Here is a 461,373-nt window from a genome sequence, read left to right as displayed (position 1 = left end):
TGAAGATACCATATGGAACCATTCATCTTCACGCTTGCTCCAATCAAATTTAAACTCACCATAGTTTGGTTTATGATCTGCGCGGTCTGGTAAAATCCAAATTTGTAATAAACGCAGCGTTTCATCGCCTAAATTATGCTCGCTATGAAATACACCCGTGCCAGCACTCATATATTGAACATGTCCACGCTCAATCGTTCCACGATTTCCCATGCTGTCTTCATGTGTTAAAGCACCATCCACAACGTAAGAAATAATCTCCATATCACGGTGCGGATGCATATCAAAACCAGTTTGCGCCGCTACTAGATCATCATTAATAACACGTAACGCTCCGAAGTTCATGTTATTTGGATTGTAGTAATTGGCAAAAGAAAAATGAAAATGTGTATTTAACCAACCATGATTTGCTCTGCCCATATTTTTATGATCAACTTTTCTAAACATATCCTTCACCTCATACTATCTCGAATCCGAGATTTATTTTAAAATTTTTTCTTACTGTAACTTTTTTAATAGTGTTAATAACTGCTTTTGTTCCTCTATATTTAAATTATGAAACTTCTCTGCTTGGAACGTTTCTTGAGGTGGGACGATTTCCTCATATAAAGCTCTTCCCTTTTCTGTTAAAGAAATATATTTCGTAGTACCCTCTTGTTCACGCAAAATCCACTCAAGCTGCTCCATTTTATTTAAAAGCTGCGTTACATTTCCTTTCGTAACAAATAGCTTATTCCCAAGTTCTTGCTGCGTTAAACGATTATGTCCTCCAACTTGAGCTAACACATCAAACTGGGCGGCAGATATATTCCATTTTTTCAAATGCTGATTCGTCTCACGAATACTCTTATTATAAAAGCGTGACAAACGAAACCATAATAGTAGCCCTAGTCTCTCTTCTGTTTTCATTTCATCACCTCGCTCGTTTCATATCATTAGTTTAGAACTAAACTTAATAAAAGTCAAATACTTATTTTTAATAAGCATAAAAAGCACAGCGCTATTTCTCCACTATGCTTTACATTAACTTTCTACTCTTATATTCATCTAATTTCCTCTCCGCGAACTTCCTCGCATCTTTTTCAATCCACCGCTCTTCGTACCGTTCACTTCCCACATACAATATATCTCTCTTATGCTGCATCGCATGGCGGAATTCATGCAGTAGCGTTTTGAGAACTTGCTCATACTCTTCCCACATACAAACGAAAATTAATTGCTTTTCTTTATGATAAAAACCACCTACTGGGAATAGGAACTCTTCTTCCTCTTCCCCTAATGATAGAAGTACATCATTTGCATCGCACGTATCACAAAAAATAACGGGCGTTTTACATACTTCAATAAGAGAACACAAATCCTCTCTCAGCTTTTTGACATCCCAAGGAAGCTCCGAATCCAACACATACCAATTCTCTACCTGTTGATATACATTTTGAAACTGGAGTTCCATTTTTCTTTATTCCCCTTTCCAAACTCCCTTTTTCTATATGTATGCCACAATATGGTAAATATTAAACGTATTCTTTCATCCTTGAAAAAATGCCAATAAAGAAGGGATCTATGTCGACATAAATCCCTTTTTTCATAAATATCTTGTACTTTGATTTTAAAAAATTCAGCTCTTCTTCATATCCCACTTAAAGATTTTATTTAAGAATTTATATACATTCTTCGACTCTTTTGTCAAAAGTGGGCCTAAAATGGATAGTATAAGCACGTATAGTGCTGAGAATGGTTTCAGTACTGACATTAAACCACCGGCGATACCGATATTAGCCATAATGATGGAGAACTCTCCTCTTGAAACGATTGTTAATCCGATATTTGTTGATGCTTTATGAGATAATCCAGCTTGTCTTCCTGCAATCATTCCTGCTACAAAGTTACCGATTATCGTAAGAAGGACAGCACCTAACGTTAACCATATCGCTCCGCCTAATGAGAACGGATCAATACTTAACCCGAAGCTGAAGAAGAAAATAGCTCCGAAAAAGTCTCTAAATGGAACAACAAGATGTTCAATTCGGTCACTATGCTCTGTCTCAGAGAAAACTAATCCTAGAAGAAGTGCTCCAATTGCTTCTGCAACGTGAATTGTTTCTGAAAAACCAGCAATGAAGAATAATGAAGCAAATACTACAATAATAAAGATTTCATCTGAGCTAATATTGAGCAATTTATTTAATAACGGCGTAGCCTTTCTAGCTACTATAAAGAATAGAAGCATATATCCTAAAGCACTTCCAATTGAAGTAAGGGCACCTAAGAAGGAAGCGTGATCTCCAAGTACTAAACCAGAAACAACTGATAAATATACAGCAAGGAATATATCTTCAAACATAATAATTCCTAAAATTAATTCGGTTTCATTATTACCAGTTCTTCTTAAGTCCACTAACACTTTAGCAACGATAGCGCTAGAAGAAATCGTAATAATACCCGCAATAATTAAGATTTCTAGTAATGGGAATCCCATTATAAATCCGTATAACAAACCAAGTGAAAAGTTAATTAAAATATAAATCGTTCCGCCAATCGCAATAGAGCGTCCAGATTTAATTAGTTTTTTCATTGAAAATTCTAATCCTAGATAGAATAGAAGGAATAGAACCCCCATCCGTCCAAGGAAGGAAATTACACTTGCACTTTCAATAAATTTGAAATCGATAACACCTATTGTCGGTGCATGCGGTCCTACTAACATTCCAAGAACGATTAGAAAAGGAATTACTGAGAATTTAAATTTTCCAGCAATTACTGCTGCAATTGCCACTAAAACTAAAGCTGTACCAACTTCAAAAATTAACGTATCCATCTAATCAGTCCCCCCTATTTGAAAGTAATTCATTAATGATTTTTTTAATTTCTTCTCTCTCACCTGAAACTACAAGCATATCTCCTTCTTCAATTACTGTTTCTGGTCCTGGATTAAATAGCTTCTTCATGTTCTTCTTCATAACCGCGATTATTGTTACGCTATATGTTTTTCTTATTTCAAGATCGCCAATTGTTTTTCCGATTGCTGGAGCTGTATTCTCCACTTTGAACCACTCAATCGCTAAACCTTCAAAAACCATCTCAACATTTTCTAACGCCCTAGGCTTATATACCATTCCACCTAATATTGCAGCGATTTGTCTCGCCTCTGAGTCACGTAGTGAAATACTTGAGATGCTTTCTTCATGATCTGAATCAAAATGATACATTTCTCTACGACCATCATCATGAATGACAATTACCATCTTTTCGTTACCTTTCGTAACGATTTGAAACTTATAACCAATACCTGGAAGTTCACTTTCTCTAATATTCATTTTTAGCTCCTCCATAACTTATTTATTTTAATTTTCTGTTTTTCTGCCTTTTATTCATCCAATCAACTTTAGAAATTCTAACCACTCAGGATATTTGTGATTTGGAAATCTTTTATTGTAATAATAAGTGGACCCTAAAAAGATACTTAAAGATGTAATGATAAAAAATATATTACTTCTCATTTTCAAACTCTCAAGGCTTACTTTCCATAAAGAATCTTCTTTCAAATTATCCCCACCTTCTCGCTTTAAATTTAGTTTTTTAAAATGTAAATAATTCTAAAAATATTACGATGTAACATAATCATAACACAAAAATGACTTAAGTAACATAATTTTTTAGAAAAATTGATTCTCGTATATTTTTTGCATATAATTTTCTTATTACGAAAAAAAGGAAGTGTATTATATGGTTGATATCTTTAGCAGATTCCTTGAGGTAACGAATAATATTTTATGGTCATATATTCTTATTGCAATGCTAATCGGCTTCGGTCTTTACTTCTCTTTTAAATTAAAATTTGTCCAAATTACTCGTTTCAGTGAGATGGTCAGCTTAATTAGTAAAGGGTTTAATCGAAAAGAAAAAAAGAAAGATAGCATCTCACCATTCCAAGCATTTTGCTTAAGTGCAGCAGCACGTATCGGTATCGGAAACTTAGCTGGTGTAGCATTAGCAATTTCAATGGGTGGACCTGGCGCAATATTTTGGATGTGGTTTATCGCAATTATCGGAGCAGCTACTAGTTTTGTAGAATGTACACTTGCGCAAATTTATAAAGTAAAAGATGGAAGTAGGTTCCGTGGTGGACCAGCATATTACATGGAAAAAGGGTTAAACAAACGCTGGATGGGCGTCTGGTTTTCACTTCTTATTACAGTTGCGTACGGATTAATTTTCAATTCAGTGCAAGCAAATACAGTAACAATAGCGTTTGAAAATGCTTTTGGACTAGAGCGAACAATCGTAGGAGCTCTATTAGCCTTATTAGTTGCAGTTATTATTTTTGGTGGCATTAAGAGCATTTCACGTATTACAGAAATGATTGTTCCGCCAATGGCAATCGTTTATATCGGCGTGGCTATTTTTGTCGTTATTAACAACTTCAGTATGTTACCAAGCATTTTCATGGAAATCTTTAACGGTGCATTCGGTTTAGACCAAGCCATCGCTGGTGGTATTGGAGCAGCAATCAAGTTCGGAATTCAGCGCGGTTTATTCGCTACAGAAGCGGGAATGGGTAGTTCTCCTAATGCAGCCGCAACATCTGATGTATCTCACCCTGTAAAACAAGGGCTTGTTCAAGCGTTAGGTGTTTTCGTAGATACATTCTTAGTATGTACATCAACAGCATTTATCGTATTATGTTCTGGACTTTACAAAGGATCAAATTTAGAAGGTATCGAATTAACACAAAACGCATTAAGTTCACAAATTGGACCGTGGGCAAGCACTTTCTTAGCGATTATTATTTTCCTATTCGCTTTCAGTTCGCTTCTAGGAAACTACTATTATGGTGAAACAAATATCGCATTCATTAAAGAAAGTAAAACATGGTTAATGATTTATCGTGTTGCAGTTGTCGGAATGGTATTCTTCGGATCAATCGCTGCTCTTAAAACAGTTTGGAGTTTAGCTGATTTATTCATGGGACTAATGGTATTCACAAACTTAATTGCCATCTCATTCCTTAGCAAATTTGCTTATGCTGCATTAGTAGACTATTTGAAGCAAAAGAAACAAGGAAAAGATCCTGTCTTCGTTGCAAACTCTATCCCTGGCTTAAAGAATACAGAGTGCTGGGATGGGCAAGATGTAGAAGAAAAACAAAAGGCTGTTTAACAAACAAAGGCCCTATTACTTCACCGTAATAGGGCCTTTTATTTACAACAGTTCATAATTTGTTCAAATTAATTCCAGCAAAAGGGTTGATTTATAGATATTACTAGATTATAATTATTATAAATTAGTAATTGATATCACATAACAACTCAAAAGGAGATTGATCATAATGAACAAACAAGTAATCGAAGTATTAAACAAACAAGTAGCAGACTGGAGCGTTTTATTCACAAAACTTCACAACTTCCATTGGTACGTAAAAGGACCTCAATTCTTCACATTACACGAGAAATTCGAAGAACTTTACACAGAATCAGCTACTCACATCGATGAAATTGCAGAACGCATTTTAGCAATTGGCGGCAAACCAGTAGCAACAATGAAAGAATACTTAGAACTATCTTCTATTCAAGAAGCAGCATACGGAGAAACTGCAGAAGGGATGGTCGAAGCAATCATGAAAGACTACGAAATGATGCTAGTCGAACTGAAAAAAGGCATGGAAATCGCTCAAGACTCTGACGATGAAATGACATCTGACCTACTACTAGGCATCTACACAGAACTAGAAAAACACGCTTGGATGCTACGTGCGTTCTTGAATCAATAATAATTAAAAGCGGAAGCGGCTCGTTCAGAATCGCAGGGCATTGGAGCTCTCGACCTTGAAGCGCTTTTTGCTTCGAGCGAGAGAGCGAAATGACCGGAGATTCTAGCCGCTGGAGCTGGATATTACTTTAAAGCGGAGGTAGCTTGCTCAGAATGTGAGGGGGATGGAGCTTTTTCCTGCGAGGCGCTCTTTGCCTCGCAGGAAAAAGCGAAGCCACCGAACATTCTAGCTACCGGAGCTGGATATCACTTTAAAGCGGAAGCGGCTCGTTCAGAACTGGAGGGTGTTGGAACTCCTGATTACGAGGCGCTTTTTGCCTCGAATGAAGGAGTGAAACAACCGACTGTTCTAGCCGCTGGAGCTGGATATCATTAAAAGCAGAAGCGGCTCGTTCAGAGTCGCTTTTTTATGTAATGGTCGCACTTAGCGGTACACGAAATTATATCAACGATTTTTCAAATATATCGATCATTACCCGCAATATATCAACGATTTTTCAAATATATCGATCATTACCCGCAATATATCAACGATTTGACAAAGGATATCGATTTGCCGACAAATCACGACAATATCAGCGCCCCTCTCCCCTACTTTTATCAATATATTACAATCTCATCTATGTTAAAATATAGGAAACACCCTTTAGCTTTTCCAAATTCATCATTTACTACTTAAATGACGGGAGTGGTTCAGTTGAAAGACTACTTAATTAGAGCATTTTTTGCGTTAATAACAGTTGGGATTCTCTTACTTATAGCTAATATTTTCAATATACGTGTCGAGGTTAAGGACTATGCTTTCCTCGTTGTCGTAGCAATTGGTGGCGGCTGGGGTGGCTGGTACCTGTATAAAAAACAAAGCAATCAAAATGATAAAGGCATTCCAAAGTAATATGGAATGCCTCTTTTATTGCCTTCTGTAATAAATAATGAAATTCAGACCACTAATACAACCAATCACAATAAACATACAAAACGATTGTGGATCTCCACCTAGATTATACTCATCAACGATAAATCCGGACATAAACAACGTTATCGCTGAAACACCGATACACAATACCGAGATAAACCAAAGCGAAAATTCATTAATCAACTCTTTCTTCTGTCTCAAAACAATTAGCATAACAAGAATAGACGCTGCTAAAATACTTTTAAAAACCGGACGTAAATATACGAACTCCTCCATCTATCTCTCCTTTCCCCAAAACATTACATCTAAACATTAACATATTTAACCAAATTAAAAACACATGCCATCTTAAATTAAAACGACATGTGTTTCCGTATTTGCTATGATAGTTGCTTCCACTTCGTTCCCAAAACAGGACGCTCATAATTTTGGATTGCATGAATTAGTTTATCTGCTGTCTCAGCTGAAACGATCAATTCTTTATTTGATGGATTCATAAATCCCTCTTCTGCTGCACGTTCAACCATTTGCAAAATTGGTCCGTAAAAATCTTTTATGTTTAATAAACCAACTGGCTTATTATGTATACCAATTTGCGACCAACATACAACTTCAAATAGTTCTTCAAACGTTCCGTATCCGCCTGGAAGCGCAATAAAAGCATCTGCAAGCTCTGCCATTTTCGCTTTACGTTCATGCATCGTCTCTACTTCAATTAATTCTGTTAATCCTGTATGCACAATTTCTCCTCGGAATAGACCGCGCGGCATAACACCTGTTACACGTCCACCTAAACGAAGAACTTCGTTTGCTACTTCTCCCATTAATCCAACGCATGAACCACCGTATACAAGCTCATACTCGTTCTCAACAAACATTTTACCTAACTGAATTGCCTGCTCTTTGAATTCTGGTCTCTCCCCTAAATTAGAACCTGCAAACACACAAATCTTTCTCATTCCTACACCCCGAAACTATATATTGTTATGATACAATTGACATTGTACAACATATTGAGGAGATGAGGAAGAAATGGATATCGTTGCATTTCAAAGATGGGTTGAGGAATTTTACGAAAAACGAAGCTGGTCACAGTATAATGCCTTTATTCGCTTAAATTTCTTAACCGAGGAAGTTGGGGAAGTTTCACGAGTCGTTCGTGCTATTGAAATTGGCCGCGATCGCCCTGATGAAGAGGCGAAAACAGAAGAAGAGCTAAAACAAGAACTAAAAGAAGAACTTGGCGATGTACTATCTAACCTTATTATTCTTTCGCAAAAATATGATTTAGACTTACAAGACATTATGGACGCACACGTCACAAAGCTTTCGAAAAGGTTCGAAGTATCTAAATGAGAATATTATCAATTATGGTATAATATTCTTGTCACAATACTAAGGGGGATTTTATGTTATCAAAAAAATTGCACGACGCATTAAATGAACAAATGAACTTTGAATTTTATTCTGCCCATGCTTATATGGCAATGGCTGCTTACTGTACAGCTGAGAGCTATGATGGATTCGCTAACTTTTTCCTTGTACAAGCTGAAGAAGAACGTTTCCACGCAATGAAGCTTTACAACTATATTAATGACCGCGGAGAGCGCGCTATTATTACTGGATTTGATAATCCGAATAACGAATACGAATCTGTATTAAACGCTTTTGAAGTCGCACTTGAGCACGAGCGTGAAGTAACGAAACGTATTTATAACTTATCTGATATCGCTTGGGACGAGCGTGAACATGCAACAATTACATTCTTAAAATGGTTCGTTGACGAACAAGTTGAAGAAGAAGCTTCATTCGATAGCATCATTCAAAAATTAAAACGTATTACAAGCGATTCAAACGCACTGTTTATGCTAGATGCTGAATTAGAGAAACGTACATTTACGCCTCCAGCTGAATAATATTTCAATCACCTTAGTACATGTATTAAGGTGATTTTTTGTTTGCTCTCTATCTTAAAATCACCTTAAATTTCCTCATATTTGACATAGTGCCAGCTATAAAATGGTATTATTTTCAATATAAAAACGAATATACGAGGAGAGAAAAAATGAATCAACGTGTAGAAGCTGTTGATGCAATTCGTGGTTTCGCTTTGTTTGGCATTTTACTAGTCAATATGACATTAATTCAATTTGGGTTCTTCACCAGCGAAAAACCAACTTATCTATTTGGCGATCTTGATAAAGGTGCTAATTGGTTTATTCAATTTTTCGGCACACATAACTTTATATCCCTATTTTCTTTTCTATTTGGGCTTAGCATTATTTTGTTACAAAAAAGTATTATCGCAAAAGGAAAAAAATTCTTCCCCACATACATAAGACGTATTATCATTCTTTTACTACTCGGCTACATTCACGGCACTTTTGTTTGGGAGGGAGATATTTTATTTGCATACGGAATAATCGGGATTTTCTTAATGATGTTCATCAATCGAAAACCGAAAACTTTGCTCATTTGGGCGATTATTCTACTCGCACTTATTACACTTATGTCTTATCAAACTGATTCATCTACAAATATAAATGATTTTGCACCTTATACTGAAAAAGAACATAAAGTCCATCAAACTGGAAGCTATATGGATCACGTCAACTTTAGATTGACTGAAAATCCTTTTGATTACATGGGAATTGACGGTGCATTCGGATTATTTTTCATATCAGTTTTCGCAATAATTTTTATGTCTCCACTGTTCCTACTCGGAATGTATGTAGGGAAAAAAGGCTGGCTATTTGAGGTCAGTAAATATATACCTGCTGTCAAAAAAATATGGTTTGCCACCGGTCTCTTCTCTTTTACAATTAAAATCTTAGCTATGTTTGTAAAGCACCCGCTTTTAATTATGTTACAAGATGGCCTTACACCAGTAACTATGACCTTCTTTTACGGAAGCACAATCATTTTATTATTCCATTACAAAAAAGCAACCCGTCTACTAACATACATGGCGAACATGGGGAAAATGTCCGTTAGTAATTACTTAGCGCAATCTATTATCGCAACAACCATTTTTTACGCATATGGATTTGGCTTATACGGGAAAATCGGCTATTTCTTCGGTATTCTTTTAACCATCGGAATTTATACGATTCAATTATTCGTTAGCACCTATTGGCTCCAGAAATACCGAATGGGGCCAGTGGAATATGTGTGGAGACTGGGAACTTATTTAGAGAAACCACATTTTAAAAGAGACTTGGATAAAGCAAGTTAAACAAAAAAAGCAATGAGCCTACGCTCATTGCTTTTCTTAATTTATTAAAGCATAACCCCAACGATAATCGCTGATAATATACTTACTAACGTTGCACCGTATACAAGTTTTAAACCGAATGATGATACAACGTTTGCTTGTTTGCCATCGATACTCTTCGTTGCACCTGCGATAATTCCGATAGATGAGAAGTTCGCAAATGATACAAGGAAGATAGATAAAATACCTACTGTACGAGCTGATAAATCACCAGCTACTTTACCAAGATCAAGCATTGCAACGAATTCGTTCGTTACTAATTTTGTTGCCATAATTTGTCCTGCTTGTAGCATCTCTGATGTTGGAATACCCATTACGAATGCTAATGGTGAGAAGATGTATCCTAAAATGCTTTGGAATGTGATTCCGAAAATTGAATCAAATACACCGTTAATTGCTGTAATTAATGCTACGAAACCGATTAACATCGCCGCTACTGTTACAGCGATTGAGAAACCAAGCATAATATATTCGCCTAACATTTCAAAGAATGTTTGTTTCTTGTCTTCTTGTAATTCTAAAATATCGTCTTCTTCTTTTACTTCATATGGATTAATGATATGAACGATGATGAATCCACTGAATAAGTTTAATACAAGTGCTGTTACTACATATTTTGGATCAATCATTTTCATATAAGAACCGACGATTGACATCGATACTGTAGACATTGAAGATGCACAAAGTGTGTATAAACGATTTTTCGGTAATTTGCTTAATTGATCTTTTACTGTAATGAATACTTCCCCTTGACCAACGATTGCAGCTGCTACCGCATTATATGATTCTAGTTTTCCTAAACCGTTAACTTTACTTAATAGGAAACCGACTGCACGAATGATAATCGGTAAAACTTTAATATGTTGCAGGATCCCGATTAATACCGCTAAGAAAATAATCGGTAATAATACTGTTAAGAAGAATGGTGCTTGTCCATCGTTTGCTAGACCACCAAATACGAAATTAACCCCAGCTTCCGCAAATTTTAAAATAGCGCCAAATCCATCTGCGATCCCTTTTACTAATACGAATCCGACCTTTGTATTTAGTAAGAAATACGCAAGTACCAATTGAATGACAAGCATAAGTGCAATTGGTTTATATTTAATTTTCTTACGATCTGAACTAATAAGGAAACCTAGTACAAACACTACAAGTAAACCGACTAGAAACATTACGAACTTCATATGTGAATCCTCCACTTCTCCCACGAGTTATTGGTCGTATAACGTATAACGTATAACGAATGACGTCTGACCATTGTTGTTAAAAAAATTTAAAACCCCTAAAACTATTCAACTGTCATCTAAAATCAGTAAGCGTTTACATAAATTGCAATTTATAAAAGGTAGCTTCTTCTCTCCTACCATACTTGAAAGTCTGAAATTGATACCACCTACAAATCAAATTGTAAGCGTTATCTAGATGAAATGCAATATAAATTTTAAAAGATTTTTATATGTTAATATATTCCTAATTAATTGGTTTTTTCATGTAAATTTACCATAAAAATAGCCCTAGCTATGAGCTAGGACCATCCTTTTTACCCCGATTGGTGAGGCTAATAATGAGCGGGAATAAAGCCCCCACTGATTAAAGTTTCACTTTATAACATAACACCAACGATAATCGCTGATAGAATACTTACTAATGTCGCACCGTACACAAGGCGTAGACCGAATGATGATACAACATTTGATTGATTTTCATCGATACCTTTCGTTGCACCTGCGATAATTCCGATAGATGAGAAGTTCGCAAATGATACAAGGAATACAGAAAGAATACCAACTGTACGAGCCGATAAATCACCAGCTACTTTTCCAAGATCAAGCATCGCAACAAACTCGTTTGATACTAATTTTGTTGCCATAATTTGTCCCGCTGTTACCATCTCAGCTTGTGGGATACCCATTACGAATGCTAATGGTGAGAAAATATATCCTAAAATAGCTTGGAATGTAATACCGAACATTGAATCAAACAAGCTATTAATTGCTGTAATTAATGCTACGAAACCAAGTAACATCGCTGCTACTGTTATCGCGATTGTGAAACCAAGCATAATGTACTCGCTCAGCATTTCAAAGAATGATTGTTTTTTCTTATTTTCTAATTTCAGTGTATCTTCTTCTTCTGTAATATCGTACGGGTTAATAATATGAATGATAATGAAACCACTAAATAAATTTAATACAAGTGCTGTTACTACATATTTCGGTTCGATCATTTTCATATAAGAACCAACGATTGACATCGACACTGTCGACATAGAAGATGCACATAATGTATATAAACGATGTTTTGGGATTTTACTTAATTGATCTTTTACTGTAATAAATACTTCTGCTTGTCCAACAATGGCAGCTGCTACTGCGTTATATGATTCTAGTTTTCCTAGACCATTTACTTTACTTAACAACGTACCAATAGCACGAATAAATATTGGTAAAATTTTAAAGTGTTGCAGAATTCCAATTAAAACGGCAAAGAATACGATTGGTAATAACGCTGTTAAGAAGAATGAAACCTCTCCTTTATTAACAAGACCACCAAATACGAAAACGATTCCAGCTTCCGCATATCCAAGAAGTGCGCCAAATCCATCTGAAATTCCTTTTACTAAAATATAACCAACTTGCGTATTTAATAAGAAATAAGATAATGCTAGCTGAATAATAAGCATAATTGCAATTGGTTTATACTTAATCTTCTTTCGATCGGCACTTATAAGAAAACCGAGTACAAATACAACGAGTAATCCTACAAGGAACATAACAAACTTCATTAATAAAATCCTCCATTTAACTCTTCATTAACGTTGAACGTCTGACCATTCAAAACAAGAAATAATCCGAACTTTCCATTTCTCCTCCAAAATCTTCAATCGGATAGGAAAGATCATAAAACCTCTTATTTCAAAGGCATTTTCCATTCTAACACAAATCACAAATCATATCCGCACTTTTCTTTAAAAAATTACATTTTATTATAAAACGTCTATGAATGTTCGTCTTTTACTATCTGCAAATAGTTGAATAAAACAAAAAAAGAGCATCAAGTTTCACTTGATGCCCTTTTCATTATACCGCTTTTTCTTTATCAGCTACCGCTGACTCATCCCAACACTCTGTATTGCTCAAACCTGGAATAGACTCCGCATAAAAGACTGGATCTTTCCCTTGTTTCTTTTGCTTAATATAATCTGATAACGCTGCGAAAGCATACTTAGAAAGGAATACAATTGCTACTAAGTTAATAACAGCCATAATTCCCATAAATAAATCTGCTAAGTCCCAAACGATTTGAATTGTTGCTACAGATCCTAGCATAACCATACCAAGTACAGCAATGCGGTATGCATTTAATAACACTTTACTTCCATTTAAGAACTCAATATTTGTTTCACCATAGTAGTAGTTACCTACTAATGAACTAAATGCAAACAAGAAGATTGCAACTGCTACAAATATAGAAGCCCATGGACCGATATGTTGACTTAACGCCTGTTGCGTTAATTGAATTCCATTTAAATCAGCTGCATTATGCACGTCTGATAAAAGAATGATAAATGCTGTACAACTACAAATTAATAATGTATCTGTAAATACCCCTAAAGTTTGAATGAAACCTTGTTTAACTGGGTGCGTTACGTTTGCAGTCGCTGCTGCGTTCGGCGCACTACCCATACCTGCTTCATTTGAGAATAATCCACGTTTTACCCCTAATAAAATCGCAGCTCCTAATCCTCCGCCTACTACTTCTTTAATTCCGAAAGCATGTAAGAAAATTTCTTTAAATACATATGGAATTGCCGTAATGTTTGTTACAACAACGAATAATGCCACTGCTACATAAATAATTGCCATTACTGGAACTATCATTTCAACCGCGCGAGCAATTCGTTTTACTCCGCCGAAAATAATAACTGCAAGTAAACCAGCCATAACAAGGCCTACTAATCTACTGTCTGTTTTGAATGCCCCATCAAAAGCAGCAGCTACAGTATTAGACTGTACAGCGTTAAAAATCAATCCGAAACTTACTGTTATTAGAACAGAGAACACAACACCTAACCAGCGTTTCTTTAAACCCTTTTCCATATAATACGCTGGGCCCCCACGGAATGCATTCCCATCTTTTACTTTATAAATTTGCGCTAATGTGCTCTCTACAAATGCAGAAGCACCCCCAATTACCGCAATTAACCACATCCAAAATACTGCTCCTGGACCACCTGCTGAGATCGCAATAGCTACACCAGCTAAGTTACCAGTACCTACACGAGAAGCTGTACTCATACAAAATGCTTGAAATGATGATACACCGCTCTTCTCTTTTTGCGCTTTCCTCGTTTTCGAGCTTGCCCCATCCCCAAGCAAACGAATCATTTCACCGAAGTAACGAACTTGGACAAATTTCACACGAAATGAAAAATAGAGCCCTAACCCAATTAACATCGCAATAATGACATATGACCAAAGGATATTATTTACATCCCCAATTACCCTAGCTAAAAAATCCATATTTGCATTGCCCCCTCTTCCTAACAATAAGAAAATTATATTCTAAAAACTTTAAGTAATCAAGAACTTTATGTGAGGTTTTATTACATGAGTACGTTAATTATTTTAACATACGTGTTTTTTACATAAAAATATAGCTATTATATGCATTTATCCAATACTCAATCACTTATCCTCTTCGACCAGCCATACTTTTAAAACAGTACGTTCCCTACAAATAACGAGAGAAACAAACAAAAAAAGTTATATTAATAATTACCTCTCACCCTTTTCATCATTTACTACAACAAAAAAGACGAGCATCGAATTTACCTCGATGCTCGCCTTTTCAATTACACTGCTTTTTCTTTATCTGTTACCACTGGCTTATCCCAGCACTCTGTATTCGTTAAACCAGGAATAGAATCTGCACTGAAGACTGGATCTTTCCCTTGTTTCTTTTGCCTTACATAGTCTGTTAATGCCGCGTACGCAAATCGGCCAAGAAGTGTAATCGCAATTAAGTTCGTGATTACCATTAGACCCATAAATAAGTCTGCCATATTCCATACAACTTGAAGCGTCGCAACAGAACCGAATAATACCATTCCAACTACTGCAATACGGTAAATTGTTAACCACGTTTTGCTTTGCTTAATAAATTCAATATTTGTTTCACCATAATAGTAGTTTCCTAAAAGAGAACTAAATGCAAATAAGAAAATAATAATCGCTAAGAAGCTACTTGCCCATGGGCCGATTTGTGAGCTTAATGCATTTTGCGTTAATTCAATACCTTCTAAATTTGTTGCTTTATATGCACCAGAACATAGTACGATAAATGCTGTTGATGTACATACTAAGAATGTATCTACTAAAACGCCGATCGTTTGAATAAAACCTTGTTTGGCTGGATGCGTTACATCAGCTGTTGCTGCCGCGTTCGGCGCACTACCCATACCTGCTTCGTTCGCAAATAATCCGCGCTGAATACCATATTTCATCGCAGCACCGATACCACCGCCTACAGCTGAATCTAAACCGAATGCACCTTTAAAGATTTCCGTAAACACATCTGGTATTAAATAGAAGTTTTTAATGACAACAAAAATAGCTACCGCAATATAAACAAGCGCCATTGGCGGAACAATCATTTCCGACATACGTGCAATACTTTTTACACCACCAAAAATAATAACCGCAACTAATGCAGCTAATACAATACCAACAATATAACGCTCTAAACCAAATGCATTTTCAAACGCTAATGTTACTGTATTCGCTTGTACTGAGTTAAAAATTAAACCGTAACTAACTGTAATAAGGATAGAAAACCAAATTCCCATCCAACGTTTATTTAAACCTTTTTCCATATAATAAGCAGGACCACCACGGAAGCCACTGCCATCTTTTACTTTATAAATTTGGGCAAGCGTACTTTCTACGAAACTTGAAGAAGCCCCGATAATCGCAATAACCCACATCCAAAATACAGCTCCAGGTCCTCCCATAGATATAGCTAATGCTACACCAGCTAAGTTACCGATACCAATACGAGCTGCTGAACTCATACAAAACGCTTGGAAAGAAGATACACTACCTTTTTTACGCGTCTTTCCAGTTAATCCATCACTCATTAGTCGAACCATTTCCCCTAAATGAGTAATTTGTACGAATTTCAATTTAATAGAAAAATAAAGACCTAAACCAATTAACATTGCAATAAGAATATATGACCAAAGAATTGTATTTGTTGATGAAATAAATTGCTCTAAAATATTCATACAATTAACCCCTCCTTTTCTCCATAAAACGAATTATATTTAAAAAACATTCAAAAATCAACATTTTTCGACAATTTGCAATTTCCAAATATTAGCCAGGTTCACAGTAACAATATCTTTATGACTGACTACCCTCCCTCTAACTGTGCATACTAAAACAAAAAATAAATTCACAAACAACCCTATTGACAAAAATACCAACCTGTAACTATAATGATTACAACAGGTTGTAACAAACCTAATTACAACAAATTCATTTACTTTCAGATATACACTTTAACAAAACACTTTGGAGGGATTTATTATGAAAATCGGAATTATCGGAGCAACCGGCAAAGCAGGAAGTCGTATTTTAAAAGAAGCATTGAATCGCGGACATGAAGTAACTGCAATCGTAAGAAACGCTGCAAAAATTACAGAAGAAAACGTAAAAGTTTTAGAAAAAGACGTATTTTCTCTTACATCTAACGACTTGCAAGCATTCGATGTAGTTGTAAATGCATTCGGTGCTCCAGCAGGCGAAGAACACCTTCACGTAGATGCAGGAAACGTACTTATTGAAGCTATGAAAGGTGCACCAAATACAAAATTACTTGTAGTTGGAGGCGCTGGAAGCTTATTTGTAGACGAAAAGAAAACAACACGTGTATTTGAGACACCAGGTTTCCCGGGCGAATACCTTGCAACAGCTCAAAACCAAGGCAAAAACTTAGAAATCTTACAACAAACAAATGATATCACTTGGACATTCATCAGCCCTTCTGCACTATTCGCATTAGGAAAACGCACTGGTTCTTACAAAGCTGGTAAAGACAACCTTCTTGTTAACGCAAAAGGTGATAGCTACGTAAGTTACGAAGATTTCGCAGTAGCAGCACTTGATGAAATCGAAAATCCAAAACATGTAAACGAACGCTTCACAGTAGTTTCTGAAGCTGAATAATAAGAAAAAGCTCGTAAAACATTATGTTTTACGAGCTTTTTCTTATTATTGTACTTGCTCTAAGCCATTTTGAGTAATCTTGAAGGAAATCTCTTTAAATTTTTTCGCATCCCCTTTTCCAATTAACTCACCAGTTTTATACCAACTTAAACGATCAGATTCTGCATGATACACTTTTACTACATCACCATACTCGAACATCATACCATTTACTTGCTCAGCAAAATTCTTTGAAGTTTCTTGTCCTTCTGCTGTTACATGCTTTTTCTCGGTTCCATTTTGATCATATACCGTAAGTCCTATATACTGTTCATTTACAAAACGATAATGTATTTCACCATCAGTAAATGTTGCATGTAATTTCTTCGCATCATGATTTAAGGTAACGATTGAACGCGTTACATCAGCCACACCTTGGTATACTATACTATCTCCATACATCACTTCTAATGAAACTTCCGTCACTTTCTTATTACCAAAGCGATCTTTCGTTTCTACTTTTACTTTTTGTTCACCAATTTTTGATGTATTTGGTTTTTCTACAAATCCGAGTACTTCTCCGCCTTTTACTTCAACAAAGTTTTTTACATCTAGCTTTTCTACTTCTGTTCCGACTACTACTTGTTGTGGTTTCGCCGTTACTTCTTGCAGAGCTTCTAATCTTTCAAATCCATTTTCAGTAATTTCAAAGAATAATTCTTTTATTTCTTTATTTTTTCCTTCTCCCACATATAAACCTTTTTGATACCAATGTAAACGTGAAGACTCTGCATGGTATACTTTCACCACATCTCCATATTCAAATACTAACCCATTTACTTCCTTGGCAAAAGCTTCTGTATTCTCCAAGCCTTTTACCTCTATATTTTTCTTCTCTTTTCCCTCTTTATTGTACAAGGTAAATTCAAAATACTTCTCATCTCCAAAGTAATCATGAATCAAATTATCCGTATCTGTCGCACTCATTTTTTTCGTATCATGATGCAACGTTATAATTGATTTCATATCGTCACCATCATAGCTTAACCCATATACAAGTAAACTATCTCCATATGTCACTTCTAATGGAACTTCCGTCACTTTCTTATTTCCAAAACGATCTTTCGTTTCCACTTTTACTTTTTGTTCACCGATTTTCATTGTATTCGGTTTTTCTACAAAACCAATTACTTCTCCACCTTTTACTTGAACAAAGTTGTTCGCCTCTAATTTTTCAGCGTCTGCCCCGATTACTACTTTTTGCGGTACTGCTTCTACTTCCTGTATACCGTCTATTAGTTCATATCCTTGTGGAGTAATCTTAAAGAACTTTTCTTTTTTATTCTTAGCTCCACCTTGCTCTACAAGTTTATTACTTTGATACCAATCTAAACGACTTGGTTCTGCATGATATACTTTCATAATATCGCCATATTGAAGTTCAACACCTTCAAGTTGCAAAGCAACTTTTTTAGAATTTTCTTGACCTTCTATAGAAATATTTTTCTTTTCATTTCCGTCCTTATCATATAAGGTAATCCCTACATACTTTTCATTTTTAAAGCGCTCATGGAACTCATTACCAACGAAAGAAACGTTGATTTTCTTTTCATCATGAAGGAGCGTTATAACAGAATTTACCTCATCACCGTAACCTTTAAATACCATAGTATCTCCATAAAGACTGTTAACTGGAACAGAAATGAAATTCCTCTGTCCTTTCTCATCCTCAATTTCTACTAATACCGCTCTTTTTCCAACCTCTAAATCCAGCCACATAATTCTACCTGTTACTTTTACATTTTCACCTAAATTTTGAACAAGACTATTTGCTAGATTTTCATTAAAATTCGCACCAACGATAAGATCTTGTACCACATTAGACGCTTCACCATAAGGAAGCCCACCGTATGGTTTCACTTGTTTTTCACGAATAATATTACTATCTGTTGCTTTCCATATTTCTTTTTCTAATTTAGGTAAATTTAAATTTTCGATTTTCCCTCTAACCTCATCATTTGGACCTAATCCCCATTTCTCAAAAAACGGTACTAAGTTTTGCTTAGCCGCTTTCGATGCCATATAAATAAACATTTGCTTTTTATCTTCATCTGAAGCAGGCATTTCAGATTCTGGTAATAAGCGATACATTTGATGTAAATTAGGGTAAAAATGCTCTCCATAAGCTAAATCGAGTTGCCAAAACATTACTAGTTTCTCGAATTCTTCCATATTTTTTTGAGCATCAGGATTATCTAAGTAAGCAAAAGCTTTTTTATAATGACCATCTTCTTCTAGACTTGATTTATTACCTAACATTCTTTGAACCGATAATGAATATATATTTACTGTTACTTCTCCTACACCTGACCAAAACCAAGGAGCTTGCTGATGTAAATGCCCTACTTCATGCCACGGTCCCCAGCCATCTCCTTGTAATCTCTTTATATTTAAAACCCTATCCATAGTCTCTGGAACATACCCTGTATGATAATGAGTAGCAAACATCCAATCATCTTTATCTGGTTTTCTCTTTTCAACAAATTGGATATAGTGGTTTGGAGCTTTTGACACCCCTATACCATCTTCAGATAATCCTGCTACAGAATTTTCAAAGCGAATAATCTTATCATGTAGCCTCATTAATTCTACTGGATCCGTCTCTCCCATATAGTTTTCCACTGCTTCAGGACTTGCAGTAATTAAACTTCTCTCACCCTTCAATTCAACTGCATAAGGATTTTTATACTTCTTTAACATTGCATCCCAATCTTTTTTTGTGTGCTTCCCTAAGATAAATAATGGAAAATGACTTCCTCCATGAATAACTGAAGCTGTTACTTCGCCATCATTATTCATGTTATAAAAATATAGTATTCCACCTACTGAAGATGAAATATTATTTTCACCAGGTTTTAACTCAAATTCTTCAAACCCTTTTTCATCATATGACTTCGTTCCTATGAACGCTTTAATAGATTGCGTTCCTTTTATTTCAATTTTAATTTCTTCATTTGGACCAGCATAAATTCCAGTTGGTTCATTCGCTGAAAGTACATAACGTACTTTTAAGCGTTTTTGTTCTTCTTCAATACTACCTTTCCCAGGCAAATGAAACGTTCTCTGCTCCAAAAGATTCTCTTTACTCTCTTCCAACTGCCCGCCCTTATTCTCTTCCAAAGGCGCCGCATATCCTTTCGATGCTTCGAAAGCTACTGGTGATAATAATGTAGATATACAAATACCAGCTACTAATACCCTACTCTTTTTCTGCTTTGACATAATCTGTGTCCCCTGTCCTTTTTTTAGACAAACCATCCTATATATTCATTTAATAAGAAATCCTATTATTTTTATAAAAATATTTAACGAATAGACTAACGCCTCTCGCACCTATATCAATTACTTCCGCATTTCTCTAAATGTATTCGCTTTCTTATATTGTAAAATTTTTCATGTATTATGCCCTCCTCACTTCACTCTACTTGTGATGAGTTCTCTTCTTACATAAAAGGAACATAGTAAAAGATATATTTTAGTCTCGTCATCTATACATCTAAAAATAAAACCTTACATTTTCTTCATATATGACCATCTATAGGTAGTTTTTCCAACTGAATTGTACACGCTTTACACTTTGTTTGATAGCCTCTCTAATTAGAATAATGTTACAATTCCGTGAATAAAACCCATTTATTGTAACGTTTAGATTTCTACATATTTTATTATTTTTAAATACTTCTTCAAACGTTAAAATAGTGTTTCACTTGATTAATTATTATCTTGATATACCTTTAAAGAATTCATATAAAAAAGCATTGGCATACGCCAATGCTTTTTCATTCTCTCTTTTGATTCGGTTTATGCGGTTCATTTGGAGTATATGGCTTATTTGGTTTATTTGGAGCCTCGGCCTTTTTCCAACTTACCGCTAACTCTGGACTTGTTTTTTCTTCACTACGCTCAAGTAATACTACTGCATTTTGAATAGTCGGTGTACCTTTATGCGCAATCCCTTGTAATTTCGTTAAATTTCCTGATACTTTAAAGCTAAATCCACCAGCTGGTGTTTGTTTCGGAATTAAAATGCGGAACTTTTCTCCTACATTAAATTCTGTTTTTGTTTCGCCTTTTTCATTTGCAAATTTCACGCCCGCTGGTGCACCTGTTGCTTGCACTTTATACGTTCCGCTTTTTGCATTTGTTTCTACTGTATATAAACCTGTTTCAAAGAAATCATTTTTTAATACTGCTTCTTGTTCTTCTGTAGGAGTTACACTCATTGTAATTTCTTGTAACTCTTCACTAGCGCTTGCTTTTGCAACGATGTCTTTCGTTACTTTCTCTACATTTTTATTGCGGAAATCTAAATCATTAATATCAATTTGTTTTAACGCATTCCACACTGCAAGCTGCGTTGCGTAATGTGCTTCTCTCCAATCAGAAACACCTAATTCTTGCGGACTCTTTTGTGGATATCCATTCAATAGTACACGGTATACGTTAATATCCACTTTCCCCATTTCCGGTAAATCTTGACCGCTTGGAGATTTCAAATCTACATTTAAGCAAAAAGCAATTTTGCCATCTGCGGTTTTAATAAGCTCTGTTCGAATTGGTTTCTTCTTTGACTTACTATAACTCCAATTCATTTCATACTTTGTATGATCCATAACTTCTGCAAATGCTTTTTGAAGCGGGAATAACACAAATAAAACACTTAAAAACATAGCTAAAATCTTGAACGATTGCTTTATATTCATGTTTACAGCCCCTTATCACAAACTTAATACTAAGTAGTATTTATTTAGAAACTATTTTTATGCACAAAAAAAGAGTGCTTTTACGCACTCTTTTTTCTTACTTTAATCTTAGAAATCGAAGTTATCAGGATCTGGACCAACGCGATGATTTTGATTTAACGCATCGATTTTTTCCATATCTTCTTTCGTTAATTCAAAGTTAAATACATCAGCGTTTGCAATAATACGGTGTTCTTTCGTTGATTTTGGAATTGTGATTACTCCATTTTGAAGATCCCAACGTAAAATAACTTGAGCTGTTGTTTTACCGTGTTTCTCAGCAATCTCTTGTAATGTTTCGTTATCTAATAATTGACCTTGCATTAGTGGTGACCATGCTTCCATTTGAATACCTTGTTCTTTACAGAAAGCTTGTAATTCTTTTTGTGTTAAACGAGGGTGGTATTCTACTTGGTTAATCATTGGTTTAATTTCTGCATCTTTCATTACATCTTGTAAGTGATGAATTTGGAAATTACTTACCCCAATTGCACGTACGCGTTTTTCTTTATAAAGTGTTTCTAACGCTCTCCACGTATCTTTGTATTTCCCTTCTACAGGCCAATGAACAAGGTATAAATCTAAATAATCCAGCTCTAATTTTTTTAAGCTTTCTTCATATGCAGCAAGTGTCGTTTCATATCCTTGATCCGAATTCCACACTTTTGAAGTAATGAATAAATCTTCACGAGAAATGCCTGCTTCTTTTATACCCGCGCGAATTCCTTCACCTACAGCTTTTTCATTTCCGTAAATTGCAGCTGTATCAATGCTGCGGTATCCTGCTTTAATCGCCGATTTCACTGCTTCTACAAGTTCTGGTCCATCCTCTACTTTAAATACACCTAAACCGAACCAAGGCATTTCTACACCATTATTTAATACTGTTTTACTTTGTAAGTTTTTCATTTTATTTTCTCTCCTTTTATTTTACTTGATCTCTTTTTTCTAATGTCATACTCCACGCAGTTAAAACAACAGCACCTACTACCATAATTCCACCTACCCAAGCCGTATGAATTAATCCTAACGAGTTCGTTACAATACCGCCCAAGTAAGCACCAAGAGCAATTCCTGCGTTAAATGCTGCAATGTTAATCGCCGATGCTACATCAACAGCGCTAGGTACAAACCTCTCAGCTAATATAACAACATACACTTGTAGCCCTGGAACATTCATAAATGCGAATAGTCCCATGAAAATAATTGTGATGAATCCAGCGACTTTAAATGGCGCTGTAAATGTTAAAACAAATAATACAATCGCTTGAATAAAGAACATGTAAAATAACGCTCGAATCGGATTATGATTTGATAATTTTCCCCCGACCATATTCCCAATCGCAATTGCAATTCCGTATACTAACAAAATAATTGTAACGGTACTTGCTTTAAATCCTGTTACTTCTTGTAATAACGGAGATAAATACGTAAATGTTACGAACGTTCCCCCGTATCCTAATGCAGTAATAATAAATACAAGTAACAGTCTTCCATTCGTAATCAGCTTAAATTGATCGCGAAATGATACAGACGTACCTTTTTTTAAATTAGAAGGAATTAGCATACTATTGGCGATTAAAGCAACGATTCCAATGGCCACAATAACAATAAACGAGGCCCTCCAGCCAAATTGTTGACCGATAAATGTTCCAATTGGTACACCTGTAATAGTCGCAACCGTTAAACCAGTAAACATAAATGCTATTGCACTTGCACGTTTATTCTCAGGTACAAGCGCAGCCGCAATTGTAGCTCCAATTGACATAAAAACACCATGCGCAAATGCAGATACAACCCTCGCAATAAGTAACACAGTAAAACTTGTTGCTACCGCCGCAATTCCATTACCAATAATGAAAATAATCATAATCCACATTAATAACGTCTTTCGCGACATACTAGCTGTTAATGACGTTAATACTGGAGCACCAAACGCTACTCCTAATGCATATAAAGAAACAGTTAACCCCGCTGTTGTAACAGAAACATGTAAATCCTCTGAGATAGATGGTAATAAGCCGACACTAATAAATTCAGTTGTACCAATTCCAAACGCACTAATTGCTAGTGCTAATAAAGCAAACATACTTCTCCGATTCGTCTGCATAACCGAAGAAGATACTGTATATGAATTCAATTGAACTCCTCCTTAATGCGAGAAATCCAATCATAATAGTATGATAAAAAGGCCTTTTTATCTTCTACAAAAATAACTTTACTGTTGATATATGCTATTATGAATGGCTTTACTCTTTTTTTGAAGAACGCACTTAAAAGTACGATAGGTACCTAAAAGTAACATAGGCACTTTTTAGTACCGTACTACTCATTTCCCTCTTACGTATGCTATTATGGAACATATTCAACATGATAAAAAGTACGTACTTTAAAGTGCTATAGGCACTTTTTAGTAACATTTAATTATTTAGCTTCTTTTGTTGGAGAACTTAAATCTACATTCATCAAAGGAGATTTTTATATGAAGAAATATAATATTCCCGTTGAAGCGACTTTAGAGGTTATCGGTGGAAAATGGAAGGTTGTTATCCTTTGTCATCTAACGAAAGGCACAAAAAGAACGAGTGAACTAAAACGTTTAATGCCTGGGATTACACAAAAAATGTTAACTCAGCAATTACGTGAATTAGAAGACGATGGAGTTATTCAAAGAAAGGTATACAATCAAGTACCACCAAAAGTAGAATATTCACTTACAGAATACGGTTGGTCTTTAGAGTCCATTCTTGATTCTCTTTGTACTTGGGGCGAATGCCATCTTGAAAAAAGCGGTAACACATCGATGCTAATTGTAGAAGGTGAATAATAGGAAAAAGGAAAAAACGAACATGAATTTGTTCATTTTTTCCTTTTTTTCTTTATATGTATATACATTTCTAACTGGAACAAAATATTTTATACGCTTTCATACCTTGTCAGCACTACGTTATACACTCAATATCAAATAATTAGGAATCATTTTTATGTTAACATAGGTGTATATAGTATATAATATAGGATATATATTATATACACTTTCCGGTAACGGAGCTTTTCCATTATGCGGACAAGCCATGTATCGGACAGTTCATAAATAATAAGTAAGACGTTATGGTTTTAGATTTATGTTTGCAGCTTACTTGCTGTCATAAATTTAAAGGCATTTTATTGTGTTTTGTGAAACTTTGTATAAAGTTTCGTAAACGTTTACTATCTTACTTATAAAAAATAAGAGTATTGCTATCGTAAAGGAGAATTGGAGATGCCAGAAACTATGACTCAAACAAAGCCAGAACAAGAAACTGTACAAATTTCTGCTAGCCAAGGACAACTTGATGTACTTGATCAGTTGTTAAAACCTGAGGTACAAGAATCATTAACAACACTAGTAGAACAGCTTCCAAAATTAACTGAGCTTGTTAACATTTTAACTAAGTCTTATGACTTCGCTCAAACTGTTGCTACTGATGAAGTATTAAAAAGCGACACTGTTGGTGCAATTACAGAGCTTGTAGAACCTGTAAAAGATACAGTGAAAAGCATGGCTGCAACTGCAATCGAAGCGAAAGATCGTGCTGAAGAAAGCAACGAAGTTATCGGCCTATTCGGTCTGTTAAAATTACTAAAAGATCCACAAGCACAAAAAATGTTCCGCTTTGTGAACGCATATCTTCAAATTAGTGCAGAACGTAACAATAAATAATTTAACTTATAACAACAATTAGTAAAGACGGGGGATATCATACTATGTCAAAACAAATTGTCATCTTAGGCGCTGGTTATGGCGGTCTTCTTGCCGCTTTAAACGTACGTAAATATTACAGCAAATCAGAAGCACAAGTTACAGTGATTAACCAATACCCAACACACCAAATCATCACTGAACTACACCGCCTTGCAGCTGGTAACGTGTCTGAGCAAGCAGTTGCAATGCCACTTACAAAGCTTTTCAAAGGGCAAGACATCGACCTTAAAATTGCAACAGTTGAGTCATTCTCAGTTGATAGCAAAGAAATCAAATTAGCTGGCGGCACTACTTTATCTTACGATGCACTTGTAGTTGCTTTAGGAAGTAAAACTGCTTACTTCGGTATTCCAGGACTAGAAGAAAACAGCATGGTATTAAAATCTGCTGCTGATGCAAACAAAATCTACAAACACGTTGAAGACCGTATTCGTGAATACGCGAAAACGAAAAACGAAGCTGATGCTACAATCGTAATCGGTGGTGGCGGATTAACTGGCGTTGAGCTAGTTGGTGAGCTTGCTGACATTATGCCTAAACTTGCAAAAAGCCACGGCGTAAATCCAAAAGAAGTGAAACTTCTTCTTGTTGAAGCAGGTCCAAAAATCCTTCCAGTATTACCAGACCACTTAATCGAACGTGCAACTACTAGCCTAGAAGCACGCGGCGTTACATTCTTAACTGGTCTTCCTGTAACAAACGTTGCTGGCAATGAAATCGACTTAAAAGACGGTCAAAAACTTGTTGCTAACACATTCGTTTGGACGGGCGGCGTACAAGGTAACCCATTAATCGGTGAATCAGGTCTTGAAGTTAACCGTGGACGTGCAACAGTTGATGCATACCTACAATCTACTTCTCACAAAGACGTATTCGTTGCTGGAGACAGCGCTGTTGTCTTCGCTCCAGACGGACGTCCATACCCACCAACTGCACAAATCGCTTGGCAAATGGGTGAGTTAATTGGATACAACTTATACGCAGCACTAGAAGGCAAAGCATTAGAAGAGTTCGCACCTGTAAACTCTGGAACACTTGCTAGTCTAGGACGTAAAGATGCTGTTGCTACAATCGGAGCAAGCAATACTCCACTTAAAGGCTTACCAGCATCATTAATGAAAGAAGCAAGTAACGTTCGTTACTTATCACACATTAAAGGTCTATTCAGCTTAGCTTACTAATCTGAATATAAGCCCGAATCATGCCCTGCATGGTTCGGGCTATTTTTATCCGTAATTTTCTCTAACTTATTTATTCGGCAGAATAATCGTATAACCCTTTCAATTATCTAAATTTACTGATTATTTTATGTCCAAATTGTGTATACGAAAAGATGGAAGTATTCTTCCTACTCCCATCCTTTCACACAAACTATTCGCCTAACTTCACAAGGCTGTAGTTCTTCTTCCCTTTACGAATAATAATAAATCTTCCATCAAATGAATTTTCTACAGTAACATCTGTACCCACATCTGTTACTTTCTCACCATTCATAGAAATCGCACCATTCTTAATGTCCTCGCGTGCTTGTCGTCTAGATGGTTCAATCCCTAAATCGACTAGCCACTCTACGATGTTTTTCGTCTCTTTTGAAGACTGGAATGTTGGCATTTCTTTAAAGCCTTGTTCAATTTCATCAGCTGTTAACGATTTAATATCTCCGCTAAATAATGCTGCTGTAATTTTCTCAGCTTGCAGGAACGCCTCTTCTCCATGAACAAATTTCGTCATTTCTTCCGCTAACACTTTTTGCGCTTCACGTTTATGAGGCTCTGTTTCTACCTTCGCTGCTAATTCATCAATACGCTCTTTCGTTAAGAACGTAAAGTATTTCAAGTATTTAATTACATCACGGTCATCTGTATTTACCCAGAACTGGTAAAATTCAAACGGTGTCGTTTTTTCAGGATCAAGCCAAACCGCACCACCTGCTGATTTACCAAACTTCGTACCGTCCGATTTTAATAATAACGGAATCGTTAATCCGAATACTTTCGCCTCATGACCTTCTAACTTACGAATTAAATCTAAACCACTCGTAATATTTCCCCATTGGTCACTGCCACCAATTTGAAGTTGAACATCCTCTTTCGTGTATAAATGATGGAAGTCCATCGCTTGCAAAATTTGGTACGTGAATTCTGTGAAAGAAATACCTGTATCTAAACGGCTTGCTACAATATCCTTCGCTAACATGCTATTGATGCTAAAGTTTTTCCCGTAATCACGTAAAAACTCAATAATATTTATTTCATGTGTCCAATCATAGTTATTTACCATCTTCACTTCGCTATTTCCACCAAAATCAAATAGCTTTTTCATTTGTGCTGTTAACGCATCTACATTATGCTGAACCACTTCTAACGTTTGAAGCTGACGCTCTGATTGTCGTCCACTCGGATCACCAATTGTTCCTGTTGCCCCGCCAATTAAAATAACAGGATGATGGCCAGCTAATTGGAATCTCTTCATCATCATAAACGGAATCAAATGTCCGATATGCATACTATCACCAGTTGGATCAACTCCGCAATATAGTGAAATCTTTTTCTCTTCTACTAGCTTACGTAAGCCTTCTTCGTCAGTCTGCTGATTAACGGCGCCGCGCCATTCTAATTCATCAATAATATTCATCTTTTGTCATCCCCTTTATTTTTTAAAAACAAAAAAGCCCCTATGTCTACGATAGACATAGGGACGATTATTCACCGTGTTACCACCCAGTTTGCATAAATAGCATAGCTACTCATACCACTCTTAGCAATAATATCGATTGCTAGTCCGCTTAGCATTACCTAAGATACTCCAGAGTGTAATTCGCAAGTTTGTTTGTGCTAGGTTCCAGCAACCCCTAGCTCTCTCGTTAACAGTGACAAACTGCTACTGGGCTCTTTCAACGTATGTTATTTGTTAAATTATTAGCCATTATATTGAATTGAAAACAAATTGTCAACAATACCCAAATGTTATTTTAAAATAATTCATATCTTCATACGTATTTCGTTATTCTTTATCTTCTCCAATAATCCTTACTTCTCGCTCCAACTTCACGCCAAATTTCTCTTCAACTGTCTTTTGTACGAAGTGAATTAAATCGATGTAATCTTGTGCTGTTCCGTTATCAACATTCACCATAAATCCAGCGTGTTTTAAAGAAACTTCTACTCCACCAATTCGCTTACCTTGTAGTCCTGAGTCTTGAATTAACTTACCAGCAAAGTTATTTGGTGGGCGCTTAAATACGCTACCACATGAAGGATATTCTAGAGGCTGTTTTGACTCACGTTTAAACGTTAAATCATCCATTTTTGCTTTAATTTCTTCATGTACACCTTCTTCAAGTTCAAATCTCGCTTCAAGAATAATGTAATGGTTGTTAGCAAATACACTCTTACGATATCCAAATTCAAATGCTTCTTTCGTCAAAGTACGTAGCTCTCCATCACCTGTCATTACAACAGCTTCTGTTAACACAAACGAAATTTCACCGCCGTATGCACCTGCATTCATATATAATGCTCCGCCAACTGAACCTGGAATACCACAAGCAAACTCAAGACCCGTTAAGTTATGGTCTAAGGCAATACGTGATACGTCAATAATTGCTGCACCACACTGTGCTACAATCGTCGTTCCTGTTACAGTAACACCTGTAATATGAATTAAACTTACTGTAATCCCGCGAATTCCACCATCTTTAATAATGACATTCGATCCATTTCCTAAAAACGTAACTGGAATATTATATTCGTTCGCATATTTGATAACTTCTTGAATTTCATCATAATTTGTAGGCGCAACAAAAACATCTGCTTTTCCGCCAACTTTAATATGCGTATGATTCTTTAACATTTCATCTTGTTTAACATGTCCTTCAGGCAATACCGTACTTAAATATTTATAAACCTCTTGCATATTCATTTTACGATTCCTCTATTTCTATATTCATTTTATCCCGTTATACGGGCCCATAATATCCCCACGTACATGAAAGAACCTAAAGTGGTGGATACAGTGTACCCAAAATCAATTCGAGACACCTATAAACCTCTTAATTTATAAGAGGTGCCACTCATATTAAAATATATATTGCATAATAAAGCAACCCAAATGGACTACTAAACTTGACATGTCATCAGAAAGACAACAATTTGTAAAATATGTGACTTTTTCAAAACACTATCCCTCAGTATCTTACTATACCATACAAAAAGAAAGTGGTATTTTTTTGTACTTTTTACTTTATTTACATCAATGAAAAAAGAGCCCATCCGACAGAATGTGCTCTTTCTATACTCTTTATATTACTTTTCGTTCTCTTCTTTTTCTTTATCAAACCATAACAGCTCATCGTTATCAACTTCACCATTATAATTGATTAAAATTTCTTCTCCTGCTTTTATATCCTTATAAGCATAGAAGTTAAACGTATGGTTCTCGAAGACAATATCATACGTTGCATTCGGTGTATATGAATGATTGAATAACATACCGTATCCTAAAAGGATTGCCGTATGATTGATTCCATACTCAAATGCGTAGTCAGCAAGTAATGTTTTCTCAATGTGTTCATGCTGTTCATTCGGATAAGAGATAACTGGTGCTGCGTGTATCAACTCACCCTTTTTAATATCACGAGTTGCAAATACACCTCTATTAAATTCTCCATCACTAAGTTCAGAAGTCTTAACTTCGATCATATGCGTCACCTATTTAATTCTTTCTTTGAAGTATTTTAATTCCGCTATTAGCTGAATTTTATCTCCTTAAGCTTGGCAGAAAACGCGCAGAAAAGCAATTAAATTCCTATCAAGTATTCGTTTCAATGAAAAAAGAGCACATCATTCGTGCTCTTTCCAAGCAATATTACTTTTCTAAAATATCTTCTAACAACTTCACTTGCTCGCTAACAGTTTGTAACGTCTTCACTGACGTATCATTTCGATGTTTTTCTTCTTCCACACTCGCTAGCACTTCTTCTGTAGCTGTAGAAGTTTGCTGAATTACGTTAGAAGCATGCGTAACATCCTTTACGATATTCGTCGTTTTAACTTGGAAACTTTCTTGATGAACAACAACCTCTCGCATTACTTCATTAATCGCATCAATAAACTTCCCTAAATCAGTTACATTTGTTAAAACGCTTGCTAACATCTCGTTACATTCTTCTTGTACTCTTTCTGACTTCTCTACTTGCACTTCTACCTTACTTGCTTGATTACTAAACTCCTTCAAAATCCCTTGAATTCTTCCCGCAGAACGATTTGATTCTTCAGCAAGCTTTAACACTTCACTCGCTACAATAGCAAAACCTTTTCCATGCTCACCTGCCCTCGCAGCTTCAATATTTGCATTTAAAGCTAGCAGACTCGTCTGACTTGAAATATTCGTTATTACATCTACAATTTCATTAATTTGTTTCGATTGCATCATTAAATCTCTAAATATAATTCCAGACTGTGAAACAACATCATTTAAACTTCTCATGTTAGTTTCAAAATTTCTTAGAGTATGTACACTACCTTTTGAAATTTCTAAGCTTTCATCCACACGAGCCGATGCAGTTCTTACTTGAGAGATGATTTGTTCAATATTTCCCTCCATATCATTCAATACTTCTACCGAACGATACATCATCTCTGATTGTGATTGCGTACCAACTGCCACCTCTTCAAAGGCAAAATTAATTTCACTCATCGATTCCATCGACGTGTTCATATTTTGTCTTAAATGATTGAAATTACTATCTAGTTTCACAACTGTTTCTTCAATAAGTCTTTGCGTCTCTTCTAACTCCTGAGCTTTTCTCATTACTTCTTGCTTCTCATCACTTAAACGAAGGAGCAGATTAGAACCAATTTTCGTGACGCCCCACATAGCGATTGTTACAATCGCTAACAAACTTGCGAAATTAGCAGCTTCAGACGAGGCTGTATAAGCAAAAAATTTCTCCGGCCAATAGCTACAAAGGATAAATGTGATCACAACAGCTATCCCGCCAAGAATTAAAATGAGACGCTCACTTAAGTAAATAAGTGAAACAGCTAATGTAAAATAGACCATTTGAAATACAGCCGGGCTTTCATTAAAAGCTTGTACCATAATGTAAGACATTGTAAGCAACATGAATGTCATGATATATTTATACACTGATTCCATACTTTTTATAAAAGTAAAAAGCGTTCCAAATGTAACGACAGAAATACCACAAATCCAAAATGCTATTGCTCTCTCTGTAAAAATATATCCATAATACCCAATCGCGATTATCCCAAGGAAGAAACTACAAATCGTTATAAACAGTAATAAATGATTTTTCTGTGATTCTTTCTCAAGGTTAGAAAAACAAGTCCTCTTTAACCACTCCATATGAAGCCCCACCTTCTACTTATACATATCAATTACTTCAGTTTAAATACCGCACTTACTGGATTATGATCGCTATTTTCAAACTTTAAATCTTTTCCTTGTACATTTACAATCTCTACATTCGGTGAAACGATAAAGCCATCAATAATAGTGACGAAATTTTCACCTTCTACATATTTCTTTACATCATCTCTTACAGTCATAACAGACGGATCTACAGCCCACTTAAAGCCACCGTCTGTAAAGTCCTTCGGTAACTCTACTAACCACTCAGGACGCTCTTTCACGAACTTCGGATCACTTAATTGAGCGTTTGAAACTAATTGATTCCAATCTCCACCCATTATTACGTAATCACCATTTTCATAATGCTTGTTCATATATTCTTTTAAATACTCTACTTGCTGTTTTCTAATTTTCCCGCCTTCATCATAAGCAGACAAATGTAAATTTACGAGTCTAACATGTTTTCCATTATTAACAGGAATTTTATATTCCACAATTGCTCGATCTAAATCAAACAAACGCTTTGGCCAAGGCTCCATTCCAGGCAGCTGGAACCTCTTCGCTTCTTGAACAGTGTATTTAGAAAACGTACTTAATCCAGCCTCCGCATATCCCATTGGATTTGTTATTGGCACTGGAACCCATTTCGTATCGTAGTTCTTGCCAAATGACGAAACATAATCAGGTAATCCTTTTTTCAAAAATTCATGTTCATTTACATCAAATGAACGAAGTGACTTTATATCAACTTCTTGTAATAGTGCAAAATCACTATTCTCATTTTGTAAAAACGAAAGCATATTCTTTAAATTAGTTTCCGTTTGCTCTTTACTACTGGAACCAGATCCCTTTCCACCATCCATAAAGAAATCTTGATCCTTATCTAACCCAGCATATCCAATATTAAATGTTGTAACTTTAAATTCATTCCCAGTCGCTAATACGCGCTCCTTATTATTCTCCACCTTCAAGCTTATAACATCAGCAGGCTGTTCTTTAGTAAGTGTCATATAAGCTAGAAATCCTCCTACAATGCCCGCTACTACTAAAACACATGTAAATACGATTTTTAAAAATTTCTTCAAATAAATGACTCCTTTTCACGCAAATTTATTTTTCTTTATTTTCAGTCAAATAAAACAAAACGACACACATAAGAAACATTTTATCATAATTAAAACCGTATATCACTATATTTAGTTGATAAGTAATCGATCCCATTTTAATTACTTAAAAAGCCTTCAGGCATCAAAAAAAGAAAAGTTACACCCTCCTCCTCACTGGAAATTAAACGGTATATTTAGTACACTATATGTAATAATCATAGGCGATGGAGTTCGCCATAAACGCTGCTTAGCTAATGACTCCTACCAGTATGGATACTGGTAGGAGTCTATTTTTTTGAGCAAACTATTTAAAGAGGTGAGAAAATTGATTTATATTGTCGTCGGCATTGCTGGTATATTAGGAGCTCTTTCTCGTTATTATTTAGGTCTTAATATCACCACATTTTGGCATCATTCATTTCCATTAGCAACATTACTCATTAACTTAATTGGTTGCTTCTTCTTAGCGTGGCTAACTACTTATATCGCTCGGCTAAACATCTTACCTTCAGAGGTTATCACAGGCATCGGGACTGGATTCATCGGTTCCTTTACGACTTTTTCAACATTTAGTGTAGAAACTGTGCAATTGATCAATCATTCTGAGTGGAGCATAGCCTTCTTATATGTATCATGTAGCATACTTGGTGGCCTCATTATGTCTGGCCTTGGCTATACACTTGGAGATTTCTTAATTAAGAAATCTCTTACGGAAGGTGATTACTCATGATAGAAGCTTTATTAGTCGCAACAGGAGGATTTTTCGGTGCGATTACACGATTTGCAATTAGCAATTGGTTTAAAAAAAGAAATAAAACACAATTTCCAATTGCTACATTCCTTATTAATATAACAGGGGCATTTTTACTTGGATATATAATTGGCAACGGGGTCACTACAGGCTGGCAACTACTATTAGGTACTGGATTTATGGGTGCGTTCACTACATTTTCTACGTTTAAACTAGACGCTGTTCAACTTCTCAATCGAAAAAATATTAGTACTTTCCTTTTATACTTAAGCGCTACTTACATAATTGGTATCCTCTTCGCATTCCTTGGAATGAAGCTAGGCGGAATATAAAATGAAACTTTAATTAGGCCGCCCATAGCTGGATAAAAAAAGAAAGCGACTCTAACCAGTCGCTTTCTTTCATAAGAAATATGTCCCGCCATATGGAATAGAAAATAAACCAGCTGGATGTATATCGTAATGTACAATCTGCATCGGAAGCTGTGAATACGGCATATACTGACTTTGCATCATTTGTGCAAAATATGCTTTTTGTTGCATTTGAATAGCTTGATTCATAGCATGAATTGTTCCCTGTGCCCCAGCCAGCGTAATAGCTGCTCCTACTTGTCTTCCATTATAAAAATGATGGTTCATCATGATTCATCTCACTTATTCTTTTTCTTCCATATGGTATGTTTCTATTTCATAGTGAGTATTTTGTCCCTATTGGTAACCCCTATTTATTGCCCTTTTTCAGCTTTGAAGTAATAAATCCAAATAATAATACGCCAATACCACTAAGGAACAATACATAACTTATCGGTACTAGGAAAAAGAAAGGTTCTTCAAGGAATCCATCCGCTCCTACTTTACTGTTTGAAGCATGTATAGTTAAAGAAATAATCGCTAAAATCATGAAAGAAATAGCTACTACGTATTTATTTTTCATTTCACATTCTCCTCTACTCATGTAATTCTCCTTAGATTCTTAACATCATATTATCCAAAAAATCATTAACAGTCAATAATTATTTATTGTTTAACAATAAATAATTATTGACTAGAATAATAACAAAAAGGTTTACGAAGCATATTAAATCACTTCGCAAACCCTCTGTATTATAAATATTTACACTTCAAACCTCTTGCTTAATACAATATACATTGCGCAAAATAGCACGAATATCCCAGCATAAATTAACAAAATCTCTACACTAAACATATCCGACAACGGACCAAATATTATCATTCCTAAAGGAAGCGCGCATGAATTCGCAATTTGTACAAGGCTAAACATCCGTCCGTGCATTGATGGTTCTACTTTCTCCTGCAATAACACAGTAACTGGTGTATTGAAGCACGGCATTGTTATACCAATTAAAAAATTAAAGACTAAATACATAATAAATATCGGCGCTATTCCGAGTCCAATCATAAGCAGTCCATATAATGCACAAGCTAGCGCTGTTGTATGCATACGATTACGAAAACCACCCCACGCTGCAATCAATACGCCACCAGCTGCCGCACCCGCACTAAAGGTCATCTCACTAGCAGTAAGTCTCCACATTTCGGCCCCGAAAGAACGAGTTACCATTAAAGGTGTTAAAAAAGCAGCTGGACTTATTAAAATCATGACGATAATTAATAAAACGATTAGCCTTTTAATAAATACATTTTCTTTTAAATAAGAGAACCCTTCTTTAATTCCTTGTAGATTAGATTTTTGCTTACTTTCTACATTCACATGTCCTTCCACCTGAATGACAAACATAATACTAATTCCAATCATAGCCGTAATAACATCAATAAAAAATGTTGTTTCAATGCTGGCAATAGAAAGAATCGTCGCACTTGCTGCTGGAGAAAGAAACATAATTAAAGATGTAATACTGCTATTTATTCCATTTACTTTCATAAGATACTCTTTCGGAACGATTTGCGGAATTAATGCATTCACAGCTGGCGTTTGTACTCCTGTTCCAGCTGAACGAATGAGTAACACAATAAAAAGTAACCAAATACTTTTATATCCTGTTAAAAATAAAATTGCTAAGACTAACGTCGCAATCGCTATAATTCCATCCGATAACATAATCATCTTTTTACGGTCATAACGATCAATCCAAACACCTGCAAACAAAGATATCGCAATTTGTGGTAGAAAACCGCAAACAGTTGAAATAGTCAACATCACTCCTGATGATGTTGTAAGGGTGATATACCATATAATCGCGTATTGCACGAGAGAGGAACCGAACAACGAAATAGTTTGAGCGGTCAAAAATAATATAATTTTCGTTTTCCAATTGTTTTCACTCATATGTTTCACACCCCCTTAACTAATCCCGTCTCTATATGAAAGATGCTATCTGCCCAATCAAGATAAAAACTTGCTTCGTGAGATACGAGTATAATACTGCCCTTAAACTTAATTAACGCCTTTTGCAAAGCTTCCTTCGCTTCTGCATCCAAATGATTTGTCGGCTCATCTAAAATTAAGAAGTTACAAGGTGATAGTAATAATCCACACAGTTTCACCTTCGATTGTTCACCACCACTTAACGTACGAATTTCTTGCGAAACGTGCGTATCCTTCACTCCACACGCAGCTAAATGATGACGTATTTCCTTCATATTCAGTTTAGGAAACTGTTCTGAAATAATTTGAAGCGGCGTTAAAGAATCATTGCTCCAATTTAAATCTTGCTCATAATATCCAATCTTTATTTGCTCTGAAAAGTGAAACTCTCCAGAAATACTAGCAATATTTCCAACGATTGTTTTTAATAAAGTAGATTTCCCTACTCCATTGAAACCTGTAAGAACAAGTTTTTGCCCACCCATTACTGAAAAATTCAACTTTGGTAAGAGAGCGAAGTCGTAACCAACTTCAAGGTTATTTACTTCAAGAACTGTCTGAACTGAAATGGGAAGTTCCTGAAAATGAATAGACGGTTTATGAGTAAAACTTGGTGGCGCAATTCTTTCCATACGCTGTAATTGTTTTCTACGACCTTGCGCTATTTTTGAATTCACCCCAGCAATATTTCTACGAATATACTCTTCCGTTTTTTCAATTTTCTTTTGCTGTGCATAATATTGGCGAATATAATCTTTTCGCAAATGCTCCTTTTGTCTTACAAAATCTGAGTATTTGCCGTAATACTTCTTTACTGTTCCAAATTCTACATCACATATGCAAGAAGTTACCTTTTCCAGAAAATCAAAATCATGTGATACGACAATAAACGCTCCTTCAAAATTCATTAAATAATTAGCAAGCCACTCCACATGCTCCTTATCGAGAAAATTCGTCGGTTCATCTAGCAATAAAATATTAGGCTCTTCTAATAAGAGATTCGCTAAAATTACCTTTGCACGCTGCCCTCCGCTTAATTCACCAATCACACGATTCATCCCAATCACATCAATACCTAAACCGGCTGCCACCTTATTCGTAATACTATCTACTGAATAAAAATCACGAGCCTCGAGCAGTCCTTGAATTTCTGCCGCTTTCAATAGTTGATTTTCATCTCCAGTCATCGCACTTTCTTCATATAACTTGTTCATTCTCTTTTCCATTTCATACAAATCATAAAAGGCTCTCTTTAAATATTGTGAAATGGTGTAACCCTCATCAATTTCTGCGTATTGATCAAGATGTCCAATTTGAATATTAGGTTGCCACTTTATGTCTCCCTTATCAGGAATAATTTCCCCCACCAATATTTTCATTAATGTGCTTTTTCCTGCACCATTCTGTCCAACAATTCCCATATGCTCCCCTTTATGCAAATCAAAAGAAGCATTTTCGTATAATACTTTATCTATAAAACTATGTGATAAACTTTCCACTTTAAGTAAACTCATTTTTATTCCTCTTTTCCTGAAATTAAAAAAAGCAGAGAGATAGCGTCATTCGACACTAGCCCTCTGCTTCGTGGTTTTTCCTATACTACTCCAATTTATAGTAAAGACTCATCGGAATAATATACACAAAGGGCCATAGACAAAGCATTGTCTATGGCCCCTTAATCTATTTTATACACCAGCTGAAAAACCATAACGAAATAAGCATAGATACACTATACTTTTTTAGAAAAGTTATTCAGCCGATGAATATAGGGGATTTATGCCCCTTGATTAAGCTCCGTACAACGCTTCACCGTATACATTTGTGCGGAGCAAAGTTTTCTAATGAGTTTTACAAATTTTATATAAAGCATATTATGCACCTTCCTTAATACTTAAAAAGGATTTTAGCATACGGTTTTACGAAGCGTCAACATTACTTCCGAATCTTTCAACTACTTGTTTTCAAAATATTGCTTCTGAAACATACACATTCTTATTGCATTATGATAGTTACCATCAACGAAAAACTCATCGATAAGCTCACCTTCTACCATAAACCCAACTTTTTTATAAACATGTACTGCCTTTTCATTTTCCTTATCCACAACTAAATAAATCTTATGCATATTTAGTACGGAAAAAGCGTAATCCATTGCTAAACGCGTCGCATCCACTGCATAACCATATCCTTGATAATTCGGATCAATAATAATTTGAAATTCTGTTCTACGGTGAATATAATCGATTTCTACTAACTCAACTAATCCAACCATTTCATTGTCTTTCTCAACAATAAATCGGCGTTCGCTTTGATCATGTATATGTTTATCATATAAGTCTTGCAGCTCCACAAATGCCTCATACGGCTCTTCAAACCAATACGACATAATATGCGCATTATTATTCAGTTCGTGTACAAACTTTAAATCTTCTCGTTCTAATGGACGTAACTTCAATTCCTGATTCATTCCTATAACCTCCAAGTAAAAGAAACCTCTTCACTTAATTTCTCAATTTTTTTCGATTTCAAACGCCCTAATTTCATTGTAAACTTTCAAGCAACTTGAAGGTCAAGATGTAAAAAAGTAGTGCAAACTTATGTCTGCACTACTACTCTTTTCTCAAATCTCTCATATTCGATATGTATAAAGCAATAACTAAAACAAGAATTGCTCCTGCGTATAATAACGTCTCCATCGGTTCCTCATGAGACACAATAATCAATCGAATTAAGGCCGTAATTCCGATATAAATAAAATAACGTAACGGGAAATGATAGTTCGATTTAAAATACTTAATAATTAATGCAATGAACTCGAAGTATAAGAAATAGACGATGATACTTTCAACCAATTTATAAGACGTATACTCTTTTGCCGAAAAAATATACTGCACAAACGTAATTGTCTCATTCACTAAGAAAATCGATAACACAATGGATAATATAATTAAAGCTATATTTAATATCCATTGCAAAACACTAGCTATAACATGATCGATATTAAATGACTTCATTTTCTCTTTAGACTCCCCTTCGTATAAGTACTTATTTATTATAGCAAAATTACGATTGGAAAGAAGTTAAATCATATATTCGTCCTTTGTTGTTGCCAGTGTAGGGGAGATTTAGTGTGTGGAGAATTCTGTTTACAACCATACCCGACGAAACATGGAGAAACTCTTTCAAATTACCGTTCGTACATGTCGTACTAATGAGCAATGCATAATCTCGTATAGCATCCTCATGTGCCACTTTTGAAAAATCTTTACAACTTGTACAACGCCAGCCCTTCTTCACTTTAACCATTGGAATAACTAAGCATTTCTCACATTGTACTCCATTTAACAACTCCTCTTTTTCTATTTTATATTGCTCAAGTATATTTTGTTGAAGTGGAGAATGCTCCGTTATTATTTGATGAATGAGCCTATCTACATTATCTATAACTTTTCTCTTATATTTACTTTCAAACCACTTTATTTTATGAGGTAAATTTGCACTATGAATAATTGTATGAAGAAGATTGTCATCTGAAGATTTTATAATGGTACGAGGCGAGCTAATAACAACGAGGGACTCGATTGGAAGACTAGAGGAAAATCCATGTAAGCTTAACCATTTCTTTAATTGTATTTCTTGCCTTTTTATTTGTAAAACCGGATCTGGAAATCCCTCTGAATTTCCTTCTGTTATTCGGATAAGTTGATTAAACTTTGCATCAAACATTAATGTACCTGCTATATTTTTTATCTCAAGAAAAAGAAGAAACTTTGTGGAAATGATAATAGTATCAATTTGAAAGTATTGATCATGATTAGATAAGCGAACATCATGTAAAACACTATACTCTTTCTCAGAAATAAAACTAAGTGGATAATCAATTGCTAGCTCCCCTTTATACCCCGCCATGTGTTTTGCCAAGTTTTCTCCAATTAAATTTCGTTTTGGATGATGTACAGGTAACCTTCTAAGCAGTGCTTCTAACTGTCTTATATAAATCGGCATTTTTCTTTCTTTCACAATCACCTCAAACACCCCTTTACAAATATATCAACGATTTTTTCAATATATCTATCATAACTCACAATATATCAACGATTTTTCCAATATATCTATCACAACTCACAATATATCAACGATTTTTCCAATATATCGATTGGTCGACAATATCTGACACTACCTCACTCCAATCACTCACAGCATATCCTAGAAAAACACCTTCAGCAAAAACTTAAAATCGTATTTCCTCATAAAAAAAACCATAACCCGCTCCTCTAGCAAAGTTATGTTTTTATCCTACAACGCCACTCTACCTATAACTTTGCCGTGAATTCCACAAAATCCATTTGTACCTATACCAACTTTCACCTTTTTCACAATGAAACTATATACGTTAAAATCGTTTCACGACGTTATTACTTCCGCATAGCTACAATTTATATAATAACGGTACAGTACAAATAACGTACTAAATCACTAAGTATGGGGGAATAACCATGAAAGAGGCGTTACTATTAGTAGACATACAAAATGATTACTTTGCAGGCGGCAATATGGAATTACATCAACCTGAAAAAGCCGCACACAAAGCGAAAGAAGTTTTGAAAGTATTTCGTGAAAAGCATAAAACAGTTATTCACGTACAACATATTGCGAACAATGAAGGGGCTACTTTCTTCTTACCCGATACAGTAGGTGTTCAAATTTATGATGATGTACAACCGATTGCTAACGAAAGAGTCATTCAAAAACACCACCCTAACAGTTTTTTAAGAACAAATTTATTAGAAACATTAAAGACAGAAGAAATAGATCAATTAGTCATTTGCGGTATGATGACTCATGTATGTATTGATGCAACAGTACGCGCTGCCAGTGACTTTGGATTTCAATGTATTGTAATTGAAGATGCTTGTACAACAAAAGATTTAGAATTCCAAGGAAATTTAATCCCCGCAGTACACGCTCATCAATCGTTCATGAGTGCATTAGAGTTTGGTGATATTTATGCAACAATCATGTCAGCGAGCTGTTTTATAAACAAAAGCAAATAAAGAATTACAGTTCCATATGAGAAAAGAAAGGATAAGTATCTTATCCTTTCTTTTTTTCAATTGTCTTAATAACAGTATTTATACGATAATCACCATAATGTAAAACATCTGCAAGAGCCTCTTCTAATTGCTGATGCGAAGATGTGTGAAGAGTCATGACATAGCACCCATCGCCGCTTATACGATACATTTCAGTAATTACGTCCATTTTTTCAAAAAAGTTTTGAATTTGATTATGATAGTGCGGTGCATGCAAAAATAGTGTAACAAAGGTCATAATAGAACCTTCTAGCTTAGCCCTGTCAATATTTATCGTATATTTTTGAATGACACCTGCCTCTTCTAATTTATTAATTCGTTTCCCAACAGCCTGGCCAGTCAAATGTACTATCTCCCCAATTTCCTTCCAGTTCATTCTAGCGTTTTCTTGTAGTAATTGTATAATCTTAAAATCTGTTGAATCAAACATGGGCATCCCCTTCCTATACGAAACGAATTCTATAAAATCTTCATTTTCCTTACAGTTTTCCTCAAAAGTTTTGCACTACAATCGATTAGCTCTATTAGCAATTACATTATTGTTAGTGGCTTTCCTTCTTCTTTACAATGTATTTTTGGGATTACTCGTAGGCACTACAGCAAGCTAGCGATTTTTTATAAATATGAACATTTTTTAGGAATTAGTTTATCTTTTTTTAATGTTTTATTTAGAGGCAGTTTATAGTCGAGTATTAACATAAGAAACGTAGCAACTAAGTTCGTATATGACGCACTGCTACTATAATCGCTAACCGTACTACCTAAAATCATAAAATAAGGAGACGATAAAACATGAACAAAAAAACAAAAACACTATCATCCATACTGCTCGGATTCACATTAGCATTAACAGGGTGTGCTGGTACTAAAGCTGAAGAAAATCATGGGAAACAAAAGCAAGAACAAGTTGCTAAAGAAACAAAAAAGGAAAATAAATTAACTAAAGGGCAAAAAATGGCTAATATTCTTAGCGAGACAAATTGGCAAGGTACACGAGTGTATGACAAAGATAAGAATGACTTAACAAAAGAGAATGCAAACTTCATCGGTCTTGCAAAATATGATGCGAAGTCAGGCAGATATGAATTTTTTGATGCTAAAACAGGTGCAAGTCGTGGCGATAAAGGAACTTTCTTTATCACAAATGATGGGAAAAAGAGAATATTAATTTCAGAATCAATGAAGTATCAAGCTGTCGTTGACATGACAAAACTAAATAAAAATGTATTTACTTATAAACGAATAGGGAAAGACGCTAACGGTAAAGATGTAGAAGTTTTCGTTGAACATGTTCCATATAAAGAAAAAGAACTTTCTTTCACTGATCCGGACAAGCAGCTGAACACGACTACAGGAGATATTGTTAAAAACGTTGATGGAGATAAAATTTTAGGCGGTACCCTTTGGCACGGAACAAAGGTATTAGACGAAACTGGTAACGATGTAACACAGTTTAATTCGAATTTTATAAGTCTAGCAAAATTTGATGACAAATCTAATAAATATGAGTTCTTCAATAGCGAAACAGGTCAAAGCCGCGGTGATTATGGCTACTTCGATGTTGTACACGAAAATAAAATAAGAGCCCATGTTTCAATTGGAAATAACAAATACGGTGCTGCTCTTGAACTTACTGAACTAAATAAAAATAAATTTACGTATAAAAGAACTGGTAAAGACCAAGCTGGTAACGATATAACTATATTCGTTGAACATGAACCTTATAAAGGTGATATGAAACCACAATTTAGCTTTTAAAAACGTTTGATTCTCTTTAAAAAATCATCTCATATCCACCCTCAACACTTCAGCTTGATTGTTGAATATGAAAACTTTAAAAAGCCTTACTACACATAAATTGTAGTAAGGCTCTGACTATTTAAGATAAAAATTAAAAGACTTCATTCCATCTATACAAATAAAGTTTAACAACTGATATTATCATCCCCTCCAAGGAAAAGAAACCTTATTTCAACTTTCCTATTGATAAGTTAACACGATAATTCCCGTATTTTAATAGTCGTCCTAGAAAGTTATCTAAGTCTTCATTGGAAGCAAAATGTGTTTTTAATAAATAACACCCCTCACCACTTATACGGTGTACTTCAGAAACTCCTTCTTCTCCTTGAAAGAAATTCATAAACTCTTGGTGATTGGCTGTTGTTACGAACAAAGTAACAAATGCAGTCACTACTTGCCCTAATTTAATTCGGTTTATTGCAATTGTATACTGTTCAATAATCCCTAAATCCTCTAATCTTCGAATTCGATTTCCTACAGCTTGCCCCGTCATATGTATTTTTTGTCCAAGTTCTTTCCATTGTATTCTTGAGTTTTCTCCTAATAATTTCAGTATCTCAAAATCTGTTTGATCAATGATATAAACCAATCCTTTCACCGTGAAAGTAGAAAGCCCGAAAGTATTTCGCCAACTTATTCTGCTTATCGATACAATTCACTATACTTAGTTTATCCTCTTACATCACATTATTTATCAGCTATATTTACTTATAACACAGAGGACACAACAAAAAAATACATCTAGATTTAAAGGAGGTTACAAATATGTTATTACAAGAAATTCTAGCGTTCAATGAACACTTTGTAGAAAATAAGGAATACGCTCATCGTGAAGCGACAAAGATGCCTAAAAAACGTATGGTTGTTGTTTCTTGCATGGATGCTCGTTTAATTGAGCTACTTCCAAAAGCTTTAGATATACACGATGGTGATGCAAAAGTTATCAGAAATGCAGGTGGTAAAATTGCTTCTGCTTTTGATAGTGTTATGCAAGGTGTTGTAGCGTCAGTATACGATTTAAATGCAGATGAGATTTTCCTTATTGGACACCATAGATGTGGCGCGAGCCAAACGAATCCAAAAGGAACACTTCAAAAAATATTAGATCGCGGAGTAGTTTCACCAGAAATTTTATCAGCGATTGAATATGCTGGTATTGATCTTGAAAAATGGTTATTCGGATTTGATGATGTTTGCGACTCAACGCAAGCTAATGTTGATTTAGTAAGAAATCATCCACTTATCCCAAAAGATGTTCCTGTACATGGTTTAGTTATTGACCCTCACACAGGTAAATTAGATGTAGTGGTTGATGGCTATAAAGCGTTAAATAGTGAAACAAAATAATAATTATCACGTATATGAAAGGAAGTTATGAGATATGAAAAAACAAGTATTAGATATGAATAGACAAGAAGCTACGCAAAAAATTCTAGCGGCAAAAATTAAAAAAGGGTTAACTTGGGAAGAAATTGCAAAAGTAAGTGAAAACTCTGAGACTTGGGTTGTAACAGCATTATTAGGACAAGCTACAATGACACGTCCAGAAGCAGAAAAAATCGGTAAACTATTAGAATTAGATGAAGAAGTAGTTCAAGCATTAACAGTAGTTCCACTTCGTGGCCAAATAATGGAGATGCCTCCTACGGACCCGATTGCATATCGTTTATATGAAATGATGTTACAATATGCACCAACTATTAGAGAATTAATCTTAGAAAAAGCTGGCGAAGGTGTAATGAGTGCAATTAACTTCAACTTGGGTGTAGATACACAAGAAGATCCAAAAGGTGGCGATCCTCGTATCGTGATTACACTTAACGGTAAATTCTTACCATTCCGTGCATGGTAATTAATTTAAAATCTATCTATATAATTAAATTAATTTTATAGATTTACAAAATCCATCCTTTTTAGTCTAACTGTGTAGAAAGGATGGATTTTTACTATGAAATTCTTTTTCGGCAAAGGAGAATAATATGAATAAAAAATACTTTAATACGAGCTTTAATATTCTACAATGGTTTGTGTTTCTATTAGCAAATGCAATTGCATTACCTATAATTATTGGTGGCATATTTCATTTACCAATAGAAGATGTCCCAACATTAATGCAGCGAACTTTTTTAGTTGTAGGAGTAAGTTCATTTATACAATCCTGGCTTGGGCATCGCTATCCCATTGCGGATGGGCCAGCCGGTTCATGGGTAAGTATATTTGTCATATTGGGACAAGTCGCTATGCATCAGGGACAAAGTGCAAAAGACGTTTTGCAACTTTTAGAAGGTGGATTAATTATTTCAGGCATATTACTCTTCGTTCTTGGTATAACAGGGCTTGTTCATCGAATCTTACGTTTATTTACCCCTTTAGTTACAGGAACTTTTCTTTTAATCTTAGCACTTCAGCTTAGTGGTGTGTTACTAAAAGGAATGCTGGGATTACAAGGATCTGCAACTCATCCTGACTATACAACAGCTACTATTGCTCTCTTTGTTTTTGCCCTTATTACTTTCTTATCAATTAAAGGGAGAGGATGGATGAAAAGTTACGCTGTATTACTTGGAATTTCATGCGGTTGGCTTTTGTATGCAGTATTAGGAAAATCATCTCATATGCCTTCGCACACAACGCTAGTTAAGTTACCAGAAATATTTGCTTGGGGCACACCTAGATTCGATATTGGAATGACTCTAACTGCAACTTTATTTACATTTCTTTTAGTTGCAAATACAATTGCTGCTATTTCGGCTGTAAAACAAGTGGCCCCATTATCTAAAGAAAATGAAAGGCAAACACTGAACCGTGGTGTCTGGGTCGGAGGTATATCACATATTATCTCGTCGTTGTTCTCTACAATTGGAATTGTACCATTACCTGCATCAGCAGGATTTATCCAACTAACAGGACAAAGAAAAGTGAAGTCGTTCCTTATAGCAAGTCTTATATTAGCAGGAATTTCTTTTATTCCCTCAATTGTAAACTTTATATCCTTGCTACCAGGACCTATTGCTAATGCTGCACTTTTAGCAACACTTGTCCAAGTAATAGGAATTTCATTTCAATCCATTTTACGCGAAGAAGTAAATCAACGCCGATTAACTATATTAGGAATTTCATTACTAATCAGTTTAGGAATAATGTTTCTTCCAGAAAGTGCATTTAGCCGTATTACTTCTTCCTTACAATATGTTTTAAGTAATGGCTTACTTGTGGGTACCATGCTTGTCATTCTATTAGAACAATTTTGGAAAGAGTAAAAAGCGCCCTATTTACAGGGCGCTTTTTTTATACTTAATGACTAATACTAGCTGTTGGGTATAATGTTGTTCCTCCAATTGAAACTTTTATTTCATTTGTTAATGGAACATTTTGTTCATTAATAATTGTTCTCCACCATTCCCATGCAAGACCTGTACATTCTCTTGCTACAATTTTTATATTTTTTGAATTTGGTGGGAGTGGGATAACTGTAGAGTAATGAGCCGTTTTGTCTTTTCCGCTACCATCCCATGTTTTATGTGTTAGTACTTCATTACCCTTTTGGTCAAATGTGAATTCATCCCAAGATACATCAAATTGAGCAACGTAAGCACCGTAATGATCAAGTGTCATTTTAGCACTTGAATATTCTGTAGTTGTCGTCTCAATATAATCTGTATTGTTATGAACAGCAGCAGTTGCATTATCTTTTAAGAAAGTACTTGTATATGAAATCGGGTATGCTGGATTTTTAAGACTTAATTCAGCATTATCTTTAATGATATTTCGGATTTCATTGAAATCTTTAGTAACAACTTTGTTATGCTCTTTCGCATCTCCGCCTAATACTACAGCAGTAAAGGTACTTTCTTCAAAAATATCTTTATACTGTCCACTTGTTTCGACGCTGTTATTCTTAAGTAAGGCTTTAAAAGCAGCTTGTACATCTTTGCTCTTAGATGTTGTTTCTAATTTTACATAAATCGTTCTACCATAAGCTACATTTGAAACCATAACAGGTGGAGCCGAATTACTTACGCCTTTTCGAGTTAACTCGTCAAAAGTAACACTATTATCAAAAAGGTCAGATGGATTGTTAGGTAGTTCAGCACTTACCGTATAAAATATTTGCTTATACGCCGCTACCATCACTTTTTTCTCTCCATTTGCAACTGCATTAAAATCAATATTTAGACTGTTATCAAGATATTTAGCGTTAACATTAAGAGCACTTGCAATTTGTGATTTACTATAAACCATAGATTCCGTATACTGCATTCTTGCAGGTAACGTATGTGTTGTAGAATACTTTTCATTCCAAGTAGATACTAAATCATCTACTGCTCCAGCTACATTACCATATGTCGGATTTTGGACAGTGATTGTATTTTCTTTTCTCATGCCCGGTAAGTCTATACTAATATTCAAAGGCTTTCTTTTAGCCACCAATAAACTTGGCTGATTGTCTGCAAAAGCTTTATTTGCAAGTTGTACAGCTCCTGGATACGTGCGATTCACTACAGAATCAATAATTGAAATATCGACTGGTGACGTTGTAAGTGATTTTTTTTCGCGTTCTACTACTACAAATTTACCATTTGAATTGATACTTTCTTTCGGAACAAAACTCTCTACTTTATCACCATTTACAGCTAAAACCTCTTGATTATTATATTTAAGATTTGCTATACCAGTATCAATGCCACTAACATTTTTGGTTACATCAGTTGCATTACTTGCTTGTGTTTCTGCGAAGGAAATAGATGAATAATTAATAGTGCATAGACTAACTAATAAACATGCAAGGAACTTTCTTCTTTTAGTGTTTTTCTTAATATTCAGAAAAATCACCCCGTTCTTTTTTTAGTAAAATATGATAATGATTGATAAATGATAGCTAACTAATAAACTTACATAAATGCTTTTAAAAGTTCTTGAATTAACGGGATTACGCCACCTACAAATTTTAAAACTGCCATTGCGATTTCCATATTATTTCCTCCTTTTTATTGCTACGAAAATATGATTTATCTTTATGCCCTCATTATAGTGACCCCTTACACTTTTATCAATACACTCTGATATGCAATATTACATATAAAAAAATAAGCTGAATTCTTTTGAAAAATTATACAGAGATATTTTTTCCACTTGGTACATACTTGAAAAGGTGAAGCATTGTTTTGCATTTTATGAGTAATCACATAAAAAAAGCTGCTGCCTATAAAATACAGACAGCAACTTCAACTAGAGTGTCTTGCATAATCTACGCAAGACATTTTATAACTAATAAACAGCGATTGGCCCATAAGGACCATTAATAATCTCTATTTTTGTTTCAAAAATATCTGTCAAAAGTGTTGGGTCCATAACTTCTTCTACTGTTCCAAAAGCAGCAATTTGTCCATCTTTCATAGCACAAATTTTATCCGAATATTTAGCTGCAAAATTTATGTCATGCATGACAGTCAAAATTGTTCGTCCAAATTCATTAGCTGCACGTCTTAAATGCTCCATCATTTGAACAGAACGAGCCACATCAAGGTTGTTCAGAGGTTCGTCCAAAAGTACATATTCCGTCTCTTGGCACAATACCATCGCTACATATGCCCTTTGTCTTTGACCACCAGAAAGCTCATCTAAATATCTATTCTCTAAACTAGTTAAATCTAAGAAATCGATATATTTAGAAATGATAACCTCATCTTCTTTAGTCAATCTTCCCTTTGAATAAGGAAAGCGCCCAAATCCAACTAATTGTCTAACTGTAAGCCTAGTTACAAAATGATTTTCTTGTCGCAATATAGTCAAAACTTTTGCTAAGTCTTTCGATTTAGATTCAGAAACATCCATATTTGCTACCTGAATTTGGCCTTCATCCATATCTAAAAGTCTGCCAATCATCAAAAGTGTTGTTGACTTTCCAGCACCATTTGGTCCAATTAAAGAAGTAAAGCCTGCTTTTGGTATTTCAATATCCAAAGGTCCTATTTTTACCTTATCAGTATAGAACTTTTTAACATTATCAATTTTTATCATAAAGCCCTCTTCCTTAAAACTATAGTTAAGAATATGATTCCACCAAATAATTCAATAATAACTGAAACTACACCTTGAGCATGGAATACATGATACATTAAAAAGTATGCGCTCGTCATTATTAAAAATCCTATAGCAAAAGCCATTGGGAAAATATATCTATGATCATAAGTTGACGCCGCCTGATAACTCAAAGTTGCTACTAAAAAGCCGTAGAAAGTAAGTGGCCCAATTAGAGCTGTTGAAATAGACATCAAAATAGCTACTAATACAAGCGTATAAATTACACTAGGTTGATATTTAACTCCAAAAGAAGTAGCAACATCCTTTCCTAGTGACAAAACATTCAAATTCTTAGAATGAGCAAAAATTAATACTGCTACAATTATGATCATAGGAATTACAATAGGAAAATATGCAGGATCTGCATGATTAACAGAACCAAATAATCTTGCTTGTAAAATATCAAATTCTGAAGGCGCAAGTAGTTTTCTCATAAAAGTTGACACAGAATTTAGCCCGGTACCAATAATAATTCCAACTAAAAGCATAAGTTGTAAATTCCCGTATTTGCCGGAAAGTAACCATCCATAAAGTATCAAACTCATGAAGACCATAACAACAACTTGGAATAAAAATGATCCAATTCCATTAAAATTTATTAACGCACTAGCACCAAAGAAGAATACTGTACTCGTTTGAATTGCTGAATAAAGTGATTCGAAACCTAAAAGTGAAGGAGTAATAATTTTATTATTCGTAATAGATTGGAAAGCAACTGTCGACAAGCTATGGCAAACCGCAGCAATAATCATTGCAACAATAGCTACTATCCTTCTCTTAACGACTGGGATAAAAGAAGGTGAATCTATCGGAACTGGATTGTTATAAACTAAAAGTCCATATGAAGAAAGAAGACCTAAAGCAATCAATGTTATCAGTAAAATCCAATAACGTCTTGCTTCCTTCTTAGACCGAAAAGCGCTAGCTGATCTACTTTCATTATGAAGGCTAGAATCGATTTCGACATTTTCTTTTTTTCTATATTCTAATGTGATCATCGTAGCCTCCTTGGTTTTCTTTGTCTCAATAAAATAGTAATAAACACGACTGCTCCCACTGTTGCAAGTATTAAAGAAACAGGTAATTCAAAAGGCTGTATAATTGTTCGAGAAATGATGTCACAGGCAGTTATTGATCCCATTCCGATCACACAAACCCAAGGTAAATTACTCCTAAGATCATCACCTCTAAACATTGAAACGATATTTGGCACAATTAATCCTAAGAAAGGTAAGTGTCCAATAACAGCTGCAACAATTCCAACTGCAACAGAGATAAGAGCAGTCCCAAAAAGAACAATTCTATTGTAATTAACTCCAAGACTTGTTGCGACATCTTCTCCTAGTCCAGCTAAAGTCAATCTATTAGCATACATAAAAATAAGAAAAGTAATGATAACAATCAGCCATAAATATTCATATCTTCCCACCTGAATGTTAGCAAATGAACCTACAAACCAAGTTTCAATACTTTGCGTCTTTTGAAAAAGGAGTCCTAAAAAAGTAGACACTGCAGAAATAACTGCTCCAAGCATCAATCCAATAATCGGAACAATTAAAGACGAACGAAGCTTAACTCTTCTTAAAAATAAAAAGAAAATCATAGTTCCTATAAAAGAAAAAATGATTGCACCAGTCATTCTTTGAACTAAAGTCGGGGCAGGAAATAGTAAATACACAAAAAGCAGGCCTAAGCCTGACCATTCAATCGTCCCCGTTGTAGTAGGTTCAACAAAACGATTCTGTGTAATAAGTTGCATGACGAGCCCTGCCATCGCCATCGCAGCTCCAGTAAGCATTAATGCAGCTGTTCTCGGAACACGAGTTATGAAAAACATCTCTGTCCCGTCCTCTTGTCCACGTATATCATAAACTCCAGTAAACAGTGATATAATCCCTAAAATTATAACAACTATAACTGCTATTATAAAAGGTTTTGTCCATATTTTATTTTGATTATAAAACTGGGGTTGAGAAATATTCTCAACCCTAGAAATCATATTTTTTGACACTGTTTCGTACCCCTTTACACTACTTAGCTAAAGTTTTTGCCATATTTCCGAATAACTCTATATAAGTTTGAATTGATTCATTTGTGTAAGTATCTTCTGGTGCATAAATAACTTGTTTTTTAGAAACAGCAGTTGTGTTTTGAAGAGCAGGTGATTTAGAAATAACATCCTTAGCAGGTGTTGACTTAGCTGCATCAGATGTTGCAGCATCACGATCTAATACGAAAATCCAATCAGGATTTGTTTGTGCAATAGCTTCAACAGAAACGTCATCACCTTTATGACCTGCAGTAGAATTTGAAACTTCTAACGCTGGAGTCCAACCGAAAATTTCATACATTGGTCCCCAAACGCGACCAGAATGTGGAGCAGCAAAACCAATATTACCACCAGTAACGATAACACTCATAACTTTATCTTTTCCGTTATAAGCAGATTTTGCTTTTTCAATAGATTTATCAAAATCAGCTACTAATTGTTTAGCTTCTTTATCTTTATTAAAGATTTTTCCTAAAGTAATTGTAGAATCTTTAAGTCCTTTTACTAAGTTTTCGCCAGGCTTAGTAGCTTTCTCAGAAACATCAAAATTAAGATCAATAACTGCTGCATTTGGTACTAATTTTTTGATTTCTTCGTAATGGTCAGCAAATCTTTGACCAACAATTACAAGTTCAGGATTTGCCGCTGCAATAATTTCAAGATTTGGCTCACGGTGATTCCCAATATTTTGAACCTTTTCATCCTTTTTATATGCTGAATCAGCAGGCATGATATCCTTTGGAGCAGCCGCTAATTTAATTCCCCAATCAGATAAAGTTTCAAAAGTTCTGTTATCCAAAGCAACTACATTCTTTGGGTTTACAGGGACTTTAACAGTTCCATGAGCATCAGTGATTTCAACCGTTTTTGGCTTATCACTACCATTATCTTTAGTAGCCTTCGAAGTTTCTTTACTTGAATCTGAGCAAGCTACTAACATTAAAGTGAAAATTGCTAGAATACTCACTAATTTTAAAAGCATAGATTTTTTCATATGTATACTCCTTATAGTGTGATTTATTTCGAAAATGATGACATCCATAGATTGAATTAGAAAGTAATTTTCATTCAATTGAATCGCTATTGATAATCATTTTCATTTGAACATCCTGTTAATTAGTATAGTCATTAATTCTGTGAAAATCTTGTGAATGGTATGAATTCATAAAATCAAGCATAAAAAGTAATATGTGCGGTCAGGACTGTTGATTAACCTTCATTAAATACTTTCTCAACAAATACGGGACAGAGACCTTCCCTTACAAAATACGCGCAGTAATAGCTAATATTTCACAGAAACTACTTTATTATCTTATTTTTATCATTCAACCATTGAATAGCCTCTGCCATGTATCGTTTGAATATATCTATCTTTCTTCTCGCACTTTAGCTTTTTTCTTACATACCCAATATATAAGTCTACTACATTCGGATTTACTACTACGTCATATCCCCAAACTTGATTCAAAAGCATTTCACGGCTTAATATCGTATTTTTATTCTTAATTAAAAATACAAGTAAATCGTACTCGCGCTTCGTAAGCGAGAGATTTTTGCCACCTTTTTTCACAATATTGCTAGATGCATCAACAAAGAGATCTTTAAACTGAAAAAAGTTTGTCTCATTTTGCTGGTTATAGTCACTTCTTCTTAAAATAGCTTGAACTCTCGCTACTAATTCTTCCTTCACAAATGGTTTTCTAATATAATCATCTGCTCCTGCTTGTAACCCTGCTATGCAATCCTCGCTAGAAATATTGTTGGTCACAATAATGATTGGTGTCGTTTTAACAAGTCGTATTTGTCTACAAATTTCTGGTCCCGATATACTTAATGAATCCCAATCCAATATGATAATATCCCAATCTTGCTCATATGCTATATTTAAACCTTGGTTTTCATTGTGAAGTTTTAAAATGAAATGGCCCTCTTGCGTTAAACCGCTTACGATTTTCTTTGCTGAAGACCGTTCATTTTTAATCACCAACACCTGCTTCACCGATGGTTCACCTCTACTTCAATATAAATTATCCCGAAAAAATAATTTAAGATTTATAAATTTAAAACCCCTAAATAATCCATTAAAACAGTTTATTAGGAGAACTCTATATAATCTTACAATAGGTATGGATAAAAACACAAAACATATGAAGATTCGAATAAAGTGAAAAAATAATAATTACTTAACAATTGAGCGTTTACAATCTGCTATAGTATCTACCCGCTTATCATCAATAACCATTTTTTATTCTCTCTTTCAGGGATACCGTCCCATCGACTTCAGCATTCTATAAAACCACAAACAAAAAGAACCATAACCTCACCAACCTGGCAAAATTATGGTTCATATTATACAAAATAAAAAACCACCAAATATGTATTGGTGGAGACGGTGGGAGTCGAACCCACGTCCAAAAATATCGGCACTTAAGCTTCTACGAGTGTAGTCGATATATTAGCATTTCGCGAACTCTTCGGCCTATCGACAGGCTTCCAAGTTGCTAGTCTGGTTATTCTCTTCCTTTGTCCTCAGACGGCGAACTCCGGCGTAGTCCACTTAGTTTGAGTCCCTTACCCTACCACATGGACGATGGAGGGAGGAACCTTTAGTGCAATTAAGCAGCTAAAGAAAGATTGTTTTGTTTGCCAATTATAGGCTTTGACGTTTTAACGAGGCCGATCCCCTCGACTCGCAACCTAAGCTCGAACTATCCCTGTCGAATCCGTAACGTCCCCATGATAAAAATGGAGCATACGAAGAAAATATCGTGATAGCTACTAAGAGCTGTTTTTCAATGTGCAACAACCTTACATAAGTTATTATAACATACGCGCTCCATTTTACAAATGTAAATATCTGTATTACATCTTTTGGCGATCACGGAACGCGCGTGCAATTTCACGTTTAGCTTCTTTCTCTTTTAAATCGTGACGCTTATCATATTGCTTCTTACCTTTTGCTAAACCAAGTGCCATCTTTGCAAATCCATTTTTCAAATAAATTCTAAGTGGAACTAATGCGTAACCTGTTTCTTTTGCAGCGCCCGCTAGTTTATCAATTTCTTTTTTATGCAGAAGTAATTTTCTCGTACGAAGTGGATCATGGTTGAAACGATTCCCTTGTTCGTACGTATTAATGTGCATATTATGAACCCATACTTCACCATTATGTACACGTGCAAACGCATCTTTCAAGTTTACGCGTCCAGCGCGAATCGACTTAATTTCCGTTCCTTGAAGGACAAGCCCTGCTTCGTATGTTTCTTCGATGAAATAATCATGAAATGCTTTTTTGTTCTGTGCAATAACCTTACCTGTACCCTTTGGCATATAACGTCCCTCCTCTATTTTTACTATTGTAACAAATGTTAATAAAAAGCGAAAGTGGCTCGCTCTTAAGCCACGAAGAAAAAAGAAAAGGCCCCGCTTTTCATCAAAGCGAAGCCACTCTTTTCTTACTTACGCTTTTTCTTTTTCTTCTTGAATCCTGGTACGTTTTCGAAGAATGCTTTTTTCTTCTTACCGTTACCATCTTTTTTTCCTGGCTGGCTAGCAGAAGCGGATGCGGATGCAGATCCTCTTCCTTTTCCTTTACCACCACGGTCAAATTTTCTACCTGTGCCACGTTCACCGCCGCGCTCATTACTGCGCTCGCTACGTCCACCGCGTTTCTTTCTGCCTGTTCTTGGCTGCTCGATAACGACTGGACGATCTTTGAACTTACGGCGAGGTGTGCCTTTCATGCCAACGATTTCAAAGTCGATTGCACGCTCGTCTTTGTTTACGTTAATAACGCGAATTGTAATTTCATCACCGATGCGGAATACGTTTCCTGTACGTTCTCCGATCATAGCGAAATGTTGCTCGTCATAACGGTAGTAATCATCCGTTAAGTAGCTAACGTGTACAAGACCTTCAATTGTATTTGGAAGCTCTACGAATAAACCGAAGTTTGTTACAGAGCTAATCATACCGTCATACTCTTCACCGATCTTATCAACCATATACTCTGCTTTTTTCATCTCATCTGTTTCACGCTCTGCTTCAACAGCACGGCGTTCCATATTAGAAGAGTGCTCTGCAATCTCAGGTAATTTTTCACGCCATTTTGCTTGCGTTTCGTTGTCGACTTTACCATTAATAATGTATTCACGAATTAATCTATGAACGATTGTATCTGGGTAACGACGAATTGGTGATGTGAAATGTGTGTAGAACTCAGTTGATAAACCGAAATGTCCTAAACTATCCGCATCGTAACGAGCTTGCTTCATAGAACGAAGCATAACTGTTGAAATAACTACTTCTTCTGGCTGTCCTTGAACCATTTCAAGTATTTGTTGCAGCGCACGAGGGTGCACTTCATTCGCACGTCCTTTTACTGCATATCCGAAGTTCGTTACAAACTCGAAGAAACGCTCAAGCTTATCTTCTTTCGGATCTTCATGGACACGGTACATAAACGGTACGTTCATCCAGTGGAAGTGCTCTGCTACTGTTTCATTCGCAACAAGCATAAATTCTTCAATTAACTTCTCTGATACAGAACGATCGCGCATGACAACGTCTGTCGGTTTTCCTTCTTCATCTACTAATACTTTCGCTTCTTTAAAGTCAAAGTCAATTGCACCACGGCGCATACGTTTTTCACGTAAAATTTGTGCCAATTGACCCATCTCTTTAAACATCGGTACGAGCGGCTCATAACGCTTAATTAACTCTTCGTCCTCATCTTCTAAAATGCTTCTTACGTCAGCATACGTCATACGCTCTGTCGTTTTAATCACACTTTGGAAAATCTCGTGTTTAACAACATCACCTAAGTTGTTGATTTCCATTTCACAAGATAATGTCAGACGGTCTACTTTCGGATTTAATGAACAAATACCGTTAGATAGACGATGCGGAATCATCGGGATTACACGGTCAACAAGATACACACTTGTCGCTCTTTCCGCTGCTTCTACATCAATTGGAGAGCCTTCTTGAACGTAATGACTTACATCCGCAATGTGAACGCCTAGCTTGTAGTTACCATTTTCAAGCTTCGTTACTGTAACAGCATCATCTAAGTCTTTCGCATCTGCACCGTCAATCGTTACGATCATTTGGTCACGTAGATCACGGCGATCTTTTAAATCTTCTTCTGAAATCGTTTCTGGTACACTGTTTGCATGCTCCATCACTTCCTCAGGGAATGCTAAAGGTAAATGATGTTTATGAATGACAGATAAAATATCTACTCCTGGATCATTTTTATGACCTAGAATTTGAATAACTTCACCTTCTGCACTTAAACGATTCTCTGGATAGCTCGTAATTTTCACAACTACTTTATGACCTTCTACAGCGCCCATAGATGCACTTTTCAATACGAAAATGTCACTCGTCCAGCGCTTATTGTCAGGTATAACGAATCCAAAGTTTTTCGATTCTGTATATGTACCAACTAGTTCTTTCGTTCCGCGTTCTAAAATGCGTACAATTGAACCTTCTTGACGTGAACCGCTTGATTGAGAACTAAGGCGTGCTAATACGGTATCGCCATGAAGTGCACCGTTTAATTCTGTAGGCGGGATGAAAAGATCATCGTCTCCTGTTTTCTTCTCATCTGGTACAACGAATGCAAAACCACGTGCATGTCCAATTAACTTACCGCGTATTAAATTCATCTTTTCAGGAAGACCGTAACGGTTGCTACGAGTACGAATAACAAGTCCCTTTTCTTCCATCGTTACAAGTGCCTTTACGAAATCTTTAAAGCCCTCAGAACCTTCAATCCCAAATGCCTCTTCTAACTCTTGTATCGTTAGCGGTTTATACGCTTCTTCTCTCATAAATAATAACAACTTATCAATATGTTCTTGTATGATTTCTTCCAAGCAAAAATACCTCCTTTAAAACCTTATATTATTTAGTGTATCCGAAAGATAGGGGATGTATAAAGTGAAACTTCAATACTCCCCTTATGATTTTTACAGTTTTCACAAAAAATTCCTTATGAAAAAAAGAGGCAACTAGATCTTACCAATCTAGTTGCTCCAAGAAGTTATATACATCCTCATGTAGCTCGTCACGTTGTTTATCAAGTGTAATGACATGCGTAGAGTCTTCATACCATTTAATGTCTTTTAACGTAGATTCTACACCGTTATAAATAATGTTAGCACTATCTGTATTAATCATTTCGTCATGACGTGCTTGTACAACAAATGTTGGTGCATAAATCATATCCACATTGTTACGTACGTCAGCAATTAATTGTTGTAATGCTTTTAATGTATTCATCGGTGTCTTTTGGAATTCCAACATTTCTTGTTCAATTTGTTCAGGTGATTTTTGCTCACGTTTTTTATATTCGCGGGCATATGCCAATATACCTTGGTACATCGTTTCTTCGCTCTTAATATACATCGGTGCACACATTGGTACTACACCTAAAACCGGTACTGTATAACCTAATTTTAAAGAAAATACGCCGCCGAGTGACAATCCAACAACAGCAATTTTCTCAAAACCTTTATCTTTTAAAAGCTGATATGCCTCCGTTACATCTTGCCACCAATCTGTAGGCCCTGTATGAACAAGCTCTTCTGGTGGTACACCGTGCCCTTTATAAATTGGCGCATGACAAGTATAGCCTTTCTTTTCTAAGAAACGCCCTAACATACGTACATCAGCTGAGTTCCCTGTGAATCCATGTAGTAATAAAACAGCGCGGTCTCCACCCTCAAATGTAAATGGTTTCGGAGATGCTAATTTCATCATGTATTTCTCCTCTTTCTCTTCTGTAATCTAGTCGTATTCTTTCTATATCTAGTGTACCATATTTGTATTTCTATAATCTAATTAGAAACATCTTTCAAATAGCAAAACAAAAAAGAAGAACCATTAGTACCATTCACTAACGCTTCTTCTTTCAATTCTATAAATTGAAGTACGTAACACCAATTGTTAATACAAAGAACAATACAGCTAAAACAATTGTAATACGGTTTAATACCGCTTCAATTCCACGTGCCTTTTGCTTACCAAATAATTGCTCCGCACCGCCTGAAATTGCACCTGAAAGGCCTGAGCTATTACTAGATTGCATAAGTACCATAACAATCATTAAAATCGATACAATAATAAGTAAAACTGATAATAACGTATGCACTTGGCGTACCTCCTACAAAGATTCAGTTATTGTAACTGTAGCATAAATTCTATAGAAAAGCGAGAGCTATAGAGGCGCTCTCGCTTTTCTTCTATTACATAAACATCATCGCAAATAACGGTCCAAGTAAACATGTCAAAATTGCTGTTAATGTCATTGTTACCGATCCAATAACACCTTCATGTTCGTTATTTTTCATCGCTCTCATCACGCCCATAATATGAGAAGCACATCCAAATCCGATACCTTTACCAACTGAGTTTGTAACACGGCTCCATTTTAATAAAAGGGGTCCTGTAATCGTTCCAGTAATACCTGCGATAACAACGAAAGCTGCTGTTAAGGAAGGTACACCACCGACTTGCTCTGAAACACTCATCGCAACTGGCATTGTCACCGATTTTGGTAATGACGATAAGATTAAGCTTTTATCCGTTCCCATAAGTGAAGCAATCGCAAAATCACTAGCGATTGCAACTGTTGTACCTACTAATACCCCGCCAGCAATCGGTACAACATATTTTTGCAGAACATGACGTTGTTTATAAAGAGGAATTGCAAATGCTACAACACCGGGTCCAAGTAGCTTTGCAATCCAGCCACCACCACTTTCCATATAATGTTGATATGGTATATCAAGCACGATAAATAGAAAAGCCATTAATCCAGTTGCTACAAGCATTGGAATGGTGAATGGTGTTGGAAATAATTTATAGATTTTTTTAGATAATTGATATAATAGCACCGTAAAAAGAACCCAACCGATTCCGATTAATATTTGGCTCATCGCGACTCTCTTTCCTTCCTATTCGCAAGATATTGTCCTGTATGTCCTGCGACAATAATAATTAAAAATGTACTCGCTACAACTGTAATGAAAAGAGAAATTCCTTTACTCATAAAAAAAGCACCGTAATTCATTAGGCCAAGCGTTGGCGGAATTAATAAAAACGGCATAATAGCAACGAGTGTTTCTGCTCCTAAATCGAACCATTTCACTGGAAGAACTTTTAGGCTAAGTAAAACAAGTAAGAGGAACATTCCAATCAAACTTCCTGGAATCGGAATATTTAACATTTCTTGCACCCAAGTTCCAACCATATAAAACACGTAAAGAGCAGCAATTTGGACAAGAATCTTTGTAAATTTCATGTTCATCATCCCTCATGTTTATACGATCTTCTGTTAATATCTTTATCATAGTATAAATTGTAAAAAGCTGCAATTTATCAACTTGACAGCAAAAACAGCCTATGTTATACGCTTACAACCTTGATATGACTGCATTTCCAAACGAAAATTATGTCAAAAACCTTGACCTAATATAAAAAGTTTTTATTTTCTGAATTTAAAAGACTATTATTTCAATAAAATAATCTTTTTATTCTTAAACTTACATATATATAAAGTGAAACTTTAATCAATGAGGTTTTCCTCATCTTCATTAATTATTAGCCCTCACCAAGCGGATTTGTACGGGATAAACAAGATAGGTGGTGAACATATGCCCAAAAAAGTTCTCATTTTTTGTGATCCTGGGATTGATGATACGATGGCTCTCCTCTTAGCATTCTTTATCGATGAAATAGAAATCGTTGGTATCGTTGCTGATTACGGCAATGTTCCAAAAAAAATGGCCGTAGAAAATGCTCATTTTTTTAATAACGAAACAAAGAATAGAAATATCAAGATATTCGGTGGTTCAGAACGGCCCCTTACTGGTGCCCCACCTGCGTTTTTTACGGATGTACATGGAAAACAGGGGCTCGGTCCAATTATTCCAAAGGTGAATGTGACTAACGGAGAAATGGAGAATTTTTTTGAAGTTATTCCTCTTATTGAACAGTATAAGGATGAATTAATTATTGTGAGTTTAGGAAGACTTACCTCCCTAGCAATTTTGTTTATCATGTGCAAACAGTTAATGAAACAAATTAAATCTTACTACGTAATGGGCGGTGCCTTTTTACATCCTGGTAATGTTACCCCTATTTCCGAAGCAAACTTTTATGGCGATCCTACTGCCGCTAATATAGTCCTTCAATCCACAGCTAACATGTACATATACCCATTAAACGTCACTCAATACTCCATCATTACACCAGAAATGGCAGAATATATTGAAGCAAAAGGAAAAGCCCCACTTCTCAAACCTTTATTCGATCATTATTACTACGGATATTATAAAGACGCCCTACCACATTTAAAGGGGAGCCCCTTCCATGACACAATACCAATACTCGCTTTACTTGATAACTCTATGTTTACCTATCACAAATCACCTATCGTTGTCATGACAGAATCTTATGCACAGGGGGCAAGCATTGGAGAATTTCGCTCTTTAGGAGAATCTAAACCATTTATTGATTGGCCGAGTCATCAAATAGCAATTGATTTTGATTATAACCGCTTCTTCAAACATTTCATGTCACTTATGACGGGTGAACAATTTTAGCATAAAAAAACAGACCGTGATTTCTCACGGTCTGTCGTTTATTTTCTACAATTATCGTTTGATGTTATAGAAAGATTTTACACCATCGTAAACAGCTACTTCGCCTAGCTCGTCTTCGATACGTAATAATTGGTTGTACTTAGCAATACGGTCAGTACGGCTCATAGAACCAGTTTTGATTTGGCCAGCGTTAGTTGCAACTGCGATGTCAGCGATTGTAGCATCTTCAGTTTCACCAGAACGGTGAGATACAACTGCTGTGTAACCAGCACGTTTAGCCATTTCGATAGCTTCGAAAGTCTCAGTTAAAGTACCGATTTGGTTAACTTTAATTAAGATTGAGTTAGAGATACCTTTTTCGATACCTTCAGCAAGTTTTTGAGTGTTAGTTACGAATAAATCATCACCAACTAATTGTACTTTATCACCGATACGCTCAGTTAATAATTTGTGACCATCCCAGTCGTTTTCGTCTAAACCATCTTCGATAGAGATGATTGGGAAGTCTTTGCAAAGCTCTTCATAGAAATCAACCATTTCTGCAGAAGTTAAGCCAGTACGGCCTTCGCCTGCAAGGTCATATTTACCAGTTTCTTTGTTGTAGAATTCAGAAGAAGCAACGTCCATTCCTAAGAATACGTTCTCGCCAGCTTTGTAACCAGCTTTTTCGATAGCTTCGATGATTACTTCTAAAGCTTCACGGTTAGAACCAAGGTTTGGAGCGAATCCACCTTCGTCACCTACTGCAGTGTTAAGACCTTTGTCATGTAATACAGCTTTAAGTGCATGGAATACTTCAGCACCCATACGGATTGATTCTTTGAATGTTGGAGCACCAACTGGTAAGATCATGAACTCTTGGAAGTCAACGTTGTTATCAGCGTGAGAACCACCGTTGATGATGTTCATCATTGGAGTTGGTAATTGTTTTGCATTGAATCCACCAAGGTAACGGTATAATGGAAGACCTACGAAGTCAGCTGCTGCGTGAGCTACTGCCATAGATACACCAAGGATAGCGTTAGCGCCTAGTTTACCTTTGTTTGGAGTGCCATCTAATTCGATCATAGCACGGTCGATACCAGCTTGGTCAGTTACATCGAAACCAGCGATTTCTGGAGCGATAATTTCGTTAACGTTGTTTACTGCGTTAACAACACCTTTACCAAGGTAACGAGATTTGTCACCGTCACGTAATTCTACTGCTTCGTGCTCACCAGTAGATGCACCACTTGGTACGATAGCGCGTCCGAAAGCGCCGCTTTCTGTGTAAACTTCTACTTCTACAGTTGGGTTACCACGAGAGTCAAGGACTTCGCGAGCATAAACATCAATAATTGTTGACATAATAAATTCTCTCCTTTTTATATAAGCAAATTATTTAATAATTGTTTTACCTGTCATTTCTTTCGGTTGCTCAACACCAAGAAGTGTAAGCATTGTTGGAGCGATATCTCCTAAGATACCATCTTCACGTAATTCTACGTCGTTCTTAGTAACGATGAAAGGAACCGGGTTAGTTGTATGAGCTGTCATTGGCTCTCCTTCAGAAGTTAATTCTTCATCCGCATTACCATGGTCAGCAGTAATAAGTGCTACACCATCTTTTGCAAGAATCGCTTCTACAACTTTTCCTAAACATTCGTCAGTTGCTTCTACTGCTTTAATTGTTGGTTCCATCATCCCAGAATGGCCAACCATATCACAGTTCGCAAAGTTAAGAATGATAACATCATGTTTATCATTTTCGATTTCATTTACTAAAGCGTCCGTTACTTCGTAAATGCTCATTTCAGGTTTCAAGTCATACGTTGCAACCTTTGGTGAGTTAATTAAGATACGCTCTTCTCCTGGGAATTCAGCCTCACGACCACCGCTAAAGAAGAATGTAACGTGCGGATACTTTTCAGTTTCCGCGATGCGAAGTTGCTTTAATCCCGCTTGCGCAACAACTTCACCTAAAGTGTTATCAAGGTTCATTGGCTTGAATGCCACGTAACCATCTACAGTTTCACTGAAGTGTGTCATACATACGAATTCTGGAATGTGAGGTACTTTTTCACCACGATCGAACTCACGGAAGTCTTCGTTTGTAAATACACGAGCAATTTGAATTGCACGGTCTGGACGGAAGTTATAGAAGATAACTGCATCATCATCATTGATTGTTGCAACTGGCGTGTTATCTTCGTTAACAATTACAGACGGCAATACGAATTCATCATAGATACCGTTCGCATAAGAGTCTTCTACACACTCTTCTGCTGATTTATAAGTAGGGCCTTCACCATTCACCATAGCACGGTAACATTTTTCTACGCGATCCCAACGCTTGTCACGGTCCATGGAGTAATAACGACCAGAGATAGTCGCGAATTGTCCTACTCCTGTTTCTTTAATTACTTCATTTGTTGCATCGATATAGCTTTGTGCTGTTTTTGGTCCAACATCGCGGCCATCTAAGAATGCATGAATGTATACTTTCTCAACGCCTTCTTTAGCTGCTAAGCGAAGAAGAGCAAACATGTGATTCATGTGACTGTGCACACCACCGTCAGAAAGTAAACCGAATAAATGAAGTGCAGTACCTTTTTCTTTTACGCTTTTAATTGCACTTTGGAACGTTTCGTTCTTATCGAACTCACCTTCACGAATTGCAACGTTAACGCGTGTTAAGCTTTGATATACAATGCGGCCAGCACCGATATTTAAGTGACCAACCTCAGAGTTACCCATTTGACCTTCTGGAAGACCTACTGCCTCGCCACAAGCTGTAAGCGTTGTGTGAGGGAATTTGTTCCAGTAACCATCAAAATTAGGTTTCTTAGCTTGTGCTACAGCATTCCCGTAAGTTTCTTCACGAAGTCCGAAACCGTCAAGAATGATTAAAGCTGTTGGCTTTCTCATTTTACCGCCCCCAGAAGACCTAAGAACGAAGCTGGCTCTAAGCTAGCACCGCCAACTAAAGCGCCGTCGATGTCAGATTGTGCCATATACTCTTTAATGTTTTCTGGTTTTACGCTACCGCCGTATTGGATACGAACAGCTTCTGCAGCTTCTGGAGAAACAGTTTCTGCAACAACTTTACGGATGTGCGCACATACTTCGTTTGCATCTGCAGAAGAAGAAGATTTACCTGTACCGATAGCCCAGATTGGCTCATAAGCGATAACAGTTGCTTTAACTTGCTCTTCTGTTAAACCTGCAAGTGCTTTTGTCACTTGACCTGCTACTAAATCAAATGTTTTTCCGCTTTCGCGCTCTTCTAAAGTCTCACCACAACATACGATTGGTGTTAAACCATGTTCAAATGCTGCGATAGTCTTTTTGTTTACTGACTCATCTGTTTCAGCAAACATTTCACGACGCTCAGAGTGGCCAAGTACTACATAGCCAACTTTTAAGTCGCTAAGTGCTACTGGGCTAATTTCGCCAGTGAATGCACCATTTTTTTCGAAGTGCATGTTTTGTGCACCTACTTGTAAGTCAGTTCCTTCAGTTGCTGCTACAAGGCGCTCTAAGAATAGAGCTGGAGAGCAAACTACTGCATCAACAGCTGAAGCTGCTGGGATTTGACCTTTAACTTCCTCTACGAAGCTAACTGCTTCTGATAGAGTTTTATTCATTTTCCAGTTACCTGCGATAATTGGTTTACGCATGCTTTGCACCGTCCTTTTTCTTTGGCTGCTACTTATTTGTCGTTAAGACAAACTACACCTGGAAGCTCTTTACCTTCCATGAATTCTAATGACGCACCGCCGCCAGTAGAAATGTGGCTCATTTTATCAGCCATACCGAATTTTTCAACAGCTGCTGCAGAGTCACCACCGCCGATAACAGAGTATGTATCTTCTGCATCTGCTAATGCTTGTCCTACTGCTTTTGTACCTTCTGCGAATGGAGTCATTTCGAATACACCCATTGGTCCATTCCATACAACAAGCTTAGAATTTTTAATTACATCTGCATAAATTTCACGTGTTTTAGGACCGATGTCCACGCCTTCCCAGTTAGAAGGGATAGAGTCGATACCAACGATTTTAGTTGTTGCAGTTTCAGAGAATTCCTCAGTGATTACAACATCAACTGGCATGTAGAAGTTTACGCCTTTTTCTTTTGCAAGTTGCATAAATTCTTTAGCTAGTTCGATCTTGTCGTCTTCACATAGAGATAGACCAATTTCATGACCTAAAGCTTTAACGAATGTGTAAGCAAGTCCACCACCGATGATTAAGTTATCTACTTTGTCTAATAGATGACGAATTACACCGATTTTATCTTTTACTTTCGCACCACCGATAATAGCTGTAAATGGACGTTCTGGGTTAGAAAGTGCTTTACCAAGTACATCTAACTCTTTTTCCATTAATAGACCAGATACTGCTGGTAGGTAGTCTGCGATACCTGCTGTAGAAGCGTGAGCACGGTGAGCTGCACCGAATGCATCGTTTACGAAGATGTCAGCAAGTGCTGCAAATTCTTTCGCAAGTTCTGCATCGTTCTTTTCTTCGCCCGCATAGAAACGTACGTTTTCAAGAACTAATACGTCGCCTTCGTTCATTGCTGCAACCATTTCTTGTGCAACTGGTCCGAATGCTTCGTCCGCTTTTTTAACGTCTTTACCAAGAAGCTCACCTAAACGTGCTGCTACTGGAGTTAAACGCATTTCTTCTACTACTTGACCTTTTGGACGGCCTAAGTGACTTGCTAAAATAACTTTCGCACCTTGCTCTACTAAATATTGAATTGTAGGAAGAGCTGCACGGATACGAGTTTCATCTGTAATTTTGCCTTCTTTCATAGGTACGTTGAAATCAACGCGGCAAAATACACGCTTACCTTTTAAATCTACGTCACGAATTGATTTTTTGTTCATTGGATTTCCCTCCGACTACTAGTTAGGATTGACAAAACCCACTCAAAAGCTTAACACATTTGCTTTTAAAACGAAAGAAGAGAGAGAGGGAACAAACCCTCTCCCTCGTTTTGTCATTGATAACTTATATAATTAAGAATTAAAGACCTTTTGAAGTCATGTAAGCTGCTAGGTCTACTACGCGGTTAGAGTAACCAGTTTCGTTATCGTACCAAGAAAGTACTTTAACCATGTTACCTTCCATTACCATTGTAGATAATGCATCGATTGTAGAAGAAGCTGTACATCCGTTATAGTCGATAGATACTAATGGCTCTTCGCTGTATCCAAGGATACCTTTTAATTCGCCTTCAGCTGCTGCTTTGAATGCTGCATTTACTTCTTCAACTGTTACTTCTTTGTCAAGTTCAACAACTAGGTCAACTAGAGAAACGTTAGCAGTTGGAACACGTACAGCGCCACCGTTTAATTTACCTTTAAGTTCTGGTAATACTAATGCTACAGCTTTAGCTGCACCAGTAGATGTTGGGATCATGTTTTCAGCTGCTGCACGAGCACGACGTAAATCTTTGTGTGGTAAGTCTAAGATTTGTTGGTCGTTAGTGTAAGAGTGAATTGTTGTCATCATTCCGCGTTTTACGCCGAATTTTTCGTTTAATACTTTAGCGAATGGAGCTAGACAGTTTGTAGTACAAGAAGCGTTAGATACTACGTTGTGGTTAGCTGCATCGTATTGTTCGTGGTTAACACCCATAACTACAGTGATATCTTCGTCAGAAGCTGGAGCTGAGATGATAACTTTCTTAACTGATCCACCTAAGTGTTTCTCAGCGTCTGATTTTTTAGTGAAACGGCCAGTAGATTCTACTACTACTTCTACTCCGTAGTCGCTCCATGGTAATTGAGCTGGGTCACGCTCAGCGATAACTTTAATTTCTTTACCGTTAACAACGATGCTGTTTTCGTTAGCAGATACTTCTGCATTTAAAGTTCCGTGAACTGTGTCATATTTTAAAAGGTGAGCTAATGTTTTAGCATCTGTTAAGTCATTGATTGCTACTACTTCTACCTCAGAGTTGTTAAGAGCTGCGCGGAATACGTTACGTCCGATACGTCCAAATCCATTAATACCAATTTTAGTCATTTGAATTTCCTCCTTGGGGGATTATATTAAAGGGTAAAACCCTTTGTTAACTGTTTTGCTGCACCTTCATCTGTAATTAGAATTGAAGTGTGCCCTTGTTTAATTACAGCCTGTATTGCTTTTGCCTTTGAAGAACCTCCAGCGACTGCAACAACGTGAGATACATTTTGTAAATCCTCTAGTTGCATACCAACTGTTCGTACTTTATGAACAACATTTCCTTCTTCATTAAAGTAGTAACCGAAAGCTTCGCCAACTGCTTCGCTTGCCTGAATCTTTAACCAATCTGCTTCTGAAGTACTTCTGCGACGTGCCATTGTTAACGCATCACCTATTCCATGAATGACGATATTGGAAGATCGAATCAACTCAAGAACTTCTTTCACGGAAGGCTCTGTCACAATAGACGCATATGCTTCGCTGCTAACATGATCTGGAACATACAATAAGCGATAATTACTCATCGTATTTTGCGCCATCTTGGCACAAATGGTATTGGCTTCTAACTCGACGCCTTCTCCAATTCCACCACGTGCTGGGACAAATAGCATATGTAAATCTTTGCAATCAAGTTGCATCATGTCCGCAGCAGCAGCTAGCGTAGTTCCTCCAGCCACAGCAACGATATTATTCGCTGTCAGACGGTCTTTTATACAAGTCACACAAGCACGGCCCATCTCCAGTTTGACCCAAGGTGATTCATCACTATCACCAGGGACAACGAAAACTTCATCCAAGTCTAATGTTTCCTTAAGTTGCTTTTCTAAAACCTTTAACCCGGAAATTTCTTTCATAAAGTCTTCCAAAGCAAGAACTAAAGCTGTTCCTTCTTCTGTCAAAGTCATTCCAGAAGAAGCGACGTGAACTAAGTTTTGTTCTTTCAAAACTTGAACTTCACTTCGCAATACTCGTTCTGTCATACCGAGACTTGCTGATAAGTTTCTTCTTCCAATCGGCTGCATGAGCCTAATATATTGAAGAATTTGCATTCTCGTTTGCATAACAGGTAGCAGATCAGGTAATAATTTTTTTGTATTCTGAATCCATGAGCGCATATCTTTTCTCCTCACTACATCGGTTCATTTTCCCTTGTGGTCACTTTACGTCCCGTAGTGACATTTTGTGTCCCACATAGGTTAAAAAAATAATCCCTGCTACGTGTATTATTGTAACAGGAGATAGAAACTTATTCAACTCTTAACTGCATTCTTTATATAGTTTATTATGACACCTTTGTGAATGTTACCATATTCTACTTGTTTTCCGTCCATTTCTACAACCGGAATCATTAAGTGATATTTTTCTAAAAGGTCATTATCTTCATATATATCTATTTCCTCGATTTGAAAAGAATATTCACATTGTACTTCCTTTAAAACTTGTTTCGCCTTCACGCAAAGGCCACAATCTTTTTTAGTATACAGTACAACTTTCATCTTCTTCACCTATCCGATCGTTTTTCGTAATGACGAAGCTGGGATATGCATTTGTTCTCTATACTTCGCCACTGTTCTTCGAGAAATAACAATTTCATGCTCTTCTTCTAATAATTTTGAAATCTTTTGATCTGAAAGTGGCTTTTTCTTATCCTCTGCCCCAATTAGCGTTTGAATAAATTGTTTTACACGTTTTGTAGAAACTGCTTCATCTTCAGTCGTCGAAACGGCATTGCTAAAGAACGATTTCATCTCAAATAAACCGTGTGGTGTTTGCACATATTTATTTCGCGTCGCACGACTAATTGTCGATTCATGCACACTTAACTCTTCCGCTACCTCTTTTAAAGCGAGAGGTCTTAAATACTCTGGACCTTTCCAGAAGAAATCACGTTGTTTTTCCATAATAATAGTCATTACTTGCAGCAGCGTCTGTTTTCTCTGCTTCAAACTGCGCATAATCCACTGCACATGCTGATACTTTTCTGATACGTAAGATGCTACTTCACTTTCACTATTATTAAGAAGCGCACTATATTCAGAATGAATTTCAATTCTCGGCATATTTCTCTCGTTCATTTGTAAGACGAGGCGATCGCCATCTTTTTTCACCGCCATATCAGGTACAATGTAAAGTGGTTTATCTGAAGAAAACGCAAGACCTGGTTTTGGTTGTAATGACGTTATACAATTTACCGCACTCTGCAATTCCTCATTACTACACTTCAACACTTGAACGAGCTTTCGCCAATCTTTCTTCACGAAATAAGCGAAATGATCTTCTACAACCTCTTCTGCTAATCCATTACGTCTTTGTAAGCGCTTCAATTGCAAAGTTAAACATTCCTGAATATTACGCGCCCCTACCCCTGCTGGCTCCAGTGATTGGACAAGCTCTACAGAACGGTCGACTACATGAATATGTGCAGAAAGGAGCTCTGCTAACTCTTCATTCGTTTCTTGTAAATATCCATTTCCATCCATGTTCATAATAATGAAAGAAGCTACTTTTCGCTCTTCTTCCTCTATTTTATAATACTGTATTTGATTTAATAAATGTTGCTGAATCGTTGTAGAATCCACACTGTAGATCTCCATCTGATTCTCGACTTGTTTGCTGGTACTTTTACTGTTGTTAGAGCTCTTTTTCTTCTCCCTCTCAAAACCACCTAACTCAATAAGGGGATTCTCTAACGATTGCTCATACAAAAACTCCGATAATTCTTGTACATTATACTGGAGCATTGTAATCGCTTGCCTTAACTCTTGTGTCATTGCCAAACGTAAGCTTTGTTCTTGTAAAAGACTTGCCTTCAAACTAATCTCCCCCTTGTTTCTATTGTACAATAAGTTTGGTAAAAGGAGAATGCTATCACAGACACCCATTCCAAAATATTATTAATTTATATGTATTAATGAGATTTACAACTTACAACCGAAATTTGAATAATATTGAAAGAAAATAATAACGTTTATTTTTAACACTAAGTACTAATAGTAAATATTAATACAAGATATTAAAATGGGCAATAAAAAAAGAGAAGATCCCATCTTCTCTTCCACTAATCAACTATTTTTCAAAAGCTGAAATAACTTCAAGCTCTTACCGCTTCGCAAAATACCCTTTGGATATACTTTCGCAGCAAATAAAGAAATCAGGCTAATACTACTTAACAGAACCAATATAGACGCTGCAATTTCCATACCACTCACAGACCCATTAATAATCCTAACTATCATACTAATTGGAGCTGTAAACGGTACATATGATGTCACCCTTGATACTAGCCCTTCAGAGTTATCAAGCACTACTAATAACTCCACCACTAAGCTCCCCATCAATATAAGAGTAATTGGCATCGTTGTTCCAGATAATTCTTCTGGCCTGCTTACCATAGAACCAAACACTGCGAAAAGTGCCGCATAAACGAAGTAACCGAGAACAAAATATAACAAGAAATATGCAGCGTGCTCACCTGTAATCATATTTACATCAATATTCACTCCAAAAAACGAATCCGATACTTTAAAAATTCCAGATTTAATATATAGCGCCATACTAAAGAAGAAGATAAATAACTGTGTCAAACTAGCAAGACCGACTCCTAAAATTTTCCCGAAAACCATATGGACAGGAGATACTTTTGTGACCATCACTTCCATAACACGTGAGGCTTTCTCTGATGCAACTGCTGTCGCGATAGCATTTCCATATGAAGTGATTGCTAAGTACATAATCGCTACTAATAAATATACTAGTAAAAATGAACTTGTTTCTTCATTATTTAAGTTTTGTTTTGTCGCTTGCACGTTCATCGTCAGTGATTTCACAGCCTCTTCTGATAACTGCTGCTTAACTACCGCACTTTGAAAATACTGATTTTGTACAAATACCTGTGCACTTTGAATCAACTTAGGATTATCTAGCTTCATAAAGTAATCTAATACTGGTTCAGCACCCGCACCCTCTTTTAATATAAAGAGCGCTTCGACTTTCTTATCTAACAATTCTTGCTTATATTGATTTAATTTTGTTTTATCTCCTAAAGACCAATCCCATTCTGGCAGAGCTTTACTAAGATTAGATTGATCCACCGTAACATTGGGTGCTTCAGAAATAAATACAACCTTTGCTTTTTCTTTCTCCCCAGAAAACTTTTGTACTAAAGTTGGAAAAGAGAATAAGAATATCCCTCCTCCTATTAATAACAATGTCATCCCAATAAATATTTTCGTTCTCACACGGTCCCAGTACGTTTGCCCTAAAACAATCCAGAAATTCCTCATTACTTATGCACCCGCCTTTTCAACAAAGATTTGATGTAAAGAAGGTTCTTTAATAGAAACATCTCGGATATATTGTTTAGTTTTAATATCTTCAAGCAGCGAAAATGCATCCTCTCCATCATTAACTTTAATCATGAACGTACGATTAACTTTTTCAAAATTGAAATTCTTCTCCTTAAGAATAGGTTCAATATCCCCTTCCGTTTGCAACGTCATATATTTATATTGATAACTTTTCTTAATATCTGACAAAGCACCCGATAATACAAGTTGACCGTTTTTCATAATACAAATTTCCTCACAGAACGTTTCTACACTGTCCATTTGATGACTACAAAAAATAATCGTTTTTCTTTGCGCAATTAACTCAAGCACAACATTTTTTAACATCTCTGCATTTACAGGATCCAATCCACTAAATGGTTCATCTAGTATGATGAATTCCGGATTATGCAATATTGCTGAAATCAATTGGATTTTTTGTTGATTTCCCTTTGACAATTCCTCTGTTTTCTTCTTTAAATGTGGTGTCATTTCTAATTTTTCTAGCCATTGTAACGCATGCCTTTTTGCAAGATTAGCTGGCATTCCTTCTAACTTGCCGAAATACACCAATTGCTCCACTACATTCATTTTCGGGTATAATCCACGCTCTTCTGGTAAATAGCCAATAGATAGGTCTTTCTTTGAAAAAGGGCGATTATTCCATAGAATTTGGCCGCTATCCGGTTTGATTAAATCTAAGATCATACGAATCGTTGTCGTCTTACCAGCACCATTTCGGCCCAGCATCCCTAAAATCCCACCTTCTTCTACACGTATATTTAAATCATTAACGGCTTTATATTCACCAAATGTTTTATTTAATCCTTGAATTTCAAATGCCATCCATAACAGCTCCTTTTAGCTTTTTACGAAATAAATAACCGCCATTCCTAATACAATCCCGCCTACCATCAACAAAAACTTTTTCATAACTATTTCCTCCTTCATTGACTTGTTAAGTTGTATCTTTATCATAGACTTCTTTCTGATGCTATTGCCCGCAATCCGTACTGTATTTACCGTAAAAAAAGCGAAACACTCTTATGTGGTTCACCGCAATTTCAACAGATGAAGTTGATTGTATGAAAACTTCTTAAATGTTATTATAAAAATATTCAGAAATTAAATGATGTACCTACAAAGAGAGGTGTCCAAACCGTTGCAGATACAACGTAACTTCGTTTTCATTTCATGTGTAACTATCCTGTATTTTTGTTTACAAGGCTATATCTTATATAAAATAAACCAACCATATAGCGGCGTTCTTATTTCTAAAACAGACTCAGCTACATACACAATAGCAAAAATTAAATCCTCCGGTTGGGCTTTTCATACAGACTTAAAAGAAGGAGATATAATCTATTCAATTAATAAAGAGAAACCTCATTTAGGAATACTTCCTGGATATCAAAACCAATCACTAAATGCATCTGAAATACAAGTTAAAAAAGACGATATCACTCAAACTTATAAAGGAACAGAACATTTCATTGATTGTCGTGACAAAATCATTTCTGTATACTTCCCCTTCCTACTCGCTTTTATTTGTTTAGGGTTATCTATTTTTCTTTATACCAAGAAGCCTTTGAACCGAGAAACATTCTTTTTGATCACGTTTCTATTCATGACTTCCTCAAGTCTTCTAATTGCAGTTGAATCTGGTAAAGGTGATTTTATCGCCCTCATTATTTTAAGTATTGTATTTCAAGGTACACCTATGTCTCTCATTTTATTATTGAATGAATTATTCAAGAAAAAACAACTATACGTCATTTCTATGAGATTTCTAAAAATCGACATTGCAATTGGCATCATTTTACTATCACTCTCTATTTTAATGATGTTCATTCCATTTCCCGTAGTTAATACCGATGGATTAGAACTAATTTATCTTTCAATAAATATTATCTTTTGCATATACTTTTTAATCCGTGCCTATATCAAATATCACAATACAGTACATAAACCATTTTTAAAATTAATGCTCACGATCCATTCCATTGCCTTCTTTCCGTTCGTTACACTCTATGCTCTTCCAGATGCAATATTCAGTACACCGATTCTCTCAGCAGATATTGGAGCTATGTTCCTAATCGCTCTTCCAATCGGTTATTTTTATTTAGTAGCGACTAAGCAGATTTTTGATATAGATTTTGTATTTGATCGTTTACGATATTACGCATTTCTGTCACTAATCCCAACTCTATTAATTGCAATCATTACGAGCTGGAGCATTTATTACAAAGACAATTTTCTCTCTCGACTGCTGCAAAGTTTTATTATTATTTTCCCGTTAAACATTCTATTTCTCATATTAAAAGAAAGATTAGATTTTACATTCCGTAATCACCTCTTTCGGACTAAAACAAACTTATACGTAAACATTGAACAGTTTACCGCACAGCTATCATCTATTATGAAAACAGAAGAGTTAGAGAAAAAATTCACTAATGAAATCGTTTCGATGTTGAAACCTTCTTTTGTTCAATTTGTTCAATATGATATGAAAGACAACACATATACACAATGCAACGGATATGGACAAACGAAAGATTTCACACTTTCTAAAAAGAAAAAATGGAGTATGGCAGCATTACTAATTAATGATTTATTAGAGGATGATGGATGCATCGGTATTTACTTATACTCTACTAAACATATAAAACACTACATCTGGATTGGAAGAAAAGTGAATAATATTAAATATAATACGCATGAAAAATCATGGTTCATCACTGTCACGACATACGTCCGTCTTATTTACGAAAACTTGTATACCATTAATGAAATTATTCATTCTCTAGAGCAGGAGAGTTTAGAATCCAAAACAAATTCTGCAAGCTTATCACGCCTACTCTTTCAAATTTCTGAACAAGAAAGGCGCCGACTTGCTTCAGATTTACACGACTCTGCATTACAAGATCAAATTGTATGGTACCGCAAACTAGACTCTTTACTAAAAAACAAATCCGTTCCACTAGAATTAAAAAATGAAATAAAAAAAATCCACTTCGGTATGCACGATGTAATACAACAAATTCGCGACACATGTAATGAATTGCGTCCATCACTTTTATCAGATGCTGGTTTAATTGGTGCATTAAGAGAATTGCTAGCCCAAACACAATTACGTGTGCAGTTTCAAATTCAATTTGATCATGAATCAATTCAAGAGCATCATTACGATTTTGACAAAATTTTATCTTTATATCGTATCATTCAAGAACTACTAACAAACGCAGATAAACATTCCGAGGCAACCATCGTATCGATTTTTTTATGGGAAGAGAATAACTGTATTTTCCTAGACTACCGAGACAACGGCAAAGGTTTTAATATAGACACTCCCTACTCTCCTAAGCAGCATATGGGGCTTTCCGGTATAAAAGGAAGGCTTCAATCAATTGGTGGAGAAATACATATAGTATCCGAAGCTAAAAAAGGACTTCAAATAAACATTACAGTTCCGAGGTGGTAAATAATGATTCGAGTATTAATTGTAGATGATCATCAAATTGTAGGCGAAGGAACAAAGAGCATGATTGAATTAGAAGAAGATATGCAAGCAGAATATATTTTAAATGAACAGGAAGCACTTATAAAAAGTGATGCTACACCTTTTGACGTATACCTCTTGGATATGAATATGCCCAATTGTAGTGGTATTGAACTCGCCCAGAAAATATTACATATTCAAACAGATGCGAAAATCATTTTATATACAGGTTTTGAATACGTATCCCAATTCAATTTATTAATAAACTCTGGTATCAGCGGAATTATTAGTAAATCAGCTTCTCAGCAAGAGCTATTAATGGCAATTCGTGCAGCTGTAAACGGATATACTTTACTTCCTATTTCGTTATTACGTCAACTACGTACAGACGATATAACGACTCAACAACTTGAAAATAAAACCGCTCTTCTTACACAAAAAGAATTAGAAATCTTAGAATCCGTCTCTAAAGGAAGTAGCAATAAACAAATTGCTGATGAACTGTACATGAGTTCAAGAGCTGTAGAATACAACCTAACAAAAATCTTCAAAAAATTAAAAGTAGGATCACGCTCCGAAGCTTTAACAGAAGCAATGAGACAAGGCATTTTGAAAGTACACATATAAAATGAGACTTCCATCAGTTTGTTTTGTTTAACCCTCAAATAATGAGATAAATAAAAAAGTCCTAACCTACAAAACGTAAGTTAGGACTTTTTGACGCGCCCAGAGGGATTCGAACCCCCGGCAGACGTGGTACCGGAAACCACCGCTCTATCCGACTGAGCTATGGGCGCATGATTATAGAAAACACTTCATTTTCTTCTCATAATAATAGCAATAAAATCCATCTAAATCAATAAAAATATCCCCATAATACCTTATGCACCTTAGCTAAAAGCATATAAAATCTATTCCACCCCTAAATTTTCCAATCATAAATTCTCCCCAACTCACAAATTATAATCTTTGAATTGATATTCCAAAGGGGGCTTCATTCAATGACTGTAATTACAAAATTAAAGCAGACTGTTTCTGGATTAAAAAGTGCCCAAGCTAGCTTAGAGGGATTCGCTCTTGATACGGATAACCAACAAGCTAAGCAACTTTTCCAAACAGCTGCGCAGCAAACACAAACGATTATCGATTCTTTAAACCCACGTGTTGAAGAAGTCCAACAAGAAGAACCACAATACTCACAGCAATAACGAATCAATCTTGCTGTGAAATAGAAAAAGGATGATATGCAGTCATCCTTTTTCTATCACATTACATATTGCAATAGAAATGGAATGATAATTATGCGAAAACTCGGCCTCATAACCGCATTATTTGCACTTCTATTTAGCTCTTTTACCGGATGTGATAATAGTCCTTTAGATAAAAAAGTGAAAGAAGAAGCAAAACGAACGGAGAAAGAAAAAGGTCCAAAGTTAACAAAGACGAGTACGGAATCCTTTAATCAATCTATATCACAAGGAGCGAAGAAAAGAGCTCTCGCTATGGATGAAATTATAAAAAGCACAGCAGTGAATTCAAATTTAGATCTCTACATAGCAGTTACACCGGAGCATCACGAAAGGTTTGGATTAAAACCTCTTCGTAAAAAGCTTCAAAAGCAGCTAAGTGATGAGCATCCTACTTTCGATGTTCGTGTCAGTACAGATAAAAAAATCTTTATGTTACTCGAAAAACTCGAAAAAAAAATTAAGGAAAAAGAAGTATCTAAAGATGAAATTAATAAACAATTAAAATTCATTGGTAAAAAAATGGAGTCTAACACTTAACGCTTTTTAAAAGAAAAGGAAGGATTGCAATGTCTAGTAAAGATAAAAACTTAACCCCTGTACAACAGGAGTATAAAAAATTCGAACAAGAACGCGAACCGAAACGACCTGTCTTAAAAAATTGTATAAAAGCCTTTTTCGTCGGTGGTTTTATTTGCTTCATCGGACAACTCATTTCTACTTTTTACATCACATATTTTGATTTCACTGAACGCTCAGCAGGCAATCCAACAGTCGCAACTCTCATTTTCATCTCCATGTTACTAACTGGATTTGGTATATACGATCGTTTTGGACAGTTTGCCGGTGCTGGTACAGCTGTACCTGTTACTGGATTTGGTAACTCTGTTATTGCCGCATGTATTGAGCATCGAACGGAAGGATTTGTCCTTGGCGTTGGCGGCAATATGTTTAAACTAGCTGGTTCTGTTATTTTATTTGGTGTATTTTCCGCTTTCGTCATCGCACTTATTAAAACTATTCTCGTTCAATGGGGAGGGCTATAAATGTTACAAGGACATCGAACGTGGGTATTTGAAAACAAACCAGTCATTATCTCAACAGGGGTTGTCGGTGGACCATTTGAAGCAAAGGGGAACATCCCAGAAGACTTCGATATCCTTCATGAAGATTTATGGCTCGGACAAGATTCCTATGAAAAAGCACATAAGATTTTATTCGAAGAAGCTTGTAGTCGCGCTACTGAAAAAGCAGAACTTCGTAAAGATGATATTCAATTCGTACTCGCAGGAGATTTAATTAATCAAATTACTCCAACAAGCTTTGCTTGCCGCACACTTGGGACTCCTTATCTCGGATTATTCGGGGCTTGCTCTACTTCTATGGAAGGTTTAGCACTTGGGGCAAGTATCGTAAATGCAAAAGGTGCAAAATATTTATTAACTGGAGCTTCAAGCCATAATACAGCTGTAGAAAAACAGTTCCGCTACCCTACCGAATACGGTGGACAAAAGCCGCCTACTGCACAGTGGACAGTAACCGGAGCAGGAGCCGCTATTTTAAGCGATACTGGACACGGTCCAAGAGTAACCTCTGCAACAATCGGCCGAGTGGTTGATATGGGATTAACAGATCCGTTTAATATGGGAGGTGCAATGGCTCCAGCTGCCGTTGATACAATTGAAGCCCACTTACGCGAACGTCAAATTGATGCCTCTTACTACGATTTAATCGTAACGGGTGACCTCGGACATGTCGGTCGCGAAATTGCTTATGACTTACTACATAAACACGGAACGAAAGTAACGAGCGAACAGTTTCAAGATTGCGGGTTACTCATTTATAGAGAAGGGCAACCTGTTATCGCTGGTGCTAGCGGACCAGGATGTTCTGCAACGGTCGTGTACGGTCATTTATTAAACCGAATGAAAAGAGGAGAGTTCAAAAAAATACTTGTCGTTGCGACAGGCGCTTTACTATCTCCACTTACATTCCAACAAGAAGAAACAATTCCGTGTATCGCTCACGCCGTTTCGATTGAATTTGGAGGTGCAACGCAATGATTTTTTTCTGGGCTTTCGTCATTGGCGGACTTATATGTGTAATCGGCCAACTTATGTTTGATGTCGGCAAACTAACACCCGCTCATACAATGGCAACACTCGTCGTTGCCGGAGCTATATTAGATGGATTCAATTTGTATGAACCATTAATTGATTTCGCTGGAGCTGGGGCAACCGTACCTATTACAAGCTTCGGTAATGCCCTCGTTCATGGCGCAATGGAAGAAGCTGCAAAACATGGCATCGTTGGCGTTATTACCGGCATGTTTAAAGTAACGAGCGCCGGTGTATCAGCAGCTATTATTTTCGGCTTCATTGGAGCATTGTTATTCAAACCGAAAGGATAAGAGGTGTTTATATGACTGTTATTGCTAGCGTAAAAACTTGCCTCGCTAGTGTAAGGGGAGCTCAAGCAAGCTTAAGTTCCCTTTCGCTAAACTCTACAGACGATGAAGCAAAACGCGTATTTCATGAATGTATGTTAGAAATGGACAGCATCATCGCTGATTTACAGGATAGGGTTTCATTATTAGAACGTGAAGAACCTCAATATAAAGGGTTTTAAGTAGACTGGAGGAAATGACTATGTCTCACCTGCCGGAATGGACACTTGTTATCCTTCGCTCTGTATTCATATTAATCATTTTATTCACTATTACAAAGTGCTTAGGAAAAAGGCAAATCTCTCAGCTTTCCTTTTTTGAATACATAGCAGGAATGACAATTGGCGATATTGCCGCTCAAATAGCTACAGGGCTTGATCAAAAGTTTTTCCACGGTGTCTTTGCCATACTTATTTTCGCCTCAGTACCCTTCTTTGTCGGAATTCTCTCCCTAAAAAACAAAACGGCTAGAGATTTTTTTGAAGGGAAGTCTACAGTGTTAATAAAAGATGGCAAAGTACTTGAGGATAATTTAAAGAAAGAGAAATATACAAGTGATGAGTTACTTGAACTTCTTAGAGGAAATGGTGCATTCAGTATAGCTGAAGTCGAATTTGCTGTCTTAGAACCGAGTGGAGAATTAAATGTATTATTAAAGAAAGATTCTCAGCCACTTACAGCAAAAGATCTCGGTTTAAAAGTGCCAAATGAAAAAGAACCACAAACTGTTATTATGGATGGAAATGTACTAGATGAACCTCTTTCAGCAAGCGGACATAACCGTGCTTGGCTACATTCAGAATTAGAAAAAATCGGTGTTGTTATTGAAAATGTCTTCCTCGGTCAAGTGGATTCATACGGACAACTTACTATCGACATTTACAATGACAAACTCCAAATGCCTTCTCCTCAAAACAAACCTTTATTATTAGCATCTTTAAAAAAATGTCATGCTGATCTTGAACTATTTTCCCTAGAAACAAAGTCGAAGTCAGCAAGCGAAATGTATAGTAAAAACGCGAAACAAATCGAAAAGATTTTAAATAAAGTAACCTATCTTTTAAAAGACTAATTATCGAAAGAACGCTTCAGTTAAAAGGCGTTCTTTTCTTTTTTCTCCAGTTTTCGTAACGTTTAAATTTATGTAATTCGGTTATGATGTTGAAGATACATAAGCAGGGAATTTCGAAAACATAGCGAATATTTCATGGTACAACTACATATTTTTTTGATTTAAAGTGGTTTCGTTTGACCTTTATTGACCATAATTGTATTATAAGACTAAGAAAGCTTTATAAGGAGGAAATAACAGATGAATTTAATTCCTACAGTAATTGAACAAACAAATCGTGGAGAACGCGCTTACGATATTTACTCTCGACTATTAAAAGACCGCATCATTATGCTTGGTAGTGCAATTGATGACAACGTAGCTAACTCAATCGTTTCCCAGCTTTTATTCTTGGAATCTCAAGATCCAGAAAAAGATATTCACATCTACATCAACAGCCCTGGTGGTTCTATCACAGCGGGTATGGCAATCTATGATACAATGCAGTTTATTAAACCACAAGTATCAACAATCTGTATCGGTATGGCTGCATCTATGGGTGCATTCTTACTTGCAGCAGGTGAAAAAGGAAAACGTTATGCACTTCCAAACAGTGAAGTAATGATTCACCAACCACTTGGTGGAGCACAAGGTCAAGCGACTGAAATCGAAATCGCTGCAAAACGTATCCTATTCTTACGTGAAAAACTAAACCAAATTCTTGCTGACCGCACTGGTCAACCACTTGAAGTACTACAACGCGACACAGACCGCGACAACTTCATGACAGCAGAAAAAGCTTTAGAATACGGTTTAATCGATAAGATCTTTACAAATCGTTAATAACTAAAAGCGGAAGCGGCTCGTTCAGCTCTGACTGGCTAAGGTTCTTTCGCATAAAAGGCGCTTTTTGCCTTCTTATGCGGAAGGTTCTTAGACACGAAGAGCTAGCCGATGGAGCTAGATACATAAAAAAGCACCCTATTACAGGGCGCTTTTTTATTATCATGCATCTCCGTCCGGATACCCACCCTGGTATTCACCTAAATATATCAACGATTTTTCAATTATATCGAACAAAACTTAAATTATATCAACGATTTTTTTAATATATCAACGGTTCGACACAACATATCGATTTACCGACAATCTACGACAAGGACAAACCACCTACATACCCCCTATCCCGAAAACTCCCTTTAAGTAAACCGCAAAAACAAAAAGCTATCGCATATACGCGATAGCTTCTTATTGTACATATGCAGCTAATGCTTCTAAAGCCTCTTCTGCATCTGAACCTTCTGTTGTAATTGTTATCATGCTTCCAGTTCCAATTGCTAAGCTCATAATCCCCATTATGCTCTTTGCATTTACTGTCTTTCCATCTTTCTCGATGAAGATATCTGCATGAAAGCGATTTGCCTCTTGTACAAACAACGCAGCCGGACGTGCTTGTAAACCGTTTTTTAATGAAACCTGAACTCGTTTTTGAACCACAGCTCCATTTCCCCTTTAACCTCTTATTTTTTTACTAACGTTTCCCCCGCGCGTAATTTCTCTGCGATTTCATCGATTTTACGCAAACGATGATTAATACCCGACTTACTAATCTTCCCCCCGGATACCATCTCACCTAACTCTTTCAATGTTACATCTTGATAATCTCTTCGTAATTGTGCAATCTCTTGTAATTTATCCGGCAAAATATCAAGACCAACTGTCTCATCAATATAACGAATATTTTCAATCTGTCTTAGTGCTGCACCAATTGTTTTATTTAAATTAGCTGTTTCGCAGTTCACTAAACGATTTACAGAATTACGCATATCACGTACGATTCGAATATCTTCAAATCTTAAAAGTGCATTATGAGCACCTATAATATTTAAAAACTCTGTAATTTTTTCTGCTTCTTTCAAATACGTAATGTACCCTTTTCTTCTTTCCAACGTCTTACTATTTAAATCAAATCCGTTCATCAGTTCACATATAGCATCATTATGTTCCTTATATAACGAAAAGATTTCTAAATGATAAGATGATGTTTCTGGGTTATTTACTGAACCACCTGCTAAAAATGCGCCACGTAAGTACGATCGTTTACAACATTTCTTCTCAATCAATTCTTGTGATATATTTCGAATAAATGAAAAGTCATCTCGAACGATATGAAGATCAGCTAATATTTCGCGAGACTTCTCAACAAGCCGCACAATATATACATTATTTTTCTTCAAGCGCATTTTTTTACGGACAAGCAATTCTACCGTCACGTCATATCCTTTTTTCAAAAGCGTATAAATCCTTCTTGCAATTGCCGCATTTTCCGTTTGAATATCGATAGATAGACGACGGTTTGAAAAAGAAAGCGACCCGTTCATTCGAAGTAACGCTGATAATTCTGCTTTCTCACAGCATTCCTTCATCTCAAGATTCGTCAACTCTTTCTTTGTTTCTGATGCAAATGACACAGTCAACACCTCCTTATACGATTATTATGGAACAAAATTCTTGTCCTATATGAATGAGGAGCGCTACCTCAAACGAGGCAACGCATATTTATAACAATGAATATAAAATGGACGCTAACTTTAACGTATCATGCCTTACAACATGATCATCATACTTCGCTAATCCCTCTTGGATAACATCAATATTATTTTCAACAAAACGTTCTTCATCCACTACAACTGGTGTAGACATTTCTTCCTCATATGACTTGCGTAATTCACAAGGAATCTCACGGTTATTTACAATTGCAGTATTGATAAATGGTTGCCCTAAATGATCGTGTAACGCCTGCACATGATCAAAAGCAGTATATCCCATCGTTTCACCCGCTTGTGTCATAACGTTACATACATATACCTTCTTCGCCTTTGCAGCAAGAACAGCGTCTCCAATTTTGTTAACAACTAAATTGGGCAATATACTCGTATACAAACTTCCAGGACCGAAAACAAGTAAATCAGCTCGTTTAATTTCAGCCAATGTTTCATGCAATGGCTCTACATCTTCTGGAGTTAAAAAGACACGATTAATCTTCTTTCCGTAATAAGGAATCTTTGATTCACCTGTTACAATTTCCCCATCTTCAAGTTCCGCATGAAGTACCGCACTTTGATTCGCTGCTGGTAATACACGTCCTCTGACATTTAATACCTTACTTGTTTCTGTAATTGCATGGAAAAAGTCTCCTGTAATCGAGGTCATACCTGCCAACAATAGATTTCCTAACGCATGACCTTTCAGTCCGTCTCCTGTTGTGAAACGGTGCTGAAATAAAGCTTCCACCAGTGGCTCTACATCCGATAACGCAACAAGTACGTTACGGATGTCACCTGGAGGTGGAATTTCTAGCTCATCACGTAATCTACCCGAACTGCCACCATCATCAGCAATTGTAACAACTGCTGTAATATCAACAGGATATTGCTTTAATCCTCTTAATAAAACAGAGAGTCCAGTTCCGCCTCCCATGATGACAATTTTAGGCTTTCTCTCTTTTTTCATCCCTTAATGGCCCTTTCTCTTCTCCACATCACGATGAGATACATGAACACTATACTCTGGTTTCAAATGTTTCCCAAGGTATTCTGTAAGCGTAACAGAACGATGCTGTCCACCTGTACATCCAATTGCAATTACAAGTTGACTTTTGCCTTCTCTTTTATAATGAGGCAGCATGAAAGTAATCAGATCCGTCAACTTCTCTAAAAACTTATGTGTCTCATTAAATTTCAGTACATACGAAGAAACTTCTTCATCTAGTCCTGTTAATGGCTTCATATGTGGAATGTAATATGGATTTGGTAAAAAACGAACATCAAATACTAAATCTGCATCAATTGGAATACCGTACTTAAATCCAAATGACATAACATTTACACGAAATGCTTGCTCAGTTTCTGTTGAGAACAAGTGAACAATTTTTTCACGTAATTCTTTCGGTTTTAAATCCGATGTATCAAGCACAATATTCGCTCGTGCCTTCATATCTGTTAATAAATTACGCTCTGCTTCGATTCCCTTTAACGGCAAACCAGTTGGTGCAAGTGGATGCGAACGTCTCGTTTCTTTATAACGAGTTACAAGCGTACTATCTTTCGCATCTAAAAATAAAATATGAGGAATAATCCATGTACGTTCTGATAAATCATCAAGTGCTCCCCATAAATGTTCAAAAAACTCGCGGCCACGTAAATCAATACCAAGTGCCACTTTATTCATTTTCCCTTTTGAATCCGCCATAAGCTCAATAAACTTTGGCAATAACATCGGTGGTAAATTATCCACACAAAAATATCCTAAATCTTCAAAACTTTGTAAAGCTACTGTTTTTCCAGCTCCAGACATCCCTGTAATAATTACCATTTTTATATCATTATTCTCTGTCATTGTATCCTCTCCTTGACGGTTTAACTCGGATCTAATCGATATGAAAGCAACTCAAAATCTGGGGTATATACAAATGTACCGTAGATTATGCCATTTCCTTTAATTAAATAATCAATAATGTGATAATCTCCTGGCGCCATTGCTAAATCATCAATTTTATCAAATGTATGCCAACCAATGATGCCTTCTTCGCTCTCTAGTTTGTTTTCTCCTGCAAAATCTGTCGCTAAAAAGGAGAACATCATCCATTCAGAAACAACTTTATCACCTTCTTGGATGACAAAGGTGAAGACCCCCTTTAACGCTGGGTTTTTCAAATAAATACCTGTTTCTTCACGATACTCGCGAACAACGGAATCTCTTACAGTCTCACCACGCTCCATTTTCCCGCCTGGTGCAACCCACCAATTTCGGCGAGGTTTTTGGAGTAAGAGTACTTCATTATCTCTAATTAACACACAGTTTGTCACTCTTTGCATGTTTCTTCACCTCAGCTACTTGCAGTAAAATTCCTCACTGCATACTTCTTTCATTATACTATCAAAAACAGTTTGCTACAACGAAGGAGCCAGTCCTCTTTCGCTAAGCATATGCTACTCAGCAATTTTAAAAAAGCTTTCTATAACAAGCAATGTAAATGCTTATACTTTGAATGAATAGCATGAAAAATCCCCTTAACGATTTTTATCGCCAAGGGGATTAAAGCCCTTATTTCTTACCGAAATAAGTAACAATCACAAATCCTAAAATAAAGGTAATGATTGAACTTATAATTGAAAATCCGCCAGTCGGAATCCCAGGGAATACAATTACAATCGAACCGATTACAAGTCCAATAATTGCCGCAAATGTCATACTTTTATAACGATCTAATAAAAAACTAATGCCTTTACTACTTACAACAAATCCGACCATAACACCAGCACCGATAACCACGATTAAAGGTAAATTAAGTGTAGTTAAAGCGTTAATTGCTGTTGGATACACACCAATAATTAATAAAATAAACGATCCACTAATCCCAGGAAGCAGCATGGCCATACTAGCCATCCATCCTGCGAAAAATAAACCAATTGCATTTAAAATTGTTAACGTCGTAATCGGATCTGCTGCCTTATCTGGTTTAAAGAAAGCTGTAATCGCAACAAGAATTGCTGCAACTATTAATAAAACGATGTGCTTACCTTTAAACGACGACTTTGCATCAGCTTCCCTCATTAACATCGGTAATATACTAATAATTAAACCGAGGAAGAAAAATTGAGTCGGTTCATAATGATTTGCAAGTAAATATTTAATAACGTGACTTAACGTTAAAAATGCCGCTGCCACACCAGCTGCAAGGGGAATTAAAAATCCTAAATGTTTTTTCCATTCACGACTAAAGAATCCACTAATTGCCGCAAGCAATTGTTCATAAATCCCTAACACAACAGCGATTGTACCGCCGCTCACACCAGGAATTAAATCACTAACGCCCATACAAAATCCACGATATATATTACGCCATTCCATACTGAATAAATTCCTCATTTCTTATAGTGATTTTTTCCGTAAAGTCCAGTATATCAATAAGAAAGCTTATAATCCTTATATTTTTTGACAAAACTTTGACATTTTCACATAAAAAAAGAAGAAAGCTCCTGTCGGTAGCTTTCTTCTCACAAGGTATATTATCCCTTATTTTTCTGATACAGTTTTTAATTCCTCTAATAATTCTTCTACGTAATGTTGTGCACTTTGCGCTGCAATACTACCGTCACCTGTTGCAGTTACAATTTGACGAAGCATTTTTTCACGAACATCACCAGCTGCGAAAATACCAGGGATTTTCGTTTCCATACGCTCGTTCGTTTCAAGGTAACCATTTTCATTTGTAATACCTAGTTCAACAAATGGTTTTGATAAAGGTAACATACCGATGTATACGAATACGCCGTCAGTTTTGACTTCTTTCTCTTCTCCATTATTTACGTCCACAAGTGTTACACTTCCTACTTTACCACTTGCTTCGTTGATTTCTTTTATAGTGTGATTCCAAATGAAATCTACTTTTTCGTTTTGGAAAGCACGGTCTTGTAAAATTTTCTGTGCACGAAGCGTGTCACGACGGTGAACGATCGTTACTTTTGATGCGAAGCGTGTTAAGAACACACCCTCTTCAACAGCAGAATCTCCGCCACCAATTACGATAAGCTCTTTTCCTTTAAAGAATGCTCCGTCACATACTGCACAATATGATACACCGCGGCCGCCAAGTTCTGTTTCACCCGGTACACCAATTTTTTTATACTCTGCACCGCTTGCAACGATAATTGCACGTGCTTTATATTCTTTTTTACCAGCAATAATTGTTTTGTATTCTTTACCATCGATGACTTCTTTCACATCACCGTATGCATATTCAGCACCAAATTTCTTCGCATGCTCAAACATTTTATTTGATAAATCTGGTCCTAAAATAGACTCATAACCTGGGTAGTTTTCTACATCTTCCGTGTTTGCCATTTGGCCACCTGGAATACCACGCTCAAGCATTAATGTGCTTAAATTTGCACGAGATGTATATACTGCAGCTGTCATACCAGCTGGTCCTGCACCAATAATAACGACATCATAAATTTTTTCTTCTGACACACTATTCACTCCTATCCATTCCTACACAATTAAGTTACCCTCATTATACTGTTAGCATCATTTTTTTCCCAATGATTTGCTTATCTTATGTGTGCGTACGCTTAACAGCTTGCACATATTTTCGGACAGTCGCTACAGATACATTATATACATCTCCAAGCTCCGACTGTGTCATTTTATTTCCTTGTTCGCCGCGTACAATGTATTCAATCGCAGCTGACCAGCCGTACACATTTATAAATATGTCTCCAGATGTATATAAACGTATGAACGTACAAAACCAAAAGTGTAAACACTCTTCAATTAATTCATCATCTTTTTTCGTATAATTGTATAATGCATCCGCAATTCTCGCGCACTGCTCAAATTGCTGTAAATCAGCTGGAATACTCTTATGACTATTAAGTAAAAAGAAGTACTTTGCAAGTTGCGATACGATGGGAACACCATTCTTCGCTTGCGTTATATCAAAGAAGAATCCAACCTTCTCCGGCGTTGACAATTCATTCATTAAATATAAAGCTAGCATTTGTTCTTCTAGCGTCGCACTTTGCTGAAATGATTTTCGTAATTCTTCAAATAACACGTTTTGCCCTTCATCTGCTAAATTCAGCGCATTCCACGGTTCTTTTCCCTTTTTATCAGGATGTAATTCCACGACATATTGCCACATTTTTTCAGCTAGTTGCTGATCTTTCACCATATACGCAGAATATGCAAACCAATAATAAAAACTAACGTCTCCCTCATATCCTTGACGCTTTAATAGTTTGAACCACTTATATGCATGCTCGAAATAACCAATTGTTGCGAGTGTAGTTCCCAGTTTCAAACGATGTTCAAATGAAATCGGATATACCGAAACTAGCTGTCCCGCTAATGCCTCTACTTGTTTATGCTCTCCAATTGAATATAGAAAAATAAGCGTATTACAAAGCGCATGTATATTACCAGGGTTTTTCTCTAAAATCATTTCTGTTAACTTCAGTGCTTTGTCTACATTACCAGATTGAAAATGTGCAATGGCTAAATTATTATGACCTGACCAAAATTCCGGATAATCTTTCGTAACAATTTCTAATGTAGCAATTGCTTCTTCCAATTGTCCATTACGAATATAGCGATTCGCTTCTTCCTGCATAACAATTAAATCATCTTCATCTTCAATCTCTTCCGCACCCATTGCTTCTTCTTCCATAATCTCAAGAAGTTCTAATGTATCTTCTACGAATTCCTTCTCTTTTGCAACTTCTAAATAACGATCTGCATATTTCTTCGCCTGTTGAAATAACCCCATATATGCATAATTATTTGCAATAAAATAATAGCACTGTTCAAGTTCTGGATTAGATCTAACTAACTTTAAGAAGATTTGATTCGATTCTTGATATTCACCAGCCTCAGATAATACTGATGCTAATTGACATAAAATAAACGGCTCCTTCTCACTTTGTGCCGCTCTTCGAAAATATTTAATTGCATCTTGCAATTTTTGTCCTTTGTAAGCTCTCATCCCTTTTTTATAAAAGAAGTCCGCTAATTGATTAAAAGAGATAACTTGTCCGTTCTCCTTATATATCCTTTGATTTTTCCCCATATATCCTCCAGTTTTTTGTTTTCTTCGTTCACACATTCTTCTATCTATAAGTATAAACGATTCCGTAAAAAACAAAACAGTATATTATACTCAATTATTTCCTTTTTATTCATAAAAAAAGAGGAGAAATGTTACATTTTCACCATGAACCTTCTCTTGCGGTCATTTGCTCTTTCGTATAAATAATACGCATTGGATTTCCACCTACGAAAGCACCGCTCGGTACATCTCTATGAACAAGTGTGCCAGCTGAGACAGTCGCACCGTCTCCAATTTTCACACCTGGTAATATTGTTACATTCGCTCCAATCATCACTTCATTTCCAATGACGATTTCCCCAAGTCGATATTCACGAATTAAATATTCATGTGCTAAAAGCGTTGTGTTATAGCCAATAATCGAATTCTCTCCCACAGTTATCTTTTCTGGGAACATAATATCCGGCATTACCATAAGCGCAAATGATGTTTTCTTTCCTACTTTCATCCGTAAAAAAGTGCGGTACAACCAATTCTTCACAGATAAAAATGGCGTGTAACGTGCAATTTGGATAATAATAAAGTTTTTCATTACCTTCCAAAAAGACACTGTTTTATACACATTCCATAATGAATTTTCTCCTGAAACAGGATAGCGCGTTGTCCGTCGCACTTAGCTCGCTCCTCTACTAACTTACTTGGACCTTTATGAACGGTTCATATTAGACAAAATCGGTAGCAAATCACTCATTTTATCTAGCATAAAGTCCGGCTTGTAAGCCTCTAAATACGCTCTACCTTTCAACGTCCATGAAACCGCAGCTGTTTTCGTCCCCGCATTTTGACCACCGACAATATCATGATGATTATCCCCAACCATCAATGCTTCTTCTGGTTTTGCATCTAATAATTCAAGCGCTTTTTGAAGTGGCTCTGGATGTGGTTTCACATGCTCTACATCATCAATTGTCACGACAACATCAAAAAATTCATCAAGCTTTGACAACTGTAATCCCATCTCAACGGTTTGTCTCGCTTTCGTTGTAACAATACCAACTTTATAACCTTGCTTCTTCAACTCTCGAACTGTTTCATATACAGTTTCATATTCTTCTACTAATTCATCATGATGATCATGGTTAAATTCGCGATAACTTGTAATCATCTCTTCAACCTTACTTTCATCAATCTTACTGAAAGTATCATGCAAAGATGGACCGATAAATGGCAACACATCTTCACGCTTATATTGATTTGGATAATATGTATTTAAAGTATGTAAAAAAGAAGAAATAATAAGTTCGTTTGTATTAATTAAAGTTCCATCTAAATCAAATAAAACTGTATTTATTCTCATCGCCTTAGTCCTTTCGCCTTCCTGAATATGAAAGAAGCAGCATCTTATAATAAGATGCTACTTGTCTCTAATTTTCTAAATATCTTTTATCAGCTTGCCCCATTTTTCGTCTCACAATAATGAAAATAATAGAAATAACAACAAGTCCAATTGACATTACTTGTGCAATACGAAGTGGTCCTAGCATTAAACTATCTGTACGTAAGCCTTCTACGAAGAAGCGTCCTACTGAATACCAAATTAAATATGTGAAGAATAATTCCCCGCGACGTAAATTCACTTTTCTTAATGCAAGTAGTAAAATTACGCCTGCAAAATTCCATAATGATTCATATAAAAACGTCGGATGATAGTACACACCCTCAATATACATTTGATTAATAATAAAATCCGGTAAATGAAGACCTTCTAAAAACTGTCTCGTTACTTCATCACCATGCGCCTCTTGGTTCATAAAGTTTCCCCATCGGCCAATTGCTTGTCCTAGTAAAATACTTGGTGCAGCAATATCAGCCAACTTCCAGAAAGAAAGTCCGCGTCGTTTCGCAAAAAGAACACCTGTAATAACAGCCCCGATTAAACCACCATGAATCGCCAAACCACCTTGACGAATATTAATAATTTGACTCGGATTTTGTGCGTAATATTCCCATTCAAAAATAACATAGTACATTCTCGCAAAAAGAATAGCGATCGGTACTGCAATTAATACAAGGTCAACAAATGTATCTTTTGGAATACCTAGCCTTTCTCCCTCGCGAGTTGCCAGCCAAAGACCTAATAGCACACCTGTACCGATAATAATCCCGTACCAATACACAGGAAACGGCCCAAGTTGGATAGCTACACGGTCAAGCTGCGGTACAGAACCTAACAGCATATGTATGACCTCCCTCTCCAAAGTTTACTCCTGATTTCCTAACTCAATTGCACTCATTAATCGTTCAGAGAACTGCTGTGCTGCATTGACTCCCATACGTTTTAAACGGAAGTTCATCGCTGCTACTTCAATAATAACAGCCAAGTTTCGACCAGGACGAACTGGAAGTGTAATCTTCGTAAGCTCTGTATCAATAATTTTCATCTTCTCTTCATCAAGACCTAAGCGATCGTAATTTTTCTTTTGATCCCAAATTTCAAGATTAATAACAAGTGTAATACGCTTATAATTTCGCACTGCCCCTGCACCGAATAACGTCATAACGTTAATAATACCTAGACCACGAATTTCTAATAAATGCTCGATTAAATCTGGTGAGCTTCCGACTAACATGTCTTCATCTTCTTGACGAATTTCTACACTATCATCCGCAACAAGACGGTGACCACGCTTTACAAGCTCAAGAGCTGTCTCACTTTTACCAACACCACTTTGACCTGTAATTAAAACACCAACGCCGTAAATATCTACTAACACACCATGAACAGCTGTTGTTGGTGCTAACTTACCTTCTAAATAGTTTGTTAAACGACTTGATAATCTCGTTGTCGTTTGAGAAGAACGTAATAAAGGCATACCTGATTCACGTGATGCTTGTAATAACTCATCTGGTACATCTTGATTACGAGTTACAATAATACATGGCGTCTCCTCAGTACAAAGCGCTTTCATTCTCTCTTGTTTTTGCTCTGACGTTAACGTGTCAAAGAACGTAAGCTCCGTCTTTCCAAGAAGCTGCACACGATCTGCTGGATAGTATGTAAAAAATCCTGCCATTTCAATTCCAGGTCGTGATAAATCACTTGTATCAATTGGACGATGAATACCTTCTTCACCACTGATTAACTCCAATTGAAATTGTTCAATTAAATCTTTTGTCCTTACTTTCGGCATATGTATAAACCTCCACTCCGCTGCGGGTTCAGTCTCGTTTGATGTGAAATTCCATTCTATCGGATATTGTACCATTTTTTTCTGGAAACAAGAAATACGGTTTCTAATAAATAAAAAAAAACATTTCATACGAATAATGAAATGTTTTTCTTTTTGTCACTTTCTCTTTTTTTCATATAGAGGCTCAACAATTGCCTTTTCAATTATCATATTAAAAATTGAAATACAAATTGCCGCAACAATCGCTACACCAAATCCTGATATATTAAAAGCATCTCCTAATAATGAATCTGCTATTTTTAACGTAATCGCATTAATAACAATTAAGAAGAAGCCGAAAGTTACAACAGTAATTGGTAGCGTAATTAAAATTAAAAACGGCTTTACGAACACATTTAAAACCGCCAATATAATACTCGCAATAATTGCAGTTTGTATATTTGCTACGTAAAATGCATCTGGTGCAATCCCTTTTAAAAGTCCCGATACAGCGATTAACACAACGCTATTTACAAGAAGTGATACAATCCATCTCATTTCGTCACACATCCTTTTAAACATATATATTTCATCATACGCTAATAGATAATAAACGCAAGTATGATACGAACACTTATACCAACTTATTCTATCTTTCATGCTTGTATACCTACTAACACTTCCTCGCAAAATAAGGACCACACCACCTATGTTCATGAGTTTTTACAAAGGTCCAAGTGAAATCTTTATCTACGATATAGATTTCACCTTTATACGCATCGTCCCTCTCACACAATATATCATCCATATGTAACAAACTCGCATCCTTTATTAACAGTACCTCATCACAGTGTTGATAGAAAATGTAGCAATCCTTTTTCACTTCATTATGAAACGCGTTCTTTGCTTCTTTCCCCTCTAAACACTTCTTTTTCTCATAACTAAATATGTGCCATAGATAACCACATGCATACCTATCTCCATACAGAAAGATGTCTTCCTTTTCCTCATCACTTAAATGATTTGCAAAGTTATCCTCCCAGCGCTTGCGAAAATAAACACCCCAACTTTGAAACTCTCTTACCTTCATGTTTTTCTTTCTTAAAACATCTGTAAACTCCATCTTCTCCCCCTATGAACGAAAAACCGAGTGCCATTTCCACTCGGTTTTTCGTAATACACTTATTGAGATAACTCTACTTCTTTTATTTTCTCTTTCATTCTTGCTTTATCACGATTTAAAATCTCTTTTAAATACTTACCTGTGTATGAGCGCTCTTCTTTCACTACTTGCTCTGGCGTTCCGGAAGCAACGATTTGTCCACCTTTATCTCCGCCCTCTGGTCCAAGGTCAACGATATAATCAGCTGTTTTAATTACATCTAAATTATGTTCAATTACAAGTACGGTCTCACCGCTCTCAACAAGACGTTGCAGCACTTCTAGAAGACGTGCAATATCATGCGCATGCAAACCAGTCGTTGGCTCATCTAAAATGTATAACGTACGACCTGTAGAACGACGGTGTAATTCAGAAGCTAATTTCACACGCTGTGCTTCCCCACCAGATAATGTTGTTGCTGGTTGACCTAATTTCATATAACCAAGCCCAACATCTACAAGCGTTTGAAGTTTACGCTTAATTTTAGGAATATTGGCGAAGAATTCTACTCCATCTTCAATTGTCATCCCTAACACTTCAGAAATATTCTTATCTTTATATTTCACTTCTAACGTTTCACGATTATATCGTTTACCGTGACAAACTTCACACGGAACATACACATCTGGTAGGAAATGCATTTCGATTTTAATAATTCCATCACCACGGCACGCTTCACAACGGCCACCTTTTACGTTAAAGCTGAAACGTCCTTTTTGATATCCGCGCACTTTCGCTTCATTCGTTTGTGCAAACACATCACGAATATCATCGAATACACCTGTGTACGTCGCTGGATTAGAACGTGGTGTACGACCAATTGGTGATTGATCAATATCAATTACCTTATCTAAATGTTCAAGACCTTTAATCTCTTTATGAGTACCTGGCTTCGCTTTCGCTTTATATAACTTTTGAGCTAGCGATTTATATAGTACTTCATTAATCATCGTACTTTTACCAGAACCAGATACCCCTGTTACCGCTACAAACGTACCGAGTGGGAATGACATTTTCGCATTCTTTAAGTTATTCTCTTTTGCGCCGACAATCTCTACTTTACGTCCATCACCTTTACGTCTTTCAAGTGGAACTGGAATAAACTCTTTACCACTTAAATACTTCCCTGTTAATGAATTCTCATCTTGCATAACTTCAGCCGGCGTCCCCGCTGAAACGACCTGTCCACCATGAATACCTGCACCAGGCCCTATATCAAGTAAATAGTCAGCAGCCATCATCGTATCTTCATCATGTTCAACAACGATTAACGTATTGCCTAAATCACGCATTTCTTGCAATGTACGAATAAGACGATCGTTATCACGCTGGTGTAAACCAATTGAAGGCTCATCAAGAATATAAAGTACGCCAGTTAGACGAGAACCAATTTGCGTCGCTAAACGAATACGCTGCGCCTCACCACCTGATAAAGTTCCTGCGGCACGGCTTAACGTTAAATAATCTAAACCAACGTTCACTAAGAACCCAACGCGCTCCTGAATTTCTCTTAAAATTAAATGAGCTATTTTTTGTTGCTTCTCCGTTAGCTCTACATTCGAGAAGAATTCTTGTACTTCTTGAACTGAATACTTCGTTACGTCAGCAATCGTTTTATTGCCAACAAATACAGCTAAACTCTCAGGCTTTAAGCGTCCACCTTTACACTTTGGACAAGCTTGTTCTGCCATATACTTTTCCATTTGCTCACGAATGTAATCGGAACTCGTTTCACGATAACGACGTTCAATGTTTGGAATAACACCTTCAAATAAAATCTCATTTTCCTTTACTTGACCAAATTCATTTACATAGCGGAAATAAACTTTCTCTTCTCCGCTTCCGTACAACACTTTATCAAATAAATCTTTCGGTATATCTTTCACAGGCATATCCATATCAACGCCGTAGTGATTACATACAGATTGTAAAAGTTGTGGATAGTATTGTGAACTTGTCGGTTCCCAAGGTGCAATCGCATGTTCATTTAATGATAAATCCCAGTTCGGGATAACAAGCTCTAAATCTACCTCTAGCTTTGAACCAAGTCCATCACAAGAAGGACATGCTCCGAACGGACTATTGAATGAGAACATACGCGGCTCTAATTCTCCAATTGAAAAACCACAATGCGGACAAGCGTGATGCTCACTAAACAGAAGTTCCTCTTCTCCCATAACATCGATTAACACTCGTCCCCCGCCAAGCTTTAATGCACTTTCAAGTGAATCAGCAAGACGGCTTGCGATCCCTTCTTTTACAACAATACGGTCAATTACAACTTCAATGGAATGCTTCTTATTTTTATCTAACGCAATATCTTCAGATACATCAAGCATTTCACCGTCAACGCGAACACGAACATAACCTTGCTTCTTAATATCTTCAAGTACTTTTACATGCGCACCTTTACGCCCAGAAACAATAGGTGCTAACACTTGTAATTTCGTACGTTCAGGATATTCAAGAACGCGGTCTACCATCTGTTCTACTGTTTGTGACGTAATTTCAATGCCATGATTCGGACAAATTGGCGTACCAATTCGTGCAAATAATAAACGTAAGTAATCATAAATCTCCGTTACCGTTCCAACAGTTGAACGTGGGTTACGACTCGTCGTTTTTTGATCGATTGAAATTGCTGGTGATAATCCTTCAATCGTGTCCACATCCGGCTTATCCATTTGTCCTAAAAACTGGCGCGCATACGCAGATAACGATTCTACGTATCTGCGCTGCCCTTCTGCATAAATCGTATCAAATGCTAATGATGATTTCCCCGAACCAGATAATCCCGTTACAACGACAAGCTGATTTCTCGGAATGGTTACATCAATATTTTTTAAGTTATGTGCTCTAGCACCTTTTACAACGATAAAATCCTTGCTCTTACTCACTTTTTTCACCCTTCCGCTTTTAATTCTAATAGTAAATCTCTTAGTTCAGCTGCACGCTCGAAGTCTAACGCTTTTGCTGCTTCTTTCATTTCTGCTTCCATCTTCGCAATTGTCTTTTCGCGCTCTTTTTTCGTCATTTTCTTAGCAGGAGTTGCTTCGTATGTTTCTGTCTCTTCAGCAGCTGTCGTTGCACGGATAACATCACGAACGCCTTTTTGAATCGTTTTCGGCGTAATACCATGCTCTTCATTGTAAGCTTCTTGTATACTACGACGACGCTTCGTTTCTTCAATCGCAATTCCCATAGATTTCGTTATACGATCTGCATACATAATAACGCGGCCGTTTTCATTACGCGCGGCACGACCGATTGTTTGAATTAATGAACGTTCTGAACGCAAGAACCCTTCCTTATCAGCATCTAAAATAGCTACAAGTGATACTTCCGGAATATCTAATCCTTCTCGCAATAAGTTAATGCCGACAAGTACATCAAATTTACCAAGGCGAAGATCGCGGATAATTTCAATACGTTCTAACGTTTTAATTTCAGAGTGAAGATAGTTAACTTTAATTCCTACATCTTTTAAGTAATCCGTTAAATCCTCTGACATTTTCTTCGTTAACGTCGTAATTAATACACGTTCATTTTTTGCAATACGATCTTGAATCTCTCCTAATAAATCGTCAATTTGCCCTTCAATTGGTCGTATATCAATTGGTGGATCTAAAAGCCCTGTTGGACGAATAATTTGTTCTATTACTTCTGGCGACTGCTCTAACTCATACGGTCCTGGCGTTGCTGAAACATAAATAACTTGATTCGTTTTCTCTTCAAACTCATCGAATGTGAGCGGTCTATTATCTAAAGCTGACGGCAGACGGAATCCATGATCCACAAGCACTTGCTTACGCGCTTGGTCCCCGTTATACATCGCTCTTACTTGCGGTACTGATACGTGCGATTCATCCATAACGATTAAGAAATCTTTCGGGAAATAGTCTAATAGCGTATACGGCGTTGCCCCCGCTGGACGAAGTGTTAAATGACGGGAGTAGTTTTCAATACCTGAACAAAATCCCATCTCGCGCATCATTTCTAAATCATAACGTGTACGCTGTTCTATACGCTGCGCTTCTAACAACTTGCCGTTATCATTTAATTCCTTTAAACGCTCTTCTAATTCTTTTTCGATATTTTCAATAGCGACCTTCATCTTTTCTTCACGTGTAACGAAGTGAGATGCTGGGAAGATTGCTACATGATCACGTTCTGCTAATACTTCACCTGTTAACGCATTTACTTCACGAATACGATCGATTTCATCACCGAAAAATTCGATTCGAATACAATGCTCATCAAGTGATGCCGGGAAGATTTCAACTACATCTCCTCGCACACGGAATGTACCACGCTTGAAATCAATATCATTACGTCCATACTGTACATCAACAAGTTCACGAAGCAATTGATTACGGTCTTTTTCCATACCAACTCGAAGCGAAACAACTAGCTCGCGGTATTCTTCTGGAGAACCTAAGCCATATATACACGAAACACTCGCAACGATAATTACATCGTCCCGTTCAAATAATGCAGACGTTGCCGAGTGACGCAATTTATCAATTTCATCATTAATCTGCGCATCTTTTTCAATAAACGTATCTGTTTGTGGTACATACGCTTCTGGCTGATAATAATCGTAGTAACTAACAAAATATTCAACTGCATTATTCGGGAAAAAGTCTTTCAACTCACTATATAACTGCCCTGCTAACGTTTTATTATGAGCCATAACAAGTGTTGGCTTTTGCACTTCTTTAATGACATTTGAAATCGTAAATGTCTTACCCGTTCCTGTTGCTCCAAGCAACACTTGCTTTTTCTTTCCACTATTAATTCCCTCTACAAGCTTCTCTATAGCTACCGGCTGATCACCTTGCGGGGAATACGCTGAGACAATTTCAAATTGACGTTCCAAGAAAATCCGACCTCCTCATAAAAATCTGTATTATTATTTTACCACGAATACCTATAAAAAACCTAAAAAAACGAACAGATATTCGGTAAAGTTTTCGACAATATACACATAGAAAAAGGAAGGAGTAAATACTTCCTTCCTCTACTAATTCTATTTTTTAGATACATATACTAAGTCATATCCATTGCGCCCAGCTTCATTCATACAATCTGTTAACCGATAAGTACTTTCTGATTCGCGCAGCTCTTTAACAATACTTTTACAACTATCTTTATGTAACCCTTTATCCTTCCCAGCAAATTTGTCTTTTCTATTATCTGACACATAAAATATATCGTTCCCACTATACTCTAACGTTTGAAAAATCGGATCCCCTTCAAGGGTATACTGTACAATTCTTATTTTATCAACTTCCCTTTGCTCGACATTCAAAACGAACTTTTCAAATTTATCTAGATTGGAAATCCTGGTTCCCTTTACAATGACATCGTTCTTCTTATCAATTGTAGTGTTAGATGGTGAGCATGCTACTAAACTAAAGAGAAATAGACATATAAAGCTGGTTCTTTTTTCTATTGTCATCCTCTCCTATAAAAATTATTTGTATACCCAAAAGCTACTTTCAACTATGAAAGTAGCTTTTCTTTTCCTTTCTCCTTCTTCGGAAAAATCACATATGAAAATGAAATTGCTGTATCAACTAAAATTACAATCGCCCACACTTGGCTCACGCGACTTGCAGCTTTATTTAAAACGATTCCCGATTCTAACCAATTACCCCATTGTTCAAATGGAATAAATCCATACGCGAAGAAAAAGAATATGTGCACACCAACGAATAAAACAAGATGTAATACCCAATTTTTTATTTCCTGCTTTGCATAGGCCATGCCTGTTAATTCTACCTGTTCTTCAATAATAGGCGCCGGTTCATTACGCCATTTCGCAACTGATTTTTGTGCAAATATATCAAGCTTCTTCAAATCCTTTTTCCCGTAGAAAACTGCATACAATAAAATAATTACAGTAATAATTTGAAAGTTAGAGAACTTTCCTGTTTGATAATAGTCCACTACTCCTAAAGTTAAAATAAACACTTCATTTACGAGGAGTACAATTCCCATAATAAAACTCGCCTTTTTCAAACGGAATCCGTAGCGAAGTAAAAAGAAACCGATAGCTGATAACCAAAATACAATTTCTGCTCCAATTAAAAAATACCAACGATATTCTGCGAGTATGCTCATTTATCCTTCTCCCTTTCATCATAAATACGAAAAGCCTCATCCATATACACTAAAAGTTCTTCTTCAATTGGATACATGCTCATTTTCTGTGAATCTTCCTTCGATTTTCTAACTTCCCATAACTTATCTAAAAACGCTTCATCACCATTGGCCATCTCTAAACACTTCTGCATTAATCTCTTCATTGCCCCTTGTACCTCATCACTAGTAGCTTCTTTACCGTCTTTCATAAAAGTGCGTAATTGCTTTAATAAATCTACCCATTCTAAAACATTCGGATCTTCCTTACTCATGTTTGGTAAATTATGAAGCAATTTTTGTTCTTCCTTTGAAAACACTTCATTTTGAAATATTTCACGTATACAAGAAGACTGCTTCGAAAGCTGAATCAGTTCAAACATAACTTTCCAATCGAGTTCTCCCTCCACATCTACCGAATAAACAACTGCTTGTAAAACACTCTCCATTCGATTAAATTTCTTTTGTTCTTCCTGTACAAACCGAAGTTGTTTTTCAAGCGAATTTTTTAAATCCAGCTCACCTTTTACTAACATATTCGCAGTTTCTTTTAATGAAAATCCCATTTCTTTCAAAAATAAAATTTGTTGCAAACGAATAACGTCATTTTCACTATATAACCGATGTCCACCCTCTGTTTTTCCGCTCGGCTTTAATAAATCTATTTGATCATAATAACGTAGTGTACGTACTGTAACCCCTGTTTCTCTCGTCAATTGTTGTATTGAAATCACTACCATCACCTCTTCCCTTTCATTATAAAAGATGACGTTACGTAACTTTCAAGCGTTTTGTAAAAAAAATACAAAAAGCTGTTTATACAAAGTGTATAAACAGCTTTTATGGAAATAACCCCTTTTGTATGGCGCGCCCACAAAATAAAATAAGTGCTCCAACAACAACACTCGTTGCCGTTTTATGATAATGGGCTAATAATAATAAATAATACGATAAACCTACAGTACCAATCATAATACAAATGCTCGGCACTGGATTACGAGAAAAGTTTTGCATTCCCCAAAGAAGCGAAAATATAGCTGTAGCGACACATAACACCGGTAATCCCATCCCAGTTCCCCTTTTTCTATCTATTATTCTTTGTTGCTAACACACTCGTTGATGCCGTACTTATTAATAAACCAAAACCAATCCTTATATATTTAAACGTTTACTCTAATTGAAATCTCTCAAGCTTATCATTTATTTTCTTTCCCCTTACTCCAGCGTAAAGATTTCCTCCACCTTCACTCCAAAATATTTGGCGATTTTTAAAGATAACTCTAGACTCGGGTTGTAATGGTGGTTTTCAATCGCTACGATTGTCTGCCGCGTCACTTGCATCGCCTTTGCCATTTCAACTTGCGTTATATGATGTTGCTTTCTTAATTCTTTAATTTTATTTTTTACACCCATAGGATCCACCTTCAAAAGTAAAGATATCTTTACTTGAATTATAAATATTTTCCAGTTACAAGTAAAGATATCTTTACAAATTTTAGAAAAATATTTCATTGAACATCTACTCTAACAAAGTACAAGAGTAATTCAATTTATATCAGCGATTTTTTTAATATATCAGTGCAACTTAAATTATATCGGCGATTTCCCAAATATATCAGCGCAACTCCATTTATATCAGCGATTTTTCAAATATATCGACATCCGTAGCGCTACTATAATCATAAGAAAAAGCTGTCCCCAAATACCTTCGGGAACAGCTTTCTCCTCTACTACATAAATCCTAACGCATATACAAGAACGTATCCAAGAACCGATAAGCAAACCGAGCCAATCAGCCCTGCCACGAATGCTTTACTTCCTAATTTACGGAACGTTTTAAACTCTACATTTAAACCGAGCCCTGCCATCGCCATTGCGATAAGCATGTAAGCAAGAACAACAATGTATCCCGCAACAACTTCTGGAATAATCCCGAGTGAATGCACTGCACTCATCGCTAAGAACCCGAAAATGAACCATGGTATTGGAAGTTCGCGCCACGATTTCTTTTCTTTGCTACCTTCACTCTTACCAAACCATAGACCAATTAAAATCGCTACTGGCACAAGCATTGCTACGCGCGTTAACTTCACAATAACTGCGATGTCTACAGCAGTACTTCCTCCTGGCGCCGCAGCTGCGATGACATGAGCGATTTCATGAAGCGTCGCACCTGAGAATACACCATAACCGTACGGAGATAAACCAAGCACTGGATATAATAACGTATAAATAAGCGTAAATATGGTACCTAAAATCGCGATGATTGCTGCCCCAACTGCTGTTTCATCGTCCTTCGCTTTCACTTGCGGTGCAATTGCCACGACCGCGGCTGCGCCGCAAATTGCCGTACCGCATGCTGTTAAAATCCCAAGTTTCTTTTCTACTTTAAATACTTTCGTTAGTCCGTATACAACAAAAATAGTAAATGTAATAACAACCGCCGCGATGACCAATACTTTCGGTCCCGCCTTCGCAATATCAACAAGATTTAATCGCATTCCAAGTAAGATGATCCCAAAGCGCAGCAACTTCTTACTCGCAAAGTTCGTTCCTGCTATCGCCTCGTGAGGAACTCCAATTGCAGCGCGCCAAACCATCCCAATTAGAATAGCAATTACTAATTGTCCCATAATATTTAAAAATGGAAGCTCTGCTAAATATTTCGCGGCAATTGCGATTAATAATGTAATCCCAATTCCTTGCGAAAATCCAAAACGCTTCTTCTTTTGTATAACAAGTGTTTGTTCCATTTTGAACCACTCCAATAATCGTATTGGAACATGCATGTTCTTTCTACTTACATTATAAGAGAGTTTCTATAATAAGTTTAATACCAATACCAAATCTCTATCATCAGAAATACTTATGATAAGATGATAGAAAAAGAAAGGAGCCCATTATATGAACGTAGACATTTTAAAAATTTTTGTTACTGTCGTTGAACAGAAACACTTCTCCCGTGCAGCAGAATTATTAAACCTTTCACAGCCTGGAGTAAGTATGCATATACGCAACTTAGAAAACGAATTTGGCACTACGCTTATTCAACGCTCCCCGAAGCACGTCCAAGTTACTGAAGCTGGAAACATATTATATATACATGCAAAGCAAATGCTCTCTCTTTACGAAGATGCTAAACAAGAAATTAATGAACTACATAACGTTGTAACAGGAACACTTCGCATTGGTGCTAGTTTTACAATTGGCGAATACTTACTTCCAAAAATACTGGCTAACTATGCGAATGAAAATCCACACGTCGAAGTTCATACTTTCATCTCAAATACAGAAGACGTTTTGCAAAGCCTTCGCTCTAATCAAATTGATATCGGCCTAGTGGAAGGACAAGTCGTATACGCCGACGTAGATGTTGAAACATTTATGCAAGATGAAATGAAGCTCGTCGTCCCGCCAAATCATCCATTACTCCACACAAATGAAATAAATGAAAGTACACTCCAAGATCAAGTATGGGTATTAAGAGAAAGTGGTTCTGGTACACGCGCTTATAGTGACCGCTTTATTCATCAACACCATTTAAAAATGAAACGATTCTTTACATTCAGTAGTATCCAAAGCGTAAAGGAAGCTGTTAGTGCCGGGCTTGGCATCGCTATCCTTTCTGATTGGACTGTACGGAAAGAGCTATTAGCAAAAGAACTATTCCACGTCGAAGTTCCAAATGAACAACTAATCCGTCCGTTTTCCATCGTGCGCGGTAAATATTTCATTCCATCTAAAGCCATTCAAGTGTTCTTAAATCATGTAGATTCTTTTGCGAAAAAACAGAGTTGACCTTCACATTAGTGTGAAGGTTTACAATACATGTAAAAGGAGTGAAATACATTGCGAATTGGAGAATTATCAAAAGAAACTGGCGTTAGTGAAAGATCACTAAGACATTACGAAGAAAAGGGCTTACTCCCTTCTAAGCGCCTTGCAAATGGCTACCGTGATTTTGATGAAAGTGCCATCGAAAAAGTGGAGCTTATTCAAATGTACTTACAAATTGGCTTAAATTTAGAAGAGACGGCAAGGATGCTGCGCTGCCTTGAAATTGAACCGCACCTGTACGACAATCCGTGCAGCAGTATCCTTACACTTTACGAAGATAAACTCAATGAAGTAACAAAGCAAATCACATTACTTTCCAACATCCAAACGAATTTGCAAAAACACGTTTCACTCCTAAAACATGCAAAAGAAAAGGAGTGATTACATGTTTGTTATACATGGCAGTTCAAGACAAAACGGAAATACAGAAGCTTTAACACATATGATGATAGAGGACATTGAAACAGAACAAATTTATTTGCGTGATCATACCGTCTATCCTATTACAGACCAACGTCATGATGCAGAAGGATTCCAATCCGTAAATGATGACTATGAGCAGTTAACCAAACGCATGCTAGAGCACGACACGATTATCTTTGCTACACCATTATATTGGTACGGAATGAGTGGACATATGAAAAACTTTGTTGATCGCTGGTCACAAAGCTTGCGCGATACATCTCTTCATTTCAAAGAAAAAATGAAAGGCAAAAAAATGTATGTTGTCATCGTTGGCGGGGATAATCCAAAGCTAAAAGCATTACCGCTTATTGCTCAATTCCAATATATCTTTGATTTTGTTGGTTCTTCATTTGAAGGTTATGTTATTGGAGATGCGAATGGACTGGATGAAATTAAAAACGATGCTGAGGCGCTGGCAAAAGCACAATTGTATAATAATAAATTCAAAAATAGCGAACAGAAATAAGTTTGACAAACCCTTTTGTATGCGCATACAATAAAAGTAATATTATGAAAGGAAGGTACTTTGACCAATGAAGTTCTAATTCTCTTATTTATTTCATCCATCACAAATAGTGAACAAAAATGATGAAAACTAGCAGGGGATTAGTCTGTCCATTTGTCGATACTTTCTTTCGAAACGATCATGTAAAAAATCGTTTATTTATGTACGATTTTTTACATACAAGGGCGACGTTTATCCTCTCTAGTGAAACTAGGGAGGTTTTTTTATGACTATTTTATTCGCACGTAATATTGAAAAGAGCTTTGGTGATCGCACACTATTTACATTACCATCACTGGAAATTCAAGCACAGGATCGCATAGGAATTGTCGGAGTCAACGGAGCTGGTAAATCTACGTTATTACAAATATTAAGTAAAGAAATAGAAGCTGACAGAGGCATAGTAACTCATCATAGTTCTATCGCCATCATTCCTCAGCTCAGCGAAGAACTACCAGAAACCGCTTCTTCTCTCGCAAAAGGAAAATGGAGTATTTCAAACGTTACCGACGCAATGAGCGGCGGTGAACGAATGCGACTAAAGATTGCGCATGCTCTCGAACAAAATGCAGGCATTTTATTCGCTGATGAACCAACAAGCCACTTAGATATGGTCGGTACAGAGCAATTAGAAAAGGCACTTTCATCTTATAAAGGGGCACTTGTTTTAATATCGCATGACCGTGAATTTCTAGATAATATATGTACCAAAATTATTGAAATTGAAGACGGTATTATTCAAGAGTACAAAGGTAATTATTCAAACTATCGAAAACAAAAAGAACGTGAACGAATACAAAAACAAGCAGAATATGAGCAATATATACAAGAAAAAAATCGTTTAGAACAGTCCATTCTACAAAGAAAGCAACGTGCTTCTAACATGACAAAAATCCCAACACGGTTCAGTTCATCTGAATCTAGACTTTATAGGTTAAGTGGGGCTCATGGCCAAGAACAGGTTAGTAAAGCAGCAAAAGCATTAGAGACACGTCTCGAAAAACTAGAAAAGAAGGAAAAGCCAAAGGATCTTTCTCAAGCTCAATTTGACGTGCAATACCATACACCCATTCATAGTAAGGTAGCAGTACAATTCAATAAAGCAACAAAGAAAATAGGCGACCGTATACTATTTAAAAATATGAATGGAACTATTGCCCCTGGTGCAAAGCTTGCCGTTTTAGGGGCAAATGGAAGCGGCAAAACCACTTTGTTCAACATGCTTCTCACAAACGAGCGTGGCATGCAGCTATCGAAAAGTTGTAAAATTGGATACTTCGAACAAACATTATCTATTTTAAAAACAGATAAAACCATTTTAGAAAATGTTCTAGAAGAAACAAACTATACAGAAGCATTCGTTCGCACAATACTTGCACGACTTCTATTCCGCCGTGAGGATGTTCATAAACCTGTGCACGTTTTAAGCGGGGGTGAACGAATGAAGGTTGCACTCGCAAAAGTATTTTTAGGAAACTATAATCTGCTTCTGCTAGATGAACCGACAAACTATTTAGACTTAGCGACGCAAGAAGAATTAGAAACCATGTTACAAGAATATCCTGGCACAATACTTTTCATTAGCCATGACCGTGCCTTTATTCGCTCTGTTGCAGACCATATTCTACAAGTAGATGAGAGTGAACCAAGAATCTTCCACGGTAATTACGAACAATACACAAAAAGAACCACCGGAGATTCTGTAAACGTTACTGAGCAAGAATTGTTACGATTACAAACAAAATTAACAGAAGTCATCGGCCGGATTTCCATTCCAAATCATCACGATGACATCACATCTCTCGAACAAGAATACGCAAAATTATTAACTCAAATTCAAAAATGTAAAGAAGCACTCTAATGTCTTCCCTATATATCGACGGGGCATTCCACATTTCCCAAGAAATATTGAATCTTCGACATAGAATACAAAAAGCCGTGCATCAGCACGGCTTTTCATTTTAGATACGGACAGCAGTCCCGCTCACAGCAACCATTAGCATTCCTTCGCGAACTACCTCGTAATCCACGTCGATACCAACAATTGCATTTGCATTTTTTTGTCTTGCAAAAGTTTTCATCTCTTCCATTGCGATGTCGCGTGCTTCTTTTAATTTACTTTCATAAGCACCCGCACGACCGCCGACAACGTCACGGACGGAGGCGAAAAGGTCACGAACGATATTCGCGCCCATAATCGCTTCTCCATTGACAATATCGATGTACTCAATAATTTCTTTTCCTTGAATTGTAGACGTTGTTGTTACAATCATACTTTATAGCCTCCCATATGAGATTTTCACCTACTTATGGTGCACTAATTCTGTACAAATTATATTTACGAACTAAACTGAGCTTCGTATAACCTACTGTATCCTCCACCTTGCTCAATTAATTCATTATGTGAACCTTGTTCTGCAATACCATCTTTATTTACAACAACGATGCGATCTGCATTTTTAATCGTTGCAAGTCTGTGAGCGATAACTAATGTTGTACGGCCAACAGATAGCTCCGCAAGCGATTTTTGAATCGCAAGTTCTGTCTCTGTATCTAATGCAGAAGTTGCTTCATCCAATATTAAAATTGGGGGGTTTTTCAAGAACATACGAGCAATAGCTAGACGCTGCTTTTGTCCACCTGAAAGTTTCACGCCGCGCTCACCGATAACAGTATCTAAACCGTCCGGCTGTGAGTAAATTAAATCTTCTAATTGCGCACGTTTTACTGCCTGCCAAATTTCAGCTTCTGATGCTTTTAAATTTCCGTAAGCGATATTTTCACGAATTGTTCCTGAGAATAAGAACACGTCTTGCTGCACAATTCCAATTTGCTTACGAAGTGAAGATAATGTCATATCTTTCGTATCAATTCCATCAATTTGAATCGATCCAGATGATTGCTCATAAAAACGTGGTAATAGGCTACATAACGTCGTTTTCCCAGCTCCTGATGGTCCAACGAACGCAACTGTTTCACCTGCATGTATTTTCAAACTAATGTCATTTAAAATCGGTTCTTTGTTTTCATATCCGAACGTAATGTTGTTATATTGAATATCACCGTGTACATGCTTCACTTCCATTGCATCTTTAGAGTCTACAATGTCAGGCTCTGTTTCAAGAAGCTCTACATATCTTTTAAAACCGGCGATTCCTTTCGGATAGCTTTCGATTACCGCGTTAATTTTTTCAATTGGGCGGAAGAAAATATTCGTTAATAGAACGAATCCGATAAATCCACCGTACGTTAATTCTCCTTGCAGCACAAACCATGTACCGCATATTAAGACGAAGAGCGTTACGAGACGCATGAGCATATAACTAATCGACGAATTTAACGCCATAATTTTATACGCCATTAATTTTGTTGTACGGAAACGAGCGTTGTTAACAGCAAATTGCTCTTTCTCAAACTTTTCATTTCCGAATGCTTGTACAACGCGAATACCACCAACATTGTTCTCAATGCATGCATTAAAATCAGCAACGTCTGAGAATAAACGTCTAAATGTACCTGTCATTTTTTTATTAAAGTAAAGTGCTAACCATAATAGGAATGGAATGACGAAGAACGTTAATAACGCTAACTTCCAGTTGATCATCATCATAAATGAGAATGCCCCAACTAAAGTCATTACGGCGATAAATAGATCTTCTGGTCCATGGTGAGCAATTTCCCCAATTTCCATTAAATCGTTTGTAAGGCGTGAAATTAAATGACCTGTTTTATTATTATCAAAAAATCTGAATGATAGCTTTTGAATATGATCAAATAATTTCTGCCTCATATCTGTTTCAATGTTAACACCAAGCATATGTCCCCAATATGTAACGACATATTGTAAGCCTGCATTTAACATATAAACTGCGAGTAAACCGAAACAAGCCCATAAAATAAGCGTCCAGTTTTGCCCTGGCAATAACTTATCAATAAATTGATTTACGATAAGCGGGAAGCCGAGTTCTAATAATCCTGCGACAACCGCACAAGAAAAGTCGAGTATAAATAAACCTTTATACGGTTTATAGTACGAGAAAAATTTACGCAGCATATCTTACCTCCATTTTCCAAAATTAAAAAGACTCCCTAAATGATAACCATTATCAAATAATTATTCAAGTTATCCGTCTATGAAACTGAAAATAAGCTTTGCGATAGTTGTCGTTTTTTGCTGGAAAGTCGATATATTCGAATAATCCCCGATATATTTCGAGTTGCGCTGATATATTTGCAAAATCGCCGATATATTTCAAGTTGCGCTGATATATTCGGAAAATCGCCGATATAAATTTCATTTACTAACTACTCTCCCATCTCCCAAAAACAAAAAAGGTACCACCACAAGGTGATACCATTCCTTCTATTACATCGCTTCCGAATCCCACTCATGCTCCTGTTCAACGAATACAATACCTAATTCGTGATGTCCACCAGCATATAATGCAGTTTGTGCAAGACGAAGCTCACCATTTGTATCTAATACTTCTAATTTACAAAATGCTCCTGTCGTCTTCGTTTGAAGCGCATCATAAAATTCCTCGGCGCTTTTTGGGATGACTCCATTTACTTTCGTAATAATTTCTCCAGGCAGTAATTTCAGCTCTGCTCCAATTGTATTTGGAATTGTATCTAGTACAACGAGCCCATCATTGCGTGCAGCAAAATACGCTGGTCTTGTTTCATCGGCAATTTTTTCTTGCATCGAAATTGTGAAACGCCCAAGCATAGCAACTCCCATCGCGATAATTGCAAGTACGTGCCACCAGTAACTTGCGATTCCTAAAACGAGCACAAGTCCTGCTAATCCGTACACACGTCTTCCTGTAAATAATAAAGCTTCCGTCGGCTCATAACTTCTAATCCTTCTCATAAATCCAATTAAAAATGGAACGAGGAATAGAGAATATGTATTTGAACCTATTGAAACGACAGGCCACCATGAAATAAACTGCGTTACCGCATCACCCGGTACAAGAATAAAAATAGGAACGATCCATAAACGCTTTGATTCGTGTAAACCAATCTTTAATCCACGCTTCCCCTGCCTAAGCCTCGGCGTCGAATATCCTACTGCGTTTTTCGAAATCAATAAGCCTTCTACAATAAGCATAACGCCTAGTAAAATAACAAGGGATACAATGGTACTCTCTTCACCTTCTCGAAGCTGTAAAAAGGAAACTGGTAGCTTAGAAGATAATAGAACACATACAATCGCAATGCTAAATGTATAAGCCGCCGATAAATATCGATACATAGCCGTTAATCCAAATAGTAACGTCCAAATTAAAATGGCCCATAAGCTTGCTTTAGAAACAACAAGTCCAAGCCCAATCGTAATAATAGATACTACTAATCCGTATCCAATCCCTGCAAATAGGGAGGTTCGCAGTTCAAACCAAATATCATAAACTTTAAAAGAAAAATCTTTTCGTTCTCTTAACATACGTAAGTATCCAACGAAGATACTACTTATTACAAATATATAGACAGCAGGGTGTAAGAAAAAACGTCCAACTGCCCGCATTATTTCAAAAATCCACGCCTCCACGAACTCATTCACCACCATTTATATCATTCTTTCTTTTTATATTATCATAACTAAACAAACGTTTGTTTAACACAAAAAAATACAGGCAGCAAACTGCCTGTATTTCTTCTTATTTTGCCATTAATTTTAATGCTGACTGTAATTGTAAATCATTTTCTCCAGAACGGATTTTTTCAATAATTTTAGTTTGAATCGCTTCAGCTGTCTTTTTATCAAGCTGTCCTGTCGCTTCCATTTCATTTGCATTTTGGAATGCTTTCAAAGCCGATTCTGTCTCTTTACTAAAGTATCCATCTTCACGACCTGGTACATAACCTAAGCTCTTAAGCATTTCCTGAGCATGTTTTACTTGTACATCATTTGAATTGTATGAAAGTGTTTTTTCAATTTGAATTGGTGTCGCATGATAATAATTTGGTTGCTTCACTTCTACTGTTGGCGCGATTCCTTTTTTATGAATCCAGTTCCCATCCGGCGTTAACCATTTAAACATCGTTAATTTAATGTTGCTGCCGTCTTTAAATGGAACAGCTTGCTGGACAGTACCTTTACCAAATGTCTTTTCACCAATTAAATCGTATCCTTCTCCTTCTTTTAGCGCACCCGCTAAAATCTCTGAAGCAGAAGCACTTCCATTATCAATTAATACTGAAATTGGATATGGTTTTCTCTCTTTCAGTTCCGTAGAGAATTTCTTCTTCTCACCATTTCGCTGCTCTACTTGTAGCATCGGCTTTTTATTCGTCATAATTTCCCCTAGTATATCTTCTACACTATTTAAGTAGCCACCAGGATTACCACGCACGTCAATAACTAAGCCTTTTATATTTTTCTTCTCTAACTCTTTTAACTGATCCTTAAATTCTTTCGCTGTATTTTCAGCAAAAGAAGTGATTTGCATATAACCGATATCTTTTCCGCTCTCTTGCTTCACAGAACTAAACACTGTAAAGATCGGAATCTTTTCACGCTTAATTTTAAATACAATCGGATCAGTTACTCCCGCACGTTTAATTTCAATTGCGACAGTCGTTCCCTTTTTACCACGAATTTTTAATACTGCTTCTTCACGTGATAAGTCTTTCACACTGTTTCCATCTACAGATAAAATTTGGTCATTCGGTTTAATTCCTATCTTTTCTGCTGGTGAACCTTTAATTGGCGATACGATAATAAGCTTACCGTCCGTCTTGTTCACCTCAGCCCCAATCCCCTCTAATTCGGGATCAAGCGATTCACTAAACTGTTTGGCTGTTTCTTTATCCATATACGTGGAATAAGGGTCCTTCAGCGTAGACAACATACCTTGTATTGCACCTTCAACTAACTTTTCATCTTTCACGTCTTCCACATAACGTGAATCAATTAGTGCATACGCCTCATTAATTTTTGCCAAATTCCCTTGCGCAGTGCTAGCATTCCCACTCGAAATTGTTTGCGTTACTTCTGATGGGTTAACCCCAAATACAGACATGCCTGCAAACATTCCGCCAGCACCAATTAAAAATGCAACAACCATTCCAATAATTGCAACTCTACGTTTCAATGCGGAATTCCCCTTTCCAAAACACACAGGTGGTGTAGCAAAAGGCATCACACAGTGTGTGATGCCTTTACCTATTTCTACTATATGATAAGCTTGTACGAATTATGTTTGCAACTTTTTATACTTTTAAGAAGCGACGAATTGACATTACACTTCCCCACATACCGATTAAAGCACCGATTAACACTAGTAAACCAGCTAATTGGAATACGAACGGACTGTATGGTAGAAGCTCGAAAATTGTTCCGCCAAGTTTTTCATTAAACACACCTTGCAACGAATTATACGTAATTAGAATTAGGCCAATTGGAATAATTGATCCTAATACTCCTAAGAATAATCCCTCTAGCAAGAATGGCCAACGAATAAACCAGTTTGTTGCACCAACAAGTTTCATAATTTCAATTTCTGTACTACGAGCATAAATTGTAATTTTAATTGTATTAGAGATTAAGAACATCGCTGTGAATAAAAGACCAGCAATTAACGCAATCCCAATGTTACGACCAGTTTTTACAGTATCAAATAATCGTTCAACTTGTCCTTTTCCGTACTGAACATTACTAACAAACTGCATTTTTTCAACCTTCTTCGCGATTGTCGCTGTATCGGTTGGTTCTTTCGCTTTTACAACGAATACGTTTTTAAGTGGGTTATCTTGTTCAAATAACTCAAACGTTTTTCCACTATCACCTAAGCTTTTAATTAAACGTTTTAACTCTTCTTCTTTAGAAGAATATTTAATAGAATCTACTTTTGCAATCTTACTCATATCTTCTTCTAATTTCTTTTGATCCGCTTCTTTTGCAGCTGGATCAATGTGTACACGAATCTCTACATCTTGCTCTACTTTCGTCGCAAAATGGTTCATATTCATAATCGCTGTTAAAAAGACACCTACAAGTAATAATGTAACTGTTACTGCACTAACAGAAGCAAATGTCATCCATCCGTTACGTGATAGATTCTTTACACCTTCTCGCAAATGTCGACTAAGGGTCTTAGCCTTCATATCCGTATCCTCCCTCAATCTCATCTCGAACAATTTTTCCGCCTTCAATCGCGATTACACGATGACGGATTGTATTTACGATATCTGCATTATGCGTCGCCATAACAATCGTTGTGCCGCGCTCATTAATGCGAGTAAAAATATTCATAATATCAAGAGCTGTTTCAATATCTAAGTTACCTGTTGGCTCATCGGCAATTACAACCTTTGGTCTATTTACAATTGCTCTTGCAATAGCCACACGTTGTTGCTCCCCGCCCGAAAGCTCACTTGGAAGTGCGTCTGCACGATCTTCAAGGCCTACAAGACCTAGAACTTCTGTTACACGCTCACGAATTGCATCCGGTTCTTCTTCAATTACTTCTAAAGCAAACGAAACATTCTCATATACCGTTAACTTAGGTAGCAATTTGAAATCTTGGAAAATCACGCCTAATTGACGACGAAAATACGGAACGTCTCTTTCTGCCAATGTTTCGATAGTAAGTCCATTTACATTAATAGATCCTGTAGATGGTTTCTCTTCACGATACATCATTTTAATAAATGTAGATTTTCCGGCTCCACTCGGTCCAACTACGTATACGAATTCACCTTGTTTAATGTTAACTGTAAGACCAGCAATGGCTTTCATACCATTCGGGTACTCCTTATAAACATTCGTCATTTTTATCATTATTTATCACCCAATACTTAATGATTTTTTTCGAAATACTTTTCTGTACATCTGAAAACAAAAGACATCCTTCATTTTCATTTAGTCATCCTTGTTGAAGATAGTTTACTTATGCTTTCTCATAAGCAATACCACTCTATGTAATATATTTCAGCAAAATTCTACAAACCCCATTGTAACATCAAACGGTTTCCAATTTGGATACATTTTTGTTACAGTTATGTTACATACCAGAAAAAAGGAAAACGAGTTGACTATATTATCAACTCGTCCATTTCACCTTTTTTATTTATGTTCAGCTAACCATTCAGACACTTTTTTCGCATCTTCACCTTGAATAAGTCCTGGTGACATTGAACCGCGGCCTTTTTTAATAATCTCTTCGATATCTGCAGCGTCGTACTTACCGCCTACTTTTCTTAAATCAGGTCCAGTTGCCCCTGATAAATCTGTTGCGTGACATCCCGCACAACTTCTTTGGAAAATTTGTTCTGCGCTGTCTGTACTTGCAGACTGTTTCGAAGACTTACTCTCTTCTTTATTTCCGCATGCTCCTAAAGCAAAAACAACCGATGTCCCTAGCGCAATAGCCAACAATTTCTTTTTCACTTCTATCGCTCCCCATTGTTGATATTCTTTTTATTCCTAACACACTCATTTTCATTATAAGCATTATCTTTATATAGAAAAACTAAGGTGTATTTCATATTCCTCAAAAATACAGTGAGAACCTTGATAAAATAAAGCTTTCATAAGTTGTTTCAATTCTGTGAACAACTTAAAAAACTTCTATAAAGCATCCTTTTTAAAAGGAAAATTAGAAAAGTTCTATATAAATCTTTACCATATTACCGCTCTATTTTACTATTCTCTACTTTTTACAAAACAATATACAGCATTGTAATCTACATATAATCCCATCAAAAAGAGAAGTTGTCGTTTCCAACTTCTCTTCCTCTTTACTTCATCTATAAAAATAAAATCAAATTCTTTATATCCTCTATTGTCCTCAGCATGCGCCAACAATTTCGTTGGCTTTTTTTCGCTTATTAGATGCGAGAACGTAAGTAAGCATCAATAAATGGATCAATCTCTCCATCCATAACAGCTTGTACGTTACCAACCTCCGTATTTGTACGATGGTCTTTTACAAGAGAATACGGGTGGAATACGTAAGAACGGATTTGGCTACCCCATCCGATTTCTTTTTGCTCTCCGCGAATTTCATCTAATTCTGCTTGTTGCTCTTCTAGTTTCTTTTGATATAATTTCGCTTTTAACATTTTCATCGCATGCTCACGGTTTTTAATTTGAGAACGCTCCGACTGACATGTTACAACCGTATTTGTCGGTGTATGTGTAATACGAACTGCTGAATCTGTCGTATTTACGTGCTGTCCACCAGCTCCACTTGCTCGGTACGTATCAATTTTTAAATCTTCTGTACGTACTTCGATTTCAACTTCATCATTGAACTCTGGTACAACTTCACAAGATACGAATGATGTATGACGACGCCCTGAAGAATCGAATGGTGAAATACGTACAAGACGATGTACACCTTTCTCTGCTTTTAAGTAACCGTAAGCGTTATGACCTTTAATTAATAAAGTTACACTCTTAATACCAGCTTCATCACCTGGTAAATAGTCAACCGTTTCTACTTTGAATCCGCGTTTTTCAGCCCAGCGTGTGTACATACGTAATAGCATAGAACCCCAGTCTTGTGACTCAGTTCCACCTGCACCTGGATGTAATTCTAAAATCGCATTATTTTTATCATAAGGATCACTTAATAGTAACTGAAGCTCATACTCATTCATTTCTTGAATTAAGCCTTTTACTTCTGATTCTAATTCCTCATGTAAATCTTCATCATACTCTTCTTTTAAAAGCTCATGCGTGATTTCTAAATTTTCGAACGTCTCATCTAATTGACGGAACTTTCCAACCATATCTTTTAACGCATTCGCTTCATTAATTACAGCTTGTGCGCCTTGTTGGTCATCCCAAAATCCTGCGCCCATCATTTTCTCTTCTAATTCTGCAATTTGTTTCTCCTTAGTAGGGAGGTCAAAGAGACCCCCTAAAAGCCGCTAATCGCTTAGCCATTTTCTCTAATTCCTGTCTAATTTCTACTAATTCCATTTCCTTCACCTCTATGTAATTGCTGTTACTTTCGTATGAAAACAAGGGAAACTCTCTCCACTTATTACGGAGAGAGTTTAATCCTTCTTAATTATACATTTTTGATATAAAAGTTTGCAAAACAGCCTAAGCTACCGTCCTATATTACTGAACGATACCACAGCAGTTTTTATATTTTTTACCGCTACCACATTTACATAAATCGTTGCGGCCCACTTGGTCACCTTTTACAACTGGCTTTTTCTTTGCTTCTTCGCCATCGCTAGAAGGATGAACAGCTTCACCTTGAACAACTTCTTGACGTTCTAAGTTTTGTTCAATTTCAGCTTTCATAATGTAACGAGAAATTTCCTCTTCAATAGAAGCAACCATTGACTCGAACATCGCGAATCCTTCCATTTGGTACTCACGAAGTGGATCGATTTGACCGTAAGCACGTAAATGAATACCTTCACGAAGGTGATCCATCGCATCAATATGCTCTGTCCATTTCGTATCTACAACGCGGAATACAACAACCTTCTCAAACTCACGCATTTGCTCTTCTGGCATAAGCTTTTCTTTTTCATTGTATCGCTCAATTAATTTCGCAATAATTGGCTCGCTCATTTCCTCAGGAGCAAGGCGACGTAATTCTTCTTCTTTTACATCTCCGTCTTGAAGAAGGTTTGTATTTAAGTAGTCAACAAGACCTTTAATGTTCCAATCTTCTTCAATTTCCTCTTGTGTATGAAGAGCAACAGCACGTTCTACTGTAGATTTCATCATACCTTCAATAATGCCGCGTAAGTTGTCAGACTCCATTACCTCTTGACGCTGTTTGTAAATAACTTCACGTTGCTGACGAAGTACATCATCATATTGCAGTAACTGCTTACGTGCATCATAGTTATTTCCTTCAACACGTTTTTGTGCAGATTCTACCGCACGAGAAACCATTTTACTTTCAATCGGCTGAGAATCATCCATACCAAGGCGGTCCATCATTGCTTTCATATTATCTGAACCAAATCGGCGCATTAATTCATCTTCCATCGATAAGTAGAATTGCGTAACACCAGGGTCCCCTTGACGACCAGCACGACCACGTAACTGATTATCAATACGACGACTTTCGTGACGCTCTGTACCGATAACTGCTAAACCAACGTTTTTCACATCGTCTCCAAGCTTAATATCTGTACCACGACCTGCCATGTTCGTCGCGATTGTTACAGCACCTTTCATACCAGCCTCTGCAATGATATCTGCTTCACGAGCATGGTTTTTCGCATTTAAGATGTTATGACGTACACCTTTACGCGTTAACATTTTTGAAATAAGCTCTGAAGTTTCAATTGCAACTGTACCTACAAGAACAGGTTGTCCTTTTTTATGACGATTTACAATATCCTCAACAACAGCATTGAACTTACCTTCCATTGATTTAAAGATTAAATCGGCACGATCATCACGAATAATCGGTTTGTTTGTCGGAATTACAATAACGTTCATATTGTAAATGTTACGGAATTCCTCTTCCTCTGTTTTCGCTGTACCAGTCATACCAGATAATTTTTCATACATACGGAAGTAGTTCTGGAATGTAATTGTTGCAAGCGTCATGCTTTCATTTTGAATTTCTACACCTTCTTTTGCTTCAATCGCTTGGTGTAATCCTTCGCTATAACGACGACCTTTCATAAGACGACCAGTGAATTGGTCTACAATTACGATTTCGCCTTCTTGTACAACATAATCTGTATCACGATGCATAACAACGTGTGCACGAAGCCCCTGATTAATATGGTGAAGAAGTGCTACATGTTTTAAATCGAATAAGTTTTCAATATGGAAAGCTTTCTCTGCTTTCGTAATACCATCTTCTGTTAGCATTACATTTTTCGTTTTCACATCAAATGAATAATCTTTTTCATTTTCTAACGTACGAACAAATGCATTTGCAAACATGTATAGCTCTGTTGATTTTTGAGCTTGTCCTGAAATAATAAGCGGCGTACGTGCTTCATCGACTAAAATAGAATCGACTTCATCGATAATAGCAAAGTGAAGTGGACGTTGAACGCACTGCTCTTTATATAAAACCATGTTATCACGTAAGTAATCGAATCCAAGCTCATTATTTGTGCTATACGTAATATCAGCAGCATAAGCCTCTTGTTTCTCTTCGCGTGACATACTATTTAAGTTAATTCCTACCGTTAAGCCAAGGAACTCATGAAGTTGTCCCATTTCGCTCGCATCACGTTGTGCTAAATATTCATTGACTGTAACAACGTGAACACCTTTTCCTGTTAAAGCATTTAAATATACAGGTAATGTAGATGTTAACGTTTTACCTTCACCCGTTTTCATCTCAGAAATATTCCCTTCATGTAAGGCAATACCACCCATTAACTGTACGCCATATGGACGCATTCCAAGAACACGAGTTGCCGCTTCGCGAACAACTGCAAAAGCTTCAGGTAGTAAATCATCTACTGTTTCACCTTTTGTTAGACGTTCTTTAAATTCAAGCGTCTTTCCTTTTAATTGTTCATCAGTTAGTGGCTTAATAGATGACTCTAATGCATCAATTTGCTCAACTGTCTTTTGCATACGTTTAATTTGGCGTTGATTTACATCAAACACCTTTTTTAAAATACCGATCATAGGAAATACGCTCCTCTTTTTATTAAAATAAAACTTCCGATTGTTTTTCTTTTTCTCTATTACAATCAGTCGTTATAAAAATCAAATGTATGTTATGCCAATTTTTCTCCTAATTAAAAAAACTAAAATGTATATACCTAATGATAATTGTAACACTTGTCTTATAACTATGACAACAATCGGCCGATTGTCTCGTTCTAAATTAAGAAAAGTTTTTTAAAAATCTATTTTCAGCAAAAAAAGCGCAGCCTCATTTGGCTGCGCTTTCGAATTATTATTTAGTTTCGATTAAACCGTATTTCCCATCTTTACGGCCATATACAACATTAGTTTCGTTTGTATCAGCATTTGTGAAGACGAAGAAATTATGTCCTAGCATATCCATTTGTAGGATTGCCTCTTCAACGTCCATCGGCTTTAAATCGAATCGTTTTGTACGTACAAGTTCTAATTCATCTTCTTCTACCTCATCCAAAACAGCTACTGCTTCTGGAAGGATAAAGTTCGTTTTTATAGAACCTTTCTCACGTAACTTACGATTTACTTTTGTTTTATGTTTACGAATTTGTCGCTCAATTTTATCAACTACTAAATCGATAGCAGCGTACATATCGCTATTAGTTTCTTCTGCACGAAGTAATAAATCAGTAAATGGAATTGTTACCTCGACACGTTGCTTGTCAGAGTATACTTTTAAATTAACTTTAATCTCTGGGAATGTATCAAAATAACGCTCTAACTTACTTAGTTTTTTCTCTACATATTCCTTTAATGCTGGAGTTACTTCAATATTTTCACCACGAATGTTGAATTTCATAGATGAATTCCTCCTTTCAAGCCTATGTACTATAATTTCGACATTGGCTTAAAAACTCCTTCTAACTTTTTTAAAAAAATTAGTGGAATTGCGATTTTTTTATCGTTTTTTGTTGAAATGAAAAGATGCATCGTTTCTATCTTTATTTTATCCTATTAACATCGTGAATAACGAATATTTCTGTGGACAATTCGTTACAGAAAAGAAACAACTTTTTGACAACTTACCCTATAACAAAAACCCCTTGCGAAAAACAAGAGGTTCTACTACATATATATAACGTTGCCACAAACGCAGCTTTCTCTTCCCAAAACAATATACCCTACAGTTTCACAACATTAGCTGCTTGTGGTCCACGTGCTCCATCTACAATGTCAAACTCTACTTGTTGCCCTTCTTCCAATGACTTATACCCATCTTGTTGAATAGCAGAAAAATGGACAAATACATCGTCACCATCTTCACGCTCAATAAACCCAAATCCCTTTTCTGCATTGAACCATTTCACTCTTCCTTGCATGTTCATTCCATTCCCTTCACTCTAAAAATCAGGGTATTCGCCCCATATTTTGACTATAACGAATGACAACATATGAAGTCAAAGAAGACTTATCGCCTTTTTCTTATCCCTTTCGACACTGCCATATTAACTTCTACAAAGTGTCAAACTAGATACTTCCCTTGCCCCTCTTTCATATAACAAACTTCCGATTTGCCTGACCGTAATCCCTGTCGTATACACGTCATCAACGAGTAAAATATGTTGCCCAGAAAACATCTCTTCTCCCTGAAAATAAAAAGGATTGCTTCCTGACACCCTTTCTTTACGTGTCTTCTTACTTTGCTTTTCTGTTTCCCTTCTTCTTAATGATGGATAAGAAATTTTGACAGGCAAACAAGTTGCTAATAACTCAGCTTGATTAAAACCACGTTCAACTTCCCTTTCCTTACTAAGCGGAACAGCGATAACAGTTGAAACATTGGCAAAACACTTTTGAAATAAACTTCGAAAAGGACGATAAAAAATGTGCACTAACTCTGCATCCCCCCGAAACTTAAACTGCGCTACTATTTCTTTCATCTCATCATCATACATATATAACGAACGGTTTTTAAAAGAACGATACTTCTCCTCTTTCATCCACCTTATACAATCTATACAAATACCGTCTTCTTGAAATGAGGCAGGAACAAATTCTAAAGGTCGCCCGCACTCCATGCAAATTTCTCCTATAATATAGGAAAGTTTCTGCTCACATCTATCACATATATATTTTCTATGACACTTTACAAAAAAAGTGTACCAACTAACCTTTTCTACAAAACACTCATCACAAAGTAAACAATGCATTAATCGATCAATCCTTGTTCTTTCGCATTTTTATTCATACCTTGAATATGTTTTTTCGCGCGCACCATCGCCTTTGTCTTGCCATAGTGAAAATAAATGACCTCTCCATACGGTGCTTCAAAGCTCCGCCCTGCTCGGCCCGCAATTTGTACGAGCGCACTTTCTGAAAATATTTCTTCTTCCGCCCCTAAAACTGCAACTTGCAAATTTTTCACCGTTACGCCTCGCTCTAAAATTGTCGTTGTAACTAATAATGGGATTTCTCCCTTTCTGAACGCTGCGACTTTCTCTTTTCTCATCGGATCTTCTGCATGTACCCCTTCAACTTTATTATGCAATGATTTCAATAACGAGCTTATTTCTTCTATATATCGTACATGGGGAACGAATAAAAAAACAGGATACTTTTTGTTTAAGTGCATCTTTAACCATTGTAGTAAAACTCGAGGAATTCTTTCACGGTTGAGGCTTTTCTTCCAATTTCCGCACCAGCAAAATAGAGGAACTGGCAACGGATGACGGTGATATCGTCCAGAAACAATAACACCTTTTTGTTCACCTTTTCTAAATTTTCGCTTCCACGTTTCATCTGGAGTCGCAGTTAAATAAATACGCGCCGCTTTTTCTTTCATCGCTTGTTTTACCGCGTACTGTAACATTTGATCTGCACAATATGGAAAAGCATCTATCTCATCTACAACTATGACATGAAACGCCCTATAATAACGTAATAATTGATGCGTGGTCGCAACGACTAATACTGCATCTTTTTCTTTATCTACACTCCCTCCATATAAAGCCACTACCTTTATATATGGAAATACTTCTTGTAATCTCGGTGCTAATTCCAAAACAACATCCGTTCTTGGCGTTGCGATACAAACTCTTTCTCCTTTTTGAAGCGCTTCGTTAATACCGTAAAACAACATCTCTGTTTTCCCAGCCCCGCATACAGCCCAAATAAAAAATGATTCTTTTTGCTTAATAGCCTCTATAACTCCTTGCGCCGCCAAATTCTGGCCAGTAGACAACGTCCCGTTCCACTGTAACAAATTTGAATTCTTTTCTCTCTTTCTTTCAGCAATCCCGCGAACAAGTACAGTACATTCACTTACTCTCCCCATCGTTATACACTTCCGGCAATATGTGCACACTTTACTGCACCTTTTACATAAAAACGACGCAAATAGCCGCCGATCTACATTTCCACAGCGTTGGCACATATATTTAGAATTCTTCTTTTTTACACCTTGTACACATACGATCTCTCCCTTCTTTTTCAAATCGTTTAATTTCCTCTGTAAATCTGAAGAAAGTTCTTCTAATAGCAACTGTTTCCCCGCTACCATCAACAATCACCTCCAGCACTACTATAAACCTTTCTCATCATCTCGTAAAAACTCAAAAAAGCCGATAACCTACTTATAAAATAGTAAGCTATCGACTTTATACACGTTTTTTATTCTTTTATAAATCCTAGAATCGACCGTATCCTAAGAAATGTTTTTGGTTATACGAACTGTTAATATCACCGTACGCAATTCCTTTATCACTAGCATGAATCATTTGGCCATTACCAACATAAATACCAATGTGAGATGGACCTGCTTTATAAGTACCTTGGAAGAATACTAAGTCTCCTGGTTGTGGGCTATCTACTTTAGAAACTGAGTTCCAGTAACCCCTAACGTCTTGACGACCTACACCAAAGATGTAAGAAATGAATCCACTACAATCAAAACCACCGTTTGATGGGGATGCACTTCCCCAAACATATGGTAAACCTAAGTAGCTTTGTGCTTTACCAATTACGCCACCCACATTTGGAGCTGCCTTTTTCTCTTCTTGTTTAGGTGCTTCTTTCTTAGGCTCTTCTTTTTTTGGTTCTTCTTTTTTAGGCTCTTCTTTTTGAGCTTGTCCACCATTGTTTGCTGGTGCAGCTTGCTCTGCAGGTGCTTGTGCTGGCTGAGCTTGCGCAGCTTTAGCAGCTTGCTCTGCTTGTTTTTGAGCAGCAGCTTCTTGTGCAGCTTTTGCTTGTGCTTCTTCTTCTGCAATGCGTTGTAATTGCAGTGCTTGTTTCTCAAGCTCTTTCAATTGACCTTCCGTACTTGTCATTGAAGTTACAACCGTATCCATTTTACCGCTTAAATCGTTTACTGCTGTTGCTTTTTTCTCTTTTTCAGCGTCAAGTTCTTTCTTAGCAGTTTCAATTTGAGCTTGTGCTTCTTTTAATTCTTTTTGTTTCTCTTTTACCGTTGCAACATCTTTTTTCACACTAGCTTGGTCTTCTTGTTGTGTTTTCATGATATCTTCATCAGACTCAAGAATTTTAGAAACAGAAGTTAAACGATCAACTAAATCTGCAACGTTTTTAGAGTTTACAAGAACTTCTGTTACAACGTTCGTATTTGGTTGTTCTTGAAGTGCAACTAAACGCTTTCTTAATAGCTCTTCACGTTTTGCAATCTTTGTTTGTAATTCTGCAATATCTTTATTTTTCTTTTCAATTAATTGCTCAGTATCAGAAACTTTTTTCATTGTTTCATCAAGCTTTGCAGCATTCTCTTGAACAGATTTATCTAAACCTTGAATTGTTTTGTTTAAGTCATTCATTTGCTTTTGTAATTCATCACGTTCTTGTTGTTGTTTATGTAAAGTGTCATTTTGTGTGTTAATTTGTGATTTCACGTCAGAAATTTTATCTTCTGCAAATACATTTGGTGTTAGCCCAGAAAACATTAATCCTGCAACTAATGCACAAGATGCCATTTTTAGCTTTTTCATTTTATTTTTTACACCGCTTTCTTTTTTCTTTTTCCGTATATAACCTATAAAATTTATACCATAATTCGGGATTTTTTTTGCTAATGTTACGTTTTTGTAAAACAAATGTAATATTATATGTAGCTCTAGCGCAAAATGCGTATATTTTTGTATGTATGTGTAGAAATTTATATACTTTTCTCACTTCTATAAACAAAGAAAAAACGTAAGGAATCCCTTACGTTTTATTAAATATACGAATACAAATGAAATACTACTTCATCCATTTCTCAGCCCAATTTTGGACCTCATCCATAACACTTTCTAACGCTTTTCCCTTGTCAGTTAAGCCATACTCGATTCGAACTGGTACTTCTGGATAGACATTACGAACTACAATGCCCTCGCTTTCCAATTCCTTTAAACGCTCTGACAACATACGATCGCTCATATTTGGGATAATATCTGCGATTTCTCTAAAACGTTTCGACTCTTCAAGCAAAGATTTAATAATTAAGCCAGTCCACTTCTTACTAAGCAGAGTAAAAGCTGACTCAAACTTTGGACATAAACAAGAATTATGCTCCATATGTTTCACCTCTCTTCTATTATAATATAGTTTCTTGTAAAAAGTAAGTTATAAAACTTTCCTCATTATTTTATTTTACGTACATTTTACCATTTCCAAATATTAACTTGTCAACTAAACGTAACATACCCGTAAAAAAACCCTCTTAAAAAGAGAGCTTTTTATATCTTTATTACTTCGTATACCATCCAAGACCTAATGCACCTTCACCTAAGTGTGTACCAATTACAGCTCCAAAATAACCTGTACGAATTGTGACGTGAGGATATTTTGCTTCTAATTCTTTCTTCCATTCATTCGCTTCCTCTTCACGTTGCGCATGAATGATAACTGCTTCCATAGGTACACCTTTACTTGCTTGTTCATCAAAAATTTCAATGATACGTTTTAATGCTTTTTTACGTGTACGAATCTTTTCAAACGGAATAATGATTTTATCTCTAAAATATAAAACTGGCTTCACTTGTAACAGACTGCCGATGAAAGCTTGCGCGCTATTCAATCGACCACCACGCTGTAAATGATGTAAATCATCAACTACAAAATAGGCGTCCATCGTTTTCTTCATTTCATCAAAACGAGCGATAATTTCTTTTGGGTTCTTTCCTTCACTTGCTAACTTTGCACCTTCACGCACATAAAATCCTTGTACTTCACAACTAATTTCAGAGTCATACGTGTATACATCAATACCCTCTACCATCTGTCCAGCTGTCGTTGATGTTTGATATGTACCACTAATTCCACTTGATAGGTGAATACTAATAACTGCATCATAATCTTTAGCTAGTTCTTCATATAGCTCAACAAACTTTCCGATTGCTGGTTGAGAAGTTTTTGGAAGTTCCTCTTGTTCACGTACTTTCACATAAAAATCATCTGCTGAAATTTCAGCTTCTTCTTGATAAGATTCTGTTCCAAACACAACGTTTAATGGAATCATATATATATTGAGTTCATCACGAATTTGCTTCGGTATATATGCCGTACTATCAGTAACAATAGCTATTTTCATTTTCGTACCTGCCTTATAAAAAGTTTTATTTCCTAATTTTACACGAAAACTACAAATGGTGCATCCATACATGAAAATGCCGGTTGAAATTATACCTACCATCTCGACAAATTACAACAAAAAGATAAAATACTCACCAAAAACTTCAGCATATTTAGAAAAAATGTTTGAATATAAAAAGGCTCGCTTTTAAAATGGAAAGTACTAGTCATTTTGATAGATAGGGGCGTACACAAGTGCTATTACAATATTTAACAATCAAAGACTACGGCGAACACGAAATCGTCATTCAAAAATCAAGATTTATTTGTTATATTAGCCGAGCAACAACTGAGGAAGAGGCTCAAGAATTTATACAAAAAATAAAAAAACAACATTGGAATGCAACACATAATTGTTCCGCTTATTTAATTGGCGAACAAGATCATATTCAAAAAGCAAATGATGACGGTGAGCCTAGCGGTACAGCTGGCGTACCAATGCTGGAAGTACTAAAAAAACGTGGACTAAAAGATACCGTTGTTGTCGTAACACGCTATTTTGGTGGCATTAAACTTGGCGCAGGTGGATTAATTCGTGCATATGGAAAGTGTACAAGCGAAGGCATTAATCATGTCGGTGTTGTCCAGCGAAAACTAATGCGTGTGATGCAAACCGAGATTGATTACACATTACTTGGCAAAGTGGAAAATGAATTACGCAATTCAAAATATGCCATTAAAGATATTCATTATCTAGAAAATGTCACATTTGATACGTATGTAGAAGAAGACGGCAAACAAGCATTTACAGATTGGATGATTGAATTAACAAACGGGAAATGTACAATTACAGAAGGAGATATGTTGTACTTAGAACAAGATGTTATCTAAGCATAACCCATTTATCACCTTCAAAGATTAATGTAGTGAATTACTTCCCTACAAATGAACTAACGAACTAAGGAGATTATATATGGAAGAACGTTATTATCATCTCCAAAATAGCAGAATAAAAAAGAAGCGAAGAAGGAAACTTTTCTTCTTCCTTATTTTCGCATTTTTATTTGGCAGCATAGGAGTTTATGTGTTAAATTCTTACTCTTCTCTTATGGGGATGTATAGTGGTTTTACTCGTGAAAAATCAGATTTAAGAAACAAAGATGTAGAAATTACAAAAGAACCTTTTACAATTCTCATTATGGGTATAGAAGATTATGCGACAGATGGTCAAAATGGTCGTACAGACTCATTAATGTTTGCAACAGTCAATCCAAAAACGCAAAAGATTTCACTTATGAGTATTCCTCGTGATTCTCGAGTTAAAATTGTTGGCAAAAATAAGGAAGACAAAATTAACGCTGCCCATGCTTACGGCGGAGAAGAAATGGCAATCAAAACTGTCGAAGGCTTTCTAAAAGTTCCTGTAGACCATTATCTGAAAATTGATTTCCAAGGCTTTAAAGGTATCGTTAATGCTGTTGGCGGCGTTACCGTTGACGTACCCTTCGATTTCTGGGAGCGCTCTGACGTGGATTACTACAAAAAAATTCAATTTAAGCAAGGACAGCAAAACTTAAACGGTGAAGAAGCACTTGCTTACGTCCGTATGCGAAAGCAAGATCCAAATGGCGATTATGGTCGAGCTGCTAGACAAAGACAATTACTGGCCGCTGTTGCTCATAAACTAAACTCCACCTCTACTGTATTTAAAATTAAAGATTTAACAGCTGTCGTTGGAAAATATATAAAAACCGACATTCCTATTTCAGACGGACTTGCTCTTTACAATAAACTTTCTGGATTTGATCCTTCTACAATGCAAACGTTAAAGCTTGAAGGCGAAGACAAAAAGATAGGCGGTATTTATTACTTCCTTCCAGATCCAATCAGTGTAGAAACGGTGCGTAACGAAATTGAAAAAGAATTAGGAGAAAAAGCAAAAAAAACAACTACAAAAAACAACTCAAATCCTGATTCAAATTCAAGTTCTACCTCTAACGAACAAACAAAAAAAGAGACAAACCAAAATAACACACCAACTGATCCGCCACCTTCTACAAATGCTCATGCAGAGTGGATTATGCGCAATCAGCCGTAAAAAAAGGCCCAATCTATCCGATTGGGCCTTTTTTTATTTACTTATTAAAGTGTTGTAAAATCGCTTCTACAATACGCTCTGATGCACGACCATCACCATAAGGGTTAGATGCTTTCGCCATCTTATCATGGGCTTCTTTATCTGATAACAACTCATCAGCAAGACCAAAGATCGTCTCTTCGTCTGTTCCTGCTAATTTCAGCGTACCTGCTTCAATACCTTCAGGGCGCTCTGTTGTATCACGAAGAACAAGAACTGGTACCCCAAGTGATGGAGCTTCTTCTTGTACACCACCAGAATCCGTTAACATTAAGTATGAACGAGCTGCAACATTGTGGAAATCAATTACATCTAGCGGCTCAATTAAATGAATACGGTTATGTTCACCTAAAATTTCATTTGCTATTTCACGAACAACAGGGTTCATATGAACAGGGTACACAACTTGTACATCTTCATGCTTATCAACAAGACGCTTAATTGCACGGAACATATTACGCATCGGTTCACCTAAGTTTTCACGACGGTGAGCTGTCATAAGTACAAGACGATCATTCCCAAGTTTCTCTAGTACAGGATGACTATATGTTTCTTTTACAGTCGTTTGTAGCGCGTCAATCGCTGTATTTCCTGTAATGAAAATACGTGACTCATCTTTATTTTCCTTCTGTAAGTTCGTTGCTGATTTTGCTGTTGGTGAGAAATGAAGATCCGCCATTACACCTGTTAATTGACGATTCATCTCTTCTGGGTATGGAGAATACTTATCCCACGTACGAAGGCCCGCCTCAACATGACCTACTGGAATTTGATTATAAAAAGCAGCTAAGCTTGCAATAAATGTTGTTGTTGTATCACCATGTACAAGTACAATATCCGGCTTCGCTTCTTTCATTACTTTATCCAAACCTTCTAAACCACGCGTTGTAACATCAATTAAAGTTTGGCGGTCTTTCATGATATTTAAATCGAAATCTGGCGTAATTCCAAAGATACTTAATACTTGATCTAACATTTGGCGATGCTGTGCTGTTACAGTCACAATCGATTCAATTTTTTCTGGGTGTTTTTGCAACTCTAATACAAGAGGTGCCATTTTAATTGCTTCTGGACGTGTCCCGAAAATTGTCATTACTTTTAAACGTTCAGTCATGTGATTGCCTCTTTTCTTTCACTAATTACAGCTTCTATTATGACATATAAAAATATACATGAGTACATCCCTTTTTAACGCATAACAGAAACTTTTCTATTACAAATACTTTTTCTTCCCACCGAGTAATAATCTATCTTTTGTTTCTTAACATCTTCATCAGTATAACAATTTCTCCCATCAAATAAAATAGGCTCCCTCATAAGTTGTACGTACTTTCCTAACGGATAAGCTTGAATATCTTCCCATTCTGTTACGATAAAAACCGCACTCGCATCTCTAATCGATTCATCTATACATCTACTATATTGTATAGCATCTCCAAATATATTTTTCACATATTGAATTGCTTTTGGGTCGTAAAGAACAATATCTGCACCTATATTAAGTAATGCTTCTATTATAATAAGAGATGATGCCTCTCTAATATCATCCGTATTCGGTTTAAAGGATGCGCCAAGAACTGCAATCCGCTTTTTATTCATATTCATAACTTTTTTCGCTTTTTCAATCAATAGCAGCTGTTGCTTATTATTTACTTCAATAACCGCTTTTAACAAACGAAAATCATGAGCAACATTTCCCGCAATTTGCACCAGCGCTTTCGTATCTTTCGGAAAACACGATCCTCCGTAGCCAATGCCCGCATTTAAAAAAGATGCACCAATTCTCTTATCCATTCCCATCCCTTTGGCAACATCCAATACATTCGCGCCTACCTTCTCACATATATTTGAAATTTCATTAATGAAACTAATCTTTGTAGCTAAAAAGGCATTCGACGCGTATTTAATCATCTCTGCACTTTTAATATCTGTAACATACGTCTCTAAACATAATTCACTATACAAACTCTCTACTCTTCTTGCTACTTCCTCACTATCCGCTCCAATTACAATACGATCTCCATGAAAGAAATCATAAATACCTGAACCTTCACGCAAAAACTCTGGATTCGATACGATATGTACTGTATGCCTCCCTTTTAACTTCTCCTCAATCCATCCCTTCATTACATCATTTGTACCTACTGGAACTGTACTTTTCGTAACAACAATAATATCGTTCGTCGCATATAATCCAATATCGTTACAAGCACTCTGAATATACGTTAAATCTGCCGTCCCATCTAATAAAGGTGGTGTTCCAACTGCAATAAATATAAACTCTACATCATCAAATGCCTCTTCTTTATTTGATGTAAAAGTTAAAGCATTATTCTCATATGCATAATTTATTAATTCATGTAATCTAACCTCATAAATAGGTAAATCCCCTTGTTTTATCCGTTCAATTTTTTCATCATCTATATCAAAACATGTAACTGAATGCCCTAATTTTGCCAATCCTACTCCTGTAATCAATCCAACATATCCAGTACCTACTATCGTAATTTTCATTTCCTTTTCGCACAGGAATTCACAATAGAAAAGATATGAAATATAGAACTCTCCCTGCGCTTCCCCCTCTCATATTAAAAATGAGAAAACCCTTTTCCTTCTTCATTATATGAATTACTTCCCTTACTTTTTTTAAAGTTTTTGTAAAATTAAATGCACTATAAAGTAAAACTTAATCAGTGAGAATCAGGCTGCCAGGTCACGCGTAATAAATTCCCACATTTTAACACGAAACTTACTCATTTCTACGTGCAACACTTATAATACTGAAATAAAAGTATTCACTATCGAAGAAAAAGAGGAAATGTCACATTCCGAAGTCCAGTACGATTAACCTTCTCATATGATTCAACATTCTATATACAATTGTCATATATTCTATTCGCTTCCATTAACCGTAAAAAGAAAAAAAGATTGAATTCTAATCTTTTTGTGATACCATATGTTATGAGCCTGTAAATAAACATCATAATTTTCAGATAAATATATTTTCAAAAAAAAAATTACGTTAGACTATAAAGGGTGGGGTATTAATGGACTCACAAGTGATTTATGCCATTTTGGCATCTTTCATCACTGTACTCGTCGTTACTCCTTTAGTTATTAAATTAGCTTTTAAAATAGGAGCGACAGATAAGCCAAACGCACGTAAAGTGCACCAAAAGATTATGCCACGTCTTGGCGGGTTAGCAATATTTATTGGTGTAGCTGTAGGATTTGTTGTCGGCGGCTTATATGAGCAAAGAATGTTATCGATAACGCTAGGTGCGATTATCATTGTAATCATCGGAATTTTAGATGATATGTACGAGTTATCTGCGAGAGTAAAATTCGGTGGACAACTGTTAGTTGCCATTATGATTGTAAAAAGTGGATTATTAGTGCAAGTATTATATATCCCATTCCTTGGGGATACTGAACTTGGATGGCTTGCTTATCCAATTACAGTATTTTGGCTTGTAGGTATTACAAATGCAATCAACTTAATTGACGGCTTAGATGGATTATCTGCTGGGATTTCATCTATCGTACTTGCAACGCTAGCATATATGGCCTTCACTAGCCCATGGGGTACTGGAACAGCTATTATCTTGCCACTCGCATTAATTATATTAGCAAGTACAATTGGATTTTTATTCTACAACTTCCATCCAGCAAAAATTTTCATGGGAGATACAGGAGCACTATTTTTAGGATACTGTATTTCTGTTATATCGTTACTTGGATTATACAAAAGTGTAACGCTATTCAGTTTTATCGTTCCAATTATTATTTTAGGTGTACCTATATTTGATACGATATTTGCAATCATCCGTCGTATCGTAAATAAAAAACCTATTTCAGCACCAGATAAATCGCATTTACATCACCGCTTACTTGCAATGGGATTCTCTCATCGCAAAACGGTACTAATTATATACGCATTCGGTATTTTCTTTAGTGTAAATGCCATTATTTTCACTAGTGCAACGTTATGGCTATCCATTATTCTTCTTTTCGCTTTGATTTTCTTCACAGAAATCATCGCTGAAATAATCGGGCTTGTACATGAACGCTACAAACCAATCATTTCCTTTTATAAAAAAGTGAAAAAACGCGAAGACTAATTGTAGTATAGCCTTTTCAATTATGAAATATTCAAATAGCATCCTCTTTCTTATAAGAGGATGCTATTTTTTATTCTCATTTTATATTTCCAAAATATAGATTGTTTGAGAGTTCCTCTATTGGAGAAAGATATACATAATAAGAAAAGTATCAAGTTTTCTTTTTTACATCTTGATTGTCAAACTGAGGGTGAATGTTATGATCAAGCGAGTATTTCAATGTATTATTTTATTTTTAACGATTACTATGTACGTATCACCTAATACTGAAGCAACAACTGTTATTCCTGCTGAATATCATCCAAATACTGAAACAACTTCTCCTACACAAAAAATTGCGTACTTAACATTTGATGACGGGCCAAACAAATATACTACACAAATTTTAAACATCTTAAAAGAAAAGAACGGAAAAGCAACTTTCTTTGTTATTGGTGGAAAAGTACCACATTATAAAAAGACAATGCAACGATTAATTAAAGACGGACATTATATCGGACTTCACAGTATGTCACACGATGTAAAACGCCTTTACACTGGTGACCCTTCCACTTTAATTGCAGAAATGGAGCAAACACAAAGCATTGTCCAGCAAGTTACGAAATTAAATACACATCTCGTTCGCGTTCCATATGGTAGTATGCCCTACTTAAAAAAGAATTACCGTGACGCACTTGTATCGGCCCAGTATAAAATGTGGGATTGGACGATCGATACATACGACTGGAAAAGCTATGACAATCCTTCTGCCATACTCGAAAGAGTACGTAATCAAAGTGATGAACAAGTCGAAGTCATTTTAATGCATGATTCGAGTGTAACTGTACAAATACTGCCAAAAGTAATTGATTACTTACAGTCACAAGGATACAAACTTCTTCCCTATAATCCTTCTTCTCATCTCAAGGTAAATTTTTGGAAAGACACAAGATTGTAACAGCTTTAGTGCCTATGTGCTAAAGCTGTTTTATTTTTCTCTTCCCACCCTTCCCATTTTTGTGTAAAATTTTAAATAGTGATGAAGTTTCGAGGTGAATAGAAATGAAACGAATAGATCTCATTTTTAACGCAATACAAAAAGGCAATTATACAGAAGGTGTAACCGCATCAGAACTCGCTACATTTCTGCAACTAGATCGCGCCAATGTAAGTAGCGATTTAAACAAACTTGTAAAAGATAAACGTTTATTAAAAACAAATACGCGACCTGTTCGTTTTTACATAGAAACGAACACTTCGTTGGAAACGCATTCAAAAGACATAACTTCATTGGATACATTTGCAATTGAAAATACGAGCCTTAAAATTGCAATTGAAAAAGCGAAAGCTTCTATTCTCTATCCTCCAAACGGTATGCATACTTTACTACTGGGAGAAACAGGGGTCGGAAAGTCTATGTTTGCTTCTTTAATGCACGAATATGCAATTGAAGTTGAACAGCTTCCCAAAGATGCACCATTTATCGTCTTTAACTGTGCTGATTATGCAAATAATCCACAGTTACTACTCGGGCAATTATTTGGGATTAAAAAAGGAGCTTATACAGGAGCAAGTGATCAAAAAGGGTTAATTGAAAAAGCACATGAAGGAATTCTTTTCTTAGATGAAGTACATCGCCTGCCTCCAGAGGGACAAGAAATGCTTTTCACCTTTATTGACCGCGGAGTATACCGCCGCCTTGGAGAAACAGAGAACGAACGTAAAGCACAAGTATTAATCATTACTGCAACAACAGAAGAACCAAATTCATTTTTATTAAAAACATTTACAAGACGTATACCGATGACTGTTACGCTGCCACCACTTCGTGAGCGTACACATAAAGAGCGCTTTGCTTTACTACAGCTATTTTTCACAAATGAAGCAATTCGTCTGCGAAAAGACATTCACGTTAGTCCAAATGCAATGCGTGCTTTCGTCTTTTACAATTGTCCCAATAACATCGGTCAATTAAAAACAGATGTTCAAATTGCCTGTGCGAAAGCCTATTCTGATTTGGTCACAAAGAAACGTGATTCTGTCTATGTTTCAAGTACAGATTTACCTTGGTATATGAAAGAAGGGTTGTTCATTGAAAGGAAGAGCCGTCACTTATACCAAATACCAAATGAAACATTTGTATTTACAAGTGAGGAAGGTTGGAGTAATCATAAAACAGAAGATGAAAAACGCTCTTCTATTTACGATTATATTGACTATAAATACGAAGAACTTCAAGCACGTGGTATTGAAGAGGAAGAATTAGAATTACTAATAGAAAATGATGTTCAAAGCTTTTTCGTACAATATTTTAACCAAATATCCAAAAAAACAAGCCATGAAAATGTTTTTAAAATTGTGGATCGTAATATCGTTTCCGTATGTGAAAAAATAGCGGAACTTGCTGAAAAGCATTTATCTAAGACGTTTGATGAAAAAGTATTTCTCGCTTTAAGTTTACATGTACAGACAACTCTACAACGTTTACAAAGCGGAAAACAAATACATCACCCACAATTAAATCAAATTCGTACGAAATATAAAGAAGCTTTTTCCGTAGCTATGCAATGCATTCAACTACTGGAGGAAGAATTACAAATAACAATGCCTATTGATGAAGCTGGCTTTTTAACAATGTTCTTCGTTGTTGATCCAATTCCTGCCTCACAAACAGAAGTAAAAGTATTAATATTAGCACACGGTAATGGCATCGCAACTGAAATGGCAAACGTTGCAAACGAACTTCTCGGTATTGAGGAAGTAACCGGTATTGATATGCCGTTACACGAATCACCGAAAGATTTCTTGGAACGTGTGAAAGTGTATATGAAAACACTACAAAATGTAAATGGGCTTCTCTTACTTGTCGATATGGGGTCACTTGCTTATATCGGTGACATATTAGAAACGGAGTTCAAAATCCCTGTACGTGTTCTCTCGATGACGAGCACACCACATGCACTAGAAGCAGCTCGAAAAGCTCAGCTCGGTTATTCATTAGATGCACTGTATGAAACAGTAAAAAATTTAACACCGTTTTACTTAAACGTACAAGAAGAAAAGAAAAAACCTCTCTCTCCAATGAAATCTGTTATTTTAACAGCTTGTTTAACTGGTGAAGGAAGTGCTTTAGCTATTCAAAAAATGTTAGAGAACTATTTACGATTTGATAAAGACTTAATTGAAATTATTCCGATTAGTATCGTCCATGAAAAAGATTTAACGAAAATGATCGAGAACATAAAAAAAGAGCGTAATATCATTTGTATCGTCACGAATTTCGATGTGCAAGTGCCGTGCTTAACATATCATTTCCAAGACATCGTAAACTACACAGCGATTCAGCCCATTCAAGAATTAATTACGTATGAAGAAACATATGCAAAAATGGCGGATATTCTTGAACAACAAATGCAGCGTAACGATGGGGCATTACTTATTAAAACAATTCGTTACGCATTAAATACAATTCAAGAATTAATTTCCTTACAGCTAACTCCTGATAGCTTAATGGGGGTTATTCTGCATATGAGCTGTATGGTTGACCGTCTTCAAAAAGGAGAAAGCCTTCTTCCTCACCCTGATAAAGAGAAAAGAAGACAAGATGAATACTGGATGTATATGAAAGTAAAAAAAGCATTGCAACCGATTGAAAATACATTTGAAATACAAATACCTGATGACGAAGTATTTTACGTTATGGACTTCTTTATTAAAAATCAGCCTGTTAAAAATTAATTGAGGCCGTTTTTAAAAATATCGACCGTAACGTGAGTTATATCGGCGATTTTCAAAACATATCGATTTACCGACAATAATCGCTAAAACTAGCACCTTATATAATGAGAAAAGGCTGTTCCAACATATGGACAGCCTTTTCCTCTACTTCTTTACTTTTCTAACTCGCCCTCTTATTTCTCCTCTTTTTTGTGATTTCGTATGAACATTAACATATACATTTGCTTGAATAATTTCTTGAAGTAAATGTACAAATGATTTCCCTTGTAAAGGTCCCTCAAAATCCTCTACATTCACTACACCAGTAATACTTCCCTCGTTCAAACTAATCCCTTGCTCCAGTGGACCATACAAATATAAAACAACAGGACCAATTTGAGTAGACTTCCCTAAATGAATTTGACACGATGTAACCTTTTCTATATTTTTTAGTATTACTCTGTAATGCAATTTCGTTAAATCATCACTAAAAATAAACTCTGCTACCCCAAAAGCTTCTGTATTTACAGGAGGCACTTCCCTCTTACCTGTTAACCTGGCAAAGAAATGTGTTGTCATAAGGCATTCTCCTTATATAAATTTCCCAGCACTACTTCTACTACTTTATGGTTTAGACATAATCATTTATGACTTTTTCAATTTTAATTACAAAGAAAAGATTCACAAAATCTTTACATTAAAATCGTTCCTGTAGATTGAAAGTCTCTTGTATAATGCACATAGAAAAACATTATAGGAGGTTATTTTGAAAAAAAACAAACACATCTTTCACACATTATTAGAGATTTTTCTCGTCTCATTTAAATTAGGACTTACTTCATTCGGCGGTCCTGTCGCTCATCTCGGCTATTTTCACCACGAATACGTGCAAAAAAGAAAATGGATGGATGAACGAAGCTATGGAGATTTAGTAGCGCTATGTCAATTCCTTCCTGGTCCTGCCAGCAGTCAAGTCGGTATGGGGGTTGGATTATTAAGAGGCGGACTATTAGGAGCTATTATTTCATGGATTGGATTCACTTTACCGTCTGTCCTTATTTTAGTTTTCTTCGCCTCATTCCTTAATCAGTTCGATCTTGGAAGTGCTGGCTGGATTCATGGACTAAAACTTGTAGCAGTAGCTATTGTCGCTCATGCCATATGGGGAATGGCGCGAAAGTTAACTCCAGATCGCAACCGTGCGACGATTGCGATTGTAACTGCCGCAATTGCCTTATTATGGCCAAGTAGTTGGACACAAGTCATCCTTATTATAATATGTGGCTTTATCGGTTGGTTTTTATATCGCAACCAACCAATTAGCCAATCTCAAAATATAAAAGTACCTATTTCAAAAAAGATAGCAGTTTCTTGTCTCGTCTTATTCTTTGGACTCTTACTACTGCTACCGATATTAAGACCGTTTTCTTATTACATCGCTTTATTTGATAGTTTCTATCGCTCTGGCGCACTTGTATTTGGAGGAGGACACGTCGTGCTGCCCCTTCTTGAAGGTGAGTTCGTACAAAACGGAATGATGACGAAAGAACAGTTCCTAGCTGGATACGGATTAACACAAGCAGTACCAGGACCACTATTTACATTCGCCTCGTATATAGGAGCAGTGTTAAACGGGACACTTGGGGCAATACTCGCAACAATTGCGATTTTCCTCCCTGCTTTCTTACTCGTTATTGGTGTTTTACCATTTTGGAACAGTGTGAGAAAAATATCATTCATACAAGGCGCACTACTTGGTGTTAACGCCGCAGTTGTTGGTATTTTAATTGCCGCTTTTTATGATCCTATTTGGACGAGTACAGTTATAAATGCTTCAGATTTCGTTTTCGCTTCGCTTCTTTTTTGCTTACTAGCTTTTTGGAAAACACCACCTTGGGTTATCGTTATACTGGGAGCCTTTGGCGGATATATTCTGTCCATTTTATAAATAGAAAAAACGACGGCATGATGTAGCCGTCGTTTTTTCTATTAAAACTTCACAAGCTCTATGCCTTCTGGCAACTCACTCTCTGTTAAAATACGCAATTCCTTCACACGATCCATTACGTAAGAAGAACGCTTCACAAGCTCTGGATCAATATAAGCTGGATGAACCATAATTTCTACCGTTTGTTCACCTTGTACTCTTTCTTTTAACTTCACAAAGTAATCTTCCGTCACACCATCCGCATAAAAGTCACTGTAAAACACATCAGAAAATGGATGCACCGCTCTATCTTCCTCACAACGACGAATCGGAACATTATATTTAGCCGCTAATCTCTCAAGAACATCATGTAAAATCGGTAAACCATGCACATGATGATGACTATCTAAATGAGTTGGTGTTAATCCGTAAGATAAAAACTTCTCAATTTGAGCAGTCCATTCTCTCTCAACTTCTTCTGGATTTATATTCCCTTCCCTTACAACACTTTGTTTATGAAACGATCCGTTTTCCCCTACGAGTGACGGTACATCCTTTAACAGTGGTTCTCCTGCCGTTAATACGAGATGTACGCCTACTCCGAGTAGGTTATACTCTTTCGCTAAGCGTACCGCATGCTCTGTTCCTGGCATATTCATCATCATCGTCGTTGAATTTACAAGTCCATTTATATGCCCATCAATAATGCCGTAATTTGTACCTTCTGTAAGACCGAAATCATCTGCATTTACAATTAACTTAATCATCATAATACCTCCTAATAGAATAAAAAAAGCGGGCTAAATAGCGCCGCTTTTACTTCTCTACCTTTTTAAAGAACTGTGGAAGATACTCTTTATGTGCTTCCAACATTTCATCTAAAATTTGTTTTGCAACTTTATCTGATGGTACAAGTGGATTGATTGTCATAGCAAGCAGCGCCTTATGATAATCCCCTGTAACAGCAGCTTCAATTGTTGTGCGCTCGAATGATTTAATTTGTTGTACTAAACCGCGAACTGGTACTGGAAGGTCTCCAACTGCAATTGGTTTTGGGCCTTCTTTCGTAATAATACAGTTCACTTCAACAGCTGAATCATGTGGTAAGCTTGCAATTGTTCCGTTGTTTCGTGTATTAACAGGCTGGATATCACCTTTATTATTGTAAATAGACGTAATTAAGCTACATGCTGCATCACTATAATAAGCTCCGCCACGTTTTTCTAATTGTGGTGGTTTAATATCTAAGTTCGGGTCTTTATATAACTCAAATAAATCATTTTCTAATTGTTTTACTACTTCTGCACGTGTACCTTTTTCAACAGAAGCTTCTTTCTCTTCTTCTAACATTTCACGTGTTTTGTAGTAATAACGATGGTATGGACATGGAATCGCACGAAGTCCGCGAATAAAGTCTGGCTCCCAGTTAAGCGCTGCGATATTTTCCATCGTAATTTGTTTTTCTGGATCTGTCACAAGCTCTAACACACGGTCCATTACACTTACGCCATCTAAGTATACATCTAGTCCGTATACCATATGATTTAAACCTGCGAAATCAACGTGAACACGACTTGCATCTACTTCAAGTAATCTTGCAAGACCCATACGAATTCCGATTGGAACGTTACATAGACCAACTACTCTTTGAATATTTGTATAACGAAGGACAGCCTCTGTTACCATACCAGCTGGATTTGCAAAGTTAATTAACCATGCATTTGGACAGAGCTCCTCCATATCCTTACAAATATCTAAAATAACAGGAATCGTTCTCAATGCTTTGAATAAACCACCAGGACCATTCGTTTCCTGACCGATTACATCATACTTTAACGGAATTGCTTCATCTTTTGCACGTGCTTCTAATAAACCAACGCGAAGTTGTGTTGTTACGAAGTCAGCATCTTTTAATGCCTCACGGCGATCAAGTGTTAAATGTACCTCGATTGGTAAGCCTGATTTTTTCACCATACGTTTCGCTAAGTTACCAACGATTTCTAACTTTTCTTTTCCTGCCTCAATATCTACTAACCAAATTTCACGAACAGGAAGCTCATCATAACGCTTAATAAATCCTTCAATTAACTCTGGTGTATAACTAGATCCACCGCCGATTGTAGCAATTTTAATTCCAGTCATGCTTTATTCCCCTTTCGCTTCAAGCTTTTTATAAAGATCGATAAACTCTGCTGCTAATTCTTTCACTGTAATCGCATTCATTAAATGATCTTGTGCGTGAATTAAAAGAACACTAACCTCTGTTTTTTCTCCTCTTGCTTCTGATTGTATGAGCTCTGTTTGGAAATGATGCGCTTCATTAATCGCTTCTTTTGCCTTTACCATCGCTTCATCTGCTTCTGCCATTTTCCCCTGTTTGGCAAATTGAAGTGCCTCCATCGCAAAGCTTCGTGCGTTACCACTATTTAAAATCAATTGGAATGGAATTTGTTCTGCTGTAGTCATCATAATTACCGCCCTCTCTATAAGGTTCAACCGATTTAAATACCCCTTCAGTTTGAACATGTCTATTAAAGTATGAATTTATTAATGATAGTTTAGTGTTCATATAGATGTTTTTCATCTTTTTGAACATGATATAAAGGTAATTGTTCTCACAGATTATGTTGTCTGTGAGAACAATTACTATGTTACATAGGTACAGAATTATTATTTCCTTGTGCTGCTGCTTTTTCAGTACGAACAACAGAACGGTCGCATAATACAACGAATGGATAGTAGATTACCATCGCAATTACAAAGTTGAATAACTGTAGAATTGCACCTGAAAGATGTCCACCTGTTACAAGATAACCACTAATAATTGGTGGTGTTGCCCATGGAATCATTGCAACTGTTTTTGGTACCCAACCAATAGATATAGCTGTATAAGAAGTAATTACTAATACAATTGGTGTTATGATAAACGGCAAGAATAAAACTGGATTTAAAATAATTGGTGTACCAAAGATTACTGGTTCGTTAATGTTAAATGCACCAGGACCAATTGATAAACGAGATACACCGCGTAATTGTGCACTTTTTGCTACAAGTAATACAACTACTAAGAACGCTAATGTTGCACCAGAACCACCAAGATATACGAAAGTATCAAAGAATGGTTTTGTAACAATATTTGGAACATCAAATGCAGATGTGCCACCTTGGAATAACTTCATATTTTTCTCTAATGCTGGTAAGTATAACGGCTCAATAATACCACCAACGATATTTGGACCATGTAAACCGAAGAACCAAAGAAGATGAACAAGGAGTACAATGACAATTGCACTTGGTAATGTCCCTGCTAAACTTTGCAGTGGTGATTGAATCGTATTAAAGATAAATTCATGAACACTTGTACCAGCTAACTTCACTGCTAATTGAATACCTGCAACTACTGTTAAGATAACAAATGCTGGAACTATAGCTGCGAAAGATCTTAAAACTGCTGGTGGTACTCCATCAGGCATTTTAAAAGTAATGTTTCTTTGTACGAAGAAACGGAATACTTCAGTAACAAGGAGTGCTACAATAATTGCTACGAATAACCCTTGTGCACCTGTCCAAGCTAAGTTCAATCCGCCTTCTTTCGGTGTTGTTGGCGTAAGAATAATTAACGCACCAAATGAAATAATACCTGCTGACAAACCATCAACGCCGTAAGATTTTGCTAAGTTATAACTTGTTGTAAATGCTATGATTAGTGCTAGAATCGCGAAAGAACCAGTCCACATTCCACCGCCAACTTGTTTCCACGTTTCACCAAACAAACCTTTCATGAAATCTTGGAAAGCCTCAGATGGAAAACCATTAATTAGTGATGCCAGTGCACCAACTAAAATAAGTGGCATAACTGCGATAAATCCGTCACGGATCGCAGCTAAATGACGTTGCGACCCGATTTTACCAGCGACAGGAACAATATATTTCTCCATGAATGCAATAAACTTTTGCATTTCGCTTCCCCCCTAATTATTTTTTAAGTGTTAATGCGTGATCTAAAACTGCTTCTCCATTCATCATGCCGTAGTGCATTGGATTGATAACGTCGATTCCAACGTTTCTCTCATCAGCAAGCGTTTTCATTGAAGAAAGCATGTAACGAACTTGTGGTCCTAGTAATAATACATCTGCTTGATCGATATTCGTTTTTACTGCATCCCCAGATACAGCCCAAATCTTGCCTTCTAAACCGCGAGCTTTTGCAGCCGCTTCCATTTTTGTAACTAGTAAACTTGTAGACATCCCTGCTGAGCAACATAATAAAATATTCATTTGAAAATCCCCCTTGTGTAGTATAAAAAATTTATGTTTTATTTATTTTTCTTTACGCTATTTATTAATGCAATTAGCGTGCCAACTTTTTAAAAGCACTAAAATCAGCACTTTTTCGACTATTTTCTTTGTGTGTTAACGCTTTCAATTAGTGTGTCGTCCAAAAAACACACAGTGTGTTATAAAACAACACGCTTTTAACACATAACTGTATGAAAATAGATTAGTGTTTAGTTGTCTAGTTGTGTTTAATATGAAAAAACACTAAAAAAACTTTTTTATCGTAGGAATCTAGTAAAAAACAACATTTTCTTGGGCTCAGTCTTCTATCTATTCTATTGTCCAAGCAAACTCTACTAGATTACATAAAATAAAATAGAATAAAATAACACAATTCGAAAGGGGATTCCTATGCCAAAACATAGAAAAAAAAGCAAAATAAAGATTTATAGAATAACAAGCTATAAAAAAGACAAGCGTTCTGAATTAGACTCTGACAAATTTGAACTAGAACAGCAGGACAAGCATGATATACAAGACAAACAAGACAAACAGGACAAACAGGATGAGCAGAATAAGCAAGATAAGCAAGTACAATCGGAAAATGTAACTATAGTACCTACAGATTCACACAGCTTAGATGTGTGGGATGAAATTTCTCTAAAGGAAATACAAGCTGGTGAACATACGAGCCTATTTGAAGAAAAGAGTAATTATCAAAATATTAATTTAGTCCAAGTAAACGATGTTCGCTTATACTTGGACAAGCAACTACAATTCAGTTCCGTTGATGAGCAAATTTATCATGAAGCACTTGTACATCCGATTATGGCAAAAGTAATTGATCCAAAACGTGTTCTCATATTAGGTGGTGGCGATGGCCTTGCCTTACGAGAAGTTTTGAAATATGAAACTGTGCTACATGTAGACCTTGTTGATTTAGACGAGGCAATGATTAATATGGCACGTAATGTTCCAGAAATAGTATCTTTAAACAAAAATGCTTTTTTTGATAATCGTGTGAACGTGCACGTATGCGATGCAAAAGAATTTCTAAATTCACCTTCATCTTTATACGATGTAATCATTATTGATTTTCCAGACCCAGCGACAGAATTATTAAGTACTTTATATACAAGCGAACTATTTGCTCGTATAGCTACATTCTTAACAGAAGATGGTGCTTTCGTCTGTCAATCTAATTCACCTGCTGATGCACCTCTAGTATATTGGAGTATCGGTAATACAATTGAACACGCTGGATTAACTGTGAAGAGTTATCATACAATCGTTCCTTCTTTCGGAACTGACTGGGGATTTCATCTTGCTACTAATTCTGCACATGTACTCGATCAAATTGAACAATTATATGTAGTACCAACTCCTCGAACATTGCCTGCTCTTCTTTTTCCTTTATTTCAATTTAAAGAAGAACATTTAGAACAACGTAACCTCGCTCTTTTAAATTCAGAATCAAATCTTATCTTACATCAATGCTACAAACAGGAAATGAAGTTTTGACAATATTATAATAAGGAGTGCTACCCTATGGAATATTCTACTTTTGGCAAGCATATAATAGTAGATTTGTGGGGAGTGGACTTTTCCCTATTAGATGATATGCAATTTTTAGAATATCATCTAGTTACAGCTGCAGATTACTCTGGTGCCCATGTTTTAAACGTAAGTAAAAAAGAGTTCCAGCCATATGGTGTTACTGTATTAGTGTTATTATCAGAAAGCCATCTTTCCATTCACACTTACCCGGAACAAAATTTTGCAGCTATTGACTGTTATACTTGCGGTACAACCGTTGAACCACAAATATCGATTGATTATATCGTAAATATATTAAAACCGGAGCGGATGCATATAAAAAGATTAATTCGTGGTATAGGAGAAATTGTTACTGCCGATTAATTATAACTCTTACTCATCCGAAAAAAGGAGGATTGTAAAATACCATCAGTGGGATGAACATTTCGCTGATGGTACAGGCACATACATAAAATGAAATTTTAATTAGTGGGTGTTTTACTGCCCGTTAATTCGAGATAAAAAAACCTTGCATAAGCAAGGTTCATTCATCCACCGACATCTTCCTATATAACTCTACAAACTCACTCGCTAATTCTTTCACCGTAATTGCATTCATTAAATGATCTTGCGCGTGTACCATTAAAAGAGTAACTTCGGTCTTTTCGCCACCAGCTTCTTTCTGGATAAGCTCCGTTTGTACACGGTGCGCCTCTTTTAATTCCTCTAGTGCTTCTTGTAATTTAGCTTCAGCTTCTGTAAACTCCCCACGCTTCGCACAATCAATGGCTTCCATTGAACAACTTCTCGCGTTTCCCCCATGCAAGATTAAATGAAAAGCTTTCGTCTCTATCGTATCCATTTTAGTTCTTTACTCCCCCTTTTCTTCCGCCAGTTTTTGTTTATCCCATATTTTTAAGAACGGTAAATAAATGAAGAATGCTAGCGCAAAGTTAACAAGTTGCAAAATAACACCTGAAATTTTCCCGCCCGATCCTAAATATCCACTAAAAAGAATAGGTGTCGTCCAAGGTACAGCGGCCCCACTCGGACGTGCGACCCATCCCCATTCCATTGCAAAGTAAGAAACAATTGTTAACACAACTGGAACTAATATGAATGGAATTAGTAAAAGTGGGTTCATTACAATCGGCATACCAAAAGTTACCATCTCATTAATATTAAATATACCAGGTGCAATTGACAATCTCCCTAAACTTTTTAATTGTTGACTTCGTGCAAATAGTAACATTCCGACAACTAGAGCAAGCGTTGCACCAGAACCGCCCATATAAATCCATAAGTCAAAAAACTGTGCCGTAATCGTATTTGGTACATCTTGCCCAGCTTGAAAAGCGACTCGGTTTTGATCCATTAACGACAACCAAACGGGGCTCATTACACCACCAACAATAGTAGCACCATGAATTCCACACGACCAAAGAACATGAACGAGAATAACTGCTATTATTGCGCCCCAAAGACTAGCACCAAGTACACTAAGTGGTTCCTGTAAAATTTGTCCTACAATATTATGGATACTGCCAAAAGAAGTATTTTCTATAATTAAGCGTAAAATCCAAATAACTGTTACAACAATAAATCCTGGAACAAGTGCCGCAAATGAACGCGTGACAGCTGGTGGAACTGTCTCTGGCATCTTTATAATTATCTTTTTTTGTACAATAAATCGATACAGTTCAGTAGATATAAGTGCAATAATCATTGCTACAAATAACCCTTGGCTTCCCATTAATGCAGCTGGGATAGCGCCTTCTACAAGTACACTTTCTTTTGTACTTGGTATAATATATGCAACTTGAAATGGCGTCGCAAGTAAAAACGTCACAAGCGACAATGCCCCGGATGCTAAAGCATCCACTTTATAATACTCTCCAAACCTGTAAGCGATTCCAAAAACAGCTATTAAAGCCATTATATTAAAAGTTGCACTAACTGGATACCCTAAAGCTCTCTGCCAATTCTCACCAAACAAACCTGCCATAAACTCGTTATATCCGGGTATCGGCAGTGCACTAATAATGAGGAAAAACGATCCAATAATTAAGAAAGGCATCGTTAAAATAATTCCATCTCGAATTGCTTGTAAATGCCTCTGCTCTGCAACCTTCCCTGCTACCGGCATCACATACTTCTCTAAAAACCGTATCATCTATCCCACTCTCCTCATGGTTTCATTGACAAAGCTGCTTGCAAGATAGCTTCTCCATTACAAAGTCCGTAATGAACAGATTGAATGACATCAACAGGTATCCCTTTATCCTTACATAATTCTTTCATTTTCGGTAATAAATAACGTACTTGCGGTCCAAGTAAAAGGACATCAGCTTTATCAATATGACTATTCACTTCAGAACCTGATACTGCCCAGATTGTTACTTCTATCCCTCTTGTCTCTGCTGCTTTCTCCATCTTTGTAACAATCAAACTGGAAGACATTCCCGCTGCACAGCAAAGTAAAATATTCATCCCGCTTCCCTCCCCTTTTTTCTCTACCTAAATTATGGTGCACTCCTTGCCACCACTAGGTTACAAATATATATGTCTAGATTTCCTGCTGTATGCCGAGCTTAAAAACAAAAATTTCTTGGTTTTCGCGCTATTCCATTTATCCGTATTCTCCTAGTAAAGAGAACTCTAACTCGCTATAATGATTCAGTATGACTTTTTTTAATTGATAGGAGGATATATTTATGAAGGCATATCGCTTTCCACTTATTTTATTATCTTCTATCCTAATTGGTGGTTTCATTGGTTATTTCATGGGTGCCGATGCAGTTGCTTTAAAGCCGCTTGGTGACATTTTCTTAAACTTAATGTTTACGATTGTTGTACCTCTAGTGTTCTTTAGCATCGCATCGTCTATTGCTAATATGGATGGATTAAAACGTTTCGGTAAAATTATGTCTAGTATGGCTGGGACTTTCTTATTTACAAGTATTTTAGCTGCTATTTTTATGATTATTGTTGTGAAAATATTCCCGCCAGCACAAGGTGTTGTACTAGAACTAACACAACCTGACAAAGCCGGCAAAGCTGTTAGTGTTGCAGATCAAATCGTCGGTATTTTAACAGTATCTGACTTCTCGAAGTTACTATCTCGTGAAAATATGTTAGCTCTTATTTTCTTCTCTATCTTAATGGGGATTGCAACTTCAGCAGTTGGCGAAAAAGGAAAGCCATTCGCTACATTCCTACAAGCTGGTGCAGAGATTTCAATGAAAGTTGTATCTTTCATTATGTACTACGCTCCAATCGGACTTGCTGCTTACTTCGCAGCATTAGTTGGTGAATTCGGACCACAACTTCTTGGAACTTACTTCCGAGCAGCAATGGTATACTATCCAGCTTCTCTTATCTACTTCTTTGTATTCTTCACGTTCTATGCATACCTTGCAGGTCGCAAACAAGGTGTACAAGTATTTTGGAAGAACATGGTCTCTCCTACAGTTACATCACTTGCAACTTGTAGTAGTGCCGCAAGTATTCCAGCGAACTTAGAAGCAACGAAGAAAATGGGTATTTCTTCAGACGTTCGTGAAACAGTTGTCCTTCTTGGATCTACACTTCATAAAGATGGATCTGTTTTAGGCGGCGTATTAAAAATTGCTTTCTTATTCGGTATTTTCAACATGGAATTCGAAGGACCGAAAACATTAGCAATCGCACTTGTTGTTTCTTTATTAGTAGGAACAGTAATGGGTGCTATTCCAGGCGGTGGTATGATTGGTGAAATGTTAATCGTATCTCTATACGGTTTCCCGCCAGAAGCATTGCCAATTATTGCAGCAATTAGTACAATCATTGATCCACCTGCAACGATGTTAAACGTAACAGCAGATAACGCTTGTGCGGTAATGACAGCTCGCCTTGTAGAAGGTAAGAATTGGATCAAAAACAAATTTGCTTAATAGATAGAAAGAGGATGCTCTAAACGAGCATCCTCTTTCTGTCGTTATTTGTTAATAAGTTGATATCTCCTCTCGCCACAAATTTGTTACAATCTTCACAAATATTCCACATCCATTATCCATTCTCCGTACTATAATCATGTATGGAAAAGGAGATGGAAATAATGACTCAAAGCGCACCAGAATTTAAAGTTTTGCAAAGCATTGCATTTCTCGCTGTTGTTTTGCAAAGTTCCTTATTATATACAATGAATCAAGGAAATGTCTTACTTGAGCAATCCCTCATTATGGGCATGCTATTCAACCTTGCAAAATTCTCAGCACCAGCATTCATATTTATCGTTGGATTTCACTTAATTCGGCACTATACGAAGCAATTAGTATATAAAGAATATATTTCTGAAAAAGCGACACACTTACTCATTCCTTATTTCTTTTGGTCTATTCTTTACCTATTAACAACAAACGATCTTATTACATTACAAAGTGGAATAAAAAGTTTATTACTCGGAACAGCCGCGCCCCATCTTTGGTACGTTATTATGATGTTCCAAATTCACTTATTGTTCCCTTTACTATGCACACTTTTTTATTGGTTTCAAAAACGAACAGAAAATAAAAAAGACATATATAAATATATGACCTTTTTCGCGTGCCTATATTTTCTATTAATGTGGTTCTCTTCTCACTATATTTTTAATGGAGAAAAATTAACAAGTTCAACAATTTTACATTATACAGATCGATCATTTCTATTCTACTCATTCTATTTCGTTATGGGTGGCATTGCCGCTGTAGCACTAAAAACTTGGCGTCTATTCGTCATGAAACATATCCCGCTTATAACAATATTATTTTTCATCTTATTTTTATTCATCAACTATGAGTTGTTTAGTTTTCACGGAGCAAACTCTATTCATTTAACTGTTTCTACCTATTTAAAACCATCTATGTTTTTATATATCGTATGCGAAATTATCATACTGTATGTGTTATCTATTATGATAGTACAGCGTCGTGGTTTCTTATATAAAACGTTACGTTTCATTGGAAATTACACGTATGATGCTTATTTAGCTCACTTATTCTTCTTGCAACTATGCACAAAGTTTCTTTCTTTATTCACACTGCAAGAAAATACTATATTATATAGCCTATTACTATTTGTGTTAACGGCTATTATCTCTATTTCAACAATGGTCATTTGTAGCACAATACCATTTCACACTTGGATTACAGGGCCTTCTCCTACAACAAAGATGAAATGGACGAAGGTTGTATTCCGAAAAAATCATAAAAAACTATTCAAGCCATATATTTGATATAATGATACGCATATAAAAAGAAAGCGAGAGACACCTATGATTAATCAAGTTGGACAAATTATGCTATATGTAAATAACCAAGACGAAACAGTACAATTTTGGACAGAAAAAGTAGGGTTCCAAATCATTGCGGAAAAAAATAACGGCAACGGATTCCGCTGGATTGAAATTGCACCGGCGAAAGAAGCAGGAACAAGCATCGTCCTTCACGATAAAGCGTTAATCGCGAAGATGCAACCTGAACTAAACCTTAATACGCCTTCACTTATGTTCTTCTCAAATGACTTAGACCGTCTATATAAAGATCTTTCTGAGAAAAATGTCACAGTTGGACAGGTTGTAGATTTACCTACTGGTAGAGCATTCAACTTTGCTGATAATGAAAATAATTACTTTGCAGTAATGGAACGTAAATAAAAAAGAAGCTATCCGAAAAAATTGGATAGCTTCTTTCATTTTAAGAAACTTGTTCTACATTCGTTTCTCTATGCTGTATATGGCTCGTGATCCAAGCAATTCCACCGGCAACAACGAGATAACATAACAATATTAAAATTTGCATTTGTAATTGCGACCAATCTCCTAAAGAGATAACATCTTGTAATCCTCTAAGAGAATGAGACATTGGGAGAAACTGTCCAATTTTACTAAGAACAGCTATATTTAATTCTCCTGGGAAAGTACCTCCGCTCGTCGCTAATTGCAGGACAAGAAGCGTTACCGCTAAGAACTTTCCAACAAGACCAAATACTGTTACTAGCATAAGAATAAATGTCATGAACGTAAAGGAAATAACAATACTTGATAAAACAAAGAGTGGCACACTTGCGACTTCTAATTTCATAACACCTAGCACAACTACATCTACGAGTAGCGCTTGAATAAGTCCAATTAAATATACCAATCCTAGTTTATTAATAAAATGTACCGTTCCACTTACCTTCATATTTTGTCTACGACCAAGCGGTAAAATATTCGATGCCATAATTCCGCCAACATAAAATGCAAGTGATAAGAAATATGGTGCAATGCCTGAACCGTAGTTAGGAACTTCAGAAACTGTTGACTTCACTAACTGAACTGGCTCTGAGAACATCGTATTACGTGCATCATCATTACGAACATTCGCTATCTTCTCTGCACCCTCTCCCAATTTCGCAGAAAGTTCTTTCGCACCATCATCCAGTTTAACAAGTCCATTTGTTAATTTACTAGCACCGTTATTCAGCTCCGTTCCACCACTCGCAAGCTGGTTTACACCTTCTTGCAATGATGTAAATCCATTTCCCCACTTCGTAAATCCATCAGCCAAATTCGATGCACCATCTGCTATCTTTTTCGTTCCAGCAGTAGCTTCATTTAACTTAACTCCGAATGTATTCATGCCTTCTTCAATCTTATGTTGACCATCAGTTAGCTTCTTCGCACCTTGTGTCAATTGTTGTTGGCTATTATTTAAAGTACTTGTTGCTTTAGCTAGTCCATTAGACGTAGCAACAATTTTTTGAAAAGCGGGATCTTGCTGCACTTCTGGATGATTTTTCACGTACTCTTCTAATTGTTCTTTCACACTATTAGCCGCCCCATCCGCTTTTACTTGCCCTTCAGCAAGCTTCTCACTTCCGCTCACCCATTCATTTGTACCAGCACTTAATTCACTAACTCCTGATTGTAACGTTTTTTCACCTTGTGCTAATAACTCCATACCACTATGAAGTGATGTCGCTCCTTGACTCAGCTCATTTGCTCCCCCGGTTAAAGCAGATTGACTGGATGCAAGCTTTTCACTTCCTTCTTTCAATTTCGATGTCCCATCACTTAAACGATCAATACCATCCGCAAGCTGATTCGCTCCATTTCTTGCATCGGTCGTTCCTTCATGTAACTTCCCAGCACCATTACTTGCATCACTCAACCCTTGTGCCAAATCTTGAAACTTTGAAAAGACACCTTCTGTATAAGATTTCGTAATACTGTTTGAGATTTTTGTTTTCATATTTTCAACAGCTGTCGTTCCAATTTGAGCCGCTACAAAGTTTTTACCTGGATTTACTTTGTACTGCAACGTTGCCGGCTCTGGTTTCTCATCCATAAGTGTACTTACCTTTTTAGAGAAATTTTCTGGAATCGTAACAACCATATAGTACTTATCTTCTTTTAACCCTTCATCAGCATTTTTTTCTGATACGAAATGAAAAGCCAGTTCCTTATTCTCTTTTAAATTTTTAACAAAATCGTCTCCTGCATGAATTGTTTTTTCATCCATCACAGCACCCTTATCTAAATTCACAACCGCAACAGGTAATTTATCTAATTTTCCGTACGGATCCCAATATCCAGCTAAAAAGAATCCTGAATAAATTAACGGAACGATTAATAAAAAAATTAAAGCGATACGTCCATGTTTATGGTGCCACATCGCTTTCCAATCTTTAAATACAAGTTGAATTCCCTTCATGAAACATACTCCTTCTCCGAATTTAACACCATTAGAATAGTTTAACAGATTTACTATACACGTCACTTTCCATACTGTATAATACATCTTTAATTATCAATTCATTCCTTTTGGTCTATAGAAAGGAGACTCGAAATGGAACTGCTCCAGTTAAAATACTTTCAGACAGTTGCACGACTAGAACATATGACAAAGGCAGCTGAAGAATTGCATATCGCACAACCTTCACTCAGCAAAACAATAGCTAGACTCGAAAAGGATTTAGGCGTCCCTTTATTTGATCGACAAGGCCGACAGATTACTTTAAATTCTTTCGGAAAAGTATTTTTAAAACGAGTAGAGCGTATTTTTCATGAATTAAGCGAAGGGGAACGAGAAATTAAAGATTTAGCCGAATTACAACAAAGCTCTATTACACTGGCCGTTTCTATTCCGAGAATATTACCAGAACTACTTGGCTCTTTTTTACTAGAACATCCTAACGTTAGGTTCCAACAATTTCTTGCATCCACTCCTTCTATGAAACGACAACTAGATAATATAGAAATTGACTTTTGTATCTCCTCTGTGCCAATTGAAGGGGAAGAAATTGTTTGGGAACCGCTTATTACAGAAGAAATTTTCTTAGTCTTCCCTTCAGGCCATCGTTTATCAGGCCGAGAAAATATCCATCTGCATGAAGTAAAAGACGAACCGTTTATTAGTATGAACACTGGCTATGGATTTCGGCACTTAACGGATGGATTTTGCAAAGAAGCTGGTTTCACTCCGCATATTGCTTTTGAAGTCGATGAACCGACCGTAATTAGTGACCTCATTAAGCAAGGTCTCGGCATCGCTTTTGTTCCAAGTTTAACTTTATTAAAAAACTCTACTTTAGCATCGAGCAAGTTGCGTATTATTGAACCCACTTGTCAGCGAACCATCGGATTAAGTTGGTCAAAAAAACGCTACTTATCAAAAACAGCTCAGCAATTCCGTGAATTCGTGATTGACTACTTCTCTAATATTAGGACGTAAAATTATATGAACAAATAAAAGGTGCCACCCTCATATGGTGGCACCTTTTATTGTTCGCTCTTTTTTAATTCCATTTCAGCTAAAAGTGGTAGTACGTTATCAAAAATATGCGTATTATTATTTTCACCTGTTACATATCCACCGTAATATCTACTAAATACGTTGTCATTTCGGAATGTGGCCATATGATCATACAATTCCTTCGCAAACTTTGTATCACCTGTTTGTAGTACGTACAAAATCGTTAGTCCATACGCGGCCGGCGATTCATAATTCACAGTTTGTTTTCCCGTTTCTAAATTGTAACGACCGTATAGCTTTCCATCCTCCTGGAACTTCTTCTTTATAAATTCCAAATAAGCAGCTGATGAAAGACCACCTAAACTTCGATGATATGCAATGTATGATTGGTCAATAAGATTCACTTCTTTATCGTACGTAAATGTACCATCTTCTTTATACTCTTTTGGGAATGCCCAGCCATGCCTTGGATAATCTGCTAAAAATTGAACGACTTCCTGATATTGCTGAGCAGAAACTTTGCCGTACTTCTTCATATAGGAGAATGCACGTGGATTTATGTATGATGTTGTTACAAAATTATTTTGTTTCCCTGCATCTGCATCATAATAATCAACATAATAATTATCTTTTTTATTATAACGAAGTACAGCATCACTTAATTGATCGGCAAGGTTTTTATAACGCTCTTCCTTATACATTTCATAAGCACGATATAATTGTTCTATAATACGAAGATCATCTATAAGTGCATTTGTAGCTGACTGCCTCTCTCCCTTTTCAGAGAGTTTCCATAAAACGATATGATTCTTATATACGAAATTATCTTGAATAACCTTTACTTGCTCATCAAATAACGCCTGATCATCTTTATCAAGTGTATACTGTAACCATAATCCCGCCGATTCTGATAAAGCTTCACGTCCCTTAGCTTCACCCGTACCTGCCTTAGTATCTACTAAACGATACGTGGCAAGTGTTCCATTGTCATTCACCATATGTCTTAAAATAAAATTTTCTGTACGGTTTCCTTGTAAAGCTGACCAAAATACAATTCCACCTAAAGCGATTAAGAAGATAACTCCAATCCCTATATATAAACGTTTCCGCAATCTTTTCACCTCCCTAGTAAGGCTAACCTTAATTTTATCAGAACATACATAAATTTAAAAAAGACAATCTATTAGATTGTCTCCCCCCATTTCTATCCCTCGCAAACCTCTTTAGAAGGTTTATATAGCGATTGTACAAGTCGATCATATTCACGACGTGTAATTTCTTTATTATATAGCTTCAATAATAAATCTCTATGCTCTTTTGAAAATGCCATCTTTTTAATGACTTCAGGATACATAAAACACCCTCTCCATTTCACATAAACTTCTTTTTTTCGAAAAACAGAACTTATGTTCGCATAAAAGATTATAAAAGATTCCTGTAAAAAAAACAAACAAAACATGAGAAACTATTTATTTCTTTCTATTCAAAATATTAAAACATTATATTATCATATTCACTTTTTAAATACATATATATTTTTGGTAGTTTTTTTGAATAAATCTTCCAATTCAATCAGAAAATAATGGCAAAAAAGAAGAGGAGTTTACATATGGATACGGTAACATTAGCAAGAGCATTTTTTGGTTCTTCATTAGCATTCCACATTATCTTTGCAACACTTGGGGTCGGACTTTCATTGATGATTTTTATAAGCGAAATACTCTATCACTGGAAGAAAGACTCCGACTATGCCATTATGGCGAAAAGATGGACAAAGGCGTTTGCTATTCTTCTCGGTGTAGCAATTCCAACTGGAACAATCGTTGGTGTGCAAATCTCACTTCTTTGGCCTGGTTTCGCCAAAATTGTTGGGCAAGTTATTTCTGTTCCCTTCCAAATTGAGATTTTCGCCTTCTTTTTGGAGGCTTTATTCATGTCGATTTACGTATATGCAGCCGATAAACTTCCTCCATTTATGAGATTAATCTCGCTATTTTTCGTCATGCTTGGTGCCACGGCATCCGCCGTGCTTATTACATCAGCAAATACATGGATGAATACACCAGCAGGCTTTTCAATGAATCCAGATGGATCTGTTTTTAACGTTGATCCTTGGAAAGCTTTCTTTAATCCAAGTTTTGGTACAAGTGCATTCCATGTCGTTATTACGGCTTATGCAACTGGTGCGGCCGTCATTGCTTCTATCGCTGGATTTAAATTATTGAAGAAAAATTTAAGTACACGTGAAATTGCTTATCATAAAAAAGGGCTGCTATTAGGGCTTGTCGTTACATTTATTACAGGCGCTACGATGTGGCTTTCAGGACATGAATCAGCGATCGCCTTACATAAACACTCACCTGAAAAACTTGCATCTGCTGAAGCTTTATTTGAAACGACATCACACGCACCGCTATCCATTGGCGGAGTTGTGGATCCTAATACACTTGAACTAAACTATGCACTTGAAATTCCAAACATGCTTAGCTTATTAGTGGGACTAGACCCTAGTACTGTCGTAAAAGGACTAAACGAATTCCCACAAGAAACATGGCCACCATTTTATACACATACACTATTCAACTTAATGGTCGGCACTGCTGCGTTTACCTTCGCTGTTGCAGCAATTGCGCTCTTATATTGGTACTTCGTTTACCGAAAAAAAGGAACAGAACTACCGAAGTGGCTACTTTGGGGGGCTGCCGCTTGCGGACCAATTATGATGCTCGGTATTGAATTCGGATGGATTTTCAGTTGTAGCGGTCGTCAACCATGGACAATTTATGGTATGCAACGTACCGTCGATGCATCTACACGCGCCGATTTCGTCGGTCCTTTATTTGTTTTGTTCATCATTTTATATATTGGACTCGCTATTTTAACAGTCATTGTTCTACGGACATTCTTTAGAAGACATCCATTAAAGAATGATTTACAACATCAAGGAGGCGATTCTCATGCATGAGGAAAGTATTGCAATCATCATCTTATGGGCCCTTATTTTCGTATACAGTATACTAGGGTCCATTGATTTTGGAGCTGGTTTTTGGGGCATGGTATACGCAAAACATCCGACGCTCGCTGCTAAACTTGCGAATCGGTACTTATCACCAACTTGGGAGGTAACAAATACGTTTCTCGTCTTCGTCGTTGTCGCATTTCTCGGCTTCTTTCCGAAAGCGGCCTTTACTCTTGCGACAGTAATGTTCGTACCAGTTATGTTAATTTTAGTGCTCGTTGCAGTACGTAGTACGTTTATGGTATTTGCTTACTCCTTGCCAAAATATCAATACCTTCTTCGGGTTATTTCAGGTATTACTGGTCTCTTAATTCCAGCACTATTAATTACCGTTTTACCCGTTACAGAGGGAGCCTATATTACAATGTCTGAAGGAAAAGAAGTACTCCTGTATGGAAAACTTCTTTCTAGCCCGGTTATCTACTGTTATATGCTTTTCGGACTAACGTCTGAACTATTTCTCTCCTCTCTCTTTCTTGCTGATTTTGCGAGAGAACAAAGTTCAGAAGATACGTATAGAATTTATAGAAGAAATGCTATTATTCTTGGTCCTGCAACGCTCGTTACAGCAATCATCGCCCTCGTTGTAATGGACCCAGAAACACATTGGCTTATGCAAGGATTAATAAAGCAATTCCCGTGGTTTACAGTTTCTATTGTTTTATTCGTTATCGGATACTCGTCCCTTTGGTGGACAAACAAAAAATACAATACACTAGGATACCCTCGCATTGCCGTTTTAGCTGTCGTCGCTCAATATGCATTTGCAAGCTACGCTTACGGCGTCGCGCATTTACCGTATATTATTTATCCTGACGTAACTGTATTTACAAGCTTCACAACGACAGAAACGTTCTATGCACTGCTCATTCTATACGCAATTGGGATTGCAATTTTATTACCAGGATTTATTTTCTTCTGGAATTTATTCTTGAAGGATCGTACTTTTTTGAAGGAAAAATAATATAATCTTGGAGTCTGTCCCAAAAGGCATTTTGGAATAGACTCCTTTTGTCATGTTTTGTCAATAAGTCGATATATTTTAAAAATCGCTGATATATTTTGAGTTGCGCCGATATATCTCCATAATCGCTGATATATTTTAAGTTGCGCCGATATATCTCAATAATCGCCCATATAAATTTCATTTACTATTTTACTACCCCAATAATTTATAGAAGCCTCTCATAATAGTTATTTCACTATTCGTGACACTTGTCCTTTAGCTTGAAAAACACATATTCGCTTCATCTCGTTATACGTCTAGTTCTTCTTATTTTTTGCTGAATATACTACCAATATAAACTTGAGACAAGCTACATCTGTTCAAGGGAAAATAGAAAGGTAGGCAAAATATGAGCATTGAAATATGGATTACTATTATTGTATTCTTCTTAACGATGATCGTTATCTTTTGGCGGCCTCGAGGTTTGAATGAGGCGTGGCCAGCAGCAATCGGAGCTGGTATCATCATAATTACTGGACTTGTATCAAAACCAGACGTCATGGATATTATAAGTAAAATTGGCGGTGCTTCCATAACAATATTAGCGACCATCGTCATGGCAGTTATATTAGAAAGCTTCGGCTTCTTCCATTGGTCCGCAGCGAAACTAGCAAATCTAGCAAAGGGTTCTGGACGCCGTCTATACTGGTATATTCAATTATTATGTTTTCTTATGACTCTTTTATTTAATAACGACGGTAGTATTCTAATTACAACTCCCATTTTAATTCTTCTTCTAAAAAACCTTCAATTAAAACCACATCAACAAATTCCTTATTTATTAAGTGGCGCTTTAATCGCTACTGCATCTAGTGCACCAATTGGTGTAAGTAATATCGTAAACTTAATTGCATTAAATATCGTTAATATGACTCTTTATATGCATACTGCTATGATGTTTGTACCTGCAACATTAGGCTTATTATTTATGTCATGGCTCATGTATACAGTTTTGAAGAAAAAACTTCCGAAAAAATTACCTGTTTCTTCATATGATATTGAAGAAATTTTCTTCACGAAAAACTTCCATCCACTAAAAGGAAATAATTCTGTTGATACGAAACAAAAACGGACAAGATTCATGTTAAAAGTATTAGGTTTCGTCTTCCTGATGCGCTGTCTTCTATTCGTTGCATCCTTCTTATCCATCCCAATTGAAATCGTTGCAGTACTTGGTTCACTCGTTCTTCTCATTTGGAGATGGTACTACTTACGAACAAATCCTGTCGACATTTTGAAAAAGACACCGTGGCACATTTTAATTTTCGCCTTCTCTATGTACGTCATTATTTACGGACTCCACAACGCAGGATTAACAGCTGCACTTGTACAATGGCTCGAGCCAATTGTGAATCAGCATCTACTCTATGCTAGCTTTGCAATGGGCGGACTTGTATCCATCCTCTCTAACGTCTTCAATAACCATCCTGCCCTTATGATTGGTACAATCACATTAACAGAAATGGGACTAGATCCAGTCACATTAAAAACAATCTATCTTGCAAACATCATTGGTAGTGACATCGGTTCACTATTACTACCAATTGGTACACTAGCTTCACTCATTTGGATGTATATTCTGAAACAAAACAAAATTAAAGTAAAATGGAAAGACTATTTAAGTGTATCCCTTATCGTTATCCCGCTCACAACAGTCGTCACACTATTCCTCTTATTCTACTGGGTACATCTCTTCTTTGCCTTATAAACAACAGAATCCCCATTTGCTACCGTCTTAGCAAATGGGGATTCTTCTATAATAAAGTTAGGTACTACAGTGTGATCAATCAAGTAAAGAGGTGTAACGTGTTATTGATATAAATGACTACCAGCTTCTTTAAATTCTTCTGCTTTCTCTTTCATTCCTTTTTCAATTGCTTCTGTCGTTTCTAAATCATTTTCTTTTGCATATTCACGAATATCATGTGAAATTCTCATACTACAAAACTTCGGTCCACACATTGAACAGAAGTGAGCTGTCTTTGCCCCTTCTGCAGGCAACGTTTCATCGTGATATTCCATCGCACGTTCAGGATCTAAAGATAAATTAAATTGATCGCGCCAACGGAATTCGAAACGTGCTTTTGAAAGTGCATCATCACGCTGATGAGCCGTTTTATGTCCTTTCGCAAGATCAGCCGCATGCGCTGCAATTTTGTACGTAATAACACCCGTGCGTACATCATCTTTGTTTGGCAAACCTAAATGTTCTTTCGGCGTTACATAACAAAGCATCGCCGTTCCAAACCAACCGATCATCGCAGCTCCAATTGCCGATGTAATATGGTCATAACCTGGTGCAATATCTGTCGTTAGTGGCCCAAGTGTATAAAACGGCGCGCCCTGACAAATATCAAGCTCTTTCTCCATATTCTCTTTAATTAAGTGCATCGGTACGTGTCCAGGTCCTTCAATCATAACTTGCACATCATGTTTCCAAGCAATTTTCGTTAATTCACCAAGTGTTTCAAGCTCAGAAAACTGTGCTTCGTCATTTGCATCTGCAATCGATCCTGGACGTAATCCATCTCCAAGAGAGAACGAAACATCGTACTGCTTCATAATTTCACAAATCTCTTCAAAATGAGTATATAGGAAGTTTTCTTTATGATGGAATAAACACCACTGCGCCATAATCGAACCACCACGCGAAACGATACCTGTCGTACGCTTTGCAGTAATTGGAATGTAACGAAGCAATACACCAGCGTGAATCGTAAAGTAATCAACGCCTTGCTCCGCTTGCTCAATTAACGTATCACGGTACACTTCCCATGTTAAATCTTCTGCAATTCCGTTTACTTTTTCCAGCGCTTGATAGATCGGTACAGTTCCAACTGGTACAGGCGCATTACGAATAATCCACTCACGCGTCGTATGAATGTTTTTACCTGTAGATAAATCCATAATCGTATCTGCACCCCAGCGCGTTGCCCACGTCATCTTCTCTACTTCTTCTGCAATAGAAGAAGATACAGCAGAGTTTCCGATATTTGCATTTACCTTCACGTGGAAATTACGCCCGATAATCATCGGTTCTGCTTCTGGATGATTAATATTCGCTGGTAAAATAGCGCGGCCTTCTGCGATTTCCTTACGAACAAACTCCGGCTCTACTCCTTCACGAATTGCAACGTATTCCATCTCAGACGTAATAATGCCATTACGCGCATAATGCATTTGCGTAACATTTGCACCTTGCTTCGCTCTAAGCGGCTGGCGATCCATTTGCGGGAAAACAGGTGTATGTTTCGAAGCCACTTTCACACCATCATCCTCTGGTTTCACCTCGCGCCCTTCATATGCCTCTACATCCCCGCGCTCCATGATCCAAGAATGACGCGGCGTTGGAATTCCCTTTTCCAGCTCCACTTTATACGCCGGATCCGTATAAGGACCGCTCGTATCATACACACGGACTGGAGGATTTGGGATGCCGTTCGTTTCGCTTTGTTCAATCTCACGCATCGGCACTTTCATGCCTGCGCGTGGTCCATCCACATATACTTTCTTACTCCCTGGTAAACTCGATTTCAATTCAATTTGCTCAGCTGAAACAGACTGTTTCATAACCTTTGTTGCCTCCCCTGTTCGTGACAAGGACGAGATATGGCCAGCGCATGCCAAAATAAAAAGAGCCAGGTCCATAAAAAAATAAGGACCTGGCTCATAAAAGACATCATTATGTAAAGCCGTTAACTTCCCTACGCTGGTACGAGCCAGATCAGGTCCAAAGGGTTAAGAAGATCACGCGCTTCTCTCTCAGCCTACGCATACGTTAGGCACCCCTAGTTTATCACTGATTTAATTTTCAATACTTTCCCATCATACACGATAATCTGAAAAATGCAAAGGTTATTTCTTTTTCTCTTTATGGAATCATCCACGTTAAATAATATGCTTGAACATACGTTATAATACCAACAATAATTACGAAGAACACCCTATTGTAAAAATAGTTTATGATTTAACATGGGAGTTTAAAAACATCTTCACCACAAAGAGTGTTGAGAATCTCAACCATTGTATTAAGAAAATTAAGAATACTAATATACAAGAGTTTAAGAGCTTTACGAATGGATTAGCCCGGGATATTGAAGCTGTCAGAAATGCGGTAACTTATGAGAATAATAATGGTCTTACCGAAGGGAGCATAAACAAGTTAAAGCTTATTAAAAGAATCATGTATGGTCGATGCAAATTCTCCACATTGCGGACAAAGATTCTACTTTTGGAGAGAATGAGACTTTTCAACTAACTCCGGAAAGAACCATTTTTTACTTGCCAAATACATTCATCAGTCCCGTTTGCCAAAGAGCCTTTGTCTCTGCTGTATTTCGCTACAACTGCTACTGTTACCTGCCATACAACCTGCAATAGAGATAGGTAACAATTTACTATACAAGGAACAAAATTGACCTGCTCCTCCATTTAGTGATTTAACTATCTTTATTATTCAGAGCTAAAACTCAAAGAAAAATCTCTTACATTTATTGTAACGTAATTTCCTTAATATGTTAATTATTTTTTTGTTGTCTTGTTAGTTAAAGGGGTACTTAGTACAAAAAATAACCGTAGATAGTAGCACGAACACTGTTCTTGTTATAATTATTTTTTTTCAGAACGTCTATAATCCTCTTTTTAAAAATATATGTAAATATAATAAAAAACGAATGATTAATAGAAATATTCTACACCACTCGTTTTTTATCGGACTTCTTTTTACTGTACTTTTATTTTCTTTATGAGTTATTAGAAAAATAATTGTCTATATAAGTCTTTATTTTTTCAAAATTCTTTTCCATAAATAAGATTGCTGGTACTTCAATTATTGGAAGATTATTTTCATTATCAAAAGCTGGACACGGTTTGGGAACTACCAAATAGTCAACTGAGTTTTTATCCCTAATATAATTAATTGAAACATCATAATACTTAGAAAAATATTCCTTCAAATCATCCTGATTCCTTAAAAATGGTAGAGAAAATATTGAACCATAATTTATACCAGCGTCGACAATTAATACAAAGCATATTTTTTTCATGATACACCCTCCTCGTATAATAAGTTTTAAGTTAATAACTGTTCCTTGAAAATTAAATAGTTTTTATCTTCAAGAGCTACATCAAAAAAATGATGTATGGGTAAAATTTAGTCTTGGATACTGGGGGATTTCCCCAGATAATGGAAGTATAGAAATGGATCCATCGGGAATATGCTTACTCCTCCTGTAGTTCGACCACGTTAAAAGACTGTGACCCAGACCAAAATGCACTGCATACGCACAAGCTGTATCGGTTTCCTTCACTTACCTCTCATAATGGTGGGAGGGGCAGCTTAGATGAAGGCAATCATTGAATACTCATACGCGAGGTTGTGGCTATGTTTTTGACTCTAGGGAGATCCCACAGTATCCAAGCTCATTCCAAATACTATTCAAAGAAAGGAGGTCCTTTCTTTGAAATTATTCGTAGCTATTGATGTAAGCTCTGAAAAACTTGATGTATGTTTTCTTGACAGTCATGACACTGTTTTGAAAGAAATTTGTCTTTCAAACGATGTGAATGGTGCCAACGCCATTAAGGAGGATGTTCTCCATTTTCATCAGTTGTACAACTATAAAAAAATTGTCATTGGTATGGAATCTACTTCCGTCTATAGTTTCCGTCCTTCCATGTTCCTAACGGAAGATAAGGATTTGAGGGCTTTAGACGTGGAAGTGGTCGTACAAAATCCAAAAGCCATCCATCGGTATAAAAAACTCTTTGAAGAAGATAAGACCGATAAAATAGATGCTTTCCGTATTGCCGATTTTTTACGAATCGGACGGTATAATAAGTTTCTTATCAAGGAGGAAAAATACGTTGCCCTTCAACGTTTAACACGATCTAGATATCAACTCGTTCACCAGCAAACAGAATGTAAGCAACACTTTCTGAAGAACCTTTACTACAAATGTAATACGTTATCGAAAGAGTTAAATACCTCTGTTTTTGGTGCGACGATGATGGAAATACTCTCAGATTCCCTTTCGTTGGATGAAATCGCAGAAATGAATCTAGAAACACTCGCTACTCTTCTTCAGAAAAAGGGGAAAGGACGCTTTAGCGACCCGGAAGATTTAGCGAAAACCATCAAGAAAGCCATACGTGACTCCTACCGACTAGGTAAGGTCGTTCAAGACTCTGTGGACGTTGTATTAGCCACTTATGCACAATTGATTCAAACATTAAAAAAACAAATCAAAGAGATAGAAAAAAGCATTACTGCTTTATTCTAAGCCATTCCAGAAGCGAGATATTTAACAAGTGTTCCAGGCATTGGAGTCGTATACGCCGCGGGAATCATTGCGGAAGTTGGAAAAATTGAACGCTTTGAGAACGAAGCACAATTGGCCAAATACACCGGTCTTTACTAGAAAAAATCGCAATCTGGAAACTTTGAATCGGAACGAACACCCATGACACGAACGGGAAACCAGTATCTTCGTTATTACATGGTTGAAGCTGCCAACTCTGTACAATTTCGTGAAGCTACTTACCGTGCTTATTATTTAAAGAAATATGATGAAGTTCCGAAATACAAACATAAAAGAGCCCTTGTCTAAAGCCGTAACTAGATTCGCTAAATTGTTTTTCAAATATTGAACCAAGCACTTGACTGATTGCTTGTTGAACAACCTTATCCACTACTGTCGGTATTCCCAATTTGCGCATCTTCCATAAAAAGAGCCAGGTCCATAAAAAAATAAGGACCTGGCTCATAAAGACATCATTATGTAAAGCCGTTAACTTCCCTACGCTGGTACGAGCCAGATTAGGTCCAAAGGGTTAAGAAGTTCACGCGCTTCTCTCTCAGCCTACGCATACGTTAGGCACCCCTAGTTTATCACTGATTTAATTTTCAATACTTTTCTATCATACACCATAATTTGGAAAATTAAAAGTTTATTTCTTTTGTTGTTTATGGAATCATCCACGTTAAATAATAAGCCTGAACATAAGTCATAATACCAACAATAATTACGAAGAACAAACTATGCTTCACTGTAAAACGGAACAAATCCGATTCTTTTCCAGCAAGACCAACCGCTGCACAAGCGATCGCAATCGACTGTGGGGAAATCATTTTACCTGTTACACCGCCTGTTGTATTTGCTGCAACGAGAAGCACTTCAGATACGCCGACTTGCTGCGCTGTAATGGCTTGTAAATTCGAGAACAGTGCATTCGCAGACGTATCAGACCCTGTTAAGAATACGCCAATCCAGCCTAAGAATGGTGAGAAGAACGGGAATAGTCCGCCAGTTCCAGCTAATGCTAACGCTAACGTGGAAGATAGACCAGAATAGTTTGCGATAAATGCAAACCCTAGTACGAATCCGATAGATAGAATTGGCATTTTTAATTCGCTTAACGTTTCTTTAAATGTCACTACTGCATCTTTTACATTCATTTTCAAAATAAACATGGAAATGATACAAGCAATTAAAATCGCTGTTCCGGTTGCCGATAATACATCAAACTTCAGAATTGCCTCGTAAGGCGTTGGTTTATTTACAATTGGCTCTGCTTTCATTACTAGATTATGCAGACCTGGAATTTCAAACTTAAATACAAGACTTTCTAAAGCTCCTCCTGGAGTGAATAATGCCTTAAAGAAACTTTGGCTCCAAATGACTACCATAACCGTTAATACGATAAATGGGGACCATGCCTTCACTACTTTTCCAAACGTTAGTTTCGGCATCGATGCTACTGTCGTTGTTGCTGCTACTTCACTATTTGCTTGCCCAGATTGATAAATTTCTTTCGGCTGCCAAACTTTTAAGAACAGCGCTAAACTAATTAAACTTACAAGTGCCGATGTAATATCCGGAAGTTCTGGTCCTAAAAATGTCGCTGTAATGAACTGCGTAATCGCAAATGAACTACCCGCTACAAATAACGCAGGCCACGTTTGTCGTATCCCCTTAAATCCATCCATTAAAAATACGATAAAGAATGGCACAAATAATGATAGGAACGGTAATTGATGCCCAGCCATTTGTCCAATTTTATGTGGATCAATACCTGTTACTTGTCCAGCAACTGTAATCGGAATTCCCATCGCTCCGAACGCCACTGGTGCAGTATTTGCAATCAAACAAAGACCTGCTGCGTATAAAGGATTTAACCCAAGCCCCGCAAGAAGTGCTGCTGTAATCGCTACTGGTGCCCCAAATCCTGCCGCTCCTTCTAAAAATGCTCCAAATGAAAATCCAATTAAAATAACGAGTAGACGATGATCGTTCGTAATCGATAATACCGATGCACGAATCACATCGAATTGACCTGTTTTCACAGAAATTTTATATAAAAATACCGACATAATGATAATCCAAGCAATTGGCCACAATCCGTATAAGAAACCATATCCGGTCGCTGCCATTGCCATCGTGAACGGCATTTTATAAGCGAATAACGCTACTAAAACTGTAAGTACAACTGTAATAAATCCTGCCACATACCCTTTCATGCGGAAAACTGCTAAAGCTAAGAAAAAAAAGATAATCGGAATAAGTGCGACCGCTGCCGAAATCCAAATGTTTCCGAACGGATCATAAACTTGTGTCCATGTGTTCATTGTTCTCTCCCCCTAAAGAATCCCCTTTTGAATAGAATAACCTCATCAATAGACTATCAGGTCATCATACCTTTAAGTCTAAAATAAAAAAAACGTTTAAGAAAACGTTTTCAACAACTTTCATTTATACTGTACCATAACAATTTCTATTAAAAAAGATTTTTTTGAAAATTTTATTATTTAAAAGAAAATCTTACAAAATCGTCACGTTCTTGTAATGTTCATCGATAGGAAGTTTGCCAAAATTATTGCATAATAATAGTATAACAACAGAAATTATTTATGAGGTGATATATATGAACGGAAATAAAATATTAGCTGCGTTATCATACTTTAGTGTACTATTTGCCCCTATCTTATTCCCTATTATCGTTTGGATTGTAGGAGACGCTGAAACAAAACCACATGCAAAACGTGCTCTATGGACACACATCATTCCAAGTATCGCTACATTCATTGGCGTAACTATTTTAGGAATTATGGGTCTTGGATCTGATCAACCAGATGTAACACTTGGAATTGGATCAATGATTGTCTTAGCTATTTGCGGAATCATCAGCTTATACTACTTCATCTGGAACATTGTAAAAGGAATTAAAGTGCTGAAAGCTTAATTTTAAACAAACGTTTGTTTAAAAAAGGACCCTTGCAAATTGCAAGGGTCCTTTTCCTAATTCGTTCACTTTATCTTCTGCGTTTCTTCTTTTTTCTCATCATTTTCTTTCGGCGCGTATTCACTTTATCCGCTATAATGTGAAGCGTACTTGCCACAACAATTCCCATTAAGAACGTTACAATTTCAACCTCATGTTTCTTCGCAATTTCTATTAAATTACCATCCAGTGCGATTACATTTAATAGAAATAAAAATGGAGAAAAGACGATTAACATGTACGCAATACGAATCACATCACCAAGTATAATCGTATGCGTAAAGAAAGATCGATGCGGCATTACTTTCTTATAAGGATACCAAAATATACGTAAGAAACCCCATTTGTTATAAGCATTACTGTACGTATCTAAATCTGGTGTTAAAAATGAAGTACCTACTAAAAAACCAATTGCAAAAGTTAATAAAAAATCAAAATTTGTTAATCCATACGAAAAGAGCAAAAACAAAACAACCGGAAGGGATATTAAGTTTATTTTCGTATGCGTTCTTCCTGATGGCATAATGCACTTCCTCGCTTACGTTCGTCCTGTCACCTTATGACAGGTTTCACCTATTGACCTAATTTCTGATCGATAAATGTTGTGTCTATATCCGAACCAAACCATTCTGCCAACTTCACTCGTGCCTTATCTTTCACATCTTCATTGACGTATAACGACACCTGTATTAGTGCAGCCGTTAACGCCCCTAAATCATCCGTATAGCCAATTCCAGCAATGAAATCTGGAATCGCATCAATCGGTGCAATAAAATAAGCAAGTGCTCCAATTACAATAATTTTCACTCGTTTTGGAACATCGGGTCTTTGCAAAACGTAAAACAGTAATAAACTTGCATAAATGACCGACTGCCCAGCTTGCTTTGCAACATGTTTTACTTTCTTCCAAAACGCTTCAACTGAAAATTTTTGTTTCATGTAAAAAGCCTCCCTATTTTTAAAAAGAAATAAGCTACAATATGTTATCAGTAAAAGTTCATGGAAATTACACAAAACCTATCAATGAACTTTCATTGTAACAAACAAACTAAAAAAGAACAAGTGTTCGTTAATTTTCACACGATTTCCTTCATATAATAGATTTCTAGATAACCCTTACCCATCTTCGTTTCTTATTTCTCAACAAAGAAAATTTTCACTTCCACTTAACATTCTGCTCTACCTTTGTTATATTTTCTAGTTGACGGACATATAAACGAATGTTAAAGTTTTCTCTGGTAGTGACAAATCTTATACAAAAAATGTAAAATGTTATAGTGTTTCTCAGAAATGAATTTTGTTGTATAATACAGAAATGACGTTATGCTTATGAGCAACAAAAGAAACCAAAAGGGTATGCATAGTTATAGTCGTATATGGGTGAATATAGAACCTTTAATTATGGCCAAGAAAACTATGTATTTTTTATTTTAGCATTTTTCGCTCCAAAATCGACCAAGCCTGATAGAGAAAGGGTGGAAATGAATGAAAGAAACCTTGAAATCACAATTTCAAAATGTGCGTTTCACTGTATTCGTAGCTTTAGCCTTATGGCTGAAAACTTACCTTATTACACGCACAAGCTTTGACTTAAAACTTGAATCTTTCATGCAAGAATTCATTTTATTCCTTAGCCCATTAGCAGCATCATTACTGCTTGTTGGTCTTGCATTATTTGCAAAAGGGAAAAAACGTAACTATATAGCACTTGGAATTAATTTTGTCTTAACAATCGTTCTTGTTGGTAACGTAATGTTCTACGGATTCTACAATGACTTCGTTACATTACCGGTGCTAGGACAAACATCTAACTTCGGAAGTTTAGGTTCTAGTGTGAAAGAATTATTTAACTACAAAATTATCCTTGCATTTGCAGACATTATCGTTTTCTTCGTTCTATTAAAGAAAATGAAGAACTTTGCACCTACAGAGCGTGTAGCACGCCCGATGCGTTCTCTATACTTCGTATCAACAGTTGCTATTTTCTTCGCAAACTTAGGACTTGCAGAAGCTGAACGCCCAGAACTATTAACACGTTCATTCGACCGCGTTATGCTTGTTAAAAACTTAGGATTATATGTACACCAAGTATACGATCTTGGCTTACAAGCAAAATCAAGTTCACAAAAAGCGTTCGCTGACGGTAGTAAATTACAAGAAACAGAGAACTACGTAAAAACAACACAAAGTAAACCAGACCCAAATATGTTCGGTACTGCAAAAGGGAAAAACGTAATTGTTGTCTCTCTTGAGTCATTACAAACATTCTTAATTGGTGCAACAGTTAACGGACAAGAAGTTACACCATTCTTAAACCAATTTACGAAAGAAAGTTATTACTTTGATAACTTCTTCCATCAAACTGGTCAAGGTAAAACATCTGATGCTGAATTCCTAGTAGATACTTCGTTATATCCACTAGACCGCGGTGCTGTATTCTTCACACACGGTAACAATGAATATACAGCAACTCCAGAAATTTTACGTCAGCAAGGGTATCACACGTCGGTATTCCACGCAAACAACGCAACATTCTGGAACCGTAACATTATGTATCCAGCACTTGGTTATGATCGTTACTACAACGAACTTGACTACAAGATTACACCAGAAACAAAATTAAATTGGGGATTAAAAGATATCGAGTACTTCGATCAATCTATTGATATGTTAAAACAAGTGAAGCAACCATTCTATACTCGCTTCCTTACTTTAACGAATCATTACCCATTCACTTACGATGACAGTACAAAATTAATCGACGAATATAATTCTGGTGATGGAGTATTTGACCGTTACATGGTAACTGCTCGTTACTTAGACGAAGCAATGAAACACTTTATTGAGCGTCTAAAAGCAGAAGGTATTTACGACAACTCAGTAATCGTATTCTACGGTGACCACTACGGTATTTCTGAAAACCATAACCGTGCAATGGCACAGTTCTTAGGAAAAGAAGAAATCACTGCATTTGACCATATGAACTTACAAAAAACACCGATGTTTATTCACGTTCCAGGTCAAAAAGAAGGTAAAACAATTTCGAAACCAACTGGAGAAATTGATATTAAACCAACTATTCTAAACTTACTTGGTGTAGATTCTACAAATGACGTTCGATTCGGTCATGATGTATTCTCACCTGATAATAAAGGATTTGTTGTTCTTCGTGACGGTAGCTTCGTTACAGATAAATACATGTACACAAACAGTACATTCTACGATCGTGCTACTGGCGAAGTTGTACAATTACCGAAAGAAGAATCTCAACCACTAATTGATCGTGCCCAAAATGAATTGAACATGTCTGATAAAATCATTGAAGGTGACTTACTTCGCTTCTCTGAAAGTAATAAGATCAAAACTGGTGAAGTAAAAACAGTTATTAAAGAAGAAAAGAAGAGCGCTGAGTAATCTCAGCCTCTTTTTTTATTTTCTTCCATACAACTACTTATATTCATTAACTTTAAAATTACATAACCTTTACCAAATATTCACATAGTGTTAATGAAGAATCTCTATAATAAAATATGTAAACGAGGTTCTACATATTTCTTATCTCTCATCTTTCGTAAGCTCCCTTAAAGAAGTGTGTAAATCTTTTGTTTCTACTTTCTTATAATTGTCTTTCAACATGTTTTGTTTCCATACACAAAACACTCAACGAGACAATGTCCCTATGAAAGATAGCTACCCTCCTTGTGCAGCATTCCATAAGAATGTTGCTTTTTTTTATTTAAAAGCAGGATTCTCATTCTTATTTTCGAATTTGTATATACAAAATGCTGTAAAGTGAAACTTTAATCAGCCCTCACCAATCGGGCAGCTACGGGCAGTTATTCGCCCACTTCACTTCTTTGCTCCACCCTAGTTTTTAAGTGGAAGTTTTACTTCCCGTTAATGCGGGGTAAATCATCCTTACTTCTCTATGATTTACAAATACATATACGGTCATATGTAGAGAATTGCTTACATAAAAATTACTATAGTGATTTTTATCTCGCATGAATGAAAGTTTCACGTTACTTACGTACTTACGAAAGGATGGGACGGAAATTGGCATACGAAAAATTTGTACTTTGGAATGATGAAGTTATTGATACAACAAAACAACAAACGTACATAGAACTTGAAGAGAGAGGTTTGCAGTTCGGAGATGGTGTCTACGAGGTTATTCGCCTATATAAAGGGAACTTTCACTTATTAGATCCGCACATAACGAGATTATATCGCTCCATGGAAGAAGTAGAATTATCGCTCCCTTTCTCAAAAGCTGAGCTCATCACTTTACTTTATAAATTAATTGAACGAAACCATTTCCACGAAGATGGCACAATTTATTTGCAAGTATCTCGCGGTGTACAAGCTCGCACACATGTATTTTCATATGACACCCCTCCGACAATTTATGCCTATATTACAAAAAAAGAAAGACCAGCCTTATGGATTGAATATGGTATACGCGCTATATCAGAACCCGATACTCGATGGCTACGCTGTGACATTAAATCATTAAATTTATTACCAAACGTACTAGCTGCTACGAAAGCTGAACGGAAAGGCTGTAAAGAGGCACTTCTCGTAAGGAATGGTATTGTAACGGAAGGAAGCCATTCTAACTTCTTTTTAATTAAAAATGGAACTCTTTACACACATCCAGCCAATCACCTTATTTTAAATGGCATTATTCGTCAATATGTCCTTTCTTTAGCGAATACTCTTCACATACCTGTACAGGAAGAACTTTTCAGCGTTCGTGACGTTTATCAAGCAGATGAATGCTTTTTTACAGGCACAACAATTGAAATTTTACCAATGACCCACCTTGATGGAACCGCGATTCAAGATGGGCAAGTTGGACCTATCACCAAAAAACTGCAAAAATCTTTTAATCAAATCTTATTACAATCCAATATGGCATCTTCTTAAACACGAATAATTTCTGTCCTTTCATATTCAATATATGCATTTAAATGGAAATCAAGGTGTAATTTTATGCCTTGATTTTTTTCTTGTAATCTTTTTGTCATATTCAGATTCCTATATAAGTCTTGACAGTAATCGACATGCTCTTTAGAATTTTTAACAGTTGGTAAATATTTCTTCACTACATTACAGACAGAAAGGAATCGACAAATTATGAAAAAGTATCTTGCCGGTCTTGCGGCAGTGTCTGTAGCAGGAGGAGCAGCACCTACACTTGATAGTGTTCAAGCTGCACCTGAACAAAATACACAAAAAGCTGCTACAACTGTCCAAGCTTCTGCATCAAACAGCTCATCTTATAAGGTAAACGCGAGCGTATTACATGTTCGTGCTGGATCAAGCACTTCTCACGACATCATCTCACGCGTTTATAACGGTCAATCACTAAACGTGATTGGCGAAGAAAACGGTTGGTTCAAAATTAACATTAATGGACAAACAGGTTTTGTTAGTGGTGAATTTGTATCAAAAAGTGGAGCAGCAAACAACAATGTAAGTACAGGTGGAAACAATAAAGTTACCGCTGATGTATTACGTGTACGTACAGCTCCTAACACATCTAGTTCTGTTTCTGGGCGTGTATATGAAGGACAAACATTAAACGTAATTGGACAAGAAAATGGTTGGGTGAAAATTAACCATAATGGACAAGTAGGTTATGTAAGTGGCGAATTCGTATCTGGCGTTTCTTCTAATGCAGGTTCTTCAAACAACAATACGAATAATAACAACCAAGAAGTAAAACCAGCAAGCGGAAACTATACAGTAAATGTATCTTCCCTTCGCGTCCGTACAGGTCCTAGCACTTCTCACACAACTGTAGGTTCTGTGACAAAAGGACAAGTAGTACAAGTTGTTGGAGAAGTTCAAGATTGGTTCAAAATCAATTACGCAGGACAAACTGCTTATGTAAGCAAAGACTATGTAACAAAAGGCGGTTCTAACGAAAACGTTACAGAAGGCAACAAACAAGAGCAAAACAATAATAATGGAACTATTCAAACTGGCGGTTCTTACGTAGTTAACGCTACATCTTTACGTGTTCGTACAGGCCCTGCCGCTTACCATAGTGTAATTGGTGGCGTTTTAAACGGTACAACATTAAACGTAGTTGGATCTGAAAACGGTTGGTTTAAAGTAAATTACCAAGGAAAAACAGGCTTTGTTAGTAGCGAATTTGTGAAATTCGTTAAAGGTGGCACTACTACTCCTGAGCAACCAAAACAACCTGAACAACCTAACCAAGGTGCAATTGGCGACTACTACATTAATGCTTCTGCACTAAATGTACGTAGCGGCGAAGGTACAAATTATAGAATCATAGGCGCACTTCCACAAGGTCAGAAGGTTCAAGTAATCTCTGAAAACTCTGGATGGAGCAAAATTAACTACAACGGTCAAACTGGTTATATCGGAACACGTTACCTATCTAAAACACCAGTTGGAGGCGCAGTAGATAATAAGCCTAACAATAACCAAAATAACAATCAAAACAATAATAATAATACGGGCAATAATAGCGGCGACAGTTCTTCCGTACTTGCATATGCAAAATCAATGCAAGGTGTACCGTACGTTTGGGGCGGAACTTCTGCTAACGGCGTAGACTGCAGTGGCTACATCTACCACGTATTTAAGAAATTTGGTCATAACATTAGCCGCCAAAGTGTTGCAGGATATTGGAGTAGCCTACCACAAACTTCAAGTCCACAACCTGGTGACTTAATTTATTTCCAAAACACTTATAAATCTGGTCCTTCTCACATGGGTATTTACCTTGGGGGCGGATCATTTATCCAAGCTGGAGATAAAGGTGTCGCAATCGCTTCATTAAGTAACTCTTATTGGAAGAGCCACTTCTTAGGATACACGAAAGCACCTTAATTAATAGTTTCAAAGCCTTCTAGTTTACTAGAAGGCTTTTTTGCTATGAGTTCAACATATTACTTCCTTTCTCCTACCTTCTCTCTACAAAAATAATGTATCCATTCTTCCATTTCATACACTTTATTCTGCAAAAACAATGCATAACGTTATCATAATGTATATATTTTCATAAAAAACATAACCTATTTCATGTCTATTTATTTTATATGTGTTTTTTTGAAGAATTTTCTTTTTATTTAAACTTTTCATTAGACGTTTGACCTCCGATGTCCATTATGATAAGTTACTAAAGATGTTATATTCGTAAACGTATAGACAACTGGTTTATACACTGTTTTTACTATGAGGAAGGAGCATACACTGCATGAATCTTTTATGGGGAATTGGCGGCGTGATTGGAGTATTAGCAATTGCTTTCTTACTATCTTCCAACCGCAAAGCTATTAATTGGCGCACAATTTTAATTGCGCTAGCATTACAAATGTCATTTTCATTTATCGTATTACGATGGGACGCTGGTAAAGCAGGTTTAAAACACGCTGCTGACGGTGTTCAAGGATTAATTAATTTTTCTTACGAGGGAATTAAGTTCGTTACTGGGGATTTAGTCAACGCAAAAGGACCTTGGGGATTTGTATTCTTTATTCAAGCACTACTTCCAATCGTATTTATTAGTTCATTAGTAGCAATCTTATATTATTTCGGTATTATGCAGAAATTTGTTAGCATCGTTGGTGGTGCATTAAGTAAACTTCTTGGAACTTCTAAAGCAGAAAGCCTAAACTCAGTAACGACTGTATTTTTAGGACAAACTGAAGCTCCAATTTTAATTAAACCTTACTTAGCACGCTTAACAAATAGTGAATTCTTCACTATTATGGTAAGCGGTATGACAGCTGTTGCTGGATCCGTTCTTGTCGGTTATGCAGCAATGGGTATTCCGTTAGAGCACTTATTAGCAGCTGCAATTATGGCGGCTCCATCGAGCTTATTAATTGCGAAACTAATCATGCCAGAGACAGAAAAAGTAGATAATAACGTTGAACTTTCTACAGAACGTGAAGACGCAAATGTTATTGATGCAGCTGCACGCGGCGCATCTGAAGGTATGCAACTTGTTATTAACGTAGCAGCAATGTTAATGGCTTTCATCGCATTAATCGCTTTATTAAATGGATTATTAGGATGGGTTGGTTCTCTGTTTGATATTAAACTTAGCCTTGATTTAATCTTTGGTTACTTATTATCACCATTCGCAATCTTAATCGGGGTTTCTCCTGGTGAAGCGATACAAGCAGCAAGCTTTATCGGTCAAAAACTTGCAATCAACGAATTCGTTGCATACGCAAACTTAGGACCACACATGGCAGAGTTCTCTGACAAAACAAATCTAATTTTAACATTTGCAATCTGTGGATTTGCAAACTTCTCTTCTATCGCAATTCAATTAGGTGTAACAGGAACGTTAGCTCCTACTCGCCGTAAACAAATTGCACAATTAGGGATTAAAGCAGTTATCGCTGGTACATTAGCGAACTTCTTAAACGCAGCAGTTGCAGGTATGATGTTCCTATAAACTTATATAGAGTCTTCTCTTTCTACAAGAGGAGACTTTTTTCATGCAATCCAAACGTCTTTTATGTATCTATTAATCAATTTATCCTAAATATAAGCACATTATGATACAATAATGTTTAAGTCTTTTTATTTTTCTTATGAAAATAGAGATACTACTTGTTGTTGCCCTTCAAAAGAGTTTAACGACATGGTCAATTTCTTAATAATTGCGCATACTACAAGTATCTATTGATGAAATAGCTTTAAGGAGGAAAGTTTTGTGAAAGATAAGTTCTATAAAATCCTCTCTATGTGGATTTTACAAATTGTATTTTATTTTACTACTGTATATGTGACGAAATATGAGCATGCTCTCATTTTTACAATAATATACGTAATCGTAAATGTACTATTCTTATTTTTAGCTGACAAAACAGCATTTGTTTTCTTCATACTAGGAACCATTATTTCCGTATTTTATTTGTTCTATCAAGCATGGCTTCACTTATGGAGTACATCAGATCAATGGCAATATATGATTACCCACTTCCTGATGGCAGCTAACTTCTTCATTGTATATATAACAACTCACCTATTGAAAAAAGTGATTCATGAAAATAAAGCTTTAACTGAGCGTGTGAGAACATTGGAACAATATATTGGAGAATCCAAATTACTAACAAGACAAGAATTCGAGAGACGCCAAGCGTTATTAACGACTGCAATGAATCGTCGTAATGAAACAGGCTTTATCATTTACTTTGATTTCACTTCCTTTAGTAAATATACGAAGGAAAGTGTTATGGACCGTGTAGCTTCCTTATTAGTTGAAACAGTAAGGAATGATTTTGACCTTGCTGCTGAATATGATAATAATACGCTAGTTATTTTATTACAAAACACAAATGAAGCTGGTGCTGACATTGTAATGAACCGCCTAAAACCAAAAATGGAGCAATGGCTTGCTGCTGAAGCAATCCGAGATATAAAAATTTCACGCGAGCAAATTGGAAACAAAGGACAGAACCTGTTATGATGACTCTCGTTATACTTCTTTTATTCCTTCTGTTTTGCGTACTCGTTTTTTGGATCAGTATCACATTTTCAATTAAATATGTACTTATTTTTACGGCTTTTCTATTCTCTGGCTTACTCGTTTACTACTCTTTCTTAACAATCGCGGGCCTAATTCACCGAAATAGTAAACGAAAAGATCGTACATTAGAACATTATCCGAGCGTCGATATTTTCATACCTGCCCATAATGAAGGCGTCGTTATTAAAGATACTTTAGAGGCGATGGCAAAGATTGAATATCCTGGAAAGCTAACTATTTATTTATTAAATGATAACTCTCAAGACGAAACACCTGAAATCGGCGATGATTTTGACAAGGCTTATGCTCATATTCGCCACATTCGTGTTCCCCCTGGTGAACCGAAGGGTAAATCACGTGTACTAAACTATGGGCTTAGTATTTCAGATGGTGAATACTTCTGTGTGTACGATGCAGATAACCAACCTGAACCACACGCACTGCGAATGCTTGTAGAGCACGCTGAAACAACTGAAGATGCTGTTGGAGCTGTTGGACATGTTCGTACAGTAAACGAAAAGCGAAACTGGCTGACGCGAATGATTTCACTGGAATTTCAAATCTTCCAACTCCTTATGCAATCTGGACGCTGGTTACTATTCCAAACAGGCTCACTGACAGGAACAAATATGCTTCTTCGTCGCTCCGCACTAGAAGAGCTTGGTGGCTATGATCCTTATGCAATTGCAGAAGATGCTGAATTAACATTAAGAATTACACAAAAAGGTTATCTCTTACCAATCGTCCCAGAATCAGTTACTTGGGAACAAGAACCAGAGCATTTAAAAATTCTTATCAAACAACGTACACGTTGGCTCCAAGGGAATTTATACATTTTAGAAAAAATGTTCTCGTCATTAAGTTTCTTTAAAGGAAAACTTCTCGTCCATTCCTTACAACAAGTTCTAGTGTATGTTGTATTTTGGCTATTCTTAATCATTTCAAACGTTTGGTTTGTAATTGGGCTACTCGGGATATTCCAAATTCAATATAGCATTCCGCTACTATTCATGTGGTATGTCGCATATATTACATATGTTTCTCAATTATTTAGTGCCCAGAGTGTCGAACGAACCTTTACACCGACTAATATTTTTATTAGCGTTATTATGTACTTTACGTACGCACAGCTCTTTACGTACTTATTTATTCGTAGCTTAATCTTATACTTACGTGCAAAGAGCAAGAAACAAGTCATTGGCTGGGATAAAACAGTTCGATTTAAAAAAGATAAATAATAACAATAAGCACAGAGCGCCGTATGCTCTGTGCTTATTTATTGCCGTATAAATTATATATCAGACAATACCCCTTAGCTGAAAGTAATTTCACGTCCATCCCCCAACGAACGATCGACCTTCATTTATATACGAAAAAGTGATTGCTATTTTTGTAGAACCAATTGCTTCTCTTGCTGTTCTTTGCGCGTTTCAGTCTTAGGTTCCGTGCTTTCTTGGACACTACGATGTGCCACACGTTTCAAACAAATATGCTTCCACTTTCTTTCGTAACGTTTCATTATTCTAGATGTCCCCCTTGAATGCGCTTTAAAACTATTTGAAATCGCTTACAGGAAATAATATAGCACATATATATAAACGTGACAACACATTTCCGACATATTTTTGACAAAAATACGAATAGAATTCGTAAGATATCGAATATTGTCGAAACCTATCGTTTTTTCTTCGTATAAAAGGCATACTACTTATATGGTAAAGTATTTTATTTCCCCTACCCGCATTTCAAATTCCTTCTATATAAAGTGAAACTTTCATTAGCCATCACCAATCGTACTTTTACAGGCAAATAGAGAAATAAAAAAGAGCTGATATGAAATCAGCTCTTTTCCTTCTATTATTAATGACGCTTCATACGCCCTTCTTTTTGTAACTCTTTAAATAATGCTGCCATCATAAAGAAAATAACGAAGACGAACGGGAATGCCGCAATGATAGCTGCCGTTTGTAAGGCTTCTAATCCACCAACATATAATAAGATAGAAGCTAGCGCGGCTAGAACGATACCCCAAATCATTTTAATGCGATTTGGTGGGTTTAAACTACCATGTGTCGTTAACATCCCTAAAACGAATGTCGCAGAATCTGCAGATGTAATAAAGAATGTAGAAATAAGAAGAATCGCTAGAACAGATAAAGCTGATCCAAAGCTTCCCATTTGATCAAACATAGCAAATAATCCTACTTCTGTTCCCATTTCTTTAATTTTTTCAAAGATATGCGCATCACCAAACAGCTCCATATGAATACCTGTTCCGCCGAAAACAGAGAACCAAAGGGCACCAATTATTGTCGGTACGAGTAACACACCGATTACAAACTCACGAATCGTACGTCCTCGTGAAACACGAGCAATAAACGTACCTACGAACGGTGACCATGCAATCCACCATGCCCAATAGAAAATTGTCCACGATTGAATCCATTGGTTTCCACCTTCATCTAATGGACTTAAACGGAAGCTCATGCTTGGTAATTCCTGAATGTAAGAACCGATTGTTGAAGTGAAGTAATTCATAATAAAGTTTGTTGGACCCGCAAATAATACAATAATCATAAGTGCAAACGCAAAAATAATGTTCGTATTACTTAAATATTTAATCCCTTTATCAAGACCTGTTTGCGCAGATAACATAAATAATACTGTTACGATTGCAATAATAACTAACTGAGTCGTTAACGAGTTCGGAATAGATGTTAAATAACTAACACCACCTGCAATTTGTTTCGCGCCAAGACCTAATGACGTTGCAACACCAAACACAGTCGCGAAAACAGCTAACACGTCAAATAAATGAGCAATACGTCCATGGTCCCCGCCTTTAAATAACGGTCCTACTGTCGCACTAATCGTACTTGCTTTTCCTTTTCTAAAGGTAAAGTAAGCAATACATAACGCTACAAACGCATATAGTCCCCAAGGATGTAATCCCCAATGGAAAAATGAAAAACGCAGTGCAAGGCGCGCACTTTCCTCAGTTGCACTATCTCCAAACGGAGGTGCGTATAAATGGTTTAATGGTTCGGCAACGCCCCAGAAAACTAAGCCAATACCCATACCAGCACTAAATAACATAGCAAACCATGTCATATAACTATAATCAGGTTCATCATCATCTTTACCTAAACGAATAGAACCGTATTTCGAAACAATTAAAAAGATAGACACACCTAAAATAATAGAAACGGAAATAATATAAAACCACCCGAACTTACTAACTAATGCAGTTTGAATTGCGGTTGTTACATTTCCTAAGCTACCTTTTCCAATAATAGATTCGGGAATAATCCCCCAAATTGTAAATGCAATACATAATGTTAATGAAACGATGAATGTTTTTGTCAGTTTCCTCATCAAATCCCCCTTCGTAGGTTTCGTTTTTGTAAATAACATAAATTCCGATATGTAAAATCGGATAGAAAACTATAATTTTGCGGTGATTTTCTTACTTTCACCTTCACCAATTCGAATTCTTATGGACAGCCTTACCTTTCGTATAACCTTTTCACTCTGCAAGAGCTACAAGTTAGAAATACTGCTGTCAAATTGTGTGAGAAAAACGCGGATAGGAATGTATTTTCCTAAAAAAGGATGTGTTACATATGTAAAAAAGGGCAAAGTTCTTCCTTGCAACCCTTTCGTTTTGTAACAATTATGCGGTTTTTTTGCTAGTATATAGCACGTGTTTATAGCTTCACAAACAAAATGTTTATGTTTATATAACTATATTACCCATAAAACGGTAAAATACTCAAGGAATGTAATCGTTTAGTAAACATCATGTAACATTTCTGTAACATTTTTATTTACGTCGAAAAAAACATGTTGTATTAAATATTTTGAATATAACTAGAAACCTATGAGTCATATAGAATGAAAAACGCTTTCCTATATTTTTTGTTATATTACAGGATGTTAACGACTTATTACGAATGGTTTGTAATTGTGTGTTTTCCCCAAATCCGAAAAAATCTGTTGCTATAATGAGGACACGAAAACAAACGCAATGGAGGCTATCATGAAAAAATTAATTGGTATAGCAACAGCAGCAGTTTTTGGTCTTGGGATTTTCACATCATCTGCTAATGCAGAAACTGTTGTAACAACAGACGTACTAAACGTACGCGAAAACCCTACTACTGAATCAAAAGTTGTCGGTAAATTACTAAACGGTAATAAAATAGATGTTCAAAATACAGAGAACGGATGGTCAAAAATTACTTTAGACGGTAAAGACGCATTCGTAAGTGCAGAGTTCACAAAAAGCATCTACTACGTAACAGCTAACGTATTAAACGTACGTGCTGAAGCGAACACAAACTCAGAGGTTCTTGGAAAGTTGAAGAAAGACGATGTAATCGAAACAACGAACCAAGTACAAAATGAGTGGTTACAATTTGAATATAACGGAAAAACAGCTTATGTTCATGTTCCTTTCTTAACAGGTACAGCACCTGTAATTGAGAAACAAGAAACAACTGCTCCTGCTAAAGCTGCAGCACCAGCTAAGGCTCAAGCACCTGTAGCACAAGCAAAACCAGCTGCTAAGCCTGCTGTGAAAGCTGCTGAAACTAGCGAACCATCTGGTGGTCGTGAGTTAACAGTTGTAGCTACAGCATATACAGCTCATCCGAGCGAAAACGGTGGAACATATGGCGGCCGTGTATTAACTGCAATGGGTCATGATTTAACTGCGAATCCAAATATGAAAATGATCGCTGTTGACCCGAAAGTAATCCCATTAGGATCTAAAGTATGGGTAGAAGGTTACGGAGAAGCTATCGCTGGAGATACTGGTGGTGCAATTAAAGGTAACCGTATCGATATCTTACTTGGATCAGATAGCGCTGCTCAAAAATGGGGACGCAAAACTGTTAAAGTGAAAATTTTAAAATAACCAATGACTGCTAAATTACAAGCCGGTTCTCTTTATTGAGAGCTGGCTTTTATTTATTTATAATACATATAAGGAGGCTACGCCCATGAATGTACAAGCAAAAGTAGACTGGATTGGTACGCCAAAACCGTACATATATAAAGATGAAGTGACATATAACGCTACTTCTATTGATTTTTCACTCGCTGGCGATGATAACCGCTATAAGTTAATTGTGCTCAAGTCTGAAAACAATACACATTACAAAATTGTACAATATGGAATAAAACCAGGCTCTCAAAAGCCATTTCCTATCGACATTCCATTTGAACAAAACATGTTACCAATTATAGAGCAAATATTACATGATCCGTATGTACAAGCGATACTAAAGGAAACACACTCATAATTGTAAAAAAATATATCAACGATTTTTCGATTATATCTATCATACATCGCAATATATCAACGATTTTTCGATTATATCTATCATAACTTACGATATATCAACGGTTCGACACGAAATATCGATTTAGCTACAAAAAAGAAGCTGTTCAAATATTGAACAGCTTCTCTCATATTAACGAGTTGGACCAGATACATCTTCTGATTTCAAAGTATTATTTGCACCAAGAGAATGATACAACATCTTTCCATTTCCATTCACAGTTACAATATGTTCGTTATTAAAACTTTTGAACTTCACAGATCCATCACCGTAACGAATATGGTACTCTTCATATGTCGTTACTTTATATTTCGTATCACTTTGACGCTCTACATTACGAACTTCCATCGTTAATAAGTCTTCTGTAATTCCTTTTTTGTGTAAATACTGTATATAATCACGGTCTTCCTTATACGATTTCCCGCTCTTATCATAATTATTTTCAATTAAACTAAAATCATTTAATGAAATTGCACGTACGTTATCATAAATGTGATTTCTTACAAATTCGCCCACCGCTGAACTTGATGTTTCTTTCGGGAATTTTAAGTAATATGTGCTTTGGTCTCCAATTTTAACACTTTCAGATTTCATCACACCAAGATCAGTAGTTTTCTCTAAATGTACTTCTACTGTTTCATCTGTTGGTACAGGGCCAAGTTTATAACTTCCATAATTTAATTTTCCACGTTTTTTCCCATTCACAAATACAGTTGCATCACTTTCATCAGAAGAAATGCTTACATACTTGCCTTCAAGCGATAGATCCACTTTCACCTTCTCGCTCTGTTCATCCGCTAAATCTACTTCTTTCTCTGTTTCTAATTCAGTCAGTTCTGTCTTCGCCGTTGCCTTTACAACATATGTACCTGGGAAGTATGGCCCCAACTCTTTCGAAGTTTTATCACTAGAAAGCTCTGTTTCTTTTTTGTCATTCACATATATTTCTGCGTTTTTTGCAGTTGTACTAACGCTCATATAATAAGATTTCATGCTGAACTTATACTTTGGATATAAGAACCACTCTTTTCCCTCTTCTACTATTTCCCCGTCCTTAAATGAAGATTTATCTTTAGTTAACTTTTGATCTACTGTCTCTTTCTGTAAATAAGACAGTAATTGTTTGTTGTAAGAAGGATTCTCTTTTAAATAACGCATGTACGCTTTAATATCCTCTGTCTTAATCTTTAAGCTTGAATCATTCGCTTTTACAAACTCATCAATTGCATTAATATCTTTCTTTTGAAATGCTTCAATCATTACATTTACTTGCTTTTCTTTTGAAAACTTATATGCTCCAAATTTATATGCCCCAAATAATAATGCAGCAATAGCAGCAAAACCAATGATCAAAAATAAATTTTTCTTACTTTTCACTGGTTTTGTCTCGCTTTGTAATTCTGTATATGAAGCAGCAGTGTTATCAACGATTACTTCTACTTTACTCCCACACTCCGGACAAAAGTTCAAATGGTCTGCAACATTCTTTTTACATGTTCCACAAAACTTCAACGTGCTCTCCTCCTATTTTTTAGCTAATTTCATTCCAGCAAATGCCGCTACATATGTCACAATCAAGCTAAACAAAGTTAAATATATAAATGAATTTTGCATAGATAATACCGTTCCACTTGTTCCAAATAAACCTGTTACCGTTCCTGAAACATTAATTTGGAACTTAGAAATCATATTCATTACAATCATCATAATTGTGTAAGAACCACTACATACCGCTAATGTAATATATATATTGGCAGTCGGTAATTTAGCTAACTTTCTTCCCGCTCTAAACATAAAGAACAATGGAATAATAAGCAGTAATAAACCATAATGGAATACGTTATTCACTTTATCAAATTCTGCAAGGCTTTCCTCATTTGCTCCTTTTGAAATCAATATCTCTCTAAGCTCTACGCCATTTACAGAGACACCTGATATAAATGAAAACGATAGTGTGCTCTCATATGTATTTGATTTCTTACCAATTCTAGTAAATTCTTTACTAAGTGCTGGACTTGATACTTCTAACGGCGCAAAATGAGCCATACTCCATAATTGAGGTGTTAACTCTAATGCTAATAATGTACTTTCAGATTTTAAAGTTGTTATTTCTTTTAATGGTTCAATACCATCTTCCTTACTTACTAATGCCATAATACAAACCGCTACTGCTGTTACTAATAGTCCTTTTATCATAGCTGAAACACCGTAATAAACAGACGCTCCATATGGCATTAACTCTTGAAATGCTGCTGCCATATTATTTTTGCTTGTATGACCAATAAATCCTAATAAGGTAAATAATGTCCCACATACAAAACCACTCAATAAACTCTTAATCGCTGAATAGCCAACCGTAATCTTACCTGCTTCTGAGAATGGAATTGCAAAAGATTGTGATGCTATAAAACTTATGATGAATAAAAAGACGCCATAAATAATACCAACTGTTGCTGCCATAAAGATTTGATCTTTAATCGTTTTCGCAACACGCTGTTTCCCTAACCAAATTCCTGTACCAGCGAAAATAATAAATGGAATGATTAATAATAATGTAAATGGAGTATGCCAAGATAAAGAAAATATCAATCCACTATCATCGTTAGCTGTAAAACCAAGTAAATGATAACTTAACATCGTAGAAGTTGCACTCGAATAAAACCTTGGCAACATTTCTAATTCTTTCGCAAATTTGCTAAACATCTCACTTAACATAGAGGCAAATAATAAACTACCAATCCAACCAGCAATTAACATGAGAATACTTGCAACAGCCCCACCAATAAAACCTTTTTGTAAAACGGCTTTATCTGCTTTAAATTCAACTTTAGGAGCACCATCCATTGTAGGCAATTTTACAGTTTGTTCTTTTTTCTTCACAACAGATAAAGAATACCCACACTTTTGACAATATAAATTTTTTTGAGCATTTTCACTGCCACAACCTCTGCAGTATTTTGCAGTATCTTTTTCTAATGTTACTGCATCTATAGCTCCTGCAATCTCCATACTACCTTCATTTGGGCAATAATTTACTTCTTCACCATGTTGTTTTCCACATGTGCGACAATACATTTAATTCACTCCCCACTTTGCTTAATTCCACAAACTGGACAGTAAGTAGAGTTTTTATCGATATGCTCATTACATGAAATACAATTTACCGTTTCACCTTCATTTTCTACTGTTAACATCGGGTTAGGCTTTCCACACGAACCACAAAACTTATCATTTATTGATAAAGGTCCACCACATTCACATGTAGCTTTTTCACCTTGTTGTTTTTGCAATTCAACAATGCGCTTTCTTGCTTGATAAATAGCTACATCAAATTCTTGAACTGGAGCAATCATTTCTTTTAAGCTCGCTTCATTTACTCCACTTCCTCTTAATTGAACATACACTTGCTGTCCAACCTCTAATAGAACCTCTGCTTTTTTCTGCATTTGCACTTGCATCCCCTTTTTCAATTGAGCAATTTCTTGTGCAACTTGCAACTTCATTTTCCCTTGTTCTATTCCTTCTTGTAACTTATTCATTCCACTACCTAACTTCGTCTGTAAATCTGACAAATCATTTCTCCTCCTATACGTATATATTCATATATAAAATTAACATTTTATATATTACCATGATTTTCAAGTTATGTAATCCAAATTTCATTTTTTCTGTTTTGAGCGTTTTTTGTTTATAATGGTAAAGGAAAGAAATATGTGTACGGAGGAATATTATGCTGCAACACTCAATTACGAAAGATGAAATTATGATGATTGCGAATGAGTTCGTTCAAGGACTAGATCCACAGCAAACAGCTGATCAGGAACATGTCGCTACAGCTCGGCACCTATATCGTAGTGGTGTTGTCTATAACGTTGACTTTGATGGTTATACACTATCAGGAACTGTAGATGCGGAAGGCAACGTATATAGCGTTCATATTCCGATTCGTAATGTCGCTGAAAGTTATTGTGATTGCTTCGCACCAACACAATGTGAGCATATGCTCGCTGTATTACTATCTGCAGCGTCTAGTTTCGGGCAAGTAGGAGATGTATTAACTTTATTTAAAAATAATACGAAACCTTCCCTTCCTCCTATTCGAACTGCAAGACAAGTATTGCAATCATCAGCTTTTGAAGAAACGGATTATAAAAGTTGGGAATCATATTTTGAAAAAGAATATGAATCATTTAAAAAAGAACAAGCTCGCCTTACTTATAAACAAATGTATTTTCTTATGAGTATCTTTACAGATTTCTATACGAAGCTTGAGCGGAAAGCTCCGCGCGTCATCGCCATACATGAATTATTCAGGTTACATGCAGCACTTTACTGCTTTCAAAAATTATTAGAAGAAATCCAGGCATTCGAAGCAAACAAAACGTATTCTTATCACCAACCTGTTAATGTCGTTCGCCTATTTGTAGACAAAGTGGAATCCATCGTTCGGGACTTACAATCAGAAGCGATTCCTTCAGAGTCTGAAATAATTTTGCAAGAAACAGCTCGTCTTGTTCATGAAGTATTCTTCTCTACCGACGCTTATACACAAGAGCGATTTTTCATTTATCGCCACATATGGAGTGAACTTTTAAACAATAAAGAGAACATACAAGAGGAAGAAAAACGAATCGATACGAAAATCAATCCACTATCCAAAGCATTAGCGTCTTCTCATCTTCTCTTTTTAAATGATGAAGATTTACTAGCGATGGACTTACTAAAGAAACAACCTGCTTCTGTTGTGAGTCTATACTTCTATTGGTTAGAAGAACTATTAAGTGCCATGCAATGGGATCGTGCAAAAAACTGGCTTTCCTTTACGTATAAACAAGTAAAGAAAACGATCCAAGATCACGAAAATACGATTTTCATAAAAGATATCGTTCGGCTATTTGTAATCATGTATGAAACATATGCAACACATACAAATGAACAAGCTGGTTTTGAAATGATTTTACAAGAACTATTACCGTATAGTTTCACAAACTACGAACAGTACGTACTCGCGAAAAAACAGTATCGCACATGGGCAGAGCTTCATCTCTTATATGGATTTGAGGCAATTGAACTGTTGAAAGAGCCACTGAAAGATATTGAAAAAGAAGCGCCAGAAGTGGCACTTCCTCTTTACCATCTTGCTGCTGTAGAGGCGATTGAAGAACGAAATCGTAAATCATATAAACGTGCAGTTCGTTACTTAAAGAAATTACGTACATTATATAAACGATTAAAACGCACCGATGAATGGGATGCTTTCATTATTCACATCGCCAATCTCCATTCACGTCTGCGTGCACTACAAGAGGAATTACGGAAAGGAAAATTAATCGATGATCAATCAAACTGAAGTAACAATTAGGCTCCAGCATGTTAGTCAAGGTTGGTTCCTTTGGGGAGAAGATGACAGCGGTACTCCATTATCCGTAACAAGTTGGAAACGAAATGCATTCACATGGCACTCCACTTCTTTCTACGGTACGTTTCTAAAAGAAGCAACCTTCGAAGGAAAACAAGGTGTGCTGCTAACAAATGCACAAGCCTTTGAATACATTGCAAACAAACCGATGAATTCCTTTGCACATATTCAAATAAACGGCACGATTACAGCACTTACGAAAGATGCAAATGAACTATGGGATGCCTTTACGAGTGGTAGTTTCGTACCAGATATGAATCATTGGCCTAAACAACCATCTTGGAAAGTTCAAAATACACCAATTGAAGATGACACATTAGCATCGCTTTTCTCAGCAGCAGTAAATGAAAGCATATTACAAGACAACCGCTCAAATGACGGCTGGGAAGATGCTAAAAGACTATATGAACATTATGACTTTACGAAAAGACAACTGGAAACAGCACTACATGAAGAAGATTGGCTTCGGAAAATTGGTTATATTGAAGATGATCTTCCGTTTACAATCGGACTAAGACTACAAGAACCACAAGAAGAATTTGAAATGTGGAAGCTTGAAACAATTGTGACACCAAAGCGCGGGGCGCATCGCATATATGTATATGAAAACATCGATTCCTTACCGAAAAGATGGCACGATTACGAAGAACGGATTACAGAAACACAAGAAGGTTTTAGTAAACTCATACCGTGGTTAAAAGAAGGAGATACGTTCCGAAATGAGCTCTTTGAAACAGAAGCTTGGAACTTCTTAACAGAAGCAAGCAATGAATTACTTGCAGCCGGTATTACAATTTTACTACCATCATGGTGGCAAAATTTAAAAGCAACAAAACCGAAATTACGTGTCCAGCTGAAGCAAAATACAGCACAAACACAATCGTTCTTCGGTATGAATACGCTCGTTAATTTTGATTGGCGCATTTCGACCAACGGCATTGATTTATCAGAAAGCGAATTTTTCGAGCTCGTTGAACAAAACAAACGTCTATTTAATATAAACGGTCAATGGATGCGACTAGATCCAGCCTTTATCGAAGAAGTAAGGAAACTCATGAACCGTGCCGATAAATACGGACTAGAGATGAAAGATGTTTTGCAACAACATTTATCAAATACGGCTGAAACAGAAATTGTAGAAGATGATAGTCCGTTTACTGATATTGAAATCGAACTAGATGGATATTATGAGGAACTATTCCAAAAGCTGCTTCATATTGGAGATATTCCAAAAGTAGATGTCCCTACTTCACTAAACGCAACACTTCGTCCGTATCAACAACACGGCATTGAATGGTTATTATATTTACGAAAGCTTGGATTTGGAGCATTGCTAGCTGACGATATGGGACTCGGGAAAAGTATTCAAACAATCTCTTACTTACTATATATAAAAGAAAACAATCTCAAAACAGGCCCTGCATTAATAGTAGCGCCGACATCTGTTCTTGGAAATTGGCAAAAAGAATTTGAGCGTTTCGCACCGAATTTACGTGTTCAATTACATTACGGAAGTAATAGAGATAAGGGCAATTCTTTTGAAGATTTCCTTCAATCAGCAGATGTTGTATTAACATCCTATGCATTGGCTCAACTCGATGAGGAAGAACTAACTTCATTATGCTGGGATGCTGTTATTTTGGATGAAGCACAAAATATTAAGAACCCACATACGAAACAGTCGAAAGCAGTACGAAACTTGCAAGCAAATCACAAAATCGCTTTAACTGGTACACCGATGGAAAATCGCCTCGCTGAACTTTGGTCCATTTTCGACTTTATTAATCATGGATATCTCGGAAGCTTAGGGCAATTCCAACGCCGCTTCGTCACACCAATTGAAAAGGATCGTGATGAAGGAAAAATCCAGCAAGTTCAACGGTTTATCTCACCATTTTTACTGCGCCGAACGAAGAAAGATCAAACAGTCGCATTAAATTTACCAGATAAACAAGAACAAAAAGCTTACTGTCCTCTTACTGGTGAACAAGCTTCCTTATATGAACAACTTGTTCAAGATACACTGCAAAATGTCGAAGGATTAAGTGGAATTGAAAGACGCGGCTTTATATTACTTATGCTGAACAAGCTAAAACAAATTTGTAATCATCCAGCTCTTTATTTAAAAGAAGAAGAGCCACAAAATGTCGTTGAACGCTCTATGAAAACAAAAACGTTGATGGAGCTCATAGAAAATATAAAAGATCAAAATGAAAGTTGCCTCATCTTCACTCAATATATCGGCATGGGGAACATGCTAAAACGTGTGCTAGAAGAAAAATTCGGCCAGCGTGTCCTCTTCTTAAACGGTAGTGTACCGAAAAAAGATCGCGACAAGATGATTGAGGAGTTCCAAAACGGAACGTATGACATTTTCATCTTATCCTTAAAAGCTGGCGGAACAGGATTAAACTTAACCGCTGCCAACCATGTCATTCACTACGATCGTTGGTGGAATCCAGCTGTGGAAAATCAAGCAACAGACCGCGCATATCGCATTGGTCAAAAACGATTTGTTCATGTTCACAAACTCATTACAACAGGAACATTAGAAGAAAAAATTGATGAAATGCTAGAAAGAAAACAATCTCTAAACAATGCGGTCATCACAAGCGATAGCTGGATGACTGAACTATCAACAGACGAACTAAAAGAATTACTTGGTGTATAAAGTGAAACTTTAATCAGTGGGGGTTTTACTCCCCGCAAAAAAAGCGCTAATCTTATTTGAGATTAGCGCTTTTTTCTATTCCAAAACCAATTACTTATTATAATTCCCGTTAACCCGCCGCACGTATCAAGCAATGAATCTTGCCACATTGGTGTACGGTCTCCCGTATACCATTGGTGAATTTCATCAAATGTTGCATAACCCGCAACGAAAAGAAGGGCATATATAAAGCATCTTTTCCTCGAATGACCTGATCGATGAAAAGCGTAATAAATCAATGAACCTAGCATAAAGAACACCATAAAATGAGCACCTTTACGAAGGAAAAACTCAATAAATCCGCCTACACCTTTATTCGCAATACTAACAGGGGTTCCTCCACCATAATCGACAGATACCCATGAAAAATGCTCTTTCACAAATTCAACATTTACATATTGTTCAATATCTGAACGCATATCCTGCTTTTTATATGGTTGTGCCGAAGAATAGAAAATCAGCCCCATCCATAGTAATACAGGAATCCAAAATAACCATTTACGATTCATTATCCAGAATTCTCCTCTCTTAATCTTTTAAGGGTACCAAAAAAAAGAAAAAATTTCACGCCAAAACATGACATTCATGCCCTATTTATAAAGTGAAAGGAGGTGATACACATGGCAATTGAAACAATCGTAATGGATTTAACTTTACGTCTTGTCTTAAACAACGGATTAGATAAGAACGGCAAAACAGTTTTCAAGAGCAAACAATTTAAACGTGTTAAAACAAATGCGAGCTTAGATCAAGTACACAATGTAGCTCATGCTCTAGCTTCCTTACAAGCATCACCACTTCACGCTGTACAACTTGTAAGCACATCAGATCTTTCTAAACTATAAAGTAAACTCGGATCAGTGGGGATTTTATTCATCCCCGCTGATTATTAGCCCACAATTTAACCGGCAGACCCAAATCCCGTAAATAGCGGGATAAATACAAAGGAGGGAATAACACATGCAAGTACTAGAGTTGATTTTTGCAAAAGAAGATGGAAAAACAGTCGTTTTTTCTATCGATACGCCCATCACACCAATCGATGCACAAGTCGTAAATCAAGTAATGGATACAATCCTCGCCTCATCTGTATTTTCATCCATTGATGAAAATACACGAAAAAAGGGAGCTCGCCTTGTAGAAAAAAATGTATCTGAAGTTCCAATTACTCTATAAAATGAAAAAGACGAATCTGCATCATTTTGCAGATTCGTCTTTTTTCTTCGGCATTTCAATCGGAATAAAAATCTTTGAAAAACCGACGCATACGTACTTATAATGTTCTTCACCTATATCAAACTCAGTCGTATATGTTGAGAAGAATATATAATCATTTCGCTTCGTATAATGATCAATTAATAACCCAACTTGTGGCTCAACATACTTTTTCGCTAACTTTTTACCGGCCGATGCCAAGTCGCCAAGGAGACCCTCTTCATTCTCTTTTTGAACTTCATCTAGCTTCTTACTCACATCATTACGCTTCATAAACTGCTTCGCTGCCCATTCTGTATATTCGCCCTTACTCGGATTACTGTTTGCTAAATATACTAGGAGAACGACAACTAAAGCCATAATAATATACTTTTTCTTCATACTATATCACCGCCTACTCTTTTCTATTTTCATATATATGTACAAGCGATGCAAATTAGAAAGACTATCACCTATTGATTGTAAACGAATAGCCAAAATTTACAATATGAAATAGAATATTAACAGTAAATTTACCTAATTTATATATAATTATATTCGGAATGAAAATTATAAGGGAGGATATAGAATTATGGATAATGAAAACAACATTTTTATTTCTAGTTCTACAATGATGCTTGAACCATGTAAACACCCTTATTACCGCACAAAAATTATCGACAGTAGCGGGAACCATCTTTACTCCTGTCAAACTGCTCTCCAACTTATACAGAAATCTTGTCTAACAAATATTCATTCTACTTATCAAGGGAGACGTAATGCTGTAAAAACAAAATTTAAATTTAAACAAAACGTTCCAATTCCGATCAATCATAGAGAATATATTTGTGCTTTCCCAACAGAATCTCCTGCTTCTCCAAATTGTATTTGGCTTTTCTTCAAACATGTTCATACAATAGAGTTTTTCAAAAAAGCTAAACGAGCTAAAATTCATTTTTCAAACGGAGCTACCGTAACGATACAAATTAGTTCCCATAAGCTAAGTCAGCAATTATGGAAAGCTGGATATGTATTATCCCAAATGAACATGCAAGATTCATCACCTTAATAACAAATAGAATGGAAGGTAGTATTTCCTCACCTTCCATTCTATTTGCTATTTTTATCCTTTTACACTATCGCGCATTTTCTCGAGTGCTTGCCGATACATCCATCTTACTTGATAATATGTCATTTCCGTCTCTAAAGCGATTTCTCCCATCGTCTTCCCTACAAAAAAACGTTCAAAAATAATATACTTCTCCTTCTCATCTAACACACTCATAAAATCCTTCACTCTTATTTCAACATCTTCAAAATGAAAGATTTCCTCATACTCACCTACACATACACATCTTTCTTGCAAAGTAGATTCTTTCTTCAATCTTTCTAATATATAACCACGCACCGTTACAAGTGCATATGCAGGGAAATACCCCTTCTTTGCATCAAATCTTTCATACGCATGCCAAAGACCAATTAAACCACATTGATAATACTCTTCATAATCTTGACGAATACCTAATTTCTTTATTTGATTTACAATCATCCCTTCATACAAAACAGCTGCCTCTTTAAAAGTGGCTGGCTTCACACAGTACCCGTTTCTAAAAGGTATACCTTTCTAGTATTCCGCGGTACCTTCACAATATAAAAATAAAGAAAAGATTTCACTGTGAGTAATTTCAAATACTACCGACGGAATTTGAAATTACACTAGATAGTATTTGAAATTTTGTTGGTGGTATTTGAAATAGGGGTAAAAATAAAAAAGGTGACTCCTTTAAAGAGTCACCTTTTTAAAATAATATGTTATGCACCAAAGCCGCTTACTAAACCTCTTACAACGCCGAATGCAATTGTTAGGATAAAGAAGATTACAATTAAAATCGTAGCTTGTTTCTTACTTAAACCAGCTACAATGTGTAAGCCTAGTCCTGTTAGAATAAGGCTCCAAATATTAAAAATTTCAATTGAAGAGGCAATTCCATGTGCTACTGTCCCTTGTTCAAATAAAGGAGCTAAACTTGTATAAACATCAGTGCCATTTCCATCAAAAATAAAGCCTAATCCTGCATTTAACAATCCGCCGATATAATAAACAAGATTAGCATATAAGTAAATCGATAATATTTTCATGTATGGTGTATCATTGCTCATAAACATCATAATAATTTTATAAAAACCTGCCGCAATAAAGAGACCTATAGGTGTTCCTAATAGACCAACAAGCGCGCCTCCACCAAGGGTAAATCCTTTTACCATTGCCCCTGCTTCACCATTTAATTCTTTTGCCAATTCTGGAGTACTAATTAATGTTAAGTAAGACACTGCTGTTGCTATAATCGTTCCTAATATAACAAATAAGACAAATGCCCCCCAAACCGGACTTTTCGTCTTCATTCTCTCAAACTGCTCACCTGGAGAAGTAATCATTCCTAATAATGATGGCTTCTTCACGCCTACATCTTGCGTATTAATATTTGCTTCCATTATAACGCCTCCTTCTATTTATATAACCCGTTCTAACGGGCGGTTCACTTCCTCATATAGAGGCTACGAACCGCCCACTAGAACGTTAATGTGTAGTTCTACTACACTATTAATTACTCATAACGCAATGCTTCAATTGGATCTAATTTCGCAGCTTTGTTTGCTGGAATTAATCCAAAAATAATACCGAGTGTCATTGAGAACAGTACGCCTCCAACGACAACTTCCCATGAAACGAGTGGTGGCCATTTTGCGAATGTAGAAACGATATATGCTCCGCCATACCCAAGACCAATTCCGATTAAACCACCTAGAAGTGTTAACATAACGGCTTCAATTAAAAACTGTAATAAAATTTTACTACGTGTTGCTCCAAGTGCTTTACGTACACCAATTTCACGTGTACGCTCCGTTACAGATACAAGCATGATATTCATAACACCAATTCCACCAACGACTAATGAAATACCAGCGATACCACCGATGATCATTGTCATAATGTTAGTAACTTTAGAAACATTTTCTTGGAATTCTTTTAAATTAACCAGTTCATATTTACCCGGAATTTCACTTGGCTTACGGCTATTTAATACATCAACAGCTTGTTTCCCTGCTGCTTCTAAATCGTCTACATTTTTAGCTTGAATTGCGATACTTTGAATTTCATCTGTTCCGTATAAAACAGGCCATAACGTAAGAGGGATTAACGCTTCTTCCATTTCAAATCCCATAAATTCATTATCAGATGTATACACACCAACAATTTGCATCGGTTGTCCTTTCATCTCAATAATTTGTCCTACTGGATTTACGCCCTTAAATAACGTCTCTTCTGTTTTTGTACTAATCATCACAACGTTATTTGCATGAGAAATATCTGATTCATTTAAAGTACGTCCCTTTACGACCTTTACTTTATTAACCGCAAAATATTCATTATCAAGACCAATAACATTCAAATTTGCTTTTTTATCATTTACATCAAGCACCTCTGAATTCTGGTTTGTCGTAATAACATGTGAAACATCTTTCACTTGTTTTACTTCCAAAATATCCTCTTCCGTTAACTTCGGCATTTCAAATCCACCTATAGCAAACTCATCATTAATATCTGGTTTAAATTGAATTGGCATAAGGTTATTACCACCAGAACCTGCGAATTTCGACTTCAGCATCGCTTCCCCGCCTTGCCCGATTGCAACGACCGTAATAATCGAACCTACCCCGATAATAATACCGAGCATCGTAAGAGCAGAACGCAATTTATGAGCTAAAATAGAAGATAGGGCAATTTTTATACTATCTAGTAAACTCATACCGCACACCTTCTATCTTCTGTAACTTTCCCGTCTCGCAGTACAATGCGGCGGGAAGAATACGCTGCTACTTCCTCTTCATGCGTAACCATAACAATTGTTGTACCTTCTGCATTAAGCTTCGTGAAAATATCCATAACTTGCTCACCAGACTTCGTATCAAGTGCACCAGTCGGTTCATCGGCCATAATGAACGTTGGGTTATTCGCAATCGCTCTTGCAATCGCTACACGCTGCTTCTGCCCACCTGATAACTCATTTGGTAAATGATGCACGCGATCTGCCAATCCAACTTTACCTAGCGCCTCCAAAGCACGCTTGCGACGCTCCGCTTTCTTCATGCCACCATATACGAGCGGAAGCTCAACATTTTCCACTGCGGAAAGACGAGGTAGTAAATTAAAATGCTGGAATACAAAGCCAATATATTCATTACGAATTAAAGCAAGCTTTGACTCGTCTGCTGTTAAGATATTCACGTCATTCAGCATATATTCGCCTTCTGTTGGACGATCTAAACAACCGATAATATTCATAAGCGTCGACTTACCAGAACCAGACGGTCCCATAATCGAAACGAACTCACCGCTCTGAATCGTTAAACTAATACCATGCAAAATCGGCACCGCCAACTTTCCTTGATAATACGTTTTAGCAATATTATTTAACGTAATCATTTCTCTTTCACTTCCATTCCGTCATACACATCGTCGGAAGGATTTTTAACCACCTTTTGCCCCACTGTTACGCCTTCTACAACCTCTGTCCAGTCTCCATCAGTAGAACCTTTTTTCACATTTTGTTTACGAAGCTTTCCTTTATCCTCAACATAAACAAATGCATCATCGCCTTTTTCTACAATGCTTTTACTTGGAACAGCAATCATCGTCTTATTCTCTAAGTTTACTTGCAATGAAACGTGGTAACCTGGCGATAAACCATCTTGACTATCAAGACTTGCTTTATATGTATACTGAGACATATTTTGAGTTGCTTCACCCACGCCGCCAGCTTGTGCCATCTCTGCGCTCGTTGGGAATTCGCTTACCTCTGTAATCTTACCTGTCCACTTCTTCTTATTATTTGCTTTCGCCGTTACAGTGAATGTTTGATCCTTTTGAATTTGTGACTTCTGAAGCTCAGTTAACGTACCTTGAACTTGGAATGGATCTTTAGAAGCTACTTGTAAAAACGATTTTCCTTGACCACCTAACGCTTGAGATGAACTTTGTGCCGCATCTTTATCTAACTTTTGAACAACACCAGCGAAATTACTATAAATCGTAAGCTCTTTCTGCTTCTTACTTAACTCTTCTTTCTGCAACTTTCCTTTTTCTTTCTCAAGATCAGTTGTCTTTTGAGCTATCTCTAACTCGTTTACTTGCTCGTCCATCGGATCTGTTACTTCTTTGCCAGCTCCGCTATCTTTCGCCTTCTTAATTTCTTTCTTTAACGAATCAATCTTCTTTTTCCCTTGATCATAACGCATATCCGCCATCTTCTGATCAAGCTCAGCTTGCTTCATTTGAAGGTTAATCTCTTCATTGTCATAAGAGAATAACTTCGTACCTTTTTCTACCTCTTGCCCTTCTTTTACCTCAATATCTTTCACTTTTCCTTTGGCCGGATCTGCATAGAAGCTTTCAATATTACCAGGCTTCACCTGACCAGAAATTAACTTCGTATTATTCAGCTTACGCTCTGTCACTTTCTCAAAACTTACAGCATCAGCATTTGTTGATGCACCCTTCTTCTTACCTTGCATAACAAAAATATTAATTGCCGCTACAATAACAATTAGTGCAATAACCCCAATAATAATCCATTTCTTCTTCTTGTTTGGAGTACGAACCGTATTTGGTAACATATTACCGCTCCTTTTTTTATAACTTAATAGTTTAATATAAAAATTGTATAAAACTTTCTGAAAATATATTACATATTATTACATTATTTTTACAAAGTTTTACACATCCATTTATATTGTAACAAAAATTCCAATGATTAGAAATATGACATTATATCTTTTAAGATAGATTTAAGGAAAGGAAAAAGGATAATTTAAATTGAATTTTCAAGTACTTTTTATATGAATGTAAGCCATCTTTTATTAATAAACTTCTTACCAAGATAAATTATTAAAATCATTTTCCTAATTGTACTACTATCATTTTTGTCATATATATTTGACATTTCATTTATTCAATTATAAAATGTCACATATAAATGACATTTCGGTACACGAGGTCTACAACCATAAATGGGAGGGTTATATTTGAATAACGTCAAACAATATCGAAAATCTGAAGGGCTATCGCAGCTAGAGTTAGCTAAAAAAGTTAACGTGGCGAGACAGACAATAAATTTAATTGAAAATAATAAATATAACCCTTCTTTAGCCTTATGTATCGAATTAGCAAAAGCACTAAAAACAGATTTAAACAGTCTATTTTGGGAGGGAGATTAAATGATGAAAATTGAATGGAAAGAAAGAGTTTATAATAGTTTTGTTGGAACACTGAGTGAGAGAGATGAATATCAAAAACAAGAAATCAATAAAGAATTATCTGTAGCTGGAATTGGTTTATGGTGGCTAAATATGTTGGTAATGCTTATTATGTTACTTGTTGATACTATGAACCACACAATATCTATAGGGACAATATTCATTTTTCTATCTAATATGATTTATGCTAATTACTTAGCCTTTAAATTCAAGAAAAAAGGTTTAAGTGATACTGAATGTGCAACAAAAGAAGAATATTTACAACACAAGAAAAAATTAAGAAAAGCTGGCTTAAAAGCAGGTGTGCTTTGGGGCTTTCAAATGTTTGTTTTTATGAATTATATCCTTCCCTATGTAGGTTCAGAAGAAATCTCTATTTCTTTATTTAAGGTTGTAATTTTCATCTGTGGCGGTGGATTTTTCGGTCTAACTATGTACGTGATTGGTTTATTAAATCTAAAAAAATTATATTAAGTAACAAAAACCTTTTACACATTAAACTCCAATTTTACATACTATTTGTTTTTTCTAAATAAAAATATAAAAGCTATCCAATATAACAATTGGATAGCTTTTTCAAATAAAATATTATACTACTTTAGAAGCTTTTCTCTCATGTCCCATTTGAACAATCAGTAAGAATATCGTTGCTAATATGCCACCCGCTAACAGTAACATGAAGCAACCATCCCAGCCAGAACGATCAACAATGATACCAATTGCTGCGTTTGCTATGAAACTTCCTCCAACATAACCGAACAGACCACACATACCAACTGTCGTACCTACTGCAAATTTCGGTACTAATTCCATTGCACTTAAACCGATTAAGAACTGTGGTACATAAATTAAACAACCGATAATAGAAACTGCAACACTCACAACAATAATATTAGTTGCTTGCCAATAGACGATTGTTCCAACAACAACCCCAGCCATACTCATAACACATAATGGCATACGTTTTCCTTTGAATAATTTATCGCTTAAAAGGCCGACAATTAAAGAACTTGGAATCGCTGCCGTTTCAAATATTGAATACGCAAAATGCGCTTCTGTTTTTGTAAAACCTTTCACTGTTGTTAAGTAAATTGGTACCCAGTTAATAACACCGAAACGAATTAAATAAACAAAAGCATTCGCAATACATAAGAACCATACAAATTTATTTTTCACTACATATTTCATTAAAATTTCTTTTGGTGACATTTTGTTAGCATTATCTACTTTTTCAAGTTCTTCATAGTCATTACGATATTCATCAATTGGTGGAAGACCTTCAGATTCTGGTGTATCCTTCGCATTGATCCAAACAAGTACTGCAATTACCATTGCGATAATCGCTGGGAAAATAAACACGCCGCCTTGCCAATGGCTTTCACCGAAAATCCCTACCCCAATCCCAATGAATGGTGGAACAAGTAGTGCACCAACGTTATGTGAAATATTCCAAAGACCTGTTTTCGTACCACGTTCTTTCTTTGAAAACCATTTCGTCATAACAATACTACAAGGTGGTGCTCCCATACCTTGTACAATACCGTTTAGAACAAGTAATGTTAAAATCATCCCAAAGGAAGATGCATAACCGAAACAAATATTAACAAGCCCAGATAAAAATAAACCTACTGCAATAAATCGTTGAGCAAATGCCTTATCCGATAAATTACCCATAAAGAATTTACTAAGTCCGTAAACAACAGCCATTACTGCACCTAATAATCCGATTTGTGTAGTGCTAAATCCGAACTCGTCTACTAAATACGTAGTAGATAAATTAAAGTTACTACGAACTAAATAATAAGCAGCATATCCAACTGAAATCCCGATTAACACACGAATACGTAGTAATCGATATACACGGTCGATCATATCCGCTGGCAATCTTTCAATTGCAGGTGCTGGCTTGAGCCATTTAAACATATATTTTCGTCTCCTTTTCTCACTTCAGAGAGAGACGCTGTCTATTCCATATCTCGATTATTCCGCTATTTGATATATTTTGGTTCGTCCTTCTAACCGGCTGTCCTTCTATTTCTTTCTCATTCTTCGCAAACATCGTTGGTACGCCAAACGACACTTTTTCTAAAATATGCCCCGCTTCTTCTGATAAACAATAATCAATAAATAAATCCGCAATAATACCACTCGGTGCACGTTTTAGTTTCGAAATCGCATTAACAGATAACCCTGTTTGCTCAGGTTCGTTACTTAAAATCGGAAAGCCTTGTTTTTGAAGCATTCTCTGATCTCCCATAAAGTTGATGCCTATCATATATTCACCGCTCGCAACAAGTTCTGCTGGGATGTAACCATTCACTGTTACTTCTCCAACTTGTTCTGCCAAATTCTTCACATATCCCTTCGCTTCCTCTTCACCTAACGTATCAATCAGTGATTGGAAAAACGTATATGCTGTACCTGAAACATTTGGATCGGGCATGACAATCTTTCCTTTATATACTGGATTCAATAAATCTTTCCATCTTAACGGATACGAGAGACCGAGCGGCGCTATTTCCTCGTTCCACCGCTCTTTATTAATCGCAATTGCCAGCTTCTCCACTTCATAACCATACCAATAACCATCTTTATCTTTAACAGTTTTTGAAATACGATTTGCATGTTGGCTTATCACAGGAATAGAAAGATTTTTCTGCTTCATCATTTGATGCGCATCTACTGTACCGCCAATAATAATATCCGCCTTCGGATTTCCAGCTTCTTCTTCCACTCTACGAAGAAGTTCTTCTGTTGAAAGACGAATAAATTCATACGTACATCCGCGCGGCTTACAAAATGATGAAAGTAACGCTTCACCAACTTCCTCACGAGCCGCTACATACGCAACAATATGACGATCATCCAAAATAGGGAGACCATTTTTACTATATTTAATAGAGGTTGTATCTCGAGAGCAACTAGACATCGCTCCTCCAATTACTAGCAAAAAGAAGAAAAAGGCTATCTTTCTCATGACGCATTCTCCTTTACGAATAACTCTGCTAGAGAGCCTTTCATATACATGACATTTCCGTTATTATCACCGAGATATTGCACAACAAAGTACGATGGATACACAGAAATCGTAAGAATATCTTCACGATCATTCTTTACACGCTTACCTGTTTTATAAGCTGTAATATAAGCAATCGGTTCATTCTGCGATTGTAATAACTTCTGAATTTCTCCGTAATCTGTAATTTGCTTTGCGGACCGAATAGAATCAAGTATGTGCGTAAGATTGATAGTACGTACCACATCGCCTTGACGTACTACGACATCCTTTGCTGAAGCAAAGAAATCACTAATACGCTCTGGCGTGTAATACAGGCTTAATAAATACGTTTGAAGTGCTGAAATCATCGGATCCATGCCATTCTTTCCGTATACATTTTCCCCATACTGGAACAAGTCACCTACTGCAAAAGTACGCTTATGTCCATTCAAGTACGTTACTTCTCCAGTAAATACTTGTTCTTGGCTCTTAACGTCCCCTGGCTCTATTCGAATTCGGTCAAAGAATGAAACAATCGTATGCAAACGAACTTCATCCGTTACAACGATTTCTCCCCACTTTTCATGTCTTACTTTCACTTCAATTGGAAGAGATTCATTCACCCTTTGTAAAACGGCTTGTTTATCATTTACAATGTTGATTCGATTATAGATTTGCTTCTCCATAACATAAAACAAAACAAGAGAAACAATCATACAAATGACAAACATAAGAATTTGAAATGATAGCCTTTTCATTTCTGCCTACCTCCAAGATAAAAAAACGTTGTTTCGAAAATACCGCATAATTGTTTCATAAATGTATCATTTAACCGCTTTCAAGTTTTTTATGTCTTCCATCCTTCTCGGAAGCAAAAATGTAATGAATATTGTAGTACCTATTTCTTCACTACTCTCAATCCGCATGCTTCCACCCTGCTTATTCATAATCTCCTGACAAATATACAAACCATAACCATTCCCGTAACTAGAAGGAAGTGCTTTTCTCTTCGGAGACTCATTCCACTCTGCAAGCACCACTTCATCTATACCGATCCCATCATCATGAACAAAAACCTTCGCCTCATGCTCATTTACAATTACATTCATACGAATGTGCGAAGCATCACTATACTTAATTGCATTATCAAGCACATTTAAGAAAATTTGCTTCGTCTTATCAAAATCCGCAACAACATGTACATCCGTTAACTCATTTATCACTTCAATTTCAAACTGATTTAGACGAGGTTTCACAATTGAAACGGCTTCTTCTGCCAATTCCTTTATATTCACAACTGTAGGAGACACCTCAAACGTACTCGTCCCATATTTCGAAGACTTAAGCAGTTCCTCTACAAGTGATAATAAACGCTCACTTTCCACCGCCACATAACGAAGACTTTCCTGTACATCTTCTTTCGATTGTAACTTCGGAATTAAATCAACATAACCGATAATTGCCGTTAGCGGTGTTTTTAGCTCATGCGTAATGCGGTCTAGGAAATCTTTCTGCTTCTCTTTCTCCTCCTGCAATTGCTTAATATGCAGCTCAATTCCATCAGCCATCGCATTAAAAGATGCTGAAAGCTGAGCGATTTCCACGTACTCATTTAACTCAATCTTACTCTTATAATCACCATTCGCGAGCCTCTGTGCCATTTGTCTCAACTGATCAATCGGTTTATGAAGAGACTTCGCCAAACGAATCGCAAAGAAAATACCGGTAGCTACTAGGCAAAGAGATGTCATTAAGAACGTCCAGCTCACATTTGTTAAAACTTCCTTCTCACCCGTTAACTCATTTATAAAACGAATACTTCCAATGACATCGTTTCCATAATAAACCGGGCTTGAAAACAAAAGAATAGGAGCTGGATCCGCCTCCTCAAAAACGTAAGACTTCTTCCCCTTCAAAGAACTCTCAATGTCGATGTTACGGTGAAGCAATGCCCCTTTTTGTGTATCTGCAACAACATCGCCATTCTTCCCAATCATCTGCACACGGACATCCATACGCTTCGCTAAATACGACGCAATTAAAAGTGAATTCGGACCAAGCGTATCCACTTCTGCTTCCTTCTCTAAATAATTCATCGTATAAATTTGTGCTTCTACACTTAACTTTTCTAAAGAATCTGCTGCGTTATGATACATATTCTTTTCTAACGTAATATAAACAACTGCATATAAAAGAACAAAAATCGGAATTAACAGCCCAACTATTCCAAACACCATATTTCGTTTTAAAGACATACCATCACCACTTAACAATCCAGTTTATAGCCAACGCCATAAATTGTCTTAATATATTCTCCGCTCGTCCCAAGCTTCTTGCGAAGTCTCTGCACCATAATATCAACTGCTCTCGTATTTCCGATATACTCAAATCCCCATACTTTCTCAAGTAACTCATCCCTCATAAACACACGCTGCGGATTTGAAACAAATAACTGACATAAATTAAACTCTCGGTATGTTAACTGAATCTCTTGTCCACTCACATGTACCTTTCTTTCCTTAGGACAAACCACTATCTCTCCAGCCTCAATTACTTCATGACTTACAGCAGCCTCCGCCTTCTTTACACGCCGCGCCATATTCTTAATCCGAAGAATAAGCTCCGCATAATTAAACGGCTTCGTCACATAATCATCCGCACCAAGCTGCAAGCCAAGCAACTTATCATTCATCTGACTCTTTGCCGTTAACATAAGCACCGGAATATCCCTATCCCTCTCACGGAACAAACGAAGCAACTCATACCCATCCGTATCCGGAAGCATAACATCCAAAATCAATACATCCGGCCCTTCATTCCATCGCTCCAAAGCTTCTCTCCCATCAGCCGCTGCCAATACTTCATAACCTTCCATCTCCAACTGCATCCGAATCAAATTACGAATACTCGATTCATCATCAACCACAAGTATTTTCATCATTCTCCTCCTTCCATCATGTATTATAGTACAGTTTAGTATAGCAAAAATCCTATAAAAAAAGAGAGGGTATTGTCGAACATATTTTGTCGACGATACCCTCTCCTGTTATATTTTCTCTTACACACTCGCAACAATAACTTCAGCACGCCCTACAATCTTATATTCCCCAAAGTTACTTGGTAATATGAAATGATCCCCTTCTTCAAATCGATACGTTTCATTACCATGTATTAACTCTCCTTCTCCATCTATTACACTTAAGAGAAGAAATGGACTTTTTTGCGTTAAATTAACCACTCCATCTAAATTCCATTTATTTACGGAAAAATAAGAGCACTCAATAAACTTGGTTACACATAAATCTTCTATTTCTTCATATTGAACAGCTTGTTGGCTTGAAACAAATGGTGTTTCTATTACTTCCACACTTTTATCAAGATGAAGTTCACGTAAATTACCTTCTGAATCTCTTCTATTATAATCATATAATCGATAAGTAGTATCAGAGTTTTGCTGTGTTTCTAATATTAAAATACCTTCACCAATTGCATGAACCGTTCCGCTTGGAACAAAGAAGAAATCACCTGGCTTTACTTTCACACGTTGTAATAGCTTGTCCCATTCTTCTTGTTCAACCATATTTACTAGTTCATCTTTTGTCTTTGCGTGATGCCCATAAATAATCTCAGCACCTTCTTTACAATCAATGATATACCAGCATTCAGTCTTTCCTAGCTCACCATTTTCATTTATACGTGCATACTCATCATTTGGATGCACTTGAACAGATAAGTCACGATTTGCATCTAAAATTTTTGTAAGAAGGGGGAATCGATCTCCCTCAATATCCCCAAATAATTCTCGATGATTATTCCACAATTGTCCTAAAGACAGCCCTTTATACTTTCCACTTTTAACTACGCTTTGTCCATTTTGATGTGCAGCGAACGCCCAACATTCTCCCGTTTGTTCTGATGGTATTTCATATCCGAAAGAAGTTAATTTCGTACCACCCCAAATTCTTTCTTTAAAAATGGGTGCAAAAAATAATGGTTCTGTCATGATTAAAATCCTCCATTTTATACGATGTCGTCTAATAATTTATATGCTTCCTCTTTCGTTTGGACAGATATTAACCGCTCTCTATAACTATCATCCATAAGCTTTCGTGAAAGCATTTGAAGAATCTTCAAGTGCTCATTTCCTTCACTCTCTCTCGGAACTGCAATCATAAATACTAATTTTGCATCCGTTCCGTCTAAACTTTCCCAATCTACCCCCGATTGTTTAATCCCGAATGCAACACTCGGTTTTTTTACTGCATCCGACTTTCCATGAGGAATTGCAATGTTCATTCCAATCCCTGTACTACTCTCTGCTTCTCGACTCATAATAGCTTGCTTAAACTCCGAATCTGAATGTAAAACACCTACAACATTTAATTTCTCAATCATTTCATCAATAATATCGTCACGTGTCTCTCCTGCTAAATTAATATCAATTAACTCCAGACTCGTTATATCTGTTAATTTCTGAATTTCAACTTTTTCAGCTTTCTTTTCTATTACTTGCTCTTGAACTTCTGCTACTTCCTTTGTTGCTGACACTTCTTTCATTTCTTTTAATTCCTGTGTTTCTTCAGCTTTTGAAATATCTTTCTTTAATACATTCACAATAACCGCTGTAACAAGAGAACCTGCAATAATAGCAATAAAGAACATAAACACGTTATCTACAGCTCCTAGTATCGCAACAATTGGTCCACCATGTGCTACTCTATCCCCTACGTTACCAATCATTGCAATAACAGCACCTGTCATCGAACCAGCCATAATACTTGGAATAACACGTAATGGATCCTGCGCTGCAAAAGGAATAGCTCCTTCTGTAATACCGAATAAGCCCATCGTAAATGAGGCTTTCCCCATTTCCTTTTCCGACTCTTGGAACTTTCTCTTTCCTATAAATGTAGCAAGTCCCATCCCAATTGGCGGAATACAAATTGCTGCTGCAATCGGTCCCATAATTTCATAATTTCCTTCTCCAATCATTGCGGAACCAAATAAGAATGCCACCTTATTTACTGGACCACCCATATCAAATGAAATCATTGCACCTAAAATTAAGGCTAAAAGAATCGAACTTGAACCTTGCATACCAGATAACCAAGCTGTTAACGATTCAAATACTTGCGCTACAGGAGCACCAATAATAAACACAAACGCTAAACCTACAATAAGTGATGTAAATACCGGAATAATAATAATTGGCATAATTGGTTGAATTGCTTTTGGCACTTTTAACTTTTTAATTCCCAGAGCTACATAACCAGCTAAGAAACCTGCGATAATTCCACCTAGGAAGCCAGCCCCACTCTCACTACCATAAAAACTTCCCGTTGCTGCGATATATCCGCCAATCATACCAGGAACTAGTCCAGGTTTATCAGCTATACTATACGCAATATAACCAGCTAAAATTGGCACCATGAATGCAAATGAAGCTCCACCTATTTGCTCAATTGTTTTCCAAAAAGATCCTTCTGGTATTACTAAACCACCAGGAGTTTTTTCGCCGCCAAGTGTCAATGCAATTGCGATTAATAATCCCCCAACAACAATGAAAGGAACCATGAATGATACACCATTCATTAAATGACGGTATATAGGGTTTTGTTTTTTTCCTTGCGAATCATTTCCTGTTTTTTGCACATCCGAATGATACACAGGAACATTGCCATCTATTACTTTTCGAATGAGTTCCTCTGGTTTACGAATACCCTCTTTAACTCCTACAACTAATAACTTTTTGCCTATGAATCTATCTTTATTTACTACTCGATCCGCAGCTATAATGATGCCATCAGCTTCACGAATCTCTTGCTCAGTAAGTTCATTTTCAACACCTATACCACCTTGTGTTTCAACTTTCATTTGAATCCCTAATTTATCCGCTGCTTTTTGCAAGTTTTCTGCAGCCATATACGTATGGGCAATCCCATTTGGACACGATGTAATCGCTAATACTTTCATTTTAATCCTCCTCACCCTTATGTAAGCGCCTACAAATACTATATATCAATATTCGATTCATAAAAGTTTTCTTTTTTACCGTAACCTCCGGAAAAAACATTATTTTACCGGAGCAAACAAAAAAGTAAGGCTTCTCGCCTTACCTATTCATATCTTAAATAAGATAAAAACTTCATTATATTCTTTTCCTTTATAAGCTTCTGAACAAAAACAGGTTGTTCACTTATAAAAGACAACTCATGAAATAACTGTTTCGTAACTTCCTTCCCATCACTCTTAACTGCTAACATAAATACAAGCGATACTTTCTCTATTCCCCAGTCTAGTGGCTCCTTCAGCGTAGCCACTGCAATTGCGGATTGTTTAATTAACTTAGGACTTCCGTGCGGAATGGCGACTCCTGCACCAATTGTCGTTGCTGACATTCTATCTCTAGCAATCGCACTTTCAACATACTCTTTCTCTACATATCCCTTTTCATAAAGAGATCTCGCTAATCTTTCAATTAATTCGTAACGATGCTCTACTTCCTGTTGTAAAAAAACTAAAAAAGGAGTTGTATAATTCAATAAAACAAAGTCCTTATTTTCGTTAGATGGTAGTTCATCTAATTTCTTCATAAAATTCTCTAACTTACTTTCTTCCCTCCGCTCTAATAAAGGAGATACAACACAATGAGGAATCTTTAACTGTGGAAGATCTATCGTAGAAATAATAAGCTCTACCTTTTTATTTTTCATTAAGTATTCTTCCAAATCGGACTTTGCGATACAATCCATCACATGGACATGCCGGAATTTCCTTTCAATTTTTGTCCGTAATAATTGCGACATCCCTATCCCCATATGACAAACAATAATTACATTTTTTGATACCTTTTTATCGTTCAAGCGCTCCATTGCCGCCTGAAAATGCAAAGTAAGATAGGCTGCCTCTTCCTCAGGGATTTGTAAACTTAATGATTGATTCATATCATCCAGCTCATGAATTAACATATCAAACATATACGGATACATGCGCTTAATTTCATGAAGCATCGGATTCGAGACAGAAAGATTATATTGCAAACGATTTAATGTCGTATACAAGTGCATCTGTAGTCCCTCTACTAAAAATGTATCCTTATCGAAATCGATTTCATTCAACTTAGACATACGATCTATTAAATGCGATACAACTTGTGAAAGCACAGGACTACTCATATTTAACTTATTTCTTTCCCATTCATCTTGATAGCGGATTTTTCCACCTAAAATATGAATGGCTAAATACGCTATCTCTTCTTCAGTAAAATGAACAGTAAATACAAACTCTAACCTTGTTAAAAAATCTAATGTCCACCCATACTCTTTCGTCTCTCGCACAATGTTCAAATCATCTGTAGACATTGAAATTGGTTGCTTTAGCTTCATCCTCCGCACCATAATTAACGTATGTAATAAAAGATTTTCTAACGTATCATCTGTAAAAAATATAGCGTATCTTTTTTGTAACGCTTTCAATTCAGTCATTACAAATTCAATTTCATGATACAAAAACTGCTTTTTAATAAATTGATTCATTAACTCCTGATTATGAATTAAATCTGATAGTTTAGCTAATGCTTTTCTCTTATTTCTCTCATCGCCTTCTACCGTTAAGCCTACCCTCTGCTTTAAAATTAACTCTAATCCCAGTTCCTCAAGCCACTTTTCAATTCTATCTAAATCTTTCTTAACTGCAGCTCTATTAACAAAATAATGCTCAGCAAGCTCCTGCACCGTAACTGGCTTAACATTCATCAACAAACTATACGCTATTTGCAACACTCTCTCCTCGTCTGATGCATAGCTTACATTCTGTTTTACAGCATACAATTTATTAAACAAACTCGCTCTATCATAATCCTTAATTTCTAAACAGACACCTAAACCTGGTTTCCGAATAAGAAGTGCATCTGAATACTTCTCTAAATATTCCTCAATCACCTTAAAATCATTACGAATCGTCTTCTCCGAACAACCTATCCTATCAGCAAGCTCCTGCACTAACAAATACTCATTAGACTCAGATAATAAAACTTGTAAAATTTCCTGTTGTCTTTTATTCATCTATTTCACCTGTTTCTTTTATCCTTTACAAACGATATATTACTAACTTAGTGTATTTATCATAGCATATTGGTAGATTAGTGAATCAGTGGATTTTATAGTTTGGAATTTGTTCATAAAAAAAGAGTTCGATATTCAACCGAACTCTTCTAAAATTTATTATAAACGATTCATAATGTCTTCTTTAATAGTAAGTAACTTTTGTTCACTATTTTGTAAAGAACTATCTTTTACACCAAAGTAAAACTTAATCTTCGGCTCAGTTCCAGATGGACGTAGGCAGAACCATGAACCATCCTCTAATTGATATTTTAACACATTTGATTTCGGTAAGTGAATCTCTTCTTTATGTCCATCTTGCAAAGATGTAACAACGCTCGCTTTATAGTCTTCAACTGCTACGACTGTTAAGCCCGCCACTTCTTTCGGAGGATTCTCACGGAACGTTGCCATCATCTCTTGGATTTTTTCCGCTCCATCTTTTCCTTTTAACGTTAACGATACAAGGTCTTCACGGAAGAAGCCGTATTTCTCAAATACTTCTAATAGACCGTCATATAACGTTTTCCCTTGTGATTTGTAGTATGCAGCTACTTCACATGCAAATAGGACAGATTGTACTGCATCTTTATCACGGCAGAATGGGCGGATTAAATAACCATAGCTTTCCTCATAACCGAATTGGAATTCATATTGTCCGCTTTCTTCATACTGTCTAATTTTCTCACCGATAAATTTAAATCCAGTTAACGTATCAACTGTATCTAAACCGTATGCTTTTGCAATTGTACGACCAATTTCAGACGTTACGATTGTTTTTAATACGACACCGTTCTCCGGAAGCGTTCCGTTTTCTTTCTTTTGAGATAGTAAGTAATCAAGCATTAATGCACCTGTTTGATTTCCTGTTAATACTTGGAACTCACCATTATGATTACGCACTGCTACACCTAGACGATCTGCGTCAGGATCAGTTGCGATTAATACATCTGCGCCTACCTTTTCACCGTCACGAATGGCATACTCAAACGCTGCGTGCTCTTCTGGGTTCGGTGATTTTACTGTAGAGAAGTTTGGATCTGGTAACTCTTGCTCTTTTACAACTGTTACATCTGTAAATCCAACTTCTTTTAAACCACGGCGTACAGAAATATTTGATGTTCCGTGTAATGGTGTAAAGACGATTTTTAAGTCTTTACCAACCTTTTGTACCATTTCTTTATTAATGATGACATTGTTCAATTCTGCAGCATATGCATCATCTACTTCTTGTCCAATAATATGTAATAAACCGTCAGCTTTTAATTGCTCTACATCAGCGACTTCAACTGTTAATTCATCTTCTACTGCATTTACGTAGCTAATTAACTCATCTGCCTCTTTTGGAGGTAACTGTCCACCATCTTCACCGTATACTTTGTATCCGTTATATTCAGGCGGATTATGGCTTGCCGTAAGAACGATTCCACTTACTGTATGTAAATGACGAACTGCGAAAGAAAGTACTGGCGTTGGACGTAAGCTTTCAAACACATATGTTGTGATACCACATGCACCAAGTGTAGCAGCAACTTCCATTGCAAACTCAGGTGATTTATGACGAGAATCATAGGCTACAACAACACCGCGTTTTTTCGCTTCCTCACCTAACTTTTCGATAAAGCTTGCTAATCCTTTTGTTGCTTTACGAACTGTATATACATTTAAACGGTTCGTACCAGCACCAAGTTCACCACGCATACCACCTGTGCCAAACTCTAGATTTTTATAAAAGCTATCCTCGATTTTCTTCTCATCTTGCTTCATATTTTCTAGCTGTTCTTTTAATTCTGCATCTAATTGTGCGTAAGAAAGCCAGCGATCAAATTCTTTTTTCCAATTCATTCTATTATCCTCCAATTTCAAATTTAAAAGGTATGCCATAGAACACATACCTTTTAAACTAGCAAGTTAATTCCTTATATTTTAATTTTAAATCCTTATTTCTCATACCCATGGGGTTTCTTCTGATGCCAATTCCAAGCATGTTCAATAATTTTTACATTTACATACTTAGGATCCCACCCTAACTTCTCTTTCGCTTTATGAGAAGAAGCAACTAAACACGCTGGGTCTCCTGCAAGGCGCGGTGCTACTTCAGCTGGAACCTCATGATTTGTAACTTCACGAACTGCATCAACGATTTCTTTTACACTGAATCCATTACCATTTCCTAAGTTATAGAAATCGCTCTTTCCGCCGTTCTGCAAATCTTTAAGCCCTAAGAAGTGAGCGGCTACTAAATCCTCAACATGAATATAATCACGGATACAAGTACCTTCTGGTGTATTATAGTCATCACCAAACATCATACTCTTCTCACGTTGACCTAGCGCCACTTGCAGCACAAGAGGGATCAAATGTGTCTCTGGGCGGTGATCTTCACCAATAATACCATTTGAAATTGCACCAGCTACGTTAAAGTATCTGAAAATCTTATAGCGTAAATTAGAGGCTTGGCTATACCAATTAAGCATCTTCTCGATTGCTAGCTTCGTCTCTCCGTATGTATTCGTCGGATTTGTCATCGTTTCCTCAGTAATAAGGTCCACATCTACATCACCATACGTTGCTGCAGTAGAAGAGAAGAGAAAATAAACTTATCTACTTTAAACTCATCCATTACTTCTAACAAGCAAAAAGCACCATACACATTATTATAATACTGAAGGGGCTTCTCCATACTAACTCCAACTAAAGAATCAGCTGCAAAGTGCATTACCGCCTCAATATTTTCTTATTTAAAAACATCTCTTAAAAATGAATTATCACGAAGATTACCATTATAAAACTTCGCACCTTCCGTAATTGCATCTTCATGACCAGTTTGTAAGTTATCTACTACTACAGATAAACCTTCATCTATTGATTTTTTTACAGCGTGAGAGCCGATATAGCCCGCAGATTAGAATTGAATTCATTGTTTTCCTACTTTCCTCATAACTGCATTTTCAAGCTTATGAATATTTAATTTATAGTACATGAGATTATGGACATATGCTTTAAACGTCTAAAGTATGTACACTGAAAACTTAAAGACGTTATTTAATATAGCCATTTTTATTATTTGATTGCCATTTCCAAGAGTCAGCACACATTTCTTCTAATCCGCGTGTTGCCTCCCAGCCTAATTCACGCTTTGCTTTCGATGCATCAGCAAAACATACTGCCACATCACCTGGGCGACGCTCTGTAATTTTATAAGGAACTTTCTTGCCCGAAACTTTTTCAAACGCTTCAACCATCTCTAGTACACTATAGCCCATGCCTGTGCCCAGGTTATAAGCATCTACTCCTGTTGTACTCAGTACTTTCTCAAGCGCCTTTACGTGACCATTTGCTAAGTCCACAACATGGATGTAATCACGGACTCCTGTTCCATCTTTCGTTGGATAGTCATTTCCGAATACGCTTAATTCTTTTAACTTACCTACCGCTACTTGCGTTACATATGGCATTAAGTTATTTGGGATTCCATTTGGATCTTCTCCGATACGCCCACTTTCGTGTGCACCAAATGGATTGAAATAGCGAAGTAATGCGATACTCCATTCTGCGTCTGCAAATGCTACATCACGCATAATTTGCTCAATCATTAATTTCGTTTGACCATATGGATTTGTTGCACTTAATGGAAACTCCTCCGTAATCGGTGACGTTTCCGGGATACCATATACAGTTGCAGATGAACTAAAGATTATCTTCTTTACATTATGTTTCTGCATTACTTCACATAGCACTAACGTGCTTGTAATGTTATTATGATAATATGTTAATGGAATCGCTACTGACTCCCCTACAGCTTTAAATCCTGCAAAGTGAATAACTGCTTCAATTGCATTTTCTTCAAAAATTGCGTCAAGCGCTTTGCGATTTAAAACATCTTCTTTATAAAACTTAAATTGTTTTCCTGTTATTTCTTTCACTCGATTTATAGATTCTACCGAGCTATTCGAAAGATTATCCACTACTATAACTTCGTAACCGCTATTTAGTAATTCTACACATGTATGACTACCAATATATCCTGCTCCACCTGTTACAAGTATTTCCATAATTATAGTCCTCCCAAAAAAACTTAATATTTAAACCTCTATTATAGAAAGTTTTTCCTCAACTATTTTTAAATCTTCAAGCGAATCAATTTCAAAACTATCATTACTATTGATTTCATATAAATGAACATCAAGTTTCGTAATATTATCCTTCACGATATTATCCCAATATAATTCACCAAAGTTTTCTTGAGCAACTACCTTTTCAAGCTCTTTCACTATATAAGCCGCATCATTTTTAGACCAATATGAAATACCACATAAAATATAATCATTATGACCATTACCGACTTCAATATCGTACACTCTATTATTCACACCATATTTAATAATCCACTCATTACAAAAATGTTCTTTTTTCGCACTAAAATATAAAGATGAATTAGGTTGTTCAATAAAAATATTACGATGTAAATATACATCTGCATCAACAACATATGCATTTGATAAATATTCTCTCACTAAATACATAGTATAAATATTATTGTATACATTATATTTGTCATTATATACAAGTTTAATATTTTTATATTTATCAGTAAGATAATTAAATTTTCCTGATAGATATCCAGTAACAACAATAATTTCTTCTATACCTTTTTCCTGTAAAAATTCAATTTGACGTTCTAACATTGGCTTCCCCTGTACTTCAACTAAAGATTTAGGTTTTGTTAAAGTTAATGGACGTAATCTTGTCCCCATACCTGCTGCTAATAAAATCGCTCTCATGCTGCTTCACCTCTATATTTTTTCTTTCTAAACCCTTGTGAATCTGAAACTGTTAAAACAGCCCCCATAATAATAAATAAACAACTAATTATTAATCCACCTGAAAGGGAGGCACCTAGTATAAATACAGAAATTAAAATTGACCAAGCTGAATATGTAATATTTAATGCCATCGCTTTAGTTGGTCCTAATTCACGAATTGCTTTATAGTAAAAAACATATGAAGCTGTTCCCACTAATGCAATAAAAATGATTAAAATAAAGTCACTACTAAAAACAACTTCTCTTGTTAAAAAATGTCCACCTAAAGAAGGTAAAATTACTAACCCATACGTAATAGACGAAACAAGTTGACGAATTTGTAAAGCCTCTTCCGGGGAAACTTCATTGTCCTTCATACCGTATGCACAAATCACACACTCCAATCCCCATCCCAAAACACAAATTAAAGCAAATACAAAGCCTAAAATGTAACTTTCTGTAGAATTACTTACTCCTGCAAAACCTAATATGGTAATACCCGCCATACTGACTATAAGCCCTAACCAATTCCAAGAACGTAACCGCTCTTTAAGAAACATAAATGCAAAAAAAGCTCCTACTGCAGGATATATTGCCGAAATAGCAGCTGTATATGATGCACCAATGTATTTTACAGCTAATACATAAAAGGTCATACCTAACGGCCCACCTAAAAGCGCACCAAAAACTACAAAGAGCCCACTTCTTGTTTTTAATTTTGAAAGTACAGTCGTTAACTTTCCTTTCATAGCCATATAAATCATCATCCACATTGCAGACATAAAATCATGCAAAAAAGTGCTAACTAGAGGCGCAAGAAATATAACTTGTTTTGTTTCCATCATAATTGCTGAAGACAAAACAATTCCAATTAATATAGTATCTACAGCCCAAGCAAAACCTGAAAAAGCACCATATAGGATACCTTTACTTTGCTTTAGATTCATAATGATATCCTCCATAATACTCTATAAATAATTGCATATTTTCTTTAGCTCTATGATAACGATCCATCCCATATGTACCAAAATCGCTCCCAGTAGCTTCTTTAATTTTCGTCCAAATGCTCCATAAAAAATCTTGGAAAATTTTATTCATTAATATTCTTTTTTTATGTGAAGATTCTATTTTCCCATTAAAATAATATTTTAAAAATAGCTCTTCATCTTCAACAGAAAATCCACTTTCTAAACAATGAGCGGCAATATCCCACATTGGATCATTTAGACCACCATATTCCCAATCAATCAAATAAATTTTATTTTCGCCACTTTTCACAAAATTTTCAGGAACAGTATCATTATGACACGGCGTTAACTTAATTTTCATTCCTTCATAAACGCCTCTTAATTCCATGACTTCTCTTTTAACTTTTTCATAGTCATTAAAGTTAGAACCGTTTACCCTATCTAACAACTGTTCATAATGTTCGATTTTTTCAAATACATTAAACCTATTACTCATTAATGCGTTTGAATTATGTAAATCCCTCAAGACTGTAGCTGTTAACACCATATTATCATTACGTTTTGCAGTTTTCGGATTTAATGTTTCTGCATTAGAAATAAATTTAGCTAATTTCACACCTGTACTCTCATTAAAATAGAGTAGTTCAGCATCAATTCCTAACTCACTTGCAAACTTCGAATTTACCATTTCATCATATCGGTTAATCATATCTTCAGTACCACTTCCAGGAATACGCAGTACATATTCAGAATTATCCACACATACTTTAAAATTAGTATTAGTCATGCCTCCAAATGGCTGAATATCTGTAATTTTATCTTCCTGAACCCCTAATCCCTCTACAATGCATTGCTTTATTTGTTTTTCTTTAAATTCTGCCTCCTTGCGCATTAAACGAGGATAAATTGTATTTTTAACAATTTCGTATTGTTGTTTTGTATCAATCTCAGCCCATACAACATTTTGCAACTTTACATATCCAATGTCATAAGTTCTCGCAATATCTAAAAGTAAATATTCGTAATTTACATATGGATTTTGATTACATGCAAATACTTCTAACATTTTATCAAAAACGTTATACGAAACCTTTGAAATCCCAATCATCTCACCATCAATACGATTTAATTGGTGGATATCTTTAGAAATTTTATATAAATGTCCTTCTTGAATTTCAACAAAGGCCTCATCCCCAGAGCCACTCTCATTTGTAATTAGTACACAATCTCTTTCAGGATGTTTTAATACCTGTCTAATTGCATTTTCTTCTATTAAAATATCATCTTCAATTAATAAAAAATCATCATTGATTATTCCTTTTGCACAAGCAAGCGAAGCCATTGATCCTGTCCATTTGTAATCCTGGTTCTCTACAAAATACAAGCCCCGATGTTTACTCCAAGGAACAAACCTCTCCTTTTTATACCCAGAAATAATAACTATTTTTTCAATCCCATGATTATATAAGATTTCTATATTCCTATTTAACAGTATTTTATCCCCTATAGATAATAAACCTGATGGCATTTCTAATTCTTTTCGACTCCCAGCCGCTAAAATAACTGCTTGCTTAATTTTTTTATAACCATTTTGATTTATTTTAATTTTCTTTTTCTGAAGAATAGCTAGTTCCCTTTGCAAAAAAAGAAATCCATCTTCCTCTAAATAATACCTTATATGCTTTCCTGCTTTCTCGCTAGAAACATATTTTTTCTCTATTAAATCACTAATAATGTAATTTACTTTTCCTGTAGAAATCCCACAGTATTCCGCAATTTTTTTCTGACTTAATTTCAGTTCTCGATTAATGACTTCTAGTACTCTTAATATATCTTGCAAATCAATAGCCCCCATGATATCAATAATACATTCAAAAATTGAATATATCATTGATGTTATCATCAATAAATTACGATGTAAACAGTATCAAAATTATCTTTTATGTTTTTGTTAACATTTTTCACCTTTATCTCTCGCCACTTTAAAAAATTAAAAATACATCCTTGACTTGTTCTTCACCATGCCACAAACTAATAATTTGTGATACCTTAAAAATTACCAATTAACAATAACCTAAATATTAAAGGAGGAAGTTCCTTTGTCAAATAATGAATTAGCATCTAAATTTGAAACAATAATGGAAAAATTAAATTTAATGGATAAAAAAATAGAACAAATAGAACTATGTGTGGATGACTTTGAATTAGATTCCACTGGAGAAAAAGATTGTACAGAAGCCTTTCAAAATATGTTAAAAAATACAGATCCTAACAAAACAATATGTTTTTCAAAAGGCGGTATTTATCGTTTTTCAAAAACTATCTATTTAAATCCACATCAAAAAATAGACTTTAAATACGCAACTATCCTTCATGATGGTGATGGTATATTATTTGATACTAATTTTAAAACACATAATCCTGTTTACTTAAGAAACGCATTTATTCAAATGAATAAAAATCATCCTACACAAATTGCATTTAATTTAAGAAAAATTTCTGGAGGTTATTTTAATAATATACTTCTAGAGAATGGAGCATATGGATTTTATGCAGAGCAATCCCATACATATGAACTAAATAAAATCTATCATAAAAACCCTTCTAAAGCCGGTATTTATCATGATGGTGATGGTGGTTGTGAAATGACTTGGCATGACATACAGATTGTTTTTGTAGGGGCATTTACGGGGAAATATGGTATTGAGATATCAAGAACAACTACAGAAGACTTAGGTGGATATTATTGGCATAATGTTTTGATTGTTGTTAATAGACCATCCGGTGCCACAGCTCAACAGGGAATATATGTTCATGGACCTATTGGAGAAAAAGCTATTATAGTTCTTAACCTAATTGGTGGTGGTGCTGATGGTTTTGACGTTGAAGATGCGGAAAGTGGTAAGTATGCACTCAAGCTAGAAAATACAGCTAATCATCGCATTTCTCAAGGTTGGATTACCTCTATTTGCTTAAATAATACCGATAACTCTACTATTTCTAATTTAAATAATCCATATGGGTTATTTCTCAAAAATCATAACAACGCAATAAATGTAAGTTTATTGCAATGTGGAGAATCAACCGCATTTAATTTTGATGAAAATGCAAAAATAACAAACTTTCATTATTCCAACATTCGTACTAATGGAGAGCTTACAAATCAGCACAGGAAATTAACTGAATTTGCCGACCGACATGCAAAAACGATATATACTGATCCATTAAATGGGGATGGAGCTTTAGTTATTGCTGATTCACATAACCCACAAAATCGATTCCATTTAAGAATAGATGAATTTGGGCAATTAATTTTTTTAGATCAAAGTTTCGAAAAAGTAATACTACAAGTTTCTCAAGCGGGCACTATTAGATTACCAAATGACGCAAATGTATTAATTAACAATCAAAAGGTTCTAGGTGAAAGAAGACCTGGATGGAATAATCCACCAACCGGTATTGCAAATCGAAATAGTTGGGACTCTTCCACTGCCTCACTTCAAGATGTTGCTAGTACATTAAAAGCACTAATAGATGATTTACAGGAACACGGTTTAATTTAAATAAGTAAATGAATATTTAAGTTATAGCCTTTTATTTAGTTTTCTTTATAAATTAAGGTATACTCTTATTTGTATTTCATTATTTTACTCGAATATAAATGTTATGTAGAAAGGTTCAATAAAACGATGCAAAAATCACTTTTAAAAAACATTATCTATAAAGTATTGTTGAATTTATTCAACCTAATCCTTCCAATTTTAGTAGGTCCTTATGTTTATAGAACGCTAGGTGCCTCTTCCATCGGAAAGGTACAATTCTCTGAATCTATCTTTAATTATTTTTTCATTTTTGCTGTATTTGGGGTTTATCAATATGGAATGCGTGAAATGAGTCTTATTAAAAATGATAAACAAAAAGTAAATAAACTTTTTACAAGTCTATTTACAATTAGCTTTGTTACTAGTATAAGCTCACTACTTATATATCTTTCCTTTTCTTATATTGGATACGGAGACAACATTATTTTCCCTATACTCCTAATTTACGGAATAAATTTCATTGGTTCCATTTTTTATGTAGAATGGGTTAACGAGGCTTTTGAGAATTATGATTTCATCACCATAAAAACTATTATTATTCGTATTTTTTATGTAATTTTTCTGTTTATCTTAATAAAAGGCTCTGATGATTACCATCAATATGCTTGGCTATTGGTACTCTCAACTTTTCTTAATAATATTATTAGCTTTATCTATGTTAAACGCCGTTTACAATTTGATTTTCAAAATATAAATATTATAAAACATATTAAACCATTATTTTTGGTTGTAATCTTTTCAAATGCTAACATCTTATATACGCAATTAGATCGTTATATGTTAGGGCAGTATGTAAGTACCAAGGCTGTATCTTACTATGCAATGGGACAACAAATTATGAGTATTATTCACATGCTCATGCTCAGTATCATACAAGTAACTATCCCTCGCTTATCACATTTATCGGGGGCTCAAGATGATACCTCTTATATTAGACTGTTAGATACCATTTCAAAACTCTATCTTTGTTTTCTCTTCCCCGCTTCAGTAGGACTTTATATAGTTTCTGATGTCGGTGTATATATTTATGGTGGAAAAGAATTTATGAATACCGGAAACGTTTTATCTATTTTCTCTATTTATATGATATCTCTTGGAATCGAATCAATATTAGCTAATCAAGTAATTTATGTAAAAAAGGGAGAAAGTATGTTGGTGAAACTTATTTTCATATGTGGTTTCTTCAATTTATTACTAAATATTTTATTAGTAAATATGAACATTCTTTCACCTTCATCTGCCATTGTAACAACAACTATCGCAAATTTTTCTCTTTTCACAATGGAATATATCTATATAAAGAAGAAGTTGAATGTCAATTTCAATTTATTTGAACTATCTAAAATGAAATATGGTCTTTATTCATTAGTATTCATTCCGATTTCGTACCTAATTCGCTTATATATATTCAAACCTATTCCATTATTCATTTCTTTAGTAAGCGTGAATATGGCTGTATACTTATTAATTTTATTTATAACAAAAGATGAAATTCTTCATATGTTTTTAAATAAGATTAGATCTAAATTCAATCGATAATTACAGCATATACAAATCCAATCTAATATAAAATTGAACCTCACTATAAAAAAAGTTTCGGTAAAATAAAATGTACCCTATAGAATAGACACTTGAAAAAAGTCTATTCTATAGGGTATTTCTTGTATAATAAAAGGAAAATTGGGATCGGAGAATGTTGAAAATGACAAAAAACTATTTACAGAAAGAGAAATTCAAATTCTATCAAATAACCTATACGTAAAATCTGTAAGTCAGAAAGGTATCACTTATACAGAGGAATTTAAGCATATTTTTATTGAGAAAAATGAAAGAGGAAAGCTACCTCGAAATATTTTTGAAGAATGTGGTTTTGATATAGATATCATTGGAATGAAACGAGTTATGTCATCGGGAAGTAGATGGCGTGCTGCTTATAGAAAAAATGTGTATTGGGTTTAAGGGATACACGTATCGAAAACGCTGGAAGAACTCTTGAGAGAGAGCTTACGTTAGAAGAAAAGTATGCCCGTTTAGAAGCCGAACGAAACTTACTAAAGGCGGAAAACGAATTGCTAAAAAAAATCAAACTTATGGAAGGGAGGATGAGAAGGAAATAACACTACCACCTAGTCAGAAATTCATCTTGATTTATGGTCAGTCATTTGTGTAAAGTAGCTGGTGTATCCGGTTCGGGATACTATAATTACTTTTCAGTTTCATCTCAAGAACAACGGAAACAAAAGAGTGATCGAGATGAAATCTTGAAGGAAACCATATTAAAAGCACTTCGATTTAGAAATAGAAAGAAGGGGGCTCTTCAGATAAAGATGACATTGGCGGGTCAGTTTCAAGTTATCTACAATTTAAAGCGTATCCGTAGAATTATGAAGAAATACGAGATTATTTGTCCGGTTCGCAAAGCGAATCCTTATAAAAGAATGCTTAAAGCTATAAAAGAACATCGAATAGTACCGAATCAATTAAATCGGGAATTTTAAAAAAATACCCCAGGGAAAACACTTCTTACAGATATCACCTATTTAGTTTACGGTAAGAATCAAAGGGCCTATTTATCTACAATTTTAGACGGCTCAACTAATGAAATTTTAGCTTACCATGTTTCAGAACAGATGACATTAGAGCTCGTAACGACAACTCTCCATAAACTAAAAAGGAATCCGCGGATTCGATTGACTGAAGGTGCTTATATTCATTCAGATCAAGGATCCCACTACACAAGCCCTACCTATCAAAAGCTAGTCAAAAAGCTAAATCTTGGACAATCCATGTCAAGAAGAGGAAACTGTTGGGATAACGCCCCACAAGAATCGTTTTTGGTCATCTGAAAGATGAAGCTTATATAAAACCTTGCGCGTCCTTTAATGAATTGAAACAAGAGATTAAGAAATATATGACGTATTATAATTATAATCATTATAGATATCAATGGAATTTAAAAAAGATGACTCCTGTTGGATACAGAAATCATCTTCTTGATGTTGCCAAACTTTTTTCAAAATGTCCTTTACAAAGGGTACAGATTAAAATACCGAAACTTTTTATATATATTTAATGTATTTTATACTACAAATATATTAAACTTAACCATTTAGATACCCTTATAATCTACCTTAAAATTTATTCATAAATTGCTTCAATATTTTTTAAAGATACAACTTTTATATTACTACCCGAATTAGCGTAATCCCAATTTTCATCTTTAACCATATAATTAGGTCCATAATTTTCAATTAAATATTGTCTATAATTCGATGGAATTGGGAATTCTTCACCCTTAAATAGTATATTTGTACTTCCTAAATATGTAGATGTTGCTGTCTTAGCTATCCATCCAGTTACTATTTGTTTTTCTCCTTTAATTCTAGTCGTCATCTCTTCAGTGTCTTCAAAAAAATAACACCAAACCTTATCATTTCCCTCTCTATAATAATAAAATATATCTATATGCGCATCTTTATAAATATAAGTTTGTTCAACTATTATATTATTAACTACAAATTCCCTTAATTTAGTAAACCCCTTACTCAATAACGTACCTTCTAATTCTCTTTTTTCTTCTTCAAGCATATTAAAGGCACCAACATCTGCATCTAAATCATGGCCAATAAAATCTTTCTCTCGAATTGCGCCTAATAAAGTTCCATAATCTAGCCAAAACTCCTTCTGATGTTTTTGAAATGATTCTTTTACTAGCACCAAACATTCTAATCCGTACTGTTGAATAGCCTCCCTTTTCCATTGTGTTTTCTTCTTAAACCGATATTGTAAAGGTTTCTTTAATAATGCATATACAAACTTATTATTTTTTATGGATTTTTTTAATTTGGCTGTTAACTTCATTTATATCATTCCATTCCTAACTGTATTATTTCCCCTATAAATTTTTAGTATAAACATTTTATTTACTAATAAAATAATTTGATATATATTCACCCCAAACACTATGACCTTTCATATTTGGGAAACCAAACTCATCCTCTAAATAATGTGTAATCTCTTTTGTTGTTGCATCAGGCCATGCTCCCCAATGATCAACATATGTATAACCATTTTGCGTCGCAAATTGCTTTAACGCTTCAATCGCTTTCGGATAATTCTTCGCACCATACACTGGGTTTGGTGGTTGAATCATAATTGCAGCGCCCTTTGTATTAGTAGAAAGTGCCTGAACAAACTTCTGTGTATTTACAACAGAATTTCCATTACCAGTTTTGCTATTATCAGTAATAAATGGTGGCTCAAATAGAATTAAATCTGGATTATTTTTCGCAATCTCTTTATCGCGTTTATTCGCGATTAATTCTTCTGTACTTTCACCTTTATATTCCTTTATCGTCACATTCCAAAAACCTTTACCATAAGAAGCCTCTAAATTAGCAGTTAACTTTTCTGCCCAAGCACCTTTTTCCGAAGAAGAAGCTTCATCACCAACAATAACAAGATTTACTGCCTTCTTCTCCTCAGTAGCTTTCTTTAATTTTTCTTTCACTGCATCCGGCAAATTCTTTGCATATGCCTCATTAAAAGATGCCTTTACACCTTGTTTTTTTTCTTCTTTCTTCACTCCGCTATCTTTCACTTCAGCTTTTTTTTTCGTTACTTCACTCGTTTGCCCTGTTGCATTCGCAATCTTTTTATTCCAATATAGTTTACCGCTCACGATTGAAGCAACAAACAATACAAAAATAACAAGGACAAGTACTGATTTCTTATTCATCGATTCACCTCATCTATTAATCTCACAATATATAATACTAATATAAACCTATGCAAAAATAAACCCAACTCCTTCCAAAGGAGTTGGGTTTATTACATATTACTTAGTCAATTCAAGATGTGCTCTTAATTTGTTTGTTAAATCCTGTTTTGCTGCATCTGGAACATAGTAGTACCAAATACCATCGGCAGCTTTATGCCCGTCACCTGGAATTTGTATTTCTTCACTGTTCTGCATGCAATCCTTATAGTTCTTTTGAATATCAAACATTTGCTCTTGCGTTAAACTTGTTTTAACGTTTTTCTCAATCGCTTTTAATACATCACCGTAGCTTGCCAGAGAAGAAACACTAGCACCTTTTTTAATGACTGCTTGGATAACTTGACGTTGGCGCATTTGACGCCCAAAATCACCACGTGGATCCTGATATCTCATTCTAGAATATAGTAGTGCTTTATCCCCATTTAAATGCAAGTCACCTTTTGCATAATGCACTCCATCAATAGTAAAGTCCATATCATTATTAATATCCACTCCACCGACTGCATCAACAATATCTTTAAATCCAGCCATATTTACTTCAATATAGTGATCTACCGGTACATCAAGGAAATTTTCAACCGTTTTCACTGCCATATTAATACCACCGAATGCATAGGCATGATTAATTTTATCTTTTTTACCTTTTCCAACAATTTCTGTATAAGAATCACGTGGAATACTGGTGATTTTCATAGATTTGTTTTTTGGGTTTAAAGTAAACAACATTAGGGAATCTGATCGTCCTACCTCATCTTTTCGTTGATCGCTTCCCATTAACAAAATTGAAATTGGCTTTTTATCTGCTACATCTACATTCTCTGTTCGCTTTTCTGATTTGTTGCGATCTAATGGTTTATGCACAGCATCTAATGTATTTGAAACATTAGAATAAATGTGATATGCATATGCACCACCACCAATAATAATAATGCCTAGTATACCAAGAATCCAAAATAAAATTTTCTTTTTCATTCTTATACCCTCTTTGCTTATAATTACAAATAAAATACTAAGACCTCTTCATTATATTATAGCAATACTATTAAATAATAAAGCTAGATCATAAAATTAATGTAACCTATTCTACGGATGAGAAACAATTAAAGTCACATTTCCTTTTATAACAAAACTTTCAATTCCATTAGGAAGAATAAAATGATTTCCCTTTTTAATATCAAATTCCCCACTCACAGTTCTTAAAGTTGCTTCGCCGTCAATTACGCTGATTAATTGAAAATATTGATTCTGTTGAAAAGATGCTTCCGTTTGGATCTCCCATTTATAAACTGAGAAGTATCTTTCTTTTACATATTTAGTAACAATGGCACCGTTTTCTTCTTCAATTTCAGGATAAACTTTATAATCCTCATGAGGAATCATTGATACAGCTATTGATTTTTCAACATGTAATTCTCGCTTATTTCCATTACCATCAACACGATCATAATCATACACACGATATGTCGTATCTGAACTTTGCTGTGTTTCCAACACTAACGTTCCTTCACATAACGCATGGATAGTTCCACTTGGTACATAGAAAAAGTCACCAGGCTTAATTGGTATCCGACGCAGTAAACGATTCCACTCGCTATTTTCAACCATGACCTTAAATTCTTCTTTAGTTTGAGCCGTATGCCCATACACCATTTCAGCATTTTCTTTACAATCAATAATATACCAACATTCTGTCTTCCCTAGCTCACCATTTTCATGAATATTCGCAAACTCATCGTTTGGATGCACTTGTACAGATAAATCTTTTTTTGCATCTAAAATTTTGGTTAATAAAGGAAACTTCTCAGTTTGATAGTTACCAAATAATTCTCTATGCTTATCCCACAGTTCTTTTAATGTTAATCCTTTATATTTACCGCTCTTTACAATACTTGGCCCATTTAAATGGGCAGAAATTCCCCAGCATTCACCGGTAGTTTGTGAAGGTAAATCATAATTAAATCCTTTTAAAGATTCTCCTCCCCAAATACGCTCCTGTAACACTGGTTGAAAAAATAATGGTTCTTTATACAAAATAACTCCACCTCTAGTTACACTTACTACTAATCTTTACTTTTTTAAATAACAAATTTCCTCTATTTCATTCCATTGCATATAAATTCGAACGATATCTTCTTCAATTAATTCGCTACCTGATTGTACCTCAATAAATTCTAAATCTGTAACAGCCTTAATTGCATGTTTTTGCCCTGGCTGGATTTCTAATACATCCCCAGAACGAACAACTTGTATTTCATCATCTAATACAAAAATACCTTCACCCTTTACAATTGTCCAAACTTCGTTTCTATTATTATGATATTGATAGCTTAAATTTTTGCTAGCTGTAATACCTATACGCTTGGTTAATACTTCGTTCCCATCATCATATTTAGTATAATCTAGCACACGATACCAACCCCAACGGCGCTCTTCATACATTGGCCTTTGATCCCAATCACCCACTAATTCTTTTACCCGAGGGCTTGCTTCTTTTTCTGAAACTAAAATACCATCTGGGCTTGCAGCTACAATTATATTAGAAAGACCTAATACAGAAACTGGGATATCTAGTTCATTAATAATATGATTTTTCTCACACTCAGCCCCCATATTTCCTTTTCCAAGGATGTTTGTTCCCATTTCTTCCGTAAGGGTATTCCAAGTCCCAAGGTCTTTCCATGATCCGTCATAAGGTAATGCAATAATATTTTTCGTTTTTTCGACTACCTCATAGTCAAAACTTATTTTTGGTAAACTTGCATATTGTTGTACTAGTACATCATACTGAACAGGAAGTCCTTTTTGATCTAATAGGGAAATAATTTTATCTAATTTAAATGCAAATACACCACTGTTCCAAAGTGCATTTTGTTTAAGTAACTCTTCCGCTTCAGCAGTAGCTGGCTTTTCTTTAAAATGACTTACTTGAATAAGTTCCTGTGTGCTTGTCCCTATGTTTGGAACAATATAACCGTATTTTTCAGATGGATATGTAGGTGTAACCCCCATTAAACCTAAGTCTGCATTTGAAGAATTTAATACCTTTTCCAAATCCAGTAACCTTTCAAAGAAACTATTTTCTACGTATGGATCTACAGGTAATACACCCACAACTTCATTCAAATCAACATGCTCTTTAGAGTATAGATATGAAGCAGCAAGAGCAATTGCCGGGAATGTATCACGGCGCTCTGGTTCAATAATAATAGGTACATTATTTCCTAGTTGACTATTAATCATATCTACTTGAGATTTACTTGTAGCAATAACTGCATCTTTTTCAATCCCCAAGCTAGTTAATTGTCCCCATACTCTTTGAACCATAGATTGCATTACATCATTCTCATTTTTAAGTACTTTTAAAAATTGCTTAGAACGCGAATCATTTGATAATGGCCATAAACGTTTCCCAGAACCACCAGATAATAGTATTAATTTCATATGTACACTTCCTTACCAAAAATAAAAAAGGTGAAGATATTATCTCCTCACCCTAGAAATTTTTCTTTATATTTTTCCTCTACAATACTTCTAATCTCTTCTCTAAATCTCTCTGGAGAAAATCTAATAGCATTTTCCCTACAATTAGATGGAGTAAACTTATCATAGCTTTGTTCAAATTCATTAATCTTCTCAACAATACTTTCAACAGCCTGCTCTTTAAAGAATAGACCAGTTGGCTTCTCATTATTTAAATCTAGAACAGTTTCTGTAGCCCCACCCTTGCCATATGTAATAACAGGTGTACCACAGGCCTGTGCCTCCACTGGTGTAATACCAAAATCCTCTTCTGCAGCAAAGACAAACGCCTTTGCACGTTGCATATGGCTTTTTAATACTTCAAACGATTGGTAACCTAGAAGCTGAACATTACTTTTAGCTTTTGCCTTTATCTTATCAAAATCTGGTCCATCACCAATTACAATCAACTTTTTGTCTGGCATATGTGCAAATGCTTCAACAATTAAATCAATTTTCTTATATGGTACCATACGCGATGCAGTCATATAAAAATCCTCTTTTTGTTCATGTAGTGTAAATGCGGAGATATCGACAGGTGGGTAAATAACTTCTGATTCCCTTCTATACACTTTCCATATCCTACGTCCAATAAACTTAGAATTACCAATGAAATAATCTACACCGTTTGCAGTACGATAATCCCAATTCCTTATTTTATGTAGAATGGATTTTGTTAAAAGCCCCTTAAGACCTTTTTCTAGATTTGCCTCTTTTAAATACTGATGTTGCAAATCCCATGCATAACGAATAGGTGAGTGTACATAAGAGATATGCAACTGATCTGGCCCTGTTAAAACTCCTTTTGCTACAGCATGAGAACTCGACAGGATAACATCATACTTTGATAAATCTAACTGTTCAATAGCCAAAGGCATTAAAGGAAGGTAATTCCGATACTTTTTCTTCGCAAAAGGTAACTTCTGAACAAACGTTGTACTAACTTTTTTATTCTTAATAAAGCCTCTATCTTTGTCATCTAAAAAATCAACTAAACTAAATAAATCTGCTTCTGGGAATACCTCAAGCATTTGCTCTAATACTTTTTCAGCACCAGCATATGTTACTAACCAATCGTGTACTATTGCTATTTTCATCTTAAACACCCTTGCTTCATTATATTAAACCTTTTTTATAATTTCTAAAACTTGTTTTGCAGTGAATGTCCAATGGTACCTTTTGCTTTGTTTAATACCTTTCTGTTTTAGTTCTAAAACTAAATCCTTATTTCTGTATACCATACTTATCAGCTTTAGCAACTCTTCTTTACTATGCGGATCAAAATAAAGTGCCGCTTCTCCACATATCTCTGGAATAGAAGCGGCTTTCGATGCCAAAACAGGACATCCTACAGTCATCGCTTCCAATGGTGGTAATCCAAATCCCTCATATAAAGATGGGAAAACAAATGCTTCAGCGTTTTCATATAAAGCTTTCAATTCTTCATCTGAAACATAACCAACTGATTTCACATGAGAGAGCGCTTCAATTTCGTGCCCACTAAAAATTTTATTATTAGCTCCCCCAGCAATTACTATATCTATTGGAATATCCATATCCTTAATTGCCTCAATAATTAAATTAAAATTTTTATTAGGATGTAGACTACTAACAGCTAATACATAATCAGTGTTCATTAATCCAAATTTATTCAAAACATTAGTATCTGCATTAATTTCTTGAAAATTATTAGCTGCGATGTGAGTGACATTAATTTTATGTCCTGGTATTTGGAAATATTTAATTATCTCTTCCTTCGAAAATTCCGAAACAGTAACAATGGCTTTGGAGTAGCGTATAATCAACTTAAATAAAATTTTATACCAAATTACAAATAACTTCGAATAACCATCTGGCTTAGAGAACACAGCAGCATCATGAATGTAGGCAACCTGCTTCCTTTTCAATATTGGTGCGGTATTACAAAAATTAATTAATTTATTTCTATAAGTAACAAATGGCAATGATATTTGTTCCCAAAAATGCCCTCTAAAAAGACCAATTTCTCGTATCTTTATATTCGAAAATAACAAATCAACCTTAGTGCCCTTAGGAACTAATATTATAAACTCTTCGTCCGTTTCTATTAGGTTCTTATCAAGTTCTTTTAGTATTTCTCTCGCAACCCTTTGCACTCCAGTAACTCGTTGTGAAAAAAATCTTCCATTTATATATACTGTCATGACAACACTCTTTCTTCCGCCTCAGGAGATTGTTTCTTTTTTCTGAATGTTAATAAATATATAAATATAAAACTATAACAACAGAAAAACATTGTTAGCCAAAAATCAGATCGCCCAATTACGATTAAATATGAATAAAAAAGTACGAATATCATTGGTGATATTTTATTAACCTTCACAATTATTAGTAACATCGATGTATACATTATAGAAAAAAGCAAATATCCTCCATTCGGAAAATTCAAAACAGCTTCTCCTATAAAATGCGTTGCAATTCCAACATTTGTAATACCTAAAGTAAACGTACTCTCTCCTAATGGAATATATTCATGTATTCTTAAGAAACCCGGTATCATAGCATTTATACCGACCATATAACCAGAAACATCTAATATACTATTCTTAGAGACATCGTCTAACTGTTGATAAATAAAACTTGCATATTGGGGCATAATAAATTCGTGAAAACTCATTATAATGTTATTAAATCCAGACCATCCTTCTCTAATTAATGGTAAAAATAACATTAATATTGCGATCAGTATTAGCCCCATATATTTTAGCAACTTTTTCATTCCACCAAAAATAAAATATCCCATAACAAAAATAAATAATTCTTTTCTAGCTCCAACTAATACTAACGGTGACCATGCAAGAGCAAGACTTAACTTAACAGTTAAGTTTCTCATAAAGCTATCTTTATCATAATCCATCCGTATTGCCAGTATAATTGATATTGGAATTAATATAATTTGATGATAAAAATTTATATGTTCAAATAAAACCGTTGCATATATTCTCGGATTAGATAGCAAAGCGTTTATCCCTATTTGAAAAATAATCTTACTCCAAAAATACCCTGCAATAATACATAAAATTAAAATGCATATATTAATAGAAATTTTCTCAATTCCCAATACATAATCCCTTATTCTCTTTTTTATAGATTCTACTGAGGGAAAAGAGAAAAAGAAGCTACTAATAGTAATAAATATATAGGCAAGTATTATACTAGCTAAACTTTTACCTGTAACCTCAACTATAATCTCCGGATCCATGTAAAAATAGATATATCCTAACCTCATTGCTATAAATGCTGATACTGAATATAACATAATAAAAACAAATAAAATAGAAACCAATCTTTTTTTTACTTGTAAAATATCTATAATTAATTGCACAAAAAATATTACGATGAACATCAGTAAAATCGCTTCACTTGTAGTATAGAACGAGAGAATAAGTACAAGCACTAAATTTAGTATTAAACATAGATAGTTAAATATTCCTTTTTTCATAGTTACCCCTGCTTATAACAAATATTTAAGAGCTACATTAAACCTTTAATACGTCCTTTTAAAGTATAAAAATAATATATACTCTTTTTAGGTTTGGCTAAATGAACCAAACAGCCTCCTAATGGTCTTACTATAGCTTTTATTTTCAGTTTTAAAGAATAACGGTGTTTTTTTAATAATTTTGTATATCCTGCACTATACAATTCAGCCCTACGATAAGAATTGGAATCATAAGCCAGAATTGGATTTGGGTGTCTTACAATAATTTCTGATGTATATACTCCCATGAATCCTTCTGCCATACTCCTTAAGGCAAAATCTGTATCTTCACCTGCACCATATATTGTACCGGCCCCAGCTCCTAAAGCTTCATCAAAAGTTGAAACTTCCTCTAACACCTTCTTCTTAACAAATAAAGTCGCAGAGGTTACATGCGTCAGCGCATTTATTTTATTCAATTTAAATTCACCATATTCAAACTTGTTAATTATTATATTGTCAAATTCGTCCAAGCATATCCCACTTAGAAAATCATAATTACGATTTTTTTCAAAATATGAAACAACCTTTTCTAAGGTATCAATATCATATGAACAATCATCATCTGGGAAAGCTATTATATCACCACTCACATGCCTTAATCCAACATTTCTAGCTTTAGAGAGTCCTGGATTAGATTTTACATGCTTTATTATCATACACTCTCCGTATTCACAAATTATTTCAGATAATCTTTCATCTATATTTTGATCCACTACAATCAATTCGAAATTTTGATATGTCTGTTTTTTCAAACTCTCTAAAAGTTCACCAACAATACTTACTCGCCCAACAGTGGCCATAACTAAAGAAATTTTCATTCTTCCTTATAATCTCCTTTCAGTTACTCTTTTTTTTAATATTAAAATGCATCCTTAGATCCAAACAATACTAGAACCGTTTTTAAAATAATCTTGATATCAAATACAATGCTCCTATTTGTAATATAAAACAAATCTAATTCCACCATCTCATTAAACCCAATATTACTTCTCCCACTAACTTGCCAAAGCCCAGTACAGCCAGGAGTCACTAAAAGTCTTTGTTTGTCATACGTTGTATACTCACTTACTTCACGAACTAAAGGTGGTCTTGGTCCTACAAGGCTCATATCTCCCCTTAAAACATTAAATAATTGTGGAAGTTCATCAATACTTGTTTTACGGATAAACTTCCCAATCTTCGTAACTCGAGGATCATCTTTCATTTTAAACATAGCCCCAGATACTTCATTATATTGCAATAAATTTTTCAGTTTCTTTTCTGCATCCGTAACCATAGAACGAAATTTATACATATGGAATTCTTTCCCGTTTTTTCCTACGCGTACCTGTTTAAAAAAAACAGATCCCTTTGGATCCTCATATTTAATAAGTAATGCCACAATTAAAAAAACCGGAAACAGTATAATTAAACCCAATACTGCACCTACAATGTCCATACAACGCTTTGCTAATAAATAACTTCTACAGTTATTTACTTTTTCTAGATCCATCATACTATCATTTTCTTCATCTGATACTCTTATTAATGTCAATTCTTTCACCTCACTGAGCTTTTTCTTTTAAAAAATTTGTCATATATTCTATGAGTCTACTTTTTAAATCTTCCTGCTGCATTGCTATTTCAATTGTAGTCTTAATAAAACCAAATTTCTCCCCGACATCATAACGAGTGCCTTCAAAATCATACGCAAATACACGTTGAATTTCATTTAATCGTTGAATCGCATCCGTTAACTGAATCTCTCCACCTGCACCTGTTTGTTGATCTTCAAGGAACATAAAAATTTCTGGTGTTAATACGTAACGACCCATAATTGCTAAATTTGATGGTGCTGTCCCTTGAGCTGGTTTTTCAACAAATTGACGCACTTGATAACGACGATCGTTTTGTTCAATCGGATCTATGATACCGTAACGATGTGTTTCATTTTCTGGCACTGTTTGTACACCAATAACCGATGACTGTGTACCTTCATATTGATCCATTAATTGGCGTAAACATGGTGTTTCTGCTTGGACAATATCATCACCAAGTAATACCGCAAATGGCTCATTTCCGATAAATTTACGAGCGCACCATACTGCGTGCCCTAGACCCTTTGGTTCTTTTTGTCTTATGTAATGAATATTAATTTTTGAGGAAGCTTGTACTTTTTCCAGTATTTCATGCTTTCCTTTTTCTAAAAGATTTTGTTCTAATTCAAAGGAATGATCAAAATGATCTTCAATCGCACGTTTTCCTTTTCCAGTAACAATAATAATATCTTCAATTCCTGATTCTATCGCTTCTTCTACTATGTATTGAATTGTCGGTTTATCAACAATTGGTAACATTTCTTTCGGCATCGCTTTTGTCGCTGGTAAAAATCTTGTCCCAAGACCAGCCGCTGGAATAATTGCTTTTTTTACTTTTTTCAAACCAAGGCCTCCTTAATCACTTTTATTTATATGTAACAATAACAAAAACAAAAACAAAAACCCTACCTATAAAGTCATAGTTATAACTCCATAGGTAGAGTTTCTATATATAAATAAATTGTGGGCATCTAACCCAACCTCACGCCGTACTTCCGACGACAAGCGTCTAAGGTAGGTGCGAAATAAAAATTTCTACCCACAGCACAACCGAGTGCCCCCATTGATAACGGTTAGGAGACATCACCCAAACTCTTCAATTAAAAAATACCGAACAATTTTTTACGACGGATTTGTTCTGGATCTTCTTTATAAATTGCCTTCCCACTAATTAATAAATACGGATTTTCTTTTAAATCACTCATAACACTCATTCCAAATTCTTTTCCAATTAATTCATAGCTTTCCGCTAAGTGAAAACCTCTTGACGTTGTGTTATGTGCATCTGAAGCGACCATATGTGTTAAATTATGTTCTACAAGTTGAAGTGAAAACTTTTTAATTTTTTTACCGAATTTCCCTAATAAACTACCTGCCGTTACTTGCGTTAATGCCCCTTTATTTACAAGGTTATATAACTTATCTGGCCTCTCGATTAACTCGGCATTACGTTCCGGATGAACGATAATTGGAATCATTCCTTTTACACGTAGTTCATATAATAGTTGTTCTGCATAACGAGGTACGTGATTCGATGGAAATTCAATGAATATATATTTATTTGTTTCATTTAAAGTAACGATTTTACCAGCTTCATAGTCTTCTAATAAATCGCCATATAACCTGACCTCTTGCCCAGGTAAAATAGTAAGTGGAATATTATGTTGTTGTAGTTCATCATTTAGTTGTTTTACTCCATGAATAATTGAGGTACGTTCATTTATATATTTTCCATTTTGATGGTGCGGCGTCGCGACAATTGTATGTATTCCCTCTGACACAGCTTGTTGTGCCATCGCTAAACTATCAGTCACTGTCTGTGCACCGTCATCGATACCAGATAAAATGTGACAATGTAAATCTATCATTTGTTTCATCCTCCCTCTCTCATATAAAAATCTTTTTTCCCTTGAATATGAGATACATCTCATATTCAAGGGAAAAAAGGAGATATGTTTCTACCATATCTCACTTTAAAACTAGTTTGCACCGTAATAATAATATAAGCCTTGTTCACGTTCACAGTCATTCAAAACAACACCTAACAGTTTACCTTTAGCCGATTCTAACAATCCTTTTGCTTTTACTGCTGTTTCTTTCTCGGTCGATTCACTACGAACGACAAGAATAGAAGCATCACATACATTTGCCATAATTTGCGCGTCGGTAACAGCTAAAATTGGCGGCATATCAAAAATCACTAAATCATACATGCTGTATACTTGCCCAAGAAGTTCTTTCATTGATTTCGAACCTAACAATTCTGCTGGATTTGGTGGGATTGGACCACATGCTAAAAAGCTTAGATTGTCTACAGATGTCGCTTGTATACATTTCTCTAAACGTTCACTATTTGTTAATACGTTCGTTAGTCCAAAAATATTATCTAATTGGAACATTTGATGCATCGCTGGTTTACGCATATCTGCATCAATTAATAGTACTTTCTTTCCTTGTTGGGCAAAAACCACTGACATGTTCGCTGTCGTTGTCGTTTTTCCTTCACTTGGATTTGCAGACGTTACCATTAATGAATGTAAATTTGTGTCAACAGCCGCAAATTCAATATTCGTTCGAATATTACGATATTGTTCTGAAATTGGTGATTTCGGTTGTTGATGAGCAATTAATTGACGACGTTGACGATGATTCTTTTTCTTTTTAAATAAATTAAGAGCCAATTGTTTGTCCCCTCACTTTTCTTGATGATGGAGCATGTGATTTCATGTTCATTTTTTCTTCATCCATGCGAGCTACAATGCCTAACACTGGTAAACCAAGTAAGGTTTCTACATCTTCTTCTTTTTTCACCGTGTTATCTAAGTATTCTAATAAGAATGCAAGACCCACCGAAACTAATAGACCAATAAAGAAAACAATTGCTACATTTAACATTGGGCGTGGTTTAATTGGTGATTGATTTTCTACAACTTCAGCTTTAGATAATACCGTTACATTATCAACATTCATGATTTTTGAAACTTCAGCTTTGAATGTTTCAGCTATAGTATTTGCGATATCACGAGCCATTTTTGGATTTTTATCTTGTGCAGTGACCGAGATAACCTGAGATTCTCTTTCGTTTGTAACATCAATTTTCTTTGTTAGGTCTTGTAATGTAATATTTAAATTTTGCTTCGCTCTTACTTGTTCCAAAATCACTGGACTTTTAATAATAACCTTATATGTATTCGTTAATTGAATATTCGTTTGAACTTCACCTGCTTGAATCATTGCACCCTCTTGTTTCTTCTGATTCACAAGAATTTGCGTCGAAGATTGATAGATTGGTGTCATAAAGAAAAAGCTAATGATAGCACTTACTATAGCTGCACCAAAGGCGATTACGAGGATCATTGCTAAACGTTTCTTTAAGATATGAAATAACTCTTTCAAACTAATTGTTTCTTCCATAAGTTCCTCCAACTTTCTAAAATTTGCACATAAGAAAAATTATAGCATATTCATCTTATATTTTTTTATTTAAATAAATTATTTAATACAAGCTTCTAACAAACAAGTTTAATCTTACAAAATAATCTTAAATATGACAACACATTCCAATGATTTCCCAAAAATTTTATCATATCATGCTTTTTACACTGTATAACTTGATAAATAATTTTCAGAAAACAAAAAAGCCAACAAATTTTTGTTGGCTTTTTCATATTTTAGTAATAACCATACTGCTCTTTTTCTTCTTTTTTATCGTTTAAAACGACTCCAAGTATTTTTCCAGATGCCTTATCTAGTATTTGTTTCGCTTTTACGATTTTATCTTTTTCCGTCTTTTCACTTCGTACAACGAGTACGATTCCATCACATTTATTCGCTAGTATTTGTGCATCTGTAACCGCAAGGACAGGTGGTGTGTCGATTAATATAATATCAAACATGTTATATGCTTCTAGTAATGCCTCATCCATTATCCGGCTCCCTAATAATTCAGCTGGGTTTGGCGGAATTGGGCCTGCTGCCATTAAGTATACGTTCTCTATATCTGTTTTTTGAATGCATTGCACGAGTTTCGCTTGTCCTGATAATAGGTTCGTTAACCCATTTGAACTATGAATAGCAAATAAGTTTTGTATCGTCGGCTTACGCAAGTCAGCTCCAATTAATAAAACTTTCTTTCCTTGTTGTCCGAAAACAACTGCTAAGTTTGCGATTGTTGTTGTTTTCCCATCACCTGGATCGGCTGAAGTAACAATAATAGAACGAACATGATTATCTACAGATGTAAACTCAATGTTTGTACGAATGTTACGGTATTGTTCTGTAATACGCGATTTAGGCTCTTTATGTGTAATTAATTGTCGTAATGGTTTTCTTTTCTTTCTCCCGAACATATTCATAATCTCCTTTTGTGAAATGCGACATTTCCCTTTTCTCTCTTTTATGCTCGATTTCATACGTCTAATTAATTTTTTGCTGTTTTCCCCATATTTCATCATAATCAATAACATTCTACTTTGTCTTATTTAAGTATCTTAACAATATGACAATGCCCTTATTTCTTTATTACCTTTATCACTTATCCTGTTTTCTAGATAAATAATAAAGTAAGTATATGGTAATTACCATCTATTTACAAGATATTTTCTGATTAGTTTGCATATTATCGTTTCATCGTTATATAGCAGAAACTAAAAAATCCCCTTGTCTTTTCACAAGGAGATTTTTTTATTTTTCTCTATTCTTTTTTATCACCAATCGCAAATGTAATTTCTGCCTCACATGCAACTTCACCATCTACTGTTGCGATTGCTTTTCCTTTTCCAATTGGGCCGCGTACGCGTGTCATTTCTACTTCTAGACGAAGCTGATCACCTGGGCGTACTTGTTTTTTGAAACGGCAATTGTCGATACCTGCAAAGAAAGCAAGTCTTCCGCGGTTTTCTTCTTTCTTTAATACTGCAACTGCTCCGACTTGTGCTAATGCTTCTACAATAAGTACACCAGGCATAACTGCATAGTCAGGGAAGTGTCCGTTAAAGAATTCTTCATTTGCGGATACATTTTTAATCCCAACCGCTCTTTTTCCTTCATCTACTTCTAATATTTTATCAACAAGTAAAAATGGATAGCGGTGAGGAATGATTTCTTTAATTTGTTCTATATTTAGCATGTAACAATCGCCCCTTTTGTAATATTGGTCTTACCACTTGGACATATTGCTATTATCCCATTTTGTTTATTGTTTGTCATTACAAAGTAACATTTTATATTTAGCACAACTTCCTAAAAAAAAATGCACACACTCTATTCCATTAAAATAGTTGCACATTTTTGCAACTGACACGGAGGTGGAAAAGAGTGTATGCCCAAATTAGGGAAAGGCAATATGTATTGAAACATTATTTGCCTTAATGTCGTATTCGACTCATTATATTATAAACGTTTTCAATTAAGGAAATATTAAATTTAACCATATATATGAATATTTTACCTGTTTCCTTCATATTTCTCTATTTTCCTTCCATTTTCGCAAAAAAACAAAATAAAAAAATATAAAAACGAAAAAAGAACTAAGGCATTAGCCTTAGTTCTTTCAAATTATCTCAAAGCACGCTTTGGTAATCTGTCGATATTCTCTAACATAATACCTGTACCAACCGCAACGCAGTGCATTGGGTTTTCAGCAATTAATACTGGTACTTTTAGTTCTTCTGCTAGAAGCATGTCGATACCGTGTAGTAAAGCTCCACCGCCTGTTAGAATAACACCGCGGTCGATGATATCTGCAGATAGTTCTGGTGGTGTGCGCTCTAATACGCCTTTTGCAGCTTGTACAATAACAGCTGCATTTTCTTTTAATGCTTCTGTAATTTCTTCAGAGCATACTGTAATTGTACGTGGTAAGCCTGTTACCATGTCACGTCCGCGAATTTCAAGTTCTTCGCTACGTGCACCTGGGAATACTGTACCAACTTTAATTTTAATATCTTCTGAAGTACGTTCTCCGATTAATAGCTTATACTTACGTTTAATATAGTTTAAGATCTCCATATCAAACTTATCGCCAGCCATTTTGATAGAGGAAGAGGTAACAATATCACCCATAGATAGTACAGCGATATCTGTTGTACCTCCACCAATATCAACAACCATGTTACCGCTTGGTTGGAAGATTTCCATACCAGCACCAACTGCGGCTACTTTTGGTTCTTCTTCTAAAAATACTGTTTTACCACCTGAACGTTCAGCAGCTTCACGAATTGCTTTTTGTTCTACTGATGTAATATTTGTTGGACAACAAATTAAAATACGAGGTTTTGAAAAGAAGCTCTTTACGTCCAATTTGTTAATGAAATACTTTAACATTGCTTCTGTAATTTCGAAATCTGCGATTACACCATCTTTAAGTGGACGGATTGCTACAATATTACCAGGCGTACGTCCCACCATGCTTCTCGCTTCTTCACCTACTGCTAATACTTTACCACTATTACGATCAATCGCCACAACAGATGGCTCATTTAATACAATACCCTTACCTTTAACATGAATTAATACGTTAGCCGTACCTAGGTCAATTCCGATATCTCGCGCAAACATTCCCGTTTTTTCCTCCTCGATATTCAAAATCAGGTTACACCCGAATTCTTTTCACCTAATTTCTGATTTTATCATAAATTTAACAGAAACGTAATATTCGCAAAAAGAATTCTTCTGAAAAATATTACCGAATGTGAACGGAATGTTTGCTACTGTAACATTATTGACGTACAGGCTTCTCTACATCTTCTTTTCTATACTTTTGTTTTGTTGCTTCTCCCCCTCTTAAATGACGAATAGACTTATGATAATCAAGAATTTCTTTCACTTCATTTGCGAGCTCTGGATTAATTTCTGGTAGACGTTCTGTTAAATCTTTATGGACTGTACTCTTTGATACCCCAAATTCCTTTGCAATGACACGCACTGTCTTTCTTGTCTCCACGATATACTTACCAATCTTGATAGTTCTCTCTTTGATGTAATCGTGCACACCACTCGCCTCCCTAATTTGGATGTGAGAAGGGTGAAATGAGCCTCGCTGCATACGACTAAGAAGTAAGTGTGAGTGCTGTTTGTAAGCGTTAAACATTCTTGGATTTATAATGAAATGATTCACGATTTCTCACCTCAAACACTCTCTTTGCTTTGGTTTATACCATTGTATTGCCCGCACTACTGATATATGCTACATGTTCACTATTTTTGCGGACTAAGTTAAGAAAAATTACGTTTTTTTGTGAGAAATACGTTAAAACTGACTATTATAGCGAAAAAAAATGACACCTTATATATAAGGTGTCATTCTTCTCGTTCCAATTCTTCTTCTAACAATTGATGGTGGGGAACCTCTTTCTTACCGGCAATGTAATAATATAAAGTGAATAAAACAAACAATAAAATAATAGCAGTCGACAGAACAAACAAAAATGACACAGTATCCCCTCCCTTTTGTAATATATATTCGAGAATCTCGTCATTTTTCCTTGTTATTGCAACTTTTTTCTCGAAATTGAGTATTTTTATATAAAAATAAAAAAATCAGCTCCCCTAGTGGGAACTGATTTTTTCACTTCATTATTCTTGTGAAGAAGAATCGTTAGATGATTCTGTAGAACCATTTGTTGATTTTTCTTCTTTCTTCGGTTCTTCTTTTTTGTCACTAGTTGAACCGCTTGTTGATTTCTCTTCTTTTTGAGACTTGTCTTCTGTTTTACTTTCAGGTTTCGTGCTCGTTGACTTCTCTTCTTTTTGAGATTTGTCATCAGCTTTTTTACCAGAAGCATTCGTAGCCTTTGCAGCACCTGCATCAGCTTTAATTTCTGTTACTGATTTATTTAAGTAACGTTCAGGGTTCACAGCCACATTGTCTTTACGTACTTCAAAGTGAACGTGAGAGCCTGCCTCTTTATTCATTGCACTTAGACCGGATGTTCCTAATACTTCACCTTGTGCAACTCTTGCACCTTTTTCTACTTTTACACTGCCTAAGCTTTGATAAGATACCGCTACACCATTTCCACTATCAACTGTTACAACATAACCAAGAAGTGAATCTTTTTCAGCTTTCGTTACTGTACCACTTAAAGCAGCGGCAACATTGAATTCTTTTCCATTCTTCGCAGCAATGTCAATTCCTTTGTTGGGGGAATATGTGTTGTTATAAAAGACAAGTGCTTTTTCTTGTTCCGCCTCAGTTGCTGCATCTTCATAGAATTTCTTCTGTACGACTACTTCCGCATTCGCGGCAGCTGGCATTTTCACTACTTCTGAAGATTTCGTTACTGGTACTGCTGGATCTTCCGATTGTGTATACGGTGTTGCTTGATCGTGGTTTGGAGTCTTCTTCGGATTAGCTCCTTGGAACCATAGCGCAACCATTAAGATTACCGCTGCACAAGCAATGTATAGTGCCGGAAACACCCATCTTTTTTGAAATAAATGTACTACCTTTTGCGACTTTTTATTATTTCTTCCTCGCATTCCATCATCACCTCAGCAATCATTTTGAACAATATTCACGTATCCTATACAATGTATAACTAATTACTTTTCGACAAAATATGTAAAAATATGTATGAGAATTGCAAAATTTCCGAGGAAATGATAGAAAAAAGAAAAAACTGAGCACTTTTGGCTCAGTTTTTAGTCTAATTGTTTCTTTTTGTACACAATAATACAAAGAATGATAAGACATATACTCCAAATTGTATTGTTTAAAATATGTTCTTGAATCGCAATAAACCCTTCTCCCTTTATAACTTTTTGCAATGCCTCCATAACATGATTTGTCGGAAGAAGATTAACTACTTTTATAATAAATTCATTCTTAACCATTTCTTGTAGCATCGGCCCCATTATGAATATTATAAAAATCGGAAGCCCCAATATAGATGTTTGTGCTATATTTTGGGATAGTAAGCCAACTATAGTACCTAAAACGACACATAACAATGTTCCTATTAAAATAATAATAACTAGCATACCAATATTTCCTTTAAAAGTATCTAAAATCACTAAACTAATAAAACTAGATGCTAGTACAAAAAATACAGTTAATACACTTTTCCCTAAAATAACTTCTATTGGACTTGCCGGAGACAACATCAATACTCGTAACGTGTGTTTTTCCTTCTCCTCTGCAATAATAATTGCTTGCACATAACTTCCCACCATGGTAATCGTCATTACAATAATAAAACCTGCAAAGAACTCTTTTATAGAATCCATATTACTATAGAATACAGCAAGTAGAATAGGTAATAGCGCCATTAATATAACTTGTGAGTTTTTACCTGCATCATTTATTTCTTTTCTTACAATAGCCGAAAACCGTTTCATTGAAAATGTCATTATAATCCCCTCCCAGTAACTTCAATAAAAATATCGCCTAAAGTTGGTTCGTGTGAATGAATAGATAGTAATTCTCCTTTGTTCATCCATTCTGAAATACGTTTTGCACCTAATTCATCTTTTTGTACCGTTTCTTTCTTCTTATCCTTTAACACGACTTGTATTTGATCTTTCGCGTATTGTAAGCGAAGGTTCTCCGGTGTATCAAGTGCTACAATTTCTCCGCCACACAGGAAGGCAATGCGGTTACAAAGCGTTTCTGCTTCGTCCATGTTGTGAGTCGTTAAGAAAATCGTCGTTCCTTCTTTATTTAAGTCGTTTAAGATTTTATGAATGTTTTGTACGTTTACCGGATCAAGTGCAGATGTTGGTTCGTCTAAGAAGAGGATATCTGGTTTATGAAGGATTGCTCTCGCTAGTGTGACGCGTTGCTTCATTCCCTTTGATAATTTTTTTACTGTTGTTTTTTTATCATCTAATAGATTCACTTGTGCTAGTACTTCATCGATTCGTTCTTTTTTGCAATCGTATAAGTCACAAAATAATAATAAGTTATCATAAATGCTAATTCTTTCATATAAGCCGCTGTTATCTGTTAAAATACCAATTCGTTTGTAATCGATGCTACTTGGTCCTGTAATATCTTTCCCTAATACTCTTACCGTTCCAACACTATGAAGCAATTGAGAAGTTAAAATTTTTACTGTTGTCGTCTTACCAGATCCACTCGGTCCGAGAAATCCGAATATCTCTCCTTGCTTCACCTCAATATTTACATTTCCAAGTGCTGTTTTTCCGTCGAAACTTTTCATTACATCTTTCATTTCAATTGCCAATGTCATTTCTTCATCTCCTTTGTTTTTCTTCTTTATAGATGAAAGTCGCTTTAGCGCTTTTCGTTTGTTTGTTTCGCTTTTCTTGACTCAATCATATGAAAAACAAAGGGATTACGCAGTAAAATACCGGTAAAAGGAGTATTTTTACCGGTGAATGAATCGCATGTTGAGCTTATTGGAGCACTTTTTATAGCCCAATCACACCTTTTAATTCATCCATGCGTCCTTTTGAAAGTGGAATTGAACTTTTTCTTTCGTCATCCAAAATTAAACTGAAACTGTTACGAGTCCATGTAATCACTTCTCGTACTCTTTGTAAATTTACAAGGTACGAGCGATGACATCTAAAGAAACCAAAACCTGTTAATCTCGCTTCTAGTTCACTTAATGTTAATGCACATACGAAATCGCCTTCACGAACGTGAATATGCGTTACTCCGTTTTGCGTTTCAATGAAATGGATTTCCATCGGATCAAGTAAAATGATTTTATCGTTTACTTTCGCAGGTATTCTTTCTAACTTCATTTGCGGAATCATTTGAATGACTTTTTCTTCACCGACTTCTTCCACTTCCTCTTGTTCAATTTCTATCTTTTTCACACCATCGTTGTTTAATATGTATACGTCCTCTGTTAACGAAAGGGCATCCGATAGAAATGATGACGTAATAAAGATTGCCTTTCCTTGCTCTTTCATTTTCATAATCGCTTTTCGAATAATAACCGTACTCTCTATATCGACATTTTGCTCTGGCTCTTCCAAAATGATTAAATCCGGATTATGAATCATCATTCGTCCAATATGAAGACGACGCTTCTCTGAAAATGATAGTTTTTCTATTTTAACGTTTAACTTATCTAAGAGACCGACATATTGTACAACTTCTTCTGTACTCATATTCGATTCATAAAGCCCCATAAAAAAATTAAAGTATTCCTTCACCTTCAAACGATCATATGCCTCGTCTTTCAAAAAACAAAAACCGATGCGGGAATAATTTTTCTTTCCAATCACTTCTCCTTCAAACAGTACATTGCCAGTCGAAGCTTCTTCTTCACCAATAATAATGCGGTGTAACACTTTAGCTGTATGATTATTGCATTGCAAAACAATACATTGTCCTTTTTCAACCTTTAGCTCAATTTCCGGTAACTGGTTCGCCTTCCCTAACTGTTTCAACTCCAGTAGCGCCATTTCGTCTCCCCCAAATGTCTTTTTATCCTATTATATCAAACAATTAATGGAAAATTATTCTATTTTACAGAAAAAAAATAGGCGCCAGAGTTCTGACACCTATTTCTTCACCATCAATTTTCCTTCATAATCATTCATCGTCTTTATTTCAACGCCTTTATAGTAATGAGCGACGATATCTGTATATTTCTTTCCTTCCGCTGCCATGCCGTTCGCCCCGTATTGACTCATACCAACGCCGTGACCGAAGCCTTTCGTCGTAACGATGATTTTATCTCCTTGTTGTTTCCACGTAAAATCAGAAGAACGTAAATCTAACTTTTCACGAACTTCTTTTCCTGTTAATGTTTTTCCTTGAAAAGCTACATCCTTTACGCGCTTTCCTTCCGTAAGGTCTTTAATATTTCCAACCTTCCCGTCTGCTAACACTTTCACACCGAGACGTTTTTGAAAATCAGCTACTGTAAATGTTTGCTCACTCGTAAACTTTGGAGAGGCTTGATCCCACGGACTATCTACACTTTTCAAGTACGGATAATCATTTCCCCAATAGTCAGCTGCATTTTCTGTTCGGCCATTACTCGTTGAAAAGAAGGATGCTGAAATTGGTTTTCCATCATACGTTAAAACTTGTCCTGCTGTTTTCGAAACGGCTTCTTCGATTTTCTTCAAATTATTTTCGTAGTTATTGCCCCATTGCTTCTTCAATTCATCTTTGCTTTTGTACACTTGATCTTTCACCGTATCTGTCACGTCCGCATTATTTTTCTTTCCTCCGCTTAGCATACGTTGTACTACAAATGTTCTTGCTGCTAATGCCTGCGCCTTTAGTGCCTCTATTTCAAAACTGGCATTCATCTCAGAAGCTACTACACCTGTCACATACTCCTCCACTGGTAATGTTTCTACCTTCTTCTGTTTTTCGCGATATACAGCAACTTGAACGGCTGTATCTACTTTTCCTGGAGCTGGTATACTTTCTATCGCTGGAGGAGTTTTAGAGGCCGTTTCTTCCCCTACTTTTGCTTTCGCAAATGGAATAACAAGGGCTGCAGGTACAATGATAACGAGCGCTATTAAGAGCGCTACTGTAATAAAAAGTGGCTTTGAAAATTTCATCCTATTTTCCCCCAATATAAAAGCTTTACTCCATTCATTCTTATGGAACAACTCTTTCTTTTAGAACATACTTAAGGGGAAGAGTATAAAACAGAAATTTTCTAAATATTTTTACTGGTACTTGCATAAGTACAGAATTTATTGACTATAACAGTAATAACCCAAAAAAATAGCCCCTATGTCAAAAGACATAGAGACTATTTCAATTAAGCGTGAAGATCAGAAACTTCTTGTTCTTTCACTTCTTCTACTTTTTCGTTTACACGTTCAATAGTTGCACCTAATGCAGCTAATTTCTTATGGAAGTTTACATAGCCACGGTCAAGATGTTTTAACTCAGTTACACGAGTATAACCTTCTGATACTAAACCAGCTAAGATTAATGCAGCTGCAGCACGTAAGTCAGTTGCTGCTACTTCAGCACCTTGTAAGCTGTTTGGACCGTTCATAATAACAGAACGACCTTCAATTTTAATATCAGCATTCATACGACGGAATTCTTCAACGTGCATAAAGCGGTTTTCGAATACCGTTTCTGTAATCATGCTTGTTCCATCAGCTTGTAGTAATAATGCCATCATTTGTGATTGCATGTCTGTTGGGAAACCTGGGTGAGGCATAGTTTTAATATCAACCGCTTTTAACTTATCTGGGCCGATAACACGTACACCTTCGTTTTCCTCAATAATTTTAACACCCATTTCTTCCATTTTCGCTGTAATTGAGCGTAAATGTTCAGGTACAGCATTTTCAATTAAGATGTCTCCACCAGTAATTGCTGCTGCAACCATGAATGTTCCCGCTTCAATACGGTCAGGAATAATAGAGTGGTTTGCACCATATAATTTATCAACGCCTTCGATACGAATCGTTCCAGTTCCAGCTCCGCGTACTTTCGCTCCCATCGCATTTAAGAAGTTAGCTAAGTCAACGATTTCTGGTTCTTTCGCTGCGTTTTCAAGAATTGTTGTCCCTTTTGCTAATGTAGCTGCAGACATAATGTTTTCTGTCGCGCCTACGCTTGGGAAGTCTAAGTAGATTTTAGCTCCTTTTAGTTCTCCCTCAACATATGCCTCAACAAAACCGTTACCAACCTGTACTTTTGCTCCCATTGCTTCGAAGCCTTTTAAATGTTGGTCAATTGGACGTGAACCAATTGCACATCCACCAGGAAGTGCAATACGAGCACGACCGTTACGTGCTAATAATGGTCCCATTACTTGAACAGATGCACGCATTTTACGTACATATTCAAATGGTGCTTCAATGTTTAGTTCTTTAGAAGAATCGATTGTTACTTGATTATTTTCAAATACGACTTCAGCATTTAAATGACGTAATACCTCATTAATTGTGTATACATCAGACAAAACTGGTACTTCAGATAGTACATTCTTTCCATCACTCGCTAATAGGGCTGCAGCGATTATAGGTAATACAGCATTTTTTGCGCCCTCAACACGCACTGTGCCGTTTAACCGCTTTCCGCCACGGACGATGATCTTTTCCAAATTATTCCCCTCCGTGTCCTTTTTTCAGTATCTATTCACTCAATACTCAGAAGTTATGATCGGTGTGCCAACCACAATTGTATCTTTGTTGTCTGTAGAACGTATTGCTATTTGCACATTTATTTTCTCTCTATTTGTTGAAAGAGCGTCATCCCACTTTTTATTGTATGCGGAGACTGACACAAATGCTCTTTCTTCTACTTGTTCGATCGCTCTTGCTGAAAGATCTTTCAAAACCTGATTGGTTTTATTTTGCAAAACACCTTCAATCTTATCATTCAGTACACCTTGAACACAAGTGTAAATTATAGGTTTTTCACTAAAAATTTTATTCATGTTTTGAACATACTTCGGGTCCCATTTCGCCCCACTTACTTCAAAGATAATGAAAGTGTTTTCTTTAGTATTTTCTTTACTCCAAGTTACTACTACTCGTTCTTCATAAGAAGAAAGCTTTTTATAGGATGTAGCTTTATATCCATCTGGAGATTGCTCTACTTCCCACTTTTGAATATTTGCCTTTTCCTTCACATCGTTTAACAACTTTTGAAACGTATGTATGTTAGAAATTGTTTTTGTTTCTCTCGCTAACCATGACCATTTTTCTACTTTAGCATCATTTTTCTCTAAAGCCTTGATCATGCTCTCCATTTTCTGTTCATCGCTTATCGGTTTCATCTCTCTATATCCAACCAAAAATAAAACAACACTAAGTGCAACAATAAGAATGGCTTTAAGCTTCAATTTCATCCCCTCCTATCCCCATTGTTAACGGAGATTTGAGGTTCTATACACTTACTTTACTAAATACGTTAAACTCTTCGAATAGCCTAAATAATCAAGGAAAAAGTTACTTACAGATGTCCCAATTGCAATTGTAATTAAGATGAGTAATACTCGCGTCTGCAGCACTTTTCCGGACTTCATTAAACGCTCAATGTGAATGCCTTGTAAGGCCCACCACGTAATGGTAATAAACAATAAATGCGAAACAATGGCAATCAGTGCTTGTTGCCCTAAAAGTTGTGCCAAAAAATCGACCCCTTTTTACTCAGCTACTACTTATGAAAGAATATAAAAACGATACCATAATAAGTAGGAGCTACACTTTTTCAAATGCACATAGACATCTTACATTTTACATCGTGATTTTCTTTCCAAAAACGTATATCTACATTACAAGTTAACACAAAATAAAAAGCGCAGAGTACTGACTCCACACCTTTTATTTTCACTATTGTACCACGTTCCCTAAGAAGAAGAAATCTTTCATTAATGGAAAATATTCATAAAAGAAATTGTACCCAATCATCGGCATAATCCCTAGTATTACAATCGAAATTGCACAAAGACTCATAACAACCTTTATATTTAACGGTAACCGTATTCTCTCTTCTGTCTCTCCGGTGCGGAAAAACATTTGTTGTAAAATACGGAAATAATATACGAATGAAACAACTGTCGCACCCATCATAATCAAAGCTAGTACGTAATGTGCTGGCTCTACATGAAGTGCGCCTAAAAAGATATTAATCTTTCCAATGAAGCCAGCCGTTCCTGGTATCCCAGCCAACGATAAAATAAAAATTGTCATCATTATCGCTGTAAATGGCGACCTTTTATATAAACCTGTGAAAATTGTTATATTTTCCTCATTATTTTGTAAGATTAAGCCGTGGATGATAGCAAATGCCCCTATATTCATAAGCATGTATGCCAGCATATAAAACCACATGCTATCCATCGTAAATGGTGATAATGCTACAAGTGGAACGAGTAAATATCCTGCATGAGCAATGCCCGAATAAGCAAATAAACGCTTTATATTGTATTGTTTTAATGCGACTACATTCCCAACAATCATCGTAATACTTGCTAGCACCGCAATATATATACTCATATGCCCATATAAAGATTGCATATCTCCTTGTATTAATACACTTGCAAAGATCATAAGGAACAAACGAATAATGAGTAGGAACCCGGCAATTTTAGAAATCGTTCCAAGAAAAGCAGTAACTGGTGTAGCCGCTCCTTCATACACATCAGGTGCCCACATATGAAACGGCACTGTGGCAATTTTAAATGAGAGACCAACTAGCAATAAAAGAAATGCGAGAGCTAACAATAACTGAATACCACTAGCGAGTTCCCCAGTGAGTACCTTTTGCATATCTACAATGTTAGTTGAACCTGTAATACCGTATAAATAACTCATTCCGAAGAGCGTAATCGCCGTTCCAATTCCTCCGCTAATGACGTATTTCATTGCCGCTTCATTTGATGCACGGCTCTTTTTTCGTATTCCTACTAAAATATAAGAAGAAAGTGAAAGTAACTCCAAACCAACGAAAAGGGTAATAAAATCAACACTAGAAGCCATGAACATCGCACCAAGAAGTGCCATTAAAAATAAATAATAATATTCACCTTTATCTTCGATTGGATTCTTCTTATCATCGCTCATTGCGGTGCATAAAATGAGGGCTGAGGCACCTAATAGCAACGTTTTAAACCCTTTTGAAAATCCATCTAACACAAACGATCCATTTAAAATATCTCCTGCTGGTTCGCTATATAGAGTAATTAATGACACGATTGCTAATACGATGGCAGCAATCGCACCAAGAGCTACATATCTATGGTTCAGCTTAAAAAACAAATCACATATGGAAAGAAGGATGGCGGCGCCGAGAATAATAAATTCTGGCACCATTAGATGCCACGATAAGCTAAGTAACGTATTCATATCCATCCTACTTCACCCCCAATGTTTTCAATGTATTTTGAAGCGGATCCCCTAGTATTTCTGGCATAACTCCAATTGCAATAATACAAAAGATAAGTAGTAAAACAGGGACATACTCCCATCCGTGTATATCAGATTTTGCTTCCCACTCTTTCTTTCCAAATGTCACTTGAAGTGTCGCCCTTAATACATACACAGCGGTTAAAATGATTCCAATCACACCGACTGCAGCAATGACGGGCTCTCCTTGAAATAAACCGAGAAAGGCAAGAAATTCACTAACAAACCCAGACATCCCTGGTAATCCGAGCGATGCCATTCCTCCTGCTAAGAAGAAGCCGCTAAGTACTGGGACACTTTTTGCGAGTCCACCAAGCGCTGTAATGTCTGATGTTCCGAAACGTTGTTCTATAACACCGAGTAAGAAAAACAGCAAGGCTGCAATTAAACCGTGCGATACAACCTGGAATAACGCTCCTTGTGTACCAGGTGCATTAAGTGACGCAAGTCCCATTAACACAATTCCCATATGCGAAATACTAGAGTAAGCCAGTACTTTCCTAAAGTCTGTTTGGATGAGCGCTAAAAAGGCACCGTATAATAAATTAATTACGCCTAATATCGCAATTAGTGTTGCAACATCGTGAAAATATTCCGGGAATAGCCCTTTCCCGAAGCGAATAATACCGTACGCTCCAATCTTCAGCAAAACACCCGCATGAAGCATAACTACAGCTGGATGCGCTTCTATGTGTACATTGACCATCCAGCGGTGCAACGGAAAAACAGGTAGTTTAATTGCAAAAGCAATCATTATGGCAATAAATACACTAAGCTGCAAACTACTTGGGATGACGAGTGCTCCCTCTGCGTTTACGCTTCTTAATATCTCTTTCAGCTCCACAATATTTGTTGTACCTGTTTTCGCGAACAAAATTGAGAAAACAATGAGCAAAATAGCTGAGCCAATACCGTTATATATTAAATAACTATACGCAGCCTTTTCACTCGACAATTTTCCCCACTTTCCAATTAATAAGAACATTGGTGGCAACGTAATTTCAAAGAAGATAAAAAACAACATTAAGTTTTGAGCAGCAAAGACGCCGAGCATTCCTATTTCTAGCATGAGTAACAGCATATAAAATGCTTTTAAATTTCTTTTAATAGAAAAGGCTGCAATTGCTGCAAGCGTTGCTAGAAGAGCTGTCAGTACCATCATGACAAGCGACAAACCATCAATACCGAGCTCGTAATAAATAGAAAACCACCTTTTATCTACCGCTGTAAAATCGCCGAACTTAATCCATTTCATCTTTTCATCGAATAGTGACAAATTCTTTCCAGAAGCATATGTACAAGCGAGGACGATAGCGATTCCAAATGGAAGTGCCGTCCCAAATAAGCCAAGCGCTCGCACTGTACGCAATTCCTTTTTCGGTGTTAATACAAGCAATAAAATTCCTAAAAGCGGGGAAAAAATGAAGAACGTTAACAACAAATCATTCATCGTAAATCCCCTCCCGTATAGAGCAAAATAATGACGAGTACAGCGAGCGAAACCGCCGTTACAGTACCGTACACTTGTACATTCCCGTTTTGAAGTTTCGATCCAAGGTTACTTGTGCCTTTCACTACACTTGCAATTAAAACCGCAATTCCTTCGACTACATACACTTCAAATAAGCGAAGCACATGAGCGATTCCTTTCGTAATAGGGATCACCGTCATATTGTATAGTTCATCCACATAATATTTTTCTTTCAAAAGATTATAAAGCGATGTTTCCGTACCCCCAGCCCAATTCCTAGAAATTGATTTCTTGCCATATATGAAATATGCAAGAGTGATTCCCGCAAATGAAACGAGTGTCGCAACAATCATAATCCAAACTGGTCCATGCGCTTCTTCAACCTTAAACCCTACATCTTTCGTCAACCAATCTCCGAGAAACGTCCCAAACCATGGTGTATTTATATATCCTGCCACTACTGCGAGAACGCCGAGAACAATCATTGGATACGTCATAACGCGAGGCGATTCATGCACTTCTTCCTTCGTCTTCGTTTCTCCAGTAAAGACAAGAAAGTAAAGGCGGAACATATAAAACGCTGTTAAAAACGCCGCAATTACCGCTAAAGTAAATAAAACGTAATTGCCATTCATCCACGTCGCCGCTAAAATTTCATCTTTGCTGAAAAAACCGGAAAGCAGCGGAACACCGCTAATGGCAAGGGTACCTATTAAAAATAGCGTACCAGTTACTTTCATCTTCTTCTGTAAACCGCCCATTTTATTAATGTTTTGCGTATGCACAGCATGAATTACACTTCCTGCCGCCAAAAATAGTAGTGCTTTAAAAAAAGCGTGTGTCGTTAAATGGAATATACCAGCTACATAACCGGCAGAACCTAACGCGAGCATCATATACCCGAGCTGGCTAACTGTAGAATAAGCAAGCACCCTCTTTATATCTGTTTGCACAAGACCGATAGAGGCCGCAAAGATTGCAGTGAAAGCTCCAACGATTGCCACTGTCTGCATCGCCACTGTACTTGCTGAAAATAGAGGGAACATCGTCGCTACTAAATATACGCCAGCTGCGACCATCGTCGCCGCGTGAATAAGTGCCGAAACGGGCGTTGGCCCCTCCATTGCATCTGGCAACCACGTATGAAGCGGGAACTGACCTGATTTCCCCATCGCCCCGATAAAAATTAATATCGCTGTTATTGTAATCATGTAAGGAGGTAGATCCCCTGTATAAATCGACCTAAATATTGCGTCATATTCAAAACTACCTGCGTACCAAAAAATTAAAATCATCCCGATAAATAAACCAACATCCCCAATACGGGTCATAATAAAAGCCTTTTTTGCAGCAGCCTTCGCTTCTTCTTTAAAGAAATAAAAACCGATAAGTAAAAATGAGCCAAGGCCAACTAATTCCCAAAATATATAAAGTTGTAATAAATTCGTTGATATAACAAGCCCTAACATCGCAAATGTAAAGAGTCCTAAATATGCGTAAAAGGTCGGTAATCGTTCATCACCTTTCATATAACCTTTCGAATACACATGTACAAGTAGACTCACAAGCGTCACGATAAATAACATTAAAGCTCCTAATGCAGTCACTTCAAAGCCGAATGATATATCCACATCTCCAGCTCTAAGCCACACCCACTTATGCTTCACGCTTGCTTCTGAAAACCTTTCTATTAACACAAGTACCGCAAGTATAAAGGAGAGAAAGACGAAAAAAATACTAAGTACGCTGCTTCCTTCTCTAATTTTCTTCCCGAATATAATAAGTAACAAAAACGAAACGAGTGGGAAAAGCGGTATGAGCCATGCATAATCGATCATTGTTTCCTTCCCCCTTTTTCGGTCACAATGTTATCCTTTAAGCGTATCCATTTCATCCACCTGAACTGTTGTACGATTACGATATAAAGCAATTAAAATAGCGAGTCCTACCGCCGCTTCTGCTGCCGCTACAGCCATCGTAAACAGTGAGAAAATTTGACCTGTTAAATTCGGAAATAAGCCTAATTTACTAAACGCCACTAAGTTTAAATTGGCAGCATTCAGCATTAATTCGATACAAACTAATACGATTACTGTATTCCGCTTTGTTAAAGCTCCAAATAGACCGATGCAAAACAAAATAATCGCAAGTGTTAAATATGCAGAAGCTGGAACGCTACTCATTGGAATCCTCCTCTTTCTCGTCCTTTTTCGCAAGTACAATCGCGCCAACGAGTGCTACAAGTAAAATAACTGAAGTTAGTTCAAATGGAATAATATATTTTGAATAGAGAAGCGTACCGATTTGAAGTGTGTTGTTTTCATGGAGAGGTAAACTTCCTTGTGTGCTTTCATTTGCAAAATCAACATTATTAACAGCGAAATACATAACTGCTCCAAATGCTACAACTGCAAAGAAGATAATCCATTTTCGAAGAGTAAGACGCGATTCATTTTCCGCGTTATGTTTCGTTAACATAATGCCAAAAATCATAATAATTGTGATTGCACCAGAGTAAAGTAAAATTTGTGCAACGCCTATAAATTCGGCTGACAAAAGAAAATACAAACCTGCAATGCTGAGAAATGTCAGAACGAGAGCTAGCATCATGTGCATAACTTTCGTTAAGTTCAACATAAGAACACCGCCGATAATTGCAGACAAGGATAGTATAAAGAATGCTATAAACTCGCCATTCATGCCTTATTCTCCTTCCTGACGTTTTCGTCGTTTTCGTCAAGCCACTGCAAATTTTTAAATAAGTCATCACGTGAATATTCCGCGAGTTCAAAGTTATTTGTCATGACAATTGCCTCTGTCGGACAAACTTCTGTACATAAATCACAAAGAATACAAATTTCAAAATTAATATCATACGTGTCGATAATTTTTCCTTTTTTCGTAGGATCCGGATGTTTTTTTCCTGTTAACTGAATACAGTCTGTCGGACAAATGTTAGAGCACTGATTACAAACAATACATTTCTCCGGATAAAATTTTTGAATCCCCCGAAAACGGTCTGGCAACGGCAACGGTTGATTTGGATAATCATACGTTACCTTCTTCTTGCTCAAATTACTTAATGTATATTTTAACCCTTTAAATAGTCCTTTCATCTCTTACTGGCACCCCCCTCATAGATTAGAAGAATAACTCCTTAATCAATGCCGTTAAGAAAATATTTGCAAGTGCAATCGGCAATAATACTTTCCATCCAAACTCCATTAACTGGTCACCTCTTATACGCGGGAACGTAACGCGGAACCAAATTAATAGAAAGACTACACTGCTAAATTTCAAAGCAAACCATACGGCACCTGGGATAAATCCAAGAAACATGACTGGATTCCATCCGCCTAAAAAGAGCACTGTAATTAACGATGCCATCCCGAAGAAATATACGTACTCTGAAAGCATGAAAAACGCCCAGCGAAAACCTGAGTATTCCGTATGATATCCAGAAACAAGTTCTGACTCCGCTTCCGGCAAATCGAATGGCGTCCTATTTAACTCTGCAACTGCTGCGATTAAGAAAACGACGAATCCAATTGGCTGTACGAAAATGTACCAGACCTTCTCCTGCGCCGCTACAATCTCATTTAAATTCAGACTACCAGCTAGCAAAACGATACCAATTACACTCATTACGAGCGGAATCTCATAAGAAATCATTTGCGCCGCCGCACGCATCCCTCCTAAAAGGGAATATTTATTATTCGATGCCCATCCCCCAGTTACAACACCTATCGTCGTAATACCGGAAACAGCAATATAATAAAGTAGCCCGACTCCAATATCTGCAAATTGAAATTTATCAGTGAACGGGATAACCGCAAGCACCATAAATGCTGGTGCAAATGCAATGACAGGCGCTAATATAAACAGCGGTTTATCTGCTGCTTTCGGAATACTATCTTCTTTCAATAATAGTTTTAAAACATCAGCTACCGTTTGCAGTAAACCGAATCGGCCTCCAACCTGGTTTGGTCCAATCCGCCCTTGCATAAACCCCATCACTTTCCGTTCTGCCAAAATTCCATATGTAACGAAGCCAAGGACTGCAAATAGTAGAAGTACCGCTAATCCGAAAAAAATGAAGAAATTCGTCCAGCTTGAAGGTGATTGTAAGAGCGTCTCAATCATTAGCCATCAACCTCCCCAAGTACAATATCAACTCCACCTAAAATCGTAATTAAATTAGCGATGTTTTCACCTTTCAATAACTTCGGTAAAATTTGCAAGTTATAAAAAGATGGCCTACGAAACTTCAAACGGTACGGCTCTTTCTTTCCGTCACTTGCGATATAACAACCAATCTCTCCGCGCGGCGATTCGATACGTACAAATGCTTCTCCCTTAGGTGCCTTAATAATTTTCGGTACTTTTGCCAGCACAGCTCCATCTTTCGGGAACTGCTTAACCGCTTGCTCAACAATCTTTAAAGACTCCTCGATTTCTTGCATTCGGCAAACGTAGCGATCCCAAGCATCTCCCACGCTTCCAACAGGAATATCAAAATCAAAACGATCATAAATCGAATACGGCTCATCTTTGCGAAGATCCCAGTTTACTCCAGTGCACCGCAAATTTGCTCCGCTTAAAGAATACGAGATCGCTTCTTCCGCGCTATATATACCAACGCCTTTCACACGATTTAAGAAAATCTCATTACCACTAACAAGATCATGATAACCTGCTAATTGCTCCCTCATATACGGAACAAACTCTTCCACCTTTTCAATCCAACCATCTGGCGCATCCCACTTCACACCGCCAACTCTCATATAGTTAAAAGTAAGCCGTGCCCCGCATAATTCATTTAATAAATTTATAATCATCTCTCGTTCACGAAACGCGTACAAAAACGGGCTGACCGCTCCTATATCAAGAAGATTCGTCCCCCACCAAACGAGATGGCTCGCAATTCTTCCTAGCTCCATCGCAAGTACTCGCAAGTATTCGGCACGCTCTGGAATTTCAAGCCCCATCATCGTCTCTACAGCATGGCAAATGACGTAATTATTCGTCATGGCTGATAAATAGTCCATTCGATCTGTATAAGGGATAATTTGCGTATACTGTAAGCTCTCAGCGATCTTTTCCGTCCCGCGATGCAAATATCCAATAACAGGTGTAGCTTCTTTAATAATTTCCCCGTCAATCTTAATTACGAGCCTGAACACACCATGTGTACTCGGATGCTGAGGTCCTACATTCAAAAGCATCTCTTCCGTGCGGATCATAGCTACACCTCCACATCATACGGTTCATAGTCTTTTCTAAGCGGATATCCTACCCAATCATCTGGCATTAAAATACGCGTTAAATTCGGATGCCCTTTAAATACAATGCCGAGCAAATCGTATGCTTCTCGCTCCGGCCAGTCAGCTCCTTTCCAAAGCGCTGTCACAGATTCGACTTGCGGCGCTTCCCGGTCTAGCTTTACCTTCACCGCTACCGATTGTTTCTTGCCATATGAAAACAAATGAACATACACTTCCATATGTGTCACAAAATCCGTCGCATGTAGCTCTGACATATAATCAAAAGCAAGTCCCTCATGGAATCGCAGTGACTCCATCACTTCATAATATTTTTCGGGATCCACCACAAGAGTTGGCACATCCTTTGACAGTTTATTAATGTAGGAATCTACTAATGCACCCTCTCCTAACTTCTCCCTAATAGCCTCAACATACTGATTTAAATACGGCTGATTTACGGACGATTCTTCCTGCTTCGGCTCATCCTCTTTCTTACCTTCAGCTCCCTTTGTCTTCGCTCTTGCAGCCGCTGCTGCTTTCGCTTTTGCCGCTGCAATTGCCTTTGCCTTTTCATCTCCCGAATCCCCATCACCTTGCGAGGCTTTCTGCTTCGCCAATGCTGCCGCTTTTGCCTTGGCGGCCGCCACCGCCTTCGCCTTGACTTTCGCTTTTTCTTCTTCCGTTACTTCTTCGGTTCCTTCTCTTTTCTGTTTCGCTAACGCCGCCGCTTTTGCTTTTGCGGCTGCTGCTGCCTTCGCCTTGGCTTTCGCTTTTTCTTCTTCCGTTACTTCTTCTATTCCTTCTCTTTTCTGCTTCGCTAACGCTGCCGCTTTTGCCTTGGCCGCTGCTGCTGCCTTCGCCTTGGCTTTCGCTTTTTCTTCTTCCGTTACTTCTTCGGTTCCTTCTCTTTTCTGTTTCGCTAATGCTGCCGCTTTTGCTTTTGCAGCAGCTGCTGCCTTCGCCTTGGCTTTCGCTTTTTCTTCTTCCGTTACTTCTTCGGTTCCTTCTCTTTTCTGTTTCGCTAACGCCGCCGCTTTTGCTTTTGCGGCTGCTGCTGCCTTCGCCTTGGCTTTCGCTTTTTCTTCTTCCGTTACTTCTTCGGTTCCTTCTCTTTTCTGTTTCGCTAACGCCGCCGCTTTTGCTTTTGCGGCTGCTGCACGTCGTTTTGCTTCTTCTATAGTAATATCATCATTTTTTGGTAGCGCTTTCTCTTTTTCTTGATCTTCCTCCTCAAGTTCACTTATTTCCGCCTCGTGTTTCGCTACAAGGCGTTTTCTCGCTTCTTCTTTCGCACGCCTAGCTGCTTCTTTTTTCAGATCCTCTAAATCTTTATTTGGATTACTCATTTATTCGTCACCTGCTTTCCGGTCTTTGCCTCGTAACGAATTTTCTCTTTTAATTTATTAATTCCATAGATTAAAGCAGCTGGATTTGGGGGACAACCAGGAATATACACATCAACTGGTACGATTTGGTCTACACCTTTCACAACAGCATATGAATTTACATACGGACCACCTGCTGTCGCACAAGATCCCATCGCAATAACCCATTTCGGTTCGGGCATTTGATCATATAAACGCCGAACAATAGGAGCCATCTTCTTCGTTACTGTTCCCGATACAATCATGACGTCCGATTGCCTTGGTGAAGTTCGAAAAAATGACCCAAATCGATCTAAATCGTAATGTGATGAGCCTACCCCCATCATTTCAATTGCACAGCATGCCAGTCCGAATGTCATCGGCCATAAAGAGTTGCTCCTCGCCCATCCTTTCAACTGTTCCAATGTAGAAAAAAAGATATTTCGTTCTAATTCTGCTCGCTCATTTGGATGTAATTCCTCAAAATTTATAACCATTGTAACACCTTCTTTTTCCAAGCATACGCTAATCCAACTAGCAACATTACAACAAAGATGAGCATTTCAATTAATGCAAATAAACCTAGCTTGTCATACGCAACAGCCCAAGGATATAAAAATAAAGTTTCTACATCAAAGATCACAAACAATAAAGCGAAAATATAATAACGAGCATGAAACCGAATATTTGCATCATGAAAAGGCTCAATTCCACTCTCATACGTCGTCGCCTTTGCTGCACTTGGTTTATTTGGGCGCAGCATCCTTCCTAATGTAAGAGCCACTACCGGCAGCAATATACCTAATAGCAAGAAAATCAAAACGATCATATAACTATTTTCATATACACTTGCCATTGTGAAACCCTCCCCCCTAAATTAAGAACAAGTTCACATAGTAAACAATATGTCCTAGTTGCAGTAATTATTATTTTTAAATTTTTCTAAATAATGCAACTATTCTAATCATTATAGCAAACTTCAAATTCCTATGTCGATATGTTGGGAGACAGAAACAAGAATTATTAAAATCTATCTTTACAACTTGCTATAATTGTGCAAAATAAATATAAAACTTATATATGCTTTTCAAGAAACCGTAGGTGATATAAATGAAAAAACAAACACATGTAAGTATTCTTATAAGCATTGTATTGCTGTCTATAACGCTTCACTATGTAGCAATGCCTTTTGTATATGAATACTCATTTCCTTTTCAGCTATTAATCGGAACGAGCACCCTATTAATTGATATTATCGCTTGTAGTTATATACTTTATTTTTCAAACATGAAAGAAGGGCTATCTCGTTTATTTTGGATCATATTATCTGTTGGAGCTCTCTCTTATTTTATCGGTGATATAGTCGTTGCCTATCAGCGTTTAATTGTAAAGGACTTCTATACGTTCGTTGATCCATCTGACTTTTTTTACTTACTTTTTTTAGTTAGCTTTACGTTTGCCTTTCTATACGAAATCATTTATAACCGAGATTTATTAGAAAAACTTTTTATGCTATGTGATATTTGTATTATCGTTACAGCCCAATTTACTTTAAGTTACTACTTACTTATTGAACGAACTATTCATATCTTTACAACATCCTATATCGACATATTTGTTCAACTTACCTATCCAATGGCTGATTTACTCTTTCTCTTAATAGGAATCAACCTTTTATTCAAACCACTATCCTTATTACCTAAAAAGGTCGGTGCACTTCTTGGCAGTGCTTTAATTTTATATGCTACTACAGATGCAATTTATGCTTATATAAAATACTTCATACCAGAGTATTCTATGTTTACAGTTACTCCTTTCTATCAGGTAACCTTAGTACTAGTAGCAATCGCCTGTATTCTTCATACAAAAAAGCCTGAAAAACAAGAACAAGTACTACTAACACCTAAAATTGGCGAATCAATCCGATTATCATTACCGTATATTTCGGTAGTAATGCTTATTGTTTTCATATTAGTTGAATACGTTTTTGCGCCTATTATAGTAATCGGACTTATAATAACTTTTTCTTTCGTTCTCATACGTCATAGTTTAGTTCGAAAACAAAATAAAATATTATTGATCGCTCAAATGCAATTCAACTCAGAACTCGAGAAACAAATTAAACTACGTACAGAAGATTTAGTAGAACAGAAAAATGAACTCTATCATAATCAACAAATGTTTAAATCTTTATACGAGCATCATCCAGATCCAATTTTCACATTAGATTTGTACGGTAATTTTCTCAAAGTAAATAACGCTGGTACTACTTTACTCGGTTATCAAACGAATGAATTATTAAACCAGCCTTACTATTCACTCATATACGAAGAAGATTTAGAAGAAATGATTAACGCCTTTCATCGCGTGAAAAAGGGATATTCTATTTCTTTAGAAATACGGGCTTACCATAAAAACAGAGATATTTACTACTTGCACGTTACCGCCGTACCGATCTTTTTAAAGGAGAAAATTTCTGGGGTTTATTTAATGATTAAAGATATTACGGAAAGCAAACAACAACAAGAACAAATCAACTTCCTAGCATACCATGATACTTTAACAGAGCTTGCAAATCGACGTGCATTTCATCAACATTTAGAACAGGCAATTGCACGAGCAAAAATATCGAAAAAGCCTTTTGCTGTTATGTTTCTCGACCTAGACCGTTTTAAAGTTATTAATGATACCCTCGGTCATCGAGTAGGAGACCTATTGCTCATCGCAGTAGCAAAAAGGCTTGAAAGAATAGCAACATCAAATATGAAACTCGCGCGGCTAGCTGGGGATGAGTTCACAATCCTTATCGAGAATTACAAAAAAAAGCCAGATGTCCAAAAAATAGCTGATAGAATTGTAGCGGCCATGAATGAGCCATTTGAAATCGAAAATCAACATTTACAAATCTCACCGAGCATCGGAATTGCAATATATCCTGAAGCAGGTGAAGATGCGCTATCCATTTTGCAGCATGCTGATATGGCCATGTACGAAGCAAAGAATAAAGGAAAAAACGGTAGCTCTCTTTACACGAAAGAACTATATAAAAAAATGGAACGAAAAGCTCGAATTGAAAAAGATTTGCCAATCGCTTTAGTAAACAAAGAATTTTATCTCGTTTATCAACCACAAATTGATACGACAACAAATAAAATTATCGGTGCTGAAGCTTTAATACGTTGGAAACACCCACTATTAGGTGACATTTCACCATGTGAGTTTATTCCAATTGTAGAAGAGACGACACAAGTAGTCCCACTTGGACATTGGGTATTACAAGAAGCTTGTCTCCAATTAAAAATATGGCATACCTTTGGCTACCAAAATTTAAAAATAAGTGTTAATTTATCCGCAAAAGAATTCCGGCAAGATCAATTAATCGAAAACATTTCACAAATATTAAACGACGTGCAAGTCGATCCAAAATATGTAACACTTGAGTTAACAGAAAGAATTGCAATGATTGACGAGAAAGAAACGTTATTGAGACTGAAGCAATTAAAAGAGTACGGTATCCAAACTTCCATTGATGACTTCGGTACTGGGTACTCTTCTCTTGCTTATTTATCAATTTTTCCAATCGACACATTAAAAGTACCGAGAGAATTTACACAATTAGCTGATCATCGTCCTGAAGAACGAGCCATCGTTTCTACAATTCTTTCCCTCGCGAATACTTTAAATCTTTCAGTCGTTGCCGAAGGAATTGAAACCGAAAAACAACTTAAGTTTCTGCAAAAACATAACTGTAAATATATGCAAGGTTACTATTTCAGTAAACCACTTACTAGTAATCAATTTATAAAATTTCTACAAAAAACCCCCAGTATGAACAAATAATTCATACTGGGGGTTTTATAGTGCTAAATTTTTTTCTCATAATATTCTTCTGCAATCTCTTCGTAAAAAGCTGCAGATGTCGTATAGAAATATGGAATTAACCATAAGAATCCAATCCCTAACGTAATACAACTTAATATAAACCAGCCAATAAAACTTAAACATAAAATGAAATACTCCATCTTATGTCCATCCATCATACGACGACTTTCTGTAATAGCTTGGTTCAGTGAATACTCAGGATGATCGTTTATAATAAAGTACGTCATCGCATAAGAAAATGATTTAATAATACCTGGAATAATGAACAATAACGTCCATAAGAAAAGATAAAGATTTACTAATAAATATAATAAAAATGATTTTAGAAATCTCTTTCCCTCTGAAAACCAAATGAATACATTACCAATACTAGCTTGCTTTTCACGAAGGATATTTAAACCAAGGTAATATCCACCTAAAGTTAACGGTCCAGTAACAAAAAATGAAAGAATATTCGTTGAAAGTGAACCATTTGTTTTTTGCCAACCGAAAATTAAAGAAAATCCCCAATCAACACTAAAACTAAAAGCCGTGATAAGAATTGAAATGAGTAGTGTAGCTCCAACAGCTAATCCCCATTTCCCTTCTAATGAATCTAGCGCTTCTCCTTTTAAATCACTAATCATGCGTAGCCTCGCCTCCTATACACAATAATTCTATTAGTATAGCATGTTCCTATTGAAATTCACCTTTTGAAATGTAGCGATAAAAGTGTGCTGTCGTCGTACTCATATACGGACTAAGCCAAAGAAATCCTATTCCAAAAGTAAGCAGCGCTAAAATAGCCCATCCTATGAAGCTCAGCCATAAAAGAAACAAATCTAACTTATGATCCTTCATAAGATTCTTACTTTCCTTCATCGCCTGCGAAACACTATATTCTGGATTTTCAATCATCACATAGTACGTCAGTGCATAAGAAAAATACATCACAATCATACCAACAATTGAAATTGCTAATAGTACGAAGAAAGCTATTGCAAATGACGTATTCCCTTCTTCACCTAACAATGCAAATAAGCCTATTAACAGCATCGGAATCCATGTACCTGTATATAACAAAATCGCAAGCATTGCCCACATTGTTTTCATCATTCTTTTAAAGCCACGAAATCCTTCGAATAAGTAATCTACTTTAGCATCTTCTCGTTTACTAATCTGTAAAAATACATTTGTATAACCATATGACGTAATCCCATACGATGCGTTACTCAAAATTATCATAATGCAATAAAAAATTCCAAAGGTAATACCTGCTCCAATTGACATCGTTTCCTCTTCAAATGATCCAGTTAAGCTTACAACTGAGAGAAATATAATAATTCCTGGAATTAATAGTATAAGCATTGCAGCCATCGAAACGACATAACTTAAAATAAAATATAAAATCGTTGATCCAACACCTAGTCCCCATTTTCCCTTTAAAGAGTACAATGCTTCTCGCTTCATTTCACCAATCATTGATCCATCCCCTTTATGAAATATAAATTGTTGTACACTTCTACTTATACAAGCATCAATATAATTATACCAGTTTTGTAAAATTATCCATAAAATACACAAAAAAAATCCGTAAAGGCAAAGCCCTTACGGATTTTTTTACTTCATATCGGAAACGTTCAAACGGTTCACAGCACGTTGTAATGCCATTTCTGCACGTTTAAAGTCAACATGTGCTTGTTTATCTTGCAGACGTTGCTCAGCGCGACGCTTCGCTTCATTTGCACGATGGATATCGATATGGTTTGCTTCTTCAGCAGATGATGATAATACAGTCACTTTATCTGGACGAACTTCGATAAAGCCACCGCTTACTGCTACATAATCAGTGTGTCCACCATTTTTCAGACGAACTGCACTAATTTTTAATGGTGCAACAGTTGGAATGTGACCTGGTAAGATCCCCATTTCCCCACTCTCTGCTTTTACACTTACCATTTCTACTTCTTTTTCGTAAACCGGTCCATCAGGAGTTACAATACTGACTGGAAATGTCTTCATACTTCGTCCCTCCTAAGGCCTTACGCCATCATTTTCTTCGCGTTTTCAATAACTTCTTCAATGCCACCTACTAAGCGGAATGCATCTTCTGGAAGGTCATCATATTTTCCTTCTAGAATTTCTTTGAAACCACTAACTGTATTCTTTACAGGTACGTAAGAACCTTTTTGACCTGTAAACTGCTCAGCTACGTGGAAGTTTTGAGATAAGAAGAATTGAATACGACGAGCACGATGTACAACTAACTTATCTTCTTCAGATAACTCATCCATACCTAAGATAGCGATGATATCTTGAAGTTCTTTATAACGTTGTAAAGTTTGCTGTACTTGACGAGCTACTTCATAATGCTCTTCTCCTACGATTTCTGGAGAAAGTGCACGAGATGTAGATGCTAATGGATCTACGGCTGGGTAAATACCCATTTGCGTTAAACGACGCTCTAAGTTTGTTGTTGCATCTAAGTGAGCGAACGTTGTAGCTGGTGCTGGGTCAGTATAGTCATCGGCTGGTACATATACCGCTTGGATAGACGTGATAGACCCTTTATTTGTAGATGTAATACGCTCTTGTAATTGACCCATTTCTGTTGCAAGTGTTGGTTGGTAACCTACCGCAGATGGCATACGACCAAGAAGGGCAGATACTTCAGAACCCGCTTGCGTGAAACGGAAGATGTTATCGATGAACAGAAGTACGTCTTGTCCTTGCTCATCACGGAAATGCTCAGCCATTGTTAAACCTGTTAATGCAACACGTTGACGTGCTCCAGGTGGCTCGTTCATTTGTCCGAATACCATCGCAGTTTTCTTGATTACGCCAGAATCGCTCATTTCGTGGTATAAGTCATTACCCTCACGAGTACGCTCACCTACACCAGCGAATACAGAGATACCACCGTGCTCTTGTGCGATGTTATTGATTAACTCCTGAATTAATACTGTTTTACCTACGCCGGCACCACCGAATAGGCCGATCTTACCACCCTTAATGTAAGGAGCAAGTAAGTCTACTACTTTAATACCAGTTTCAAGAATTTCTACTTTAGTAGATAATTCTTCGAATGCAGGTGCTTGACGGTGAATTGGATCACGATGTACATCTGCAGGAACCTCACCATCTAAGTCAATTGCATCACCTAATACGTTAAATACGCGACCAAGTGTTACATCACCAACTGGTACAGAGATTGGTTTACCAGTATCTTCTACTTCTGTGCCACGAACAAGTCCATCTGTGGAAGACATTGCAACTGTACGAACTGTATCATCACCTAAATGAAGTGCAACTTCAAATGTTAAGTTAATACTTCCGTTTTCGTTGCTTTGTTTTACCGTAAGGGCGTTGTAGATTTCTGGTAGCTTTCCGCCATCAAACTTAACGTCTACAACCGGACCCATGATTTGCGTAACGCGCCCTTTATTCATCGGGTTCCCTCCTAGCTTTCTTTTAATTAGCCAACTTTCTACGAGCAGCTAGCTTTTAATTTTTTATTGGTTTATAGCTTACGCGACTCTTTTGACAGAGCCGCTTCCGCTTTTTATTGAATCTAGCTCCAGCGGTTAGAATGTTCGGTGGCTTCGCTTTTTCCTACGAGGCACAAATCGCCTCTACGTCAAAAGCTCCATCCCCCTCTCATTCTGAACGAACCGCTTCCGCCTTTTAATACTATTCTAACGCTGCTGCTCCACCAACGATTTCCGTAATTTCTTGCGTAATCGCTGCCTGACGCGCACGGTTGAATGAAAGTGTAAGTGAATCGATAACTTCCATTGCGTTGTCTGTAGCACTCTTCATTGCTGTCATACGCGCTGCGTGTTCACTTGCTTTACCGTCTAGTAATGCACCGTACACTAAGCTTTCTGCGTATTGTGGCAATAGTACTTTTAAAATTTCTTCTTCAGAAGGTTCGAATTCATAAGCTGTCGTCGGTTTGTCAGACGCCACATCAGTAAGCGGTAAAATTTTATTTTCCGTTACCTCTTGTGAAATTTTACTTACGTAATGGTTGTAGTAAATGTACAGCTCATCATAAGCACCATCTGCGAACATCGCAATTGCTCGAGAAGCAAGGTCTTTAATATCAGTAAATGATGGGTGGTCAGATAATCCAACTACTTCATCAATAATGTTAAAGCCGCGACGTTTTAAATAATCACGTCCTAGTCGTCCAAGCACAATAATAGAATATTGGTTTGAATCCATATTATGACGTTCACGAATTACGTTACTTACTGTACGTAATACGTTACTGTTATAACCACCTGCTAGTCCGCGATCAGACGTAATAACGATGTATCCTGTACGCTTTACAGGACGCGCATTTAGCATTGGATGATTAATCCCTTTGCTTCCTTGCGCAATGCTCGCTACTACTTCTTGAATCTTTTCCATATACGGAACGAAAGATTTAGCATTTTGCTCTGCACGGTTTAACTTAGATGCAGATACCATCTCCATCGCTTTCGTAATTTGACTCGTTTTCTTTGTCGAGTTAATCTTCGCTTTTATATCGCGTAAAGATGCCACAGGTTTTCACCACCTTTTTTCCGGAAGTTGGCACGATTAGTAAGAATCCTCTTCCTAATCTACGTTGCAAGATATTCTTGCTCATGATTGAAGGAAAAGAATAGGTGCACCTACTCTTTTCCTTTACATGACCTTTAGCAATCTCAGAGCCCGAGATGCCTTTTATATATACTATCTAGCTCCAGCGGCTTGAATGCTCGGTGTCTTCACTTCTTCCTACGAGGCAAACACCGGCTCTTCGTCAGAAGCTCCATCCCCCTCACATTCAGAACGAGCCGCTTCCGCTTTTATTAATCTAGTTCCGCCTCCTAGCCCCTTTCGTCTAAGAACCTTCCCCACAAGAAGGTAAAAAGCACCTTCTGTGAGAAAGAACCTTAGCCGATGGGGCTGAACAGTCGGCTTCACTTTTTATTATTATTCAGAAGCTACGAATACTTTTTTAAATCCATTGATTGCTGCTGCAAATTTGTCGTCATCCGCAAGTTTCTTAGTTGTGCGGATTTCTTCTAATAAGTCAGTCGCATTAGAATCTAACCAAGCATGGAATTCTTCTTCAAAACGAGTGATATCTACTACTGGGATATCATCTAGGAATCCACGTGTTAAAGCGTAAAGAATGATAACTTGTTTCTCTACACGTAACGGTTTGTGTAATCCTTGTTTTAATACCTCAACAGTACGAGCACCACGGTTTAATTTCGCTTGAGTTGCTTTATCAAGGTCAGAACCGAACTGAGCGAACGCTTCTAACTCACGGTAAGATGCAAGGTCAAGACGAAGTGTACCTGATACTTTACTCATTGCTTTAATCTGAGCAGATCCACCTACACGAGATACAGAAGTACCCGCATCGATCGCTGGACGTACGCCAGAGAAGAATAGGTCAGATTGTAAGAAGATTTGTCCATCCGTAATAGAAATTACGTTTGTTGGGATGTATGCTGATACGTCCCCTGCTTGTGTTTCGATGAAAGGTAGTGCAGTTAAAGAACCGCCGCCTTTTGCATCACTTAATTTTGCTGCACGCTCTAATAAGCGAGAATGTAAGTAGAATACATCCCCTGGGTAAGCTTCACGACCTGGAGGACGACGTAATAGTAATGACAGCTCACGGTAAGCCGCTGCTTGTTTTGATAAGTCATCATATACTACTAATACGTGTTTACCATTGTACATGAACTCTTCACCCATTGTTACACCAGCGTAAGGAGCTAGGTATAATAATGGAGCTGGTTGAGAAGCAGATGCAGTTACAACAATTGTGTACTCTAATGCACCGTGCTTACGTAGTGTTTCTACTACGTTACGTACAGTTGATTCTTTTTGTCCAATTGCTACATAGATACAAATCATGTCTTCATCTTTTTGGTTAATGATTGTATCAAGTGCAACTGCTGTTTTACCAGTTTGACGGTCACCAATGATTAACTCACGTTGACCACGGCCAATTGGTACAAGAGCATCAATCGCTTTAATACCTGTTTGAAGTGGCTCATGAACAGATTTACGATCCATTACACCTGGTGCTGGACTCTCGATTGGACGAGTGTTTGTTGTATTGATTGGGCCTAAACCATCAACTGGTTGACCTAATGGGTTTACAACACGACCAATTAGTTCTTTTCCTACTGGTACTTGCATGATGCGACCAGTACGACGAACTTCGTCACCTTCACGAATTTCTGTGTAAGGTCCTAAAATGATAATACCTACGTTGTTTTCCTCTAAGTTTTGTGCTAGTCCCATAACGCCGTTAGAGAACTCTACAAGTTCACCAGCCATAACGTTATCAAGACCATGAGCACGCGCGATACCGTCACCAACTTGGATAACTGTACCAACATCACTAACTTCGATTTCAGACTGATAGTTCTCGATTTGTTGCTTTATCAGTGCGCTAATTTCTTCAGCTCTGATGCTCATGTGCTTCACCCCTATCTATTCTTCATTAATTCACGCTGAATACGTGCTAATTTTCCTTGTAAACTTCCGTCATAAATGCGATTTCCAATACGTACTTTAATTCCGCCTAGTAAATCTTCATCTACAACATTTTTCACGCGAATTGCATCTTTTCCCGTTCTCTTTGCAAATGCTTCAGCAATGTTAAGCTTCTCTTCTTCTGATAGAAGACGAGTAGAATATACAGTTGCATCCGCTACGTTACGTTCTTCATTAGCAAGAACAACATATTCATCTGCAATTTCAGGTAAGATATCAATGCGTTTGTTATCAATTAAAATATATAACGTATTTAAAATAGATTCAGAAACAGATCCGAATACGTTTGCAAGAAACGTTTTCTTTTGTTCCTTTGAAATGTTCGGTTGCGTTAAAAAGCTATGTAGTTCTCCGTTCTTTACATAAACGTTTTGTACAAGGCGTAATTCCTCTTCAAACATTTCTAATACGTGTTTTTCTTTAGCAATTTTAAAAAGAGCGACAGCATAACGTTTTGCTACAATCCCATTGCTCATCGCGCTTCTCCTACTTCTTTAATATAATCGCGAATTAACTTCACTTGATCTTCTTCTTTTAATTCTTTTTCAATTACTTTAGAAGCAATTTGAACAGATAAAGAAGCAACTTGTTCTTGTAAAGCAGCAATTGCTTGCTCTTTTTCGCGTTGAATTTCTTGTACAGCAGATGCTTTAATTGATTCTGCTTCTTCTTTCGCAGCAGCAACAATAACATCTTTTTGATCTACAGCTTGCTTTTTCGCTCTTTCGATTAACTCTTGTGCTTCAACACGTGATTGTTTTAACATTTCACGTTGTTCTTCTACTAACTTCTTCGCCTCAGCATTACTTCTTTCTGCAGCGTCGATTTCATTAGTAACATGCTCTTCACGTTCTTTCATAATTCCCATTAAAGGACCCCACGCAAATTTGCGTAGCATTACTAATAGAAGTAAGAAAATGAACAATGTATAAGCAATCGTTCCAAATGGAATGGCAGCACCTAATAATAAAGTTGGCACAAGGATTCACTCCCTTCAAAATATCTAAATTGATCATATGAAAAAAAAAGACATACGTTTCATTCATAAAGCAATGGCGAAGAAAGTTCGGAAAAACACTCTTCGCCATCTATGTAAGGGGAGTCTCCCTTATTTGTTCATTACGATGAATGCAATAACTACACCGATGATTGGAAGTGCCTCAACTAAAGCAACCCCGATGAACATAATTGTTTGAAGTGCGCCTTTTAATTCTGGTTGACGAGCAACACCTTCGATTGTACGTGATACGATAAGACCGTTACCAATACCTGCACCTAATGCTGATAAACCAATTGCAATTGCAGCTGCGATTACACCTAAACTCATTTAATTTGTCCTCCTTTGTATTATAAAAAAATAAATTTTTTCTTACTTAAATTATATTAATGGTCATGGCTTACTTTATGAGCCATATAAACCATCGTTAACATAACGAAAATAAATGCTTGGATTGATCCAACGAATACACTGAATCCCATCCATGCTAACATTGGTACAAGCGCACCTAATGCCCCAAGGACTGATGCTCCGCCCAACTTAGCAAGTAATCCTAATAAGATCTCACCTGCATAAATGTTACCAAATAAACGAAGACCTAACGTTAATGTGTTAGCAAACTCCTCAATAACCTTTAATGGGAATAAGAATTTCATAGGTTGGAAATAACCTTTTACGTACTCTTTCGTACCCTTCATCTTAATTCCATAATAATGGGTGAGGGTAACTACCATCACGGCTAATGTTAATGTAACTGCTGGATCAGACGTTGGTGATCTCCACCATGCAATATGTTCGCCAGCTTCAGTTGCTGAATACATGAATGGTAAACCAAGGAAGTTCGATACGATGATAAACATGATAAGCGTAACGCCAAGCGTTAAGAAACGTCCACCTGTTTTCCAGTCCATCGTACTATTGATAATCCCTTTCACGAAGTCAAACACCCATTCCATGAAGTTTTGCATCCCGGTTGGGCGAAGAGCTAAGCTGCGAGTTCCGATAACAGCGATTAAGAAAACAATAACTGCTGCTACAGTAACCATCATAACTGATGACAAATCGAACGTTAAACCTAGAAATTCAACTAATTTACCGTGTTCCACTAGTAATTCACCTCTCTTCCCTGCTCTTATACTCTAAATAAAGAAAATCTATGATCATGACAAGGTATCCTGTCAGCAATCCTACACCTAGGCCCCACATCGCGATTAACTCTTGATATTTGGCTGCAAATAAAATTAATAACCCAATCGTGGCGAATCTTGAATATGTACTTACCGCTGTTGCCTTGAACTTCACGTTTTCTCCATTTGTTACGCGATCTAGCAGCTTGTCTGTTCTACGTGCAATGATGCGCAAACTAAGAAAACTGAAAATCGTCCCGATAATCAGTCCAAGAAATACATCCTTGTAAGAGGTAAATCCCCATCCTAGCACTAGAAGCGCAAGCAAGTAGTACATATATTTCTTTTGTCTTTGGACAAGTCCATGTACGTCTATCATCATTGCTCTCCCGAATAGTAATGTCGAATGAGTCGAATCATTGCGTATACCCCTGTTCCTAGTCCGAGTAATAACCCTATAATAAGAAACAACGGAAACGTTCCAACCTTATTATCAATCCACTGCCCACCAAAGATTCCAACAAGAATAGAACCGACTAATTGAGCAAGAATACCTGACATTAAAGCATAAGCTTTTATATGGCTGCGATCGTTTTTTTGCAAGGATTCATCCCTCCAATATGTAACCCTCATTCACGATGTGTTAATAATAACTCATTTTTTTGCATAAATCCTATACAAAACAAAAAGTTTACATTTTCGTCACGGAATAGATGTAATTTTGTCACTGAAAGCCCTACCATCTATCCCCGTTGTTAGCATACAATAGGGTATTAACAGTGTCAACGAGAAATCGTAAAAAATCTAAAAATTTGAGTATTAGGCATTTCCTCCCAAAAATGAAAACGTTCCCCTTCTAAATACTGGTTACATATATGCAATTTCTAACAGTTTTCTCTTTATAATAGAAGGAAATGTTCACAAGTTTGTCACTATTATATTTTCGAGATATAACGCTTTTCTTCCATAATATAGTGTTCCTCAGACGTAAGACTTCTATATTATATGTGAGGTGTATGCAACTTATGTTGTATATACGATGTATATTTATCCTCTCCCCTCCTCTACTTGCTTACAGCAAAAAAGACGAGCTGGGGAATCTCCCCTGCTCGTCAGTTGTCTTACTTCGTTCCGAATAAACGGTCACCAGCATCACCAAGACCTGGTACTACATATCCGTGGTCATTTAATTTCTCATCTAATGCTGCTACATAAATATCAACATCAGGATGTTCTTCTTGTACTACTTTTACCCCTTCTGGAGCTGCAACGATACACATTAATTTAATTTGTTTCGCACCGCGCTTTTTCAGAGAGTTAATTGCTTCAGCCGCAGAACCACCTGTTGCTAGCATCGGATCTAGTACGATAAAGTCACGCTCTTCTACATCCGTTGGAAGTTTCACATAGTATTCTACCGGTTGCAATGTTTTAGGGTCACGGTATAAACCAACGTGTCCTACTTTTGCTGCTGGAATTAATTTCAGAATTCCATCAACCATTCCTAAACCTGCACGTAAAATCGGAATTAAACCAAGTTTTTTACCAGCGATCACTTTTGTTGTCGCTTTGCTTACAGGTGTTTCAATTTCAATGTCCTTAAGTGGAAGGTCGCGAGTAATTTCGAAAGCCATTAAGCTTGCTACTTCGTCCACTAATTCACGAAAATCTTTCGTACCTGTATTCTTATCGCGAATATATGTAATCTTATGTTGAATTAACGGGTGATCAAATACATACAGTTTTCCCATGTGAATCTCTCCTTTAGATGATATTCATGCGTTTGCACGCTTTTTTACACTATTTACGATTGTAAAGAAAACGCTACTAATATTCAAGGGCAAATTTGGCAAAATCATGATTTTACAATGAATCTATCTAGTATCTTTACCAATTATGGGAGCTGTATCCTTCATTATATCGCCAAAATTTATTCATCATTTGTATACATACTTTAAAAATAATATATGTCCAAAAAAAAGACCGCCAAAACAATTAAGTCTCGGCAGTCTTCTTCAATCTATTATAGATTTGGATACATTGGGAATTTGCTAGTTAACGCTTCTACACGCTTACGTGCTTCTTCTAATGCAGCTTCATTTTCATGATTTTTTAATGTATAAGCAATAAGTGACGCAATTTCATCCATTTCTTCTAAACCAAAACCACGAGATGTTACAGCTGCTGTACCGATACGTACACCACTTGTTACAAATGGGCTTGCTGTTTCAAATGGAATTGTATTTTTGTTCACTGTAATACCAACTTCATCTAATACGTGCTCTGCTACTTTACCTGTGATTTCTAAGTTACGAACATCAATCAAGATTAAGTGATTGTCTGTTCCGCCAGAAACAAGTGTAAGTCCTTCTTTTTGAAGACCTTCAGCTAAGCGGTTCGCATTGTTAATGATATTTTGTGCATATGTTTTGAAATCATCTTGAAGTGCTTCACCAAATGCAACAGCTTTTGCAGCGATTACGTGCATAAGTGGACCACCTTGAATACCAGGGAAGATTGATTTATCAATTTGTTTTGCAAATTGCTCTTCACATAAAATCATACCACCACGCGGACCACGTAACGTTTTATGTGTTGTCGTTGTAACGAAATGTGCATGTGGTACTGGATTTGGATGTAAACCAGCAGCTACTAAACCTGCGATATGTGCCATATCAACCATTAAATAAGCGCCCACTTCATCTGCAATCTCACGGAATCGCTTGAAATCGATAACACGAGGGTATGCACTTGCACCTGCAACGATTAATTTTGGTTTATGTTCTTTCGCTTTTGCTAATACATCATCGTAATTAATACGGTGAGAGTCAGCATCCACGCCATATTCTACGAAATTATATTGTACTCCACTGAAGTTAACAGGGCTTCCGTGTGTTAAGTGACCACCATGAGATAAGTTCATACCAAGTACTGTATCGCCTTGCTCTAAAATCGTGAAGTATACTGCCATGTTCGCTTGTGCACCAGAGTGTGGTTGAACATTTACGTGCTCTGCGCCGAAAATTTCTTTCACGCGATCACGTGCGATATCTTCTACTACGTCTACGTGTTCACAGCCACCATAGTAACGTTTTCCAGGATATCCTTCAGCATACTTATTCGTTAAAACAGAACCTTGTGCCTCCATTACTGCTTCACTTACGAAGTTTTCCGAAGCAATTAACTCAATCTTCGAACGCTGTCTTCCTAGTTCTGCCTCAATTGCAGCAAATACCTTTTCATCTTGACGTTTTAAATGATCCACCAAAATCCCCCTTTTCTGAACGAATTACATCGATTCCCAACAGTTTTTTCTTATTTATTCAGAAAAAACGAAAATTCAGGTTGTAATTCTTTCGAACCTTCATGTTTTCAACTACATTCTAACATGACTTTCTATATCATAAAAGAAAAAAAAGACCGAAAATCGGTCTTTTCTTTCTTCTATTATAAAGTCAGACAACATACCTTTTATCTTATGATAAACAGGTACTATATGACTTCCTAATTTCTCATATTTAACGGCAAGTGGTAGTCTCTTCCACTGCCGCATAGACAGCACGTGCTCCACCAATTAGTTTTCCACGTGTTTTGGCCATCGTTACATGCGCACTTCCAATTTCCTTCACACTTGTACGAACCGGAACAGCTACATGCTTTAAATGCATACCGATAAATGTATCACCAATATCCATTCCTGCATCAGCTTTAATAAACTCAACTACTACCGGATCTTTCAAATTGTGATACGCGTATGTCCCCAATGCACCACCTGCTGATCTAACAGGCGTAACTGTTACAATTTCAAATTGATATTTTATCGCTACTTCTCTCTCAACTACTAAAGCACGGTTTAAATGCTCACAACATTGAAACGCTAATTCAATACCTGTTTGCTCTTGAAATTGTTTTAACTCAGAGAAAATCGCCTCTGCTACTTCCATCGTTCCTGATGTTCCAATTCTTTCGCCTAGCACTTCGCTCGTGCTACAACCCACTACAAAAACTTGACCGCTTTGTAATGAAGCTTGTTCTTGGAAATCAGAAAGCGACATTTGTAGCTGTTCTCTTACCTTTACGATTTCTGTCATTACGCCTCTTCCTTTCACAGGTTGGTTCACCAAATTATATTTCACACTACTGATAGTTAGAATCTATTACTTTGTTTCGTATGTTTTAATTTTTCCTACGCGGTTTTCGTGACGACCACCTTCATAATCAGTTGTTAACCAAATTTTCGCGATATCACGCGCTAGACCAGCACCAATTACACGCTCGCCCATTGCTAGCATGTTAGTGTCATTATGCTCTCTCGTCGCTTTCGCGCTGAAAGTATCATGAACTAACGCACAACGGATACCATTTACTTTGTTTGCTGCGATTGACATACCAATGCCTGTCCCACAAACTAAAATACCACGATCTACTTCACCATTCGCTACCATTTCAGCTGCTGGAAACGCAAAGTCAGGGTAATCAACAGAACCAGCTTCACATTCACAACCTAAATCAATATATTCAATATTTAACTCTTCTAATAAACTTACAAGTTCTTTGCGGATATTCATACCGCCGTGATCAGATGCTATTACTACTTTCATTTTTACCCCTCCAAAGTTTCAATCAATTATCTTCATTTCACACTCGCTACCTCATATAGGAAGAAGTGATCTCCAATATCGTATTATACACGAAACATCAACCTACTGAATGTTTTTTCAGTAAAGTTTGTACAAGTTTTTCCATCTCATCTAACGTTTCTTTATAAATAGAAAGCGAGCCTCCAAATGGATCTGAAATGTCCTTGCCTATACCTTCAGTTAATCCATATAACGTATTTAATTTCTTTTCAACGCTCGGATAATGCCCAAGTACAATTTGCTTATGGTTTTCTGTCATCGTTACGACAATATCAGCCCAATCAAGCAAAGTTTCATTTACTTGCTGCGCCGCATGATCAATTGAAATTCCTTTCTCAGCTAAAGCTTCCTTCGCATGTACCGATGCATCGCTCCCAGGATAGGCGAAAACACCAGCAGATTGCACTTCAAACTTATCTCCTCCGTGATGACGAAGCAACGCCTCAGCCATTGGACTACGACATGTATTGCCAGTACAAACAAATAACACTCGTTTCATTCAAACCCACCCCTATATTCGATTTCTTATCATTCATCATAACTTACATTAGAATAGAACAAAAGAAATGTGAATATACAAAAGGCGCATTTCTCTTATATTTTTTCTAAGAAAAATGCGCCTTATCCACATATATGTGAAACCCTATTTCCAAGTGCCTAGAGTATTTTAACATACATACTGAACACGCAACAAAAATAAGGAATCCATTTCATACGAAACGGATTCCTCTTATATTGCAATTATTTCATTGTAACTTTCATTACTTCTGTTGAACCTTTTGTAGCTGCTACGCCTACAGTTGTCTTAATAGACTCAGCTGCATCTGTGTTTGTAATAACAATTGGAGTAATTGTGCTTTTCGCTTTTTCACGGATTAATTCTAAGTCGAATGAGATTAATTTATCTCCAGCTTTTACAGCTTGGCCTTCAGAAACGTGAGCTTCGAAACCTTCACCTTCCATTTTTACAGTTTCTAATCCAACGTGGATTAAAATTTCTGTACCGTTTTTCGCTTTAATTCCGATAGCATGTTTTGTGTGGAATAATTGTACGATTTCACCATCAACTGGAGATACAACTACACCTTCAGTAGGATCAATTGCAACACCGTCACCCATCATACGACCAGCAAATACTGGATCTGGTACTTCTTCAATATTTTTCACTGCTCCAGTTAATGGAGCTACGATTGTTTCTTCATTTGTTTTTGAACCAAGACCGAATAATTTTTTAAACATAGGATAGTCCTCCTTATAATTTACCTAAAAGTTTATAGGGCAATCCCTAGTAAAACTCGGGATACATGTAAGACTTCATACTTCGAATATTATACTGTAAAAACGCTTTCGAAATAAATTATGTCATTACTAATAGACTCTTATTGTAGCGCTTCACAAAATTCCAGTCAATTCTGATTGTCTGAATAACAATTAGAAGTTAACTTCTATTTATATTTTCTCTTTTTTTGCCCAGCTTGTCTAGAGGTCTTTACTACATTTTATTTTTTGTTGTTAATTTGTAAAATTTAATTCAAACTTTTTTCAAAATCCACTTGACTATAGTAAGTAACTATTTTATTATTACTTACGTAAGGTAAGTTAATAACTTTTAGGAGGTTTTTTAAAATGATGGATTTCGGTCTACTTATTATTCGTCTTATTATAGGAATTACATTCATGGGTCATGGCGCTCAAAAATTATTTGGTTGGTTCGGCGGTTACGGTTTAAAAGGAACAGGTGGCTGGATGGAGTCAATCGGTTTACGTCCTGGTGTATTTATGGCATTTATGGCTGGCGCAACTGAATTACTAGGTGGTTTCTTATTCGCATCAGGTATTTTCATTGTAGTTGGTTCATTATTTATCGTTGGAACAATGTTAATGGCTATCTTCACTGTTCACGGAAAAAATGGTTACTGGGTAACACAAAACGGATATGAATATAACTTAATGTTAATCGCTGTCGCTGTTGGTGTAGCTTTAATCGGACCTGGCGCATACGTTTTACTTTAATTTTTATCTCAAATTTGAGATTCTTGAAAAAGAACTTACTTCATTACAATTGAAGTAAGTTCTTTTTATGAAACAAAATATTATTTCCAGCAGGATTTTCTCATCGTTATCTTGTAAACAAACAATAAGTATTCATATTTAGAAAGGGGATTACAAGCATGTTATCCATTAATCCAAATGAACAAACTGAAAAAGATAATTACAAATTACTTACCGGAAGTATCATCCCTCGTCCTGTCGCATTCGTTACTTCTGTAACAAAAGAAGGTGTACTAAACGGAGCACCATATAGTTATTTCAATATTGTCGCTGCTAATCCACCACTTATCTCAGTATCTGTACAACGAAAAGCAGGAGAAAGAAAGGACACTTCCCGAAACGCAATTGAAAAAGGAGAATTTGTCGTACATATTTCTGACGAATCATATGTAGCAGCAATTAACGAAACAGCAGCTAACCTCCCGCCAAATGAAAGTGAAATTGAACTAGCAAAACTAACACCAATCGAAAGTGAAGTCATCTCTGTTCCAGGTGTAAAAGAAGCAAATATTCGAATGGAATGCGTATTAGAACGTGCAATTCCACTTGGCGGAACGGAAGACTCACCAGCTTGTGATCTACTAATTGGACGCGTCGTTCGTTTCCACGTTGCCGAACATCTATATGAAAAAGGGCGCATTCACGCAGAAGGACTCAAACCAATAAGCCGCCTAGCAGGACACAACTATGCAAAATTAGGAGAACAATTTGAATTAGTTAGGCCAATCTAAAAGCGGAAGTGGCCCGTTTAGCTCTGACCAGCTAAGGTTCTCTCGCACAAAAGGTGCTTTTTACCTTTCGTGCGGGAGGTTCTTAGATGCGAAGAGCTGGCCACTGGAACTGGATAATATCTAAAAGCGGAAGCGGCTCGTTCAGAATGGGAGGAGGATGGAGCTTCTGACGTAGAGGCGCTTTTGCCTCACAGGAAGACGCGAAGCCACCGACCATTCTAGCCGCTGAAGCTGGATAATATCTAAAAGCGGAAGCGGCTCGTTCAGAATGGGAGGAGGATGGAGCTTCTGACGTAGAGGCGCTTTTTGCCTCACAGGAAGACGCGAAGCCACCGACCATTCTAGCCGCTGAAGCTGGATAATATCTAAAAGCGGAAGCGGCTCGTTCAGAATGGGAGGAGGATGGAGCTTCTGACGTAGAGGCGCTTTTTGCCTCACAGGAAGACGCGAAGCCACCGACCATTCTAGCCGCTGGAGCTGGATAATATCTAAAAGCGGAAGCGGCTCGTTCAGAATGGGAGGAGGATGGAGCTTCTGACGTAGAGGCGCTTTTTGCCTCACAGGAAGACGCGAAGCCACCGACCATTCTAGCCGCTGGAGCTGGATAACATCTAAAAGCGGAGGCAGCTAGATTCCTCCCATCACTCAAATATAAAATCCCCTGCTTTTTAGCAGGGGATTTTATCATTGTAATTCTTCCTTCTTTTCCTCTAAAGTAGGCATTTTCTCTTTTTTCGGCTTCCCTAGCTTAATTACGAAGAAGTATAGGGAAAGCAATGTAATAAGAAAAACAATTAAAAACGGGTACGGAGAGTAAAAGGCACGCGCCGCCTCAGTCTTTCCCGCAACAAATTTCAATGACTCAATATCTAAAAACTCAGCAAACATCTGTACACCGAGCATACTAAACCAAAAAACAAAAAAACTAATAATAATACCAAAAACTTGCTTCAATCTCGTCATTCATCTCATCCTTTCTATATCTGTAATTTTTAGCGTAATAAATATAGTACAAACAAAATATTCACAGAAAGGAACTATCTCACCATTCACGAATTAACTTAATCCAACCTAACATCGAAATTTGCAAAATAATACCCCAAATTATAAGTCTTCTTAGCCATCGAGGAAAGAAGGTTAAAAACTTAACATACCATTCCAATAGCTTGTTCATAATTCCCTCCTACATAAAATTATATAGGAAAAAGGATATATAATCCAAACCCAACCAAAATGATACCACCTACTATCTCACCGTATGTACCGAGCATATCTTTCGCATGTCTCCCAATTAATAAACCAATCCACGCTAATAACATGCTAACAAATCCAAACAGTAAAATCGTAATAATTGTCTGTGCCCCATAAATACCAAGACTAAGCCCTACTGAGAAACTATCTATACTGACGCCAAATGCAAATACGAATAAACTAATTCCAATAGGAGCAGTTCTAGTCTCTTCATTTTGTAAAATGGTCGAATATACGATATAAAACCCTAGTCCGATTAATAAAATAGCACCCGCAAAATGTGCGATATCTCCATATTTCTCTGATAAAAAACGACCTAGTACCATTCCTATAAACGGCATAATAATATGAAATATCCCTATCGTCATACCAATATACAGGATTTGTCTTAACTTTAGGGGCATCATCCCCATACCAAGACTCACCGAGAACGCATCCATCCCTAAGGCGAATGCCATAATTATTAAAGGTATTAGCTGTTCAAACGTCATTCATGCCCCTCCTTGGACGTGCTACTTCACAATATGCTTATCCAAGGAGAAATATTCTGTTTGCTAATCTTACCTTATCATTCAATAATAATATGATGTCCTGCCGCTTTTGTTAAACGATTCATAATTGCATTCCCTATTCCTTCATTAGGGAATGACTCACTAAAAATAACATCCACTTCACTTGCATCAAATGTTCTAAGTACATCATATAATTTAGTCGCAACGCTAGCTAAGTCACTTCTAACACCACAAGATAATATAACATCTGCACTATATACATGCTGATACTCTTCTGTCGTTAATACGCCTACTTTAAATCCTTCTTTCTTTTTCTCATCCACAAGATGCTGAATAAACTCACGTGAGCCCTCGACAATACTAAGTGGTGCTTTCGGCGCATAATGTGTGTATTTCATTCCAGGCGATTTCGGTTTTTCCTTCTCATCCTTTAAAGCTGGATCTAAAGAAACAGTACCTATCACCGCTTCTAATTGTTCTTTCGTAATCCCACCTGGACGTAATATTGTTGGAACCGTGCTTGTACAATCAATTACAGTTGATTCAACGCCTACTCCAGTTGCACCACCATCAACAATACCTGCAATCTTCCCATTCAAATCTTCATATACGTGAGAAGCTAATGTTGGACTTGGACGCCCTGAACGATTCGCACTCGGTGCCGCAACAGGTACATTCGCCTCTTCAATAAGAGCAAGTGCAATTGGATGATCAGGCATTCTTACTCCAACCGTATTAAGTCCTGCCGTCACCTTCTCTGAAATTCCTTCTTTTCTCGGCAAAATAATTGTTAATGGTCCTGGCCAAAAATGCGCCATTAACTTCTCTGCAACTGGTGGAATTTCTTTTACAATCCCATCTAACTGAGATTTTGTGCCTATGTGGACAATGAGTGGATTATCACTTGGTCTTCCTTTCGCTTCGAAAATTTTCGCGATTGCTTCATCATCCATCGCGTTTGCCCCTAACCCATATACTGTTTCCGTAGGGAAAGCAACCGCCTCATTTTCTCTTAATAATTTTGCTGCTTCTTGTAACTGTGGATAATATTTTTTTCTTTCCACAACATTATCCACAACCCACATATTTGTATGCATTTTTTTCCACGTCCTTTTCTAGCCTTAAATACTTGTCTATTTTTAGTTTACTATGAGATTTATCCAAAAGACAAACAAGGTTTATCCACAAAATGTGGATAAACCTAATTAATCCGTGGATAACTTTGTGAATAGCTGACAATTTAGTATTATTGCATTCTGCTCTTTTATATTTTTACAAAAATGTTCTAGCTGTTGAATTCCCTCTGGAACCTCATCCTTTTCTATAGTAAAAAAGTCAAAGAACTGAAAGATCGGTACAGATTGTGGATGATTTGTTAGTAAGTACAATTGTTGAACACTTTTTTCTTTCATATACTGCAAAAACATTTCAAAAAAATATAAGAAAGTCTGTTTATCCACATGAGGTGTGAATAAACAAGAACGAATAAGTACATCTTCCCCACTTTGTTCATAACCAATTACAGCTCGTATTTCTTCCGCCTCTTCCAAAATCATAAATTGTGCGTACAACTCATTTATTTTATCATCTTTTTTATTAGCTTGTCCGAAAAAAGAATGTAATCTTTCCACATCTGCTTTCGTAGCAAAATACACTTTCTTCATAATAAATCCCTCCTCATTTTTATATATGAGGAGGGATTTATTAATAGTACTATTTAGAGAATAAAGATGTAAAAGCTTCTACAATAAACAATTTAACTTCTGGCTTTTCTTCTTCCTCTTCTACTTTTACATACTCATTTTGCTTTTCTTGTTTTTTCTCCACAGGTTTCTCCACTTTTTCCACATTTTTTGTTTCTTCTTTACTTACAGGCTGCTCTTCGACTTTTGTTTCATTTTTCACTACTTTCTTTTCAGAAGCTGTTACTTTTTTTACTGCTTCCCGCTTTACAACTTTCGTTTCTTTTACCTTATCCACTTTATTCTCTTCTGTATCTACTACTTCCTCATCTAGTTGTACCTGCTCCTCTTCAGGAGATTCCGCCTTCACAACGTGCTCTTCTTTTCTTACAGCTGTCCCGCTCGAAAAATCTAAGAAACACATCGGTGGAAATAATACACACCACCAGTTTGCCCCTTCACCTTCCCCAATTGTAATTAAGACTGCTTCATATTCCCCTGCCGGATAAATAAAATTCCCATATACCTTTGTAGGAAACTTTACATTCTTACTAAATTTCACTTGAAATGAATCTTTACTTCCTTCTCTTTTTAACGTATTTTCCACCGTTTTCTCGATTTCTGGAATATGACTTTGAATTACTTTGCGTGCCTCTTCAAATGAAGTTAAATCCGCTACCCATCCATCAATTTGTGCTTTTACTTCATCACGCACTTTACGCTTTAATGCCTGGTCTTTATCTGAATCACTATTTGCTAAAATTCGTAATCGAACGGCCTCTTTCGGAATAACTGAAGGCCCTTTCGCATCAGCTTTCATATATCCAAACTGCACAAGTAACTGTGCACCAATTAATAGTATAAGAAGATAAGCAATAACTTGTTTTTTCATTTCCTCCACCGTCCCTTCTACAAACAGTGTGGACAGACTTTCATCTTTCTAAACTATTAAATTCAAAATCTATATGAATTTTTCCACAAAAAAATAGAGTAAGGTGTGAACCTTACTCCATCTCTGCAAATACCATACGATCTTTTCCGTTAATATCGAAAACAACCTCAACATGAGCATGTGGAAAAGCTTGTTGTAACAATCTTTTTACATCCTCACCTTGTCCTACTCCAATTTCAAACGCCACAATCGCTTTCTTCTGCAACACATTCGGCAATTCTTCCATAAAACGGCGATAGAAATCTAATCCGTCTTCACCACCAACAAGTGCTCTCTTCGGCTCATGCTCTTTCACAACAGGAGAAAGACCACGCCAATCCTCTTCCGGTATATATGGAGGATTTGAAACAACAACATCTAGCTTTTGACCCGTTTTATGAAATGGTGACAATAAATCACCGTGATAGAACGTTACTTCTGCACCTAAAGCTTTTGCATTTTCTTTTGCAACTTCAATCGACTCTTGTGCAATATCTACTGTATACACATGAAGATTTTTATTTTCTAAAGCAAGCGTAATAGAAATCGCTCCACTACCTGTACCTATATCTGCTACATGTAGTTTCTCATCACCAAAATGGCGCTCGATTCTTTCTAATACTCCCACTATAAGCTCTTCTGTTTCCGGCCTTGGTATTAATACTTCTTCATTCACAAAGAAAGACCGTCCATAAAACATTTCATAACCAATCATATATTGAATAGGAATACCTTCTACATGCTTATGGATAAACTCCGTAAAGCTTTTCTCTTGTTCCTCAGTTATTTCTTCACGCATATTCATAAGTAATCCTGTTCTGTTCACCTTTAATACATGACAAAGGACAATTTCTCCCGCATTTTCATCTCGTCCATTTTCCTGTAAAAAAGAAGAAGCCCATTTCAGGGCTTCATAGACACGCATTACTCAGCTGCCTCCATCCTTTGAGCCTGATCTTCCATCACTAAGGCATTGATGAAATCATCTAACTTACCTTGTAAGATTTGATCTAGCTTTTGAATCGTTAAACCGATTCGATGGTCTGTAACACGGTTTTGCGGGAAGTTATACGTACGAATACGCTCTGAACGATCACCCGTACCAACAGCTTGTTTACGGTTTTGATCATATTCAGCTTGTGCTTCTTGTCTAAACTTATCATAAACACGTGCGCGTAATACTTTCATCGCTTTTTCTTTATTCTTAATTTGTGATTTCTCATCCTGACAAGATACAACTACACCAGTCGGTAAATGCGTTAAACGTACCGCTGACATCGTTGTATTAACACTTTGTCCACCAGGACCACTAGAAGCGAATGTATCAACACGAACATCTTTCTCATGAATGTCGATTTCTACTTCTTCTGCCTCTGGTAATACAGCTACAGTTGCTGTAGATGTATGAATACGTCCACCAGATTCCGTTTCAGGAACACGTTGTACACGGTGAGCACCATTCTCGAATTTCAGCTTCGCGAAAGCACCTTTACCATTAATCATAAAGATAATCTCTTTATATCCACCTAACTCTGTATAGCTAGCCTCAATAATCTCCGTTTTCCAGCCCTGTACCTCAGCGTAACGGCTATACATACGGTATAAGTCACCAGCAAATAAAGCTGCCTCGTCTCCACCAGCAGCTCCACGAACCTCAACGATAACGTTCTTATCATCATTAGGGTCTTTTGGAACAAGTAAAATTTTCAGACGCTCTGATAATGTTTTATCTTGTGATTCTAACTCAGAAACTTCTTCTTTTACCATTTCACGCATTTCTGCGTCTAACTTATCTTCTAACATTGCTTTCGCATCTTTTAATTGCTCACGAACATCCTTATACTCACGATACACCTCTACCGTTTCCTGTATATCAGACTGTTCCTTTGAATATTCACGAAGCTTATTTGAATCACTAATAATCGCTGGATCACTTAACAATTCATTTAACTTCTCATAACGATTTTCTACAGCTTGCAAACGATCTAACACATCATTCACCTCTACATCCTAGTATCTAATACAAATAGTATATGGTACTTACTCAAAAAAACGCAAATTATATTTAAAAGCGCAAGCGGCTCGCTCAGAATCGCAGGCCATTGGAGCTCTCGACCTTGAAGCGCTTTTTGCTTCGAGCGAGAGAGCGAAATGGCCGGAGATTCTAGCCACTGGAGCTAGATAATATATTTAAAAGTGGCGGTGACTCTTTCAGCTCTGACCAACTAAGGTTCTTAGATGCGAAGAGCTAGCCACCAGAACTAGATATATTTAAAAGCGTAAGCGGCTCACACCGCTCATTCTCTCTATTTTGAAAAAAACCCGCCTTGCGCAGCGAGTTTTACTTATCTTTGTTCGCAGGTACTGCATGACAATGACGACAACGTGGTTCATACGATTCTGAAGCTCCAACTAAAATAATTGGATCATCAAATGCCGCTGGTTCTCCATCAATTAATCGTTGTGTACGACTTGCTGGAGATCCACATACAGAACATACTGCTTGTAGTTTTGTCACATGTTCAGCAATCGCCATCAGCTGAGGAACTTGTCCAAATGGTAGACCACGGAAATCTTGGTCTAAACCAGCTACAATGACACGATAGCCACGATTTGCCAATACTTGCACCACTTCCACAATGTCCCCATCAAAAAATTGCACCTCATCGATTGCAATAACATCCAGCTCTTCTGTAATATGTTCAAATATATCCTTTGAAGCTGAAACAGGAACTGCTTTTACCTTTAATCCGTTATGTGATACAACATCTTCTTCACTATATCGATTATCAATACATGGTTTAAATACAATTGCATGTTGTTTTGCAAATTGCGTACGGCGCACACGGCGGATTAGCTCTTCTGACTTGCCAGAAAACATACTACCGCAAATCACTTCAATCCAGCCATTTTGATTTATTAAGTACATGAAGCTCTCCTTTCATCTACTTTTCAGTTAAAAGTAGGGTAAAGGTATAATATTTTCGCAAAAAAAACAGACAAGCGAATACATACACTTGCCTGTTTTATGTTTTTATTACTTAAGACCGTATTTCTTATTGAAGCGGTCAACGCGTCCGTCTGCAGTAGCAAACTTCTGACGTCCAGTGTAGAATGGGTGAGAATCAGAACTGATCTCAACTTTTAGTAATGGATAAGTGTTACCATCTTCCCACTCAACAGTTTCGTTAGATCCTTTAGTAGATCCGCTTAAGAATTTGAAGCCTGTGTTTGTGTCCATGAATACAACTTTCTTGTAATCTGGGTGAATTCCTGCTTTCATTCTTTTCATCTCCTTCCGCCCTGAATCATTTTCGAAACAGAGTTTTTCATCTTCAGCTGCATACACAACTATATTGATGAAACACATATGATGAAATTATAACAAGGCTAACTTCATTTTGCAACTACCTGTTTTTGTCTTTTGAAATTAAAAGTGTAGACGGCTCGTTTAGCTCTGACTAGCTCAGGTTCTTTCACTTATTTCTCTCTTTAATATCACCTAAACAGCATAAAAAACTCGCTTACTATAAAATAAGCGAGTCTTGATTTTTTCCCTTTACTTAGTTGTTACATACCTTTTCGAGTCTGCAACGATGTTTTGTAAAAACTCTTCATTTGTCTTCGTTTGACGAAGCTTACGTAAGAAACTTTCAACAAAGTCTGGTGTATCACGCATTGTCTTACGAATGCCCCATAACTTGTCTAAATGTTCTTTTGGAATTAATAGATCTTCTTTACGTGTACCAGAACGACGAATATCAATCGCTGGGAAGATACGACGTTCAGCTAATGAACGATCTAAGTGAAGTTCCATATTTCCAGTTCCTTTAAATTCCTCGTAAATAACATCGTCCATACGTGATCCTGTATCAACAAGGGCTGTTGCTAAAATTGTTAAGCTACCGCCTTCTTCAATATTACGTGCAGCTCCAAAGAAACGCTTCGGTCTATGGAAGGCAGCTGGATCGATACCACCTGATAATGTTCTACCACTTGGTGGAATAACGAGGTTGTAAGCTCGAGCTAAACGGGTAATACTATCCATTAAAATGATAACATCTTTCTTGTGCTCTACAAGACGCATCGCACGTTCTAACACAAGCTCAGCTACTTTAATATGATTTTCTGGTACTTCATCAAAAGTAGAACTTACAACATCTCCTTTGACAGAACGTTCAATGTCTGTTACTTCCTCTGGACGCTCATCAATTAAAAGTACAATTAGTTCTGCTTCCGGATGATTTGTTGTAACACTGTGCGCGATCTCTTTTAATAGACTTGTTTTACCAGCCTTTGGAGGCGCAACAATTAAACCACGTTGTCCAAATCCAACTGGTGCGATTAAATCCATGATGCGTGTCGGTAACTTTTTCGGTTCCGTTTCCAATTTCATTTGGCGATCTGGGTATAATGGTGTTAATGCAGGGAAATGCACACGCTCTTTTGCTGAATCTGGATCATCTCCGTTTACAGCTTCAACTTGTAATAACCCAAAATAGCGTTCATTTTCTTTCGGAGGTCGTACTTTACCAGAAACCTTATCTCCATTACGTAAATCGAAACGACGAATTTGCGAAGCTGAGATATAAATATCTTCTGAGCTTGGAGAATAGTTGATAGGACGTAGGAATCCAAATCCTTCTGATTGAATAATTTCTAATACGCCTTCCATGAAAAAGAAACCTTCTTTTTCTGCTCGAGCTTTCAAAATAGAAAAAATCAGCTCTTTTTTCGTTAACTTGCTATAATACGAAATCTTAAATTCTTTCGCAAGCTCGTATAACTCTTTTAATTTCATGTTTTCTAATGCTGCAATTGACAAATTCATTCAGACACCACACTTTAACGTTATTCTCTTTTTTCATGGGTAAAAGGAAAAAATACGGAAGGCAAATAATTAATAATGAAAGGCAATAAGTTCAAGTAGGGTAATATTCACTATTGTAACCCTTTTATCTAGTTTTAATCAATACGTTGGAACACAAATACAAGAAGCGAAGACAAGAAAATTTGTCTTCGCTTCTTATTTAATTTAGTTCCAGCTCCGATAGTTAGAAAGATCGACCATTTTAACCATTCTGAACGAGCTGCTTACGCTTTTTATTTAATCTAGCTTCAGCAGCTAGATTGGTCGGTGGCTTCACTTCTTCCTGCGAGGCAAAAAGCGCCTCTACGTCAGAAGCTCCATCCCCCTCCCATTCTGAACGAGCTGCTTACGCTTTTTATTTAATAACCAAGTTTGGTTTTTTATTTAAGCTATGACGACCATCTACGAAGCGAACTGTGCCTGATTTTGCGCGCATAACAAGGGATTGCGTTGTTCCTACGCTACCTTTAAATTGAACACCGCGTAATAGTTCTCCATCTGTTACGCCTGTTGCTGCAAAGATTGCATCGTCACCTTTTACTAAGTCCTCCATGCGAAGGATACGATTAATGTCTTCTATGCCCATTTTTTTACAACGTGCTAATTCAGCTTCGTTTTGTGGCAATAGTTTCCCGTGAATTTCTCCACCTAAACATTTTAAAGCAACTGCTGCTAATACACCTTCAGGTGCTCCACCAGATCCAAATAAAATATCTACACCTGTACGATCAAACGCTGTATTAATCGCTCCAGCTACATCTCCATCATTAATTAATTTAATGCGCGCACCAGCTTTACGAATTTCTTCGATAATTTCTTGATGACGTGGACGATTTAAAACTGTCGCTACAACATCTTCAATATCTTTATTTTTCGCTTTCGCAACTGCACGTAAGTTATCAATAATAGGCGCATCAATGTCGACCGCCCCAACTGCTTCTGGGCCAACCGCGATTTTATCCATGTACATGTCAGGGGCATGTAACAAATTACCGTGGTCTGCAATTGCAATGACAGCAAGAGCATTCCAGCCACCAGCTGCTACGATGTTTGTCCCTTCTAAAGGATCAACCGCAACGTCTACACGTGGTCCATATCCTGTACCTAATTTCTCTCCGATATATAGCATTGGTGCTTCATCCATCTCACCTTCACCAATTACAACTGTACCTTTCATCGGAATTGTATCAAATACATCACGCATAGCTGATGTTGCTGCACCGTCTGCCTCATCCTTTTTCCCGCGCCCCATCCAACGCGCTGATGATAAAGCTGCAGCCTCTGTTACACGTACTAACTCCATAGATAAACTTCTCTCCACGATAATCCCTCTCCTTTAAGTCTTTATATTTCTGCCGTATTTTGTGAACCGTGTTTTTCTATAAAGTGTACTTCCGCAAGTAGTGATGCTTCGCTTCCCCCTTGCGGAAGTATCACTTATGCGTTCTTCATTTCTTCAATTTCTTGCTTTGTCATTTGTTCTCGCCAAATGTTTGCTCCAAGCCCTTTAAGCTTGTCCACTATATTCTCATAACCTCGATCAATATGCTCAAGTCCTGTTACTTCTGTAATTCCATCTGCCATTAATCCTGCAATAACAAGTGCTGCTCCTGCTCGTAAATCACTCGCCTTCACTTTTGCACCTTGCAGTAACACAGGACCAGTTACAATTGCCGAACGACCCTCTACTTTAATTTGAGCATTCATACGACGTAATTCATCAATGTGTTTGAAACGGGCACCGTAAATTGTATCTGTTACAACTCCTGTCCCGTGCGCCTTTGTTAAAAGCGTCGTAAACGGCTGTTGTAAATCCGTTGGAAAACCTGGATATACAAGCGTTTTGATATCAACTACTTTTAACTTTCTATTACCGTTCACCGTAATTTGATCATCGTTCGTTTCAACTTGAACACCAGCTTCTCTTAGCTTTGCAGTAACTGATTCTAAATGCTGAGGAATAACGTTATCAACCGTTACTTCTCCTCCTGATGCAGCTCCTAGAATCATATACGTACCAGCTTCAATACGATCTGGAATGATAGTATGGTGACAACCATGTAAAGAGTCAACACCATCTATTCGGATTACATCAGTACCAGCACCTTTAATACGTGCTCCCATGCTTGTTAACAATGTAGCTACATCAATGATCTCAGGCTCTTTCGCTGCATTTTCAATAACAGTTCTACCTTTTGCTCGTACAGCTGCTAGCATAATATTAATCGTAGCTCCTACACTAACAACATCTAAATAAATACGTGCCCCGCGTAGCTCATCTGCTCTTAAATAGATGGCACCTTGTTCATTCGTAACATGTGCACCTAGCGCTTCAAACCCTTTAATATGCTGATCAATCGGCCTCGGGCCTAAATGACATCCACCCGGAAGCCCAATAACAGCTTTTTTAAAACGGCCAAGCATTGCACCCATTAAATAATAAGAAGCGCGCAATTTTTTCACTTTTCCATTTGGCAAAGGCATTGCAACCATGTTAGAAGGATCGACTACCATTTCTTCCTCCTGTCCATAAGTTACTTTCCCTCCAATTTCCTCTAGTAAGTCTCCTAACATTTTCACGTCCGAAATATTAGGGACACCACCAATAGTTACTGGAGTATCTGCTAAAATTGTCGCTGGAATTAATGCAACGGCACTGTTCTTTGCACCACTTACTCGAATTGTTCCATTTAAAGCTCTTCCGCCTTCAATTAGCAATTTTTCCATATTGAGCTCCCTTCTTGTGAATGTATTTACTTTCTATCTTTTTATAGAAAGCTCCCCTTAAGAATCTCAATTACTCTTTCCATCCCAAAACTCAATAAATAGGAAACCATTATCTTCATTTCTCCTGTAGCACGAATAGATAAAGATCAACTATTCATCGAATTCACTTTATCAATTTAGATACGTTATCACATTTATTAATAGGACTATGCACATTATTTTCTATTTAAAAACCAAAAATGATAAAATCTTTAGACTTGTTCACGCTTTCATTATACAACGAAAGGAAACCGTCTAAAAGACTAGACGGTTTCCAAAACGGAATTTTATTCTTACGCTTTACCGTTAGAACCGAATTCGCGAATTTTACCAATAACAGTTGCTTTGATAGCGTCGCGGCCAGGTCCGATAAATTTACGAGGATCGTAAACTTCTTGGTCTTTGTTTAATACTTCACGAACAGCTTTTGTAAACTCGATTTGGTTCTCAGTGTTTACGTTGATTTTTGAAGTACCTAAAGAGATAGCTTTTTCGATATCAGCAGTTGGGATACCAGTACCACCATGTAATACTAAAGGTACGCCAGTGAAGTCACGAACTTGTTCCATTTCAGCGAATCCTAAGTTAGGCTCACCTTTGTAAGGACCGTGTACAGAACCTAAAGCTGGAGCTAGGCAATCGATACCTGTTGCTTCAACAAGGTGCTTACACTCTGCTGGGTCAGCGTAAATTACACCTTCAGCGATTACGTCGTCTTCTTGTCCGCCAACTGTTCCAAGCTCAGCTTCAACAGATACGTTACGAGCGTGTGCGTATTCTACTACTTGTTTAGTAGTTTCAACGTTTTCTTCGAATGGGTGGTGAGAAGCGTCGATCATTACAGATGTGAAACCTGCATCAATTGCTTCTTTACATTTTTCGAAGCTTGAACCATGGTCAAGGTGAATCGCTACAGGAACAGTGATGTTCATTTCTTCGATTAAAGCTTTAACCATAGCTACAACTGTTTTGAAACCAGTCATATGACGAGCTGCACCCTCAGATACACCTAGGATTACAGGAGATTTTTCTTCTTCCGCAGCAGCTAAGATAGCTTGAGTCCACTCTAAGTTGTTCATGTTGAATTGACCAACTGCGTATTTTCCTTCTAGTGCTTTGTTTAGCATTTCTTTCATAGAAACTAAAGGCATGGTGAATCCTCCTAAAAAACGTTTTTTGTATCCGATAAGTTCTTATCGCTGGTAGTATGACCAGAATAAGGTAAAATATGTATATCTACATACCGGACTTTTTTCTACACTCAATAGGATAACAACTTGTACTCAAAAACTCAACCGTATTCACCTGCACAATAGTCCATGTAAACGCTTTTTTCCATATTTTTTATAAAAAATTCATTTTTATGCCTCTACAGCGAGCTCATTTCTCACAGCTTGACGAATTTCATCAATATCAAATGGTTTAGCAAAATGCATTAAAGCTCCTAAATCTTTTGCTTCTTGGATCATATCAAGCTCTCCATAAGCAGTCATTAAAATTACTTTAATACTCTCATCAATTTCTTTTACATGCTTTAAAATCTCTATACCATCCATGCCTGGAATTTTCATATCTAACACTACTAAATCTGGATTATCTTTTTTCACGATATCTAAAGCTTGAAATCCATTCGCTGCTTGGAATGTCTGATAACCTTCTTTTTGGAACACTTCATGTAATAACACACGAATCCCATATTGATCATCAACGATTAAAATTTTACCTTCCATAATTCCCAACCTTTCTGTGTAAGTACAAGATTTAAAGCTTCTTATATCTTAACGATTTAATTTCGCTATTCTTTGGCAAATTCCTTCCTATTCTTTCTTATTTTACCGTTTCCTATTTTGTTATGCTACCCTACGATTTCACCTTTCTAAAAAAATAAATTATAATGAAAGCCGGCAAACACGTACGAAGGGAGTAACATTATGTTAAAAATTTTTTCAACTCAATTAAGTGGTTATTTCTCCAGAGTTTCTCAAAAAGAAGAAATGAATATAGAAGATAGCGCTCGTTTACTTGCTCAAGCATTAGTTGGCGATGGTTTCATTTATTTACATGGTACAAATGAAATGGAGGGCGTTGTTGCCGAGGCACTATTCGGTGCTGAACCAATGAAGCAAGCAAAACGCTTATTTGAAAATGGTAAAGAAGCAGAAGTAACCTCTGCGGATCGTGTACTTCTTATTAGCCGTTTTTCAACAGATGAAGCGGTTGTAGAAATTGCAAAAAAACTACAAGAAGAGGGACACTCTATTGTCGGCATTTCTGCTCTTCAAGAAGGTACGGAATCACTCGAACGATATACAGACGTACATATTGATACAAAACTGTTAAAAGGTCTTATTCCAGACGATGAAGGTAATCGCTACGGATTCCCAAGTTTAATAGTAGCCTTATTTGCTTATCACGGGATCAAATTCACAATCGATGAAATGTTAAATGAATATTAAAAAAAGCGCCTTATTTCAGGCGCTTTTTTTATTACTTGCTCTCTTTATTCGTAATAGAAGCTCTTACGAAGTCATGGAACAATGGTTGTGGACGGTTTGGACGAGAAACAAGTTCTGGGTGGAACTGTGCTGCCACGAACCAAGGATGATCTTTTAATTCAATGATTTCAACTAGACGACCGTCTGGGCTTGTACCAGAGAATACAAATCCTTCTTTTTCCATATCCGGACGGAACTGGTTGTTGAACTCATAACGATGACGATGACGCTCATATACAACCGGCTCATTATAAGCATTGTAAGCATTTGTTTCTTCAGCAAGCTTACATGGGTATAAACCAAGACGAAGTGTACCACCTAGGTCCTCTACATCTTTTTGTTCTGGTAATAAGTCGATGATTGCATATGGTGTGTCAGGGTTGATTTCAGAAGAGTTAGCACCTTCTAAACCTAATACATTACGTGCGAATTCGATTGATGCAAGTTGCATACCTAAGCAAATTCCTAAGAATGGAACTTTGTTTTCACGAGCATATTGAATCGCAACGATTTTACCTTCTACACCACGATCGCCGAAGCCACCTGGTACAAGGATACCATCTGTATCACCAACTAATTCTTTTACGTTTTCTGCTGTTACGTGCTCAGCATTTACCCATTTTACTTCTACATCTGTGTCGAATGAGTAACCAGCATGACGAAGTGCTTCTACAACAGAAATATAAGCATCTTGAAGTTCTACATATTTACCAACAAGAGCGATCTTTGTTTTCTTAGAAAGATTACGCACTTTGTTAACTAGAGCAGTCCACTCTGTCATATCTGCAGCTGGATTGTCTAATTTTAAGTGGTCACAAACGATTTGGTCCATGTTTTGTTCTTGAAGAGATAATGGAACCGCATATAAAGTATCTGCATCGCGAGCTTCGATAACTGCTTTTGTATCAATGTCACAGAATAGTGCAAGCTTGTCTTTCATATCTTGAGAAACAGGCATTTCTGTACGAACAACGATAATGTTTGGTTGAATACCTAAGCTACGAAGTTCTTTAACACTATGTTGTGTTGGTTTTGTCTTCATTTCACCCGCTGCTTTTAAATACGGGATTAACGTACAGTGAATGTACATTACATTGTCACGACCGATGTCGCTCTTAATTTGACGGATTGCTTCTAAGAATGGTAGAGACTCGATGTCACCAACAGTTCCACCGATTTCTGTAATAACAACATCCGCATTTGTTTCACGACCAGAACGATATACGCGTTCTTTAATTTCGTTAGTAATGTGAGGAATAACTTGAACTGTTCCTCCTAAATATTCACCGCGACGCTCTTTTTGAAGAACTGAAGAGTAAATTTTACCTGTTGTTACGTTGCTGTATTTGTTTAAGTTAATGTCGATAAAACGCTCATAGTGACCAAGGTCTAAGTCAGTTTCTGCGCCATCATCTGTTACGAATACCTCACCGTGTTGATATGGGCTCATAGTCCCTGGGTCTACGTTAATGTATGGATCAAACTTTTGAATCGTTACGTTTAAACCACGATTTTTTAAAAGTCTTCCAAGAGATGCTGCTGTAATACCTTTTCCTAAAGACGATACTACACCGCCTGTTACAAAAATATACTTAGTCATGAAAAAGCTCCCTTCTATTTTGCTGTTATATAATCACCGTCGCAAAGCGCAACGTATGTAGATAACACTGTATCCATCTTATTGTTAGACTCTTTTTATTTTCTAAACAAAAAACAAAAAAGAAAATTGCTCCCCTCATCACAAAAAGTAATAAGTAGGGAGCAATTTTCTTTTATATTTACACTTTAAAAGTATTATCGTCCTTTTTTAAAGAGCCCAAAAATGATTCTACATGGACGATAATGAAAAGTCAAGAACTACAGTTCTTCCTCTTCTTCTTCTTCAGTTTCGTCATACTCAAGTTCTTCTTCAGCGAAGTCGTCGTCATCTTCGTCTAAATCATCAAGATCGTCGTCATCTCCGTCTTCTTCTTCAAGAACCTTGTCCAAATCTTCTACATCATCATCTTCGTCTTCATTTACGTCTGCATCGTCGAAGTCATCTTCATCTTCTTCAATGTAGTCGTCAAAACCGTCTTCTTCAACTTTACGTTTCTTCTTCGGTTTTGGTTGAGGCAAGATTTCTTCATCAATTTGCTCGTATGGGTACCAGCTGCGTAGCCCCCAACGATTTTCTCCTAAATTAATGAAACGTCCATCGATGTTTAAGTCTGTATAAAATTGTGCGATTTTCGCATTAACTTGCTCTTGAGATAGTCCCAGCACTTGAGCGATTTCTTGAACCAACTCGTTGAATGTCGTTGCTTGTTTTTTATCCCCTAAAACGCTATGTACAACTTCAATCATTGAACATTCTTTTAGCTCTTCTGGTGAATATTGCTTAAAATCCACTTATGCGGCACTTCCTTTCATCAAATATAACCTTATATATAACGGCCTGCTTAAAAAAATCCATACTATTCATTATAAACAAAAGTCGCACAAATATGCTACAAAAAAAACGGGAAACTTTTATAGGGTAGTAAAATTATAATTTGTCTGTTCCTTATTCCGGAAGCATATGGGCCCCTTGCAATACATACCTAATTTGCATTTCTGTATATTCTTCGAGCGTATACAGTTTTTGCAGCGCCCAGCGTCTAAATCCCCACATCTGTCCTTGTATAAAAATATTATGGGCAAGAAGCTGTATTTCTTTTTTATTTAATGTAAATGTTCCATTTTCCGTACACTGTTCTAAAATATTCTCGAACATTCCTACCATTTGAAACTCCTTTTCTAATACATACGGAAGTGATTCTTTCGGTAAAAAGCGTACCTCTTGATACATTATCAATACTTCTTCCTGTAATTCATCCATCACTTTAAAGTAATTCGTTATTGCTATCTTTAAACTTTCTACACTCCCTTTTTCTGTACAAACTACTTCCTCTAATCTTTCTTTTACATGTTCATAAATACTATCACAAACTAAATACAAAACATCATCTTTTGTACGAATGTACTCATAAAGTGTCCCTATACTAAATCCAGCCGCTTTTGCAATTTCTCTCGTTGTTGTACGCGGAAATCCTTTTTGTTTAAACAGTTGCACCGCACCTTTAATCATTTGCTCACGTCTTAACGCAACTAATTTTTCATCTTTCACCGATGCATGTACATTATGTTTAACCATTCCCTTCACCTCTCTCTATTATTTTTTGGAAGGAAAAAGCGTAGGAAAATACCTACGCTTTCGTTCCTACTTCGTTAACATACGAGAAATTACAAGCCTCTGAATCTCTTGTGTTCCTTCATATATTTGTGTAATTTTTGCATCTCGCATATAACGCTCTACTGGATAATCTTTCGTATAACCGTAACCACCAAATACTTGCACCGCTTCAGTCGTCACCCTCATCGCTGTATCTCCTGCAAATACTTTTGACATCGCTGACTCTTTTCCATACGGAAGCCCTTCTGATTCAAGCCAAGCCGCTTGATATGTTAAAAGGCGTGCCGCTTCCACATCTGTTGCCATATCCGCAAGTTTAAAGCCAATCCCTTGCTGCGCCGCAATTGGTTTTCCAAATTGATGGCGCTCCCTTGCATATTCTACAGAAGCATCTAAAGCCCCTTGTGCAATACCAACAGCTTGCGCCGCAATACCGTTACGACCTCCATCTAATGTTTGCATCGCAACTTTAAACCCTTGCCCCTCTTCTCCAAGTAGATTCTCTACAGGAATACGGCAATCTTCAAACATAATTTCAGTCGTTGGTGAAGAGCGAATCCCTAGCTTGCTCTCCTTCTTCCCAACTGAAAATCCCGGTGTATCACTTTCTACAATAAATGCACTCGTACCGCGCTGCTTTGATTCAGGATCAGTTAGCGCAAAAACAACGTAAATATCAGCAATACCGCCATTTGTAATGAAAATTTTTGATCCATTTAAAATATAATGGTCTCCATCTCTCTTTGCGATTGTCTTCATTCCACCAGCATCCGATCCAGATCCTGGCTCCGTTAAGCCGTATGCACCAATTTTCTTTCCTTCAGCCATCGGTCGTAAAAACTTTTGCTTTTGCTCTTCCGTCCCAAATTTAAAAATTGGCCATCCCGCAAGTGAAGTATGCGCGGACAGTGTTACGCCTGTTGAAGCACAAACGCGGGATAATTCTTCAATAGCGATTACGTACGCTAAGTAATCGCTTCCAATTCCACCGTACTCTTCAGGCCACGGAATACCGGTTAAACCAAGCTCTGCCATTTGATCAAATAATTCTCGATCAAATCGCTCTTCCTCATCACGCTCAGCTGCTGTTGGTGCCACTTCATTTTTAGCAAAATCTCGAACCATTTTTCTTATCATTTCATGTTCTTCTGATAGTTTAAAATGCATCTCCGTCTCCCCCTCGCCCTTTTATAAAGCACGGCTAATAACAAGTTTCTGTATTTCACTTGTTCCTTCATATATTTGCGTGATTTTCGCATCACGGAAAAATCGTTCTACTGGATAGTCTTTCGTATAACCGTAACCACCAAAAACTTGCACCGCCTCAATCGCGACTTCAACCGCTGTCTTAGAAGCAAATAATTTCGCAATAGATGCTTCTTTACCGCATGGTAATCCCTGTGCCCTAAGAGATGCCGCTCTATATACGAGTAACCTTGCTGCTTCGACACTTGTTGCCATATCTGCAAGCTTGAAGCCAATCCCTTGCTGCGCCGCAATTGGCTTCCCGAATTGCTCTCTTTCTTTTGCATAATCAATTGCACAGCCAAGCGCCGCTTCAGCAATTCCTAACGCCTGCGCACCGATTCCAATTCGCCCAACATCTAAATTCGCCATTGCCACCTTAAATCCTTGTCCTTCTTCCCCAAGTAAATTCTCAGCTGGCACTTTCATATCTTCAAAAGTAAGTTGTACTGTACGAGAACCGAGAAGTCCCATCTTATGTTCATCTTTTCCAATGATTAAACCAGGTGTATCTTTCTCTACTATAAATGCAGAAATACCACTTTTTCCTGCCTCTGGATTTGTAGAAGCGAATACAATGTATGTACTTGCTTCACCACCATTTGTAATAAACACTTTCGATCCATTAATAATATAATGATCACCTTTTTTCACAGCTCTTGATTTCAAACTCCCTGCATCTGATCCTGCATTTGGCTCTGTTAAAGCAAATGCACCTAAATATTCCCCAGTTGCAAGTTTAGAAACATATTTTTTCTTCTGTTCTTCTGTTCCGAAATATAAAATCGGATTCATTCCAACTGACGTATGTACAGCTAAAATTACACCCACTGTTGCACTTACCTTTGAGATTTCCTCAATTGCTAGAATGTAAGATATAAAGTCCATTTCTGCCCCACCGTATTTTGCAGGCGCTGGAATACCCATTAATCCAAGCTCACCCATCTTTTGCAAAATCTCTTTCGGGAACACCCCTTGTTCCATACTAGGAACAAAGGGAGCTATTTCCTTCTGTGCAAAATCCCGAACCATTTTCCTCATCATTTGCTGCTCTTCATTAAAACGAAAGTTCATATATTCCGCCTCCATTTGCTATATATCCTTTAAATAATTTGGTAAGACCACTATGTTGTAACAAAGGGGGCATTTATTCGTAAACGTAGAATCCACGACCTGTTTTACGCCCTAACCATCCTGCATTCACATACTTACGTAATAACGGACATGGGCGATATTTACTATCTCCTAATCCTTCATGCAACACTTCCATAATGTATAAACACGTATCTAAACCGATAAAATCGGCGAGTGTCAAAGGCCCCATCGGATGGTTCATACCAAGCTTCATGACTTCATCAATTGCTTCTTTCGTCGCTACACCTTCATATAACGTATAAATTGCTTCGTTAATCATCGGTAGCAAAATACGATTTGATACAAAACCTGGGAAATCATTCACTTCAACTGGTACTTTCCCAATTTTTTTCGTAATATCTTCAATTGCTTCATATACCGCATCATCGGTAGCCAAACCACGAATAATCTCAACAAGCTTCATAACTGGAACTGGATTCATAAAGTGCATACCGATTACTTTTTCCGGACGCTTCGTTACCGCTGCAATTTCTGTAATTGGCAGAGATGACGTATTCGTTGCTAAAATTGCGTGTTCTGGAGCAATTTCATCTAGATTCGCAAAGATTTTCTTTTTAATATCCATTTTCTCAACAGCTGCTTCAATAATAAGATCCGCTTCTTTCACACAATCTAAATCAAGCGTTACTGTAAGACGATTTAATGTGGCTTCCTTCTCTTCTTCCTTCATACGTCCTTTTTCTACTTGGCGTGCTAAGTTTTTCGTAATGATAGCCAATCCTCTATCTAATTGCTCTTGCTTTAAATCTTGTACCTTCACGTCATATCCTGCCATTGCACATACTTGTGCAATTCCTGATCCCATTTGCCCTGCACCAATTACAACAATGTTTTGTACACCCATTTTTTCTTCCCCCTTAATTGTTAATAAATTTTATACCCTCGAACTTTAATTAGTGAACTTCAATCATCACTGCGTCCCCTTGACCGCCACCGCTACAAATCGAAGCAATTCCAATTCCACCGCCGCGCTGCTTAAGTGCATGGATTAGTGTAACGATAATGCGCGCCCCGCTTGCTCCAATTGGATGTCCCATCGCTACCGCGCCGCCATTTACATTCAATTTTTCCGGATCAATTCCTGCGATTTCTGTACTTGCAATTGCTACCGCTGCAAAGGCTTCATTAATCTCGAATAAATCAATGTCTTCAATTGTCTTTCCTGTTTTTTCAAGCAATGCGTTAATTGCATAACCTGGAGTTCTTGGGAAATCTTTAGATTCCACTGCAATTGCTGTATGCGCCAAAATTGTCGCTAATGGCTTTCTTCCTTCTTGCTTCGCTCTGTCTTCGCTCATTAATACAAGTGCGGCACCACCATCGTTTAGTCCCGGCGCATTACCAGCTGTCACCGTCGCTGTCTTATCAAATACAGGTTTTAACTTTGCTAACTTTTCAATCGTTGTATCTTCACGTGGCGCCTCATCCTTTGCAACGACAATAGGATCGCCTTTTCTTTGCGGAATCGTTACTGGCACGATTTCCTCTTCAAAACGCCCTTCTTTATGCGCTGAAACCGCACGCTGATGGCTACGATATGCCCATTCATCTTGCGCTTCGCGAGAAATTCCATCTTCCTTTGCAACTTCTCCGCCATAAACGCCCATGTGTGTACCTGAAAATGCGCATGTTAAACCGTCAGCAACGTTTAAATCAATAACTTCGTTGTTGCCCATTCTGTATCCCCATCTTGCTCCACGTAAAATGTAAGGACTGTTACTCATCGACTCCATACCGCCAGCTACAATCAGTGATTGATCGCCAGTACGAATAATCTGATCCGCTAACGTAACCGCACGAAGCCCTGATGCACAAACTTTATTCACTGTTTCCGTCTGCACTTCCCAAGGGATTCCAGCAGCCCTCGCAGCTTGGCGCGATGGAATTTGTCCCTGCCCACCTTGAATAACCGTTCCAAATATAACTTCTTCAACATCACTAGCCGCAACATTTGCTCTTTCAAGTGCTGCTTTAATTGCAATTCCTCCAAGTTCCGTCGCTTTTACATCCTTTAAAGATCCTCCAAATTTTCCAACTGGTGTTCTTGCAGCACTTAAAATAACTGTTTTACTCATGTTTCTTTCCCCCATTTCATTTTTTAACACTGAGCGCTCGCTCGGTATCCCTACGTTGAGAAGAGGTGCAATCATTGCACCTCTTTCTAAAGTTGTATACATTCTTACAAACTACATTGCTTCTTTTTTCTGTCCGATAACAGATCGTTCTAAAATCTCTGTCACATCAAGAGTTTGAACTTTCTCTTCTACCTCTTTCGCTTTCGTTCCATCACTGATCATCGTTAAGCAATATGGACAACCTGTACCGATAATGGATGGCTGTACAGCTAATGCTTGTTCTGTACGAGCAACGTTAATACGAGAACCTGTTGTTTCTTCCATCCACATTAAGCCACCACCTGCGCCACAGCACATTCCAGTTTCACGGTTACGTGCCATTTCTACAAGATTCACTCCAGGAATCGCTTTCAAAATGTCACGTGGCGCTTCGTACACTTCGTTGTATCTTCCTAAATAACAGGAATCATGGTACGTAACTGTTTCTTCAATAGCGTGAACAGGCTTTAAGCGCCCTTCTTTCACCCACTGAGCTAACAATTCTGTATGATGATAGACTTCTGCTTGCAAGCCAAAGTCCGGATACTCATTTTTAAATGTGTTATAAGCATGAGGATCAATCGTAACGATTTTCTTCACTCCTGCCTTTTCAAATTCTTCGATATTCTTTGTCGCCATCTCTTGGAATACAAATTCATTTCCGAGGCGGCGTGGTGTATCTCCAGAATTCTTTTCTTTATTACCGAGAATTGCGAATGAAATGCCTGCTTCGTTCATTAACTTCGCAAACGATATCGCAATCTTCTGACTACGATTGTCGTATGATCCCATTGAACCAACCCAGAATAAATACTCGAATTCCTCCCCAGCTTTTGATTTTTCTTTTACAGTTGGAACTGTTACTTCGTCATCACCTTGGCGCCATGTTTCACGCTCTTTACGGTTCAGACCCCACGGATTCCCTTGACGCTCGATATTTGTCATCGCGCGTTGTGCTTCCGCGTCCATTTTTCCTTCTGTTAAAACGAGATATCGACGTAAATCAATAATTTTGTCAACATGCTCATTCATAACTGGGCATTGATCTTCACAGTTACGACACGTTGTACATGCCCAAATCTCTTCTTCTGTAATAACATCTCCGATTAAACTCGGATCGTAAGCGAGCGTTGTAGACGCTGATTCTTGTTGTCCTTTTCCAGCTGCCATCATCGCTAACTGATTTCCTTGTGTATTATTGAAGGCAACTACTGGAACCCACGGTGCTTTTGATGTTACCGCAGCTCCTTTATCAGTTAAATGATCGCGAAGTTTTAAAATTAAGTCCATCGGCGATAACATTTTTCCTGTTCCTGTTGCCGGACACATATTTGTACAACGGCCACACTCTACACAAGCGTATAAGTCAATAAGTTGATTTTGTCTAAAGTCTTCAATTTTACCAACACCAAATGTTTCTTGCGTTTCATCTTCAAAATCAATCTTTTCAAGCTTCCCTGGGTTTGAAAGACGACCGAAGAATACATTAGCTGGTCCTGCAATTAAATGCGCATGTTTTGATTGTGGAACATACACTAAAAACGTTAACAAAATTAGTAAATGCACCCACCAAGAAAAATAGAACACTGAAATGGCTACGGTTTCATTTATCCCGCTAAAAACGTAAGCGATTGCAGAAGCAATTGGTTCACTCCATGAAAGCTCCTCGCCATGCCATATAAGTCCCATACCGTTACCAAGTAGCACAGAAATCATTAAGCCACCGATAAAGATAAGAACAAGACCTGATTTGAAGTTACGTTTTAAACGAACAAGCTTTTCTACATAACGTCTATGAAAAGCCCAAAATACTGCAATTAAAATAACAAGTGTGACAATTTCCTGGAAGAATGTAAATGCAGGGTATAGTGGTCCAAGTGGAAGATGTGATCCTGGTGCGAGTCCTTTCCAAACGAAGTCAATTGCTCCAAATTGGACAAGAATAAATCCGTAAAAGAACATAACGTGAATGATGCCACTTTTCTTATCTTTCAGCAGCTTTTTTTGACCGAAAACATTGACCTTAAGGAGATCCCAACGCTCTTTAAAACGACGGTCAAATTCAATTTTTTTTCCTAATTGTATGTAGGCCATTCTCGTCCGTATAAGATATACAAACAAATATCCTGCATAAGCAATAACAGCAATGGCAGCCAGCCAATTAATGATCAGTAAGCTATTCATTTTTATGCTACCCCTCTCTTTGTAAGCCCTCTTTCTTTTTTTGAATCTTCAAAAATATATAATTTTCTGAATTATATCCCCTATCCCCATTATATAATGAGTGAGCATTCAGTCAACAGTTTTTTGTTATAGAACAACACATTTTTTCATAAAGCTGTTTATTTCGGTGAAACTATAAAGTGAAACTTTAATCCGCAGGGGTGGTTCATCCCCCGCTGATTATTAGTTGAACCAATCGGGCTTTTACGGGCAGTTGATTTCCAAACTAGCTTCTGCTTATTCATCAATTTTTGAAATAGGAAGCTTACTGCCCGTTAAAGCGGGATAAAGTGAACCTTTAATCCGTACAAGATCTATCCTCTAAAGAAATTTATAATAACAGCCGTGCTACCCGTATCATTTGTAACACACTGAAGGTGAAAAGAATGCGAAGGAGGGAATTCACTAATGCTCTACTTATCTCTTTTGTTAATATCCATTGCTCTTTGGATTACAATTGACCTTTCATACGGGAGACTTCTTCATTTAAAACGAGTAAGCTCTCGCACTTTCCCTTTACGTCAAAGTGATTTTCACCTTTATACATACGGGAAAGATTTGTATGACGCTTTATTTACTGATATAAAACAAGCACAGCATCACATTCATATTTTATTCTTCATTGTAAAAAACGATAAAATCAGTCGTGAATTTTTAAAATTGCTGATTGATAAGGCTCAGGAAGGAATTGAAGTACGACTTTTACTTGATCGATTTGGCAGCCATTCTTTATCAAACGAAGCTATTCGCTCCCTGCAAAAACATGGTGTATCTTTTTCATTTTGTCATAAGGTAAAATTTCCTCTGCCTTTCTTTTCTGCCAATCAACGAAATCATAGGAAAATTACAGTGATTGATGGGAAAACCGGCTATATCGGGGGATTTAATATCGGTGAAGAGTATCTAGGGCATAATGAATATTTAGGATTATGGCGAGACTACCATTTACGTCTTACAGGAGAAGGGGTTCAAGATTTACAAAAGCAATTTTTGCATGACTGGTTTGATGATACGAAACAAAATTTATTAGATGCTTCTCTTTATTTTCCAAAACAAAACCCAGGTACCATCCTGCATCAATTTATTCCGACTGATGGGGCTTATTTACAGCATACTTTTTTACATTTAATTAACGCGGCAAAAAAAGAAATCTGTATCGGTACACCATATTTCATTCCTGGAAAAAAAATTATGAATGCCTTATTAAAAGCAAGAGAAAGAGGGGTTCAAATCACAATTCTTGTTCCAGAAAAAGCTGATCACCCTCTTGTTCGAGAAGCCAAATTTCCGTACTGCCGAAAATTAATACAGGCTGGTTGCAATATTTATGCATTTCAACAAGGTTTTTTTCACGCCAAAATTATTATAGTAGACGATGATATTTGCGATATCGGAACAGCAAACTTTGATATGAGAAGTTTATATATTAACCATGAAATAAACTGCCTGTTATATAATAAACATTTCATTCAAACAGTAAAAAAGAAATTCCATGAAGATCTAGAGAATGCATCTGTACTTTCCTATAGCGATGTAAACCCGCCTTCTCTTATCGATAGAGGAAAGGAATGGATTGGAACAATGTTTGCTTTCTTTTTATAGGAAAGACAATGAATAAAAGAGGTGTATCTCATATGCTTATACGGTTTGGATATGTCTCACATGCAATGGCACTCTGGGACTGTTCTCCTGCCAAAACAATGACCTTTACAAGCTTTAAGAAACTCAGCAAGCAAGAGCGAGAAGACAAACTGTACCATGTTATAAGGCAAAATTTAGAGCACACAATACGTATCCTTCATTACAATATAGCGCATGAAATCCCACTATATCGCCTATCGTCTTCCATCGTCCCACTTGCAACACATCCCGAAGTCGAGTTTGACTATATTGGGGTATTCACACCACTTTGGCGTAAAATAGGGGCTTTAATTAAAGAACACAATTTACGAATAAGTTTTCATCCAAATCAATTTACGCTATTTACAAGCGACAAGCCACATATTACTACTAACGCTATTACGGATATGACTTATCATTATAAAATATTGGATGCTATAGGCATTGCAGATTCTTCTTACATTAATATTCATGTAGGTGGAGCCTATGGAAATAAAGAAAAGGCAATTGAGCGCTTCCATGAAAACATAAAAAAACTTCCTACACATATAAAAAAACAAATGACTCTTGAAAATGATGATAAAACCTATACAACCGCTGAAACTTTATCAATTTGCCAAAAAGAAAATATTCCATTTGTATTTGATTATCATCATCATATGGCCAATCTTTGCGAGGAACCACTAGAAGAGTTGCTTCCTGCAATTTTTGAAACTTGGTCACATACAAATATCTCTCCTAAAGTTCACATTTCCTCCCCGAGATCGGAAAAAGAATTTAGGGCTCATGCTGAATATATCGATTTAGAGTTTATTAAGCCTTTCTTACACATTGCAAAAAAACACAATCATAATTTCGATATTATGATTGAAAGTAAACAAAAAGACTTAGCATTATTCCAATTAATAGATGAACTTTCTGCTATAAGAGGAATTAAAAGAATAAGTGGTGCAATGTTACAGTGGTAAATTGTAACTTTGCACCATTTTTTCAAAAAAGTAATTTTTATAGTAAAAAATATTCTATTTTATATGCTATTATTTAAATTAGCATTTTCTCCCCGAGATTCAACTTTATTGAAACGGAGTCACAATATGATTAATCAAAAAAAGTATATACAATCTGTCATAATATACATATTTATATTTGCTCTTTGGATATTCCTTATACCAAATGAGTCAAATATAAAAGAAATCGGGATTCTTTTCTTATTCTGTTTCGCTGCACTTTTTTCTTGCTATTGCTTATGTAAAGCGATTAGAAAAATGACGCATGGTGATAAATTATTTTGGATTTTATTATTATGTACTTGTCTATGCGGGTTAGCTATGGAGATAACTTTATTTCTTCCTTCACTTTCTATTCATAAGCAAGTTATATTCTCATATAAAGCATTACCTTTTTTTATCATACAATATGTTTTACTCTTTGTTGGATTTGCTATAAAGTTTATAAAAATTTACTCTATTAAGGGTCTTGCTCAATTTTCATTCGATAGCATCTTTATTGTTATTATGAACATTTATTTCACTTTAACTTTTATCTTGGACCTTTCAAACTTCCGTATGTTAACAAAGGAAACTTGGATTTTAATTGGCTATTTCATTGCACAATCATTAGTAATTTACGCCGTTATTAGTCTATATAGAAGAGAACAATATTCTTCGAGTAGAATCGCATTAATTATCGGTTTCACTATTATACTCGTATACGGTTACATTCATCTGTTTCAATTAAATTTTGGGATGAAAACTTCTCCTGAATTTAATTATTTAATACACACTGCTTCTATTTTATTAATTGGACTTTCTTCCATACTATATATCTTGGATAAACCAATGCAACATGAAACGAAAGCAAAATATTATCGATTCGATTATGTACGTTTTATACTACCTTATTTTAGTATAATTATTACTTTTTCCTTTATTATCATTCAACCTTGGGATGATAAATTTATGTTAATTGGTCTCGTATTATCACTTATTTTGTTATTCTTGCGGCAACTTTACATGTGGAAAGATAATCAAGCACTAATCCTTACATATGAACAGTTGACTACACAACTAGAGGACGAAGTTGAAGAAGGTGCATTTGCATTATCAAAAAGTGAACAACGCTATAAGTCTTTATTCGAAGATCATCCCGATGCCGTTTTCTCTTTAAATATGAATGGCATTTTTCAACAATCTAATAAGGCATGCGAAAGCTTATTTACTGCCTATTATTGCGAAGTGGCAAGCTATTCTCTGCTACACTTCATTGATTCAAAAGACCACGAACTACTGAAGAAGGCTTTACAAATTACAAAGGAAGGTAGGCCACAAACGTTAGAAGTTCGTACAAAAGAACAAGAAGGTTATTATTATTATCTCCATATTACACTTATCCCTACTTTTATAAACAAAGAAGTGGTCGGAATGTTTGGGATAGCGCGTGATATTACCACTTTATATGAAAAACAAAAACAAGTAGAACATTTAGCCTTTCACGATGCACTTACTGGATTACCAAATCGTCGAAAGTTCGAAAAAGATTTAAAAGCCATTTTAAATACAGCTCAAACTAACGCAAATGATGTCGCCGTCATGTTCCTTGATTTAGATCGATTTAAAAAAATTAACGATAGACTTGGTCATGACGTCGGAGATTTATTATTAATTGAAGTAGCAAAAAGATTACGCGGTTGCTTGCGTTCAAAAGATATCGTCGCTCGCCAAGGTGGAGATGAGTTTACAATTCTATTACCAGAAATGTACTCAGAAAAAAGTGCAATTTTTATAGCTGAACAGATTTTAACTATTTTAAACAAACCATTCTTCATTCAAGGCGAAGAACTCTCTATTACACCAAGTATCGGAATTGCGATGTACCCTGATTATGGAACTGATGTAAATGAGTTAATGAAAAATGCTGATATGGCTATGTATCGTGCGAAAGCAAATGGAAAAAACAGATTTGTTTTCTTCTCAAAAGAAATGAGTATCGCTCAAAATGAAATTCAATTCTTAGAAGGTGAACTTTCAAAAGCATTACAACAAAATGAATTTTTCCTTGAATACCAGCCACAAGTAAGCACAAAAACAAAAAAAATTATCGGTTTTGAAGCATTAATACGTTGGAAGCATCCAAAACTCGGTATCGTATCTCCTGCCCAATTTATCCCTTTAGCAGAGGAAACTGGTTTTATTATTGAACTTGGCAATTGGATTTTACGTACTGCCTGTTTAGAGGCAAAAAGATGGCATAATCAAGGTTTCTCTCACTTAAAAGTTGGTGTGAATTTATCTGTTGTTCAATTTAACCATGCAGATTTAATCCCAACTATTTCAAAGGTGTTGGAAGAAACAGAACTGAAACCAGAAGCCCTAGATATTGAAATTACGGAAAGCATCGCAATTAATCAAAATCAATCTGTAGTTGCAAAACTAGAACAACTTCAAAATCTCGGTATTCAAATTTCAATCGACGACTTTGGAACTGGTTATAGTTCTTTAGCTTATTTAACAAAATATCCAATCAACACATTAAAAATCGCTCGAGAGTTTATTTGTGGAATTACAACTAGCCCTTTAGAAGAAGCAATTGTCTCTTCCATTATTACACTATCAAAAGAACTAAATTTAAAAGTGATTGCAGAAGGTGTAGAAACGGAAGAAGAATGGGAATTTTTACATAAACAAAATTGTGATCACATTCAAGGATTCTTTATTAGCAAACCTGTTTCTAGTAAAGACGTTTGGATGTTACTCCATAAAAAAACAACCGCCTAAGTAAGACGGTTGTTTTTTAATATTCAAAAGGTAAATCTTTAGCTAATTGTACCTCTTGATCGTTATGAGAAATTATATGACTTTTCTCTAATGCCGTATCGCCTAATGAAATACCCCATGCCATCGCTAACGTCAATAAACTACCAATAAGTAATTTCTTCATATTCCATCACCCACATTTTTTATTTTAATATATCATGAAAATTTATCCCTATTATATGCAATTATGCATACCCATTTTTTGGATATTTATCTACTGATTTTATTTACGAGCGCTTCTTTATATGAATGCATTTCTAATATATCAAAAAAGAAACTTGCCTTTTTATATGCATCTTCAACCTCTGCCCCATCGTACTCCAACTTCCCTAGGCATTCACCTTTTTGATAATATAGCTGTCCAATTAATGCCATACTATTAATTCGGCATGATATTTCAATCGCTTTATTTACTTGATAAAGTGACTCTTCATATTGATTATCTAAATATAATGCTTTTGCATGATTATATCTTACCTTCACTTCAAATTCTTCATTATCATGCAATACCTCTAATTGTTTTAATATATCTTCAAATAACTCAATACTCTTCTTAAAATAGCTATTTTCAGCATAAATATTTGCAATCGCATTTTCTATATAAAGATTTTGGTATACGTCTATTCCAGCTAACTGTTGATTTAACAATTTTTTTAATTCTAAAATACAATATTCGTAATCAATTTTCTTTAATATGTAAGCTGCTACATGATATTGCCATTGAAGAAATTGCTGGAATTCAGGATGATATTCTTCCTTTTTCAGCTCATTCCATACTTTATTATAAATTTCTTTATATCTTTTTTGCTTACAAAGCATAATGATTTGATCTTTAAACTGTTTTTTTCTTTCAATATCGGAATAAATGAGTACCTCATAAAAATGAATAATAGGAACTTGTAATTTTGCTGCGATACCTTGCAATATATCCATACTTGGGTATACCGCACCCGATTCAATTCTACTCACTTCCGATTGATGACATATATTATCGGATAACTGTTTCTGTGTTAATCCTCTCATCACCCTAATTTTCTTAATTTCACTTCCTAATTTTTCTGCGTGCATACTTACTCACCATCCCATTAGAACAATCTAATTTTTTGAGTTGTCATACCACTACAATAATGTGAATTCGACAATTTTTGATATGAAATAATGCATAATATATATAAAATTCGGCAAATTTTTCATACAATTCATCTCACATACAATAATAGATTAGGAGTGTTATAGATGAATTATAGAAAACTTGCTAGTGCTTTCGTTACATTCGGTCTTCTTTGCCCTTTATCAACAGAAGCTATTCATGCTCAAGAATTAGACAAAAGTGCAGTCAAAGTTGAAATTGCTCAGCCTGGTTTAACAATCGGGAAATTAACACAACCTCAAAATGATACGAAAGAAAATATTGCTAAAAAGTATTTAAAAGGTGAGGTAAATGGGGCAAAAGCTCAACAAGAACAAGTTACTACTGAAAAAAATGTAGATTTCCAACCTACAAATAAAGAAACCAAAGAAAATCAAACCGAAGTTCGCCTTGCACAAACATATAAAAACTATAAAATATATGGCCAAGATCTCATTGTAAAAGTAGATAAAAATGGAGTAATCACAACTGTTAGTGGTAAAGTTGTTCAAAATTTAAATCAACAACCTAATCTTACTATAACAAATTTTTTGTCGAAAAATGAAGTAAAATCTAAATTACGCGATATAGTTCAAATTCCAAGTGATGCAGTTGAGACAGAATTCTCTAGCGAAACCGTTGTTTATAAGAAAAAAGATGGCTATTATACATTCGCAACTGTTATTACATTTACTTATGAAAACAATGAACAAATTATAAACGGCAATGCTATCGTTGATTTAAAAACTGGCGAAGTACTTTTCCAAGAAAAATTCATTAAAAACAAAGAGAATAAGACTATAAATCAAGTAACATCACCTAGATTATCCCCTACAAGTGAACAAGGAACTGGGAAAAATGCACTTCAAGAAAACATCTCTTTCAATATTGCCAAAGGAACTGATGGGAAATTTTATTTAGCGGATTTATCACGCGGAAATGGTATTTATATTTATAATGCAAACTACGCCGATTCCCTCGGAGGATATAGTCAAGCTGGTTATCCAGGGACGCTAATTTCAAGTAGTACTCCTAATTTTGCAGATAAAGAAGCCGCGGGCGCTATGAAGAACATGAGTGATATTTACGATTACTTTAAGAAAGAACATAATCTAAAAAGTTACGACAATAAAGATTCAAAAGTTGTTGCTAGTGTACACGGTTTTGATTCTACTGAAGTTAGTGATGGTGTAAAAGAAGACTATGTAAATGCATTTTGGCATCCCGCTTGGAACCAAATGGTATTTGGTGATGGTTTAGACGGAAAACTAACATCCGCTCTTGATGTAACAGCTCATGAATTTGGACACGCTGTATTCAGCGGCACGACGAAAAATAAAGTAGTGAGATATCCAAGCGCTGAAACATCTGCACTAAACGAGGGATTAGCGGATTTCTGGGGTACACAAATCGAATATTACGTAAAGAAAGATAAAGGAAACTGGATTATGGGCGATACATTAGGTGGTCTAACAATTCGTGATATCCCAAGGGAAATTGGTGACGGCGGTCATAAATTATATACAAATTTACAAGATTTCTATAACGATGGTAATAATCAAGAATCACACGTGAATTCTGGTATTATCAGTCACGTATTATATCAATTAGCTGAAGGTAAAACATATAACGGTGTTGCTGTTCAAAAACAAGGAAATGAAAAAGTAAGTAAAGTTGTTATGCGTGCATTGCAAAATTATGCAACTTCCGCTGAAGACTTTGAATCACTTCAATCTCATATCGTACAAGCTGCAAAAGATTTATATGGCACTGCCGTATCAAATGAATTTGCAAAGGCATTTGAAGCACACGGTTACAAACCGTTACAAAAAGTAAATCAAGTAATAGAAGTACAATAATTATAAAAAGAAAGTTACCTCTCATAGGTAACCTTCTTTTTATATCCAACCCTTTTCTTCCGCAATTGTAATTGCCTCAATTCTATTTTTCGCATCAAGCTTCGCTAATACTTCAGAAATATAATTACGTACTGTACCCGGCGAAAGATAAAGTGCCTTCGCAATTTCGTTTGCCGTCTTTCCTTCTTTCGCAAGCAACAGTACTTCCTTTTCGCGATCTGACAACGGATTTTGCTCCTGCCATAAGCCAAACATTAAATCTTGGGAGACCTCTCGTTTCCCCTTCATTACATTACGAATTGCTGCCGCTAAATCTTCACTTGGGCTATCCTTTAATAAATAGCCGTGCACACCAGCTTTCATTGCTCTTTCAAAATATCCCGGCCTTGCAAATGTTGTTAAAATCATTACTTTGCATGATGATTTTTCTTTCTTTAAAGTCTCAGCGACATCCAATCCACTTTGAATCGGCATTTCAATATCCATAATACTTACATCTGGCTTTAACGATTCAATTAATTCTAACGCCTCTTCCCCGTTCGCAGCTTGCCCAATTACTTCGATATCATCTTCTAGATCAAGCAGGGCCCCTAATGCACCACGAAGCATCCGCTGGTCTTCTGCAATAATAATTCGAATCATGCCCTCACCTCATCTTTTCCTGTTCTAATAACAACTGGAACTTTTACCGTTAATAACGTCCCTGGATTGATTGTACCTAGTTCAACAAATCCATCAATAAGAGCAATTCGTTCTTTCATGCCGCGAATACCATTTCCATCATGATTTTGATCTGTTAAACCGATTCCGTTATCTTCTACTTTCAAAATCAGTTCACCTTGTGATTCTAATACAGAAACTGCGCACCGCGTTGCCTTACTATGTTTTACAACATTTGTAACGGCCTCACGTAAACACATCCCGACAATATTTTGTTCAATTGGTGATAACGAGCTCGATCTTGCTTCTTGCCTCACTTCTAATTCAATATTAGCTGCTTGTAAGATCGCTTTTATTTGCTCTAGCTCTTCTTCTACCGTAATCATACGCATATCAGAAATTAATTCTCTCAGCTGTTTTAAGGCTGTACGAGACGTTTGTGTAATTTCCTTCGCTTCCACACTTGCACGCTCTGGATTTTTCACAATTAACTTCTCTACAAGCTGGCTTTTCAAAGTAATAAGAGATAACGTATGCCCTAATGTGTCATGAAGATCTCTTGCAATCCGCTGCCGTTCTTCACGTTTTACTAAGTCTTTAATTTGCTCGTTCGCCTGATCCAATTGATTTCTTAACATCTTTTTCTGATTAAAATTGCGCATACCAAATGGCGTAAGAAGCATTAAAATAAACATTGGAACGATATTTACTAAACTTGTAGTTGTTAGTTGATTCATATTTACAAATAAAAATGCTCCAAGCATGATAACTAACGAACATAACAGCACTCGAAATACTTTCTTATTTGGCGCAAATCCCATCGCACTTGCTGTGAAAAAGCCAAAAAATATCATAAAAGGATTATAAAATAAAGCAAATAAAAAGATGAGTACCATTTGAATACACGCCCAAAAAACAAACGTCCTCTGAACAAAATAAAGCTGACGGTATGTGACGATAAAAATTATCAACATACCGCTTCCTATTACAAGCTTCCATCCTGATGCCTGCGCTAAGTGATAAATTGGAAATAATAGATAAACAAACCACATATACGGGAAGAATCCCATATGTTTCGGAAAAATCTCAATCCTCTTCTTCTCTATCATTTATACCGCTTCCTGTCTTTTTCTTATATATATTGATACTACAACAAATATAAGGAAATAACCTCCTAATACCGCGATATTTTCCCATCCAATTGATTTTCCAGCTACAATATCCCACGCACCACTTCCGAAATGGTATGTCGGTGTCCATTCACCAATCGTTCTTAATATTTTGGGGAATACTTCAATCGGCATCCATAACCCGCCAACTATAGCTAAACTCATATTTAAAATATTTGCTAAGCCAGCAGCTGCGTCCGCCTTCTTAATGGAACCTATTACTGTTCCTAACGCTAAAAATGGTGTTACCCCTAACAATAACCATAATCCCGCACCAATCCATTGCCCTACCGTTAACTCAACATGATTAATTAGTATCCCTGCAATAAAGATAACTAATATTGAAAAAGCATTTACTACTGTTTGAGCGATAATTTTTGCTGTTAAATATGCTCCCTCTGGAAGCGGTGTAATTTTTAGAAGATGTGTCCATCCTTGCCCTCTTTCCTGAGAAAGTCTCACACCGAAACTAAAGAGTGCAGTCCCTACAATACTGAAAGTTGCCATCGAAATTAAATAGTGTGCTTTCCACGCATCTCCGTTTTGTGGTACTTGAACAACATTTGTGAAAATGTAGTAAAACATAACAGGCATTAATAATGAGAAAAAGATAAATAATTTATTGCGGAATGTACGTAAAATTTCTATTTTGCACTGCATCCATAACGCTCTCATGCGATTTCCTCCTTCTGATTTGCAACGAATTGTTCAAATGCCTCATCAAGACTTCCACGTTCAACTGAAACATCTGTTACAGGTAAACTCTTTTGATAAATGGCTTTTAAAGTTGCATCCGTATCCTCCGTTGTTAAAATGAAGCGTCCTTCGCTTGACTTTACTTCTGTTACATTTGGTAATTCCTTTAGTAATTTTGTAGGAATGCTTTCCTTCGAGTAAAATGTGATTGTTTTTCGCGAAATCGTCGCTTTCATTTCGTCTGGTGTACCATCTGCGATAATCTTTCCGTTCGCAAATAATAAGATACGATTTGCTAAAGCATCTGCTTCTTCTAAATAATGCGTCGTTAAAATAATTGTTTTCCCTTCACTTGCTAACTTTCGAATCGTTTCCCAAAACATTCTTCGAGACGTAATATCCATTCCGACTGTCGGCTCATCTAAAAATAACAAATCTGGATTTCCCGCAAGTGCAAGCGCAAAATTCAACCTTCTTTTTTGCCCACCTGATAACTTCTCACATCTTTGCTTTCGCTCTGATTCTAAATTTGATAACTGCAGTAACGTTTCTTTCGTTATAGGATTCGTATAATAACTACGGAATAACTCGATTGCCTCTTCCACCGTAATACTATCAATGACACTTACTTCTTGCAGCATCGCACCGAGGCTATTACGAACATCTCTATGCTTTGGACTCTTTCCAAATATAAAGACCTTACCTTCTGTCGGGTCCTTTAATCCAAGCATCATCGACATCGTCGTTGTTTTCCCCGCACCATTCGGACCAAGTAACGCTACTATTTCCCCTTTATTTACATGAAATGAAACATTATTTACTGCGTTTTTATGTTTAAATGTTTTAGAAACACCATTTACTTCAATAATCTTTTCCATCTCTCCACCCCCGCTGTTTCTTATATTTACATTGTATTGCTTGGAAAACTTAGGAAACAGTATGATGCGTCATGACATCGATATGACAATTGTCATGTATTCTTTATGAGAGGAATCAAGCTGCATACCGCAAGCGAGTAGCAGGACGAAAATAAACATGATACAATCGGTTAAGATATATATTCGAGGAAGGACAGTGGTTTTCATGATTATTCGTAATGAACAAGATTTAGAAGGCTTACGAAAAATCGGCCGCATCGTTGCGCTTGCACGTGAAGAAATGAAAAAAGAAGCGAAGCCAGGTATGACAACGAAAGAGCTTGATTTGATCGGTAAAAAAGTATTAGATGAGCATGGTGCTATTTCTGCACCTGAAAAAGAATATGATTTCCCAGGTGTAACTTGCATTAGTGTAAATGAGGAAGTTGCTCATGGTATTCCAGGAGATCGCGTATTAAAAGAAGGCGACTTAGTAAACGTCGATGTATCTGCTGCACTTGATGGCTATTATGCAGATACAGGTATCTCATTTGTTCTTGGAGAAGACGAAGCAAAAGAAAAGCTTTGCCAAGCAGCAGTTGATGCATTTTGGGCAGCAATGAAAAAGGTTAGAGCTGGCTCAAAACAAAATCAAATTGGTCGTGCTGTTTCAAACTTCGCACATAAAAGTGGATACAATGTTATTCAAAACTTAACTGGTCACGGCATTGGTCTTAGCTTACATGAAGCACCAAATCACATTTTAAGTTACTATGATCCAATGGATAATGCGCTTCTAAAAGACGGTCTTGTTATCGCTGTAGAACCGTTCATCTCTATGAAAGCTGATCATATTATTGAACGTGGTGACGATGGTTGGACATTCGTTACACCAGATAAAAGTCTTGTTGCACAATGTGAACATACCGTTGTCGTAACACGCGGTGAACCAATAATCTTAACAGAAATCTAATACCAAAAACGGCTGTCTTGTAGATTTATTCCACATAAAACAGCCGTTTTTTATTTTTGGGAAAATATGTGAACTACTGTTGAACTCTTTATCATTTAAGTATATAATCTTTAGCGGAGGTTACTTAAGCTTATCTTTACTAAAAAGATATTGTAACTAAGGAGTAAAACACCTTCTTTCCTATTATTTAAACAGGCTCAAAAATGACCGTAGTAACGTGTTAGTCGAATATTCTGTAATCCTTATATTTCTCTAACAATGTAAGAAACTATCACCTTTCAACTTCGGTCCACTAATCGCACAACTCTCTTTAGACAAAATAGATGACTATTTTCAAAGTACATATTGTCTTCATTCTGACCAAAACCAACCCTATCTAGATTTTTATTTCCACATAACTTTAAGGCAAAAATAAGCCTTCACAAAGGGATACACTACATTGGTTAGTATGTATCGTAAAACTTACCTTTATAACCATTCTTTTTTACTAGATATACATGAAAACTATCTCACATATAAAGGTCTGATATCAGTATTTTTTTCGACATTTTTTGTCGAATTGTGTATATTTCCATAGAACTGTGTAAATATACATTTTGTTTTACGTTAAATAATATTGCTTTGAACATAATTCTGTTTGTCTGAGAACGCGTATAGAAACGGAGGGATAACAAAAATAAATAGCTTATAACAAATACTTTTAATATTCCATTTGTTCATGTGGAATAAGTCCCCAATGGACAAATGAATGTTCAGAGGAGGAAAAATGAAAAAACTTTTTAATGTATGTTTAATTGTATTCGTACTATTTTCGCAACTTGCTAGTTTTCCATACAATCAAGTAAGAGCGGAAACCTTAACAGGAGATTCCTTATTTGACACTGTTGAAATGAAAGATGCGACGAATCATATTATTGACGAATCAAAAAATCCTAACAATTTAATAAAGATAGGATCAACCATTCAAGTAGAATACGCTTGGTCAATAAAGGATCAACAAGTTGCACACGCAAATGATACAGCAGTAGTTCAAATACCACTTGCATTAAAAGTATCTAAAGATTTGCAAGGGGATTTAGTAACAGATCAAAAAAATATTGGTCAATATTTTATAACAGCTAAAGATAATAAATTAAAATTAATATTTAATGATCAAGTAGAAAATTTGAAAGACGCTAAAGGAAAAATTAAATTTGATACTGTGTTTAACTCAACTTTAAAACCTGGGGAAAAATCAGTTCAAATCGCTTTTCCTTTAGGAACAATGGTTCAGCCTATATCAGTTCCTGTTCAAGTAGAAAACTCTAAAGAAGATGGCACCAAACAGGATACTAATAAACAAGCGCAAGATCCAGTAGCTAAACCTGTTACTGACAATCCGGAGCAAGATCCAGCAACTGAAACTGTTACTGATAATCCGGAACAAAACCCAGCAACTAAAACTGTTACCGATAATCCGGAACAAAACCCAGCAGCTAAAACTGCCACTGATAATCCGGAACAAAACCCAGCAGCTAAAACTGCCACTGATAATCTGGAACAAAACCCAGCAGTTAAAATTGCTACTGACAATCCAGAACAAAAGCTATCAAGCGACCCTGCTGAGAATACAAATTCAGGTCCAAAGCAAATAACAACAAACATTTTAACCGGTGTAAAGTTGACGGATAAAGACGGAAAACCATTTACAGAGGATAACCGTCCAAGTACAGATTCCCCTGCCAATATTGAGTTTACATGGGAACTTTTAAAATCAATGAATGTGAAAAATGGAGATTACTATATTTTTGATCTTCCTAAACATTTTAAGATTTACAATACAATTAACAGTCCTTTATATGATAGTGAAAACCATCAAATTGGTAATTTTACTGTTACAAAAGATGGAAAAGTCACGATGACATTCAACGATTATGTTGAAGAGCATCCAGATGTTGCTGGTAACCTACAATTAAAGACAGAATTTAATAAAGCTGAAATTAAAGGTACAACAACACAAGAAATTCCTTTCCCGATTAAAGATAAGGATGTTTCTATTACAGTTGACTTTAAGCCTAATGTACAAACAGCTACGAATAAAAAAGGATTACCTGATAGACCAATTAATACAAATGAAATTAATTGGAAAGTAGAGATGAACAAAACGCAAGACACCCTTAAAAACGCTATTTTTAAAGATAACATTCCACAAGGTACAAACTTAAATAAAGATTCTATTAAAGTTTATTATTTAGAAGTTGATGTTAATGGGAATGTAACGCGTGGTGCAGAAGCTGAGCCAACAGATTACAATATTATTTCATCAGATGGCTCAAAATTGGAGATTGCTTTCAAAGATTCTATCAATAAAGCATATCAAATCGAATATGCCACAAAAATTACTGATGAAAATATTAAAAGTTTCCGAAATAACGTTACGATAACAAGTGATAATCAAAAGCAACAAAACGCAAGCTCTACTGTAACGGTTTCTCGTGGTACACACTTAAATAAAACAAGTAAATATGATCCAAAGACGCAAACAATTGAGTGGACAATTACTTACAATGGTGATCAAAGAGAGATCAAAAAAGCAGATGCGATTTTAAAAGATATTTTTGACGATACACACGAACTAGATGCAAATTCTATTGTTGTAAAAAACGCTTCATATAATGAAAAAGGAACGCTTGTAACAGGAGACGCTGTTAATAATTACACTGTAAGTAACAAGAAGAATGGCTTCGATTTACAGTTTAATGATGATATTAATAGTGCTTATGTGATTACCTATAAAACCAAGCCAACTAATAAAGTTATAGAAGATGGAAAAGTAAAAAATAAAGTTACAGCTGATAATGATTCAAGTAAAGAAAATGAAGCTAGCTTCAAGCAGCAAAATATTATTAAATCTAATAATAAAGCTGAAACAAATTATAAAGACAAAACAACAACTTGGACAATTATAGTAAATAATAACAACTATCCATTAAACAACGCGATTATTACGGACACCTTTGATCATGGTGGATTACAATTAAAAGATAAGAAACTAGAAATTAAAGACGGAAATTATACCCTTCAAGCTGGGACTGACTATGTTTTAGATGTAACAGATAAAGGCTTCAAAATCACTCTTATAGGTACGTATCAGTCTAATATGACAAAGACATTAGTCGTAAAATATACGACAGACTTTGATTATACAAAGCTAGAAAGTGGTAAAACTTCATTTAAAAATACAGGTAACCTTTCTTGGATAGATACGGATTCTAATCCACAATCAAATAAAGTTGAAGCTAATTTCGATCCTGATACTTTCACAAAGGCAAATGGTTATAAATACGGTTCTTATAACGCCCAAACGAAGGAAATTACTTGGATAATAGGCTTTAACTATAATAATGTTGAGATTAAAGATCCTTATGTTATAGACGTCATACAAGATAAACAAAAGTTAGTGCCTGGATCCATTGAAGTGCGCGATATGATTTTAAATGGAAATCCTGATAATGCACAACCTGGTGATGCTGTACCAACTGAGAAATATGAACTTGAAGAACCTACAGAGGAAAATAAAAACACCCTAAAGGTTCATTTCAAACAATCAATTAATTCACCTTACTATATTATCTTTAAAACAAGCCTTGATGGTGAACTTATCCAAGGCACCTACAAAAACGAGGCAGATTTAAAAGATGGCTCTAAAATCGTAAACACCCTTACAGGTGACACTCAAGTAAATAAAGGTGGCAGCTTCGTTACTAAAAAAGCTGTGCAAGACGACAACTATATTAATTGGAGTATCGCAATTAACGAAAGCCAATCAACCATTGCAGATGCCGTTGTAACAGATGACCCAACCGAAAATCAGGTAATTGTGGAAGATTCATTCCACTTATATCCTACAATTGTTGATCCGTATGGAAATTTAACAAAAGATACAGTAAACGAATTAAAAGAAGGAACAGACTATAAACTCAAAATAACAACAGACAATAATACCGGAAAGCAACATTTCGAAATTGCCTTCTTGAAAAAAATTGATCGAGCTTATATTTTAGAATATCGCTCACTTATTAATGCAGATGATAAAGAAAAAGTAAGTAATAAAGCGAAAATCACAGGCAATAAGTTGACAGTTAAAAACACAGAAACTACTGAAACGATTGAAGTGAGAATGTCTTCTGGTTCAGGCGGAGGATCTGCTACTAAAGGCCGTGGAAACCTTGAAATTATAAAGGTAGATAACGACAATAAGAACGCACTATTAGCTGGGGCAGAATTTACTTTATACGATCGTACAGGTAAAACTGTTATCCGTAAAATTACAACAGACAAAGACGGTATCGCTAAATTTAATAATTTAAAACGCGATAAATATTTATTAAAAGAAACAAAGGCTCCTGAAGGCTATGTAATTAGCTGGGATTTAAAACAAGGGAAAATTGTTGAACTTGGTACACAAGAGACTACAACATATAAACTTGCAAATAAGAAGTTTGTCGGTAAAGTAGTTTTAACAAAGTCTGATGACCTGAATAAAAACGTCACACTGCAAGGTGCCGTTTTCACACTACTTGATAAAGACAAAAAAATAATTTCAGAACACGAAAAATTAACAACAAATGATAAAGGACAAATTACTGTAGATAATTTAAAACCAGGAACTTACTACTTACAAGAAACAACTGCTCCTGAGCATTATAAATTAGACAGTACACCTATACAATTCACAATCAAAGAAGATCAAACAACAGTAATAAACCGAACTGCAACAAACAGTTTGATTCCAGGATCGGCCATTTTAACAAAATTCGATAAAGATGGAAAAACTTTAGCAGGTGCGGAGTTCAGTGTACGCGATCGATATAACAAAGTAATTCGTGGATATGAAAAATTAACGACAAATGATCAAGGACAAATCGAAGCAAAAGATTTACGCCCTGGAGACTATCAATTTGTCGAAGAAAAAGCACCTAAAGATTACGACATAGATAAAAAACCAATTGAGTTTACAATTATAAAAAGTCAAAAGAAAGCACTTACTGTTACCGCGACAAATCACCTCATTAAAGGTGGTGTCACTTTAACGAAAGTCGATGATGTCGATGGCACTGCCCTTGAAGGTGCTGTATTTAAAATTGTCGATGCGAATGACGAGAAACAAGTAATTCGTGAAAATATAAAAACAGGTTCAGATGGAAAAGTTACCGTTAAAGATCTAGAGCCTGGTGTTTATAAATTTATCGAAACAGAAGCTCCTAAGGATTATACGTTAAGTACAAACCCTATCGAGTTTACAATTGATAAAAGCCAACAAACTCTTGCTACTGTTACGGCAAATAACAGCTTAAAAACCGGCGAAGTTGAATTATTAAAAGTTGATGAGTTTGGTGAGAAAAAACCACTAGAAGGTGCAGTATTCAAACTTGTCGATACAAATAATAATGACGTTTCCCCTCACACTAACTTAACTACTGATAAACACGGTAAAGTTAAAGTTAGTAACCTACGTCCTGGTACGTATAAATTTATTGAAATAGCCGCTCCTGAACATTACGTTTTACGAGCAGAACCTATTGAATTTACAATCGATAGAAGTCAGAAAGAAACTCTACTTGTGAAAGCTGAAAATGCTTTAAAACCAGGAGATGTTGAATTAACAAAAGTTGATGATATCGATGGTACAGCTCTTGAAGGTGCTGTATTTAAAATTGTTGATGCAAATGATGAAAAGAAAGTTATTCGCGAAAATGTAAAAACTGGTGCGGATGGTAAAGCTATCGCTACTGGCTTACGCCCTGGCGATTATAAATTTATCGAAGTAACAGCACCGAAGTATTACGACAAAAATACAAAACCAATTAAATTTACGATTACAGAAAGTCAAACAACTCAGGCTACTGTTACCGCTAAAAACAGCTTAACAAAAGGCGGTATTGAGTTAACAAAAGTGAATGCTGCAGATGAAAAGGAAACACTTGAAGGTGCAGTATTTAAAATCGTTAATAGAGATACTAATGAAGATGTTCGTACGGACCTTGTTACGAATAGTAAAGGAATGCTAGTTGTAGATGACTTACGTCCTGGTAACTATAAGCTTATCGAAACAAAGGCTCCAACTTATTACGATGTAAATGTAGAACCAATTGAATTTACAATTGAAAAAGGACAACAAAAACTCCTTCCACTTACATTTAAAAATAGTTTAACGAAAGGAAAAGTTAAACTTATTAAAGAAGATGATGTGGAAAGTAGTAAAGCTCTTGCCGGCGCTGTATTCACATTGCAAGATGCAACTGGCAAAGAAATTATGAAAGATTTAACAACAGATGATTACGGAGTATTAGTTATTCCTGATTTAGCACCAGGGGATTATCAATTTATCGAAACAAAAGCCCCTGAACATTATAAATTAGACAAAACACCTATTAAGTTCACAATTAAAAAAGGTAGTAAGGAAGATCTTCCTATCCCTGTTACTGTAAAAAACAGTTTACTTACAGGTGGCGTCACTTTAACAAAAGTTGATGATGTTGATGGCACTATTCTTGAAGGTGCAGAATTTATAATCGTTGACGCTCATGATACTAAAAAGGTAATTCGCAAAGGTTTAACGACTGATAAAAACGGTAAAATTTCTGCTTCTGATTTACGTCCTGGAGACTATCAATTTATTGAAGTAAAAGCTCCAAAAGACTATACCTTAAGCAAAGACCCTATTCCATTCACTATCGAAAAAAGTCAAAAAGAGAATATTACTGTTACTGCTACTAACAGTTTAAAGAAAGGTGCAGTAACATTAACAAAAATTGACGACATCGATCGTACGATGCTCGAAGGTGCAATCTTTAAGATTGTTGATATGAATGGTAAGGAAGTTCATACGAATCTTGTTACAGATAAAAACGGTAAAATTTCTGTTTTTGATTTACGCCCTGGAGACTATCAGTTCATTGAAACAAAAGCTCCTGAGCACTATGTATTAGATGAAACAACGATTCCATTTACAATTGAAAGAAGTCAAACGAAAGAGATCAATGTTACAGGCAAAAATGCTTTGAAAAACGGTAGCGTTGAACTAACAAAGATTGACGATATTGATATAAATACAAAACTTGCTAACGCCGTATTTAATTTATTAGATGCAGACGGAGAGCTAGTTAAAGAAGGCTTAAAAACAAATGATGAAGGTAAAATTGTTGTTGAAAACCTACGTCCTGGTACGTATCAATTCGTTGAAACAATTGCTCCTGAACATTACGATTTAGATAAAAAACCTATCGTATTTACAATTAAAAAGAGCCAAACTGAAACTCTTCATATCACTGCTACAAATGCTTTAACAAAGGGTGCAGTTAAACTTTCTAAAGTAGACGATGTTGATGGCACTGTTCTTAAAGATGCAGTATTTAAAATTGTTAATATGAACGGTGATGTAGTTCATAAAGACCTTGTTACAAATGAACAAGGAATAATCGAAATTAACGACCTACGTCCTGGTGATTACCAATTTATCGAAACGAAAGCTCCGAAGCATTACGTTTTAGATGAAACACCAATCAAATTCACTATTGAAAAAGGACAGAAGAAAGCTATTTCTTTAACTGCTACAAATAGCTTAAAACAAGGTAGTATCGAATTACTTAAAGTTGATGATTTAAACACTCAAACAAAACTTGCCGATGCGGTATTTAATTTACTTGATCAAGATGGCAAAGTACTTAAAACAGATTTAAAAACAAACAGTGAAGGTAAAATCGTTATCGAAAACTTACGTCCTGGTACGTACCAATTCGTTGAAATAACGGCTCCTGAACACTATGATTTAGACAAAAAACCAATTATATTTACAATTGAAAAAAGCCAAAAAGATATTGCTACCGTTACTATGAAAAATAGTTTAACAAAAGGCGGCGTGGAACTTTCTAAAGTGGATGACGTCGATGGCACTACTCTTGAAGGCGCAGTATTTAAAATTGTGGATATGAATGGTACTGTAATTCGCAAAAATCTTGTTACGAATCAACAAGGTAAAATTAGCGTTTCTGACCTACGTCCTGGTGATTATCAATTCATCGAGACAACGGCTCCGAAACACTACGATTTAAACAAAGAGCCAATTCCATTCACAATTACAAAGAGCCAAGCTGATCCTATCTCCGTTACAGCTACAAATAGCTTAACGAAAGGCGCTGTGGAACTTTCTAAAGTGGATGATGTAGATGGTACTGCTCTTAAAGATGCGGTATTTAAAATTACTGATCTGAATGGTAAAGACATTCGTACTGAGCTTACAACAGATGTACACGGAAAAATTTCTGTTTCTGATTTACGTCCTGGGGACTATCAGTTTGTTGAAACGAAAGCTCCTGAACACTATAAATTAGATAGTACACCTATTAAGTTTACAATTAAGAAAAGCCAAAAAGAAAAGCTCCAAGTTACTGCTACAAATAGCTTAACTGAGGGTGCTGTAGAATTAATAAAAGTGGATGATATAAATCCAGATACAAAACTTTCTGATGCAGTGTTTAACATCATCGATGCGAAAGGTAAAATTGTTCGCACTGATTTAACTACTGATAAAGATGGTAAGATTACTGCTACGAACTTACGCCCAGGAGACTATCAATTCATTGAAACGAAAGCTCCGAAAGATTACGATTTAAATAAAACACCTATTAGCTTCACTATCGAAAGAAGTCAACTAACTCACGCTTCTGTTACTGCTAAGAATGGCCTAACAAAAGGTGGCGTGGAATTAACGAAAGTTGACTCTATAGATAAGAAAGAAATGCTAGAAGGTGCGGTATTTAAAATTACTGATCTGAACGGTAACGACATTCGTACGAATTTAGTTACCAATAAAGACGGAAAAATCATCGCTAAAGACTTACAACCAGGAGACTATCAATTTATTGAAACAAAAGCTCCTAAACATTACGACTTAAATGAAGAACCAATTAAGTTCACAATCGAAAGAAGTCAAACAAAGCATGTCTTCGTTACAGCTATTAATAGCTTAACGAAAGGTAGTGTTGAGTTAATTAAAGTTGATGATGCCAAGCAAAACACAACACTTGAAGGTGCAGTATTTAAAATTGTTAATAAGGATGGACACGATGTTCGTACCGATTTAACTACTGATAAAAACGGCCGTTTAGTTGTGGATGAATTACCGCCAGGAGACTATGAATTTATCGAAACAAAAGCTCCTGAACACTATGACTTAAACAAAACACCTATTAAGTTCACAGTTAAAAAAGGCCAAGAAAAAATCGCCTCTGTTACTGCTACGAATAGCTTAACTAAAGGCGCAGCTGAATTAACTAAAGTTGATGACATCGATGGTACTACTCTTGAAGGAGCAATCTTTAAAATTGTAGATATGGACGGCAAGGATGTTCGTTCTGATTTAACTACTGATAAAGATGGGAAGATTTCTGTTTCTGATTTACGTCCGGGAGATTATCAGTTCATTGAAACGAAAGCTCCAACTGGCTATGATTTAAACATTAAACTAATTCCTTTCACAATTACGAAAGGACAATCTCAGATTACCTCTGTTACAGCTTTAAATAGTTTAACAACAGGTTCAATTGAGTTAACTAAAGTTGATATTGATCACCATGGAACACTTGAAGGTGCCATTTTCAATATTTTAGACCAAGATGGAAAAATCATCCGAGAAGGTTTAAAAACAGACCAACACGGAAAAGTAATCGTAAATAATTTGAAACCTGGTAATTATCAATTAGTAGAAACACAGGCTCCTAAAGGCTATCAATTAGATGCATCACCAATAAACTTTACAATTGATAAAGCCCAAGCTACACCACTACAAATTACAGTTTCAAATAAAAAGATTGAATCTTCGTCAGGTGGAGATGACAAGCCAGTTACTCCTCCAAATAAAGAAGAGAACAAAGGCAATGAAACATCTGAGAAACACGAAAACGGAACTTCCGAAGAAACATCGAATAAAACAGATAACAAACAGCAAGATGATCGAAATACGGATAAACACCTTCCAAATACAGGTCATAAAGAAGACCCTACACAAACAGTAGGTATCCTTCTTCTACTAGCTGGATTATTAAGTATTTTGGCTACGAAACGCAAAAAAAATTATTAATAATTTTTTCACATCCAATCAATCTCTCAATTGATTGGATGTTTTTTTATACAAAAAGGACGATACATAAAGTATCGTCCTTTTAACGGGGTGAGGCTGCCCAAAAGTACGGAAAACCTTTGAACAGCCTCTTATTTTCATATGGATGCCTTACATATATCACTGATAATAATTATGAAATGCGGAAACATAATTACCATCAACTGATTCAAACATGAGAAATGAAACCCTACAGTGGTTCCATTTCTCTACATAATCTAAAGTTTGGGTACACTAGATTCATGCAATGTAGGAGCTTTCAGAGTAGAAAGCGAACCTTCGTTTAAAATGATAGCATACATATCTTCCTCAAAAATATGCAAATATGCATATATTGTTTTTATTTCTCAATGTCAGAATATTGAAAAACAAAAGACTCGAAGGTAAAATAAAGTCATTATCCGTCTTCTTTTGTCAGTCACAGAGAATAGAAGAATAGGAGAGGAAAAAATGAGAAAATCATTGAAACAAAAAATAGTAAGCTCTTTGCTTGCTGTATCACTCGCTGTTAGCTTAGCTCCAATTGGGCAAGCAAAAGCGGATTCCACGTCAGAGGTTACACAAACTCCATCTATTACAAAACAGATTGATCCAAACCGCGCGATTGAACATGTTCGTTTCTTATCTGAAACAATTGGTCCTCGCCCCGGTGGAACAAAATCCGAAGAATGGGCTTCTCGTTACATTGGTATGCAGCTTAAATCAATGGGCTATGACGTAGAATATCAACCATTTCAGGTGCCCGATCAATACGTTGGATTCATTGAATCACCACTATCAACAAAACGTAATTGGCAAGCTGGTGCTGCTCCTAATGCACTCATTTCTACAAAAGCTGTTACAGCTCCCCTTATCTTTGTTCAAGGTGGGACAAAATTAGAAGATATTCCAAATGAAGTAAACGGTAAAATTGTTTTATTTGAAAGAGGAACGACAGTTACAGACTATAATAAACAAGTTGAAAATGCTGTTAGCAAAGGTGCAAAAGGTGTTCTTTTATACAGTTTAATTGGCGGACGCGGAAATTATGGACAAACCTTCAATCCCCGCCTAACGAAAAAGCAATCTATCCCTGTCTTTGGTCTTGCTTATGCGCAAGGAAATGCATTTAAAGAAGAAATCGCTAAAAAAGGGACAACAATTCTTTCCCTAAAAGCGAGACATGAATCTAAATTAACATCTCTAAATGTTATCGCCAAAAAGAAACCCAAAAAGAGTACAGGTAATGAGAAAGCAGTCGTTGTAAGCTCGCACTATGATAGTGTTGTCGGAGCACCTGGCGCAAATGATAATGCTTCTGGAACTGGATTAGTATTAGAACTAGCTCGTGCTTTTCAAAATGTAGAAACTGATAAAGAAATTCGCTTTATTACCTTTGGTTCTGAAGAAACTGGATTACTTGGTTCGGATTATTACGTGAATAGTCTATCCCAAAAAGAACGCGACCGTATTTTAGGTGTCTTTAACGCCGACATGGTTGCAACAAATTATGATAAAGCAAAGAATTTATACGCTATGACACCTGATGGCTCTACAAACTTTGTAACAGACGCTGCCTTGCAAGCAGGTAAACAACTAAATAATGACCTCGTCCTACAAGGTAAATTCGGTTCTAGTGATCATGTTCCATTTGCTGAAGCTGGTATTCCTGCTGCTCTATTCATTTGGATGGGTGTCGATAGTTGGAATCCATTAATCTATCATATTGAGAAGGTATACCATACACCTCAAGATAACGTATTAGAAAACATTTCACCTGAACGAATGAGAATGGCATTAGACGTTATCGGAACAGGAGTTTATAACTCGCTTCAAAAACCTGTTCCTCAAACTGAACAGAAAGCTGCTTAATCATTTAAAAGACCACTGATTTTATCAGTGGTCTTTTATTGAGAAAAAATATATATGCATAAAAGCATATTTTATCCTACCCATTATCGTATACAATATTAACTGTAACAACACCGATTACAACTAATAAGGAGGCTTTTTCTATTATGAAAAAAATGATTTTAGCAGGTGCATTAACTTTAGCAGGAATTACTGGAGCTACTGCGTTTATTCCTGAAACAAAAGTCGCTGCTGCCGCTCAAGAACAAAGCTTTACAAAATTTTATTCTTTGCAAACTGGAGGTAGTTCTGAACAAGAACCTATTTTCCTTCAAAAAGGACAAGAACTAACAATTCATCCTAACAGCAAAACTCCTAGTTACAGTGTTTATGACTCAAATCATAACCTAATTGGACGTTATTCTGATGGTTACGGCCGAATTTTCACTGCAAAAACAGATGGAAATATGTATGTTCAATTTCATGCACCTTACGTTTACTATAGTCCTGTTAGTTTTTCTGTTACTTATACTATTCAATAAAAAAGAGGTCCTTTATAGGGCCCCTTTTATTTCTCTTGCCAATTCACTTTTACGAATCCATCTTTCACTTTTAATCCACTTATATTCAATACATACTCTTCATTTGCTTTTAAAGTAACTGTAAAACTACCTTTTTTCGATTCACAGATTTCCTTTAACTCTTTTATACCTTCTCCTCGTCTTTCATACACGCTAAAGCATAAGTTCCCTCGTTTTGCATCTGTCTCATAAGAAAATGTCACTTCTGTGTCCTTCTCATACTGAAGTTCAATATCTTTACCGGCAATATCCCATGATGAGAATTTCGCCTCGTAACTTGTCTCCCCTTGCTTCTCATTTTCTAAATATATATCTCCTGCTTTCCACGCGTCATTTAACGTTTGTGCAAAAGCAAAACCACTAAGTAATACAAACATTGTACTTGCCAATATCGCAACTAATGTTACTTTCTGTTTTTTAACAAAGTTCATCTTATATTCTCCTTCAACTTTCTTTTTACTTCTTCTTACCATATATAACAAAAAACCGATAAAAAATGGAAATATAACCGCTAAGACACTCCATCCTTTACTCATTTGATGTGCTTTAGCATCTGTATATACCCATGATGCAACACATATTAAAAGTGCTATAAAAGCTAAAAACATCGTCACTCCAGCTACTTCAAATAGTACAAACGGATTAGCGAACTCATTCATGTAATTTATACTCCTTCTTTAAAAATGACTGTATTACAACATATATCGGAATGTATACATGCATCATAATCACAATGGCTATTAACATAGGAATTTTATAATCCAAATGAGTGACAAATTGTTCTATAACAATTGTTAGCAAAACAATCCAAATGGTATGAATACAAATCATCCATTTCCTCTCTAACTTCTGAGCCTTTCGCACGCCCTGCTTCGTGTTATTTATTAGCTCTTCGCTTGGAGTTATCTCTTCTGCTAAACTGCTCTTTATTTTCTGTTCAAATTTATCTTCCTTCATGAACGGACCCCTCCAAATGTTCTCGCATTTTCTTTTTCCCATAATTCAGCCGATACTTTACCGTACCAATCGGTATATTTAATATTTCGCTCATTTCTTTATAAGAGTATTGTTCATAATAGTAGAGTACGAGCACGGTTTTATATTTTTCATTCAATAGCTGTATAACTTCCCGTATCATTTCCGCTTCCACTTTTTGAATAAATTCTTCTGATATATTCACATCATCTGCGAAATCTATTTCTCCACCATCCTCTTTATGAAACAAATCCAATATTCGATCTTTCCACCTTTTTTTCTTACGATAAAAATCATAAAACGTACGAACACAAATTGTAGTAATCCATTTTTTATAATTCTCCACGTAAGAAAGTTGGTGCCGCGATGAAAAAACTTTTATCCATGTCTCTTGAAAAATATCTTCCGCGTCTTCTTTCGTCTTTGCTAACTTATAGCATAAGGAATATATTTGCTTCTTATATATATCAATTAATTCTTCTACCTTTTCTTCCATCATAAGCCTCCTGTCATTTATATAAGACGACGCAAATTCCCTTTTTGTTTGATAAAATTTTATTTTTTATTATCTCCACATAAAAAGGCAATCACAACATCGTGTGATTGCCTTTTATTTAAAAACGAAAGTCCGCTTCCGCTTTTCTTAATTACATTTTTTCTGGTGCAGATACTCCTACGATTGCTAATGCATTTTGAAGTGTAGTGCGTACTGCTTTCATTAACTCGTAACGAGCTTTACTTAATTCTAAATTATCTTGGTTTAATACTTTTTCTGCATTGTAGAAGCTGTGTAATGTTGCTGCTAATTCAAATGCATAGTTTGTAATACGGTGTGGTAGACGTTTTTGTGCTGCATCCGCAACTACCGCTGGGAATTCACCAAGTTTTTTCAGTAACTCTACTTCTTTTTCAGAAGTAACAAGTTTGTAGTTAACGTCTCCGCCTGTAGCTAATCCTAATTCTTCACCTTGGCGAAGGATGCTGCATACGCGAGCGTGAGCGTATTGTGCATAGTATACTGGGTTTTCATTAGATTTTGATACAGCTAAGTCCATATCGAAGTCTAAATGAGAGTCACCGCTACGCATTGCGAAGAAGTAACGCATTGCGTCCACGCCTACTTCTTCCATAAGCTCACGAAGTGTAACTGCTTTACCCGTACGCTTACTCATCTTCATTTTTTCACCATTTTGGTATAGTTGTACCATTTGGATGATTTCTACTTCAAGCGTGTCTTTATCGTAACCAAGTGCTTGAATAGCAGCTTTCATACGTGGAATATAACCGTGATGGTCAGCACCCCAAATGTTAATTAACTTATCGAAACCACGCTCTAATTTATCACGATGATACGCGATATCTGGCGTTAAGTATGTGTAAGAACCGTCATTTTTAATTAATACACGGTTTTTATCGTCACCGTAAGTCATTGAACGGAACCAAGTTGCACCGTCTTCTTCAAAGATCTCGTCGCGCTCTTTTAATACAGCAAGAGCTTGATCAATTTTTCCGTTTTTGTATAATGATGTTTCTGAGAACCATACATCAAATTTAACACGGAAGCTTTCTAAGTCTTTTTGAAGTTTTGCTAACTCATATTTTAAACCGTAATCACGGTAGAATTCATAGCTTTCTTTTTCATCAGCTTTCGCATAACGATCGCCAAACTCTTCTGCTAAACGTTTACCGATTCCAATGATGTCCGCACCATGGTATCCGTCTTCTGGCATTTCTTTCTCTAAGCCTAAAGCTTGCATGTAACGAGCTTCAACAGAAAGAGCTAAGTTATGAATTTGGTTACCAGCGTCATTAATGTAGTACTCACGAGATACATCGTATCCTGCTTTTGCTAATAGGTTACATAAAGTGTCACCTACTGCCGCACCGCGTGCATGTCCTAAGTGAAGGTCACCTGTTGGATTCGCAGATACGAACTCAACTTGTACTTTTTCACCTTTACCAGTATTCGTTTCACCGTAAGCTTCACCAGCGTTTACGATTGTTGGAATTAAATCTGTTAAGTAGCTATTATCCATATAGAAGTTAATAAAACCAGGACCAGCGATTTCGATTTTTTCAATAGAAGCTTTTGCTTTATCGAAGTTTGCAACTAGTTCTTCTGCAATCATACGAGGTGCTTTTTTCGCAACGCGTGCAAGTTGCATTGCCATATTTGTAGAGAAGTCACCATTTGTTTTATCTTTTGGAGATTCTAATACAACGTTTGGAATTTGTTCTTCTGTCGCTAATTCTGCCTTTAATACAGCAGCCTGAATTTCTTCTTTAATCAATCCTTTTACCTGTTCTAAGGAATTCATTATTTTGCCTCCTTCAAATTAATTGTAATAGTATATCTGCCAGCTTCTTGTTCACTTAGAAGCAATGCGTACGTTAAGAAGAGTTGTCCTTTTTTCTTTTCATCCGACCATTTAAAAAGAACGTTATCAGTCTTTGTTTGCAATGCAAACGTACCAAGTTCACTCGTATACGTACCAGTTGTCCATTCACCTTTCACATGCGTCTGACGCATAGAAACAGCACCTGAACGCATAATGAGAACTTGTTCATCTTGAATTTTAATAATTGTTTTCACTTCGCCTTGTTCGTTCGGCTCCTGGAATGTTACATATGTACCTTGACCTTTTACATAGTATTGACCATTTGCTTCAAAAGCAACGGTTTCCTTCCTCGCCCCTTCACGGATTTCTGTTACGAAATGAACGTGTACCGGCAAGCCTGCAAGTTGTTTCTCCACGTCTTGCACACCTTTCAAATGTTATAGATATTAAATACTACTTATAATAAATCACTTTTCCTATCATATCAAAAAAAGACTCTGTCTGTCTGCTGAAAAATCAGGAAAACTCCATTTCAAAAAATAATTCAACTTCTACTTTATTTCATATGATAAAATATTTTTTAAATCTAAATATTCTTTCAATTGAAGAGGTGAATGTAGTGATACCAACAAAGTTAAAAAAGGGTGCTGAAATACGAGTGATTTCACCATCGTGTAGTTTAAGTATTGTTTCAAATGAAAATAGAAAACTTGCTATAAAAAGATTAACTGACATGGGCTTTCAAGTTACATTCTCAAAATATGCTGATGAGATAGATCGATTTGCTTCCTCCTCTATTTCTTCCCGCATTCAAGACCTCCATGAAGCATTTCGAGACTCTAATGTAAAAGCTATTTTGACTACACTTGGCGGATACAACTCAAATGGTTTATTGAAACATCTCGATTATGATTTAATTCGTGAAAACCCGAAATTTTTCTGTGGTTATTCTGATATTACTGCCTTAAATAATGCAATTTACGCAAAAACAGGGCTTGTTACATATTCAGGACCCCATTTCTCTTCGTTTGGAATGGAGAAAGGGCTCGGATATACAACCGATTACTTTTTAAAGTGCTTAACTTCTAATGAGCCTATTGAAGTCCTTCCATCTGAAACATGGAGCGATGATTCTTGGTATATAGATCAGGAAAATCGAGAATTTATTAAAAATGAAGGATATGTTTCAATTCAAGAAGGAGAAGCTACGGGAGATATTATCGGTGGCAATATGAGCACATTTAACTTACTGCAAGGTACACCATATATGCCAAATTTAAAGGAGAAAATTTTATTTATTGAAGAAGATAGTTTAACTGGAACATCTACTCTTAAAACTTTTGATCGTTATTTACATTCCCTTATGCAGCAGCAAGGTTTTGAATACATAAAGGGAATCGTTATAGGAAAGATGCAAAAAGGTGCAGAATGTACGATAGAAGACATTCAAGAAATGATTGCTTCAAAACCTGAACTTGCACATATCCCTATCATTGCAAACGCAAGTTTCGGGCATACAACCCCGATTTTCACTTTTCCAATTGGTGGACATGCAAAAATTATTTCTCACAAAGAGAAGACATCTATCACTATTTTAACGTACTAAAAAAGGAGCGAATGAGTCGCTCCTTTTATGGTTTTTCTATTTTTTCCAACGCTTTTTGCGGAATGGATTCTTTCGGGATTTCAGCCCATCCTTTTCCTTGCATACCTTTTGCATAAATTTTTATAAACGCCCCCGTATGCAATTCACGGTTCATCATTCTTTTAATAACTTGTAACTTTCCATCTTCTGTATACCCTTTAAAAGTATACAAGTATTCTCCGTCTTTTTTCTCACCTTTATCTATAACCGCATAATAATCTTGTATTTCTTTATTTGAAAAGAAGTTGTCTACAAAAGCATGTACACCTTCTGTTTTTGTGTTCAAATAATACGCTGTTCCACCTAGAATAATGGCGAATACAGCTAAAACTTTAATTACCAATTTCATACATGAACCTCCTGTTTGCACTTCTTTCTCGCTAGTATTATATCTATACTTGTATTATACGGAAAAGAGCATACTATACTCTATCTAAAAGTCTTACACTTTCCTTACATTATTGTAAGGGATTTTTTCTTACAACCAGTTCCCAAGAAAAAATTTTTCCGTTTCATACACTTTTATATTATTATTGAATGATACGAATTTTTATTACAAAAATCAAAGGAGACAGTTTTCAAATGGCTATCTTGCAAGGTTTAGCACTATTACTTGTTGTACTTTGTCTATTTACACTTTTCAGTTACCGTGCGCCTTACGGAATGAAGGCGATGGGCGCTTTAGCTAATGCAGCAATTGCAAGTTTTCTTATTGAAGCATTTCACCGTTATATAGGTGGAGAAATGTTTCATAATGACTTTTTACAATCAGTAGGAGAAGCTTCCGGTAGTATGAGCGGTGTCGCAGCAGCGATTTTAGTCGCATTAGCAATCGGTGTTTCCCCCGTATATGCTGTTTTAATTGGTATCGCTACTAGTGGATTTGGTATTTTACCAGGATTTTTCGCTGGATACGTTTGTGCCTTCGTCGTGAAATTTCTCGAAAAGAAATTACCAGCTGGTGTGGAATTTTTAGCAATCCTATTTATCGCTGCACCAATCTCACGCGGAATGGCAATGCTTATGGATCCGCTCGTTAACGCCACACTTGGTAAAATCGGTTCTATGATTTCAGTTGCAACTACAGAAAGTCCTATCATTATGGGTATTATGCTTGGTGGATTAATAACAGTTATTTCTACCTCTCCACTGAGTTCTATGGCACTAACTGCAATGCTTGGATTAACAGGTTTACCAATGGCAATTGGTAGTCTGGCTGTAGCAGCTTCAGCCCCAATGAACTTTATTTTCTTTAAACGCTTAAAAATTTGTTCAAAGAAAGATACAATTGCTGTAGCAATCGAGCCTTTAACACAAGCCGATGTTGTTTCAGCAAATCCGATTCCAATTTATACGACAAACTTCGTTGGCGGTGCACTTGCTGGTATTATTACCTCTCTGTTCCAGCTCGTTAATAATGCACCAGGAACAGCATCACCAATCCCAGGACTTCTTGTCTTATTCGGATTTAATGACGTTGTAAAAGTAACAATTGCTGCTATATTATGTGGGATCGTTACCACTATTGTCGGATACATCGGATCTATTGTGTTCCGTAAATATCCGATCCGCTCTGCTGATGAAATTCGCGGAGTTACTTCGGAAGAGAAGGTTGCATAAGAAAAAGAGCTATTCCCATCGTTTAGGAATAGCTCTTTTTTGTGTCGCGTAACAGTAAATGAAATTATATCGGCGGTTTTTTAATATATCAGCGATTTTTTTAATATATCGACTCACCGACACATAACGAAAAAATAAGAGCCCTCTAATCATATAGAGGGCTCTTATTTTATCTAGCTGCAGCGGCTAGAATCTCCAGCCATTTCACACTCTCGGTCGAGCGTTCCAATGACCTGCGATTCTGAGCGAGCTGCCTCCGCTTTTATTACTATCCAGTTACGCCTCCTAGACCCTTGCGTCTAAGAACCTTCCCTGCCAAAAGGTAAAAAGCACCTTTTGCAGGAAAGAACCTTAGTCACCGGGTCTAAACAGTCGGCTTCACTTTTACTTTATCTAGCTGCAGTGGCTAGAATGATCGGTGGCTTCGCTTCTTCCTTCGAGGCAAAAAGCGCCTTTTGCAGGAAAGAACCTTAGCCACCGGGCCTAAACAGTCGGCTTCACTTTTATTTCACCCAACCGAGCAGCATTTCCCGCACGAATTTGCTTGCTGCGACTGGTGTTTGATCACTATGGTCGTAGACTGGAGCTACTTCTACCAAGTCTGCTCCAACTACATTTATATTTGAATTTGCAATTGCTACGATGGAATCTAATAATTCTTTAGATGTGATACCGCCAGCTTCTAACGTTCCTGTTCCTGGAGCGTGAGCTGGGTCTAATACATCAATGTCGATTGTGACATAGACTGGGCGGCCAGCAAGTTTCGGTAATACTTCTTTTAACGGTTCTAATACGTCAAATTTGTATAAGTTCATACCTACTTCTTTCGCCCATTCAAATTCTTCCTTCATTCCAGAACGAATTCCGAAAGAATATACGTTTTCCGGACCAATTAAATCACACACTTTACGAATTGGTGTAGAGTGGGATAAAGGCTCCCCTTCATACGATTCACGTAAATCAGTATGAGCATCCATGTGGATGATTGCTAAATCCGGATATTTTTTTGCCATTGCCTTAAAAATTGGCCAAGACACTAGGTGCTCACCGCCGAGACCTAGTGGAAACTTATCGGCATCTAAAAGTTTTGATACATACTCTTCAATCATGTCTAAGCTGCGTTGTGCGTTTCCGAATGGTAATGGGATATCACCCGCATCAAAATATTTTACCTCTTCTAGTTCACGATCTAAATACGGGCTATATTCTTCAAGACCGATTGATACTTCACGAATACGTGCAGGGCCAAAACGAGATCCCGGACGGTAACTTACTGTCCAATCCATAGGCATCCCATAAATAACTACCTTTGACTCTTCAAAACTTGGATGACTTTTAATAAATACTTTACCTGAATAAGCTTCATCAAAACGCATATTCTTTTCCTCCTTATGTGGAACTTAAGGTATCCCAACCTTTCACTATTTCTCAAATTTGGAGCGAATTGCTCCTCTTTCTCGATTTACCGGGTCTTCTTTTTAACAACAAGAAGACGATTTTCTCTACAGAAGTGTAAGTAGCTAGCATGTTCAAGTCTTCTGGACAAACACCTTAAATGAGCTACTTACACTTTATTTGTTTGATACAATTCTCTTACTTAATTAAATCGCCAACAAATTTCGGTAATGCGAATGCTGCATTGTGTAATTCTTTTGTGTAGTATTTCGTTTCGATTTCGTGGAAACGCTCTTCACTTACTTCTAATGGATCATGTTTTTTAGATCCAATTGTGAACGTCCAAAGACCACTTGGGTAAGTTGGAATGTTTGCTGTGTATAAACGAGTGATTGGGAAGATCTCTTTTACGTCTTTAAACACAGTTGTAATTAACTCTGGTGTGAACCAAGGGTTGTCCGTTTGTGCAACGAAAATACCATCTTCTTTTAACGCTTTTGAAATTCCAGCGTAGAAGCCTTTTGTAAATAGGTTTACTGCTGGTCCTACTGGCTCAGTAGAATCTACCATAATTACATCGTATTCATTTTCGCTTTCTGCGATATGTAGGAAACCGTCTCCTACTTTTACTTCTACACGCTCATTATCTAATGCGCCTGCAATTGATGGTAAGTATTGTTTAGAGTACTCAATTACTTTTCCATCGATTTCAACAAGAGTTGCTTTCTTTACACTTGGGTGTTTTAACACTTCACGAATAACACCACCATCACCGCCACCAACAACTAATACGTTTTCAGGGTTTGGATGTGTAAATAAAGGTACGTGCGCTACCATTTCGTGATAAACGAACTCGTCCTTTTCTGTTGTCATAACCATGCCATCTAAAATAAGCATGTTTCCGAACTCTTCCGTTTCAACCATATCAAGTTTTTGGAATTCTGTTTGCTCCGTATGTAATGTGCGGTTAATACGCGCCGTAATCCCAAAATGTTTTGTTTGTTTTTCAGTGAACCATAGTTCCATCGTACAATCACGCCTTTCAATGCAAATTTATAATAGGGACATCATTAATGTCCCCTAACAAAAATAAAACAAAACATCCAAAATGTATAGTTAAAAGTACAAAAATACCGAAAATATATTTTAGTCAGAGGGTTCTAACATATGTGCGGAAAGGGTTTGCACCGTAAAAGGAAAGAAAACCCTTTCTTAAGAAAGGGCTTTTGTCTCTATTTCTACTGGTTTACGAATTGGAATTAGGATCATAATACAACCAACTAACACCACAATTCCACCTACTAAAAACGGACTTTGTGGTGAAACAGTATGACCGATAATTCCTGATAAAATCGGAGCAATCGCACCACCTAACCAACGAACAAAGTTATAAACACCTGACGTAACAGATCTTTCATAAGGTGAAATATCCATTACATAACTTGTGTATAATGCATTGTTTAAGCCAGACGCCAATCCTGATAAAACGATAAGAGTAATTTGTAACCACATAATTTTCACAAAGAATAGTGCAATTAAGAAAATCGCAAATACGAGTAAACTACCCTTCAATAATGTTTTTGGTTCATATTTCCCTTCTAGCTTATGTGCTAAAATTGCAGAACCGTAAGCTAACGCGAGTCCCCATCCGCAAAATACAAAGCCTAATTGAATAGCTGATAAATGCATAATAAGTGGTGAATATGCTAACACGACAAAAAATCCGTAGTAGTATAGCATCCCTGAAATGGCACCTTGCATAAATGGTTTATACTTCACCAGGTTAAGTAATTCCCCTACGCCAGCAGCCTTACGCTTCACTTTTCGTTCTGGTTCTTTTACAAAAAAGAATACTAAAATAAATGCTAAGAAAATTAAAATACTCGTCGCGAAAAACGGATAACGCCAAGAATGACCACCTAATATCCCGCCTAATAACGGTCCGCCAGCCATACCTAAGCCGATAGCTGCTTCGTATAATCCTACTGCTTCATGAACTTCTTTACTTAATGCAATCAATAAAGTCATCGCCGTCGCGAAGAACATCGCATTCCCTAATCCCCATCCAGCGCGGAAAAGAGATAATTGAGCAATCGTTTGTGACATACCACATATAAACGCAAATACAGTCACAATCGCAAGACCGATTGTCATCATCCGTTTATCACCAAATCTCGATGCAAATATACCAGCTGGTAACATCATAATTGCCATCGTTAAAATATAAGCGGTAAATAACATTTCAACTTGCCAATGCGATGCACCAATTTTCTCTGCAATAATCGGCAAAATTGGGTCGACTACTCCTATACCCGAAAAGGCAAGGAAGGTAGCCACCACTGTAATCAATCTCCCTAGTTTTTGTTTGCTCTCCATTTTGATTACTCTCCTTTTGTGCTCTCTAAAAATGTTACTGCACGATGTAAACTATCTTCTAGTTCTGCCTTTACACGTTGCATTTGCTCCATTTTTTCGTCTAACGTTTGCACTTGTTTTTCAAGCATATCTTTAATTTCTTGAATCACTTCACGATCACGAGGATTTTCGCTATTTCTTCTTTGCTCCATTCTTTCTTTTAGTGATAAGAAATGCTGCATTTCTTGAAGTGTGATTCCTAGCACTTCTTTCGCTTCTACAATTCTTTTAATTCTGGCAATATCCTCATCCGTATACAGACGGATATTTCCCTCACTACGTTCTGGGGGATGAATTAAACCAATTTCCTCATAATAACGAAGTGTACGTTTTGTTAAACCGACTTGCTTTGTTACTTCATCAATTTTATACATGTTTATTCCTCCCTTCACTTGATTATTACATTTTACGTTAACGTTAACTTTTCTGCAACTGTTAGACTTTTGTAAATGTTTGTCATATTCAATTGTATTTTCCCTAAAGCAGTTTCATAATAAAAGAAAAGAGATAATAAGGAGAATTTCACATGAGTAAACCACTTATTTTCGCTCACCGCGGAGTAAAAGGAACACATCCCGAAAATACGATGATTGCCTTCCAAGAAGCAGAACGCATTGGTGCTCACGGAATTGAACTCGATGTCCACTTATCAAAAGATGGTGAACTTGTCGTAATTCACGATGAAACCGTCGATCGTACAACAAATGGCGTTGGACTTGTTTCTGAAAAAACGGTAGAGGAACTACAATTATTGGACGCTGGTAGCTATAAAGACCCTTCTTTCCATGAAGCAAAAATCCCAACGTTGCGTGAGGTTTTCATTTGGCTTTCCACAACGAACTTACAACTAAATATTGAATTAAAGACAGATGTTATTCATTACCCAAATATTGAGGAAAAAGCTGTTGCACTTGTGCGTGAATATCATCTTTCTAATCAAATTGTATTTTCATCATTTAACCATGACTCTGTTTCATTATTAGCAGAAATTGCTCCTGAAATCCCAAGAGCAATTTTATATGATACACCACTTACTGATCCAATTTCCGAAGCAAAACATAGAGAAGCAAGTGGATTACATCCAAACTTCCAGTTATTAACGAAAGAATTTGTGCAGTTAGCACAAGAGCGAGGATATGTTTTCCGTCCATATACAATTAACGAATACAAAGATTTACAAACTATGATTGATTATGGTGTAGATGTCATCATTACCGATTGGCCAGCACGTGCCTTTGAGCTCCTTTCTTAATGGAAGGAGCTTTTTATTTTCGAAATTTCATTGTTTAAAATAAACGAAAACCCTCAATACTAATACAATAACGCTTGTATTAATGAGGGGCTGAAAAAAGATGGATCAAACTATGAATCCAAAACTTAAAAAATATAAACGTCTTTTCTTCACCGCAATGTTTTCGTGCGTCCTTTTCTTCGTTTTTTCTTTTTTTGTTATTATTATAGTTGCAAAAATTATGGGACCTCCTCCTGTTGCGGTCCCGCAAACAAGCGTCTTTTACGCAAACGATGATACTGTTATTGGACAAAGTAACGAAATTCAAAAACGTTACAATGTCTCTCTTAATGAAATTTCACCTTATGTAAAAGAAGCGACCCTTTCTATTGAAGATCAAAGATTTTATAAACATCACGGCTTCGATGTGAAACGGATTGCAGGTGCAATTGTTGCTGATTTAAAAGCGATGGCAAAGGTACAAGGAGCTAGTACAATTACACAACAATACGCACGTAATCTGTATTTAGATCATGATAAAACGTGGAAACGAAAATTATTAGAGGCAATGTACACTATCCGCCTTGAAGTAAACTATAATAAAAATCATATTTTAGAAGGATATTTAAATACAATTTATTACGGACATGGCGCTTATGGCATCGAAGCTGCGTCCCGTCTATATTTCGATAAAACGGCAAAAGAGTTAACATTAGCAGAAGCTAGTATGCTGGCAGGTATCCCGAAAGGGCCAAGTGTCTATTCTCCCTTTTTGAAAGAGGATCGCGCTAAAGGACGACAAGCTCTCATATTAGATGAAATGGTGAAGCAAGGATATATTACGAAGCAACAAGCAACCTTAGCGAAGAAAGAGACACTAACTTTTGCCTCATTAGATACGAAAAAAGTAGCAGAGGTCGCACCATATTTCCAAGATGCTGTACAAGCTTCGCTTCTTCGTGATGTTGGATTAGACGAACAAGCTTTACAACGAGGTGGCTTACGAATTTATACAACGCTAGACCCTAAACTACAAGCTGTAGCAGAACAAGCTGTAAAAGATCATATACCTGACACAACAAACATACAAACTGCTCTCGTCTCTATGAATCCAACGACAGGTGAAGTGGCTGCTCTTGTTGGTGGAACTGATTATAATACGAGTCAATTTAACAGGGCTACACAAGCCGTTCGTCAGCCTGGTTCTACATTTAAGCCATTTCTATATTATGCGGCATTAGAACGAGGATTCACGCCTGCTACGCGCTTAAAAAGCGAATATACTGTATTCACCCTAGGTGACGGCGTTTCAAAGTATAAACCGAAGAACTATAAAGATTATTATGCAGATGATTTCGTAACGATGGCACAAGCTCTCGCAGTCTCTGATAACATTTATGCTGTGAAAACGAATTTGTTTTTAGGAGATGACACGCTAGCAAAAACAGCGAAACAATTTGGAATTAAAAGTGCATTAAAAGATGTGCCTTCTCTAGCTCTCGGTACATCACCAGTAAAACCAATTGAAATGGTTAACGCTTATAGCATGTTCGCAAACGGTGGAAAAGAAGTAAAACCTACTTTCATTCGCCGCATTATGGATCATGAAGGAAATATATTATACGATGCTCATTTAGAGAGTAAACAAGTTCTCGACAAGAGCAAAGCATTTGTAATGGAAGAAATGATGACTGGTATGTTTAATAAGAAACTAAGCAGTTATGCTGCTGTAACTGGCCAATCGATGTTATCAAAATTATCAAGAACATATGCCGGCAAATCTGGTTCTACTGAAACGGATAGTTGGATGATCGGATTTACTCCGCAAATCGTAACAGGTGTATGGGTCGGATATGATCAACCTAAATCTATTTCAAACGTAGCAGAACAGGGGTATGCGAAGAAAATATGGACCGATACGATGGAGAAGGGCTTAGATGGACAGCCTAAAAAAGAATTTAAACAACCAAGTGACGTCGTAGCGGTTAATATCAATCCAGAGAACGGTAAAATTGCTACAAAAAATTGTCCTATTTCTGTGAAAATGTATTTCGCTAAAGGTACCGAACCGACTGAATATTGTATGGATCACGTCGATGATAAAGAAGAATTTGAAAAAACAACTGAAGAAAAGAAAAAAACAAGTTGGTGGAAAAAATATCTTCCTTGGTAAAAAAATAGCTGACGGGCATCCGTCAGCTATTTTTTATTCACTTAATAATGCACGGCGCAATTCTTCACTAGATTCGTTCCAAATCGCTTCATTATGTTCTTTCAAGAACGTACCAAGTACCTTTTTAGATGATTCATCCATATGGTCAACCATAATGTGACGCTTCAATGATTTATCCATTTTATTTACGTGTTCTGGAAGTGATTTATATCCGCGGCGAATCTCACGGTCAACTGTCATTTCACAAGCTGTTACACCTGCGTAATACGCACCTGTCGCAGTTCTTTCAATTGTTACCCAAACAAGCCAAAATGGTTTTCCATTTGGAACTTCATCTTTATTTGTTAAAAACTTAATACCTTTTTCTACTGTACTACGCGCATGCATCGCACCGATATCAACGAATGCAGTCTTCTCTAGTACATCAACAAATACAGGTGAAATGTTTTCTAAGCTTAATGCTCCAACACCAAATCCACCATGTCCATCTGTTGAATCATTTTTCACGATATTAAAACCGATTTTTTTCTTTTTCTCTGTCATATGTAAAATCCTCCTCACTTAAAAATTATAAAAGGCCAAAAATAGGCGCAATGATGCTGTCTAAAAATACAAATACATGCGGAATAACTACCTGGAAAATAGGTTGAATTGTGTAATTACTAAGCGGTGTAATAACGAGAATTAATAACGCAATTGCCCCGTATTTTTCATACTGTGTCATTTTTGCGCGAATATTTGCTGGCGCTAAATCTTCCACTACGCGATACCCATCAAGTGGCGGGATCGGTAATAAGTTAAATACAAGTAAAACGATATTCAGCATAATAAAAATCTGGAAAAATTGAGCTAACGTATCTGCCACTGCAGATGGAATTGAGTATAATACACCAAATTTTAATAAGCTATACCAAATAATTAAACCAATTGCACTTAAAATTAAGTTACTAATCGGCCCTGCAATTGAAACTAATATACCTGCCAGACGCGGTCTTTTAAAGTTATATGGATTAACAGGAACTGGTCTTGCCCAACCGAATCCAAGAATTAATACTGCAATCAAACCGATAGGGTCTAAATGGGCCATCGGTGATAACGTTAAACGCCCTTGTCTCTTTGCTGTATCGTCCCCAAATTTATATGCAACATATGCATGTGCAAATTCATGAACGGATAGTGCAATAATAATTGCCATTGCTACTAACGGAATTTCGTGCAATGGATATCTAAATAACTGATCCATACTTCATCTCCTCTTCCATATGTCAAAAAAAGAAATTATTTGTTTTTTCGATTGTTCTTCCCCATAATCCGCTATAATAAGAGTGTAACTTACATAAAAGGAGCGATTGTACATGCCATACGTAACAGTGAAAATGCTAGAAGGACGCACAGAAGAACAAAAGAAAGCTCTTGCTGAGAAAGTAACAGCAGCAGTAAGCGAAACAACTGGTGCTCCTGAAGAAAACATCGTTGTTTTCATCGAAGAAATGTCTAAAAACCATTATGCAGTTGGCGGAAAACGCTTAAGCGACAAATAATTTCAAGTTTTTTCATAAGAAGCAGCCATTAGCTGCTTCTTATTTCTTTCCTTCTAACAACTCAATAATTCTCTCTTTATATTTTCCTTTTCTTCCATCTTCATAGATTAAATCATGTGGATAGAATAGCTTTTGATCCGTTCTTTTCTTACCTGTAATCGCCTCAACAATATCCGACTCACGTGAAAGCTCTCTAAGCTCTCCGTTTGGCATAAGAAGTAGGATTGGTAGACGCTCTTCTTCTTCTCCTGCACGATAAAAGTCATACGGTAAGTCTGATGTTGAATCAACTACTAAATAATACTCCGGATCAAGTCCAATCTTTTTAAATAAACTACTTAATTCCATCCAATTATCTAAACCGTGTTTATCTGTAAACTCTACATATTTAAATAGATTTCGATTCATAAAACGGCGGCATAAATCGCTTAAAATTGGATCTTCTTCTTCCTGCCATACTTGGAAGTAGTAATACATAACGTTCTCGTCTAACTTTAAATAATCCTCTACTGTTACTTCTTCTTCAAATAAAGAATAGAAATGAACAGGATGATTTTTAAATGTATAATACTTCTCGTGCAGTGATTTCGCACGGTGTAAAATCTTCGTTAAAATAACTTCTGCACTTCGCGTTACCGGGTGGAAATATACTTGCCAATACATTTGATAACGACTCATAATGTAATGCTCAACAGCATGCATACCACTATTTTTAATGACTACTTGATTCCCATACGGACGCATTACACGCAGTATACGTTCCATATCGAAGTTTCCGTACTTTACGCCTGTAAAATAAGCATCTCTTAATAAATAATCCATACGATCCGCATCAATTTGACTCGAAATCATACTAATCGCTAATTTATTAGTAGACGTTTTTGCAATTACATCTGCTACCTTTTGTGGAAACTCCTTATCAACACGACTTAATACACCATTAATCTCCGTATCGCCAACGATAATCTTTTGCGTAAATTTCTCATGATCTAATGAAAATACTTTTTCAAACGAGTGAGAAAATGGGCCGTGGCCGACATCATGAAGTAATGCCGCACATAAACATAACAATCTATCTTCAGCATTCCAATTTGGTCTGCCATCAAACACATCATCAATCATACGACGAATAATTTCGTATACACCTAACGAATGAGTAAAGCGACTATGCTCTGCACCGTGAAATGTAAAAAATGTCGTTCCAAGCTGCTTAATACGGCGCAAGCGTTGAAATTCTTTCGTTCCGATTAAATCCCAAATAACACGATCACGCACGTGCACATATTTATGTACTGGGTCTTTAAACACTTTTGTTTCGCTGAGTTTGTCGTTTAAATATACCACTTTCCGACATCCCCCTTTCTTTACTACATTCTTACTTTATATTATAAACGAAATGAGAAACAGAAAGAAATGAAAGACTGTATTAATTCCCTTTATAAAAAGAAAAAATCACCTTTACCGAAGTAAAAGTGATTTCCTTTATACATTATTTACCTAAAACGAATTCAGCAACTTCGTCTAAGATCATATCTTTCCCAAGTGGGAAGTAACCTTTGTTTAAGTCTTCATTTTTAATTGTAAATACGTGGTTGTTTTTAACAGCGTTCATGTTTTTCCAAATTGATTCTTCTTGGAATTCTTTCAAGCGCTGAGAACCGTCACCAGTTGTAAACACGAATAAGTAATCTGGGTTGTAATCGATTAAAGCTTCTTTTTGTACTTGTACTAACGGTTTATCAGTTGGTGTACCTTTAACTGCTGGTAGTTTTAAATCATTAAAGATTACGCTACCGTAACCGTAGTCACCGTATACGCGGAAAGCATTTGGATATGCAGCCATTTTCATAAATGTTGCTTCACCAGTTTTAGCGACGATTTTATCATGTAATTTGCTTGCTTTTTCATCATACTTTTTGAACCATTCTTTTGTTTCTTTTTCTTTACCGAAGATTTGACCTACTTCTTCAAATTTTGGACGCCATTGATCTAATGGAGTGTTTAACATAACTGTTGGTGCAATTTTAGATAATTGATCATAAATCTTTTCTTGACGATTATTTACAAGAATTAAATCTGGTTTTGCAGCAGCTACTGCTTCGATGTTAATTTTATCGCCCCAAGCAGAACCAACTGGTTTAACGTCTTTTAGTTTCTTTTCAATATGTGCATCAATTTTTTCTTGAGATGTATTAGCAGTAATAACCGGTTTCATACCGAAAATTAATAATTCTTCTGTTGAACCACTAAGGTCAGCAATTTTCTTTGGGTTTGCAGGAATTTTAATTTCCCCTTTTGCATGTTTTACAGTGCGCTCTTCAGTCTTTGCATCTGCTTTCTTTTCTTCTTCTTTGTTAGAACAAGCTGCAAATAGTACAGAAGTCACAACTAGTACCATTGCTAATAGTGCCATTTTAAAATTCTTCATGTTCCCACTCCTTCTAGCTGTATTTATCTTATAAGTTACAATGAACTATAAGAAACAAAGATAACAATTAATCAATATATATTTATTAATTGCTGTTAAAAACCCATTCTAACGGGCGTTCAACTTCCCATTCTTATATAAGAAGCTCAACGTCCATTAGAATTCCCCCTCTTTACGAGGGGGTTCTACTTATGCTTTTTTACGCAATTGATTACTAATCATCGCTAAATCATATGTTAAACAAATTGGCTTACAGTTTACTGGACATGGAACGATTTGAGCTTCAATCTCAAATACGTTACGAAGTGTTTCACTTGTCATAACTTCATCTGGCGTTCCTTGTTTCATTAACTTACCTGCTTTTAATGCAATCATATGATCAGAGAAACGAGAAGCGTGGTTTAAGTCATGGATAACCATAACAATCGTTCTACCTTCTTCTTCATTTAACTTTTTCAATAAGTTTAATACTTCTAATTGATGAGCCATATCTAAGTATGTTGTTGGTTCATCCAATACAAGTAATTCTGTTCCTTGTGCAAGAGCCATTGCAATCCAAACACGTTGACGTTGACCGCCTGATAGCGCTTCTGCTGGACGATTCGCAAATTCTTTCATTCCTGTCACTTCCAGTGCCCAGTTAATGTAGCGATAATCCTCTTCTTTCAACGTGCCAAACCCTTTTTGATGAGGGAATCTTCCATATGACACAAGCTCAAATACAGTAAGACCCGTTGGCACTTCTGCAGTTTGTGGTAAAATCGCCATTTTCTTTGCAATTTCTTTCGTTGGCTGTTTCTCAATTGCTTTTCCGTCAAGATAAACAGTACCTTGCTTTGCCTTCAAAATACGAGACGCCGTTTTTAATAATGTGGACTTCCCACAACCATTTGGTCCAATAATTGTTGTAATTTTCCCTTCCGGAATTTCAACTGTTAATCCATCAATAATTAAACCTTCATTATAGCCAACCGATACCGCATCCACCGCTAAAGTTGCCATACGAAAAGCCTCCCTTTATTTTGTCCTCATAAGTAAATAAATAAAATACGGTGCACCAATTACAGAAATAACAAGACCGACTGGTATTTCTGAAGTTGTTAGTACACTTCTTGAAATTACGTCTGCGAATAAAAGTAAAAACGTTCCTATTAGCGCAGCTGTGGGCAACATAATTTGATGTTTACCACCAACAAGACGCCTTGCTAAATGCGGGGCCATTAAACCGATAAAGCCAATTCCGCCGGCAACAGCAACAGATGCCCCTGCTAAACAAACTGCAATAAATAATAATTTACGTCTTTCTTTTTCTACGTTTACACCAAGGCCAACTGCTGTAGAATCGCCTAGGTTCATTACATTTAATATGTGTGCTTTACTTATAGCAAGCGGTAAAAAAATAACCATCCATGGAAGTACACTTAATACGAATTTCCAATCTGTACCCCATAGACTTCCCGCCAGCCAAATCGTAGCAAAACGAAAATCGTTAGATGTCATCTTCATAGAGAAAATTAAACTAACAGCTCCAAATCCAGCTGCAACGGCAATACCGACTAGTATTAATCGAGTCGATGAAACGCCGTCTTTCCATGCTAGTAAATAAATAATTATCGCTGCTAATATCGCTCCAACTAGTGCGAAGAATGGAAGAATGAATACAGATAAAAATGTACCAGTCCCTACTTTTCCGAAGAAGAAGTAGACGAATATAACAACTGTTAATCCCGCTCCAGCATTAATACCTATAATACCTGGATCAGCAAGCGGATTTCGTGATAAACCTTGCAAAATCGCGCCTGACATAGCTAAAGCAGATCCGACTAGTATAGCAATTACCATACGCGGCATACGAAATTCAAATAAAATAACAGACTGATCTTCAGCCCCTAGTCCAACCAATGACTTTAATACGTCCATTGGCGGGATTTTAAAAGTTCCTGTATTTAAACTAATAAGAAATATAGAAACGATTAGTCCTACTAAAATCGTTAATATAGAAATGTTCTTTTTTGTTAAGACACTCGTCCTCACATCTTTCCTCTCCCTTCATTACGTGCTAAGTAGAGGAAGAATGGAACCCCAATTAGCGCTGTAATTGCTCCAATTGGCGTTTCAAATGGCGGGTTAATAACGCGAGATAACATATCTGCACATTCAATTAACAGCCCACCTAAGACCGCAGAACATGGAATAACCCATCTATAGTCCGAGCCTACGAGGAAACGAGTCATATGCGGAATTACAAGACCAACAAATCCAACTGATCCTGCCATGGAAACTGCGGAACCCGTTAAAACAAGAACAAGTACTGTTCCGATAAATTTAATCAATGTCGTATTTTGACCAAGTCCAATTGCAATTTCTTCACCGAAGCTCAAAATTGTAATATATCTCGACATCATAATTGCGATAAAAAGACAAACAAGGCCAATTGGCACTAACATATTAATACTTTGCCATTTCACTCCAGCGACTCCGCCTGCATTCCACATACTCACCTCTTGGGCAAGATTGAAATACAATGCGATTCCAGATGAAATTGCCCCTAATAAAGCACTAATAGCTGCACCTGCTAAAGCTAATTTCACAGGTGTTAATCCACCTGGTGAAGAAGATCCAATTCCATATACAATGCTTGCACCAAACGCAGCTCCAATAAAAGATGCGATAACAAACATTAAATAAGGTGAATTAGGAAAAAATGCATACATAATTGCAATTCCAAATACAGCCCCATCTGTAATCCCCATTAACGATGGTGAAGCAAGTGGATTTCGCGTCATACCTTGCATAATTGCTCCTGATACCGCTAAAAAGGCACCTGCAACTACGCCCCCTATTGCTCTAGGCATGCGAAGCTCTTGAATTACATTATGATGTGTAATAGATCCATCAAACTGAAATACAGCTTGCCATACAGTCTTTAAACTAATATCTGCAGCCCCAAAAGAAATAGAAACTGCCATGCTTAAAGCTAACAAAACTGTACCCGCTACTAAAATAATAGAAGCGATAAGCGGTCTGCTCTTAATCTCTTTAACATTCTCTTCTTGCTGTTCTATACTGCTTGCGCTCGCTTCCATCCCTCAACCATCCTAACTAACAACATATATTTATTGAAATGAAATTTATTCTCAAATAGTAATAAAAAAATTAGGTGAATTGTTATTTTCCTGATAATGATTCTCAGAATCAGACACTTCTATTCTACCTATCGCTTTAAAAGACTGTCAACCATTATTTTGAAATATAAATTTATACAAATTGGAATTTTAATACAAAAGTTGTGTCTATCCTTTAGAAAACGTTCGTCCACACAAGAGTACTTTCGCAGAATAAATTATTCCTCTTATGGGCATAAAAAAGAAGAGTAATCTTTTCACTCTTCTTTTTCTTACTTATTTAACTTTGCTTCAATTTTTGCGATTAACTCATCTTCTGTTGGAGCCGCAACTGGACGGTTATTTACAAATGCGAATGATTTTTTACGACCAGGACCACAGTAAGACTGACATCCAACTTCAATCGTTGCACATGAATCTACTTTTTTTAACTTCGGAACTAACGTTTTAACGTTCGTTGCCTGACAGTCATCGCACACGCGAAACTCGTTTCCCATTATATAACACTTCCTCTATTTTAAACTTTTCTCAAGTACGTTTAAAAATAAACACTAAATGGTATTTTACCGCTCTTTGAAGCTCGTTGCAAGTTTCCCTACAAAGCCTATTCTCTACATAATGCTACATATTTTATATGCTCTCCTACAGAAGCGCTCACCATTCATGGGAAAATTTTTACCTTTCATCGAAATCTACCATATTTTTAAAAGCTTTGTATAAAAGTTTATTTTTTTGCCCATTATAAAAATAGGAAGTTCATAAAAAGAAAGGGAGTTGAATCTATGAAAGTAAGACAAGATGCTTGGACAGATGAGGATGATTTATTACTTGCTGAAACGGTACTTCGTCATGTTAGAGAAGGAAGTACGCAATTAAATGCATTTGAGGAAGTAGGGGATCAGTTAAATCGTACATCTGCTGCTTGTGGTTTCCGCTGGAATGCTGTTGTTCGCTATAGCTATGAACAAGCTCTTCAACTAGCAAAAAAACATCGTAAAGATAAAATGCGTGCTGCAAGCGGTGAACAAGCGAAAAAACGTTTACTTTATACACCACCAGCTTCAGATTCGATAACTGATTATGAAGAATTAGTACAAGAAGAATCAATCGTACAATATAAAGAAGCTATTCCATATCAAGAATCTACTGCTCCTGCTGCAAGAAGCTCTATGACAATGCAAGATGTTATTTATTTTTTACAAACAGTCGGATCTTCAAATATAAAAGTGACAGCTCTTGAAAACGAGAATACGAGATTGAAACAAGAAATTAAAGCACAAATCCTTCGGAATGAGGAACTAGAAAAGAAACTAGAAAAATTAGAAAAGCAATCTCATACTGTACAAGAAGATTACGAAACACTTATGAACATTATGAACCGAGCTCGTAAATTGGCAGTCATGGATGAAGAAGAACGTTCTCAAACATCTTTCCGAATGGACCGAAACGGTAATTTAGAAAAAATTGCAGAATAAAAAGGATGCATGTAATGCATCCTTTTTATTATTTCACCTCTAAGCTCCCCCTTTATATGTGAGAAAACTCCATTCTTCATTTTTTGCTATAATAGAGATTGTCATTTTAAAGATAAGGGGTTAGTTATATGAGCAATTCCCGTTCCATTTTATCTCAGCCAGAGTGGCGCATTGTAGATCAATCTAGTTTGGGACCAACATTCCATGCACTTCAGTCATTCGCAATGGATGACACATTATGCACAAGCATTGGAAATGGCAAGTCAGCCGCAACAATGCGTTCTTGGGTTCATCACAATACAATTGTCCTTGGCATTCAAGATTCACGCCTTCCGCATTTAGAAGAAGGTATTTCTTTTTTAAAACAAAACAACTTCAATGTTATTGTCCGTAATTCTGGCGGGCTTGCGGTCGTGCTTGATGAAGGTGTTTTAAACGTATCACTTTTATTCCAAGAAACAGAAAAAGGTATCGATATTGACCTTGGATACGATACAATGTGGCATTTGATTAAGGAGATGTTAAAGGATTACGACGTTACTATCGAGGCAAAAGAAATTGTCGGCTCTTACTGTCCTGGTAGTTATGACTTAAGTATTCGCGATCAAAAATTCGCTGGTATTTCACAACGTCGTATTCGCGGAGGTGTCGCTGTCCAAATCTATCTCTGCGCTACCGGAAGTGGCTCTGAGCGTGCCGCACTCGTTCGTGATTTCTACAACCTAGCAATTCAAGGGGAAGAAACACGCTTTACGTACCCTGAAATTGTACCAAGTACGATGGCCTCACTCTCAGAATTACTTGGTGAAACCATTACAGTACAAGATTTAATGATGCGTCTTTTAAAAACATTGCAGCAATTCGCTCCAAATTTAACACCATCTCAATTAACAATAGATGAGATTCCTTTATATGAGACGAATTTACAACGTATTATTGATCGTAATAATAAAGCACTTGGTTTAGAAAAATAAAGACCGTCGCTATAATAGCGACGGTCTTTATTTCAATTCATTATAGAATTAAAGTGCTTGAGCTGCTGTAATTAAAGCTAACTTGTACACTTCTTCTTCGTTACATCCACGAGACAGATCATTTACAGGCATGTTTAAGCCTTGTAAGATTGGTCCTACTGCTTCGAAGTTACCTAAACGTTGAGCGATTTTGTAGCCGATATTACCAGCTTCTAAGCTTGGGAATACGAATACGTTAGCATCACCTTTAATTGTAGAACCTGGAGCTTTTTTCTCAGCTACAGATGGTACGAATGCAGCATCGAATTGGAATTCTCCATCTAAAGTTAACTCAGGAGCCATTTCTTTTGCAATGCGAGTTGCTTCTACAACTTTTTCTGTTTCTGGAGATTTCGCAGAACCTTTTGTAGAGAAGCTTAACATAGCAACACGTGGATCAATGCCGAATAGCTCAGCAGTTTTCGCACTTTCGATACCGATTTCAGCTAAATCTTGGCTGTTTGGTGCAATGTTAATTGCGCAATCAGCGAATACATATTTCTCTTCTTCACGTACCATGATGAATACGCCAGAAGTTTTTGTAACGCCTGGTTTTGTTTTAATAATTTGAAGTGCTGGACGAACTGTATCAGCTGTAGAGTGAGCTGCACCACTTACTAAACCGTGTGCTTTGCCCATGTATACAAGCATTGTACCGAAGTAGTTTTCGTCTTTAAGGATTTTGCGAGCGTCTTCTTCAGTTGCCTTACCTTTACGGCGTTCAACGAAAGATGCTACCATTGCATCCATTTCTTCGTATGTAGCTGGGTCGTAAATATCAACGCCTGCTAATGTTAAATTCATGCTAGCAGCTTTTGCGCTAATTTCTTCCTTATTACCAACTAAGATTGGTTTTACTAACTCTTCTTTTGCTAAACGCTCTGCAGCGCCTAAAATTCTTTCATCAGTTCCTTCAGGAAGTACGATAGAAATGCCTTTTCCTTGAACTTTTTCTTTTACTGTTGTAAATAAGTTGCTCACGAATAAACCCTCCTACATATGTTAAAAAACTCTATCTTTAAGAATACTGCTTTTCTTCTATATTTTAAACTTATAGCTCCCAAAAAATAGATAAAATAAAAATGATTATATTTTCATAAAATTCAGCCGTTAAATTCACCTTGCTTAAACACTTAAATGTGACAATTTTATGCGCCAAGGTTTTATATAGATGATTTTAAAACTATATATGCTATAGTTAACGTGTAAAACTATCATTAACTGAGGTGAATAGAATGAGTGAAGCAACAACAACGTTAGATGGCTGGTATTGTTTACATGATTTACGTTCTATTGATTGGGCTGCATGGAAAACATTATCTAGCGACGAACGCGGACAAGCAGTGTCTGAATTTTTAAATGTCGTTGAAAAATGGAACGAAGTAGCTACTGCGAAAAAGGGTAGTCACGCAATGTATACAGTTGTTGGCCAAAAAGCTGATATTATGCTTATGATTTTACGTCCAACAATGGAAGAGTTAAATGAAATTGAGACAGAATTGAATAAAACAACTTTAGCTGAATATATGGTTCCTGCATATTCTTACGTATCTGTTGTTGAATTAAGCAACTACCTTCCAGCTGATGAGGATCCATACCAAAACCCGCAAATTTTAGCTCGTTTATATCCTGAATTACCGAAAGCAAATCATATTTGCTTCTATCCAATGGATAAGCGTCGCCAAGGTGATGACAACTGGTACATGCTTCCTATGGAAGAACGTAAAAAAATGATGTACAGCCATAGTAAAATTGGTCGTCAATACGCAGGTAAAGTACGCCAAGTGATTTCAGGATCTGTTGGATTCGACGATTTCGAATGGGGCGTAACATTATTCGCTGACGATGTTCTTCAATTTAAGAAACTTATATACGAAATGCGCTTCGATGAAGTAAGTGCTCGTTATGGTGAATTTGGAACATTCTTCGTTGGAAACATTTTACCAGACGAAAAAGTAGAGAAATTTTTACACATATAAATGGTGAAAAGGAACGAAATTCGTTCCTTTTTTTATTCTTCTCTATATTTATCCTCAAAAATCTCCTTTTTTCTGCACTTTTGAAGAAAAACCAACATTTTTTCAAATTTCTTGTAAAATTGTAACCTTTTTATATGTAAAGATATGCTAAAATGATACGAGCTATATGCTAAATAACGATGCGAAGGTGATAATCTATATGAAAAAAATCTTGTCTATTTTACTATTGCTTGTATCGTCAATTTCTTCCTTAGGAGTAACAACATCCCATGCGGAAGAAAAAATACATATTGAGGCGGCTGCTGCACTTTTATTTGATGCAGATACAGGAAAAATACTTCACGAGCAAAATCCAGATGAATTGCTAGCTATTGCTAGTATGTCAAAATTAATTGTTGTTTACGCTGTTTTAGAAGCAATTAAAGAAGGAAAAATCACATGGGATACGAAAGTAAATATTTCTGATTACGCTTATGAAGTCTCTCGTAATAATGAATTCTCTAATGTACCGTTCGAAAAAGGACGTCAATATACTGTAAAAGAATTATATCATTCTATTGTTATATTCTCTGCAAATGGATCTAGTATTGCTTTAGCAGAACTTCTTGCAGGAAGTGAGAAAAACTTCTTAAATCTTGCAAATGAACATGCTAAAAAGCTAGGATTAAAGAAATATAAATTTGTAAACGCTACTGGCTTAAATAACGCTGACTTAAAAGGAAAACATCCTGAGGGTACTGATCCAAATGCAGAAAACTCTATGTCAGCTCGTGATATGGGTATGCTTTCAAAAGCAATGATTACAAAGTATCCAGAAATGCTAGAGGATACAAAACAAAGATTTAGAAACTTCCCAGACAATCACCCAAAACCAATTCGTATGGAAAACTGGAATTGGATGTTACCAGGAGCTGCTTTCGCTTATGAAGGTACTGATGGTTTAAAAACCGGAAGTTCTGATACAGCTGGATACGGATTTACCATTACTGCTAAACGTGGTGATGTACGTCTTATCTCGGTTATTATTAAAACAAAATCAATGGATGAACGTTTCACGGAATCTCGTGAATTAATCGAATATGGATTTAATAACTTTGAAAAACAAAAACTAAAAGTTAATAAAAACAATACAATCTCTGTAGTAAAAGGGAAAGAAGACCAAGTAACTGTTGCACCCGAAAAAGAAATAACAGTAATTGCGAAAAAAGGTAGCAAAGAGCCTTATAAAATTGGAACTGAATTAGATAAATCTCTTTCTGAAGATGGACATTTAGTTGCCCCTATTAAGAAAGATACCAAAGTAGGCTCAATTACTTTAGAATCAACTGATAAATATGGTTTCTTAGACGGTAGTAAAAGTATGAAAGTTACTGCAAAAACGACAGAGGAAGTTGAAAAAGCAAATTGGTTTGTGTTAACAATGCGCTCTATTGGTGATTTCTTCTCAAACTTATGGTCTAAAGTTTTTTAATAAAAAAGCTGGCTCACGCTAGCTTTTTTTATTTTCCACTCTCAATGTAAAACTTCGTTTGGTTGTCATATCTGAGTCCTTTTTCTCATACGTATGAACTAGTAATTGTTACACACTTCATCTAGAGATAAAGTGAAACTTTAATCAGTGGGGGAATCCCCCGCTGATTATTAGTTGAACCAATCGGGCGTTTACGGGCAGTTTGATCTCCCATCTAATTTCTTTACTTCAACCAAATTTTAGGGCAGGAGTCTTACTGCCCGTTAATGCGGGATAAACCTCTTTCCAAAAGGTATTACAAAAAGAGAGGTGACACATAATGGGCGTTATTGCTTATAACGAAGAAGATGTAAAGTTGTTGGCTAGACTGATGCGTGCTGAAGCCGAAGGAGAAGGGCAACAAGGAATGTTAATGGTCGGAAACGTTGGAGTAAATCGTGTCCGCGGAAATTGTTTAGATTTTAGAAAAATACGTAATTTACGTCAAATGGTTTATCAAAATCCTGGTGGTTTTGAGGCAACACAAAAAGGGTATTTTTATCAAAGAGCCAGGGAACAAGATATCGCCTTAGCAAGGCGAACGATTCAAGGACAACGTTTTTGGCCCGCTAACTTTGCCTTATGGTTCTTTAGACCTGAAGGTCCTTGTCCGCCAACTTGGTATAACCAACAAAACTCTGGTCGCTTCAAAAAGCACTGCTTCTTCCAACCATCTGGCGAAGACTGCCCTAGCGTATATTAAGAGATGAAAATGAGGAGGGATTTTTGAATGGCACAGCAACAAAATCCGTACTATGGAACAGGTTTTTATCAACCATCTGGAACTTATGTACAACCGCAACAAATGACTCAACAACAGCAGCAAGCGATGCAACAACAAACAGCTCAAGCTGCGCAAGCTCAATATGCAATTTCTCAAGGCATGTTACCTCTAGAGCAATCCTATATTGAAAATATCCTTCGTTTAAACAAAGGTAAGCAAGCTACAGTTGTAATGACTTATGAACGTGGCAGTTCCCTTGGTACACAATCTTATACAGGTATTATTGAAGCAGCTGGCCGTGACCATATCGTTATTAGTGAACCGCAATCAGGAAAGCGTTATTTACTATTAATGATCTACTTAGATTACGTAGAATTTCCAGAAGAAATTACGTATTTACCTAGTCAACAAGCAACTTATACTCCAAGATCATAAAAAAAGCTGGCAAATGCCAGCTTTTGTTTTTTATAATCCTTTTACAACTGCAGTCCCTACTAGAATCCACGCCACAATAAACGCTACACCACCAAGAGGTGTAATTGGTCCAAAGAACTTAATGCCTGTCGTACTTAATGCATACAAACTACCTGAGAACATAATAATCCCAGCTACCATTAGCCAACCAGCAGTAGTTAAAAGTGATGATTGAACCTTATCCATCAATAAAGCAACTACGAATAATCCACCTGCATGAAACATCTGATATGTAACGCCTGTTTTCCAAACTTCTAACATTTTCGCAGAAATTTTATTTTCTAAACCGTGTGCTCCAAAGGCCCCTAACGCAACAGATAGCCCCGCTGCAATACAACCTAGTAAGAAGAAAATTTTCATCTTAATTCCCCTTTTTTACCTTTATCATAAGCAATTTTTTCATATAAGCCAAACGATTTAATTCTTAAAAGTCAAATAAAGAATTACCATTTGCACCTTCTTCTTTTATATACACAGGTTCTCCAGAAACTGGTATAACTGGTTGAACTGTTGTTATAGGCTGTGATCCAATTACTTGCGATTGAATTTGCGGCTCCCTATACGTAGAAGATTCAACCTGTTCATCTAATAGTAAATCGCATAAAGCACGCACAACTAATAAATGTTCTTTTGACTTTTGTCCTTCGCTACTTTTTGCCTTCGCAATTTCATTCGCCATTTTATTTAAAATCTTGTCGCTAGATATTTGCATTTCTTCTCACCTCGTACTTTGTAATTCTTTCTCGAATTGTCCCAGTTTCTCTACTGAACCAAATACTATTATCATATCACGTTCTTTCAATTTTTCCTGCCCTGCTGGATTATGTATAATATCCCCATTTCTTGAAATCGCTAATATTGTTACATCAAACTGATTCCTGACATTACTCTCTAGTAACGATTTACCAACTAATATTGAATCTTTTCCAACTAGAATTTCTTCAATGACAAATGACTGTTCTATTCCATACAACACTGTATCAATATAATGAACGGTTAATGGATTTGCAATACCTTTTGCGATATGAATACCCGCCATACTAGATGGATTAATAACCTTATTTGCACCGGCACGCCTTAATTTCTCTTCAGTTTCTGGCTTTTCAGATCTCGCCACAATTTTAATCGTATCGTTTAACCCTCTTGCTGTTAATGTAATAAATACATTTTCGGCATCATTTGCAACAATAGCAACTAAACCAGCTGCTTTTAAAATTCCGGCATTATGTAATACTTGATCTTCCGTTGCATCTCCATGTACAAATAAAAGCTTTTCCTGCTCCAATATACTTTCATCTTTATCAACAACGACAAATGGAATATTCTTTTCTTGCAATTCATGTACAACTTGAAGCCCCACTCTACCGCAACCACATACTATAATATGATTTTTCAACTGCGCTATTTGTTTATCCATCTTCTTCCTCCGTACTGCATGAAATAAATTCCCTTCAATAATCATAGCTGCCACTACCCCAATTGCATACGTAACAATACCTACGCCAACAGGAATAATAAGAAGCGCAAATACTTTCCCCGCTTGCGTTACAGGAACGGCATCTCCGTATCCAACAGTCAATACAGTAATCATTGTCATCCAAAATGCTTGAAACAAACTAATCTCTTCAATCGTCATAAATCCTATCGTTCCTAGAATTACAACAAAAGTCATACATATAACTGCTATCCATAATTGCTTACGTGCATTCATACCGTGTTTCAACTCTTTTCTCTATCTACAATCTTTGCCAGTGGAAATAAAATACGTATATACTAGATACGGAATCTATGAAAGAGGTTGATATAATGAAGACATTTCTTTCCGCCTTACAATGGGCACTATTTATTTTAGCTGGAAGCCTTATTGTACCAATTAGTGTCGCAACTAGTTATGGTCTTGATGGTGCTGAAGCTATCGCATTCGTACAAAGAACGTTATTTGTTCTAGGTTTTGCTGGTCTCTTGCAAGCTATATTTGGGCATAAACTTCCTATTCAAGAAGGTCCTGCTGGCCTTTGGTGGGGAATTTTCTCCCTTTACGCAAGTTTAGGCGTCGTGCTATTTGGATCAAGCAATGAGACACTTAAAGTTCTTCAATATGCTTTCTTATTAAGCGGTATTATTTGTATTATTCTTAGCGTTTTTGGACTTATTGATAAACTTGTTCGCTATTTTACACCGACAGTCATTGGAACGTATTTATTTCTTCTTGTCGCGCAGCTTAGTGGCTCCTTCTTAAAGGGAATGTTTGGCCTTGATGGAAAACATACAGAAGTACAACCTAACGTATTTATTCTTTCACTCATTGTTATTTTACTATCCTTTTTCATCATGAAGTTACCTATTATTGGACAATATTCCGTTCTTTTCAGTATCGTATGCGGCTGGATACTATTCGCATGTTTCGGATTATCTAATCCAATAACACCAGTGACAGACATGATCCGTTTTCCATCCTTATTTGTTTTCGGAATGCCTCGTGTTGAATGGAACATGGTAATTACGGTCATTTTCGTTACACTCTTACTTCTAACAAATATGTTAGCAAGTATTCGCGTTGTACAAAAGGTTGTCTCTAAATATGAAGAAAACGCTGCATCAGATCGTTTTAAACAAGCTGGCATTATAACAGGAATCAACCAATTGCTAGGCGGCCTATTTTCAGCTATTGGGCCTGTCGCTATTTCTGGATCAGCAGGTTTTATTGCAACGACTAATATTTATAAACGTCTCCCGTTTATATTAGGGTCAAGCTTTATTATTGTCGTTAGTATATTTCCAAAGATTACTTCATTCTTTGCAGCAATCCCTGTTGCAGTTGGTTATGCCGCTATTTATCCTGTATTCGCAAGCATGATTGGCCTCGCCTTTCGAGAATACGAAACTGTCCAGGATAAAGAACGATTATTTAAAGTAGCCGGTCTTTCAATCTTTACAGGAGTCGGAGTTATGTTTGTTCCAGCAGGAGCATATTCCACACTTCCACCATTTCTAGCATCGTTTTTAAGTAATGGTCTCGTTCTTGGATCTGTAATGGCAATCTTGCTAGAAATACTATTTTCTCGTTCCACAGCAAAACAAATATCTTAAATTGGAAAACTTCCATTATTGCACTCTACCTTTAGAGTTGTTACGATAAAATCAAACTTTAATCATTGGGGTTTTATTTATCCCCAATGATTATTAACCAATATTATGAGCAACACACTCATAATAATTTATCTACTTCTTTTCAAAGAGGTTTGATGTCTTACTATTATTCCTCAACATCTTCATGAACATGTATTTTGATTTCAATTAAAGAAAGGAATTTTCTATATGACTTATAAAATGATTGTTTTAGATTTAGATGATACTTTATTACGTGATGACCATACTATTTCACCTCGTACGAAAGAAGCGTTAATGACTGCACAAGAGCAAGGTGTAAAGGTTGTACTTGCTTCTGGACGTCCAACATTCGCAATGCGTACAATCGCAAAAGAACTACATTTAGAAGAGTATGGTAGCTTCATTCTTTCATTTAACGGTGCAAAAATTATTAACTGTAAAACAGATGAAGAATTATTCAGTAGTACGTTATCTCCTGAAATCGTTCACAGTCTATACGATATTAGTAAAGAAGAAAACGTCTGGATCCACACATACATTGGTGACGATATTATTACTGAAAAAAACAACTCTTATACAGAAATTGAAGGTCAAATTACAGGTATGCCAATTGTAGAAGTACATAATCTGAAAGAAGCTGTACAACAACCAGTTGTAAAAGTATTAATGGTAGAAAATCCGGAACACTTACAAATAGTAGAATCAAAACTACAAAAACAACTAGAAGGCCAATTAAGCGTGATGCGTTCGAAACCATTCTTCTTAGAATTTACAGAAGCCGGTGTTACAAAAGGAACGAGCTTAAACAAACTGATTCAAAAGCTTGGCATTAAGCGTGAAGAAGTTATCGCAATGGGCGATAGCTATAACGACCAAGCAATGATTGAATTTGCTGGTCTTGGCGTTGCAATGGGCAATGCACCTGAGGATATTAAAGAAATTGCAAACTACGTAACAGATACAAATATGAACGATGGTGTTGCAAAAGTTGTAGAGAAATTCGTTTTAAAAACGGATGCACTTGTTTAATATTTTCATTCACAAAACCTATTTGAAGTCAAATACTTCAAATAGGTTTTTATTTAAATTCTCATGCTTTTGTGACTATATTTTGAACTTTGCACTATTCTCGTAGTGCAAACTTTCTTTTTGTATATAATGAAACAAAATAGACTATTTTATTTTGAAAAAGAATACAAATTTACTATATACAAGCATACGTTAAAGGAGGCTACTTTATGTTATCTACACCAATCGGACGATTAAGAGCAATTGGACTAGTTGAAGGTATTTCTTTCCTATTACTATTATTTGTAGCAATGCCATTGAAATATTTCGCAGGATTTGCAACAGCTGTTAAAATTACAGGCATGGCTCATGGTGTTCTATTTATTCTATTCATCTTTGCAGTAATTCAAGTAACAATCGTACACCGTAAATCAATTTTATGGGCACTTGGAGCATTCGTTTCATCAGTTATCCCATTTGGTACTTTTGTACTAGATGCAAAATTAAAGAACGAGCAACAATGATAATAAAAAGGTAGTTAACAACTGTTAACTACCTTTTCTATTTATAAATTTGGAATTTCCCAATCAATTTCTCTTTCGCCCATATTAGCTAAAATCGTATTTATTTTAGAATATGGCTTACTACCAAAGAAACCACGTCTTGCCGATAATGGGCTTGGATGTACAGATTCGATAATATGATGATTCGGATTCGTAATTAATTTCTTCTTCGCCTGCGCATGGCGCCCCCACAATATGAAAATAACTGGCTTTTCACGTTCGTTCAACAGTTCAATTACACGATCTGTGAAGTGCTCCCATCCTTTTCCCTTATGAGAATTTGCTTCGCCTTGACGAACTGTTAATACGGTATTTAGTAATAATACTCCTTGTTCCGCCCATTTTACTAAATAACCGTTATTCGGGATTTCATAACCATATTCATCTCGAAGTTCTTTATACATATTTAACAATGACGGTGGTGTTTTAACACCAGGTTGCACAGAAAAGCTTAAACCATGCGCTTGATTCGGTCCATGATATGGATCTTGCCCTAAAATGACAACCTTTGTATTTTCATAACTTGTATACTGAAGAGCGTTAAAAATATCTTCTACCTTCGGATAAACAACATGCGTGCTGTATTCTTCTATCAAAAAACTGGATAGAGTAAGATAATACTCTTTCTCGAATTCTGGTGCCAATAGTGGCTCCCAATCATTCTTTAAAACATTTTCCATACTGTCACTTCCTGTCTAATTAATTCACCATATCCTGTCTTGTAAATACTACGAACGAAATAACAAGAGAAACAACTGCCCAAACAGTTAAATTCATCAAAGAAAATCCCATCGATAAACCTTGTAATGCAGGTAATTTTCCTGATAAATAATCCGTTAATGATAAATTCACACTAAAAATATATTTGGCGCCTTCCCAAGATGTTGCGAACGAGCTTAAAATACCGCCTGCAATTAATGCAGCTAGCATAACGCCCATACCAGCTGGTGTATTACGAATTAAAACAGAGACCATAAATGATATAGTTCCGACAACGATAGCAACAAACCAGGCTAGTCCATACGCCATTAAGATGTATTGCCACTGCGGAATAAGATGCACAAAGTTCGTATTTAACGTTTCCTTATCAATGACGAATCCTGTTAAAACAGGTAAATTCCATCCCGAGTACCCAAATACAAGCCCTGATAATATGTAAGCAAACAAACCTACAAGAAACAGTATGAGCGAAATGAAAAATAACATCGTCACGTATTTACTAAGGAGTATTTTCCAGCGCCGAATCGGCCGCGTAAGTAACATCTTCATCGTCCCATCACTTCGTTCTCCTGAAACGATATCAATGGCGACAATCATTACGAGAAGCGGAATAAATAATGTAATTCCTTGTTCAATAAATGCTCTGACAAAAGTCGGTGCACCCGGTGCCATCGGATTAATATCATGATCTAAATAATATTGTTGTTGCTCAACTCTTACCTTTAACCAATCACGCCATTCTTCTGGCAACCTAGAATTGTTCAACCGGTTCTGAGAATCAACAATTTGCTGTTGCAATGAAACCTTCCAATCAGTTGTACCGAGTCTTTTTTGTGTCGTTTCTATTTCACGATACTGCGCATACACAAAAAGCGGGATCAAGATTGCTAAAATAAGCATGACAACAAAAATACGTTTCTTGCGGTAAATCTTTTCTGATTCATTTAAAACTAGATTCGCAAATTCACGCATGCTGCTCACCCCTTGTGAGTTCAATAAATAAATCTTCTAGCGTAAATACAAGCTCCTTAACGCTATGTACATCTATTTCATTTGCGACAAAGTGTTTATTCCAACTACTTATAGATGCAATATCCATGCGGCATAGTAATCGATCGCCTTCTACACTCACTTCCCTTACTTCTTCGGCCGCTTCTAGCATATCTTTCGCCTTAGAAATCGGTGTAACAATCCATTCTACACGATCACTTGCTGTTTTAATTAATTCTTCAACCTTGGCAACTGTTATCATCTTTCCTTTATGAATAATAGCAACGCGATCGCATATCATTTGCACTTCACTTAGCAAGTGGCTTGAAATAAACACGCTCATATTTTCTTCTTTTACAAGCTTATGTATAAATTCCCTAAGTTCTCTAATCCCTGCTGGATCTAAACCATTCGTTGGTTCATCTAATATGAGCAATTTCGGATTTCCAAGGAGCGCCTGCGCAATTCCAAGGCGTTGTTTCATACCAAGTGAGTACGTTTTTACCTTGTCATGAATTCTTTCATCTAAATGAACCATTTCAGCAATTTCAATAATACGTTCATCTGATATATCACCTAACATACGAGCAAATTGCTTTAAATTTTCCCATCCCGTTAAATATGTATACAACTCTGGGTTTTCAACGATACTCCCAATTTGACGCATCGCTTCTCTGAAATTTTCCTTAATCGAATAACCACCGATAGAAATCGTACCTTCTGTCGCCTTAATCAATCCGACTAACATTCGAATGGTAGTCGTCTTTCCAGCACCATTTGGTCCTAAGAACCCGAACACTTCTCCTTGCTTTACATCAAAGGAAATATTCTCTACAAGAGTCTTCTTTCCAATTACCTTCTTCAAGTCTCGTACGGAAAGTATCGTCGTCATTTTCCCCCTCCTTGTTCTAGTTTTAATTTACTTACAACATTTTGAACTAAACGTTCTGCCATATACGTATAACCTACTTCGTTCGGATGAAAATGATCAGAGTATAATAAATCTTTCCCGCGGTTTTGGAATAAATCAAATGTCGGTGTAATATACACATTTTTATCGTTTAGCGCTAATTTCTCTAAAGATGCATTCCAGTCCACAACAATGTTTGAAGACCCTTTTAAATCTTCTACATCTTCAAAAGGATTGTATAAACCAAGCCAAAAAATCGGACTATCTGTATTTAATTTACGAATTTCTTCTATAATTTTCTTTGCTTCATTTTGAAACGTCTCTGTGTCAGGACGATACGTCTCTAAATCTATTTTCCCAAGTGATTCCCAGCCTGGGAACAAATCATTTCCACCAATCGTTAACACAATTACATCTGCTTGCTTAATTGAATATTGAGCGCCATTACTTTCAATTTGTTTTAATAAATCGGGCATTTTTGCACCACTAACTGCTAAATTTGTTAATGCAATTTTTTGCTTATAATCTTTTTGTAAATCCTCTTTCATTCGCCCAACATAGCCAATTCCTTCTTTATCACCAACGCCACGCGTTAATGAATCACCTAAACTAACGATTTGTAACGTTCCCGTTTTCTTTTTCTCTTTTGCCACTACATCGGTCTTTTTAATTAAATTTGAAGCTTTCGGATTTAATACATCATTTACACCTGAAACAAAGCCATATGCAAATAAACAGAAAGATGCAATTGTAATGAGTAGAATTACTTTTACTACTTTTGATCTCATATCAAAACCCCTTTTAGCCCTCATAGATTGTCCATAATTATACCAAACGAAATTTTGAAAAGCGATTTTCACACCTTCTCAATTATGTCGTTTCTCTATCTATTAACTCTGGTAATAACTCTATATGCTTCACATCTAATTTCTCTTCATTAATCTTTTCATATAATAATTCAAACGCTTTTACTCCAACGTTTTTACTAGAATGCGAAATCGTCGTTATACCCAATATATCTGCCACCTCTTGATCATCACACCCGATAATCGTAATATCCTCTGGAATACGAATTCCTTGTTTTTTTGCTTCTGTAACCATCCCCGCTGCAATATGGTTACAAGATACAAGGAACGCTGTCGGTTTTACTGACATATGAGCCCATTCTCTAATTACATTGCGTCCATCTTCCACTGTAAAACAACCTTCAAATTTCCAGGTCTCTAACGGTGTTACGATACTCTGTTGAAGCGAATCTTCATACGCCTTCTTTCGTCTTTGGCTATTAACACTATTACTTCTTCCAATACAATATCCAATACGTGTATGACCGGCATCTATTAAGCTTTTCATCCCACGTGAAAATACTTTGTAGTAATCGATATGTACACTTGAAATGCATTTTGAATCTATTTCTTCACACATAACAATCGGGCCGAATTTCGTATATTCTTCAAGCTTCTCCTTACTATTTGTCCGAGAACAAATAATAACCCCATCAAGCTTTTTCATTTTTAACATATTCAAAATTTCTAGTTCTCTTTCTTCACTATAATTCGTCTGGCAAAGCATCATATTATAATTATTCTTTGCTGTCTCTTTTGATATCCCCTCGATAATAGCGCTATAATATTGATCATTTACGTGTGGCAATAAAACGCCAATTACATTCGTTTTTCCTTTCACTAAATGAATTGCATTCACGTTTTGCGTGTAATTTAATTCTTCTATAATCGCTAAAATTTCTTTTCGTTTCTGTTCATTTACGTACGGATGATTATTTAGTACACGTGAAACAGTTGAAACAGATACTCCAGCAAGTTCAGCAATCTTTCTTATATTTGTCATCTCATTTTCCCCTTTTCACAAAAATTCTCCCTTGACCTGGTAAGCTTTCCACAATATATCCTTTCCTAGCAAATACATTTAGAAAGGATATACAACTATGCTTCGATTCAAATTAGAATATATATTTTTCATTGGCGGTTTACTCATTCTTGCCATCGGTATTAATATGATGACGACAATTACTTCCTTTGGACTTAGCCCTTATGATTCCTTCTTTATTGCACTATATCAAAATTTTGGGATAAGTATTGGTTTTTGGATTTTCATGATTAACTTTGCCTTTACACTTATCGTACTCTTTTGGAATAAAAAACAAATTACAATCGGTACAATTGTAACGATGGTTCTTATTTCTCTTTTTGTTGATTGGATTGGTTCCATTACAACTATTATGGACGCTATCCGCTCTCTTCCAAAATATATAACACTTATTTGCGGAAATCTATTCGTTGGAGCTGGAATTGGTCTTTACGTCTCTACAAACCTTTGTGCAGCGCCTCAAGAAGCTTTCGTTTTAACGGTTGCCGAGAAGAAAAAATGGACGTTTAGAAGAACAGAGATTTCATTAGCCTTTTTATTTTTAACGTTAAGCTTTTTATTAGATGGACCTATCTATTTTGGAACAATCATCTTATCCTTTACAACAGGCTGGATTATCCAAGCATTTATTCAAGTTGGTACGCAGATTTTAAATAGAAAAGAGCCTATTAAGCAAGCTGCTTAATAGGCTCTTTCTGTTTTATGGTAAGAGATACTACTTAGCATCCCCTTCAATTCGATAGTTCGCTTTCAAACAATCTATTTCTTCATACCCTTGCAACGTATGTAGAATATAATCATAATCAGCAAGAGACGCACGATGCGTTACAATTACAATTTCAGCCTTTCCTTTCTCTTCAAGCGGCATTTGAATAATTTTCTCAAAGCTAACTCCGCGCTCAGAGAACAATGAAGTAATTTTTGCAAATACACCAATTTCGTCTTTTACATGCAGTCTTAAAAACTTTTTCACGACAATTTCGTCTGGCTCTTTTAATACTTTTTGATATTGTGGGACTACAGCACTATTTCCTGTTACCCCTAATCTAATATTTTGCATTACAGCAACTAAATCCGAAACAACAGCTGTAGCTGTCGGTAAACTTCCTGCGCCTGGTCCATAAAACATCGTTTCCCCAACTGCTTCACCGTACACATACACAGCGTTATATTCATTTTGTACTGCTGCAAGAGGATGTGTATTTGGAAGTAAAGTTGGTTCAACTGTAACCTCCAATTTTTCACCATCTCGTTTTGCAAGACCGATTAATTTAATTGTATAACCTAAGCTCTTACTGTATTCAATATCTTCCTCTGTAATAGAGGTAATACCTTTTACTTTCACATCTCCAAGCTCTACATTTGTAGAGAAACCGAGGGTAGCTAAAATCGTCATTTTTCTTGCTGCATCTAAACCTTCTACATCTGATGTTGGATCTGCTTCTGCAAATCCAAGTTGTTGGGCTTCTTTTAACACGTCGTTATATGCTCTCCCTTCGTCTGACATTTTCGTCAAAATAAAATTTGTTGTTCCATTTACAATTCCCATTACTTTCGTAATAAGATCTGAAGAAAGTCCTTCTACGATACTGCGTAAAATTGGAATTCCCCCTGCCACACTCGCCTCATAGAATAAATCAGCCTTATTATCTTTTGCTGTCGCTAATAATTCAGCTCCATGTAATGCCATTAAGTCTTTATTTGCAGTTACAACATGCTTTCCGCTTTTTAAAGCTTGTAAAATATATGATTTTGCATCATCAATGCCACCCATCACTTCAATAACAACATCAATATTTGGATTATCTAAAATTTCATTTGCATCTTGTGTTAATAGAGTAGAAGGTACCTCTATCTCTCTCTCTTTCTCAATGTTTTGCACTAATACTTTCGTTACCTTCACTGGACAACCTACTTGGTGTATGAGTCGTTCTTGATGATCCGTAATAATACGAACCACACCACTGCCAACTGTCCCAAGACCTAATAACCCAACTTGAATTTCTTTCATAGTACTGTCCACCCCTCAAAAATTGTGTTTAGATGAAATTATATGAGTAAAAAATCTGAAAAACAATATATTTTGAACATTCGGAAAAATAAAGGTTAATCTTTACAAGGAAAACGTTGCCACGTGTTACACAATCTTTCTTTACAATATATAAGGGGTTTCTTGATACACGTAATAATTCAACCAATTAGAAAACAATAAATTACCATGACTCCTCCACCTAACAAGCGGCTTTTCATCTGGATTATTATGTTTAAAATAGTTTTTTGGCACATTAATATTTAATCCCTTGTCACGATCTCGTTCGTATTCTTGTTTTAACGTCTCACAACTATATTCGCTATGTCCAAGGGCAAACACTTGCCTTCCTTCTGGCCCAATAACAAGGTGAACACCTGCTTCTTCAGAGTTTGCTAACAATGTTAATTCTTTCACTCCTCTAATATCATTCTCTCGTACTTCTGTATGACGAGAATGCGGAGCAAAAAACAATTCATCAAATCCTTGTAATAATTTCACATGTTGCTCGCAAACTTCATGTTCAAATACACCGAACACTTTTTCCTTAAGGGGATACTTTGGAACACCATAATGATAGTACAAGCCAGCCTGTGCCCCCCAGCAAATATGGAGCGTAGATGTTACATTCGTTTTTGAATACTCCATAATATGTTTAAGCTCTTCCCAATAATCTACCTCTTCAAAAGCAAGGGTCTCCACTGGCGCTCCTGTAATAATGAGCCCATCAAACTTTTCATTTTCAATATCACGAAACGTTTTATAAAAGCTTGTTAAATGTTCTTGCGTTACATTACGCGATAGATGTGATTCCATATGAAGCAAATGAACATCTAATTGTAACGGTGTGTTTCCAATTAAGCGAAGTAATTGCGCCTCTGTATCTTGTTTCGTTGGCATTAAATTTAATATAGCAATTTTTAAAGCACGTATATCTTGTGTTTCTGCCCGCTCCTTCGTCATTACAAAAATATTTTCTTTTTGCAACACTTTGCGAGCCGGTAAATCTTTATCAATTATGATCGGCATGTGTTTTGCCTCCAACTAGAGCTGCTTCCAAATCTGCAATAATATCAGAAACATCTTCTATACCAACCGATAAACGAATTAAATCAGATGTAACACCCGCTAAACGCTGATCTTCAGCATTTAATTGTCTATGCGTCGTACTAGCAGGATGTATAACGCAAGTTCGTGCATCAGCTACGTGCGTTACAAGAGTTGCTAGTTTTACATTTGCGATAAATTCTTTTGCTGCTTCTAATCCGCCTTTAATACCGAAAGTTAAAACACCACTAGCACCTTTTTTCAAGTACTGTTGTGCTAATGAGTAATTTTCATTACTATCTAAGCCTGGATAATTCACCCATTCAATACGTTCATGATTAGCAAGCCACTTAGCAACTGCAAGAGCATTTTCACTATGACGTTCCATTCGTAAATGCAATGTTTCTAAGCCAATATTGCTAATATATGCATTGAATGGGCTCATACAATTTCCATAATCTCTTAATAGCTGAACACGTGCTTTCACAATATACGCTGCTGCACCAAAGTTTTGAACGTAACTTACACCGTGATAACTTGGATCTGGTTCAACAAGTTCAGGATACTTTCCATTTGTCCAATCAAAGTTTCCACCGTCAATTACAATACCGCCTAAGGAGCTCGCATGCCCATCGATATACTTCGTCGTAGAATGAACAATAATATTTGCCCCATGTTCAAACGCCTGGCATAAATAAGGAGTTGCTAATGTATTATCAACGATAAAAGGTACCTCTAATTCTTTAGCGGCAGCTGAAAATTCTTTAAAATTTAAAACATTCATCGCTGGATTTCCTAACGATTCTGCATAGATAAGTTTCGTCTTGTCATTAGCAAGCGCCGTGATTTCATCTGCCGTTAAATTTGGATTAAAGAACGTAACATCAATGCCAAGCTTACGTAAACTCACCCCAAATAAATTAAACGTTCCCCCGTAAACAGTTGAAGAGCAAAGTAAATGATCCCCACTACTACAAATATTTAAAACTGCGAGCATAATAGCTGCTTGCCCAGAAGCCGTTGCAACAGCTCCTACACCGCCTTCTAAATCTGATAACTTCTGCTCAAATGCTGCTAAAGTAGGGTTTCCAATACGTGTATAAATATATCCTTCTGCCTCTAAGTTAAATAGAGCTGCTAAATCATCCGAAGTATCGTATTTATACGTTGTGCTTTGATAAAGTGGTAAAACACGTGGTTCACCATTCTTTGGCGTATAGCCACCTTGCACACAAATTGTTCCTTTTCCCCATGATTCTCCCATCTCTCATTCTCCTTTCTTTTATACAAAATAAAAAACTGCCCCTTTCCTGAAAACAAGAAAGGAGCAGTTTGAAAACACGCTCTAAAGGCTCTTTCTTATCTCTCAGGATACTACCTGCAGGATTTGGCACAATTCCGTTATACGGCTGTTGCCAAGGTTTCATCGGGCCTGTCCCTCCACCTTTTCTTGATAAGACTATGCAATTACCGTTGATTTTATAGCAATAATTTCCTAATGTCAAACGGTTTTTCTGAATGTTCTAAAATAATTGTTAACAGTTTCATATAAAGCAACAAAAGAAATATATTCTAGTCTATTTCAAAAAAGACCTTTAAAAACCTCAAATCAGTCTATAAAATTAAATAAGTAATTTAACCTATAAATTCAAATTCCCCAAAAGTTAGCCTACATGTTGAATAGGCCATCTTCTCAAAAAGATACTATATATATTCAATCCATTTTTCACTAGTATATTTCACTTTTTTCCCTACTAAGATTTACATAACGGAGGTATAACATGACAAATAAAAAAGATATGCATTACATACTTGCTCTATATGGCATTCTTCTAGGATCTATAGTAGGAGCTACAGTCTGGTTATTTTTAGTCACAATAAATATTGGAATCCACTTTATTTGGGGATACTTGCCTGAAGTTCTCTCTTTTCCCTCTTATTACACCCTTTGCGTAACAATAATTGGCGGGGTCCTTGTTGGTCTATCACAAAAACATTTCGGTACATACCCACGCCTTATGCCTGAAGTAATGGCTGAATATAAAAAAACTGGTCGAATCGAATATCGCTTTGTCCATCGGGCTACTTTAACAGCGATTATTGTTTTAATTTTCGGTGCTAGTCTTGGTCCAGAAGCCGCACTAGTTGGAATTATAGGCGGACTGTGCACATGGGTAGGGGATCGCTTTAAATTTGCCTTAAAGGGTATGAATGAGCTAACCGAGATCGGAATTGGCGCTACTTTAAGTGTCATTTTTAACGCACCATTATTCGGTTATTTAGCACCAAATGAAAATGAAGGGGAAGAAATTGCTGCTTTTTCTAAAGGAAAAAAAGCGATTGTATACTTAGCTACTACTTTCGCAGGTTTTTCTGTTTATTTACTACTGAGTAAACTTGATAATCGTGGATCCTTTATTGTTGATTTCGGAGAAGGTACACTTTCTTTCAATGAATGGATTGCATTTCTTCCACTTGCTAGTATCGGTGCTATAGTTGGTTTCTTTTATTTCAAGTTAGAATTCACATTAGAAAAGTTAATTCACCCTTTTAGAGAATACAAGCTGACACTCGGAATTATCGGTGGTATTTTATTAGGAATTGCGGGAACCTTTCTTCCGTACACATTATTTTCAGGGGAACATCAATTAAAAGAATTAGTTGTTGAATGGAGCCATTTATCTTTTTGGATACTACTTCTTTCAGGGATTTTAAAGTTGTGCATTACTGCCGTTTGTTTGAACACAGGGTGGCGAGGTGGACATATCTTCCCAATTATATTTTCTGGGTCAAGTATCGGATACGCTGTAGCATCTATTCTTCCTATAGATCCAGTAGCATCTGTTGCTATCGTAACGACAGCAATTTCGAGCTATGCGTTACGAAAGCCAATAGCTATTACATTGCTATTACTTATGTTTTTCCCGCTTAATTTACTATTGCCAATGCTTGGTGCAGCTGCTATTGGGAATGCCTTTCCACTCCCAAAACATAACGAAAATACAAATTAACAAAAATAGACAGTGTAGACGAAAGCTCCACTGTCTATTTTTTTATTACACATGCTGCTTTAATAACGCTTCTAACTCCTCAAAATTATGCACTTCATATGTCGGTATAATCCCACTATCATTTAACTTCCTTTCTGGATTAAACCAACAAGTATCAATTCCCGCTACATATCCACCTTTAATATCAGCGCTTAATGAATCCCCAATAATCAGCCCTTCTTCAGGTGCAAAGTTAGGAATCCGTTCAAAAACATAATCAAAATACTCTTTCATCGGTTTTTGAAAACCTGTATCTTCCGAAACAAAGACATCTTTAAATAATGAATGTAACCCTGCATTGCGCAAACGTTTATCTTGCGTCTTAGAAACACCATTTGTCACTATATACAATTCATACTCCCCTTGAATTTGATTTATAAATTCAAATGCACCTTGCATGAGTTGATTTCCTTCTTCTAAGTAGTTACGATAATTATTTTCGAATAATATTCCATTTACTTCTTCTCCATACTCTTTAAACAACAGAGAGAATCGTGTATTTACAACTTCATTGCGTGATAGTTCACCTTTTTCAAAAGCATCCCAAAGACCTTTATTTATTTTTTTATAACGAGCCTCTATCTCATCTGTTAAAGGGATTCCCTTCTCTTCAAAAAGTACCCGTAAAGCCACTTTTTCAGCCTTTTGGAAGTCTAGTAATGTATCATCTACATCAAATAACAATGTTTTATATTTTTTCATAAATTCATCACACTCTCTTTTCTACAAAAACAAATTTACATAAATCGTATCATTCCTTCTTGTAAAGATAATAGGAGATATCTCATACTATACATAGGGGTGAAAATATGAAAATCAGCAAAAATGAGGAAGAAATTTATCAATACATGCGAATCCATCAATTCCATACCCTATTTTCATTTCATGTCTTGCCATATGTAGAGCTGCATTCTTTTCAAACGAAAGAGATGATATGTAGTGAAGGAAATGCTCTCCCTTATCTCTATTACTTAATTTCTGGGAGAGCCAAAATATATATGAGTCATAAAAACGGGAAGGTTTCATTAATTAATTTTATTCAAGCACCATCTTTTATCGGGGAATTAGGATTAATAGGAGTAGAAAATATTACTAAGTCCGTTGAAGTACTAGAAGATTGTGTGTGTTTGGCACTTCCTCTTAAAGATTGTCAGCAACTTTTATTACAAGATGCAACGTTTTTACAGCACTTATGTAAATTTATTGGAGAAAAGACAATTACTCGCACTGAAAATTACGCAAAAAACTATAGTTATCCTTTTGAAAATCGATTAGCTGCTTTTATTTTATTAACAGAGCAAAATAATTGTTATATAGAAAAGCATACCGAGGCCTCGGAATATTTAAATGTCAGCTACCGTCATCTTTTATATGTATTAAATCAGTTTTGCCAACAAAATTATTTAAGAAAAGAAGGCCGAACATATTATATAAAAGATCGAAATACATTAGAAAAACTTGCTGATGAACTAAAAATATAAAAAAACAGCATTAACATATAAACGTTAATGCTGTTTTTTCGAGTGACGAGTATAATTTTAATTAAAATTTACTTGCTACTTTAGCTGCTTCTTCAAGACCTGCAGCAATAATTTCTTCTGCTTTATCTGGGAATTGGTTATGTCCTTCAATAACTACTGTTTCCATGTTTGTTGCGCCGAAGAAGCCCATCATACTTGCTACATATTTAACAGCCATTTCTACCTCAGCTGCTGGCCCTTCTGAATATACGCCGCCTCGTGCATTTAATAATGCAATCTTCTTATCTCCGATTAGGCCAACTGGACCCTCTGGCGTATATTTGAACGTTTTACCAGCACGGTTTAAATAATCAATATATGTGTGCAATACTGCTGGAATCGTTAAGTTCCATAATGGGAAGCCGAAAACAACTTTATCAGCTTCTAGGAATTGATTTAAATACTTATCAGCAACTGCTACTGCTTTTGCTTCTTCTTCTGTTAAATCAAATCCTTTACCTACCTTGAATGTACCATTGATCATGTCTACGCCTACGTATGGTAATTCTTCTTTATATAAATCAAGTTCTACTACTGTATCATTTGGGTGTGCTTCTTTATAGTTCACTAAAAATGCCTCATATAATTTTACACTAACTGCTTGTTCCGCTGGACGGTTATTTGCTTTAACGAATAAAACTGTTGCCATTATTTATTCCTCCTAGTACTCACTCTTATGTTGTTATATGCTTTCAAAAAAGGTATCCCTTGTAATTGTTGTTTTGTTGCTTACAAACATATTTTATCTTTATATAAAGACAATTTCGTCCTCACATAGACGTATTTTTCCATAAAAAAAGTCCACCTTCTAAAGGCGAACTTGGTCTTACGACTTTCGTCTTATACAATTCCATTTTTAACTGCATATAATGCCGCTTGCGTACGATCAGATAAATTCAACTTACTCAAAATGCTACTTACATGCGCCTTAACCGTCTTTTCTGTAATAACTAAAACAGATGCAATTTCCTTATTGCTCATCCCTTTCGCTAATAGCTGCAATACTTCATTTTCTCTCGCTGTTAGCACATCCACTTGAATAGAAGGTTCTTCTTCCTTTTCTTCTACAGGTAATGTTTGAGAGAGAAGAGCATTTGCTATATCCGGATGTAATTGAATATTACCTTTATATGCGCTTCGAATAGCCTCAACAAGCTGATCTGGTTCTACATCTTTTAAAATATACCCACTTGCTCCAGCCCTTAATGCAGGTAACACATGCGCCTGATCAGAAAAGCTAGTTAATACAATTACTTTCACATTTGGATACTCTTTTTTTATATATGCCGTCGCCTCAACACCATCCATTTCAGGCATATATAAATCCATTAATATAACATCGGGATTTGTTTCTCCTACTTTCACTAACGCTTCTTTCCCATTATTCGCTTCTCCAACTAACTCTAAATCTTCCTGTGTACTTAAGAAAAATGCTAATCCTTTTAAAACGACTGTATGATCATCAACTAACAATACTTTTATTTTCACAAACTTCCCTCATTTTCACATCATAATGGTACATTTACTTTTACGCTCGTTCGTTTATTACTACTTACAATTTTAATTGTTCCACCAACTAATTCTACTCTTTCACGCATCGTAGTCATACCTAGTGATTTCTTTTCTTTTATATTCTTTTCCACAAAGCCCTTTCCTTGATCAACTATTTCTAATGATACATTTTTCTCATTCACTGTAAAATAAATCGTCGCTTCTTTTACACCTGCATGCTTACTTACATTGTTCAGTGCTTCTTGGCCTATGCGCCACAAAGCTTCTTCTACTACACGAGGTAAATCACGAACACCCGTAACTTGCTCCCTAATTTTCAGTCCCAAATTTTCACCGTACTGCTTTAGAGCTGGCAATAATCCTTTTTCTAATCCTGCCGGACGAAGCTGCCAAATTAATGTCCTCATTTCTTTCAAAGCTCCTTGCGCAAGTTCACGCATCTCATGCAAAGATTGATCTACCTTTTCATTTTTACCTTTTAAAACTGCCTCGGCGCCTTTTGTCATGAAGGTTAATGAAAATAATTTTTGCGAAACAGAATCATGTAAATCTCTTGCTAACCGATTTCTTTCTTCCATTCGTACAAGTTCACGGCGCTGCTCGTTTAACCTCAAATTCTCTATTATTAACGAAACATGGTTCGATAATGCTTGAATTACATCTATTGTATTAGCATCAAACTCTCCATTATTCAAACTAACACATAAAACACCAAATATATGGCTTTGAATATGTATTGGTGTAGCAATAACAGCTCGATTTAGATGTACATTATGTCCTATTTGATGTTTTATTAGAACTGGTTCATCTTGTTCTAACGCCTTCTTGGCCGCCTCTTTTACATCCTCTTGTAACTCTTCCTGAACGTAAGACGCTCGCAGAGATAATTCTTTTTCCTCCCTAATAAAAAGCGCTACTTGATTCCATTGAAATACTTCACCTACGTGATTTACCACCTTTTCAGGTAGTACATTAAACTTATGAATCATTTTTAAATCTTGAATGAAACGCTCTAATTTCACATAATAATGTGCTCTTCTCTTTTCATTTTCATATAATTTTGTTCGCTTTAAAGCCGTACCAATTTGGAAGGCAACCGATTGGAGTAATACTAATTCTTCTTCTGAAAAATGTGTTTTACCCGGACTTGCAACATTTAACACCCCAAATTTTTCTCCCCCAGCTTTTAAAGGAACCGTAGCATGATGAAGAATGCCCTCCGTATCCCCCCAATTATATTCAATTGCATTATTAATTCTTTTACATTCAATAATATTAACGGCTCTCTCTAATTTTCCATCTACAAAACCTCGTAAACACCAACATTCACCTTCGCACATCGGGCGTTTATTTTTATATGTAAGTGCCTCTGGTAATTGATAATCAATTAACTTCGTATACTTCCCATTTTCATCCGCAAGAAAAATCCATCCTGTCGTTAAACCTGTTACACTTAGCAATTTCTCGAGGACAGCTTGCAATACATGATATGTATCATTTGATGTATTTAATGTTTCTGCAATTTCCTTTAATATAACTAATTCATTCGTACGATTATCTCGAAACATACTCATTCTCCTGCATACAAGATTTTAAATAGCTCTTAAAATAAATCATCTACTTTTCACTTTGTACTTATTCGTAACATTGATATAATGGTGAAAACATAGTTTTCATTATATCACTCGAGGGGGCTTTCATAATGACATTAAATAAAGCACTTACTATCGCTGGTTCTGACACAAGTGGCGGTGCTGGTATACAAGCAGATTTAAAAACATTCCAAGAACTGGGCGTATACGGAATGACATCTCTTACAACAATCGTAACGATGGATCCACATAACGGTTGGGCACATAACGTATTTCCAATCCCAGCTTCTACATTAAAACCACAATTAGAAACAACAATTGAAGGTGTTGGCGTAGACGCTTTAAAAACAGGTATGCTTGGATCAGTAGAAATTATTGAAATGGTTGCAGAAACAATCGAAAAGCACAATTTCAAAAATGTAGTAGTTGACCCTGTTATGGTATGTAAAGGTGCAGATGAAGCATTACACCCTGAAACGAACGATTGCTTACGTGACGTTCTTGTGCCAAAGGCATTAGTTGTAACGCCAAACTTATTTGAAGCTTACCAATTAAGCGGTGTGAAAATTAATTCTCTTGAGGACATGAAAGAAGCAGCGAAGAAAATCCACGCTTTAGGTGCCAAATACGTACTAATTAAAGGCGGAAGCAAACTTGGTACGGAAACTGCAATCGACGTCCTATATGATGGAGAAACATTCGATCTTTTAGAATCAGAAAAAATTGATACTACAAATACACACGGCGCAGGTTGCACATATTCTGCTGCAATTACAGCAGAACTTGCAAAAGGAAAACCTGTGAAAGAAGCAGTAAAAACTGCTAAAGAATTCATCACAGCTGCTATTCGTTACTCATTCAAAATTAACGAATACGTAGGTCCAACTCACCATGGTGCATATCGTAAATTCGTTGTATCAAAAGAACTTGTCTAATATATAAATAAAAACACTCACAAGGTTCATACATTGCCTCTGTGAGTGTTTTTTATAAGCTTTATGTCTTCCGGTCATCTTATCTTTAAGATGCAGAGCTGACCTTATTTCTACCATTTCGTTTCGAGTAGTATAACGCATCATCCGCCGCTTGAATAAATTGCTCTGATGCCCCTTCATACTCTGAAACCCCTACCGAAACTGTAATTTTTATTTTTGTTCCATCTAACAATTCAAATGAATGTTTTTCAACAGCTATACGAGTTTGTTCCCCAACATGAATTCCATAAGCTATTCCTTTCCTTGGTATCAAAAGCGCAAACTCCTCTCCACCCTTTCGAAAAACCAAATCCGGAAATGCTGACATTTCTCGCAAAATATGCCCTACTTGTTTTAACACTTCGTCTCCCGCTGGGTGCCCATACGTATCATTTACATGCTTAAAATGGTCAATATCTATAAGTAGTAAACAAAGTGAATCATTTTTCAAGTGTTTATTACTAATATGACGATTCATCTCTAAATCAAACTGTCTTACGTTTCCTAGACCTGTCAATGCATCTATCGTTGCGTATTGTTTCATCGTTTGAAATAGCTCATTGGATTGTAAAACATAATTTGCACTTATGAATGTTATGTAACCTGTAATAATACTAGAAATTAAATATAATCCCACTATGTGGATCTCTTTAATTAACCATATATATAACGCTGGGATTAGAATAGATAAAATATATGCGTGTAACCATACCCACTTTTCCCCTAAAGAAAGCTTCATACGCGAAATAAAGATACTCCCTATTCCTATCGCAATGATTGTATAAAAGGCCACTTGAGAAGCTAATGAATAATCCATAAACAACAGTCTAGTTACTAAAATCATAATAATTGTTATGGTACTCGCTATCGGCCCTCCAATAATAACAGCTAGAATAACAGCTAAGTAGCGTAAATCCAATAGGATGGTACCAACACGAACACCGAAATACATTAGTAATATACCTAGTATCCCAGTAAAAATGCCTACTACACATTTCTGCCCAAAAGAGAATCCTTCTTTTAACGGCTTATCTCTTAAAAGCTGACCTCCAACAAAAATAAAGGAAAGAATAATTGTTGTATTTACAAATAAGTCCTTTAACATAAAATGATCTCCTTACTTTTCTATCTATCCCTTTCCTTACTTTATTGTATACGAAATCCCTATAATTCCCAAAGTTTTTATTTATTTTTTGCTGTTCCACGTGAAACAGCAAAAAAATAAAAAGGGCGAAAACTCGCCCTTTTTCATTAACAACAGCGTGATATTTTTCCACCCTTTGCGTTAAATCTTGCTTCTTGTGCCTCAGCAAAAAATTGTTTTTGACATAAAACCTCTTCTCCAGGATGATGCTTTTTCATATGCTCCACATATACTTCATAACTTGGTACCCCAACGAGCAAACTAATAAAGCGTTTTCTTTCCCTCCATACTTGCCACAGCTTTTTAAGCATAGTTCCTCGACTCACTTTCATCTCTCGGAATATATGGTGCCTCCTTTAACGGCATTGGCTTATTTCTTAATACTTGTATCCAAATTCGAAGTGCTGAAATTAACACAGCGATTACAACTATCATAAAAATCCCACAAAGCGCTGCATCAATATAATCATTGAAAATAATTTGCTTCATTTGAGCGACATTTTTAGCTGGCGCTAACACTTTTCCCTCATCTAATGCTCTCTGAAATACCTTTGCATGCGATAGAAATCCAATTTTAGGATTTTCATGAAATAGCTTTTGATACCCCGCCGTCATTGTTACAATCAGCAACCCGACAGTTGGAATAAGTGTTACCCAAACGTACGCCTTTTTTCCCATTTTGAACAAAATTGTCGTTCCAAGTAATAATGCAATACCTGCTAGCATTTGATTTGCAATACCGAAAAGTGGCCATAATGTATTAATTCCACCGAGCGGATCTATTACCCCTTGGTATAAGAAATATCCCCACCCTAATACACATAATGTTGTAGCGATTACATTCGCTAATGTAGAATCCGTTTTCCCAAATGGCTTATATACATGCCCTAAAATATCTTGAATCATAAATCGGCCGACACGCGTTCCGGCATCAATCGTTGTTAAAATAAATAGGGCTTCAAAGAGAATCGCAAAATGATACCAAAATGCCATCATGGCCGTTCCACCTATTACTTGTGAGAAAATATATGCCATACCTATCGCTAATGTTGGCGCACCACCTGTACGTGATAAAATCGTTTGCTCTCCAACATTTACAGCGAGATCTTTTAGTTCATTTGGTGTAATAGCAAATCCCCATGAGGAAATAACTTGAGCTGCCTGCGAGACATCTGTACCGATAAGTGCTGCGGGACTATTAATTGCAAAATACGTTCCCGGTGTTAATACACAAGCTGCAATCATCGCCATCGCTGCTACAAACGACTCCATTAACATTGCTCCATAACCGATTGGCTGTGCGTGTCCCTCTTGCTCAATCATCTTCGGCGTCGTACCTGATGAAACAAGAGCATGGAATCCAGACACTGCACCGCAAGCAATAGTAATAAATAAGAATGGGAATAAGTTTCCAGAGAACACAGGACCAGTTCCATCAATAAATTTCGAAACTGCTGGCATTTGTAAATCTGGTGCTACAATTAAGATACCGATTGCTAACCCTACAATTGTTCCAACTTTTAAAAATGTACTTAAATAATCACGTGGTGCTAAAAGCATCCAAACTGGTAATGCAGATGCAATAAATCCATATACAATAAGCATAATAGCAATTGTTTCACCACTAAATGTGAACATACTTGCAAGTGTTGGATTTTCTGCTACATACTGTCCTCCAACAAGAGATAAAATAAGTAGGATAATACCGATTACTGATCCTTCTCCAACACGACCAGGCCTAATATAGCGCATATAAACTCCCATTAAAATAGCGATAGGAATCGTTGCTGCTATCGTAAACATTCCCCAAGGACTTCCGATTAGTGCCTTTACTACGACCAACGCTAATACTGCTAATAAAATAATCATAATTCCTAAAATACCTATCATTGCAATTAGTCCTGTAACAGGTCCAATCTCATCTTTAATCATTTCTCCTAACGATTTACCATTACGTCTCATTGAAGCAAATAAAATAACAAAATCTTGGACAGCCCCCGCAACAACTACCCCAACAATAATCCAAATGGTCCCTGGTAAATACCCCATTTGTGCCGCTAAAATCGGTCCTACTAAAGGTCCCGCTCCAGCAATCGCTGCAAAGTGATGTCCAAACAATACCCACTTATTTGTTGGAACATAGTCTTTCCCATCATTTAATGTATGGGCTGGTGTTTGCCGATTATCATCTAAATTAAAAACCTTTCTCGCTATAAATCTACTATAAAAGCGATAAGCAACTGCATATACACATACGGCAGCTACTAAGAGCCATACAGCATTAATGGTTTCACCTTGTGATAAAGCTATTACCCCAAAAGCACCTGCTCCTACTGCTGTAATAACGCCCCAAAGTAAGATCGATTTCAATGTCTTCACATACAATTCCCCCAATACTATTTCTTAGTGGAGATTGTACTAAATTTTCTGAATATTTAACTTGAATCCTCCCTATCATGAAGGATTTTCAGTTTATCATGTTAAAATACTCTCATTATCTACTATAATTCAATGTTATTTCGAAGGCGTTTTACATAATTACGACTGACTGGAATCGGTTGCTCATCATACCTATCTAAATACAAATTATACGTGCCATTATAATAAGGTTTCAGTTCTTTTACATATGACATATTAATTAAATAGCTTTTATGTACACGTAAAAAATCATATGCATTTAGCTTATTTTCTAATTCCTGAAGTGTATATGTTGAAATATACTGATTATTCGTTGTGTAAATTGAAACAGTTTTATTTTCTTTATTTTTACTTACATATACGATATCTTCTGGAAGAATATATCGTATGCCCTCTTGACTTTCTATCGGTAGTTTCCGCAAATAACTCTTTGCTTTCTCACCTTGTTCTTTACCTATTTTATATAAAAGAAATTGTAAATCTTCTTCACGAAATGGTCGTAATAAATAATAAAATGCTTGGAAACGAAAAGCTGTAATAGATTCTTCTATGTTTTCACCTACAAAAATAAATTTTGTATAGCAATTTATTTCTCGTAATAAACTTGCATATTCAAAACCAGTACCATCTAGTAATTTGGAACTTAAAAAAACAAAGTCTGGTATATGTTTTTTCATCATAAATAAAGATTCTGTTCCTGTCTTTGCTTCAAAACATTCTACATTTCTCATATTTTCAGTGAAATTTTCAGCTAACTCTCTTCTCTCTTCTGCCTCTTCCATAATCAGTAAAATTTTCATTTCTTCAACCACCTAATTCTTTGTCCATATGTCCTGTTGTATACATTCGCTTTTATAAGAAATAATCCCTTTTTCTTACTATACCATTATTTATCTAAAAAAACAGAAAAAAGGAAACCACTTCGGTTTCCTCTCCCCCTTTATCCCGTACTAACTGCCTATAAAGAGCCGAGTAGTGTAGGATGATAAACGATCCAGGATACGTTTAAATTTTCACTTTATACTAATTCTCGTTGCTTCGTTTCCTGTCCAAGTATTATTACAGCGAATACACCAATTAAAATTGATCCACAGAAAATCGTAAATATTAATGATAGTGAAGCTTCTGAGGCAACTAAATATCCCACTAATAGTGGCCCAAGAATACCACCAATACGACCAAATGCTGCTGCCATTCCTGCACCTGTACCACGAATAACCGTTGGATACTGCTCAGGTGTATAGGCGTATAATGCTCCCCAAGCACCTAAGTTAAAGAAGGATAGTAACATACCTGCCACGATTAATACTGTTAATGAATCCGCAACCCCAAACAAATAAGCACTGCAAGCTGTCCCGATTAAATACGTAACCAAAACAAATTTACGACCGAGACGTTCAATAAACCAAGCAGCTGTGAAATATCCTGGAAGTTGAGCTAATGTCATAATAAGTACGTATTGGAAACTTTTTATTAAACTAAATCCTTTTAGCACCATTACACTCGGTAACCAAAGGAACATTCCATAATAGGAAAAAACAACACAAAACCATAGAATCCATAGCATAATTGTTGCTTTACGATATTCCCCAGACCAAACTGATTTTATATTTTCAATAACAGATGGCCTTTTTTCAACTTTTTGGAACCTTGGGGAATCCGGTAAATTCCATCTTAAATATAAAGCATATAATGCTGGAACTGCACTCAATACCATCGCAACTTCCCAACCATATTTAGGAATAACAAAATACGAGATAAGAGCTGCAATTAGCCATCCACCTGCCCAAAAACTTTCTAATAAAACAACAATTTTCCCACGCTCATGCGCTTCAACACTCTCTGATACTAGTGTAGAGGCAACCGGAAGCTCTCCGCCAAGCCCCATACCAATTAAAAAGCGTAAAACGAGAAACATCGCAAGTGTTGTTGTTAATGCAGTTAAACCACTACCGATAGAAAATAATAATAATGTAATAATAAAGACTGATTTTCGCCCTATTTTATCTGATAGTATCCCAAAAATAAGCGCTCCTACTGCCATACCGATTGAGTTAATACTGCCTATCCAGCCCATTTCTTGCGTACTTAATCCCCAATCCTTTTGCAAGGCTACCATTACAAATGAAAGCATTCCAACATCCATTGCATCAAATAGCCATCCAAGCCCAGCTATACCAAGTAGTTTGCGCTTCGAAATTTCTTTTACCTTGCCCACTAGAAGTCCTCCTCACACAGGTGTCTTTACACATAATTTTACACGTGTGAATTGTATAAGTAAAATACTTTTGTGTAAAAAATTCTCCTTCATCATTCCCAAAAAGTAAAACGTCTATCCCGATTGGTGAGAGCTAATAATCAGTGGGGATGCCTCATTGATTAAAGTTTCAATTTATTAAAAATGAACAAATAAAAAAAGCAGCGATATTTCGCTACTTTTTCGAACGCATTACTTCTTTTAAAAATTCCGCTAATACTAACTGACGACGCCAGCGTGTTGGATTACTGCATAATCTATAAAACCACTCTAAATGAATCGCTTGAATCCATTTTGGTGCACGTTTTACCTCTCCAGCCCATACGTCTAAACTTCCACCCACTCCAACAGCCATTTTCGTTTCTAAACGATGCTTATTGTTTTGGATAAAGTTCTCTTGTCTCGGGAAACCAAGTGCAACAAGTAATAAATCTGGTTTTGCTTCTTGAATGCGAGAAATAATATTCTCTTCGTCTTCTTGTTTAAAATAACCATCTTGTATACCGGCGATGGATACAGCTGAATATGTCTTTGTTAAATGATCTGCTGCAGCTTGTACAACATGCGGCTTTGCACCTAATAAGAAAACAGATACCGGCTTACTATCTTCTGATAACTTCGCAAGTAAATTACACATTAAATCAAAACCTGCTACACGTTCTTTTAAAGGTGTACCAAGCATCCCGCTTGCCTTTACAACCCCAATACCATCAGGTGTAATTAAATCTGTATTCAATAATGTTTGATAGAACTTTTCATCCTTTTTTGCGCACATAACAATTTCAGGGTTTGCTGTTACTACCTGAAACGTATGAATTCGCTCCGCTTCTAGTTGTTCTTTTAAATATTGGACCGTTTCATCCATTGTCATTGTAGAAAAAGGAACGCCTAGAATATCAACTGTTTGTACTGCCATAGTTAACTATCCTCTCTATCATTACAAGTTTTTCGCTATTAATTGCTTATATGTTTCCTTTGTATCTTCATATAGTTTTTGAAGTGAGAAGTTCATAGTAGCATGCTCATAAATATGTTTACCCATTGCTGCTAACTCTCCAGTTTTCCACTTATCATACGCTTCTTCTAAAGCTAATGCTAATGCCTTTCCATCACCTGTTGGCACAATCCATCCGTAAGTTTCATCTACGATTAATGGTTCAATTTCTCCAGCCCTAGTCACAATTGATGGTACGCGTTGATTTGCCGCTTCTAATAAAACTAGTGGGAACCCTTCACTATGGGAAGTTAATAAATTTACATGTGACGACGCAAATAATTGTTTTACATCTTGACGATGTCCTAAAAACTCTACTTTATCGTTAATCCCTTTTTCAGTAGCTAATGACTTTAGATTTTCTTCTAATGGGCCATCGCCAACTAATAATACTTTAATTTTCTCTAATTTTGTTTGTTGTAACGCATCGAATAAAACTTCATGTCCTTTGACAGGATGTAATCGTGCTACTTGGATTGCCGTAAATACATCTTCATCAATATTGAACATTTCTTTTTTATTATAGCCTTCTGCTTTTTCCTTATCGTATTCAATTCCATTATAAATAACATGCATCTTGTCATTTGAAATGCCTAATGCTGCCAAGCTTTTTTTCAATCTATTTGTTACAACGAAAAATAAGTCTATATTTTTTAAGGCTTTCAAATTTAATTTCGTAAAAATCCAACCTTTTAAGCCCTGTTTAGTAAAGTCTTGAAATGGATCACTATGAATAGTCGTTACCCATTTTGCCTTTATTCTCTTTTTCATTAAAGAAACATAGAAATTAGCCCTAGGACCATGTGTATGAACTACATCAAATTTTTCTTTATTAATAAATTCACTTATATTCTTTAAAATGGATAAATCATAGCGCGATTTTTGTGAAAACACATGGACTTTTATCCCTAACTCCCTTGCTTCCTTCGCAACAATTCCATCTTCAAATACTGCTAATTCTACTTCACCAGTTGGAAACTGATCGAGAAGTGAAATAATATGTGTTTTCCCTCCCCCATCTTCTGCTCCTGCATTCATATGCAATATTCTCATATTTTTTCCTCCTTTAAATCCTTGCTGCGTTTCCATCTATTTTTATTTTACTGTACTAAAAAATAAAAGCTAACAAAAGTTAGCTTTTATTTTTATCATTCAATTTCTAGGTCTACTATTAGATAAGCTAACACCACTACAAAGTAAATCCCAACTCCTGGTGCTGTTAAAATATGTCCTGCAATATAAGCAATACCTAACGCTAACAATAAGCTTGCTGAAATCATTCCATATTTTATATTAAATATGTCCTTAAATCTCGTAGCAAATGCTAGTAGAATTCTTAGCCCGTAATAAATAAATGGAATCATTAGTAATACAAAGCCAATAATCCCGAAATCATAAAACCAATCATGGAAGTCCATTTCAATTAGTTTTGGATCTGGCTGCTTTTGTTCATTGTATTTAAAGTTACCTGCATAACCCATTCCTAATAACTTTTGTGACATTGGCGCTTCTTTAAAGAACTGCTTATGTCTTTCTTCATATACTTGACGTCCACTGAAAATAAGATTTTCTTGATTTTCTTTCTTTTGCTCTTTCTCAAGCTCTTTCTTAACTTCCTCTTCTATCTTCGCCTTTTCTTCTGGCTTTTCAACTTTATGATGATTTTCTTCTTTTGCTTTAAGTTCTTGCTCTTTTTTCAGCTTCTCTTTAATTTCTTTTTCTTTTTGACCTTGCTGTGCCACATTTTGCTCTGATAAATAATTATTGTGAATACCCATATTTTGTGCTAATGGTGTTTGTTTAAACGTCCCAACTACACCAGCTAATAGGACCATAGCAATTACTGCATTAAGCGCAAGGGATTTTTTGTTCGGATTTTTTCTATCAAATAATAATTGTAGTACAATGATTCCGATTGCTGCCGCTAACGTAGCACCAATTGAGCCCATTCCAACTTTTGTACCGACTTGAATTAGCGAATAAATCATTAAAAGTGATGGAATCCAATATAAAATGTGTTTCCAGCTCTTTGTTTTTTGAATAGAATATAGTACCACAATAGGGAAAATAATAGCTAAGATTGAACCTAGTTCATTCCCTGCATAGAACCAACCTCGAGAACCAACCTTCATCCATTCATAACTACCAAAGTCAGTAGATGTTGAAATAGAAATAACCATAATTGCGTTAATGATTAATGTAGAATATACAATACTATTTCGAACCTTATCACTAATATTAACTGTCTTTTTCAATGATTTTAAAGCTAAAATGTATGATCCCAGCATGATATATATATATAATGCTTTCGCAACGAATTTAACTTCTTCACTAAGTACAATAGGATTTTTAACTAGTTTGTTATTAATAAACCCTATCCCTAAAACTCCGGCTAATAATATAAGATAAATTAAAAACTTTCTATTTTCCTTCTCTTTTGCCTGAATTAAAATGTAAATACCACCAACAGCCATAATAAGGAATCTTACTAAAATTCCAACGGTAGCATTTGACTTTAATAAAGTTATGCTAAGAGACGTTAATAAATCTAAAACAGGCTGTAAAATAATAAAAAAGAGCAAAAAATGCTCAAATCTAACCCTAGCTTGATTTGCTAACATTCCAAGACCTCCATACAAAATCTTAACATTATCTTTTAATCATAATTTTTTATCATTCAAACACACCTAGCAATTATAACATAACTCATATTCAAATCGAGAACTATTTTTCCAGCTAAAACTAGCCAGGACAAGTATTAATAAGTAATAAAAATCATCGTCCTTTAGCTATACTCCCCTATTTTTACAAAATCTATCTAACAACCATCCCCTTATTTTTGTCAGTATATACATATTTTTTTATCATTTTATACAAATATAAATATCTCACCTCTAATTGTAATATTTTACCAAATTAACAACATCAAAAAATGTAAAATTAATCTTTTCATATCTTTTTCAGATTACTTTATGGTTATTTTCCAAACATTTTCAAACGCTTTCTTTATGAATTTTATCCGTTTTTCTACATGTAGCGAAAAGTAATTGTTATTTCCAATACTTTAGTGTATATTTTTTCTCTGGAACATCTTTAAGAGGAAGGGATTAAGGCCATGTTATTAATCGATATATTTACGTTTCTTGGCATTATCGCCGCTGCCATTTCTGGTACATTAGTTGGTTTAAAAAAAGATTTAGATTTATTTGGTGTCCTTTGTTTAGCTGTAGCCACTGCGCTCGGCGGCGGTATTATTCGTGATATCATGATTGGTAACCTGCCCCCTGTCGCATTTGTAAAACCCATTTACTTTTTCGTAAGTGTATTATCAGCATTATTTACTTGTATGTTTTTTGAGCGTATCAATAAACTTCAAGTCGTTATTATGCTTTCTGATGCTGTTGGCTTAGGCGTTTTTACAGCTATTGGTGCAAATGCGGCAATGTCACATCATGTTGACGCCTCATTTCTAGTTGTTTCAATGGGAGTCATTACAGGTATTGGAGGCGGTATTTTGCGTGACATTTGTGCTCAAGATATCCCTTACGTATTCCGAAAAGAGATTTACGCAATCGCTTCTATCTTAGGAGCAATTAGCTTCCTAATCACACACGCTATGGGGGCGCACGTATTAGCTTTCTATGTTTGTTTATTAGTAACATTCGTTATTCGTGTCGTCACTGTAATATATAATGTGCATTTCCCTGTTTTCTTTAAAACACATGCTAAAATTAATAAAGGCCATTAAGAGAATTCTAGATAGAATTCTCTTAATTTATATACTATTCAACGAACTAATATAGAGTAATTATATATAAGCATATATAATTACTCTATATTAGTTTTAAAATTGAAAACGTTTTATATACAGGGGGAAGAATGATGCTTGGGGTTTTCAAAAAAAATATTAATAAAACAAATGCCAGTATAATCGAATTAAGTAAGAACCAACAAATAACTTTTAATGTACCTACTAATTCTGAATTAAAAATTCAAATGGATATGCTACATATTTCAAAAGAAGATTTACAAGTTGTAAAAGTACTACAGCCTTTTATTTATGCAGAAATTGATTGGATTACTGAAAAATTCTATGCCAACATTACAAAACAACCTAATTTAATTACTATTATTGAGCGTTACAGCTCTATTCCAAAACTAAAACAAACTTTAAAAACACATATTAAAGAATTATTCAGCGGCAATATGCATGAAGATTTTATTGAACAGCGTGTTAGGATTGCCAAAAGGCATGTACAAATTGGTTTACATCGAAAATGGTATACTGCTGCTTATCAAGAATTATTCCGCTCTATCATGAAGATTTTGCAAACAAAAATAACGACAATCGATGATTTTTCATATTCTATAAATGTTATAAATAAATTATTCACTCTTGAACAAGAACTTGTTCTTGCAGCTTATGAATCTGAATATGAAAGAATGCAAAAAGAGCATGAGAAAGAAAAAGAATTAACTGCTATGACAATTACGCATATCGCAACAGAACTAGCTGCTGTATCTGAAAAAACAAGCTCTTCTATTCAAAAACTAACCGCCAAATCTGAAACTATTGTAGAGATTGCTAAAACAGGTACATCATTAGCTACAACATCTGAAGAAAAAGCGAATAAAGGGAAAGAACAATTAAACCAGCAAAACAAACGAATGGGATCTATTCAAATGAATATGGAAACGATTATTACAGATACTCATGAACTTCTCAATATTTCTAACAAAATTAATGAAATCATAGATATTGTTAAATCGATTGCGGAGCAAACAAATTTACTCGCACTAAATGCTGCTATTGAGTCGGCACGTGCTGGAGAATTTGGGAAAGGGTTTTCTGTTGTTGCTGGCGAAATCCGAAAATTATCAGAGCAAACGAAAGAATCTATATTTAACGTTACAAAGCTCGTCGAAAAAACAAATGAACAAATTACTCGTGTCTCGTCTTCTGTGAAACAAATTAGCTCTCTCGTATCGGAAGGAACAGATAGTATGTCGGCAACAGATCGATACTTCCAAGAAATCGTAAAAGATATGTCTAACTCAAAAGAACAGAATAAGAAAATTGAACACGAACTACAAGCTATTTCACAAGTAATGAAAGGAATTCAAGATGATTCCTCACAAATGGCTCTAACAGCCGATAATTTGCAACTAGAACTAAATCGATAAGATGAAATTTAGTAGTCAAGCATACTTTTCATCTGTACTAACTACTAAATTTCATCTTCCATCAAAAAAAGAATCCAGAATGGATTCTTTTTATTTTCTGAAAAATATTTTTTGACAATACACATAACTCATATAAACACCAAAGCTCTGCAAAATAAACAATGCTGGCATAATTACATTGTAATATGCCATATCTACTTGGAAGAGCTTTAACAATACGTATCCACTAATTAAAAATAAGAACAACATATATCCCTCATTTTGTTGTTTCTTAATAAGGAAGTGTAATAGAGCTATAGTCATAAACAATGTTACGGCTATATATATCAGTTTTTCATATTTGAAAAGAATAGAATTTATCCCCTCATCTGAAAACTGATTTATCATCGGTTCTAAAAGTTTAAATCTTTCTCCCTCAATCTCTTTTAACTTTTGATCAATATGCTCTGTTACACTTTGATTTTTCGATATTTTTTCTTCATGTTGCGTTTTTCCAATTAAAACAGATTGAACATACGTCTCATTCGCAATCGTATATTGTGACATTCCCATTGTCTTAATTCCATAATTCACACCAAAATGGGCACTATAAAATAGAATAAGTATCCCCATCATCTTTAGTAACACCTTTTGTTTCGTTGCTGATTGAAATACTTCGATTAATAATACATATACCGTGATAAAAATAGGAAGAAATAATCCCATTGGGAAAATCATATTACTAAATGCAAATAAAATCGCTGAAAACACCCACATATAAGGATGATCTAATCCTTTATATAAAAGTATGTAACAAGCAAAATAAAATAAAAATATTGCAAGTGACTCAGGAGTTAATACGGAACTCATGAATATATTTGGAATATACAGAGCATAAAAGATAGAAGCAATACGACCGCATTCTTCTCCAAAAACCATTGCTGCAATACGATAAATAAAAAATGCGGTTCCTGCGCAAAATAACACATTAAATAGTTGTAAAGCGAATAATGTATCACCAAATATACGAATAATTACTGACTCATATATAATAAAAGGCAAATGAGTTACAGTCTCTATATTATTACCAATTGCAATCTGCTTTGCAGACTCATACATCACTTTCATATCACCAATTATTGGAGCATCTACAAATAACAGCATACTAAGCCTCACAACTATAGATATACTTATAAGAAAAATAAGAAATTGTTTATCTGTAAAACGATATTGTAGAATTGATGCCACTAACAAAATAAGTATGACGAAAATTGCCAATATGATTGTTACACTTGTTGTACTTCCTCCAAAGAATTGCTTACTTGTCTCAAATGCTGCCCAACAACTATAAACAAAAAATGCGAACATCGCACCGATCGTAATTTTATTGAAGAAAGATGAAAAATTTGTTTGTATATGATTCATATGTCCATTGCACCTCTATTTCCATTCATAACAAAACGATTCTATCATGAATGGGTACACGGCTGATAGAGAATTTCTATGACAAATACATAGTCATTACTTTTTACTTGCAATGTAAGCGAATCCTCTTTTACACTACATTTTAGATAAAATAAATTTTCTTTCAGTTACATGAATACAAATACAGAAGTTTAAATAATACTCTTTTGGACTACACTTTACTTCATTAAATATCTAATATGAGTACTAAGCTTACACATATTATTCTGATTGAAAACAGACTATAGGGGCTGAATATATGGAAAAGAAATTCATGCGAGAATCTAAAGCAATTAAGACAACACGTGTTTTTCCTAACGATTTAAATAATCACCAAACACTTTTTGGGGGGAAATTATTAGCAGAAATTGATAGTATTGCTTCAATTGCGGCTGCAAGACATAGTCGTAAACATTGCGTAACAGCATCTATTGATTCAGTTGATTTTTTAACTCCAATTCACCAAGCTGATTCTGTTTGTTATGAAGCATTCGTATGTTATACAGGGAAATCTTCAATGGAAGTTTTCGTAAAAGTAATTGCAGAAAATTTATTAGCCGGCGAGCGTAGAATTGCTGCTACTTGCTTCATTACATTTGTAGCAATAAAAGATGGAAAACCTTCGTCCGTACCACAAGTACTACCTGAAACTGAGGAAGAACATTGGTTATACACAACCGGTTCAGAACGTGCGGAAAATAGAAAAAAAGGACGTTTAAAAAGCAAAGAAATGGCTGAGGTTTTAACTTTAAATAAACCTTGGAATATTTAATACAATACTCTTCCATATACATGCACAGATTTTTTCTTCCTTGCATGTATTTTTTTATACAAAATATCACCTCTTACCATTTTATTCTCAATCTGTTCTCCTAAATCATGCACCAGCTTTTCCTTTATTTTGTTATACTGTTAATGGTATATTAAATAAAGTTCGTTTAAAAATAACCATAATATGATTAAGTATATAAGGGATGGTGCGGTAATGACTATTGAAGTACCAATTTCAATACCAAAAACGTTAATTATTATTCCAGCGTATAACGAGGAAGAAGCAATTGCAGATACATTAACAAGACTATTAAAACTAAAACAGCATTTTACAGGATTAAGCATTTGTGTTATTAATGATGGATCACACGATAAAACAGCTCAAATCGTACAAGATTTTCCTGTTCACCTTGTGAATTTACCATATAACCTAGGTATTGGCTCAGCTGTACAAACTGGATATAAATACGCATATGAGAACGGATATGATATTGCGATTCAGTTCGATGCTGATGGACAACATAATCCAGATGATTTATATAAAATTATAAAGCCAATCGCTGAAGATGAATGCGATATGGTGCTAGGGTCACGTTTTACAGAAAAAACAGCATATAAAGGTAGTATTTCCAGAAGGATCGGTATTTTTTATTTTACTGCCCTATTGAAAGTACTAACAAAACAAACATTTATGGATCCAACTTCTGGATATCGTGCTATCAATCGAGAAGTAATTAAAATTTTTGCACACAACTATCCAAAAGATTATCCAGAACCAGAAGTTCTTATTCATTTAAAAAAGAAAAAACTTCGTATTAATGAAATATCTGTAAATATGCAAGAGCGACAAGGTGGACAATCTTCTATCACACCTTTTAAATCTGCATATTACATGATTAAAGTAAGTCTTGCTATATTGATGCAAAAAATCGTGAAAGGTTGATAATAAATGCCTATAATTACCTTTTCATTCATCTTTATTTTATTATTATTATTATTAATTATTAATTCCATTCGCCGTGGAACTTTAGAAACGAAATATGCTGTTTTATGGATTTTCGTTTGTATTGCAATGGCTATTTTAAGTTCTACCGATAAAATTATAAACTGGATTGGAAAACTATTAAAAGTAGAATATCCCCCTTCCATTTTATTCTTATTTGGACTATTATTCTGTTTCATCTTAATTTTTGACCTAACAAGAAAAATTTCTAAACAACATCATCAACTTGTAACATTAACGCAAGATTATGCGTTACTAAAGCAAAAATTAAATGCAACTGAGCCAGACAAAGACTAACCTAATATTTCATAGCTAATATAAAAAACCTCTTAATTTATTGCAAAAATTAAGAGGTTTTTTATTCTTAATAATAATTTATTCGCCTTCACAATCGTTACGATAGATACATCCTACTTAACTAATAAGTTAAAATGACATGAATAAGAAGTTATATGCAATAGACATGATAAAGCTGTTTGAAATACGAGAATTAACCATAAGAATCTAACTTCCCGCCACCTTTTTAATAGAAAGTTGATTTACAAAGTTTATATGCGTTAAACTTATACAGATGTTCTTGTAATCTTCTTCCTTTCAAAAGGCTTGTATATATGATGCAAGACATAAAAAACTTGAGGAGATAAAAATTCTATGATGGAACAAAAGCAACTTGTTTCTGTTGTCATACCCCTGTATAACACGGAAAAATATATTGAAGAAACGATGCAGTCAATACTAGATCAAACATATAAAAATATCGAAATTGTAATTGTAGATGATGGAAGTAAAGATCAATCACCTTCTATTGTGAAAAACCTTGCTGAAAAATATCCAGGGCAAGTAAAATACGTTCATCAAAAAAACCAAGGTGTTTCAGTAGCTCGTAATACGGGTATTGAAAATGCTAGCGGAGAATATGTCGCTTTTCTTGATAGCGATGACTTATGGCATCCAACTAAAATTGAGAAGCAAGTCGAAAGTATGCATAAAAACAACATGGACGCTTGCTATTGTGGTTATATGAATTTCTACGAAGAAACAGGTGAGAAGGTTGAACATACAACAAACTTTATTAAAGGTGATATGGCAAAAGCATTCCTAACGCATCAAGTTGTTGCTCAAACAAGTACTTGGATTTTCAAACGATCCATCGTAATGGATCATAACATTCGTTTTACACCAGAATGTAGTTGGGGCGAAGATTTAGAGTTTTTATTTAAACTTATGAGTGTGACAAATGTATGTTATGTCCATGAATACTTAACTTATTATAGAATCTTATCAGAAGGAAATCTTTCTTCTAAGTATAAAGATTATGAATTAAAAACGACAAAAGAGCTGGAAGTATTCAATCGTATGAAGGAATGGGTACATAATAAATCTCAAGATTTCATTACAAAAGATTCTCAGTTACTTATTGAAATTCTTGAGACTTATTTATTCCCTTATACAGTCATCAATAACGCTTGTATATATATTAAAGAAAACTCTCAATTAGATAAATCACAAGTTCAATTAATCAAAAAAGATATAAAGAAATATTGCCGTAAAATCTATTCAAAGAATGGAAAACGTAGTAAAAAACTATATGCAATGCTTTGGTTTGTACGAATTAAATTTCTGTTTTCTTAAACTGAAAATATAACGATACTCTCTCTTTCTGTGAACAAATCAAATTTACAAATAGGACAAGCTAACCGGGTCCTAAAGAATAGAAAGGTCTTTTCTCATGAAAACAAATAAAATTCTAAAAAACGCATCCTACCTGTTTGTAGGAAACATTACTGTCCGTTTTGTACTGGCTATTGCAACAATTTTCTTTGCAAGGTATGTTTCTCCAAGTGATTACGGTATGTTTACAACTGCGTTAGCAGTTTCAGCTGTTATTTGTTACTTTACAGATGCAGGTTTAACACATACGTTTATGCGTGAAGGAACGAGAAGCGATGCTAATATTAGCGTGCTAATAAGTAGTTACTTACGTATTCGTTTAATATTAGCTATCGTAATTTCTGTACTTTTCGCTATTTTTGCCCAGTTCTTCTATCCCGATGCTTACTTACGCGCGATGGTATATTGGGTTGTTCTACCAACAATGTTCGGAGCAACCTTACAAGGTGTTGGAATGGCTTACTTCCAAGTAACAGAACGCATGCAATTTACAGCTATTATTTCTGTACTACAAGGTGTAACTGCTGCTGCTGCCCTATTACTAGGGATGTCTTTCCAATGGTCACTTATGATGGTTGCTGCCATGTACGGGGTATCTAGTCTTGTAACAGGTGTTATCGCCTTTATAATGACAATACGTTATACGAAGGTCCATAAGGGTTGGGATAAAGGCATTTTAGATCAACTACTTATTTTTACAATCAATGGCATCATCATTATGCTCTTACCACAATTGGGCCCTATTATATTAGAAAAGGTTTCAACGTATAATCAAGTTGGATTCTTTGGTGCTGCATCTAAAATACCTGCTGTACTATATCAAATACCTGGGGTAATTGCAGCGGCCTTTTATCCAAGGCTTTTTGCTTTTGGTAATGAGAAAAATATTGAAGAACATAGAAAATTATCAAGTTTTGAATTAAAACTTATGTCTTTTTTAGGAATGGGAATTTCTATCCCCTTTATTGCGGATCCAAGTTTCTGGATTGTTAGTTTATTAGGAGAAGAATACGCTCCCGCCGGTGACGCTCTTGCTATTCTAGCGTTTATGGTTATTTTACAATCAATTAACTATCCACTAGCCGATAATTTAACAACGATTGGCCAGCAATGGAAACGTGCAACAACAATGACTATTGGATTAGTTGTTGCCATCATAGGTTATATTGTATTAGGTAGTAAATATGGAATGATGGGAGCAGCTGCCGCAGCTATCCTTACCGAAATTACACTATTAATCGGATTTACCCTCTTTATTCGTAAAGGCATGCAATTATTAGTTAAAGGAGTTATATTTAATTCCTTAGCCTTTATTATTAGTTACGGTATATACCGAATTGCATTAATCAACTTACCGCCACTAATTGCTTTAACTCTTACTGGTATACTATACGGTATAATTGGAATTGGAATTGATCCTCAAATACGTGGATTTGTTTTAGGGTTTATAAAACAAAAGCTCATTCGCAAACATGCTTAAAAGCAAAAAGCTTTTCCTATTTAAAAATGGAAAAGCTTTTTGCTTTTTTTATATACCATCATTTTTCTTCAGTAAAAAAATGCTATATATTCCAGCTCAAATTGACTTACTTTCTGAAAATGCCTTATACTAAATTATATATAAACTATGAAATTCAACGCTTGTAAAAATATATATGCTTCAACAAAAATATATATTTTCTCATGTAAAAACTAAAGAACACACCTTTAAAAATTGGTGTGTTTTTATATGCTACCTAAAAACTAGTTGCTACATGTAACGACTTTCAAAGGAGGATTATCAATTTTTATGAGCATAAAGCCGAATAATAAATTCTTTTCCAAGAAAACAATGATAATTATACCAATATTATTATTGTGCGCTTTTGCTTTTCATTATTTCTTTTTAACATCTAATCAAGCCTTTTCTGGTACAGGGGATGCGTTACGTCAATTTGGCTTTTTTACGTTTCTTCTACAACATGCCTTTAAAGATGGCAACCTTTTTTGGTCTTTTGATTATGGATTAGGTGGAGATTTATTTGGAGAGTTTAGTTATTATTACAGCACATCACCGTTTTTCTGGATTACACTGTTACTACCTAAACTAAGTCTTGAGCAAGTATATGACGTGAAATTATACATGAGTATTTTAAAAAACTTTTTAGCTATGGTATTCATGTATGGTTCTTTACGTTACCATAATAAAACAGCATTCTCATCTTTTGTTGCTGCTATTATATATGGTGGCTGTATTACTTTCATCCGCCACTCTTTACTATGGGATTTCATGGCTGATGCCATTGTATTTTTACCATTAGTAATATGGGGACTTGATAAATATATTATTGAAAAGAAGCACGGCCTTTTCCTAATCGCTGCTACTTTAATGTTAGCATCAAACTTTTATTTTGCTTTTATCACAAGTATTTTCATATTTATTTATGCATTATTCCAATACTTTGCGACACAACAAAATAAAACGATTGTCTCTTTTCTAACTTATTATATTAGAATCGGTTTATTGTACGGATTATCACTCGGTTTAGCCGCCGTTTGCTTCCTCCCATCAGTTAATGCCGTATTTAGCGCTGATCGACTATCAAAAAAGTTTGAGATACCATTATTATTTGAAGATAAATTTTATAAAGATTTAATGGAAAATATTTTCTTCATGTATAATGCTGAAAATCATCAATTAGCTTTACCAGCTTTAATTTTATTCTTAATCGTATTTGGAATGTTTATACGTGATAAACTCGTTAAGAATAAAGTATTCTTTACGTTATTCATGTTCATTCTGTTTATGCTTCCATATACATATTCTATGTTTAATGGTTTTTCAGCAATGCAATCTAGATGGTTTTATTTATTTGTATTTGTAATTGCCCAAACAATTGCATACATTCTAGATTGGATGATTATTCATAAGAAAGACTACAAATTACCTTATTTAATAAGTTTATTAGTGTCTATTGGATTATTCATTTATGCATTTTATAGAAAGGCAAATATAAATGTAACTGATAAACCTTTACAAGACGTTGATAACATTTTACTCGGAACTGTCGTTCTTTCTGTTATTACAGTATGTTTATGGCGTTATATTTCTAAACCTTTCATACAATTTTTAGTTGTATTGAACGTACTCGTTAGCACAATTTCTATGAATTATATGTATGCGAATAATATACTTAGCACAGTTTACGGACAGAGCCAGATTTCAACTGAAAAGTTACACGAACCAGGCTATGATAATCAAGAAGAAATTGCTGCAATTCGCTACATACAAGAAAATGATAAAGACTTTTATCGTATTCTTAATCCATATAGCGAATATAACACACCAATGCTACAAGGATATCATGGCGTAAGTACGTATCAAAGCTTGGTTAATTATTATGTCCATGACTTTATGAAAAATAAATATGGCGTATTCCAAATGTACGATACACCTTCAATGTTTTATCAAGCTGATAGTCGACTACTACTCGAAAATATGCTAGGTATAAAATATCGCGTATTAAGTGCTGATACAGATTCAAAGAATGTACCTTATGGATATAAACTATTACAGCAAGTAGGACCATATAATATTTACAAAAATGACTATGCTTTACCGTTAGGATATGTATATGATTCGGCTATAAGTGAAGAAGAATTTTCTAAATTAAACTTCGCTCAGCGTGATCAATTATTATTACATGCTGTTGTCGTTAATAATACAAAAGAATTTTCATTAAACCATTTTAATAAACAAGACCTTAAATCAAAGGCAGTATCTATTAAAACGGAAAAAGCAAAATTCGAAAACATGAAAAAACAAGAAAATAAACTAATTGTTCATGGCTTTGGAAATATGATTGTACCTATCAATTATCCTGATACACCTGGTGATCTACTGATAGAATTAAAATTAAAAAATGCAGGCACATTCAATGCAACTGTTAATGGAAAAACGATAGGAAAAGGGGACGATGCTGGTGCATACTCTTATCCGTTAGAAAGGTTTGTTTACAATTTGGGCAATGAGCGTCCAGAAAACCTAACTATCTCTATTGATATGGCAGGTGAGTATGAATTAGGTGACTTGCAAGCAAATATTGTAAACTATGAAAGTGTACAAAAAGAAACAAAAAAACTAACTGAAAATAGGCTTGAAAATATTTATTATAAGAACAATTATTTAAAAGGGGATATCAAATCAAATAAAGACGGGCTCTTATATCTATCTGTCCCATATAGTAAAGGCTGGACTATAAAAATTGATGGGAAAGAAACAGAATTTACGAAAGCGAATTCTGCCTTTATCGGTGTTCCAATTACAAAAGGTTCACATGTAATCGAAATGACTTACGTTACACCTTACTTCAAATTAGGTATGACTATATCAATCATCTCACTAATTATCTGTATAGCTTTACTAATTTTCAAAAATCCAAAAGCACGACGAAAATTTTCTTTTAAAAAGCAATAATGAGCACTTAATGAATCATGAAGCTATCTATTTAGATAGCTTCCTAAAATAATATCTAAATATTATTTTAATCCACTACAAACAAGGAGTGTCAAACATGACCCTTTCAATAGTTGTACCATGCTACAATGAAGAAAAGGTGCTTCGAGCCTTTTATTCAGAGACTTCCCTTGAAATTCATAAATTAACTACCGATTATGAATTTGTTTTTGTTAATGATGGTAGTAAAGATGATACTTTAAATATTTTACGTGATTTAGCTAGTGCAGATTCATCGGTACACTACATATCATTTAGTCGAAACTTCGGAAAAGAAGCTGCAATGTTAGCTGGTTTAAAATATGCTACAGGCGATGCAATTGTTATTATGGATGCTGACTTACAACACCCTCCTACGTTAATAAAAGAACTGTTAGAAGGATATAACGACGGCTACGACCAAGTCATTGCAAAAAGAACAAGAACTGGTGATTCACCCGTTCGCTCTTTCGTCTCTCGTCTTTACTATAAAGTGATGAATAAATTTGTAGATATTGAATTAGTAGACGGTATTGGTGACTTTAGACTTTTAAGTCGAAGAGCAGTAGATTCTTTATTATCTTTAAGTGAATACAACCGATTTTCAAAGGGCTTATTTTCTTGGATCGGTTATAACGAATTAATCATTGAATATGAAAATGTATTACGTTCTGATGGAGAAAGTAAATGGACCTTCTCGAAATTATTAAATTATGGAATTGATGGTGTAATTTCATTCAATAATAAACCGTTACGTCTATCTATATATCTTGGATTACTAACAACCATTTTAGGACTTTTATACGTAATCACTACGTTCGTTCAAATCATCCTCGGTGGTGTGGAAGTTCCTGGTTACTTTACTCTCATTTCCGCTATACTATTTATTGGCGGTATTCAACTCATATTCCTAGGTGTTATTGGTGAATATATCGGTCGTATTTATTATGAAACAAAACGTAGACCGCATTTTATTGTAGCTGAAAAGAAAGTTAGTGAAGTTAAACAAAAGGCATAACCAAAAAGTTACTTCTGTAGGAGAAGTAACTTTTTTATATACTAACATTTACAAACACTTCTTTTGAAAAAATATACATTTTGAAATGATAGCATTATATGAAAGAATTTAGTATCATGATTCAAGGTACTATTTCAAGTTGGACGGAGGATACTATGAGCTTATTAACAGTTGAAAAATTAGGACATACATTTGGCGATCGTACATTATTTAAAGATGTATCTATGCGATTATTAGCAGGTGAGCACGTTGGATTAGTTGGTGCAAACGGTGTTGGTAAATCAACATTCATGAATATCATTACTGGTCAGCTTATTCATGACCAAGGTCGCGTAGAATGGACACCGGGCACACATTACGGCTACTTAGATCAGCATACTGTTTTAACACCTGGGCGTACAATCCGTGACGTACTAGCGGATGCATTTTTACCGTTATTCGAAAAGGAAAAAGCTTTAAATGAAGTTACAGAAAAAATGGGAACTGCTACACCAGAAGAACTAGAAGAACTTCTTGAGCAAATGGCAGAAATACAAGATGCACTTGAAGCAGGTGGTTTCTACTTACTAGATATGAAAATTGAAGAGGCTGCACGTGGTCTTGGAATTGATGCAATTGGTTTAGATCGTGATGTTTCAGCATTAAGTGGTGGACAACGTACAAAGGTATTGCTTGCAAAGCTATTACTTGAACAGCCAGAAGTGTTATTGCTTGATGAACCTACTAACTATTTAGACGTTGAACATATTCATTGGTTAACAAATTATTTGAAAGAATATCCACATGCATTCTTATTAATTTCTCATGATACGGAATTTATGAACAAATGTGTTGATGTTATTTTCCATCTAGAATTCACAAAAATGACACGCTATACAGCGACATATGAAAAATTCCTAGAACTAGCAGAAATCAATAAAAATCAACATATAAACGCTTATGAAAAACAGCGCGAGTTTATCAAAAAGCAAGAAGACTTCATTGCAAAGAACAAAGCTCGTTATTCAACGACAGGTCGTGCAAAGAGTCGTCAAAAACAACTTGATCGCATGGAGCTTATTGATCGTCCGGAAACAGCAATTAAACCGGAATTCTCATTTAAAGAAAGTCGTGCAAGTAGTCGCTTCGTCTTTGAAGGTGAAAATGTAGAAATCGGATATACACATCCGCTACTACCAAAGCTATCAATGACGATTGAACGTGGTGAAAAAATTGCTATTGTTGGATGTAACGGTGTTGGTAAATCAACGTTGCTAAAAACAATCTTAGGTAAAATTAAACCTTTAAGCGGTAAAACAAGTCTTGGTGACTTCTTAGAGCCTGCATACTTTGAACAAGAAGTTAAAGCTGATAATATAACACCAATTGATGATGTATGGAATACATTCCCTGGCCTAGACCAGCATCAAATTCGTGCGATGTTAGCAAAATGCGGATTAAAAAATGAACATATTTCTCGCCCATTAAGCCAATTAAGTGGTGGAGAACAAGCAAAAGTTCGTTTATGTAAGCTAATGGGTGAGGAAAGTAACTGGCTATTATTTGATGAGCCGACAAACCATCTTGATGTTACAGCAAAAGCGGAACTTAAGAAGGCTATGAAAGCATATAAAGGAACAATTCTCCTTGTATGTCACGAACCGGACTTCTATGAAGATTGGATCACAAAAGTTTGGGATGTTGAAGAATGGTCTCAAAATAGTAAGTAGTCTTTAAGAAAAAACTCCTTGTGTAGACAAGGAGTTTTTTACTTATTTTTATTAAGAATTTTTTATATTGTAGTATCCTATAAGGCGTAATCGAAATTCTTTTAATTCCGGATACGCCTCTAAATTTGCTAACATACCTCTAATTACCGGAATTCTTGGATTAAGCAATCGTATTTCCGCCTCTAAAACATCTAATGTAACCAACAGCTCATCATCCTCTAATTGATCAGCTAAAGTGCGCTTAAATACAATAATCTCTTTTAAAAAATGTTCTTTAACTTGTTCCTTAATAAGCTCTGATTTACAAAGGAATTCTCCAAGCTTTTCTTCATGTAAAATAGGTTCTTCCGAAGATTCTACTAAGCCATCTACTAAATTATCTACTCTTTTTAAAATAAAAGCAGCTACATACGATAAATCAATTTCTGGTGCTTGTAAAATAATTAATTCTAAATACCCACGGCATATGCCTTCTACCATAATTACTAAATCCAATAAATATGGCATAACCTTTTCACCATAAATGGACAATAAACTATTCCGATAAAATGCATGAGACTCTAACTTCATCCGCATCATAAATTCTTCTACTTCTTTATTAAACGGAATCGCATTTTCTCTCGCATGCATAATAATAAATTCTTTATGCTTTTGTATATCATTAAACTGACAATGTAATTGTTTTGCAAATTTTTCACGTGGTAATAAAGACTCTTGTTCAATATCCAGCATTTTCTTTTGGATTTTGTCATAATAATATCGAAGTGTCGCTAATAAAAGCTCATCTTTCGATTTAAAATATAAGTAAAAAGCTCCCTTAGATATACCACTAGCTGTCACAATTTCCTGCACTGATGTCGCATTTACACCCTTAGTAGCAAATAACTTCATAGCCGATTCTATAATTAAACGCTCTTTTTCTTTCATATCTTCTCTCCTAAATTTAATCTCGCATCTTATTATAAATGTATTATACCATCTCTTTTTATTGACGATTGACCGAACGGTCAGTTATATTATGTATTAGACTGACCAGTTGGTCAATATAATAAAAAGGGAGCGCAAACATGAACAAAATCATCAATTTCTCGTTAAAAAATAAGTTCGCAGTTTGGCTACTAACCATTATTGTTACTATTGCGGGGATCTACTCTGGACTCAATATGAAGCTGGAAACAATCCCTGATATTACAACACCGATTGTGACAGTAACTACGGTCTATCCTGGTGCTACACCAGAAGAAGTAGCTGATAAAGTTTCAAAGCCGATGGAAGAACAACTACAAAATTTAAGCGGTGTTAACGTTGTGAGTTCATCATCTTTTCAAAACGCATCTTCTATTCAAGTAGAATACGATTTTGATAAAAATATGGAAAAAGCAGAAACAGAAATTAAAGAAGCTCTCACACATGTAAAACTCCCAGAAGGTGTTAAAGATCCTAAAGTTTCACGAGTAAACTTCAATGCCTTTCCAGTTATTTCGTTAAGCGTGGCAAGTAAGAATGAATCTTTAGCTACCTTAACTGAAAATGTAGAAAAAAATGTTGTACCAGGATTAAAAGGACTTGATGGTGTTGCATCTGTTCAAATTGCTGGCCAACAAGTAGATGAAGTACAGCTTGTCTTCAAGAAAGATAAAATGAAAGAACTAGGACTAAGTGAAGATACCGTAAAAAATGTGATTAAGGGATCGGATGTATCTTTACCACTTGGCTTATACACATTTAAAGACACGGAAAAATCAGTTGTTGTAGATGGCAATATTACAACGATTAAAGCGTTAAAAGAACTTAAAATCCCAGCTATACCTTCCTCACCTAACGGTCAAGGTAGTCAAAATGCTGGCGCTGGTGCACAAACGCCGCAAATGAATCCAGCTGCTATGAACGGGATTCCAACAGTTACATTAGACGAAATTGCTGACATTAAAGAAGTTGGGAAAGCAGAATCTATTTCTCGAACAAATGGAAAAGAAGCAATTGGAATTCAAATTGTGAAGGCCTCTGATGCAAATACAGTTGATGTTGTAAATGCAGTAAAAGATAAAGTAAAAGATCTTGAGAAAAAATATAAAGATTTAGAGATCATTTCAACATTCGACCAAGGTGCACCTATTGAAAAATCAGTTGAAACAATGCTGAGCAAAGCAATTTTCGGTGCTATCTTTGCGATTGTTATTATTATGCTGTTCCTACGAAATATTCGAACAACGTTAATTTCTGTCGTTTCAATACCACTTTCTTTATTAATTGCTGTTTTAGTCATAAAGCAAATGGATATTACGCTTAACATTATGACACTTGGAGCAATGACCGTTGCTATAGGCCGCGTTGTCGATGACTCAATTGTTGTTATTGAAAATATTTACCGACGTATGTCGTTATCAGAAGAGAAATTACGTGGAAAAGATTTAATTCGTGAAGCTACGAAAGAAATGTTTATCCCGATTATGTCTTCCACCATTGTAACAATTGCTGTATTTTTACCGCTTGGACTAGTAAAAGGTATGATTGGTGAAATGTTCTTACCATTCGCCTTAACTATCGTCTTCGCTTTATTAGCATCATTACTAGTAGCAGTTACAATCGTACCGATGCTAGCTCATTCCTTATTTAAGAAAGAGAGCATGAGGGAAAAAGAAGTACATCATGAAGAAAAACCAAGTAAATTAGCAAATGGGTATAAACGCATACTTGCATGGGCTTTAAATCACAAAATTATTACATCAAGTATCGCTGTCCTTCTATTAGTTGGTAGTCTTGCACTTGTACCAGTTATCGGTGTAAGTTTCTTACCTTCTGAAGAAGAAAAAATGATTATTGCAACATATAATCCTGAACCAGGTCAAACGTTAGAAGACGTTGAAAAAATTGCAACAAAAGCTGAGAAGCACTTCCAAGATAATAAAGACGTCAAAACAATTCAGTTCTCATTAGGTGGAGAGAATCCAATGAGTCCTGGTCAATCAAACCAAGCAATGTTCTTCGTGCAATATGATAACGACACGAAAAACTTTGAAAAAGAGAAAGAACAAGTCGTTAAAGATTTACAGAAGATGTCTGGCAAAGGCGAATGGAAAAACCAAGACTTCGGAGCAAGTGGCGGTAGTAACGAAATTAAACTATACGTTTATGGAGATAGCTCAGAAGACATTAAGCCTGTCGTAAAAGATATTCAAAATATCATGAAGAAAAATAAAGACTTAAAAGATATAGATTCTAGTATTGCAAAAACATATGCAGAGTACACTTTAGTCGCAGATCAAGAAAAGCTGAGTAAAATGGGCTTAACGGCTGCTCAAATTGGAATGGGACTTTCTAATCAACATGATCGCCCTGTTCTGACAACAATTAAAAAAGACGGTAAAGATATCAATGTATATGTAGAAGCTGAAAAACAAAATTATGAAACAATCGATGACTTAACAAATCGCAAAATTACAACACCACTTGGTAATGAAGTAGCTGTGAAAGATGTTATGACTGTAAAAGAAGGTGAAACATCGAATACAGTAACACACCGAGATGGACGTGTTTATGCAGAGGTTAGTGCCAAATTAACATCTGATGACGTTTCAAAAGCATCTGCTGCAGTACAAAAAGAAGTAGATAAAATGGATCTTCCTTCTGGTGTAGATGTTTCTATGGGCGGTGTTACTAAAGATATTCAAGAATCATTCAAGCAACTTGGCCTAGCGATGTTAGCTGCGATTGCCATTGTATACTTCGTTCTTGTCGTTACATTTGGTGGTGCCCTAGCACCATTCGCAATTTTATTCTCGCTACCATTTACAATTATTGGGGCTCTTGTTGCCTTATTAATCTCTGGTGAAACATTAAGTGTATCTGCAATGATTGGTGCGCTTATGTTAATCGGTATCGTTGTAACAAACGCAATCGTGCTTATCGACCGCGTTATTCATAAGGAAAATGAAGGACTATCAACACGTGAAGCTTTATTAGAAGCTGGTGCAACACGCCTTCGTCCAATTTTAATGACTGCAATTGCAACAATCGGTGCTCTTATCCCGCTTGCATTAGGATTTGAAGGTAGTGGCTTAATTTCTAAAGGACTTGGCGTAACGGTAATTGGTGGATTAACAAGTTCAACGTTATTAACACTTCTTATTGTTCCAATCGTTTATGAAGTATTAAGCAAATTTAAAAAGAAAAAAACAAAATAACAAAAAAATAACCTCGCTAACTGCGAGGTTATTTTTTATTTCCAAACAAGATTAGGAAATCGCCATAGCCTTCTTTCTCTAATTCCTCTTTTGGAATAAATCGAAGAGCTGCGGAATTAATACAGTAACGAAGGCCATTTGGTCCTGGACCATCTGGAAATACGTGCCCAAGATGTGAATCTCCTTCTTTACTTCTCACTTCTGTACGTGTCATATTATGACTCACATCCATCTTTTCTTTCACACTTGCTGACATCACTGGTTTTGTAAAACTAGGCCATCCACATCCACTATCAAATTTATCTAGAGAAGTAAACAACGGCTCACCTGAAACGATGTCTACATAAAGACCTTCCTCTTTATGGTTCCAATACTCATTTCGAAATGGTGGTTCTGTACCATTTTCCTGTGTTACATAATACTGCATCTCATTGAGTTTTTCTTTTAAATGAGCATTATCCTTTGGCCAATGTTGCTTAATAAAAGCATCTCGTCCTGAGCCTTTACGATATAACTCATAGCGGAATGTGTTTTTCTTATGGTATCCTTGGTGATATTCTTCAGCTGGATAAAATGTAGCTGCTGGTAGTATTTTTGTCGCAATTGGTTTTGAAAAGCGTCCACTCTGTTCAAGCTCTTCTTTTGAGGCCTCTGCTTTTTTATGTTGTTCTTCATTATGATAAAAAATCACCGTTTCATAAGACTGTCCGCGGTCGTGGAATTGTCCACCAATATCGGTCGGATCAATTTGTCTCCAATATATATTTAACAATTCCTCATACGGCATTTTATTTGCATCAAATGTAATTTGTACTGCCTCATAATGTCCCGTCGTTTCTGAACATACTTCTTTATACGTTGGATTCTCTTTATGACCACCTGTATAGCCAGAAACAACCTTTACAATCCCTTCCATCTCTTCAAATGGTGAAACCATACACCAGAAGCACCCTCCAGCAAATGTAGCCAATTCTACCTTTTCATTTACAGCCATTACTTCACCCCTATTCTATGTTCTGCTTACAGTATGGCATAAGAAACATCATATTATAAAAGAAAAAGCACCGAACATCGATGCTTTTTCTTTACTTCACTTTATTTTTTCCAACATCCTTCTCCATTTCATCACTTGTCACGTCTAAAACATCTAATAAGAAGATGAAGATTGGAATACCGATAATTAATCCCCATACACCTAAGAAGTGTTCTGAGAAGATTAATACCATAAATGTATAGAAAATCGGTAAATTTGTTTTTTGCGACATAAACTTCGGGTTTAATACGTAACTTTCAAGCGCATGAATCACTGTTACGATAACCAAAATATAAACAACGTACATGATACCGCCAATATTGTAAGCAATCATACAAAGTGGGAATAACGAAATGATAACCCCCGCTACTGGAATTAAGCCAAGCAAGAAAATCATTAACGCTAAACCTAATAATTGCGGGAATCCTAATATCCATAATGCGATAACTGAAAGAACGCAGTTAACAACAGCAATTAAAAATTGCGCTTCGATTACCTTTCCAAATGAACGTGCAAATTTCTTTCCGAAGTACTCAATTTCAGTATAGAAAATTGCAAGCCTGCTTTCTTTAAACTTTGCAGTAAAACCGACAATACGAGATTTTTCTAATAAGAAAAACAAACTCAAAATTAAAGAAAGTAAAACTTGAAGGCCAAATTTACCAACATTCGTAATTGATTTATACAAAATGTCTACGCCTTGTCCTACATATTTAGAAAGCTCCATATGATTGACAGCATTAACTGCATACTTAATTAGTTCACTATCTGGTGGGTTTCTTAAAAATACATTGAATTGGTAAATCAGTTGTGAAATTTGTATCGTCAATACTGGTAAATATTTAAATAGCGTAATAGCAATTCCACCAATTAACATTACATATAGAAACGCTATAATAATTTTTCGATTAATAGGCATGAAATGATCTAATTTGCGTGAAATAAACTTTTGGAATCGATCCATTAAATACGTGAGAATAAACGTAATTAATATTAAATTCAACATACTTTGCAGCCCGTATAACACGAGAGCAAGTATTACTAATACGAGTAACCTCTGGAATCCTTTGCTTTGAAACAGGTTTTTTATTTGCATAATCGACGAATACTCTCTCCTGTCCTATAAACTAAAACGTTAATAAGTAGATTTCTCTCTCTTTTCTACTTTTAATTATTCATTCATATTAAGATTTTTATAAACTCATTATATGCCTACCTTACCAGGTATATAGTAGCCTACTTCTTATTTTACAATACAATGACCTAATTCAAAACGTATTCTACATAGTATTAATGAAGATTTAAGGAAACTTACATTTTTTAATAGGTCTTACCACTACTGTAACATAAAAAGCAAGCTATCAGTAGAAATCTGTCCTACAAATAGCTTGCTTTTCTTATTTTTCAAGTAAGTTTTACTATCCAATGAATGGCATAAACATTGGGATGACAACTACTGTTACAACCCCAACTACCGTTACAGCAATACTTGCCATCGCTGCCTCTACCTCACCCATTTCAATTCCTACTGCAACTCCTAATGCATGACCCGCTGTTCCAAGTGCTAAACCTTTTGCAATCGGATGTTTCACTCTAAATGTTTTTAAGAATAATGCTCCTAATGCGTATACGATAACTGCGTTGAAAATAACTGCAAACGATGTAATTGCTGGAATACCACCAATACTTTCTGAAATTGGTAACGCAATTGCTGTTGTTGCTGCTTGTGGTAGCATTGAATTCATTACTGCTGTATCTAAACCGATTGCTTTTGCAACAATGAACACGACAATTACTGAGCAAATAGATCCAACCACGATAGCTGATAAAATTTGCCACCAATATTTTTTCAACTTATCAACTTGTTTATATAGTGGGATAGCGAATGCAATTGTTGCTGGCTCTAAGAAGAAACTAATCATTTTTCCGCCAGTATTATATTCTTCAAAAGTAAAGTTACCTACCTTTAGAAATACAATCCCTAATACCATCGCCACGAATAATGGTGTAAATAGGAAGAACCCTTTTGAATGCTTGAATAATAATGTTCCGATTCCGTATGCGATTAATGAAACGACGATTCCGAAATATGGAGTCATTGTGCTTGCCATGTTCATTACCTCCCAACAATATATAAATACAATGGTTACGCAACCTTTCCGTGCTTGCGTCCTTTATTTACTACTTTCAATTCTTTTGTATCTTCTGTTTCTTTTTCATCTTTTCCTAAAATAAATTGTGCAAATAATCCTGTTACAGCGAGTAAAATAACTGTTGCTACAACAATTACAGTTAAAATTTGTACAAAGTATTGTCCCATTACACCAAGAGAATTAATAACTGAAATACCTGATGGGACGAATAAGAATCCAATAATACCTGTTAAAGCTGTTCCGAGTGATTCAACTTGCTCCAATTTAATAACTTTTAAACATAATAGACTAAATAAAATAACTAACCCGATTACCGATGAAGGCATTGGAATTGGTAAATGTGTTGCAATAATATTAGAAATTAACATAATAGCTGAGAATATGAATGCTTGTGATAAGAAACTATATACTTTTTTCGTACTCATTTTGGCCACCTCTTTCGATTTGGTACCTTTATTGTATAGGATATAACCGCCCGAGTAAGCGTTTACATAACAGAGCGTCAAATATACAGAATCAGTTACAAATATAAAAGGATGAAATACAAAAGCTGCTCCTTAAATACGAAGCAGCTTCTTGAGTTCTTTTGCATATGTACGACTAACAGGTACTTTTGATCCCTCTTTCATGATTAAATTATAAGTAGAGTTAAACCATGGCTGAATTTCAGTAATATGATTAATATTTGCAATAAAGCTACGATGAACACGCATGAAACTTACTTGCGGCAACTTCTTTTCCAAAATCACAAGTGTATCGTGTGTTACATATGTTTCCCTCATTGTTTTTACTGTCACTTTTCCGTCCACAAGTCCTACATATACAATATCTTCAATATTAACAAGTACGATTGATTCTTCAATTGGTAATGCTAATTTATGCATCTCTACTGTTACATCTGTCCCCTTTATTTCGTGCTTCGTTTCTATTTGCGATTGTTTTTGTTTTTTATACTTCTTTAATGTCTGCACAATACGCTCTTCATCAAATGGTTTTAAAATGTAGTCTAACGCATCTACTTCAAATGCTTGCAGTGCATATTGATCATAGGCAGTAGCAAATACAATTGCAGGTGGATTTTTCATCTTCTTTAATATATTGGCGATTTCAAATCCGTTATCATCGGATAATTGAATATCTAAAAACACAATATCTGGTCTACTTTGCATTAGTTCTTCTAATGCGTCTTCCACACAATCAGCCTCACCAATTATCTCAACTTCTTTCGTTCTCTCTAATAAATACTTTAGTTCATCACGTGCTAACATTTCATCGTCAACTACTAATACTTTTAACAATCTGCTCTTCCTCCCCTACTTTTTTTGGAATAACAAAAGTAATCTCTGTCCCCTCATTTAATTCACTTTCGATATGAAGCATCGTTTCTTTTCCAAATAATCCAATAAGACGTTCATTAATATTATATAAAGCTGTTCCAGTCCCTTTCTTTGACGAAACTACCATCTTTCCTAATTGTTCTAAACGTTCTTCCTCAATTCCCTGCCCATTATCTTTTACTTCAAAATGAACCATACCCTCTTTTTCAAAAACATGCACTTCTACTTCACATACTGGTTGCTTCTTCGGAAAAGCGTGTCGCAATGCATTTTCAACCAATAGTTGAAGAACAAATGGTGGTACTAAAGTTGTCTTTAGCTCGTCCTCAATATACATCTTTACCTCATACTTATTTGGGAACCTTGCTTGTTCTAAGGATAAATATGCCTGTACATGGTTTAATTCTTGTTCTAGTGGAATCAATAACTGACGTGCCCCTTGCAAATTACATCGGAAATATACGCTAAGCTGTAATAATAACTTCCTTGCTTTTTCTACATCTGTTCGGCATAAAGCTGATACTGTATTAATCGCATTAAATAAAAAATGCGGGTTAATTTGTGCTTGTAATGCCTTTATTTCCGCATCTTGCAATAATTTACTTTGCAACTCAGCTTCACCTAATTCAAGTTGTGTAGAGAATATTTTTGCTAATCCTTCTGCTAATTCCTCTTCCACACGACTTAACTGGTTAGGATTTTTGAAATACAGTTTTAATGTCCCTATTGTATTTCCATGTGAAGTTAGTGGAATAACAATCGCCGCTTGCAAAGGGCAGCCTTCATGTTGACAATTAATAACCTCACGTGATTTTGCTTTCATTATTTTCCCTGTGTGTAACACTTCTTTCGACAAACCAGTTATTAAACTATGTGACGGAATATGGTGATCTGATGCTAATCCAACATGAGCTAATATTTTCTCTGTATCTGTTAAGGATACCGCATCTGTTCCTGTAAAGCGGTGAATAATTTGTGCCACATGCTTACACGATTCTTCTGTTAAGCCTTGGCGAAAATATGGTAACGTTTTATCTGCAATACGTAATACCTTATGAGTCTGAAGTGCCTTTGCGTTCTCTTCCTGACGCAAAATAGCTTGTATCATAGAAAGTAAAATAAAACTTCCAAAACTATTTACAAGGATCATTGGTATCGCAATTGTTTTCACAATGCTCATTCCATCCTCTACAATTAATAGGATCATAATCATTTCTAAAGAAACGATAAAAACACTTAAAATCGCTGAAAACTTAGGGGTAATTGTACGGTTATATTTTTTAAAAATGTATCCGATATAACCAGTTATAACGCCTGCTAAAATTGAAGAGATTGCACAACTTAGAGCTGTCGTCCCTCCAAGCATATAACGGTGAATACCAGCAATTGATCCTACCCCAATTCCGACGATAGGACCACCAAGCAATCCACTAATTCCAACACCCATAATACGTGTATTTGCAATGGTACTCGATGATGAAACACCTTGTAACCAATTTTCATTCATAATCGTATTTCCTGCTATTTCAATCCCAGTGTAATTGCTTACAATTGTAAATACCGAAAAAATACAAATAAGCTTAAGCTTATCTACATAGCCATCCTGTTTATGAAGGAGGCGTCTGAAAGTTTTAATATGAGAGAGTAAAAATCCTAAAATAACTATAAGTCCGACTCGTTCAATCATCATGAGTACTAAATTTAGCATCTTTGATTCATTCCTTTTTATTTAGTTAGTTTTATTATGGGAAAATAATGAAGTCGGCGTCAAGAAGAACGAAATGTTTTTTGAAATATTTTACACATAATAACTTCCTCTTTATTTGACAATACATATAGAAGAGTGCTAAAAATAAAGTAATATAATACAGTCCTTTAACCCAACCCCGTGAGGTTGAGAAGGAAGTCGGAATACAATATACGTATGTTCTTTTCTTGGGGATACGTATGCTTTTTTGGCCTTCTCATCATATCAGGTGAGAAGGTCTTTTGTTATTCTTCCATAGCGACTGTAGAAAATAAGGAGGAGTAATAATGAACGTCACTACTGATGTACAACAAACAACAGAGGAGACAAAAGCGAAAAGATATAAAACATTATTTGGTTCTGCGCTAGGATATGCAGCAGAAGGTTTAGATATGTTGCTATTATCTTTCGTACTTGTCTATATTTTAAAAGAGTTTCACTTAAGTCCTGTTGAAGGTGGAAACTTAACTTTAGCTACCACAATAGGAATGTTAATTGGTTCTTATTTATTTGGATTTATTGCTGATTTATTTGGCCGTATTCGTACAATGGCCTTCACAATCTTACTGTTTTCACTAGCAACCGCACTCATTTATTTCGCAACAGACTACTGGCAATTATTAATTCTGCGCTTTTTAGTTGGAATGGGAGTTGGTGGTGAATTCGGAATCGGAATGGCCATCGTAACAGAAACATGGTCTAAAGAAATGCGCGCTAAAGCGACATCTGTTGTTGCACTTGGATGGCAATTTGGTGTACTGATTGCTTCACTCCTTCCAGCATTTATTGTCCCACACTTTGGATGGAGAGCCGTTTTCTTATTTGGATTAATTCCAGCTTTACTAGCTGTCTATGTCCGTAAAAGTTTAAGTGAACCGAAAATATGGGAGCAAAAACAACGCTGCAAAAAGGAACTATTGCAAAAAGAAGCTGCAGGTAAATTAACAACTACTGAAGCAGAACAACTAAAACATATAAAAAAATTTCCACTTCGAAAGTTATTTGCCAATAAAAAAGTAACAATTACAACAATTGGTCTTATTATTATGTCGTTCATCCAAAACTTCGGATATTACGGAATCTTCACATGGATGCCCACTATTTTAGCAAATAAATATAACTATACATTAGCAAAAGCAAGTGGCTGGATGTTCATTTCTACCATCGGTATGCTAATTGGAATTGCAATCTTTGGTATTCTAGCTGATAAAATTGGTCGCCGTAAAACTTTTGCAATCTATTATATTGGCGGTACAGTATACTGTCTCATTTACTTCTTCTTATTCACAGATTCAACATTATTATTATGGGGAAGTGCATTGCTTGGATTCTTTGCAAATGGAATGATGGGAGGATTTGGAGCAATTTTAGCTGAAAACTATCCTGCTGAAGCTCGCTCTACCGCCGAAAACTTTATTTTCGGTACAGGACGTGGGTTAGCTGGATTTGGGCCTGTTATTATTGGCTTACTTGCTACAGGTGGCAACCTACTTGGAGCATTGTCCTTGATTTTTATCATCTACCCAATCGGGTTAATTACAATGCTACTATGTGTACCAGAAACAAAGGGAAAAGTATTAGATTAAACGTAAAAGAGGAAGCATCTCATTTAAGATGCTTCCTCTTTTACGTTTTTATTTATTTTGATTTACTAGCCTTCTGAAATAAGAATGCAGTTTTATCTTCTTCTTTTACAATACCTTGTTTTAATGCTAATTCTCCCGCAACTTTAGGCGCTAACCATAGCATTGGGAATAACAAAATTGATACCGGAACTGCCGTCACCACGATAAACGATTGTAGCGCATTAATACTTCCTTCACCCATATATAAAAGAATTGCTGCAACTGCGCCCATAATAAGCGACCAAAAAATTCGCAAACTAATTCTAGGATCTCCGTCTCCAGTCACTGCCATTGAAATGGAATACGCCATTGAATCTCCTGTTGTCACTACAAATAAAATTGTTAATAAAAGAAATGCTGGTCCAATAATATTAGAAAGTGGCAATTGCCCTGTAATTGCAATCATAGCTGCCGGCATACCAGATTCACTTAATGCGTCCGAGATAGACCCAGGATTCATCAACTCATAAAACACGCCTGATCCACCTAATATAGTAAACCAAAATGTTGTAATAATAGGTGCGATAATTCCAATTGCAACGATGATTTCTCGAATCGTTCTCCCTCTTGAAATTCGACTCACTAAAATTGCCATCATTGGTCCGTATCCAATAAACCATCCCCAGAAAAAGATTGTCCAAGATCCTAACCAACTTGTATCACCACGGTATGTGCTCATCGGTATAAACTCATTTACATAAAATCCAAACGAAGAAACAAACGAATCAATAATAAATCCACCTGGCCCAAATAGTAATATGAATGCCATTAACACAATTGCTAATCTAACATTTAAATTACTTATAATTTGAATCCCTTTATCAATACCTGTTACTGCCGATATGGTAGACACGGCCACCACACAAACAATAATTGCTAATTGAGTAGTAAACACATCAGAAACTCCAAATAATTCTTGTAATCCATAACTTGCTTGTAAACCTAAAAATCCAATTGGGCCAATTGTACCTGCAGCTACTGCAATAATTGCAGCTGCATCAATTATCGTTCCAAGCAGGCTCTTTCTTAATTTTTCCCCAAAAATAGGATATAAAAGTGTTCGAGGTTTTAGCGGCATATCTTTATGATAATGTCCATACATCATAACTACCGCACTAATTGTACCTAAAATCGTCCATGCTAAAAATCCCCAATGCATATAACTTTGTGCTAAAGCAGGCATGACTGCTTCTTTCGTTCCAGCAGATATACCATCATGTATTGGTGGCACCGTCATCAAATGATACATTGGCTCTGCTGCTGCCCAAAAAACGCCACCTCCAGCAAGTAATGTAGACATAATAATAGCAAGCCATTTTGCCGTACTAATCTCAGGTTTTTCTAATCCCCCAAGCTTAACTCTCCCATATTTGGAGAAAGCCATACACATCGCAACAATAAATGTACCTAATAATAAAACTTGCCAGAAGGCACCGAAATATTTAATTGAAAAAGCGAAACTTTTATTAATCGCACTCTCTACATAATCCTTGTTCAAAAAAACTGCAATTACAAATAATAAAAGTGAACCACCACTAATAATAAATACAGGCCAATCAGTTTTTCGACTCTTCATCCTCATTTATACTTCCTCCTTCCTCAGCAATCAAAAAAAACAACTTTATTATGTTTTATTGTTTAAACCCAAAACATAATAATTATATATGCATAACATTTTATCGACTTCCCACATACTTATGTTGTCCCTAAAAATATGCCAAATCCCTTATTAAAAAGAAAAATCCTCTTCCTCTTACATAAAAAAGCAAAACAAAAGACCTTATATTTCTATAAGGTCTTCGAAACAGAAATTTGATTATAACATAAGGTACTCCTTGGTTCAAAAAGCCTCTTCCAAAAATAACCGAGAGTAAAGGCTTCCATTTGCTACATAACAGTAATTAAAAAAAATTATATTTCACAGAAAAAACCTACACTAAATATTATTTATGAAAGAAATTTGGCTTCAAAATTTCATTCGGATACGGTTTATGATAAATGTGAGTGGTAGCTGGAGATAATGGCGGAATAAGCCATACCCAATTACCTGTTACAACACGACCACAAGCAGCTTCTTGCTTCTCAAATTGCTGAAATTGTTGTGCAGCAGTATGGTGATCAACAATACTAACTCCTTGTTTTTTAAAGGAGTGTAGTACGGCAATATTCAACTCAATTAGCGCCTTATCTTTCCATAAGGTACCGTTTCTCGATGTATCTAAATCCATCATCTCCGCAACAGCCGGAAGTAAATTATAACGATCATGATCTGCTAAGTTACGCGCCCCAATTTCTGTTCCCATATACCATCCATTGAACGGAGCGGCTGTATAAGAAATACCACCAATTTCTAAACGCATATCTGAAATCATTGGAACACCATACCATTTTACTCCAATTGATGAAATAGGGTATTCTGGGTGTTCAATTGGCACTTCTTTTACTTCTTCTCTCGGAATTTCTTTATATGTAGGCGCCTTCCCGTTTATAGAGAACACAAGTGGCAATACATCAAAATTCGTACCTTCTCCTTGCCAACCAAGCCCCTGACAAAAGTCCGTAAATGTAGCGGAATGAGAATCACCAATCACTCCCGTTTCTGTTTTATATCCTGCATATCGAATCAATTGGTGATTATAAATTCTTATATTATTTTCCTCACCTTGATATTGCTTAAAAATCGTAATGGTTGGTTTAACTTTCCCGTCGTTCGTTGCATATTTAATATGATGAATTAATGCATTATATACACCCTCTTCATCATTTACTTCGCGCGCATCTAATATGTGCATCTTACTCCAAAATAGTCTTCCAATACATCTATTACTGTTACGCCATGCCATTCGTGAACCATGAACAAGTTCTTCAAATGTATGCTCATATGTCCCTGTCTTTTCTATCTCAATTTGAATTTCTTTTATACGTTCTTCTATCAATTGTTCTTTATGAAGCTCCTTATAACAAATCGTAATAAAATTACTTGCTTCCTCTATTAATTGTTTCGTTTTACTCATAAACAATCTCCTTCTATTTCAACAAAACCCTGCTACTTTACAGTATAAGCAAAAAGGATAGGAGTCACAAATGAAAGTGAGAGTGTTACTTTTATTGTAATATTTTTCAGAAAATTAATGGACTTACTATTGACTTATATGGAAAATGGGTGTATTTTTGACTCAGGTAAAGTATTTTTACCTAGACCAACTTTTTAAGTGGAAAGGAGGTAATGTTATGTCTTCATTTCAATTGCCAAAGCTTTCATATGACTATGATGAACTAGAGCCACATATTGATAGCAATACACTTTCCATTCATCATGGAAAGCACCATGCGACATACGTAAACAATTTAAATGCTACTTTAGAAAATTATACTGAATTACATAATAAATCTTTAGAAGAATTGCTATGTAATTTAGATGCTTTACCGAAGGAAATTGTTACAGCTGTACGAAATAACGGTGGTGGTCACTATTGTCATAGTCTTTTTTGGGAAGTGATGAGCCCACGAGGTGGCGGTGAGCCTAATGGAGACGTTGCAAAAGTAATTGATTATTATTTCAATACCTTTGACAACTTAAAAGATCAACTTTCCAAAGCAGCTATTAGTCGTTTTGGAAGTGGCTATGGATGGCTTGTTCTTGACGGTGAGGAACTCTCTGTTATGAGTACACCAAATCAAGATACGCCTTTGCAAGAAGGGAAAATCCCCTTACTCGTAATTGATGTATGGGAACATGCTTATTATTTAAAGTATCAAAATAGGCGCCCAGAGTTTGTTACCAACTGGTGGCATACAGTAAACTGGGACCAAGTAAACGAGAAGTATTTACAAGCAATTCAATCACAAAAACATTAGTCGTACGTATAAGGTAAATTTGGTAATGTAAAATCAGTATTGTCGAAATCCTCCAGAATCCCCCGGATTGCCACCGGGGGATTTATGATTACTTCATTGTATTTATATAATGTTTTAAAACATTTTTCATTTCTAGTTTCAGCTCTCGGAACAAAAATCCGAATTCACGAGCCTTTCCATTATGTAATGTACAGTTAGTTACCTCATTATAAGGAGCTATATTTTCCCCAGCTTTCTGAATGAATGCTTTTATTCCTGTCTTCTCTTCTATGAAATGAATAATTTCTTCCGTAGAAACTCCCCCGTTACTACAGGCGTTAATTGGCCCTTTCACATTTTCCATTCCGCACCAAGCTAGAAACTCTCCTGCCTCTTTTTCATGTATAAATGACAAAGTTCCATCTACATGATCCACAACGATAGGTTTTTGGTTCACAATACATTCAACGTAAAATTGTAACCTTTTCGTATAATCGTTTTCTCCAATAACAACTGGAAAACGAACTGCAACAACTGGGAATGTTGCTTGTTGAAATACAACGGCTTCAGCTAATCTCTTTCCTTCACCATAATTGAAGTCATTCCTATCTCCATACGCGATTGCATAATCGTACGGATTAAAGTCTTCTTCTGATAAGCTTAGGGCAGGTTCATAGACGGCCATTGAAGATGTCATAACATATTTCTTCGTTTTCCCTCGTAACACTTCACATATTATCTTCGCTGCATTCGAGCTATAGCATAAATTATCGTATACAATATCATAACTTTTTCCTTCTAGACGCTTTTCTAGTAGCTTTCCATCTTCTCTATCAATAATTATTCTTTTTACTGCGCTACCAAAAGAATCTTCAGTAACTCCCCTCGTCGCAATCGTTACATCGTGCCCCTCTTGCAAAAGTGCTTCTACTAAATGTTTACCAAAAAATCTTGTTCCCCCTAGCACCAATACTTTTTTCAACTTCATCATCCCCATTTTAGCAAATTGTAAAATACTACCTCTCTATTATAAGTGCCAACATATAAAAAGCATGGAATTCGTTTAACGATTCCATGCTTTTCTACAGAAAATATATTAACGTACTCGATATTTATAAATACAATAACAGAAGTACAAAATAGAAATTACTGATACATAAACCCATAGTTCATATACAAATCCCTCTCCCCACACTCCCATAAAATAAAAGAGTGAAGGTAAAGTCAATGTTACCCATGATTGTACGAAGGCAATCCTTCCAAGATATTGATTAATGTTCTTCTTTTGTGTATTTAATACAAAGAATAAATACCAAAGTAATGCCCACATAAACCACGTTAACGCATTAACAACATCATGGAATTGAACAAATGAAACAACCATATAGAATAAGGCTATAATTGCTACCCAAATACAAAACCATCCTAGACCACTACTATCCATTCCTTTTATAAAAGTAACACCTACATATAAATAAGTTAATCCAAATAAGAAAGTAGCCGCATATGAATACACTGTCCAATTGCTTTGGTCAGAAATCATGATCAAATAAAACGGAATAATAATTTGTAGTGCACCCACAAATAAATTAAAAACACCCGCACTTTTCATCTCTGCTTTCCCTAATATAACAAGACTATTTAAAAATAAAGCTGCCCCTGAAAGTAATAATCCTACATAACCCATATATATTCGTGTGAAAATCTTTACCTTTCACACTTTTAACCTCCCCACACTATAAAGTGATACTTATATTATTTTTCTTCCCATTTAAAACTACATACATAATTTTTCATCCAAATAAGTCAGACCTCCTACCTCAAAAAGGAGCGAACTTAAAACGCTTTCAATAATAAATAATCCTATTAAAACATGAACTAGGATTCCTTGATTATAAACGGACTCTAGCAATGATACAAGTGTTGGAATACTTTTCAATAATACGCTTTCAATTTCTATAAAAAATTAATAAAATAATACATTCCTCTATCTCATTCTACTACCTTCTAGCATAAGATATTGTAAAATCACATCATTTAAAACAGCGAACGTTCTTTTCTAGGTTCGCTAATAAAATTAATAAAAAATGACCTCTTGCTTTTATGCAAAGGTCATTTTTTTATATTCATCATTAAACTTCTAAATAGCCATTTTTATTATTTGATTGCCATTTCCAAGAATCTGCACACATTTCTTCTAATCCGCGTGTTGCCTCCCAGCCTAATTCACGCTTTGCTTTCGATGCATCAGCAAAACATACTGCCACATCACCTGGGCGACGCTCTGTAATTTTATAAGGAACTTTCTTACCCGAAACTTTTTCAAACGCTTCAACCATCTCTAGTACACTATAGCCCATACCTGTGCCCAGGTTATAAGCATCTACTCCCGTTGTACTCAGTACTTTCTCAAGCGCCTTTACGTGACCATTTGCTAAGTCCACAACATGGATGTAATCACGGACTCCTGTTCCATCTTTCGTTGGATAGTCATTTCCGAATACGCTTAATTCTTTTAACTTACCTACCGCTACTTGCGTTACATATGGCATTAAGTTATTTGGGATTCCATTTGGATCTTCTCCGATACGCCCACTTTCGTGTGCACCAAATGGATTGAAATAGCGAAGTAACGCGATACTCCATTCTGCATCTGCAAATGCTACATCACGCATAATTTGCTCAATCATTAATTTCGTTTGACCATATGGATTTGTTGCACTTAATGGAAACTCCTCCGTAATCGGTGACGTTTCCGGGATACCATATACAGTTGCAGATGAACTAAAGATTATCTTCTTTACATTATGTTTCTGCATTACTTCACATAGCACTAACGTGCTTGTAATGTTGTTATGATAATATGTTAATGGAATCGCTACTGACTCCCCTACAGCTTTAAATCCTGCAAAGTGAATAACTGCTTCAATTGCATTTTCTTCAAAAATTGCGTCAAGCGCTTCGCGATTTAAAACATCTTCTTTATAAAACTTAAATTGTTTTCCTGTTATTTCTTTCACTCGATTTATAGATTCTACCGAGCTATTCGAAAGGTTATCCACTACTATAACTTCGTAACCGCTATTTAGTAATTCTACACATGTATGACTACCAATATATCCTGCTCCACCTGTTACAAGTATTGCCATAATTATAGTCCTCCATATTTCATTCATTATAAACTTCTCAAAGTATATCACATATTTCTTATCCTATGTTTAACATGCGAACACAGAAACTTACATTTTATCCCATAATAATTTTATAACATATACGATTCTAATCAGTTAATAAAAAAACGCCACATAATTTTTATTATGTAGCGTTTTTTTATTAAATTACATAACAATATACACTTAGAAAATGCGCAAGACTACCTAATAATACAAAAACATGAAAAATTTCATGATGCCCCATATATTTAAACTCTAACCATTTTGGCTTTGTTCCATAAATAAATCCACCAATTGTATAAAAAATGCCCCCAAGTACTAAGAAAATAATGCCTCCTGTACTTAAATTCTCAGCTAACGGTGCAAAGAATAACACAATTAACCAACCCATCGTAATATAAATTGCTGTCGATAACCATCTTGGACAATTAAACCAAAACATTTTAAATACAATGCCACAAATCGCAGTTGCATAGACTAAACAAAATAATAGTAAACCACTTGCTGAATTTAATGTAATTAAGCAAAAGGGTGCATATGTACCTGCAATTAATATAAAAATCATAGAATGATCTAGCTTCCTAAAGAAGTAAATAACACGTTCATTGGCCACAACACTATGATACACAGCTGACGCCGTATAAAGGACCATCATTCCAATACCAAACAAAATAACAGCTGTAATTGCAGCAAATGATGGCATCTTGATAGAAACTTTCACAAGCATAGCTAATAAGGCAATAAATGATAATATCGCTCCACCTAAGTGAGTAAATGCATTAACTGGTTCCCTTACATAAGCATTCATAATAACACCCCTCATATAATTACATGTAGTTTTAATAACTACATGTAATTATATACACATTTCTTTTTAAGGTCAACATTTACAATTCATTTGTTTCGTAATACCATATTTAAAGATATATTAAACATTAAGTTCCACTAAGTTATAAAAGTGAGGGATTCTACGTGGAAAATATAAATGAATTACTTGAGACATTGCATTTAGAAAAAAACATTAAACTTGAGGATATTCCAAATGTTGACTTATATGTAGATCAAGTTGTTCAACTATTTGAGAATACTTATGCAGATACAACGAGAACTGATGATGAAAAAGTATTAACCAAAACGATGATTAATAATTACGCAAAAGGAAAACTATTCATCCCCATCAAAAATAAAAAGTATTCAAAAGAGCATATGATTTTAATTAGCCTAATTTATCAATTAAAGGGAGCTCTCTCCATTAACGACATAAAAAGTTCATTAGAAACTATAAATGACTCCTTATTAAATGATGATTCATTCGAATTAAATACGTTATACAAAAATTATCTTGCTCTTACTGAAAGCAATGTCGAAAGCTTTAAACAAGACGTAAATAACCGTGTTACAGAAGTAAATGAGATTTCTTCCTTAGAAGATACAAAGCTAGAAAAATTTCTACTACTAACATCCTTCGTGACTATGAGTAATATGTATAGACGTTTAGCGGAGCAACTAGTGGATGATTTAAAAGAATCATAAATAAAAAACTATCCACCTATTAAAGTGGATGGTTTTTTATTTACTTAATTGCTTCATGAACTTTTAGTTGTTTCCCTTTAATCGTTGTAGTCTTCATGACTTTCAAGACAAGTGGTCCTTTTCCATTTAATATTTCAACGTAAGAAACATTATCCTGTATCGTAATAATGCCTATATCTTCTGCTGTAACACCTTTAATTTTAGCAATTGTACCGACGAAATCTACCGCCCTAATTTTCTTTTTCTTCCCGCCATTAAAGTACAGCTTCATAATGCCTTTGTTGATGTCTGCATTTTTATCTTTCTTTATAATTGGTTTAGCATGTATCTTTTCTTCAAATGCAGCTTTCTCTTTCATAACTTCTTCTTTTGAAGGTCCAATTGCCTTTGGAATTTCAAATCCAATATACTCCTCAATCTCTTCTAAAAATCTATTTTCATATGGTGTTATAAATGTAATAGCTTTTCCACTATTTCCAGCTCGTCCCGTTCTTCCAGTACGATGTACATAGCTTTCTTTTTCAAGTGGAATATCATAATTAATAACATGTGTAATATTATCAATATCAATTCCTCTCGCAGCTACATCTGTTGCTACTAAATAACGGAATTTTCCTTTTCTAAAATCATCCATGACTTCAAAACGATCTTCTTGTACCATACCACCATGTATTTTGTCACAAGGATAGTTAGCTCGTTTTAATTGTCTATATACATGATCTACATTTTCTTGTGTACGGCAGAAAATAATACAGCTATCAGGATTCTCAATCGTTGTTACATCTTTAAGTAGTGAAAGCTTCTCGTCTTCTATCACCTCAAAAAGAGTATGTTCAATTTTATCCGTCGTAATCCCAGCCGCTTTAATTTCAATATGAGTTGGTGAATTCATATATGTACGAGACAATTTCTCAACATCTTCTGGAAGTGTTGCTGAAAATAACATTGTCATTCTTTTTGTAGGTAATTCATCAATAATTGCCTCTACTTGATCGATAAAGCCCATATTTAGCATCTCATCTGCTTCATCAATAACTAAATACTTCAAACACTCTAAAGAAAGGGTACCCTTCTCAATATGATCCAACACACGACCAGGAGTCCCAACTACAATATGTGTCTTTTGCTTTAATTCTAATTTTTGACGTGCAAATGGAGATTTCCCATAAACTGCCGCAGCCTTAATCCTTTTGAATCGACCTATATTTGTAATATCTTCTTTTACCTGTACCGCAAGCTCTCTCGTTGGTGTTAAAACTAATGCTTGTGGTTTATTCTCTTCCCACTCCACCATTTCACAAAGTGGAATACCAAATGAAGCTGTTTTTCCACTTCCAGTCTGGGATTTCACAACAAGATCCTTCTTTTGTAATGCAACTGGAATAACCTCACCTTGTACTTCCGTTGGATGATCATACCCTAACCCAGTAAGTGCCCTTACAATTTCCTTACTTAATTTATAATCAGAAAAACTTTTTTCACTCATATATTAACCTCATTTTATTCTGTATTATTTTCTTTTTTATCTTTTGTATACGTTACTATCACCCTACTTATTATACTTGAAACCTCACATAAAAGGTGAATCATGCCAGATTCATCTTTTTATAGTATCCTACATCCACTCAAAAAAATAAAAAGAATACATACACCCTTGTATAATTATCTTAATTTTTCAACCCTTCCCATAAACGAACAATAAAAACAAAAAAACGTTTTAAATTCGTTTTTAACGTTTTTTTTCAGATGTAAAATCTACTTTTTTAAAAAATGTTAAGAAATCCTTTGACTTCTTAATAAAAATAATGTAAATTATCCTATGGACGAACATTTTTGATTAATAAAAATAAAATATTCGTATTTTAGGGGTGTAAATGATGGAAAACGTATTTGACTATGAAGATATTCAATTAATTCCTGCAAAATGTATTGTAAATAGCCGCTCTGAATGTGATACAACTGTCACTTTAGGAAAACATAAATTTAAATTACCTGTCGTGCCTGCAAATATGCAAACGATTATTGATGAAAGAATTGCAACTTATTTAGCTGAGAACAACTACTTTTATATCATGCATCGTTTCCAACCAGAGAAACGAATCTCATTCATTAGAGATATGCAATCACGTGGATTAATCGCTTCTATCAGCGTTGGTGTAAAAGAGGACGAATATGAATTCGTACAACAATTAGCTGCTGAGCAACTTACACCTGAATATATCACGATTGATATCGCACACGGTCATTCTAATGCTGTGATCAACATGATTCAACATATTAAAAAACATTTACCAGAGAGCTTCGTTATCGCTGGAAACGTTGGAACTCCAGAAGCGGTAAGAGAATTAGAAAATGCTGGTGCCGATGCAACAAAAGTTGGTATTGGACCTGGTAAAGTTTGTATTACTAAAATTAAAACAGGCTTCGGAACTGGTGGTTGGCAGCTAGCTGCACTTCGCTGGTGTGCAAAAGCTGCAAGTAAGCCAATTATCGCTGATGGTGGTATTCGTACACACGGCGACGTAGCTAAATCTATTCGATTTGGGGCAACTATGGTCATGATCGGTTCTCTATTCGCTGGTCACGAAGAGTCTCCAGGGGAAACAATTGAAAGAGATGGCAAACTTTATAAAGAATACTTCGGTTCTGCTTCTGAATTCCAAAAGGGTGAGAAGAAAAACGTTGAAGGTAAGAAAATGTTCGTTGAGCATAAAGGTTCTTTAGAAGATACGTTAATCGAAATGGAACAAGATCTTCAATCTTCTATCTCTTACGCTGGCGGAACAAAATTAGACGCTATTCGTACTGTAGATTATGTTGTCGTGAAAAACTCGATTTTCAATGGTGACAAAGTATATTAATTCTTAAATTAACTCGAAGGACAAGCATTTTCATGCTTGTCCTTCTTTTTTGTATATAAAAATGTAAAATATTTTAATTTAACTGAATTTTCTAGTATTATGTGTTTAGATAGTCTTAATAAGGAGGAGATACGACTTGAAAAATGTAATGGAAAATCGCCTTAATCGCGCAGAGGTACCTGCTGAACTAACATGGGATTTATCCGATTTGTATAATTCTGATGCCGAATGGCATGCTGCATTAAACGCATTGGAAAATGATATACAGAAACTTGATTCATTTAAAGGGCATTTACATACTAGCTCCCACACTTTATTAAATTGCCTACTTTTAGAAGAAGAGCTTTTAATGACGTTAACAAAACTATACTCATATGCAAATTTAAGAGAATCTACTGATCGTACAAATCCAAGTATTCAAGCGAACTCTTCCAAAATTTCTGCTTTATGGACGAAAGTACATACTGCACTATCCTTTATTCATAATGAAATCCTCTCATTCGACGAAGGAACAATTGAAAAATATTTAACTGAAGAAACAAAACTCGAACCTTTCCGTAAATCGTTACTAGAAATACTACAAAAAAGACAGCACACACTCTCTCCTGAAACAGAAGAAGCACTTGCTGCACTTGGCGAAGTTCATAGTTCTCCATACAAAATTTACGGCATGACTAAATTGGCCGATATGGATTTCACTTCTATACAAGACGAACAAGGAAACGAACTTCCTGTTTCATTCTCATTAGTTGAAAGCAAATATGAATTTTCTCCAAGCACATATATACGTCGAAAAGCATATTCATCATTTGTTTCCACACTAAAACGATATAAAAATACAATTGCCACAACATATGCTACTGAAGTAAAAAAACAAGTAACACTTTCTCGTTTACGTAAATATGAATCCGTTACCCATATGCTATTAGAACCACAAAAGGTTCCACTTGAAATGTATAACAACCAACTTGATATTATTTATAAAGAACTAGCACCTCATATGCGCCGTTTTGCAGATTTAAAAAGGAAAGTATTAGGACTCGATCAAATGCTTTTCTGTGACTTACATGCACCTTTAGATCCCGAATTTAATCCGTCGATTACTTATGAAGACGCAGGTACGCTCATTCAAGATTCTTTAAAAATATTAGGCGATGAATATAGTTCCATAATCGAAAAAGGATTCAAAGAAAGATGGGTAGATCTTGCAGATAACGTAGGTAAATCAACAGGAGCATTTTGCTCAAGTCCATACGGCTCTCATCCCTATATTTTAATTACATGGCAAAATACGATGCGCGGATGCTTTACATTAGCACATGAATTTGGACATGCTGGTCATTTTTACTTAGCAAATAAAAATCAACGTATTATGAACGTACGCCCATCTATGTACTTTGTTGAAGCACCATCAACTATGAATGAATTACTATTAGCTCAGCATTTACTAGCGACTACTGACGATAAGAGAATGCGCAGATGGGTTATTCTGCAACTACTTGGCACATATTATCACAACTTTGTTACTCACTTACTTGAGGGTGAATATCAACGTAGAGTATATGCTCTAGCAGAAGAAGGACAGGCCCTTACAGCTACAACTTTAACTGAAATCAAAACGAATGTCCTATCGACATTCTGGGGAGATTCTGTAGAAATCGATGAAGGTGCAGGCTTAACTTGGATGCGTCAACCTCATTATTATATGGGTCTATATTCTTATACATATTCCGCAGGCCTCACTGCATCCACTGCAGTAGCTCAAATGATTAAAGAGGAAAGACAACCTGCTATTGATCGCTGGTTAGATGTGCTTCGTGCTGGTGGTACAATGAAACCACTTGAACTAATGAAACATGCCGGAGTAGATATGTCAAAACCAGATGCAATCCGTAAAGCTGTTTCTTACGTTGGTTCATTAATTGATGAATTAGAGCATTCTTATCAAGAATAAAAAAATAAGCCCTCACTTTAATGAGGGCTTATTTCATATTTACTTCCCAAACCGTTTGCGATATCCACATTTCCTGCAAAGTTCTTCAACCGCAACTCTTTTCGAAAATCCATCGACAATGTTTGTTGCTCTTTCACCTTCAATAATGTTAGAAAATGAATCATTATTAATATTCCCAAGGTTAATAATCCCTTCACCATCTAAACAACAAGGAATAACTGTTCCATTCGCTAAAATACCCGCTTGATTACGAAGTCCATGACAGAATCCTTTCCCATCATCCTCTTCCTCATGTAATGCTGGCCACTGGAATTCATAGTCTTGATTAATAAAGACACGTTCTGCAATTTTTATACCTTTTCCTGGTGTAAGCTTCTCTTCAATTTGATAAGATAGATCAAATTCATTTTCAATTATAGATAATAACTCTCTATTTTTCTGGATTTCAGCATTTGTTTTATTATCCTGAGTTAAATTCCATAACCTTAACGATACAATTAAATTTGATTGACTTGTCGCTTCCCTAATGAAGGAAAGTATACTCCTTACATAGCCCTCTTTATCTTGCGAACCTGGATGTCCATCAAAACTATGCAGTGAAAAATTCATTTGTCTTAACGCAGGCTTATTTAACAGCCTATGTCTTCTCTTATTAATTAACGTTCCGTTCGTTGTAATATTAACTTTAAACCCTTTTTCATGACTTAAGTCTAATAGTTGATCTATTTTCGGATGGAGCAACGGCTCACCCTTCACGTGCAAATAAATGTAGTCTGTGTGAGGTTTAATTTGGTCTAATCTTTTAGCAAAATCCTCCACAGAAATGAATTGCTTCTGCCTTTCCGTCGGCGGACAAAAGCTACACGCAAGATTACATACACTCGTAATCTCCAAGTAAAACTTCTTAAACTTCTTCACCTTTAATTCCTCACTTCTCTAACTACTTATACTTTTTCCTCTTCATATTACAGCATATTTTTATGGAAATAGAAACATACTTATTTTAGGAAATCTACATACCATCTAATAATATTTAAAAGACCATCGGTAATTTTTGTCCAATGGTCTTTTTATCCTTTTATATACAAAGAATAAATTTATTTATGATACGGTTCATCGTAACTATTCTAAATAAGGTTATTTTTTATTATTTTCATAATTAAATTTAACAAAAAAGGTAGTGCCTTCCGATCCTGTTTGAATTTCTATTTTTGCATTATGGCGGGCAGCGATGGCATAACATACACCTAACCCCAATCCAGTTCCATTATCTTTGGTCGTGTAAAACGGCGTACCCAGTTTCTCTAATACTTCAGGCCTGATACCTTTTCCTTGATCCCGCACTGCAAGCACCACACAATTTTGACCTTCCTTGTAAGTGCTAATGGTTAGAACTTTCCCTGTATTCATCGCTTCTAAGCCATTACGATATAGATTCATTAATAATTGCCGTATCTCATTACGATTTAAAAGTAATTCTGGAATGTCATTTGTATCGACTTGAATATATTTATTTTGATTGTACGTATCAATCTTTATTAAAGGAATAATATCGCGGATAATTGAATTTAAATCTAACATCTGCAAATCCAATTTCCTTGTATTACCCATTGAGAGAAATTCAGTAATAATAGAATTGGCACGGTTAAGTTCTTCAATCATTAAATAAAAGTACTTATTATGTTTCTCATAGGTATTCTCTTCTTTTAATAACTGTAAAAATCCCAGTACTGTTGTCATTGGATTTCTAATTTCATGGCTGATACCTGCTGCCATTTGCCCTATTAAATCTATATTGGATAATCTTTTCAATTCCTGTTCATATTTCTTTTTTTCCGTTATGTTTTTAAAAATACAACAAATACCATCATCATATGGGTATGCAATAACTTCGTGCCAATATTCATCTGCAGTAGAAAGAAATTCGAAATGCACTGTAGTTCGCTCTGACATCGCACGATGAAATTCCTTATACATAACTGTTTCAATTTCACTCGGGAAAACATTCCATATATTCTTTCCTAATACATCTTTTGCTGTTTTTCTTTGCGGAAAATATTGGTGCTTATTTACGTACGTAAATTCCCATTTATTATTTAAAATAAAAAATCCATCCGTAATACATTCAATCACACTTGTAACTTTTTCATTAGCAGCAGCTAGCTCTCTCGTTCGCTCTTCCACTATGCTCTCTAGTTGATCCATATACAACAAATTCGAAAACGTAGGGGCTGTGGCATCAACGATAGATTTTGCTAGTTGAAGTTGGGAATCATCATAATTGTGAGCTTTTCCTTCTTTGCCAACGACGATTACCCCTAATACTTCTCCCATTGAAACCAATGGAATCATCAATAGACCCTTACTATCTATATTTTTTGTTTGAATAACCTCTTGGATCTTGGCTTCATAGCTTTTCTCTGTCCAATCCGCTTCTGTCCAATGACAGTCCTTACTTAATTTCGTTGTTTTAATTGTTGTTTTGTCTAGCGGATCTAGAAGATGAGCAGTCATATTTTTACTCTCTAAAATCTGTTCTAGGTAAAAAAAGCATTTATCAAAACTCTCCTGTATCGAGGAACACATCGATAAATCACGTGTAACATTTAGTAATAGTTGTTTCTCAGCAATAAGGTTTTCCTTTTGTTTTAAATTATTTGCGTTTTGAATTGCAACCGCAGCCATATTTACATAAGCTTCAACACTTTGAATTTCTGAATCTGTTAAGTTCATCGGAATTCCATAATCAAATAAAAAAACCAGACCAAATAACTCTTGCCCAAATGAGATAGGCAGAGCTAATAAGGACTTAATTTTGAATGCATTAACCGGTCTCGGATCTGGTCGATGATCCTTTGAGGTATCAGGAATATAGATGGTTCTTTTCGTTTCAATAACTTCTTTTGCCAGTAAGTCTATTTCAGGATCAATTACTTGAGTATCGAGCGTTACACCATTTATAGTCTCTGGTTTTCCTGCAAACCCTCTAAATGTTCCATCTTCCTGGGGTAAATAAATTCCAACAGCGTCGCACCTAACAATCTCCTCTGATATCGCCATTGTCACACGCTGCAATACGTCACGTAGTTCTAATTTCGTATTTATTATTTTTGTTATATTCGCGAGCCTAGAATATCTCGTCTGATCACTTACCATTCACATAGCCTCCAGTTATAGGCATAATAAAATAAATATGATAATATCAGTGTTTTATATAGAATACATTACTTATGATACGGTTCCCCACGATTAATTCGAAATGCTCTATACACTTGCTCAAGCAACACTAATCGCATTAATTGGTGTGGTAATGTCATCTTTGAAAAAGAAAGTGATTCATTTGAACGCTTCATCACTTCTGAGCTTAGTCCAAGTGATCCACCAATTACAAATGCGACTTTACTCTTTCCGTATGTAGCAAGGCGATCTAGACTTATCGCGAATTCTTCTGATGACTTTTGCTTTCCTTCTATAGCTAATGCAATCACATGCGTGTCATCCGAAATTTTATCCAGTATACGTATACCTTCTTTTTCCTTTACAATTAACATTTCTGCTTCACTTAAATTTTCTGGCGCCTTTTCATCAGGCAATTCAATTACTTCTACTTTTGCGTATGCAGATAATCGTTTTAAGTATTCTGCTATACCTTGTTTCAAATATTTTTCTTTTAATTTCCCAATTGAAATAATCGAGATATTCACACGTATCCTCCACCTTACAAACATGTTATCCACAAAACTTATCCACATATCCACAAATGCTACCCACATATTGTGTGAGAATCTGTGTTCGATACAACATATGTCGCCTCATTTTGACAAAATTCACATGTTTTTTTCTCTTTTTTCGAGTTATCCACATTGTTGATAACTGGCGCAACTTCACACTCATCCACAATAATATCTAACGCTAATTCAACATGCTCTAAACAACAAGGTAAATTCATTTTCTTCACCTCACTTTTCTACAATAGAAAACAGGAGGTAGGCCCTCCTGTTTTTAATACTTTTGAATGCCTAATTTCACTGTTGTTGTTACTCTTTTTGTGCCACGATAAAACGTAAGAGTCATTTTATCATTAATTTCCTTATCATATAAGGCCGTACGGAATCCAATAATATCGCGAATCGGTTTTCCATCTACCGCCACAATAACATCATGTTCTCTTAAACCAGCATCCGCACCTGGCGAAGGACTTTTCACATCCAAAATACAAACTCCCTCTGTTACAGTACCTGGTAAATGTAATGTTTTTGACCAATAATAGTTTGGAATTTCATTTAATGACCTAAGTTCAATCCCAACATATGGTCTTCTTACTTTTCCATACTTCTCAAGTTCATTCATAATCGGAACAGCTCTAGTCACCGGAATAGCAAGGCCGATTCCTTCTACTTCTTTTGCAGCAATTTTCATTGAATTAATACCAATTAATTGTCCTGCTGCATTTACAAGCGCACCGCCACTATTCCCGGGATTAATCGCTGCATCTGTTTGTAACACTTCTACTTGCCAATCATAATGTCCATCTTGATCTAAATCTACAGGGACAATACGTTCATTAGCTGAAATAATGCCTTGTGTAACTGTTCCAGAAAATTGCAGTCCAAGCGGGTTTCCAATCGCAATAACTGGCTCTCCTCTGCGAACAGTATTAGAATCGCCAATTTCAATTATTTTTTTCACATGCTTTGCATCTATTTCTAATACAGCTAAGTCTGTGACTACATCGGTTCCTAATACTTTTCCAGGAACCTTCTTACCGTCACTTAGACTTACTTCAATACGATTCGCTCCAGCTACAACATGATTATTCGTTACAATATAAGCTTGACCATCTGTCTTTTTATAAATTACTCCTGATCCTGTACCGGCCTCTGAATCTGCCTCTGAAAAGTTATCTCGTTGAATGTTAATAACACCCACAACAGCTTCAGATGCACGATCAACAGCATCTACAAAGCTAATCTGTTTAATCCCTTGAGCTTCGGCCATATTACTTCCGCTTGCTTCAGCTTGCGGAAGCGTATCAGCAGAATTTGAAAATAAAGGCGCTCCAAACGCGAATAAAGAAGCTCCTACAATTGTTCCCGCTATACTAGAAAGAACTATACCTTTGTGCTTCTTTTTTCCTGCACGTTTCATACGATAATTTTCTTCATCAATAAAGGACATATTTGTTCACCTATCTTCCTGAAAACAACTATATTCACCTTTATTGTTTACTAAAATGAAGAATTATACGTATTGAATTTTTGTAGGCATTTTTGGATCTGTATCGTGAATTTCAAAGGATTCACCCACTCCAAATCCTTTTTCCTCTAGTACTTGTGATACTGACATACGCGCTAGTTCTTTCATGTTATTATCTAAGCTTAAATGGGCTAAATAAATATGCTTTGTCTCATCTGTAATTACATCTGCCATCGCTAATGCAGCATCCTCATTACAAACATGCCCAACGTCACTTAAAATACGTCGTTTAATGCTCCATGGATAACGTCCCATACGAAGCATTTCTACATCATGATTACTTTCAAATACGAAAGCATTAGCTCCCTTAATAACGCCTTTCATACGGTCACTTACGTATCCCGTATCTGTAATAAGCGCTAACTTCCTATTATTGTTATGGAAAGCATAAAACATCGGTTCTGCCGCATCATGAGAAACTCCAAATGACTCGACTTCAATATCACCAAAGGTTTTCACATCACCAACTGAGAAAATAAACTTTTGTTCAGTTGGGATATTTCCTATTAAATGTTCCATTGCATTCCATGTTTTCTCATTCGCATAAACAGGTAAATCATATTTACGTGCCAGTACACCTAAACCTTTAATATGATCACTATGCTCATGCGTTACAAGAATACCTGATACATCATTTATATTCAGTTCTGCTTGTTTAAATAAAGCCTCTGTTGCTTTACCACTTAAACCTGCGTCGACTAGTAATTTTTTTTCATCGGTTCCTACGTATAGCATATTTCCTGTACTTCCACTTGCAAGTACGCTAAAATGCAACCCCATTCTTTCTCACTCCAGTATGTTCATCAACCACTTGATTTTCCTTCTCTCCTAATTCCATAACTTGTCCTTCAATTGCATTCACAAAGAAGTCCTGCTTCTGCTCCGTTTTCAAATTCCACGTTGGAGCCAGTACTTGGTTATTAGAAGTAGATGCGGTAAGAGTGGCATAACCAATTTGCGCTTCTTTAACATGCGTATTTCCATGAATTTTATTTTTTAAATACAAATTTTCTAAAGCTGTTTGAGCAGTAATAATTTCTTGCTCTTTCGTTTTTTCACCTTCGCCCATTTCTTTTAAATCGGTTAGCATTGTCTGCGTATATGAAACAAGTTCATTTTTTTCATTTAATTCCACAACAATCATCGCCTGATTATTATAGAAAATAGGCTTATCTTTATATTTTTGGAAGAAATAAATTTTAGAGTCTTTCACCGCTCCAAATTCATACTTTTGTCCATCCAATACATAGTTCTTCAAAAATTCATTATACTTATCTTTTGATAATGATTTCGTATTTAAAAAAGGCTCTTTTAGCTTACTTTCTATCTTATACATATTTTGTATATGCACTGTTTGATTTTTCAAAGACTGTATATCTTCTTCTTTAAAAGCTTTATTTTCCGCTCTAATAAATGACTCTTTTTTCGGTTCTTTAGGGATATTTCCCATCGTAATTTTGTTTGCTTTTAATTCTTGATCTATCTTTGTTTCTGCAATAAGCTCCAATTGATTACTATCTTGCTTTTGAATGAATTGGAAAATGAGAAAGAGGTCCAAAACAAAAAAGGTCACAATAAATATGGTTTTAATCCGATCCCAATCCATTTAGTCCTCCCTCACTCCACTCATAGATTTTCTGTTTACCTGTTTCATCTTCAACAAGCTTTACATACCAAATTGGTTGCAATCGAACTACTTGTCCATCTAGTGATAACTTGTATCCAATACCAATATCCTTAATTACTTGTTTCTTTATCTCTGGATTATTTTCTAGAGATGCTATTACAACATGCCCTGACGGAAGAGTAACCTTCTGTTCTATACCTTTAGTATTTAAAGACAGCAACGGTCTTTCATATTCCATTACTTCTTCTGATCCCCATATTTGTCTCAATTCAGCTAATCCATCTTCATTGAATACTGAATATCCATCTTCATTTAAACGAAATACTGTCTCTCCTTTATTCATATAGTCCAAACGATATGAATCTAAACTTCCACTGTGACCACTTACGAATTCAAAGCTTTTTTGTAAAAGCATTAAATTATCTATCGTTTTCTCAGTTAAGACAGAAGAGTTTTTATACTTTAGCATGTGACGATCGTTTTCAATTTCCATGGATCTAATACCATCTGTAAATGTTTCTTTCGACATCTCGGTAATCGGACTTAAATAACGAGGATCACTAAACAAAGCATTCTTAAACGTATCAACTGCTAAATTAGATGAAATATATGTTATATTGTTTAACTCTGTCGTTCCATCTGGTAAAAATAACTTTTTCATATCATTAAGTTGATAATCAAAATAAGGCTTTGCTGATACTATAAATTGATTTTGGGCATTTACGATATCTTTTAAATACACGCCACTTAATTTTGCCTCGTATATTTTAAAGTTATCACCATCAGAAACAAAGTTAATTTTAATTTCTTGATCCTTACTTCGAGAAGGATCGAGGAGAATACGATTAAAATGTTTAGGCTTATCTGTACTCTTCTCTTTCATGTTAAACATGGATTTTACTGCATCAAATGGGATATCGGTAGGGAAAACAAGTTCAACTTTCCCTTCACCATGCACATATGAAAGGAAATCACCCTTAGTGATTGATATCTCTTTAAAATCATGTAGTTCCCCTACTTCCAGAGGCTTATAGATTGATTCTATATCTGCCTCTCTTCTGCTCCCATAATGATTTTTATCTTTATGCACGATGATAGAAGTAGGACGGACAACATCGGAAATTTTAGTTTGGTTCATTCCTTCATTTCCCTGCACAAATTTCGCGTTTTGCATGGATGTAGAATCTGGCACATACGTCCATAGGTTAAAAGTAAGAAATAGGCTAATTACAACTAGGTTAATTAAAACTATTGTTTTAAAGTTTTCCATACTCATTCCCAATCGTCCTCTTCATCTGCTGCCATTGGTAACGTGAAATAAATAGTTGTCCCTTTTCCTTCTTCACTCTTCGCCCAAATAGAGCCACCATGTGCCTCAATCATTTCTTTTGCAATTGCTAATCCAAGCCCAGTACCACCCATTTGTCTTGAACGAGCTTTATCTACGCGATAAAAACGTTCAAAGATTTTATCAACGTTTTCCTTTGGAATACCCATTCCTTGGTCACTTACACTAATTTCTAATAAATCACCGCGATCACGTAAACGATATGTTACTGTTCCACCTTCTGGTGAATACTTTAATGCGTTAGAAATAATGTTATACAGCACTTGAGTAATTTTGTCAGTATCCATATCAATAAATCTAGATTTCTTAGAGAAAGATCGTTTGAAACTTACATTTTGCTCTTTAGACATTTCAAAGCGATCAATAATATTATTAAAGAAATCAGTAAAGTCGACCCATTCTTTCATTAAACGATGCTCTGTACTATCAAGTTTAGATAGCTGTAACAACGCATTTACAAGTCTAATCATTCTTTCTGTTTCTTCTTGTGTAACCGTTAAAAATTGTGGTGCAATATTTGGATCCTGCCATGCTCCATCTGTAAGTGCCTCTAAATAACTGCGCATCGTCGTTAATGGCGTCCTTAATTCATGAGAGACATTCGCCACAAACTCACGGCGTTCCCTTTCTATACGCTCCTGCTCTGTTACATCATATAGTACAGCAATTAAGCCATTTGCCTTCCCTGTTTCTTTTTGAATAACAGAGAAACTAGCACGTAAAATATATGGTTCGTTTCTCGTACTAAAATCTAATAAAACAGAATCTGGCTCTTCATATAAATGATCGAGCGTAAATTCTTCCTGTATTCCTAATACCTCTAAAACAGATTGATCGAGCGCTGTTTCACGAGAAACATTTAACATCTTTTCCGCAGGATCATTTAGTAAAATAATATCCCCTTTTCGGTCAGTAGCAATTACTCCATCTGTCATATGTGATAAAACAGATGATAATTTACGCCTTTCACTTTCTGTAGAAGAACGAGCTTGTTGTAATTTTTTTGATAAATTATTGAAGGATAATGCCAGTTGTCCAATTTCATCATGGCTATGCACTTTTACTTTTCTCGAATAATTTCCTTTTGCCATTTCGATTGCTTGTCTCCGCATATCTGAAATTGGTCTTGTAATTGTTTGAGCCAATAAAATTCCAAGTACGGCCGTTACTAATAAAGCAATTACTGTTCCCGTAGCAAAAATTTGATTTATATCCTTCATTTGTTTATATACATCTTCCATAGATGCCACAATGTAAATAACACCAAGCGCATCCTTACCGTTATCATCTAGAATCGGAGTAAGCATAACTTGAACACGATGACCTGTACTACCATCCTTCTCAATTTTCACTTCCGGCTTTTTTTGTACTAACACTCGCTGAACAGCTATATCAGTTGATGTTCGATTCACCTTATTCTGCTTTGATTCATCTGAAATAGCCAGTAACTTTCTGTGCGAATCAAATACACTTACCTCTTGTATAACTTTCTTCTGATCAGAGGCAAATTTTCGAATTGAAGTTTTAATCGTTTCATCTGTTGACTCTGTTTCTGCTTTTGTATAACTTTTTTTAAACTCTTGCTTCAAATTATATGATAATAAGTTTGTTTGCTGCGTTAAAGAATCCCTAAAACCTTGTACTAAGCTCTTCTCTAATTCCCTTACGAAATATACTCCAATAACTTGCATCGCTATTAATATTAATAGCATATATATAAGCACAAATTTTAAATGAATAGATTGAAAAAAACCAACTTTCTTCATATACTATTCCTGCTCTGGGTCACGCAAGTAATACCCTACTCCACGTCTAGTTACAATTAAAGTAGGATGGCTTGGATTATCTTCAATTTTTTCACGCAAACGACGTACTGTAACGTCTACTGTGCGCACATCTCCAAAATAGTCATAACCCCAAACTGTTTGTAATAAATGTTCGCGTGTCATAACTTGTCCTAAATGTTTCGCTAAATAATGTAGCAACTCAAATTCACGATGTGTAAGCTCGATATTTTCCTCACGCTTCGTTACACTATATGCATTTGGATTAATCACAATTGGTCCAATAACCATTTCTGTATTTTCTTCTTTTTCCGCAGCACCACCTTGTTGATGGCGGCGTAAATTCGCCTTCACACGAGCAAGTAACTCCCTCGTACTAAATGGCTTCGTTACATAATCATCTGCCCCAAGCTCAAGCCCTAATACTTTATCAATCTCAGAGTCCTTTGCTGTAAGCATAATAATCGGCATTTCTGAGCTTTTACGTATTTCACGGCAAACCTCTAAGCCATCTTTACCTGGTAGCATAATATCTAATAAAACCATATCTGGTTGCTCTTCATTAGCCTTTTCAATTGCTTCATCACCATCATGCGCCATTACTATTTCAAAACCTTCTTTTTCTAGGTTAAACTTCAAAATATCTGCAATCGGCTTTTCATCATCAACTACTAAAATTTTCTTTCCCATCATCGTCTATTTCCTCCTTATAAAAATATGGTCAATAATCCCTAAACATATTGATGTTTACATAGTATGTCCTATATGACCGCATCCTTTGTTTAAGTATTTTCTCCTCTATTCTCATAGACTCATGTATGATCCACTTTTACACGGCATCCTATACGATCTATAGAAAAACCTCTAGCTTCAACTGCTAGAGGCTCCTCGTTCTATTTTAAAATAACTACTCAGTTTTGTAAAATTACATAAATAAAAAGGATATTAAGTGGGCCCACTTAATATCCTGAGAGTGGCTCGGGACGGAATCGAACCGCCGACACGAGGATTTTCAGTCCTCTGCTCTACCGACTGAGCTACCGAGCCAAAACTATATATAAAACCACTAATGGTGGTATAAACAAAAGTGGCGGTCCCGACCGGGGTCGAACCGGCGATCTCCTGCGTGACAGGCAGGCATGTTAACCACTACACCACGGGACCAAAAATAAGCAAAAAAAAACATGACCCGTACGGGATTCGAACCCGTGTTACCGCCGTGAAAGGGCGGTGTCTTAACCACTTGACCAACGGGCCACGAAAAATAAAATGGTGAGCCATGAAGGACTCGAACCTTCGACCCTCTGATTAAAAGTCAGATGCTCTACCAACTGAGCTAATGGCTCATACTCACCAACGTCATATTTTCGTGACGACAAGATGTATCATAACATGTATTCTGTATTTATTGCAATACTTTTTTTGTTTTTTTATAAAAGAATAAGAAAAAACTCATGCAGACATGAGTTTTTTCTAAAAAATGTTATTAAGCTTCGTATACGTTACGAACAATATTTGTTTGGTTACGATCTGGTCCAACTGAGAACATAGATATTTGAATTCCTGTTAACTCAGAAACACGTTCTACGTATTTTCGTGCATTTTCAGGAAGTTCATCTAATGATTTTACACCAGTAATATCTTCTTCCCAACCTGGAAGCTCTTCATATACAGGCTCACATTTCGCTAAAATGTTTAAGTTAGCTGGAACTTCATCAATAACTTCGCCATTGTATTTGTAAGCTACACAAATTTTAAGAGTTGGAATACCTGTTAAAACGTCGATAGAATTTAATGATAGATCCGTTAAACCACTAACACGACGTGCATGTCTTACAACAACGCTATCGAACCAACCTACGCGGCGTGGACGACCAGTTGTCGTTCCATACTCGCGACCAACTTCACGAATTTGATGACCAATTTCATCATGAAGCTCAGTAGGGAATGGACCATCACCAACGCGGCTTGTATATGCTTTACATACACCTACAACGCGAGTAACTTTCGCAGGACCAACTCCAGTTCCAACTGTTACACCACCAGCAATTGGGTTAGAAGATGTAACGAACGGGTACGTACCGTGGTCAATATCAAGCATAACACCTTGCGCACCTTCAAATAATACACGGTGATTATTATCTAATGCATCATTTAATACAACAGACGTATCACATACATATTGCGCGATTTGTTGCCCGTACTCGAAGTACTCTTCGAAAATTTCTTCTACAGTGAAACCTTCTGTATCGTACATTTTTTCAAATAAACGATTTTTTTCTACTAAATTGCGCTCAAGCTTCTCTTTAAATGCTTCACGGTCTAAAAGATCAGCCATACGAATACCAATACGAGCAGCTTTATCCATATATGCAGGACCGATACCTTTTTTCGTTGTACCGATTTTGTTATCACCTTTACTTGCTTCTTCTAACTCATCTTGTTTTAAGTGGTAAGGTAAAATAACATGTGCACGGTTACTTACACGTAAATTATCAGTACTTACACCACGATCGTGTAAGTATTTTAACTCTTCAAGTAATGCTTTTGGATCTACTACTAATCCGTTTCCGATTACACAAATTTTCTCTTTATAGAAAATACCAGATGGAATTAAGTGTAATTTATATTTAACTCCGCCGAAAACAATTGTATGTCCCGCGTTATTTCCACCTTGATATCTTGCAACTACTTCCGCATGCTCAGAAAGAAAATCAGTGATTTTACCTTTTCCTTCGTCGCCCCATTGTGTTCCTACAACTACTACTGAAGACATTATTAAAGCACCTCCGCAATTTTCAAACGATCTATTCAAACAATATAATTGTACCAAAACCGAAAGAGAAGTCAACCGAAAAGCGAACATTTTTTCACAAAAAAACATTTTCGTTCGTAAGAATTATATATTTAACTTATGAAAGCCTTATCTTTCTTATAAAAAAAAAGAAACACATCTTATTATAAGAAATGTGTTTCTTTTTTATACTGCCTTTATGCCGGTGGAGCATGTCCATCCTCAAAACGACGTTCTAAGTTAACGAACTTATTGAACTCTTTGACGAATGCAAGTTCCACTGAACCTACTGGACCGTTACGTTGTTTTGCAATAATAATTTCAATTGTATTTTTGTTTTCCGTTTCTCGATCATAGTAGTCTTCACGATATAGGAAAGCTACAATATCAGCATCCTGCTCAATACTTCCAGATTCACGAATATCAGACATCATCGGGCGTTTATCTTGACGGGATTCTACACCACGAGATAACTGTGATAAAGCAATAACAGGCACTTGCAATTCACGCGCAATCCCTTTTAAGGTACGAGAAATCTCAGATACTTCCTGCTGACGGTTTTCTCCTGATTTCCCACTTCCTTGAATAAGCTGCAAATAGTCAATCAAAATCATACCAAGACCTTGTTCTTGCTTTAATCTACGACATTTTGCTCGAATCTCATTTACTTTAATACCTGGCGTATCATCAATATATATACCAGCATTTGAGAGACTCCCCATTGCCATTGTTAATTTTGCCCAATCATCGGAAGTTAATGAACCAGTACGAAGTCTTTGTGCATCAATATTCCCTTCTGCACAAAGCATACGCATAACAAGCTGATCAGCACCCATCTCCAAACTAAAAATCGCTACATTTTCATCCGTTTTCGTCGCTACGTTTTGTGCAATATTTAATGAAAATGCCGTTTTCCCTACTGATGGACGTGCTGCCACGATAATTAAATCATTTCGTTGGAAACCTGCTGTCATCTTATCTAATTCAGTAAACCCAGTTGGTATCCCAGTAACTTCACCCTTTTGATTATGCAAAAGTTCAATTTTGTCATAAGCATCTACAAGAACATCTTTAATGTTTTGGAATGCTTTTGCATTCGTTTGATGGGATACTTCTAATATTTTTTTCTCAGCCTCGTTTAAAAGACCATCCACATCATCTTCTCTCTCGTATCCATCCGATACAATATGAGTCGCCGTGCGAATTAAACGACGTAAAAGCGCCTTTTCAGCGATGATGCGTGCGTAATATTCTACGTTAGCTGCAGTTGGCACAACTTCTGCTAACTCTGCTAAGTAAGAAACCCCACCAACCTCTTCTAGTAATCCTTGATCAGCCATTGCTGATGTCATCATTACTAAGTCAATCGGCTCTCCCTTATCAGATAGTCCAAGCATGACTTCAAAAATCTTTTGATGTTTCGTTCGATAGAACGAATCAGGTACCAATAACTCTGATGCTGAAGTTAACGCATCTTGATCAATCAATATGGCCCCTAAAACCGCCTGCTCAGCCTCTATATTATGCGGAGGGGTACGATCAGCAAGTACATCACTCATACGCAATCCTCCTTGCTTAATTTATTTTTATTGTTCACTAACATGAACTTTTACTGTTGCTGTTACTTGTGGATGCAATTTCACAGTAACGTTTGTATAACCTAACGCGCGGATTGCATCGTCCATTTCAAATTTACGTTTATCAAGTTTAATCTTGTGTGATTTTTGCATTGCATCTACGATTTGTTTGCTGGTGATAGAACCAAATAAACGGCCACCTTCTCCAGATTTCGCCTTTAATTCTACAGTTAATTTCTCTAAAGTCTCTTTTAACTCTTTTGCATTTTCAAGCTCTGCTGCTGCATCTTTTTCTTCTTTACGCTTTTGAGCTTCTAAAGTTTTCATACTGCTATTTGTTGCTTCAGCAGCTAATCCTTGTTTTAGTAAGAAGTTATTTGCATAGCCATCTGGTACGTTTTTTACTTCTCCTTTTTTACCTTTACCTTTTACGTCTTTTAGAAAAATTACTTTCATGATTGTGTGCCTCCCTGTAAATAGTCATCAATAACAAATCGAAGCTTCTCCTCAGCTTCATCTACTGTAACATTTTTCATCTGTGTGGCTGCATTCGTCAAATGCCCGCCACCGCCTAAGTTTTCCATAATTAGCTGCACATTCACTTCACCTAAAGACCTGCTGCTAATTCCAATGAGATTCTCGCCACGTTTCGCAACAACAAATGATGCAATAATCCCTGTCATCGTTAATAACGTGTCTGCCGATTGCGCAATAAGCACTTGATCGTAGTAATCATCACTATCAACTTTAGCAATCGCAATTCCATTTTTATAAATGTACGCATTTTTTATAGCTTTTGCAACCCGTAAATACTGATCCATATCTTCCTTTAAAAGTTCTTGTACAAGTACAGTATCTGCACCATGTGAGCGTAAATAAGAAGCAGCATCAAATGTACGAGCCCCTGTCCGGAATGTGAAACTTTTCGTGTCGACAATAATACCCGCTAACAATGCCGTCGCTTCTAACATTGTCATCTTTAAATTTTTAGGTTGATACTCAAGTAATTCTGTAACCAATTCTGCCGTTGAAGAAGCATATGGTTCCATATAAACTAGCAATGGGTCTTCAATAAAATCTTCTCCACGGCGATGATGATCAATAACTACCACATTTTCAATTTTATGTAACAGTTTTTGCTCCATCACCATAGAAGGTTTATGCGTATCGACAACAACAAGTAACGACTCATCATTTGCAAATTCCATCGCTTGCTCTGGAGTAATAAAATGAGACCATAACTCCTCATTTTGTTTCACTTTGTCCATCAAACGCTTAATTCCTTTATCGGAATCATTTTCATCTAACACAATATATCCTTTACGCTCATTTAATTGAGCCACTTTTAAAATACCAATCGCAGCACCAATTGCGTCCATATCGGGAGCCCTATGCCCCATAATAATGACATTACTACTTTCTAATACTAAATCCTTTAACGCATGCGAAATGACTCTGGCGCGTACACGGGTACGTTTTTCAACCGGATTTGTCTTACCTCCATAGAACTTAACTTTACCTGTCGCTTGTTTAATAGCTACTTGGTCTCCCCCACGCCCAAGCGCAAGATCTAAACCAGATTGAGCCATTGCTCCAAGCTCTGATAAAGGTAAATCACCTGATCCGACACCCACACTTAATGTAAGTGGTATATTCCTTTTAGATGTTTCTTCACGCACCTGATCTAAAATGCTAAATTTCCCTTTCTCCATCTGCGTCAAAATACTTTCATTTAGCACAACGAAGAATCTTTCTGAAGATGCACGTTTTAAATAAGCACCATACTTAAGTGCCCATTCATTTAGTCGCGATGTCACAAGACTTGTTATATTCGTACGTAATTGATCATCTAATCCTTGTGTAACTTCATCATAATTATCCAAATAGATGACAGCTAAAACAGTCCTTTGATCCTCGTACATCTTTTCAATTTCTGTTTGTTCCGTTACATCAAAGAAATAAATTAACTTTTCTTCTTTCCTTACAAAAACGCGAAACTTTCGATTATTTAAAGAGACTATATCATCAGAAGTTTCTCCTTTAATGAAAAGAAGTAATGTTTCTGATACATCGTAAAGGTGCCATCCAGCTAATGCGTGCTGTCCCAGACATGAAGATAAATAAGGATTTGCCCAATCAATCCCATAATCCTTATTGTATAACAAAATACCAATCGGCATTTGGTTAAATGCTTCATTACTTACTTTCTTTACTCTTGTAATCATATCTGTCGTATGCTTTTCGAAATTCCTTTGAAAATTAAGTTCAAATCGTATAACGATAAAGAATACGATACAAAAAATGACAAAAGCAGCTATCCCCATAATTAAATGAAAATAACAGAGGATTGAAATGAGCACAAACACAAAAAATGCCAATACATAAACAGGATATAAAAACCACTGTTTCTTATCAAATTCAGGCATGTATACAACTCCTATAAAGTAAAACTAACTTACCTTCCAGTTAGTTAAACAGATTAAAATAGTATAAGGAATATTATTTTATCCACCTATTTTAGAACGCAATGAAATCCCTAAGTCAATTATACCTAAGATTGTCACAAGAGGAAACAGCATCGGAATAAACATGCATGCAATAAAACTAATAATAGGAACCCCTTTAGTAAAACCTTTTCTATACGCTAAAAAGGCGATAAATGTCAGACCTTGCAGTACAAGCAATAGTGCAAATATGACATTTAGGTTAGAAAATACCATATGTAAATATGATGTTGGTTCTACTTTTATAAAAGTTGCTAACAAAATAAATATAACGTAATACCAAATGATACTCTTTGGTAATTGTATATCTTTAAATTTAGGCCAAGATATAGCTTCATGTTTTAACTTTTTCAAAACACTACCTGATATTATCACTGTAATCCAAGAAAAACATACTGAAACTAGCACAAGTATACTTGGAAGTAACGATTGTAATATATCATTCATTTGTGCAAGTAACTCTTTTTGTTCCTTACTAATCGGCATGCCAGTAGCACTTACTATCTTTTCGCTTTTCGCCATACTTTCACTAAACATACTTTGCATTTGCTTCATTATATCTATGTTGAAAAACTTTATACTCGCAACATAAATAAGTACAAAACCAATTAAGTATGCAAGCGTCCCCGCCATTAAGATTTCCACTGGCTTTTTTCTTGTTTTATACATATATCCTAAAACAATCCCTATCAATCCAAACATAATTGTCTTCACTAAATTCAGCGGTTGACTCACAATAATAGTAACAAAAAGTGCTGCTACAAAAACCACGAGCACATTAGATAGTTTATGTCTTATCATTAATAGTATAAATGGTAACGGCAACGCAAAAGTTACAACTGTACCCAAAATCGGAACATACATAGATATAAGCAATAAAATTGCATATATAGCTAATAATGCTGCACCTTCTGTAATAAACTTTGTTTGTTTCACATTTTAACCTCTCTTTCAAAAAAGAAAAGCATAGCAAAATGCACAGTAGAGTCCGACTCTACTGTGCATTTCATACGCTATTATTCACCAACATATGGTAAAAGTGCCATTTGACGAGCACGTTTAATTGCAACTGTAAGTTTGCGTTGGTATTTTGCGCTTGTTCCTGTTACACGACGAGGTAAAATTTTACCACGCTCAGAAACGAAACGTTTTAATAAATCAACATCTTTATAGTCAATGCGAGTGATGCCGTTAGCTGTGAAGAAACACACCTTACGACGTTTCGCACGTCCACCTTTGCGTCCTGCCATGTCTATTTCCCTCCATTCTTTGTTAAAACTAACAAATTTACTGTATTAGAACGGTAAATCGTCGTCGGAAATGTCGATCGGTTGACCTACATTTGAAAATGGATCGTCATTCTTCGTAAATCCAGAGTTACCTTGGTTACCTGGATTACTAGATTGACCAAATGGGTTAGAGCCTTGGTTACCGAAACCAGCTCCTGATGGTTGCTGATTAAATGAACCACGTTGCTCCCCACCGCCATTACGCGGCTCTAAAAATTGCACGCTTTCCGCAAGAACTTCTGTTACGTATACACGTTTACCATCTTGTCCCTCGTAATTACGAGTTTGAAGACGTCCATCTACGCCTGCTAAGCTACCTTTTTTCAAATAATTTGCTACGTTTTCTGCTTGTTTACGCCATATTACACAATTAATAAAGTCAGCTTCACGCTCACCTTGCTGATTGGCAAATGCGCGATTCACAGCTAACGTAAAAGTAGCTACTGCGACACCATTGGGCGTGTAACGTAAGTCAGGGTCCTTAGTTAAACGACCAACGAGGATAACACGATTCATCAATCGAACCACTCTCCCTTATATATCAATTATTTTTCTTCTTCTTTAACAACGATATGACGAAGGATGTCTTCGTTAATCTTAGCTAAACGGTCGAATTCGTTAATCGCTTCTGCGTTAGATTTCACGTTTAAGATCATGTAGAAACCTTCACGTAAGTCGTTGATTTCGTAAGCTAAACGACGCTTACCCCACTCTTTCGTGTTAATGATTTCTGCACCATTGTTTGTTAAAACACCTGCAAAACGTTCAACTAAAGCTTTTTGAGCTTCTTCTTCAACGCCAGGACGAATGATGTACATAATTTCGTACTTTCTCATTACACTTTCACCTCCTTTTGGTCTAAACGGCCCGTAATGGGCAAGGAGCAATTAATTTATAGTAATTACTCACGAGTTTAGATTATATCATAGTAAGTTATATGAATCAACTCACCAATACATAAAAAACTTGGCAAACATATAATATATTTGCCAAGTTCATATCTTTATTTTTCCTAGGAAATATTAAATTAAACGTTAAAACGGAAGTGCATAACATCTCCGTCTTTTACGATATATTCTTTTCCTTCTAAACGTACTTTTCCAGCTTCTTTTGCAGCTGTCATAGAACCGTTTGTCATTAAATCAGCGTAAGAAACTGTTTCTGCACGAATAAATCCACGCTCAAAGTCTGTATGAATAACACCAGCACATTGTGGTGCCTTCATTCCTTGTTTAAATGTCCAAGCACGTACTTCTTGAACGCCAGCTGTAAAGTACGTAGCAAGTCCTAATAGGTCATATGCTGCACGAATTAATTGATCTAAACCAGACTCTTCAATTCCTAATTCTTCAAGGAATACTTTTTTCTCTTCTTCGTCTAATTCAGCGATTTCTGATTCGATTTTTGCACATACAACGATCACTTGGGAATTTTCATTTGCTGCAAATTCTTTTACCATTTGTACGTATTTATTTTCCGAAGGATCGATAATATCGTCTTCACTTACATTCGCTACGTATAACATTTCTTTTGTTGTAAGTAAATGAAGGCCTTTAACAATCTTCATCTGCTCTTCTGTAAATTCAACAGTACGAGCTGGTTTTCCCTCTTCAAAAGCTTCTTTTAAACGAACTAAAATTTCATGCTCATATACCGCTTCTTTATCTTTTTGTCTTGCTAATTTCGCAACACGCTCGATACGCTTATCAACAGACTCTAAGTCCGCTAAAATTAGCTCTAAATTGATTGTTTCAATATCATCAATTGGATCTACTTTCCCTGAAACGTGCGTAATATTTTCGTCTTCAAAACAACGAACAACTTGGCAAATTGCATCTACTTGACGAATGTGAGATAAGAATTTATTTCCTAAACCTTCACCTTTACTAGCACCTTTTACGATACCTGCAATATCAGTAAACTCGAATACAGTCGGAACAGTCTTTTTCGGTTCTACTAATTCCGTTAATTTATTTAAACGCTCATCTGGTACTTCTACAATCCCTACGTTTGGATCAATTGTACAGAATGGATAGTTCGCAGATTCTGCTCCTGCTTGTGTAATTGCATTAAATAAAGTGGACTTCCCTACGTTAGGTAATCCAACAATCCCAGCCGTTAATCCCATATTTTTCACTCCTATGTCTCAATCTTTCATCATTATAGATAGTAACGAAAAAAATGACAAGTTTCCGCCAAACGAAAAAAAGTAACAGTTACCTACTGTAACTGTTACTCTTCCTCTATTCTTCGTGCTTCACAAGTATTTTTTTCACCTTACGATCAAACTCTCTTCGAGGAATCATTACTGAATGGTCACACCCCTCGCACTTAATGCGGATATCCATTCCCATACGAATAATTTTCCAACGATTCTCGCCACATGGATGGGCTTTCTTCATTTCCACAACATCATACAAGTTATATTCCTTTTGCTCCATTCTCCAAACTCCTCTCCATACTAAATTGCTTTTCCACTAACTAATTCTTCACGATTATATAAAACCATACGTGGATATGGAATTTCAATTCCATGTAAATCAAGACGATTTTTAATCTCTTTACGAAGTGCCCTTGCAATAACTGCATGTTGCATCGGTTCTACTTCAGCAATAACACGTAATATAACTTCTGATGCAGCTAATGTTTGCACACCTAATAATTGAGGCGTTGTTACCATTTTTTCGTACTTTGAAGGTAATTCTACTAATAAATCTTCAATAACTTGCTCTGCTTTCGCAATATCAGCCTCATATGAAATAGATACATCAACAAACGCTACACTATTACTAACTGAGTAGTTAGTAACTTGAATAATACTTCCATTTGGTAAAGTATGAATTTCACCTGTCCAACTCTTTACTTTCGTTGTACGAAGTCCAATTTCTAAAACGACTCCTTCAAATTGACCGATTTTAACATAATCGCCAACTGAAAACTGATCTTCTAACAAAATAAATAAACCTGTAATAACGTCTTTCACTAAACTTTGAGCACCAAATCCGACTGCTAAACCAATTACCCCAGCACCCGCTAATAAACCTGATGCATTAATATCAAACACACCTAAAATCGCAATTAGCATAATGAACATAACAACGTACGCTACAATATTTTCAAGTAATTTCGCTACTGTAACTGTACGACGTTCTGAAATTTGAATTGGAGAACGACTCCCCATACGAAACGCATTTCGTACAACCGCCCTTGCAATTCGCACAACAACTGCACCAATTGTTAAAATAATACATATTTTTAATGTCGCAACTCCAATATGAGCCCAACGATCAGCATCTAATAAATACTGTTTCATAGAATTAAACCACTTCGCTAATAAATCCATGTACCTCTACCTCTCTAGCTAAAATTTCTTTTTAGTTACCCTTATTATTGTATCAGAAGTCCCCTAATTGCTGAAAAAATTTTATGATTTTAATCCTATTTTATCCCCGACATCCAGGTATAAAATGGAACGAATATATATATACTAGTACTATTATTTCCGTTTTCATTCACATTTTGCAAAAATTACGCACTTATAACTTTCCATTTTCCTCACCATATAACATATATTGAAAATTTATTAAAAGGATGGGTGCTTCATGAATATTGGAAGTTTTCGCTTACCATTTTTTGAGAAAGAAACTCAAAACGTTATGCACCAAGATCTAGAAGCCTCTGAGATAATCAGTAATTTCTTACTTACCCATATTCCTATTAAAACTAATATACCACTCATTCTCGTTTGTATCGGCACAGATCGCTCTACAGGTGACGCACTCGGCCCATTAGTTGGTACAAAACTTGAACAAATAGACATCCAAAACCTCCAAGTATTCGGTACACTAGATGAGCCAGTACATGCGCTAAATTTAGAAGAGAAAATTCAGAATATACAGAAAGAATATCCTACTGCATTTATAATTGCTGTTGATGCATGTTTAGGAAAGTCCCAAAATATCGGATCAATCACTACTGGAAAGGGACCTAGTAAACCTGGAGCTGCTATGAATAAGAAATTACCTGCAGTTGGTGATTTGCACATACACGGTATCGTCAATCTAAATGGGTTTATGGAGTTTTTCGTTCTTCAAAATACAAGATTAAGTTTAGTCATGAAAATGGCTGATGTAATCGCAAAAAGTATAAAAGAGACGGATCAAAAATTATCCGCATTAAAAAAAGCAAACCATCTATAAATAATAAGATGGTTTGCTTTTTAATTTTTCTGTGCTAATAGTTCTAAAATACGATTTAAATCTTCTTTATTAAAAAATTCAATTTCGATTTTACCTTTTTCTTTTTTTGTCTCTTTAATTTTCACATCTGTGCCAAACTTTTCTCTTAAGAACGTTTCACGTTCTACGAAAAATATATTTCGCTCTTTTTTCACTTTTTTTGTTTCACGTGAAACGTGTTGATTAATCTCTTGGACGATTTTCTCTAATTGACGAACATTTAATCCTTCTTTTTCAATGCGGTTCAATAAGGACTTCAATTGTTCTTCATCTTTTATCGTAAGTAAAGTTCTCCCATGAGCCATTGAAAGTTGACCATTTGCAATCATATCTTGTACGAAAGAAGGTAGGCTTAATAACCGAGTATAATTTGCAATGTAAGGTCTGCTTTTACCAAGACGTTTCGCTAATTGCTCTTGCGTTACATTTAGCTCATTCATTAACATCTGGTATGCCATTGCCTCTTCCATAGGATTTAAATCTTCTCGTTGTAAGTTTTCTAACAAAGCAAATTCCATCATTTGCTGTTCAGTTAATTGTCTTACAACCGCAGGTACTTTTTCTAAACCAGCCTCTTTTGCAGCACGAAATCGTCTTTCACCTGCAACAATTTCATATCCTTTAATACTCTTCCTAGCAATTAATGGTTGTAGAATACCGTGTTCCTTAATCGAAATTGCTAATTCCTGAATCGCCTCTTTATTAAAGTGTTTACGCGGTTGATATGGGTTCGGCCTTAATTCAGTTACAAGAATCTCCTGAATTGTTTCCTCTTCTTTCACATCTAAATCAGGAAAAAACACATTAATTCCTCTTCCTAATCCTTTAGCCACCTGCAATCACTTCCTCTGCTAAATCTATATACACTTCTGCTCCTCTTGATTTAGCGTCATACTGCATAATAGGTTTCCCATGACTTGGAGCCTCGCTCAAGCGTACATTACGCGGAATAATCGAGCGATATACTTTATCCCTAAAATACTTTTTCACTTCATCTATAACTTGAATCCCTAAATTTGTACGGGCATCCAACATTGTTAACAATACACCTTGAATTGCTAAATTTTTATTTAAATGTTTTTGTACAAGTCGAACTGTATTTAATAGCTGACTTAACCCTTCTAGTGCGTAATATTCACACTGTACAGGAATAATAACAGAATCTGCTGCTGTTAATGCATTAATCGTTAATAACCCTAAAGATGGGGGACAGTCGATAATAATATAGTCATATTCATCACGAACTGGCTGTAATGCTCTTTGCAAACGTACTTCCCGGGAAATAGTCGGTACCAATTCAATTTCAGCACCAGCCAATTGAATTGTAGCGGGTAGAACATCTAAGTTTTCAGTTGCGGTTTTCTGTATAACCCCTTGAACATCTGCATCTTCCACAAGAACGTTGTAAATACATTGATCTAATTCAGATTTTTCAATTCCCACACCAGTCGTTGCATTTCCTTGAGCATCAATATCCACAAGAAGGACTTTTTTACCTACTTGCGCCAATCCAGCCCCTAAATTAACAGATGTTGTTGTTTTTCCAACACCGCCTTTTTGATTAGCAATAGCAATGATTTTTCCCATGATGTCACCTACTTTCAACCTTTCTATCTTATTCTAGTAACAATTACGTTTATTGTAACATGAAATAAAACTTTTTCTTTTACGTCCTTTATTAAACTTCAAAATTTATTTCTAAACTCCTTCTTCATTTAACAAGAAAATATAGTAAAAGAGACCTCTCCAATAGGATAAGGTCTCTAGCACATCATTATTATTTTTTCTTTGGAATTTTAATTGTAATTTGATAGTACTCATCAAATTCTTCTTCCTCAGAATTAACATTCAAACCACTTTCAGTAACCATTTGTAAAGATTGTCTAATTGTATTCATAGCAATCCTTGTATCTCGACTTACTGCTTTTTGCTTTGCCTTACGCTTCGGTTTCGCTTCCTCTAGTAACTTCGCAATTCGTTCTTCTGTTTGCTTTACATTTAGTTGTTTCTCCACAATTTCCTGTAAAACCTTCAGTTGTAATTCCTCATTTTTTAAAGGAATGAGGGCGCGGGCATGACGTTCTGTAATGCTTTTTTCTAATAATGCACTTTTTATTTCTTCAGGCAACTTTAACAAGCGCAACTTATTTGCGATTGTAGATTGTCCTTTTCCAAGTCGTTGTGCCAATGCTTCTTGTGTTAAATTATGTAACTCAATCAGCTTTTGATATGCCACAGCTTCCTCGATTGCCGTTAGTTCCTCACGTTGCAAGTTTTCAATTAAAGCTACAGAAGCTGTCTCTGTATCATTTAAATTCTTTATAATTGCAGGAACCTTTTCCCAACCTAACTTTGTTGCCGCGCGAAAACGTCTTTCTCCAGCAATAATCTCGTACTTATCATCCTCATATTGCCTTACAACAATCGGTTGAATAAGTCCATGTGTACGAATTGTTAATGCTAGCTCATCAATACGCGCATCATCAAAAACTGTTCTTGGTTGATAACGGTTAGGGGTAATATTTACTATCGGAATTTCTTGTATTTCTTCATATACCTTTTTATCTATCTCTTCATGGCTTTCGTCTTGTAATTCGAATTCGCTCTCTTTATCTCCAAAGCCAAATAAACGAGAAAACGTATTTTTCATACATATTCCACCACCTTTTAGGCCTATTGACTATTCTCCATAAAATGTTTCCTATGAAACATTTACGTTTTCATTTATATAATTTAATCTTACGTCTAATAAGATTTATTTTTCAATAGGTAATTTATTGGGTGTTCCCGGTTTGCGTGGATATTTCTTTGGTGTCTTGCGCTTTTTCTCGATTAATAAAATATTACGTTCACTCTCTTCAAATGGTAATTGGAAAGTAGACATCTCTTTCAACTCTCCGCCTAGCACCTCTAAAGCATACTTGCCATTTTCAATTTCTTCGTTTGCTGCTGCACCTTTCATTGCAATGAATGTTCCTCCAACTTTTACAAGTGGTAAACATAGCTCACTTAATACAGAAAGACGCGCAACTGCACGTGCCATTACAATATCGTATGATTCACGTACACCTTCTTTTTTCCCAAATGTTTCAGCACGATCGTGACAAAATGCAACATCACTTAATTCTAACTTTTGGGCTAAGTGATTTAAGAAATTAATACGTTTTTGCAATGAATCTACAATTGTTACTTTTAAGTGCGGGAAACAGATTTTTAAAGGAATACTTGGGAATCCAGCCCCTGCACCAACATCACAAATTGAGAATGGTTTTGAAAAATCATAATAAAAAGCAGCTGTAATGGAATCAAAAAAGTGTTTTAAATATACTTCTTCTTTTTCTGTAATAGCCGTTAAGTTCATTTTTTCATTCCACTCTACTAATGTTTCAAAGTAGATTTTGAACTGCTCTAACTGTCTAGAAGAGAGGGTGATTCCCTTCTCTTCTAGCATAGATTGAAATTGTTCTATGTTCATCTAGCAATATCTCCTTACTATTTATTGGTTCGATACGCGTGCAATTTTTCCTTGTTCTATATACACAAGTAAAATGGAAATATCCGCTGGATTTACACCAGAAATACGTGAAGCCTGCCCCATTGAAAGTGGACGAACATCTTTCAATTTCTGTCTAGCTTCTGAAGCAAGGCTAGAAATCGCATCATAATCAATATCTACAGGGATTTTTTTACTCTCCATTTTCTTCATACGCTCTACTTGCTGTAAAGATTTTTCAATATACCCTTCATACTTAATCTGAATTTCAACTTGTTCTTTAACTTCATCACTTAATTCTACTTCACTTGGTACTAAAAGATGAATATGCTCATATGTCATCTCTGGACGACGTAATAAGTCACTTGCACGTATTCCATCTTTCAATTCACTTCCGCCAATATTGCGAATTAATTCTTGAACTTCAGGACGTGGTTTAATAATAATGCTGCTTAAACGTTCCTTTTCCTGTTCAATTTGTAATTTTTTATTTGTAAATCGCTCATAGCGCTCTTCTTTAATTAGTCCAATTTCACGACCAACTTCAGTTAAACGAAGATCAGCATTATCGTGGCGTAATAATAAACGGTATTCTGCACGAGACGTTAATAAACGATATGGTTCATTTGTACCTTTCGTTACAAGATCATCAATTAAGACGCCAATATAAGCATCCTCGCGACCTAAAACAACTTCTTTTTTACCTAAAGAACGGCATGCTGCATTAATTCCAGCCATAAGCCCTTGTCCTGCCGCCTCTTCGTAACCAGAAGTTCCATTAATTTGTCCTGCTGTATATAAATTTTTAATCTTTTTCGTTTCAAGTGTTGGCCATAGTTGTGTTGGCACAATTGCATCATATTCAATTGCATAACCTGTACGCATCATTTCAACATTTTCTAGGCCTGGAATTGTTCTAAGCATGTCACGTTGTACATCTTCTGGTAAGCTTGTGGATAAACCTTGTACATATACTTCTTGTGTATTACGCCCTTCTGGCTCTAAGAAAATTTGATGACGTGGTTTATCATTAAATCTTACTACTTTGTCTTCAATAGAAGGACAGTATCTAGGGCCTGTTCCTTTAATCATACCAGAATACATAGCTGAACGATGTAAATTTTCATCTATTAAACGGTGTGTTTCTGTACTTGTATATGTCAACCAACATGGAATTTGATCCATAATAAATTTCGTTGTTTCAAAAGAGAACGCACGTGGCTTATCATCACCTGGTTGAATTTCTGTTTTACTGTAGTCAATTGTATTACTGTTTACACGCGGAGGTGTCCCTGTTTTAAATCTAACAAGATCAAATCCAAGTTCCTCTAAATGCTCAGATAATGTAATAGACGGTTGCTGATTATTTGGACCGCTTGAATATTTTAAGTCGCCCATGATAATCTCGCCGCGTAAAAATGTTCCAGTTGTAATTACAACGGTTTTTGCTGTATATTCTGCACCAGCTTGTGTAACTACCCCTTTACATACACCTTCTTCAACGATTAAACGCTCTACCATTCCTTGGAACAACGTTAAGTTTGGTGTTTCTTCAATTGTTTTCTTTAATTCATGTTGGTAAGCGAATTTATCAGCTTGCGCTCGAAGTGCACGTACGGCTGGTCCCTTACCTGTATTTAGCATACGCATTTGAATATGAGTTTTATCAATATTACGTCCCATTTCTCCGCCTAATGCATCAATTTCACGAACAACAATCCCTTTTGCTGGTCCACCAACAGAAGGGTTACATGGCATGAATGCTACCATATCCAAGTTAATTGTTAACATTAATGTTTTTGAGCCCATTCGTGCTGCCGCAAGACCAGCTTCACATCCTGCATGACCTGCACCGATTACTATGACATCGTATGAACCGGCATTGTATCCCATTGTTTATTCCTCCTAATAATCTCTATCTTTCTACAACTTCACTATATTATTTTCCTAAACAAAATTGAGAGAACAACTGGTCAATTAAGCTTTCATGCACTGTGTCCCCAGTAATTTCACCAAGTATTTCCCACGTTCTTGTTAAATCAATTTGTACCATATCAATTGGTACACCATTTTCAATCGCCTCAACTGCATCACCGATTGTTTTTCCTGCTTGTGTTAATAATCCAATATGTCTCGCATTAGAAACATATGTCATATCTGCAGAATCGATTGTTCCTTCAAAGAATAAATCAGCTATTGCCTTTTCGAGTTCATCTATTCCTTGTTCCTCAATTAAGGATGTTGTAATAACACGATTTCCCGCGGCTAACTCTGTAACACGTTCCATATCAATCGCTTGCGGTAAATCAGTCTTATTCACAATAACAATAAAGTCTTTTCCTTGTACCGCACGGAATAGATCTTCATCCTCATTTGTTAAAGCCTCGCTATAGTTGACAACAACTAATACTAAATCCGCTTGGCTCATCATTTCTTTTGAACGCTCCACACCAATTCGTTCAACAACATCTTCTGTCTCCCGAATACCGGCTGTATCTATAAGTTTAAGAGGTACACCACGCACGTTAACGTACTCTTCAATAACATCACGAGTTGTTCCTGCAATATCAGTTACAATTGCCTTTTTCTCCTGAACAAGACTATTTAATAACGATGATTTCCCAACGTTAGGTCTACCGATAATTGCTGTAGCAATACCTTCACGTAAAATTTTCCCTTGTTTTGATGTTTCTAATATTTTTTCGATTTCCGAACGAACATGCGTCGCTTTCTCAATTAAAATATTATGTGTCATCTCTTCTACATCATCGTATTCTGGATAATCTATATTTACCTCAACATGAGCTAATGTTTCTAATATTTCTTGACGCAAAAGACCAATTAATTTAGATAATCGCCCTTCCATTTGATTAATTGCTACATTCATCGCACGATCTGTTTTTGCTCGAATCAAATCCATAACAGCTTCTGCTTGTGATAAGTCGATACGTCCATTTAAAAAAGCACGTTTTGTAAATTCGCCCGGCTCTGCCAATCGTACTCCTTGTGCTAGAATAAGTTGCAATACTTTATTTACTGAAACAAGTCCACCGTGACAGTTAATTTCCACTATATTTTCACGTGTAAAAGTCCTTGGTGCGCGCATAATAGACACCATAACTTCTTCAATAACTTGATTTGTATCTAAATCAACAATATGACCATAATGAATAGTGTGAGAAGGAACCTCTGTTAAATCCTTCCCCTTAAAAATACGATCAACTTTCTCAACCGCATCATCCCCACTTACTCGAACAATGGCAATTGCACCCTCTCCAAGCGCTGTGGAAATCGCAGCAATTGTATCAAATTCCATGTCCTTTCACCTCACTTGCTTATTTATCTCTATTTCAACATGATTATTTCTTTCACTAAATTATTAGGATACCATAACGAACCTATCTACAAAAGAAGAATAACTCATTTTATTATATCCCCATGTAAAAAACACTAAACTTATTCACAGTGGATAAGTTTAGTGTTTTTTAGTTATCCACATCTATTTTCCGCTCAAAAAAACCGGCACTCATTTGAGCAACCGGTCATTTAGGAGATATTACAACATGCCGATGTGGTTCATTTCCTTCAGAAGTTGTATTGATACCTTGATGATTTGATAATGCCTGATGAATAATTTTTCGTTCAAAAGATGGCATCGGTTCTAAAATAACTCTTTTTTTCGTATTAAATACTTGTTTCGCTAATCGATAAGAAAGTGATTCTAACGTACTTTTTCTTTTACTACGATAATTTTCAGCATCTAGTGTAATACCGATATACTGCTTCGTGTTACGATTCGCGACAAGTTTTGTTAAATACTGTAAAGAGTTCAATGTATTACCTCTTTTCCCAATTAAAACACCTACATTATCACCAGAAATTGTGAATTCGATTTCGCGTCCTTTTACAATTTTACTAATCTCGACTTCCACACCCATATCGTGAATAACATTTCTTAAATATTCTTCACATTCTTGAATTGGATCTTTCTTCAATACAACTTCTACTACTGCAGGGCGATTCCCAAATAAACCTAAGAATCCCCTTTTACCCTCATCGACAATATTTATATCTACTCGATCTTTTGATGTATTTAATTGCCTTAAAGCATCCTCTACTGCCAGCTCGACTGTTTGTCCTTTAGCAGTAATTACACTCACTTGCTTGAGCCTCCAGCTTTACCAGCCTTACTAGCCTTAATCTCTGGTCCTTTAATAAAGTACATTTGAGCAATACCAAAGATATTACCAACAACCCAGTAAAGTGATAATGCAGCTGGGAAGTTAATTGCAAAGATTAAAATCATAATCGGCATAAGCCAAAGCATCATTGCCATTTGTGGATTTTGACCAGCTGTTCCTGCCATTGCAAGCTTTTGCTGAATAAATGTCGTAATTGCTGCAACGACTGGTAAGATATAGAACGGATCTGCCTTTCCTAAATCAAACCATAAAAATGTATGTTCACTAATTGCTGTTGTTCTCATAATCGCATGATAAAACGCGAATAAAATAGGCATCTGAACAAATATCGGTAAACATCCTGCCAATGGATTTACACCATTCTTTTGATATAACTGCATCATTTCTTGTTGTAGTTTTTGCTGTGTTGCTTGATCTTTAGAACTATATTTCTCTTTTAACTTCACCATTTCTGGTTGTAACGCTTGCATTGCCTTTGTACTCTTCGTTTGTTTAATCATTAATGGTAATAATGCAAAACGAATGATAAGAGTTGTAATAACAATTGCTAAACCGTAATTACTGTTAAATAATTCGGCAAAATACGTGATTAACTGAGAAAGCGGATATACGAAATATTCATTCCAAATCCCAGTACTTTTCGATGTAATCGGCTGACCCGTTTCACTACAACCGGTGGCAATCGCCATTAATGCAACGACCATGGCTAGTAAACCTAATTTCTTTTTCAAAGCCTACTCCTCCTTGTATCGGTATGTATATAGTGTAATTCATTTCCTTACGCTACCTTTTTATTCTTTTCATACCAGAGCGTTTAAAGACATGAATTAAGCTTTTCTTTACTTCTTCATATGTCATCTCTGCACAAGGCTTCCTTGCTATTATAACAAAATCTTTTCCAGAAGCTATCTCATCTTTTAACTCTGTAATAGCCTGACGGACCATGCGCTTAATTCGATTACGAACTACTGCATTTCCTATTTTCTTGCTAACAGAAAGGCCGATGCGAAAGTTTGGCTGTTCTTCTTTATCTAATTGGTATACAACAAACTGACGATTTGCATTTGATTTTCCTTTTTGAAAAACCGCCTGGAATTCATCATTCTTCTTTATACGATGTTTTTTCTTCATATCAATTGACACTCCTGTATTTCATCAGCGGAAATTCACTATTATTAGAAAAAAAGACCACTGAACGATCAGTGGTCTACGCAGATAATACTTTTCTTCCTTTACGACGACGAGCTGCTAGCACTTTACGTCCGTTCGCTGTGCTCATACGGCTGCGGAAACCATGTACTTTGCTGCGCTTACGTTTATTTGGTTGGTAAGTTCTTTTCATTATATGACACCTCCCTGAGGAATATCTGTTAAAGACAGTCCTATAAATTATAGTTAATTAACTAGGAAAATGTCAATGGTTCTAGAAATTTTCATCAAATATTCATTTTGAACCTATTCACATACTTTTTCACAGCACCTATATTTCCTTGTGGATAAATATTTTTTCGCGTTTTTTATATCCACAAACTTTTTTCACACTTTTACACAGTATATCGTGTTGTGGACAAGTTTATTCCACAAGGTATTGATTTTGTGGATAACTTTCTTAAATTCATTGCTATAGCCACTTTTTTTTGATATTATAGTTGTGTTTTCACTTTGAATAAGTTTTCCACATCTTTATCTTATCCACAATTTGTGTATAACATGTGGACAGTTTTAATCACATGTGGGTAAATAGTTGTCCACATTTGCTTTTTTTGTCGAAAACCCTATCTCATATACAAACGACGTTTTTAGGTTTTAAAATACGTTTCGTATAAATATACATTTTATATTTATTAGGTTGTACATTTGTTGCGCAACCTTATTCTTTTACCAACTTAGTAAAGGAGGGACACCTTTGGAAAATATCTCTGATTTATGGAATAGTGCCTTAAAAGAATTAGAAAAAAAGGTAAGTAAGCCTAGTTATGAGACATGGTTAAAATCCACAACGGCTCATAACTTGAAGAAAGACGTATTAACGATTACAGCTCCGAATGAATTTGCTCGTGACTGGCTAGAATCTCATTACTCCGAACTAATTTCAGAAACACTATACGATTTAACAGGGGCAAAATTAGCAATTCGCTTTATTATTCCCCAAAGTCAAGCTGAAGAGGACATTGATCTGCCTCCAGTTAAGCCGAATCCAGCACAAGACGATTCAGCTCATTTACCACAGAGCATGTTAAATCCAAAATATACATTCGATACATTTGTTATTGGCTCTGGTAACCGTTTTGCCCATGCAGCTTCATTAGCTGTAGCTGAGGCGCCAGCTAAAGCGTATAATCCACTCTTTATTTACGGAGGAGTTGGACTTGGAAAGACACATTTAATGCACGCAATTGGTCATTATGTAATTGAACATAATCCAAATGCAAAAGTTGTATATTTATCATCAGAAAAATTTACAAATGAATTTATTAACTCTATTCGTGATAATAAAGCTGTTGATTTTCGTAATAAATATCGCAACGTAGATGTTTTATTGATAGATGATATTCAATTTCTTGCTGGAAAAGAACAGACTCAAGAAGAGTTTTTCCATACATTTAATGCATTACACGAAGAAAGTAAACAAATTGTAATTTCTAGTGACCGACCACCAAAAGAAATTCCAACTTTAGAAGATCGTCTTCGTTCCCGCTTTGAATGGGGACTTATTACAGACATTACGCCGCCAGATTTAGAGACACGAATTGCGATTTTACGCAAAAAAGCAAAAGCTGAAGGGCTTGATATACCAAATGAAGTTATGCTTTATATCGCAAATCAAATTGATTCAAATATTCGTGAATTAGAAGGTGCACTTATCCGAGTTGTAGCTTATTCATCTTTAATTAATAAAGATATTAATGCTGATTTAGCAGCTGAAGCACTTAAAGATATTATTCCAAATTCTAAGCCGAAAATTATCTCTATTTATGATATTCAAAAAGCTGTCGGGGACGTTTATCAAGTGAAATTAGAAGATTTTAAAGCGAAAAAACGTACAAAATCAGTTGCGTTTCCTCGCCAAATTGCAATGTATTTATCGCGCGAGCTTACAGATTCCTCTTTACCAAAAATAGGTGAAGAATTTGGTGGACGTGATCATACAACAGTTATCCATGCCCATGAAAAAATCTCTAAACTACTAAAAACCGATACGCAATTACAAAAGCAAGTTGAAGAAATTAATGGTATTTTAAAGTAGTAGCTGAATAGTGTGAATAACTTAACTTGTTTTACGCACAGTCTATCCACATGTAGATAGACTGTTTTTACATCCTTTAGCGGGGTTATCCACATATCCACAAGCCCTATTACTATTACTACTATTTTTTATCTTTATTAATTAAATAAAATCTTATACTTACCGGAGGTTTTTCTTTATGCGTTTTACAATACAAAAAGACTATCTTGTAAGAGGTGTACAAGATGTAATGAAGGCAGTTTCTTCTCGTACAACAATCCCAATTCTTACGGGAATTAAAGTTGTAGCAACTGAAGAAGGAGTTACATTAACAGGAAGCGATGCTGATATTTCTATTGAATCGTTTATTCCAGTCGAAGAAGATGGAAAAGAAATCGTAGAAATAGCTCAATCAGGAAGCATTGTTTTACAGGCAAAATATTTTAGTGAGATTGTAAAAAAACTACCTAAAGACACTGTCGAAATTTCTGTAGAAAATCATTTTATGACAAAAATAAAATCTGGAAAATCAGAGTTTAACTTAAATGGTTTAGATTCTGCAGAATATCCGTTATTGCCACAGATTGAAGAACATCATGTATTTAAGATACCAACAGATTTACTTAAACATATGATCAGACAAACTGTATTTGCAGTTTCTACTTCTGAAACAAGACCAATCTTGACAGGTGTAAACTGGAAGGTATATAACAGCGAGTTAACTTGTATTGCAACAGATAGTCATAGGCTGGCACTTCGAAAAGCAAAAATTGAAGGACATAATATTGCAGATGAATTCCAAGCTAATGTTGTTATCCCAGGTAAGAGCTTAAATGAATTAAGTAAAATTTTAGATGAGTCTGAAGAAATGGTAGATATCGTTATTACGGAGTATCAAGTATTATTCCGTACAAAACATTTATTATTCTTCTCAAGATTGTTAGAAGGGAATTATCCTGATACGACACGTTTAATTCCGGCAGAGAGTAAAACGGATATTTTTGTGAATACAAAAGAATTCCTACAAGCAATTGATCGCGCTTCACTATTAGCAAGAGATGGCCGCAATAACGTTGTTAAATTATCAACTTTAGAGCAAGAAATGCTAGAGATTTCTTCGAATTCACCAGAAATCGGAAAAGTTGTCGAAGAAGTACAATGCGAAAAAGTAGATGGAGAAGAGTTAAAAATATCTTTTAGTGCAAAATATATGATGGATGCATTGAAAGCTTTGGATAGTACAGAGATTAAAGTTAGCTTTACTGGGGCGATGAGACCGTTCTTAATTCGTACAGTAAATGATGATTCAATTATTCAATTAATTTTACCGGTTCGTACTTACTAGGTAAGGAATAAGGGTTGCTAGTTTAAAGATGCTAGTGGCCCTTATTTGATTTTTGGGTATTACTTTCCTAATGCTAGTTTATTTAGTACAATGAAAGAATGAACACTTTCAGAAAGTGAGCGATTTTATGAAACGTATTAAAATTTCAACAGAGTATATTACACTAGGACAATTTTTAAAGTTAGCTGATGTAATTGATACAGGTGGCGCTGTAAAATGGTTTTTACAAGAATATGAAGTGTACGTGAACAACGAACTTGAAAATAGAAGAGGTCGCAAACTATATGCGAATGATGTTATTGAAATTCCAGGAAGCGGAACTTTCCAAGTTCAGGCATAAAGGGGGAGCCCTTTGTTTATTTCAGAAATACAATTAAAAAACTATCGCAATTATGAAAAATTAGAGCTTTCCTTTGAAGATAAGGTAAATGTAATTATCGGCGAAAATGCGCAAGGGAAAACAAATTTGATGGAAGCTATTTATGTTTTAGCGATGGCGAAATCTCATAGAACCTCTAATGATCGCGAACTTATCCGCTGGGATGAAGATTTTGGTCAAATAAAAGGGAAATTACAAAAAAGAAACAGTTCTTTGTCTTTGGAATTAAATATTTCGAAAAAAGGTAAAAAGGCAAAATTAAATCAACTTGAACAACAAAAGTTAAGTCAATATATTGGCGTGATGAACGTTGTCATGTTTGCCCCAGAAGATTTAAATCTTGTAAAAGGAAGCCCTCAAGTAAGAAGACGCTTTTTAGATATGGAATTAGGACAAATAGCTCCTATATATTTGTATGAATTAAGTCAATATCAAAAGGTGCTCACGCAACGAAATCACTTGTTGAAAAAAATGCAAGGGAATAGTAAGAATGAGGAAACGATGTTGGATGTATTTACACTTCAACTAATTGAGCATGGTGCGAAAATACTGCAAAAACGTTTTGAATTTTTGCATTTGCTACAGGAATGGGCAGCTCCAATTCATCGAGGTATAAGCCGTGGATTAGAAGAGTTAGAAATTGTCTATAAACCAAGTGTAGATGTATCAGAATCAATGGATTTGTCGAAAATAAAAGAAGTATACTATGAAAGTTTTCAATCTGTGAAACAACGTGAAATTTTCCGTGGTACGACTTTAATTGGTCCTCATCGTGACGATTTACAATTCTTCGTTAATAGTAAAAATGTTCAAGTCTTTGGTTCGCAAGGACAACAACGAACGACCGCACTATCCCTAAAATTAGCTGAAATTGAATTGATTTATTCAGAGGTTAAAGAATATCCAATCCTTTTGTTGGATGATGTTTTATCAGAATTAGATGATTATCGTCAATCACATCTTTTAAATACAATTCAAGGAAAAGTGCAAACATTTGTTACAACGACGAGTGTCGACGGAATTGAACACGAAACATTAAAAGAAGCGAAAACAATTCATGTAACGAACGGCACTGTAGATTGTGAAATAGATAGGGAATAACCCCTGTTTAAATGGAAAAGTAGGTGATCTTTGTGTCAATGGAACAAAAGCAAATGCAAGAAAATGCATATGATGAAAGTCAGATACAGGTGCTTGAAGGACTAGAGGCAGTTCGGAAACGCCCTGGTATGTATATTGGGTCTACAAGTGGAAAAGGGCTTCACCATCTTGTTTGGGAAATCGTAGATAATAGTATTGATGAAGCACTTGCAGGTTATTGTGATGAAATTAATGTTAGTATCGAAGAAGATAATAGTATTCGTGTAACGGATAATGGGCGTGGTATTCCGGTTGGTATACAAGAAAAAATGGGACGTCCAGCTGTAGAAGTTATTATGACTGTTCTCCACGCCGGTGGTAAATTTGGCGGTGGCGGTTATAAAGTTTCTGGTGGTTTACATGGTGTTGGGGCATCGGTTGTAAATGCTCTATCAACAGAATTAGAAGTATTTGTACATCGTGAAGGTAAAATCCATTACCAAAAATACGAAAGAGGTATTCCGGTTGCGGATTTAAAAGTCATTGGTGACACCGATCAAACAGGAACAATAACTCGATTTAAACCAGATCCGGAAATTTTCCAAGAAACAACAGTATACGATTTTGATACGCTAGCAACTCGTATGCGTGAATTAGCGTTTTTAAATCGTAATATTAAATTAACAATTGAAGATAAACGTGAACATAAGCAAAAGAAAGAATTCCATTACGAAGGTGGAATTAAATCATACGTTGAGCATTTAAATCGCTCAAAACAACCGATTCATGAAGAGCCTGTGTACGTAGAAGGTTCAAAAGATGGTATTCAGGTTGAGGTTTCTCTTCAATATAACGAAGGATACACAAATAATATTTACTCATTTACGAATAACATCCATACGTATGAAGGTGGTACACATGAGGTAGGTTTTAAAACAGCTTTAACTCGTGTAATCAACGACTATGGTCGTAAAAATAGCATTTTAAAAGATGCGGACAGTAATTTAACTGGTGAGGATGTTCGTGAAGGTTTAACAGCAATTGTATCAATCAAGCATCCAAATCCACAATTTGAAGGACAAACGAAGACAAAACTTGGGAATAGTGAAGCGAGAACAATTACAGAGTCTGTATTCTCAGAGGCATTTGAAAAGTTCTTACTAGAAAATCCTAATGTAGCGCGAAAAATTGTAGAAAAAGGTACGATGGCTGCACGTGCACGTGTAGCTGCGAAAAAAGCGCGTGAATTGACACGTCGAAAGAGTGCGTTAGAAGTTTCAAGTTTACCTGGTAAATTAGCTGATTGCTCTTCGAAAGATCCAGCAATTAGTGAAATTTACATCGTAGAGGGTGACTCTGCGGGTGGATCTGCAAAACAAGGACGCGATCGTCATTTCCAAGCAATTTTACCGCTGAAGGGTAAAATTATTAATGTGGAAAAGGCGCGCTTAGATAAGATTTTATCAAATGATGAAGTTCGTACAATTATTACGGCAATCGGTACAAATATTGGTGGAGACTTCGATATTGAAAAAGCACGCTATCATAAAGTTATTATTATGACCGATGCCGATGTTGATGGTGCACATATTCGTACCCTATTATTAACGTTCTTCTATCGTTATATGCGTCAAATAATTGAGTGTGGTTATATCTATATTGCACAGCCGCCATTGTTTAAAATACAACAAGGTAAAAAAATTCAATATGCTTACAACGATAAGGAACTTGAAAAAATCTTAGCTGAGCTACCAGCCCAGCCGAAACCAGGAATTCAACGTTATAAAGGTCTTGGGGAGATGAATCCAACTCAGCTATGGGAGACGACAATGGATCCAGAAGTACGTTCGTTACTTCAAGTTTCTCTTCAAGATGCAATAGAAGCAGACGAAACGTTTGAAATTTTAATGGGTGATAAAGTAGAACCGCGTCGTAACTTTATCCAAGAGAATGCAAAATACGTGAAGAACCTTGATATTTAAATGAGTAATGACAGGAATCTAAGTATTCCTGTCTTCTACATATAAATCAATGTATGTGTAACGGAAATGTAAGAGGAGGTGCTCGTTGATGTCAGACAATCAACAACAAGCACGAATTCGAGAAATTAATATTAGTCATGAAATGCGTACCTCATTTTTAGATTACGCAATGAGTGTTATCGTATCTCGTGCATTACCAGATGTTCGTGATGGATTAAAACCTGTGCATCGTAGGGTTTTATATGCGATGAATGATTTAGGAATTACAGCTGATAAAGCGTATAAGAAATCAGCACGTATTGTCGGTGAAGTAATTGGTAAGTATCACCCTCATGGTGATTCAGCCGTTTATGAAACAATGGTACGTATGGCGCAAGATTTTAGTCAACGTTATATGCTTGTAGATGGGCATGGTAACTTCGGTTCTGTAGATGGAGATTCAGCAGCAGCAATGCGTTATACAGAGGCAAGAATGTCTAAGATTTCTATGGAATTAATACGTGATATTTCAAAAAATACAATTGATTATCAAGATAACTATGATGGTTCCGAAAGAGAACCGATAGTACTACCAGCGCGTTTCCCTAATTTATTAGTAAACGGTACAACAGGTATTGCTGTTGGTATGGCAACAAATATACCGCCGCATCAGCTTGGCGAAGTAATTGATGGTGTGCTGGCATTAAGTCATAATCCTGATATTACTATCGCAGAATTGATGGAATATATTCCTGGTCCAGACTTTCCGACGGCAGGTTTAATTTTAGGAAGAAGTGGAATTCGAAGAGCTTATGAAACAGGTCGCGGTTCCATTATGCTTCGTGCTAAGGTTGAAATTGAAGAGAAGTCAAACGGTAAACAATCTATTATCGTAACTGAACTACCTTATCAAGTTAATAAGGCGCGATTAATTGAAAAAATCGCAGAATTAGTTCGCGATAAGAAAATTGAAGGTATTACAGATTTACGTGATGAATCAGATCGTAATGGTATGCGTATTGTCATGGAAGTACGTCGTGATGCTAATGCAAATGTACTATTAAACAATCTATATAAACATACAGCGCTTCAAACAAGTTTCGGTATTAATATGTTGTCTCTTGTAAATGGGGAGCCACAAGTACTAAATTTAAAACAAAATCTATATCATTATTTAGAGCATCAGAAGGTAGTAATTCGTAGACGTACTGCTTATGAATTAGAAAAAGCAGAAGCACGTGCTCATATTTTAGAAGGATTACGAATTGCTTTAGATCATCTTGATGAAGTTATTACGTTAATTCGTAGTTCAAAAACGGCAGATATTGCAAAGCAGGGCTTAATGGAACGTTTTGGTTTAAGTGAGAAACAAGCGCAAGCGATTTTAGATATGCGTCTGCAACGCTTAACTGGATTAGAACGTGAAAAAATTGAGCAAGAATATCAAGACTTAATGAAGTTAATTGCTGAATTAAAAGCGATTTTAGCAGATGAAGAAAAAGTTCTTGAGATTATTCGTGAAGAATTAACAGAAGTAAAAGAGCGTTTCAATGATAAGAGACGAACAGAAATTACAATTGGCGGTATGGAATTTATTGAAGATGAAGATTTAATTCCTGAACAAAACATTGCGATTACGTTAACTCATAACGGTTATATTAAGAGGTTACCAGCTTCTACGTACAAAACACAGAACCGTGGGGGACGTGGTGTGCAAGGAATGGGTACGAATGATGATGACTTTGTTGAACATTTATTAACAACGTCTACTCATGATCATATTTTATTCTTTACAAACAAGGGTAAAGTATACCGTACGAAAGGATATGAAATTCCAGAGTATAGTCGTACTGCAAAAGGACTACCAATTATTAACCTATTAGGGGTAGATAAGGGTGAATGGATTAACGCTATTATTCCGATTCGTGAATTTGGTGACGATCAGTTCTTATTCTTTACGACAAAACAAGGGGTTTCTAAGAGAACACCACTTTCATCATTTGCAAATATACGTACAAATGGTTTAATTGCAATTTCTCTTCGTGAAGAGGATGAAGTAATATCTGTACGTTTAACATCGGGTGATAAGGATATTATTGTCGGGACAAGTAACGGTATGCTAATTCGTTTCAATGAACAAGATGTTCGTTCTATGGGACGTAATGCTGCAGGTGTTAAAGCTATTACATTGGGCGATGAAGACCAAGTTGTAGGTATGGAAATTGTCGAAGAGGATGTAAATGTTCTAATTGTAACGAAAAATGGTTACGGAAAGCGTACACCGATTGATGAATACCGTCTGCAAAGTCGCGGTGGTAAAGGTCTGAAAACTTGTAACATTACAGATAAGAACGGTAAATTAGTAGCTGTTAAGTCTGTTACAGGTGAAGAAGATATTATGTTAATTACAGCGGCAGGCGTTATTATTCGTATGCCAGTTGATCAAATCTCTCAAATGGGACGTAATACACAAGGTGTTCGTCTAATTCGAT

General features: G+C 36.0%; 428 protein-coding genes, 5 tRNA genes, 1 other RNA gene, 6 pseudogenes, 4 riboswitches and 1 other annotated feature (2 of these 445 cut by a window edge). Of the genes and pseudogenes, 123 read left to right on the top strand and 317 right to left on the bottom strand.

Annotation, left to right across the window (positions count from 1 at the left end):
- The 5 genes from MKY38_RS24465 to MKY38_RS24445 form a co-directional block, all read right to left on the bottom strand.
- Positions 1 to 447: the 5' portion of a pirin family protein gene (locus MKY38_RS24465; RefSeq protein ID WP_000488927.1), read on the bottom strand. It extends 252 nt beyond the left edge of the window; 447 of the gene's 699 nt are visible here — the first part of the coding sequence; it begins with the start codon at positions 445 to 447; its stop codon lies off the left edge, out of view.
- A gap of 51 nt (positions 448 to 498) precedes the next feature.
- Positions 499 to 909, bottom strand: coding sequence for a MarR family winged helix-turn-helix transcriptional regulator (locus MKY38_RS24460; protein WP_070180655.1), 411 nt, complete (start codon positions 907 to 909; stop codon positions 499 to 501).
- Positions 910 to 1,018: 109 nt separating this feature from the next.
- Complete coding sequence (locus MKY38_RS24455) at positions 1,019 to 1,453, bottom strand: DUF3920 family protein (RefSeq protein ID WP_000422797.1); 435 nt, start codon at positions 1,451 to 1,453, stop codon at positions 1,019 to 1,021.
- 165 nt (positions 1,454 to 1,618) lie between these two features.
- Positions 1,619 to 2,818, bottom strand: a complete 1,200-nt coding sequence (locus tag MKY38_RS24450; protein ID WP_341049992.1) for a cation:proton antiporter — start codon at positions 2,816 to 2,818, stop codon at positions 1,619 to 1,621.
- 4 nt (positions 2,819 to 2,822) lie between these two features.
- Positions 2,823 to 3,317 (bottom strand): cation:proton antiporter regulatory subunit, encoded by a 495-nt coding sequence (locus MKY38_RS24445; protein WP_001026075.1) that lies wholly within the window; start codon positions 3,315 to 3,317, stop codon positions 2,823 to 2,825.
- A gap of 409 nt (positions 3,318 to 3,726) precedes the next feature.
- Here MKY38_RS24445 and MKY38_RS24440 point away from each other — a divergent pair, with 409 nt between their 5' ends.
- From MKY38_RS24440 to MKY38_RS24430, 3 genes are all read left to right on the top strand, one after another.
- Positions 3,727 to 5,160, top strand: coding sequence for an alanine/glycine:cation symporter family protein (locus MKY38_RS24440; RefSeq protein WP_070180657.1), 1,434 nt, complete (start codon positions 3,727 to 3,729; stop codon positions 5,158 to 5,160).
- Between the two features lie 169 nt (positions 5,161 to 5,329).
- The gene (locus MKY38_RS24435) at positions 5,330 to 5,770 is read left to right on the top strand and encodes a Dps family protein (RefSeq protein WP_001041895.1); all 441 of its coding nucleotides are present in this window, start codon (positions 5,330 to 5,332) and stop codon (positions 5,768 to 5,770) included.
- A 696-nt stretch (positions 5,771 to 6,466) separates the two neighbouring features.
- On the top strand, positions 6,467 to 6,664 hold the full coding sequence (locus MKY38_RS24430) for a hypothetical protein (protein WP_000656312.1): 198 nt from the start codon (positions 6,467 to 6,469) through the stop codon (positions 6,662 to 6,664).
- A gap of 15 nt (positions 6,665 to 6,679) precedes the next feature.
- Here the strand turns inward: MKY38_RS24430 and MKY38_RS24425 are convergent, their stop codons facing one another.
- Positions 6,680 to 6,961: a hypothetical protein gene (locus tag MKY38_RS24425; RefSeq protein ID WP_000390911.1), complete on the bottom strand. Its 282-nt coding sequence runs from the start codon at positions 6,959 to 6,961 to the stop codon at positions 6,680 to 6,682.
- A gap of 104 nt (positions 6,962 to 7,065) precedes the next feature.
- Entirely contained in the window at positions 7,066 to 7,644 is a 579-nt protein-coding gene (locus MKY38_RS24420) for an LOG family protein (RefSeq protein ID WP_001225754.1), read from the bottom strand.
- 73 nt (positions 7,645 to 7,717) lie between these two features.
- On the opposite strand from MKY38_RS24420, the gene MKY38_RS24415 reads away from it, so the two are divergent.
- The 3 genes from MKY38_RS24415 to MKY38_RS24405 all read left to right on the top strand — a co-directional run bounded on the left by MKY38_RS24415 (position 7,718) and on the right by MKY38_RS24405 (position 9,920).
- Positions 7,718 to 8,041 (top strand): MazG nucleotide pyrophosphohydrolase domain-containing protein, encoded by a 324-nt coding sequence (locus tag MKY38_RS24415; protein ID WP_000355758.1) that lies wholly within the window; start codon positions 7,718 to 7,720, stop codon positions 8,039 to 8,041.
- 53 nt (positions 8,042 to 8,094) lie between these two features.
- Positions 8,095 to 8,601, top strand: a complete 507-nt coding sequence (locus MKY38_RS24410) for a ferritin (RefSeq protein ID WP_000949403.1) — start codon at positions 8,095 to 8,097, stop codon at positions 8,599 to 8,601.
- Positions 8,602 to 8,750: 149 nt separating this feature from the next.
- The gene (locus tag MKY38_RS24405) at positions 8,751 to 9,920 is read left to right on the top strand and encodes a DUF418 domain-containing protein (RefSeq protein WP_070180659.1); all 1,170 of its coding nucleotides are present in this window, start codon (positions 8,751 to 8,753) and stop codon (positions 9,918 to 9,920) included.
- Between the two features lie 44 nt (positions 9,921 to 9,964).
- Here the strand turns inward: MKY38_RS24405 and MKY38_RS24400 are convergent, their stop codons facing one another.
- From MKY38_RS24400 to MKY38_RS24385, 4 genes are all read right to left on the bottom strand, one after another.
- Entirely contained in the window at positions 9,965 to 11,146 is a 1,182-nt protein-coding gene (locus MKY38_RS24400; protein WP_000673874.1) for a NupC/NupG family nucleoside CNT transporter, read from the bottom strand.
- 419 nt (positions 11,147 to 11,565) lie between these two features.
- Positions 11,566 to 12,747 (bottom strand): NupC/NupG family nucleoside CNT transporter, encoded by a 1,182-nt coding sequence (locus MKY38_RS24395; RefSeq protein WP_000673839.1) that lies wholly within the window; start codon positions 12,745 to 12,747, stop codon positions 11,566 to 11,568.
- A gap of 295 nt (positions 12,748 to 13,042) precedes the next feature.
- A complete protein-coding gene (locus tag MKY38_RS24390) occupies positions 13,043 to 14,485 on the bottom strand; it encodes an alanine/glycine:cation symporter family protein (protein WP_065224368.1) in 1,443 nt (480 codons plus the stop codon).
- Positions 14,486 to 14,817: 332 nt separating this feature from the next.
- The gene (locus MKY38_RS24385; RefSeq protein ID WP_001022930.1) at positions 14,818 to 16,248 is read right to left on the bottom strand and encodes an alanine/glycine:cation symporter family protein; all 1,431 of its coding nucleotides are present in this window, start codon (positions 16,246 to 16,248) and stop codon (positions 14,818 to 14,820) included.
- A 304-nt stretch (positions 16,249 to 16,552) separates the two neighbouring features.
- Here MKY38_RS24385 and MKY38_RS24380 point away from each other — a divergent pair, with 304 nt between their 5' ends.
- Positions 16,553 to 17,191, top strand: coding sequence for an NAD(P)-dependent oxidoreductase (locus MKY38_RS24380; protein WP_025709825.1), 639 nt, complete (start codon positions 16,553 to 16,555; stop codon positions 17,189 to 17,191).
- Positions 17,192 to 17,236: 45 nt separating this feature from the next.
- Here the strand turns inward: MKY38_RS24380 and MKY38_RS24375 are convergent, their stop codons facing one another.
- The 4 genes from MKY38_RS24375 to MKY38_RS24360 all read right to left on the bottom strand — a co-directional run bounded on the left by MKY38_RS24375 (position 17,237) and on the right by MKY38_RS24360 (position 24,082).
- Entirely contained in the window at positions 17,237 to 20,452 is a 3,216-nt protein-coding gene (locus tag MKY38_RS24375) for a putative mucin/carbohydrate-binding domain-containing protein (RefSeq protein ID WP_341049981.1), read from the bottom strand.
- A gap of 557 nt (positions 20,453 to 21,009) precedes the next feature.
- Positions 21,010 to 21,933, bottom strand: coding sequence for a thioester domain-containing protein (locus MKY38_RS24370; protein ID WP_114555879.1), 924 nt, complete (start codon positions 21,931 to 21,933; stop codon positions 21,010 to 21,012).
- 108 nt (positions 21,934 to 22,041) lie between these two features.
- Positions 22,042 to 22,881, bottom strand: a complete 840-nt coding sequence (locus MKY38_RS24365) for an aldo/keto reductase (RefSeq protein ID WP_065224371.1) — start codon at positions 22,879 to 22,881, stop codon at positions 22,042 to 22,044.
- Between the two features lie 16 nt (positions 22,882 to 22,897).
- Positions 22,898 to 24,082, bottom strand: coding sequence for an MFS transporter (locus MKY38_RS24360; protein ID WP_170965414.1), 1,185 nt, complete (start codon positions 24,080 to 24,082; stop codon positions 22,898 to 22,900).
- Positions 24,083 to 24,454: 372 nt separating this feature from the next.
- Here MKY38_RS24360 and MKY38_RS24355 point away from each other — a divergent pair, with 372 nt between their 5' ends.
- The 3 genes from MKY38_RS24355 (at position 24,455) to MKY38_RS24345 (ending at position 26,898) form a co-directional block, all read left to right on the top strand.
- Positions 24,455 to 24,799 carry a winged helix-turn-helix transcriptional regulator gene (locus MKY38_RS24355; protein WP_000760475.1) on the top strand — a complete coding sequence of 115 codons (345 nt, stop codon included), beginning with the start codon at positions 24,455 to 24,457 and terminating at the stop codon, positions 24,797 to 24,799.
- Positions 24,800 to 25,234: 435 nt separating this feature from the next.
- Positions 25,235 to 25,675 (top strand): DUF1641 domain-containing protein, encoded by a 441-nt coding sequence (locus tag MKY38_RS24350; RefSeq protein ID WP_001115311.1) that lies wholly within the window; start codon positions 25,235 to 25,237, stop codon positions 25,673 to 25,675.
- A 44-nt stretch (positions 25,676 to 25,719) separates the two neighbouring features.
- A complete protein-coding gene (locus tag MKY38_RS24345; RefSeq protein WP_006918768.1) occupies positions 25,720 to 26,898 on the top strand; it encodes an NAD(P)/FAD-dependent oxidoreductase in 1,179 nt (392 codons plus the stop codon).
- 190 nt (positions 26,899 to 27,088) lie between these two features.
- Here MKY38_RS24345 and tyrS read toward each other — a convergent pair whose 3' ends face one another.
- The 5 genes from tyrS to MKY38_RS24320 form a co-directional block, all read right to left on the bottom strand.
- Positions 27,089 to 28,351, bottom strand: a complete 1,263-nt coding sequence (tyrS, locus tag MKY38_RS24340) for a tyrosine--tRNA ligase (protein ID WP_070180662.1) — start codon at positions 28,349 to 28,351, stop codon at positions 27,089 to 27,091.
- A gap of 56 nt (positions 28,352 to 28,407) precedes the next feature.
- Positions 28,408 to 28,623: a binding site (T-box leader), on the bottom strand.
- A 97-nt stretch (positions 28,624 to 28,720) separates the two neighbouring features.
- Positions 28,721 to 29,638, bottom strand: a complete 918-nt coding sequence (murB, locus tag MKY38_RS24335) for a UDP-N-acetylmuramate dehydrogenase (protein ID WP_001057102.1) — start codon at positions 29,636 to 29,638, stop codon at positions 28,721 to 28,723.
- A 383-nt stretch (positions 29,639 to 30,021) separates the two neighbouring features.
- A complete protein-coding gene (locus MKY38_RS24330; protein WP_000573649.1) occupies positions 30,022 to 30,417 on the bottom strand; it encodes an SET domain-containing protein in 396 nt (131 codons plus the stop codon).
- A gap of 166 nt (positions 30,418 to 30,583) precedes the next feature.
- Complete coding sequence (locus tag MKY38_RS24325; protein WP_078385275.1) at positions 30,584 to 32,086, bottom strand: DUF4077 domain-containing protein; 1,503 nt, start codon at positions 32,084 to 32,086, stop codon at positions 30,584 to 30,586.
- A gap of 32 nt (positions 32,087 to 32,118) precedes the next feature.
- Positions 32,119 to 33,177 carry an endonuclease/exonuclease/phosphatase family protein gene (locus MKY38_RS24320; RefSeq protein ID WP_000714051.1) on the bottom strand — a complete coding sequence of 353 codons (1,059 nt, stop codon included), beginning with the start codon at positions 33,175 to 33,177 and terminating at the stop codon, positions 32,119 to 32,121.
- 232 nt (positions 33,178 to 33,409) lie between these two features.
- Positions 33,410 to 33,469, top strand: a riboswitch (Fluoride riboswitch).
- A 54-nt stretch (positions 33,470 to 33,523) separates the two neighbouring features.
- On the opposite strand from MKY38_RS24320, the gene crcB (MKY38_RS24315) reads away from it, so the two are divergent.
- Together crcB (MKY38_RS24315) and crcB (MKY38_RS24310) are read left to right on the top strand one after the other, a co-directional pair.
- On the top strand, positions 33,524 to 33,928 hold the full coding sequence (crcB, locus tag MKY38_RS24315) for a fluoride efflux transporter CrcB (protein WP_065224375.1): 405 nt from the start codon (positions 33,524 to 33,526) through the stop codon (positions 33,926 to 33,928).
- Positions 33,925 to 34,281, top strand: coding sequence for a fluoride efflux transporter CrcB (crcB, locus tag MKY38_RS24310; RefSeq protein ID WP_065224376.1), 357 nt, complete (start codon positions 33,925 to 33,927; stop codon positions 34,279 to 34,281). Before crcB (MKY38_RS24315) ends, crcB (MKY38_RS24310) begins: the two co-directional genes overlap by 4 nt.
- Positions 34,282 to 34,350: 69 nt before the next feature.
- On the opposite strand, the gene MKY38_RS24305 is transcribed toward crcB (MKY38_RS24310), so the two are convergent.
- The 7 genes from MKY38_RS24305 to MKY38_RS24275 all read right to left on the bottom strand — a co-directional run bounded on the left by MKY38_RS24305 (position 34,351) and on the right by MKY38_RS24275 (position 40,315).
- Complete coding sequence (locus MKY38_RS24305) at positions 34,351 to 34,590, bottom strand: DUF3947 family protein (protein WP_065224377.1); 240 nt, start codon at positions 34,588 to 34,590, stop codon at positions 34,351 to 34,353.
- A 79-nt stretch (positions 34,591 to 34,669) separates the two neighbouring features.
- Positions 34,670 to 34,882 carry a DUF3955 domain-containing protein gene (locus tag MKY38_RS24300; protein ID WP_025118109.1) on the bottom strand — a complete coding sequence of 71 codons (213 nt, stop codon included), beginning with the start codon at positions 34,880 to 34,882 and terminating at the stop codon, positions 34,670 to 34,672.
- A gap of 180 nt (positions 34,883 to 35,062) precedes the next feature.
- Positions 35,063 to 36,256, bottom strand: a complete 1,194-nt coding sequence (locus MKY38_RS24295; RefSeq protein ID WP_065224378.1) for an MFS transporter — start codon at positions 36,254 to 36,256, stop codon at positions 35,063 to 35,065.
- Between the two features lie 5 nt (positions 36,257 to 36,261).
- Positions 36,262 to 37,809, bottom strand: a complete 1,548-nt coding sequence (locus MKY38_RS24290) for an ABC-F family ATP-binding cassette domain-containing protein (RefSeq protein ID WP_341049968.1) — start codon at positions 37,807 to 37,809, stop codon at positions 36,262 to 36,264.
- A gap of 437 nt (positions 37,810 to 38,246) precedes the next feature.
- Complete coding sequence (speG, locus tag MKY38_RS24285; protein ID WP_001071092.1) at positions 38,247 to 38,762, bottom strand: spermidine N1-acetyltransferase; 516 nt, start codon at positions 38,760 to 38,762, stop codon at positions 38,247 to 38,249.
- 142 nt (positions 38,763 to 38,904) lie between these two features.
- Positions 38,905 to 39,309, bottom strand: a complete 405-nt coding sequence (psiE, locus tag MKY38_RS24280) for a phosphate-starvation-inducible protein PsiE (RefSeq protein ID WP_000834708.1) — start codon at positions 39,307 to 39,309, stop codon at positions 38,905 to 38,907.
- 49 nt (positions 39,310 to 39,358) lie between these two features.
- Entirely contained in the window at positions 39,359 to 40,315 is a 957-nt protein-coding gene (locus tag MKY38_RS24275) for a nuclease-related domain-containing protein (RefSeq protein WP_114555885.1), read from the bottom strand.
- Between the two features lie 476 nt (positions 40,316 to 40,791).
- Here MKY38_RS24275 and MKY38_RS24270 point away from each other — a divergent pair, with 476 nt between their 5' ends.
- Positions 40,792 to 41,349: a cysteine hydrolase family protein gene (locus tag MKY38_RS24270; RefSeq protein WP_048568709.1), complete on the top strand. Its 558-nt coding sequence runs from the start codon at positions 40,792 to 40,794 to the stop codon at positions 41,347 to 41,349.
- Positions 41,350 to 41,389: 40 nt separating this feature from the next.
- On the opposite strand, the gene MKY38_RS24265 is transcribed toward MKY38_RS24270, so the two are convergent.
- On the bottom strand, positions 41,390 to 41,818 hold the full coding sequence (locus MKY38_RS24265) for an Lrp/AsnC family transcriptional regulator (RefSeq protein ID WP_229180809.1): 429 nt from the start codon (positions 41,816 to 41,818) through the stop codon (positions 41,390 to 41,392).
- A 362-nt stretch (positions 41,819 to 42,180) separates the two neighbouring features.
- Here MKY38_RS24265 and MKY38_RS24260 point away from each other — a divergent pair, with 362 nt between their 5' ends.
- Entirely contained in the window at positions 42,181 to 43,146 is a 966-nt protein-coding gene (locus MKY38_RS24260; RefSeq protein WP_065224379.1) for a DUF4822 domain-containing protein, read from the top strand.
- A gap of 208 nt (positions 43,147 to 43,354) precedes the next feature.
- On the opposite strand, the gene MKY38_RS24255 is transcribed toward MKY38_RS24260, so the two are convergent.
- Positions 43,355 to 43,786: an Lrp/AsnC family transcriptional regulator gene (locus MKY38_RS24255; protein ID WP_025709812.1), complete on the bottom strand. Its 432-nt coding sequence runs from the start codon at positions 43,784 to 43,786 to the stop codon at positions 43,355 to 43,357.
- A 167-nt stretch (positions 43,787 to 43,953) separates the two neighbouring features.
- Between MKY38_RS24255 and MKY38_RS24250 the strand changes: the two genes are divergently transcribed.
- From MKY38_RS24250 to MKY38_RS24240, 3 genes are all read left to right on the top strand, one after another.
- Entirely contained in the window at positions 43,954 to 44,535 is a 582-nt protein-coding gene (locus tag MKY38_RS24250) for a beta-class carbonic anhydrase (protein WP_025709811.1), read from the top strand.
- 55 nt (positions 44,536 to 44,590) lie between these two features.
- The gene (cynS, locus tag MKY38_RS24245) at positions 44,591 to 45,040 is read left to right on the top strand and encodes a cyanase (protein ID WP_025709810.1); all 450 of its coding nucleotides are present in this window, start codon (positions 44,591 to 44,593) and stop codon (positions 45,038 to 45,040) included.
- 127 nt (positions 45,041 to 45,167) lie between these two features.
- Positions 45,168 to 46,448, top strand: coding sequence for a purine/pyrimidine permease (locus MKY38_RS24240; RefSeq protein ID WP_341049964.1), 1,281 nt, complete (start codon positions 45,168 to 45,170; stop codon positions 46,446 to 46,448).
- Between the two features lie 34 nt (positions 46,449 to 46,482).
- Here the strand turns inward: MKY38_RS24240 and alo are convergent, their stop codons facing one another.
- From alo to MKY38_RS24175, 13 genes are all read right to left on the bottom strand, one after another.
- A complete protein-coding gene (gene alo / locus MKY38_RS24235; RefSeq protein WP_065224381.1) occupies positions 46,483 to 48,021 on the bottom strand; it encodes an anthrolysin O/cereolysin O family cholesterol-dependent cytolysin Alo in 1,539 nt (512 codons plus the stop codon).
- Between the two features lie 435 nt (positions 48,022 to 48,456).
- Positions 48,457 to 49,209 carry an iron ABC transporter ATP-binding protein gene (locus MKY38_RS24230; protein ID WP_000590070.1) on the bottom strand — a complete coding sequence of 251 codons (753 nt, stop codon included), beginning with the start codon at positions 49,207 to 49,209 and terminating at the stop codon, positions 48,457 to 48,459.
- Positions 49,206 to 50,270, bottom strand: coding sequence for an iron chelate uptake ABC transporter family permease subunit (locus MKY38_RS24225; protein ID WP_000631245.1), 1,065 nt, complete (start codon positions 50,268 to 50,270; stop codon positions 49,206 to 49,208). Before MKY38_RS24225 ends, MKY38_RS24230 begins: the two co-directional genes overlap by 4 nt.
- Positions 50,267 to 51,283: an ABC transporter permease gene (locus tag MKY38_RS24220; RefSeq protein ID WP_000042077.1), complete on the bottom strand. Its 1,017-nt coding sequence runs from the start codon at positions 51,281 to 51,283 to the stop codon at positions 50,267 to 50,269. The genes MKY38_RS24225 and MKY38_RS24220 overlap by 4 nt, the downstream gene beginning before the upstream one ends.
- A gap of 19 nt (positions 51,284 to 51,302) precedes the next feature.
- Entirely contained in the window at positions 51,303 to 52,316 is a 1,014-nt protein-coding gene (locus MKY38_RS24215) for a siderophore ABC transporter substrate-binding protein (protein WP_070180666.1), read from the bottom strand.
- A gap of 327 nt (positions 52,317 to 52,643) precedes the next feature.
- On the bottom strand, positions 52,644 to 53,321 hold the full coding sequence (locus MKY38_RS24210; RefSeq protein WP_000815809.1) for a response regulator transcription factor: 678 nt from the start codon (positions 53,319 to 53,321) through the stop codon (positions 52,644 to 52,646).
- A gap of 382 nt (positions 53,322 to 53,703) precedes the next feature.
- Positions 53,704 to 54,058, bottom strand: a transfer-messenger RNA (tmRNA) gene (gene ssrA, locus MKY38_RS24205).
- Between the two features lie 126 nt (positions 54,059 to 54,184).
- Entirely contained in the window at positions 54,185 to 54,652 is a 468-nt protein-coding gene (smpB, locus tag MKY38_RS24200) for an SsrA-binding protein (protein ID WP_001123919.1), read from the bottom strand.
- Positions 54,653 to 54,777: 125 nt separating this feature from the next.
- The gene (gene rnr, locus MKY38_RS24195) at positions 54,778 to 57,204 is read right to left on the bottom strand and encodes a ribonuclease R (protein WP_000391087.1); all 2,427 of its coding nucleotides are present in this window, start codon (positions 57,202 to 57,204) and stop codon (positions 54,778 to 54,780) included.
- Positions 57,205 to 57,346: 142 nt separating this feature from the next.
- Positions 57,347 to 58,087 carry a carboxylesterase gene (gene estA, locus MKY38_RS24190; RefSeq protein WP_000761986.1) on the bottom strand — a complete coding sequence of 247 codons (741 nt, stop codon included), beginning with the start codon at positions 58,085 to 58,087 and terminating at the stop codon, positions 57,347 to 57,349.
- Between the two features lie 160 nt (positions 58,088 to 58,247).
- On the bottom strand, positions 58,248 to 58,481 hold the full coding sequence (gene secG, locus MKY38_RS24185; protein WP_000557264.1) for a preprotein translocase subunit SecG: 234 nt from the start codon (positions 58,479 to 58,481) through the stop codon (positions 58,248 to 58,250).
- Positions 58,482 to 58,575: 94 nt separating this feature from the next.
- The gene (locus MKY38_RS24180; RefSeq protein WP_000078304.1) at positions 58,576 to 59,268 is read right to left on the bottom strand and encodes an LrgB family protein; all 693 of its coding nucleotides are present in this window, start codon (positions 59,266 to 59,268) and stop codon (positions 58,576 to 58,578) included.
- On the bottom strand, positions 59,265 to 59,633 hold the full coding sequence (locus tag MKY38_RS24175) for a CidA/LrgA family holin-like protein (protein WP_000673222.1): 369 nt from the start codon (positions 59,631 to 59,633) through the stop codon (positions 59,265 to 59,267). The genes MKY38_RS24180 and MKY38_RS24175 overlap by 4 nt, the downstream gene beginning before the upstream one ends.
- A gap of 352 nt (positions 59,634 to 59,985) precedes the next feature.
- Between MKY38_RS24175 and MKY38_RS24170 the strand changes: the two genes are divergently transcribed.
- Entirely contained in the window at positions 59,986 to 60,936 is a 951-nt protein-coding gene (locus MKY38_RS24170) for a nucleoside hydrolase (protein WP_341049958.1), read from the top strand.
- A gap of 51 nt (positions 60,937 to 60,987) precedes the next feature.
- On the opposite strand, the gene eno is transcribed toward MKY38_RS24170, so the two are convergent.
- The 10 genes from eno to MKY38_RS24120 all read right to left on the bottom strand — a co-directional run bounded on the left by eno (position 60,988) and on the right by MKY38_RS24120 (position 72,067).
- Complete coding sequence (gene eno / locus MKY38_RS24165) at positions 60,988 to 62,283, bottom strand: phosphopyruvate hydratase (RefSeq protein ID WP_000103955.1); 1,296 nt, start codon at positions 62,281 to 62,283, stop codon at positions 60,988 to 60,990.
- Between the two features lie 30 nt (positions 62,284 to 62,313).
- Complete coding sequence (gene gpmI / locus MKY38_RS24160; protein ID WP_001231152.1) at positions 62,314 to 63,843, bottom strand: 2,3-bisphosphoglycerate-independent phosphoglycerate mutase; 1,530 nt, start codon at positions 63,841 to 63,843, stop codon at positions 62,314 to 62,316.
- Positions 63,840 to 64,595, bottom strand: a complete 756-nt coding sequence (tpiA, locus tag MKY38_RS24155; RefSeq protein WP_341049953.1) for a triose-phosphate isomerase — start codon at positions 64,593 to 64,595, stop codon at positions 63,840 to 63,842. The genes gpmI and tpiA overlap by 4 nt, the downstream gene beginning before the upstream one ends.
- 32 nt (positions 64,596 to 64,627) lie before the next feature.
- Entirely contained in the window at positions 64,628 to 65,812 is a 1,185-nt protein-coding gene (locus MKY38_RS24150; RefSeq protein ID WP_001036350.1) for a phosphoglycerate kinase, read from the bottom strand.
- 139 nt (positions 65,813 to 65,951) lie between these two features.
- A complete protein-coding gene (gap, locus tag MKY38_RS24145) occupies positions 65,952 to 66,956 on the bottom strand; it encodes a type I glyceraldehyde-3-phosphate dehydrogenase (protein WP_000161236.1) in 1,005 nt (334 codons plus the stop codon).
- A 26-nt stretch (positions 66,957 to 66,982) separates the two neighbouring features.
- Positions 66,983 to 68,011: a gapA transcriptional regulator CggR gene (gene cggR / locus MKY38_RS24140; RefSeq protein WP_001258185.1), complete on the bottom strand. Its 1,029-nt coding sequence runs from the start codon at positions 68,009 to 68,011 to the stop codon at positions 66,983 to 66,985.
- 135 nt (positions 68,012 to 68,146) lie between these two features.
- Positions 68,147 to 68,392 (bottom strand): glutaredoxin family protein, encoded by a 246-nt coding sequence (locus MKY38_RS24135; protein WP_000869726.1) that lies wholly within the window; start codon positions 68,390 to 68,392, stop codon positions 68,147 to 68,149.
- A 9-nt stretch (positions 68,393 to 68,401) separates the two neighbouring features.
- Positions 68,402 to 69,709: an RNA polymerase factor sigma-54 gene (rpoN, locus tag MKY38_RS24130; protein WP_341049948.1), complete on the bottom strand. Its 1,308-nt coding sequence runs from the start codon at positions 69,707 to 69,709 to the stop codon at positions 68,402 to 68,404.
- Positions 69,710 to 69,958: 249 nt separating this feature from the next.
- Positions 69,959 to 71,179, bottom strand: coding sequence for an ABC transporter permease (locus MKY38_RS24125; protein ID WP_341049945.1), 1,221 nt, complete (start codon positions 71,177 to 71,179; stop codon positions 69,959 to 69,961).
- A 3-nt stretch (positions 71,180 to 71,182) separates the two neighbouring features.
- Entirely contained in the window at positions 71,183 to 72,067 is an 885-nt protein-coding gene (locus tag MKY38_RS24120) for an ABC transporter ATP-binding protein (RefSeq protein WP_000863491.1), read from the bottom strand.
- Positions 72,068 to 72,383: 316 nt separating this feature from the next.
- Here MKY38_RS24120 and MKY38_RS24115 point away from each other — a divergent pair, with 316 nt between their 5' ends.
- Both MKY38_RS24115 and MKY38_RS24110 read left to right on the top strand, forming a co-directional pair.
- On the top strand, positions 72,384 to 74,702 hold the full coding sequence (locus MKY38_RS24115) for a sensor histidine kinase (RefSeq protein WP_341049942.1): 2,319 nt from the start codon (positions 72,384 to 72,386) through the stop codon (positions 74,700 to 74,702).
- A gap of 3 nt (positions 74,703 to 74,705) precedes the next feature.
- Positions 74,706 to 75,347, top strand: a complete 642-nt coding sequence (locus tag MKY38_RS24110) for a response regulator (protein WP_000621765.1) — start codon at positions 74,706 to 74,708, stop codon at positions 75,345 to 75,347.
- Positions 75,348 to 75,441: 94 nt separating this feature from the next.
- Here MKY38_RS24110 and MKY38_RS24105 read toward each other — a convergent pair.
- Positions 75,442 to 75,517: transfer RNA gene (locus tag MKY38_RS24105), tRNA-Arg, on the bottom strand.
- Between the two features lie 204 nt (positions 75,518 to 75,721).
- Between MKY38_RS24105 and MKY38_RS24100 the strand changes: the two genes are divergently transcribed.
- The 8 genes from MKY38_RS24100 (at position 75,722) to clpP (ending at position 80,307) form a co-directional block, all read left to right on the top strand.
- Positions 75,722 to 75,928 (top strand): DUF1657 domain-containing protein, encoded by a 207-nt coding sequence (locus tag MKY38_RS24100; protein ID WP_000216166.1) that lies wholly within the window; start codon positions 75,722 to 75,724, stop codon positions 75,926 to 75,928.
- Between the two features lie 93 nt (positions 75,929 to 76,021).
- A complete protein-coding gene (locus MKY38_RS24095; RefSeq protein ID WP_065224387.1) occupies positions 76,022 to 76,507 on the top strand; it encodes a YhcN/YlaJ family sporulation lipoprotein in 486 nt (161 codons plus the stop codon).
- Between the two features lie 29 nt (positions 76,508 to 76,536).
- Complete coding sequence (gene spoVAC, locus MKY38_RS24090; RefSeq protein WP_000095399.1) at positions 76,537 to 77,013, top strand: stage V sporulation protein AC; 477 nt, start codon at positions 76,537 to 76,539, stop codon at positions 77,011 to 77,013.
- Positions 77,014 to 78,030 (top strand): stage V sporulation protein AD, encoded by a 1,017-nt coding sequence (gene spoVAD, locus MKY38_RS24085; protein WP_029440962.1) that lies wholly within the window; start codon positions 77,014 to 77,016, stop codon positions 78,028 to 78,030. It begins immediately after the preceding gene.
- On the top strand, positions 78,027 to 78,377 hold the full coding sequence (gene spoVAE / locus MKY38_RS24080) for a stage V sporulation protein AE (protein WP_000575919.1): 351 nt from the start codon (positions 78,027 to 78,029) through the stop codon (positions 78,375 to 78,377). The genes spoVAD and spoVAE overlap by 4 nt, the downstream gene beginning before the upstream one ends.
- 11 nt (positions 78,378 to 78,388) lie before the next feature.
- Entirely contained in the window at positions 78,389 to 78,595 is a 207-nt protein-coding gene (locus MKY38_RS24075; RefSeq protein WP_000215913.1) for a DUF1657 domain-containing protein, read from the top strand.
- Between the two features lie 20 nt (positions 78,596 to 78,615).
- Positions 78,616 to 79,485: a DUF421 domain-containing protein gene (locus MKY38_RS24070; RefSeq protein WP_000018930.1), complete on the top strand. Its 870-nt coding sequence runs from the start codon at positions 78,616 to 78,618 to the stop codon at positions 79,483 to 79,485.
- Positions 79,486 to 79,725: 240 nt separating this feature from the next.
- Positions 79,726 to 80,307, top strand: a complete 582-nt coding sequence (gene clpP / locus MKY38_RS24065; protein ID WP_001049162.1) for an ATP-dependent Clp endopeptidase proteolytic subunit ClpP — start codon at positions 79,726 to 79,728, stop codon at positions 80,305 to 80,307.
- 405 nt (positions 80,308 to 80,712) lie between these two features.
- Here the strand turns inward: clpP and MKY38_RS24060 are convergent, their stop codons facing one another.
- From MKY38_RS24060 to MKY38_RS23955, 22 genes are all read right to left on the bottom strand, one after another.
- A complete protein-coding gene (locus MKY38_RS24060) occupies positions 80,713 to 80,961 on the bottom strand; it encodes an HPr family phosphocarrier protein (RefSeq protein ID WP_000250307.1) in 249 nt (82 codons plus the stop codon).
- 23 nt (positions 80,962 to 80,984) lie between these two features.
- A complete protein-coding gene (gene whiA / locus MKY38_RS24055) occupies positions 80,985 to 81,935 on the bottom strand; it encodes a DNA-binding protein WhiA (RefSeq protein WP_000006558.1) in 951 nt (316 codons plus the stop codon).
- Between the two features lie 88 nt (positions 81,936 to 82,023).
- On the bottom strand, positions 82,024 to 82,977 hold the full coding sequence (locus MKY38_RS24050; protein WP_000712188.1) for a gluconeogenesis factor YvcK family protein: 954 nt from the start codon (positions 82,975 to 82,977) through the stop codon (positions 82,024 to 82,026).
- A gap of 3 nt (positions 82,978 to 82,980) precedes the next feature.
- Positions 82,981 to 83,862 carry an RNase adapter RapZ gene (gene rapZ, locus MKY38_RS24045; protein WP_000138459.1) on the bottom strand — a complete coding sequence of 294 codons (882 nt, stop codon included), beginning with the start codon at positions 83,860 to 83,862 and terminating at the stop codon, positions 82,981 to 82,983.
- Positions 83,863 to 83,882: 20 nt separating this feature from the next.
- Positions 83,883 to 84,341 carry an NUDIX hydrolase gene (locus tag MKY38_RS24040; RefSeq protein WP_001190080.1) on the bottom strand — a complete coding sequence of 153 codons (459 nt, stop codon included), beginning with the start codon at positions 84,339 to 84,341 and terminating at the stop codon, positions 83,883 to 83,885.
- 229 nt (positions 84,342 to 84,570) lie between these two features.
- Positions 84,571 to 85,377, bottom strand: a complete 807-nt coding sequence (locus MKY38_RS24035) for a DUF368 domain-containing protein (RefSeq protein WP_078385269.1) — start codon at positions 85,375 to 85,377, stop codon at positions 84,571 to 84,573.
- A 165-nt stretch (positions 85,378 to 85,542) separates the two neighbouring features.
- Positions 85,543 to 86,499, bottom strand: coding sequence for a thioredoxin-disulfide reductase (gene trxB, locus MKY38_RS24030; RefSeq protein ID WP_065224391.1), 957 nt, complete (start codon positions 86,497 to 86,499; stop codon positions 85,543 to 85,545).
- An 85-nt stretch (positions 86,500 to 86,584) separates the two neighbouring features.
- Positions 86,585 to 88,096 (bottom strand): tetratricopeptide repeat protein, encoded by a 1,512-nt coding sequence (locus MKY38_RS24025; RefSeq protein ID WP_065224392.1) that lies wholly within the window; start codon positions 88,094 to 88,096, stop codon positions 86,585 to 86,587.
- Between the two features lie 139 nt (positions 88,097 to 88,235).
- The gene (locus MKY38_RS24020; RefSeq protein WP_001255070.1) at positions 88,236 to 88,748 is read right to left on the bottom strand and encodes an acyltransferase; all 513 of its coding nucleotides are present in this window, start codon (positions 88,746 to 88,748) and stop codon (positions 88,236 to 88,238) included.
- 33 nt (positions 88,749 to 88,781) lie between these two features.
- On the bottom strand, positions 88,782 to 89,432 hold the full coding sequence (gene ppaX, locus MKY38_RS24015) for a pyrophosphatase PpaX (RefSeq protein ID WP_001222403.1): 651 nt from the start codon (positions 89,430 to 89,432) through the stop codon (positions 88,782 to 88,784).
- A gap of 67 nt (positions 89,433 to 89,499) precedes the next feature.
- Entirely contained in the window at positions 89,500 to 90,312 is an 813-nt protein-coding gene (gene lgt / locus MKY38_RS24010) for a prolipoprotein diacylglyceryl transferase (protein WP_065224393.1), read from the bottom strand.
- A 24-nt stretch (positions 90,313 to 90,336) separates the two neighbouring features.
- The gene (hprK, locus tag MKY38_RS24005; protein WP_001127250.1) at positions 90,337 to 91,266 is read right to left on the bottom strand and encodes an HPr(Ser) kinase/phosphatase; all 930 of its coding nucleotides are present in this window, start codon (positions 91,264 to 91,266) and stop codon (positions 90,337 to 90,339) included.
- A gap of 156 nt (positions 91,267 to 91,422) precedes the next feature.
- Positions 91,423 to 91,803 (bottom strand): phage holin family protein, encoded by a 381-nt coding sequence (locus tag MKY38_RS24000; protein ID WP_001267308.1) that lies wholly within the window; start codon positions 91,801 to 91,803, stop codon positions 91,423 to 91,425.
- 115 nt (positions 91,804 to 91,918) lie between these two features.
- Complete coding sequence (locus MKY38_RS23995) at positions 91,919 to 92,368, bottom strand: DUF4275 family protein (protein WP_114555854.1); 450 nt, start codon at positions 92,366 to 92,368, stop codon at positions 91,919 to 91,921.
- Positions 92,369 to 92,427: 59 nt separating this feature from the next.
- Positions 92,428 to 95,304, bottom strand: coding sequence for an excinuclease ABC subunit UvrA (gene uvrA, locus MKY38_RS23990; RefSeq protein WP_000045561.1), 2,877 nt, complete (start codon positions 95,302 to 95,304; stop codon positions 92,428 to 92,430).
- 5 nt (positions 95,305 to 95,309) lie between these two features.
- On the bottom strand, positions 95,310 to 97,286 hold the full coding sequence (gene uvrB, locus MKY38_RS23985) for an excinuclease ABC subunit B (RefSeq protein WP_000441059.1): 1,977 nt from the start codon (positions 97,284 to 97,286) through the stop codon (positions 95,310 to 95,312).
- A 150-nt stretch (positions 97,287 to 97,436) separates the two neighbouring features.
- Positions 97,437 to 97,868: a DUF4362 domain-containing protein gene (locus MKY38_RS23980; RefSeq protein ID WP_065224395.1), complete on the bottom strand. Its 432-nt coding sequence runs from the start codon at positions 97,866 to 97,868 to the stop codon at positions 97,437 to 97,439.
- 44 nt (positions 97,869 to 97,912) lie between these two features.
- Complete coding sequence (locus MKY38_RS23975) at positions 97,913 to 98,533, bottom strand: hypothetical protein (RefSeq protein ID WP_065224396.1); 621 nt, start codon at positions 98,531 to 98,533, stop codon at positions 97,913 to 97,915.
- Complete coding sequence (locus MKY38_RS23970) at positions 98,530 to 99,291, bottom strand: MerR family transcriptional regulator (protein WP_114555852.1); 762 nt, start codon at positions 99,289 to 99,291, stop codon at positions 98,530 to 98,532. The genes MKY38_RS23975 and MKY38_RS23970 overlap by 4 nt, the downstream gene beginning before the upstream one ends.
- Before the next feature lie 100 nt (positions 99,292 to 99,391).
- Positions 99,392 to 99,619 carry a hypothetical protein gene (locus tag MKY38_RS23965; RefSeq protein WP_000524139.1) on the bottom strand — a complete coding sequence of 76 codons (228 nt, stop codon included), beginning with the start codon at positions 99,617 to 99,619 and terminating at the stop codon, positions 99,392 to 99,394.
- Positions 99,620 to 99,766: 147 nt separating this feature from the next.
- Positions 99,767 to 99,964: a helix-turn-helix transcriptional regulator gene (locus MKY38_RS23960; RefSeq protein ID WP_000538359.1), complete on the bottom strand. Its 198-nt coding sequence runs from the start codon at positions 99,962 to 99,964 to the stop codon at positions 99,767 to 99,769.
- 317 nt (positions 99,965 to 100,281) lie between these two features.
- Positions 100,282 to 101,304, bottom strand: a complete 1,023-nt coding sequence (locus tag MKY38_RS23955; protein WP_006918442.1) for a YeiH family protein — start codon at positions 101,302 to 101,304, stop codon at positions 100,282 to 100,284.
- A 151-nt stretch (positions 101,305 to 101,455) separates the two neighbouring features.
- On the opposite strand from MKY38_RS23955, the gene MKY38_RS23950 reads away from it, so the two are divergent.
- The 4 genes from MKY38_RS23950 to abc-f all read left to right on the top strand — a co-directional run bounded on the left by MKY38_RS23950 (position 101,456) and on the right by abc-f (position 105,219).
- Positions 101,456 to 102,349, top strand: coding sequence for a LysR family transcriptional regulator (locus tag MKY38_RS23950; RefSeq protein ID WP_116345038.1), 894 nt, complete (start codon positions 101,456 to 101,458; stop codon positions 102,347 to 102,349).
- 51 nt (positions 102,350 to 102,400) lie between these two features.
- Positions 102,401 to 102,769 carry a MerR family transcriptional regulator gene (locus MKY38_RS23945; RefSeq protein ID WP_001219205.1) on the top strand — a complete coding sequence of 123 codons (369 nt, stop codon included), beginning with the start codon at positions 102,401 to 102,403 and terminating at the stop codon, positions 102,767 to 102,769.
- A 4-nt stretch (positions 102,770 to 102,773) separates the two neighbouring features.
- Positions 102,774 to 103,319 (top strand): flavodoxin family protein, encoded by a 546-nt coding sequence (locus MKY38_RS23940; RefSeq protein ID WP_000497611.1) that lies wholly within the window; start codon positions 102,774 to 102,776, stop codon positions 103,317 to 103,319.
- A 265-nt stretch (positions 103,320 to 103,584) separates the two neighbouring features.
- Positions 103,585 to 105,219 carry a ribosomal protection-like ABC-F family protein gene (gene abc-f, locus MKY38_RS23935; RefSeq protein WP_231009302.1) on the top strand — a complete coding sequence of 545 codons (1,635 nt, stop codon included), beginning with the start codon at positions 103,585 to 103,587 and terminating at the stop codon, positions 105,217 to 105,219.
- 100 nt (positions 105,220 to 105,319) lie between these two features.
- On the opposite strand, the gene MKY38_RS23930 is transcribed toward abc-f, so the two are convergent.
- The 16 genes from MKY38_RS23930 to MKY38_RS23855 all read right to left on the bottom strand — a co-directional run bounded on the left by MKY38_RS23930 (position 105,320) and on the right by MKY38_RS23855 (position 123,478).
- On the bottom strand, positions 105,320 to 105,631 hold the full coding sequence (locus MKY38_RS23930; RefSeq protein WP_000637523.1) for a heavy metal-binding domain-containing protein: 312 nt from the start codon (positions 105,629 to 105,631) through the stop codon (positions 105,320 to 105,322).
- 65 nt (positions 105,632 to 105,696) lie between these two features.
- Entirely contained in the window at positions 105,697 to 107,412 is a 1,716-nt protein-coding gene (locus tag MKY38_RS23925) for an ABC transporter ATP-binding protein (RefSeq protein ID WP_000944620.1), read from the bottom strand.
- 312 nt (positions 107,413 to 107,724) lie between these two features.
- Positions 107,725 to 108,927, bottom strand: a complete 1,203-nt coding sequence (locus MKY38_RS23920; protein WP_033687562.1) for a PDZ domain-containing protein — start codon at positions 108,925 to 108,927, stop codon at positions 107,725 to 107,727.
- A 91-nt stretch (positions 108,928 to 109,018) separates the two neighbouring features.
- Positions 109,019 to 110,455, bottom strand: a complete 1,437-nt coding sequence (locus MKY38_RS23915) for a S41 family peptidase (protein WP_000830313.1) — start codon at positions 110,453 to 110,455, stop codon at positions 109,019 to 109,021.
- Between the two features lie 118 nt (positions 110,456 to 110,573).
- Positions 110,574 to 111,467 carry a permease-like cell division protein FtsX gene (ftsX, locus tag MKY38_RS23910; protein WP_000645027.1) on the bottom strand — a complete coding sequence of 298 codons (894 nt, stop codon included), beginning with the start codon at positions 111,465 to 111,467 and terminating at the stop codon, positions 110,574 to 110,576.
- Entirely contained in the window at positions 111,457 to 112,143 is a 687-nt protein-coding gene (gene ftsE, locus MKY38_RS23905; RefSeq protein WP_000594321.1) for a cell division ATP-binding protein FtsE, read from the bottom strand. Before ftsE ends, ftsX begins: the two co-directional genes overlap by 11 nt.
- Positions 112,144 to 112,428: 285 nt before the next feature.
- Positions 112,429 to 112,752 carry a cytochrome c551 gene (gene cccB / locus MKY38_RS23900; protein WP_000727971.1) on the bottom strand — a complete coding sequence of 108 codons (324 nt, stop codon included), beginning with the start codon at positions 112,750 to 112,752 and terminating at the stop codon, positions 112,429 to 112,431.
- Between the two features lie 440 nt (positions 112,753 to 113,192).
- Positions 113,193 to 114,291, bottom strand: a protein-coding gene (prfB, locus tag MKY38_RS23895) for a peptide chain release factor 2 (protein ID WP_096001716.1) whose coding sequence is annotated in 2 segments (ribosomal slippage) — positions 113,193 to 114,218 and positions 114,220 to 114,291 — 1,098 coding nt in all. Because the reading frame shifts where the segments join, the coding sequence is not laid out codon by codon here.
- A gap of 144 nt (positions 114,292 to 114,435) precedes the next feature.
- Positions 114,436 to 116,943 (bottom strand): preprotein translocase subunit SecA, encoded by a 2,508-nt coding sequence (secA, locus tag MKY38_RS23890; protein WP_000579387.1) that lies wholly within the window; start codon positions 116,941 to 116,943, stop codon positions 114,436 to 114,438.
- Between the two features lie 274 nt (positions 116,944 to 117,217).
- Complete coding sequence (hpf, locus tag MKY38_RS23885) at positions 117,218 to 117,760, bottom strand: ribosome hibernation-promoting factor, HPF/YfiA family (RefSeq protein ID WP_000671185.1); 543 nt, start codon at positions 117,758 to 117,760, stop codon at positions 117,218 to 117,220.
- A gap of 322 nt (positions 117,761 to 118,082) precedes the next feature.
- Complete coding sequence (cspC, locus tag MKY38_RS23880; protein ID WP_001990088.1) at positions 118,083 to 118,280, bottom strand: cold shock protein CspC; 198 nt, start codon at positions 118,278 to 118,280, stop codon at positions 118,083 to 118,085.
- A gap of 126 nt (positions 118,281 to 118,406) precedes the next feature.
- Positions 118,407 to 119,111: a ComF family protein gene (locus MKY38_RS23875; protein ID WP_033666421.1), complete on the bottom strand. Its 705-nt coding sequence runs from the start codon at positions 119,109 to 119,111 to the stop codon at positions 118,407 to 118,409.
- Positions 119,111 to 120,460, bottom strand: coding sequence for an ATP-dependent helicase ComFA (gene comFA / locus MKY38_RS23870; protein ID WP_000225361.1), 1,350 nt, complete (start codon positions 120,458 to 120,460; stop codon positions 119,111 to 119,113). Before comFA ends, MKY38_RS23875 begins: the two co-directional genes overlap by 1 nt.
- Positions 120,461 to 120,587: 127 nt before the next feature.
- Positions 120,588 to 122,000: a C40 family peptidase gene (locus MKY38_RS23865; protein ID WP_044306533.1), complete on the bottom strand. Its 1,413-nt coding sequence runs from the start codon at positions 121,998 to 122,000 to the stop codon at positions 120,588 to 120,590.
- A gap of 148 nt (positions 122,001 to 122,148) precedes the next feature.
- Positions 122,149 to 122,463: a winged helix-turn-helix transcriptional regulator gene (locus tag MKY38_RS23860; RefSeq protein ID WP_000400857.1), complete on the bottom strand. Its 315-nt coding sequence runs from the start codon at positions 122,461 to 122,463 to the stop codon at positions 122,149 to 122,151.
- A gap of 172 nt (positions 122,464 to 122,635) precedes the next feature.
- The gene (locus MKY38_RS23855; RefSeq protein ID WP_000684725.1) at positions 122,636 to 123,478 is read right to left on the bottom strand and encodes a DegV family protein; all 843 of its coding nucleotides are present in this window, start codon (positions 123,476 to 123,478) and stop codon (positions 122,636 to 122,638) included.
- Between the two features lie 236 nt (positions 123,479 to 123,714).
- Here MKY38_RS23855 and MKY38_RS23850 point away from each other — a divergent pair, with 236 nt between their 5' ends.
- Together MKY38_RS23850 and MKY38_RS23845 are read left to right on the top strand one after the other, a co-directional pair.
- Complete coding sequence (locus tag MKY38_RS23850; protein WP_000926669.1) at positions 123,715 to 124,350, top strand: YigZ family protein; 636 nt, start codon at positions 123,715 to 123,717, stop codon at positions 124,348 to 124,350.
- Between the two features lie 82 nt (positions 124,351 to 124,432).
- Positions 124,433 to 125,557, top strand: a complete 1,125-nt coding sequence (locus tag MKY38_RS23845; protein ID WP_341049908.1) for an LCP family protein — start codon at positions 124,433 to 124,435, stop codon at positions 125,555 to 125,557.
- Positions 125,558 to 125,594: 37 nt separating this feature from the next.
- Here MKY38_RS23845 and wecB read toward each other — a convergent pair whose 3' ends face one another.
- Together wecB and MKY38_RS23835 are read right to left on the bottom strand one after the other, a co-directional pair.
- Positions 125,595 to 126,710 carry a non-hydrolyzing UDP-N-acetylglucosamine 2-epimerase gene (wecB, locus tag MKY38_RS23840; protein WP_000140145.1) on the bottom strand — a complete coding sequence of 372 codons (1,116 nt, stop codon included), beginning with the start codon at positions 126,708 to 126,710 and terminating at the stop codon, positions 125,595 to 125,597.
- Between the two features lie 74 nt (positions 126,711 to 126,784).
- Positions 126,785 to 128,110, bottom strand: coding sequence for a UDP-glucose dehydrogenase family protein (locus MKY38_RS23835; protein WP_000704933.1), 1,326 nt, complete (start codon positions 128,108 to 128,110; stop codon positions 126,785 to 126,787).
- Positions 128,111 to 128,643: 533 nt separating this feature from the next.
- On the opposite strand from MKY38_RS23835, the gene MKY38_RS23830 reads away from it, so the two are divergent.
- From MKY38_RS23830 to MKY38_RS23820, 3 genes are all read left to right on the top strand, one after another.
- Positions 128,644 to 129,717, top strand: coding sequence for a glycosyltransferase family 4 protein (locus MKY38_RS23830; protein ID WP_000378319.1), 1,074 nt, complete (start codon positions 128,644 to 128,646; stop codon positions 129,715 to 129,717).
- A gap of 199 nt (positions 129,718 to 129,916) precedes the next feature.
- Positions 129,917 to 130,654 carry a polysaccharide deacetylase family protein gene (locus MKY38_RS23825; RefSeq protein ID WP_078384768.1) on the top strand — a complete coding sequence of 246 codons (738 nt, stop codon included), beginning with the start codon at positions 129,917 to 129,919 and terminating at the stop codon, positions 130,652 to 130,654.
- 104 nt (positions 130,655 to 130,758) lie between these two features.
- A complete protein-coding gene (locus tag MKY38_RS23820) occupies positions 130,759 to 133,434 on the top strand; it encodes a PRD domain-containing protein (protein WP_063246346.1) in 2,676 nt (891 codons plus the stop codon).
- 144 nt (positions 133,435 to 133,578) lie between these two features.
- Here the strand turns inward: MKY38_RS23820 and exsM are convergent, their stop codons facing one another.
- Positions 133,579 to 133,992: an exosporium regulatory protein ExsM gene (exsM, locus tag MKY38_RS23815; RefSeq protein WP_000207046.1), complete on the bottom strand. Its 414-nt coding sequence runs from the start codon at positions 133,990 to 133,992 to the stop codon at positions 133,579 to 133,581.
- Between the two features lie 187 nt (positions 133,993 to 134,179).
- Between exsM and MKY38_RS23810 the strand changes: the two genes are divergently transcribed.
- Positions 134,180 to 135,361 carry a chromate transporter gene (locus MKY38_RS23810; RefSeq protein WP_086412810.1) on the top strand — a complete coding sequence of 394 codons (1,182 nt, stop codon included), beginning with the start codon at positions 134,180 to 134,182 and terminating at the stop codon, positions 135,359 to 135,361.
- 41 nt (positions 135,362 to 135,402) lie between these two features.
- On the opposite strand, the gene chbG is transcribed toward MKY38_RS23810, so the two are convergent.
- The 5 genes from chbG to MKY38_RS23785 form a co-directional block, all read right to left on the bottom strand.
- Complete coding sequence (gene chbG / locus MKY38_RS23805; protein ID WP_000593496.1) at positions 135,403 to 136,107, bottom strand: chitin disaccharide deacetylase; 705 nt, start codon at positions 136,105 to 136,107, stop codon at positions 135,403 to 135,405.
- 49 nt (positions 136,108 to 136,156) lie between these two features.
- Entirely contained in the window at positions 136,157 to 137,482 is a 1,326-nt protein-coding gene (celF, locus tag MKY38_RS23800) for a 6-phospho-beta-glucosidase (protein ID WP_000145762.1), read from the bottom strand.
- Positions 137,483 to 137,485: 3 nt separating this feature from the next.
- Positions 137,486 to 137,809, bottom strand: coding sequence for a PTS lactose/cellobiose transporter subunit IIA (locus tag MKY38_RS23795; RefSeq protein ID WP_000989055.1), 324 nt, complete (start codon positions 137,807 to 137,809; stop codon positions 137,486 to 137,488).
- 182 nt (positions 137,810 to 137,991) lie between these two features.
- The gene (celB, locus tag MKY38_RS23790; protein ID WP_001168822.1) at positions 137,992 to 139,299 is read right to left on the bottom strand and encodes a PTS cellobiose transporter subunit IIC; all 1,308 of its coding nucleotides are present in this window, start codon (positions 139,297 to 139,299) and stop codon (positions 137,992 to 137,994) included.
- Between the two features lie 16 nt (positions 139,300 to 139,315).
- Positions 139,316 to 139,618, bottom strand: coding sequence for a PTS sugar transporter subunit IIB (locus MKY38_RS23785; protein WP_001023569.1), 303 nt, complete (start codon positions 139,616 to 139,618; stop codon positions 139,316 to 139,318).
- A 411-nt stretch (positions 139,619 to 140,029) separates the two neighbouring features.
- Here MKY38_RS23785 and MKY38_RS23780 point away from each other — a divergent pair, with 411 nt between their 5' ends.
- Both MKY38_RS23780 and speD read left to right on the top strand, forming a co-directional pair.
- Positions 140,030 to 141,139, top strand: a complete 1,110-nt coding sequence (locus MKY38_RS23780) for a polyamine aminopropyltransferase (RefSeq protein WP_061113758.1) — start codon at positions 140,030 to 140,032, stop codon at positions 141,137 to 141,139.
- A gap of 27 nt (positions 141,140 to 141,166) precedes the next feature.
- Positions 141,167 to 141,538, top strand: a complete 372-nt coding sequence (gene speD / locus MKY38_RS23775; RefSeq protein WP_000456823.1) for an adenosylmethionine decarboxylase — start codon at positions 141,167 to 141,169, stop codon at positions 141,536 to 141,538.
- 160 nt (positions 141,539 to 141,698) lie between these two features.
- On the opposite strand, the gene MKY38_RS23770 is transcribed toward speD, so the two are convergent.
- The 3 genes from MKY38_RS23770 to MKY38_RS23760 are packed head-to-tail and all read right to left on the bottom strand — an operon-like array spanning position 141,699 to position 143,644.
- Positions 141,699 to 142,016, bottom strand: coding sequence for a PTS lactose/cellobiose transporter subunit IIA (locus tag MKY38_RS23770; RefSeq protein ID WP_000379645.1), 318 nt, complete (start codon positions 142,014 to 142,016; stop codon positions 141,699 to 141,701).
- A gap of 9 nt (positions 142,017 to 142,025) precedes the next feature.
- Positions 142,026 to 143,327, bottom strand: coding sequence for a PTS cellobiose transporter subunit IIC (gene celB, locus MKY38_RS23765; RefSeq protein WP_341049897.1), 1,302 nt, complete (start codon positions 143,325 to 143,327; stop codon positions 142,026 to 142,028).
- A gap of 14 nt (positions 143,328 to 143,341) precedes the next feature.
- Entirely contained in the window at positions 143,342 to 143,644 is a 303-nt protein-coding gene (locus tag MKY38_RS23760) for a PTS sugar transporter subunit IIB (protein WP_001023557.1), read from the bottom strand.
- A gap of 224 nt (positions 143,645 to 143,868) precedes the next feature.
- Here MKY38_RS23760 and MKY38_RS23755 point away from each other — a divergent pair, with 224 nt between their 5' ends.
- The 3 genes from MKY38_RS23755 (at position 143,869) to MKY38_RS23745 (ending at position 146,828) form a co-directional block, all read left to right on the top strand.
- A complete protein-coding gene (locus MKY38_RS23755) occupies positions 143,869 to 145,086 on the top strand; it encodes a dicarboxylate/amino acid:cation symporter (RefSeq protein ID WP_000649362.1) in 1,218 nt (405 codons plus the stop codon).
- A 164-nt stretch (positions 145,087 to 145,250) separates the two neighbouring features.
- Entirely contained in the window at positions 145,251 to 146,408 is a 1,158-nt protein-coding gene (locus tag MKY38_RS23750; RefSeq protein WP_341049895.1) for an acyltransferase, read from the top strand.
- Positions 146,409 to 146,447: 39 nt separating this feature from the next.
- On the top strand, positions 146,448 to 146,828 hold the full coding sequence (locus MKY38_RS23745) for a VOC family protein (RefSeq protein WP_078439020.1): 381 nt from the start codon (positions 146,448 to 146,450) through the stop codon (positions 146,826 to 146,828).
- A gap of 40 nt (positions 146,829 to 146,868) precedes the next feature.
- Here MKY38_RS23745 and MKY38_RS23740 read toward each other — a convergent pair whose 3' ends face one another.
- Entirely contained in the window at positions 146,869 to 148,869 is a 2,001-nt protein-coding gene (locus tag MKY38_RS23740; protein ID WP_114555845.1) for a YhgE/Pip family protein, read from the bottom strand.
- 135 nt (positions 148,870 to 149,004) lie between these two features.
- On the opposite strand from MKY38_RS23740, the gene MKY38_RS23735 reads away from it, so the two are divergent.
- Entirely contained in the window at positions 149,005 to 149,889 is an 885-nt protein-coding gene (locus MKY38_RS23735; protein ID WP_114555844.1) for a LysR substrate-binding domain-containing protein, read from the top strand.
- Between the two features lie 47 nt (positions 149,890 to 149,936).
- On the opposite strand, the gene MKY38_RS23730 is transcribed toward MKY38_RS23735, so the two are convergent.
- Both MKY38_RS23730 and MKY38_RS23725 read right to left on the bottom strand, forming a co-directional pair.
- Complete coding sequence (locus tag MKY38_RS23730) at positions 149,937 to 151,022, bottom strand: transcriptional regulator (protein WP_065224420.1); 1,086 nt, start codon at positions 151,020 to 151,022, stop codon at positions 149,937 to 149,939.
- 92 nt (positions 151,023 to 151,114) lie between these two features.
- The gene (locus MKY38_RS23725; protein WP_000283179.1) at positions 151,115 to 151,264 is read right to left on the bottom strand and encodes a hypothetical protein; all 150 of its coding nucleotides are present in this window, start codon (positions 151,262 to 151,264) and stop codon (positions 151,115 to 151,117) included.
- Between the two features lie 255 nt (positions 151,265 to 151,519).
- Between MKY38_RS23725 and cydA the strand changes: the two genes are divergently transcribed.
- From cydA to MKY38_RS23710, 3 genes are all read left to right on the top strand, one after another.
- On the top strand, positions 151,520 to 152,875 hold the full coding sequence (gene cydA / locus MKY38_RS23720; protein WP_000381985.1) for a cytochrome ubiquinol oxidase subunit I: 1,356 nt from the start codon (positions 151,520 to 151,522) through the stop codon (positions 152,873 to 152,875).
- Complete coding sequence (locus MKY38_RS23715) at positions 152,868 to 153,893, top strand: cytochrome d ubiquinol oxidase subunit II (RefSeq protein ID WP_000544187.1); 1,026 nt, start codon at positions 152,868 to 152,870, stop codon at positions 153,891 to 153,893. The genes cydA and MKY38_RS23715 overlap by 8 nt, the downstream gene beginning before the upstream one ends.
- 391 nt (positions 153,894 to 154,284) lie before the next feature.
- Positions 154,285 to 155,643 (top strand): arsenic transporter, encoded by a 1,359-nt coding sequence (locus tag MKY38_RS23710; protein ID WP_000021123.1) that lies wholly within the window; start codon positions 154,285 to 154,287, stop codon positions 155,641 to 155,643.
- Between the two features lie 101 nt (positions 155,644 to 155,744).
- On the opposite strand, the gene thiC is transcribed toward MKY38_RS23710, so the two are convergent.
- Both thiC and MKY38_RS29405 read right to left on the bottom strand, forming a co-directional pair.
- Positions 155,745 to 157,505, bottom strand: a complete 1,761-nt coding sequence (gene thiC / locus MKY38_RS23705) for a phosphomethylpyrimidine synthase ThiC (RefSeq protein WP_000814450.1) — start codon at positions 157,503 to 157,505, stop codon at positions 155,745 to 155,747.
- Between the two features lie 114 nt (positions 157,506 to 157,619).
- Positions 157,620 to 157,735, bottom strand: a riboswitch (TPP riboswitch).
- A 71-nt stretch (positions 157,736 to 157,806) separates the two neighbouring features.
- Positions 157,807 to 157,878, bottom strand: a pseudogene (locus MKY38_RS29405) (L-lactate permease); the annotation flags it as partial.
- A 3-nt stretch (positions 157,879 to 157,881) separates the two neighbouring features.
- Here MKY38_RS29405 and MKY38_RS29400 point away from each other — a divergent pair.
- A complete protein-coding gene (locus MKY38_RS29400; RefSeq protein ID WP_445286087.1) occupies positions 157,882 to 158,193 on the top strand; it encodes a transposase in 312 nt (103 codons plus the stop codon).
- Positions 158,194 to 158,677: 484 nt separating this feature from the next.
- On the opposite strand, the gene MKY38_RS23700 is transcribed toward MKY38_RS29400, so the two are convergent.
- Positions 158,678 to 158,980 (bottom strand): hypothetical protein, encoded by a 303-nt coding sequence (locus MKY38_RS23700; protein ID WP_000717611.1) that lies wholly within the window; start codon positions 158,978 to 158,980, stop codon positions 158,678 to 158,680.
- A gap of 414 nt (positions 158,981 to 159,394) precedes the next feature.
- Between MKY38_RS23700 and MKY38_RS23695 the strand changes: the two genes are divergently transcribed.
- Together MKY38_RS23695 and MKY38_RS29395 are read left to right on the top strand one after the other, a co-directional pair.
- Entirely contained in the window at positions 159,395 to 160,216 is an 822-nt protein-coding gene (locus MKY38_RS23695; RefSeq protein ID WP_438284835.1) for an IS110 family transposase, read from the top strand.
- A gap of 3 nt (positions 160,217 to 160,219) precedes the next feature.
- Positions 160,220 to 160,543 (top strand): annotated as a pseudogene (locus MKY38_RS29395) (transposase).
- On the opposite strand, the gene MKY38_RS29390 reads toward MKY38_RS29395, so the two are convergent.
- Positions 160,470 to 160,652, bottom strand: a complete 183-nt coding sequence (locus MKY38_RS29390) for a hypothetical protein (RefSeq protein WP_445286088.1) — start codon at positions 160,650 to 160,652, stop codon at positions 160,470 to 160,472. The pseudogene MKY38_RS29395 and the gene MKY38_RS29390 overlap by 74 nt on opposite strands.
- Before the next feature lie 60 nt (positions 160,653 to 160,712).
- Positions 160,713 to 160,828, bottom strand: a riboswitch (TPP riboswitch).
- 71 nt (positions 160,829 to 160,899) lie between these two features.
- Entirely contained in the window at positions 160,900 to 162,561 is a 1,662-nt protein-coding gene (lldP, locus tag MKY38_RS23685) for an L-lactate permease (protein ID WP_086385587.1), read from the bottom strand.
- A 296-nt stretch (positions 162,562 to 162,857) separates the two neighbouring features.
- Between lldP and MKY38_RS23680 the strand changes: the two genes are divergently transcribed.
- Positions 162,858 to 163,175: a DUF4870 domain-containing protein gene (locus MKY38_RS23680; protein WP_001014099.1), complete on the top strand. Its 318-nt coding sequence runs from the start codon at positions 162,858 to 162,860 to the stop codon at positions 163,173 to 163,175.
- 70 nt (positions 163,176 to 163,245) lie between these two features.
- Here MKY38_RS23680 and MKY38_RS23675 read toward each other — a convergent pair whose 3' ends face one another.
- Positions 163,246 to 163,737, bottom strand: coding sequence for a metal-binding protein (locus MKY38_RS23675; protein WP_001139059.1), 492 nt, complete (start codon positions 163,735 to 163,737; stop codon positions 163,246 to 163,248).
- 50 nt (positions 163,738 to 163,787) lie between these two features.
- Positions 163,788 to 164,153: a YkvA family protein gene (locus tag MKY38_RS23670; RefSeq protein ID WP_000810369.1), complete on the bottom strand. Its 366-nt coding sequence runs from the start codon at positions 164,151 to 164,153 to the stop codon at positions 163,788 to 163,790.
- Between the two features lie 546 nt (positions 164,154 to 164,699).
- Between MKY38_RS23670 and MKY38_RS23665 the strand changes: the two genes are divergently transcribed.
- From MKY38_RS23665 to MKY38_RS23640, 6 genes are all read left to right on the top strand, one after another.
- Entirely contained in the window at positions 164,700 to 166,628 is a 1,929-nt protein-coding gene (locus MKY38_RS23665; RefSeq protein WP_000665358.1) for an LTA synthase family protein, read from the top strand.
- Between the two features lie 630 nt (positions 166,629 to 167,258).
- A complete protein-coding gene (locus MKY38_RS23660) occupies positions 167,259 to 168,143 on the top strand; it encodes a D-amino-acid transaminase (protein WP_078384758.1) in 885 nt (294 codons plus the stop codon).
- 210 nt (positions 168,144 to 168,353) lie between these two features.
- The gene (locus tag MKY38_RS23655; RefSeq protein ID WP_341049878.1) at positions 168,354 to 170,084 is read left to right on the top strand and encodes a C40 family peptidase; all 1,731 of its coding nucleotides are present in this window, start codon (positions 168,354 to 168,356) and stop codon (positions 170,082 to 170,084) included.
- 367 nt (positions 170,085 to 170,451) lie between these two features.
- Positions 170,452 to 171,663 carry a NupC/NupG family nucleoside CNT transporter gene (locus MKY38_RS23650; RefSeq protein ID WP_001051029.1) on the top strand — a complete coding sequence of 404 codons (1,212 nt, stop codon included), beginning with the start codon at positions 170,452 to 170,454 and terminating at the stop codon, positions 171,661 to 171,663.
- A 261-nt stretch (positions 171,664 to 171,924) separates the two neighbouring features.
- Entirely contained in the window at positions 171,925 to 172,680 is a 756-nt protein-coding gene (locus MKY38_RS23645; protein WP_078384757.1) for a diguanylate cyclase, read from the top strand.
- Complete coding sequence (locus tag MKY38_RS23640; protein WP_000988751.1) at positions 172,677 to 173,978, top strand: glycosyltransferase family 2 protein; 1,302 nt, start codon at positions 172,677 to 172,679, stop codon at positions 173,976 to 173,978. The genes MKY38_RS23645 and MKY38_RS23640 overlap by 4 nt, the downstream gene beginning before the upstream one ends.
- 622 nt (positions 173,979 to 174,600) lie before the next feature.
- Here the strand turns inward: MKY38_RS23640 and opuD are convergent.
- Positions 174,601 to 176,115: a glycine betaine transporter OpuD gene (gene opuD, locus MKY38_RS23635; RefSeq protein ID WP_065224424.1), complete on the bottom strand. Its 1,515-nt coding sequence runs from the start codon at positions 176,113 to 176,115 to the stop codon at positions 174,601 to 174,603.
- 664 nt (positions 176,116 to 176,779) lie between these two features.
- Here opuD and MKY38_RS23630 point away from each other — a divergent pair.
- Both MKY38_RS23630 and MKY38_RS23625 read left to right on the top strand, forming a co-directional pair.
- A complete protein-coding gene (locus MKY38_RS23630; RefSeq protein WP_048655538.1) occupies positions 176,780 to 177,658 on the top strand; it encodes a cell wall-binding protein EntA in 879 nt (292 codons plus the stop codon).
- An 85-nt stretch (positions 177,659 to 177,743) separates the two neighbouring features.
- A complete protein-coding gene (locus tag MKY38_RS23625; RefSeq protein WP_001102539.1) occupies positions 177,744 to 178,046 on the top strand; it encodes a DUF3910 family protein in 303 nt (100 codons plus the stop codon).
- Between the two features lie 171 nt (positions 178,047 to 178,217).
- Here MKY38_RS23625 and MKY38_RS23620 read toward each other — a convergent pair whose 3' ends face one another.
- From MKY38_RS23620 to MKY38_RS23610, 3 genes are read right to left on the bottom strand one after another with little or no spacing between them, the layout of a single operon-like run.
- Positions 178,218 to 179,597, bottom strand: coding sequence for a zinc ribbon domain-containing protein (locus MKY38_RS23620; protein ID WP_341049871.1), 1,380 nt, complete (start codon positions 179,595 to 179,597; stop codon positions 178,218 to 178,220).
- A 12-nt stretch (positions 179,598 to 179,609) separates the two neighbouring features.
- Complete coding sequence (locus tag MKY38_RS23615; protein WP_341049869.1) at positions 179,610 to 181,160, bottom strand: zinc ribbon domain-containing protein; 1,551 nt, start codon at positions 181,158 to 181,160, stop codon at positions 179,610 to 179,612.
- A gap of 5 nt (positions 181,161 to 181,165) precedes the next feature.
- Complete coding sequence (locus MKY38_RS23610; protein WP_001281754.1) at positions 181,166 to 181,657, bottom strand: zinc ribbon domain-containing protein; 492 nt, start codon at positions 181,655 to 181,657, stop codon at positions 181,166 to 181,168.
- A gap of 158 nt (positions 181,658 to 181,815) precedes the next feature.
- On the opposite strand from MKY38_RS23610, the gene MKY38_RS23605 reads away from it, so the two are divergent.
- Together MKY38_RS23605 and MKY38_RS23600 are read left to right on the top strand one after the other, a co-directional pair.
- Positions 181,816 to 183,435, top strand: coding sequence for an SWIM zinc finger family protein (locus tag MKY38_RS23605; protein ID WP_065224429.1), 1,620 nt, complete (start codon positions 181,816 to 181,818; stop codon positions 183,433 to 183,435).
- On the top strand, positions 183,419 to 186,175 hold the full coding sequence (locus tag MKY38_RS23600) for a DEAD/DEAH box helicase (protein ID WP_000610111.1): 2,757 nt from the start codon (positions 183,419 to 183,421) through the stop codon (positions 186,173 to 186,175). The genes MKY38_RS23605 and MKY38_RS23600 overlap by 17 nt, the downstream gene beginning before the upstream one ends.
- 62 nt (positions 186,176 to 186,237) lie before the next feature.
- Here MKY38_RS23600 and MKY38_RS23595 read toward each other — a convergent pair whose 3' ends face one another.
- Positions 186,238 to 186,723, bottom strand: a complete 486-nt coding sequence (locus MKY38_RS23595; protein WP_341049866.1) for a VanZ family protein — start codon at positions 186,721 to 186,723, stop codon at positions 186,238 to 186,240.
- 111 nt (positions 186,724 to 186,834) lie between these two features.
- Here MKY38_RS23595 and MKY38_RS23590 point away from each other — a divergent pair, with 111 nt between their 5' ends.
- Both MKY38_RS23590 and MKY38_RS23585 read left to right on the top strand, forming a co-directional pair.
- Positions 186,835 to 187,059 carry a DUF1659 domain-containing protein gene (locus tag MKY38_RS23590; protein ID WP_000963861.1) on the top strand — a complete coding sequence of 75 codons (225 nt, stop codon included), beginning with the start codon at positions 186,835 to 186,837 and terminating at the stop codon, positions 187,057 to 187,059.
- 115 nt (positions 187,060 to 187,174) lie between these two features.
- Entirely contained in the window at positions 187,175 to 187,390 is a 216-nt protein-coding gene (locus tag MKY38_RS23585; protein ID WP_001197593.1) for a DUF2922 domain-containing protein, read from the top strand.
- Between the two features lie 21 nt (positions 187,391 to 187,411).
- Here MKY38_RS23585 and MKY38_RS23580 read toward each other — a convergent pair whose 3' ends face one another.
- Entirely contained in the window at positions 187,412 to 187,810 is a 399-nt protein-coding gene (locus tag MKY38_RS23580) for a DUF4359 domain-containing protein (RefSeq protein ID WP_000731405.1), read from the bottom strand.
- Positions 187,811 to 188,000: 190 nt separating this feature from the next.
- Here MKY38_RS23580 and MKY38_RS23575 point away from each other — a divergent pair, with 190 nt between their 5' ends.
- The gene (locus MKY38_RS23575; RefSeq protein WP_000368313.1) at positions 188,001 to 188,477 is read left to right on the top strand and encodes a competence protein ComK; all 477 of its coding nucleotides are present in this window, start codon (positions 188,001 to 188,003) and stop codon (positions 188,475 to 188,477) included.
- A gap of 54 nt (positions 188,478 to 188,531) precedes the next feature.
- Here the strand turns inward: MKY38_RS23575 and MKY38_RS23570 are convergent, their stop codons facing one another.
- From MKY38_RS23570 to MKY38_RS23550, 5 genes are all read right to left on the bottom strand, one after another.
- Complete coding sequence (locus MKY38_RS23570; RefSeq protein ID WP_065224430.1) at positions 188,532 to 189,002, bottom strand: sigma-70 family RNA polymerase sigma factor; 471 nt, start codon at positions 189,000 to 189,002, stop codon at positions 188,532 to 188,534.
- Between the two features lie 218 nt (positions 189,003 to 189,220).
- Positions 189,221 to 189,901, bottom strand: coding sequence for a Yip1 family protein (locus MKY38_RS23565; RefSeq protein ID WP_061139611.1), 681 nt, complete (start codon positions 189,899 to 189,901; stop codon positions 189,221 to 189,223).
- A gap of 113 nt (positions 189,902 to 190,014) precedes the next feature.
- Positions 190,015 to 191,217, bottom strand: a complete 1,203-nt coding sequence (locus tag MKY38_RS23560) for an ABC transporter permease (protein ID WP_000054363.1) — start codon at positions 191,215 to 191,217, stop codon at positions 190,015 to 190,017.
- Positions 191,214 to 191,894 (bottom strand): ABC transporter ATP-binding protein, encoded by a 681-nt coding sequence (locus tag MKY38_RS23555; protein WP_341049861.1) that lies wholly within the window; start codon positions 191,892 to 191,894, stop codon positions 191,214 to 191,216. The genes MKY38_RS23560 and MKY38_RS23555 overlap by 4 nt, the downstream gene beginning before the upstream one ends.
- Entirely contained in the window at positions 191,891 to 193,084 is a 1,194-nt protein-coding gene (locus tag MKY38_RS23550) for an efflux RND transporter periplasmic adaptor subunit (protein WP_014895362.1), read from the bottom strand. Before MKY38_RS23550 ends, MKY38_RS23555 begins: the two co-directional genes overlap by 4 nt.
- Positions 193,085 to 193,492: 408 nt before the next feature.
- Here MKY38_RS23550 and MKY38_RS23545 point away from each other — a divergent pair, with 408 nt between their 5' ends.
- Both MKY38_RS23545 and MKY38_RS23540 read left to right on the top strand, forming a co-directional pair.
- Complete coding sequence (locus MKY38_RS23545) at positions 193,493 to 193,684, top strand: helix-turn-helix transcriptional regulator (protein ID WP_001067016.1); 192 nt, start codon at positions 193,493 to 193,495, stop codon at positions 193,682 to 193,684.
- Positions 193,685 to 194,197 carry a DUF3278 domain-containing protein gene (locus MKY38_RS23540; RefSeq protein WP_000975591.1) on the top strand — a complete coding sequence of 171 codons (513 nt, stop codon included), beginning with the start codon at positions 193,685 to 193,687 and terminating at the stop codon, positions 194,195 to 194,197. It begins immediately after the preceding gene.
- 114 nt (positions 194,198 to 194,311) lie between these two features.
- Here MKY38_RS23540 and MKY38_RS23535 read toward each other — a convergent pair whose 3' ends face one another.
- The 14 genes and pseudogenes from MKY38_RS23535 to MKY38_RS23470 form a co-directional block, all read right to left on the bottom strand.
- Positions 194,312 to 195,646 (bottom strand): MFS transporter, encoded by a 1,335-nt coding sequence (locus MKY38_RS23535; protein WP_061113497.1) that lies wholly within the window; start codon positions 195,644 to 195,646, stop codon positions 194,312 to 194,314.
- Between the two features lie 19 nt (positions 195,647 to 195,665).
- Positions 195,666 to 196,700, bottom strand: a complete 1,035-nt coding sequence (locus tag MKY38_RS23530) for an ABC transporter substrate-binding protein (protein WP_001225645.1) — start codon at positions 196,698 to 196,700, stop codon at positions 195,666 to 195,668.
- Positions 196,697 to 197,479, bottom strand: a complete 783-nt coding sequence (locus MKY38_RS23525) for a DUF3919 family protein (RefSeq protein ID WP_000826622.1) — start codon at positions 197,477 to 197,479, stop codon at positions 196,697 to 196,699. Before MKY38_RS23525 ends, MKY38_RS23530 begins: the two co-directional genes overlap by 4 nt.
- Before the next feature lie 66 nt (positions 197,480 to 197,545).
- A complete protein-coding gene (locus tag MKY38_RS23520; protein ID WP_078384750.1) occupies positions 197,546 to 198,976 on the bottom strand; it encodes a HAMP domain-containing sensor histidine kinase in 1,431 nt (476 codons plus the stop codon).
- An 11-nt stretch (positions 198,977 to 198,987) separates the two neighbouring features.
- A complete protein-coding gene (locus MKY38_RS23515) occupies positions 198,988 to 199,659 on the bottom strand; it encodes a response regulator transcription factor (protein WP_000699550.1) in 672 nt (223 codons plus the stop codon).
- A 120-nt stretch (positions 199,660 to 199,779) separates the two neighbouring features.
- Positions 199,780 to 200,724 carry a mannose-6-phosphate isomerase, class I gene (gene manA, locus MKY38_RS23510; protein ID WP_341049855.1) on the bottom strand — a complete coding sequence of 315 codons (945 nt, stop codon included), beginning with the start codon at positions 200,722 to 200,724 and terminating at the stop codon, positions 199,780 to 199,782.
- Positions 200,725 to 200,741: 17 nt separating this feature from the next.
- Positions 200,742 to 202,694 carry a PTS fructose transporter subunit IIABC gene (locus MKY38_RS23505; protein WP_341049853.1) on the bottom strand — a complete coding sequence of 651 codons (1,953 nt, stop codon included), beginning with the start codon at positions 202,692 to 202,694 and terminating at the stop codon, positions 200,742 to 200,744.
- Positions 202,695 to 202,837: 143 nt separating this feature from the next.
- A complete protein-coding gene (locus tag MKY38_RS23500; protein WP_341049851.1) occupies positions 202,838 to 204,784 on the bottom strand; it encodes a BglG family transcription antiterminator in 1,947 nt (648 codons plus the stop codon).
- A gap of 159 nt (positions 204,785 to 204,943) precedes the next feature.
- Positions 204,944 to 206,668: a phospho-sugar mutase gene (locus MKY38_RS23495; RefSeq protein ID WP_341049849.1), complete on the bottom strand. Its 1,725-nt coding sequence runs from the start codon at positions 206,666 to 206,668 to the stop codon at positions 204,944 to 204,946.
- Positions 206,669 to 206,763: 95 nt separating this feature from the next.
- Positions 206,764 to 207,716: pseudogene (gene galE / locus MKY38_RS23490) on the bottom strand (UDP-glucose 4-epimerase GalE).
- A gap of 148 nt (positions 207,717 to 207,864) precedes the next feature.
- Positions 207,865 to 208,878, bottom strand: coding sequence for a UDP-glucose 4-epimerase GalE (gene galE / locus MKY38_RS23485; RefSeq protein WP_341049847.1), 1,014 nt, complete (start codon positions 208,876 to 208,878; stop codon positions 207,865 to 207,867).
- A 30-nt stretch (positions 208,879 to 208,908) separates the two neighbouring features.
- A complete protein-coding gene (locus MKY38_RS23480) occupies positions 208,909 to 209,607 on the bottom strand; it encodes a sugar phosphate nucleotidyltransferase (RefSeq protein ID WP_341049845.1) in 699 nt (232 codons plus the stop codon).
- Positions 209,604 to 210,575, bottom strand: a complete 972-nt coding sequence (locus MKY38_RS23475; protein ID WP_341049843.1) for a DMT family transporter — start codon at positions 210,573 to 210,575, stop codon at positions 209,604 to 209,606. The genes MKY38_RS23480 and MKY38_RS23475 overlap by 4 nt, the downstream gene beginning before the upstream one ends.
- The gene (locus MKY38_RS23470; protein WP_445286086.1) at positions 210,556 to 212,451 is read right to left on the bottom strand and encodes a phosphotransferase; all 1,896 of its coding nucleotides are present in this window, start codon (positions 212,449 to 212,451) and stop codon (positions 210,556 to 210,558) included. Before MKY38_RS23470 ends, MKY38_RS23475 begins: the two co-directional genes overlap by 20 nt.
- Positions 212,452 to 212,695: 244 nt before the next feature.
- Between MKY38_RS23470 and MKY38_RS23465 the strand changes: the two genes are divergently transcribed.
- From MKY38_RS23465 to MKY38_RS23455, 3 genes and pseudogenes are all read left to right on the top strand, one after another.
- A complete protein-coding gene (locus MKY38_RS23465; protein WP_341049841.1) occupies positions 212,696 to 214,159 on the top strand; it encodes a hypothetical protein in 1,464 nt (487 codons plus the stop codon).
- A gap of 126 nt (positions 214,160 to 214,285) precedes the next feature.
- Positions 214,286 to 215,737: an oligosaccharide flippase family protein gene (locus MKY38_RS23460; RefSeq protein WP_341049840.1), complete on the top strand. Its 1,452-nt coding sequence runs from the start codon at positions 214,286 to 214,288 to the stop codon at positions 215,735 to 215,737.
- 141 nt (positions 215,738 to 215,878) lie between these two features.
- A pseudogene (locus MKY38_RS23455) lies at positions 215,879 to 217,202 on the top strand (IS3 family transposase); the annotation flags it as partial.
- A gap of 134 nt (positions 217,203 to 217,336) precedes the next feature.
- Here the strand turns inward: MKY38_RS23455 and MKY38_RS23450 are convergent.
- The 38 genes from MKY38_RS23450 to nuoA all read right to left on the bottom strand — a co-directional run bounded on the left by MKY38_RS23450 (position 217,337) and on the right by nuoA (position 253,373).
- The gene (locus MKY38_RS23450; protein WP_341049838.1) at positions 217,337 to 218,059 is read right to left on the bottom strand and encodes a LicD family protein; all 723 of its coding nucleotides are present in this window, start codon (positions 218,057 to 218,059) and stop codon (positions 217,337 to 217,339) included.
- Positions 218,060 to 218,117: 58 nt separating this feature from the next.
- Entirely contained in the window at positions 218,118 to 218,936 is an 819-nt protein-coding gene (locus MKY38_RS23445; protein ID WP_341049836.1) for an SGNH/GDSL hydrolase family protein, read from the bottom strand.
- A 99-nt stretch (positions 218,937 to 219,035) separates the two neighbouring features.
- Positions 219,036 to 219,950 (bottom strand): polyisoprenyl-teichoic acid--peptidoglycan teichoic acid transferase TagU, encoded by a 915-nt coding sequence (tagU, locus tag MKY38_RS23440; RefSeq protein ID WP_341049834.1) that lies wholly within the window; start codon positions 219,948 to 219,950, stop codon positions 219,036 to 219,038.
- Positions 219,951 to 220,061: 111 nt separating this feature from the next.
- Positions 220,062 to 221,009, bottom strand: coding sequence for a mannose-6-phosphate isomerase, class I (gene manA / locus MKY38_RS23435; protein ID WP_341049831.1), 948 nt, complete (start codon positions 221,007 to 221,009; stop codon positions 220,062 to 220,064).
- 36 nt (positions 221,010 to 221,045) lie between these two features.
- Complete coding sequence (locus MKY38_RS23430; protein WP_341049829.1) at positions 221,046 to 222,419, bottom strand: sugar phosphate nucleotidyltransferase; 1,374 nt, start codon at positions 222,417 to 222,419, stop codon at positions 221,046 to 221,048.
- Between the two features lie 47 nt (positions 222,420 to 222,466).
- Entirely contained in the window at positions 222,467 to 223,594 is a 1,128-nt protein-coding gene (locus MKY38_RS23425; RefSeq protein WP_341049827.1) for a glycosyltransferase family 4 protein, read from the bottom strand.
- A 24-nt stretch (positions 223,595 to 223,618) separates the two neighbouring features.
- Positions 223,619 to 224,680, bottom strand: coding sequence for a glycosyltransferase family 4 protein (locus tag MKY38_RS23420; protein WP_341049825.1), 1,062 nt, complete (start codon positions 224,678 to 224,680; stop codon positions 223,619 to 223,621).
- On the bottom strand, positions 224,677 to 225,978 hold the full coding sequence (locus MKY38_RS23415) for a hypothetical protein (RefSeq protein WP_341049822.1): 1,302 nt from the start codon (positions 225,976 to 225,978) through the stop codon (positions 224,677 to 224,679). Before MKY38_RS23415 ends, MKY38_RS23420 begins: the two co-directional genes overlap by 4 nt.
- A 32-nt stretch (positions 225,979 to 226,010) precedes the next feature.
- On the bottom strand, positions 226,011 to 226,838 hold the full coding sequence (locus MKY38_RS23410) for a glycosyltransferase family 2 protein (protein ID WP_341049819.1): 828 nt from the start codon (positions 226,836 to 226,838) through the stop codon (positions 226,011 to 226,013).
- 41 nt (positions 226,839 to 226,879) lie between these two features.
- The gene (locus MKY38_RS23405; protein WP_341049816.1) at positions 226,880 to 227,554 is read right to left on the bottom strand and encodes a sugar transferase; all 675 of its coding nucleotides are present in this window, start codon (positions 227,552 to 227,554) and stop codon (positions 226,880 to 226,882) included.
- Between the two features lie 10 nt (positions 227,555 to 227,564).
- Positions 227,565 to 228,440 carry a UTP--glucose-1-phosphate uridylyltransferase GalU gene (galU, locus tag MKY38_RS23400; protein ID WP_341049813.1) on the bottom strand — a complete coding sequence of 292 codons (876 nt, stop codon included), beginning with the start codon at positions 228,438 to 228,440 and terminating at the stop codon, positions 227,565 to 227,567.
- Between the two features lie 257 nt (positions 228,441 to 228,697).
- Positions 228,698 to 229,465 carry a tyrosine-protein phosphatase gene (locus MKY38_RS23395; protein ID WP_341049811.1) on the bottom strand — a complete coding sequence of 256 codons (768 nt, stop codon included), beginning with the start codon at positions 229,463 to 229,465 and terminating at the stop codon, positions 228,698 to 228,700.
- Between the two features lie 111 nt (positions 229,466 to 229,576).
- Entirely contained in the window at positions 229,577 to 230,278 is a 702-nt protein-coding gene (locus tag MKY38_RS23390) for a CpsD/CapB family tyrosine-protein kinase (protein WP_341049809.1), read from the bottom strand.
- Entirely contained in the window at positions 230,268 to 231,011 is a 744-nt protein-coding gene (locus MKY38_RS23385; RefSeq protein WP_341049806.1) for a YveK family protein, read from the bottom strand. Before MKY38_RS23385 ends, MKY38_RS23390 begins: the two co-directional genes overlap by 11 nt.
- Before the next feature lie 257 nt (positions 231,012 to 231,268).
- Positions 231,269 to 231,946 carry a polysaccharide biosynthesis tyrosine autokinase gene (locus MKY38_RS23380; RefSeq protein ID WP_142953634.1) on the bottom strand — a complete coding sequence of 226 codons (678 nt, stop codon included), beginning with the start codon at positions 231,944 to 231,946 and terminating at the stop codon, positions 231,269 to 231,271.
- A gap of 344 nt (positions 231,947 to 232,290) precedes the next feature.
- Complete coding sequence (fabZ, locus tag MKY38_RS23375; RefSeq protein WP_000931959.1) at positions 232,291 to 232,725, bottom strand: 3-hydroxyacyl-ACP dehydratase FabZ; 435 nt, start codon at positions 232,723 to 232,725, stop codon at positions 232,291 to 232,293.
- Positions 232,726 to 233,153: 428 nt separating this feature from the next.
- Complete coding sequence (locus tag MKY38_RS23370; protein ID WP_000457978.1) at positions 233,154 to 234,155, bottom strand: rod shape-determining protein; 1,002 nt, start codon at positions 234,153 to 234,155, stop codon at positions 233,154 to 233,156.
- A 160-nt stretch (positions 234,156 to 234,315) separates the two neighbouring features.
- Positions 234,316 to 234,588: a sporulation transcriptional regulator SpoIIID gene (spoIIID, locus tag MKY38_RS23365; RefSeq protein WP_000544012.1), complete on the bottom strand. Its 273-nt coding sequence runs from the start codon at positions 234,586 to 234,588 to the stop codon at positions 234,316 to 234,318.
- A 308-nt stretch (positions 234,589 to 234,896) separates the two neighbouring features.
- Complete coding sequence (locus tag MKY38_RS23360; RefSeq protein ID WP_000008903.1) at positions 234,897 to 235,031, bottom strand: hypothetical protein; 135 nt, start codon at positions 235,029 to 235,031, stop codon at positions 234,897 to 234,899.
- A 141-nt stretch (positions 235,032 to 235,172) separates the two neighbouring features.
- Positions 235,173 to 236,078, bottom strand: a complete 906-nt coding sequence (locus tag MKY38_RS23355; RefSeq protein ID WP_001214926.1) for a M23 family metallopeptidase — start codon at positions 236,076 to 236,078, stop codon at positions 235,173 to 235,175.
- Between the two features lie 162 nt (positions 236,079 to 236,240).
- Positions 236,241 to 236,948 carry an ABC transporter permease gene (locus MKY38_RS23350; RefSeq protein WP_000144419.1) on the bottom strand — a complete coding sequence of 236 codons (708 nt, stop codon included), beginning with the start codon at positions 236,946 to 236,948 and terminating at the stop codon, positions 236,241 to 236,243.
- The gene (locus tag MKY38_RS23345) at positions 236,948 to 237,790 is read right to left on the bottom strand and encodes an ABC transporter ATP-binding protein (RefSeq protein WP_341049801.1); all 843 of its coding nucleotides are present in this window, start codon (positions 237,788 to 237,790) and stop codon (positions 236,948 to 236,950) included. Before MKY38_RS23345 ends, MKY38_RS23350 begins: the two co-directional genes overlap by 1 nt.
- Positions 237,791 to 237,971: 181 nt before the next feature.
- A complete protein-coding gene (locus MKY38_RS23340) occupies positions 237,972 to 238,979 on the bottom strand; it encodes a LytTR family transcriptional regulator DNA-binding domain-containing protein (RefSeq protein WP_087875971.1) in 1,008 nt (335 codons plus the stop codon).
- A 99-nt stretch (positions 238,980 to 239,078) separates the two neighbouring features.
- Entirely contained in the window at positions 239,079 to 240,098 is a 1,020-nt protein-coding gene (gene spoIID, locus MKY38_RS23335; protein ID WP_000672663.1) for a stage II sporulation protein D, read from the bottom strand.
- A gap of 206 nt (positions 240,099 to 240,304) precedes the next feature.
- Positions 240,305 to 241,609, bottom strand: a complete 1,305-nt coding sequence (gene murA, locus MKY38_RS23330; RefSeq protein WP_000411274.1) for a UDP-N-acetylglucosamine 1-carboxyvinyltransferase — start codon at positions 241,607 to 241,609, stop codon at positions 240,305 to 240,307.
- A gap of 39 nt (positions 241,610 to 241,648) precedes the next feature.
- Positions 241,649 to 242,353, bottom strand: a complete 705-nt coding sequence (locus MKY38_RS23325; RefSeq protein WP_000767916.1) for a YwmB family TATA-box binding protein — start codon at positions 242,351 to 242,353, stop codon at positions 241,649 to 241,651.
- 51 nt (positions 242,354 to 242,404) lie between these two features.
- A complete protein-coding gene (locus MKY38_RS23320) occupies positions 242,405 to 242,641 on the bottom strand; it encodes a DUF1146 family protein (protein ID WP_000057889.1) in 237 nt (78 codons plus the stop codon).
- A gap of 202 nt (positions 242,642 to 242,843) precedes the next feature.
- The gene (gene nuoN / locus MKY38_RS23315; RefSeq protein ID WP_341050349.1) at positions 242,844 to 244,358 is read right to left on the bottom strand and encodes an NADH-quinone oxidoreductase subunit NuoN; all 1,515 of its coding nucleotides are present in this window, start codon (positions 244,356 to 244,358) and stop codon (positions 242,844 to 242,846) included.
- A 7-nt stretch (positions 244,359 to 244,365) separates the two neighbouring features.
- Complete coding sequence (locus tag MKY38_RS23310; protein WP_000998925.1) at positions 244,366 to 245,868, bottom strand: NADH-quinone oxidoreductase subunit M; 1,503 nt, start codon at positions 245,866 to 245,868, stop codon at positions 244,366 to 244,368.
- The gene (gene nuoL / locus MKY38_RS23305; protein ID WP_071732679.1) at positions 245,865 to 247,727 is read right to left on the bottom strand and encodes an NADH-quinone oxidoreductase subunit L; all 1,863 of its coding nucleotides are present in this window, start codon (positions 247,725 to 247,727) and stop codon (positions 245,865 to 245,867) included. The genes MKY38_RS23310 and nuoL overlap by 4 nt, the downstream gene beginning before the upstream one ends.
- A gap of 30 nt (positions 247,728 to 247,757) precedes the next feature.
- The gene (gene nuoK / locus MKY38_RS23300; protein WP_000100079.1) at positions 247,758 to 248,072 is read right to left on the bottom strand and encodes an NADH-quinone oxidoreductase subunit NuoK; all 315 of its coding nucleotides are present in this window, start codon (positions 248,070 to 248,072) and stop codon (positions 247,758 to 247,760) included.
- Positions 248,065 to 248,589 (bottom strand): NADH-quinone oxidoreductase subunit J, encoded by a 525-nt coding sequence (locus MKY38_RS23295; RefSeq protein WP_078384728.1) that lies wholly within the window; start codon positions 248,587 to 248,589, stop codon positions 248,065 to 248,067. The genes nuoK and MKY38_RS23295 overlap by 8 nt, the downstream gene beginning before the upstream one ends.
- Positions 248,586 to 249,005 (bottom strand): NADH-quinone oxidoreductase subunit NuoI, encoded by a 420-nt coding sequence (nuoI, locus tag MKY38_RS23290; RefSeq protein WP_000677191.1) that lies wholly within the window; start codon positions 249,003 to 249,005, stop codon positions 248,586 to 248,588. The genes MKY38_RS23295 and nuoI overlap by 4 nt, the downstream gene beginning before the upstream one ends.
- Before the next feature lie 25 nt (positions 249,006 to 249,030).
- On the bottom strand, positions 249,031 to 250,032 hold the full coding sequence (gene nuoH, locus MKY38_RS23285) for an NADH-quinone oxidoreductase subunit NuoH (protein WP_000573426.1): 1,002 nt from the start codon (positions 250,030 to 250,032) through the stop codon (positions 249,031 to 249,033).
- A complete protein-coding gene (gene nuoD, locus MKY38_RS23280; protein ID WP_069604047.1) occupies positions 250,032 to 251,132 on the bottom strand; it encodes an NADH-quinone oxidoreductase subunit NuoD in 1,101 nt (366 codons plus the stop codon). Before nuoD ends, nuoH begins: the two co-directional genes overlap by 1 nt.
- A gap of 2 nt (positions 251,133 to 251,134) precedes the next feature.
- Entirely contained in the window at positions 251,135 to 252,499 is a 1,365-nt protein-coding gene (locus MKY38_RS23275; protein ID WP_341049796.1) for an NADH-quinone oxidoreductase subunit C, read from the bottom strand.
- Entirely contained in the window at positions 252,496 to 253,014 is a 519-nt protein-coding gene (nuoB, locus tag MKY38_RS23270; protein WP_000236331.1) for an NADH-quinone oxidoreductase subunit NuoB, read from the bottom strand. The genes MKY38_RS23275 and nuoB overlap by 4 nt, the downstream gene beginning before the upstream one ends.
- Positions 253,005 to 253,373: an NADH-quinone oxidoreductase subunit NuoA gene (gene nuoA / locus MKY38_RS23265; RefSeq protein WP_000179273.1), complete on the bottom strand. Its 369-nt coding sequence runs from the start codon at positions 253,371 to 253,373 to the stop codon at positions 253,005 to 253,007. Before nuoA ends, nuoB begins: the two co-directional genes overlap by 10 nt.
- A 254-nt stretch (positions 253,374 to 253,627) precedes the next feature.
- On the opposite strand from nuoA, the gene MKY38_RS23260 reads away from it, so the two are divergent.
- On the top strand, positions 253,628 to 256,357 hold the full coding sequence (locus tag MKY38_RS23260; protein ID WP_341049793.1) for an EAL domain-containing protein: 2,730 nt from the start codon (positions 253,628 to 253,630) through the stop codon (positions 256,355 to 256,357).
- Between the two features lie 23 nt (positions 256,358 to 256,380).
- Here MKY38_RS23260 and MKY38_RS23255 read toward each other — a convergent pair whose 3' ends face one another.
- From MKY38_RS23255 to MKY38_RS23160, 20 genes are all read right to left on the bottom strand, one after another.
- Positions 256,381 to 257,025: a DUF975 family protein gene (locus MKY38_RS23255; protein ID WP_000622462.1), complete on the bottom strand. Its 645-nt coding sequence runs from the start codon at positions 257,023 to 257,025 to the stop codon at positions 256,381 to 256,383.
- Positions 257,026 to 257,074: 49 nt separating this feature from the next.
- Positions 257,075 to 257,860 (bottom strand): DUF975 family protein, encoded by a 786-nt coding sequence (locus tag MKY38_RS23250; protein WP_061113771.1) that lies wholly within the window; start codon positions 257,858 to 257,860, stop codon positions 257,075 to 257,077.
- 138 nt (positions 257,861 to 257,998) lie between these two features.
- Positions 257,999 to 258,400, bottom strand: a complete 402-nt coding sequence (gene atpC, locus MKY38_RS23245; protein WP_000847211.1) for a F0F1 ATP synthase subunit epsilon — start codon at positions 258,398 to 258,400, stop codon at positions 257,999 to 258,001.
- Positions 258,401 to 258,420: 20 nt separating this feature from the next.
- Positions 258,421 to 259,827, bottom strand: a complete 1,407-nt coding sequence (gene atpD / locus MKY38_RS23240) for a F0F1 ATP synthase subunit beta (protein WP_001032593.1) — start codon at positions 259,825 to 259,827, stop codon at positions 258,421 to 258,423.
- A gap of 241 nt (positions 259,828 to 260,068) precedes the next feature.
- A complete protein-coding gene (gene atpG / locus MKY38_RS23235) occupies positions 260,069 to 260,929 on the bottom strand; it encodes a F0F1 ATP synthase subunit gamma (RefSeq protein ID WP_000157696.1) in 861 nt (286 codons plus the stop codon).
- Between the two features lie 216 nt (positions 260,930 to 261,145).
- Entirely contained in the window at positions 261,146 to 261,268 is a 123-nt protein-coding gene (locus MKY38_RS23230; protein ID WP_000521151.1) for a hypothetical protein, read from the bottom strand.
- A gap of 75 nt (positions 261,269 to 261,343) precedes the next feature.
- On the bottom strand, positions 261,344 to 262,852 hold the full coding sequence (atpA, locus tag MKY38_RS23225) for a F0F1 ATP synthase subunit alpha (protein WP_000027518.1): 1,509 nt from the start codon (positions 262,850 to 262,852) through the stop codon (positions 261,344 to 261,346).
- An 11-nt stretch (positions 262,853 to 262,863) separates the two neighbouring features.
- A complete protein-coding gene (gene atpH, locus MKY38_RS23220) occupies positions 262,864 to 263,406 on the bottom strand; it encodes a F0F1 ATP synthase subunit delta (protein ID WP_000064683.1) in 543 nt (180 codons plus the stop codon).
- Positions 263,403 to 263,909 (bottom strand): F0F1 ATP synthase subunit B, encoded by a 507-nt coding sequence (atpF, locus tag MKY38_RS23215; protein ID WP_001142618.1) that lies wholly within the window; start codon positions 263,907 to 263,909, stop codon positions 263,403 to 263,405. The genes atpH and atpF overlap by 4 nt, the downstream gene beginning before the upstream one ends.
- A gap of 129 nt (positions 263,910 to 264,038) precedes the next feature.
- Positions 264,039 to 264,257 (bottom strand): F0F1 ATP synthase subunit C, encoded by a 219-nt coding sequence (gene atpE, locus MKY38_RS23210; RefSeq protein ID WP_000052064.1) that lies wholly within the window; start codon positions 264,255 to 264,257, stop codon positions 264,039 to 264,041.
- 56 nt (positions 264,258 to 264,313) lie between these two features.
- On the bottom strand, positions 264,314 to 265,033 hold the full coding sequence (gene atpB, locus MKY38_RS23205) for a F0F1 ATP synthase subunit A (protein WP_000399871.1): 720 nt from the start codon (positions 265,031 to 265,033) through the stop codon (positions 264,314 to 264,316).
- 7 nt (positions 265,034 to 265,040) lie between these two features.
- Entirely contained in the window at positions 265,041 to 265,433 is a 393-nt protein-coding gene (locus MKY38_RS23200; protein ID WP_000567600.1) for an ATP synthase subunit I, read from the bottom strand.
- A complete protein-coding gene (locus MKY38_RS23195; RefSeq protein ID WP_001171223.1) occupies positions 265,433 to 265,657 on the bottom strand; it encodes an AtpZ/AtpI family protein in 225 nt (74 codons plus the stop codon). Before MKY38_RS23195 ends, MKY38_RS23200 begins: the two co-directional genes overlap by 1 nt.
- Positions 265,658 to 265,683: 26 nt before the next feature.
- A complete protein-coding gene (locus tag MKY38_RS23190; protein ID WP_000232962.1) occupies positions 265,684 to 265,797 on the bottom strand; it encodes a DUF4024 domain-containing protein in 114 nt (37 codons plus the stop codon).
- A 378-nt stretch (positions 265,798 to 266,175) separates the two neighbouring features.
- The gene (gene upp, locus MKY38_RS23185; RefSeq protein ID WP_000517539.1) at positions 266,176 to 266,805 is read right to left on the bottom strand and encodes a uracil phosphoribosyltransferase; all 630 of its coding nucleotides are present in this window, start codon (positions 266,803 to 266,805) and stop codon (positions 266,176 to 266,178) included.
- A gap of 272 nt (positions 266,806 to 267,077) precedes the next feature.
- On the bottom strand, positions 267,078 to 268,319 hold the full coding sequence (gene glyA, locus MKY38_RS23180) for a serine hydroxymethyltransferase (protein WP_000349805.1): 1,242 nt from the start codon (positions 268,317 to 268,319) through the stop codon (positions 267,078 to 267,080).
- A 253-nt stretch (positions 268,320 to 268,572) separates the two neighbouring features.
- Positions 268,573 to 269,145 (bottom strand): TIGR01440 family protein, encoded by a 573-nt coding sequence (locus MKY38_RS23175; RefSeq protein ID WP_000136386.1) that lies wholly within the window; start codon positions 269,143 to 269,145, stop codon positions 268,573 to 268,575.
- Positions 269,146 to 269,211: 66 nt separating this feature from the next.
- Positions 269,212 to 269,655 (bottom strand): ribose 5-phosphate isomerase B, encoded by a 444-nt coding sequence (rpiB, locus tag MKY38_RS23170; RefSeq protein WP_000869542.1) that lies wholly within the window; start codon positions 269,653 to 269,655, stop codon positions 269,212 to 269,214.
- A 97-nt stretch (positions 269,656 to 269,752) separates the two neighbouring features.
- Positions 269,753 to 270,193: a low molecular weight protein arginine phosphatase gene (locus MKY38_RS23165; RefSeq protein WP_000832373.1), complete on the bottom strand. Its 441-nt coding sequence runs from the start codon at positions 270,191 to 270,193 to the stop codon at positions 269,753 to 269,755.
- A gap of 242 nt (positions 270,194 to 270,435) precedes the next feature.
- Positions 270,436 to 270,933, bottom strand: a complete 498-nt coding sequence (locus tag MKY38_RS23160; protein WP_000473665.1) for a PTS sugar transporter subunit IIA — start codon at positions 270,931 to 270,933, stop codon at positions 270,436 to 270,438.
- A 387-nt stretch (positions 270,934 to 271,320) separates the two neighbouring features.
- On the opposite strand from MKY38_RS23160, the gene MKY38_RS23155 reads away from it, so the two are divergent.
- Complete coding sequence (locus tag MKY38_RS23155; RefSeq protein ID WP_000968616.1) at positions 271,321 to 271,707, top strand: DoxX family protein; 387 nt, start codon at positions 271,321 to 271,323, stop codon at positions 271,705 to 271,707.
- Positions 271,708 to 271,865: 158 nt separating this feature from the next.
- Positions 271,866 to 272,477, top strand: coding sequence for a flavin reductase family protein (locus MKY38_RS23150; protein ID WP_000949054.1), 612 nt, complete (start codon positions 271,866 to 271,868; stop codon positions 272,475 to 272,477).
- A gap of 684 nt (positions 272,478 to 273,161) precedes the next feature.
- Here the strand turns inward: MKY38_RS23150 and MKY38_RS23145 are convergent.
- From MKY38_RS23145 to spo0F, 15 genes are all read right to left on the bottom strand, one after another.
- A complete protein-coding gene (locus MKY38_RS23145; RefSeq protein WP_000197472.1) occupies positions 273,162 to 273,440 on the bottom strand; it encodes a DUF3935 domain-containing protein in 279 nt (92 codons plus the stop codon).
- Positions 273,441 to 273,519: 79 nt separating this feature from the next.
- Positions 273,520 to 273,651, bottom strand: a complete 132-nt coding sequence (locus MKY38_RS23140) for a hypothetical protein (protein WP_001037634.1) — start codon at positions 273,649 to 273,651, stop codon at positions 273,520 to 273,522.
- Between the two features lie 19 nt (positions 273,652 to 273,670).
- On the bottom strand, positions 273,671 to 274,219 hold the full coding sequence (locus MKY38_RS23135; RefSeq protein ID WP_000142475.1) for a manganese efflux pump MntP: 549 nt from the start codon (positions 274,217 to 274,219) through the stop codon (positions 273,671 to 273,673).
- A gap of 77 nt (positions 274,220 to 274,296) precedes the next feature.
- Positions 274,297 to 275,337, bottom strand: a complete 1,041-nt coding sequence (locus MKY38_RS23130) for an L-threonylcarbamoyladenylate synthase (protein ID WP_000557353.1) — start codon at positions 275,335 to 275,337, stop codon at positions 274,297 to 274,299.
- Between the two features lie 108 nt (positions 275,338 to 275,445).
- Positions 275,446 to 275,904: a mechanosensitive ion channel protein gene (locus MKY38_RS23125; protein WP_000758437.1), complete on the bottom strand. Its 459-nt coding sequence runs from the start codon at positions 275,902 to 275,904 to the stop codon at positions 275,446 to 275,448.
- Between the two features lie 49 nt (positions 275,905 to 275,953).
- On the bottom strand, positions 275,954 to 276,814 hold the full coding sequence (spoIIR, locus tag MKY38_RS23120) for a stage II sporulation protein R (protein WP_114555782.1): 861 nt from the start codon (positions 276,812 to 276,814) through the stop codon (positions 275,954 to 275,956).
- Positions 276,815 to 276,926: 112 nt separating this feature from the next.
- Positions 276,927 to 277,778 carry a peptide chain release factor N(5)-glutamine methyltransferase gene (prmC, locus tag MKY38_RS23115; RefSeq protein ID WP_001267065.1) on the bottom strand — a complete coding sequence of 284 codons (852 nt, stop codon included), beginning with the start codon at positions 277,776 to 277,778 and terminating at the stop codon, positions 276,927 to 276,929.
- Entirely contained in the window at positions 277,778 to 278,845 is a 1,068-nt protein-coding gene (gene prfA, locus MKY38_RS23110; RefSeq protein WP_114555779.1) for a peptide chain release factor 1, read from the bottom strand. The genes prmC and prfA overlap by 1 nt, the downstream gene beginning before the upstream one ends.
- Positions 278,846 to 279,194: 349 nt before the next feature.
- On the bottom strand, positions 279,195 to 279,782 hold the full coding sequence (locus MKY38_RS23105; protein ID WP_000280859.1) for a thymidine kinase: 588 nt from the start codon (positions 279,780 to 279,782) through the stop codon (positions 279,195 to 279,197).
- A gap of 108 nt (positions 279,783 to 279,890) precedes the next feature.
- Entirely contained in the window at positions 279,891 to 280,136 is a 246-nt protein-coding gene (locus tag MKY38_RS23100) for a type B 50S ribosomal protein L31 (RefSeq protein WP_000643433.1), read from the bottom strand.
- A 276-nt stretch (positions 280,137 to 280,412) separates the two neighbouring features.
- Entirely contained in the window at positions 280,413 to 281,684 is a 1,272-nt protein-coding gene (gene rho, locus MKY38_RS23095; RefSeq protein WP_001053903.1) for a transcription termination factor Rho, read from the bottom strand.
- 394 nt (positions 281,685 to 282,078) lie between these two features.
- A complete protein-coding gene (gene glpX / locus MKY38_RS23090) occupies positions 282,079 to 283,044 on the bottom strand; it encodes a class II fructose-bisphosphatase (RefSeq protein ID WP_000442340.1) in 966 nt (321 codons plus the stop codon).
- 116 nt (positions 283,045 to 283,160) lie between these two features.
- Entirely contained in the window at positions 283,161 to 284,450 is a 1,290-nt protein-coding gene (murA, locus tag MKY38_RS23085) for a UDP-N-acetylglucosamine 1-carboxyvinyltransferase (protein WP_000413254.1), read from the bottom strand.
- A gap of 332 nt (positions 284,451 to 284,782) precedes the next feature.
- Positions 284,783 to 285,640, bottom strand: a complete 858-nt coding sequence (locus MKY38_RS23080; RefSeq protein WP_001131855.1) for a class II fructose-bisphosphate aldolase — start codon at positions 285,638 to 285,640, stop codon at positions 284,783 to 284,785.
- 210 nt (positions 285,641 to 285,850) lie between these two features.
- A complete protein-coding gene (spo0F, locus tag MKY38_RS23075; RefSeq protein WP_000398594.1) occupies positions 285,851 to 286,219 on the bottom strand; it encodes a sporulation initiation phosphotransferase Spo0F in 369 nt (122 codons plus the stop codon).
- Positions 286,220 to 286,420: 201 nt separating this feature from the next.
- Here spo0F and MKY38_RS23070 point away from each other — a divergent pair, with 201 nt between their 5' ends.
- Complete coding sequence (locus MKY38_RS23070; protein ID WP_000912402.1) at positions 286,421 to 286,945, top strand: DUF2529 domain-containing protein; 525 nt, start codon at positions 286,421 to 286,423, stop codon at positions 286,943 to 286,945.
- 31 nt (positions 286,946 to 286,976) lie between these two features.
- On the opposite strand, the gene pyrG is transcribed toward MKY38_RS23070, so the two are convergent.
- The 8 genes from pyrG to MKY38_RS23030 all read right to left on the bottom strand — a co-directional run bounded on the left by pyrG (position 286,977) and on the right by MKY38_RS23030 (position 296,896).
- Positions 286,977 to 288,584 carry a CTP synthase gene (pyrG, locus tag MKY38_RS23065; RefSeq protein WP_000170460.1) on the bottom strand — a complete coding sequence of 536 codons (1,608 nt, stop codon included), beginning with the start codon at positions 288,582 to 288,584 and terminating at the stop codon, positions 286,977 to 286,979.
- Between the two features lie 257 nt (positions 288,585 to 288,841).
- Positions 288,842 to 289,375, bottom strand: coding sequence for a DNA-directed RNA polymerase subunit delta (gene rpoE / locus MKY38_RS23060; RefSeq protein WP_000346278.1), 534 nt, complete (start codon positions 289,373 to 289,375; stop codon positions 288,842 to 288,844).
- Positions 289,376 to 289,529: 154 nt separating this feature from the next.
- Positions 289,530 to 290,159, bottom strand: a complete 630-nt coding sequence (locus MKY38_RS23055) for a TetR/AcrR family transcriptional regulator (RefSeq protein WP_341049786.1) — start codon at positions 290,157 to 290,159, stop codon at positions 289,530 to 289,532.
- A gap of 66 nt (positions 290,160 to 290,225) precedes the next feature.
- Positions 290,226 to 291,365 carry an acyl-CoA dehydrogenase AcdA gene (acdA, locus tag MKY38_RS23050; RefSeq protein WP_000545544.1) on the bottom strand — a complete coding sequence of 380 codons (1,140 nt, stop codon included), beginning with the start codon at positions 291,363 to 291,365 and terminating at the stop codon, positions 290,226 to 290,228.
- Between the two features lie 21 nt (positions 291,366 to 291,386).
- On the bottom strand, positions 291,387 to 292,517 hold the full coding sequence (locus MKY38_RS23045) for an acyl-CoA dehydrogenase (protein WP_001011179.1): 1,131 nt from the start codon (positions 292,515 to 292,517) through the stop codon (positions 291,387 to 291,389).
- Positions 292,518 to 292,590: 73 nt separating this feature from the next.
- The gene (locus tag MKY38_RS23040) at positions 292,591 to 293,442 is read right to left on the bottom strand and encodes a 3-hydroxybutyryl-CoA dehydrogenase (RefSeq protein ID WP_000538874.1); all 852 of its coding nucleotides are present in this window, start codon (positions 293,440 to 293,442) and stop codon (positions 292,591 to 292,593) included.
- A 49-nt stretch (positions 293,443 to 293,491) separates the two neighbouring features.
- Complete coding sequence (locus MKY38_RS23035; RefSeq protein WP_002026635.1) at positions 293,492 to 294,775, bottom strand: acetyl-CoA C-acetyltransferase; 1,284 nt, start codon at positions 294,773 to 294,775, stop codon at positions 293,492 to 293,494.
- Positions 294,776 to 294,784: 9 nt separating this feature from the next.
- Entirely contained in the window at positions 294,785 to 296,896 is a 2,112-nt protein-coding gene (locus tag MKY38_RS23030) for a heterodisulfide reductase-related iron-sulfur binding cluster (RefSeq protein ID WP_001086776.1), read from the bottom strand.
- Between the two features lie 447 nt (positions 296,897 to 297,343).
- On the opposite strand from MKY38_RS23030, the gene cls reads away from it, so the two are divergent.
- From cls to MKY38_RS23015, 3 genes are all read left to right on the top strand, one after another.
- The gene (gene cls, locus MKY38_RS23025; protein WP_341049783.1) at positions 297,344 to 298,537 is read left to right on the top strand and encodes a cardiolipin synthase; all 1,194 of its coding nucleotides are present in this window, start codon (positions 297,344 to 297,346) and stop codon (positions 298,535 to 298,537) included.
- Positions 298,538 to 298,569: 32 nt separating this feature from the next.
- Complete coding sequence (gene uvsE / locus MKY38_RS23020; RefSeq protein WP_011110499.1) at positions 298,570 to 299,523, top strand: UV DNA damage repair endonuclease UvsE; 954 nt, start codon at positions 298,570 to 298,572, stop codon at positions 299,521 to 299,523.
- Positions 299,524 to 299,649: 126 nt separating this feature from the next.
- Entirely contained in the window at positions 299,650 to 302,328 is a 2,679-nt protein-coding gene (locus MKY38_RS23015) for a DUF4084 domain-containing protein (protein ID WP_065224445.1), read from the top strand.
- A 16-nt stretch (positions 302,329 to 302,344) separates the two neighbouring features.
- On the opposite strand, the gene MKY38_RS23010 is transcribed toward MKY38_RS23015, so the two are convergent.
- Positions 302,345 to 302,491, bottom strand: a complete 147-nt coding sequence (locus tag MKY38_RS23010; protein ID WP_000734730.1) for a quorum-sensing peptide PapR — start codon at positions 302,489 to 302,491, stop codon at positions 302,345 to 302,347.
- A gap of 86 nt (positions 302,492 to 302,577) precedes the next feature.
- Complete coding sequence (gene plcR / locus MKY38_RS23005) at positions 302,578 to 303,435, bottom strand: transcriptional regulator PlcR (protein WP_000542911.1); 858 nt, start codon at positions 303,433 to 303,435, stop codon at positions 302,578 to 302,580.
- Between the two features lie 168 nt (positions 303,436 to 303,603).
- Between plcR and MKY38_RS23000 the strand changes: the two genes are divergently transcribed.
- Positions 303,604 to 305,355, top strand: a complete 1,752-nt coding sequence (locus MKY38_RS23000) for a M4 family metallopeptidase (protein ID WP_114555776.1) — start codon at positions 303,604 to 303,606, stop codon at positions 305,353 to 305,355.
- A 39-nt stretch (positions 305,356 to 305,394) separates the two neighbouring features.
- On the opposite strand, the gene MKY38_RS22995 is transcribed toward MKY38_RS23000, so the two are convergent.
- From MKY38_RS22995 to MKY38_RS22980, 4 genes are read right to left on the bottom strand one after another with little or no spacing between them, the layout of a single operon-like run.
- Positions 305,395 to 305,997: a response regulator transcription factor gene (locus MKY38_RS22995; protein WP_000619237.1), complete on the bottom strand. Its 603-nt coding sequence runs from the start codon at positions 305,995 to 305,997 to the stop codon at positions 305,395 to 305,397.
- A complete protein-coding gene (locus MKY38_RS22990) occupies positions 305,994 to 307,124 on the bottom strand; it encodes a sensor histidine kinase (RefSeq protein WP_114555775.1) in 1,131 nt (376 codons plus the stop codon). The genes MKY38_RS22995 and MKY38_RS22990 overlap by 4 nt, the downstream gene beginning before the upstream one ends.
- Entirely contained in the window at positions 307,125 to 307,859 is a 735-nt protein-coding gene (locus tag MKY38_RS22985; protein ID WP_001202431.1) for an ABC transporter permease, read from the bottom strand.
- Positions 307,856 to 308,758, bottom strand: coding sequence for an ABC transporter ATP-binding protein (locus tag MKY38_RS22980; protein WP_065224450.1), 903 nt, complete (start codon positions 308,756 to 308,758; stop codon positions 307,856 to 307,858). Before MKY38_RS22980 ends, MKY38_RS22985 begins: the two co-directional genes overlap by 4 nt.
- A gap of 157 nt (positions 308,759 to 308,915) precedes the next feature.
- On the opposite strand from MKY38_RS22980, the gene map reads away from it, so the two are divergent.
- The 4 genes from map to MKY38_RS22960 all read left to right on the top strand — a co-directional run bounded on the left by map (position 308,916) and on the right by MKY38_RS22960 (position 322,241).
- Positions 308,916 to 309,710 (top strand): type I methionyl aminopeptidase, encoded by a 795-nt coding sequence (gene map / locus MKY38_RS22975; protein ID WP_100910518.1) that lies wholly within the window; start codon positions 308,916 to 308,918, stop codon positions 309,708 to 309,710.
- A 766-nt stretch (positions 309,711 to 310,476) separates the two neighbouring features.
- Positions 310,477 to 319,830 (top strand): SpaA isopeptide-forming pilin-related protein, encoded by a 9,354-nt coding sequence (locus tag MKY38_RS22970; protein WP_341049772.1) that lies wholly within the window; start codon positions 310,477 to 310,479, stop codon positions 319,828 to 319,830.
- 489 nt (positions 319,831 to 320,319) lie between these two features.
- The gene (locus MKY38_RS22965) at positions 320,320 to 321,720 is read left to right on the top strand and encodes a M28 family metallopeptidase (RefSeq protein ID WP_341049769.1); all 1,401 of its coding nucleotides are present in this window, start codon (positions 320,320 to 320,322) and stop codon (positions 321,718 to 321,720) included.
- A gap of 146 nt (positions 321,721 to 321,866) precedes the next feature.
- Positions 321,867 to 322,241, top strand: a complete 375-nt coding sequence (locus MKY38_RS22960) for a hypothetical protein (protein WP_000738221.1) — start codon at positions 321,867 to 321,869, stop codon at positions 322,239 to 322,241.
- A gap of 26 nt (positions 322,242 to 322,267) precedes the next feature.
- On the opposite strand, the gene MKY38_RS22955 is transcribed toward MKY38_RS22960, so the two are convergent.
- The 5 genes from MKY38_RS22955 to MKY38_RS22935 all read right to left on the bottom strand — a co-directional run bounded on the left by MKY38_RS22955 (position 322,268) and on the right by MKY38_RS22935 (position 326,010).
- Positions 322,268 to 322,939 (bottom strand): ECF-type sigma factor negative effector, encoded by a 672-nt coding sequence (locus MKY38_RS22955; protein WP_001001598.1) that lies wholly within the window; start codon positions 322,937 to 322,939, stop codon positions 322,268 to 322,270.
- Complete coding sequence (locus tag MKY38_RS22950; RefSeq protein ID WP_000656684.1) at positions 322,932 to 323,237, bottom strand: ECF-type sigma factor negative effector; 306 nt, start codon at positions 323,235 to 323,237, stop codon at positions 322,932 to 322,934. Before MKY38_RS22950 ends, MKY38_RS22955 begins: the two co-directional genes overlap by 8 nt.
- Positions 323,224 to 323,751, bottom strand: coding sequence for an RNA polymerase sigma factor (locus tag MKY38_RS22945; protein WP_065224453.1), 528 nt, complete (start codon positions 323,749 to 323,751; stop codon positions 323,224 to 323,226). Before MKY38_RS22945 ends, MKY38_RS22950 begins: the two co-directional genes overlap by 14 nt.
- Before the next feature lie 151 nt (positions 323,752 to 323,902).
- The gene (gene argS / locus MKY38_RS22940) at positions 323,903 to 325,573 is read right to left on the bottom strand and encodes an arginine--tRNA ligase (RefSeq protein ID WP_341049762.1); all 1,671 of its coding nucleotides are present in this window, start codon (positions 325,571 to 325,573) and stop codon (positions 323,903 to 323,905) included.
- Positions 325,573 to 326,010, bottom strand: coding sequence for a DUF1934 domain-containing protein (locus MKY38_RS22935; RefSeq protein ID WP_000414867.1), 438 nt, complete (start codon positions 326,008 to 326,010; stop codon positions 325,573 to 325,575). Before MKY38_RS22935 ends, argS begins: the two co-directional genes overlap by 1 nt.
- Before the next feature lie 203 nt (positions 326,011 to 326,213).
- Between MKY38_RS22935 and MKY38_RS22930 the strand changes: the two genes are divergently transcribed.
- Positions 326,214 to 327,200, top strand: a complete 987-nt coding sequence (locus MKY38_RS22930) for a S66 family peptidase (protein WP_000613224.1) — start codon at positions 326,214 to 326,216, stop codon at positions 327,198 to 327,200.
- A gap of 25 nt (positions 327,201 to 327,225) precedes the next feature.
- On the opposite strand, the gene MKY38_RS22925 is transcribed toward MKY38_RS22930, so the two are convergent.
- On the bottom strand, positions 327,226 to 327,588 hold the full coding sequence (locus MKY38_RS22925; protein WP_000779921.1) for a YxeA family protein: 363 nt from the start codon (positions 327,586 to 327,588) through the stop codon (positions 327,226 to 327,228).
- Between the two features lie 233 nt (positions 327,589 to 327,821).
- Here MKY38_RS22925 and MKY38_RS22920 point away from each other — a divergent pair, with 233 nt between their 5' ends.
- A complete protein-coding gene (locus MKY38_RS22920; RefSeq protein WP_114555769.1) occupies positions 327,822 to 328,859 on the top strand; it encodes a PTS sugar transporter subunit IIC in 1,038 nt (345 codons plus the stop codon).
- 503 nt (positions 328,860 to 329,362) lie between these two features.
- On the opposite strand, the gene speB is transcribed toward MKY38_RS22920, so the two are convergent.
- The 4 genes from speB to MKY38_RS22900 all read right to left on the bottom strand — a co-directional run bounded on the left by speB (position 329,363) and on the right by MKY38_RS22900 (position 333,043).
- The gene (speB, locus tag MKY38_RS22915) at positions 329,363 to 330,235 is read right to left on the bottom strand and encodes an agmatinase (protein WP_001209831.1); all 873 of its coding nucleotides are present in this window, start codon (positions 330,233 to 330,235) and stop codon (positions 329,363 to 329,365) included.
- 217 nt (positions 330,236 to 330,452) lie between these two features.
- Positions 330,453 to 331,280, bottom strand: a complete 828-nt coding sequence (speE, locus tag MKY38_RS22910; RefSeq protein ID WP_000424696.1) for a polyamine aminopropyltransferase — start codon at positions 331,278 to 331,280, stop codon at positions 330,453 to 330,455.
- 186 nt (positions 331,281 to 331,466) lie between these two features.
- Entirely contained in the window at positions 331,467 to 332,630 is a 1,164-nt protein-coding gene (locus tag MKY38_RS22905; protein ID WP_000444228.1) for an MFS transporter, read from the bottom strand.
- A 5-nt stretch (positions 332,631 to 332,635) separates the two neighbouring features.
- Positions 332,636 to 333,043, bottom strand: a complete 408-nt coding sequence (locus MKY38_RS22900; RefSeq protein ID WP_000276560.1) for a MerR family transcriptional regulator — start codon at positions 333,041 to 333,043, stop codon at positions 332,636 to 332,638.
- Positions 333,044 to 333,195: 152 nt separating this feature from the next.
- On the opposite strand from MKY38_RS22900, the gene MKY38_RS22895 reads away from it, so the two are divergent.
- Together MKY38_RS22895 and MKY38_RS22890 are read left to right on the top strand one after the other, a co-directional pair.
- The gene (locus MKY38_RS22895) at positions 333,196 to 333,921 is read left to right on the top strand and encodes a glycerophosphodiester phosphodiesterase (protein WP_065224454.1); all 726 of its coding nucleotides are present in this window, start codon (positions 333,196 to 333,198) and stop codon (positions 333,919 to 333,921) included.
- 100 nt (positions 333,922 to 334,021) lie between these two features.
- Positions 334,022 to 336,073: a transglycosylase domain-containing protein gene (locus tag MKY38_RS22890; protein ID WP_065224455.1), complete on the top strand. Its 2,052-nt coding sequence runs from the start codon at positions 334,022 to 334,024 to the stop codon at positions 336,071 to 336,073.
- Between the two features lie 33 nt (positions 336,074 to 336,106).
- Here the strand turns inward: MKY38_RS22890 and MKY38_RS22885 are convergent, their stop codons facing one another.
- Both MKY38_RS22885 and MKY38_RS22880 read right to left on the bottom strand, forming a co-directional pair.
- Positions 336,107 to 336,616, bottom strand: coding sequence for a YwhD family protein (locus tag MKY38_RS22885; RefSeq protein WP_000136678.1), 510 nt, complete (start codon positions 336,614 to 336,616; stop codon positions 336,107 to 336,109).
- Positions 336,617 to 336,641: 25 nt separating this feature from the next.
- Positions 336,642 to 337,316 carry a site-2 protease family protein gene (locus MKY38_RS22880; RefSeq protein WP_000372445.1) on the bottom strand — a complete coding sequence of 225 codons (675 nt, stop codon included), beginning with the start codon at positions 337,314 to 337,316 and terminating at the stop codon, positions 336,642 to 336,644.
- Between the two features lie 112 nt (positions 337,317 to 337,428).
- On the opposite strand from MKY38_RS22880, the gene MKY38_RS22875 reads away from it, so the two are divergent.
- Positions 337,429 to 337,614 carry a 2-hydroxymuconate tautomerase gene (locus MKY38_RS22875; protein WP_001147171.1) on the top strand — a complete coding sequence of 62 codons (186 nt, stop codon included), beginning with the start codon at positions 337,429 to 337,431 and terminating at the stop codon, positions 337,612 to 337,614.
- A 39-nt stretch (positions 337,615 to 337,653) separates the two neighbouring features.
- On the opposite strand, the gene MKY38_RS22870 is transcribed toward MKY38_RS22875, so the two are convergent.
- The 6 genes from MKY38_RS22870 to MKY38_RS22845 form a co-directional block, all read right to left on the bottom strand.
- The gene (locus MKY38_RS22870) at positions 337,654 to 338,958 is read right to left on the bottom strand and encodes an HD domain-containing protein (protein WP_065224456.1); all 1,305 of its coding nucleotides are present in this window, start codon (positions 338,956 to 338,958) and stop codon (positions 337,654 to 337,656) included.
- Between the two features lie 145 nt (positions 338,959 to 339,103).
- Positions 339,104 to 340,042 carry an ABC transporter substrate-binding protein gene (locus tag MKY38_RS22865; protein WP_000787724.1) on the bottom strand — a complete coding sequence of 313 codons (939 nt, stop codon included), beginning with the start codon at positions 340,040 to 340,042 and terminating at the stop codon, positions 339,104 to 339,106.
- A 189-nt stretch (positions 340,043 to 340,231) separates the two neighbouring features.
- A complete protein-coding gene (locus MKY38_RS22860) occupies positions 340,232 to 341,044 on the bottom strand; it encodes an ABC transporter ATP-binding protein (protein ID WP_000212068.1) in 813 nt (270 codons plus the stop codon).
- A gap of 15 nt (positions 341,045 to 341,059) precedes the next feature.
- Positions 341,060 to 342,076 (bottom strand): FecCD family ABC transporter permease, encoded by a 1,017-nt coding sequence (locus MKY38_RS22855; protein ID WP_065224457.1) that lies wholly within the window; start codon positions 342,074 to 342,076, stop codon positions 341,060 to 341,062.
- Positions 342,073 to 343,128, bottom strand: a complete 1,056-nt coding sequence (locus MKY38_RS22850; RefSeq protein WP_000388296.1) for a FecCD family ABC transporter permease — start codon at positions 343,126 to 343,128, stop codon at positions 342,073 to 342,075. The genes MKY38_RS22855 and MKY38_RS22850 overlap by 4 nt, the downstream gene beginning before the upstream one ends.
- A gap of 311 nt (positions 343,129 to 343,439) precedes the next feature.
- A complete protein-coding gene (locus tag MKY38_RS22845; RefSeq protein WP_000526078.1) occupies positions 343,440 to 343,664 on the bottom strand; it encodes a DUF1450 domain-containing protein in 225 nt (74 codons plus the stop codon).
- 285 nt (positions 343,665 to 343,949) lie between these two features.
- Here MKY38_RS22845 and MKY38_RS22840 point away from each other — a divergent pair, with 285 nt between their 5' ends.
- Entirely contained in the window at positions 343,950 to 344,642 is a 693-nt protein-coding gene (locus tag MKY38_RS22840) for an RsfA family transcriptional regulator (protein ID WP_065224458.1), read from the top strand.
- Between the two features lie 128 nt (positions 344,643 to 344,770).
- Complete coding sequence (locus MKY38_RS22835) at positions 344,771 to 345,616, top strand: lipoate--protein ligase family protein (RefSeq protein WP_114555767.1); 846 nt, start codon at positions 344,771 to 344,773, stop codon at positions 345,614 to 345,616.
- 48 nt (positions 345,617 to 345,664) lie between these two features.
- Here the strand turns inward: MKY38_RS22835 and pta are convergent, their stop codons facing one another.
- Positions 345,665 to 346,636 (bottom strand): phosphate acetyltransferase, encoded by a 972-nt coding sequence (gene pta / locus MKY38_RS22830; protein ID WP_000067215.1) that lies wholly within the window; start codon positions 346,634 to 346,636, stop codon positions 345,665 to 345,667.
- A gap of 254 nt (positions 346,637 to 346,890) precedes the next feature.
- On the opposite strand from pta, the gene hemQ reads away from it, so the two are divergent.
- From hemQ to gerQ, 4 genes are all read left to right on the top strand, one after another.
- Positions 346,891 to 347,634 carry a hydrogen peroxide-dependent heme synthase gene (gene hemQ / locus MKY38_RS22825; protein WP_001287595.1) on the top strand — a complete coding sequence of 248 codons (744 nt, stop codon included), beginning with the start codon at positions 346,891 to 346,893 and terminating at the stop codon, positions 347,632 to 347,634.
- Positions 347,635 to 347,833: 199 nt separating this feature from the next.
- The gene (locus MKY38_RS22820) at positions 347,834 to 349,105 is read left to right on the top strand and encodes a serine hydrolase (protein ID WP_341049750.1); all 1,272 of its coding nucleotides are present in this window, start codon (positions 347,834 to 347,836) and stop codon (positions 349,103 to 349,105) included.
- A 319-nt stretch (positions 349,106 to 349,424) separates the two neighbouring features.
- A complete protein-coding gene (gene cwlJ / locus MKY38_RS22815) occupies positions 349,425 to 349,847 on the top strand; it encodes a cell wall hydrolase CwlJ (protein ID WP_000538169.1) in 423 nt (140 codons plus the stop codon).
- A gap of 27 nt (positions 349,848 to 349,874) precedes the next feature.
- On the top strand, positions 349,875 to 350,303 hold the full coding sequence (gene gerQ, locus MKY38_RS22810) for a spore coat protein GerQ (protein WP_065224459.1): 429 nt from the start codon (positions 349,875 to 349,877) through the stop codon (positions 350,301 to 350,303).
- 30 nt (positions 350,304 to 350,333) lie between these two features.
- Here gerQ and MKY38_RS22805 read toward each other — a convergent pair whose 3' ends face one another.
- From MKY38_RS22805 to MKY38_RS22795, 3 genes are all read right to left on the bottom strand, one after another.
- Positions 350,334 to 350,702: a DUF423 domain-containing protein gene (locus MKY38_RS22805; RefSeq protein ID WP_000688315.1), complete on the bottom strand. Its 369-nt coding sequence runs from the start codon at positions 350,700 to 350,702 to the stop codon at positions 350,334 to 350,336.
- Positions 350,703 to 350,766: 64 nt separating this feature from the next.
- Positions 350,767 to 351,054, bottom strand: a complete 288-nt coding sequence (locus tag MKY38_RS22800) for a YwdI family protein (protein WP_001167346.1) — start codon at positions 351,052 to 351,054, stop codon at positions 350,767 to 350,769.
- Positions 351,055 to 351,060: 6 nt separating this feature from the next.
- Entirely contained in the window at positions 351,061 to 352,053 is a 993-nt protein-coding gene (locus MKY38_RS22795; RefSeq protein ID WP_000993980.1) for a potassium channel family protein, read from the bottom strand.
- Between the two features lie 95 nt (positions 352,054 to 352,148).
- Between MKY38_RS22795 and MKY38_RS22790 the strand changes: the two genes are divergently transcribed.
- The 3 genes from MKY38_RS22790 to MKY38_RS22780 all read left to right on the top strand — a co-directional run bounded on the left by MKY38_RS22790 (position 352,149) and on the right by MKY38_RS22780 (position 354,985).
- Entirely contained in the window at positions 352,149 to 353,432 is a 1,284-nt protein-coding gene (locus MKY38_RS22790) for a purine/pyrimidine permease (protein WP_341049748.1), read from the top strand.
- 228 nt (positions 353,433 to 353,660) lie between these two features.
- Positions 353,661 to 354,482 carry a Cof-type HAD-IIB family hydrolase gene (locus MKY38_RS22785; RefSeq protein ID WP_098955579.1) on the top strand — a complete coding sequence of 274 codons (822 nt, stop codon included), beginning with the start codon at positions 353,661 to 353,663 and terminating at the stop codon, positions 354,480 to 354,482.
- 209 nt (positions 354,483 to 354,691) lie between these two features.
- The gene (locus MKY38_RS22780) at positions 354,692 to 354,985 is read left to right on the top strand and encodes a DUF3817 domain-containing protein (RefSeq protein ID WP_000953396.1); all 294 of its coding nucleotides are present in this window, start codon (positions 354,692 to 354,694) and stop codon (positions 354,983 to 354,985) included.
- Between the two features lie 41 nt (positions 354,986 to 355,026).
- Here the strand turns inward: MKY38_RS22780 and MKY38_RS22775 are convergent, their stop codons facing one another.
- From MKY38_RS22775 to MKY38_RS22755, 5 genes are read right to left on the bottom strand one after another with little or no spacing between them, the layout of a single operon-like run.
- Positions 355,027 to 355,704, bottom strand: a complete 678-nt coding sequence (locus MKY38_RS22775) for a uracil-DNA glycosylase (RefSeq protein ID WP_048534894.1) — start codon at positions 355,702 to 355,704, stop codon at positions 355,027 to 355,029.
- A gap of 19 nt (positions 355,705 to 355,723) precedes the next feature.
- Positions 355,724 to 356,716 carry an ABC transporter permease subunit gene (locus MKY38_RS22770; protein ID WP_001206477.1) on the bottom strand — a complete coding sequence of 331 codons (993 nt, stop codon included), beginning with the start codon at positions 356,714 to 356,716 and terminating at the stop codon, positions 355,724 to 355,726.
- The gene (locus MKY38_RS22765) at positions 356,709 to 357,626 is read right to left on the bottom strand and encodes an ABC transporter ATP-binding protein (protein WP_000207717.1); all 918 of its coding nucleotides are present in this window, start codon (positions 357,624 to 357,626) and stop codon (positions 356,709 to 356,711) included. The genes MKY38_RS22770 and MKY38_RS22765 overlap by 8 nt, the downstream gene beginning before the upstream one ends.
- Positions 357,623 to 358,504, bottom strand: a complete 882-nt coding sequence (locus MKY38_RS22760; protein WP_139848940.1) for an SGNH/GDSL hydrolase family protein — start codon at positions 358,502 to 358,504, stop codon at positions 357,623 to 357,625. The genes MKY38_RS22765 and MKY38_RS22760 overlap by 4 nt, the downstream gene beginning before the upstream one ends.
- A 10-nt stretch (positions 358,505 to 358,514) precedes the next feature.
- The gene (locus MKY38_RS22755; RefSeq protein WP_000181975.1) at positions 358,515 to 359,492 is read right to left on the bottom strand and encodes a LacI family DNA-binding transcriptional regulator; all 978 of its coding nucleotides are present in this window, start codon (positions 359,490 to 359,492) and stop codon (positions 358,515 to 358,517) included.
- Between the two features lie 97 nt (positions 359,493 to 359,589).
- Here MKY38_RS22755 and MKY38_RS22750 point away from each other — a divergent pair, with 97 nt between their 5' ends.
- Positions 359,590 to 360,216 (top strand): YczE/YyaS/YitT family protein, encoded by a 627-nt coding sequence (locus MKY38_RS22750; RefSeq protein WP_000943411.1) that lies wholly within the window; start codon positions 359,590 to 359,592, stop codon positions 360,214 to 360,216.
- A gap of 30 nt (positions 360,217 to 360,246) precedes the next feature.
- Here MKY38_RS22750 and MKY38_RS22745 read toward each other — a convergent pair whose 3' ends face one another.
- The 3 genes from MKY38_RS22745 to MKY38_RS22735 form a co-directional block, all read right to left on the bottom strand.
- The gene (locus tag MKY38_RS22745) at positions 360,247 to 361,542 is read right to left on the bottom strand and encodes a homoserine dehydrogenase (RefSeq protein ID WP_000659093.1); all 1,296 of its coding nucleotides are present in this window, start codon (positions 361,540 to 361,542) and stop codon (positions 360,247 to 360,249) included.
- 141 nt (positions 361,543 to 361,683) lie between these two features.
- On the bottom strand, positions 361,684 to 362,589 hold the full coding sequence (gene metA, locus MKY38_RS22740) for a homoserine O-acetyltransferase MetA (RefSeq protein ID WP_048558658.1): 906 nt from the start codon (positions 362,587 to 362,589) through the stop codon (positions 361,684 to 361,686).
- Positions 362,573 to 363,871 carry a bifunctional O-acetylhomoserine aminocarboxypropyltransferase/cysteine synthase gene (locus MKY38_RS22735; protein ID WP_000504780.1) on the bottom strand — a complete coding sequence of 433 codons (1,299 nt, stop codon included), beginning with the start codon at positions 363,869 to 363,871 and terminating at the stop codon, positions 362,573 to 362,575. Before MKY38_RS22735 ends, metA begins: the two co-directional genes overlap by 17 nt.
- Positions 363,872 to 363,963: 92 nt before the next feature.
- Positions 363,964 to 364,067, bottom strand: a riboswitch (SAM riboswitch).
- 321 nt (positions 364,068 to 364,388) lie between these two features.
- Between MKY38_RS22735 and MKY38_RS22730 the strand changes: the two genes are divergently transcribed.
- On the top strand, positions 364,389 to 365,618 hold the full coding sequence (locus MKY38_RS22730; protein ID WP_048558657.1) for a chloride channel protein: 1,230 nt from the start codon (positions 364,389 to 364,391) through the stop codon (positions 365,616 to 365,618).
- Positions 365,619 to 365,663: 45 nt separating this feature from the next.
- Here the strand turns inward: MKY38_RS22730 and MKY38_RS22725 are convergent, their stop codons facing one another.
- Positions 365,664 to 366,359: a YjjG family noncanonical pyrimidine nucleotidase gene (locus tag MKY38_RS22725; RefSeq protein WP_000760196.1), complete on the bottom strand. Its 696-nt coding sequence runs from the start codon at positions 366,357 to 366,359 to the stop codon at positions 365,664 to 365,666.
- Between the two features lie 107 nt (positions 366,360 to 366,466).
- Here MKY38_RS22725 and MKY38_RS22720 point away from each other — a divergent pair, with 107 nt between their 5' ends.
- Entirely contained in the window at positions 366,467 to 367,138 is a 672-nt protein-coding gene (locus MKY38_RS22720) for a transcriptional regulator YeiL (protein ID WP_006921968.1), read from the top strand.
- A gap of 61 nt (positions 367,139 to 367,199) precedes the next feature.
- On the opposite strand, the gene MKY38_RS22715 is transcribed toward MKY38_RS22720, so the two are convergent.
- The 3 genes from MKY38_RS22715 to MKY38_RS22705 all read right to left on the bottom strand — a co-directional run bounded on the left by MKY38_RS22715 (position 367,200) and on the right by MKY38_RS22705 (position 370,257).
- The gene (locus tag MKY38_RS22715; protein WP_000246744.1) at positions 367,200 to 367,826 is read right to left on the bottom strand and encodes an FMN-dependent NADH-azoreductase; all 627 of its coding nucleotides are present in this window, start codon (positions 367,824 to 367,826) and stop codon (positions 367,200 to 367,202) included.
- A gap of 191 nt (positions 367,827 to 368,017) precedes the next feature.
- Positions 368,018 to 368,665, bottom strand: coding sequence for a response regulator (locus MKY38_RS22710; protein ID WP_000695799.1), 648 nt, complete (start codon positions 368,663 to 368,665; stop codon positions 368,018 to 368,020).
- Between the two features lie 20 nt (positions 368,666 to 368,685).
- On the bottom strand, positions 368,686 to 370,257 hold the full coding sequence (locus MKY38_RS22705; protein ID WP_000488148.1) for a GAF domain-containing sensor histidine kinase: 1,572 nt from the start codon (positions 370,255 to 370,257) through the stop codon (positions 368,686 to 368,688).
- A gap of 134 nt (positions 370,258 to 370,391) precedes the next feature.
- Here MKY38_RS22705 and pdxK point away from each other — a divergent pair, with 134 nt between their 5' ends.
- Complete coding sequence (gene pdxK, locus MKY38_RS22700; RefSeq protein WP_000174252.1) at positions 370,392 to 371,216, top strand: pyridoxine/pyridoxal/pyridoxamine kinase; 825 nt, start codon at positions 370,392 to 370,394, stop codon at positions 371,214 to 371,216.
- A gap of 85 nt (positions 371,217 to 371,301) precedes the next feature.
- Here pdxK and MKY38_RS22695 read toward each other — a convergent pair whose 3' ends face one another.
- From MKY38_RS22695 to MKY38_RS22660, 8 genes are all read right to left on the bottom strand, one after another.
- Positions 371,302 to 372,360: a GGDEF domain-containing protein gene (locus MKY38_RS22695; protein WP_000910190.1), complete on the bottom strand. Its 1,059-nt coding sequence runs from the start codon at positions 372,358 to 372,360 to the stop codon at positions 371,302 to 371,304.
- Positions 372,361 to 372,506: 146 nt separating this feature from the next.
- The gene (locus MKY38_RS22690) at positions 372,507 to 372,710 is read right to left on the bottom strand and encodes a YbdD/YjiX family protein (RefSeq protein ID WP_016123906.1); all 204 of its coding nucleotides are present in this window, start codon (positions 372,708 to 372,710) and stop codon (positions 372,507 to 372,509) included.
- Positions 372,703 to 374,778 (bottom strand): carbon starvation protein CstA, encoded by a 2,076-nt coding sequence (cstA, locus tag MKY38_RS22685; protein ID WP_000854314.1) that lies wholly within the window; start codon positions 374,776 to 374,778, stop codon positions 372,703 to 372,705. Before cstA ends, MKY38_RS22690 begins: the two co-directional genes overlap by 8 nt.
- A gap of 122 nt (positions 374,779 to 374,900) precedes the next feature.
- Positions 374,901 to 375,617 (bottom strand): LytR/AlgR family response regulator transcription factor, encoded by a 717-nt coding sequence (locus tag MKY38_RS22680; protein ID WP_000698256.1) that lies wholly within the window; start codon positions 375,615 to 375,617, stop codon positions 374,901 to 374,903.
- 218 nt (positions 375,618 to 375,835) lie between these two features.
- Positions 375,836 to 377,035 carry an MFS transporter gene (locus MKY38_RS22675; RefSeq protein WP_000521077.1) on the bottom strand — a complete coding sequence of 400 codons (1,200 nt, stop codon included), beginning with the start codon at positions 377,033 to 377,035 and terminating at the stop codon, positions 375,836 to 375,838.
- A 214-nt stretch (positions 377,036 to 377,249) separates the two neighbouring features.
- Positions 377,250 to 377,990, bottom strand: a complete 741-nt coding sequence (locus tag MKY38_RS22670; RefSeq protein WP_000290745.1) for a WecB/TagA/CpsF family glycosyltransferase — start codon at positions 377,988 to 377,990, stop codon at positions 377,250 to 377,252.
- 21 nt (positions 377,991 to 378,011) lie between these two features.
- The gene (locus MKY38_RS22665) at positions 378,012 to 379,121 is read right to left on the bottom strand and encodes a glycosyltransferase family 4 protein (protein WP_098272925.1); all 1,110 of its coding nucleotides are present in this window, start codon (positions 379,119 to 379,121) and stop codon (positions 378,012 to 378,014) included.
- 95 nt (positions 379,122 to 379,216) lie between these two features.
- The gene (locus tag MKY38_RS22660) at positions 379,217 to 380,689 is read right to left on the bottom strand and encodes an O-antigen ligase family protein (RefSeq protein WP_098272926.1); all 1,473 of its coding nucleotides are present in this window, start codon (positions 380,687 to 380,689) and stop codon (positions 379,217 to 379,219) included.
- Between the two features lie 494 nt (positions 380,690 to 381,183).
- Here MKY38_RS22660 and MKY38_RS22655 point away from each other — a divergent pair, with 494 nt between their 5' ends.
- The 3 genes and pseudogenes from MKY38_RS22655 (at position 381,184) to MKY38_RS29380 (ending at position 383,252) form a co-directional block, all read left to right on the top strand.
- Positions 381,184 to 381,816, top strand: coding sequence for a trimeric intracellular cation channel family protein (locus MKY38_RS22655; protein ID WP_000924371.1), 633 nt, complete (start codon positions 381,184 to 381,186; stop codon positions 381,814 to 381,816).
- A 131-nt stretch (positions 381,817 to 381,947) separates the two neighbouring features.
- Positions 381,948 to 382,496 (top strand): annotated as a pseudogene (locus tag MKY38_RS29385) (protoglobin family protein); the annotation flags it as partial.
- 15 nt (positions 382,497 to 382,511) lie between these two features.
- Entirely contained in the window at positions 382,512 to 383,252 is a 741-nt protein-coding gene (locus tag MKY38_RS29380; RefSeq protein WP_370512974.1) for a methyl-accepting chemotaxis protein, read from the top strand.
- A 90-nt stretch (positions 383,253 to 383,342) separates the two neighbouring features.
- On the opposite strand, the gene MKY38_RS22645 is transcribed toward MKY38_RS29380, so the two are convergent.
- Complete coding sequence (locus MKY38_RS22645; protein WP_048558655.1) at positions 383,343 to 384,656, bottom strand: ArnT family glycosyltransferase; 1,314 nt, start codon at positions 384,654 to 384,656, stop codon at positions 383,343 to 383,345.
- A gap of 298 nt (positions 384,657 to 384,954) precedes the next feature.
- Between MKY38_RS22645 and MKY38_RS22640 the strand changes: the two genes are divergently transcribed.
- From MKY38_RS22640 to MKY38_RS22605, 8 genes are all read left to right on the top strand, one after another.
- Positions 384,955 to 385,467 (top strand): acyl-CoA thioesterase, encoded by a 513-nt coding sequence (locus MKY38_RS22640; RefSeq protein ID WP_000412123.1) that lies wholly within the window; start codon positions 384,955 to 384,957, stop codon positions 385,465 to 385,467.
- A 213-nt stretch (positions 385,468 to 385,680) separates the two neighbouring features.
- A complete protein-coding gene (locus MKY38_RS22635) occupies positions 385,681 to 386,409 on the top strand; it encodes a glycosyltransferase family 2 protein (protein ID WP_000151539.1) in 729 nt (242 codons plus the stop codon).
- Positions 386,410 to 386,415: 6 nt separating this feature from the next.
- Positions 386,416 to 386,766, top strand: a complete 351-nt coding sequence (locus MKY38_RS22630) for a DUF2304 domain-containing protein (RefSeq protein ID WP_001121774.1) — start codon at positions 386,416 to 386,418, stop codon at positions 386,764 to 386,766.
- Positions 386,767 to 387,120: 354 nt separating this feature from the next.
- Positions 387,121 to 388,101, top strand: a complete 981-nt coding sequence (locus MKY38_RS22625) for a glycosyltransferase family 2 protein (RefSeq protein ID WP_000970530.1) — start codon at positions 387,121 to 387,123, stop codon at positions 388,099 to 388,101.
- A gap of 97 nt (positions 388,102 to 388,198) precedes the next feature.
- Entirely contained in the window at positions 388,199 to 389,620 is a 1,422-nt protein-coding gene (locus MKY38_RS22620; RefSeq protein WP_046393130.1) for an oligosaccharide flippase family protein, read from the top strand.
- A 309-nt stretch (positions 389,621 to 389,929) separates the two neighbouring features.
- Positions 389,930 to 392,596 carry a YfhO family protein gene (locus tag MKY38_RS22615; protein WP_098272927.1) on the top strand — a complete coding sequence of 889 codons (2,667 nt, stop codon included), beginning with the start codon at positions 389,930 to 389,932 and terminating at the stop codon, positions 392,594 to 392,596.
- Positions 392,597 to 392,693: 97 nt separating this feature from the next.
- Positions 392,694 to 393,632, top strand: coding sequence for a glycosyltransferase family 2 protein (locus tag MKY38_RS22610; protein ID WP_000175825.1), 939 nt, complete (start codon positions 392,694 to 392,696; stop codon positions 393,630 to 393,632).
- 155 nt (positions 393,633 to 393,787) lie between these two features.
- Complete coding sequence (locus MKY38_RS22605) at positions 393,788 to 395,341, top strand: ABC-F family ATP-binding cassette domain-containing protein (RefSeq protein WP_000055410.1); 1,554 nt, start codon at positions 393,788 to 393,790, stop codon at positions 395,339 to 395,341.
- A gap of 51 nt (positions 395,342 to 395,392) precedes the next feature.
- Here MKY38_RS22605 and MKY38_RS22600 read toward each other — a convergent pair whose 3' ends face one another.
- Positions 395,393 to 396,268 (bottom strand): TetR/AcrR family transcriptional regulator, encoded by an 876-nt coding sequence (locus MKY38_RS22600; RefSeq protein WP_000659648.1) that lies wholly within the window; start codon positions 396,266 to 396,268, stop codon positions 395,393 to 395,395.
- Between the two features lie 140 nt (positions 396,269 to 396,408).
- Here MKY38_RS22600 and MKY38_RS22595 point away from each other — a divergent pair, with 140 nt between their 5' ends.
- Positions 396,409 to 399,525 (top strand): efflux RND transporter permease subunit, encoded by a 3,117-nt coding sequence (locus MKY38_RS22595; RefSeq protein WP_086388871.1) that lies wholly within the window; start codon positions 396,409 to 396,411, stop codon positions 399,523 to 399,525.
- 28 nt (positions 399,526 to 399,553) lie between these two features.
- Here the strand turns inward: MKY38_RS22595 and msrB are convergent, their stop codons facing one another.
- The 7 genes and pseudogenes from msrB to lytS all read right to left on the bottom strand — a co-directional run bounded on the left by msrB (position 399,554) and on the right by lytS (position 405,756).
- Positions 399,554 to 400,006 (bottom strand): peptide-methionine (R)-S-oxide reductase MsrB, encoded by a 453-nt coding sequence (gene msrB / locus MKY38_RS22590; RefSeq protein ID WP_224201069.1) that lies wholly within the window; start codon positions 400,004 to 400,006, stop codon positions 399,554 to 399,556.
- A 45-nt stretch (positions 400,007 to 400,051) separates the two neighbouring features.
- Positions 400,052 to 400,519: pseudogene (gene msrA, locus MKY38_RS22585) on the bottom strand (peptide-methionine (S)-S-oxide reductase MsrA); the annotation flags it as partial.
- Between the two features lie 91 nt (positions 400,520 to 400,610).
- Positions 400,611 to 401,654 (bottom strand): AI-2E family transporter, encoded by a 1,044-nt coding sequence (locus tag MKY38_RS22580; protein ID WP_001166010.1) that lies wholly within the window; start codon positions 401,652 to 401,654, stop codon positions 400,611 to 400,613.
- A gap of 322 nt (positions 401,655 to 401,976) precedes the next feature.
- Positions 401,977 to 402,669: an antiholin-like protein LrgB gene (gene lrgB / locus MKY38_RS22575; RefSeq protein ID WP_000168869.1), complete on the bottom strand. Its 693-nt coding sequence runs from the start codon at positions 402,667 to 402,669 to the stop codon at positions 401,977 to 401,979.
- 35 nt (positions 402,670 to 402,704) lie between these two features.
- A complete protein-coding gene (gene lrgA, locus MKY38_RS22570; RefSeq protein WP_000104901.1) occupies positions 402,705 to 403,136 on the bottom strand; it encodes an antiholin-like murein hydrolase modulator LrgA in 432 nt (143 codons plus the stop codon).
- Between the two features lie 132 nt (positions 403,137 to 403,268).
- Positions 403,269 to 404,009, bottom strand: a complete 741-nt coding sequence (locus tag MKY38_RS22565; protein ID WP_000921843.1) for a LytR/AlgR family response regulator transcription factor — start codon at positions 404,007 to 404,009, stop codon at positions 403,269 to 403,271.
- On the bottom strand, positions 403,987 to 405,756 hold the full coding sequence (gene lytS, locus MKY38_RS22560) for a two-component system sensor histidine kinase LytS (protein WP_000933561.1): 1,770 nt from the start codon (positions 405,754 to 405,756) through the stop codon (positions 403,987 to 403,989). The genes MKY38_RS22565 and lytS overlap by 23 nt, the downstream gene beginning before the upstream one ends.
- A 326-nt stretch (positions 405,757 to 406,082) precedes the next feature.
- Between lytS and MKY38_RS22555 the strand changes: the two genes are divergently transcribed.
- Complete coding sequence (locus MKY38_RS22555) at positions 406,083 to 407,381, top strand: MFS transporter (RefSeq protein WP_098529253.1); 1,299 nt, start codon at positions 406,083 to 406,085, stop codon at positions 407,379 to 407,381.
- Between the two features lie 52 nt (positions 407,382 to 407,433).
- On the opposite strand, the gene MKY38_RS22550 is transcribed toward MKY38_RS22555, so the two are convergent.
- The gene (locus MKY38_RS22550; RefSeq protein WP_001242445.1) at positions 407,434 to 409,002 is read right to left on the bottom strand and encodes a BCCT family transporter; all 1,569 of its coding nucleotides are present in this window, start codon (positions 409,000 to 409,002) and stop codon (positions 407,434 to 407,436) included.
- Positions 409,003 to 409,363: 361 nt separating this feature from the next.
- Positions 409,364 to 410,434: a nitric oxide synthase oxygenase gene (locus MKY38_RS22545; RefSeq protein WP_098529251.1), complete on the bottom strand. Its 1,071-nt coding sequence runs from the start codon at positions 410,432 to 410,434 to the stop codon at positions 409,364 to 409,366.
- Positions 410,435 to 410,651: 217 nt separating this feature from the next.
- On the opposite strand from MKY38_RS22545, the gene sodA reads away from it, so the two are divergent.
- Positions 410,652 to 411,278, top strand: a complete 627-nt coding sequence (gene sodA / locus MKY38_RS22540) for a superoxide dismutase [Mn] (RefSeq protein ID WP_000094037.1) — start codon at positions 410,652 to 410,654, stop codon at positions 411,276 to 411,278.
- 88 nt (positions 411,279 to 411,366) lie between these two features.
- Here sodA and MKY38_RS22535 read toward each other — a convergent pair whose 3' ends face one another.
- The 4 genes from MKY38_RS22535 to trhA all read right to left on the bottom strand — a co-directional run bounded on the left by MKY38_RS22535 (position 411,367) and on the right by trhA (position 415,238).
- Positions 411,367 to 412,254 carry an NAD-dependent epimerase/dehydratase family protein gene (locus MKY38_RS22535; protein WP_142327892.1) on the bottom strand — a complete coding sequence of 296 codons (888 nt, stop codon included), beginning with the start codon at positions 412,252 to 412,254 and terminating at the stop codon, positions 411,367 to 411,369.
- Positions 412,255 to 412,353: 99 nt separating this feature from the next.
- Positions 412,354 to 412,944 (bottom strand): AmiS/UreI family transporter, encoded by a 591-nt coding sequence (locus MKY38_RS22530; protein ID WP_000542569.1) that lies wholly within the window; start codon positions 412,942 to 412,944, stop codon positions 412,354 to 412,356.
- Between the two features lie 445 nt (positions 412,945 to 413,389).
- Positions 413,390 to 414,406, bottom strand: a complete 1,017-nt coding sequence (gene galE / locus MKY38_RS22525) for a UDP-glucose 4-epimerase GalE (RefSeq protein WP_000996540.1) — start codon at positions 414,404 to 414,406, stop codon at positions 413,390 to 413,392.
- 184 nt (positions 414,407 to 414,590) lie between these two features.
- Entirely contained in the window at positions 414,591 to 415,238 is a 648-nt protein-coding gene (gene trhA, locus MKY38_RS22520) for a PAQR family membrane homeostasis protein TrhA (RefSeq protein ID WP_000995363.1), read from the bottom strand.
- Between the two features lie 164 nt (positions 415,239 to 415,402).
- Here trhA and MKY38_RS22515 point away from each other — a divergent pair, with 164 nt between their 5' ends.
- Positions 415,403 to 415,963 (top strand): DUF1836 domain-containing protein, encoded by a 561-nt coding sequence (locus tag MKY38_RS22515; RefSeq protein WP_000427879.1) that lies wholly within the window; start codon positions 415,403 to 415,405, stop codon positions 415,961 to 415,963.
- Between the two features lie 40 nt (positions 415,964 to 416,003).
- Here the strand turns inward: MKY38_RS22515 and MKY38_RS22510 are convergent, their stop codons facing one another.
- Positions 416,004 to 417,449 carry a DEAD/DEAH box helicase gene (locus MKY38_RS22510; RefSeq protein ID WP_001291575.1) on the bottom strand — a complete coding sequence of 482 codons (1,446 nt, stop codon included), beginning with the start codon at positions 417,447 to 417,449 and terminating at the stop codon, positions 416,004 to 416,006.
- 391 nt (positions 417,450 to 417,840) lie between these two features.
- Here MKY38_RS22510 and guaC point away from each other — a divergent pair, with 391 nt between their 5' ends.
- Both guaC and pepF read left to right on the top strand, forming a co-directional pair.
- The gene (guaC, locus tag MKY38_RS22505) at positions 417,841 to 418,824 is read left to right on the top strand and encodes a GMP reductase (RefSeq protein ID WP_000432447.1); all 984 of its coding nucleotides are present in this window, start codon (positions 417,841 to 417,843) and stop codon (positions 418,822 to 418,824) included.
- 136 nt (positions 418,825 to 418,960) lie between these two features.
- The gene (gene pepF / locus MKY38_RS22500; RefSeq protein ID WP_000800229.1) at positions 418,961 to 420,778 is read left to right on the top strand and encodes an oligoendopeptidase F; all 1,818 of its coding nucleotides are present in this window, start codon (positions 418,961 to 418,963) and stop codon (positions 420,776 to 420,778) included.
- Positions 420,779 to 420,817: 39 nt separating this feature from the next.
- Here the strand turns inward: pepF and MKY38_RS22495 are convergent, their stop codons facing one another.
- The 25 genes from MKY38_RS22495 to MKY38_RS22375 form a co-directional block, all read right to left on the bottom strand.
- The gene (locus MKY38_RS22495) at positions 420,818 to 421,696 is read right to left on the bottom strand and encodes a radical SAM/SPASM domain-containing protein (protein ID WP_098300436.1); all 879 of its coding nucleotides are present in this window, start codon (positions 421,694 to 421,696) and stop codon (positions 420,818 to 420,820) included.
- Between the two features lie 219 nt (positions 421,697 to 421,915).
- Positions 421,916 to 423,934 carry a GAF domain-containing sensor histidine kinase gene (locus MKY38_RS22490; RefSeq protein ID WP_341049720.1) on the bottom strand — a complete coding sequence of 673 codons (2,019 nt, stop codon included), beginning with the start codon at positions 423,932 to 423,934 and terminating at the stop codon, positions 421,916 to 421,918.
- 68 nt (positions 423,935 to 424,002) lie between these two features.
- A complete protein-coding gene (gene rlmH, locus MKY38_RS22485) occupies positions 424,003 to 424,482 on the bottom strand; it encodes a 23S rRNA (pseudouridine(1915)-N(3))-methyltransferase RlmH (RefSeq protein WP_001027000.1) in 480 nt (159 codons plus the stop codon).
- Positions 424,483 to 424,541: 59 nt separating this feature from the next.
- On the bottom strand, positions 424,542 to 424,727 hold the full coding sequence (locus tag MKY38_RS22480; RefSeq protein WP_002183021.1) for a CxxH/CxxC protein: 186 nt from the start codon (positions 424,725 to 424,727) through the stop codon (positions 424,542 to 424,544).
- A gap of 53 nt (positions 424,728 to 424,780) precedes the next feature.
- Entirely contained in the window at positions 424,781 to 425,956 is a 1,176-nt protein-coding gene (locus tag MKY38_RS22475; protein WP_000008031.1) for a S1C family serine protease, read from the bottom strand.
- Between the two features lie 63 nt (positions 425,957 to 426,019).
- Entirely contained in the window at positions 426,020 to 426,814 is a 795-nt protein-coding gene (locus MKY38_RS22470) for an MBL fold metallo-hydrolase (RefSeq protein ID WP_000522837.1), read from the bottom strand.
- A complete protein-coding gene (locus tag MKY38_RS22465) occupies positions 426,798 to 427,640 on the bottom strand; it encodes a two-component system regulatory protein YycI (protein ID WP_000383740.1) in 843 nt (280 codons plus the stop codon). Before MKY38_RS22465 ends, MKY38_RS22470 begins: the two co-directional genes overlap by 17 nt.
- Positions 427,621 to 428,937, bottom strand: a complete 1,317-nt coding sequence (locus MKY38_RS22460; protein WP_000061560.1) for a YycH family regulatory protein — start codon at positions 428,935 to 428,937, stop codon at positions 427,621 to 427,623. Before MKY38_RS22460 ends, MKY38_RS22465 begins: the two co-directional genes overlap by 20 nt.
- On the bottom strand, positions 428,934 to 430,775 hold the full coding sequence (gene walK, locus MKY38_RS22455; protein WP_000755367.1) for a cell wall metabolism sensor histidine kinase WalK: 1,842 nt from the start codon (positions 430,773 to 430,775) through the stop codon (positions 428,934 to 428,936). Before walK ends, MKY38_RS22460 begins: the two co-directional genes overlap by 4 nt.
- A 3-nt stretch (positions 430,776 to 430,778) precedes the next feature.
- Entirely contained in the window at positions 430,779 to 431,486 is a 708-nt protein-coding gene (gene walR, locus MKY38_RS22450) for a cell wall metabolism DNA-binding response regulator WalR (RefSeq protein WP_000971865.1), read from the bottom strand.
- A 281-nt stretch (positions 431,487 to 431,767) separates the two neighbouring features.
- Positions 431,768 to 431,840 (bottom strand) — tRNA-Phe (locus tag MKY38_RS22445).
- A gap of 41 nt (positions 431,841 to 431,881) precedes the next feature.
- Positions 431,882 to 431,957: transfer RNA gene (locus MKY38_RS22440), tRNA-Asp, on the bottom strand.
- Positions 431,958 to 431,978: 21 nt separating this feature from the next.
- Positions 431,979 to 432,050, bottom strand: a tRNA-Glu gene (locus MKY38_RS22435).
- Positions 432,051 to 432,063: 13 nt separating this feature from the next.
- Positions 432,064 to 432,139, bottom strand: a tRNA-Lys gene (locus MKY38_RS22430).
- 140 nt (positions 432,140 to 432,279) lie between these two features.
- Complete coding sequence (locus MKY38_RS22425) at positions 432,280 to 433,569, bottom strand: adenylosuccinate synthase (RefSeq protein WP_000100238.1); 1,290 nt, start codon at positions 433,567 to 433,569, stop codon at positions 432,280 to 432,282.
- 215 nt (positions 433,570 to 433,784) lie between these two features.
- Positions 433,785 to 435,146 carry a replicative DNA helicase gene (gene dnaB / locus MKY38_RS22420; protein ID WP_001286148.1) on the bottom strand — a complete coding sequence of 454 codons (1,362 nt, stop codon included), beginning with the start codon at positions 435,144 to 435,146 and terminating at the stop codon, positions 433,785 to 433,787.
- Positions 435,147 to 435,173: 27 nt separating this feature from the next.
- Entirely contained in the window at positions 435,174 to 435,620 is a 447-nt protein-coding gene (rplI, locus tag MKY38_RS22415) for a 50S ribosomal protein L9 (protein ID WP_000864228.1), read from the bottom strand.
- On the bottom strand, positions 435,617 to 437,590 hold the full coding sequence (locus MKY38_RS22410) for a DHH family phosphoesterase (RefSeq protein WP_001113785.1): 1,974 nt from the start codon (positions 437,588 to 437,590) through the stop codon (positions 435,617 to 435,619). The genes rplI and MKY38_RS22410 overlap by 4 nt, the downstream gene beginning before the upstream one ends.
- A 78-nt stretch (positions 437,591 to 437,668) precedes the next feature.
- Entirely contained in the window at positions 437,669 to 438,604 is a 936-nt protein-coding gene (locus tag MKY38_RS22405; protein WP_078438973.1) for a YybS family protein, read from the bottom strand.
- 80 nt (positions 438,605 to 438,684) lie between these two features.
- Positions 438,685 to 438,918, bottom strand: coding sequence for a 30S ribosomal protein S18 (rpsR, locus tag MKY38_RS22400; RefSeq protein WP_000918873.1), 234 nt, complete (start codon positions 438,916 to 438,918; stop codon positions 438,685 to 438,687).
- Positions 438,919 to 438,963: 45 nt separating this feature from the next.
- Positions 438,964 to 439,476: a single-stranded DNA-binding protein gene (ssb, locus tag MKY38_RS22395; protein ID WP_065223202.1), complete on the bottom strand. Its 513-nt coding sequence runs from the start codon at positions 439,474 to 439,476 to the stop codon at positions 438,964 to 438,966.
- A 26-nt stretch (positions 439,477 to 439,502) separates the two neighbouring features.
- Complete coding sequence (rpsF, locus tag MKY38_RS22390) at positions 439,503 to 439,793, bottom strand: 30S ribosomal protein S6 (protein ID WP_001233778.1); 291 nt, start codon at positions 439,791 to 439,793, stop codon at positions 439,503 to 439,505.
- A gap of 191 nt (positions 439,794 to 439,984) precedes the next feature.
- Positions 439,985 to 441,085 (bottom strand): redox-regulated ATPase YchF, encoded by a 1,101-nt coding sequence (gene ychF / locus MKY38_RS22385; RefSeq protein ID WP_197201770.1) that lies wholly within the window; start codon positions 441,083 to 441,085, stop codon positions 439,985 to 439,987.
- Between the two features lie 115 nt (positions 441,086 to 441,200).
- On the bottom strand, positions 441,201 to 441,398 hold the full coding sequence (locus MKY38_RS22380; RefSeq protein ID WP_000435485.1) for a DUF951 domain-containing protein: 198 nt from the start codon (positions 441,396 to 441,398) through the stop codon (positions 441,201 to 441,203).
- Between the two features lie 20 nt (positions 441,399 to 441,418).
- Positions 441,419 to 442,300, bottom strand: coding sequence for a mechanosensitive ion channel family protein (locus MKY38_RS22375; protein ID WP_000364814.1), 882 nt, complete (start codon positions 442,298 to 442,300; stop codon positions 441,419 to 441,421).
- A 259-nt stretch (positions 442,301 to 442,559) separates the two neighbouring features.
- Between MKY38_RS22375 and yyaC the strand changes: the two genes are divergently transcribed.
- Entirely contained in the window at positions 442,560 to 443,156 is a 597-nt protein-coding gene (gene yyaC, locus MKY38_RS22370) for a spore protease YyaC (RefSeq protein ID WP_001020714.1), read from the top strand.
- Positions 443,157 to 443,176: 20 nt separating this feature from the next.
- Here yyaC and spo0J read toward each other — a convergent pair whose 3' ends face one another.
- The 10 genes from spo0J to rpmH form a co-directional block, all read right to left on the bottom strand.
- Positions 443,177 to 444,028 carry a stage 0 sporulation protein Spo0J gene (spo0J, locus tag MKY38_RS22365; RefSeq protein WP_080470848.1) on the bottom strand — a complete coding sequence of 284 codons (852 nt, stop codon included), beginning with the start codon at positions 444,026 to 444,028 and terminating at the stop codon, positions 443,177 to 443,179.
- The gene (soj, locus tag MKY38_RS22360; protein WP_000516114.1) at positions 444,021 to 444,782 is read right to left on the bottom strand and encodes a sporulation initiation inhibitor protein Soj; all 762 of its coding nucleotides are present in this window, start codon (positions 444,780 to 444,782) and stop codon (positions 444,021 to 444,023) included. Before soj ends, spo0J begins: the two co-directional genes overlap by 8 nt.
- A gap of 190 nt (positions 444,783 to 444,972) precedes the next feature.
- A complete protein-coding gene (gene noc / locus MKY38_RS22355; protein ID WP_000799016.1) occupies positions 444,973 to 445,845 on the bottom strand; it encodes a nucleoid occlusion protein in 873 nt (290 codons plus the stop codon).
- A 105-nt stretch (positions 445,846 to 445,950) separates the two neighbouring features.
- Positions 445,951 to 446,670 (bottom strand): 16S rRNA (guanine(527)-N(7))-methyltransferase RsmG, encoded by a 720-nt coding sequence (gene rsmG, locus MKY38_RS22350; protein WP_001019628.1) that lies wholly within the window; start codon positions 446,668 to 446,670, stop codon positions 445,951 to 445,953.
- 21 nt (positions 446,671 to 446,691) lie between these two features.
- The gene (mnmG, locus tag MKY38_RS22345) at positions 446,692 to 448,581 is read right to left on the bottom strand and encodes a tRNA uridine-5-carboxymethylaminomethyl(34) synthesis enzyme MnmG (protein WP_000541031.1); all 1,890 of its coding nucleotides are present in this window, start codon (positions 448,579 to 448,581) and stop codon (positions 446,692 to 446,694) included.
- Between the two features lie 46 nt (positions 448,582 to 448,627).
- Positions 448,628 to 450,004 carry a tRNA uridine-5-carboxymethylaminomethyl(34) synthesis GTPase MnmE gene (mnmE, locus tag MKY38_RS22340; RefSeq protein ID WP_000393757.1) on the bottom strand — a complete coding sequence of 459 codons (1,377 nt, stop codon included), beginning with the start codon at positions 450,002 to 450,004 and terminating at the stop codon, positions 448,628 to 448,630.
- Positions 450,005 to 450,230: 226 nt separating this feature from the next.
- Positions 450,231 to 450,848 carry an RNA-binding cell elongation regulator Jag/EloR gene (jag, locus tag MKY38_RS22335; protein WP_000111516.1) on the bottom strand — a complete coding sequence of 206 codons (618 nt, stop codon included), beginning with the start codon at positions 450,846 to 450,848 and terminating at the stop codon, positions 450,231 to 450,233.
- A complete protein-coding gene (spoIIIJ, locus tag MKY38_RS22330) occupies positions 450,845 to 451,621 on the bottom strand; it encodes a YidC family membrane integrase SpoIIIJ (RefSeq protein ID WP_025710390.1) in 777 nt (258 codons plus the stop codon). Before spoIIIJ ends, jag begins: the two co-directional genes overlap by 4 nt.
- 52 nt (positions 451,622 to 451,673) lie before the next feature.
- Positions 451,674 to 452,021, bottom strand: a complete 348-nt coding sequence (gene rnpA, locus MKY38_RS22325) for a ribonuclease P protein component (RefSeq protein WP_025710391.1) — start codon at positions 452,019 to 452,021, stop codon at positions 451,674 to 451,676.
- Between the two features lie 76 nt (positions 452,022 to 452,097).
- Positions 452,098 to 452,232 carry a 50S ribosomal protein L34 gene (gene rpmH, locus MKY38_RS22320; protein ID WP_000831901.1) on the bottom strand — a complete coding sequence of 45 codons (135 nt, stop codon included), beginning with the start codon at positions 452,230 to 452,232 and terminating at the stop codon, positions 452,098 to 452,100.
- Between the two features lie 564 nt (positions 452,233 to 452,796).
- Between rpmH and dnaA the strand changes: the two genes are divergently transcribed.
- From dnaA to gyrA, 6 genes are all read left to right on the top strand, one after another.
- A complete protein-coding gene (gene dnaA / locus MKY38_RS22315; RefSeq protein WP_000428017.1) occupies positions 452,797 to 454,137 on the top strand; it encodes a chromosomal replication initiator protein DnaA in 1,341 nt (446 codons plus the stop codon).
- 178 nt (positions 454,138 to 454,315) lie between these two features.
- Positions 454,316 to 455,461, top strand: a complete 1,146-nt coding sequence (gene dnaN, locus MKY38_RS22310; protein WP_001212884.1) for a DNA polymerase III subunit beta — start codon at positions 454,316 to 454,318, stop codon at positions 455,459 to 455,461.
- 127 nt (positions 455,462 to 455,588) lie between these two features.
- On the top strand, positions 455,589 to 455,801 hold the full coding sequence (gene yaaA / locus MKY38_RS22305; RefSeq protein WP_000821364.1) for a S4 domain-containing protein YaaA: 213 nt from the start codon (positions 455,589 to 455,591) through the stop codon (positions 455,799 to 455,801).
- 12 nt (positions 455,802 to 455,813) lie between these two features.
- Positions 455,814 to 456,941 (top strand): DNA replication/repair protein RecF, encoded by a 1,128-nt coding sequence (gene recF, locus MKY38_RS22300; protein WP_063535452.1) that lies wholly within the window; start codon positions 455,814 to 455,816, stop codon positions 456,939 to 456,941.
- Between the two features lie 38 nt (positions 456,942 to 456,979).
- A complete protein-coding gene (gyrB, locus tag MKY38_RS22295) occupies positions 456,980 to 458,902 on the top strand; it encodes a DNA topoisomerase (ATP-hydrolyzing) subunit B (protein WP_000435982.1) in 1,923 nt (640 codons plus the stop codon).
- Between the two features lie 88 nt (positions 458,903 to 458,990).
- Positions 458,991 to 461,373, top strand: the 5' portion of a protein-coding gene (gyrA, locus tag MKY38_RS22290) for a DNA gyrase subunit A (protein WP_065223200.1). It continues 89 nt past the right edge of the window; only the first 2,383 of its 2,472 coding nucleotides appear in the window; its start codon is at positions 458,991 to 458,993; the stop codon falls past the right edge of the window.

This window comes from Bacillus sp. FSL R5-0585 (genome assembly GCF_038004545.1).
Lineage (GTDB): Bacteria > Bacillota > Bacilli > Bacillales > Bacillaceae_G > Bacillus_A > Bacillus_A cereus.
Note: the sequence above shows the minus strand (reverse complement) of the source record. Positions and strands in the feature narration are given on the sequence as shown.

Bases quoted from the DNA above. Each gene is read 5' to 3' on its own strand.
- MKY38_RS24460 (WP_070180655.1), bottom strand. From the start codon at position 909: ATGAAAACAGAAGAGAGACTAGGGCTACTATTATGGTTTCGTTTGTCA.
- MKY38_RS24455 (WP_000422797.1), bottom strand. From the start codon at position 1,453: ATGGAACTCCAGTTTCAAAATGTATATCAACAGGTAGAGAATTGGTAT.
- MKY38_RS24450 (WP_341049992.1), bottom strand. From the start codon at position 2,818: ATGGATACGTTAATTTTTGAAGTTGGTACAGCTTTAGTTTTAGTGGCA.
- MKY38_RS24445 (WP_001026075.1), bottom strand. From the start codon at position 3,317: ATGAATATTAGAGAAAGTGAACTTCCAGGTATTGGTTATAAGTTTCAA.
- MKY38_RS24440 (WP_070180657.1), top strand. From the start codon at position 3,727: ATGGTTGATATCTTTAGCAGATTCCTTGAGGTAACGAATAATATTTTA.
- MKY38_RS24435 (WP_001041895.1), top strand. From the start codon at position 5,330: ATGAACAAACAAGTAATCGAAGTATTAAACAAACAAGTAGCAGACTGG.
- MKY38_RS24425 (WP_000390911.1), bottom strand. From the start codon at position 6,961: ATGGAGGAGTTCGTATATTTACGTCCGGTTTTTAAAAGTATTTTAGCA.
- MKY38_RS24420 (WP_001225754.1), bottom strand. From the start codon at position 7,644: ATGAGAAAGATTTGTGTGTTTGCAGGTTCTAATTTAGGGGAGAGACCA.
- MKY38_RS24415 (WP_000355758.1), top strand. From the start codon at position 7,718: ATGGATATCGTTGCATTTCAAAGATGGGTTGAGGAATTTTACGAAAAA.
- MKY38_RS24410 (WP_000949403.1), top strand. From the start codon at position 8,095: ATGTTATCAAAAAAATTGCACGACGCATTAAATGAACAAATGAACTTT.
- MKY38_RS24405 (WP_070180659.1), top strand. From the start codon at position 8,751: ATGAATCAACGTGTAGAAGCTGTTGATGCAATTCGTGGTTTCGCTTTG.
- MKY38_RS24400 (WP_000673874.1), bottom strand. From the start codon at position 11,146: ATGAAGTTCGTAATGTTTCTAGTCGGTTTACTTGTAGTGTTTGTACTA.
- MKY38_RS24395 (WP_000673839.1), bottom strand. From the start codon at position 12,747: ATGAAGTTTGTTATGTTCCTTGTAGGATTACTCGTTGTATTTGTACTC.
- MKY38_RS24390 (WP_065224368.1), bottom strand. From the start codon at position 14,485: ATGGATTTTTTAGCTAGGGTAATTGGGGATGTAAATAATATCCTTTGG.
- MKY38_RS24385 (WP_001022930.1), bottom strand. From the start codon at position 16,248: ATGAATATTTTAGAGCAATTTATTTCATCAACAAATACAATTCTTTGG.
- MKY38_RS24380 (WP_025709825.1), top strand. From the start codon at position 16,553: ATGAAAATCGGAATTATCGGAGCAACCGGCAAAGCAGGAAGTCGTATT.
- MKY38_RS24375 (WP_341049981.1), bottom strand. From the start codon at position 20,452: ATGTCAAAGCAGAAAAAGAGTAGGGTATTAGTAGCTGGTATTTGTATA.
- MKY38_RS24370 (WP_114555879.1), bottom strand. From the start codon at position 21,933: ATGAATATAAAGCAATCGTTCAAGATTTTAGCTATGTTTTTAAGTGTT.
- MKY38_RS24365 (WP_065224371.1), bottom strand. From the start codon at position 22,881: ATGAAAAACTTACAAAGTAAAACAGTATTAAATAATGGTGTAGAAATG.
- MKY38_RS24360 (WP_170965414.1), bottom strand. From the start codon at position 24,082: ATGCAGACGAATCGGAGAAGTATGTTTGCTTTATTAGCACTAGCAATT.
- MKY38_RS24355 (WP_000760475.1), top strand. From the start codon at position 24,455: ATGAAGAAATATAATATTCCCGTTGAAGCGACTTTAGAGGTTATCGGT.
- MKY38_RS24350 (WP_001115311.1), top strand. From the start codon at position 25,235: ATGCCAGAAACTATGACTCAAACAAAGCCAGAACAAGAAACTGTACAA.
- MKY38_RS24345 (WP_006918768.1), top strand. From the start codon at position 25,720: ATGTCAAAACAAATTGTCATCTTAGGCGCTGGTTATGGCGGTCTTCTT.
- tyrS (WP_070180662.1), bottom strand. From the start codon at position 28,351: ATGAATATTATTGATGAATTAGAATGGCGCGGCGCCGTTAATCAGCAG.
- murB (WP_001057102.1), bottom strand. From the start codon at position 29,638: ATGAATATGCAAGAGGTTTATAAATATTTAAGTACGGTATTGCCTGAA.
- MKY38_RS24330 (WP_000573649.1), bottom strand. From the start codon at position 30,417: ATGATCGAAGTTAAGACTTCTGAACTTAGTGATGGAGAATTTAATAGA.
- MKY38_RS24325 (WP_078385275.1), bottom strand. From the start codon at position 32,086: ATGGAGTGGTTAAAGAGGACTTGTTTTTCTAACCTTGAGAAAGAATCA.
- crcB (WP_065224376.1), top strand. From the start codon at position 33,925: ATGATAGAAGCTTTATTAGTCGCAACAGGAGGATTTTTCGGTGCGATT.
- MKY38_RS24305 (WP_065224377.1), bottom strand. From the start codon at position 34,590: ATGATGAACCATCATTTTTATAATGGAAGACAAGTAGGAGCAGCTATT.
- MKY38_RS24300 (WP_025118109.1), bottom strand. From the start codon at position 34,882: ATGAAAAATAAATACGTAGTAGCTATTTCTTTCATGATTTTAGCGATT.
- MKY38_RS24295 (WP_065224378.1), bottom strand. From the start codon at position 36,256: ATGAGTGAAAACAATTGGAAAACGAAAATTATATTATTTTTGACCGCT.
- MKY38_RS24290 (WP_341049968.1), bottom strand. From the start codon at position 37,809: ATGAGTTTACTTAAAGTGGAAAGTTTATCACATAGTTTTATAGATAAA.
- speG (WP_001071092.1), bottom strand. From the start codon at position 38,762: ATGAATCAGGAATTGAAGTTACGTCCATTAGAACGAGAAGATTTAAAG.
- psiE (WP_000834708.1), bottom strand. From the start codon at position 39,309: ATGAAGTCATTTAATATCGATCATGTTATAGCTAGTGTTTTGCAATGG.
- MKY38_RS24270 (WP_048568709.1), top strand. From the start codon at position 40,792: ATGAAAGAGGCGTTACTATTAGTAGACATACAAAATGATTACTTTGCA.
- MKY38_RS24265 (WP_229180809.1), bottom strand. From the start codon at position 41,818: ATGTTTGATTCAACAGATTTTAAGATTATACAATTACTACAAGAAAAC.
- MKY38_RS24260 (WP_065224379.1), top strand. From the start codon at position 42,181: ATGAACAAAAAAACAAAAACACTATCATCCATACTGCTCGGATTCACA.
- MKY38_RS24250 (WP_025709811.1), top strand. From the start codon at position 43,954: ATGTTATTACAAGAAATTCTAGCGTTCAATGAACACTTTGTAGAAAAT.
- cynS (WP_025709810.1), top strand. From the start codon at position 44,591: ATGAATAGACAAGAAGCTACGCAAAAAATTCTAGCGGCAAAAATTAAA.
- MKY38_RS24240 (WP_341049964.1), top strand. From the start codon at position 45,168: ATGAATAAAAAATACTTTAATACGAGCTTTAATATTCTACAATGGTTT.
- MKY38_RS24230 (WP_000590070.1), bottom strand. From the start codon at position 49,209: ATGATAAAAATTGATAATGTTAAAAAGTTCTATACTGATAAGGTAAAA.
- MKY38_RS24225 (WP_000631245.1), bottom strand. From the start codon at position 50,270: ATGATCACATTAGAATATAGAAAAAAAGAAAATGTCGAAATCGATTCT.
- MKY38_RS24215 (WP_070180666.1), bottom strand. From the start codon at position 52,316: ATGAAAAAATCTATGCTTTTAAAATTAGTGAGTATTCTAGCAATTTTC.
- smpB (WP_001123919.1), bottom strand. From the start codon at position 54,652: ATGCCAAAGGGTACAGGTAAGGTTATTGCACAGAACAAAAAAGCATTT.
- estA (WP_000761986.1), bottom strand. From the start codon at position 58,087: ATGAAATTAGCATCTCCGAAACCATTTACATTTGAGGGTGGAGACCGC.
- MKY38_RS24180 (WP_000078304.1), bottom strand. From the start codon at position 59,268: ATGAGCCAAATATTAATCGGAATCGGTTGGGTTCTTTTTACGGTGCTA.
- MKY38_RS24175 (WP_000673222.1), bottom strand. From the start codon at position 59,633: ATGAAATTTACAAAGATTCTTGTCCAAATTGCTGCTCTTTACGTGTTT.
- MKY38_RS24170 (WP_341049958.1), top strand. From the start codon at position 59,986: ATGCCCAAAAAAGTTCTCATTTTTTGTGATCCTGGGATTGATGATACG.
- eno (WP_000103955.1), bottom strand. From the start codon at position 62,283: ATGTCAACAATTATTGATGTTTATGCTCGCGAAGTCCTTGACTCTCGT.
- gpmI (WP_001231152.1), bottom strand. From the start codon at position 63,843: ATGAGAAAGCCAACAGCTTTAATCATTCTTGACGGTTTCGGACTTCGT.
- tpiA (WP_341049953.1), bottom strand. From the start codon at position 64,595: ATGCGTAAACCAATTATCGCAGGTAACTGGAAAATGAATAAAACTCTA.
- MKY38_RS24150 (WP_001036350.1), bottom strand. From the start codon at position 65,812: ATGAACAAAAAATCAATTCGTGACGTAGATTTAAAAGGTAAGCGTGTA.
- gap (WP_000161236.1), bottom strand. From the start codon at position 66,956: ATGACTAAAATTGGTATTAATGGATTTGGACGTATCGGACGTAACGTA.
- cggR (WP_001258185.1), bottom strand. From the start codon at position 68,011: ATGCGCTCATGGATTCAGAATACAAAAAAATTATTACCTGATCTGCTA.
- MKY38_RS24135 (WP_000869726.1), bottom strand. From the start codon at position 68,392: ATGAAAGTTGTACTGTATACTAAAAAAGATTGTGGCCTTTGCGTGAAG.
- MKY38_RS24125 (WP_341049945.1), bottom strand. From the start codon at position 71,179: ATGAGGAATTTCTGGATTGTTTTAGGGCAAACGTACTGGGACCGTGTG.
- MKY38_RS24120 (WP_000863491.1), bottom strand. From the start codon at position 72,067: ATGGCATTTGAAATTCAAGGATTAAATAAAACATTTGGTGAATATAAA.
- MKY38_RS24110 (WP_000621765.1), top strand. From the start codon at position 74,706: ATGATTCGAGTATTAATTGTAGATGATCATCAAATTGTAGGCGAAGGA.
- MKY38_RS24100 (WP_000216166.1), top strand. From the start codon at position 75,722: ATGACTGTAATTACAAAATTAAAGCAGACTGTTTCTGGATTAAAAAGT.
- MKY38_RS24095 (WP_065224387.1), top strand. From the start codon at position 76,022: ATGCGAAAACTCGGCCTCATAACCGCATTATTTGCACTTCTATTTAGC.
- spoVAC (WP_000095399.1), top strand. From the start codon at position 76,537: ATGTCTAGTAAAGATAAAAACTTAACCCCTGTACAACAGGAGTATAAA.
- spoVAD (WP_029440962.1), top strand. From the start codon at position 77,014: ATGTTACAAGGACATCGAACGTGGGTATTTGAAAACAAACCAGTCATT.
- spoVAE (WP_000575919.1), top strand. From the start codon at position 78,027: ATGATTTTTTTCTGGGCTTTCGTCATTGGCGGACTTATATGTGTAATC.
- MKY38_RS24075 (WP_000215913.1), top strand. From the start codon at position 78,389: ATGACTGTTATTGCTAGCGTAAAAACTTGCCTCGCTAGTGTAAGGGGA.
- MKY38_RS24070 (WP_000018930.1), top strand. From the start codon at position 78,616: ATGTCTCACCTGCCGGAATGGACACTTGTTATCCTTCGCTCTGTATTC.
- clpP (WP_001049162.1), top strand. From the start codon at position 79,726: ATGAATTTAATTCCTACAGTAATTGAACAAACAAATCGTGGAGAACGC.
- MKY38_RS24050 (WP_000712188.1), bottom strand. From the start codon at position 82,977: ATGAAAAAAGAGAGAAAGCCTAAAATTGTCATCATGGGAGGCGGAACT.
- rapZ (WP_000138459.1), bottom strand. From the start codon at position 83,862: ATGACAGAGAATAATGATATAAAAATGGTAATTATTACAGGGATGTCT.
- MKY38_RS24040 (WP_001190080.1), bottom strand. From the start codon at position 84,341: ATGCAAAGAGTGACAAACTGTGTGTTAATTAGAGATAATGAAGTACTC.
- MKY38_RS24035 (WP_078385269.1), bottom strand. From the start codon at position 85,377: ATGGAATGGCGTAATATATATCGTGGATTTTGTATGGGCGTTAGTGAT.
- MKY38_RS24025 (WP_065224392.1), bottom strand. From the start codon at position 88,096: ATGGGGAAAAATCAAAGGATATATAAGGAGAACGGACAAGTTATCTCT.
- ppaX (WP_001222403.1), bottom strand. From the start codon at position 89,432: ATGAGAATAAATACAGTTTTATTTGATTTAGATGGAACTTTAATTAAT.
- lgt (WP_065224393.1), bottom strand. From the start codon at position 90,312: ATGCTGTTAGGTTCTGTACCGCAGCTTGACCGTGTAGCTATCCAACTT.
- hprK (WP_001127250.1), bottom strand. From the start codon at position 91,266: ATGCCGAAAGTAAGGACAAAAGATTTAATTGAACAATTTCAATTGGAG.
- MKY38_RS24000 (WP_001267308.1), bottom strand. From the start codon at position 91,803: ATGAGATGGATTGTATCACTTCTTGTAAATAGCGTTGTGTTAATCGCT.
- MKY38_RS23995 (WP_114555854.1), bottom strand. From the start codon at position 92,368: ATGGAGTTTACAGATGTTTTAAGAAAGAAAAACATGAAGGTAAGAGAG.
- MKY38_RS23980 (WP_065224395.1), bottom strand. From the start codon at position 97,868: ATGACAATAGAAAAAAGAACCAGCTTTATATGTCTATTTCTCTTTAGT.
- MKY38_RS23975 (WP_065224396.1), bottom strand. From the start codon at position 98,533: ATGAGCATACTCGCAGAATATCGTTGGTATTTTTTAATTGGAGCAGAA.
- MKY38_RS23970 (WP_114555852.1), bottom strand. From the start codon at position 99,291: ATGGTAGTGATTTCAATACAACAATTGACGAGAGAAACAGGGGTTACA.
- MKY38_RS23965 (WP_000524139.1), bottom strand. From the start codon at position 99,619: ATGGGATTACCGGTGTTATGTGTCGCTACAGCTATATTTTCGCTTCTT.
- MKY38_RS23960 (WP_000538359.1), bottom strand. From the start codon at position 99,964: ATGGGTGTAAAAAATAAAATTAAAGAATTAAGAAAGCAACATCATATA.
- MKY38_RS23955 (WP_006918442.1), bottom strand. From the start codon at position 101,304: ATGGAACAAACACTTGTTATACAAAAGAAGAAGCGTTTTGGATTTTCG.
- MKY38_RS23950 (WP_116345038.1), top strand. From the start codon at position 101,456: ATGAACGTAGACATTTTAAAAATTTTTGTTACTGTCGTTGAACAGAAA.
- MKY38_RS23940 (WP_000497611.1), top strand. From the start codon at position 102,774: ATGTTTGTTATACATGGCAGTTCAAGACAAAACGGAAATACAGAAGCT.
- abc-f (WP_231009302.1), top strand. From the start codon at position 103,585: ATGACTATTTTATTCGCACGTAATATTGAAAAGAGCTTTGGTGATCGC.
- MKY38_RS23930 (WP_000637523.1), bottom strand. From the start codon at position 105,631: ATGATTGTAACAACAACGTCTACAATTCAAGGAAAAGAAATTATTGAG.
- MKY38_RS23925 (WP_000944620.1), bottom strand. From the start codon at position 107,412: ATGCTGCGTAAATTTTTCTCGTACTATAAACCGTATAAAGGTTTATTT.
- MKY38_RS23920 (WP_033687562.1), bottom strand. From the start codon at position 108,927: ATGGTGGTGAATGAGTTCGTGGAGGCGTGGATTTTTGAAATAATGCGG.
- ftsX (WP_000645027.1), bottom strand. From the start codon at position 111,467: ATGAAGGCTAAGACCCTTAGTCGACATTTGCGAGAAGGTGTAAAGAAT.
- ftsE (WP_000594321.1), bottom strand. From the start codon at position 112,143: ATGATAAAAATGACGAATGTTTATAAGGAGTACCCGAATGGTATGAAA.
- secA (WP_000579387.1), bottom strand. From the start codon at position 116,943: ATGATCGGTATTTTAAAAAAGGTGTTTGATGTAAATCAACGCCAAATT.
- hpf (WP_000671185.1), bottom strand. From the start codon at position 117,760: ATGAAATTCAACATTCGTGGTGAAAATATTGAAGTAACTCCAGCATTA.
- cspC (WP_001990088.1), bottom strand. From the start codon at position 118,280: ATGCAAGGAAGAGTGAAATGGTTCAATGCAGAAAAGGGATTTGGGTTT.
- MKY38_RS23875 (WP_033666421.1), bottom strand. From the start codon at position 119,111: ATGCATTGTTTACTTTGTGATGAGTGTTTTGTAGAAAAGGTTAGTTGG.
- comFA (WP_000225361.1), bottom strand. From the start codon at position 120,460: ATGGTAGCGGGGAAACAGTTGCTATTAGAAGAACTTTCTTCAGATTTA.
- MKY38_RS23860 (WP_000400857.1), bottom strand. From the start codon at position 122,463: ATGGAGCATAATTCTTGTTTATGTCCAAAGTTTGAGTCAGCTTTTACT.
- MKY38_RS23855 (WP_000684725.1), bottom strand. From the start codon at position 123,478: ATGAAAATAGCTATTGTTACTGATAGTACGGCATATATACCGAAGCAA.
- MKY38_RS23845 (WP_341049908.1), top strand. From the start codon at position 124,433: ATGGAAGAACGTTATTATCATCTCCAAAATAGCAGAATAAAAAAGAAG.
- wecB (WP_000140145.1), bottom strand. From the start codon at position 126,710: ATGACTGAACGTTTAAAAGTAATGACAATTTTCGGGACACGTCCAGAA.
- MKY38_RS23835 (WP_000704933.1), bottom strand. From the start codon at position 128,110: ATGAAAATTACGATAGTAGGTACTGGATATGTTGGATTGATTACAGGA.
- MKY38_RS23830 (WP_000378319.1), top strand. From the start codon at position 128,644: ATGGACTCACAAGTGATTTATGCCATTTTGGCATCTTTCATCACTGTA.
- MKY38_RS23825 (WP_078384768.1), top strand. From the start codon at position 129,917: ATGATCAAGCGAGTATTTCAATGTATTATTTTATTTTTAACGATTACT.
- MKY38_RS23820 (WP_063246346.1), top strand. From the start codon at position 130,759: ATGAAACGAATAGATCTCATTTTTAACGCAATACAAAAAGGCAATTAT.
- exsM (WP_000207046.1), bottom strand. From the start codon at position 133,992: ATGACAACACATTTCTTTGCCAGGTTAACAGGTAAGAGGGAAGTGCCT.
- chbG (WP_000593496.1), bottom strand. From the start codon at position 136,107: ATGATTAAGTTAATTGTAAATGCAGATGATTTCGGTCTTACAGAAGGT.
- celF (WP_000145762.1), bottom strand. From the start codon at position 137,482: ATGACTGGAATTAAAATTGCTACAATCGGCGGTGGATCTAGTTATACA.
- MKY38_RS23795 (WP_000989055.1), bottom strand. From the start codon at position 137,809: ATGATGACTACAGCAGAACAAATTCCATTCCAATTGATTTTAAATAGT.
- celB (WP_001168822.1), bottom strand. From the start codon at position 139,299: ATGCAAAAGTTTATTGCATTCATGGAGAAATATATTGTTCCTGTCGCT.
- MKY38_RS23785 (WP_001023569.1), bottom strand. From the start codon at position 139,618: ATGAATATTTTATTATGTTGCTCAGCAGGGATGTCTACAAGTTTACTA.
- MKY38_RS23780 (WP_061113758.1), top strand. From the start codon at position 140,030: ATGCCAAAACATAGAAAAAAAAGCAAAATAAAGATTTATAGAATAACA.
- speD (WP_000456823.1), top strand. From the start codon at position 141,167: ATGGAATATTCTACTTTTGGCAAGCATATAATAGTAGATTTGTGGGGA.
- MKY38_RS23770 (WP_000379645.1), bottom strand. From the start codon at position 142,016: ATGGATACGATAGAGACGAAAGCTTTTCATTTAATCTTGCATGGGGGA.
- celB (WP_341049897.1), bottom strand. From the start codon at position 143,327: ATGATACGGTTTTTAGAGAAGTATGTGATGCCGGTAGCAGGGAAGGTT.
- MKY38_RS23760 (WP_001023557.1), bottom strand. From the start codon at position 143,644: ATGAATATTTTACTTTGCTGTGCAGCGGGAATGTCTTCCAGTTTGATT.
- MKY38_RS23755 (WP_000649362.1), top strand. From the start codon at position 143,869: ATGAAGGCATATCGCTTTCCACTTATTTTATTATCTTCTATCCTAATT.
- MKY38_RS23750 (WP_341049895.1), top strand. From the start codon at position 145,251: ATGACTCAAAGCGCACCAGAATTTAAAGTTTTGCAAAGCATTGCATTT.
- MKY38_RS23745 (WP_078439020.1), top strand. From the start codon at position 146,448: ATGATTAATCAAGTTGGACAAATTATGCTATATGTAAATAACCAAGAC.
- MKY38_RS23740 (WP_114555845.1), bottom strand. From the start codon at position 148,869: ATGAAGGGAATTCAACTTGTATTTAAAGATTGGAAAGCGATGTGGCAC.
- MKY38_RS23735 (WP_114555844.1), top strand. From the start codon at position 149,005: ATGGAACTGCTCCAGTTAAAATACTTTCAGACAGTTGCACGACTAGAA.
- MKY38_RS23725 (WP_000283179.1), bottom strand. From the start codon at position 151,264: ATGTATCCTGAAGTCATTAAAAAGATGGCATTTTCAAAAGAGCATAGA.
- cydA (WP_000381985.1), top strand. From the start codon at position 151,520: ATGGATACGGTAACATTAGCAAGAGCATTTTTTGGTTCTTCATTAGCA.
- MKY38_RS23715 (WP_000544187.1), top strand. From the start codon at position 152,868: ATGCATGAGGAAAGTATTGCAATCATCATCTTATGGGCCCTTATTTTC.
- MKY38_RS23710 (WP_000021123.1), top strand. From the start codon at position 154,285: ATGAGCATTGAAATATGGATTACTATTATTGTATTCTTCTTAACGATG.
- thiC (WP_000814450.1), bottom strand. From the start codon at position 157,505: ATGAAACAGTCTGTTTCAGCTGAGCAAATTGAATTGAAATCGAGTTTA.
- MKY38_RS23700 (WP_000717611.1), bottom strand. From the start codon at position 158,980: ATGAAAAAAATATGCTTTGTATTAATTGTCGACGCTGGTATAAATTAT.
- MKY38_RS29390 (WP_445286088.1), bottom strand. From the start codon at position 160,652: ATGCGCAAATTGGGAATACCGACAGTAGTGGATAAGGTTGTTCAACAA.
- lldP (WP_086385587.1), bottom strand. From the start codon at position 162,561: ATGAACACATGGACACAAGTTTATGATCCGTTCGGAAACATTTGGATT.
- MKY38_RS23680 (WP_001014099.1), top strand. From the start codon at position 162,858: ATGAACGGAAATAAAATATTAGCTGCGTTATCATACTTTAGTGTACTA.
- MKY38_RS23675 (WP_001139059.1), bottom strand. From the start codon at position 163,737: ATGCCATCAGGAAGAACGCATACGAAAATAAACTTAATATCCCTTCCG.
- MKY38_RS23670 (WP_000810369.1), bottom strand. From the start codon at position 164,153: ATGAAACAAAAATTTTCAGTTGAAGCGTTTTGGAAGAAAGTAAAACAT.
- MKY38_RS23665 (WP_000665358.1), top strand. From the start codon at position 164,700: ATGAAAGAAACCTTGAAATCACAATTTCAAAATGTGCGTTTCACTGTA.
- MKY38_RS23660 (WP_078384758.1), top strand. From the start codon at position 167,259: ATGGGACGGAAATTGGCATACGAAAAATTTGTACTTTGGAATGATGAA.
- MKY38_RS23655 (WP_341049878.1), top strand. From the start codon at position 168,354: ATGAAAAAGTATCTTGCCGGTCTTGCGGCAGTGTCTGTAGCAGGAGGA.
- MKY38_RS23650 (WP_001051029.1), top strand. From the start codon at position 170,452: ATGAATCTTTTATGGGGAATTGGCGGCGTGATTGGAGTATTAGCAATT.
- MKY38_RS23640 (WP_000988751.1), top strand. From the start codon at position 172,677: ATGATGACTCTCGTTATACTTCTTTTATTCCTTCTGTTTTGCGTACTC.
- opuD (WP_065224424.1), bottom strand. From the start codon at position 176,115: ATGAGGAAACTGACAAAAACATTCATCGTTTCATTAACATTATGTATT.
- MKY38_RS23630 (WP_048655538.1), top strand. From the start codon at position 176,780: ATGAAAAAATTAATTGGTATAGCAACAGCAGCAGTTTTTGGTCTTGGG.
- MKY38_RS23625 (WP_001102539.1), top strand. From the start codon at position 177,744: ATGAATGTACAAGCAAAAGTAGACTGGATTGGTACGCCAAAACCGTAC.
- MKY38_RS23615 (WP_341049869.1), bottom strand. From the start codon at position 181,160: ATGTATTGTCGCACATGTGGAAAACAACATGGTGAAGAAGTAAATTAT.
- MKY38_RS23605 (WP_065224429.1), top strand. From the start codon at position 181,816: ATGCTGCAACACTCAATTACGAAAGATGAAATTATGATGATTGCGAAT.
- MKY38_RS23600 (WP_000610111.1), top strand. From the start codon at position 183,419: ATGATCAATCAAACTGAAGTAACAATTAGGCTCCAGCATGTTAGTCAA.
- MKY38_RS23595 (WP_341049866.1), bottom strand. From the start codon at position 186,723: ATGAATCGTAAATGGTTATTTTGGATTCCTGTATTACTATGGATGGGG.
- MKY38_RS23590 (WP_000963861.1), top strand. From the start codon at position 186,835: ATGGCAATTGAAACAATCGTAATGGATTTAACTTTACGTCTTGTCTTA.
- MKY38_RS23585 (WP_001197593.1), top strand. From the start codon at position 187,175: ATGCAAGTACTAGAGTTGATTTTTGCAAAAGAAGATGGAAAAACAGTC.
- MKY38_RS23580 (WP_000731405.1), bottom strand. From the start codon at position 187,810: ATGAAGAAAAAGTATATTATTATGGCTTTAGTTGTCGTTCTCCTAGTA.
- MKY38_RS23575 (WP_000368313.1), top strand. From the start codon at position 188,001: ATGGATAATGAAAACAACATTTTTATTTCTAGTTCTACAATGATGCTT.
- MKY38_RS23565 (WP_061139611.1), bottom strand. From the start codon at position 189,901: ATGGAAGCAAATATTAATACGCAAGATGTAGGCGTGAAGAAGCCATCA.
- MKY38_RS23560 (WP_000054363.1), bottom strand. From the start codon at position 191,217: ATGAGTTTACTAGATAGTATAAAAATTGCCCTATCTTCTATTTTAGCT.
- MKY38_RS23555 (WP_341049861.1), bottom strand. From the start codon at position 191,894: ATGATTACGTTAAATAATATTGCTAAAACGTATTATCAAGGAAAGTTG.
- MKY38_RS23550 (WP_014895362.1), bottom strand. From the start codon at position 193,084: ATGTTACCAAATACGGTTCGTACTCCAAACAAGAAGAAGAAATGGATT.
- MKY38_RS23540 (WP_000975591.1), top strand. From the start codon at position 193,685: ATGATGAAAATTGAATGGAAAGAAAGAGTTTATAATAGTTTTGTTGGA.
- MKY38_RS23535 (WP_061113497.1), bottom strand. From the start codon at position 195,646: ATGTTTAAATGGCTCAAGCCAGCACCTGCAATTGAAAGATTGCCAGCG.
- MKY38_RS23530 (WP_001225645.1), bottom strand. From the start codon at position 196,700: ATGAGAAAGATAGCCTTTTTCTTCTTTTTGCTAGTAATTGGAGGAGCG.
- MKY38_RS23525 (WP_000826622.1), bottom strand. From the start codon at position 197,479: ATGAAAAGGCTATCATTTCAAATTCTTATGTTTGTCATTTGTATGATT.
- MKY38_RS23520 (WP_078384750.1), bottom strand. From the start codon at position 198,976: ATGTCTTTAAAACGAAATATGGTGTTTGGAATAGTTGGGCTGTTAATT.
- MKY38_RS23515 (WP_000699550.1), bottom strand. From the start codon at position 199,659: ATGAAAATACTTGTGGTTGATGATGAATCGAGTATTCGTAATTTGATT.
- manA (WP_341049855.1), bottom strand. From the start codon at position 200,724: ATGACAGAACCATTATTTTTTGCACCCATTTTTAAAGAAAGAATTTGG.
- MKY38_RS23505 (WP_341049853.1), bottom strand. From the start codon at position 202,694: ATGAAAGTATTAGCGATTACATCGTGTCCAAATGGGATTGCCCATACG.
- MKY38_RS23500 (WP_341049851.1), bottom strand. From the start codon at position 204,784: ATGAATAAAAGACAACAGGAAATTTTACAAGTTTTATTATCTGAGTCT.
- MKY38_RS23495 (WP_341049849.1), bottom strand. From the start codon at position 206,668: ATGAATTGGAAAAAAGAATTTGATCGCTGGCTTTCTTACGCACAATTA.
- galE (WP_341049847.1), bottom strand. From the start codon at position 208,878: ATGGAAATACTTGTAACAGGTGGAGCAGGATATATTGGTAGTCATACA.
- MKY38_RS23480 (WP_341049845.1), bottom strand. From the start codon at position 209,607: ATGAGAGCGATTTTATTAGCAGCAGGTATGGGGACAAGATTACGTCCA.
- MKY38_RS23475 (WP_341049843.1), bottom strand. From the start codon at position 210,575: ATGAATCTAAAGCAAAGTAAAGGTATCCTATATGGTGCTTTTTCAGGT.
- MKY38_RS23470 (WP_445286086.1), bottom strand. From the start codon at position 212,451: ATGGGGGCTATTGATTTGCAAGATATATTAAGAGTACTAGAAGTCATT.
- MKY38_RS23460 (WP_341049840.1), top strand. From the start codon at position 214,286: ATGCAAAAATCACTTTTAAAAAACATTATCTATAAAGTATTGTTGAAT.
- MKY38_RS23450 (WP_341049838.1), bottom strand. From the start codon at position 218,059: ATGAAGTTAACAGCCAAATTAAAAAAATCCATAAAAAATAATAAGTTT.
- MKY38_RS23445 (WP_341049836.1), bottom strand. From the start codon at position 218,936: ATGAATAAGAAATCAGTACTTGTCCTTGTTATTTTTGTATTGTTTGTT.
- tagU (WP_341049834.1), bottom strand. From the start codon at position 219,950: ATGAAAAAGAAAATTTTATTTTGGATTCTTGGTATACTAGGCATTATT.
- MKY38_RS23430 (WP_341049829.1), bottom strand. From the start codon at position 222,419: ATGAAATTAATACTATTATCTGGTGGTTCTGGGAAACGTTTATGGCCA.
- MKY38_RS23425 (WP_341049827.1), bottom strand. From the start codon at position 223,594: ATGAAAATAGCAATAGTACACGATTGGTTAGTAACATATGCTGGTGCT.
- MKY38_RS23420 (WP_341049825.1), bottom strand. From the start codon at position 224,680: ATGACAGTATATATAAATGGAAGATTTTTTTCACAACGAGTTACTGGA.
- MKY38_RS23415 (WP_341049822.1), bottom strand. From the start codon at position 225,978: ATGAAAAAAGGAATATTTAACTATCTATGTTTAATACTAAATTTAGTG.
- MKY38_RS23410 (WP_341049819.1), bottom strand. From the start codon at position 226,838: ATGAAAATTTCTTTAGTTATGGCCACTGTTGGGCGAGTAAGTATTGTT.
- MKY38_RS23395 (WP_341049811.1), bottom strand. From the start codon at position 229,465: ATGATAGATTTACATTGTCACATTTTATCTGGTATCGATGACGGTGCA.
- MKY38_RS23385 (WP_341049806.1), bottom strand. From the start codon at position 231,011: ATGGAAGAAACAATTAGTTTGAAAGAGTTATTTCATATCTTAAAGAAA.
- MKY38_RS23380 (WP_142953634.1), bottom strand. From the start codon at position 231,946: ATGTTCGGGAGAAAGAAAAGAAAACCATTACGACAATTAATTACACAT.
- fabZ (WP_000931959.1), bottom strand. From the start codon at position 232,725: ATGCTAAATATAGAACAAATTAAAGAAATCATTCCTCACCGCTATCCA.
- MKY38_RS23370 (WP_000457978.1), bottom strand. From the start codon at position 234,155: ATGTTTGCGCGAGATATCGGAATTGACCTAGGTACGGCTAACGTATTA.
- MKY38_RS23355 (WP_001214926.1), bottom strand. From the start codon at position 236,078: ATGCGAGGAAGAAATAATAAAAAGTCGCAAAAGGTAGTACATTTATTT.
- MKY38_RS23350 (WP_000144419.1), bottom strand. From the start codon at position 236,948: ATGACATTTTCAATGAAACGGTTTTCGGCTATTGTAAGAAAAGAAATA.
- MKY38_RS23345 (WP_341049801.1), bottom strand. From the start codon at position 237,790: ATGACATTGGCAATTGAAATGAAAGATGTAATGAAAAGTTTCGACGGA.
- MKY38_RS23340 (WP_087875971.1), bottom strand. From the start codon at position 238,979: ATGGCGCTACTGGAGTTGAAACAGTTAGGGAAGGCGAACCAGTTACCG.
- spoIID (WP_000672663.1), bottom strand. From the start codon at position 240,098: ATGAAATTTTCAAAGCCACTTTTTATTACAGTAGCGCTCTTAATAGCG.
- nuoN (WP_341050349.1), bottom strand. From the start codon at position 244,358: ATGAATACGTTACTTAGCTTATCGTGGCATCTAATGGTGCCAGAATTT.
- MKY38_RS23310 (WP_000998925.1), bottom strand. From the start codon at position 245,868: ATGAATGATTTGTTGTTAACGTTCTTCATTTTTTCCCCGCTTTTAGGA.
- nuoL (WP_071732679.1), bottom strand. From the start codon at position 247,727: ATGATCGATTATGCATGGCTCATACCGCTTTTCCCACTCGTTTCGTTT.
- nuoK (WP_000100079.1), bottom strand. From the start codon at position 248,072: ATGAGTAGCGTTCCAGCTTCTGCATATTTAACACTTGCGATTATTTTG.
- MKY38_RS23295 (WP_078384728.1), bottom strand. From the start codon at position 248,589: ATGAATGGCGAGTTTATAGCATTCTTTATACTATCCTTGTCTGCAATT.
- nuoI (WP_000677191.1), bottom strand. From the start codon at position 249,005: ATGAAAGGACTATTTAAAGGGTTAAAATATACATTAAGTAATTTGAGC.
- nuoH (WP_000573426.1), bottom strand. From the start codon at position 250,032: ATGATTGAGACGCTCTTACAATCACCTTCAAGCTGGACGAATTTCTTC.
- nuoD (WP_069604047.1), bottom strand. From the start codon at position 251,132: ATGATCCGCACGGAAGAGATGCTTTTGAATGTAGGACCTCAGCATCCG.
- MKY38_RS23275 (WP_341049796.1), bottom strand. From the start codon at position 252,499: ATGAGTAATCCAAATAAAGATTTAGAGGATCTGAAAAAAGAAGCAGCT.
- nuoB (WP_000236331.1), bottom strand. From the start codon at position 253,014: ATGGTTATAAATTTTGAGGAATTACATCCAAATGAGCGAGCAGAATTA.
- nuoA (WP_000179273.1), bottom strand. From the start codon at position 253,373: ATGGCAAGTGTATATGAAAATAGTTATATGATCGTTTTGATTTTCTTG.
- MKY38_RS23260 (WP_341049793.1), top strand. From the start codon at position 253,628: ATGAAAAAACAAACACATGTAAGTATTCTTATAAGCATTGTATTGCTG.
- MKY38_RS23255 (WP_000622462.1), bottom strand. From the start codon at position 257,025: ATGATTAGTGATTTAAAAGGAGAAGCGCTAGATTCATTAGAAGGGAAA.
- MKY38_RS23250 (WP_061113771.1), bottom strand. From the start codon at position 257,860: ATGATTGGTGAAATGAAGCGAGAAGCATTGTACTCTTTAAAGGGAAAA.
- atpC (WP_000847211.1), bottom strand. From the start codon at position 258,400: ATGAAGACATTTCCAGTCAGTATTGTAACTCCTGATGGACCGGTTTAC.
- atpD (WP_001032593.1), bottom strand. From the start codon at position 259,827: ATGAATAAAGGGCGCGTTACGCAAATCATGGGTCCGGTTGTAGACGTT.
- atpA (WP_000027518.1), bottom strand. From the start codon at position 262,852: ATGAGCATCAGAGCTGAAGAAATTAGCGCACTGATAAAGCAACAAATC.
- atpH (WP_000064683.1), bottom strand. From the start codon at position 263,406: ATGAGCAATGGGATTGTAGCAAAACGTTATGCTGTCGCTCTTTTTAAA.
- atpE (WP_000052064.1), bottom strand. From the start codon at position 264,257: ATGAGTTTAGGTGTAATCGCAGCTGCAATTGCAATTGGTTTATCAGCA.
- MKY38_RS23200 (WP_000567600.1), bottom strand. From the start codon at position 265,433: ATGATAGACGTACATGGACTTGTCCAAAGACAAAAGAAATATATGTAC.
- MKY38_RS23190 (WP_000232962.1), bottom strand. From the start codon at position 265,797: ATGGTAGGGCTTTCAGTGACAAAATTACATCTATTCCGTGACGAAAAT.
- upp (WP_000517539.1), bottom strand. From the start codon at position 266,805: ATGGGAAAACTGTATGTATTTGATCACCCGTTAATTCAACATAAGATT.
- MKY38_RS23175 (WP_000136386.1), bottom strand. From the start codon at position 269,145: ATGACAGAAATCGTAAAGGTAAGAGAACAGCTACAAATGTCGCTTTCT.
- rpiB (WP_000869542.1), bottom strand. From the start codon at position 269,655: ATGAAAGTAGTAATAGCATCTGATCACGGCGGTATGAATATCCGCAAA.
- MKY38_RS23165 (WP_000832373.1), bottom strand. From the start codon at position 270,193: ATGAAACGAGTGTTATTTGTTTGTACTGGCAATACATGTCGTAGTCCA.
- MKY38_RS23160 (WP_000473665.1), bottom strand. From the start codon at position 270,933: ATGTTTAAAAAATTATTCGGTCTTGGTTCAAAAACAAATGAAGAAACA.
- MKY38_RS23155 (WP_000968616.1), top strand. From the start codon at position 271,321: ATGATGGATTTCGGTCTACTTATTATTCGTCTTATTATAGGAATTACA.
- MKY38_RS23150 (WP_000949054.1), top strand. From the start codon at position 271,866: ATGTTATCCATTAATCCAAATGAACAAACTGAAAAAGATAATTACAAA.
- MKY38_RS23145 (WP_000197472.1), bottom strand. From the start codon at position 273,440: ATGACGAGATTGAAGCAAGTTTTTGGTATTATTATTAGTTTTTTTGTT.
- MKY38_RS23140 (WP_001037634.1), bottom strand. From the start codon at position 273,651: ATGAACAAGCTATTGGAATGGTATGTTAAGTTTTTAACCTTCTTTCCT.
- MKY38_RS23135 (WP_000142475.1), bottom strand. From the start codon at position 274,219: ATGACGTTTGAACAGCTAATACCTTTAATAATTATGGCATTCGCCTTA.
- MKY38_RS23130 (WP_000557353.1), bottom strand. From the start codon at position 275,337: ATGCATACAAATATGTGGGTTGTGGATAATGTTGTGGAAAGAAAAAAA.
- MKY38_RS23125 (WP_000758437.1), bottom strand. From the start codon at position 275,904: ATGAAGAAAGTGTATTTTGCTACGAAAGCAGATGTGGAAAGATTACAT.
- spoIIR (WP_114555782.1), bottom strand. From the start codon at position 276,814: ATGAAAAAACAAGTTATTGCTTATCTTCTTATACTATTAATTGGTGCA.
- prmC (WP_001267065.1), bottom strand. From the start codon at position 277,778: ATGCGTGTCTATGAAGCCCTGAAATGGGCTTCTTCTTTTTTACAGGAA.
- MKY38_RS23105 (WP_000280859.1), bottom strand. From the start codon at position 279,782: ATGTACTTAATAAATCAAAATGGCTGGATTGAAGTGATTTGCGGTAGT.
- MKY38_RS23100 (WP_000643433.1), bottom strand. From the start codon at position 280,136: ATGAAAGCAGGAATTCACCCAGATTACAAGAAAGTTGTATTCATGGAC.
- rho (WP_001053903.1), bottom strand. From the start codon at position 281,684: ATGAATTTGTCAATTGCAGCATTAGAAAACATGAAATTAAAAGAGTTA.
- murA (WP_000413254.1), bottom strand. From the start codon at position 284,450: ATGGAAAAATTGCTAATTGAAGGCGGAAGAGCTTTAAATGGAACAATT.
- MKY38_RS23080 (WP_001131855.1), bottom strand. From the start codon at position 285,640: ATGCCTTTAGTTTCTATGAAAGAAATGCTAAACAAAGCACTAGAAGGA.
- spo0F (WP_000398594.1), bottom strand. From the start codon at position 286,219: ATGGAAGGTAAAATTTTAATCGTTGATGATCAATATGGGATTCGTGTG.
- MKY38_RS23070 (WP_000912402.1), top strand. From the start codon at position 286,421: ATGTTAAAAATTTTTTCAACTCAATTAAGTGGTTATTTCTCCAGAGTT.
- pyrG (WP_000170460.1), bottom strand. From the start codon at position 288,584: ATGACTAAGTATATTTTTGTAACAGGCGGTGTAGTATCGTCTTTAGGA.
- MKY38_RS23055 (WP_341049786.1), bottom strand. From the start codon at position 290,159: ATGGTTAAACATAATGTACATGCATCGGTGAAAGATGAAAAATTAGTT.
- acdA (WP_000545544.1), bottom strand. From the start codon at position 291,365: ATGCATTTTAAACTATCAGAAGAACATGAAATGATAAGAAAAATGGTT.
- MKY38_RS23045 (WP_001011179.1), bottom strand. From the start codon at position 292,517: ATGAACTTTCGTTTTAATGAAGAGCAGCAAATGATGAGGAAAATGGTT.
- MKY38_RS23040 (WP_000538874.1), bottom strand. From the start codon at position 293,442: ATGGGTGTACAAAACATTGTTGTAATTGGTGCAGGGCAAATGGGATCA.
- MKY38_RS23035 (WP_002026635.1), bottom strand. From the start codon at position 294,775: ATGTATACAACTTTAGAAAGAGGTGCAATGATTGCACCTCTTCTCAAC.
- MKY38_RS23030 (WP_001086776.1), bottom strand. From the start codon at position 296,896: ATGAATAGCTTACTGATCATTAATTGGCTGGCTGCCATTGCTGTTATT.
- cls (WP_341049783.1), top strand. From the start codon at position 297,344: ATGCTCTACTTATCTCTTTTGTTAATATCCATTGCTCTTTGGATTACA.
- uvsE (WP_011110499.1), top strand. From the start codon at position 298,570: ATGCTTATACGGTTTGGATATGTCTCACATGCAATGGCACTCTGGGAC.
- MKY38_RS23015 (WP_065224445.1), top strand. From the start codon at position 299,650: ATGATTAATCAAAAAAAGTATATACAATCTGTCATAATATACATATTT.
- MKY38_RS23010 (WP_000734730.1), bottom strand. From the start codon at position 302,491: ATGAAGAAATTACTTATTGGTAGTTTATTGACGTTAGCGATGGCATGG.
- plcR (WP_000542911.1), bottom strand. From the start codon at position 303,435: ATGCACGCAGAAAAATTAGGAAGTGAAATTAAGAAAATTAGGGTGATG.
- MKY38_RS23000 (WP_114555776.1), top strand. From the start codon at position 303,604: ATGAATTATAGAAAACTTGCTAGTGCTTTCGTTACATTCGGTCTTCTT.
- MKY38_RS22995 (WP_000619237.1), bottom strand. From the start codon at position 305,997: ATGATTCGAATTATTATTGCAGAAGACCAGCGGATGCTTCGTGGTGCA.
- MKY38_RS22990 (WP_114555775.1), bottom strand. From the start codon at position 307,124: ATGATAGAGAAGAAGAGGATTGAGATTTTTCCGAAACATATGGGATTC.
- MKY38_RS22985 (WP_001202431.1), bottom strand. From the start codon at position 307,859: ATGAGAGCGTTATGGATGCAGTGCAAAATAGAAATTTTACGTACATTC.
- MKY38_RS22980 (WP_065224450.1), bottom strand. From the start codon at position 308,758: ATGGAAAAGATTATTGAAGTAAATGGTGTTTCTAAAACATTTAAACAT.
- map (WP_100910518.1), top strand. From the start codon at position 308,916: ATGATACAATCGGTTAAGATATATATTCGAGGAAGGACAGTGGTTTTC.
- MKY38_RS22970 (WP_341049772.1), top strand. From the start codon at position 310,477: ATGAAAAAACTTTTTAATGTATGTTTAATTGTATTCGTACTATTTTCG.
- MKY38_RS22965 (WP_341049769.1), top strand. From the start codon at position 320,320: ATGAGAAAATCATTGAAACAAAAAATAGTAAGCTCTTTGCTTGCTGTA.
- MKY38_RS22960 (WP_000738221.1), top strand. From the start codon at position 321,867: ATGAAAAAAATGATTTTAGCAGGTGCATTAACTTTAGCAGGAATTACT.
- MKY38_RS22955 (WP_001001598.1), bottom strand. From the start codon at position 322,939: ATGAATGAGTTCGCTAATCCGTTTGTACTATTTGAAGTAGCTGGAGTG.
- MKY38_RS22950 (WP_000656684.1), bottom strand. From the start codon at position 323,237: ATGAAGGAAGATAAATTTGAACAGAAAATAAAGAGCAGTTTAGCAGAA.
- MKY38_RS22945 (WP_065224453.1), bottom strand. From the start codon at position 323,751: ATGGAAGAAAAGGTAGAAGAATTAATTGATATATATAAGAAGCAAATA.
- argS (WP_341049762.1), bottom strand. From the start codon at position 325,573: ATGAATTCCTTAGAACAGGTAAAAGGATTGATTAAAGAAGAAATTCAG.
- MKY38_RS22925 (WP_000779921.1), bottom strand. From the start codon at position 327,588: ATGAAATTGGTAATTAAAGTTTTAGCTGTATTCGCCATTATTCTAGGT.
- MKY38_RS22920 (WP_114555769.1), top strand. From the start codon at position 327,822: ATGGCTATCTTGCAAGGTTTAGCACTATTACTTGTTGTACTTTGTCTA.
- speB (WP_001209831.1), bottom strand. From the start codon at position 330,235: ATGCGTTTTGATGAAGCTTATTCAGGTAAAGTATTTATTAAAAGTCAT.
- speE (WP_000424696.1), bottom strand. From the start codon at position 331,280: ATGGAACTATGGTTCACTGAAAAACAAACAAAACATTTTGGGATTACG.
- MKY38_RS22905 (WP_000444228.1), bottom strand. From the start codon at position 332,630: ATGGAGAGCAAACAAAAACTAGGGAGATTGATTACAGTGGTGGCTACC.
- MKY38_RS22900 (WP_000276560.1), bottom strand. From the start codon at position 333,043: ATGTATAAAATTGATGAAGTAACAAAGCAAGTCGGTTTAACAAAACGT.
- MKY38_RS22895 (WP_065224454.1), top strand. From the start codon at position 333,196: ATGAGTAAACCACTTATTTTCGCTCACCGCGGAGTAAAAGGAACACAT.
- MKY38_RS22890 (WP_065224455.1), top strand. From the start codon at position 334,022: ATGGATCAAACTATGAATCCAAAACTTAAAAAATATAAACGTCTTTTC.
- MKY38_RS22885 (WP_000136678.1), bottom strand. From the start codon at position 336,616: ATGACAGAGAAAAAGAAAAAAATCGGTTTTAATATCGTGAAAAATGAT.
- MKY38_RS22880 (WP_000372445.1), bottom strand. From the start codon at position 337,316: ATGGATCAGTTATTTAGATATCCATTGCACGAAATTCCGTTAGTAGCA.
- MKY38_RS22875 (WP_001147171.1), top strand. From the start codon at position 337,429: ATGCCATACGTAACAGTGAAAATGCTAGAAGGACGCACAGAAGAACAA.
- MKY38_RS22865 (WP_000787724.1), bottom strand. From the start codon at position 340,042: ATGAAGAATTTTAAAATGGCACTATTAGCAATGGTACTAGTTGTGACT.
- MKY38_RS22860 (WP_000212068.1), bottom strand. From the start codon at position 341,044: ATGGCAACTTTAGCGGTGGATGCGGTATCGGTTGGCTATAATGAAGGT.
- MKY38_RS22850 (WP_000388296.1), bottom strand. From the start codon at position 343,128: ATGGAAGCGAGCGCAAGCAGTATAGAACAGCAAGAAGAGAATGTTAAA.
- MKY38_RS22845 (WP_000526078.1), bottom strand. From the start codon at position 343,664: ATGGGAAACGAGTTTCGCGTGTGCGATGACTGTCAGGCAACGAACGTT.
- MKY38_RS22840 (WP_065224458.1), top strand. From the start codon at position 343,950: ATGAAAGTAAGACAAGATGCTTGGACAGATGAGGATGATTTATTACTT.
- MKY38_RS22835 (WP_114555767.1), top strand. From the start codon at position 344,771: ATGAGCAATTCCCGTTCCATTTTATCTCAGCCAGAGTGGCGCATTGTA.
- hemQ (WP_001287595.1), top strand. From the start codon at position 346,891: ATGAGTGAAGCAACAACAACGTTAGATGGCTGGTATTGTTTACATGAT.
- MKY38_RS22820 (WP_341049750.1), top strand. From the start codon at position 347,834: ATGAAAAAAATCTTGTCTATTTTACTATTGCTTGTATCGTCAATTTCT.
- cwlJ (WP_000538169.1), top strand. From the start codon at position 349,425: ATGGGCGTTATTGCTTATAACGAAGAAGATGTAAAGTTGTTGGCTAGA.
- gerQ (WP_065224459.1), top strand. From the start codon at position 349,875: ATGGCACAGCAACAAAATCCGTACTATGGAACAGGTTTTTATCAACCA.
- MKY38_RS22805 (WP_000688315.1), bottom strand. From the start codon at position 350,702: ATGAAAATTTTCTTCTTACTAGGTTGTATTGCAGCGGGGCTATCTGTT.
- MKY38_RS22800 (WP_001167346.1), bottom strand. From the start codon at position 351,054: ATGCAAATATCTAGCGACAAGATTTTAAATAAAATGGCGAATGAAATT.
- MKY38_RS22795 (WP_000993980.1), bottom strand. From the start codon at position 352,053: ATGAATGCACGTAAGCAATTATGGATAGCAGTTATATGTATGACTTTT.
- MKY38_RS22790 (WP_341049748.1), top strand. From the start codon at position 352,149: ATGAAGACATTTCTTTCCGCCTTACAATGGGCACTATTTATTTTAGCT.
- MKY38_RS22785 (WP_098955579.1), top strand. From the start codon at position 353,661: ATGACTTATAAAATGATTGTTTTAGATTTAGATGATACTTTATTACGT.
- MKY38_RS22780 (WP_000953396.1), top strand. From the start codon at position 354,692: ATGTTATCTACACCAATCGGACGATTAAGAGCAATTGGACTAGTTGAA.
- MKY38_RS22775 (WP_048534894.1), bottom strand. From the start codon at position 355,704: ATGGAAAATGTTTTAAAGAATGATTGGGAGCCACTATTGGCACCAGAA.
- MKY38_RS22770 (WP_001206477.1), bottom strand. From the start codon at position 356,716: ATGCGTGAATTTGCGAATCTAGTTTTAAATGAATCAGAAAAGATTTAC.
- MKY38_RS22765 (WP_000207717.1), bottom strand. From the start codon at position 357,626: ATGACGACGATACTTTCCGTACGAGACTTGAAGAAGGTAATTGGAAAG.
- MKY38_RS22755 (WP_000181975.1), bottom strand. From the start codon at position 359,492: ATGACAAATATAAGAAAGATTGCTGAACTTGCTGGAGTATCTGTTTCA.
- MKY38_RS22750 (WP_000943411.1), top strand. From the start codon at position 359,590: ATGCTTCGATTCAAATTAGAATATATATTTTTCATTGGCGGTTTACTC.
- MKY38_RS22745 (WP_000659093.1), bottom strand. From the start codon at position 361,542: ATGAAAGAAATTCAAGTTGGGTTATTAGGTCTTGGGACAGTTGGCAGT.
- metA (WP_048558658.1), bottom strand. From the start codon at position 362,589: ATGCCGATCATAATTGATAAAGATTTACCGGCTCGCAAAGTGTTGCAA.
- MKY38_RS22735 (WP_000504780.1), bottom strand. From the start codon at position 363,871: ATGGGAGAATCATGGGGAAAAGGAACAATTTGTGTGCAAGGTGGCTAT.
- MKY38_RS22730 (WP_048558657.1), top strand. From the start codon at position 364,389: ATGACAAATAAAAAAGATATGCATTACATACTTGCTCTATATGGCATT.
- MKY38_RS22725 (WP_000760196.1), bottom strand. From the start codon at position 366,359: ATGAAAAAATATAAAACATTGTTATTTGATGTAGATGATACATTACTA.
- MKY38_RS22720 (WP_006921968.1), top strand. From the start codon at position 366,467: ATGAAAATCAGCAAAAATGAGGAAGAAATTTATCAATACATGCGAATC.
- MKY38_RS22715 (WP_000246744.1), bottom strand. From the start codon at position 367,826: ATGGCAACAGTTTTATTCGTTAAAGCAAATAACCGTCCAGCGGAACAA.
- MKY38_RS22705 (WP_000488148.1), bottom strand. From the start codon at position 370,257: ATGTTTCGAGATAATCGTACGAATGAATTAGTTATATTAAAGGAAATT.
- pdxK (WP_000174252.1), top strand. From the start codon at position 370,392: ATGACATTAAATAAAGCACTTACTATCGCTGGTTCTGACACAAGTGGC.
- MKY38_RS22695 (WP_000910190.1), bottom strand. From the start codon at position 372,360: ATGTTAAAGGACTTATTTGTAAATACAACAATTATTCTTTCCTTTATT.
- MKY38_RS22690 (WP_016123906.1), bottom strand. From the start codon at position 372,710: ATGCTTAAAAAGCTGTGGCAAGTATGGAGGGAAAGAAAACGCTTTATT.
- MKY38_RS22680 (WP_000698256.1), bottom strand. From the start codon at position 375,617: ATGAAAATTTTACTGATTATGGAAGAGGCAGAAGAGAGAAGAGAGTTA.
- MKY38_RS22670 (WP_000290745.1), bottom strand. From the start codon at position 377,990: ATGGCAGTACAAACAGTTGATATTCTAGGCGTTCCTTTTTCTACAATG.
- MKY38_RS22665 (WP_098272925.1), bottom strand. From the start codon at position 379,121: ATGAGAATATTGCATATGAATGCAGGAGCAGAAGATGGGGGAGGGAAA.
- MKY38_RS22660 (WP_098272926.1), bottom strand. From the start codon at position 380,689: ATGTTAGCAAATCAAGCTAGGGTTAGATTTGAGCATTTTTTGCTCTTT.
- MKY38_RS22655 (WP_000924371.1), top strand. From the start codon at position 381,184: ATGTTATTAATCGATATATTTACGTTTCTTGGCATTATCGCCGCTGCC.
- MKY38_RS29380 (WP_370512974.1), top strand. From the start codon at position 382,512: ATGCAAAAAGAGCATGAGAAAGAAAAAGAATTAACTGCTATGACAATT.
- MKY38_RS22645 (WP_048558655.1), bottom strand. From the start codon at position 384,656: ATGAATCATATACAAACAAATTTTTCATCTTTCTTCAATAAAATTACG.
- MKY38_RS22640 (WP_000412123.1), top strand. From the start codon at position 384,955: ATGGAAAAGAAATTCATGCGAGAATCTAAAGCAATTAAGACAACACGT.
- MKY38_RS22635 (WP_000151539.1), top strand. From the start codon at position 385,681: ATGACTATTGAAGTACCAATTTCAATACCAAAAACGTTAATTATTATT.
- MKY38_RS22630 (WP_001121774.1), top strand. From the start codon at position 386,416: ATGCCTATAATTACCTTTTCATTCATCTTTATTTTATTATTATTATTA.
- MKY38_RS22625 (WP_000970530.1), top strand. From the start codon at position 387,121: ATGATGGAACAAAAGCAACTTGTTTCTGTTGTCATACCCCTGTATAAC.
- MKY38_RS22620 (WP_046393130.1), top strand. From the start codon at position 388,199: ATGAAAACAAATAAAATTCTAAAAAACGCATCCTACCTGTTTGTAGGA.
- MKY38_RS22615 (WP_098272927.1), top strand. From the start codon at position 389,930: ATGAGCATAAAGCCGAATAATAAATTCTTTTCCAAGAAAACAATGATA.
- MKY38_RS22610 (WP_000175825.1), top strand. From the start codon at position 392,694: ATGACCCTTTCAATAGTTGTACCATGCTACAATGAAGAAAAGGTGCTT.
- MKY38_RS22605 (WP_000055410.1), top strand. From the start codon at position 393,788: ATGAGCTTATTAACAGTTGAAAAATTAGGACATACATTTGGCGATCGT.
- MKY38_RS22600 (WP_000659648.1), bottom strand. From the start codon at position 396,268: ATGAAAGAAAAAGAGCGTTTAATTATAGAATCGGCTATGAAGTTATTT.
- MKY38_RS22595 (WP_086388871.1), top strand. From the start codon at position 396,409: ATGAACAAAATCATCAATTTCTCGTTAAAAAATAAGTTCGCAGTTTGG.
- MKY38_RS22580 (WP_001166010.1), bottom strand. From the start codon at position 401,654: ATGCAAATAAAAAACCTGTTTCAAAGCAAAGGATTCCAGAGGTTACTC.
- lrgB (WP_000168869.1), bottom strand. From the start codon at position 402,669: ATGGCAAGCACAATGACTCCATATTTCGGAATCGTCGTTTCATTAATC.
- lrgA (WP_000104901.1), bottom strand. From the start codon at position 403,136: ATGAGTACGAAAAAAGTATATAGTTTCTTATCACAAGCATTCATATTC.
- lytS (WP_000933561.1), bottom strand. From the start codon at position 405,756: ATGCTAAATTTAGTACTCATGATGATTGAACGAGTCGGACTTATAGTT.
- MKY38_RS22555 (WP_098529253.1), top strand. From the start codon at position 406,083: ATGAACGTCACTACTGATGTACAACAAACAACAGAGGAGACAAAAGCG.
- MKY38_RS22550 (WP_001242445.1), bottom strand. From the start codon at position 409,002: ATGAGGATGAAGAGTCGAAAAACTGATTGGCCTGTATTTATTATTAGT.
- MKY38_RS22545 (WP_098529251.1), bottom strand. From the start codon at position 410,434: ATGAGTAAAACGAAACAATTAATAGAGGAAGCAAGTAATTTTATTACG.
- sodA (WP_000094037.1), top strand. From the start codon at position 410,652: ATGTCTTCATTTCAATTGCCAAAGCTTTCATATGACTATGATGAACTA.
- MKY38_RS22535 (WP_142327892.1), bottom strand. From the start codon at position 412,254: ATGGGGATGATGAAGTTGAAAAAAGTATTGGTGCTAGGGGGAACAAGA.
- MKY38_RS22530 (WP_000542569.1), bottom strand. From the start codon at position 412,944: ATGGGTTATGTAGGATTATTACTTTCAGGGGCAGCTTTATTTTTAAAT.
- galE (WP_000996540.1), bottom strand. From the start codon at position 414,406: ATGGCAATACTTGTAACAGGTGGAGCAGGATATATTGGTAGTCATACA.
- trhA (WP_000995363.1), bottom strand. From the start codon at position 415,238: ATGAATGCTTATGTAAGGGAACCAGTTAATGCATTTACTCACTTAGGT.
- MKY38_RS22510 (WP_001291575.1), bottom strand. From the start codon at position 417,449: ATGAGTGAAAAAAGTTTTTCTGATTATAAATTAAGTAAGGAAATTGTA.
- guaC (WP_000432447.1), top strand. From the start codon at position 417,841: ATGGAAAACGTATTTGACTATGAAGATATTCAATTAATTCCTGCAAAA.
- MKY38_RS22490 (WP_341049720.1), bottom strand. From the start codon at position 423,934: ATGGTAAGTGATCAGACGAGATATTCTAGGCTCGCGAATATAACAAAA.
- MKY38_RS22480 (WP_002183021.1), bottom strand. From the start codon at position 424,727: ATGAATTTACCTTGTTGTTTAGAGCATGTTGAATTAGCGTTAGATATT.
- MKY38_RS22475 (WP_000008031.1), bottom strand. From the start codon at position 425,956: ATGTCCTTTATTGATGAAGAAAATTATCGTATGAAACGTGCAGGAAAA.
- MKY38_RS22470 (WP_000522837.1), bottom strand. From the start codon at position 426,814: ATGGGGTTGCATTTTAGCGTACTTGCAAGTGGAAGTACAGGAAATATG.
- MKY38_RS22465 (WP_000383740.1), bottom strand. From the start codon at position 427,640: ATGGATTGGGATCGGATTAAAACCATATTTATTGTGACCTTTTTTGTT.
- MKY38_RS22460 (WP_000061560.1), bottom strand. From the start codon at position 428,937: ATGAGTATGGAAAACTTTAAAACAATAGTTTTAATTAACCTAGTTGTA.
- walK (WP_000755367.1), bottom strand. From the start codon at position 430,775: ATGAAGAAAGTTGGTTTTTTTCAATCTATTCATTTAAAATTTGTGCTT.
- walR (WP_000971865.1), bottom strand. From the start codon at position 431,486: ATGATGGGAAAGAAAATTTTAGTAGTTGATGATGAAAAGCCGATTGCA.
- MKY38_RS22425 (WP_000100238.1), bottom strand. From the start codon at position 433,569: ATGTCTTCAGTAGTAGTTGTAGGAACACAATGGGGCGACGAAGGAAAA.
- dnaB (WP_001286148.1), bottom strand. From the start codon at position 435,146: ATGAGTGATGTACTTGCTGATCGTACCCCTCCGCATAATATAGAGGCT.
- rplI (WP_000864228.1), bottom strand. From the start codon at position 435,620: ATGAAAGTAATTTTTCTAAAAGACGTAAAAGGTAAAGGTAAAAAAGGA.
- MKY38_RS22410 (WP_001113785.1), bottom strand. From the start codon at position 437,590: ATGCCTGAATTTGATAAGAAACAGTGGTTTTTATATCCTGTTTATGTA.
- rpsR (WP_000918873.1), bottom strand. From the start codon at position 438,918: ATGGCAGGACGCAAAGGTGGACGTGCGAAACGTCGTAAGGTGTGTTTC.
- rpsF (WP_001233778.1), bottom strand. From the start codon at position 439,793: ATGAGAAAGTACGAAATTATGTACATCATTCGTCCTGGCGTTGAAGAA.
- ychF (WP_197201770.1), bottom strand. From the start codon at position 441,085: ATGGGATTAACGGCTGGGATTGTTGGATTACCTAACGTAGGGAAGTCC.
- MKY38_RS22380 (WP_000435485.1), bottom strand. From the start codon at position 441,398: ATGGAGCAAAAGGAATATAACTTGTATGATGTTGTGGAAATGAAGAAA.
- MKY38_RS22375 (WP_000364814.1), bottom strand. From the start codon at position 442,300: ATGGATTTATTAGCGAAGTGGTTTAATTCTATGAAACAGTATTTATTA.
- yyaC (WP_001020714.1), top strand. From the start codon at position 442,560: ATGAATATTGGAAGTTTTCGCTTACCATTTTTTGAGAAAGAAACTCAA.
- soj (WP_000516114.1), bottom strand. From the start codon at position 444,782: ATGGGAAAAATCATTGCTATTGCTAATCAAAAAGGCGGTGTTGGAAAA.
- noc (WP_000799016.1), bottom strand. From the start codon at position 445,845: ATGAAAAATACGTTTTCTCGTTTATTTGGCTTTGGAGATAAAGAGAGC.
- rsmG (WP_001019628.1), bottom strand. From the start codon at position 446,670: ATGAACATAGAACAATTTCAATCTATGCTAGAAGAGAAGGGAATCACC.
- mnmG (WP_000541031.1), bottom strand. From the start codon at position 448,581: ATGGGATACAATGCCGGTTCATACGATGTCATAGTAATCGGTGCAGGT.
- mnmE (WP_000393757.1), bottom strand. From the start codon at position 450,004: ATGGAATTTGATACAATTGCTGCGATTTCCACAGCGCTTGGAGAGGGT.
- rnpA (WP_025710391.1), bottom strand. From the start codon at position 452,021: ATGAAGAAAAAACATCGTATAAAGAAGAATGATGAATTCCAGGCGGTT.
- rpmH (WP_000831901.1), bottom strand. From the start codon at position 452,232: ATGAAAAGAACTTACCAACCAAATAAACGTAAGCGCAGCAAAGTACAT.
- dnaN (WP_001212884.1), top strand. From the start codon at position 454,316: ATGCGTTTTACAATACAAAAAGACTATCTTGTAAGAGGTGTACAAGAT.
- yaaA (WP_000821364.1), top strand. From the start codon at position 455,589: ATGAAACGTATTAAAATTTCAACAGAGTATATTACACTAGGACAATTT.
- gyrB (WP_000435982.1), top strand. From the start codon at position 456,980: ATGGAACAAAAGCAAATGCAAGAAAATGCATATGATGAAAGTCAGATA.